Annotated in this window: 317 protein-coding genes, 2 tRNA genes and 1 riboswitch (2 of these 320 running past the window's edge); of the genes, 146 read left to right on the top strand and 173 right to left on the bottom strand. The window is 54.3% G+C overall.

Annotated features, from left to right (window positions below):
• Positions 1 to 789 carry the beginning of a redoxin family protein gene (locus DTL42_RS04315; RefSeq protein WP_158545228.1) on the bottom strand. It extends 1,281 nt beyond the left edge of the window, so only the first 789 of its 2,070 coding nucleotides appear in the window; it begins with the start codon at positions 787 to 789; its stop codon lies beyond the left edge, outside the window.
• A 560-nt stretch (positions 790 to 1,349) separates the two neighbouring features.
• Here DTL42_RS04315 and DTL42_RS04310 point away from each other — a divergent pair.
• A complete protein-coding gene (locus tag DTL42_RS04310; RefSeq protein ID WP_114367443.1) occupies positions 1,350 to 2,549 on the top strand; it encodes a trans-sulfuration enzyme family protein in 1,200 nt (399 codons plus the stop codon).
• Positions 2,550 to 2,563: 14 nt separating this feature from the next.
• Positions 2,564 to 3,709 carry a trans-sulfuration enzyme family protein gene (locus DTL42_RS04305; protein WP_114367442.1) on the top strand — a complete coding sequence of 382 codons (1,146 nt, stop codon included), beginning with the start codon at positions 2,564 to 2,566 and terminating at the stop codon, positions 3,707 to 3,709.
• A gap of 188 nt (positions 3,710 to 3,897) precedes the next feature.
• On the opposite strand, the gene DTL42_RS04300 is transcribed toward DTL42_RS04305, so the two are convergent.
• Positions 3,898 to 4,497: a hypothetical protein gene (locus tag DTL42_RS04300; RefSeq protein WP_114367441.1), complete on the bottom strand. Its 600-nt coding sequence runs from the start codon at positions 4,495 to 4,497 to the stop codon at positions 3,898 to 3,900.
• 367 nt (positions 4,498 to 4,864) lie between these two features.
• Here DTL42_RS04300 and DTL42_RS04295 point away from each other — a divergent pair, with 367 nt between their 5' ends.
• Positions 4,865 to 6,166 carry a DUF6666 family protein gene (locus DTL42_RS04295; RefSeq protein WP_114367440.1) on the top strand — a complete coding sequence of 434 codons (1,302 nt, stop codon included), beginning with the start codon at positions 4,865 to 4,867 and terminating at the stop codon, positions 6,164 to 6,166.
• A gap of 322 nt (positions 6,167 to 6,488) precedes the next feature.
• Entirely contained in the window at positions 6,489 to 7,982 is a 1,494-nt protein-coding gene (locus tag DTL42_RS04285; RefSeq protein ID WP_114367438.1) for a hypothetical protein, read from the top strand.
• Positions 7,983 to 7,989: 7 nt separating this feature from the next.
• Here the strand turns inward: DTL42_RS04285 and DTL42_RS04280 are convergent, their stop codons facing one another.
• Positions 7,990 to 8,487 carry a HAMP domain-containing protein gene (locus DTL42_RS04280; protein ID WP_114367437.1) on the bottom strand — a complete coding sequence of 166 codons (498 nt, stop codon included), beginning with the start codon at positions 8,485 to 8,487 and terminating at the stop codon, positions 7,990 to 7,992.
• A gap of 567 nt (positions 8,488 to 9,054) precedes the next feature.
• Here DTL42_RS04280 and DTL42_RS04275 point away from each other — a divergent pair.
• The 5 genes from DTL42_RS04275 (at position 9,055) to DTL42_RS04255 (ending at position 17,761) form a co-directional block, all read left to right on the top strand.
• Complete coding sequence (locus DTL42_RS04275; RefSeq protein WP_114367436.1) at positions 9,055 to 10,542, top strand: sigma-54-dependent transcriptional regulator; 1,488 nt, start codon at positions 9,055 to 9,057, stop codon at positions 10,540 to 10,542.
• 3 nt (positions 10,543 to 10,545) lie between these two features.
• Entirely contained in the window at positions 10,546 to 12,804 is a 2,259-nt protein-coding gene (locus tag DTL42_RS04270) for an ATP-binding protein (protein WP_114367435.1), read from the top strand.
• 232 nt (positions 12,805 to 13,036) lie between these two features.
• The gene (locus DTL42_RS04265) at positions 13,037 to 15,766 is read left to right on the top strand and encodes a c-type cytochrome (RefSeq protein WP_114367434.1); all 2,730 of its coding nucleotides are present in this window, start codon (positions 13,037 to 13,039) and stop codon (positions 15,764 to 15,766) included.
• 54 nt (positions 15,767 to 15,820) lie between these two features.
• Positions 15,821 to 17,293: a PQQ-dependent sugar dehydrogenase gene (locus DTL42_RS04260; RefSeq protein WP_114367433.1), complete on the top strand. Its 1,473-nt coding sequence runs from the start codon at positions 15,821 to 15,823 to the stop codon at positions 17,291 to 17,293.
• 237 nt (positions 17,294 to 17,530) lie between these two features.
• The gene (locus DTL42_RS04255) at positions 17,531 to 17,761 is read left to right on the top strand and encodes a carbon storage regulator (protein WP_114367432.1); all 231 of its coding nucleotides are present in this window, start codon (positions 17,531 to 17,533) and stop codon (positions 17,759 to 17,761) included.
• 19 nt (positions 17,762 to 17,780) lie between these two features.
• Here the strand turns inward: DTL42_RS04255 and DTL42_RS04250 are convergent, their stop codons facing one another.
• The 3 genes from DTL42_RS04250 to DTL42_RS04240 form a co-directional block, all read right to left on the bottom strand.
• Positions 17,781 to 18,671: a cell division protein FtsQ/DivIB gene (locus tag DTL42_RS04250; protein WP_147274159.1), complete on the bottom strand. Its 891-nt coding sequence runs from the start codon at positions 18,669 to 18,671 to the stop codon at positions 17,781 to 17,783.
• Positions 18,672 to 18,933: 262 nt separating this feature from the next.
• On the bottom strand, positions 18,934 to 19,812 hold the full coding sequence (gene murB, locus DTL42_RS04245; RefSeq protein WP_114367430.1) for a UDP-N-acetylmuramate dehydrogenase: 879 nt from the start codon (positions 19,810 to 19,812) through the stop codon (positions 18,934 to 18,936).
• 254 nt (positions 19,813 to 20,066) lie between these two features.
• Positions 20,067 to 20,861, bottom strand: a complete 795-nt coding sequence (locus DTL42_RS04240; RefSeq protein WP_114367429.1) for a YkgJ family cysteine cluster protein — start codon at positions 20,859 to 20,861, stop codon at positions 20,067 to 20,069.
• A gap of 290 nt (positions 20,862 to 21,151) precedes the next feature.
• Here DTL42_RS04240 and DTL42_RS04235 point away from each other — a divergent pair, with 290 nt between their 5' ends.
• On the top strand, positions 21,152 to 22,336 hold the full coding sequence (locus tag DTL42_RS04235) for a CinA family nicotinamide mononucleotide deamidase-related protein (protein ID WP_114367428.1): 1,185 nt from the start codon (positions 21,152 to 21,154) through the stop codon (positions 22,334 to 22,336).
• A 57-nt stretch (positions 22,337 to 22,393) separates the two neighbouring features.
• Here the strand turns inward: DTL42_RS04235 and aat are convergent, their stop codons facing one another.
• The gene (gene aat / locus DTL42_RS04230) at positions 22,394 to 23,071 is read right to left on the bottom strand and encodes a leucyl/phenylalanyl-tRNA--protein transferase (RefSeq protein WP_114367427.1); all 678 of its coding nucleotides are present in this window, start codon (positions 23,069 to 23,071) and stop codon (positions 22,394 to 22,396) included.
• Positions 23,072 to 23,372: 301 nt separating this feature from the next.
• Between aat and dnaG the strand changes: the two genes are divergently transcribed.
• The 6 genes from dnaG to DTL42_RS04200 all read left to right on the top strand — a co-directional run bounded on the left by dnaG (position 23,373) and on the right by DTL42_RS04200 (position 30,497).
• On the top strand, positions 23,373 to 25,250 hold the full coding sequence (gene dnaG, locus DTL42_RS04225; protein WP_158545227.1) for a DNA primase: 1,878 nt from the start codon (positions 23,373 to 23,375) through the stop codon (positions 25,248 to 25,250).
• 100 nt (positions 25,251 to 25,350) lie between these two features.
• Positions 25,351 to 27,024, top strand: a complete 1,674-nt coding sequence (locus tag DTL42_RS04220) for a sigma-70 family RNA polymerase sigma factor (protein ID WP_114367425.1) — start codon at positions 25,351 to 25,353, stop codon at positions 27,022 to 27,024.
• Positions 27,025 to 27,195: 171 nt separating this feature from the next.
• A complete protein-coding gene (locus DTL42_RS04215) occupies positions 27,196 to 27,903 on the top strand; it encodes a zinc ribbon domain-containing protein (protein WP_114367424.1) in 708 nt (235 codons plus the stop codon).
• Between the two features lie 199 nt (positions 27,904 to 28,102).
• Positions 28,103 to 28,591, top strand: coding sequence for a transcription elongation factor GreA (gene greA, locus DTL42_RS04210; RefSeq protein ID WP_114367997.1), 489 nt, complete (start codon positions 28,103 to 28,105; stop codon positions 28,589 to 28,591).
• Positions 28,592 to 28,730: 139 nt separating this feature from the next.
• Complete coding sequence (locus DTL42_RS04205; RefSeq protein WP_114367423.1) at positions 28,731 to 29,678, top strand: PmoA family protein; 948 nt, start codon at positions 28,731 to 28,733, stop codon at positions 29,676 to 29,678.
• Positions 29,679 to 29,774: 96 nt separating this feature from the next.
• Entirely contained in the window at positions 29,775 to 30,497 is a 723-nt protein-coding gene (locus tag DTL42_RS04200) for a hypothetical protein (RefSeq protein ID WP_114367422.1), read from the top strand.
• A gap of 86 nt (positions 30,498 to 30,583) precedes the next feature.
• Here the strand turns inward: DTL42_RS04200 and DTL42_RS04195 are convergent, their stop codons facing one another.
• The 5 genes from DTL42_RS04195 to DTL42_RS04175 all read right to left on the bottom strand — a co-directional run bounded on the left by DTL42_RS04195 (position 30,584) and on the right by DTL42_RS04175 (position 38,189).
• Complete coding sequence (locus DTL42_RS04195) at positions 30,584 to 33,847, bottom strand: efflux RND transporter permease subunit (protein WP_114367421.1); 3,264 nt, start codon at positions 33,845 to 33,847, stop codon at positions 30,584 to 30,586.
• Positions 33,848 to 33,864: 17 nt separating this feature from the next.
• The gene (locus tag DTL42_RS04190) at positions 33,865 to 35,217 is read right to left on the bottom strand and encodes an efflux RND transporter periplasmic adaptor subunit (RefSeq protein ID WP_114367420.1); all 1,353 of its coding nucleotides are present in this window, start codon (positions 35,215 to 35,217) and stop codon (positions 33,865 to 33,867) included.
• A gap of 152 nt (positions 35,218 to 35,369) precedes the next feature.
• Positions 35,370 to 35,678, bottom strand: coding sequence for a DUF167 domain-containing protein (locus DTL42_RS04185; RefSeq protein ID WP_114367419.1), 309 nt, complete (start codon positions 35,676 to 35,678; stop codon positions 35,370 to 35,372).
• Complete coding sequence (locus tag DTL42_RS04180) at positions 35,675 to 36,367, bottom strand: YggS family pyridoxal phosphate-dependent enzyme (protein WP_114367418.1); 693 nt, start codon at positions 36,365 to 36,367, stop codon at positions 35,675 to 35,677. Before DTL42_RS04180 ends, DTL42_RS04185 begins: the two co-directional genes overlap by 4 nt.
• A 19-nt stretch (positions 36,368 to 36,386) precedes the next feature.
• The gene (locus tag DTL42_RS04175; RefSeq protein ID WP_147274158.1) at positions 36,387 to 38,189 is read right to left on the bottom strand and encodes a hypothetical protein; all 1,803 of its coding nucleotides are present in this window, start codon (positions 38,187 to 38,189) and stop codon (positions 36,387 to 36,389) included.
• Between the two features lie 152 nt (positions 38,190 to 38,341).
• On the opposite strand from DTL42_RS04175, the gene DTL42_RS04170 reads away from it, so the two are divergent.
• Positions 38,342 to 39,316 carry a YdjY domain-containing protein gene (locus DTL42_RS04170; RefSeq protein WP_114367416.1) on the top strand — a complete coding sequence of 325 codons (975 nt, stop codon included), beginning with the start codon at positions 38,342 to 38,344 and terminating at the stop codon, positions 39,314 to 39,316.
• Positions 39,317 to 39,325: 9 nt separating this feature from the next.
• On the opposite strand, the gene DTL42_RS04165 is transcribed toward DTL42_RS04170, so the two are convergent.
• From DTL42_RS04165 to DTL42_RS04125, 8 genes are all read right to left on the bottom strand, one after another.
• The gene (locus tag DTL42_RS04165; protein WP_114367415.1) at positions 39,326 to 39,790 is read right to left on the bottom strand and encodes a hypothetical protein; all 465 of its coding nucleotides are present in this window, start codon (positions 39,788 to 39,790) and stop codon (positions 39,326 to 39,328) included.
• Between the two features lie 96 nt (positions 39,791 to 39,886).
• Entirely contained in the window at positions 39,887 to 40,741 is an 855-nt protein-coding gene (gene hemQ, locus DTL42_RS04160; RefSeq protein ID WP_114367414.1) for a hydrogen peroxide-dependent heme synthase, read from the bottom strand.
• A gap of 253 nt (positions 40,742 to 40,994) precedes the next feature.
• Complete coding sequence (locus tag DTL42_RS04155; RefSeq protein WP_114367413.1) at positions 40,995 to 41,468, bottom strand: hypothetical protein; 474 nt, start codon at positions 41,466 to 41,468, stop codon at positions 40,995 to 40,997.
• 15 nt (positions 41,469 to 41,483) lie between these two features.
• The gene (locus DTL42_RS04150) at positions 41,484 to 43,010 is read right to left on the bottom strand and encodes a SpoVR family protein (protein WP_114367412.1); all 1,527 of its coding nucleotides are present in this window, start codon (positions 43,008 to 43,010) and stop codon (positions 41,484 to 41,486) included.
• Between the two features lie 16 nt (positions 43,011 to 43,026).
• A complete protein-coding gene (locus tag DTL42_RS04145; protein WP_114367411.1) occupies positions 43,027 to 43,239 on the bottom strand; it encodes a hypothetical protein in 213 nt (70 codons plus the stop codon).
• 25 nt (positions 43,240 to 43,264) lie between these two features.
• Positions 43,265 to 44,368 carry a DUF444 family protein gene (locus DTL42_RS04140; protein ID WP_114367410.1) on the bottom strand — a complete coding sequence of 368 codons (1,104 nt, stop codon included), beginning with the start codon at positions 44,366 to 44,368 and terminating at the stop codon, positions 43,265 to 43,267.
• Positions 44,369 to 44,564: 196 nt separating this feature from the next.
• Complete coding sequence (locus DTL42_RS04135; RefSeq protein WP_114367409.1) at positions 44,565 to 46,619, bottom strand: PrkA family serine protein kinase; 2,055 nt, start codon at positions 46,617 to 46,619, stop codon at positions 44,565 to 44,567.
• A gap of 736 nt (positions 46,620 to 47,355) precedes the next feature.
• Positions 47,356 to 47,745 (bottom strand): response regulator transcription factor, encoded by a 390-nt coding sequence (locus DTL42_RS04125; RefSeq protein ID WP_114367407.1) that lies wholly within the window; start codon positions 47,743 to 47,745, stop codon positions 47,356 to 47,358.
• 304 nt (positions 47,746 to 48,049) lie between these two features.
• Here DTL42_RS04125 and DTL42_RS04120 point away from each other — a divergent pair, with 304 nt between their 5' ends.
• Positions 48,050 to 49,174, top strand: coding sequence for a Gfo/Idh/MocA family protein (locus DTL42_RS04120; protein ID WP_114367406.1), 1,125 nt, complete (start codon positions 48,050 to 48,052; stop codon positions 49,172 to 49,174).
• A 111-nt stretch (positions 49,175 to 49,285) separates the two neighbouring features.
• Here the strand turns inward: DTL42_RS04120 and DTL42_RS04115 are convergent, their stop codons facing one another.
• From DTL42_RS04115 to DTL42_RS04105, 3 genes are all read right to left on the bottom strand, one after another.
• On the bottom strand, positions 49,286 to 50,053 hold the full coding sequence (locus DTL42_RS04115; RefSeq protein WP_158545226.1) for a 3-keto-disaccharide hydrolase: 768 nt from the start codon (positions 50,051 to 50,053) through the stop codon (positions 49,286 to 49,288).
• A 68-nt stretch (positions 50,054 to 50,121) separates the two neighbouring features.
• Positions 50,122 to 50,802, bottom strand: a complete 681-nt coding sequence (locus DTL42_RS04110; protein ID WP_114367404.1) for a DUF2461 domain-containing protein — start codon at positions 50,800 to 50,802, stop codon at positions 50,122 to 50,124.
• Positions 50,803 to 51,064: 262 nt separating this feature from the next.
• Positions 51,065 to 52,858: a hypothetical protein gene (locus DTL42_RS04105; RefSeq protein WP_114367403.1), complete on the bottom strand. Its 1,794-nt coding sequence runs from the start codon at positions 52,856 to 52,858 to the stop codon at positions 51,065 to 51,067.
• Positions 52,859 to 53,198: 340 nt separating this feature from the next.
• Here DTL42_RS04105 and DTL42_RS27065 point away from each other — a divergent pair, with 340 nt between their 5' ends.
• Positions 53,199 to 53,942 carry a BON domain-containing protein gene (locus tag DTL42_RS27065; RefSeq protein ID WP_114367402.1) on the top strand — a complete coding sequence of 248 codons (744 nt, stop codon included), beginning with the start codon at positions 53,199 to 53,201 and terminating at the stop codon, positions 53,940 to 53,942.
• Positions 53,943 to 54,960: 1,018 nt separating this feature from the next.
• Here the strand turns inward: DTL42_RS27065 and DTL42_RS04095 are convergent.
• The 11 genes from DTL42_RS04095 to DTL42_RS04045 form a co-directional block, all read right to left on the bottom strand.
• Positions 54,961 to 58,725 carry a secretin N-terminal domain-containing protein gene (locus tag DTL42_RS04095; RefSeq protein WP_158545225.1) on the bottom strand — a complete coding sequence of 1,255 codons (3,765 nt, stop codon included), beginning with the start codon at positions 58,723 to 58,725 and terminating at the stop codon, positions 54,961 to 54,963.
• Between the two features lie 278 nt (positions 58,726 to 59,003).
• The gene (locus DTL42_RS04090) at positions 59,004 to 60,185 is read right to left on the bottom strand and encodes a cadherin repeat domain-containing protein (protein WP_114367400.1); all 1,182 of its coding nucleotides are present in this window, start codon (positions 60,183 to 60,185) and stop codon (positions 59,004 to 59,006) included.
• A complete protein-coding gene (pilM, locus tag DTL42_RS04085) occupies positions 60,182 to 61,873 on the bottom strand; it encodes a type IV pilus biogenesis protein PilM (RefSeq protein ID WP_114367399.1) in 1,692 nt (563 codons plus the stop codon). Before pilM ends, DTL42_RS04090 begins: the two co-directional genes overlap by 4 nt.
• Positions 61,874 to 61,936: 63 nt before the next feature.
• Positions 61,937 to 63,517, bottom strand: coding sequence for a general secretion pathway protein GspK (locus DTL42_RS04080; protein ID WP_114367398.1), 1,581 nt, complete (start codon positions 63,515 to 63,517; stop codon positions 61,937 to 61,939).
• On the bottom strand, positions 63,514 to 64,509 hold the full coding sequence (locus DTL42_RS04075) for a PulJ/GspJ family protein (protein ID WP_114367397.1): 996 nt from the start codon (positions 64,507 to 64,509) through the stop codon (positions 63,514 to 63,516). The genes DTL42_RS04080 and DTL42_RS04075 overlap by 4 nt, the downstream gene beginning before the upstream one ends.
• Complete coding sequence (locus tag DTL42_RS04070; protein ID WP_114367396.1) at positions 64,509 to 65,000, bottom strand: type IV pilus modification PilV family protein; 492 nt, start codon at positions 64,998 to 65,000, stop codon at positions 64,509 to 64,511. The genes DTL42_RS04075 and DTL42_RS04070 overlap by 1 nt, the downstream gene beginning before the upstream one ends.
• Positions 65,001 to 65,002: 2 nt before the next feature.
• Complete coding sequence (locus DTL42_RS04065) at positions 65,003 to 65,659, bottom strand: prepilin-type N-terminal cleavage/methylation domain-containing protein (RefSeq protein ID WP_158545224.1); 657 nt, start codon at positions 65,657 to 65,659, stop codon at positions 65,003 to 65,005.
• Between the two features lie 104 nt (positions 65,660 to 65,763).
• Positions 65,764 to 66,174 carry a type II secretion system major pseudopilin GspG gene (gene gspG / locus DTL42_RS04060; protein WP_114367394.1) on the bottom strand — a complete coding sequence of 137 codons (411 nt, stop codon included), beginning with the start codon at positions 66,172 to 66,174 and terminating at the stop codon, positions 65,764 to 65,766.
• Positions 66,175 to 66,244: 70 nt separating this feature from the next.
• The gene (locus tag DTL42_RS04055; RefSeq protein WP_114367393.1) at positions 66,245 to 67,450 is read right to left on the bottom strand and encodes a type II secretion system F family protein; all 1,206 of its coding nucleotides are present in this window, start codon (positions 67,448 to 67,450) and stop codon (positions 66,245 to 66,247) included.
• A gap of 45 nt (positions 67,451 to 67,495) precedes the next feature.
• Positions 67,496 to 69,220: a GspE/PulE family protein gene (locus DTL42_RS04050; RefSeq protein WP_114367392.1), complete on the bottom strand. Its 1,725-nt coding sequence runs from the start codon at positions 69,218 to 69,220 to the stop codon at positions 67,496 to 67,498.
• A gap of 284 nt (positions 69,221 to 69,504) precedes the next feature.
• Positions 69,505 to 70,263, bottom strand: a complete 759-nt coding sequence (locus DTL42_RS04045) for a hypothetical protein (RefSeq protein WP_158545223.1) — start codon at positions 70,261 to 70,263, stop codon at positions 69,505 to 69,507.
• 422 nt (positions 70,264 to 70,685) lie between these two features.
• On the opposite strand from DTL42_RS04045, the gene DTL42_RS26195 reads away from it, so the two are divergent.
• Together DTL42_RS26195 and DTL42_RS04030 are read left to right on the top strand one after the other, a co-directional pair.
• Positions 70,686 to 70,955: a hypothetical protein gene (locus DTL42_RS26195; protein ID WP_158545222.1), complete on the top strand. Its 270-nt coding sequence runs from the start codon at positions 70,686 to 70,688 to the stop codon at positions 70,953 to 70,955.
• The gene (locus DTL42_RS04030) at positions 70,928 to 72,133 is read left to right on the top strand and encodes a hypothetical protein (protein ID WP_158545221.1); all 1,206 of its coding nucleotides are present in this window, start codon (positions 70,928 to 70,930) and stop codon (positions 72,131 to 72,133) included. The genes DTL42_RS26195 and DTL42_RS04030 overlap by 28 nt, the downstream gene beginning before the upstream one ends.
• A gap of 625 nt (positions 72,134 to 72,758) precedes the next feature.
• On the opposite strand, the gene DTL42_RS04025 is transcribed toward DTL42_RS04030, so the two are convergent.
• Complete coding sequence (locus tag DTL42_RS04025) at positions 72,759 to 76,211, bottom strand: secretin N-terminal domain-containing protein (RefSeq protein ID WP_114367387.1); 3,453 nt, start codon at positions 76,209 to 76,211, stop codon at positions 72,759 to 72,761.
• Between the two features lie 321 nt (positions 76,212 to 76,532).
• Here DTL42_RS04025 and DTL42_RS04020 point away from each other — a divergent pair, with 321 nt between their 5' ends.
• Both DTL42_RS04020 and DTL42_RS04015 read left to right on the top strand, forming a co-directional pair.
• Positions 76,533 to 77,954 (top strand): DUF1570 domain-containing protein, encoded by a 1,422-nt coding sequence (locus DTL42_RS04020; RefSeq protein ID WP_114367386.1) that lies wholly within the window; start codon positions 76,533 to 76,535, stop codon positions 77,952 to 77,954.
• 126 nt (positions 77,955 to 78,080) lie between these two features.
• Entirely contained in the window at positions 78,081 to 78,752 is a 672-nt protein-coding gene (locus DTL42_RS04015; RefSeq protein ID WP_199590022.1) for an FKBP-type peptidyl-prolyl cis-trans isomerase, read from the top strand.
• Positions 78,753 to 78,829: 77 nt separating this feature from the next.
• Here the strand turns inward: DTL42_RS04015 and DTL42_RS04010 are convergent, their stop codons facing one another.
• On the bottom strand, positions 78,830 to 79,402 hold the full coding sequence (locus tag DTL42_RS04010; protein ID WP_114367385.1) for a hypothetical protein: 573 nt from the start codon (positions 79,400 to 79,402) through the stop codon (positions 78,830 to 78,832).
• Positions 79,403 to 79,501: 99 nt separating this feature from the next.
• On the bottom strand, positions 79,502 to 80,293 hold the full coding sequence (locus DTL42_RS04005; protein WP_114367384.1) for a phosphatase PAP2 family protein: 792 nt from the start codon (positions 80,291 to 80,293) through the stop codon (positions 79,502 to 79,504).
• Positions 80,294 to 80,452: 159 nt separating this feature from the next.
• On the opposite strand from DTL42_RS04005, the gene DTL42_RS04000 reads away from it, so the two are divergent.
• Entirely contained in the window at positions 80,453 to 82,204 is a 1,752-nt protein-coding gene (locus DTL42_RS04000) for an ArnT family glycosyltransferase (protein WP_114367383.1), read from the top strand.
• A gap of 319 nt (positions 82,205 to 82,523) precedes the next feature.
• Complete coding sequence (locus DTL42_RS03995; protein ID WP_114367382.1) at positions 82,524 to 82,850, top strand: type II secretion system protein; 327 nt, start codon at positions 82,524 to 82,526, stop codon at positions 82,848 to 82,850.
• A 16-nt stretch (positions 82,851 to 82,866) separates the two neighbouring features.
• On the opposite strand, the gene DTL42_RS03990 is transcribed toward DTL42_RS03995, so the two are convergent.
• From DTL42_RS03990 to DTL42_RS03975, 4 genes are read right to left on the bottom strand one after another with little or no spacing between them, the layout of a single operon-like run.
• Positions 82,867 to 84,495: an ABC transporter permease gene (locus DTL42_RS03990; protein WP_114367381.1), complete on the bottom strand. Its 1,629-nt coding sequence runs from the start codon at positions 84,493 to 84,495 to the stop codon at positions 82,867 to 82,869.
• Positions 84,492 to 85,439, bottom strand: a complete 948-nt coding sequence (locus tag DTL42_RS03985; protein WP_114367380.1) for an ABC transporter ATP-binding protein — start codon at positions 85,437 to 85,439, stop codon at positions 84,492 to 84,494. The genes DTL42_RS03990 and DTL42_RS03985 overlap by 4 nt, the downstream gene beginning before the upstream one ends.
• A gap of 7 nt (positions 85,440 to 85,446) precedes the next feature.
• Positions 85,447 to 87,729, bottom strand: coding sequence for a hypothetical protein (locus DTL42_RS03980; RefSeq protein WP_114367379.1), 2,283 nt, complete (start codon positions 87,727 to 87,729; stop codon positions 85,447 to 85,449).
• A gap of 38 nt (positions 87,730 to 87,767) precedes the next feature.
• A complete protein-coding gene (locus DTL42_RS03975) occupies positions 87,768 to 88,055 on the bottom strand; it encodes a hypothetical protein (protein ID WP_114367378.1) in 288 nt (95 codons plus the stop codon).
• Positions 88,056 to 88,502: 447 nt separating this feature from the next.
• Here DTL42_RS03975 and nadE point away from each other — a divergent pair, with 447 nt between their 5' ends.
• Positions 88,503 to 90,518: an NAD(+) synthase gene (nadE, locus tag DTL42_RS03970; protein ID WP_114367377.1), complete on the top strand. Its 2,016-nt coding sequence runs from the start codon at positions 88,503 to 88,505 to the stop codon at positions 90,516 to 90,518.
• 49 nt (positions 90,519 to 90,567) lie between these two features.
• Here the strand turns inward: nadE and DTL42_RS03965 are convergent, their stop codons facing one another.
• From DTL42_RS03965 to DTL42_RS03940, 6 genes are all read right to left on the bottom strand, one after another.
• Positions 90,568 to 93,336 (bottom strand): hypothetical protein, encoded by a 2,769-nt coding sequence (locus DTL42_RS03965; protein WP_147274155.1) that lies wholly within the window; start codon positions 93,334 to 93,336, stop codon positions 90,568 to 90,570.
• Positions 93,337 to 93,425: 89 nt separating this feature from the next.
• On the bottom strand, positions 93,426 to 93,941 hold the full coding sequence (locus DTL42_RS03960; RefSeq protein ID WP_114367375.1) for a peptide chain release factor family protein: 516 nt from the start codon (positions 93,939 to 93,941) through the stop codon (positions 93,426 to 93,428).
• 7 nt (positions 93,942 to 93,948) lie between these two features.
• On the bottom strand, positions 93,949 to 94,635 hold the full coding sequence (locus tag DTL42_RS03955; protein ID WP_114367374.1) for an SDR family oxidoreductase: 687 nt from the start codon (positions 94,633 to 94,635) through the stop codon (positions 93,949 to 93,951).
• Positions 94,636 to 94,867: 232 nt separating this feature from the next.
• On the bottom strand, positions 94,868 to 95,287 hold the full coding sequence (locus DTL42_RS03950; RefSeq protein WP_114367373.1) for a hypothetical protein: 420 nt from the start codon (positions 95,285 to 95,287) through the stop codon (positions 94,868 to 94,870).
• Between the two features lie 206 nt (positions 95,288 to 95,493).
• Positions 95,494 to 96,309 (bottom strand): DUF4105 domain-containing protein, encoded by an 816-nt coding sequence (locus DTL42_RS03945; RefSeq protein WP_234824064.1) that lies wholly within the window; start codon positions 96,307 to 96,309, stop codon positions 95,494 to 95,496.
• A gap of 160 nt (positions 96,310 to 96,469) precedes the next feature.
• Positions 96,470 to 97,261, bottom strand: a complete 792-nt coding sequence (locus DTL42_RS03940) for an HAD-IIB family hydrolase (RefSeq protein ID WP_114367371.1) — start codon at positions 97,259 to 97,261, stop codon at positions 96,470 to 96,472.
• Positions 97,262 to 97,360: 99 nt separating this feature from the next.
• Here DTL42_RS03940 and DTL42_RS03935 point away from each other — a divergent pair, with 99 nt between their 5' ends.
• The 6 genes from DTL42_RS03935 to DTL42_RS03910 all read left to right on the top strand — a co-directional run bounded on the left by DTL42_RS03935 (position 97,361) and on the right by DTL42_RS03910 (position 109,629).
• The gene (locus tag DTL42_RS03935; RefSeq protein ID WP_114367370.1) at positions 97,361 to 98,254 is read left to right on the top strand and encodes a PfkB family carbohydrate kinase; all 894 of its coding nucleotides are present in this window, start codon (positions 97,361 to 97,363) and stop codon (positions 98,252 to 98,254) included.
• A gap of 42 nt (positions 98,255 to 98,296) precedes the next feature.
• Complete coding sequence (locus DTL42_RS03930; protein ID WP_114367369.1) at positions 98,297 to 100,429, top strand: HAD-IIB family hydrolase; 2,133 nt, start codon at positions 98,297 to 98,299, stop codon at positions 100,427 to 100,429.
• Complete coding sequence (locus DTL42_RS03925; protein ID WP_114367368.1) at positions 100,413 to 102,395, top strand: alpha-amylase family glycosyl hydrolase; 1,983 nt, start codon at positions 100,413 to 100,415, stop codon at positions 102,393 to 102,395. The genes DTL42_RS03930 and DTL42_RS03925 overlap by 17 nt, the downstream gene beginning before the upstream one ends.
• Positions 102,396 to 102,664: 269 nt before the next feature.
• Entirely contained in the window at positions 102,665 to 106,081 is a 3,417-nt protein-coding gene (locus DTL42_RS03920; RefSeq protein WP_114367367.1) for a DUF2126 domain-containing protein, read from the top strand.
• A gap of 54 nt (positions 106,082 to 106,135) precedes the next feature.
• Positions 106,136 to 108,685 carry a circularly permuted type 2 ATP-grasp protein gene (locus DTL42_RS03915; protein WP_234824063.1) on the top strand — a complete coding sequence of 850 codons (2,550 nt, stop codon included), beginning with the start codon at positions 106,136 to 106,138 and terminating at the stop codon, positions 108,683 to 108,685.
• A gap of 20 nt (positions 108,686 to 108,705) precedes the next feature.
• The gene (locus DTL42_RS03910) at positions 108,706 to 109,629 is read left to right on the top strand and encodes a transglutaminase family protein (protein ID WP_114367365.1); all 924 of its coding nucleotides are present in this window, start codon (positions 108,706 to 108,708) and stop codon (positions 109,627 to 109,629) included.
• Positions 109,630 to 109,717: 88 nt separating this feature from the next.
• Here the strand turns inward: DTL42_RS03910 and DTL42_RS03905 are convergent, their stop codons facing one another.
• A complete protein-coding gene (locus tag DTL42_RS03905) occupies positions 109,718 to 110,668 on the bottom strand; it encodes an alpha-E domain-containing protein (protein ID WP_114367364.1) in 951 nt (316 codons plus the stop codon).
• A 16-nt stretch (positions 110,669 to 110,684) separates the two neighbouring features.
• On the bottom strand, positions 110,685 to 112,070 hold the full coding sequence (locus DTL42_RS03900; RefSeq protein WP_114367995.1) for a circularly permuted type 2 ATP-grasp protein: 1,386 nt from the start codon (positions 112,068 to 112,070) through the stop codon (positions 110,685 to 110,687).
• Positions 112,071 to 112,577: 507 nt separating this feature from the next.
• On the opposite strand from DTL42_RS03900, the gene DTL42_RS03895 reads away from it, so the two are divergent.
• From DTL42_RS03895 to DTL42_RS03885, 3 genes are all read left to right on the top strand, one after another.
• On the top strand, positions 112,578 to 113,873 hold the full coding sequence (locus DTL42_RS03895; RefSeq protein ID WP_114367363.1) for an alpha/beta hydrolase family protein: 1,296 nt from the start codon (positions 112,578 to 112,580) through the stop codon (positions 113,871 to 113,873).
• Between the two features lie 184 nt (positions 113,874 to 114,057).
• Complete coding sequence (locus DTL42_RS03890) at positions 114,058 to 114,900, top strand: class I SAM-dependent methyltransferase (RefSeq protein WP_114367362.1); 843 nt, start codon at positions 114,058 to 114,060, stop codon at positions 114,898 to 114,900.
• Positions 114,901 to 114,909: 9 nt separating this feature from the next.
• Positions 114,910 to 115,695, top strand: a complete 786-nt coding sequence (locus DTL42_RS03885) for a glycosyltransferase (protein ID WP_114367361.1) — start codon at positions 114,910 to 114,912, stop codon at positions 115,693 to 115,695.
• A gap of 13 nt (positions 115,696 to 115,708) precedes the next feature.
• On the opposite strand, the gene DTL42_RS03880 is transcribed toward DTL42_RS03885, so the two are convergent.
• The gene (locus DTL42_RS03880) at positions 115,709 to 116,077 is read right to left on the bottom strand and encodes a hypothetical protein (RefSeq protein ID WP_114367360.1); all 369 of its coding nucleotides are present in this window, start codon (positions 116,075 to 116,077) and stop codon (positions 115,709 to 115,711) included.
• Between the two features lie 454 nt (positions 116,078 to 116,531).
• Between DTL42_RS03880 and DTL42_RS03875 the strand changes: the two genes are divergently transcribed.
• Positions 116,532 to 118,991, top strand: a complete 2,460-nt coding sequence (locus DTL42_RS03875) for a heavy metal translocating P-type ATPase (RefSeq protein ID WP_114367359.1) — start codon at positions 116,532 to 116,534, stop codon at positions 118,989 to 118,991.
• A gap of 88 nt (positions 118,992 to 119,079) precedes the next feature.
• Here the strand turns inward: DTL42_RS03875 and DTL42_RS03870 are convergent, their stop codons facing one another.
• Positions 119,080 to 119,688 carry a class I SAM-dependent methyltransferase gene (locus tag DTL42_RS03870; protein WP_114367358.1) on the bottom strand — a complete coding sequence of 203 codons (609 nt, stop codon included), beginning with the start codon at positions 119,686 to 119,688 and terminating at the stop codon, positions 119,080 to 119,082.
• A gap of 164 nt (positions 119,689 to 119,852) precedes the next feature.
• On the opposite strand from DTL42_RS03870, the gene DTL42_RS03865 reads away from it, so the two are divergent.
• Positions 119,853 to 121,274, top strand: a complete 1,422-nt coding sequence (locus DTL42_RS03865) for an MATE family efflux transporter (protein ID WP_114367357.1) — start codon at positions 119,853 to 119,855, stop codon at positions 121,272 to 121,274.
• Positions 121,275 to 121,282: 8 nt separating this feature from the next.
• On the opposite strand, the gene DTL42_RS03860 is transcribed toward DTL42_RS03865, so the two are convergent.
• The gene (locus DTL42_RS03860; protein WP_114367356.1) at positions 121,283 to 122,401 is read right to left on the bottom strand and encodes a 3-oxoacyl-ACP synthase III; all 1,119 of its coding nucleotides are present in this window, start codon (positions 122,399 to 122,401) and stop codon (positions 121,283 to 121,285) included.
• A gap of 532 nt (positions 122,402 to 122,933) precedes the next feature.
• Here DTL42_RS03860 and DTL42_RS03855 point away from each other — a divergent pair.
• Both DTL42_RS03855 and DTL42_RS03850 read left to right on the top strand, forming a co-directional pair.
• Positions 122,934 to 123,686: a gamma-glutamyl-gamma-aminobutyrate hydrolase family protein gene (locus tag DTL42_RS03855; RefSeq protein WP_114367355.1), complete on the top strand. Its 753-nt coding sequence runs from the start codon at positions 122,934 to 122,936 to the stop codon at positions 123,684 to 123,686.
• Positions 123,687 to 123,876: 190 nt separating this feature from the next.
• Complete coding sequence (locus DTL42_RS03850) at positions 123,877 to 125,058, top strand: anhydro-N-acetylmuramic acid kinase (RefSeq protein ID WP_158545220.1); 1,182 nt, start codon at positions 123,877 to 123,879, stop codon at positions 125,056 to 125,058.
• Between the two features lie 10 nt (positions 125,059 to 125,068).
• Here the strand turns inward: DTL42_RS03850 and DTL42_RS03845 are convergent, their stop codons facing one another.
• The gene (locus DTL42_RS03845; RefSeq protein WP_234824062.1) at positions 125,069 to 126,829 is read right to left on the bottom strand and encodes a serine/threonine-protein kinase; all 1,761 of its coding nucleotides are present in this window, start codon (positions 126,827 to 126,829) and stop codon (positions 125,069 to 125,071) included.
• The gene (locus tag DTL42_RS03840) at positions 126,777 to 127,427 is read right to left on the bottom strand and encodes an ECF-type sigma factor (protein ID WP_114367353.1); all 651 of its coding nucleotides are present in this window, start codon (positions 127,425 to 127,427) and stop codon (positions 126,777 to 126,779) included. The genes DTL42_RS03845 and DTL42_RS03840 overlap by 53 nt, the downstream gene beginning before the upstream one ends.
• 233 nt (positions 127,428 to 127,660) lie before the next feature.
• Here DTL42_RS03840 and DTL42_RS03835 point away from each other — a divergent pair, with 233 nt between their 5' ends.
• Genes DTL42_RS03835 through DTL42_RS03825 form a run of 3 tightly spaced genes read left to right on the top strand, consistent with a single transcriptional unit; the run spans position 127,661 to position 130,585 of the window.
• Entirely contained in the window at positions 127,661 to 128,440 is a 780-nt protein-coding gene (locus DTL42_RS03835; protein ID WP_114367352.1) for an OB-fold nucleic acid binding domain-containing protein, read from the top strand.
• 59 nt (positions 128,441 to 128,499) lie between these two features.
• Entirely contained in the window at positions 128,500 to 129,153 is a 654-nt protein-coding gene (locus DTL42_RS03830) for a response regulator transcription factor (protein WP_114367351.1), read from the top strand.
• 19 nt (positions 129,154 to 129,172) lie between these two features.
• On the top strand, positions 129,173 to 130,585 hold the full coding sequence (locus tag DTL42_RS03825; RefSeq protein ID WP_158545219.1) for a sensor histidine kinase: 1,413 nt from the start codon (positions 129,173 to 129,175) through the stop codon (positions 130,583 to 130,585).
• Between the two features lie 138 nt (positions 130,586 to 130,723).
• Here the strand turns inward: DTL42_RS03825 and DTL42_RS03820 are convergent, their stop codons facing one another.
• The 4 genes from DTL42_RS03820 to DTL42_RS03805 form a co-directional block, all read right to left on the bottom strand.
• Entirely contained in the window at positions 130,724 to 131,224 is a 501-nt protein-coding gene (locus DTL42_RS03820; protein WP_147274154.1) for a hypothetical protein, read from the bottom strand.
• A 156-nt stretch (positions 131,225 to 131,380) separates the two neighbouring features.
• The gene (locus DTL42_RS03815) at positions 131,381 to 132,373 is read right to left on the bottom strand and encodes a DUF1559 domain-containing protein (RefSeq protein WP_114367993.1); all 993 of its coding nucleotides are present in this window, start codon (positions 132,371 to 132,373) and stop codon (positions 131,381 to 131,383) included.
• 251 nt (positions 132,374 to 132,624) lie between these two features.
• Positions 132,625 to 133,920 (bottom strand): metal-dependent hydrolase family protein, encoded by a 1,296-nt coding sequence (locus DTL42_RS03810; RefSeq protein WP_114367348.1) that lies wholly within the window; start codon positions 133,918 to 133,920, stop codon positions 132,625 to 132,627.
• Complete coding sequence (locus DTL42_RS03805) at positions 133,907 to 134,821, bottom strand: alpha/beta fold hydrolase (protein ID WP_234824103.1); 915 nt, start codon at positions 134,819 to 134,821, stop codon at positions 133,907 to 133,909. The genes DTL42_RS03810 and DTL42_RS03805 overlap by 14 nt, the downstream gene beginning before the upstream one ends.
• Before the next feature lie 290 nt (positions 134,822 to 135,111).
• Here DTL42_RS03805 and DTL42_RS03800 point away from each other — a divergent pair, with 290 nt between their 5' ends.
• The 3 genes from DTL42_RS03800 to DTL42_RS03790 all read left to right on the top strand — a co-directional run bounded on the left by DTL42_RS03800 (position 135,112) and on the right by DTL42_RS03790 (position 144,074).
• On the top strand, positions 135,112 to 135,813 hold the full coding sequence (locus DTL42_RS03800) for a GntR family transcriptional regulator (RefSeq protein ID WP_114367346.1): 702 nt from the start codon (positions 135,112 to 135,114) through the stop codon (positions 135,811 to 135,813).
• Positions 135,814 to 135,889: 76 nt separating this feature from the next.
• Positions 135,890 to 142,318 (top strand): ThuA domain-containing protein, encoded by a 6,429-nt coding sequence (locus DTL42_RS03795; RefSeq protein ID WP_114367345.1) that lies wholly within the window; start codon positions 135,890 to 135,892, stop codon positions 142,316 to 142,318.
• A 1,216-nt stretch (positions 142,319 to 143,534) separates the two neighbouring features.
• Positions 143,535 to 144,074 (top strand): hypothetical protein, encoded by a 540-nt coding sequence (locus DTL42_RS03790; RefSeq protein ID WP_147274153.1) that lies wholly within the window; start codon positions 143,535 to 143,537, stop codon positions 144,072 to 144,074.
• A gap of 244 nt (positions 144,075 to 144,318) precedes the next feature.
• Here the strand turns inward: DTL42_RS03790 and DTL42_RS03785 are convergent, their stop codons facing one another.
• Both DTL42_RS03785 and DTL42_RS26190 read right to left on the bottom strand, forming a co-directional pair.
• Entirely contained in the window at positions 144,319 to 144,906 is a 588-nt protein-coding gene (locus DTL42_RS03785) for a DJ-1/PfpI family protein (RefSeq protein WP_114367343.1), read from the bottom strand.
• Between the two features lie 33 nt (positions 144,907 to 144,939).
• Positions 144,940 to 145,185: an acyl carrier protein gene (locus DTL42_RS26190; protein WP_158545217.1), complete on the bottom strand. Its 246-nt coding sequence runs from the start codon at positions 145,183 to 145,185 to the stop codon at positions 144,940 to 144,942.
• 376 nt (positions 145,186 to 145,561) lie between these two features.
• Between DTL42_RS26190 and DTL42_RS03775 the strand changes: the two genes are divergently transcribed.
• Positions 145,562 to 146,089 carry a hypothetical protein gene (locus DTL42_RS03775; protein WP_147274152.1) on the top strand — a complete coding sequence of 176 codons (528 nt, stop codon included), beginning with the start codon at positions 145,562 to 145,564 and terminating at the stop codon, positions 146,087 to 146,089.
• Positions 146,090 to 146,173: 84 nt separating this feature from the next.
• The gene (glgB, locus tag DTL42_RS03770; RefSeq protein WP_114367340.1) at positions 146,174 to 148,384 is read left to right on the top strand and encodes a 1,4-alpha-glucan branching protein GlgB; all 2,211 of its coding nucleotides are present in this window, start codon (positions 146,174 to 146,176) and stop codon (positions 148,382 to 148,384) included.
• A 70-nt stretch (positions 148,385 to 148,454) separates the two neighbouring features.
• On the opposite strand, the gene DTL42_RS03765 is transcribed toward glgB, so the two are convergent.
• Positions 148,455 to 150,965: a hypothetical protein gene (locus DTL42_RS03765; protein ID WP_114367339.1), complete on the bottom strand. Its 2,511-nt coding sequence runs from the start codon at positions 150,963 to 150,965 to the stop codon at positions 148,455 to 148,457.
• A 517-nt stretch (positions 150,966 to 151,482) separates the two neighbouring features.
• Between DTL42_RS03765 and topA the strand changes: the two genes are divergently transcribed.
• Entirely contained in the window at positions 151,483 to 154,263 is a 2,781-nt protein-coding gene (topA, locus tag DTL42_RS03760; RefSeq protein WP_114367338.1) for a type I DNA topoisomerase, read from the top strand.
• A 242-nt stretch (positions 154,264 to 154,505) separates the two neighbouring features.
• Here the strand turns inward: topA and DTL42_RS03755 are convergent, their stop codons facing one another.
• A complete protein-coding gene (locus DTL42_RS03755) occupies positions 154,506 to 156,209 on the bottom strand; it encodes a hypothetical protein (protein ID WP_147274151.1) in 1,704 nt (567 codons plus the stop codon).
• Positions 156,210 to 156,529: 320 nt separating this feature from the next.
• On the opposite strand from DTL42_RS03755, the gene DTL42_RS03750 reads away from it, so the two are divergent.
• The 4 genes from DTL42_RS03750 to DTL42_RS03735 all read left to right on the top strand — a co-directional run bounded on the left by DTL42_RS03750 (position 156,530) and on the right by DTL42_RS03735 (position 160,931).
• The gene (locus tag DTL42_RS03750) at positions 156,530 to 157,513 is read left to right on the top strand and encodes a lysylphosphatidylglycerol synthase transmembrane domain-containing protein (protein ID WP_114367336.1); all 984 of its coding nucleotides are present in this window, start codon (positions 156,530 to 156,532) and stop codon (positions 157,511 to 157,513) included.
• Between the two features lie 25 nt (positions 157,514 to 157,538).
• The gene (locus DTL42_RS03745; protein ID WP_114367335.1) at positions 157,539 to 158,507 is read left to right on the top strand and encodes a glycosyltransferase family 2 protein; all 969 of its coding nucleotides are present in this window, start codon (positions 157,539 to 157,541) and stop codon (positions 158,505 to 158,507) included.
• Positions 158,494 to 160,086, top strand: coding sequence for a hypothetical protein (locus tag DTL42_RS03740; protein WP_114367334.1), 1,593 nt, complete (start codon positions 158,494 to 158,496; stop codon positions 160,084 to 160,086). Before DTL42_RS03745 ends, DTL42_RS03740 begins: the two co-directional genes overlap by 14 nt.
• A 131-nt stretch (positions 160,087 to 160,217) precedes the next feature.
• The gene (locus DTL42_RS03735) at positions 160,218 to 160,931 is read left to right on the top strand and encodes a peptidylprolyl isomerase (RefSeq protein WP_199590021.1); all 714 of its coding nucleotides are present in this window, start codon (positions 160,218 to 160,220) and stop codon (positions 160,929 to 160,931) included.
• Here the strand turns inward: DTL42_RS03735 and DTL42_RS03730 are convergent.
• From DTL42_RS03730 to DTL42_RS03710, 5 genes are all read right to left on the bottom strand, one after another.
• On the bottom strand, positions 160,908 to 161,561 hold the full coding sequence (locus tag DTL42_RS03730; RefSeq protein ID WP_114367333.1) for a hypothetical protein: 654 nt from the start codon (positions 161,559 to 161,561) through the stop codon (positions 160,908 to 160,910). The genes DTL42_RS03735 and DTL42_RS03730 overlap by 24 nt on opposite strands.
• 730 nt (positions 161,562 to 162,291) lie before the next feature.
• Positions 162,292 to 163,572: a 3-phosphoshikimate 1-carboxyvinyltransferase gene (aroA, locus tag DTL42_RS03725; RefSeq protein ID WP_114367332.1), complete on the bottom strand. Its 1,281-nt coding sequence runs from the start codon at positions 163,570 to 163,572 to the stop codon at positions 162,292 to 162,294.
• Positions 163,573 to 163,758: 186 nt separating this feature from the next.
• The gene (locus tag DTL42_RS03720; protein WP_147274149.1) at positions 163,759 to 165,411 is read right to left on the bottom strand and encodes a hypothetical protein; all 1,653 of its coding nucleotides are present in this window, start codon (positions 165,409 to 165,411) and stop codon (positions 163,759 to 163,761) included.
• Positions 165,408 to 167,381, bottom strand: a complete 1,974-nt coding sequence (locus tag DTL42_RS03715) for a multiheme c-type cytochrome (RefSeq protein WP_114367330.1) — start codon at positions 167,379 to 167,381, stop codon at positions 165,408 to 165,410. Before DTL42_RS03715 ends, DTL42_RS03720 begins: the two co-directional genes overlap by 4 nt.
• Positions 167,382 to 167,717: 336 nt before the next feature.
• Positions 167,718 to 170,126 carry a hypothetical protein gene (locus tag DTL42_RS03710; protein WP_114367329.1) on the bottom strand — a complete coding sequence of 803 codons (2,409 nt, stop codon included), beginning with the start codon at positions 170,124 to 170,126 and terminating at the stop codon, positions 167,718 to 167,720.
• Positions 170,127 to 170,542: 416 nt separating this feature from the next.
• Between DTL42_RS03710 and DTL42_RS03705 the strand changes: the two genes are divergently transcribed.
• Positions 170,543 to 176,740: an MG2 domain-containing protein gene (locus tag DTL42_RS03705; RefSeq protein ID WP_234824061.1), complete on the top strand. Its 6,198-nt coding sequence runs from the start codon at positions 170,543 to 170,545 to the stop codon at positions 176,738 to 176,740.
• An 84-nt stretch (positions 176,741 to 176,824) separates the two neighbouring features.
• On the opposite strand, the gene DTL42_RS03700 is transcribed toward DTL42_RS03705, so the two are convergent.
• The 5 genes from DTL42_RS03700 to DTL42_RS03680 all read right to left on the bottom strand — a co-directional run bounded on the left by DTL42_RS03700 (position 176,825) and on the right by DTL42_RS03680 (position 181,156).
• On the bottom strand, positions 176,825 to 177,160 hold the full coding sequence (locus DTL42_RS03700) for a rhodanese-like domain-containing protein (RefSeq protein ID WP_114367328.1): 336 nt from the start codon (positions 177,158 to 177,160) through the stop codon (positions 176,825 to 176,827).
• An 82-nt stretch (positions 177,161 to 177,242) separates the two neighbouring features.
• Positions 177,243 to 178,652, bottom strand: a complete 1,410-nt coding sequence (locus tag DTL42_RS03695; RefSeq protein ID WP_114367327.1) for a sulfatase-like hydrolase/transferase — start codon at positions 178,650 to 178,652, stop codon at positions 177,243 to 177,245.
• A gap of 214 nt (positions 178,653 to 178,866) precedes the next feature.
• Positions 178,867 to 180,108: an NAD(P)/FAD-dependent oxidoreductase gene (locus DTL42_RS03690; RefSeq protein ID WP_114367326.1), complete on the bottom strand. Its 1,242-nt coding sequence runs from the start codon at positions 180,106 to 180,108 to the stop codon at positions 178,867 to 178,869.
• A 36-nt stretch (positions 180,109 to 180,144) separates the two neighbouring features.
• Positions 180,145 to 180,651, bottom strand: a complete 507-nt coding sequence (locus DTL42_RS03685; RefSeq protein ID WP_114367325.1) for a MarR family winged helix-turn-helix transcriptional regulator — start codon at positions 180,649 to 180,651, stop codon at positions 180,145 to 180,147.
• A gap of 109 nt (positions 180,652 to 180,760) precedes the next feature.
• Positions 180,761 to 181,156, bottom strand: a complete 396-nt coding sequence (locus DTL42_RS03680) for a hypothetical protein (protein WP_114367324.1) — start codon at positions 181,154 to 181,156, stop codon at positions 180,761 to 180,763.
• Positions 181,157 to 181,787: 631 nt separating this feature from the next.
• On the opposite strand from DTL42_RS03680, the gene DTL42_RS03675 reads away from it, so the two are divergent.
• Positions 181,788 to 182,489 carry a hypothetical protein gene (locus tag DTL42_RS03675; protein WP_147274148.1) on the top strand — a complete coding sequence of 234 codons (702 nt, stop codon included), beginning with the start codon at positions 181,788 to 181,790 and terminating at the stop codon, positions 182,487 to 182,489.
• A gap of 46 nt (positions 182,490 to 182,535) precedes the next feature.
• Here DTL42_RS03675 and DTL42_RS03670 read toward each other — a convergent pair whose 3' ends face one another.
• A complete protein-coding gene (locus tag DTL42_RS03670) occupies positions 182,536 to 183,993 on the bottom strand; it encodes a protein kinase domain-containing protein (RefSeq protein ID WP_114367322.1) in 1,458 nt (485 codons plus the stop codon).
• Between the two features lie 121 nt (positions 183,994 to 184,114).
• On the opposite strand from DTL42_RS03670, the gene DTL42_RS03665 reads away from it, so the two are divergent.
• From DTL42_RS03665 to DTL42_RS03655, 3 genes are all read left to right on the top strand, one after another.
• A complete protein-coding gene (locus DTL42_RS03665) occupies positions 184,115 to 184,429 on the top strand; it encodes a 4Fe-4S binding protein (protein WP_114367321.1) in 315 nt (104 codons plus the stop codon).
• A gap of 216 nt (positions 184,430 to 184,645) precedes the next feature.
• Positions 184,646 to 186,364: a methyl-accepting chemotaxis protein gene (locus tag DTL42_RS03660; RefSeq protein WP_114367320.1), complete on the top strand. Its 1,719-nt coding sequence runs from the start codon at positions 184,646 to 184,648 to the stop codon at positions 186,362 to 186,364.
• A 240-nt stretch (positions 186,365 to 186,604) separates the two neighbouring features.
• Positions 186,605 to 187,693: a hypothetical protein gene (locus DTL42_RS03655; protein ID WP_114367319.1), complete on the top strand. Its 1,089-nt coding sequence runs from the start codon at positions 186,605 to 186,607 to the stop codon at positions 187,691 to 187,693.
• 8 nt (positions 187,694 to 187,701) lie between these two features.
• On the opposite strand, the gene DTL42_RS03650 is transcribed toward DTL42_RS03655, so the two are convergent.
• On the bottom strand, positions 187,702 to 190,413 hold the full coding sequence (locus tag DTL42_RS03650) for a tetratricopeptide repeat protein (RefSeq protein WP_114367318.1): 2,712 nt from the start codon (positions 190,411 to 190,413) through the stop codon (positions 187,702 to 187,704).
• 158 nt (positions 190,414 to 190,571) lie between these two features.
• The gene (locus DTL42_RS03645) at positions 190,572 to 192,869 is read right to left on the bottom strand and encodes a hypothetical protein (RefSeq protein WP_114367317.1); all 2,298 of its coding nucleotides are present in this window, start codon (positions 192,867 to 192,869) and stop codon (positions 190,572 to 190,574) included.
• Between the two features lie 226 nt (positions 192,870 to 193,095).
• Between DTL42_RS03645 and DTL42_RS03640 the strand changes: the two genes are divergently transcribed.
• On the top strand, positions 193,096 to 193,929 hold the full coding sequence (locus DTL42_RS03640) for a glycerophosphodiester phosphodiesterase (protein ID WP_158545216.1): 834 nt from the start codon (positions 193,096 to 193,098) through the stop codon (positions 193,927 to 193,929).
• Positions 193,930 to 194,012: 83 nt separating this feature from the next.
• Here the strand turns inward: DTL42_RS03640 and DTL42_RS03635 are convergent, their stop codons facing one another.
• On the bottom strand, positions 194,013 to 194,738 hold the full coding sequence (locus DTL42_RS03635; protein WP_114367315.1) for an SGNH/GDSL hydrolase family protein: 726 nt from the start codon (positions 194,736 to 194,738) through the stop codon (positions 194,013 to 194,015).
• 271 nt (positions 194,739 to 195,009) lie between these two features.
• On the opposite strand from DTL42_RS03635, the gene DTL42_RS03630 reads away from it, so the two are divergent.
• A complete protein-coding gene (locus DTL42_RS03630) occupies positions 195,010 to 195,435 on the top strand; it encodes a VanZ family protein (protein ID WP_158545215.1) in 426 nt (141 codons plus the stop codon).
• Positions 195,436 to 195,496: 61 nt separating this feature from the next.
• Here DTL42_RS03630 and DTL42_RS03625 read toward each other — a convergent pair whose 3' ends face one another.
• Positions 195,497 to 196,006 (bottom strand): hypothetical protein, encoded by a 510-nt coding sequence (locus DTL42_RS03625; RefSeq protein ID WP_147274147.1) that lies wholly within the window; start codon positions 196,004 to 196,006, stop codon positions 195,497 to 195,499.
• A gap of 71 nt (positions 196,007 to 196,077) precedes the next feature.
• Complete coding sequence (locus DTL42_RS03620) at positions 196,078 to 197,250, bottom strand: XylR family transcriptional regulator (protein WP_114367990.1); 1,173 nt, start codon at positions 197,248 to 197,250, stop codon at positions 196,078 to 196,080.
• A 400-nt stretch (positions 197,251 to 197,650) separates the two neighbouring features.
• Here DTL42_RS03620 and DTL42_RS03615 point away from each other — a divergent pair, with 400 nt between their 5' ends.
• From DTL42_RS03615 to DTL42_RS03540, 16 genes are all read left to right on the top strand, one after another.
• Entirely contained in the window at positions 197,651 to 200,101 is a 2,451-nt protein-coding gene (locus tag DTL42_RS03615) for a DUF1553 domain-containing protein (protein WP_114367989.1), read from the top strand.
• 70 nt (positions 200,102 to 200,171) lie between these two features.
• Positions 200,172 to 201,647, top strand: coding sequence for a DUF1501 domain-containing protein (locus DTL42_RS03610; protein ID WP_114367312.1), 1,476 nt, complete (start codon positions 200,172 to 200,174; stop codon positions 201,645 to 201,647).
• 169 nt (positions 201,648 to 201,816) lie between these two features.
• Positions 201,817 to 203,421 carry a phosphoenolpyruvate carboxykinase (ATP) gene (gene pckA / locus DTL42_RS03605; RefSeq protein ID WP_114367311.1) on the top strand — a complete coding sequence of 535 codons (1,605 nt, stop codon included), beginning with the start codon at positions 201,817 to 201,819 and terminating at the stop codon, positions 203,419 to 203,421.
• A 100-nt stretch (positions 203,422 to 203,521) separates the two neighbouring features.
• On the top strand, positions 203,522 to 204,973 hold the full coding sequence (locus tag DTL42_RS03600; RefSeq protein WP_234824060.1) for a sulfatase: 1,452 nt from the start codon (positions 203,522 to 203,524) through the stop codon (positions 204,971 to 204,973).
• Between the two features lie 107 nt (positions 204,974 to 205,080).
• Positions 205,081 to 206,331 carry a nucleoside permease gene (locus DTL42_RS03595; protein WP_114367310.1) on the top strand — a complete coding sequence of 417 codons (1,251 nt, stop codon included), beginning with the start codon at positions 205,081 to 205,083 and terminating at the stop codon, positions 206,329 to 206,331.
• A gap of 387 nt (positions 206,332 to 206,718) precedes the next feature.
• A riboswitch (cyclic di-GMP riboswitch) is annotated at positions 206,719 to 206,796 on the top strand.
• A gap of 181 nt (positions 206,797 to 206,977) precedes the next feature.
• Positions 206,978 to 207,175, top strand: coding sequence for a Flp family type IVb pilin (locus DTL42_RS03590; protein WP_114367309.1), 198 nt, complete (start codon positions 206,978 to 206,980; stop codon positions 207,173 to 207,175).
• A 346-nt stretch (positions 207,176 to 207,521) separates the two neighbouring features.
• Entirely contained in the window at positions 207,522 to 208,088 is a 567-nt protein-coding gene (locus DTL42_RS03585; RefSeq protein ID WP_114367308.1) for an A24 family peptidase, read from the top strand.
• 137 nt (positions 208,089 to 208,225) lie between these two features.
• A complete protein-coding gene (locus DTL42_RS03580) occupies positions 208,226 to 208,600 on the top strand; it encodes a TadE/TadG family type IV pilus assembly protein (RefSeq protein WP_234824059.1) in 375 nt (124 codons plus the stop codon).
• Positions 208,601 to 208,787: 187 nt separating this feature from the next.
• The gene (cpaB, locus tag DTL42_RS03575) at positions 208,788 to 210,005 is read left to right on the top strand and encodes a Flp pilus assembly protein CpaB (protein WP_114367306.1); all 1,218 of its coding nucleotides are present in this window, start codon (positions 208,788 to 208,790) and stop codon (positions 210,003 to 210,005) included.
• A 60-nt stretch (positions 210,006 to 210,065) separates the two neighbouring features.
• Positions 210,066 to 211,745, top strand: coding sequence for a type II and III secretion system protein family protein (locus DTL42_RS03570; RefSeq protein WP_114367305.1), 1,680 nt, complete (start codon positions 210,066 to 210,068; stop codon positions 211,743 to 211,745).
• 96 nt (positions 211,746 to 211,841) lie between these two features.
• Positions 211,842 to 213,089 (top strand): response regulator, encoded by a 1,248-nt coding sequence (locus DTL42_RS03565; protein ID WP_114367304.1) that lies wholly within the window; start codon positions 211,842 to 211,844, stop codon positions 213,087 to 213,089.
• 314 nt (positions 213,090 to 213,403) lie between these two features.
• Positions 213,404 to 214,723: a CpaF family protein gene (locus DTL42_RS03560; protein WP_114367303.1), complete on the top strand. Its 1,320-nt coding sequence runs from the start codon at positions 213,404 to 213,406 to the stop codon at positions 214,721 to 214,723.
• 24 nt (positions 214,724 to 214,747) lie between these two features.
• The gene (locus tag DTL42_RS03555; protein ID WP_114367302.1) at positions 214,748 to 215,710 is read left to right on the top strand and encodes a type II secretion system F family protein; all 963 of its coding nucleotides are present in this window, start codon (positions 214,748 to 214,750) and stop codon (positions 215,708 to 215,710) included.
• 7 nt (positions 215,711 to 215,717) lie between these two features.
• A complete protein-coding gene (locus tag DTL42_RS03550) occupies positions 215,718 to 216,686 on the top strand; it encodes a type II secretion system F family protein (protein ID WP_199590020.1) in 969 nt (322 codons plus the stop codon).
• A gap of 163 nt (positions 216,687 to 216,849) precedes the next feature.
• A complete protein-coding gene (locus tag DTL42_RS03545) occupies positions 216,850 to 217,386 on the top strand; it encodes a hypothetical protein (protein WP_114367301.1) in 537 nt (178 codons plus the stop codon).
• A 214-nt stretch (positions 217,387 to 217,600) separates the two neighbouring features.
• Positions 217,601 to 218,668, top strand: a complete 1,068-nt coding sequence (locus DTL42_RS03540) for a tetratricopeptide repeat protein (RefSeq protein WP_114367300.1) — start codon at positions 217,601 to 217,603, stop codon at positions 218,666 to 218,668.
• A 16-nt stretch (positions 218,669 to 218,684) separates the two neighbouring features.
• Here the strand turns inward: DTL42_RS03540 and DTL42_RS03535 are convergent, their stop codons facing one another.
• A complete protein-coding gene (locus tag DTL42_RS03535) occupies positions 218,685 to 220,118 on the bottom strand; it encodes a hypothetical protein (protein ID WP_147274146.1) in 1,434 nt (477 codons plus the stop codon).
• 322 nt (positions 220,119 to 220,440) lie between these two features.
• On the opposite strand from DTL42_RS03535, the gene DTL42_RS03530 reads away from it, so the two are divergent.
• Together DTL42_RS03530 and DTL42_RS03525 are read left to right on the top strand one after the other, a co-directional pair.
• A complete protein-coding gene (locus tag DTL42_RS03530; RefSeq protein WP_234824058.1) occupies positions 220,441 to 221,052 on the top strand; it encodes a sigma-70 family RNA polymerase sigma factor in 612 nt (203 codons plus the stop codon).
• Position 221,053: 1 nt separating this feature from the next.
• Positions 221,054 to 221,305, top strand: coding sequence for an anti-sigma factor family protein (locus tag DTL42_RS03525; RefSeq protein ID WP_114367297.1), 252 nt, complete (start codon positions 221,054 to 221,056; stop codon positions 221,303 to 221,305).
• Between the two features lie 118 nt (positions 221,306 to 221,423).
• On the opposite strand, the gene DTL42_RS03520 is transcribed toward DTL42_RS03525, so the two are convergent.
• On the bottom strand, positions 221,424 to 222,515 hold the full coding sequence (locus DTL42_RS03520; protein ID WP_114367296.1) for an SHD1 domain-containing protein: 1,092 nt from the start codon (positions 222,513 to 222,515) through the stop codon (positions 221,424 to 221,426).
• A gap of 396 nt (positions 222,516 to 222,911) precedes the next feature.
• On the opposite strand from DTL42_RS03520, the gene DTL42_RS03515 reads away from it, so the two are divergent.
• From DTL42_RS03515 to DTL42_RS03505, 3 genes are all read left to right on the top strand, one after another.
• On the top strand, positions 222,912 to 224,348 hold the full coding sequence (locus tag DTL42_RS03515; RefSeq protein WP_114367295.1) for an aldehyde dehydrogenase family protein: 1,437 nt from the start codon (positions 222,912 to 222,914) through the stop codon (positions 224,346 to 224,348).
• 238 nt (positions 224,349 to 224,586) lie between these two features.
• The gene (locus DTL42_RS03510) at positions 224,587 to 225,942 is read left to right on the top strand and encodes a Gfo/Idh/MocA family protein (protein WP_114367294.1); all 1,356 of its coding nucleotides are present in this window, start codon (positions 224,587 to 224,589) and stop codon (positions 225,940 to 225,942) included.
• Between the two features lie 57 nt (positions 225,943 to 225,999).
• A complete protein-coding gene (locus tag DTL42_RS03505; RefSeq protein ID WP_114367293.1) occupies positions 226,000 to 226,716 on the top strand; it encodes a 3-keto-disaccharide hydrolase in 717 nt (238 codons plus the stop codon).
• An 87-nt stretch (positions 226,717 to 226,803) separates the two neighbouring features.
• Here the strand turns inward: DTL42_RS03505 and DTL42_RS03500 are convergent, their stop codons facing one another.
• The 15 genes from DTL42_RS03500 to DTL42_RS03430 all read right to left on the bottom strand — a co-directional run bounded on the left by DTL42_RS03500 (position 226,804) and on the right by DTL42_RS03430 (position 253,960).
• A complete protein-coding gene (locus DTL42_RS03500; RefSeq protein ID WP_114367292.1) occupies positions 226,804 to 227,979 on the bottom strand; it encodes a helix-turn-helix domain-containing protein in 1,176 nt (391 codons plus the stop codon).
• 332 nt (positions 227,980 to 228,311) lie between these two features.
• Positions 228,312 to 229,220, bottom strand: a complete 909-nt coding sequence (locus DTL42_RS03495; RefSeq protein WP_114367291.1) for a DUF58 domain-containing protein — start codon at positions 229,218 to 229,220, stop codon at positions 228,312 to 228,314.
• 30 nt (positions 229,221 to 229,250) lie between these two features.
• The gene (locus DTL42_RS03490; RefSeq protein WP_114367290.1) at positions 229,251 to 230,282 is read right to left on the bottom strand and encodes an AAA family ATPase; all 1,032 of its coding nucleotides are present in this window, start codon (positions 230,280 to 230,282) and stop codon (positions 229,251 to 229,253) included.
• 60 nt (positions 230,283 to 230,342) lie between these two features.
• Positions 230,343 to 233,741 carry a hypothetical protein gene (locus tag DTL42_RS03485; RefSeq protein WP_114367289.1) on the bottom strand — a complete coding sequence of 1,133 codons (3,399 nt, stop codon included), beginning with the start codon at positions 233,739 to 233,741 and terminating at the stop codon, positions 230,343 to 230,345.
• Positions 233,738 to 235,411, bottom strand: a complete 1,674-nt coding sequence (locus DTL42_RS03480) for a DUF4175 family protein (RefSeq protein WP_114367288.1) — start codon at positions 235,409 to 235,411, stop codon at positions 233,738 to 233,740. Before DTL42_RS03480 ends, DTL42_RS03485 begins: the two co-directional genes overlap by 4 nt.
• Entirely contained in the window at positions 235,408 to 237,882 is a 2,475-nt protein-coding gene (locus tag DTL42_RS03475) for a hypothetical protein (protein ID WP_234824057.1), read from the bottom strand. The genes DTL42_RS03480 and DTL42_RS03475 overlap by 4 nt, the downstream gene beginning before the upstream one ends.
• Before the next feature lie 13 nt (positions 237,883 to 237,895).
• Entirely contained in the window at positions 237,896 to 240,298 is a 2,403-nt protein-coding gene (locus DTL42_RS03470; protein ID WP_114367287.1) for a BatA domain-containing protein, read from the bottom strand.
• A 36-nt stretch (positions 240,299 to 240,334) separates the two neighbouring features.
• A complete protein-coding gene (locus DTL42_RS03465; protein ID WP_114367286.1) occupies positions 240,335 to 241,474 on the bottom strand; it encodes a squalene--hopene cyclase in 1,140 nt (379 codons plus the stop codon).
• A 190-nt stretch (positions 241,475 to 241,664) separates the two neighbouring features.
• Positions 241,665 to 245,888 carry a PQQ-binding-like beta-propeller repeat protein gene (locus DTL42_RS03460; RefSeq protein WP_114367285.1) on the bottom strand — a complete coding sequence of 1,408 codons (4,224 nt, stop codon included), beginning with the start codon at positions 245,886 to 245,888 and terminating at the stop codon, positions 241,665 to 241,667.
• The gene (locus tag DTL42_RS03455; protein ID WP_114367284.1) at positions 245,881 to 246,534 is read right to left on the bottom strand and encodes an RNA polymerase sigma factor; all 654 of its coding nucleotides are present in this window, start codon (positions 246,532 to 246,534) and stop codon (positions 245,881 to 245,883) included. Before DTL42_RS03455 ends, DTL42_RS03460 begins: the two co-directional genes overlap by 8 nt.
• 203 nt (positions 246,535 to 246,737) lie before the next feature.
• Positions 246,738 to 248,093, bottom strand: a complete 1,356-nt coding sequence (locus DTL42_RS03450; RefSeq protein ID WP_114367283.1) for a Gfo/Idh/MocA family protein — start codon at positions 248,091 to 248,093, stop codon at positions 246,738 to 246,740.
• 266 nt (positions 248,094 to 248,359) lie between these two features.
• Complete coding sequence (locus DTL42_RS03445; RefSeq protein ID WP_114367282.1) at positions 248,360 to 249,718, bottom strand: tRNA modification GTPase; 1,359 nt, start codon at positions 249,716 to 249,718, stop codon at positions 248,360 to 248,362.
• Positions 249,719 to 249,746: 28 nt separating this feature from the next.
• On the bottom strand, positions 249,747 to 252,095 hold the full coding sequence (locus DTL42_RS03440; RefSeq protein ID WP_114367281.1) for a YidC/Oxa1 family insertase periplasmic-domain containing protein: 2,349 nt from the start codon (positions 252,093 to 252,095) through the stop codon (positions 249,747 to 249,749).
• 285 nt (positions 252,096 to 252,380) lie between these two features.
• Positions 252,381 to 253,130, bottom strand: coding sequence for a metallophosphoesterase family protein (locus tag DTL42_RS03435; protein ID WP_114367280.1), 750 nt, complete (start codon positions 253,128 to 253,130; stop codon positions 252,381 to 252,383).
• Positions 253,131 to 253,207: 77 nt separating this feature from the next.
• A complete protein-coding gene (locus DTL42_RS03430; RefSeq protein WP_114367279.1) occupies positions 253,208 to 253,960 on the bottom strand; it encodes a metallophosphoesterase family protein in 753 nt (250 codons plus the stop codon).
• A gap of 329 nt (positions 253,961 to 254,289) precedes the next feature.
• Here DTL42_RS03430 and tsaB point away from each other — a divergent pair, with 329 nt between their 5' ends.
• A complete protein-coding gene (gene tsaB / locus DTL42_RS03425) occupies positions 254,290 to 254,982 on the top strand; it encodes a tRNA (adenosine(37)-N6)-threonylcarbamoyltransferase complex dimerization subunit type 1 TsaB (RefSeq protein WP_158545214.1) in 693 nt (230 codons plus the stop codon).
• Positions 254,983 to 254,992: 10 nt separating this feature from the next.
• Here the strand turns inward: tsaB and hemL are convergent, their stop codons facing one another.
• Positions 254,993 to 256,279 (bottom strand): glutamate-1-semialdehyde 2,1-aminomutase, encoded by a 1,287-nt coding sequence (gene hemL, locus DTL42_RS03420; RefSeq protein WP_114367277.1) that lies wholly within the window; start codon positions 256,277 to 256,279, stop codon positions 254,993 to 254,995.
• 379 nt (positions 256,280 to 256,658) lie between these two features.
• Between hemL and DTL42_RS03415 the strand changes: the two genes are divergently transcribed.
• The 4 genes from DTL42_RS03415 (at position 256,659) to DTL42_RS03400 (ending at position 260,392) form a co-directional block, all read left to right on the top strand.
• A complete protein-coding gene (locus DTL42_RS03415) occupies positions 256,659 to 257,456 on the top strand; it encodes a hypothetical protein (RefSeq protein WP_234824056.1) in 798 nt (265 codons plus the stop codon).
• Positions 257,457 to 257,506: 50 nt separating this feature from the next.
• Complete coding sequence (locus tag DTL42_RS03410; protein ID WP_147274145.1) at positions 257,507 to 258,349, top strand: hypothetical protein; 843 nt, start codon at positions 257,507 to 257,509, stop codon at positions 258,347 to 258,349.
• Positions 258,350 to 258,561: 212 nt separating this feature from the next.
• Entirely contained in the window at positions 258,562 to 259,953 is a 1,392-nt protein-coding gene (locus tag DTL42_RS03405; protein WP_114367275.1) for a putative bifunctional diguanylate cyclase/phosphodiesterase, read from the top strand.
• A 13-nt stretch (positions 259,954 to 259,966) separates the two neighbouring features.
• Positions 259,967 to 260,392, top strand: a complete 426-nt coding sequence (locus DTL42_RS03400) for a BLUF domain-containing protein (protein ID WP_114367274.1) — start codon at positions 259,967 to 259,969, stop codon at positions 260,390 to 260,392.
• 17 nt (positions 260,393 to 260,409) lie between these two features.
• Here the strand turns inward: DTL42_RS03400 and DTL42_RS03395 are convergent, their stop codons facing one another.
• The 4 genes from DTL42_RS03395 to DTL42_RS03380 form a co-directional block, all read right to left on the bottom strand.
• Positions 260,410 to 261,249 (bottom strand): SDR family oxidoreductase, encoded by an 840-nt coding sequence (locus DTL42_RS03395; RefSeq protein WP_114367273.1) that lies wholly within the window; start codon positions 261,247 to 261,249, stop codon positions 260,410 to 260,412.
• Positions 261,250 to 261,343: 94 nt separating this feature from the next.
• A complete protein-coding gene (locus DTL42_RS03390; protein WP_114367272.1) occupies positions 261,344 to 262,777 on the bottom strand; it encodes a hypothetical protein in 1,434 nt (477 codons plus the stop codon).
• A 142-nt stretch (positions 262,778 to 262,919) separates the two neighbouring features.
• Positions 262,920 to 263,684 carry a hypothetical protein gene (locus DTL42_RS03385; RefSeq protein ID WP_114367271.1) on the bottom strand — a complete coding sequence of 255 codons (765 nt, stop codon included), beginning with the start codon at positions 263,682 to 263,684 and terminating at the stop codon, positions 262,920 to 262,922.
• A 100-nt stretch (positions 263,685 to 263,784) separates the two neighbouring features.
• Positions 263,785 to 264,294 (bottom strand): SecDF P1 head subdomain-containing protein, encoded by a 510-nt coding sequence (locus DTL42_RS03380; RefSeq protein ID WP_114367270.1) that lies wholly within the window; start codon positions 264,292 to 264,294, stop codon positions 263,785 to 263,787.
• 117 nt (positions 264,295 to 264,411) lie between these two features.
• Between DTL42_RS03380 and truB the strand changes: the two genes are divergently transcribed.
• The 7 genes from truB (at position 264,412) to DTL42_RS03345 (ending at position 276,260) form a co-directional block, all read left to right on the top strand.
• Positions 264,412 to 265,305 (top strand): tRNA pseudouridine(55) synthase TruB, encoded by an 894-nt coding sequence (gene truB / locus DTL42_RS03375; RefSeq protein ID WP_114367269.1) that lies wholly within the window; start codon positions 264,412 to 264,414, stop codon positions 265,303 to 265,305.
• A 175-nt stretch (positions 265,306 to 265,480) separates the two neighbouring features.
• Positions 265,481 to 268,267, top strand: a complete 2,787-nt coding sequence (locus DTL42_RS03370; RefSeq protein WP_114367268.1) for a DNA translocase FtsK — start codon at positions 265,481 to 265,483, stop codon at positions 268,265 to 268,267.
• A gap of 489 nt (positions 268,268 to 268,756) precedes the next feature.
• Positions 268,757 to 270,379: a citramalate synthase gene (gene cimA / locus DTL42_RS03365; RefSeq protein WP_114367984.1), complete on the top strand. Its 1,623-nt coding sequence runs from the start codon at positions 268,757 to 268,759 to the stop codon at positions 270,377 to 270,379.
• A gap of 151 nt (positions 270,380 to 270,530) precedes the next feature.
• A complete protein-coding gene (locus DTL42_RS03360) occupies positions 270,531 to 273,689 on the top strand; it encodes a valine--tRNA ligase (protein ID WP_114367267.1) in 3,159 nt (1,052 codons plus the stop codon).
• 182 nt (positions 273,690 to 273,871) lie between these two features.
• A complete protein-coding gene (locus DTL42_RS03355) occupies positions 273,872 to 274,273 on the top strand; it encodes a bifunctional nuclease family protein (RefSeq protein WP_114367983.1) in 402 nt (133 codons plus the stop codon).
• 457 nt (positions 274,274 to 274,730) lie between these two features.
• On the top strand, positions 274,731 to 275,660 hold the full coding sequence (locus tag DTL42_RS03350; RefSeq protein ID WP_114367266.1) for a DUF1559 domain-containing protein: 930 nt from the start codon (positions 274,731 to 274,733) through the stop codon (positions 275,658 to 275,660).
• Between the two features lie 162 nt (positions 275,661 to 275,822).
• Positions 275,823 to 276,260, top strand: coding sequence for a hypothetical protein (locus tag DTL42_RS03345; RefSeq protein ID WP_114367265.1), 438 nt, complete (start codon positions 275,823 to 275,825; stop codon positions 276,258 to 276,260).
• A 112-nt stretch (positions 276,261 to 276,372) separates the two neighbouring features.
• Here DTL42_RS03345 and DTL42_RS03340 read toward each other — a convergent pair whose 3' ends face one another.
• The 5 genes from DTL42_RS03340 to tdh form a co-directional block, all read right to left on the bottom strand.
• The gene (locus tag DTL42_RS03340) at positions 276,373 to 278,154 is read right to left on the bottom strand and encodes an aspartate kinase (RefSeq protein WP_114367264.1); all 1,782 of its coding nucleotides are present in this window, start codon (positions 278,152 to 278,154) and stop codon (positions 276,373 to 276,375) included.
• Positions 278,155 to 278,226: 72 nt separating this feature from the next.
• Entirely contained in the window at positions 278,227 to 279,429 is a 1,203-nt protein-coding gene (locus tag DTL42_RS03335; RefSeq protein ID WP_114367263.1) for a cofactor-independent phosphoglycerate mutase, read from the bottom strand.
• 155 nt (positions 279,430 to 279,584) lie between these two features.
• Positions 279,585 to 280,892 carry a homoserine dehydrogenase gene (locus tag DTL42_RS03330; RefSeq protein ID WP_114367262.1) on the bottom strand — a complete coding sequence of 436 codons (1,308 nt, stop codon included), beginning with the start codon at positions 280,890 to 280,892 and terminating at the stop codon, positions 279,585 to 279,587.
• 223 nt (positions 280,893 to 281,115) lie between these two features.
• Entirely contained in the window at positions 281,116 to 282,303 is a 1,188-nt protein-coding gene (locus tag DTL42_RS03325; RefSeq protein ID WP_114367261.1) for a glycine C-acetyltransferase, read from the bottom strand.
• A gap of 125 nt (positions 282,304 to 282,428) precedes the next feature.
• On the bottom strand, positions 282,429 to 283,457 hold the full coding sequence (gene tdh / locus DTL42_RS03320; RefSeq protein WP_114367260.1) for an L-threonine 3-dehydrogenase: 1,029 nt from the start codon (positions 283,455 to 283,457) through the stop codon (positions 282,429 to 282,431).
• Positions 283,458 to 283,729: 272 nt separating this feature from the next.
• On the opposite strand from tdh, the gene DTL42_RS03315 reads away from it, so the two are divergent.
• On the top strand, positions 283,730 to 284,131 hold the full coding sequence (locus tag DTL42_RS03315) for a VOC family protein (RefSeq protein WP_114367259.1): 402 nt from the start codon (positions 283,730 to 283,732) through the stop codon (positions 284,129 to 284,131).
• 117 nt (positions 284,132 to 284,248) lie between these two features.
• Here the strand turns inward: DTL42_RS03315 and DTL42_RS03310 are convergent, their stop codons facing one another.
• On the bottom strand, positions 284,249 to 285,550 hold the full coding sequence (locus DTL42_RS03310) for a Gfo/Idh/MocA family protein (protein WP_114367258.1): 1,302 nt from the start codon (positions 285,548 to 285,550) through the stop codon (positions 284,249 to 284,251).
• A gap of 597 nt (positions 285,551 to 286,147) precedes the next feature.
• On the opposite strand from DTL42_RS03310, the gene rpsD reads away from it, so the two are divergent.
• The 8 genes from rpsD (at position 286,148) to DTL42_RS03270 (ending at position 295,931) form a co-directional block, all read left to right on the top strand.
• Positions 286,148 to 286,756, top strand: coding sequence for a 30S ribosomal protein S4 (rpsD, locus tag DTL42_RS03305; protein ID WP_114367257.1), 609 nt, complete (start codon positions 286,148 to 286,150; stop codon positions 286,754 to 286,756).
• 199 nt (positions 286,757 to 286,955) lie between these two features.
• On the top strand, positions 286,956 to 288,386 hold the full coding sequence (gene lpdA, locus DTL42_RS03300) for a dihydrolipoyl dehydrogenase (RefSeq protein WP_114367256.1): 1,431 nt from the start codon (positions 286,956 to 286,958) through the stop codon (positions 288,384 to 288,386).
• Positions 288,387 to 288,673: 287 nt separating this feature from the next.
• Positions 288,674 to 291,376, top strand: a complete 2,703-nt coding sequence (gene aceE, locus DTL42_RS03295) for a pyruvate dehydrogenase (acetyl-transferring), homodimeric type (RefSeq protein WP_425305512.1) — start codon at positions 288,674 to 288,676, stop codon at positions 291,374 to 291,376.
• A gap of 94 nt (positions 291,377 to 291,470) precedes the next feature.
• Positions 291,471 to 292,850, top strand: coding sequence for a 2-oxo acid dehydrogenase subunit E2 (locus tag DTL42_RS03290; RefSeq protein ID WP_114367254.1), 1,380 nt, complete (start codon positions 291,471 to 291,473; stop codon positions 292,848 to 292,850).
• A 232-nt stretch (positions 292,851 to 293,082) separates the two neighbouring features.
• A complete protein-coding gene (locus DTL42_RS03285) occupies positions 293,083 to 293,280 on the top strand; it encodes a DUF5993 family protein (RefSeq protein WP_114367253.1) in 198 nt (65 codons plus the stop codon).
• Entirely contained in the window at positions 293,280 to 293,801 is a 522-nt protein-coding gene (locus DTL42_RS03280) for a disulfide bond formation protein B (protein WP_114367252.1), read from the top strand. The genes DTL42_RS03285 and DTL42_RS03280 overlap by 1 nt, the downstream gene beginning before the upstream one ends.
• Before the next feature lie 295 nt (positions 293,802 to 294,096).
• Positions 294,097 to 294,687 carry a DUF6655 family protein gene (locus DTL42_RS03275; RefSeq protein WP_147274144.1) on the top strand — a complete coding sequence of 197 codons (591 nt, stop codon included), beginning with the start codon at positions 294,097 to 294,099 and terminating at the stop codon, positions 294,685 to 294,687.
• 482 nt (positions 294,688 to 295,169) lie between these two features.
• On the top strand, positions 295,170 to 295,931 hold the full coding sequence (locus tag DTL42_RS03270; RefSeq protein ID WP_114367250.1) for a rhamnogalacturonan acetylesterase: 762 nt from the start codon (positions 295,170 to 295,172) through the stop codon (positions 295,929 to 295,931).
• On the opposite strand, the gene DTL42_RS03265 is transcribed toward DTL42_RS03270, so the two are convergent.
• Positions 295,928 to 297,421, bottom strand: a complete 1,494-nt coding sequence (locus tag DTL42_RS03265) for a sodium:solute symporter family protein (RefSeq protein ID WP_234824055.1) — start codon at positions 297,419 to 297,421, stop codon at positions 295,928 to 295,930. The genes DTL42_RS03270 and DTL42_RS03265 overlap by 4 nt on opposite strands.
• Before the next feature lie 387 nt (positions 297,422 to 297,808).
• Between DTL42_RS03265 and DTL42_RS03260 the strand changes: the two genes are divergently transcribed.
• The 3 genes from DTL42_RS03260 to DTL42_RS03250 all read left to right on the top strand — a co-directional run bounded on the left by DTL42_RS03260 (position 297,809) and on the right by DTL42_RS03250 (position 299,927).
• Positions 297,809 to 298,543, top strand: coding sequence for a class I SAM-dependent methyltransferase (locus DTL42_RS03260; RefSeq protein ID WP_114367249.1), 735 nt, complete (start codon positions 297,809 to 297,811; stop codon positions 298,541 to 298,543).
• A gap of 63 nt (positions 298,544 to 298,606) precedes the next feature.
• On the top strand, positions 298,607 to 299,305 hold the full coding sequence (locus tag DTL42_RS03255) for a hypothetical protein (protein WP_147274143.1): 699 nt from the start codon (positions 298,607 to 298,609) through the stop codon (positions 299,303 to 299,305).
• Positions 299,306 to 299,450: 145 nt separating this feature from the next.
• A complete protein-coding gene (locus DTL42_RS03250; RefSeq protein ID WP_147274142.1) occupies positions 299,451 to 299,927 on the top strand; it encodes a hypothetical protein in 477 nt (158 codons plus the stop codon).
• Positions 299,928 to 299,963: 36 nt separating this feature from the next.
• Here the strand turns inward: DTL42_RS03250 and DTL42_RS03245 are convergent, their stop codons facing one another.
• The 3 genes from DTL42_RS03245 to leuS form a co-directional block, all read right to left on the bottom strand.
• A complete protein-coding gene (locus DTL42_RS03245; protein WP_114367246.1) occupies positions 299,964 to 301,256 on the bottom strand; it encodes a glucose-1-phosphate adenylyltransferase in 1,293 nt (430 codons plus the stop codon).
• 169 nt (positions 301,257 to 301,425) lie between these two features.
• A complete protein-coding gene (locus DTL42_RS03240; protein ID WP_114367245.1) occupies positions 301,426 to 301,974 on the bottom strand; it encodes an inorganic diphosphatase in 549 nt (182 codons plus the stop codon).
• A gap of 171 nt (positions 301,975 to 302,145) precedes the next feature.
• A complete protein-coding gene (gene leuS, locus DTL42_RS03235; RefSeq protein ID WP_114367244.1) occupies positions 302,146 to 304,977 on the bottom strand; it encodes a leucine--tRNA ligase in 2,832 nt (943 codons plus the stop codon).
• 382 nt (positions 304,978 to 305,359) lie between these two features.
• Between leuS and map the strand changes: the two genes are divergently transcribed.
• The 8 genes from map (at position 305,360) to DTL42_RS03195 (ending at position 314,991) form a co-directional block, all read left to right on the top strand.
• The gene (map, locus tag DTL42_RS03230; protein WP_114367243.1) at positions 305,360 to 306,157 is read left to right on the top strand and encodes a type I methionyl aminopeptidase; all 798 of its coding nucleotides are present in this window, start codon (positions 305,360 to 305,362) and stop codon (positions 306,155 to 306,157) included.
• Positions 306,158 to 306,360: 203 nt separating this feature from the next.
• Positions 306,361 to 307,659, top strand: a complete 1,299-nt coding sequence (locus DTL42_RS03225) for a hypothetical protein (protein ID WP_114367242.1) — start codon at positions 306,361 to 306,363, stop codon at positions 307,657 to 307,659.
• 122 nt (positions 307,660 to 307,781) lie between these two features.
• Positions 307,782 to 308,465, top strand: a complete 684-nt coding sequence (rsmG, locus tag DTL42_RS03220) for a 16S rRNA (guanine(527)-N(7))-methyltransferase RsmG (protein ID WP_114367241.1) — start codon at positions 307,782 to 307,784, stop codon at positions 308,463 to 308,465.
• A 254-nt stretch (positions 308,466 to 308,719) separates the two neighbouring features.
• Positions 308,720 to 309,628, top strand: a complete 909-nt coding sequence (gene cysD / locus DTL42_RS03215; protein ID WP_114367240.1) for a sulfate adenylyltransferase subunit CysD — start codon at positions 308,720 to 308,722, stop codon at positions 309,626 to 309,628.
• Between the two features lie 129 nt (positions 309,629 to 309,757).
• Complete coding sequence (cysN, locus tag DTL42_RS03210; RefSeq protein ID WP_114367239.1) at positions 309,758 to 311,689, top strand: sulfate adenylyltransferase subunit CysN; 1,932 nt, start codon at positions 309,758 to 309,760, stop codon at positions 311,687 to 311,689.
• A 126-nt stretch (positions 311,690 to 311,815) separates the two neighbouring features.
• The gene (locus tag DTL42_RS03205; RefSeq protein WP_158545213.1) at positions 311,816 to 313,009 is read left to right on the top strand and encodes a glycosyltransferase family 61 protein; all 1,194 of its coding nucleotides are present in this window, start codon (positions 311,816 to 311,818) and stop codon (positions 313,007 to 313,009) included.
• Positions 313,010 to 313,035: 26 nt separating this feature from the next.
• A complete protein-coding gene (locus DTL42_RS03200; RefSeq protein ID WP_158545212.1) occupies positions 313,036 to 314,259 on the top strand; it encodes a glycosyltransferase family 61 protein in 1,224 nt (407 codons plus the stop codon).
• A gap of 69 nt (positions 314,260 to 314,328) precedes the next feature.
• A complete protein-coding gene (locus DTL42_RS03195; RefSeq protein WP_114367236.1) occupies positions 314,329 to 314,991 on the top strand; it encodes a metal-dependent transcriptional regulator in 663 nt (220 codons plus the stop codon).
• Positions 314,992 to 315,041: 50 nt separating this feature from the next.
• On the opposite strand, the gene DTL42_RS03190 is transcribed toward DTL42_RS03195, so the two are convergent.
• The 4 genes from DTL42_RS03190 to DTL42_RS03170 all read right to left on the bottom strand — a co-directional run bounded on the left by DTL42_RS03190 (position 315,042) and on the right by DTL42_RS03170 (position 319,689).
• Positions 315,042 to 315,560 carry a DinB family protein gene (locus tag DTL42_RS03190; RefSeq protein WP_114367235.1) on the bottom strand — a complete coding sequence of 173 codons (519 nt, stop codon included), beginning with the start codon at positions 315,558 to 315,560 and terminating at the stop codon, positions 315,042 to 315,044.
• 17 nt (positions 315,561 to 315,577) lie between these two features.
• Positions 315,578 to 316,030, bottom strand: coding sequence for a MarR family winged helix-turn-helix transcriptional regulator (locus DTL42_RS03185; RefSeq protein ID WP_114367234.1), 453 nt, complete (start codon positions 316,028 to 316,030; stop codon positions 315,578 to 315,580).
• A gap of 105 nt (positions 316,031 to 316,135) precedes the next feature.
• Positions 316,136 to 318,319 carry an FdhF/YdeP family oxidoreductase gene (locus DTL42_RS03180; RefSeq protein ID WP_114367233.1) on the bottom strand — a complete coding sequence of 728 codons (2,184 nt, stop codon included), beginning with the start codon at positions 318,317 to 318,319 and terminating at the stop codon, positions 316,136 to 316,138.
• 266 nt (positions 318,320 to 318,585) lie between these two features.
• The gene (locus DTL42_RS03170; protein WP_114367231.1) at positions 318,586 to 319,689 is read right to left on the bottom strand and encodes a glucose 1-dehydrogenase; all 1,104 of its coding nucleotides are present in this window, start codon (positions 319,687 to 319,689) and stop codon (positions 318,586 to 318,588) included.
• 288 nt (positions 319,690 to 319,977) lie between these two features.
• Between DTL42_RS03170 and DTL42_RS26185 the strand changes: the two genes are divergently transcribed.
• Complete coding sequence (locus DTL42_RS26185) at positions 319,978 to 320,478, top strand: DinB family protein (protein ID WP_158545211.1); 501 nt, start codon at positions 319,978 to 319,980, stop codon at positions 320,476 to 320,478.
• Between the two features lie 25 nt (positions 320,479 to 320,503).
• Here the strand turns inward: DTL42_RS26185 and DTL42_RS03160 are convergent, their stop codons facing one another.
• Positions 320,504 to 321,460 (bottom strand): hypothetical protein, encoded by a 957-nt coding sequence (locus tag DTL42_RS03160; protein WP_114367229.1) that lies wholly within the window; start codon positions 321,458 to 321,460, stop codon positions 320,504 to 320,506.
• A gap of 709 nt (positions 321,461 to 322,169) precedes the next feature.
• Here DTL42_RS03160 and DTL42_RS03155 point away from each other — a divergent pair.
• Positions 322,170 to 322,670 carry a hypothetical protein gene (locus tag DTL42_RS03155; protein ID WP_147274141.1) on the top strand — a complete coding sequence of 167 codons (501 nt, stop codon included), beginning with the start codon at positions 322,170 to 322,172 and terminating at the stop codon, positions 322,668 to 322,670.
• 93 nt (positions 322,671 to 322,763) lie between these two features.
• Here DTL42_RS03155 and DTL42_RS03150 read toward each other — a convergent pair whose 3' ends face one another.
• Both DTL42_RS03150 and DTL42_RS03145 read right to left on the bottom strand, forming a co-directional pair.
• The gene (locus DTL42_RS03150) at positions 322,764 to 323,129 is read right to left on the bottom strand and encodes a hypothetical protein (RefSeq protein ID WP_147274140.1); all 366 of its coding nucleotides are present in this window, start codon (positions 323,127 to 323,129) and stop codon (positions 322,764 to 322,766) included.
• Positions 323,130 to 323,135: 6 nt separating this feature from the next.
• On the bottom strand, positions 323,136 to 325,730 hold the full coding sequence (locus tag DTL42_RS03145) for an ammonia-forming cytochrome c nitrite reductase subunit c552 (RefSeq protein WP_114367226.1): 2,595 nt from the start codon (positions 325,728 to 325,730) through the stop codon (positions 323,136 to 323,138).
• Between the two features lie 258 nt (positions 325,731 to 325,988).
• Between DTL42_RS03145 and DTL42_RS03140 the strand changes: the two genes are divergently transcribed.
• Positions 325,989 to 326,062 (top strand) — tRNA-Met (locus tag DTL42_RS03140).
• A 217-nt stretch (positions 326,063 to 326,279) separates the two neighbouring features.
• Here the strand turns inward: DTL42_RS03140 and DTL42_RS03135 are convergent.
• The 3 genes from DTL42_RS03135 to DTL42_RS03120 all read right to left on the bottom strand — a co-directional run bounded on the left by DTL42_RS03135 (position 326,280) and on the right by DTL42_RS03120 (position 332,025).
• Positions 326,280 to 328,967 (bottom strand): bifunctional acetate--CoA ligase family protein/GNAT family N-acetyltransferase, encoded by a 2,688-nt coding sequence (locus tag DTL42_RS03135; protein ID WP_114367225.1) that lies wholly within the window; start codon positions 328,965 to 328,967, stop codon positions 326,280 to 326,282.
• A gap of 504 nt (positions 328,968 to 329,471) precedes the next feature.
• Positions 329,472 to 330,149, bottom strand: a complete 678-nt coding sequence (locus DTL42_RS03125; RefSeq protein ID WP_199590019.1) for a response regulator — start codon at positions 330,147 to 330,149, stop codon at positions 329,472 to 329,474.
• On the bottom strand, positions 330,142 to 332,025 hold the full coding sequence (locus DTL42_RS03120; RefSeq protein ID WP_114367223.1) for a hybrid sensor histidine kinase/response regulator: 1,884 nt from the start codon (positions 332,023 to 332,025) through the stop codon (positions 330,142 to 330,144). The genes DTL42_RS03125 and DTL42_RS03120 overlap by 8 nt, the downstream gene beginning before the upstream one ends.
• 979 nt (positions 332,026 to 333,004) lie before the next feature.
• Between DTL42_RS03120 and DTL42_RS03110 the strand changes: the two genes are divergently transcribed.
• Positions 333,005 to 333,475 carry an Hsp20/alpha crystallin family protein gene (locus DTL42_RS03110; protein WP_114367221.1) on the top strand — a complete coding sequence of 157 codons (471 nt, stop codon included), beginning with the start codon at positions 333,005 to 333,007 and terminating at the stop codon, positions 333,473 to 333,475.
• Between the two features lie 74 nt (positions 333,476 to 333,549).
• On the opposite strand, the gene DTL42_RS03105 is transcribed toward DTL42_RS03110, so the two are convergent.
• From DTL42_RS03105 to DTL42_RS03075, 7 genes are all read right to left on the bottom strand, one after another.
• Positions 333,550 to 335,340 (bottom strand): response regulator, encoded by a 1,791-nt coding sequence (locus DTL42_RS03105; RefSeq protein ID WP_114367220.1) that lies wholly within the window; start codon positions 335,338 to 335,340, stop codon positions 333,550 to 333,552.
• A gap of 128 nt (positions 335,341 to 335,468) precedes the next feature.
• Positions 335,469 to 335,687: a histidine kinase dimerization/phospho-acceptor domain-containing protein gene (locus DTL42_RS26180; protein WP_158545210.1), complete on the bottom strand. Its 219-nt coding sequence runs from the start codon at positions 335,685 to 335,687 to the stop codon at positions 335,469 to 335,471.
• Between the two features lie 583 nt (positions 335,688 to 336,270).
• Complete coding sequence (locus DTL42_RS03095; RefSeq protein WP_158545209.1) at positions 336,271 to 336,849, bottom strand: DUF2179 domain-containing protein; 579 nt, start codon at positions 336,847 to 336,849, stop codon at positions 336,271 to 336,273.
• 240 nt (positions 336,850 to 337,089) lie between these two features.
• Complete coding sequence (locus tag DTL42_RS03090) at positions 337,090 to 338,721, bottom strand: DUF1559 domain-containing protein (protein WP_114367217.1); 1,632 nt, start codon at positions 338,719 to 338,721, stop codon at positions 337,090 to 337,092.
• 110 nt (positions 338,722 to 338,831) lie between these two features.
• A complete protein-coding gene (locus DTL42_RS03085) occupies positions 338,832 to 340,337 on the bottom strand; it encodes a hypothetical protein (protein WP_114367216.1) in 1,506 nt (501 codons plus the stop codon).
• A gap of 63 nt (positions 340,338 to 340,400) precedes the next feature.
• On the bottom strand, positions 340,401 to 341,003 hold the full coding sequence (locus DTL42_RS03080) for a hypothetical protein (RefSeq protein WP_114367215.1): 603 nt from the start codon (positions 341,001 to 341,003) through the stop codon (positions 340,401 to 340,403).
• Positions 340,973 to 341,509, bottom strand: coding sequence for an RNA polymerase sigma factor (locus DTL42_RS03075; RefSeq protein ID WP_158545208.1), 537 nt, complete (start codon positions 341,507 to 341,509; stop codon positions 340,973 to 340,975). The genes DTL42_RS03080 and DTL42_RS03075 overlap by 31 nt, the downstream gene beginning before the upstream one ends.
• Before the next feature lie 339 nt (positions 341,510 to 341,848).
• Here DTL42_RS03075 and DTL42_RS03070 point away from each other — a divergent pair, with 339 nt between their 5' ends.
• Positions 341,849 to 342,886: a galactitol-1-phosphate 5-dehydrogenase gene (locus DTL42_RS03070; RefSeq protein ID WP_114367213.1), complete on the top strand. Its 1,038-nt coding sequence runs from the start codon at positions 341,849 to 341,851 to the stop codon at positions 342,884 to 342,886.
• Positions 342,887 to 343,033: 147 nt separating this feature from the next.
• Entirely contained in the window at positions 343,034 to 346,318 is a 3,285-nt protein-coding gene (locus DTL42_RS03065) for a DEAD/DEAH box helicase (RefSeq protein ID WP_158545207.1), read from the top strand.
• A 71-nt stretch (positions 346,319 to 346,389) separates the two neighbouring features.
• On the opposite strand, the gene DTL42_RS03060 is transcribed toward DTL42_RS03065, so the two are convergent.
• The 13 genes from DTL42_RS03060 to DTL42_RS03000 form a co-directional block, all read right to left on the bottom strand.
• Entirely contained in the window at positions 346,390 to 347,766 is a 1,377-nt protein-coding gene (locus tag DTL42_RS03060; protein ID WP_114367211.1) for a hypothetical protein, read from the bottom strand.
• 49 nt (positions 347,767 to 347,815) lie between these two features.
• Positions 347,816 to 350,788, bottom strand: a complete 2,973-nt coding sequence (locus tag DTL42_RS03055; protein WP_158545206.1) for a PVC-type heme-binding CxxCH protein — start codon at positions 350,786 to 350,788, stop codon at positions 347,816 to 347,818.
• Between the two features lie 64 nt (positions 350,789 to 350,852).
• The gene (locus DTL42_RS03050) at positions 350,853 to 351,686 is read right to left on the bottom strand and encodes a sialate O-acetylesterase (RefSeq protein WP_114367209.1); all 834 of its coding nucleotides are present in this window, start codon (positions 351,684 to 351,686) and stop codon (positions 350,853 to 350,855) included.
• 105 nt (positions 351,687 to 351,791) lie between these two features.
• Positions 351,792 to 354,545, bottom strand: a complete 2,754-nt coding sequence (locus tag DTL42_RS03045; protein ID WP_158545205.1) for a hybrid sensor histidine kinase/response regulator — start codon at positions 354,543 to 354,545, stop codon at positions 351,792 to 351,794.
• A gap of 212 nt (positions 354,546 to 354,757) precedes the next feature.
• Positions 354,758 to 357,499 (bottom strand): MGH1-like glycoside hydrolase domain-containing protein, encoded by a 2,742-nt coding sequence (locus DTL42_RS03040; RefSeq protein ID WP_114367207.1) that lies wholly within the window; start codon positions 357,497 to 357,499, stop codon positions 354,758 to 354,760.
• A 351-nt stretch (positions 357,500 to 357,850) separates the two neighbouring features.
• Entirely contained in the window at positions 357,851 to 358,468 is a 618-nt protein-coding gene (locus DTL42_RS03035) for an ECF-type sigma factor (RefSeq protein WP_114367206.1), read from the bottom strand.
• A gap of 509 nt (positions 358,469 to 358,977) precedes the next feature.
• Positions 358,978 to 359,694, bottom strand: a complete 717-nt coding sequence (locus DTL42_RS03030; protein ID WP_114367205.1) for a YqjF family protein — start codon at positions 359,692 to 359,694, stop codon at positions 358,978 to 358,980.
• A gap of 113 nt (positions 359,695 to 359,807) precedes the next feature.
• Complete coding sequence (locus DTL42_RS03025) at positions 359,808 to 362,213, bottom strand: hypothetical protein (protein WP_234824054.1); 2,406 nt, start codon at positions 362,211 to 362,213, stop codon at positions 359,808 to 359,810.
• A gap of 126 nt (positions 362,214 to 362,339) precedes the next feature.
• On the bottom strand, positions 362,340 to 362,531 hold the full coding sequence (locus tag DTL42_RS03020; protein WP_114367203.1) for a hypothetical protein: 192 nt from the start codon (positions 362,529 to 362,531) through the stop codon (positions 362,340 to 362,342).
• A 100-nt stretch (positions 362,532 to 362,631) separates the two neighbouring features.
• On the bottom strand, positions 362,632 to 366,384 hold the full coding sequence (locus DTL42_RS03015; protein ID WP_234824053.1) for a family 16 glycoside hydrolase: 3,753 nt from the start codon (positions 366,382 to 366,384) through the stop codon (positions 362,632 to 362,634).
• A gap of 166 nt (positions 366,385 to 366,550) precedes the next feature.
• Complete coding sequence (locus DTL42_RS03010) at positions 366,551 to 370,588, bottom strand: PVC-type heme-binding CxxCH protein (protein ID WP_114367201.1); 4,038 nt, start codon at positions 370,586 to 370,588, stop codon at positions 366,551 to 366,553.
• Between the two features lie 295 nt (positions 370,589 to 370,883).
• On the bottom strand, positions 370,884 to 372,401 hold the full coding sequence (locus DTL42_RS03005) for an acetyl-CoA hydrolase/transferase family protein (protein ID WP_199590018.1): 1,518 nt from the start codon (positions 372,399 to 372,401) through the stop codon (positions 370,884 to 370,886).
• A gap of 58 nt (positions 372,402 to 372,459) precedes the next feature.
• The gene (locus DTL42_RS03000; RefSeq protein ID WP_114367199.1) at positions 372,460 to 372,984 is read right to left on the bottom strand and encodes a MarR family winged helix-turn-helix transcriptional regulator; all 525 of its coding nucleotides are present in this window, start codon (positions 372,982 to 372,984) and stop codon (positions 372,460 to 372,462) included.
• 422 nt (positions 372,985 to 373,406) lie between these two features.
• On the opposite strand from DTL42_RS03000, the gene DTL42_RS02995 reads away from it, so the two are divergent.
• Positions 373,407 to 374,345, top strand: a complete 939-nt coding sequence (locus DTL42_RS02995; RefSeq protein ID WP_114367198.1) for a GNAT family N-acetyltransferase — start codon at positions 373,407 to 373,409, stop codon at positions 374,343 to 374,345.
• On the opposite strand, the gene DTL42_RS02990 is transcribed toward DTL42_RS02995, so the two are convergent.
• The 10 genes from DTL42_RS02990 to DTL42_RS02945 all read right to left on the bottom strand — a co-directional run bounded on the left by DTL42_RS02990 (position 374,342) and on the right by DTL42_RS02945 (position 390,379).
• Entirely contained in the window at positions 374,342 to 377,875 is a 3,534-nt protein-coding gene (locus tag DTL42_RS02990) for a proline dehydrogenase family protein (protein WP_114367197.1), read from the bottom strand. The two genes, DTL42_RS02995 and DTL42_RS02990, sit on opposite strands and share 4 nt — an antisense overlap.
• A 147-nt stretch (positions 377,876 to 378,022) precedes the next feature.
• The gene (locus DTL42_RS02985) at positions 378,023 to 378,742 is read right to left on the bottom strand and encodes an AraC family transcriptional regulator (protein WP_114367196.1); all 720 of its coding nucleotides are present in this window, start codon (positions 378,740 to 378,742) and stop codon (positions 378,023 to 378,025) included.
• A gap of 114 nt (positions 378,743 to 378,856) precedes the next feature.
• Entirely contained in the window at positions 378,857 to 379,918 is a 1,062-nt protein-coding gene (locus tag DTL42_RS02980; RefSeq protein WP_114367195.1) for a metallophosphoesterase, read from the bottom strand.
• 130 nt (positions 379,919 to 380,048) lie between these two features.
• A complete protein-coding gene (locus DTL42_RS02975; protein ID WP_114367194.1) occupies positions 380,049 to 381,206 on the bottom strand; it encodes a substrate-binding domain-containing protein in 1,158 nt (385 codons plus the stop codon).
• Positions 381,207 to 381,400: 194 nt separating this feature from the next.
• Positions 381,401 to 382,567: an AGE family epimerase/isomerase gene (locus tag DTL42_RS02970; protein WP_114367193.1), complete on the bottom strand. Its 1,167-nt coding sequence runs from the start codon at positions 382,565 to 382,567 to the stop codon at positions 381,401 to 381,403.
• Positions 382,564 to 385,167: a sodium:solute symporter family transporter gene (locus DTL42_RS02965; protein ID WP_234824052.1), complete on the bottom strand. Its 2,604-nt coding sequence runs from the start codon at positions 385,165 to 385,167 to the stop codon at positions 382,564 to 382,566. The genes DTL42_RS02970 and DTL42_RS02965 overlap by 4 nt, the downstream gene beginning before the upstream one ends.
• Before the next feature lie 163 nt (positions 385,168 to 385,330).
• A complete protein-coding gene (locus DTL42_RS02960; protein ID WP_234824051.1) occupies positions 385,331 to 386,266 on the bottom strand; it encodes a dihydrodipicolinate synthase family protein in 936 nt (311 codons plus the stop codon).
• A gap of 222 nt (positions 386,267 to 386,488) precedes the next feature.
• A complete protein-coding gene (locus DTL42_RS02955; RefSeq protein ID WP_114367980.1) occupies positions 386,489 to 388,039 on the bottom strand; it encodes a sulfatase family protein in 1,551 nt (516 codons plus the stop codon).
• A gap of 111 nt (positions 388,040 to 388,150) precedes the next feature.
• Positions 388,151 to 389,416, bottom strand: a complete 1,266-nt coding sequence (locus DTL42_RS02950; protein WP_114367190.1) for an NAD(P)/FAD-dependent oxidoreductase — start codon at positions 389,414 to 389,416, stop codon at positions 388,151 to 388,153.
• Between the two features lie 15 nt (positions 389,417 to 389,431).
• A complete protein-coding gene (locus DTL42_RS02945; protein ID WP_234824050.1) occupies positions 389,432 to 390,379 on the bottom strand; it encodes a dihydrodipicolinate synthase family protein in 948 nt (315 codons plus the stop codon).
• 136 nt (positions 390,380 to 390,515) lie between these two features.
• On the opposite strand from DTL42_RS02945, the gene DTL42_RS02940 reads away from it, so the two are divergent.
• Positions 390,516 to 391,241, top strand: coding sequence for an AraC family transcriptional regulator (locus DTL42_RS02940; RefSeq protein ID WP_114367189.1), 726 nt, complete (start codon positions 390,516 to 390,518; stop codon positions 391,239 to 391,241).
• Positions 391,242 to 391,299: 58 nt separating this feature from the next.
• On the opposite strand, the gene DTL42_RS02935 is transcribed toward DTL42_RS02940, so the two are convergent.
• Positions 391,300 to 393,270: an SHD1 domain-containing protein gene (locus DTL42_RS02935; protein WP_114367188.1), complete on the bottom strand. Its 1,971-nt coding sequence runs from the start codon at positions 393,268 to 393,270 to the stop codon at positions 391,300 to 391,302.
• A gap of 303 nt (positions 393,271 to 393,573) precedes the next feature.
• On the opposite strand from DTL42_RS02935, the gene DTL42_RS02930 reads away from it, so the two are divergent.
• The 3 genes from DTL42_RS02930 to DTL42_RS02920 are packed head-to-tail and all read left to right on the top strand — an operon-like array spanning position 393,574 to position 398,790.
• The gene (locus tag DTL42_RS02930) at positions 393,574 to 394,308 is read left to right on the top strand and encodes a TetR/AcrR family transcriptional regulator (RefSeq protein ID WP_114367187.1); all 735 of its coding nucleotides are present in this window, start codon (positions 393,574 to 393,576) and stop codon (positions 394,306 to 394,308) included.
• Positions 394,277 to 395,611 carry an efflux RND transporter periplasmic adaptor subunit gene (locus tag DTL42_RS02925; RefSeq protein ID WP_158545204.1) on the top strand — a complete coding sequence of 445 codons (1,335 nt, stop codon included), beginning with the start codon at positions 394,277 to 394,279 and terminating at the stop codon, positions 395,609 to 395,611. Before DTL42_RS02930 ends, DTL42_RS02925 begins: the two co-directional genes overlap by 32 nt.
• Before the next feature lie 11 nt (positions 395,612 to 395,622).
• Entirely contained in the window at positions 395,623 to 398,790 is a 3,168-nt protein-coding gene (locus DTL42_RS02920) for an efflux RND transporter permease subunit (protein ID WP_114367185.1), read from the top strand.
• On the opposite strand, the gene DTL42_RS02915 is transcribed toward DTL42_RS02920, so the two are convergent.
• From DTL42_RS02915 to DTL42_RS02905, 3 genes are all read right to left on the bottom strand, one after another.
• Positions 398,787 to 400,670, bottom strand: a complete 1,884-nt coding sequence (locus DTL42_RS02915) for a metallophosphoesterase (RefSeq protein WP_114367184.1) — start codon at positions 400,668 to 400,670, stop codon at positions 398,787 to 398,789. The two genes, DTL42_RS02920 and DTL42_RS02915, sit on opposite strands and share 4 nt — an antisense overlap.
• Before the next feature lie 78 nt (positions 400,671 to 400,748).
• Positions 400,749 to 401,927: a TIGR03364 family FAD-dependent oxidoreductase gene (locus DTL42_RS02910; protein ID WP_114367183.1), complete on the bottom strand. Its 1,179-nt coding sequence runs from the start codon at positions 401,925 to 401,927 to the stop codon at positions 400,749 to 400,751.
• A 282-nt stretch (positions 401,928 to 402,209) separates the two neighbouring features.
• Positions 402,210 to 402,719: a shikimate kinase gene (locus DTL42_RS02905; protein WP_114367182.1), complete on the bottom strand. Its 510-nt coding sequence runs from the start codon at positions 402,717 to 402,719 to the stop codon at positions 402,210 to 402,212.
• A gap of 240 nt (positions 402,720 to 402,959) precedes the next feature.
• Between DTL42_RS02905 and DTL42_RS26175 the strand changes: the two genes are divergently transcribed.
• Positions 402,960 to 403,133 (top strand): hypothetical protein, encoded by a 174-nt coding sequence (locus DTL42_RS26175; protein WP_158545203.1) that lies wholly within the window; start codon positions 402,960 to 402,962, stop codon positions 403,131 to 403,133.
• Positions 403,134 to 403,284: 151 nt separating this feature from the next.
• On the opposite strand, the gene DTL42_RS02900 is transcribed toward DTL42_RS26175, so the two are convergent.
• Positions 403,285 to 404,433 carry a Gfo/Idh/MocA family protein gene (locus DTL42_RS02900; RefSeq protein WP_114367181.1) on the bottom strand — a complete coding sequence of 383 codons (1,149 nt, stop codon included), beginning with the start codon at positions 404,431 to 404,433 and terminating at the stop codon, positions 403,285 to 403,287.
• Between the two features lie 224 nt (positions 404,434 to 404,657).
• Here DTL42_RS02900 and DTL42_RS02895 point away from each other — a divergent pair, with 224 nt between their 5' ends.
• Both DTL42_RS02895 and recQ read left to right on the top strand, forming a co-directional pair.
• A complete protein-coding gene (locus DTL42_RS02895; RefSeq protein ID WP_114367180.1) occupies positions 404,658 to 405,818 on the top strand; it encodes a xylose operon transcription regulator XylR in 1,161 nt (386 codons plus the stop codon).
• Between the two features lie 576 nt (positions 405,819 to 406,394).
• The gene (recQ, locus tag DTL42_RS02890) at positions 406,395 to 408,587 is read left to right on the top strand and encodes a DNA helicase RecQ (protein ID WP_114367978.1); all 2,193 of its coding nucleotides are present in this window, start codon (positions 406,395 to 406,397) and stop codon (positions 408,585 to 408,587) included.
• A gap of 575 nt (positions 408,588 to 409,162) precedes the next feature.
• Here recQ and dps read toward each other — a convergent pair.
• A complete protein-coding gene (gene dps / locus DTL42_RS02880) occupies positions 409,163 to 409,633 on the bottom strand; it encodes a DNA starvation/stationary phase protection protein Dps (protein WP_114367178.1) in 471 nt (156 codons plus the stop codon).
• Positions 409,634 to 410,018: 385 nt separating this feature from the next.
• On the opposite strand from dps, the gene DTL42_RS02875 reads away from it, so the two are divergent.
• Positions 410,019 to 411,467, top strand: coding sequence for a sigma-54-dependent transcriptional regulator (locus DTL42_RS02875; RefSeq protein ID WP_114367177.1), 1,449 nt, complete (start codon positions 410,019 to 410,021; stop codon positions 411,465 to 411,467).
• Here the strand turns inward: DTL42_RS02875 and DTL42_RS02870 are convergent.
• The 3 genes from DTL42_RS02870 to DTL42_RS02860 form a co-directional block, all read right to left on the bottom strand.
• On the bottom strand, positions 411,451 to 411,981 hold the full coding sequence (locus DTL42_RS02870; RefSeq protein ID WP_114367176.1) for a hypothetical protein: 531 nt from the start codon (positions 411,979 to 411,981) through the stop codon (positions 411,451 to 411,453). The two genes, DTL42_RS02875 and DTL42_RS02870, sit on opposite strands and share 17 nt — an antisense overlap.
• A 312-nt stretch (positions 411,982 to 412,293) precedes the next feature.
• Positions 412,294 to 412,464: a DUF1328 domain-containing protein gene (locus DTL42_RS02865; protein WP_105352314.1), complete on the bottom strand. Its 171-nt coding sequence runs from the start codon at positions 412,462 to 412,464 to the stop codon at positions 412,294 to 412,296.
• Positions 412,465 to 412,818: 354 nt separating this feature from the next.
• Entirely contained in the window at positions 412,819 to 416,085 is a 3,267-nt protein-coding gene (locus DTL42_RS02860; protein ID WP_114367175.1) for a response regulator, read from the bottom strand.
• A gap of 707 nt (positions 416,086 to 416,792) precedes the next feature.
• On the opposite strand from DTL42_RS02860, the gene DTL42_RS02855 reads away from it, so the two are divergent.
• The 3 genes from DTL42_RS02855 to DTL42_RS02845 all read left to right on the top strand — a co-directional run bounded on the left by DTL42_RS02855 (position 416,793) and on the right by DTL42_RS02845 (position 418,107).
• On the top strand, positions 416,793 to 417,089 hold the full coding sequence (locus DTL42_RS02855; RefSeq protein ID WP_114367174.1) for a hypothetical protein: 297 nt from the start codon (positions 416,793 to 416,795) through the stop codon (positions 417,087 to 417,089).
• 289 nt (positions 417,090 to 417,378) lie between these two features.
• Entirely contained in the window at positions 417,379 to 417,849 is a 471-nt protein-coding gene (locus tag DTL42_RS02850) for a PA2169 family four-helix-bundle protein (RefSeq protein WP_114367173.1), read from the top strand.
• 69 nt (positions 417,850 to 417,918) lie between these two features.
• Positions 417,919 to 418,107: a YqaE/Pmp3 family membrane protein gene (locus DTL42_RS02845; RefSeq protein WP_114367172.1), complete on the top strand. Its 189-nt coding sequence runs from the start codon at positions 417,919 to 417,921 to the stop codon at positions 418,105 to 418,107.
• Between the two features lie 171 nt (positions 418,108 to 418,278).
• Here the strand turns inward: DTL42_RS02845 and DTL42_RS02840 are convergent, their stop codons facing one another.
• Positions 418,279 to 420,429, bottom strand: a complete 2,151-nt coding sequence (locus DTL42_RS02840) for a prenyltransferase/squalene oxidase repeat-containing protein (RefSeq protein WP_114367171.1) — start codon at positions 420,427 to 420,429, stop codon at positions 418,279 to 418,281.
• A 297-nt stretch (positions 420,430 to 420,726) separates the two neighbouring features.
• Between DTL42_RS02840 and DTL42_RS02835 the strand changes: the two genes are divergently transcribed.
• Positions 420,727 to 420,800 (top strand) — tRNA-Met (locus DTL42_RS02835).
• A 481-nt stretch (positions 420,801 to 421,281) separates the two neighbouring features.
• Here DTL42_RS02835 and DTL42_RS02830 read toward each other — a convergent pair.
• From DTL42_RS02830 to DTL42_RS02785, 10 genes are all read right to left on the bottom strand, one after another.
• Entirely contained in the window at positions 421,282 to 422,109 is an 828-nt protein-coding gene (locus DTL42_RS02830) for an alpha/beta hydrolase family protein (RefSeq protein ID WP_114367170.1), read from the bottom strand.
• Positions 422,110 to 422,126: 17 nt separating this feature from the next.
• Positions 422,127 to 423,152: an SMP-30/gluconolactonase/LRE family protein gene (locus DTL42_RS02825; RefSeq protein WP_114367169.1), complete on the bottom strand. Its 1,026-nt coding sequence runs from the start codon at positions 423,150 to 423,152 to the stop codon at positions 422,127 to 422,129.
• A gap of 16 nt (positions 423,153 to 423,168) precedes the next feature.
• Positions 423,169 to 424,638, bottom strand: coding sequence for an MFS transporter (locus tag DTL42_RS02820; RefSeq protein ID WP_114367168.1), 1,470 nt, complete (start codon positions 424,636 to 424,638; stop codon positions 423,169 to 423,171).
• Entirely contained in the window at positions 424,610 to 425,731 is a 1,122-nt protein-coding gene (locus DTL42_RS02815; RefSeq protein WP_114367167.1) for a mandelate racemase/muconate lactonizing enzyme family protein, read from the bottom strand. The genes DTL42_RS02820 and DTL42_RS02815 overlap by 29 nt, the downstream gene beginning before the upstream one ends.
• Before the next feature lie 38 nt (positions 425,732 to 425,769).
• Complete coding sequence (locus DTL42_RS02810; RefSeq protein ID WP_199590017.1) at positions 425,770 to 426,813, bottom strand: succinylglutamate desuccinylase/aspartoacylase domain-containing protein; 1,044 nt, start codon at positions 426,811 to 426,813, stop codon at positions 425,770 to 425,772.
• 18 nt (positions 426,814 to 426,831) lie between these two features.
• Positions 426,832 to 428,250, bottom strand: a complete 1,419-nt coding sequence (locus DTL42_RS02805; protein WP_114367166.1) for a DUF1501 domain-containing protein — start codon at positions 428,248 to 428,250, stop codon at positions 426,832 to 426,834.
• Between the two features lie 5 nt (positions 428,251 to 428,255).
• Positions 428,256 to 431,654 carry a PSD1 and planctomycete cytochrome C domain-containing protein gene (locus DTL42_RS02800; RefSeq protein WP_114367165.1) on the bottom strand — a complete coding sequence of 1,133 codons (3,399 nt, stop codon included), beginning with the start codon at positions 431,652 to 431,654 and terminating at the stop codon, positions 428,256 to 428,258.
• A 101-nt stretch (positions 431,655 to 431,755) separates the two neighbouring features.
• Positions 431,756 to 432,178 (bottom strand): hypothetical protein, encoded by a 423-nt coding sequence (locus tag DTL42_RS02795; protein ID WP_114367164.1) that lies wholly within the window; start codon positions 432,176 to 432,178, stop codon positions 431,756 to 431,758.
• A 130-nt stretch (positions 432,179 to 432,308) separates the two neighbouring features.
• On the bottom strand, positions 432,309 to 433,289 hold the full coding sequence (locus DTL42_RS02790; RefSeq protein ID WP_114367976.1) for a DUF1559 domain-containing protein: 981 nt from the start codon (positions 433,287 to 433,289) through the stop codon (positions 432,309 to 432,311).
• Positions 433,290 to 433,678: 389 nt separating this feature from the next.
• Positions 433,679 to 434,296 (bottom strand): GntR family transcriptional regulator, encoded by a 618-nt coding sequence (locus DTL42_RS02785; protein WP_114367163.1) that lies wholly within the window; start codon positions 434,294 to 434,296, stop codon positions 433,679 to 433,681.
• 246 nt (positions 434,297 to 434,542) lie between these two features.
• On the opposite strand from DTL42_RS02785, the gene DTL42_RS02780 reads away from it, so the two are divergent.
• The 12 genes from DTL42_RS02780 to DTL42_RS02725 all read left to right on the top strand — a co-directional run bounded on the left by DTL42_RS02780 (position 434,543) and on the right by DTL42_RS02725 (position 453,519).
• Positions 434,543 to 434,728 carry a hypothetical protein gene (locus tag DTL42_RS02780; RefSeq protein WP_114367162.1) on the top strand — a complete coding sequence of 62 codons (186 nt, stop codon included), beginning with the start codon at positions 434,543 to 434,545 and terminating at the stop codon, positions 434,726 to 434,728.
• Positions 434,729 to 435,794: 1,066 nt separating this feature from the next.
• Positions 435,795 to 436,709, top strand: a complete 915-nt coding sequence (locus DTL42_RS02775; protein ID WP_114367161.1) for a DUF1559 domain-containing protein — start codon at positions 435,795 to 435,797, stop codon at positions 436,707 to 436,709.
• A 109-nt stretch (positions 436,710 to 436,818) separates the two neighbouring features.
• Complete coding sequence (locus DTL42_RS02770) at positions 436,819 to 437,220, top strand: hypothetical protein (RefSeq protein WP_114367160.1); 402 nt, start codon at positions 436,819 to 436,821, stop codon at positions 437,218 to 437,220.
• A 470-nt stretch (positions 437,221 to 437,690) separates the two neighbouring features.
• A complete protein-coding gene (locus tag DTL42_RS02765) occupies positions 437,691 to 438,692 on the top strand; it encodes an AAA family ATPase (RefSeq protein WP_114367159.1) in 1,002 nt (333 codons plus the stop codon).
• Positions 438,692 to 439,600, top strand: coding sequence for a DUF58 domain-containing protein (locus DTL42_RS02760; protein WP_114367158.1), 909 nt, complete (start codon positions 438,692 to 438,694; stop codon positions 439,598 to 439,600). Before DTL42_RS02765 ends, DTL42_RS02760 begins: the two co-directional genes overlap by 1 nt.
• Before the next feature lie 36 nt (positions 439,601 to 439,636).
• Entirely contained in the window at positions 439,637 to 441,739 is a 2,103-nt protein-coding gene (locus DTL42_RS02755) for a vWA domain-containing protein (protein ID WP_114367157.1), read from the top strand.
• Between the two features lie 25 nt (positions 441,740 to 441,764).
• On the top strand, positions 441,765 to 444,068 hold the full coding sequence (locus DTL42_RS02750) for a vWA domain-containing protein (RefSeq protein ID WP_114367156.1): 2,304 nt from the start codon (positions 441,765 to 441,767) through the stop codon (positions 444,066 to 444,068).
• A complete protein-coding gene (locus tag DTL42_RS02745) occupies positions 443,996 to 446,896 on the top strand; it encodes a hypothetical protein (RefSeq protein ID WP_158545202.1) in 2,901 nt (966 codons plus the stop codon). The genes DTL42_RS02750 and DTL42_RS02745 overlap by 73 nt, the downstream gene beginning before the upstream one ends.
• On the top strand, positions 446,893 to 447,630 hold the full coding sequence (locus tag DTL42_RS02740; protein ID WP_114367154.1) for a DUF4159 domain-containing protein: 738 nt from the start codon (positions 446,893 to 446,895) through the stop codon (positions 447,628 to 447,630). Before DTL42_RS02745 ends, DTL42_RS02740 begins: the two co-directional genes overlap by 4 nt.
• Positions 447,631 to 447,652: 22 nt before the next feature.
• Positions 447,653 to 449,035, top strand: coding sequence for a multiheme c-type cytochrome (locus tag DTL42_RS02735; RefSeq protein WP_114367153.1), 1,383 nt, complete (start codon positions 447,653 to 447,655; stop codon positions 449,033 to 449,035).
• A complete protein-coding gene (locus tag DTL42_RS02730; RefSeq protein ID WP_114367152.1) occupies positions 449,035 to 452,553 on the top strand; it encodes a HEAT repeat domain-containing protein in 3,519 nt (1,172 codons plus the stop codon). Before DTL42_RS02735 ends, DTL42_RS02730 begins: the two co-directional genes overlap by 1 nt.
• A gap of 39 nt (positions 452,554 to 452,592) precedes the next feature.
• On the top strand, positions 452,593 to 453,519 hold the full coding sequence (locus tag DTL42_RS02725) for an SIMPL domain-containing protein (RefSeq protein WP_114367151.1): 927 nt from the start codon (positions 452,593 to 452,595) through the stop codon (positions 453,517 to 453,519).
• A gap of 188 nt (positions 453,520 to 453,707) precedes the next feature.
• On the opposite strand, the gene DTL42_RS02720 is transcribed toward DTL42_RS02725, so the two are convergent.
• On the bottom strand, positions 453,708 to 454,919 hold the full coding sequence (locus DTL42_RS02720; RefSeq protein WP_114367150.1) for a XylR family transcriptional regulator: 1,212 nt from the start codon (positions 454,917 to 454,919) through the stop codon (positions 453,708 to 453,710).
• Between the two features lie 303 nt (positions 454,920 to 455,222).
• Between DTL42_RS02720 and DTL42_RS02715 the strand changes: the two genes are divergently transcribed.
• The 3 genes from DTL42_RS02715 to DTL42_RS02705 all read left to right on the top strand — a co-directional run bounded on the left by DTL42_RS02715 (position 455,223) and on the right by DTL42_RS02705 (position 460,339).
• A complete protein-coding gene (locus DTL42_RS02715) occupies positions 455,223 to 459,527 on the top strand; it encodes a neutral/alkaline non-lysosomal ceramidase N-terminal domain-containing protein (RefSeq protein ID WP_114367149.1) in 4,305 nt (1,434 codons plus the stop codon).
• A 17-nt stretch (positions 459,528 to 459,544) separates the two neighbouring features.
• Entirely contained in the window at positions 459,545 to 459,946 is a 402-nt protein-coding gene (locus tag DTL42_RS02710) for a hypothetical protein (protein ID WP_114367148.1), read from the top strand.
• A 72-nt stretch (positions 459,947 to 460,018) separates the two neighbouring features.
• Positions 460,019 to 460,339 (top strand): YdeI/OmpD-associated family protein, encoded by a 321-nt coding sequence (locus DTL42_RS02705; RefSeq protein ID WP_261341590.1) that lies wholly within the window; start codon positions 460,019 to 460,021, stop codon positions 460,337 to 460,339.
• Positions 460,340 to 460,342: 3 nt separating this feature from the next.
• On the opposite strand, the gene DTL42_RS02700 is transcribed toward DTL42_RS02705, so the two are convergent.
• Positions 460,343 to 460,759 carry a carboxypeptidase regulatory-like domain-containing protein gene (locus DTL42_RS02700; RefSeq protein WP_114367146.1) on the bottom strand — a complete coding sequence of 139 codons (417 nt, stop codon included), beginning with the start codon at positions 460,757 to 460,759 and terminating at the stop codon, positions 460,343 to 460,345.
• Between the two features lie 69 nt (positions 460,760 to 460,828).
• On the bottom strand, positions 460,829 to 461,373 hold the 3' portion of the coding sequence (locus DTL42_RS02695; protein ID WP_114367145.1) for a DUF1559 domain-containing protein. Its footprint extends 451 nt past the window's final position; 545 of the gene's 996 nt are visible here — the last part of the coding sequence; its start codon lies off the right edge, out of view — the gene reads right to left on this strand; the stop codon is at positions 460,829 to 460,831.

Genomic DNA, 461,373 nt, shown 5'->3' with positions numbered 1-461,373 from the left:
ATAGAAGGTCGGACTGACAAAAAATTTGTCGGTGGTGATCTTCAAAACGTTATAAGAGACCCGGTTGGCGGTAAACGTGAGCTTGCCATCGCTTACCAAAAAAGGATGGCTAATCGTCTCGGTTCCACGAGATGATTCCGGAGAGAGCATCTGAACATAGACGCGTGTGCCGTTGGGCAGATGAGTCTCTGGCTTGCTGGGCATTTGAAGGTCGACAACTACAGGAACGCCCGGGAAAAGTTCGATGGCGGCGATTGCTCCGGCGCGTGCTCGTATGCCTTCCTGGCGGATCTGTTGGTATTTTGGGTGAATCACCTTGAAATCAACGATTGCATCTTGCGGCACCGGCGGAAAGGGGAGCTTGCCTGTAGCATCACTTTGCGGCCAGGGAATACCCATGACGCGAGCCATTTCTTTCCTCCAAACGACTCTCTCGCCGTTGTTTTCAGTGAATTCAAGCGAAGAGAATTCGGCGTCAACCACCGGCTGGCCGTTTGCGGTTAAGGTAACGAAACTTTGAGCTGCCGTTCGCAGGGTGACTTCGATGTCTTTGAAGGTAGTTTTTCGGTCTAAGTGCAAATAGACCGATGTCGGCGCCATCGATTCTCTTTGAATGATCAAATAGAAGTAGTTGTCAGAATAAGGAAACGCCAACTCTGCTTGGCCGTTTTTATCGCTTGCTTGGTAATCGCCCATAGGCTCCAAGTTACTGGTCCATTTCGCAACAACCGCTTGGGCGTCAGCAATTGGTTGGCCCCCTTCATCCACCACGCGCAGATTGATGGTCACATTCCTGGCACTCTTTTCCGCAGCCGATGCGCTTTGCGGGCAGGTCAGTTCACCCTTCGCCAACAATAAAACTGCAACCAGCCACAGGCGACATACGAAAAGGGAGAAGGACTGGGGCATTTCAGAAAAGCTCCCGGGATTGAAAAGATAAGGGGTACACGCTGGGTGTCCTCTGTCCGAGCAAAAAAGTCAGAAGCGTAGTACCGGAAATACTAACGGGGGGGTAAACAGAGAGTCAAGGAATTTACCAAGCGATGGAGCGTGTCGTACGGCGTAGGCCAAGTGTTAATGCGTGCAATGTGCCCGCTTACAAAATAGAAAACCTAGCCCGTTGCGAGGCAGAATCAGGGCGGTTACACTGGAAGCTTGGATTTAATAGGGATTTGTGGCCGCTTGCAGCCGTATCTGCTAAAGTGCCGTTGTCGCTCTCCCGGTGGCAATTTCTTAAGACACAGATCATTTGCTGCGGCCCTGTTCAATCAAAGGGATCCGTTGCGTTCTTGGAGGCCCGCTGGCTTCTTCGATCTGCCAAGTTCCCGCATTCACGCGAGACCCCCGTCATGTCAGTGGCTCCTGAACAAAAAGCAAACCGTGGCCTGTCGACGACTGCCGTTCAAGGTGGCGAAGCCCGGATGAAGCCTGGTAATTCGATCACCGACCCGATCTTCTGTGCTTCGACTTATACCTTCGACGATACCGATTCGGTCATCCGCTATATCGAAGAGAAGCAGGTTCGCGAAGAGTACGGCCGTTATGGCAACCCCGGCGAAAAGACCGCCGAAGCGAAGCTGGCCGCCATCGAAGGAGGGGAATCCGCCGTTCTCTATTCCTGTGGCATGGCCGCGTTCGTCGGGCTGCTGATGGCCAAGGTTAGCTCGGGGGACGAAGTCGTTTTCTTCGACGAATGTTACCATCGCAGCCGCGAGTTCTGTGGCAAACATCTCGCTCGTTTCGGGGTTGAAACCAAAACGGTGAAGACCGGCGACTACGAAGCGATGGAAAACGCGATCGGCCCGAACACGAAGCTGCTGATCAGCGAATCGCCGACCAATCCCCACCTGAGCTGTATCGATCTGGAAAAGTTTGCCGCAATAGGCAAGAAGCATGGGGTCGAAACGCTGATCGATGCGACATTGGCCACGCCGTACAACTTGCGTCCCCTCGATTACGGAATCGATTATGTGCTGCACTCGGCCACCAAGTATCTGGCCGGTCATAACGATTTGCTGGCTGGTGTCATCATCGGCAGCGAAGAGAAGCTCGAATCGGTTCGCCAACTGCGGGGCGTGATGGGGGGCATCAATGCTCCGCATAATTGTTACTTGCTGCTTCGCGGCCTGAAGACATTCAGCCTGCGGATGGAACGGCACAACGCGAACGGCCTGGCGGTTGCCCAATTTCTGGAAGCGCACCCGAAGGTCGAGAAGGTTTACTACCCTGGGCTGCCTTCGCACCCGTATTACGAAATCGCCCAGCAAACGATGCGTGGTTACGGCGGGCTGGTCACCTTTTTGGTCAAGGATGCCGACTGGCGGAAGACGGCCAACGTGGTCGACGGGGCGAAGATTTTTAAGATCGCGCCCAGCTTGGGTGGGGTAGAATCGTTGATCGAGCAGCCCCTGGTGATGAGCTACTACCAGCAAACGCCGGAGAACCGAGCCAAGTTCGGCATCTACGACAACATGATCCGCATTGCCTGCGGCATTGAAGACACGGACGATTTGATCGCCGACTTGAAGCAAGCGTTAGACAACGCCTAGGAAAGGATTCAGCTATGAAGTTTCGCACCAAGGCTATTCATGTCGGTAACAAGAAGGACCCGCAAACCGGGGCCGTTGTTCCGCCGATTCATGTTGCTTCCACCTTTGTTCAACCGGGGGCCGGGGAATGGGGCGAGTTCGATTACTCGCGCAGCGGCAACCCGACGCGGAAGAACCTGGAAACCACCCTGGCCCAGCTAGAAGGGGGCTGCGGAGCTTTGGCGTTTGCTTCCGGCATGGCGGCAACACATTGTGCTTCGATGCTGTTGGAAGCTGGCGACCATGTAGTTGCTGGTACCGATATCTATGGTGGCACTTACCGTCTGCTGCACAAGATCACGCAGAAGAACGGCGTAGAAGTCACGTTGGCCGATTCGACGGACCTCGAAAAGTTGGAAGAGGCCATTCGTCCGAACACCAAGCTGATGTGGGTAGAAAGCCCCGGCAATCCGCTGATGTCGATCACCGATCTCGCGGCATGTGCTGAGATTGCCAAAAAGCACGGTATTTTGCTGGGTGTGGATAGCACCTTCGCCACGCCTGTGCTGACGCGACCGCTTGAGTTGGGGGTTGATATCGTCCAGCACTCGGTCACCAAGTACTTGGCCGGGCACAGCGATGTGTTGGGAGGGGCGTTGGTGGTGAAGGATAAGGAACTGTTCGATCGCTTGTACTTCATTCAAAACGCCACCGGTGCTGTGCTTGATCCGTTTCAAAGTTTTCTCGCTTCGCGTGGGATCAAAACGTTAGAACTGCGCGTGCGGGAACAATGTCGATCGGCCGAGGTCGTGGCGAAATACCTGAACGCGCATCCCAAGGTCACCCGCGTTCTGTATCCCGGCTTGGCAACCCATCCTGGGCACGATATCGCCGCCCGGCAGATGCAAGGCGGTTTCGGGGCGATGATGAGCTTTGAGGTAGTTGGCGGTTTCGCGGCTGCGAAGACAGTGGTCGAAGGAACGAAGCTGTTCCAATTGGCGGTTAGTTTGGGCGCAGTCGAATCGTTGATTGAACAGCCAGCATCGATGTCGCATGCCAGCTACGATCGCGAAGCCCGCTTGGCCCATGGGATTAAGGACGAACTGATCCGCATCTCGGTTGGCTTGGAAGATCCCGAGGATCTGACGACCGACCTGGGGCAAGTACTTGCTCAGATCTAATTCGAGCAAGCAAGCGATTGCTGGCATACGTTGCCTTCTCAAGTGCTGCCCGGCCGGGAGTTGCTCGGCGTTTATCACGGCAGCGGTAACCGCGCATAAAAAAACTCCGCCACTTAGTGTCCGGAGTTTTTCCTGGGATTGACATGTGTTGTTCCGAGGAACAACGATGGCGATGAATTCTCGCGAGCTTATTTCGAAGGAGCGTAGTAAGTTACCGGGCGAGTGGTGGAAGGAGGCGTTGGGCGAAGAACGCTATGGCCACTACGGGTAACTTGGGTCTTGGTCGAGGGGCGGCTGCCAACAGGTTCCCATTTACGGGGGGCCTGCAGTTTGGATGGCTCGGTTGCTTTAGGCGAAGTCGGAGTGGTCGGCGGACCAGGAATGCTCGGAACTTGCGGGTGCGATGGGACCGCCTGCGAAGGAGTCGTCTCGATGTATTCGACGCCAGGTTCCATCATTTCATAAGATCCGACCGAATGCGAACTGGCTCCACAACCGCAGGATGGAGCGGCTTGTGCGCTACACGAGCTGCAACCGCAGTAAGTAATTGGGTGGAACAAGCGGTTCACACCGTTCTTGATTTTGCAAGCAGTGTTCTTCAAGGTAAAGCCAATGCCTTCCACCAGCTCTAGTATAGGGCGTTCGCAGCGGTTGCAGCATTGATTGCAGCCACCACATGAAGTGGTAGGCGCCGGCATCACGCGATGGCTGTCACAGCCACAAGATTGGCCGAAAGCTTGAATACTGGAAACCAGCACGATGGCGGCGGCCAAAAGAGGCATTTTCATGGTTGAGATCCTTCTCGATTGGTTGTTTCGTCCGGGGGACGGCTCGTAGCGAAACTTAAAGGTCTTCGCTGATAGAAATGCTTATCGAAACGTTACCGTAGAAAAAAACAGAACAATCAGAACGACCGGAAAGGGTGATTCATGTTACCCAATATACCATTTTCGGTATATTTTGGGGGAATGGGAGGTTTGTAGTCCGCCGTGCGAGGCTGAGGCTGGCTGACTGGGAAAACTTTGCGGATTATTTCAAGTTTTCCGAAAGTGCTGGATGTCCGGGTGACGATGAATATACCGGACACCGTGCTTTAGCGCGGTTGCCGACCGTCCCCCCCCTCGGTGTTTTTATTTCTCGAAGGAAGGTAAGGCCATGAGAGTCTTCCCCTGGATCTTTGTCCTGCTGACTGCTTCGTGCGTTAGCTCTTTCGCGGACCTCGCAACCGCGGCTGAGCCTCGCGAACCCGCGAAGCTGACGCATGTTGTTTCTGAAGATTACACGCAACCACCATCCCCCCAGAGAGCGATTCGGAGTCTGTTTTCGAACAATCAGGACCGTGTGTACGCTGCTCGGCAGCGGGTTGCGCGGGCCAGCTACGTGGCCTCGAAGGTACAAGCTGGCGACGTCCAGCCGGTCGATTATTCTGTGCTGAGCAACGCCGCCGGCGAGCAGTACATGGAAGGTGAAATTGTCGAAGGCACGATCATCGAAGGAGATGTGATGATGCCTGGGCATGCCACCGCAGGTATTTACGAACAGGGAATGCACGTCGATGGTGGCTGCACTTCGTGCCAAGGTGGTGGCTGCGAATCGTGCGAAACTTGTGGCGACAGCTGCAACACTTGGTGCGTTCCGATCTGCTTTAGCTTATCGCTGGAAGACCTCTCGGTGCGGGCTGGCGTGGAAGGCTTCAAAGGCCCTTTGAACCGCGGTGTCGACGGAAGCTTTGGTTTTCTGTACGGTATCAACTGGGGCACCCCGTTCTTTGGTAAAAGCAGCGGACTCGGCTTCCAGTTGGGTATCAACGGAAGCAGCACGAACATGCACGAGGCCAGTTTCACAGACAAATCTCGTAACCAGTTCTTCATGACCGCTGGTCTGTTCCGCCGCGTCGATTGGGGTTGGCAAGGTGGTGTCGTGTTGGACTACATGAGCGACGACTGGTACTACAGCCTGACCTCCAGCCAAATCCGTGGCGAATTGAGTTGGAAATTTCAGAGCCGCAATGAATTTGGCTTCTGGTTTACCGCCTCGGACCACGTGAGCACCGTCAACGCGCTTATTACACCGCAAGGGTCTAGCACGCCGCTGACGATCTCTCAAAACTATCAACCCAATAATATGTTTGCCTTCTTTTATCGCACCCCGCTCGATATTTGTGGGGGAGAAATGCGGTTTTCTGGTGGTTGGACCGAAGACCGGATGGGCTTGCTGAGTGCGGATATGAACATTCCCGTTACCCAGTGCCTGGCCGTCGAAACCAACTTCCTGTACTTGATTCCCAGAGACAGCAACAATCGACCCACGCCCTATGTCGACGAGACATGGAACGTCGGGTTCAACTTGGTCTGGTACCCACGAGCTTGCAGTGCGGCAAGTGCCGGCAAGAGCTACTATCGCCCGCTGTTCAACACGGCGACCAACGGTACGTTCTCGATGTACCCGACCAACTAGCACCGTAATCCGTAGGGGGATTCAGCAAGCCGGGCCTTTGCGAGGGGCCTGGCTTGTTGCCGTTCTTGCTCTAATCGATGTAATCGTTACGTCCTAACTTAAAGCAGTGAATCACCTTTCCAAGATTCTCAGGCCACGCTATGATGAGCAGGAAAATGCAAGCATCCCCGCCATCCGGGTTGGCGACCCCAAGAAAATGTCGTAGGTAACGTGAGGTCGCCGCGGAAGCTTCAGGAAAGCCCGCCAATTGCCCGCTGCGGGGGATTAACACCTTTTGCAGGAAAGCAGTGCTCTGAGAAATGAGCACAAGTCAACGCAATTCATGAGCAGTTCTAACAAGTCAGGCCACTGGCGATCGCTGGCCGCCGAAATCGGCGCCATCTCACAAGAAGAATTCGAAAAAGAAAAAGCCGCCGAAGCAGCTGCCGAAGCCGCCAGGCAAGAGGAAGAAGCCGCAAAAGCTGCGGCTGCCGAAGCTGAGAAACTGGCTGCCGAACAAGCCGCTGCGGACAAAGCTGCCGCCGAGGCCGAAAAATTAGCCGCCGAAAAGAAGGCAGCGGAAGAAGCAGCTCGGGAAGCAGCCGAGAAAATCGAGGCAACCGTCGAAGTCGAAGACGAGCTTGCTCAGGTTTCTGATGGGCCGGTTGATCCGGAAGAAATTGTCGAGCCACCGCATCACGAGCCAGAGCCCCCAGCTCCGGTCGTCGAAGAGTCCGCTCCGAAGCCAAAGAAAAAGAAGCCTAAGAAGCGAAGTCACTGGGCTTCTATCTCCTCGATACTCGGCCTCTCTTCTGCAGAAGAAGAGGAGGAAGAAGACGAAGAAGCGGAAGCTGAAGCTGAAGCCCCAGAAACGGTAGCCGAAGAGCCGGTGGCGTTAGAGGCAGCGGCTCCTGTGGTCGAGCCCAAGGAAGAAACGAAAGAGATTAGCCCTCACTTGGAAGCATTCCGCAAACCGTTAGAGCGGTCGCCGGAAGAAACCCGCGCCTCCGAGCTAATCGGCCGCCCAGAAAAGCCGATCGCTACCAGCGATGAAGACTTCAAAGGGTTTGATGGTATCTTCATCGAAGAAGGTATGGAGGATTCGGAAGTCGCCGTAGAGGCTGCCGATGACTTAGATGATTCCGATTCCGATGATGAGCAAGACACCGAGGAACGTCCATCGCGCCGTGAACGTTCTGGTAAAGGTCGTTCGCGTGGTCGCCGACGTGGTCGCCGTTCACGTAGCAGCGATGAAGAAGTCGTGGCCCGCGTGAGCGTGGAAGAAGACGACCTCGAAGCGGAAGCCGAAGTAGAAGAAGAGGCTCGCTCGTCCCGTTCCGGACGTGACGACCGACCAGAGCGAACCGAAGAGGACGACGAAGAACGTCCCAGCCGTCGTCGTCGCCGTCGTCGCCGCTCTCGCAAAGCAGTGGATGCCGATGCCGCACCGACCGAGGCAGACGAAGATAAACGTTCCGATTCGCGAATGGACGACGACTTCGCTGACGAAGACGACGATCGAGACGATGTCTTCGATGACCTGGATGCCGACGACGACGAAGAAGAAGTGACACGCGGTCGAGCCCGTGGCCGTTCGCGACGTGGTCGCCGGAAAGAGACCGCTGACGATTCCGATCGCTCGAAAGAAAAAGAGAAGCATCGCAAGATTCCATCTTGGATGGATGCCGTTTCCGCAATGGTGGAAGCCAACATCGAGCGACACGAGAATGCTCCACCATCGCGTTCCTATGAACGGGGTGGTCGAGGGGGCAGCGGTGGCGGTGGTCGGCGTCGCCGTAGCAGCAGCGGCGGGCGAGATCGCCGCAAGGATAGTTAGCAGCCCGCTAAACTTTGGTTGCCTCAAGAACCTCTTCCGCCTGAGCGGAAGAGGTTGTTTGTTGTGTCGCAGATTGGTTGGCGTTCTCAAGTTCTTCTATTCGCATTGCTATGCGATTGAACTGATCGGCCAGGCTCTTCCACGAGTCTCCTTTGCGCACCACCAGCGGACTAGCCGTTTCCCCATCGGCTAAACGCTCCATCGCCTGACGAAACCGGGCCACCGAGCCTGCCAAGCGATTGCTGTAGCGGATACTGTCCCACACAATCAGCGGCAGCACCACCAAACTAGCCAACACCGCCGGTAAGTAGTAATGGGTCATAATACTGGCGACGGCTGTTACGGGAGCATGAATATCACTCAGCGCTGCGATGGTCATCAGGGCGAGGCCAAAGGTCAGCCAACAAAGCAGATAGTACAGCACGATTCGTAAGGCTAAGCTTCCTTGCAGTTGAGGATCGACCCAAAATTGACGGCGTCGTTCCCGCTTAACAGCTGTCGACATGCATTTCTCTCCCGCAAATTAAGACGCGATAACAAAGCATAGCGCGATTCCCTCAGGGCAGGCCCTAATTCCCACGGCGGCGCGGCCGACATCGCGGGTATCAACCATGGCTGAAGGGCCTATCTTGTCAGTCGCAAGGCTTATGGCGATTACTATTGCGTGGTTCACGCCTGCCAGACTGCTAACGTCCCCGGGGCTATTTCCAAGATCAGCATGCGCTGAATCCGACCGGCAGCGACCATGACGCCGACTTCTCCGACACCCAGTTCCCCTGGCGCTTTTAAAGGGGGGTTAGGTCGTCGTGGCAATCACCTTCCCAAGGATGGCCGGAATGACGCTCCCTTTTTTCACTGCTTAAAAAGGTTGCAGCCTCGGCCTGGGAAAATGCGCAAGGTGTTTTTCCTCATAATTGTCAATTGGTTTGTTCTGTTGTAAATGCTTTATGTGTAAAAGGATACATCGCCTATCGGGTAACCCGTAGGGGAGATGGTACATGAGTTGCATGCAGTGCTTACTTCGGATGGAGTTGTGCGGTAAAAACTCTTTAGATCAAAGCACTAAGACAAATTGACAACTCAAAACTATCTCGGATCGAAGCGGGAACGACGCGTTCTGGTGATCGACGATGATCCCAGTGTGGCGACCGTGGTCAGTACTGCCCTCAGTCGAGAAGAGGTGCGCATCCAGCATGCTAACACCGGCACGAACGGACTGCAGCAGCTTGTCCAGTTTCGTCCTGATGTCCTCATTTTGGATCATCTCTTGCCGGATGGCGAAGGGCTGCAAATTCTCGGGCGGGTGAACCGGATTGATGCCCGTTTGCCAGTTCTTTTCGTTACCTCTCGTAACTCAAGCGAGTTGGCGATCCAGGCGATGAAGCAAGGGGCGTTCGATTTCCTCTCGAAGCCGTTGCAGTTGGAAAAAATCCAAGAGAAAACCCAGCAAGCGATGGAAAGCCGGAGATTGATGCTCATGCCGGTGCAACTGCCATCGCAACTCGATCCGATGATTGATGGGGCAGACCATTTGATTGGTCAATGCCCACGGATGCAGGAAGTTTACAAAGCCATCGGACGGGCCGCTGCCCACGATGTCCCGGTTTTGATTGAAGGAGAGATCGGTACCGGCAAGGAGCTTGTCGCCCGGGCAATCTACCAGCACGGCCGCCGTAAAGATCGCCCGTTTATTAAGGTCTCTTGCAGCGATTTCAGTCCCGAGTGGCTTGAAAGCGAGCTTTTCGGGCATGAACCGAATGCCTTTCCCGGGGCAACCGAACGTCGTATCGGCAAGATCGAGCAGTGCCATGGTGGCACAGTTATGTTGGAAGAGATCTCCGCGATTTCTCAACCGCTGCAAAGCAAACTCGTTCGTTTGATCCAAGATAAGACCTTTGTGCGTGCCGGCGGAAACGATCCTATTCAGGCCAACACCACGCTGATTTTCTCTTCAAGCAGAAATACCGAGCGAATGACGGCGGAAGGGATCATTCGTCACGATTTATTCTATTCCCTCAATTCGTTCATGATTCAGATTCCACCGTTGCGAGAGCGCGGGGAAGATCTGGTTAAGTTGATTGATCACTTCGTCGGCCAATTTTGCCGCGTAGAACGGATTGCCCAGGCCGGTGCTGTGAGAACTTCGCCGGATGCTCTGCGATTGATGAGCGATTATTCCTGGCCAGGCAATGTCTCGGAACTGTGTAGTGTATTGCGGCGCGCCCTGATCGAATCGCGTGGAACCGTAATCGCGGGGGATTACTTACGAAATGCCCTGCGCGACATGCCCCGCAATCGTGCAGGAAACGAGTCGAAAATGCTTTCAGACCATGCATGTGATTGGGAAGACTTCATTCACGAGAAGATCGAAGCGGGCTCGTGCGATCTTTATTCCGACTCGGTCATGGAGATGGAACGCCACGTATTGACCATAATTCTAAGAAAGACATCTGGTAATCAGGCCAAGGCCGCCCGTATGCTTGGGATAACACGGACCAGCCTTCGTAAGAAGATTCATTATCTCGGGCTGGCGATCGAAGAGTTCGTAAGCACGGTTTAAGCCATGGCCGCCCAGGGGGAACCGATTCCCACTGCTCAATCGTCTTCCAATCGCTTGACCGTTCTTTACGTTCTTGCTCTGAGCGCCGTCGCATTGCTGACCATCGTGGGTCAAGTCTTGGTTCAGCGAAGCCTGGAACGACAGTTAAGTGACTCAACCGTAATCAACATCGCTGGGCGACAACGGATGCTCAGCCAGAAGATTACCAAGTTGGCCCTGCAATTGCATACCACCGAAGATCCATTTCTGCAGGGAAAGGAGCGTGCCGAATTACGGGCGGCGCTCACGCTGTGGGAAACTTGCCATCGGGGGCTGCAAGAAGGCAGCGAAGAATTAGGCTTGCCCGGCAACAATAGTGTGTACGTAAGAGACCTCTATCAATCGCTCGAAATCGAGTTCGTTGCCATTCGTGACGCTGCCGAGGAGATTCTGAATCCGGACGAAGAGCCAAGCGAGCCGACGGGCGAACGGTCCCCTGCGTTGAAGACTATCTTAGCCCATGAGGCTAATTTTCTGGCCGGGATGGATCAAATCGTCTACCTCTACGACCAAGAAGCCGAGAGCCGAGTCACGAGCTTGCGGCGGGTTGAGCACGCTCTGCTCCTGGTGACATTAACCGTTCTTCTGCTGGAAGGATTGTTTGTCTTTCGGCCTGCGGTCCGAGAAATTCGCCGGATGGTCGAAAACTTACGCGAGAATGCGTTGGACTTAGAGATGGCAAAGGAAACTGCGGAAACCGCGAATGCCGAAAAGTCTCGTTTTCTCGCCAAGATGAGTCACGAATTGCGAACTCCCATGAATGCCATCTTGGGGTTGTCCGAGGTGCTTTTGCGCGGGCAACTGTTCAACAACCAGAAAAAATTGTTGACGACGATTCATGATTCGGCTCAATCGCTCATGGGATTGCTCTCTGACTTGCTGGATATGTCTAAGTTAGAAGTCGATAGCTCGCTGAAGCTGCGACAAGAGCCTTTGAACCCCAAAGAGATTACCCAAAAAGTGGCAGAGATGTTCACGCATCAGGCCATCGACCGAGGCTTAGAACTACGATTAGAAGTCGACACCAAATTAGATATATGGGTGCTCGGCGACGAAAACCGCTTACGCCAGGTGTTGGTCAACCTGATACAGAATGCGTTGAAGTTTACCCAGCAAGGGAGCGTCTCGGTTGAGGCGGAAGTGCAGCGGCAAACTTCGCACGAGGTGATAGTGAACTTTTGTGTCAGCGACACCGGGCCTGGAATCTCTGCGGAGGATCAGAAAACGATCTTCGAGCCCTTTAAGCAAGCCGAGCGAGACCGGGACAAACATGGCGGAGCAGGGTTGGGGCTGAGTATAGCTCAGCGGCTTGTGGAAGCGATGAACGGGCGGATTCGCGTGGTGAGTAAGCTGGGCGAGGGAACCGCATTTATTGTTGACATTCCTTTTGTGCGCTCGTTGGAGCATACCGATCACCTCGACGAATGGCGCCCCAATAAGACGGCACCAGCCGAGGTGATGCCTGGCCTTAAGTCAGCCAGTTTGTTGGTTGTTGAGGATGTCGAAGCCAATCGCATGGTGATCGAAGCGATGCTAGACGAACTCGCCGTGCCGTATCGCTTTGCGGTTTCCATTAAAGACGGGCTCAGCCAAATCGATATCAGTTGGCCTGACATGATCTTGTTGGACTTAGAACTACCAGATGGAGACGGATTTAAGTTCTTCTACGACCTTGTCAGCAAGTGCCTTAGTTCCAACCAAGTGCGTCCCATTGTTATTGCGCTCACGGCACATGCCACCGACGAGATTCGACGAAAGACCGAAGACGCCGGAATGGATGGGTTTCTGACCAAGCCGGTGAGCCTGGAAGGGTTGCGTTCGGTCTTGCGACTGCTCCCGGATTGGACGACTGATTCTTCGGGTAAGAAATACGCGCGGCAAGGAAGTTCACCGGCAGCGGAGGACGAGAGCGATCCGTTGGCCTCGTATCCGGCTTCCTTACGTAGTAAGTTGCTGGCGATGTATTGTGATGCTTATCTGCCGCAATACGAAGAGTTGCAAAATGCTTTTTCTGAAAGAGACCCTCGGCGTTTCACGTTTGCCGCGCATCGATTGTTGGGCATGGCCGCCAATTTTGGATTTAATGACGCGATTCCGATCTTGCGTGAGTTCGATGAGGACAATATCGACCTCGATGATCCCACTATTTCCGATAAACTCGACCGGCTGCTAGGCCTGCTCGAACAGTTGGCCGAGAACGCCAGTCGCGATACTTCTTTCTAAATCGTGACTTGGTCTAGTTCAGAAAATTGGGGTGTTTGGGATATTTCTCTGGTGGGGAGTTATTGATCCTGCTTTTGTCTTGGCGCAAAATCAGCTTATGTCCCGCCTTGGCAAAAAATGAAATTGGGGCTGCGCCTACCTTGCTGGGTCTGCGAATTTTGCCACCTTCCTCTTCTCACCTTGTCTCGCAACGCCTTCCTCGTTTCTGCTATTCCACAAATTGGCACCACGCATGATCAGCTTGCAGCGTTATTCTATTTTGGCGGCATGGACTTTTGTCGTTCTGGGGGCTACGTCGCTCTTCGCTCAAACGGGGCCGGTAATTCCTGGTTACGAGCAGTTCCATGCTCAGGCGAGCGATGCCGCTGGGGGTGAGTTGCTGCTCAGCGAGTTGAACTGCGTGGCATGTCATGCTGAAGCCAATGCCAATTTGGGAAATCTGCCTCCTAAGTCGGCGCCGATCCTCTCGATGGTCGGGAGTCGGGTTCGCCCTGAGTATTTACGCGAGTACTTGCAAAATCCGCATCAACGAAAGCCAGGGGCCACGATGCCAGATGTTCTCGGTGGCTTGCCGGTCGAGCAGCGCGAGGACGCGATCGAGAACCTTACGCACTTCTTGGCCTCCACGGGAAGATTGCAAGAAGGGCGACGGCGTAGTCGCGAAGTACGGGAAGGGCAGCAGCTTTATCACCAAGTGGGCTGCGTCGCTTGTCACGGACCACGGGAAGGGGGCGAAGTCAAAGCCGCCCACTTGAAGCCGTTGGGCAAGCTGGAAGCAAAGTACTCGGTTCCTGCGTTGGCCGCCTTCCTGCAAGATCCCTTGAAAGTTCGCGCGTCAGGCCGCATGCCGTCGTTGCGGTTAAGCGATGCCGATGCCGGCAAGATTGCGCAGTACTTGCTACAAGATCTCGATGTCGAAGTGCCGGCGAATCTACATTATTCCTACTATGAAGAGGCGAACCTGAGCGAGCTGCCTGATTTCTCCAAGCTAACGCCGAAGGAGACCGGCGAAACGATGTCGTTCGACCTGGGGTTGGCGAAACGCAAAGATAATTTTGGCTTGGTTTTCGAAGGGTTTCTGAACATTGGGCAAGCAGGCGAGTACACCTTTCATCTCGATTCCGATGACGGTAGCCGATTGGAAATCGATGGCAAGCAGGTCGTGATCAACAATGGCATTCACCCTAAACAGCGACGTTCCGGCAAGATTCGTCTTCGACCGGGTATGCACGAACTGCGTGTTGAATACTTTGAAGGGGCTGGGCAAGAAGCGTTTGACGTAACCTTCGACGGTCCGGGCGGGCTACGTAACGCGTATGTTGCAGACCATGTGTTTCTGAGCAAAGACAAAGCGAATCAGGAGGCGGACGATTCCTTTCGCCTCGATCCACAGCGTGTCGAGCAGGGGCGGCTCCAGTTCGTTTCGCTAGGCTGTGCCAACTGTCACACCATGAACGATCTAAAGGCCGATCCGGGAGTGCTGCAGGGGCCAAGCTTGGCGGAGCTTGATCTGGCGAAAGGTTGCCTGGCATCGAAGCCTGGCCGGGCGCCTGATTTTCAATTAACTGAGGGGCAGCGAAAGAGTTTGGCGGCGGCAATAACTCACCGCAAGCAGCCCGACGTCCAGCCTTGGCAGCCGGAACAACAGGTCCAGCATTATCTGACGACGTTTAATTGTTACGCCTGTCACCAGCGGGATGAAATCGGTGGCGTGAGCCCAGAGCTTAACGCCTTCTTTCATACCACTCAGGAAGAAATGGGGGACGAAGGTCGAATTCCCCCCACGCTTACCGGCGTAGGAGGCAAGCTGTCTCCTACTTGGATGAAGAAGGTTCTCCGCGAAGGGGCGAAGGATCGGCCTTACATGCAGACGGTGATGCCCAACTTCGGGGGGCAGAACGTCGGTGATCTGGCACCTTTGTTGGCAAGCCTCGATGCGTTGCCTGAACATCCCCCGATCGATATTCCGGAAACGGAAGGACGAATCAAAGCGACGGGTCGTCACATGGTGGGCGACAAAGTATTTGGCTGTATCAAGTGCCATACGTTTGCCGGTGAGAAGGCCTCTGGCGTTCAAGGAATCGATATGACCTTGATGACCAAGCGGTTGAATCACGATTGGTTTCTGGCTTACGTCATAGATCCCCCTCGATTCCGCAAAGGAACACGCATGCCAACCGCCTGGCCTAATGGAAAGTCGGTGATGCGAAACATTTTGAGTGGCGACGCTGACCAGCAAGTTGAAGCGATTTGGCGTTATCTGCAAGATGGCGAGGAAGCTGCCAAACCGTTTGGCGTGGGGCAGCAAGCGATTGAGCTGGTTGCCTGGCGCAAAGCTGTCATTTACCGCAACTTCATCGAAGGAGCAGGCAGCCGCGCGATCGGAGTTGGCTTCCCCGAGAAGGCGAACCTGGCGTTCGATGCCACGAACATGAACTTGGCCCTGATTTGGCAAGGTTCTTTTATCGATGCCTCACGTCACTGGAATGGGCGTGGCCAAGGTTTTCAGCCTCCCCTGGGTGACAACGTGGTTCGTTTGCCTGGCGGTGCCCCTTGGGCCGTGCTGGCCAATCCTGCCGACAAATGGCCAACGGCTACTGGCAAAGAAGCTGGCTATCAATTCTTAGGGTATCGCTTAGATGAACTTAATAACCCGACCTTCCGATATCGCTTTGGCGACTTGACCGTTTCTGAAGCGTTTCATGCCGAGAAGTCAGGCGAGTTTCCCTCGCTGCTTCGCACCATTACCGTCGATGGTCACACGCCTGAGGGGACGCTTATGTTTCGCGCGTTGTCTGGGGCAGATATCCATTCCCTTGGCGATGGATGGTACCAACTGGGGGAAGGTTTGAAGGTGCAAGTCACCGGAGCGAACGCGACCCTGCGTGACGATCACTCTGACCTGGTTGTCGAAGTGCCGGACGGTTCTGAGTCGACGTTCACGCTGAAGTACGTTTGGTAAGCCGGTCACTTTTCTCCCGCATCCACTTCCCGCCCAGTCTCAAAGGCGCTTGTCATGATTCGATACTGTACTGCTTCCGTTTTCTGCTTGGTTTGTCTCGCCGGTAGCGTAACGCTGGCTCAGGACAAGGAGCAGGAAAAGTACTATAAAATCACCCCGTTGCCGGTGCCTGAAGGGGTTGTGCTGGAAGCCGGTGCGCTCGAAATGATGCCCGACGGTAAGCTCGCCGTCTCGTCACGTCGAGGAGAGATTTACCTGGTGACCAATCCCAAGGCAAGTTCGCCCGAGACCGACACCACTTTCCAACGTTACGCTCATGGACTGCACGAAGTCCTAGGCTTGGCGTACCGGCAAGGCTGGCTTTATGTAACTCAGCGGTGCGATGTTTCCAAGATTCGCGATACCAACGACGATGGCGAAGCGGACGAGTTCGAGGTTGTTTCCGACGGCTGGGGAGTCTCCGGCGATTACCACGAATACGCGTTCGGTTCGAAGTTCGACAAAGAGGGGAACATTTGGGTAACGCTTTGCTTGACGGGCTCGTTTTCTAGCCAGGTTCCGTTTCGGGGGTGGTGCTTACGCGTGAATGAAGATGGGACCACGGTCCCAACTGCCAGTGGAATCCGCAGCCCAGGCGGCATGGGGATGAACGAAGCTGGCGATGTCTTCTACACCGACAATCAAGGGCCTTGGAACGGGACGTGTGGGTTGAAGCATTTGGTGCCAGGGCACTTCATGGGACACCCAGACGGGAATCCGTGGTACAAGCTGGCGCCGAATCTGGGGACACCTCCGCAAAAGCCGGAAAGCAACAGTCGCTTTCACATCGAAGCGAAGAAGATTCCAGAGTACATGCCGGCTGCCGTGCTATTTCCTTACGATAAGATGGGCAAATCGGCCAGTGGCATCGATTACGACCGTTCCGGTGGCCAGTTTGGTCCGTTTGCTGGTCAAATGTTCGTTGGGGACCAATCGCATAGCACGATCATGCGTGTGGTTATGGAAAAGGTGAACGGCCGTTACCAAGGGGCTTGCATTCCCTTTCTGGAAGGCATTGGCTCTGGCACGTTGCCAATCTTGATTACCGAAGATGGAAATCTCTTTGTCGGGGGTACCAATCGAGGCTGGGGCTCACGCGGGAACAAGCCGTACTCGTTAGAACGCATCCATTGGACCGGCGTGACTCCTTTCGAGATTCTCGATGTCAAAGCGAATTCCGATGGCTTTACGGTGCGTTTTACCCAGCCCATCGATCCAGCCTCGGTCGATAAGCCTGATGCGATTGACGTCGAAACCTATACCTATATCTACCAGGCAAGCTATGGTAGTCCCGAGGTCGATCATACTAAACCTAAGATTACGAATCTTGAAGTTAGTCCTGATAACCTATCGCTGAAGATCACATTAGATCAGCTTGCCGAAGGGCACGTTCACGAGATTCATTTCCCTGGAATTAAGAACAGCTCAGGGGATTCGCTCTGGCACGATGTGCTGTATTACACGATGAATCAGATTCCAACAAAGTAGCTATTTATTGCGAGCGTTCTACGTGAGTTGTGTGGACGGTATTTCAGCGCAAATGTGTTGAAAATGCGATACCCTGAAATTTTCTTTAACGAAATAGATGCTAAACGCTTATACTCGCGGTAAGCCGTAAGCCATTTTTTGCTTGCTTGCAGTAGGCTTCTTTTGCGTGAAACCAACGGCTGATTAATGCCCGCTGCGGTTTCGAAAGTTCTTTTTGGGTGCAGGAGCAGGGAAGCGATGCTCGTATTAAGTCGTCGTATTGGCGAAAAAATTGAAATCGGTGATGGGATAACCATAACCGTCTTAAGAGTTTCCGGAAAAACGATTCGGTTGGGAATCGAGGCCCCTGATTCGGTGACGATTCGCCGCGCAGAGATCACGGTATCCGATAGCTGGCCGAAGCCGCCAGAGACCAGCGATGCTGATGCGATCGCGTTTAGTTCAGCCGATGCGATAAGCCGCATGTAAGCTTGCAGTCGAACGTGGGTTAACGCCGCACTGCCTCTGTACCGGCTACGCCACGTCCAGCCGTTCTCAAATCGAGTGAGGGCTGCGCCTGATTGCTCGATAGGCTTGCTTCAGCTGCTTTCTGCAGAATGACCTGCACTTTGTGCTTGGCCATCGCCTCTTGCGGTAGCTCTTTGCCAGGGGGGCTGCCCCAGATAATGCGGGTGTTGTCGGCCAGTTCGAGCTCGAAATGGCTTCCACCTTCGGTCGTGAGCACGATCCGTTTTAGCTTCAGATCGTTCCAATAAGGAAGCAGTTCCACGGCAATCGACGCGGCATCGGCAATACGGGGGTCTTCCCATTTCTTGCCCATATCCGCAGACGGCTTTTTGCTGTCAATCAGAATGCATGGATACTGGATCGCTTCCGCAGGCGAGAAGTCGGTATCCGGCAGCAGAAAGCCTTCGGCATCGATAGGAACTAAACCTCTGAGTTGATTCCCCTTTTTATCGGCATAGGCCACTTCAACCATGGCCACCGGACGACGGTATTCCACGTCGACCAAAACCTTGGCTGGATACTGCTTAACAACTTTGTTGACTTTGCGAATCCAAGGATGATAAGAGAATGTGGTCGCTATTTTGGCGGTCAGTTCTCGGTCGCGAAGATTGAGTTGCTCTGGAAATTTGTTTTTCTCGATCGTTTCAATCAAAACGTTCGAATGAATCCAAGAAGGTTGTTTGTTAATCAGGATGTCACGCGGAGAAAGGAGAAACTCCTCCCGCGAGGCGAACTTGTCGGCATAGTGATTCCACCCAGCGATCATCATCAGCACAAAAGCGGCGATGATCACCACGCACAGCAATAGCTGGCGAGCAATGGGCGAACCCAAGCCCAACAAACCCGATTGGGTTTGAGTGCTGCGACTCAATGGAGACATCCTTGTGAAAGTTGGCCAATCCTTGGCTTGCGGAAGAATTCCACATCCCACGCTGAAGAGCATAATGAATATTTCGTCTCCAATAAACGTGTCTCTGCACGTTTTTATGGAATCGAATTTCTAGCCCAATCTTTGAAATCGGCTGCGTGATTCAAGCAACTTGATTGCGGTTGCGGCGATTCTTTAGCTAGGGCAGAAAGCCCCCCATCGCTTGCTTGGTGTGGGGGGCATGCCTCGGGATTTGCTGCCGCTGCTACCAGTTGATTAGCTGGCAAGTCAGGTCCATCCCGGTGACTTCTTTGACGCGGCCTTGAACCAATTCAGCCAAACGCATGACATCGTTTGACGTCGCTTCACTGCTGGCAATCACGAAGTTGGTGTGTTCCGGGCAAATCTCGGCCCCGCCAACCTTGGTCCCTTTTAGGCCTGCTTGTTCGATCAACGAACTAGCCGAAAGCCCTGGGGGATCGAAGAAGAGGTAACCCATGTTCTCGTTGCCGCCGGGCTGAGAAGCTTTCTGAACGATCCAAAATTTTTGCATCCGGCGGGTCAGCTCTTGCGAATCGGTTGGCTCTAACTCGAACACTCCATTCAAGATAACCAATTCGTCTAAACTGCTTTGCCGGTAGGTGAAGTGCAAGTCTTGAGTCGTGCGGGTGAGGATTTCTCCGCCCCGCGTCATCACAGTGGCTTCAACCGTACGGTGGCCGATATCAACCCCGTTGGCTCCGGCGTTGCCATGCAACGCGCCGCCGATGGTGCCTGGCACGCCGGCCAGCCCTTCGAGCCCAGCCAGGCCTTTCCCGACGGCGGTGCTGATCACATGCGAAAGCTTGGCCCCGCCGCCAGCGGTGAGTCGATTCCCTTCGATTTCAATCTGGCTGAACGCGGGATGGTGCAAGTAAATCACCAGGCCGGGCACGCCCACGTCATTGATCAAAAGGTTCGATCCGCCTCCCAGCACTCGGGTGGGGATATTCAGTTCGCGGCTTCTTTTTACTACGGCGACCAGCTCGTCGACCGAGGTCGGTTCCGCGAAGTATTCAGCCGATCCCCCTAATTTAAGGCCTGTGTATTTGGCTAGGGGTTCATCTGTGCGAACGAAGTGCTCGAATCCAGCGGTCAATTCCATAGGTCTATCGTTCCAAAAGTAGATCAGAGGCCCCAAACTTTGTTGATTCTGCCACGCCAAGGACTTCCCAGCCGGTTAAGTCCATTGTTCCATCAGCAATCGTGGCAAATATCCTCTACGGTACCAACAATGATTTTGGTTTGGCAACCTGGGATAGACAGACGCCGCTTTGCTGATAAGCAATTCTTAGGGCGTCGCGACGCGCTTTAACCGAGCAAAATATGGGTGCGTTCTGTTTTTCTGGGGGGGTAGGCTCAGGCAGGTCGAGGAACACGCCGATTGAGGAACTTCGGCGCCGGAACGATCCTTTTTCTGGGTGGGGAATGAGGGTCGGTGCAGATCGCGTTCTTAAAGATGTCTTCTTGGTTCAAGTAATGCGTGAGGCAGTCGGGCACCTGGAGAGCGACCAGTACGGCCGAGCTTAATTCGTACAAATTACCGTCCAGACCATGCTCGACAAGCACACGTTGTAGGCTGCCAGAGATCCCCCCAGTGGCCTGCAGAGCAAATTTGTCTAAGGGAATGGATTGGGAGAAATCTCCGGCGTTGGCTTCGCGCTCGGCTTTGAAGCATTCGTTTTGATTCAGGGAGAAGACCCCCGAGCAGATCACCGGGCGGACCGGATAAACCATGCACTTGCCATCGGTGCCGAGCATGCCACAAGCAAGTGGACGCTGCGGAGCCTGAGCGTTTTGTTGGGCAATTCGCAGCTTGGTCACACGTGTCAGGCGATTTTTTACCGCGAACAGCGCGTCGGCATCGAGATAGGCTTTCAAGTATTCGCTAACCGCAATCGCTTCAATCGGAGTGGCGTCGACCTGGGCCGTCATGCAACAAGCAGGGCAGCCAGCCGAGCAGTCTCGCTGAGCTTGCTGGGGCGATTGATTCAGGAATTTCGCTTGCAAATTCCGTAAATCGTCGATCCAGTCCAGGCTCTCGCTCTGCTGACGTAGTAGCCCTTCCACAAGTTGGCGTCCATCGTGCGACGCTTGATGAAATACCTCAGTAATGTGCGGTGATACCGGTGATTGTGAGTCGCGAGCAGGCATTATCAATGTTTCATTCGTAAGATTGGCTGGTGTCGAACGTCGTTGGGCTTCGTTTCATCAAGGGGCGCTGCTTCCATAGCAAGCATCGGCAATCAGCAAGATTTCCCATGTTGTTGGGATGGGTGAAATGCCCCAAATGTGGTTAGGCGCAACCTTTCGTAGGGGTTGGCTACCTGCTTCAGGCTTCGCAGGTTATCGGGGTCGTGCTGAAACGAGCAGGTTTAGGTATCGTAGGGGATCGTGCTCACTCACTCAGTAACTTGCAATTTGTGTTAGGACGACCCAGCCGTATGTTTGCAGAGATTTTGGCCATCGGAGATGAGCTAACCAGCGGACAACGTTTAGATACCAACACCCAGTGGTTGAGTCAGCGATTGGAAGGTCTGGGGATTGAGGTGCGTTTTCATACGACCATTGGCGACGACCTGGCAGCTAACGTGCAGGCGTTTCGCATTGCGTTGTCGCGTGCCGCTTTGGTAATCGCCACTGGAGGGCTGGGGCCGACCGACGACGACCTAACCCGCCAGGCGCTGGCCGAGGCGACGGGAACAGAGCTTGAGTTGGATGGCGAGAGTCTGGAGCATATCGAGCGAAGATTTTCGATGCGGGGCCGACAAATGCCGCCGAAAAATCAAATTCAAGCCATGTTTCCGCAAGGAAGCCGCGTGATTCCCAATCCCCACGGAACGGCTCCAGGGATCGACCTGGCTTGGGCGAGCGAGGGACATACTTCTCGTTTTATTGCTCTGCCGGGGGTGCCAGCCGAGATGAAAGAGATGTGGCTCGCGACGGTGGCCCCTTCGCTGGCCGGTCAGGGGACCGTGAGAAAGATCATTCGCCATCATGTGGTGAAGTGTTTTGGCGTCGGTGAGAGCCACATGGAGGCTTTGCTTCCCGATTTGATCAAGCGTGGCCGAGAGCCGCGAGTCGGGATCACCGTGCACCAGGCGACCATTTCTTTGCGAATTACGGCCACCGGGGAATCGGCTGAGCAATGTGAAGCGGCCATTGCCGATACCGTGCAGCAAATTCACGCCGAGGTTGGCGACTTGGTGTTTGGCGAAGGGGAAGTCGAACTGCAGGATGTCGTTATGCGGCAACTGTTGGCACAAGGAAAGACAATCGCAACGGTCGAGTCATCGACGGCCGGGATGCTCGCTTTCTGGCTGGGCAGCGTCGACGAAAGACGTGCCGCCTTGGTGGGGGGGAGTATTTTGCCGCTGGACGCATTGAAGAGCCAAGAGCAAGTCGAGCAAGCAGCGGTGGCGGCTCGGGAAGCCAACCAAACCGACTATGCGTTGGCCTTGGGGACGTATTGCGATGCCGATTCGGCAGATCAGTACGCGATTGCCTTGGCTGGACCAGAAGGCGTGGCAGCGATTACCAGTGGTTTGGCCGGCCATCCAGAGATTTGGGGACCACGTATGGCCAAACAAGGGCTCGACTTATTGCGCAAGAAGTTGCTGGCGTACTAGCGGACCGCCCCGTTTCGCAGGGCACACGAATTCTCGTTCTAGGCTGCTATCCCCCTGTTAAGGCAGGATAGGTGCCAGTTCCGAGCCAAACGTTACCGGTAGATCGACCAACTGCTTGAGCAGTGCCAGGTAATCGCTGCGATCAATCTCGATAGCCCCCATGCTGCCGGTGTGTGGGGTCCACTGCTGGATATCGAAAAGTTGGTATCCACGGGCATTCAAATGCGAAACCAACGCGACCAGGGCCACCTTCGAGGCATCTCGCACGTTGTGAAACATCGATTCGCCGGCAAATGCTCCGCCGACCGATACGCCGTAGATTCCCCCTGCTAGTTCTCCTTCGTGCCAGACTTCCACGCTATGGGCGTGCCCTTCGCCGTGCAGCCGGCAAAAGGCTTTAATCATAGCGGGTGTGATCCAGGTGCCATCTTTGAGGTGCCGAGGCTTCGAGCAACCGAGCATGACCTCGCGAAAAGCCTTGTTGCAGGTTACCTGGAACTTGCCGCTGCGGATGGTTCGCTTCAAGCGGCTGCTGACATAAAGGCCGTCCAGAGGAATGATTGCGCGGGGATCGAGCGAGAACCACGTCATCGGCATCCAATCGCCCCACATGGGCCACGGAAAGATGCCATGCCGGTAGGCATCCAGCAGCCATTCCGAGGTCAGCCGGCCTCCGACTAGCACCAAATCGTTTTCGTCAGCTTGTTCTGCGGGAGGAAAAAAACGGGAGACCAAATTATTTGCTCTTAAATTGCCGCGATGATAGCAGTGGGAAAAAAGTCGAAAGTACTACGTTTAAAAGCCCAAAATCGATATTGTAAAGAATAGTTGCTAGCGTGAAACAAAAAGTGTGTCGGCAGGCGTCAATGCGAACTTGACCTAAAATCGGGAAATGGGCTAAATTGCTCCCACGTGCTACGGAAGGCACGGCCTAGAATGTCAAACTCAGGCTGAGTGGTGATCGCAAGGATGTTGCTATCACACCGACATTTCAGGCAAAGGGTTCCCGTTCAACCCTGGAAGGAAGTCCAAAAGGGTGGCTTTACCCCCAGACAATAACGTGACGAAAGAAGACGTCAAAGAACAGGTGCGTGCCGCATCGGACATCGTGGATGTTCTCGGCGCTTACTTGAACTTGAGACGGCAAGGTCGCGGCTACGTCGCTTTGTGCCCTTGGCACGACGACTCGCGTCCTAGCTTTCAGATCAACCCACAGCGTCAATCGTGGCGGTGCTGGGTGTGTGGAATCGGTGGCGATGTCTTTAACTTCGTCATGCGTCGCGAGTCGATTGATTTTCGGGAAGCTTTGGAACTGTTGGCCGATCGAGCCAATATTGCTTTGCCTTCGCAAGGCCCAGTTGCCCCGGCGGGTAGCCCTGACGACAAAAAATTCCAATACAATGCGTTGGCCTGGGCCGAGCGGTTGTTTCACGAACTGCTGCTGAAAGATCCAATTGCTGACGAAGCCCGACGTTACTTGCACGATCGTGGAATCACACAAGAGGCGATTCATCACTTCCATATCGGTTTTTCGCCCAACGATTGGCAGTGGCTGTGCAATAAATCGCATCAAAGCCAATACACGCAGCCGGTCTTGGAAAAGGTTGGCTTGATCGGCAAATCGCAGTCCGGAAATGCCTACGACCGTTTCAAAGGGCGTGTGATATTTCCGATTCGCGATGCCCAGTCGCGCCCGATTGCTTTCGGTGGTCGGATTTTGCCTGCCTATGCAGACGAGAAATCGGCCAAGTACGTTAATTCGCCTGAAACTCGGCTCTTCTCCAAGAGTGACAACGTTTACGCGTTGGACCTGGCCCGCGATCACATCACCAACAGCAAGAAGGTGATTGTGGTGGAAGGCTACACCGACGTGATCGCCTTGCACGAAGCTGGCGTTAAGAACACGGTAGCTGTCCTCGGAACCGCCCTGGGACCCCGCCATATTCAATTACTGCGACGATACGCCGACACCGTTTACTTGGTGCTCGATGGCGACGAAGCAGGGCAAAAACGCACCAGCGAAGTGCTGGAACTGTTCATTGCTCAGCAGGTCGACTTGCGAATCGCGACGCTGCCGAACAATTTAGATCCATGCGATTTTGTGCAGCAACAAGGGGCTGACGTTTTTCGAGCTCACTTGGCAAAATCGCTCGACGCGCTCGAACACAAAATTCGTATCGCCACCGCCGGCATCGACCTGGCCAACGACCTGCACGGAGCGAACGACGCTCTGGAAGACGTGCTCAATACACTGGCCAAGGCACCGAACCTGGCGTCGGAAACGTCCTCAGAAGTTCGGCTGCGAGAACATCAATTTTTGGCACGTATTGCCCGCCAATTTCAGGTTGCTGATTCCGAATTACGAACCCGTTTGTCCTCCCTGCGTAAAGCAGCTAAGACAAAGGAGCATCGGTTCGAGAGTGAGCATGGTGGTCCTGCGGAAAAGCCCAACAAAACGTTTCGCATTGGGGAACTCGATAGCTGGGATCGCTTGTTGATCGAGCTGATGCTGGCCCACCCAGAAACCATTGAATGGTGCTTCGACGAGATTGGTCCTGACGAGTTGACCAGCGAAGGTGCCAAGGCCATTTTTCAAGTCATCCGTTCCCGTTCGGAAGCTCACGAGGATTGTGGCTTCCCAGGGATCTTAGATTCGATCGATAACGAATCGTTGCGATTCTTATTGATCGAACTCGACGAGTCGGCTTCGCAGAAGGAAATCGCGGAGCCGGAAGAGGAACTGAAATCAATCATCGCGGCGTTTCGGCGTCGCCATGAAGATCGCTACATGGGACAGCAAGTCGCGTCCATGCAGCAAAAAGTGTTATCCGAAGAGGATGAACTCGACATCCTCAAACAAATTATCGAGCAGCAACGAAATCGCCAGGGTATTTCCTTTCCCACGGATGGGTAGAGGATACCGCTTGACGTCGCACGGATTGAATTGACCCGCATTTCAATTTCGGTGCGTAAATGACCAAGGAATTTTATGGGAAGGCAAGGAGGTCTTCACTATGGAATTTGCCGATCAAGAATTGGCCGTTCTTTTGGAAAAAGGTAAGTCGCAAGGTTATTTGACCTATGATGAGGTCAATAATTATCTGCCCGACGAAGCCAGTGGTAGCGAAAAGCTGGATGGTCTTTTGGCCGAGCTGGAGAATCGCGGAATCGAACTGGTTACCGAAGCACCGGAAGATGATTTCGATGACGCTCCTTCCACCAAAGCCCCTTCGGCCCGCGAATTCGCCGAAGCATTAGACGACGACGGCAGTGGCGAATCGTTCGGTTCGGAAGAGATCACCAAGAGCAGTGACGATCCGATTCGGATGTATCTCTCGCAGATGGCCTCCATTCCGCTGTTGGCCCGTACCGAAGAGATCGCCCTGGCCAAGAAGATTGAAATCACCCGCAAACAGTTCCGCCGCTTGGTGCTGGGCTGTGACTTTGCTTTGCGTCACACGGTCGAGATCTTGGAAAAGGTTCATCGCGGCGAATTGCCGTTCGATCGGACGATCAAAGTCTCGCTGACCGAGAACTTGACCAAAGAGCAGATCCAAGGCCGCATGCCGCACAACCTAAAGACGCTGCGGGTTATGCTCGAACAAAATCGCCGTGATTTCCAACGTTTGTTGCGTAAGAGCACTCCCCGCGAAGAACGTCTGGCCGCACGCAAGCGTTTCATTCGTCGCCGCCAGAAGTGTTTGCAACTGGTAGAAGAGTTGAGCTTGCGTACGCGTCGCGTGCAGCCGGTCATGGCCCAGCTAGAGGACTTTGCCGATCGGATGGAAGAAATTCGGGCCCGCTTGGACCTGATTCGCGAAATTCCTGCCGCCAAGGACGAACGAGCAAACCTGCGTAAAGAACTTCGCGACTTGATGCTGCTAACGCTGGAAAGCCCACGCAGCTTACGAGCTCGTTGCGAAAAGTTCCGCAAGCAGTTCGATCAATACGAAGGAGTCAAACGCCAACTGTCCAGCGGTAACTTGCGTTTGGTGGTTTCGATTGCCAAGAAATATCGCAACCGTGGTTTGAGCTTCCTCGACTTGATTCAGGAAGGCAACACCGGCCTCATGCGGGCGGTCGATAAGTACGAATATCGCCGTGGTTTCAAGTTCTCGACCTATGCTACCTGGTGGATTCGTCAGGCGATTACGCGGGCGATTGCCGATCAGGCCCGGACAATTCGCATTCCGGTTCACATGATCGACGTGCTGTCGAAACTGCGAAACGTGCAAAAAAGCCTGCTGCAGGAACTTCGTCGCGAACCGACCATGGAAGAAATCTCGCGTCGCAGCGAAGTCCCGGTCGAAGAAGTTCGTCGAGTGATGGATATTGGCCGCCATCCGGTGAGCCTCGATCGTCCCATCGGCGAGAGCGAAGATAGCAGCTTTGGCGAATTCATCGAAGATGGCCACGAAGAAACACCCATTCGTAAGGCTTCCAACGAGATCCTGCGAGACAAGATCGGCGGCCTGCTGAAGACGCTGACCTATCGCGAACGTGAGATCATCAAGCTCCGTTATGGCCTGCAAGATGGTTACACGTATACGCTGGAAGAAGTGGGTCGAATTTTCAAAGTGACCCGCGAACGTGTCCGGCAAATCGAAGCCAAAGCCGTGCGAAAGCTGCAACATCCAGTTCGTAGCCAGCAATTGGCTGGATTTCTGCATACGGCCGATGCTGCCTAAGCAGCAGTAACGACAACTTTAGCAAACCCCCAAAGCATGGGCATTATCGTAATGCCCATGCTTTTTTGTGTTGCCTAACGGGTAAAATAAATGGGTGGCGTGTGCTAGAACCAAGGGGACTGGTACATTATCCAGAGAATCGAAACGCAATATCCCCCTGATGGATGGAATATGTCCAACCGACCCTACAGCGAGGTGCTCCAGGAACTTCACCGGATCCACCGTCAGCTCAGCGACTTGCGAAGTCGTTTGACCCGCTGCCCGCTTCGGGTAAACGCGGCACGCAATCGTGTAACGGCGGCCGAGGAAGTGGTGGCTACGACCAAAGAGGCGATCAAAGCGACCAAAATGACCGCCGACCGTAAACAGCTGCAATTGCGGGAAAGCGAAAACAAGGTTGCTGTTACCGAAGGCAAGCTCAACGCGGCCAAGACCAACGAAGAATTTCAGATTTTCAAAGAACAGATCGCAGCGGCTCAGATGGCAAACAGCGTGATGTCGGACGAGATTCTGGAAGCTTTGGAAAAGATCGATCAGCTGGAAGCGAAAGAGGTTGAAGCCAAGCGAGCCGTCGAGACAACCAAGTCCGATTGTGCCAAAGTGGAAGCCGAGGTCGAACAGCAGCGGGCCCAGTTAGAATCGGAGATCGCTCGTGTGCTGGAACAGCTGGAAGGTGTGGAAAAGGATATTCCTCCAGATATCCGTGCGGACTACAAACGCGTGGTGAAAACCAAAGGGGAGGAAGCGCTGTCCTCGGTGATGAACGGTTACTGCACCCAGTGCAATGTGCAGCTGCGAATTCAGACGGTGAGCGATTTGAAGCTAGGTAAGCCTGTCTTTTGTTCGACGTGCGGGGCTTTTCTTTACTTCCCCGAATAAGCAAAAGCAAGCGTCTAGCCCGTTTTTTAGGGCTGACAATGCCTAATTAGTGCGATGCGCTAGTCGTAGGTCAAAGCTGGCTTTACAAACAGCTCCTATTTCAATAACAATAAAAAGAACAACACAAACAAGATCTTACATGCGGCCTGACCCAGGTCGCGTTTTTTTTTTCAGTGAGGGAGTTTCTGACATGTCGAGCATGGCCGATAGAATGCCCATGTCCCGTAAAGGGTACGAGAAGCTTAGAGCCGAGTTGCATCATCTCGAAGACGTTGAAATGCCAGCGATCACCGAGAAAGTGGCCAACGCCCGAGCTGAAGGGGACTTAAAAGAGAATGCCGAATACCACGGCTCTCGCGAAACTCAGGGAATGATTCAGGCCAAGATTAACTTGCTTAAATCGAAGCTAAGCAAGGCCCACATCATCGATCCATCCTCGGTCGATACGTCCGTGATTGGCTTTTTTGCCACCATCACCGTCCGCGACGTTGATATGGACGAGGAAGAAGTCTATTCGTTGGTGGGTTCTGGCGAAGAGGATTTCATGAATAACAAAATCCTCGTCGATAGCCCCATGGCTCAAAAGTTGATCGGCAAAAAGGTGGGGGATGTCGTTGAGATTCCTGCACCCAAGGGGACCTACGAACTGGAAGTGCTGAAGATCGAATACATCTTCGATGAAGACTAGTTCCGCCCCTTAGCGAAGCGAACATACCAACGGTCTGGCAAATTGCGAGGCCGTTTTTGTTTGAGTGCCCTGGCTCCAACGTTTAGGCTGTAAGGACCTTCCGCGCGATGTCCCGCCGCTACTTGGAGTTGCTCTTCTCATGCCGTTCCGTTTCTCGCTATTGTTGCTCTTGGTTTCGTCTGCCTGGGCGGCTGCTGAAGAACCTCTTCCGCAAGCTAAGCCGGTTCCGCAGATGCAGGTTTTGCCTCTGCCGCACGATCAAATCTCGGTCACGCGCGATGGCCAAGAGATCTCGCGTTATCATTATGCCCCCGATTTGGAACGGCCTTTTCTGTATCCCATCGTAGGACCTGCCGGACGCAGTTTGACGCGCATGGGGCATCCGCACGATCCCAACGGGCATAGTCATCACAATTCGGTCTGGGTTACTCATCACGATGTCAACGGAGTCGACTTTTGGGCCGATCCATCGCCGGGCAAGATCAAGCACACCCGCATTGGTCAATTGATCGATCACGATGATCGCGCGGTGATTCAAGTCGTGAATACCTGGATCGATAGCCAAAGCGAGAAAACGCTGCTGGAAGAACGACGCACGATGTCGTTTGTCCCACTGCCACAGGACGAGTGGTTGCTGGCGATCGACATTCAACTGACGCCCCCAGCGGGACCGGTGACGTTTGGCGATACACCGTTTGGCCCGCTAGGTGTGCGTATGGCCAAGTCGATCGGAGTGAATGATGGCGGGGGGACCATCCGCAATAGCGAAGGTCTGGTCGATGAAAAAGAAGTCTTTCGAAAACGGGCTCGGTGGGTCGACTATTCCGGGCCAATCACGTCTCAGGCAAACGAAGGAATCACGCTGTTTAATCATCGTGACAATCCAACGTTTCCAAGCGCATTTCACGTACGCAATGACGGCTGGATGGGAGCGACCATGTCGTACGAGAAGCCGCTTGAGCTGAAAAAGGGAGAATCGCTATTGCTGCGCTATGGGCTCTATATTCACGCAGGCGTCGCCTCATCTCAAAAAATCGAGCAAGCTTTTGCCACTTATCACGAACTTCCAATATTGCCTGCAAAATAGAATCGGCGATAATCATCCCCATTCCGGGGAGTAATCCGTGTGCTTGAAAGATTCCAGTCACGCCGCCTCCCCACGGTGTAGGAGTAATTCTCAGTGATGTCGAACGATCAATTTACTGTCGAAGATAACACCCGATCCGGCGGAGGTGGTTGCACGACCATCGTCATCGGCTGTTTGGTCGTTTGCCTGGTCCTGGCGGGAATCGCTTGCGGGGTTGGGTACTACATTTATGCGACCACCAACTGGAACGAACTGGTTGCCAACGTGGTGGAGCCTGAAATTAAACGCATCATCAACGAAACCGATCTTCCGGAAGACCAGAAAGAAGGAATGAACGCGCAGGTCACGCGTTTGGCCGATGGATATCGGGAAGGGAAGATCACCTTCGTGCAGTTGAAGCAAGTTGGGGACAGCATTTTGAAGTCTCCGATCATCTCTGCTATTCCCGTCGAGGTTGCTCGTGTTAGCTATATCGACCCTTCGGGACTCTCTGACGAAGAAAAGGCGAATGCGACGAAACAATTGGAACGAGTCGCGCACGGGATGTTCGAGGAAAAAATTGACGAGAAAGAGCTCGAAGAGTTGATCGACGGTCGGATTGCCGACAAGAACAAGGAAGGCAAGCTCGAATTTCGCCAAAAGGTAACCGATGAGCAACTACGAGAATTTGTTACCGCTTGCCAGAAGCTGGCCGACTCGAAAGGCATTCCAGATCAAGAGTATAAGATCGACTTCGCCGCAGAATTAAAGAAGGCGGTCGATGCTGCGTTAGACGGCAAACCTGCCGAACCGAATGCGGATGGCGAAGACTCGCCGTAGGCAAGTTCAAACGCTCTCGCCCCAACCTTGCCAAGGGGGGCGAGAGGCTGATGCTTACTCGCTGATCTTTCTTCGCTGAGAAATCTTTAACTGGCAGCCGTTTGGCGAGTAAATACTTTTTGCCGCCACCGGGCAAATGTCCCTGGCTGCCAATCGGCGTTGAAATAGGCCAGGCTGTAGGCCACGGGGATGACGAGCAAGGTCAGGATCGTGGCGAAGCCGAGCCCGAAGATCACGGCTCCGGTCAGCGGTTGCCAAAATTCTGCCCCGCCACTCAGGTTTAAATACAACGGCAACAAGCCACCAATGGTCGTCGCGGTGGTTAGCATCACCGGACGGAGGCGATTGATGCCGGCTTCGATGATGGCGTCCTGAACCTTGAGGCCACGTTTTCTCGCTTGGTTTATAAAGTCTACCACCACGATCGCATCGTTCACGACAATGCCGGTTAAGCTCACCAAGCCAATAAATGTCGCCAGGCTGAACGGGAAGTCGCTGAGGAACATGCCGGCGACCACCCCCACAAAGCTCAGCGGAACCGTGATCATCACGATACATGCCTGGCGAAAACTGCCGAATTGATAGACCAGAATCGCGAAGATCAGCACCACCGCAATCAGCATCGAGGCGGTTAAGTAATTCATGTTCTTGGCGGTTTCTTCGCTTTCGCCGGTGAACTCGGCCCGCAGCCCTTCCGAGGGCGTACCTACCGTGCCGACAAAGGCCATGTCCATGAAGCTCATTGAAGGATCGTTCACCGTTCGGAAGCCAAGCGATGGCAAGATTTCCTCACGCAGTTTTTCAAAGATGAGGTCGGTATCTGGATTGTCGACCACATCGCATTTGGCGGTGACGGCTCGTTTGCGGTCGTAACGATTCACGGCAAACAAACTCGTGGCACGATCTAAATGGGCCAGCTGCCCAATCGTGGCCTTCTTCCCATTGGGACTGGTGAGCATGATTCTTTCGAGCTGGTCTTTGGAAGCCCGGTACTCGTCCAATGCCTGCAACCGCAGCGTTACGTCTTCGTCTCCTAGGTTCAGCTCGATCGTGGTGTCGCCGTTGATTGCCGTTTGAATTGCCTGGGCGACTTGAGCTTCGGTCATGCCGTAGATGCCGACAATTTCCGGGAACGGTTCGACGACGATCTCGGGATTCAAATTGCGGTAATCGGAGCGAACATCGACAGCCTGGGGAATTTGATGCAAGGCCGCCGTGGTCGCATCGGCCACGTGCCCTAGCTGGTCGAGGTCGTCTCCGGTGAAACGAACAGCCACCTTCGCGCCCCCAGGCGGACCTTCTTCGACTTCTTTAATGGTGTATGTCATGCCTGGGAACTGCTTGATCGTTTGATCGAACTTTTCCCGTAGCTCGGATAAGATCATCCGTTCGTGTCGTTCCCGGTCGAGCGGCGAAAGGAGTTCGACCATGATCGTGCCAAACTCTGGACCAACGGCCGGGTCGTTTTCCAAGCGGCTGGCTAAACCTTCTGAAGAACCCAAGGCCGAAACGAAGTTCACAAGTTCGCTGTTCGGACGGGCGGCGAGTTCCCGCAACGGTTCTTGCAGGGCTTCGGCGGCTGCAATCGTTTGATGAATGCTGCTGCCCAAGGGAAGCTCGTACTTCACCTCGAATTGCCCACGGTCGCTTGGCGGGAAAAATTCTTTCTCGACATGCACCATCATGAAACCGGCCCACACCAACGCCAGGATCGTGCAAGCAACAATCGCCCACCGCGTTTGCAGGCTCCAACGCAATGCGTAGATATACATTTTGGTGAAGAAGCCCAGATTAGGCCGAATGCGGATCTCTGCGTCGTCGTGCGTCCGGGGAATGGCAGCATGCACCGACTCGTCGGCGACGACTTCGCTTGGCTTGCGCCGACTATACCAACGGGCCGCGACCACTGGAATGAAGAAGTGATCGACAAGGATACTACCGAAGAGCGAGACGCTGACCACTTCCGGCATCACACGCATGAAGTCTCCCATGATGCCAGGCACCAGCAACATCGGCAGAAACGCAGCAATCGTGGTAAGGTCGGCCATGATGACCGGCGTGCCAACTTCTTCAATACCGATTTTAGCGGCGTCGACCGGATCTTCGCCGCGCTCGATATGCCGGTGGATGTTCTCTGCCACGATAATGGCCCCGTCCACCACCATTCCCAGCACCAGGATGAAAGCAAAGATGACCATGTTCGAGACGGGAATCCCCAGGGCATACAGCGCGATCAAACCCACCGCAGAACTGAGCGGAATTGCGGTCAGCACCAAAAAAGAAATTCGCAGACCCATCGTCCAGGCCAGAATTACCAGCACCAGCATCGCGCCGAAGATAAAGCTAGAGCCCAGCACGCGGAACATAATCGAGATTTCGGCAGACGTGTCACGGGTGATCGAGAACTTGATATTCGGGTACTGCGGTCGCAGTTCTTCGACTTTCTCCTTCACCGTGATTGCCGCAGCCAACGTGTTGATGTCGGCTTCTTTGTTCACGATGATCGTGGCGCACGATTCACTATTTAAAAGCGCCACGTTTCGTAAACGTCGGTAGGTGTCTTCTACCTGGGCGACGTCGCCGATCTTGATGAGTTTGCCACCCTCGTTGCTGATGATCGCATCTCGAATATCATCGACACCGCGAAATTGGGTTTCGTTGCGAACGCGAAAGTCGAATGTCCCGGTATCGAGTTCCCCCGCAGGCATTTCGGCATGGAAGTTGGCCAGCGCCTGGCGAAAATCGCCCAGCGTCAAACCGTACTCGGCTGCCAAGTCGACGTTCACGTTTACATGGATTTCGCGTTCCCGTCCGCCAAAAAGCTGGGTGTTGGCAATGCCTGGGATCGTTTCGAGTTCTTCCTGCACTTCTTCGGCCAGCGTTTTCAGAGCGGCCTCGTCGAATCCTGCCGGAGCGGTCATGTTGACCAGCATCAGGGGTGTGTTCTCGAAGTCGATATCAGTGACCGAGGGTTGCACTTCGCGGGCAACAGGAAGCTCGCGCCGGATTTCGTCCACCAAGTCTTTGACTTCGCCGCGAGCCTGATCGGGATCGACACCGTCGAGAAAGATGATTTGAGTAACGCTCGACCCACGCGTGCTGGTAGAAGCGATGAAGTCGACGTTCTTGAGCTTTTGCAGGGCGTCTTCGATCTTGCTGGTGATCTGTTCCTCGACCTCTACCGGCTGTGCGCCAGGGTAGGGGACAGCCACCAAGACCACTGCTTTCGAAATCGCAGGGGTCCGCTGCACAGGGATATTCAAGGCCACCATCACGACGGCTGCCAGCACGATCGCCGTGCAAACAATCACGAAGCGAGGCTGGTCGATAGCTCCGGCACTGATCTTCATAGGAAGTCGCTCCTTGCTTACTTTCCGGAGTTCTCGGTTTCGAGACGCGATACTTCAGTCATCGGGACTCTGCCACTTGTGGGAGAAAAGAGGGGAGTCGTGTTTGATTGAATCGCCCCCATTACCTCTAAAGGCCGCCCTTCAACCAGACGATGCTGCCCTTGCACGACCAACAGTTCGTGGCCGCCGGGAATCGAAGGGAGGATAAAATTGCGGCCTTGCTCGATGTACGAGGGAATCTCGATTTGCTGAGCGATCAGGTTAGGCATCTCGGCCAGTTCCATGCCGGCCAGGTCGATCTTCGTGGTGGGGTTTTCAGGGGAAACGACCGCAAAGAATAGGTTTGCCGTACGATCGTTGAAAACGACGCTCTCGACGGGGATCTGATAGCCATCCAACTCACGAATGACGAAATCGGCTTTGGCGACCAAGCCGGGCTTGAGCAAGCGATTGGGATTATCCAGCAGCACTTCGACCTCGAACAAGCCGTTGCCATCGCTGGCCGTTTCCGCCATGCGATAGACGGTTCCCGCCAGCACGGTGCTCCCTTCCAGGTTCGAAGATGTATCGAAACGTCGCACGTACACCTTGAAGTCGGAAACAGGATTGGGGAAGCCTGGCTGAGGAGGTGGTTCTGACTTACGACGCTTTTGATTGAACTGCCGCTGCATGGCAATGATGCGAGATTCAGGCACCCCTACCGTTAACAAGACCTTATCGACCTGAACAATCTCGAAGACCGCCTGGTGCATGTTGATCGATTCGCCCGCGTTGACCAACCGTTTGGAAATGACGCCATCTTCCGGAGCGATTAGGAGGGCATCTTCGAGGTTCTTTTCCGAGATATCCTGCATCGCCTTGGAAACTGCCAATTGCTGGGTAGCTTGCTGGAACGAGGTTTCCGATACGACCCCGGGACTGCGCTGCTGCAAGTTGGCCAGCCGTTGGTACTCGGTTTGGGCGTTTTCCAGGTTGGCGTTCGCTTCGTCACGACGCGAACGCAGGATCCGCGTATCGAGCTGGGCCAAGACTTGCCCGGCGGTTACCCGGTCGCCGACGTCGAGGGTCTTGCCTTCCGCCGTCTTACCGAGCGATTCGACACGGCCTGCTAGTTGAAACGCCAGCGAGAAACTTTCCAGTGGTTGGATCGTTCCGGCGTAGCTATCGAGGATCTCTAGTGGCTGCCGGTGTAACTGCATCAGCGTTACCGGGGCCAACGAATTGCTACTAGGCGTAAGGGGTTTGGTCTCGTTCGATACGGGCTCGGGGGCGCCAAAAAATTGATTGCGCCCACCACTGACGTACATCACCGCCAAGGCGAAGATCGTAACGATGATCAGACCAACGAATTTTCCAATCCGTCGTTTCATGAAATTCCCGCACGTTGAAATGAAAAGGATTATCTTTCGGTGACTTCACGATTTAGAAAACGTACCACCAGAAAGGTATTCGATAAGTATGCTAGGTCGATCGTATTTCAGGGAGTTGCTGCTGGCAAGGTAAAATGGACACAACGTCCAACTTACGACTCGGTCACGCCACTTGCGATCAATAGTTCTACTAAGGCTTCCGGTGAAACGTTTCGGATTAACAGTTTCTTTTGGGAACTCGTCTCGCCAGAAAGAATCTCAAGCTGGGAACCGCGAAGTTTCCAGGTTTTTCGCAAAAAATTAACAATCGCCTTGTTGGCCTTCCCTTTTTCGGCGACTTCGGTAACACAAACTTTGAGGGACCCTGCTTGCAAACCACGCAGTTCTGTCTTGCGGGCACCCGGCTGCGCCTTGATTTCTAAGACGCAACCTAACGGGTGGGGTTGAACGTTGACGTTCACCGGAGCCCCTCAAACAACGTGGAACCAACACGAACCATCGTAGCCCCTTCGCGAATAGCCAGATCGAAATCGTGGCTCATGCCCATCGAAAGTTCGTCTAGCGAGATTTCGTCTGGGCAATTATCGCGGAGCTTGTCCCGCAGTTGCCGGAGTGCGGCAAAGTCCTTTTGGGCTTGGTCTCGCCCTCCATCGAGGGAGGCCATGCCCATTAAGCCAACGATTTGCAGGCGATTCAACGCGGCAATTTGTCGCAGGGCCGGTTCGATCTCGTCTGGGGAAAAGCCATGTTTGGCGGAGTCGCCTGAGATGTTCACTTCAATCAAAGCCTGCAGTCGACCGTCGCCTGTCCAATCGTCGTTGGCGGCTTGCAGTAGACGTAAGCTGTCGCCGGAATGCAGCAGCGAAAGAAGCGGGATGGTTCGCTTGGTTTTGTTGCGCTGCAAATGGCCGATCATGTGCCAGCGGGGCGAGAAACTGGCCAGGGCCTCGGCTTTCGTCCATAACTGCTGAGGGCGGCTTTCCCCTAGATCGTGACAGCCGAGTTCTAACAACGCCTGGGTGGTTTCGAGGTCGACATATTTCGTCACCCCGATCAAGCGCACGGCGTCCGCCGTACGGCCAGATGCCGCAGCGGCTTCTGCCAGCGTTTGTCGAACTTGTGCCAGGTTGTCACGCAAGCGCGTTTGCATGGAGGTGTCGCTATGGGGATCAGGAAGATTGCACTTCCAGCAGTTTCTCGATGTCGCCGTTTTCGTCAAGCCGCGCGACGACTGCTTCGGAGATTAAATTGACACCGAGGAACGTGCGGCTGGCTTTTTCGGTAAGGGAACGATAGAAAACCCAGTGCCCAGTGGCGGTTTGCACGCGGTAGGCAACGGCCCGGTCACGTGGCTGAATGACCAGTTTTTCGGCCACGGTCAATTGCCGCCAGGTTAACGGTTTGCCCTGTCCTTTCTTCGCCAAATCGAAGAACAGAGGAGCGACCAATGCCTGACCGGTGCCCGTTTGGCGAAGGGTTAGTTTATCGTCGACCAGTGTGAACTTGCCCAGCACCGAGTCGCTCCGCCATTCGTTAATCCCCACCGGCAGCAACGTGGCCTTCGACTTAGGAAGCTGCAGAAACGCTTCGTTCGTTTCGCCAGCCAAGTCGATCTTAGTTTGGGGGGTGAGGGGAGGCTGCGATTGATATTCAATTTTTTGAGCCCGATCGTTTAGCAAAACCGTGTCCATCGCCCAGAGGAAGTCGTCTTCGCGGGCCATGAAGAAGAGCCGTTGGAGACGAACTCCAGAGGTCCACTCTTGCTCCATTTCAAGGTAGTCGCCGTCGTCGTCGGCCAACCAGCCGACTTGTTCCCAGGTGCTGGTAGGGGAAAGTTCGACGCCGTCGACGGTAATCTTGGTGTCCCAGGCTCCGCTGAGAATCATATCTTCGCGCGATTCCAGTTCGACAATCAACGGTTCCAAGTCGTGGCGAACGGCGAAGCGAGGACTTGTGCGTTGCCAATCGGTACGCAGGAAAGCAAACTGGCTCCAGGCCGATTCATAGCTGGGGTAAGGAAGTTGCCATTCCGAGGCCTTCCCCTTGCTGTTGGGAAGGGTGAGATGGGCAATGACGTCGTCTTCTTCATCCTTGCCTTGGGCCAGGGCGGTTTGGTAAAGGTGTTTGTTGTAAACGCCAGAAAGGCCGGAGCTAAGCGTCTGCGTTCCGTCGGCCCGCGTCAGTCGCAGCAGATGCCGCACCATCCATTGGTACTGGGTGTAGGCGTCGGCAGAAAGTTGCCAGCCGTCGGTGGCTTGGATCATCGCTTGACTGCGCGTCCAACATGCCAAAAGAGCCCGCAAGTGAAGAAGTTGATCGACCTTGAGCAGCCCCTCTCCGTCGGTCAGGGACTGCATCCCTTCGTCCAACACTTCCACCGCCGGCGAGCCAAGATCGAGGCAGGCTTGAAGTTCGGGGAAAAGGTAGGCCAGGGTGAGCGGCAATTCACCTGCCAGGCCTTGCTCGAAGATTTTTTTCGAGAAGTTCGTCGAGGCGGCGTCAATCGCGTGGCTCATTAGTTTATCGAGCAGTTGCCACCACAAGTCCGCACTGAGCACTGGCGCCAGAGTTGGCAACGCATGAGCACATGCCAACAGTTCGAGAACCAAATTCCGCTCGGCAATCCGCCGATCGAGGCAGCCGAGCCACTGTTCCAACTTGGTGGCCAGCTTTTTGGTTGGTTTCGCTCGTCCCGAAGCCACTTCGCCTAGGCTTTCCAGTAGCGGAATCGTTTGGGTGTCGATCACGTCGTCGGCGAACAAAGCCCAGGCTAACGGCGAAGTCTTTTTGCCGGAAACGAGCGACTGAAGCGTCGCAACGTTCTTGCGTGTGGCGAGGTAGCTTTTCCATTGCTCCCAATTGCGACAGTCGATTCCCTTGGGGGCATTCTTGGCGAGCTTTACCCACGCCGGAAGTTTTGCTTTGGGGGTGGCTGGGGCATGCTGGGATTGGTCGCTAGTGTCCGTGGCCATGGCTTCCATCGAGCGAGAGTTTGTTAGAATAGTTCCGTCGTGATCGCCGCAGGGCGTTTCCCTGGCAAAAGGGAACGCTCAGGCTTGATCATCTTAGCAATATGGGCTGACTTTGACGCCCCCCGGTAACCCCTTTTCCGCCGAGAAATGCCATGCCAGCGTCCAGCATCCTTTCGAGCGTCCGCTGTCGGTTCCTGCTGCCCCTTTGGCTGGGGCTCATGATGTTGCCGTTGGGAAATGTGATCGCCCAGCAAGAAGGGGAGAATGGGGCCAAGCCTGCCGCAACGAAAGCGGACACTTCCGAGGCAGAAACCGCCACAAAACCAGAAGCGAAGCCAGAAGACGTTCAACTCCAAGAGGCGAACGGCATTCGCAAATTGATGCCCAACATGCCGGTTTGGATCGATTTGAAACGCAAGATGGTCATCATGGACGGCGAGGTTTGCCTGCGGAAGGGTTCGCTCGAAATGTTTGCCTGTTTGCGGGGGACGAAGGAGCATGAATCGGTTGTGGCCGTGCCGGCGGATGCGTTCGTGGTGCATGCCGGTTTGCTACGCATTGGCGCTAAACAAGGGGAGCCGGTTTCGTTCGATCCTGAATACCAGCCGCCATCCGGAGAGGTGATCGACGTGCTAGTGCAATGGACCGATGAGAAAGGGAAGTTGCGTTCGGTGCGGGCTCAAGAGTGGGTTCGTGAAGCCGAAGGGAAGAAAGAGATGCCTTACAACTGGGTCTTCCCTGGCAGCTATTTCTGGAAAGACATTCCTCTGCAAGAGGTCGTCAAGGCGAAAGAACAAGGTATCGATCCCGACACATTGCCAGGCAAACAGGTTTACGCCGCAGAAGGTGGCGAGTTGATCTGCGTGAGCAATTTCCGCTCGTCGATGCTCGATTTGCCAGTGCCCAGTACCGATGCAAACAACAACCTGTGGTTTGAAGCCAATACCGAGAAGATTCCGCCAGAAGGGACCAAGGTGCGTATCTTCTTGATCCCCAACAAAGGGAAGACGGCCAAGTTAGAGGCAGCTCAAAAAGCAAAAGCGGCTGAGAAACCTCAGCCCAAACTGGAACAGCCGGTGCCGGTGGAAGAAGAGAAGAAAACGCCAGCCTCGAAAGAGGCGGCCTAAGCAGATCGCCTATGCAGCGGCAAAGTAGAAAATGGACACGACGGTCACAAACGCATTGACGATCGCCAGCAGAGCGATCCAAAAAGCCGTGTTGGTTAGCCAAGCCCCCTGCTCAGTAAACTTGCCCAAGCGAATCGCTTTTTGATCGGCGACAGCGTAAGTCAGCGTTACTGGGGCGATGAGCAGGGAAATGATCCATCCAAAGATGCCCAGCACACTGCCGACAAACGGCCAAAAGAAACGCATTATCGGTAAGGCACTAGCCAGAAATCCGATCAACGCCATGGTAACCAGCAGCGGGCCATTCGAGTTCACTTTCGGTTCGTACGCCCCGCGATAATCGGCCGGGGCATGCACATCTGCCTCGGCCCCTTCTTCCACGAGATCGTCCTTAAACGGATTATTCCCCGCAGCCAAGTCAGGCTTCTTCAGATCGTCCAACTTCAACGGTCGATTGGAACGGGGTGAAGGCATACTTGCTTCCTGGGTGGCGGAAGAGGAATAGACAAAGAGAACGTCGAGGCAAAAAATTCTGTTTTACCTCGGAGTTCTCTGCGACAAAAAAAACGTTTAATCGAGCTTACCAATTCGGCAATGCTTTAGGATCTCTGCCGGGGTGCTAACGTAGCTGGTGTAGAACGGGCCGAACTCGGCGTAGCGGGCACTCGCTTCGTCGAAGCGCATTTTGTAGACGATGTCTTTCAGGTATTCGGGGTTACGAGCCCAGAGCGTGACGCCCCATTCCCAGTCGTCCAGGCCGACACTTACGGTGATCAACTGCGAAACCTTCCCGGCGAACTGCATCCCGCTTTGGGCATGCTCGGCCATTAGCGCGTTGCGGGCAGAGAAGGGGAGGAGGAACCAGTTTTCGCCCACTTTCCGTTTTTTGTTCATCGGATAGAAGCACATCGCCGGGTACGACGGGAAGTCTGGCGTCAGCCGTTGGTTGTTCATCATCGGCAAGCGTTTAGCGTAGGCGTTCACCTTGGCTTCGTACGACGGCGAATCTTTCTCTTCCCCTTCACGCAGCAAGCGCTCGGCGAACTGTTCGATCGAGGGGACGTACTCGGAAATCTCGGTAACCGAAACAAACGAGTAGGTCGGCGAGAGAGCTGCACCGAGGAGGCTGGCCATCAGCTTTTGATGAACCGAATCGATCACCAGAGGGTTGGGATCCATCAGCATCATGGCAAAGTCGGCTTTGTGCCCGCTGACAATCGAAGTTTGAAGCCGCTGCGGCTGCCCTTCTGCTGCCGGATTCAAAATCTCGCTGAACTGCTGACATCCTTCGGCGATCTCTTCTGGGGAAAAGCCAGAGAGGAGAGCTCGATCGAACGAGTAATAAAAGTGGCTACAATGCCAACCCTCGGTCGGGACGATGGAAGGTTCAGGCAAGGGGGCGGAACCGGGGCGACCATGGCTCATGGGACAGACTTCTCACAAGAGGGCGAAACGTGACAACGGAACCATCCAGTCTATCAAATCGCCCCGCCTCGTCGAAGTAGTGTGCCAGAGGGAAGAGGAGAGGTTCGCTATTGAGTTCATAGAGGCAATAACGAGAAGATGAACCACGGCTCGGAACGGATGGCCACGGAGAAGAATCAGGCCGACGCCGGTGGCACACAGAATGGTAGGCTCTATGCCACGGTGTTCTGGTTGACCTCTGTTGGCAAAAAAATCAACGTTTTGTTTTCGCGGTGGGCGTTGAAGCTTCGTCCAGGTCGTGGCAGAGGCGTTCGAACGATTCGCGAGTTAGGTGGATTTCATCTTGCTCGCGCACGCCGCTGCTGGCAGCGTAGCGTTCGATGGAAATGCCGTCTCGATCAACGTTCATCTCATAGTAACGCTGTGTCTGGCCGTCGCTGCTTGGTTTTTGGGAGCGGATTTGAATCTGCGGGCCAGAGGGGTCGTGCTCGATGATTGCCAGCGGTTCTAAAAGGTAGTCGACACGACGCACTAAGTTATCGGCCACGTCACTTGCCTCTTGCGGCGATTTGGTCTCGCTAAATCGATAATCGATTTGTCGAGCCGAGACGCCAACCTTTTCGACCGTCAGGTCGGTAGCCGTGACCTTTCCCTGGTTTAGCGCCGTTTCGAACTTCCTGTTCGGCGCTGAATGGTTATCCAGCGATTGTCTGAATGTGTGAGACACGGTTGTTCTCCTCTCTTAATTGATTTCCAGCTTAACGCATTCGTGGTGCGTTCCATTCCAGCTCAGCATGACTTCTTGGTCGTCGAGAATGGTTTGAACGTGGACCGGGCGTTTCCAAAGGGTGAACAAATTGGTCAGCGTATCGCGGGCGTAGTCCATTTTCAGTTCGATGCCTTGATGACGGTGGGTTAGCAGCAACTCGCCCCGGTTCTTGTAGTTGCCATCGGTGACAAAGATCTCGGGGCGGCCCATGTTCGTGAGGCTGGACAGAAGTTGCTGCTTGACCTTGGGAAACTCGCGACTTTCAATTTCGTAGTATTCGGTCGTTTCGTTATAGCCAAACTGAAACATCTTGTAGCGACGGCAGAAGTCGAGCGTGAAGAACTCGTCGATGAAGGTCAGGTCGTTATGGATTCGGCGAACCTCGAAGATTTTCTCGCGTCCGCGCCCGACATCGGTATTCCAGTTTTGTCGCTCGTAAAAGTCATCGCAATCGTCGTACTCTTGACCGAAACAGCCTCGGTTCCAGCGGTCTTCGATATCGCGAAGCAGTTCCAAGCCCAACTTGTACGGATTCAGTCGAGTAGGGCTCGAGGCGAGTGTGCCGGAGGTGTGATCGGCATAGTTGATGACTTCCGCCGCCGTGAGTCCGTGGCGGGTCATGATGGTGGAATGCCAATAGGTGGCCCACCCTTCGTTCATGATCTTGGTTTGCCCCTGGGGAGCAAAGTAGTACGCTTCGTCCCGAATCATCGACAAGACATCCAACTGCCAAGGGCGCAGCGGGGCGTAGTTTAGCAGAAACTGCATGACGTCCTTGGTCGGTTCTTCCGGAACCGGGATTGCTCGTGCAGGGCGGGGGGCCTCCTCGGCGTCGCTGGGCTTTTTGCGGGGATTGATGAAGTTGTCCATGTATCCCTTAGCCGGCAAGCGAAAGCTCTGGGCTGCTTCTCGGGGGGAATCTTCGTCGGTGTGCGCGTGGAACTTGTAGCGATCTTCCGCGCGGGAACGCTGAATGAAGGGGGAGTGAATATCGATCAGGTCTTCAATGCTTAAGCAGGCATCGATGAAGTTCTCGACTTCTTCCACGCCGAAACGATTCATATAGCGGCGAATGCGATTGCCGTGGTTGGCCATCTGATCGATCATCTTGCGATCGGTCTTGCTGAACCATTGATTGCACTTGAAAAAATCGCAGTGCCCGTACACGTGGGCCATGACAAGCTTGTGGTCGGCGTACATGTTGCTGGACAAAAGGTACGCGTAGCAGGGATCGTTGTTGATGACGAGTTCGTAGATCTTTTGCAGGCCGTAGTGATACCCCTTGGAAAGGCGTTCGTACTCCATGCCAAAACGCCAATGAGGATACCGCGTCGGAAAACCGCCCATCGCGGCAATCGCGTTCAGTTGGTCGACGTTGACCAGTTCGAAGATCGTGGGAAAGAAGTCCAAGCCGTAATCGAGCGCGTGCTGCTCTATTTCAATTTGGACTTCTGCCAGCTCTTCGGGCAAGTTCGCGAAACTTCGATGCGTGATGGGCATGGATTTCCTCCCTGGCTTAGCTCGACTTTTGATCGAGATCCTGAACCTCGAATTTGCTTTCCGCTAGGGAACTGATCACGTCCCACAAACGAGGAAAGTCGTGACGCAGTTGCGCCTTGGCACGTTGGATCGCTTCGGCTGCTGTTTGGCAGACGACGGTTACCTGGTTGTGCCCTACGCGAACCAAGTAGCGATGCGGCACCATGGAATCGAAATCGGCTGTCGACATAAACAATTACCTTTTGCTGAGGACCTCACTTACCTTTACCGAGGAAAAGCTTGATGGAGTCGTAGATCGCATCTTTGTCCTCTATATGGGACAAGATCAGGGTTTCGTGGTTCTTGCCAAATTGATTGACAAGCGATTTCATATATTCGCCACTTCCATAAGGGCTTTCGACCTGGCCATAACAAAACAAGTTGCAGACCGGCAGCAGCGAGTTTTCTAGCACCCGCATACACGCTTTGTTATCTTCTCCCCAATTGTCGCCATCAGAAAACTGGAAACAGTAGATGTTCCATTCCGACGCCGGGAATTCTTTTTCCAAGATCCCTTGCACGACTTTGTAAGCGGAACTGATCCGCGTGCCGCCACTTTCGCGGGTGTGGTAAAAGGTTTGCTCGTCAACCTCCTTGGCACCGGCATCGTGAATGACGTAACGTGTTTGCACGCCGTTGTATTGACTGCGGAGCCAAGTATCGATCCAGAACGCTTCGGTGCGGACGATCTCTTTCTGGTCGTCGGTCATCGAACCAGAGACGTCCATCACATAAACCACCGCCGCGTTCGCTTCCGGCTGCGGAATGCTGGTCCAGCTGCGATAGCGGGTATCTTCCCTGACTGGCACAATCACCGGGTTTTTCGGGTTGTAAATGCCGGAAGCAATCTGTCTTCGCAGCGCCTTCACATAGGTGCGGCGGAAGTGACGCAGCGACTCGGGACCGGTTGAACGGATGCTGTCGTACCGATTCTTGAACTGCGAGATGTTGGCGTCCCCCTTGGGTTCGATTTTGGGGAGCTCAAGTTCGTCGCCGAGCATCGCGGCCAGTTCTTCCAGCGGGACGTCGACTTCCAGTATGTGCTTGCCAGGCTCGTTGCCTGCTTGGCCAGCTCCGTCGCCGTCGTCTCCTTTGCCTACTGGGTCGCCTGGTTCGCCGTCTCCTTGGCCGACACCTCCCTTGTTTTTGCCGTACTTAAAGTGAGGTACGTCCATGCTGGGGACCGGGATGCTGACAAGGTCTTTTCCCTTTCGCCCAATCATTTCGCCATGGGTGATGTATTTGCGAAGATTATCACGAATCCTACCTCGCACGATTTCGCGGAAGCGGTGTACGTCGCGATCGATCTTCAGCCCCATGGTTGGTTCTCCTGGCGTGGGCAATGGTCGAAACTGGGTAACTTAAACGGCAATCCGCCAGCTATTAGCAGGCTTTCTCCCGTCCTGTCCCCTCACCCTTACCCTCGCCCCTAAGGGGCGAGGGGACTGGATGTGGGAGGCTGGCCGGGCGCAGCGGATCGCATGGCACCTCGTTGTGATCGATGATAAATACTGGTTATTCGGTCACATCTCCTCGGGCGAAGATGCTGGCAACGTAGTTGAGCACGTCGGTTGCGCTCTCTTCGTCGTAGCCGTGGTCGCGGATGAGTCGTTGTTTGACTACGTCGATTTTCTCTTGCGTATCTTGGTCGATGACGCTGGAGACGAGACTGGTGAGTTTGATCGAGTCTTTTTGATCTTCAAACAACTTCAATTGCAACGCTTTGTACAAACGTTCGTTCGTCTTAAAGTCGAACTTCTTACCGTCGATCGACAACGCACCGATATAGTTCATGATTTCGCGGCGGAAATCATCTTTGCGGCTTTCGGGGATGTCGATCTTTTCCTCAATCGAACGCATCAAACGGTCGTCTGGTTCTTCATACTGCCCAGTGAACTTATTCTTCACGCGTTCGCGCTGGGTGTAGGCTTTGACGTTGTCGATGTAGTTGGCGCACAGCCGCATCATCGCGTCTTCGTCGGCGGCGATTGCCCGCTGGACTTCGTTCTTGACGATGTTCTCGTACTCTTCCTTGACCACTTCAAGCAGTTGGCGATAGTGATCGCGCTGGTCTTCGCTGGTGATCAACGAATGGTTGCCGAGACCCGACTCGAGCTCGTTCAACACCATAAACGGGTTGATCGAAGTCGCGTCGGGATGTGCCACAAGTGCGTTGGAAATCTTGTCTTGCACGTAACGAGGCGAGATGCCGAGCATCCCTTCTCGCTTGGCTTGCGACTTGAGTTCCTTGATGTTTTCTTCGGTGAAGCCAGGCAGCGACTTGCCGTCGTACAGTTTCAGTTTTTGCATCAGCGTCAAGCTGGCATTCTTGGGTTCTTCCAGCCGAGTCAGCACCGCCCACATGGCAGCCATCTCAATGGTATGCGGGGCGATGTGCTTTCCTTTGACTTTCTCTTTGTTGTAATCCTTCTCATAAATCTTCACTTCGTTGGAAAGCTTGGTGACGTACGGCACGTCGATTTTGACGGTACGGTCACGCAGGGCTTCCATGAACTCGTTGTTCTGTAAGCGACGATATTCGGGCTCGTTGGTATGTCCCAGGATCACTTCGTCGATATCGGTCTGGGCGAACTTCTTCGGCTTGACCTTATGTTCCTGGCTGGCACCCAACAGGTCGTACAGGAACGCCACGTCTAGCTTTAAGACTTCGATGAACTCGATGATGCCACGATTGGCGACGTTGAATTCGCCGTCGAAGTTGAATGCTCGAGGATCACTATCGGTGCCGTATTCGGCGATTTTGCGATAGTTGATATCGCCGGTTAGCTCCGTCGAATCTTGGTTCTTCTCGTCCTTCGGCTGGAACGTACCAATCCCGATGCGATCCTTTTCGCTGAGAAGAATTCGACGCACATGGACATCGTGAATTACCTTGGTCCAATCACCCCCGTGCCGTGCCAGGCTGTCCATGTACATGAAACGGCAGAAAGGGCACAGTTCGCCGGCGATGCTTAGTGGGTATTCGCTGTGCTTGGCTGGGTTGGTTAGTTGGGCCGCGATTTCCGCGCGGAACTCTTCCGGAATCAAGTGCAGCGGCTCTTCATTCATCGGGCACCAATGCACGGCGGACATATCGTCTGGCTTGTGGGGATCGAGCCAGCCGAGCGAATAGATGGCTCCTTCGTCCGTGGCGGAGTACCGTTCGAGCCCTTTCTTGAGCAAGCGGGCCATGGTGCTTTTGCTGCTACCGACCGGGCCGTGCAAGAGCAGCACACGCTTCTCGATGCCATAGCCATGGGCCGCACTTTTCAAGGCGTTGACCAAAGATACCTGGGCGTCTTCTAGCCCGAAAATCGCATCACGGCCACCATCGAGCGGGTCGTCGAAGAAGCGATAGTGGACTCTCTTTTCACGCGAGACTTCGTAGGTGTCGATCCCGTAGGAAAGGATCATGTCGTAGCAACGCTGGAATGCGTTGCGTGTGATTGCGGGGGTCTCCGCGATGAGGTCGAGGTAGTCCTCGAACGTTCCCTGCCAATTCTTCTTGCGGAATTGCTCTAGGTTTTGGCGCTCTGCCAGGAAAGAAACGATTTCACGACCGCCGACCATATTGCTGATCCCTCCAGAGTTTGGTTACCGAGTCCCACTCGATAGACCTGAATTCGGATTGAGACCGCGACCAAGATCGATAGCCAATCTTGGCCACGAAAGCTCTTGCTGTCGGCTGATTTTCTCGGATCGGCAACGTGGTCGAAGCAGAAAATCAACGGACTGCTTGGGGTGAGGCAGTAGGTCTTGTATGACGAAATCTGCGATTCTTGCCAAGTCGTATCTTGCTTGCTTATTCTCTCGGTCCGCGCAGGCGCACACAGCTTCTCGGAAAAAGGTTTGCCAAACGCCGAGCGCGATTGAGAAAGAACGTCGCGAAGAAAGAACAAATGGAAAGAATTGGCGTCGGATCGGCTACAAGATCGCTTTGCCTTCCCTTCATTGAAGTATCGACAGAAGGGAGAATAGAAGCAATAGAAAGATTGGATCGATTTTGAGCAGGCTCCGGCTTGTGAAAAATGGTACTAGTTGTAACTATCCATTTGGCATCGATTTCGGTGCAATCGTACCGATCGAATCGGATATCCGTATTTTTTTAAAATAGATAAGTTTGCGGCTATTGGTCGCATCCCAAGTGGTATCAGAGAGGTGCAAAAGTCCTGAAAGCAGGAGTCGGCTTGTCTCTGTGAGATACGTTTCGACTAAGCCGAGTCGCATGTCGCCAGGACACGGCTAAAGTCGAATTCGCTGCTTCCGCAAGTGTGGCAAACGAAGTGGGTGCCAAGGATTAGGCGTGTTACGCCAAAACCTTCCTGACGGCTTCCAGCAAACGATCCATCGGAAACGGTTTGCGGATGTAGTCGTCGACGCCCAGCATCTCGGCATAGGCTTTGTGGCGGTTGCCTTCGTTGCCGGTAACCATGATGACTTTGGTAGGTACCCGGTTGGTCTGACGCAGCTTTTCCAGCACGAGGAAACCGCTACGTTTGGGCATCATCATGTCTAGCACAATCAAATCAGGATCGTCCCGTTCGGCCAGGGCGAGGCCCTGATTGCCGTCGCGAGCGACCAGGACACGATAACCGTGCCCTTCGAGAGCGAAACGCATGGTCTCAACGATCTCGGTATCGTCGTCCACCAGCAGAATGGTCTTCTGATCGGCCGTCTTGGCTTCCTTTTCGCTCATTACGCGTGGCTGCTTTGTGAAAAAAGAGTTGTCGAAGCGAACACGTTGTCCATCAGTAATTTTATACTACTACTCGATTTAACACCCTCTCGCAACGGTGGGCAACCGATTTCAGAGGCGGGTTTTACAACGAGTAAGGTTCCCTAATCGGCAGGGTCTACCTACAACGGAGGGGGATCGGCGGCTGTTTGCGCCCTTTGGTACAACGGATTCTAGCAGAACCATGCATTGATCGATTAAGAATCGTGATTCTGATGCGTGCTGGTTTCCCTATTTTCTGTCGCAAGGCATTTCCGAAGAAGTTATGGCAAAACGCACCTCGCCAGCAAGCAAAGCGGCTCCCACGCCTGAGGACGCTCACACGCAGCGAACCTTCGTTGCCCCTGAGTTGCCGTACCGTCCACAAGATCCACCCAACTACCGTCCCAGAATTGGTTTGATCGGATGTGGTGGGATCACCGGTCAGCACCTCAATGCGTATCGGAAAGCGAATTACGATGTTGCCGTGCTGTGTGATGTTGAACGTAAGAACGCGGTGAGTCGGCAGGAAGAGTTCTTTCCGCAGGCAAACGTGGTGACCGATTATCATGAACTGCTGGCCCGCGACGATATCGAGGTGGTCGATATCACCACGCACCCCAATGTGCGGCCTCCGCTGATCGAGGCGGCATTAGAAGCCGGCAAGCATGTCCTCAGCCAGAAACCGTTTGTGCTCGATTTGGACGTAGGGCAGCGTTTGGTCGATTTAGCCAAGGCAAAGAACCGCTTGCTGGCGGTCAATCAAAATGCTCGCTGGGCCCCTCACTTCAGTTATGCGCGCGAAGCGTACCAAACTGGATTGTTGGGCAATCTGCATGGTGTCCATTTGTCCAAGCGGTGGGATCATCGCTGGGTTGCCGGAACGCCGTTCGAGAAAATCAAGCATTTGATTTTGTACGACTTCGCGATTCATGGTTTTGATTTTGTGAACTACCTGCTCGCTGACGAGAAGCCGCTGAAAGTCTTTGCGACAACCACTCGCACACACGATCAAAACCTGCTGCCAGCCCTCTCGGCAACGGCGACCATTGTGTATTCTCACACGCAAGTAACCCTGAGCTACGACGCTGCCACGCCGTATGGCCAACAGGAAAGCACCTACCTGGCTGGCAGTGAAGGGAGCGTTTTCAGCACTGGCCCGCACGAACGAGAACAAACACTCCGCTTGTATACCAAGCAGGGGATTGCCCAGCCAAAGCTCGAAGGATGCTGGTTCCCCGATGGGTTCCATGGTGCGATGGGAGAACTGCTCTGTGCGATCGCGGAAGGACGTCAACCCACCAACAACGCCGCGCAAAACCTCACCGGCCTGGCAACGTGCTTTGCTGCGGTTCATAGCGCTGAAACGGGCGAAGTAGTCGTCCCGGGCGAGGTTCGTCGGATGCCTTAAGTCTGTTTGTTCTGCGTGAATTAGTCGGTGCCATGCTCTCGTCTGCGTTGAGCATGCGAAGCAGAAAAGAGCATGCCGACGAAGACGACGGCATGGCACCCAACTAGCCCGTTAGTTCGGGCTTGGTTCGTAAGTCAGCGCCTGGTCATCCAACGGCTTCACCCAGACGTTGCGAAACTTCACCGGGTTGTCGTGGTCTTGCAGGAAGACTGGGCCGACCGATGTTTTTAGCTGCTTTGCCGCGATGGCGTCGAGGTAGGGCGTCGTCTTGTAGCGGAAGGGATGGTACGACGAGCGGGGCTCGCTCAGCTTGGTGCCGTCTTGCACTTTCTGGCCGTTGAGCCAAGCGGTGATTTGGCCTTCTGCGACGATTTTTCCGGCAGCATCGCGGCGCGGAGCTCGGTAGCGAATGTCGTAGACTTGCCACTCGCCAGGGGCTTTGGCGGCGTTGACCAGCGCCGGGGCAAACCCATATACGGCCCCCATATCTCCCTGATCGAGCTTTTCCTTGCCGGCGGAGTTGAGGATCTGCAGTTCGTAGTTGCCGTGGATGTAGATCCCGCTGTTGCCGCTTCCCTTTTCAGGCAGCATGAATTCGACATGAATATCGGCGTCGCGGAAGTGCAGCTGCGACACGATATGATTCGAGCGAGCGTTTCCCTTTGTCGAAGTTAGCACGCCGTTTTCGTTGGGCCAATCGATTGGGCTGCCTGTTTTGCCGAGAAACGCGTTGGTTGTCTCGCTGAGCAGGATGATCGCCCCTGCCGGTGGTGGCACCGGAAGTGGATTTTGGGTTGGTTGAAAGTCCTCGGCAATCGCATGTGCCACAGCGAAAGGGAGCAGAGAGAGGACAAGGAGGCAGATACGGATTCGAGGCATTGAGGCTACTGCTGAGGAGAGTTGAGGTGGGTAAAGTCGTAATTCGTGGGGCATCGAAGTGAACGGCTTTAGAGGCCAGCGCCGATTGCTTCCAAGCCGAACTCCAGCAGCGGCGTGCTGGCTTTGTGCAGCTTCACTAGTTGGTTAACGATCGTCCCCTTGATCCAGACGTCGCGGGTTTGGTTCTGCGTGACGACCAGGGACTTGAGCTTGAGGAACGAAGCATGTTCGTGGTCGGCATACTGCGAGTAGCCTCGCGGCATCGATTTCAGCGGCTCGAACTGGGCGAACTCGTAGCCAGCCTTGGTAAGCTTGTTGGTAATGGTGCGGAACTGTTTGGCGTCTTCCAGAATGCGATCGCGAAATAAGTTGAGCACCTTGGTTTCCAGTTGATAGAAACCTGCAGCAATGAACCCCCCGTCGGCCGCCAAGTGAGCGTACAGCAATGCCGTTTCATCTTTCTTAAGGCCCGATGGCGTGAGTAGCCCGCTGACGTGCTCGCTGTAGGGACGTTTGTCCTTGGAGAAGCGCACATCGCGGTTCATGCGAAACATGGTTTGCTTGTTGCCAGACATCGGACGACGGGCATTCTTCAGCTTCGCCGAGGTGACCTCCAGTATCTCCACGAACGGATCTTGCAGCAGTTCGCGGATTTCCTGCTTATGGGGCTGAAACCACTCGCGATTATTGTTGTCGTGAAGTTCTTCCAGCAGTTGGAACGATCGATCGACAAAGCCAAATTTCGTCATAATTACGCTCGAAAAAATAGCAGCAATCAACAAGAAGAGGAGGTCTCTTCAGAATGCTCTTCTTTTTAATTCATTGTTTTTGCCAAAGCCAGCATGCTTGAGATCCAATAACCGAGGATAATCGGCTGCTCGATAGCAAGCGAATCCCGTCAGCCATGGAAAGTCTTCGCTTCGTTTTTTGGTGAGTTGTGGTGTCTTCGAAATAAAAAACGCCCCAGCCAGATCGGCCAGGGCGTTGGAGGCAAAGGAAACGTCGGGAACGTTAATCGCTGTCTCGTTTCAGTGAGAACTGGATCATGTGCAGCCCGGTTTCGTCGTCGATCATGATAGAACCTTGTGGGGCCAGGTACTTTGAGATGACCTTGAATTCTGGCAGCGGGTTAGCATTGAGGTTCCCTTCCAGATTGCTGAAGAAGTTATTTTCCTCAGCTTGCCCCTTGATGAAGTTCCGTGTCGAATCGGCCTGAATCAGGTCGTAGAACATGCGAAGTCCTTCTTCTGGTCGCGAGAAGCTGACCATGGCGACTTTGCGTTCGCCAGCTTGTTCCAGCAGGCGATTCATCGTCAACTTAAAGCTAAGGTCGTCTGCCAAGCGAGGCGTATCGCCGCCAAGTGTTAGAGCAATATGTTCGACAATACCAGGTCGGTCGGCAAAGAAGACGAAGTCACCAATCAGGCCGAAACAAGGCAGGGGACGAAGCGAGCGACGCGTTTCCATCCTTTTCCGGCGTTCGTCTGAGATATCATCTGGAATCGGGCCGTTCGCTACTTGCAGTTGGAAGAAGGTGGCATCACCAAAGTTGCGTCGTTCGACCAAGTTCTTCAAACGTGGCAATGCGTCGACCAAGTGGTCGAGCGTTCGCTGCATGGCAGCTCGGTCTTTGACCTTGGCGGCAAACAACGTGGCTTGGCTGTTGATCCGAGCTGGCGGTTCGTACCATTGAACCAGCGTGAATTTACCTTCTAGGTTGTCGATGATCTCTGTCTTGAAATCGATGCCCGTCGGCTGATTGATACGGTTCTTGATATCTTCTTCAAACTTGTCTTCGCCCAGAATATTGTCGTAGAGCTTTTCGACGGCATTGTAACTTTTGTCGACATCCCAGTTCATGGTCATGTAATTGGTGATGTCGTCCGGCACCCAGGCTTCAGGCTCGGTCGAGGCATTCTTCATTTGAATGATCTCGATAATCCCTGTGCGGGGGCGTTCGAGCATGACATGAAAATGGCTGATCGTGTCGAAATCTTCTGCCGCCAGAATCGTGCTGCCACCCACCGCTTTCACGCCATCTAAGCCTAGCACCGGCATGAAGGCCATGATGTAGCCACCGCCACTTTGGTTTTTCACAATCGTCCGCAGCGTTTCCATCGGATTGAGGTACCAGATCATCTGAGCTGGTTCGTCCTTGGTGCCACGAGAGGAGGAAACGATGGTACGGAAGCGATCGTCTGCAGCTAAGCTGTCTTCGCGTTTGCCATCCCAGTGATCGAGCATGTCTTCGAGAGCTTCAATACGGTTGGAAGCCAGCAGAGTATGCTCGTGGATACAAACAGCAAGTGGACCGTTCTTGCCGCGGATCAAGGTGATTTCCGAGTTTTTGAATTTGTTGCGCTCGATCGTTGCACCATCGTTGGTGGCGACTGTTTCCAGCAAGTCGAGCACTTTTTCGGTCACGCGGGTATCTTCGCCAAGTTCGCACAAGATGACGACGCCCGGGTTGCCTTCTTGCATGGCCACCACGCCGATCGCCAGTTCTCCTTGCGGAATGCTCAGCAGTTCTTCCAGCGAAATGCCGCTTCGCTCTTCCGCGTCGGCAACCGATTGCTTGAGTGTCTGCCAAATACCGTTCACAAACGGTTGCATTTGCGGATCGCTAGCGGCCCGCCCGATTGCCGTTTGATCGAGCTTTTTAACGTAATCTTGTGTGTCTGCGATACGCAGAAAGACCACCGTTTGGTCAGACATGATCTGAGCCGCGTTCGGTTCCGCAGCGATACTGCTTGTGGCAGCCAGCAAAGCGAGAAGCAAGCTGAAGAGGGTGGGGCGAAATCTCATTGCAAAGCACCTTAAGTGGTGAACAGAGAACAGGTTGAGAGCAGGACTACTACCCATCATTACCCGGCTTGGTCAGGCAAAGTTTCAAGATTGTAACGGAATATTCGCCTGGAGAACCCCTACCTGGTAGCAGAATGTTGCCACTTGCAAGCATTGTATTGCCCAACACGATAAGACCACTCAATCCGGGCCTGGTTAGCCGATGGTATAGATCAACCCATCCTTTGCCGACCGCATGAAATTCTCTTGGTATCTGCAGAGAAGTCCGCAATAATGGGGTACAGAGAAATCAATGCGCGGTTACCAAATTTGAAGATTGCTCGCCAAGGACGAGAAAACCATGCGCAAGAACTGGATTGCCGGGATCTGTGTCGCCCTACTTGGTTCCCTTAGCTGGGGTGCTGGGAATATCGCTGCGCAAACGATTCAGCAGCCAAGCAGTAGTTTTGGGACGAATTCCAATAGCAACCTGGGCGGATCGATCACTCCTGGGTCGAACATGTTCTCGTCCCCGTTGCCTACCCCAACATTCGGCAACGGCTCCATCTCTAGTGGTTCAAGCTCGGCGAGTGGAAACTTTGGTGGATCCTCTGGAGGTTCGGGATCTGCGGGGGTCTCCAACGGTGGGACATCGATGATGTCTCAAAACGCACTCAATCCGTTTGGAGGAGGTGGAGGTACTACGGGATCCATCGGCGGCATGACAAACGGGCTTGGTAGCCGCAGCACGTCGCGAAGCAGCTTCGGCCAGTTTGGTGGCTTCAACAGTATGTTTGGGAATCAGGCTTTCCAAAATGGCTTTGGGCAAAACGATAAGGCTCGTTTGCCCACGCGATTAGCCATTAAGTTTAAGCACCCCTCGATTCCGATCTCTGTCGTCAACGGCGACATCAGCCGACGCGTTAGCAAGGTTGCCAAGTTCCCTAACGTGACCGTGATTGTGGAAGGCCGTGTGGCCACGGTGACGGGGTCTGTGGCATCTGAAGATGATTTTGAACTCGTTGACCGGTTTGTGTCACTTGAGCCTGGTGTGTCTGAGGTTGATAACCAGGTTGTTGTCCTGGAACCGAGCCAGGAGCAATAGTCAAGCTCTGCCGACTGGGTAACGAGCTTCCGTTAGACAAGTAATCGCTATACTTCGCGGAACTGGTAAAGTCTGGCCGGAAGCTTTGCATGTTGATCCCTGGTTTCAGCTGCATCGATTGCGGGGCCCGGCTCTTAAACGGACCCGCATTGTTGATCGCTTGTTGCTGCTCCATCAGTGGCCGTGGGTAGCGCTCGAACGTGTTTGCCGGCTGTTGGACAGCGGGCACGTTTGCTTTGGTGGAGCTTGTGCGCGGCGACTGGGTTGGCAGTGCCGAGTTACGCAGGCTATCTTGAACCGATGTTGGCAAAGTAATTGTCGTCGTGCGAAGTTTCGACTGGTTCTCTGACGGTTCGTTTTGCAGGCCTGCCGGCGTATACGATTTGCGCTGATAGGTTACCTGAGCCACATCGGGCGGCAACTGATCGCTGGGGCTAGGTGACCAATTTTGCTGCAAGTCTTGGTTGGGCCGCTTGACGATGCCTGGCAATGCTTGGGTGGTCTGTTCCCCCATCAGCACTTGGCCTGCGGATGTACGGAAGAAGGGAGCCAAAGTGATTTCCTTCTGGTCGCCACCCACTCGATCCCAAGGAACCCAAAAACTATACGAGTGTCCCAGCTTGGACATGCTGTAGTGCGTTTGCAGCTTATCTGCCTCGAAGATAAACTTGCGATCAGGGCGTTCTGGGTCGGCTTCTCCAGGACGCGAATCATCGTAACCGTACACGGTTAGTTGGCCTTCAACGCGGACCGGACGGTTCGATTCGTCGTAAAAGTGAACCCGCCCGCCAAAGCCGCGTACCGCAGGATCGTTCGGATTGTACCGAATGGTGTCCTTCCAGTTGACGACCATTTTAATGGGCAGCTTATATTCTGGTTCATCGTTTTCCCAAGGCATCTTGGGCATTTTGCCTAGCGATGTGCAACCACTTGCAGAGAGGATCGTGAGGCAAAACAAGCAAATCGCGATGGTGATACGTCGCATGGTATTGTGTCTCCTTTTGTTTTCCCTGGGGCACTAGCGAACCGGTTGCTGTTGTTGAGGAGCCTGCGGAGCATAGTAGCTCTGCTGTGGCTGAGCTTGCGGTTGCATTGCCGGGTAGGAGCGTTGTTGGTAATCAACCGGACGCACGCCAGCCGCTTCCATGTTGACAGGTCGCAAGGCGGAACCGTTCTGCTGGAAAGCGGGGATGTTCGACTGACGAGCACCTTGCGGCTGCATCTGAGGAGGCATTTGCTGCCGCATCGGTGGCTGTGGCAAGTGTTCAGGGAAAGGAATAACTGGGTTCTGCGGTCCCGCAGGTGGCATTTGGTAAAGCGGTGGCACGACGTTCGGGAAGCCCGTTGGATTTTCATCCGGGTTGATTGCCATGATACCGGCGTCCATGGGCATCGATTGGTCAAGACCGCGTAAGGCTTCCGTTCCGTACAAATTGGCCACGTCTGCCAAGCACCAACTCATGCGGCACATTTCCTGCTCTTTCAGGTATTCTGCATCGGCTTCCGTTCGCACCACGATCGGCGTGATGATGATCAGCAACTCACTTCGTGCCGAGTTGTATTTGTCGTAACGGAAGAAGCGACCCAAGAGCGGAATATCGCCGATCAGCGGAACTTGGCGGTTTTCGACTTCCACTGCGTTGTTGATCAAACCACCGAAGACGATCGTCTGTCCCGAGCGGGCACTCACCACGGCGGTTGCTGTTTGGGTATCGATACGTGGTGAACGGATCACGTCGCCGTTCTGGTTGATCGAAACAGGCACGCCGTCCGCATCCGAGCCTGTGGCCGAACGTTCGGCTTGCAGTGCCATCACGACCATGCCGTCGGGGCTAACGCGTGGTGTCACGCTGAGGATGATCCCGGTGTTGATTAACTCAGTCGAGTTGATCGTACCGTTATTGGTTTGCTGCGTGGAGGTGATATAAGGAACACGTTGACCAACCTGAATAAAGCCAGGCTGATTGTCCATGGTTTGAATATGTGGACGAGCGAGCACCTCCAGTCGGCTTTCTTGTTCTAAGGCTCGTACCAGCACGCTTACCGATTCGCTGGCCGCCGAGAATACAAAACCGCCATACCCAAGTTCACTGGTTCGTCCCAAAGCGAAGTTGGTCAAACCTTGCGAACCGACTGCACCAGCTGTCGCCAGACTAGCTGCACTCGAGCTATTGCCAAGGGGTGGGTTATTGAAGTTGAAGCCGGGAACTGAAGTACCGCTGGAAACAACGCTTCGATCAAACAGAAGCGAGTCCTGCAAGCCAAGTTCGATTCCGAATTCTTCCGTGTCGTTCAAACGAACGTCGGCGATCAGCACTTGCAGCATCACCATCGGTGGCCGGGCATCCAGTTCGCGGATGATTTCCAGCACCTGGTCGAAGTATTGCGGGGTCGCACTGATGATTAAGCTATTGCTGAACAGTTCTGGCACGACGATCACGTCACGCACCAATTGTTGGAACGGGCTGACCACCGAGGGATCGAGCGTTTGCAATTGTCGTTGTTCATCGAGCAACGCCGTCAACGATTCGGCGACCATGTCGGCCCGAGCATTGAGCAAACGAACCACAGTGCTCTTGCGTTCGGTCGCTTCGTCTTGATCCAAGCGAAGCAAGATCGCTTCCACCACGGTCAGGGCAGAGGACGAACCGGAGGCAATGATACTATTGGTACGGGTATCGACGGTGAAGTTCAACGGAATCAGGCTCGATTCGCCTGATCCACCCAAACCACCACCCGCTGCGGCGAAGAAGGGATTGGCTTGTTGAGCTTGACTGTTAGACGACTGAACGGTTTGGAACAGTTCGTTCAGCATGTTGGAAAGCTGGGTCGCATCGCCGTTGATGATCGTGAAGACCTTGATCTGCGATTCGGCGGAAGGTTGCGAATCGAGATGCTTTACCACGGCCAGAACCAGCGGCATGCTGTTTTCCGGGGCACGAATGATCAGGCTATTCGAGCGAACATCCGCAGTGACCAGCACTTCGTTCAAAATACCGGAACGCAGGACTTGTTTGCTTTCCGCATCTAGCGTCATAAACGTTAGCATCGCGATTCGCACGGCGGCACTCACTTGCCGTCCACCTTGCTGGTTGCCACCTTGGGTGGTAACGCCGGTAATCGCTTCCTGCAAAACGGGAGCCAAGTCTTCAGCCACCGAGTTGTTAAGCTGCACGATTTCAAGTTGCAAAGTCGAATCGCTTTTGGGGATATCGATTTGCTTGATGAGTGCTTCGATTTCGATCATGTCGCGGGGGCTGGCAGCGACGATGACCGCGTTGCTACGGTTATCGGCAATCACACGAATACGCGTGGCCAGGCCGGTTGGGTCGGTATAGAACTCGTTGAGTTGCGTTTGGGCATCCGAAGCAGCAAGATGCGAGAGCAGGAAAACCCGCATTCCCTTGGAGGGACCAACCGGCATATCCAGTTCGTCGATCAGTTCCAGGATGCCTTGCACGCTTTGCTCGCGACCAATCAACAAAATCGCGTTTGGCTTGTTCAGGGCAACGATGCTGACCTGACCGTAACGCGTATTGAGCATGCTTTCGTATAGCTCGTTGATGATCGTGGCGACCGCTTCGCTGTTGGCGTGTAACAGTTCGCGAACTTCGATCACAGGACGAGTTTCGACACTTAGCTTTTCGATATCGTTGATGATTCGCGTGATACGAGCGACGTCGCGAGCATGACCGCGAACCACGATCACGTCCAAACCTTCCAAAAACTCGATCTGAACGGGGCCGATCAAGCCACCATCTTCTTCAGGCGTGATGGTGAACTGGGGGTTGTTGGGATCCGCTTCGGCGGGAATATCGATCGGTGCCTGACCGTTCGATTGACCAATGATCTGAGCGGCATTGTCGTCCTGTTCGGCAGCAGCTTCCGGAGATTCTGGCTGGAAGATCATCGCAGCCAGGTCGCCGCTCCAACGGAGGGACTTTTTATCGGCCACACCCTTCAGGGCTTCAAAAACCTGACGTTTGGCTAAGCTGTTTTCAGCATCCTTCAAAGGATCGAGTGCTTTGGCGACATCGGCTCGGTCGGCATTGCGGAAGGCGACGAGCGATGTGCGAAAGGCGTCGCTATGCGATGGGGTATCCATGGCGCGGATGACTTCGCCCCAGCTCCGAGCGGCATCTTGGGCACCCCGGAGGATGACGGTGTTATCGTTGCGATAGACCTGTAAGCTGACCTTCTTGGCCGTGTTGGTCGGCAAGGTCATGATCACAAGTGCCCCTTCAGCCGAGTAGCTGACAGGGATTTGCTTGCCAACCAGCTTGTTAATACCCGACTCGAGGGCTTCCCCTTTCAGGTTATTGAGTTGAATTTCCAACTCGATCATGCCGTCGCCCAAGTCCTTGGTGCGCTGGTACTTGGCGGCCTGACTAGCAGGTTTGACTTTAGAAGTTGGAGCAGGGGTAGGAGCAGGGGCCGGCTGCGGACGAACGCGGACTTCGGCCTGTTCCATGGTGGTTGGCTGCGGCGTAACAACCGGCGAGCCAACCTGGTAGCCAGAGCGATTGACGAATTCCGCAATCTGCAGCTGAGTGGCAGCCGGTGCGGAAACGATCATTTGGTTACTGCTGGGGTCGGTGCTAATCGAAACACCAGACTTCGCATCAAACAACTGTTTGAGAACGCTGGACAGGTTATCCAACTTCTCGGGCGCTATGCGATAGGCTTGAATCTGAGTCTCCTGAGGGGGCGTTTGAGCCCACGCAGGAACGCACAGCATGCCACAGAGCATCACAACAAAGGTGTGAGCCAGGGTTTGGGTCATAAGTCTTCGACCGTAGGGGCTGATCATCCGTCGTCCTCTCTTCCATGGCGCAGCTGAAATTAGCTGAATTACCGCGCACGTCGCACTACATGGAATATTCGGTAGGTGGGGTTTAACCCCTACACCGATTTCAACCGCTACAGACGATAAATCTTCGCGCGGTGTTAGACTTTGACGGCTAGAGAAAGCCCGTAGAAAGCGAAAGGCCAATAGCTAGCTATTGGCCTAAAGGGTTTTTCAAGCGTATTGGGCGCGCTGCAAAGTTTTCGCTCAAGACTTTAAGAGGGCCCCATGGGAAGGGCGTCGGCCAAGGGTTGCCCGATTGATAGCAAGCGCAGATCTCCTTCGATTTCGATCACCACTTCACGATCGCGAACATCAACCACCTTCCCTTTGAGGGTACCGATCGTAAACGTTTCGCCAGGGGCGAGCCGCAATTGGCGGTTCTTCGGGCGGTTGTTAAGCCAAGCACGCGGCTGGCCTCCCACCGTAACGGTGCCGGTCAGGAACGTATATTTGGCTTCGTCAAATGAAGGGGGACTGACGCTTGGTTCTTCCGGTGGCGGAGGATCCTTCACATTAATGACAAGTTCCTGAGTCGTCGATTTGGCAGGGGTTCGGCTGTCGCGGGCTTCGATTGTCACCTTGAACTCGCCCAATTCCGACGGCGTCCATTTAAGCGATCCGCTTTCGCTTAGTTCGAGACCAGCCGGAGGGTTCTCGCCAAGATAGAAGCTCACTTTGTCGTCTTTGTCTGGGTCGCTGGCACTCACGCGGTACTGGAAGGAATTGCCTAGTTCGGCATCGGCAGACGTATTTGAGGTAAACAATGGTGGCTTATTCGCAGGCGAGAAAAGATTGCGGCTGGCGATTTTGTCCAGGTAATCCTTTACGTTGCCGTGCGTCAATTGATTTAAGCGAACCGATTCCGGGTTAGGAACTTCGTTCGCTCCATCCACACTAAGGACGGCCACATCCATGGAAATGTCGAGTTTGTCGCTCGTCTTGGAAGGAAGGACGGTAAGCTTCGAGAACTTGTGCAGGACGTTGAACGAATAAAATTCGTACGTGAATTGCACTAATTCTTCCAGTGTCGCTTTGCCGGTCAGATTAAAGATATGTTGGCCATGATTGCCTGCCCGGCGAAAGCTGTTCGGTTTGACACTAACGTTGCTAAAACCATTGGCTTCCAAGGTTTCGCGTAGGCGGTCTTGGTAAAAAGCTTGGCTGGCGCGTATGCTTTCAGGCAGGGCGTGCTTTTGGTACGTATCGAGACGGCTCAAAGCTTTTTTGGCTTTGGTTTCTTTGACTTGCTCGTTTCGCAGACGTTTCGCCAAAGTATCGATTTGACGATCGCGATGCTTGACCGCGTCGAAATATTGGTTCATGAAGTAGAAGCCACCCACGCCCAACACTAGGACGCCAACCAAGATGGCTAGAAATCGTTCGCGTTGGCTCATGATTGGTCCTGGGGCTTGTTGGTGATGACTTCTGCTGTTTCGCTCGCTGGCATAGGGGCGATTTCTTCAGGTTGCTGAGGTTCTTCGGTGCTCACGGCTTCGGTTTCTCCGGCGCCGCTAACTTTGGGCTCGCTGGCTTCCGGTTCTGCTGGGGCCGGTTCTTTATCTGTGGATTGGTCGTCCGTGGATTGGCTCGACTCTGTTTCTTCCTCCGCAGCGGCGACCGGAGTATTGGTAAAGCGATCCGCTTCGTCGTCAACGACGGTGATGCTTTCTAGGAAGCTCCAGTGGTAAGCTCCGTCGCCATATTCTTCATACTTGCTTTCTTTGCCTTGCACGTGGTGGTAATCATCTCGTAGGCTTCCTTCCAGCTTGGCGATTACGGAATGGTCGGATACATAGCCGTTGAACGAGATCGTACCGCCGGCATCGGTGCGTGTGCCCATGTGAAGCTGTTTGATGATCGTTTCATCGGCGGATGGCATCTTGTCGGAAAGACGATAAAGCTCGTCCAACCACTGCACATCGGCGGCCACCCACTGGTCGATCTCGATGATTTGCTCTTCCACTTTCAACAGAGGTTCGTTCGATTTCTGAACCTTGGCGATTTCGGCTTTAAGCTCGGCGATGCGAGCATCTTTCGCGCCGATGCTGCTCCAGATTGCGTAGCCTGCCACTAAAACCACACAAGCGGCTGCTAAGGCCGCGAGGACATAAGTCCGGCGACGATCAGGGGCCTCGGGCTTTTTACGCGGGTTAAGGAAGTCGATTGAAGGGTGCGTTCCGGTTGAGTCCGCCAACAGAAGCCCGACTAACGCGCCGAGTTGGCAGGCCGTTTCCGGCAGAACTTCCACGCTGGTGGTGACATGCTCGGCAGCAAGAGGGTTGAGGAACTCAACCGCGCACTTCACGTCTCGTCCGAATTCCTGCCACTGAGCTTGACCTGCCGGTTGTCCCAAGATCACGATTTGGGCAATCGCGACCGAATCGTCTTTGGTTCGGGCGGCGAAAATTGTCCGGCGAATTTCACCTTGCAGGGTTTTCAGGAACTCGTCGGTATTTGTTTCGCCAGGGACACGTGTCGAGCGAGTCAGGACGACTTCGTTTTGATGAACGACGGTCAGTTCGACTCGATCAACGAGCGTTTCCACTAAAAGAAACGTTTGCCCCGCGAGGTTCGATTGGCTGGCCGCCAGGCGGGCCGCACCAAACGGACGAATGTAAAAACTTTGCGGTTGAATTTGGGCTTGATTGCAGAGCTTGTGGCAAGCTTTGAGCTGCTTGGCCGAAATCGCGGCGGCGAGAACGCGCGATTGACCATCTTTCGTCATGGGAAGTCGCACAAAGTCGACAACCCCATCGTCCCCGACATTGGCACATTCACGAATCGCCTGAAAGCGAACGATGTCGGGAAGTTCTGCTTCGGGAACCGGTGGTACCGAGAAGACCTGGAGTTCAATCGAAGCTCGATTGATGCCCAAAATGGCTGGCAGTTTGTTCAGCCCAAAGCTGGCGACTTGTTCGGTCAGCAAACGCCCGGCGCGTGCTTCCACCGAGTCGAGTCCTTCGCCTGCGGCACTCAGTGGTACCACAATCGCTTGGTCGACGGTAATGCTCGAGCCACGTTGGCGGGCGACCACCATCCGCAGTGCTTGCGAGTCCCATTCAATTGCGAGTTTCTTTGCCATATTGCTATTGTATTTCGCCTAGGCTGATACCGGGGACGAAAATTGTCCCTTTGTCAGCGGAAATCAATTGATTTGTCCGTCATCTAATCCTAATTCGACCCCCAGAACTTCTAGGGGATGTCCTCGCCCGAGTTCTGTCATGTCGCGCCATAGCATCACTTTGGGCTGAGGTTGGGTGGCGTCCAAGACAACCTCGTGGCGGCTGAAGGCCTTGCCGTCCTCGAAATAGCCAACGACCTGGGCCCGGTAAACATCTCCTCCGCCACAAATAAAGGGGGAGAGGGTCTTCATTTGTTCGAGCGTGACAATGCCTTGGGTGAGGATCCAGGTTTCGTGTCGGGTAATTGGGTTTTCTGGATCGGGCGTGGGGATTCGCTGTTCGAGAATCTGAGAGACGATACTCTCTTCCATGCCAGGGATTCCCAGCAAGATTTCGTATGGGGCCTGATTGATGTTGATCCGACCAGGAATCACCGGCGAAGGGTTGATCGTCATGTTGTCCATCAATTCAGGGAGATAGATATTCATGGCGACCACACTGTCTTCGAAGGGGGACTTCAACGTTCCGTTGGGTACCGAAACAGAAGCCCCAATCAAATCGAGCATGTTCGCAATTTGTGTCTTCGCCGGCTGAGTCAGATCGAGCTGAACCGACGAGACCGATTGCCCGCCACTATTGCCTCCGCTGGAATTGCTCGAGCTTCCGTAAAGGCGATACGCACAGATGAAGTCTGCGTATTCGACCGGAAAGATGGCACTGATGTTGCTATGCAACGTTTGCAGATTTTCTTCGTTCAAGAAAATCTTCGGCTGGCCGGTTGTCGAGTAGTTTTTCTCCATGCTGACAAGGGTCATATAGGAAGACCAACCCAGGTCAGGCACCATCGAAAGCATCTCGGTTTCCGCTTGGTCGGTATTGGCACTGGTGGCCCATTCGTGCTCGTCGACAAGCCCGTTCCGATTGGTGTCGCGACCGAAGAGCAATTCCGGCATGACCCCTTTCACAAGCAGCAACTCTTCCACCGTTTCCAGCGGGCCGTTCTTCGGATTGTAAGGAGGATCGAGCGTGTTGTAGTAGTCGTACTCGGCCCCGTAGGGACGTGTTTCGTCGTCTTCGTCCAGGTAGTCCAAAATGCAATCGGCGATATCTTCCGTCATGCCAGGCAGGGCCAGTAAAAGCGTTTTACCAGCGCCTTCCGATTGTTGTTCCATCATCAACAGGGCATTCAAGTTGACACGACTCGATTCGTCTTCCAAGCCAAAACGGATTCCTTCGATCGATCCATCGGCATTAAGGGCCGGGGCGAGAATCGAAAACCGTCCACGCGCTTCTGCATCGGCATCGGGATGAACCAAGATGCCCCGCATGATGTCGGGGTTGTCGTAAATGCCCCCTTGGGCTTCGATCAGTTCTTGTTCTTGCTCAAGGAAGACAGATAACATGGCCACGCCACTTTCGGCGACGTTGCGGGCTTGGATTTGGCGGCCGGTTAAATGGGCGGCTTTGTTTTCCACGAACATCAGTTCCGTGAAAGCGAACGCCGATAGGGTGATCATTACGACCACGACCAGCACCACAAACAGCACTACGCCACGGCGTCGCGCGGGAAAACGACCAGAACAGGGAAGGGGAGAACGCATCATAACGGCAGATCTCCATCAGCGGTCAGGTCGGTCGTTTCCTCTTCTTCTTCGTACGGCTTGGCAATGGGAATACGAATCAAACGGCGATAAACCTTGCCCATCGCGTTGCCGTTTTCATCGGTCGGAAGGTCGGCCATGTTCCCCGACAGCAAGGCTTGTGTCGTTTGATGATCGCGAATGGAAATCATGACGTCGACCGCCATGGGAAGGCCCCCCATCTCCTCCGAGTTCCACTCGTCGAACCAACCTACGCCGTCATAGTAACGGAACGCCAAGAGGGAAACCTCGGGTGCCAGGATTTCTGCCGAAGCATCAAGATTGGCCGTGTTGCCGTTGTTCATCGCATACTGGGTCACTGCCCGGTCGAGCTCGCGGCGGACCAAGCCGAACTGCTCTTCCGTGACTCCGGCATCCCCAACCACCCCATGCCCCAAGGACGAACTGCCAGGCTGCATTAAGAAGTAGGTGACCGTTTTAATATCGCTGGGGATATCGCTAAGCGAGCGACTCAGAATGCTTTGGTATTGCGGATCGTATTCGTCGATGCGAGGAACGCGGCTGATATCAACTTGCAACTCCATGGAGTTGCCATACAATCCGATCGTGGTGGGCAAGACACTCGATGCGGCAATGTCTTCAGTAGCCGAACCGGTCAATGCGCCGGCTGCCATGGTGGGATCGATCCCGGCCGAGGATGCCATCGAACTGATATCGGCCGAACCACTCGCCACCGAACTGGCGGCTAAATCTTGGACGGCGGTGAAATCAATCTCTTGCTTCCAGATGGCGCTGCGGAGGTCGGTTTCGATCGTCCGCATGATGGCCCGCGCGAGTTGGGCTTGTTCGATACTATCTTTGCTGGCATCAACGCGGAACAAAAAAAACTGAATCGCCCCGCCCACGGCAAACATCACGATGACCGACAATCCAGAGGCCAGCATGACTTCGAGCAACGTGAACCCGGCGCGGGTTGAAGAGGTTGACGCACGCATTAAAAGGCTCCTTCCGTTGTCGATTCCGTAGGAATACCACCACTGGAATCGGGAAGCTCTTCGGTAATCAGCGCCGGATCTCGCATCCAACGTACCAGTTGAAAAGCATCACTTTGCGCCGCACTGAAAGCTTTGGCCCGACGAACTTGGACCATCATCATGATCAGCCCTTCGACCGGGGCAGGTTCCCAGTTAATGCTGTAGACCCACTCGGTATCTTCTTCCACCGTAAAAGTATTTAGGTCGGTCATCATGCTGATATTGCGATCGACCACAGGATCGGGCTGGATCAACCCCAGCGAGATCCCTTCCATCACGGTTTCTGCCAGCATGTGGGCTTCGCTGAGCCCTTGCGATTGGCGGGCGCTCCGAAAGCCGAGGCTGACCAATTGCCCGAGCATGACCAACGACATCGATAAGACGGCCAAGGCCAGCATGACTTCGATCAAGGAAAACGCGCGACGTTGGTTTTTCTGGCGGGGCGATGTCATGGTCACTCTCCTGCGTTGGCGAGTTCAGGTTCGACAATCCGCGCGACGCCAGTCAGGCCACGTAATTTGATCGAGGTGATCGTACCTCCGTCGCTTTTCAGGTAGAGCAACGCATTCGAGGTGGTACCGTCCGGATAAAACAAAATCGGTGTCGACCAGCCAGAAACAGTCAGGTCCCCCCCTTGCTCTTGGGCCAACGTGTAGCTGCGCATGTCGGTTTCGACATCGTTGGAGAGGAAGACAATCCCTTCCTCTAACGTCTTGCTGACCTTTTCCTGCTCGGCAGACTCCAGCACTAAGTTGGAAACTCCGACGCCTTGGCTGGTGCCGGCCAAATTGTTTTCCAACTCGTCACTGCTTTGTAGAAAGGGTGCAACGGTAAAGTTGCCGGTGTCAGGCTGATAGCGGAACATCCGAATCCGGCCTGACTCCATTGCATCGACACGAGCCCGCATGAATTCGGTTTGCACGCGTTCCGCAGAAACCTTGAGGCGGTGCCCTTTCAGGGCATTAAAGATGGCCGGCATACCGAGGCCAATCATGGCTGCCAGAATGACCAGGACCAGTAAGATTTCTAGCAAGGTAAACGCGTATCGCTCACGCCCGGCGGCAAGCCGAGGTGTCCGAGAGGTTTCGGTAAGAGCGAACGTGAAAACCACGAGAAGAATCCTATCAACTTACAAAGCGGGGTGCCAAGTCTTGCTACGCTGCCCAAATTGCATCGCAGAAAACGTGGCACCCACGGGTTAGCAAACGACTAAGCTTAGCCGTTGATGTCGTCGTCGGTACCGCTGGCACCATCCGGACCCATCGACCAAACCTTGTAGGTCGCGCCGGTGACTTCGTATTGGTATTCGTTATCCCACGGGTCGATTGGCATGGTGTCTTTTTCCCAGTAAGGGCCCTTCCACTTGCCGTTCTTGTCGTCGGAAGGCTGGGAGATCAAGTTTTCGAGCGTGGCGGGGGGCTTGTTCATGTCCAACTGATAAACCTGCACGGCGTTGTCGATCAAACCGACCTGCGATTTGGCAGCGTTGACCAAGGCCGTTTTCTGCATGTTGAAGTAAGACACACCGGCCAGCGAGCCCAAGATCACGAGAATCACAAGCACCAGCAAAACTTCGATGAGCGTAAAACCCGCAGCGGGACGGCGATGTCGTCGAATACGAGACATGAAAATAATACTCCTTTGACAATTGTGGGTGTGTTGTTTTTGTATGTGTTTTTTGTTTTTGAAACCGTGATTACAGCGAAGCACTCATGCGGAAGACCGGCAGCAGCAACGCGATCACCACCACCAGCACGACACCGGCCATGACTAGCAGCATGAGCGGTTCTAACAAACGAACCGCCAAATCAAGCCGACGGGATGTTCTTCGTTCTAGCCCGTCTGCAATTTCAACTAGTACGCGATCAAGCGAGTTGGATTCTTCGGCCACGCTGATCATTTCCACCACCGTTTTCGGAAAATAGCCAGAGCTACCTAAGGGGGAGGCTAATGATTCACCGGAGGAAATGTTGTCCGAGGCGTTCTCGATGGCGGTCGACAAAATACGATTACCAGCAGCCTGGCGGCTGATTTCCAGGGCTCGCAAAATGGGGACACCATTTTTGAGCATCGTACCTAGCACGCGACAAAACCGAGCCACGGCCAAGTCCAGCATAATGCTGCCCAAGAGGGGAACTTTGATCTTAAAGTAGTCGAAACGTCGCTTGCCGGTCTCGGTCTGTAACTGCGTTCGCAGATAGAAAAACAAGAGGACAAGCCCTATTACAATAAACAATCCATAGCTGTTCAAGGTTCCGCTAAACCACAACAACCAGTCGGTAATTGGCGGAAGTTGTCCTCGTTCGCGTAGGCGAGCGAACATTTCCTCGAAGCTAGGCACGAAGAAAACCAGCAGGAACGTTAAGATGCCCGTTCCGACCACCGCCAGGAAAAACGGATAGGCTAGGGCACTGACGGTACGCCCTTTAAGGTCTTCTTGCTCTTCGGTGAACGATGCGACGCGTTCCAGTGCATCTTCCAGGAAGCCACCCTCAGCCCCTGCTTTGACCATGTTGATTGCCATGTCGTTGAACGCTCTAGGGTGACGTGCCATGGCCGCGTCGAGGGCTTCCCCTTCTTCAACGCGATTACGAATGTCTTCCAGAACCGTTTTCAGGGCCTCGTTCGAGGCTTGATCGTGCAGCACGTTCAAAGACCGCATCAGCGGCACGCCACTGCGTACGAGCGAGGCCAACTGGGCGTAGAATGTCGCGGCCAGCTGAGGGCTGACCTTCTTGCCACCAAACTGAAAACGATTTCCCTTCTTTTCCTGCTTAACCTCGATCGGGAACAGTGACTTCGCCATGAGCGAATTCAAGACGTCCCCTTCTGACTGCGCAGTCAGCTTCCCGGAGACTTTTTGTCCCTGCAGATTTCGGGCGACATAAGCGAAGTCAGGCATGATCTTTGAATAGATTGAGTAGGAGTGACGAGGGATAGTTTATTCTTATTTGCGGCCACCGGCGTTATCACTCTTGGTGACACGCAAGATTTCTTCCACGGAAGTCTGACCCCCGATCGCTTTTCGCCAGCCATATTGTCTTAGCGTAGGCATGCCTTGCTTCATCGCGGCTTGCTTGATTTCCCAGCTACTGACGTTGTCGTGCACCATTTGACGCAAATCTTCGGTGGTGGTCAGCAATTCGTAAATGCCCATTCGCCCGGTGTAACCGACGCCACGGCATTTGCGACAGCCAACGGGGTGGAATAACCGTTTTTCATCTTGGTTTTGTAATTCGTCCCAGGGGAAGTCATCAGGAAGATCGGCGCGATGCACTTCGTGCGGTATTTTGCATTCGGGGCAAAGGCGACGCACCAAACGCTGGGCCATGACTCCTTCCACGGTGGAAGCAATCAGAAACGGTTCGACGCCCATGTCGACCATACGGGCAAACGCCCCGGCGGCGTCGTTGGTGTGCAGCGTGCTGAACACCAAGTGACCGGTTAGCGAAGCTTGAATCGCGTTTTCAGCTGTTTCCAAGTCACGAATTTCACCCACCAGGACGACGTCGGGGTCGTGACGCAAAATACTTCGCAGCGATGCGCTAAACGTTAGCCCGATCTTCGAGTGAACTTGGATCTGGTTGATCCCGTCGAGCTGATATTCGACCGGGTCTTCGGTGGTGATGATCTTGGTGGCTTCGTCCCGGATTTCCAGCAGCGAACTGTACAGTGTGGTCGTCTTACCAGAACCGGTCGGCCCGGTGACCAGGATAATACCGTGCGGTTGGCGAATGATTTTTTGGAACTGGGAATAAACGTCGACATCCATGCCTAGCTTTTGCAGGTCGAACGAGAGGTTTCCCTTGTCGAGAATACGCATCACGATACTCTCGCCGTGAATCATCGGGATGACCGACACACGCACGTCGATTTCGCGACCGCGGACTTTCAACTTCATGCGACCGTCTTGTGGCAGTCGCTTTTCGGCGATGTTTAGTCGCGACATGATCTTCAAACGGCTGATGATGGCCGCTTGAAAATAGTTGATCTCCGGCGGAACCGCTTGCGAGTGGAGCATACCGTCAATCCGGTAGCGAATCACGACGCTGTTGTTCGACTGGGTTTCGATGTGAACGTCGCTCGTGCGGGTCTCGATCGCTTCGAGCAAGATTTCATTCACCAGGCGAATAACCGATGCCTCTTGCTCGACCTCAGCCAGTTCGCCTCCCTCGTCGTCGAGGTCTTGCAGGAGTTCGACGTCTCCCCCGTCTTCTTCTTTGCGGGCCAACATCCCTTCGACCGTTTCGCCACCAACACCGAGGTTGGCTTTGATGAGCTTGGCGATTTCGCTGCGGCCAGCCAAAACCGGCTGCACGCTGAGCCCGGTCGCGGCGGCGACTTCGTCCAAGGGATAGAGATCGAAGGGGTCGCTCGTGGCGACGATGATGCACCCATTTTCGCGGCGGACCGGCAGCAGCGATTGGCGATAAATGAGCCGCTGCGGAATGCTGCGAATCAGGGCCGTGTCGATTTCGGTATGCGTTAGATCAATGAACTCGAGCCCGACGGCTTGGCCTAGGGCCTTCAGTGCGGCGTCTTCTTCGACGAAGGAGAGCTCAACCGCTTTGGGAATAAAGTCCGCACTTGATTCCTGCTCGTTACGGACGATGTCAGCCTGTTCCGGCGTTAGCAGTCCGCAGCTCAACAGAATTTCACCGGCATCGACCATGAAGAATTGTCACTACTAGGGGAGAGGTAGGGGGGAATATCAATCTAATCCAAGTTCACTTGGTACTATGCCCCCTTGGCGGGGTGTTTGTTTAGTTGTTCGTACCAGTCAAGTTGGTTTTAGCTTGCTAAGTATTAAACGTTTTGCAATGGGGATTTGTTTCGCTAATTTCCAAATCCGAACGTGAGTAGACCGATCTTAACGGATAACCCCTCGCCCGGAAGCCTGGCGAGGGGTTAGTGGTGCTTTAAATTCCCTAATAAAGGGAGCTAAGAAATTAAGTTTTAAATATCGCTGTTGTTGCCGCCCCGCGGGCCGCGTGGGCCGCGCTGACCACGTTGACCGCCGGGAGCTCCTGGGCCACGCTGCCCACCTGGACCACCCCGTTCGATGACCATTTCAAACGGTTCGCCGACCATCTTCTTCCATTTGGCTTGCTGCTCTGGAGTTAGCATTTTGACCAATTCGTCGTCGGCTTGCTTGCGAAGTTCGGCCACTTTCGCCCGCATTTCTTCTTGCAGTTGTTCCGCTTTGGCTTCTAGCTTTGCGATTTGGGCTTGATCGAGGCCCAATTCCGAGGCGATTTCGTCGCTGGTGATCGACAGGCCGCCACGTCCCCGAGCTTGTTGCTGGACTTGGATTTGCTTGAGGCGTTCCATTTGCTTGGGCATCAGGATCTTGGATAGCCCTTTTTCGGCATCTTCACGAGAGGAACGCAGCTTGTCGAACATCTCTTGGCGTTCTTCTTCGCTGGCACCACGCATGCCACGGAACATGTCCTGCATGCCATCCCGCATTTTGGCGGATAGGTCTTCAACATCTTCATTTTGAGAAGGAACAAGTTCGATTTCTTTCTGTACCGATTCGTTGGCCAACAGCGAGAAAAGATCGCTGCCCCCTCCAAAACCTCCCCCAAATCCGCCGCCGAAACCACCACCACCTGGTCCCCCACGGAAGCCACCGCCGCCAGGTCCTTGAGCCATGACCGAACTCGAGGCGAAGGCGATCGCCCCCGCACAAACCACCGCAAACAGTAATTTCATCGAAGCACCTTTTCAGAATAGTGAGGGGCACCGCCCCTTGAGAGAGGCGGGAAATGTGAACTTGGATATTCGCGTCCCCTGCAGCGGGAAAACTCCGAGTTGGGGGAGCGACGATAGATAAGGTCAACCATTTCGGCGGGACAAGGTTTCGCCGAATTTTGGGGCAGGGGGGGATATTCCTATTTTTTCTTCAGAATTACGCAATAGAGGCACAACCGCTCGTGGGAGTTAGGGGTTTAACGCTGGAGAAGTTTCGTGATTAAGCTGTAAGGTGCGTTTGTTTTTCAAACTAGCTAAATTTGGGTATCTGTTGATGAACTTCAGAAATTCGCTTCGCTTATCAATGGCTTGGGTGCTGATTTCGCTTGTCGGAATGATCGCTGAACCTGCCGTTGCGCAGGGACCTCCTGGGGGCGGATTTCGTGGACCAGGCGGGCCTGGCGGTGGCTTTCGCGGCCCAGGTGGCGATCGTGATTCAGGCGAAAGCCGTGGGGATCGTGGCGATCGAGGGTCCCGTGGTGGTTGGGGAGGTGATCGCGGTGACCGAGGCCGAGGTGGCGATGATCGGGGAAGTCGAGGTGGAGAAGAACGGGGCCGGGGGGGAGATGAGCGCTCGCGAGGCGGTTTTCCTGGCAACTTTGATCCAACCGCGATGCTTCGTCGCATGGACCGCAACGGAAACGGCCAGTTAGAGGGAGATGAGCTGGAAGGACGCGGAGGCGACTTCGTCAAACGGATCCTGGCAGGGACAGGCATGGAAAATAGCAGCAGCATTAAAATCGATGATGCTGGCCAAGCCATCCAAAAAGCTCGGGAAGCCCGCGAAAAAGGGATCGAATCGGCCAGTATGAGCTTTGGTGAATCGTCGGAAGTCGCTTTGGCTGTTGGATTTGATGCGGCTCCGCCGTTATCGACGAAAGCCTTGGAAGAGAAATACGGTAAGAGCGTGGTCGACAGCACCATGAGCATGCTGCAGCGTTATGATAAGAACAAAAACTACTACCTTGACGGTACCGAATGGAAAGATGTCCGCTGGTTTGGCGGTGATCCAACCACATTTGACAAAGACAAAGATGGCCGCCTTTCTATGGAAGAGCTGAGTGCTCGAACCGCCAGCACCGGGGGAGGAAGCGGCTCGTCTGACGGGCCAGCATCCCCCGATCGAAGCTCTCGGGGAGGAGATCGAGGTGACCGTGACAGTGGCGAAGAACGTGGTCGTGGTGGCTTCGGCAGTTTTGGCGGACGTGGAGGAAGGCCAGGCGGCTTTGGTGGAGGAGGCCCTGGTGGACCGGGCGGTTTCGGCGGCGGCCCAGGGGGAAGTCGCGGTGGCCGAGGTGGTTTTCCCGGATCTGGCGGTAACGATGAAGATCGTTTTAAGTCCATTGCTGAAATGCAGATGCGTCGATACGACGCAGACGGAAATGGGTTTGTCGAGGGAGACGAACTAGAAAAAGTTCGGGGCGGAAACATCCTTGATTTCGACAAAAACAACGATCGCAAGATCAGCCTTGATGAAATGGTTGAACGTATGAAAGGGTTTGCCCAGGGCGGCTTCGGTGGAATTGGTGGTGACCGCGGTAGTCGGGGAGATCGTGGAAGTCGTTCTTCTCGTGGTAGTGACCGCTCGTCATCCTCGGACACGGCGGCCAGCAAGCCGACGACCTATCGGTTTCTTTCGGCAACCGAGCGACTGCCCGAAGGTCTGCCCAGCTGGTTCATTCGCAGCGATGAGAACGAAGATGGCCAGATTATGATGCACGAATATAGCAGTTCGTGGAACGATGCCCGGGCTCTTGAATTCTCGGAGTACGACCTCAATAGCGACGGTATCATCACGGCTAAGGAATGCTTGGCCGTCGAGGGGCGATAGTTCCCTGGGGCGGTAGTACGGTAACGCCTAGCCCAGCCGATCTTTTACTGGGCTGGGTTATGGGCATCTGCCCCATTCTTTCTTGGGCGGCTGCTTCGCCCTGGCAATCAGAAAAGCCGTAGAGCACCTTTTGTTGTGCTGCTATGGCCTTTCCCGAGAACGTCTTGTGGCGATTCTTGCTTCCGTCGTCCGTGCTGACCAATGAAGGGGATAGCAACAGCGGCAGTTCATGACGCGTCGTTCTTGTTGGGGGAGAGAACCATTGCCTGGCCACTCTCCCTAGGGTGGAACGGCTGGGCAAATCGCACGACAAGACATGCTGACTGAGCAACGCTAAAGCGGAAATCGCGCCGTGGCCAAACCGCCTAAGGAGCGAAGAAGCTTTGAGCCGAGAAGGCATACGCAACGAGAACGCGAGGTGACGCGAGTAAAAGGCGAACCGACCAGGCTGGATGGTGAGTTGTAAGCCGCAAGTCGTGGGCAAGCTGATGAGCGTGCTCGCCACGAGCTTTGTGTTCTAGATGCTGGCTCAGGCTATCGAAATAAGCACTTCACCCATGGTTCCTGGGGCTTGCGTTGGTTGCCCCAGAAAGGTCGGTTGTTCAGACTTCAAGCGTGAAGCGAGTTAACGGCCACCGCGGCCTCCGCCAGTGGTGCCACGACCGCCAAAGCCGCCCCGGCCGCCTGTTCCACCGCCACCGAAGCCTCCGCGACCACCTGTTCCACCACCGCCAAAACCGCTTCGGCCACCGCCTGGGGCACCTCCTGGAGGACCGCCGCCCCCTTGCATTTGTTGCCGCATTCGCTGGAACATTTCCATCCGCTGGCGGATTTCGTCGGGATTAGGAGCCGTTGGCGTTGTGCTGCTACTGTTGCTATTCGAGTTGCTCGTCGAATTGACCGTGACAGGCTGGCCCGTAATGCTCTGCAACGCTTTTTGGAGCGTCTCAGGATTCGAGCTGCGAATTCGGACTGCCTGCATGGTTTGGTTGGTGTCGTCTCCGGCCAAGTCGAGTTGTTCGACAAGTGACTTCACTTCTTCAAACAAAGGATCAGGAGCTGAAACGACGAGTGAGTTGCTTCGCGCGTCGACGCCAATCGTCATTTTTTCTGGCTCGCTCTGAGCCCCACCTCCGCCACCACCATCACGACCGCCTCTGCCGCCACGCAAGGCGCGAATGAAGTCTTCCGGCGAAGGCTGGCGCTGCTGTTGACTACTGGCGCTCGCGGCGATTCGGTCAGAGTAGACCTGTTGAACAATGCTGGCGATCTCTTGGGCATTGGTGTAAAGGACTGGAATCATACGAGGTTGTCGTTTGGTCTCAACCATTTCTGGGCTGTGCGGTTGATCCATAATTTTGAGCAGTTGATCGATCTTATCGAGATCTTCCACGCTCGCTTGAACATACAACGCATTCAATCGCATGTCGGGAATGATGCTAAGGGAGCCTCCGCTGAGCGAGGTGCTGGTGCCGCCTCCGCCGAGGCCCATCAGCGAGCCCATCAAGCCGCCGCCACCGCCAAGCATTTCGGAAGCGATGTCTCCCATGAGAGAGCCACCACCCTCGTTGCTGCTCGGAGCGACCCCAGTCAAAACGCTTTGCAGCATCGCTGCGCCAACATCCGCTTTAAGGTACTTCAAGTAATAGACCGAATAGTCAGACGAAGACGAGTAACGGTTGCTCAGGGTCTCGATCAGCGTTTCTAACTTGTTCAACGCTTCTTGATCTTCCGAGGCAATGATCAGCCCACGGGGGCCCATCATGACGACGATTTCGCCCGGTTTATTCAGGGTGCCCAGCGATTGCGCCGGTTGGCTGGCTACCGGAGGGGCGATGTCGGAAGGGCTAACTGGCTGAGCAACTTCCGGAGCTTGAGCGCCTGTGATAATCGGAATAGATGGCTTCGCGGCTGGGGCTACAGCGACGTTACCCTCGTCTGAGCCTTCATTGGCTTGGGTGTAGTCCACGAAATGAAACAAGTCGTTCGTTGCTCGGCGCGCTTCCGAATCGATGGGGGGACGAGGTAGCTGAGCTTCGTCGTATGCTGGCTTGTTCGTGGTATTGGGACTTTCCATTTGGGGTTGGGCATTAAGGCCACGCACCGATGGCGTCGACGATGGTCGAACCACACGGATCCGACTCTTGCTGACGGTTGGCCATAGCATTTCGAGTTCACTCAGAACCCGTTCTGCCGCAGTGCCAGTAAGCGGGATAGAGCGGATGTTGCCTCGCTCGCCTTGCAGTGCCAGGGCAGCGTCGGGATCTTCTCCCATTTTTTCTAGCAAGTCGTGAATCTGACGAACTTGTTCCGCAGTGCCTCGCACTAGTAGTTGCGAAGTCAGGGGATCGGCATCGATAATCGGAGCGTTCGGATTCGGTTTTTCGCCAGAACCACCAAACAGCTTGTTGATGGACAACACAGCCATCTGGGGATCAATCGTTGTTAGCTGAATGACATCGACTTGTTTCGAATCTCGCTGTAACTGAGACAGCGTGGCTTTGACGGTGGCATGCTGACTGGCCCGACCGAGAACAATGATATTGCCGGTGTTGGTGTCGGTGGTCACACGCACGTCTGGGTTGCCGGCCAACAACGTTTGCATCACTTGCAGCGTGGTCTCTGGATCGAGGCTTCCAAGAGGATAGGCCTCAAGCTGAAGCTGATCGGCAGGAGAACTACCGAAGCCGCCAGGGACGTCGACCTGAGTGATCAGCTTTTCGGCTTTCTCCACGCTCGACTTCTTACCCGTCAGGAAGATCTTGGTGCCCAGCGTATCACTGGCAATCCGCAGCGAGCCATCCTCGGTTGCGTTGGTCCCTTCGGGCATGCCCAGTAATTGGCGTACGACCGTTAAGATCTCTTCAGCCATCAGGTTCTTGGTTTCGACCACGGTGACGTCGTTGCCGAACGGGTTTTCAACCGCTTGAATCATGTCGCGAATGGTTCGCAAGCGTCCGCCCGTTTCCGTGACAAAAACCTGCTGCGATTGGTTCAACGCAACAACCGAGCCTTGCGGGCCGATTAGCTTGCTGATCTCGGCTTGGGCATCTTCGGCCTTCATCTTTTTCAGGTCAAACAAGACGCTAACCAGTTCGTATTCGCCCCGATTGTCGAGATCATCCATGTCGACCGTGGTCACCAGGTTCGGCGGGATGCCGTCTTCCAGGTTGACGACAATCAACATCTTTTCGCGACGAACCAGAGTGTAGCCTTTGGTCAACAAAATGCTGTTAAGCACGTCTAAGGCTTCGGCTGGGGAGTATTCCTTGCCGTCGACATAGTTGAACGTTCCGGGTGGGGGGGCATTCATTTCCAGCGAAAGGCCGGCGTTTTCAGCAAACCAGTCGAGCACGTCTCCCCACGGTTGATAGCGAAAGCTGAACCGCATCGGCCCGGCCTCGCCCGCCGATTTGGTGGCCGCCGCCGTCATTTCAGCTGCTTCTTCTTCGTTGGGAGGAATCACTTTGTCGGCCGGAAGTGGCTCGGCGGTTTCCGTGATACCGGCGATTTCTTCCCATTTGGCTCGCTGGGAATCGCTGAGCAGTTTGTTGGCGAATCGTTCGTATTCGGCCATTTCTCGCGAGCCAGCCCCACTTCGCTGGGCGGAGGCTAGGCGGTCTTCAATTTGCTTTTTCTGCCAGTCCGCCAAGTTCAACTGCGCAGCGACCTCGGCATCGACCAAAGAGGCGAGCCCCTTCTTTTGGATTTGAATTTTCTTGAGGACCTCGCGCTGCGGTTCGGTTAAGAGCTCCATGGCCATCTTTTCCGATTCCGCCACAAAGGGTGCCAGTTTCTCGCGTTGTTGGGCCGGAGTCGCTCCACGGAGCTCTAACGCTAAGTTGAGCGCTTTCTTTTCGCGCTCATAGGCCAGGGTCCGCAGCTCCATGTATTTTTCTTCGCTGAGCTGCAGTTGAGCGGCGATGTCTTCTTCCAAGGCGGTCGCCAGAACCCCCACGTAGGTCGGGTCTGCTGCCTGAAGGTTGCTTAAGGACGCAAGAAAGAGCAAAGCCACCGTCCAACTAATCGGTTGGAAAACCAGCTTGCCGCGAGAATATGAGAAGAGCTTAGCGTGCATAAGTTGCTATATAGTCTTATGTTAACGTCTTGTATCGGGTGATAGGCAATACGAAAAAAAAGTAAGATTGCGCTAACCTATCCTTAGGTTACTCACTGTAATCTAAACCCCACTAATCGCCCTAAGTGTCAGAAATCGGGAAACTTTTTCATTTTCCGAGCAGTCCAAGCATAGTCCTGATAAAAATGCTTGCTGCACAAGCATCGTAGGCGACAATAAGTAAGTAACGCCCCCCACGTTCGTGATCGTTTGCTTAGGCCGATACCGATTGGGCAGGGCGTAACCTCTTCTGTTAGTTTGGTTTTCCGACGGAACGATCGCATGCTGTATCAACGGCGTGGACTCCCCTTGAACGGGGGTGTCTTGGCAGTTTTGGCGTTTCTGGTTTCAACCTCGACTCTCTTAGCTCAGGCAAAGCGAGTCACCGTGCCTGATCCGCGCGCGTTTGGACTCGATATTCCCCCTGGCCTCGTTCTTCACGACGTGAAGGGAAATGTGCAGTACCGCACCGACGATGGGAAAACCGAGATCGGCAAGATTCATTTGGCGATCGGTGGCAATTTGGTGGTCGAACAGCCAGATGGAAAGCTGGTAACCAAACAGATCTCGGAGGTCAAAAAGACCGAAGAAGCGTTCGAGGGAATGGACCGCAAAGATCTGGAACGCCGCCTCAAAGCCGAGCATCCCGGCTTCCGGACTTTCTCGTCCCGTCACTTTATCTTCGTCTACAACACCTCGAACGAGTTTGCCAAGGGGACGATGCGAATCATGGAATCGATGCTTCCTGGCGTGTCGGCGCACGCCAAACGGCAGAAAATCGAGGTCCACGATCCGGAAGTGCCGCTGGTGGTGATCATGTTTGCCACCGAGGAAGAATACAAAAAGTTCTCGGAATTGCCCGATGGCGTGGTCGCTTTTTACGACACCATCGAAAACCACGTGGTGATGTACGAAAAACCGACGGAAACACCCTTCAAGTGGGAGCTTTATAACCGCCAGGCCATTTCGACGATCTCGCACGAAGGGGCGCATCAGATTCTGCATAATATTGGCGTGCAACAACGACTTTCGCGCTGGCCAATGTGGATTTCTGAAGGAATCGCCGAGTATTACGCTCCGACCGACTTTGGTAAGCGACTCCGTTGGAAGGGGGCCGGAGATATCAATGACATGCGGATGTTCGAATTGGAGTCGTACCTGAAAGCCCGAGATGCAACTCAGGCCGATGGGAAGATGATCGACGACACCGTCGCAGCCCAGCGGCTGACGTCGACTGGGTATGCCTCGGCTTGGGCATTAACCCACTTTCTGGCCAGCCGGCACAAGCTGGAATTCGACAAATTCATGAAGCGAGTCAGCGAAACTCGGCCGATGGAAGGGGCTTTGACAACGGATTCGGAAGGGAAAGTGACAAGTAACCGGGAACTTTTTCAAGAGTTTTTCGGCACGGATCTCGCCGGTTTGGAACGCGAGATGGTTCAGCACTTGAAAGAGCAGCCGTACGACCATCCCCTGAAGGAGTTCCGGCATTTTGTGGCGACGGTAAGAATCAACGTCAATAATCGAGTTTTTGGGACGGCCAACGTGTTTCATAGCCAACAGTTGGCCAACAAGTGGCAGCAAGAACAGATCCGGAAGTTGGATGCTACCCAACAGCAACAAGCCCAGGTCGATATGATCGTTTTACCTAATCGCTCGGCGGCTGAACGTGCCGCTGCGCAATGGCTGCGTTCGATTCACTAGGGTTTTTGCCTTTCCCCTCTCTTTTCCGAAAGAGGGAAAACCCCGATAATTACCGCCGGTACTCTGAAATTGGTTCAAGTTACCAAACCCATCCCGGGTTCCCACCTAATGCCCGAAAGGAAATTCATGATCCGTTCACTAGGCGCCATTGCGATGGTGCTGGTCGCTCAGGCGGCCTTCGCCCAGGAGACAAAATTGGAATCGCCCGCGCAGCAAGCCAGTTACGCAATCGGCCGCAACATTGCGAACGAAGTCGCCAACCCCAATGTTCCCTTTGATATCGAAGCCTTAGTCGCTGGTTTTCGCGACGGCATGTCTGGTAAAGAATCGAAGTTGACGCCAGAACAAACGGCCGCTGCGTTTCAAAAGTTTGAAGCGGTCGTTCAAGCTCACATGGAAAAGAAGGCCGCTGACGCCGCCAAGGCTGGGCAAGAATTCCTGGCTGAAAATGCCAAAAAGGAAGGTGTGAAAACCACCAAGAGCGGCCTGCAATACCAAGTCGTCAAACAAGGCACCGGGGCAACGCCGACGTTGGAAGATGTCGTCGTCTGCGACTACAAGGGTGTCCTGCTCGATGGAACCGAATTTGACAGCTCGTACGCTCGTGGCAAGCCAGCCGAGTTCCCTGTTGACGGAGTGATCGCAGGTTGGACGGAAGCGTTGCAGATGATGAAGGTTGGCGACAAATGGAAGTTGTTCATACCTTCCGACCTCGCTTACGGTCCCAAAGGCAATCGCAGCATTCCTGCCAATGCGGTCCTGGTCTTTGATATCGAACTGCTGGATGTCAAAAAATAATGGGTTGGCCTAGTTCCAATCGACCCAACATTAGAAAGCCCGCTGTTCGCCACAGCGGGCTTTTTTTATGGCCGCAACTAAGGGCCACTGCGTAGACCGCGATTGATACCGCCGATTTTTTCGTGAACTTCTTGCGTTTGGCGAATCACTAGCACTTGAAGATTGCTGTAGTAAAAGATGCTGCCGTTACCGCCGAGATTTTCCCAGGTTTCGGGATCGATGGTTGTGGTGATCAGGTTGATTAGCTCGTCCGCACCACGCTGATCGAGGGCTGCTCCGCCCCGGGCACCATCCTGGCTGAGGCTACGTGTTTCCGTAGTCTCGCGGGGGAGCTTTTCTAAATCGTCCTGGATCGAACGAAATCGCGATACCAAACGGGCACGCCATTTCTGGCGATCGAGTTCGGCGAAGTCTTCGCTCAGCATCAACTCTTGAAACAAATAGCAGAGTCGTTCGATGGCGGTACGGCGGTCGGCAAAGGTTTCGCTGGCTGCTTCGCTCTTGAGCGTCGTGCGCAAAGCTTGGCGAATTTCGTGCGGCTTGAGTGGCGCTGACTCGGCTACTTCGGTGGCTACCGTGGTTACTTCCTTGGCGTTCTCGAGTGTTGGTGGGGCAGCGAGAACTGCCAATACACAGACGAACGAATGCATCCCAGGCTCCTTGCAGTACATTAGTTGGCTTGAACTGTGAAGTCTGACAGGAATCGGGGATTTTGCCAAATTATTGCAGCGAAAAATTCGACGCGGCATTTAGCTATCTGTTGTATTGCCCCTAATTTTTCTTTCTGCCCAGCCTACCATTTGCGGAACACGACCATACATCAGCAGAAGCGTGGCAGTTGCCATGCCCAGGGCCGCACCGAGGAAAGCATCGCTGGTGAAGTGCATGCGAAAGGCAACGCGTTGGAAGCAAGCCAGGCAGGTCACCAGCAGAAAGTACCAACGAGCGTGGGGATAGAGATAGCACAAGCCAACACATAGCCCTGCTGCGGTTGCCGAATGGCCCGAAGGGAAGCTCTGGTAAGCGGCTTGGCGGAGTTCTTCCTGAGAAAACCAATGCAGAAATGGAAACGTTTGATAAAAGCTGTCCCAAATCGGCTGCGAGAAATCAAACGCATGCGGACGTTGACGAGCGACGCCGATGAACTTGGCAATATTCGCCATCAGGCCTGCCCCAAACGCGGTTGCGATTAGGAGGCCAACTTTCCAGCGATTTTGAAGGTCGAGGGCAAAGACGGCCAGAACTACCATGGCGACGCCGGTGCCGTGGCCAAAAACTTCGCTTAACGAAATGAGCTTCTTCAAATCCCCCCCGATGAAGCGAAACTCGTGGGGAGGTTCGGCCAGTTGCCGGCTGATCGTACTATCGATGAAGAACGACAAGCACCCGCAGACGGCAAAAATCGCCGACAGAATCAAAAAGAAACGCCCGTCGAATTGATTGTCTTGCGGCAACGAGGCAGGGGAGGGGGGAACTTGCTCGGGGCAAGACGGTTGCTGGGGACTCGACGACATCTCAGGTTCAACGTGGTGAAGGCTCATTCAGACCACTCGTTTTGACAAAAAGGGTGCTATCGTCAACTTAACGCCTTCCTGAGAAAAGACCAATGGCAGAATCCGCGACAGAAGTGCCATTGGCCCAGGGCTGGAAGTTGGGGTAAACTTCTCGACTGAACCGCATGCAAGCAAAGGAATGCTGCCATGTCCTCGGCAAAAGGAAATCTGGGGCTGCTGATTGGCCTCAGTCTGATCGTCTTCTTTACAAACCTCGGTGGTCCCAAGCTTTGGGATCGAGACGAGCCGCGCAATGCTGGCTGCGCCGTCGAAATGATGGAGGCACACGATTGGGTCGTGCCTCGTTTCAACGATGAATTACGAACGCACAAGCCGGCCCTGTTGTATTGGTTGATGATCTCGGCCTATTCGATGTTCGGTGTGAATGAATTCAGTGCCCGCTTCTTTTCCGCAGTATTAGGTACGTTCACGGTTCTGTTGACCTACGATATGGGGCGTCGGCTGTTTGATCGAAGCACCGGGCTTTGGGCTGGCATTTGCCTGGCGACAACGTTGATGTTTACCGTGGCCGCTAGAGCCGCGACCCCAGACGCACCCCTGATTTTCTTTGTCGCGCTGGGAATGTGGACGTACGTCTGCTTTAGTTTTCCTGCTGCTGGGGAAGAAAACGAATCGGCTACTTATTATCCGAAACAATGGTGGCAGGTGGTTTTGCTGTACGGCGTGTTTGGCTTGGCGGTCTTATCTAAGGGACCGGTCGGCTTGGTGCTGCCGACGGCGATCATTGGAATGTTTCTGTTGATCGTGCGTTTGCCAGAAACCGATCCGTCGACCACGTGGAGCCAGTGGGCTTTGTCGCTCGTGCGACCCTTCTTGCCGCTGCATTTTTTGAAGACGGTCTGGTTTATGCGACCAGTCTTGGCGCTGACTGCTTGTTTGGCGGTGGCGTTGCCTTGGTATTTGTGGGTTGCGGCCCGCGATTTTCGCTGGATCGAAGGTTTTTTCTTTGAACACAATCTCAACCGTGCGGTAACCGCATTCGAAGGACATTCTGGGCCACCAGTTTATTACCTGCTGGCGATCTGCGTGGGGTTCTTTCCTTGGTCGGTGTTCTTTTCGCCCCTATTGGTTGATTTGACTCGCCAACTGAAATCCGACTCCAAAACACGTTTCGCGTTGATCTTTTGTTGCTGTTGGGTAGGTGTATGGTTGGGGGCGTTCTCGGTCGCTCAGACCAAGTTGCCTAGCTACGTCACCCCCCTTTACCCTGGCTTGGCTTTGTTGATGGGTTGCTTCGTGGCTCGCGTGATTTCGCGACAAGTGGCTCTTTCTGCTCGCTGGTTCGACATGACGTTTGGGCTAACGACGCTTGTTGGCGTGCTGATGTCCATTGGTCTTGCGGTGGCTGCCAGGGTTTACTTGCCGGGCGAATACTTGGTGCCCATCGTCGGCGTGGTGCTTGTGATTGGCGGCTGTCTGGCTTGGTGGTGGAAGTCGAAGTCTGACCTTCCCAAAGCGTTCGGTGCATTTGCCACGATGGCCACCTTGTTTGTCGTGGGATTGTTCGCGTTGGTTGCTCAGCGAGTTTCCGACCACCAGTCCATCGACCGCTTGCTGACCAAGATAGATCAAGCCACACCAGGAGCCTCGCTATGCTCGTTCGGCGTGAGTGAAGCTAGTTGGGTCTATTATGCCGGCCAGCCGGTGAAGTTTGTGCCAGAGGGAGCAGAAGATTTAGAACGTGAGTTCTCGCAGGGCGGAAACACCATTGTGCTGACGACGCCAGAGAAACTGGAGGAACTACCCGGTTTTGTCCGCAGCCAATTGGTGGAAGTGGCTCGTGAACCCTATTTTCTGAAAGATTATCCTCTGATTGCCTTGCGGCCATCGCCTGAATTAGTGGAAGTCGCCACCCGCAAGGCGGCTGATTCTCGCTAAGACGCTGCAGCGGTCACTTGCTGCTGCTGCGATCTGGCCTCGTGGAAAACACGGGGCATCGAACACGCAGCTTGGTGCGTATGGTTGCGCCGATCGTAGCCATTCTTGGGGTCATGACTGTTGGCGTCGCGTGGTGGCTAATTGATGAATGCGTTGTGCTGTAAGCAATAGCGCAAAGCGAGATCATAAGTCGATTTGCGACCTACAATTTAGATGGTCCAACCCCAGACAAGGCCGAACATACGAAGATTCGACCAGCGAGGGCCTACTTATCTGAGAAGTGCTTTCTTTTCAAATCTCGTCGCAAAGAAGTAAGAAAATGTACCAGGCTTTATTTAAGCAAGGGCGTTGGGGATTCTCGTTCTTGGAATTATTGGCGGTTGTCGCAATCTTTGGGATTGTTGCGGCAATCACGGTCCCACATGTCAGCACAACCAAAGCGTTTGCCAACCAGCGCGTGCACGAACAAAACATCGCCACGTTAAACTCAGCGGTAGAACGCTATTATGTCGCCGAAGGAAACTGGCCGGTGACGCTCGCCGAGTTGGATGCCGAATACTTGCCCACTGGGGTTCCTGCGGTACCCACCGAAAAGCGTTTGTCCTATTCCATCGATAACACCACGCACCGCGTGGTTGCGAATTAACGCTGGGTGTATTGCTTTACGAGGGACGCAGGGGATCGAGTTCCGGTTCGTCTTCGGGAAGAATCTCGACGAAGTTACGAGGAGCTTTCTCTCGGCGAGGGACCAATTCGGCGGCACCCAGTACGATATTGATAAGGAACAAAGAGCCGGCCAGCATGCTCAGAAAAAACAGGAACATGATGACGTCAGGCGATTCGACGAAATTGCCGTCATCCATGGACTTAACAAAGAACCAGAATGGATTGGTCCAATGGTTAAACGATGAATCCATCGTCCGATTGTATAATACTTGAAAACCAAGTGGGACCATGATGGCGGCCATCAACAGTAAGAAGTGCGTGAGGGCGGAAATGAAAATATCTGCACGAAACAAGAGATTCATGGTTCTGAGCAGCAGACGCCCGGCACTGAGGTAGAAGGTGGTGTAAGCCATTATACCTAAGCTATAGATCATCACATGCGTTGCTTCGCTGATATTCATGCCGTTGAAGGTGTTGTACCAAGCCAGCGAATAGGCCGTCGCTGTTCCGCTGAAGAGCCCGGTCAAAACAAAAATATAACCACGATCGGGCCCTGGGATGAGCCAATTTCGCCAGAGACGATCGAAGAGAAACACTGGGATCGTGCGTTTCACACGTGGTGAAAGAACCGCAGCTTCTCCATTGATATACGACCCTGCGATAAACCAGTACAAACACAAGATGGTGGTTATTGCAAAAAGGAATGCTGCTTCTTCTGGTATTTGGATGGCAACGTAGCCAAGCCAGCCAATGATCAGAAAATGCTGGATTAATAAGGCCTTGCGAATTCCTGCCGAACGGTTCTCGCTTTCGAAGGTGATCTGGGCAGAGGCCACATCGATGATCAAGTGCAGGAAGCTGGCATAAATAGTGAGGATGGCAAAGGTCGCAATCCAGAAGCTCGACTCATCGTACATTCGCCAGTTGGCTTCCATATAAACCAACGAATAGCTGGCCGACATTCCGGAACCAAACGAGAAGATGAACAGCAGGATTACAATGATGGACAACGCCGACTGCCAGTGGCGTTGCCGGGTAATGCAAGCCAACACCAGCCCGAAGCCGGAGAGTAAGACCGAGGTCAAAACGGCCACGCTGATAACGTAGACGATGGTGATGATATCGATGCCACGCAGTAAATAGGTGAACCCAATGCATGGTGCCAAGGCCGACAGATAGACGAGCATTTGCACAATCGAACTGATCAGCTTACCGGTGATAATTTGACGTGGACTAAGTGTAGAGATTGAAAGCAACTCGAAGGTGCCGTCCTCGCGTTCGGAAGCCAATGATCGGAAAGCCGAAAAGGGAATGATCACCACTAGCGGAAACAGCAAAATGTCGAGATAACCAACCAGCAGAAATGGGCCATCAGGCGAATACAAAATGCCTGGATAGCGAAGGTAGATCGCCATCACCGACCAGATCCAACTGGTGATTAGCACCAAGCCAAACGTTATCGCAAACTGACGGCTTTTTAGTGATTGGCGAGTTTCTTTGACCAAAATAGGATTGAGGTATTCTCCTAGGCTTTCCAGACGCTCGTCGATCTTCTGCCACCATCCGCTGGGCGAATCGGCTGGCTCTGGCTGGGCTTGTTCATTGCTCAGTTCAACGGTGGTCATTGCACCCGGCCTTTCGTAACGTTGAGGAAGACATCTTCCAGGCTCGAGTGTCGGGCACCAAACTCGGCTATGCGAAAGCCCGCCTCGATCATCTCTTTCAAAAGGTCTGCCTCTTCGGCCCGTTCGCCGACATGCGAGAAGTGCAGAAGTTCGCCATCGACCACGATTTCGTCGTACACCTCTTTGGAGGTCAGCCAATCGGCCAGCCCGTTGGTATTTTCTAAGATGCGAACACGAACGCGGCTCTTCGAGAGTTGTCCACGCTGTATATCTGCCACGCTGCCGGTAGCGAGAAGCTGGCCTTGCTCGATGATGCCGACCACATCGCACATCTCAGCTAGTTCGGTCAGAATGTGCGAGCTGACCAAAATGGTTTTGCCATGCTTGGCGAGTCTGCCAATCATTTCGCGCAGCTCGATACGAGCCCGCGGGTCGAGCCCAGCGGCAGGTTCATCTAAGATCAGCACGGCCGGGTCATGGATCATCGACCTCCCCAGGCACAACCGCTGCTTCATCCCTTTCGAGAGCCCGCTAATAGGCTTCTCGGCCAAGACATCGAGTCCCGTGAACTCCATGGTCTTGTCCATCGCCAACCGACGTTCGCGCCCCCGCAGCCCATACGAACGGGCGAAGAAGTCGAGATATTCGCGGCAGTTGACGTTCGCGTAAACGCCAAACGCATCCGGCATAAAACCGAGGCGTCGACGAACCTTATCGGGATCGTTGATTACTGAGTAACCATCGATCAGGGCGTCTCCGGCGTTTGGTAGATCGAGAGTGGCCAAGATGCGCATGCTGGTTGTCTTGCCGGCGCCGTTGGGACCGATGTAGCCAAACACTTGGCCTTGATAGACCTCGAACGAGACATCGTTGACCGCTTTCGTTTTACCGAAAAAACGATGCAGACGGCGAAGTTCGATAACGGGAGTACGCGTCGCGATCATCCGGGGATTACCATGTTGCTTGAATGACTTCCAGGCTTTTTTCGCCGGGAGAAATACCGTCGATGCCTAGCGGTGTTTCAGGGAAATGCTGCACGACGGCAAAGTAACTGCGCGGCCCGAGAGCCTCGAACGAGTTCATGATTTGGGCCTGATATTGACGCTCCATCAAAGCCCGAGTGAAGTTGGGCTCTACTTGATTGCGTTCTGGAATGTTGAGATAGACCGAACGAGGAGTTCTATGACGGGTTTGGTTGATGTACATCTGACGGTCAAATCCATCTGGTACTCTCATGCTGGCAATACCCATCCGTTCGCGAATGTTTACGACGGCAGTAGAAACATCCGGCTGAAGCTTGGCCTGGGCATCGGCGTTCAAGTTGCTCGTGAAATGAGGCGTTCCATTTTCGTCTACCAAAAGTAAAGCCAAGATTTTCGTGCCTAGCTTATTGGTGACCGAGATGCCGTTGCCGGTGGTATCGATTTCCAACTGTCGTTTGGATTGGAAAGGGCGGATGACCAGAAACTGCTGAGTTACCCGCGAACGAAAGTAGGCTCCGCTGAGAACCTGGTTTTTTCCCCAGGACAGCCGTTTTTGGCCAACGCTTTCGTTCAAAGGGGATTGTTCGTACTCGAACACGGCCGTATCGGTCGGAAAGGTAAGACCAGACGAACTGGCCATTCCAGAGTAATAGGCCTGGCGGCTCCAAGTAGCACCTTGTCCCGTTTGTTGGTCAAGGGTCGTGAGCGTGCGGATTCGTGTTTGTGTGCTAAAGCCATCGGAAACCAAGGCATAAATCATCAGCAACGAGGTAATCAAGATTGCCCCTACCGGGACGGTGATGATTAACAGGTTCAAACGGCTTATGGCCCGCAGTACGAAATAGTTCACCGGCCCGATCACAATCACAAACAGCGTAATTAAGACCTCGAAGGTCGTTACCGGTGCGATACCCACACCAGGCACAAGGAAATCCCAGAAGCCAAGATTCTCACGCATGCGTGACATGCCATGACGATCGAACCAAGCGAGACGACTTCCGCCGATCGCTCCAAAGATTCGCTCCCATGTGCCTGCGTTGCCGGGAAAGGGGTTTTCTTGGACCAACGTTAATTTGCCGAATCCCATTTCACGTGTGGCCAGGTTCAGTGGTTTCTCGGCACCTGTTGCAATTCCTGCATTGGGAGCTGTTTCGATAAGTTTGCCGTTTTGGATCGCCAGAGCTGAGTACTGTCCCTGGTTGTTTCCGCTGAAGTTGTTGTGAGGAAAACGTAAGACGCGTAAAAGCCCGATGTCTCGAATCGGGGCCGCATCTAGCAAAAATTTGTCCCACTGGTGTGGAATCGCTTCCTTCGTCTGGTCGAACCATGGATCGATCTGGCTTGGCCCTTGCTTGCCGCTGTTCCATACCAAAAGGTTGCCTCCGGCATTGGTCCAGTCGCGAATCACGGCAAACTTTTCCGGGGAAGTCTCTTGCAAGGTTTCCAGGTCTTGCCATTCAAAAACCAGTAAGTCTGCCGAAGAAAGGGCCAGCCAATTATCCGGTACCATGGAAAGTGGTAGCACGTCGGTCCGTGGTAGCTGGCGCAGAGCTGCCACAGCTTGATAAGGAGAGCCGGCGAATAGCGATTTCAAAGGCGCGGCGGTCGGCACGGTTTGTTCGTTGAACAAAATACGCAAATCAGGAAAAGGTTCCACTTCTTCGCCCGAATCAAGCCGGTTTGCCTGATCTAAGGCCCAGCTTGCTTGTGCATCGCGTAGGGGAGCATTGCGATGAAAAACAATCATCGCAGGATAAGCCTCCGTCACGGCCGTTCTAGAGTTTATATTGGCCATCGATAGACTTTTATTGCTGAGTTCCGGCAACTTCCGCCCGTCTTCCCAAACTTCGATGGAAAGGGCATACCACAGCATGTGCTGCGGAACCAGAATGGTTGAGGCCTCGCCGATTTTACCTTGGGAAAGCTTGATTTCCTGCGAGACGCGTGGCAGCGGAGATGAATATAAAGCGTTCGGCTGCAAGATCACTTCAACTCGTCGGTCTGCCGGAGCTGGTTTTCCGTTGGCGGTAATCAGGCTGACATGGATCGGACGATAACCACTGCCATCGATCCAGCGTGCATCGAGCGACAAAAATAACCCATGGTCTGGCTTGTCAGGGGGCAAAGGTAAGAAGTACTTTTCACCCGTTTCTGCTTGAGCCACGGAACTGCTCAGCACCAACCACAAAACGCAACAGCACCCAGATAAAATCAGGTGAAACAAAAGCGAACGGTTTGGGGAAGACGGCATGACAAGCATCATTTCTGGCTGGCAAGTGAAGTCGATGGTTAGTCGAGTTCAATATTCTTAGGAGGAATAATCTGTTGGGCTGGCGTATCGGTGGCAAATGGTGACTGGGCTTTGGCAGGAACAAGGAATTCCCGAAACCTCATTACCACGTAGCAAGCCAAGCCCAAGGCGTAGTGAATTAAGCACCAGATTATCATCGCCACAAAGAGAAAGGCTATTGCTTTCGCCCAGACAGCACCAAGGAGTGCTTGGCGGATAATAAGGCAACTGACCGCCACGAGAGCGATGAGAACGAAGATCTTGGTGAGAGAAAAGCGTTGAATCATGCCACCATTGTCTCTGTCGTTAAGCGGTTTGCAAGCAAAATGCCTGAAGTGGTTTTCGCCGGTAGGAGAGGTTTATTGAAGTCCGACATTCGGAAAATGTTGGCCCCGATAAAACGGCCCTAAAAGTTTCGCTGAGCGATCCAAGCGAAAATAAGGTAACGCCCAGAGTAACGGCGAAAAGGAAAGGAGTCGACATGCCGATTCAAAAAGAGAAAAGAAAACTCAGGATTGATCCATGCTTGCGGTCCGTCGCTTTGAACGAAGAAGCGATCTTTCCGAGGCGGATGGACCCTAGGTAGAAAATTGCCACTACGGGGAAATCGCCGCTTTCGTCATCAGGGTGAGCCTATATTCGGTGTCACGTGTCCTGACTGATATCCAATAGACCCGCTTGGGCGGATGAGGTAGCTTGGTGGTTGGATCACACTGCATCAGGGAATCAACATCGTGCTGAACGTTAAAGTTGCTGCGGCGGTTCTCAATCAAACGCCGATGGATTGGGAAGAGAATACCCGCAATATTCTGGAAGCCCTCGAAAAAGCCCGTGCCGCTGGTGCCTCGGTCATTTGCTTACCCGAGTTGTGCATTACCGGTTACGGCTGTGAAGATGCGTTTTTGTCGGCGGGCATGCGGCGAATGGCCTGGCAGAAATTGCTTGAACTGGTCCCGGCGACGACCGGCTTGGTGGCTTGCTTTGGGCTGCCGATTTCTTATCGCGGGCTCGTCTTTAACGTAGCTGCGATTGTCGCGAATGGAAAACTGTTGGGGCTGGTCCCCAAACGGAACCTAGCCGGAGATGGCATCCATTACGAACCCCGCTGGTTCAAGCCGTGGCCTGCCGGCAAACGAGCTTACTATGAAGAAGGAGGCCTGAAGGTTCCCTTAGGCGATCTCGTTTTCGACTTCGGCGGCACGATGTTGGGCTTGGAGATCTGCGAAGATGCCTGGGTGGCGAGCCGTCCTGGCAGCCAACTGGCAGAACTGGGCGTCGATTTGATTCTCAATCCGAGTGCCAGCCATTTCGCGTTTCATAAGCAAGCGGTGCGACGGCGGTTTGTCTTGGAAGGCTCTCGGGCATTCCACGCAGCATACGTTTATGCGAACTTGCTGGGCAACGAAGCAGGCCGAGCGATTTATGACGGCGGGGCCATGGTTGCCTCGGCCGGGCATTTGTTGGCCGAAGCTCCGCGGTTTAGCTTTCAGAATTGCGTGGTGACTACGGCGGTGGTCGATATCGATGTCAATCGAATGAATCGCGCCAAGAGTGACGCGTTTGTGTTGAACTTCGATGCGGCCAAAGATCAGGTGGTGGATGCCGGATTCGCGTTGCCACACTGCGAGCCGGATGTGCCGACGCTGACTCCGGCAAGTTGGGAGCAATCGGAAGACCTCAAAGAGGAAGAATTCACCCGCGCGGTCGCGCTCGGGCTGTTCGACTATTTAAGGAAAAGTCGCTCGCGCGGGTTTGTGGTGTCGATGTCTGGCGGGGCTGATTCCGCAGCGGTAACCACGCTGTGTGCTTACATGGTCCAGTTCGCCATGCAAGATATCGGTAGCGAACAACTTGCCAAACGGCTGGCTTATATCGACGGCCTAACTGGCCTGGTGAATCCCAGCGATGTGAATGCGAAGCTGTTGACGTGTGTGTACCAGGCAACCCGCAACAGCGGTGACGTGACGCTCAATGCCGCCAAGCAAGTTGCCGAAGCAGTCGGGGCTGATTTCCATCGGGTGGATGTCGACGAGTTGGTCGAAGGGTACACCAAGCTAGGACAGCAAATCGTTGGCCGCCCGTTAACTTGGGAACGTGATGATATCGCCCTGCAAAACATCCAAGCCCGCACGCGTTCGCCAAGTGTATGGCTGGTTGCTAACTTGAAAGGGGCTTTGCTTCTTTCAACGAGCAACCGTAGCGAAGCGGCTGTCGGTTATGCGACCATGGATGGCGATACGAGCGGCGGGCTGTGTCCGATTTCTGGGATCGACAAGGCGTTTCTTCGCGAGTGGCTGGTTTGGATGGAAAAAGTGGGACCGGATGGCATTGGCTGCTTGCCGGTGCTTAAAGTGATCAACGCACAGTTGCCGACCGCCGAGCTGCGCCCCGCCGACCAGGGGCAAACGGACGAAGCCGATTTAATGCCGTATCCACTGCTCGACAGAATCGAGCGGCTGGCAATTCGCGACAAGCAGATTGCCGTCGAGGTGTTAATGCACCTGCGACAACGTTACCCTGACTATTCGTTAAGAGAGTTGGGCGCCTACATCGAGCGTTTCTTTCAGCTTTGGAGCCGTAACCAGTGGAAACGCGAACGCTATGCTCCCGGCTTTCATTTAGATGACGAAAACCTCGACCCAAAAACATGGTGCCGCTTTCCGATCCTCTCCGGCGGATTCCGTGTCGAACTCCGCGAAATGTGGGATAAGATCGAGGAACTGGATCCTCAATCGTACGAAGCCGGATAAGCTTCCGGCTTCGTCGAAGGAAGTGGGCCGAGAAAGGGAACTGGCGGTTTTAAAATTGAACGCCCTCTGGCTTCGGTTTCGGAAGTTCTTCCACCGGGGGCGTTTGGGGCTGATTCTTAGGGGCGTCTTCCTTCTTGGTTCCGCCAAAAGCGCCTCCTAAGTCGAACAAATTGAAGCTCGGCATTTTCAAGCCAGGAGCAGGCTTCTCGTTCTGCATGTCGATCTGAGCATGTAGTTCGATGAGGTGTTCATCCACATTTAAGCGAGCTTCCAAGCCACGGAACCAAGTCATGACGTTGGCTTGGTAGTCTTTGCCCACTTCGCTCCAAGCGGTTGAAATCCAGTGTGCTCCTTGGCCAGGTTCTTCTTGCAGTTTGTATTGCCCTCCCAGCGGATCGATGAATTCGAGATGCAACAATTGATCGGCAAAACCTTTCGCTTGCGGCGCCGGGACCCCTAGCTGATTGTGAATCTCGTTAAAGAAAGCCGCATTGGCCAGGCTTCCCTTCTTGGCCATCGCTTGGGCCAAGCCGTTCGCCAGCGGTGTGATCTGAGCGTTGGAGATATCCCCCACATGAATGCGGACTTGGGCGGGATGGGTGTCTTCCACAATTGCCAAGTTCGGCGTTACGTCGGCCAGAATCTCGGGATAGAAGGAAAGCGTCGAGAACCCATTCCACTCGCGCCGCCACAGCCCAAACGGTAGTTGGTTGTAACCATTGATATCGGGTGCCGACGTAGGGCCAATAATCGGCATGCGGTCGATCAGCCCAGGTTTAGGCCACGCGGTCAAGTAGCCGGGCGTTGCCTTGATCAATCGTAATGTATTCATAAACCCCTTGTTGGTGAATTCCGTTAAGGGGAACGGCAGGTCTTGCACGGCAACCGCATAGTGAGTCAAGCCGCCGCTATACTGCCCATTGAGAACTGCTTGAAACGCAACCACATCTTGGGGGCCAGTAGCAATATGAGCCGGAAGCGGTGGTCCCAGAAACGAGAGAACCTGCCCGAAGTTCGAACGCTCAAACGGGGAAACGCGGGCGTCGATGGTCAACCTTTCCAGTCCTTCGTCGTTCAACTTGAAACGATTGATCCCTACCATGATCGGATTCATTTGCCGCCACTCGGTCATGTGGAACTGACGCAAACGGTTGAAGTCAGCCGTTTCTTCCGGTGACATCCCCCGAATATCGATGTCGGGAATGGGAACAAAATTCCCCCTTCGTCCACGGAGCGAATCTCCTAAGCTGTCGCCAACGATGACCGTTTGACTCCCATCTGCCCGGGCACCAAAGTTGGCAGGCAGAAACCCTGCCGCCATGAGCCCGTCTACCGAAAGGTCTTTATAGCCTTCGTTGCTGGCAGCGGCCGTTGCCATTTGCTGCAGTTCCATCTCGATCAAGCTGCGCAGCCGCCGACGAAGTTCGACGCGATACTGTGGCGAGTACAACCCCCGGAAGAAGTCGGAAGATAGGTAGATGAAAACCGTATCGTCTCGGTCAACCGGCATCAATTGACGGGCGTACTGAAATTCACGCGAGTTGGCCAGGCTATCGTCGTCATCTTCTAGCAGCAGAAACTGCTCCGCAATCCAGCGCGATGTGGTCACCAGGTGGAAGTCTCCCCGAGTGACATAGAACGAACGTAGCGTGTTGTCTGGGGTCGAGAGAAAGGAAACATCTTTCCCTTGAATCTGGATCGTTTCGAGCTTTGCTCCTTGGTCCTTGAACTCGCGCAAAGCCTCTTGGCGATTTTTCTGGATATCGTTCGCCAGCAGAACGCTTTGTTTGGCATGAAACAACATGCCCATCGCAGCCCCTTCGCGCATGTAGGTATCGCGACCGATCAGGGCGACGTCTTGCACAACCTGAGCGCCGAAAATTTCCGACAGTGCCGATTGTTTCAGGGCGAGTTGCCGCTGGACGACTTCATTGATATGAAAGGCAACGCGGCGGCTGCTTAGCATCCGTGAAAGGTCGCCTCCGTTGCGTTCCATCAGCTTGTTGAGCCACAGGTAATTATTCAACGAACCAAAGCGAACATAGAAACAAGCACGCGGTACGTAGTGGGCCATCGGTTCGATAACCACATCGGCGGCCGGCTGCGGTACGGCGAGGGGAGCCCAGGGAATGGGGGACACGACCGGACCTAACGGTTGCTGCCGAGGCAGTTCGTTGTTCATCACCGATTTGAGCATTGCTTCATGAACTTTTTCGGTGCCTAAAAGCAGCATCAGCGATTGGTTCGGATCTAAGGCCGAACGGTCAGCCATCAGTTTCTCGCTCAACGGAGGAAGCCCCATGCTGAGGCGGTCCGAGAGCATCATGGTCAGATATGTTTCGAGTACCGGCGGGTGATCGCTGGCATCCATCTGTTCGCGGGCGATATCGTTGTAATTCCGCCACCATTGCCGAGTGAGATTATTCAGCGGCCCATTGCGGCGCTGCTTCGGTATCACGCGAAAGGTGTGACTTGTGGGCGTGTTGACGGTTACTTGCAGCGGCGTATGTCCCCGGAACAAGAAATAAACTTCGAGCTCTTGAGGCGGCGTAACGGAGTCGGCCCCGATAAGGGATTGAAGCAGTGGCAGAACTCGACGCGGTTTAAAGACAGGATAGAAAATCCGCTTTTCCGGGTCAGAAATCGAGAAACCACGACTATCAATTGCATCGCCGAAATCGGCTCGCGAGAACGGAATGACCATGCGGGCGACGCCAAACGGTTCGCCGACAATTGCGTTGACGTCTTGTGCGTAGAGACTTGGCGAGACGAGCGCCAACAGGCCCAGGACTGCGCAAAATACGGTCCGTCGAATCATGCCGTGCATTGTATTGGTGCTCCAAAGCAAAGTTTTTCTCAACACACCATGGTTGGTCGGGTTACGAAGTGTGTCAAGTGAACAGCCCCTCACTTCAGGGGCTTTAGGCCTGCTTTCGTGCGATGTTGGTTCAACATCGAGAACGCGGCAGGCTCGTTTTTCAGAAATTTAATCATTTGACTGGTCGAGCATTGCAATTGCTCAGCAGCAGCGGCCACTTCCCACCCCGTCGCATGTAACGCCGCGATCGCTTCCGCCAGTAACGAGGGAAAATCGTCGTGGGTTGGATTAATCGAGAGCTTTCCACTACGCAGCCGCGATCGCCACAGTTCGCTCGGCAGGCTGGACAGTTCGATCGTTGCTGGTGCTTCCACTGCCAGCACCACACGCAGGCGAAACAATGCGGCCTGACGGTTGGCCTCTTGCGAGCGTTTTTCGTTCGCCTCGGCACGCTTGCCGGTCGGCGTGTCGTGAATGACCACGGCTGTCTCGACTTTGTTGCGATGCTGCCCGCCTGGGCCTCCTCGGCGGAGACGTTTGATTTCGCAACGTTTCAGGAGCTCTGCCGCAGGCCAAGCAGCCGGGTGATCGATTCCCTGGGGCATGGTGGCTTTACTTCAGGATGCTGATGGATTGGCCGGTTTCTTCTTCCCCGAGCGACAAGATAAAGGGAACCGCATACTGGGCCCATTGTTCCGCAGTTGGGGCGCTGGCAGCTCCCTCGGCGAAGCACTTTTCCAGCATCTCGGTATGAATCATGCCGGGCCCTAGGGGGATCGCTGCCATACCAGCAGGAAGTTCCTGCGAAAGTGACTTCGTCAAACCTTCGATCGCGTATTTGGTGGCACAGTAAGGGCCGACTTCAGGAGAGGTGCTACGTCCCCAGCCGGAACTAAAGTTGACGATCACGCCAGATTTTCGTTCAACCATGGCAGGCACGAACGCCTTTAGCACATGGAAAACCCCTTTGATATTAATATCAACGATGTGCGAGAACTCGCTGGTAGGGACCAGCCACACCGGGTTGCTCTCGTTGATGATGGCCGCGTTGTTAATCAGCAGGTCGGGGACACCGAACGATTGAAGGACTTCGCTTCCCCAGCGTTCCACATCTTTATCGTTGGTCACATCAATCACATCAAAGCGATGCGGAGTGCCGTACTTTTCTGAGAGGGTGTCGATCTTATCGGCTGAGCGGCCACAACCAACAACGTGGTGGCCAGCGGCAATAAACCCATCGACCATCGCGCGGCCGAGGCCCTTGGTTACACCGGTAACGACTATTTTTCGCGAGGCCATGCGTGTGCTGCTTGTCTAGTAAGAGGACTACGTAGGAAAGCCGATGCGGCAGATCGCATTGGCATTCATTACAACGGTCCGCTTCCCCAGAAGCAACCAGGGGCACACAAAGCGTTGACTTAGGGGCGATTCGGTCAAGCGAAGATGTCAGGTCTTCGAGCGGCCCAAACGTTGACTCGCGTGAAGCGAGCGAACGAGGTTTTCTGCTGAAAAGCAAAAGGTTTTTATCGCGTTAGTTTTCGGACTTGGCCAGGGCGTCGATCTTCGGAGACAAGCCGCGCCGGTATTCGCGCGGGAGGAAATCCCGCTCGACAAGCTCCGGATCGTACTGCGTCCAGGTCTCTCGCATGTTCCGGCCCACCACACTTCGCATGATGTCGCCATCGCGCCACGTGGTGGTGTAGGTGCCGTCGCTCCATCGTTTACGGGGCACTTGCCAGGAGTTCTTCAATAGACGCCAGGCCGTTACGTGGAACCGGGCATCGCATTGCGACCATTCGTAAAAGATGATCTGGTCGAAGATCAAACGTCCTTGCGAATCGTAGTAGTGGTTCACCTCGATCAGGTCAACCTGATCCTCGACCACCGGTGCCGAAGGGGAAGCCCCCAGTACCATCCACAAAGCAGCTACCGAAAAAGTAACACCACTCATATCGTTCTCCCTAACGTTCCATCGTGTAAGGGGCATCGTATGCAGTTGAGTCGGGTGTATCTTTTATTCGAATTTCGGATAGAGCAATGTCGATTGATCAGGATTTGTGAAGAGGTGCGAAAAACCGTAGGAAAAAATGAAGAGGCAGTGCTAGCGTTTTTTGGCCCAGAAATGGGGCTGAGAAGCTGTTTTTGCTACCGATTTCGCTATCGACGAATCAGCTGCGAGAAGTCGGCATCGTCCCGATAACGCTCGGCGAGTTCGTTAATTTTTGACTCGCGATGTAGCTGTTCAAAGGGAATGCGGTTGTCTAGCAGGCCGAGCGAGTAAGCGTATTCGTCGCTGTAGCCCGGTAGAAGGATGCGCATGTCGTAGGGGATGCTTCGCGGCGAGATCTTGTTGACGTGCGAAACGATATTCGTGGTGCAGTTGTTGGTAAGCGTGTTGTAAAACTCAGGCCGAGCAGCTAATTGATTGGCGCGTTTCACGATGTCTAACAGCAATTCCTGCGCTTGTTCTGGCTGGGCAATCGTGTGATAGAGATAGACGTCGCTTTTGTAATAGTTCGAGCTAAGATTGATGATGTCGCGCTCGTCCCCAATCACATACATCAGCTCGTACTGGTTGAAAAAGCCTTTCCAGGCCGAGTATTCTTCGTGTGTTTCTTTGCGAATCTCGACTGACGAAACGAGATAATCACCATCCTTCATCCCAAAGCTAAGCATCGTGTGGGCGATACTAGGAGTGTCTTTAAACGGAACCACGATGAAGTCGACCGTTTGGACGTCGCTTAAACGAATTTCTTTGTCGTAATACTGTACGACGTAATCATCCGCCGTGGCATAACGACAATTGCGAACGTTGTGGATCGTGATCTTGTCGCCGTTGATCTCGCTGATTGGGAGTTTGGCCTGGTCCGGAGCCCAGGTCCGATTGTTGGAGGCGACAATTGTCTTGCAGCCAATGGTGCTGCTGACCAGACATAGCATGCCTGCCACCAATAGGAATTGGCTTCGGTGCATGTAAGCGTACGAACGTGTTGTCAGGCTCGGCGAGTTCACCAGGCAATCAAGGGGAAGGGAGAGATCGAAGTCGCGAATTTTCGCGCAGCAACTTATAGATTCCCAGTGCTGGCAACGCAACGTCAATTGAAGGTTTTGCTAGCGGATGCGAGCTCGCTTGCTAAACCAAGCCAAAGTGTTGGCAGCCGGCCAAGACGCCGCTGGTCGCTGTTTTCTCGGCCAAGTAGAGCCGGTCTAGTTGTTGGCAGTTTTCGAAATGAGTTCGTACGGTCTCGGCGAGCGCCCGATCGGCGTTCCCCACGACAATGGTCCGGTAGCCGGCGGTCAGGGCGGCCAGGTCGTTGCCGGAGTCACCCGCGAAAACGGTTTCCTCATTTGCCAGCCCGGTGTGCTTGGTCCACCACTGCAGGGCATGCGCTTTCGAGACATCCGCCGGCAGCAAATCGATAAGCCCATCCCCGTTAAACGGATCGACACTGCCAATCACGTTGTAAGGCATCGCATGTTCAGCCAAGGCTTGCCGCAGCATTTGAACTAGCGATTTCACTTGCGTGGCATCGCAGTAGAAGCTCAGCTTGAAGGTCCCTTGCTTCTCTTGCTCTTGCAAACGGAGCGCATCCCAAGCAGAAAACTTTTGCCGCACAACCTTGGTGGAATATTCTCCGACAATGGATTGCAGATGTTGTACATAGGGATTGGCGATATGAAATTCCTCGCCATCCCGATGATAAATCGAAGTGCCGACGTCGCAGATTACCCAATCTGGCTGTGGGAGAGAATGCCGTTGAATCGCGTCTTGAACGGAAGAAAGATGACGCCCGGTGACAAAAGTCAGCGTCACGTTTTGGGCCGCTAGGTGGTCGCCCAAGAGAGACAAGTCTCGTTCGTTTTCGGGATGGTTTTCTAACGGAATAAATGTGCCGTCTAGGTCGGTGGCCAGAACCTTGTTCACGGGAAAAGACCTTTGCTGATTTGTAGTTTACACGCTAGAGTGCTAAAACAATGTTTCTCAATTACTCAATAATTCAATCTATCAGCATAGCGAAGTTTCGTGTCGCACGACAAATCCAAACGTTCTCCGTTGATTCTCGGTGAAGTCCTCTTCGATTGTTTTCCTGATGGAAAGCAGGTTCTTGGCGGCGCGCCGTTTAACGTGGCTTGGAATCTGCAAGGAATGGGATTCGAGCCGTTGATGGTCTCCGCAATAGGTGACGATGCCGAAGGCGAAAAAGTCCTCGCGGCGATGTCCACATGGGGCATGCGGCAAGATCAGATCCAAACGTTTGCTGAGAAGCCAACCGGCGCCGTCGAGGTTACGATTCAGAATAATGAACCGAACTTCGATATCTTAAAAGATCGTGCCTGGGATTTCATTCAGCCCCCCTCGATCGACGATTACCAGTCGTTCTCGTATTTGTATTACGGCAGTCTGGCTTACCGGAGTGAGCAAACGGCAGCAACCATTCGCCGAGTAATCGCGGAAAGCCAATTGCCTCGTTTTGTCGATCTGAATATCCGGCCACCCTGGTTTCAGGAAGACTGGGTGAGCACGCTGGTCGATGGGGCAGAATGGTTGAAATTAAACCACGACGAACTCCAGAAACTCACTGGCATATCTTGCGATTCACGCGAGAATGTTCGCCAAGCGGTCGAAAAATTCCGTAATGTTCATAAAGTCGCCAATTTCTGCATAACATCTGGCTCTAAAGGCGCTTATTTGGCCACAGCGGATGGTGATGGCATCGAAATTGCAGTAACCAAGCCAGATCCTCTCGTCGACACGGTCGGGGCAGGGGATGCTTTTGCGTCAGTTCTTCTAGCAGGACTGATTGAGGGACGCCCACTGCGACAGGTTGGCGAAGCGGCGTCCCGATTTGCCGGGAAAGTATGTCAGAATAACGGAGCGACTTGTCGCGACAAATCGTTCTACGAAAACGTGTTTTGATACTCAGATCCCACAACCAACAACCTTAAAAATTGATTCTCTATGAAGATCGCACTGATCAGCTTACATGGCTTAATCCGCGCGAAAGATCCCGAGTTAGGTCGGGACGCCGATACTGGTGGCCAAGTCAAATATGTTCTTGAATTGGCCGAAGAACTCGCAAAACAGCCAGGCGTGACCGAGGTTGAACTTCTCACCCGGCAAATTATTGATGATCGGGTGTCTCCCGAATATGGGCTCGTAGAAGAGCCGATTTGCGAGAATGCGAAAATCGTGCGCATTCCTTTCGGCCCCAAGCGTTATATCCGCAAGGAATCGCTCTGGCCGTATATCGAGTTTTTCGTCGATCAGGCGTTGGCCTATTATCGCCGGGCTGGCTTGCCTGATTTGATCCATGGTCACTATGCCGATGCCGGCCTTGCCGGCGCGCAACTGGCCCGCTTGCTGCATATACCGTTTGTCTTCACCGGCCACTCGCTGGGGCGCGTTAAACAGCAGCGGTTGATCGACAAGGGGAAATCGCTCGAAGACCTCGAACGTCGTTACAAGCTTGCGCAGCGAATTGAAGCGGAAGAGGTCGCCCTCGAAACGGCTTCGATGGTTGTGGCCAGTACGAATCAAGAAGTCGAACAGCAGTACGAGATTTACGAAAATTACGTGCCGGGTCGGATGGAAGTCATTCCGCCAGGCGTTAACCTGAATTCTTTTTCCGCTCCTCAATCTCAGGATGAGAAGTACACGATTGGTCCAGCAATCGAACGCTTCTTACGGCACCCGGAAAAGCCCCCATTGATTGCGATGGCGCGCCCTGACGAGCGAAAAAACCTGGAAATGCTCGTGAAGGTCTACGGCGAGAGCGAACGTCTCCGCGAGCTTTCCAACTTGGTGCTGGTGATGGGAACGCGCGAAAAGCTGAAGGACTTGGCTTCCTCGCAGCGGCGCATCGTCGAGCATATTCTCGGCAAGATCGACGACTACGACCTCTATGGTTCGGTCGCGTATCCCAAGATGCACGCGCCGAGCGATGTCCCTGATATTTACCGTTGGTGTAAACAGCGCCGCGGCGTGTTCGTGAACCCTGCATTGACCGAGCCATTTGGCCTCACGCTGTTGGAAGCAGCCGCAACCGGTTTACCGATCGTTGCTACGAACGATGGGGGTCCGCGTGATATCGTTGCCAATTGCCACAACGGTATCTTGGTCGATCCGCTGGACCCTGAGGCGATCGAGAAAGCGTTGCTCCGTATGCTGACTGAGCCCAGCCAATGGGACGATTGGTCGGAAAAAGGCGCCGCCGGTGCGAAGAAATATTATTCGTGGGGCAATCACGCCAAGCGATATTGGCGCGATATTAACGATATTGTCGACCACTCGGCCAAGCCGGTTTTGGCAGCGAATTCCAAGGTTCGCCGCATGCCAAATTTCGATCGGCTGATCATCACTGACCTGGATAACACGCTAACCGGCGACGATGACGCTTTACGCGAATTGCTGGAAACCATTAAAGAGCACGAGTACATCGGTTTTGGTATTTCCACCGGCAGACGACTTGATAGCGCGATGGAATTAATCGAGGAAATGCGTCTGCCGCGTCCCGATTTGATTTGCGCTGCGGTCGGTACCGAGTTGTACTATGGCGAAAGCCTGACGAACGATCGAAGCTGGCGAAAACAAATCGGCTTGCATTGGACACCGGACGAGATTCGTAAATTATTCGAGAACGTCGATGGTATCTTTGTGCAAGACGATTGTCAGCAGTCCGAATTCAAAATCAGCTTCGACCTAGATACATCGGTCGCTCCGAGTATCTCGAAGGTGAAGAAAATGCTCCGCGAGGCGGGAATTCGCGGGCGGGTTGTCTTTTCACGGGGAATGTATTTAGACATCATTCCGAATCGAGGCGGCCCAGGGGTGGCAGTTCGTCACGTGCTTTATAAATGGGGCTTTTCCCCTGAAAAAGTGCTTGTCGCGGGGGATAGCGGCAATGACGAAGGAATGCTGAAGGGACGTACGCTTGGAGTGGTTGTAGGGAATTATAGCCCTGAGCTCGAAAAGCTACGTGATTGGCCAAGAATCTATTTCGCGGAAGGGCATCATGCGCGAGGTATCCTGGAGGGAATCAATTACTACCAGTTCTTAGATAACATCACGATACCCAATGATCGTCACGAGTAGAAACGGACAACCCGAACAATTGCACGTCGAGGCCGATATCACGCTCAAGCGGGTTTTGCCTCGGTTAGATGCAATTTGGTCGGACGAAGATCGCTCGTCTGGTCTCGCACGCGACTTTCAGAACCGCTTGATTGCCGAGTGGCCCCGATTGTTTCGCCTGCTCTACACGTTGTACAGCGGTCGCTACGATTTCTTCTATCACCTGGAAGAAATCCTTTACACGGCGGCACGTGGCTGGCAACAGCGTAGTGACGAGTTGCGCGCCCAAGACGACCATCGTCTGAACGACCCTACCTGGTTTCAATCGGAACGAATGGTCGGTGGTGCGCTGTATGTCGATCTTTTCTCCGAGAATTTGAAGAAGCTGCGCGAGTGCATTCCGTACTTCACGGACTTAGGGCTAACCTATGTCCACCTGATGCCGCTGTTTGCCGTTCGCCCTGGCGATAACGACGGGGGCTACGCGATCAGTAATTATCGGAGCGTCGATCCCCGCCTGGGGACGATTGACGATCTACGTGAATTGGCCGACGAATTCCGGGCCGCTGGGATCTCGCTCGTCCTTGATTTCGTCTTCAATCATACCTCGGACGACCACTACTGGGCTCAGCATGCTCAGGCCGGAGACGCCGAGTATCAGCAGTTTTATTATTGCTTCCCCGATCGTACGGTGCCTGATCAGTACGAACGGACCTTGCGCGAGATCTTCCCGACCGTACGCCGAGGTAACTTTACCTGGCACGACGGAATGCAGAAGTGGGTCTGGACCACATTCAATAGCTTCCAATGGGATCTGAATTACCACAATCCGGCTGTCTTCCGCGCGATGTTGGAAGAGATGCTTTTTATCGCCAACACGGGTGTCGATATCTTGCGGCTAGATGCGGTGGCGTTCATTTGGAAGCGAATGGGGACCAACTGCGAAAACCTGCCGGAGGCTCACATACTGATTCAAGCGTTCAACTGCTTGGCCGGTATTGCGGCGCCCGGGTTGGTGTTCAAATCGGAAGCGATCGTGCATCCCGATGAAGTGGTCAAGTACATCGACCCACACGAGTGTCAGATCTCGTACAATCCGACCTTAATGGCCCTATTGTGGGAATCTTTGGCCACGCGAAATACGCGGCTGCTGAAGAAATCGCTGAGTCATCGTCACCGGCTACCTAGCGGGACGGCGTGGGTGAATTACTTGCGTTGCCACGACGATATCGGCTGGACTTTCGACGACGAAGACGCCGCTCAACTCGGGATTCAGGGATACGACCATCGACAATTCTTGAACCACTTTTACACAGGACAATTCCCTGGTTCGTTTGCCCGTGGGGTTCCCTTTCAGCACAACCCTGCCACCGGCGATATGCGGATTTCAGGCACGTTGGCCTCGTTGGCTGGGTTGGAACAGGCGATCGAATTTCAAGATCCGAAACTCATCGAGATGTCGGTCCGCCGGATGTGCTTGCTGTATGGCATTACGCTCAGTATCGGCGGCATTCCTTTGCTGTACCTCGGCGAGGAGTGGGGGATGCTCAACGATTATGATTTCGTGAAAGATCCCGCCAAAGCAGGCGATACCCGCTGGATTCATCGTCCCAAGATGAAATGGGAATATCTCCAAAACTTCAAACAAAACGTCGACGAGCAGAACGGTTCTATCCGCGGGAAGATTTTTAAGTCGATCCAACGGCTTATCTCTTTACGGCAGAAACTGCCCTCCCTTTCGGGGCAGCAAATGGACTTGGTTCCGATCGATAATCCGCATGTGCTTGGTTTTGTACGCCATTTCGAGGGGAATCGTACTTTGATTTTGGCGAACTTCACCGAAGAAGAGCAGCGCGTGCCTGCCAACAATATCCGTACCGGAGGCTTGGGACGTTTCTTCCAAGACCTGATCACCGAGACCGAGATTGCGACGCATGATGATCTGATTATGCAGCCGTACGGACTATTGTGGCTGGAAAGGATCTAAGATCCGATTAATCTTTCATTGGCCCCATTTCAGGCCATGAGTGCCCAAATTTTTAGCACTTTCCAGCACGACACGATCTAAGTGTTAGGTTTCTGGCATCGCTGGGCGATTGGCGCATGATTTGCATCCTGGTTGGGTGGATCGTGCCAATTGTGGCCAATTTGCCGGCACTAACGCGCTAAATATAGACCCCCATTATAGGCGAGAGTTCGGTAGGCCCGACGCACCCCGGCTTTCTCTCCCGCGATTCGACATCTTTAGAGGCTTCCATGGCGATCCTGACGGCTTTGCATCATTCCACCACGTATCACTACGATCGCAAGATCGCACTTGGGGCACAAACGATTCGTTTGCGACCGGCACCCCATTGCCGAACTCCGATTCACAGTTATTCGCTGCGAATTAGTCCCAAGCCACACTTTCTGAACTGGCAGCAAGATCCTCATGGCAACTTCGCCGCCCGAGTTGTCTTTCCGGAGAAGGTCGATCACTTCACGGTTGAAGTCGATCTGGTAGCGGAAATGACGGTGATCAACCCGTTCGACTTCTTCCTCGAGCCATCGGCTGAGAACTTCCCGTTTCAATACAGCGAGCCGTTAAAGGCCGACTTGGCGCCCTTTTTGGAAATGGAGCCTCAAGGGCCGCTGTTGACCGAATACTTGAAAGGCGTCGACCTTACGCCACGCCGCATCGTCGACTTCCTGGTCGATATCAACCGGCGATTGCAGCAAGACGTCAACTACACCGTTCGTCTTGAACCGGGCGTCCAAACCCCGGAAGAGACGCTTAATCGGCGGCTTGGTTCGTGCCGCGATTCGGCTTGGTTGTTGGTGCAGATGCTGCGTCACTTCGGCTTGGCGGCTCGGTTTGCTTCCGGCTACATCTGTCAATTAACGCCAGATATCAAGTCGCTCGACGGTCCTTCGGGGCCGGAGCAAGATTTCACCGATCTGCATGCTTGGGCGGAAGTCTTCCTGCCTGGGGCAGGCTGGGTGGGGCTCGACCCAACTTCTGGTTTGATGGCCGGAGAAGGGCACATTCCCTTGGCCTGTACGCCCTCTCCGATGACTGCGGCTCCTATTTCTGGCGCATTGGAAAAGTGCGAAGTCACGTTTGACTTCGATATGAACATCACCCGCTTCCACGAAGACCCGCGCGTCACGAAGCCGTACACCGACGAAGAGTGGAACAACATTCAGTCGCTAGGGCACGAGGTCGACGAGCATCTGGCCAAAGTTGGCATCAAGATGACAATGGGAGGAGAGCCCACGTTTGTCTCGATCGACGACATGGAAGGCGATGAATGGAACACGGCCGCCGTCGGCCCAACCAAACGCATTTTGGCCGACAAGCTGATGAAGCGGCTATATAAACGCTTCGGGGAAGGGGGCTTCCTGCATTACGGCCAAGGCAAATGGTACCCTGGCGAATCGCTGCCACGCTGGGCTTTCCGCTGCTACTGGCGACAAGATGGCGAACGGATTTGGCAAGATCCGGCGCTGCTTGCCGACGATGGTGTCGACTACGGTCACGATGCCGACATGGCGATGCAGTTCTCGCGACGCCTGGCCGAACAACTCGGTGTTGAGCCTGCCCACGTTAGCTACGGCTACGAAGACGCGTTCTACTACACGTGGATGGAACGTCGCTTGCCAGCCAATGTCGATGTTCATAACTCGAAACTAGAAGACGAAGAAGAACGCTCGCGGATCGCGAAGGTGTTCGAGCAAGGGCTTACTTCGCCGGTTGGTTGTGTCTTGCCCATCCGTTACTTGTGGTGGACACCACAACCTTGCTGGGAAAGTGGCGAGTGGGTTGTCCGCAGCGATGAACTGTTCCTTATTCCTGGCGACTCGCCAATGGGGCTCCGGCTGCCGCTGAAATCGTTGATGTATGAAAGCGAAGGTCAGGCCGCAGCTTTGTTCCCGCTCGATCCGATGGCCGAAGCGGCGCCGTTGCCTTCGTACGAAGAATTCATGGCCCGCCGTTCACCGGCGATGGTCGGAGGCGATTCTGGCAAACCGTGGTCGGTGAAGACTAGTGGGGGCGACGACTATCGAACGGCCTCTCGCCCACAAGGGATCAGCGGTCAGAGTTTGGAATCGGATCAGTTCTTTTCGGCAGGCGAATGGAATGGTAGTAGCGGCGGCGTTAGTCCGCTCAATCCCGTGATTCGCACGGCGATGTGCATCGAGCCTCGCAACGGTTGCCTGCATGTTTTCATGCCGCCGGTCGATCGAATTGAAGGGTATCTCGAACTGCTTACCGCCGTCGAAGCAACGGCCGCCTCGTTGAATACGCCCGTGATCATCGAAGGTTACTTGCCGCCGCACGACGATCGGATTCAGCACCTGAGCGTCACCCCGGACCCTGGCGTGATTGAAGTCAATATTCATCCCGCCAATACCTGGCAGGAATTGGTCGATATCACGACCGGCGTGTACGAAGACGCTCACCACACCCGCCTGGGAACGGAAAAGTTCAATCGCGACGGCACGCATACCGGCACCGGCGGTGGTAACCATGTGGTCTTGGGTGGCCCGACTCCAGCGGAAAGCCCTTTCCTGAAACGACCTGACATTCTGCGTAGTTTGATTGGCTACTGGCACAATCATCCTTCGTTGTCCTACTTGTTTAGTGGCAATTTTATCGGCCCCACAAGCCAGGCCCCGCGTGTCGACGAAGGACGTCGGGATGCGATTTACGAATTGAAGATTGCCTTCGAGCAAATCCCCGACAAGGGGCATTTCTCGCCTTGGCTGGTCGACCGCGTGTTCCGCAACTTGTTGGTCGATATCACCGGTAACACCCACCGGGCCGAATTCTGTATCGACAAGTTGTTCTCGCCTGATAGCTCCTCAGGACGTAGAGGGCTGCTTGAGTTCCGCGCCTTCGAGATGCCACCCCATGCTCGGATGAGCCTCACGCAGCAGCTTTTGCTGAGGGCTTTGATGGCTCGCTTCGCCGAGACCCCCTATAAGGCCCCTTTGGTCGACTGGGACACGAGCCTGCACGACCGCTTTATGCTGCCACACTTCAATTATCAAGATTTTGAAGATGTTATTGAAGAAACTCAGGAAGCCGGTTTCCGCGTGGAACCGTACTGGTTCCTGCCTCACTTCGAGTTTAAATTCCCCAAAATCGGGGAGTTTTCTCACCGTGGCGTTCAGGTCGAGCTGCGCAAAGCGATCGAGCCGTGGTATGTGCTGGGCGAAGAGTCTGGCCAGGGCTTTACCGCTCGGTACGTTGACTCGTCGTTAGAGCGATTGCAGGTTAAGATCAAGGGAGCCATCCCTGGTCGGCACTTTATGACGTGTAACGGACGCCGCATTCCGCTGCACCCCACTGGGACCGAGCAGGAATTCGTCGCTGGCGTACGCTATCGCGCTTGGCAGCCCCCAAGCTGCCTACACCCAACGATACCGGTAGACGAACCGTTAACATTCGACCTATATGATGCCTGGTTTGAGCGAAATTTGGCGGGATGCCGCTACCACGTTGGGCACCCTGGCGGAAATAATCCAGAAGTGTTCCCCGTGAACGCTTTCGAGGCAGAGTCGCGCCGCGGTACCCGTTTTGAAAGAATGGGGCATACGCCCGGCTACGTGCCGCTGCCTCCGGAAGAGTCCTCGAGTGAATTCCCCTTCACGCTTGATATGAGAAGGGGTAAAACCAAGCATCTGTAATCCCCATGCGTCCGGCAGCGCGGCCCCTCACGATTGGTTAGATCCGAGGACTTGGTGACCAGAATTCCTGCACAAAACGATGCTACGTCCGACTTATTCGCGTCGTACAAGCCGCTAGGCGATGTGTACGACGAGTTTCATGACGGTACGCAAGTGCGTCCTCATTGGCAAAGTTACGTAAATGGGATGCGGGAAATTGGGGCGGTCGAGTTTCAGCGTCGCTGGAACCAGATGCAGAAGGTGCTCGACCGAACCGGCATGGCCTATGTCGGGGCTGGCAATAGCAGCCCCGAGCAAGATCGCCGAGCCCGCCCCTGGGAGCTTGATCCGCTACCGGTCCTGTTTCCGGCGGCCGAGTGGGGGCATATCGTTCAGGGATTAAAGCAACGGGGCCGCTTGCTGCAGATGGTCTTGCAGGATCTATACGGCCCGCAAGAGCTCGTGCGTAGCGGTGTGCTGCCAGCGGAGGTGCTGTTTCGGCACCCTGGGTACTATCGCTGTTTTCACGGGCAAAATCCTCCTAGCGGCAACTATCTTTACTTCTATGCGGCAGACCTCTCTCGTTCGCCGGATGGAAGCTGGTGGGTGCAAGGGGACCGTAGCGAATCTCCTTCCGGAAGCGGTTTCGCACTCGAAAACCGGATCATTCAATCCCGAATGACTCCTAGCTTGTTCCATCGCGAGAATGTTCAGCGATTGGCTGGCTATTTCATGATGGTCAAGGAAGCTGTGCTGCGATCTTGTTCGCGGGTTACCAATCCACGCGTCGTGATTCTTAGCAACGGCTCGGAAAGTTCTAACTACTTCGAGGATGCCTACCTGGCCCGCTATTTGGGCTACACGTTGGTCGAGCCTGGAGATCTTGCCGTTCGTGGGAACCGCGTGATGCTGAAGACGCTCGGCGGGCTTTTGCCGGTCGACGTGATCCTTCGTCGCCCGAATAGCGATCAATGCGACCCGCTCGAAATCGGCCAATGCACAGGGGGAATTGCTGAACTGCTGCAAGTTTGCCGCATGAAAAATGTGGTGGTGCTCAATCCGCTAGGCTCCGGCATTGTCGAATCACCGATCTTCATGACCTTCATGCCCCAGTTGTGCCAGCATTTGTTAGGCGAACCGTTGCTGTTGCCGGGCGTGGCGACTTGGCGCTGCGGCGATTCCGATGCGTTAGGCTATGTACTCGATAACATCGATAACCTGGTGATCAAGCCCGCTTATCGCCGTCGTGGTACGCGAACACCCGTGTACCGGGTGACTAGCGAAGAGCAGAAGGATAAGCTGGTTCGCATGATCCAGGCCGACCCGGCCATGTTTGTTGCTCAAGAGCAAGTCGCTCGCTCGACCAGCCCGGTCTACGAACGTAAGACGCTACGGCCAGCTCATATTGCCATGCGAGCGTTCGGTGTGATGGGGCAGAGCGAATTTGAGATCATGCCTGGCGGGCTCGTTCGGCTGACCGGCGAACTGCAACCGTTGGAAGCTTCGCTACAAGTTGGAGAACGGAGCAAAGACGCCTGGGTGCTTTCGTCCGCTCCGATTGCCCGGGTTACCCTGCTCAAGCAACCGGAACATGGCGTCGAACTGAAACGAACCGGTGGCGAACTGCCTAGCCGTATCGCGGAGAACTTGTTCTGGCTAGGACGCAACTTAGAACGGGCCGACGTAACGGCTCGGGTTCTGAGAACCACCATCTCGCGGCTGACCAGTGAAGAACAAATCGACGAAATGCCCGAGGTGATCATCCTGTTGCGGACGATGGCCGAGATGGGCATGATCGAAACGGGTTACGGCGTGACCGAAATTCGTAAGCAGCTGCCGCCGATCGAGCGAAACCTGGCAGCCAACATCTTCGACGAACAAAACTCGATGAGTTTACGTTCGATCGTGACACAGATCTTCCGGTTGACGTCCCGTAGTCGTGATCGTGTTTCCTCTGATAGCTGGCGAGTTCTACATCGTGTCGATCAAGGCTTTCAGCCTCCCAAGGCAGGCTATTGGGACCTTTCCGACTGTTTGGCTTTGTTAGATGACTTGGTTCTCGACTTAGCCGCGTTTAGCGGGATCATCTCGGAAAGCATTACGCGAACTCAAGTTTATCATTTCCTGGATATGGGCCGCCGGATGGAGCGGGCCACGCAAAGTTCGCGATTGATGCGAAACTGCTTAGTGCTTCCTGCAGGAGATTTATCCTCGATCCTGGAGGCACTGCTGGAGATTTCGGATAGTTTAATCACGTACCGCTCGCGTTACCTGGAAGAAATGCACTTGGGTGCTGTACTCGACTTGCTGGTGACCGACGAAACGAATCCCCGGTCGATTGCCCGCCAGTTAGCTCAACTGCTCGATCACGTCAACGGCTTGCCCAGCGTTGGCAAGCATGCCGGCTACACGGTCGAGCAGCGTCTGGCGATGTCGATGTTGCACGAGGTTCGCATGTTTGATGTGACCCGCGTTCGTGCGCCCGATGCCCTTGTCGCCGGAGAGTCGCTACACTTACTGCTGCAAGAGATTGAGTCGCTGCTGCCGAAACTTTCGGATATTGTGACGCAAAGATATTTGGTTCACTCGATGCCCCAGTCTCACCTGGTTGAGATTCGCCCCTAAGCTTTCAGACGGTCAGAAGCGTGCGTTACCAAGTTCAGCACAAGACTGCCTATACCTATTCCGAACCTGCTTCGGTGGCCCACAATTTGTTGCATCTGCGTGTACCGACGATGCTGCGGCAGAGCGTGGAAGATTTCGCCTTGCTGGTTGAACCCAAGCCGCGTTCGATCGTCTCGCGAACGGACTATTTTGGCAATCAGGTCCATTATTTTTCGTTGAGCGAACCGCACGACGGAATGACGATTACTTCGACGAGCCGTGTGACGGTCAAGCCAACCGTCGTACCTAGCATGTCGCCAGCTTGGGAAGTACTCGTATCTGCTGGGCGATCGAATGATTTTCCGCTGGAGGTACGCCAGTTCCTGTTTCCTTCGCGGCACATCGGTATGCTGCCCAGCTTGGCCGAATACGGCAAGGCCGCGTTCACCAAGGGGCGGCCTATTATCGAAGCAGCCACGGAATTAACCACGCGGATCTTCAAAGATTACAAGTACGACTCAACCGTGACCAGCATTCAAACACCGCTGGAGGAAGTCGTGCGTCAACGTCACGGTGTGTGCCAAGACTTCGCCCACGTTGGCATTGGTGCCCTAAGAGCCCTGGGCCTGCCGGCACGTTACGTAAGCGGGTATCTGCGTACCGCACCTCCTCCGGGCAAGCCGCGTTTGGTGGGAGCAGATGCTTCCCATGCTTGGTTCTCGGTTTTTTGCGGAACCGAGATCGGCTGGATTGATTTTGATCCAACCAATAATGTCGTGGCCAGCACCGACCATATCACCCTGGCTCATGGTCGTGACTTCGAAGACGTTTCGCCCATTCAAGGAGTCGTCATGGGAGGCGGCACCCGTACGATGCGTGTGGGCGTCGATGTCATGCCGCTAGACGCCGGTTCGCCACCCACATCTCAGCCCGGCCAGCCCTCGCAACAGCAGCGACAGGGCTAAATTACCAGTCTATTTTACCTCAACGGTTTCCTTGGCACCGAGTGGGGAAGCTCTACGGAAAAGCTTGCCCACTCGCTTCGCTTGGCAACTAGACCGGCTGCAAGCTGAAAAACGTTGTGCCGATCGATTCTCCGACCGAGTTCAATCGAGTCTGGAAATCATCGATGAACTCGTGCAGACCTCGTCCGATGATGTCCGTGGCACTGGTAAATGCGAACTCGGCACGAAGCTGCCCAAGACGCTGCTCTGGTAAGTTCGTGAACCCTTCGATATCGCTCCCGGTGATCGCGTGCAGCGATTCGTTGGCCCGCGTTAGGCAGTGGAGCACGGCTCGCGGGAATTCTTTGTCGAGCATCAAGAAGTCGACCACGTTGTGCGGTGTAATGCGGCCAAAACGTTGGCGATACATTTCATACGCACTCGCCGAGCGAAGCAGTGCCGCCCATTGCAAGTCGTCGAAAGGGCTACCGACGTGCTGGGGACTGGGAAGCAGAATGTAATACTTCACGTCCAAAATACGAGACATCTTGTCGGCACGTTCCAGGAACCTGCCTAACTGGCAAAAGTGCCAACCTTCGCCGTGAGTCATCGTGGCATCGGTCACGCCCACAAACTGCTGGCCCGAATTTCGGACGGCGTCGTAAAAGTCGTGTAAGTCGTCGAGAATCCCCTCGGCGTCTCCCACGTCTTTGACCATTAAGTAAAAACGATTGATATGCTCCCACATTTCGGCGGAAATCCGTTCCCGAATGCTCCGCGCGTTTTCTCGCGCGTTGATCAAACAGGTAAGAATCGAATTCGGATTCTTCCGGTCGAAGGTGAGGAACTCAATGACATTCCGTTTGGTGGCTTCCCCGTAGGTCTCCGAGAACATCTCGTTATCCCCGGTGGTCGTAACCAACGGGCGCCACTGCTGATTGCCAGCGGTGGACAAATCCATACTGATGTTCAAGTTGACCGCGATGAAACGGGCTACGGCTTCGGCCCGTTCGATATATCGGCTGGTCCAATAGATCGAGTCGGCGACGCGACTTAACATGAAGAACCTTTCTCTCCTACACGACCCAGGTGTCTTTGCTTCCGCCCCCCTGGGACGAGTTGACCACGAGCGAACCCTTTCGCAGGGCTACACGTGTCAGTCCGCCAGGCAAAACGTAGATGTCTCGTCCATAGATGATAAACGGTCGCAGGTCGACGTGTCTCCCCTCCAAGTGATCATCGATGATGACCGGAGCTCGAGATAGAGATAAAGTCGGCTGAGCGATATAGTTTCGTGGATTTGCCTTGATCAAATCGACAAATTTGGCATGCTCTTCCTTGCTGGCGCGAGGACCAATCAGCATGCCGTAGCCGCCTGATTCGTTGGCCGGTTTGACGACCATCTCGGCGATGTTCTTAATCACATGATCGCGCTGCTTATCGTCCCAGCAAACGAACGTAGGGACGTTCGGCAAGATGGCGTCTTCGCTCAGATAATACTTGATCATGTCCGGAACGTAAGCGTAGATCACCTTATCGTCGGCAATTCCGGTGCCTGGGGCGTTGGCCAGGGCGACGTTGCCGGCGCGATAGGCGTCCATGATGCCAGGCACGCCCAGCATCGAATCTTTGCGGAATGCTTGCGGATCGATGAAATCGTCGTCGATGCGGCGGTACAGGACATCCACGCTACGCAGCCCTTTGGTCGTGCGGGCGTAAACGCGTCGATCGCGAACGACCAAGTCGCGTCCTTCGACCAGTTCCACCCCCATTTGTTGGGCTAGGAACGAATGTTCAAAGTAAGCGGAGTTATAAATACCAGGCGAAAGGACCGCGACTTGCGGTTTCTCGATATGCTCAGGCGCCAAGTAATTCAGGGCGTCGAGCAATTGGCTGCAGTAGTCGTCGACCGGGCGAACGAACTGCGCCTCGAACAAGCCGGGGAACGTTTGTTTCATTAACTGCCGGTTTTGCAGCACGTAGGAAACGCCAGACGGGCAACGAAGATTGTCTTCCAGAACATAGAACTCGCCATCCCCATCACGTACCAAGTCGGTTCCGGTGATATGGCACCAGATCCCATGGGGTGGATTTAAACCAACGCATTGGGGGCGGAACGAACTGGCCGAGCGGACCACGTGTTCAGGGATGACGCCATCCTTCAAGATCTTTTGATCGTGGTAGATGTCGTCGATGAACATGTTCAGCGCGATGATGCGCTGCTTCAAGCCCTTCGAGATCCACGACCAATGTTCGCCTTGGATGATCCGAGGAAGGATGTCGAACGGAATAATCCGCTCGGTTCCTTCTTGCTCGCCGTAAACATTGAACGTGATTCCTAAGCGAATCATCGAGCGTTCAGCGGCTGTCTTTCGCTTGCGAAGGTCGTTGGAAGTGAGCTCTTGAATGTGTTGGTATAGCAGTTGGCAGTTGGTACGCGGGGAACCACCAGGTGAGAACATTTCGTCGTAGAACTCACCAATGTCGTAGTCCGCAATCAAATTGGGCTCGGAGGTGTATTTTTGAGACTGCGTTTGCCCTTGCACGTCATTCTTCTCCTAATGAGAAATCTAGTGGGGCCAGATTGATCCGCCGGGGAGGATGTCCCGCTTTGGCAAAGTGGGATGGAATGTTGCCTGTGGCCTCCCTGAGGTAACACTCCTTCTTATTGCATTTGTCGTGCCAAGTATGGCCTAGGTAGCAAGGTGCGAAAAACATAAAGCCCGTGGTCATTATTACTTACAGCTATTTTGAGCAAGGGCTCAACTATTTCTGGATTCCCTTTTTGTGCCTATTATGTGTGCAGCGGTAAGGGAATCGGTTTTAGCATTATGAAGTTTCGTCGAGGTAACGCTTTGTGGCGCGAGAGTAGCTATCGGCGATCGGGTCATCAAACCCTCGTGCCGTTGACGGTTCAAGGTTAAGATAGAAAAAATCTCACCCCCTAACCTGCAAGCGACTTCTTCTCTATGCACGCCACGGATCTTCTGCGACGCATCATTCGCGATACGAGTTTATTGTTCGGTTGTTGGCTACTGATTTCATCATCGGTCTTTGCCGAAGATGTGATCCAGCGTTCAGCCAATCTTCCTAAAACTCAGCCTTGGGATTTAGCGAAGTTGTCGGTTGCACCGAAGTTTACTTGGATCGATCAAAAGTCGCCGGTTCGATCGTTGACTTATGTTGGCGAAAACTATCAAGGACACCCGACGAGTGTCTTCGCCTATTATGCGACACCTGGCAGCATAATGGGAGACGAAAGTCTCGATAAAGATTTGCCGGCGGTTGTTTTAATTCATGGAGGTGGTGGAACGGCCTTTCGGGAATGGGCTGAATTGTGGGCCAAGCGAGGCTATGCTGCGATTGCCATGGACCTGGCCGGAGCTCGCCCGATTGAAGGCCAGAACCCACACGATCACAAGAATCGCACTCGTTTGCCCGATGGCGGCCCGAACCAGACCGACCAAGAAAAGTTTCAGGCCATCGATCAGCCCGTTACCGAGCAGTGGCAGTATCATGCGGTGGCCAACGCCATCTTGGCCCATTCTTTGATTCTCAGCTTTCCGGAAGTCGATGCCGAACGCAGCGCGGTGACCGGCATCAGTTGGGGAGGCTATCTCACGTGTATCGTGGCTGGTGTCGATACCCGCTTCGATGCCGCCGTGCCTGTTTATGGCTGTGGCTACTTGCTGGACAACAGTGTCTGGCTAATACAGTTCGCCGCCATGTCGCCCGAGCAGCGCAAGCGGTGGCAAACATTGTGGGAACCTTCGCAGTATCTGCCAGCGGTAGAAATGCCGATTTTGATGGTCAACGGCACCAACGACTTCGCCTATCCGCTGGATAGCTACATGAAGAGCTATCACGCCGTACCAGTCGCTGCCGACAAGCAGTTGGCAATCACCGTGAAGATGCCGCATGGGCATACCGTGGGGTGGGCTCCGCCGGTGATCGGTCGGTTTATCGATCAGCATCTACGAAAATCGGAAACGCTGCCTAAGCTGGCTTTGCCAATAGTAAACGGCGAAAACGTCCAACTTGAAATCATCGCAGGAAAACCAACTCAGGCCGCAATTCACTGGACAGCCGATGCCAAGCCGGTAAACCAACACGAGTGGCAATCGCGCGAGGCCACCCTGCATGCTGGCAAGGTCATCGCCCCGAAACCGCCGGAAGACGCTAAAATTTGGTTTATGACCGTTACCACCGAGGATGGAAGTACCATCAGCAGTGAAATCGTCTTGGCCGACTCGGCGAACAATTAACCTTGAGGGTTTCACCGCCAACTTAACCAGGGCAACTCACGAAAGCCTGTGAATTCGTGGATAGAATGCCTGGCCAGAGTTACATTTCCTTCCACGCATCAAGCAGCCGTTTCCGCCAGGAGCTTTTCCTCTGTCTAATCTCCCTCCGCAAGCCGAATCGTCCGAGGCCGAGTACGCCCAGGGGATGGATGCAGCGCAGTTTGAAACACACGCCGCTCACGAGCAAAAGCATTGGTGGTTTGTCGCGCGGCGGCAGATTCTCAGTCAGGTGCTGCTTGAACTTGCCCCGCCTGGCTCGCCGTTGTTGGACGTGGGCTGCGGCACTGGCGCGAATGCGGCTTGGTTTGCCGAGCAATTTCCGACCACCGGAATCGATGTCTCCCGCTATGCAATCGAGTTGGCCCGACAGCGTTTTCCCCAGGTTCGTTTCGCGTGTGGTACGATCGAAGACATTGAGCCAGAGACCTGCCAGCAGATTCGCTTGGTCACTCTGCTCGATGTGTTGGAACATGTTCCCGATGACTTGCAAGTCTTCTCGCAATTGCTCAGCCGTATTACGCTCGGCACCCATGTGGTGGTGACCGTGCCGGCGGGGAAAGATTTATGGAGCCCGCACGATCAGGCGCTGGGGCACTATCGACGCTATTCGGCGGAGCGGTTGTCTTTGGTCTGGAAAGGGCTGCCGGTCGAGTGCCGCTTGCTAACGCATTTCAATGCTCGGTTGTACGGACCGATCCGCCTAGTGCGATCTCTGACTCGCAAGCGTCAGCAAAGTGCCGGGCACCAAGGGACCGATCTGGCGTTGCCACCCAAGCCTATCAATGCCGCGCTGCGATATTGTTTTGCTGGGGAAGCGAAACGGATTGTGCGAAGCTTACAGCGGGGCGGAGCAGGGGGGTACGCGCACGGTGTTAGTCTGTTGGCCGTGCTAAAGCGTACCGAGGGAGAGGTCCGCGTAAGAACTCGCAGTCCAGAAGTGCCTGGCGACTATTACGATCCAATTACGAAGCGCTATCTGGAAGACTAACCACGCAATATGGAATCGGTACCCGATCATTCGACGGATTTGCCCAAGTGCATCTTGGTGGTTCCTTGCTACAACGAGGAAAAACGCTTACCGACCGGCTCGCTGGAAATCTTTCGACACCAGCACCCGAACGTGAAATTTCTGTTCGTCAACGATGGCAGCCACGACGGAACCCAATCGCTCCTAGAATCGCTCAAGAACACAGCGCCAGAAAGCTTCGATGTCGTGATGCTCGATCGAAACCGGGGCAAAGCCGAAGCGATTCGTTGTGGTATGCGGGAAGCGATCGCGCGGAAACCGGTTTATGTGGGCTTTTGGGATGCCGATCTTTCGACCCCGCTGGACGAAGTCCCTCGATTCCTACAACGGATGCAGCAGGACTCGAATATCGAAATGGTCATCGGTTCTCGCGTGCAACTATTAGGCCGCGAAATCTCGCGCCGGCTGACGCGGCATTACCTGGGACGTATCTTTGCGACCCTGGCCTCGCTGTCGCTGGGGCTGCCGGTCTACGACACACAGTGCGGGGCAAAATTGTTTCGGGTCACCCCGGCCCTGAGCGAAGTGTTCGACAAACCGTTTGCCAGCCGTTGGGTTTTCGATGTCGAGCTGCTAGATCGCTTTCTGCGTTTGCCGATAGCAGCAGACCAACCACCCCGAGGCCAACAGATTGTGGAAGTACCGTTGCAAAAATGGACCGACGTGGCAGGCTCGAAGCTAGGGACGCTCGACTGTCTGCAAGCCGCGTTCGATTTGCTGCGGCTGGCATTTCGCATTCGCGCGAGACCTCGTTAAAGGTAACTCCGAATTAAGTCTGCCAGTTCGCTTGCACAAGCGCTTCGGCACTAACGATCTTTGGGCACTTCCACTGATTGTAGATCATCCAATCGAAGAATTGAGATTCGACGGCAATGTGATAGTGGCGGATGTAATACAGAACGTCTCGTGACCAGCACCATTCGCCGTCGCTGTAAACATCGGGTGGAGCGATGGGGATCTTCCCGTCTTGAAATCGGTCGAAAGCACAACTCTCTGCTTCAAAAAGCATGGTCCCATTCATTAGGTATTGAAGTACCAGCTCTTCTTCATCCAGCGGTCCCATTAGTTGGAGTTCCCGCAAGTCTTGCAGAGCCGAATTCGGGCTACACTCCTCAAAAAATCCAAATCGCTTCAACATAGGTCACGTACCTCCGCACCACTCACTTGAAAGCTACACAAAGTTTCGATCAGGTGGCGATAAAGACGAGAAAGGAAGTCACCGGAAAGCAATCGCTCGTAAAAGATCACCTACCAGTTAATAGGTTTCCCCTAGCTGCTCCGCATGGCCCCTCTTCTCGCAAGTCTAGCAAATCCAAAAAGCGAAACACAAAGAAAATAACCCGCTGAAACCAAAATCAATTCCAGAAGGAGGGTGGTTCCTTATCTTGCGAAAAAAGGACCAATTCGTAGGCTAAACTGCGCAAGTTGGAACCAGGGAAGAATGGCTTACTTTGTGAATCTTCTTGCTCTTTTGCAGCATCGAAAGCAACTACTGGCTGGAATAGAATTTGCACGATTAAAGTGCATCGACTATCCGTCTGTTTAAGGGTTGCTAATTTTTGGCGATCCCTCGAAAAGGGGAAAGGTAGGAAATGGCCATCGATCCGATTTGTGGCATGAATGTGGACGAGTCGACTCGTTGGCGATCAACTCGTGATGGGCAAACGTTCTACTTTTGTTGCGAACACTGTCTCCACAAGTTTGAATCTGGGCAGACCAGCCAGCCAGAACCGCAACAACTCGTTACTTTAGGCGCACCCCCAGAGAAGAAGAGTTGTTGTCACGGCGGGCAGCACGATCATCATGGTCACGGCCATGCTGGCAAGAAGAAATCTACCTCCTCAGCCAAATATATTTGCCCCATGTGCGAAGGGGTGGAAAGCGAGACCCCAGGAGATTGCCCCAAGTGTGGCATGGCGTTGGAACGCAATCAGCCTGCCGGTCGACAAACCAAAACGGTTTATACTTGTCCGATGCACCCTGAGGTGCGGCAAGATCATCCTGGCAGTTGCCCAAAATGTGGCATGGATCTCGAACCGGAAACGGTTACTGCGGACGAGGAAGAAGACGATCCGGAGTTGTTCTGGATGACGGTTCGCTTTTGGGTGGCGGCTGGTTTGACCTTGCCCATTTTCGCCCTGGCCATGTTGCCCAAGGTGGGCGTTCAGATTGGTTTGCCGGCCGAGGTTACTCGCTGGATTCAGTTTGTCTTGGCGACCCCGGTGGTGGTGTGGTGTGGTTGGCCGTTCTTTGTGCGCGGGGCCAAGTCACTGAAGACGATGAACTTGAATATGTTCACGTTGATCTCGATCGGTGTCACGGCAGCGTACTTGTATAGTGTGGCGGCCACGCTGATGCCGGGGGCGATTCCGGATGAATTCCGCCATGGGGATGAGGTTCCTGTTTACTTTGAAGCGGCGGCCATGATCATTGCGCTGGTTTTGCTGGGGCAAGTGATTGAACTGCGAGCCCGCAAGAGGACCGGCAGCGCGATTCGCGAATTGATTAACCTGACGCCCCCGACGGCTCGGCTAATCGAGAATGGCGAAGAACGCGAAGTTCCTTTGAGCGAAGTTGCTACTGGGCAAGAACTGAAAGTGGTGCCAGGGGATAAAATCCCCGTCGATGGGGAAGTGATCTCGGGAAGTTCCTCGGTGGACGAGTCGATGATCACCGGCGAGGCCAACCCGATCTCGAAAAAAGAAGGGGACAACGTCATCGGCGGCACGGTCAATCAAAGTGGGACGCTCCGCATCAAAGCGACCAACGTCGGCGAAGACTCGGTCCTGTCACAAATCGTTACCATGGTCGGTCAGGCGCAACGCAGTCGGGCGCCGATTCAGCGTCTGGCCGATACTGTCTCGGGCTATTTTGTGCCCGCGATTGTGGGGACGTCGATCGTCACGTTTATTGTCTGGGCTATTTGGTCGCCGGCAGAGCCGCGTTTGGCTTTCGCCCTGCTGAATGCGGTGGCCGTGCTGATTGTCGCTTGCCCATGTGCGTTAGGCTTAGCTACGCCCATGTCCATTATGGTTGGTGTGGGGCGCGGAGCGAAGGAGGGTGTTCTGGTCAAAGAAGCCGCCGGGCTAGAGACCCTGCAGCAGGTCGATACCGTCGTGGTCGATAAAACAGGCACGTTGACCGAAGGGAAACCGAAGCTGACGCATGTGCAACCAACGGACAATTTCAGCGAAGAAGACCTCCTGAAATACGCTGCCGCCGTCGAGCAGAACAGCGAGCATCCCATCGGACAATCGATTGTTAACGGGGCGAAGGATCGCGAGATTCAAATTCCGGCAGCGACCGACTTCGATTCCACTACCGGGCAAGGGGTGCAAGCCCAAGTCGACGGCAAGCAAGTCGTTTGCGGCAAGCCATCGCTGTTGAAAGAGCATGGCGTCGATTTCACCGCCGAGGGCTCGCCCGAAGGGACAACCGTCTATCTCGCTATCGATGGCCAGTATGCCGGCTCGTTGGTGGTGAGCGACCCATTAAAAGCTTCCACCGAGGAGGCGATTCGTGCTTTGCACGACATGGGAATCCGCGTGGTCATGATGACCGGCGATAATCCCAAGGTGGCTGAAGCAATCGCTAAGAAGCTGAATATCGACGACTACCAAGCCGACCTCTCGCCGCAAGACAAGCACGACGGTATTGTGAAGCTGCGTGAGAAAGGAGCGAAGGTTGCCATGGCGGGCGACGGGATTAACGATGCCCCAGCGTTGGCCGCAGCCGATGTCGGGATCGCCATGGGGACCGGTACGGACGTGGCTATCGAAAGTGCCGCGATCACATTGATGGGGGGCGACTTGAATGGTGTCGTTAAGGCGTTTCGTCTGAGCCGCGGCGTGATGCGAAATATCAAACAAAACTTGTTCTTTGCGTTGGTCTACAACGGGGTGGGGGTACCCATCGCGGCTGGTATTCTGGTTCCCTTCTTCGGAATGCATGCGTTGTTGAACCCCATGTTCGCTGCTGCCGCAATGAGCTTCAGCTCGGTCAGCGTCATCGGCAACGCCCTGCGTCTGCGAGCAACCAACCTAACCGAGTAGGGTCCGCTGAGCGGACCGAAGATATCGGTTGACTTTGTGAGAGCATAGGGCAGCGGTCCGCACAGCGGACCCTACCTTGTTTGCATGGTTACTTCGGTTTGCGGCCAATGAACTGGGTGACGTAGGCGTTGCCGGTGTGGAAGGTTCCTTCGGTGACTTCTCGTTCCAGTTCGGCAGCATGCAGAACTTCAAGGTCCGGAAAATGATTGCGAATGATCTCAAGCGTCATGAGCATGTCCACATCCTTGGGCCCGCCGGTACCGTACGCAAGCTGTTTCGGATGGTACGACTCGAGCAGGAACACGCCGTTCTCTTTTAACGCATTAAATACCTGTGGATAGATGTCTGCTTGAACGGTCGAGGGAAGATGGGCTGAGATCGAGATAACCGCATCCCATCGTTGTTGGCCGAAGTCGAACTTGCTCAAATCAGCCAGATGGTACTCGATTGATACGCCTTGTTGTTCCGCTAAGCGTTCCGCTTTCTTCTTCCCTTCTGCGGAAACATCGACACCACTGACTTGGTATCCCAGCCGGGCGAGAAAGACCGCATTGCGACCTTCCCCTTCGCACAAGCAAAGCACACGCCCTGATGGTGGCAAATAGTGAATCGATTCGGCCAGGAACGAGTTAGGCTCGGTGCCGTAGACATATTCCGATTGGCCAAACCGCTCGTCCCAAAACGACTGCACATCCATCGAAGTTTTCCTTCTGTCAGGCATCAATCGAGATTGTGAATTGTCTTTTGATGATGAAACCATTGCGGAGGTCACACCGTTTTCGTTTTTAACGGGGTAGACCTGGCCCAAGCATCCTCAATAATGACTTATCCTGATTCTGCATCTATGAAATAACCTCTCCCATGCCACGCGATCGCCAAAAACTCTTTCTGGAAGGCCCCATTGGGGTGGCGTTGTTTCGCCTGGCGGTCCCCATCATTCTGGCCAACGTCCTGCAAACCGGCTATCAGCTGACCGATGCTTTTTGGGTTGGGCGGCTCGGTGCTTCTGCGGTGGCGGCCGTTTCGGTGAGCTTTCCGGTGACGTTCTTGGTGATTGCGCTAGGTTCCGGCCTGGGCATTGCCGGGGCCACGCTTTCGGCTCAGTACATGGGAGCCGGGCGGCAAGATATGGTCAATCATGTCGCGGCGCAAACGATGCTGATGGTTTTCGTCACGTCGGTCATTCTTGGAACCACCGGCTACTTGCTTGCCCCGTATCTGTTGCACTGGATGGGAGTTGAAGCGGACGTCTATCGCGATGCGCTCGCGTTCATGCGGGTTGCTTTCGTGGGGATCATTTTTGTTTTCCTGTTCGCCATGTTCCAAGCATTGATGCGAGGAATTGGTCAGACCACGATTCCGCTGTTGATCGTCCTGGGGACGGTGCTGCTGAACATTGTGCTCGATCCAATGTTCATCTTTGGCTGGGGGCCCATTCCAGAGCAAGGTGTCCGCGGCGCGGCATTGGCGACGCTTGCCACGCAAGGAATTGCCGCGCTGGTGGGGATGATCGTGTTCTTAATGGGGCGGCATGGAATCAAATTGCGCTGGGCCGATTTTCGGCCTGATTTGCCTTACATCCGTCGGGCATTCTTGCTGGGGGCACCTGGCTCGGTCGAGCTTTCTACCCGCGCATTAGGTTTGATCGTGCTTTCGTTTCTGGTGGCCAGCTTCGGAACAGTCACCATTGCTTCGTACGGGGTGGGGGCGAACGTGTTGCAGTTTGTGATGATCCCGGCGATGGGGCTGTCGATGGCCGTCTCAACCCTTGTTGGGCAGAACATCGGGGCCGGTAATATCGCTCGCGCCACGAAAGTTGCGATCCTCGGAGCGTGCTGGGGCTTTGGAATCTTGACTTCGGTTGGAATCGTGGCCTTCCTTTTTGCCCCCAATATTGTCGCCTTCTTTGTGCCGAACGATCAGGCTGTGATCGAGCATGGGGCCGAGTTCATTCGGGTGATGAGCTTGGCTTGGGGCGGGCTGGGAATTCAGCTGTGCATGATCGCTACGTTTCGCGCGTCAGGCAATTTTCTGATTTCGATGGTAATCGCCCTGGTCTCGCAGTGGATGCTGCAGTTTCCGGTGGCTTACATCTTGTCGAAGCATACACCACTGGAAGCCAACGGCATCTGGTGGTCGTTTCCCGTGATGCACAGCGTGATGGCCGTTGTGGCGGCGGCTTGGTTTGCCCAAGGAGGCTGGAAGAAAACCCGCCTCACCGCCGCCGATCAGCAAGTTCGCAAAGTTGCCGAAGAAACGATCGTGGAAGATGGCATGCCTTAGCACACGGGTTAAGAAGCAGCGAGCGCGCCACTCTTTTCCATCCCTGCTGGCATCTCGCCGGTTCCGCTAACGAGCGTGGTTTGCCACTGGGCACCCAACATCACGCAGTTAATGCCAGAACCAATCCCCAGTAGGGCGACATTCTGCCCAGCTTCTAGGAACTGCGTTTGGGCCGCCAGGGCCAGCGCGGTGGGTAATGCTGCTGCGCCGGTGTTGCCAAGCCACTGCACGGTGGCGAAGTCGTTATCGAGCGACAAGCCGAGCTTCTCTAGCACTAAGCGGCGGTGTGTTTGGCCAACTTGGTGGCAGATGGTGCGGTCGATCTGATCGGGGCTCCAGCCGGTTTCGCCCAGGAAGTCGGCGAAAGTCGCAGCCCCGGTGGCGATTCCTTCGGCCATCAGCTTTTCGGAATCGGTTTGCATCAGCGGATTGCCCACGCCGGTCTCGTTCTTGCCGGCGATGCTATGGCACAGATCGTGATGCTGCGTATGAGCGCGAACGCCAGCACCGATCAGTTGGTTGCCGGTGCGGCTGAGTTCTTTATTGCACAGAATCATTGCGCAACTGGCCGACCCAATCGTCAGCGAGGCTACCGCCAGTTTGATGTCGTTGCGGCTGAGATTGGTGCTGTCGTTGAGTGTGGCAATCGTGTTGTCGACCAGGTGCCGTCCGCTTTCCGTACCGACAACGATCCCAGCTTTGATTTGCCCGAGCTCGATCATGTTGGCGATTTGAATTGCGCCATTGAGAATCCCGAGACACGCATTCGAGACATCGTACACCACGCAGTCTTGCGGCAGGCCCAACGCATGATGCACGCGGCAAGCGGTGGCTGGTTCCAGAAAGTCGCGGCAGACCGAGCCGTGAATCAATGCCCCGATATCGGCAGGATCAATCCCCGTGGCGGCCATGGCATTGCGGGCTGAATGAATGCTGACATCGCCAGGCTGAACCGTTTCCGGAAAGAAACGACGCTGGGCGATGCCGGTCATCAGCTCTAATCGCCCTTCAGGAAGCCTTAGCCGCTTGTAGAGGGGCTCTAGCCGCTGTTCGATCTCGGTCGAAGTGACAATCTCGTCAGGCAGACAATAGCCCAACCCTTCGATGCAAACGTTCTGATATTTCATGCCGACTCAAAACTGGCCAGAAACTCGATACTAAAACGATTTATCATACCGGTTTAGTGCCTGTCGCGGAACCAACAGCCCATTTGAATCTGCTGATGCCCTACCGGTGGTGAAGTGCGGGTGACGGCGTCGCTAGCTGGAAGATTTGGCGACAGCATGTCGCTAGCGGTACAAGATATAGAAAAAGCTTGGCAAACCGTAACGGATCAGTAGACTTCTCCACATCTTGTGATTGATCTGGGAACGCGACGGAACGTTGCGATCTGATCAAGGCTCATGATAGGGAGGTCATCGCTTCAGCCAAACCCAGGATGGGTATCTGCGATAAGCTTGGTACGGTACTGCTATGTTGTCGGACTAACTACATAGTGTTATCGGCTGATCAGCGGCAAAAGTTTTGGACGAACTTTGCCAATTGCCAGGCAGACTATCGCAAATTCTCTTTTTTGGGCCAAGCCGAATGCGGGCGATCTATTGAGTCTTGGGAAGATTTTCCTTTATTTGGTGCATGACGCGCCCGAGGAGTCCCCAGATGTTTTCAAAACCTGTTATTGGTTTGAATGCTAACTTTCGGAATGCAACCCATGATCGGCCTGCATTCTCCTTCATTTCCGCCGGTTACTTTGATGCAGTGATTGCGGCGGGTGGGATTCCTGTGGTCCTTCCTCCGGTCGGCAACGCCGAAGATCAGCAAGCTGTTTTGCAGCGGCTGGACGGTGTGGTGTTGATTGGTGGTCCGGATTTGGATCCTAATCGGGACGGTTTTATGCGTCACGCTTCCATTCGCATGATGGAACCGCGTCGAGAAGAAGCCGATCGTTCGATGATGAAAGTAATCGCGCAGATGCGTTTGCCGGTGTTCGGGATTGGTGTCGGGATGCAATTGATCAACGTTGCCATGGGTGGCAATTTGTTCATGCACATTCCTGAAGACCTACCGGGCGCTTTGCCGCATCACGACACGATCGACAAGCATCACCGTCACGGACTAGAAGTGGTCCCTGGCACCCTGATGGAGAAAATCTTCGGCGATGGCGAAGTTCGCGTGAACAGCAGCCATCATATGGCGATCGACGAATTGGCCCCAGGTTTTATCGTCTCGGCACGTAGCCCAGATGGTGTGATCGAAGCGATCGAATCGGCTCACGACGATTGGTTTGCCATCGGTACGCAATTCCATCCGGAAGCCGAGTCGGCTTCGGCGTTGGATCAGCGCATTTTTGAAGAGTTCGTCGAAGGCGTTGTCGCGGGTAAAACCGGCAGCGTTGGCGTTGCTGCTGCCTAGTGCAAGGGAAGCAGTTCGCACGATCAGCAAGGGGAAAGCAGGAACCGCAGGCCTTTGGTTCCTGCTTCCCTCTCTTTATCTTTCTTCGAGGAAACTATCCCTCTAACCGGTTGGGGCTCGGATGCCTCCTAATACGCTCGGATTTTCGAGTTTCGCGGATCAAGCGCGGCGCTACTTCGTAGGCACCGCGATGACTCCCTGTCTGCGCTTTACCAGCGGGGCTATCTTGAAAGTCGACGGGCGTGGTCTGAATGCCGGTTTTGAACTGATTCAACAACTCAACGTCCGCACGCCACCGGATGTGCGCGCGTTGTTAGAGCAGGGTGGGGCAGGGCTAACCGTTGGCACGCAGCTTCCCGGTTTGGCTTCCCGGCTTGTCGCTGAGCTACAAGTGGTGAACGTCGAACGGCTGCTGAATTCGTGTGGTGTCTCGGCAGAAAAGGTCTCGGCCATTGGTCAGCGGGGCCCCGTTTGTGGACGTGAATTTTGGAAACAAACCGGTACCGCGATCGCGATTGGTGACCCTACGATCTTAGCCGAAGCAACCGGTGTGACGGTGGTCGACCACTTCGAGCAGCGTGATGTCGTGAAAGGGGGCTCGGCCTGCGGAATTGACGTATTGCCGATGTGGCTGCTGCTCACCAAAGCGGTCGATTCGTACAGTGCCCGACCAACCGTGGTGGTTCGGCTTGATCAGGCGATCGAGCTGTTTTATTTGCCAGCCCGGCGGAAGAATCGCCACATGCCGGCACTCGCGTATCGCAATATCGGCCCTGGCTTCGCTTTGCTACAGCGTCTGCAAGATTTGTGTGGAGACAAGTACGACCAAAATCAATCGCTGGGCACTCGTCTCACGCAGTTCATGGAATCGCTTGATATCTGCGAGGTTTCGACCGACTCGCATGATCAGATGAATCACCTGATCGAGTCGGTCAGGCAGCAAATGCCAGAGCTTCTCGCTTCGAGCGTAACCCTCAACCAGGCCATGGAAGCGTATTGGGCCGAGCATATCCATCGCCAGATTCTCGAACACTTCCCCACGACGCCTGAGTTCGCCGAGATCGTGATCCTAGGACGTGGAGCCCGCCGCGAAGCACTCGTCAAACGCCTCGCCGAGAAATTCGAAGGCATTCCCCTTTCCACCGAAGTCTCCCGCGGCTGGATCTCTGGCGCGACAGGAGCCTCCATCGCCGCGATCTTCGCCGCGATGCACATCGACCAGGTCAGCGGCAACTTACCCGACTTAACCGGCGCAACCGCCGCCAGGGTCCTCGGACGCATCACGCCTGGCAATGCCGCCAACTGGCGCGGGCTGCTCACGCAAATGGAAGTCGCATCGCACCAAACGTTGCCGCTGCGCGATGCGGTTTAGATCGCTGCGTTCATTGAATCTGAGCCTGTTCTATTTCTTCGAGGGCCAGATACGCGTTGGAGATACTTTTACCGCCAAGCTTGCGCCGCCAAGATTCCGCCGCAGCGTTGCCAGAGCGGACGACGTTCCAAAACAGTCCTGCGGAAACAGCAAAACCAACGATACCCACCACTAGCGAAGGAATCAGGCAGTTGGGATGCAGGACAAAGTCAAACCCTAGGGCGACGGCAACCGGAATCCACATCAGCCACCACACGAAGCCAATGAGCGTGGCCGCGATGAGGTGACGTGTTTGCAGTTTGTCGAGCTTGCCACGGATGTCAGCGACTGATTTCGAGTAATCAACGCGACGGATGTGGGTGCAAACCATTGCTGACTGGGCGATCACCAGTACGCCGTAGACATGCAGAATCAAACCGCATACTAAGCGATGAGGAACATACGTGTTTTGCGTCCAGCAGTATGCTCCTAGGACGATGAGCGCAATACCAACGAGCAGCTGCACAATCTGTCCGCGAAATAACGGACGAAGCGACTTCTCGACACGCTCCATCAGTTGACGACGCGTCAGCAGCAAGCGGCCGGCTAACTCTTGTTCGGCCAGGCTGGGGGACGACGGCTGACTGGCAGGCGTCGTTTCTCTCGCAACCGTTTCCGCCACCGTGGCGCGTGTTGTGGATGTGATCGATTGCACGTCCGACTTGATTTGACTGGCCTGTTGGTAACGACGCTGCGGTTCTTTTTCCAGCGTGCGCAGAACCACTTCATCGAGACGCACGTCGATATCGACTATCTGCGATGGAACCGCGAAACGCCCGAGCGGCAGTTCGCCGGTCAGCATTTCGTAAAAGACGACTCCCAGCGAATAGATATCGGCCCGGTGATCGATGTTCCGCGAACCTTCTAAGTGCTCTGGCGCCATGTACCGCGGTGTCCCCATCACTTGATGGGTGCCGGTCAGCAGATCGTGCTGGCTCTCGCTTCCCAAAATCCGCGAAAGACCAAAGTCAGCGATCTTCACCGTGCCGTCGGCGGCCAGCAAGATGTTCTCTGGCTTGATGTCGCGGTGGATTACTCCTTTGTCGTGGGCGTACTGCAACGCATCGCACAGGTGAGGCACAATCGCCAGGGCATGTGCTGGTGCTAACTGACCAGCCCGAACCACATCGCGCAGGGTAGAGCCTGCCACAAATTCCATCAGGAAATAGTAAGTCTCCTCGACATGGCCGAACTCGTATACCGACACAATGTTGGGATGGTTCAACCGGGCCAGGGTGCGGGCTTCGCGGGTAAAACGAAGGGCGAACTTGACGTCGCGTCCCAGTTCTTCCGGCAAAACCTTCAGCGCCACCAGACGATCGAGACCAGGCTGCCGCGCCTTGTAAACGGCCCCCATGCCGCCAGCGCCGATCAGCTCGATAATCTCTAGCGAAGGGAACAACTCGGCCAGGCGTCCGACGGTGGGTGGTTGGAAACCGCCAGAATTCGGCTCGGCGGTCGCTAACGCATCGTTTACGACACTGGCATCTTCTGGAAAACGCTCAAGGTACTCTTGTTTCGTCGGCATTTCGCTGCGGCGACGCCGGTAATCGATCTCCAGCACAATCAATTCCGCTAGCAGAACGTCACGTTCGCCAGAGGAGAGATCTGCGGTAAGCAGCGATTCGATCTTGGGGGGCTCGTTGGCTTGCCATTGGCGTTCAAACGAGGCGCAGATTTCATCTATGCGTTCCAGAGTCGCAATCGGAAGTTTTTTCTGGCGGATGCTCATCTATTTCGACCAATTCCTGCTGACATTTTTCACGAATCAGGTGCAAACGACGCTCGATCGTCCGCTCCGAGCATCCAAAACGCTGGGCAAGTTCGGCGTTGGAATACCCTTCTAACTTGGCACCCGCCAAATCGCGAAGCTGCCCGACACCTAAATGCGAAAAAAAATGTTCGACCGCTTCCTGCATCATCAGCACCATTTCAGGAGAGGGCTCGTCGCCAATCGCCTCCCAGATGCTTCCGTCCTCCCGGGGCTGGTCCAAAGAGTGGAGCTGCACCGCTCCCCCCCGACGCTGCCGCGTATCATGCCGCCGCTTATCAATCACCTTACGGGCCGCCATCCGCAGCAGCAATCGCCACAGGTCGTCCCGGTCAGCCAAGTCCGGAAACTGCCCGTTCTCGGCGGCGTTGTAGAAGCTATCGAAGACGCTCAGCACGATATCTTCTTCGTCCGAGACCGCCCGATTCTGCCCCGCCAACCGGCCACGCACGGCCCGCACCAGCCGATCGAAATAAAGCTGCCAAATCTGATTGGCCGCAGCCGAATTCCCGGCCTTCACCAAATCGATCCAGTGGCTAACGTTCGTGCTTTTGGACATTTATCTAAGTTCGACCGTGACAATATAGGCAAACAGCTAAGGGAGTTCAGCTTTCATATTACCACACGCCCAGGTCGAATCGAACTCACGTTCGTCTCGTCTGCGATCACCTGCCGAGCTTTCATCTGAGATTAAGGTTCGGCTCTTACACTTGCCGTACGAGGTTGAAAGTGCTGTTCGTGTGGCGGCATAACGCTGCCAACTTTCATCCACCCAAAGTAGGAGTATTCTCGATGAAAACGATGGTTATGGTAGGTATCGGAATGACGGCAATTGCTTTTGTCGCTACCAGTATTGGCACGATGTTCGTCCTGGCACAACCTCCGGAACGACGTGAAGTTTCGGATCGAATTGAAGGCAAGATTGTCGAGCCGGTGCTGAACGATCACGGCGATGCGGAGGGGTGGAAGCTGGAAGACGGGCAAATTCTGCACTTGCCTCCGCATGCTTTTCGCGAACTATCGAAAGAGGTATCCCCTGGCGACACCGTGCGAGCGGCGGTCGCCAGCAAGCGATTACCTGACGGCCGAGAAGTCAAAGAAATCGTGTCGCTGCAGGTGGGTGATAAGACGTTAACAGTTCACCCGCCTCGTCGACCAAAACCAGGTTTGGTGCCACCTCCCCATGATCCAGCAAAGGAAAAACCGATGAAAGCCAACGGAACAATTACTGAGTTTCACAAGAACCCCCACGGCGATGTCGATGGATTTACGCTTGACGATGGAACCGACGTGATGTTTCCGCCCCACAATGCCGAGGCGGTCGAACAGGCTTGCCAGGTAGGGAGCGAGGTGCATGTGAAAGGGCATCGCCACGAAACGCCAGAGGGAGATATTCACCTTCAAGCCGATGAAATCACCAGCGGCGATCAGGTCATTCGGTTGGAGCGACCAAAGCCCCCGAAACCTCCCAAGCATGGTCCAGCCGGCGAGCCTGGCATTAGCCACAAGCAAGCCGACGACATCTTGCACGAGTTGCGGGCCATCCGCCGCTTGCTGGAAGAGCGTGCTTAACCGATACTCGGCATAAACCGTTGCAAACTGTCCCGCTTACTTGATCGAATCGATTGGCCGTGCGAGTTCTCCTGATTGAAGATCAAGCCGATTTACAGCGTATTGTCCGCGATATGCTGGAAGAAGAAGGCTATGCCGTCGACACTTGTAGCGACGGCATGGCGGGATTCGCGCGAGCGATGAGTTGCGATTACGACGCGATCGTGCTCGATTTGATGCTGCCCAAAATGGATGGCCGGGAACTGTTGGAACGCCTGCGAGAACGACGCAACACACCGGTGCTGATCCTGTCAGCACTGGACGAACTTGCCGATCGTTGCCATGGATTAGACCTTGGTGCAGACGACTATTTACCGAAGCCGTTTCGCCATGAGGAACTGCTGGCTCGCTTGCGCGCGTTAATCCGCCGGGCGGCTGGCCAGGCGAATCCGCAAATCGAAATCGGAAACGTTTCGATCGATACCCGCGCGAAAACGGTCAGCTTAAACGGCAAGGTCGTCTCTTTGACGACCCGCGAATATAGCTTGCTGGAATACCTGGCCATGCATCGTGGCCGCGTGATTACCCGGAACGAATTGTTCGATCACCTTTTCGACGAGATCGACGAAATTAACTCGAACATGCTCGATGTTTATATCTCGTATCTTCGCAAGAAGCTTGGTAACGGGCTAATCACCACACGGCGTGGTCTTGGTTATCTTATCCCCAAATAGCACCTCACAAACGATGCTTATGCCACAACAAAAACCGACATTGGCCAAACTATTGTTGTGGTCTCATCTGGCGATCGCCGCACTCACCTTACTGGCGTTCGCCGTGGTCGTGTTTGTCATGTATTACCGGACAACCTGCGCCAAGGTCGAGTCAGAGTTATTGGGCTTGGCGGAAGTCCTCTCGCAGGAACTTCAGCGGGGCGTCGCGCCGCAGGCGTTGACGATTCCCGAGGTGATTGTGCACCGCTTAGGACCAGCCCCGCGCGATCGCGCGTTTTGGGTGGTTTATGGCCAGGGCAACCAAGTCTTGGCCAGCCATGGTGAAGTGGATCCTTCTTTGGAAAATGAACCTCAATCGAGACGCCATCAAGGAAAGCACCCTTACCATGCCGAACGGCGCGGGCGGCAGTTTCTGTTGTGGACTTCAACCAGCGATGGCGGACAACTGTTGGTTGGCAGACCAATGGCCAAAGAGTTTGACGAGTTTTTCTGGCTCGCGGGCTATCTGGTGCTTGTCGTGGCAGTGGGGCTGCTGGTTAGCGGGCTGTTGGCGATTGCCATTTCGCGCCGAATCGCCCAACCGATCGAGACCTTCGCTCTGCAAGCAACGCAGATCACGCATCGACATCTCGACGAACGCCTAGAGACAGAGCAAGTTACCCGCGAGATGACAACCTTGGCGTTGTCTTTCAACCAGATGCTCGATCAATTGCAAGCCGCATTCACCAAGCAGCGTCAGTTCACATCGGATGCTGCGCATGAACTGCGGACGCCGATTGCCGTGATTGCTTCGCAGTGCGATCTAAGCTTGTCCAAACCACGCGAGGCAGACCATTATCGGAATGCCCTAGGAACCTGTCGTGATGCCGCATCGCATATGCAGGTACTCGTCGATCAACTGTTGCAACTAGCCCGTCTCGGTCAAGCAGGTAGCCAAGTTACCCAGCGCACGCCAGTTGATCTATGCGAACTGACACGTCAGGTGGTTCGGCAACTGCAGCCTCTGGCGATGGAAAGCGATATCGAGCTAAATGTCGATGCCGAACCAAACGCGGTGGTAGTGGCCAATGCTACGCAAATGAGGCAACTGCTGTTTAACGTTATTCGCAATGCGATTCAGTTTAGCCACCCCAAGCAAAGCGTTGAAATTTACGTGGCACGACAGACAGATCAGGTCTTGGTAACGGTGCAAGATCATGGCATCGGCATCGCTGCCGACCAACTACAACACATCTGCGATCGCTTTTACCAAGTGGAAAAAGCCCGGACCACTTCCGCAACTCGGGGCGTGGGCCTGGGATTAAGCATCGCATCCGAAATCGTCGCCGCACATCAAGCAACCCTCGAATTCAAATCGCAGCCGGAAGAAGGGACGGAGGTTTGTCTACGATTCCCACTGGGGGCCCTCGAGAATCGCATAGCGTGCATGTGAAAGAAAACCAAGAAAAAAGCCCGTCTTGTGATAACTCCCGGTCTAGGTGGATCCACTGAAGAAGGGCTTGATTCTGGGGAACGCGTCGAGCTCACAAACCATGTGTTGCGGCCTGGGCGATGTGGGCCTCTTTGATTGCTACGGCATTAAGGTGAAGTCGAGGTTCTTATTGGTTTTTTCCAGTTCAGCATTCAACGTTGATTCCGTATTGTATTTTGCCGGGATGTAATTCACGTTGATAGGCTCGGAACTGGTGACTGCCATCTCTTTGCCTTTGGCTTGCCGGTAGGCAAAAATCTGAATATCGGATTTGCCTTTGGGAACATTGACTTCGTATTTTCCCATTTCAATCCGACTTGCTTCGGTGGCGTGCCCATCGACCGTGAAGCGGATTTCCCCTTTTTCTACTGGCTTGCCATCAAAGGTTATCTGGCCTGCAACGCCCACCATGTCTCCTGAATTGGAGCCGCATCCGCCGAACGACAAACAAAGCAATAAACCAACCAGCGAGACGTTGAATGGAAAAAAGCGAGCAGTAATGTTAGGGCTTACATGTGCCATTGTGGAGATTTCCCTGAAAGTAAGAACGGAAGAGAATGAGTTCAACTGAAAATTATGAAGTGAGTTCTGCACACGCAATCTGAACTTCCTTAGGCGTCCTGATCCACGAATGCCGTCGTTTCCTTGAGACGCCCACGTTCGATTCGTGGCGTAGTCTTCATGCGATTCATGTCCGCGTGTCCCGCTTTCATCTTCGAGGGAGAAAGCGGGCTATGGTATTTCTTCAGCGGCTGATTAAAAACCGCTAAGAGGTTCGCCTCCGTTAGACGACCCGGCAGCACGCCAGATGTCGATGTTGATGGTTTCTGGAATGAAGCGAACCGACGCATCTCCCAAAGCCACATTGACGCCGCCCGGGTGAAGGCTGCGCGAGGCAATCTGCGTTTGCGTACCACCTCCGACAGGGCTGCATGGTGTCAGCTTTTGCCAGATGCCGCTTCCTTCTAGGCAGCCCAACTGAACGAAGTCACCGACCGTGCTGTTTGGGCGTTCACGCGTCGAAAATAGACAATCTCCTCCATGGGCGTTGTAATACCGCCCCCGATGATCGGCGTCGTGATTGTTGACAAGAATTTCGCCAAGCATCACGGTGTTGGTTGTGCCATCAATGGCGTCGCGGAATGACTTGGGGATATTGGCTTGGAAGAAACCATTGGTGTTATCAGATGCCCCATGACCATCGGTTTGTTTCGCCCCGGTTTGATAGATTGCTGTGTCTGCCGTTACCGAGTTGCCGCCACAGGCCAGGTAGTTTCCGGCCATGCCACGACCGTTGGACTCATCTCCGGCTTTGATCCTGTCGGCATCGCTTGGCTGCGAAGGACAGACAAACGCATCGATCACAAGATTGCGTGGAGGGTTCGGCCAATCGCAGCAGGCAAATTTGGTCATGTCGGTCAGTAAATTGGCAGACGCATATTGCTCGTAAATATTGTTCTGCTCAATGAATGGCAGCAAGTTAATCGCCCAGGCAAAACCACGCTTGTTGGGATTCGAGAAACCAGGGTTATTGGACGATCCTGCCGGAAACTTGCCATACGTATCGTGATGATTGTGTAACCCGATCGCCAATTGACGCAAGTTGTTCTGGCATTCGCTACGTCGAGCTGCCTCGCGGGCGGCTTGAACCGCCGGAAGTAGCAAAGAGACGAGCACTCCGATAATCGCAATCACGACAAGGAGTTCCACCAGGGTGAAAGCCGCTCGATGGTACCGATTGATGGTCATAGTCCAGTCTCCGAGAGGAATAAGGTGCCTACGAACAAAGCCCGCAAGCAGCTGAAATAAGAAATAGATGAACGAGAAAAGTATCGAATCGAACAAGTTGCGAACAAACCGATTGGCGAAAGCGGTTCCATGTCACCCACAAAAACGTGATTGCTGTCTGCTCGGAAGCTTCACTTGCTAAGGCCGTCTCGCCATGGAATACGTCCTTCCGTTAATCGCCCTGGGAGTGCCGTCGTTGGTAAGTGGTATGACTACACTTGCTCGGCAAAGTTTTGAGTATTGGGATGGTGGAGGTACGTACCTGCTTTGACTTCCCCCCCTTGGATCACTGCGAGAAAGCGATCGCGTTGCTGAAGAATGGAAATGTCCTGCAAGACATCGCCGTCTACGATCAACACGTCGGCCAGTTTCCCTTTCTCAAGTGTCCCCAGTTCGTCGGCACGCCCCATGATCTCTGCCCCCGTTTTGGTGGCACACATCAGTGTCTCTAGCGGAGTGAAGCCGACGTGATCAACAAAGAAGCTCAGCTCTTTGGCGTAGTCGCCATGTGGATTCCAGGCGAAGCCATAGTCGCCTCCCATGCCGAGTCGCCCTCCTTCGCGCAAGATGCGGCGAGCGGACTCGGCTCCTCCATCGAGTGTTTCTTGATGCCCGTCGATCACTGCCTGGGGCATACCCATCTCGGGTCCATGAATCACACTGGCATATTCAAAATAGAGAGCCGGCACCACCGGCACGTCACGCTGCAGCAGAAGGTCCATCGTTTCGTTGTCCATGAACGTTCCATGCTCGAGGGAGTCGTAGCCTGCGAGAAGCGCGTTCTTGATTCCCTCGGTGGCACGACAATGTCCGGTTACCTTCAGCCCATGGTTATGAGCAGTCTGGACAACCGAGTGCATCTCTTCGAAGGTCATGCACAGCGTGTGATGGTCGTTCACATCTGGGGAGGCAGCGTCGCCGGTGGGATAGGTCTTCACCCATTCGATACCATCTTTGACCAGTTTGCGGACGGCGGATCTGGCTTCGTCGGCACCGTTGACCAACAGCACAAGCCCTTCCATGCCAATCTTGCGATACTCGGGATTCCAGTCCATCAGACCCCCGATACCGCATATTTCACGGCCACTTGCCACAAGGCGTGGCCCGGGAATCAAATCTTCTTCAATCGCCTTTTTGAGCCAAACATCGATGTTGAACAGACTGCCTCCGCTGCGGGCAGACGTGTATCCACATTCCAGAGCCAGCTTGGCGTTGCTCGCCGCTAAAATGGAGACGTATTCAACCGGGTACTTGATATCCAGATCTTCCAGTGCCGCAACATTGAAATAAGTCGGATGGAAGTGTGCTTCGACCAAGCCTGGCATGATCGTACCTCCCTGGGCATCGATCACTTGGCAGGGAGTACATTCTGGGGCTTCGTCGACCGGGCCTGCGAAGGTGATATATCCATCGTCCACAATAACCACGGCATCTGGCACAGCATTGGCCCCTGTCCCATCAACCATCTGACCATTCTTGATCAGAAGTGTTCCTTTACTTATTTTCATTTGCAGGCTCCTTACCAGCACGCAGTGAGGTGGCGATACGCTGGTCTTCTAGTGATTCAAGAAAGTTATGCACCGTGGTGGTGATCTCTTGGGGCTTACTACTATGAATTAAGTGGCCTGTTCCGGCGAAATTCACCTTGGTGCAACTGGAAAGACGCTCGTGCAAATGCTGAGCATCCTCTGCGGCAAGCATACCCCCGCTGCTTGGATCGGCTTGTAGCAAAAGCACAGGGCAGGTAATCCGCGAGAGCATACCGTCAAGCTGGTAACCATCGAGCCAGTGACCGGCGACGATCGGCTTCAAGGCAGCGGGATCGAGTTGGGCAAGGCACATCGCCGTGAAACGTAACGCGGCAGCATCTCGGGTTTCGGCCAGCCGCTGCACGTGATCGCTAAACGGATCTTTGAGTTGCAGATTGGCGACGCGCGAAACGAGTTCGTCAATGGAAAGGTGCGATCCGGCGATCTGGTGCATGCCCTGAAAGTAAGAGAGTAAACGCGTCTGCGCGATGCGATTCCCCATGGTTTCGAAAGGAGGGTCTTCCAAAATCACGGCGCGGACAAGTTCTGGTTCTTCAGCGGCAACTGCGGCTGCCACCATAGCGCCGAGCGAGTGACCATAAATGATCGCAGGCTCGCTGCAATAGCGGCGTATCATCTCGACCGCGTCGGGAACGTAGTCGACGACGCGATACTCGCAATCAACCGACTCCGAGAGACCATGCCCTCGAAAGTCGAGCGCCCAAACATCCCACCTCGCCGCCAACGATGGAAGGATGGGAAGAAACGTCTGCCAACGCCGTGTCACCCCATGCAGCATGACTAGCGGGGTGCCTCTTCTTCCGGCCCTGGCAACATTGCAGGATGCAGCTCCCAGGCAAATTAATTCTTCAGAAATCACGGCAGACAATGCCATTCTCCTGTGTAGGTTGGCTATCCCTGAGGGAAGGGATAGGTAGTGAGTGGGTCCGCCTTAATTTTCGTTTCGTGGGGGAAAAGCGAGTTTTTTTGCGGTTTAAGATTGCAATTTGAACTGAATTCTCTATTCTGAAAACTGTATACAGTACTCAGGCGACAGTTGATAATCTATCCATACTTCAGCTACAGTTCAATGAAAAAACGAAAAACAAGGTTAAATTCTTTTCGCTGGGCTCGATTTCATTAGGCGTTTGAAGGAAGTGACAAAAGAAAATGGATGCTAATTCACTCACCGATGCTCCGATTTCGCGTACGTCTCTGACGGACTCCGTTTACCAAAAGCTGCTTTCCGCGATCTTGCGTCGTGAGCTGAAGGAAGGAGCGGAACTCACCACGGTCTCGCTTGCCAAGCAATTGGGGGTAAGCCGAACGCCTGTTCAAGAGGCTTTGAACCGGCTCGCCGCAGATGGCCTGGTGACGTGCGAAACAGGCCGCCGCGCCCAAGTGGCCCGGTTTTCACGAGAAGACGTGACCGAGATCTATAGCCTGCGCAAACTTCTGGAAGGCGAGGCCGCAGCACGGGCGGCGACTCGGCTTTCGCGCGAGGAAGTTGCTGAGATGCAAGGAGCGTTAGAGGCACTTCTGACGGCAGCGGCTGAATTTGCCTATTCCGACGCCGGCCAGGATCAGTGGTGCCAGGAAGCGTTGAATCAAGATACTCACTTTCACGATCAACTGGCCATCGCTTGCGGAAACCGACGCATGGCGGAAGATATTCGCCGCTATCGTCTGTTGGTGCGTAGCTTCTGTCGGCTGGTCGGCTCTGTCGAGAACCTGACCCAGGCCATTTCAGAACATTTAAAGATCTTGAACGCAATTGCCAGCCAGTCGCCAGACGAGGCACGTGCGGCCATGATCGACCATATCGAGCGCCGCCAAACATCCGTCATTCAGGAATTGTTTCCTGAGCAGTAACTTCGACCAACGACTCATCTCTCCATCTTCCTCGACTCGCCTTCGTTGCTCTTCATCACTCAGGAGTTCTTCCCTCATGTCGTGTCATGCCGCATCGGTATTGGTTCTCGGGTTCCTAGCAACGTTTTTGGGGGCCGGCAATGTTCGTGCTTCCGAGGAACCGGGCTCCGGGGACCAGGCGAGAAAGATCGTGCTTATTGCCGGCGAAAAGAGCCACGGCCCTCTGGGGAATGGAATTCACGACTATCCCTGGTCGGTCAAACTACTAAAAGTGATGTTCGACAATTCGAACGTTGCCGATCAGGTTCGCGTGGAATATCACCTCAACGGCTGGCCGGCAGACCCAGCGACACTCGACGACGCGGATACGATCGTTGTGATATCCGACGGAAGGGATGGCGACAATTATGAAGAGGCACCTCACTTTAAAAGCCCGCAAAACACGGCCATTATTCAAAAGCAAATCGATCGAGGTTGCGGCTTCGTCACGTTTCATTTCTCGACATTTGCCGCAGATGAGCATGCTCAGCAAATACTCGATTGGAGCGGAGCCTATTTCGACTGGGAAGAAGACGGCAAGCGAAACTGGTATTCAGCGATCCAAACGCAGACCGCAGCGATGAAACTCAGTACGCCTGAGCATCCCATTTCGCGAGGTGTCAAACCGTTTACGCTGAGAGAAGAGTTCTACTTTAACTTACGTTTCCGCCCCAACGATGCCCAACTTCGACCGCTGGCCAAAGTCCCTACGCTACCGGGACGTGACGAAGAGGGGAAGGTTGTGGCCTGGGCGAAACAGCGAGACAACGGTGGCCGAGGATTCGGTACCACCTGCGGCCACTTTTACGACAATTGGAAGAACGAAGACTTTCGCAAACTGGTCATGAACGGTATCGCCTGGTCAGCTCAGGTCGATATTCCAGAGGAAGGTGTGGTCACTTCTTTCTTTAGCCACGATCAGGTCGATGCTGCCCTGGCTGGCGTGGAAGGAACCACCCAAGCCAAAGTCGATGATCGTCCCATCCGGGTGTTAATCCTCACTGGGGCACACCATCCAGGGCATGCCTGGCAAGATACCACGCCCATTCTTGAACAGGCACTTCTTCACGATTCACGAGCCAAGGTTACCATTTCCAGGAACATCGAAGACCTGGCAACGGTGAAGCACAGCGACTACGACCTCCTGGTACTCAACTATTGCAACTGGATGCTGCCAGGTCTCAGCGAGGCCGCCAAGGCAAACTTTTTGAACTACCTGGAAGCTGGTGGAGGCTTGATCATCATTCACTTTGCCAACGGAGCGTTTCATCGCTCGTTGCCAAATGAAGAGAATACCGATTGGCCCGAATACCGCAAAATTTGTCGACGCGTATGGGACCACGCAGGCCCCAGCGGGCATGATCGGTTTGGCCAGTTCACGGTTAACATCACCGCTGCCCAACATCCGATTACAGAAGGTCTCGCCGATTTTCAGACCACTGACGAGCTTTACTTTCGACAAGTCGGCGATCTGCCCATCGAAGTGTTGGCCACCGCCAAGTCAAACGTCACCGGCGACGACGAACCGATGGCGTTCGTCTATCGCTATGGTAACGCCCGTGTTTTTCAAACCGTGTTAGGGCACGCGGCTGATTCGCTTCGCACGCCAGGAACTTCGGAGCTGATCCGACGCGCTGCGGCTTGGGTCGCCGATCGTCCGCAAGTGGCGATCGATTTGCCGAAAATGGAAGAGCCTAAAGCCCCGCCTGGGCCACCGGCTCGCTTTGGACAAGCACTCGACGGGCCAGGCGGAATCTTCATCGATGCGAAAGCCGAATATCGCACTCCACCGCTGACGGTTGAGTGCTGGGCGAGGCTTGATAGCAAGAATCAATATAATATTCTTATTGCCAACGAGTCGAAATCCTCGGCGACCCACTGGGAATTGTTTACTCGTGCCGGAGATGGCATTCTTGCCGCTTACGTCCCCGGCATGAAACCAGATCATGTCATTTCGTCGCACGATTTGTGCGACGGCAAATGGCACTACGTTGCCATGCAATTCGAAGCCAGCCGTATTCGGTTGTCTGTGGACGGAAAACAGGTCGCCGATCAGGCCGTTGCATTCCAAAACGGAGACAGCCAGTCTGGTCCACTCGCAATCGGCACGCTTGTATCCAAATCTTTTGGGCATGATGGAGCGATTGACGAGGTGCGCATCTCGAAAGGGATTCGCGATGTCAGCTCCATTCCAGAATCCCCATTGGCAGCAGATGAGGCTACCATCGGGCTGTGGCATCTAGACGAAAAGCCAGGGGCAACGTCCTACCCAGATTCTTCTCCACTTAAGAACCACGCCAAAGTTGCCTCGGCTCAAGCCTCGCCAGCCAAGAAAGAGGAGCCCAACCACTTTGGCAAAGAGGTTGTGGGATTTGATTGGACCGAAAACGATTCGGTTGATAATCGCTGGAACGAAATGGAGGTCGGACGATTTCTCGCCAGCACGATTCCGCTTCCCGAGCATCCACCGATCTGCAAGGCGCTTTCGATCAGTCTAGGAGAGAGCGAGCAAGCCCATGTGGTTTATGATACGCAAACGCTTTCCTTGCGAGCCGGATGGACGGGTGACTTTCTAAAATTCAACCCCGCACGATTTGGCCTGATTTCTTCTCCCGCGATGGCAGGCAAGATCGAATTCGTTTCGGCCGAGCCCCAAGGATGGCAGCAACCGGTTGCTTGGCAAGGGTACTATCAACATGGGGACGCGCTGGTCCTCTCTTATCGTGTCGGTGACCGGCAAGTGCTAGAGTTGCCCTCTTTGGAAAACAACAAGACGTTTGGAAGAACGTTGCGGATCTCTGCGGGCACATCCGACTCGATAATGAACCTGGGCCGGTTTGGCAACGATGTACAAATCCGATCAATTCACGGAACACCAGCCGCGATCGCAACGTTAGGGGATCGGCTTATTGGGTTATCGGTGCAAGGCGTTTCTTTATCCCAACTCTCTGTTTCGAGCCAAGGCACAATCCAGCTTACGATCCCGGCATCTCAAGAGAACAAACGATTAAAAGTTCTCATGCAGGCTGGCGCAAGTAGCCAGATGCCGGAATTCGAAAAAGTGATTGCTTCGTCAGCGCCTCCACAAGACATTGCGGAGCTTACGAGCCCAGGAGAGCCACGCTGGACCGAAGCGATCGTAACCAAGGGCCAGCTTGGAGCCGAAGAGGGGCCGTACGCGCTGGATACTATTACCCTCCCGTTCGACAACCCGTATCAAGCATTGATGTTTGTCGGCGGGCACGATTTTTTTGCTAATGGAGACTTGGCTCTCTGCACCGTGCATGGCGATGTCTGGCGAGTCAGTGGGGTGGATCAAACGCTGGAGACTCTTCACTGGAAACGAATGGCCACTGGTCTCTTCCAGCCACTAGGGCTGCGTATCGTTAACGACATCGTGCATGTGCTTGGACGAGATCAAATTACGAAACTGCACGATACCAATCAGGATGGCGAGGCAGACTACTACGAGAATTTCTGCAATCTGTACGAAACTTCACCAGGGGGGCACGACTATGTGACCTGCTTGGAAACCGACCCCGAAGGGAATTTCTATCTGATTCACGCCACCCAAGGCGTCGTGCGGATCTCACGCGATGGAACGCAGATGCAGATTGTTGCCAGCGGCCTACGAAATCCCAATGGTTTGGCGGTAGGCCCGCAAGGGACGATCACCGCTTCACCTCAAGAGGGAAACTGGACGCCCGCTTCTTGTATCGTGCATGTCACGCCTGGAGGGTACTACGGCTTCGGAGGCCCTCAGATCGCATCCGATCGCCCCTTGGGTTACGATCCGCCGCTCTGCTGGATTCCCCGCTTACGCGATAATTCAAGTGGTGGTCAAGTTTGGGTGACCAGTGACGACTGGGGGCCCTTGCAAGGCCAATTAATTCATTTCTCTTACGGCAAGTGTCGCATGATGCTTGTCCCGGTCGAAACGATCGCCGGGCAGATGCAAGGTGGTACGGTCGAGTTCCCCCTTGCGTTCGATTCAGGAGTGATGCGAGGACGTTTCAGTCCCCACGATGGCCAGCTGTACGTCTCTGGCCTGAATGGTTGGGTAACGGCGGCGCAGAAAGATGGTTGTTTGCAGCGAGTGCGTTATACCGGCAGCTCGGTGGCCATGCCGGTGGAAGTCAAGACACTTCAAAATGGGCTTGCCCTCACTTTTTCCGAACCACTCGACCGTGAACTTGCGGAAGATCCTGGCAACTATTCGCTGTCGCAGTGGAATTATCGCTACAGTTCCCAGTATGGCTCACTCGATTACCGAGTATCCGATCCACGCCAGGAAGGGCACGATACGGTCGACGTTCTCTCGGCGACACTTCTCGAAGATGACCGAACCCTGTTCTTAGAGCTGGCGCAGGTACAGCCCGTCGACCAACTAGCGGTAGAGTACGCCTTGGCAACGGCCGACGGCCAAGCGATTCGGCAAACGCTCGCCTATACGATTTATCATGTGCATCCCGATCGTATCGCTGAAAGTCGAATAACACGCAAGCAAAACCGTGGCACACTCGATCCCAGCATCCAGGCCCAACTACAACAAGGCTTGCTTTATCAATTCAAGCAAGGGACGCAGCGCGATACTCGAAATGCTCGCATGGCTGCCTTATGGGTTTCCGCCGAGCACCCACCCACCCCTTTCATGGTCCCAGGACCATTCCAGGCAACCGCCACCGGGTACCTCCTTGTGCCGCTCAAAGGTAACTATCGATTTCGTTTGAAAGGGAACGGTTCAGCCGAGTTGTTCATCAACGGCCAGCCGGTCACTTCGCTGGACCAAAACAACGGCGCCCAAGCTGCGCTGCATAAAGGATACAATCGCCTAGAAATCCGGTACGAGGCACCACCGCAGGGGAATGCCAGTTTTCTTTTACGGTGGGCAAGCGATCAATTCGCGGAAGAACCGGTACCGCCGGAGCTTCTTTGGAGCGACTCGCACGATTCTGCTTTGGCACATGGCGAGTTGCTGCGGGAAGGACGCACCCTGGTCGCAACGCGTCAGTGCTTTGCTTGCCATGCTCCTGGCGGCGCTATCGATGCCGCTCAGTTCGCCATGCCGGAACTGCAGATGCGCGCCCCTGATTTGACCGCAGCCTCAGGCCGCCTTAACGCGGATTGGATCGCCCGCTGGGTTCTCGATCCACATGCCCTGCGAGATTCGGCGACGATGCCGAAACTGCTTGATCCCAAGAGCCCCAAGGACCAACAAACGGCGGCTGATTTAGCTGCTTTTCTCGCCGGTGATTCACATCCAGCAAGCGTGCCAACCAGTGAGCAACAAGAGCAGCAGGTTGAAGTAGGAGAGTTGCTGTTTGAGGATCTTGGGTGTATTGCTTGCCATCGCTTGAACGACCCGACCGAAGAGGACGAGTTTTCGCGGCTTTCGTTGCTAGACATCAGCCACAAGTTTTCCCACGAGAGTTTAAACCAATTTTTGCGAGCTCCAGGCAAGCATCACCCGACGACAAGGATGCCCGACTTTCGCCTGAGTGACCAAGAAGCAACGGCCCTGGTCGCCTATTTGCAAAGTCAAGAGCAGCGCGATCTCCCCGATCTTCACCTGCCCCCCGGAAATGCACGGCAAGGTGCAGCAGCGTTTCAGAGCTTGGGCTGTATCCAATGCCACGCGAATGAACAATTGCCCCCAGACGATTTCACACCAACTGCCATGCAGCGATTCGACCAAGGGTGTCTGGGCGATCCTGCTTCGCATGTGCCAAATTATGAATTCACTGCCCAGCAGATCGATGCCCTGCGTGAGTTCTTAAAGACCGATCAATCTTCCCTCACACGCGTATCGGCGGCTGAAGCCTCGCGCCGCGTTGTTGCTGCGCTGAATTGTGTCGCTTGCCATTCGCGCGATGACCAGCAAAGCCCCAGGGGGTTAATTGTTATGGAAGAAGGCTTTCGTGGCCTGGCTCCCGAATCACTTCCCAACCTTACCTGGGCGGGGGACAAGCTATATCACGATTGGACACGACAACTGTTGGCCGGACAAAACCAGCACCCAACCCGGCAATGGCTCAAAGCCCGGATGCCTGCTTTCCCCGAGTACGCCAGCACCATCAGCGAAGGCCTGGCTGCCGAACATGGTCATTCCACGGATGAACCGGTAACCCATACGTATGACACCAAGTTGGCAGAAATTGGTAATCAACTCTCCCAGAAGGGAGCGTTAGATTGTCGGCAGTGCCACGCCGTCGGCAAGGAAATGCCCCATGGCGATGAAAACACCAAGATCGCTTTAGGGATCAACTTTGCCGATGTGCGGGCAAGGTTGCGCCCTGACTTCTATCACCGATTCGTCCTCGATCCCCCTCGATACGACCTAATGACCAAAATGCCAAAGTTATCGGCTGATGGAAAAACGACCAAGGTAGAGAAAATCTTCCAAGGCAACGCCGACCAGCAGTTTGAAGCCCTCTGGCATTTTATTCAAAGCACGGAAGCTCCATAGGCTCGCATGGAAAAACGTTTGCCCGTACGCAAGCGATCTCTACGCGTTTCGCCACGGCCTGGGACCAAGATGGCTCGTCTTGCGATAGCCGCAGGCACGTTTGGCACCAGTAACGTAGGGTGCGTCTTGACGCACCAAGTCCTGCGAGCCAGGTTAGCAAGCAACCAACCGCGTGGTAACGCACCATGCCGTGTATTGCGTTGCCACGCGATTGGTAGTAGCAAACGTTTTAGCAAACTCTGGTGCGTCAAGACGCGCCCTACGAGACTAAAGCATCCTTGTGGACGCATAAAACCACTCCTTTGCAAAACGCCTTGCCGAACGGTTATTCTACCGTAATGGGCGGAGGGGAAGGCAACTTAGTTTTCGTGCTCAGTGGTCAATAACGTTGCTGGGTGATCAGCAGAGCAAAACAGATTCTAGGAGATCTTGCATTTAATACCGCGGGAGCGAGCAATTTCTCCAACAATGTCACCAAGTGTTATAGCCTCAAAAGGTGGTGCAAGGTTCACTCCAAAATCATCCGTTAGTCTATCGACGAAACATCCAAGCTCGAGGAAATCTGTGTTGTTGTTACGAGGAAAAAACTGAGAGTCGATCCATGCTAAACTGTCGCTGGGAATGAAATGCCACTTATATGCCATGCTAATCACGTACGAATGACATAATGCCTCTAGGACATTCGAAGCAATTGTGTGGCATTGAAGTGAGCTGTGACCCCAACTGTCTTCACTAGGCGTTCTCAAATGAATCGACTCTGGTGCTTTTGGGTATTTCACTGTATTGCCGTCCTCACCACTTGCCATCACTACATAAGTATACACGGGAAATCCCAATGATGAACTCTGTAATGGCAATGCCAAAAATGCCAGTTCGGCACACCGCGCGAATTGGGGCGTTTTTCGTGTAACGTTGATGTAATCGTAGCATTCTTCCGACGCTGTAACGTGGGGTGCGTCTTGACGCACCAAGTCCTGCGAGTCAGGTTAGCAAGCAAACAACCGCGTGGTAGCGCACCATGCCGTGTATTGCGTTGCCACGCGGATTGGTAGTAGCAAACGTTTTAGCAAACTCTGGTGCGTCAAGACGCGCCCTACGAGACTAATCGCAAAGAACCTCGCCAGATCAAACGTCGCCTGAAGCCGTACAAACTCCTGCAGGCAGCCCGAAAGGCGATCAAAATCCGGGTGGCTACAATGAGTTATAGCTTAAGCTCGTGGCATTCAGTGCTGACACCGTTTTTGCCAAGAGAGGAAAAATGAAGGTGGATAGATTCACAAGAAGCGAAGCGACCTTTGAGAATTCCTCAGTTTTTCGTGCTTTGAGTGCGTTTGCCTTGGTTTGGAGCATGGTGGTGGGCTGTAGCAATGCTCTCAACCAGCAGCAACCACCTGAAGCAACGCAGATCCCCAAGACGCTAACAGAGATTGATGACCTTAAAGTAATTTACTACCCGCAGGACCCTCCCCTTGAAGTGCCAGAAGATGCTTTCAGCAAGGTTGCCATGCTGAGTGCGCTCAAGCAACAGCAATTTGAGCACAGCGAAGAGAGGCCTCCTGGCTTGGCAGAATGGGGCATTATCGCTTACTCGTCAGGAACAGAAGCCTTCCGGCTAGACTTATACGGCGGTCAGGAGGAACTCGCGCACGACGCAGCAAACGACCGCTACTTCTATTGGGATTATTGGAAGACATTCGAGCAAGAACTCATCCACAACAAGAGTGAGTTTGCCTCTTATGTCAATCCTGTAGAATAAACATCCTGTTGGATGAAAGTAACATAGGGCGCGTCTTGACGCACCAAGTCCTGCCAGTCAGTTTAGCAAGCAACCAATCGCGTGGTAACGCACCATGCCGTGTATTGCGTTGCCACGCGATTGATAGTGGTAAACGTCTTAGTAAACTCTGGTGCGTCAAGACGCGACCTACGTTACTACCTAACCTAAAGCCGCAGGGATGTAATTATGACCGCTGCGGCTTAGCGTGATGAGGCATCGCATGTTACGCCTCAATCTTCGTCCCCAGCACTTCTAAGAACGCACGTATCCAGGCTGGGTGGGCGGGCCAGGCGGGGCCGGTTACTAGGTTGCCGTCGACGTGGGCGTTGTCGAAGGTGTCGCTGGGGGGCAGGCTGGTGCCGCCGCCGATGACAACTTCTGGGCCACAGGCTGGGTAGGGGCAAACCGTTTTGCCTTTTAGCACCCCAGCGGCGGCCAAGATTTGCGGGCCGTGGCAGATGGCGGCGATCGGTTTATCGGCTTCGGCAAAGTGCTTGACGATTGCCAAGACCTTTTCGTTCAAGCGGAGGTATTCCGGAGCACGGCCGCCAGGGATGACTAGCGCATCGAACGACTTGGGATCGATCTCGTCGAACGTGGCGTTCAGTTGGAAGTTGTGACCTGGCTTTTCGCTGTAGGTTTGATGCCCTTCAAAGTCGTGAATGGCGGTAGCAACTTTGTCGCCAGCTTTCTTGTCGGGGCAAACGGCAGAGACGTCGTGCCCGACCATTAGCAACATTTGGAAAGGGACCATGACTTCGTAATCTTCGACGAAGTCGCCCACGAGCATCAAAATCTTCTTGGCGGCCATACGGTGTCTATCTCCTGAAAGTGGAATCCATGCTTACTTTTCAGCGTTTTGTTGGATGAACGCGACGACATCTCCTACCGATTGCATGTCGGAGAAATCATCGTAATCGATGCGAAAGCCAAATTGTTTTTCGATCTGGCAGACCAGTTCAATCATCTCGAACGAATCGGGGATCAGGTCCTCCGATAACGAACTGTCCATGCGAACCACTTCGGGGCGTATCTGACGGGTTTGCACGATGTTCGTTTTTAACCACTCGAATACTTCTTGATCTTGCATTAGCCCCCCGTTCCTTTTTTGCGAGTGCCGGAATACGTGATTTCGCCCCGAAACTAGCCCTGATCGCTGACAAACCAGGTAGCCTGTTTTGCATTCAGCGGATTGCCAACGGCAAGCAAAAGGCCGTTGAGAAGTCTTAGGCATGATTTTAGCACATAGGTAAACCTACGTACGAGTCAGTAGAACCGCCGTTTTGGGCGGTTTGTTCGGCCCAGGGTTTTAAGACAGGCAAAAAAGGTAAGAGAAATCGATTAGATAGAGTGTTGCCTCTAGGTTGCTGCTGCCGATAAGCAAGGCGTAAGAGCCAGTTTTGCTAGCACTTGGGTGCGACGGCGCCCAGGTGTGACGATTGTTCCATCCCCCTGGAAGAGAACCGATGAGAGAGAGTACTCCCCTTTATCTCCTCGCTACCGGATCTCGAAGTGATATTGAAGGTGGACGATGGCAATTCGTGCTGCGGAAAGCGGACCGCCAGTTCGAGATTGCCGAGACCGACTTCGAGCCGAACCACTTCGGAGACCGTGTGGCTTTGTTGGCTTTAGTACGTGGTCTGGAAGCGATTCCAGAGCCGAGCCGTGTGCTGTTGTTAACGCCTTCGCGCTACATTTTGAACGGCGTTCGCTACGGTTTGTGTAACTGGGAAGGCCAGGGATTCGAGCTAGAACGGCTCGGACGTCGTGTGGCGGTTCGCAACCATGACTTGTGGGCGCGGGTCGCTCAAGCTCGGCAATTCCATCGGATAACGGCCAAGTACAGCGAGTCTGGGCTGAGGGAAACATTTCGGCAAGAGCAGCAGGGGCTTAGCGTTCCGTCGATTGCCGACGACATACGCGAAGCTTTGAACGAAACACAACGTGAATTGGAAACGATCAATTCGCTCGAACCTCTAGCGGCATGTGCCTAGCGAGTGAGTAATTGAGGTTAATTCCAAGAAAATCTCCCCCACGCAACATCGATACGCAAGCCACGGCTTGGCAAGGAGTAGGACGTGCATACCATTGGTAGTTTGGGTAAAATAACCGACATTATTGACGGTTGTTCTGACAATCCGAGTCGCTTTCTGGGGCCGCACCCCATTGAAGCCTCGGGAGTGAAGTCCGCGGCGGTTCGAGCCTACCTGCCCGGAAAAGATCAGGCCTGGTTGTTTCACCCAGGGCATGGCCAAAACACACCGATGAAGAAGATTCATCCGGCTGGGTTATTTGAGGCGATGTGTCCTATGGATGGGGTAACGGAAAAGGGCCAATACCAACTTCGAATTGACGCCGGAAGTGGCCAAATGAAAACAATACACGACCCTTACGCGTTCCCCTCGGTATTTACCGGTTTCGATCTCCACCTGATGGGTGAAGGTAAGCACTGGAGTTCCTACGAAAAGATGGGAGCCCATCTGCGAACCGTGAATGGGGTGAGCGGCGTGAACTTCGCCGTTTGGGCCCCCAATGCTCGCTCGGTTTCGGTGGTCGGCGATTTCAACGACTGGGATGCCCGTAGCCATCAGATGAACCGAGTTGGCACCAGTGGTATCTGGGAGTTGTTCATCCCTGACATGGCCGCTGGCGAGAAGTACAAATACCGCGTCCGTCAGGCGGATCGGGCGGTCGACAAGTGCGATCCTTACGGTTTTGCCGCCGAGATGCCACCCCGTACCGCTTCGGTCGTGGCCGATTTAAGCGTTCACCAGTGGCAAGACCAAGCATGGATGGAACGTCGTGCGAACGAAGATCAGCTTTCCAAACCCATGTCGGTGTACGAAGTTCACCTGGGAAGCTGGGCTCGTAATGCGGAAGAAGAACACGGCTGGTTCAACTACCGTCACTTGGCCCACGAGTTGGTAAAATATTGCTTAGAGCAGAACCACACCCATATCGAACTGATGCCAATCTCCGAGCATCCGTTCACCGGTAGCTGGGGTTATCAAACGGTTGGCTACTACGCGGTGACTAGCCGCTACGGAACGCCGGAAGATTTCATGTACTTTGTCGATTACTGCCACCAAAACGGCTTGGCGGTGATTTTAGATTGGGTGCCGGCTCACTTCCCTAAAGACGATCACGGTCTGCGTCGTTTCGATGGAACGGCCTTGTACGAACACGATGACCCACGTCGGGGCGAGCACCCAGACTGGGGAACGTTGATCTTCAATTACGGACGTAACGAAGTCCGCAACTTCCTGGTCTCGAACGCTTTGTTCCTGTTCGACAAGTACCACATCGACGGCCTGCGAGTCGACGCAGTCGCTTCGATGCTGTACCTCGACTACAGCCGCGAACACGACCAGTGGATTCCGAACCAGTACGGTGGCCGCGAAAACCTGGAAGCGATTTCCTTCCTCAAGGAATTCAACGAGCAGTCCCACCTGCAACATCCCGGCGTGATGACCATTGCCGAAGAATCAACGGCTTGGGGTGGCGTTTCGCGACCAACGTTTGATGGCGGCCTTGGCTTCAGCTTGAAGTGGAACATGGGCTGGATGAACGACACGCTCCGATACATGCGGAAAGACCCTGTCTACCGCAAGCATCATCACGGCGAACTGACGTTCAGCTTGATCTATGCGTTCACCGAAAACTTCGTGTTGCCCCTTTCGCACGACGAAGTGGTGCACGGCAAGGGTTCGCTGTTGGATCAGATGCCTGGCGATATGTGGCAGCGTTTTGCCAACTTGCGGTTGTTGTACTCGTACATGTGGACGCACCCAGGTAAGAAACTGCTTTTCATGGGTGGCGAAATCGCCCAGTGGAACGAATGGAACCTGGAAGCAGGGCTCCAGTGGGATCTGCTGGAATGGGAATCGCACCAAGGGATGCAGAAGCTGATCTCCGATTTGAACGCGATGCTGGTCCACGAGCCTGCGTTGCACGAAGTAGACTTCACCGAAGAGGGCTTCGAGTGGATCGACTGCGGCGACTGGCAGAACAGCGTGATCACCTACGTCCGCAAAGGTAAAAACCCAGAGGACTTCGTGCTGGTGGCTTGTAACTTCACGCCAACCGCGCACGATAACTACCGCATGGGCGTACCTATGGCGGCCAACTATCGCGAAGTGTTCAATTCCGACAACTCGCGTTACTCCGGAAGCGACTTCATCAACACGGACGAAGTTGCCTCGGAGCAGATTAACTGGAATGGTCGAGAGAACTCGATCCAGTTCCGCTTGCCGCCACTGGGGACCGTGGTCTTTCGACCAGAGCGGTAAGCGTAGGGCGAACCAAGGTAAACAAAAAAAGGGCCGGCAAATTTGCCGGCCCTTTTTATTTTCGAGAGGATTACATCCCGCGGTTAATTCCGACAGGATCGACCTTCCATTCAATTTCAGAAGGATCGAAGTAATCTTGCCAGATGATGGTCGTGACGACTTGAACTTCGCTGTTGGTTTCCCGGATCACGCTGTCTGGCAGGGCACCTTGAATGCCGGCCATAAAGTTGTCGCGAAGCTCAGCCGTGGTTTCTGCTTCGCTCGTAATCAAGGCAACGTAGTAGACGTTTTCCTTCATGTTGGGGGCCACGGTCGACTCGCCCACCGCAGTGCCAAACAAGGCATCCATCATTGCCTGCGAAATCTCTTCCGAAGGCACGCCTGAGATTTCTCCCAAGGTTAATTGCTGTTGACCGGGCAGTTGGTTGAAGTAGGTGATGTTTTCCGCCACGATCGGGTCGCCAGCGTTGTGCGTCTTGGCAGCTTCGACCAGGCCTTCCTTCGACTTGACCAGCTTGGCGATCTGCTCGGCTTCTTCCTTGGCCAGCTTCTGGGCTTCCAGTTCTTTCCAGGCTTGGATTACCTGCTCACGAACATCATCCAAGGTCGGAACAAAGCCTTCTTTCTCTTCGGTTTTCCAGTAGATGTACTGAACTTCCGCTTCACGTTGGAATCGTTGGTCTTGCGGGGCGCCAGGGAAGAGGCGTGGCAGGAACAACGGCGTGCCAAATTGGAACGCTTCGCCCACCAGCGACCGGTTGACCTGACGGAAGCCACTAGCCGGATCGAGAACGTACTCTACGTGCTGTGATTCTTGAGCAAAGGTGGTCTCGGAGGCTTCGTAGATGTCCACCAACGGCATCGCTCCGAAAGTCAGCCCCAGCTTGGTCGCCATCGTTTCAATCGCGTTGGAATCGTAAGGCGATTTGGTCTTATCGAAGTTCTCGTCCGATTGGGCGTAGCGGTAGTTCTCGAACTGAAGTTGCAGTTCGCCCCGCATTTCCGACAACGCTTCCGACATCGCTTTTTGGGCGATTGGTTGGGCCAGGCGGGTGCGGATCTCGTCTTGGACTTCAGCCAGTGGCTTATACTGGACCGGGGCTGCCGCTGGCGGCGTTGTTTCTGCCGCAGGCGCCGTGGCTGGTTCGGTTTCTGTGGCTGGCTGTGCTGGCTTGGCAGGTTCCGTTTCCGTCGCAGGGGCCGCTTCATTCATCGGCTCGGCCGGTGCAGCTGCGTTTTCCTTGGCGGGTTCCGCTGGCTGCTCTGGCTTGGGGTCTGCCCCTTCTTCTTGCAGGTAGCTCACCAGTTGAACGTTGCTAGAGGATGCCTGGTTGAAGGAACTGTCTTCCTTCTTAGGTTCCTCTGCTTTTGGCTCTTCTGGCTTTGCTTCGTCGGCCTTAGGAGCTTCCGGCATCGGCTGCTCGCCAGCAGGTTTTTCTGCTGCTGGAGTTTCAGCCATGGGTTCTTCGGTTTTAGGTTCTTCCGCCTTGGGCGTTTCGGCCATGGGCTCTGGCTTGGCCTCTTCCATGGGCTTTGTTTCCGCAGCGGGTTGTTCCCCTTCTGCCGGGGCTTCCGTCGTTTCCATCGGCGCGGCTTCCTCGGTGGTCGCTGGCTGCAAAGGATTGGCGGAAGGAAGTTCTAGCTTGCGGTACGAATCCTTATTGGCTTCGTAATGTGCGGCAACCTCTTCGTCGGTAATTTGCGACTTGGCCGCTTCGACGAAGTTGGTGATATCACCCTTGATATAGGCCAGAGCGATCTTGTCCATCTGGCGGAAGCCAATTTGGTTTGCCGCTGGATTATTGGGCTGCTGACGATATTTTTCGAACAACTCTTTGATTTGCGATTCGCTTGGCTTGCCGACCTTGCTGGCAAAATTCGAGGCCGCGATCGGGAACATCTCGGCCGAGATTGTCCGGTTCATGTTGCGGTAGGCTACCCAAGCGGAACTTGGGGTCGCCACGCGGCTGTTGCGAATCATCAATGCTTGCAGCTTTTGAGCTTTAAGAACGTCGCGCAGCTGTTCAAAGAAATAATCGTAAGTGATCAGTGGGTTTTGTTTACCGATCAGGAAACCAAGCAGCGCTTGATAGTCGTAATCGCTGAGGCGGCCCCCCGAGGTTTCCTTGAGGAATTCTCGCACGGCTTCGTCATCGACAACCAAGCCCATCTCGTCGGCTTTCTTCCCCCAAGCATGGAAAAAGACGGCCTGCTCTGCCGTGACCTTCTGGAACGAAGGGCCACCGGGGCTTTGCTGTGTCGGTTGTTGAATCTGTACGCCAGGGATAGGGGGCATAGGGTCATTAGGGGTTCCCTGCAATTGCAGCGACTGCTGCATGGCGGCGGTAATAACCTGAGCGACCAAGTTGTATTTGTCCGCCAATGCCCGCACCTGATCGGCACGCAGTTCTTCTTGCCCGACCGTGACAACGACTTCCCCTTCGTCAAGTTCCGCCTGACGATTCGAAAAACCAAATTGCAGCACAGGTGGCAAGATGATGAAGGCGACCATCAGCAGTGCGCCGAAGACAACCATCAGGATTTTCTGATTATCGCGAAAGACTTTAAACGGAGTGGCCATCGTCGCCTGTCGAATAATTGGAGCGGCCCAAAGGGAAAAAATGAGGCCGCCGATGGAGTGTTAAAATGTCCCGCCCCCTTGACATTCCGAATCAAGTCGCACTATTGATGCTTTGCGGGGATGCACAATTCGAACGATTGTAGGGGCTATCGTGGTTTGTACAATCCCAATCAGGCCCCGCAAACGTAGCAGAGGCTTTCCTTTAGGTCATTCAGGGCCAAAATTTCCGATGGCGGACGCCGCTTCACGAAATTTTTGAGCTTCCGACTAAGTTTCGAAAAAAATGAAGCCAACTGCAACGATTTTTCAGTTGGTGGAAAGCTTACGGCCCTTCGTTAAATTCGGACCAGCTTTTTAGCGGATAAGAAAACTACGCACCGGCCACAAGTTACCGCAACAACCGAAGGTAACTAAGGTGGTTTCCCTCCTCACTAGTAAGAGGCCCGGCGACCAAGTAGGCGCCAAGGGCTAAGCGGCACATCGGCGGATCTGCAATAGACAGCGAATTGGAATATTCATGGCGGAATCGAGCAGCAACAAGAAGTCCCTAGTCATTGTCGAGTCTCCGGCCAAGGCGAAGACGATCTCGAAGTTTCTCGGCAAAGACTACCTGGTCGAGGCCTCGATCGGCCACGTCCGCGACTTGCCCCAAGGGGCCAAGGAAATCCCGGCCGAATATAAAGACCAAGATTGGGCCTATTTAGGGGTTAACGTCAACGAGAAGTTCGACCCGGTTTACATTATTCCTGCCGACAAGAAGCAACAGGTCAGCAAGCTTAAGAAGCTGCTCAAGGAGTCGGACGAACTTTACCTCGCGACGGACGAAGACCGCGAAGGGGAAGCGATCAGTTGGCATCTGCAAGAGATTTTAAAGCCAAAAGTCCCGGTTCACCGCTTGGTTTTCCACGAAATTACCGAGGACGCCATCAAAGGGGCGCTCGCCCATCCCCGCTCGATCGACGACGGTCTGGTTCGCGCTCAGGAAACGCGGCGTATTCTCGACCGGCTATACGGTTACGAGGTGTCTCCGCTGCTCTGGCGGAAGATCAAGCCGAAACTGTCCGCCGGACGCGTGCAAAGTGTCGCCGTACGCTTGATTGTGCAGCGCGAACGAGAACGAATGGCCTTCCATTCAGCGACCTATTGGGACTTGATCGCTTCGTTTGAAGTCGATGGTCAAGTCTTTCAGGCCACCTTGGTTGAAGCGGACGGCAAGCGGGTTCCCTCCAGCCGCGACTTTGATGCCTCGACCGGTAAAGTCAATAAAGACAACCTCTTACTGCTGGACGAAGCAGGGGCGAACGAACTGCTTGAGAGAATCCGCAGCGCCGATTTCTCGGTCGGAAATCTCGAAAACAAGCCCTACACCACCAAGCCGGCTGCCCCGTTCACCACGAGTACCCTGCAGCAGGAGGCCAACCGTAAGCTCGGTTTCACCGCTAAGCGAACGATGCAGGTGGCCCAGTACCTCTACGAAAATGGGTACATCACTTACATGCGTACCGACTCGACCAACCTGTCTCAGGTGGCGATTGATGCGTCGCGCAAGCTGGTGGAAAGCGAGTACGGGAAAGAGTTCTTACCCGAGAAGCCCCGCACGTACGCTTCCAAAGTGAAGAACGCCCAGGAAGCTCACGAGGCGATTCGCCCCGCCGGAAACGAGTTCCGCAAGCCGGAATCGTTGAAAGGGGATTTGAACAACGAACAGTTCAAGCTGTTCGACTTGATCTGGAAACGGACCATCGCTTGTCAGATGGAAGACGCCCGCGGGCACCGAATCTCCATTAACATCAATGGCGGCAACGCGGTCTTCTATGTAAGTGGTAAGACGATTGATTTCCCCGGTTTTTTACGGGCTTACGTGGAAGGTTCCGACGATCCTCAAGCGGAACTAGCCGACCGCGAAACGCTGCTTCCCACGGTCACCATCGGGCAAGCGGTCGAAGGGAAAGAGTTCGATCCCAAAAGCCACACCACCCAGCCGCCAGCTCGTTTCAGCGAAGCCTCGTTGACTCGCACACTGGAAGAAATGGGGATCGGTCGCCCGAGTACCTATGCCTCGATTATCGATACTATCTTGGCCCGCAAATACGTTTTCAAGAAGGGGAATGCACTCGTTCCAACTTGGACATCCTTTGCCGTGGTCGGGCTGTTAGAAGCCCATTTGTCTCAACTGGTCGACTTCGACTTCACTGCCAAGATGGAAGACGATCTGGACTGTATCAGCCGAGGCGAAGCAGATTCGGCCGATTACCTCAGCAAGTTTTACTTTGGTGTCGATAATCACGGCCTGAAACAGGTGATCGAAGAACGCATCAAAGACGTTGACGCGCGAACGGTCAATTCGATTCCCCTCGGCGCACCGCAAGAAGGGGAGCATAGAGAAGAAGTCTTTGTGCGTGTGGGCCGCTATGGGCCGTACGTCGAGCAAGGAGAGCGGCGCGGTTCGATTCAAGATGAACTTCCGCCCGATGAAATCGACTTGGCCAAGGCGCTCGAAATTCTCGAGCAGTCCGAAAAAGGGGGAGAGCCGATGGGCACCCACCCTGAGACGGGCAAGCCGATCTTTCTGAAGAATGGTCGCTTTGGGCCCTACGTTCAGATGGGTGCGACCGACGACGAAGAAAAGCCCAAAAACGCTTCGCTCCTCAAGGGGATGAGCGTTGGCGATGTGAATTTGGAAACGGCAATCAAGTTGCTTTCGCTGCCCCGGGAAGTGGGGCTTCACCCGACCGATCAAAAGCCAATCGTGGCTTACAACGGTCGCTATGGTCCGTACGTCAAATGGAACGACGAAACCCGTTCTTTGCCTGCCGATATCTCGCCGATTGATGTCGACTTGGAAAAATCGATCGAACTGTTGGCTCAGCCTAAGACAGGCGGTCGTCGTGGTGCCCCTAAAGAGCCGCTGAAAACGCTCGATAAGTCACCTATCACCGAAGAAGTGATCAAGGTGATGGATGGTCGCTATGGCCCTTATGTCACCGACGGTGAAACGAATGCCTCGCTTCCTAAGGGGGCTTCGCCGGACGAACTAACCATGGAAGTCGCGCTGCAACTTTTGGCGGAACGCGCCGCCAAGGGAGGCACTAAAAAGAAAAAGGCCAAGAAGAAGACCACCAAGTCAGCGGATACCAAAAAGACCGCCAAGAAGACTACGAAAAAGAAGACCACCAAGAAGGCGGCCACCAAAAAGACGGCGAAAAAGTCGACCAAGAAGGCGGCAACGAAAAAGGCCAGCGAAAAGAAAGCGGCCGAGCCAACCGCCGATGTCGACAATAACGAAGCACCGTTCTAAGTCGATCGTAGGCTAGCGGCATGCGATATTGCGTCATGTTCCCTCGCCCCAAGCGGGTGAGGGTGCGGCGCAAAGTGTTGTCGAATTTATGGGCAATTTCTGATCATGTTGCCAGAATTGCGTAGGGTACGTCTCGACGCACCAAGCCATACGAAACCGTCGACCAGCAGGCACTTCGCGGCAAGAAAGATGCTTACCGCGTTAGCCCTCTCCCGTTCTAGGAGAGGGTACTCAAAATGCCTTTAGTCGTTCGAGAGGGAACGCAGATCGCGGACGTCTTCCAGCAAGTCTTGGTACTTGCGACGGAAGTCTTGCGACGTCATGAACATATAACCATTCAAGCAAATCGAAATGAGGAAACAAACGGCCAACAGCTGCCACCAATCGGGCGGTTCATGCACGATTTCTACTTCCGGGGGCGGTGTCTTGGCTGTCTTCTCCTCGTCTTCTTCCTTTTGGGAAGCGGGCGGGTTGTTGTTTTGCTGAGAGGTAGGAACCGTATTCTGAGCTTGCATCGCGTACGGAGGCGTATTGGCAGCTAGATAGGGGACTTGAGGGTTGTTGTAAAACGGGTTCTGGTAACTAGCCGGTATGTTGGGATTGTTGGGATAGCCGGGGGTGTTGTACTGCCCCTGGGGTTGCTGATACGGCGGGTTGTTCACGTAGCCGTTGTTGTAGTTGTTACCGTAGATCGGCTGCTGTTGTTGTGGCGGTTGGTTGTTGTAGATCGGCGCGTTCTGGTTTTGAACTGGCTGCTGTTGAGGGTATTGCTGCTGTGGATTGGATGTTGGCTGCGAAGTATTTGCCTGGCCTGAATTGTTCCACATGCCAGACTGCCAGGTATTATCTGGGTTCGTCGCACCACTATTCGAGGGTGGATTCGGCAGAGACAACGGATTGTTGTTACCGGTGTAGTTCGTGCCGCCGGTCATCAAAGGGGGAGCCGTATTGCTCCCAGGTTGGTTGCCCAAGGAAGAGCCACCGTTTTGCAATCCTGTTTGGCCGTAGCTGGACGAATTGCCACCCAAGTTCGTGTTGGTTTCAGCACGCCAGCCACCAGCCGAAGGGCTGATTTGTTCAGGTTGGGTTGTCCCTGCGGTCGTGCTGGGCGATTGCTCTTGATTGAAGCGAAGCGCATTCGAGGGGGGACCGGTTGCCGCTGCGCCGCCAGTGTTCCCTGTGGTTGAATTGGGGGTGCTGCTTGTTGGCGACGTCGTATTATTCCAATTGGAATAGTTGTTGCTACTAGGAGAAGCCGTGCTGCCTTGAGGGTTGCCGCTTGGGCTTGCTGATGTGGGGGAATTGGTGAAGGAGCTTCTGGGCGTTCCATTGCCCTGGGTACCGTTCCCGCCTGTTCCTGATGTCGAACCTGTCACCGGCGCTGTAGCACTGGTTTGCGCTGCGCTGTAACCGCTACGACTGGTTCCGGAAGGAGTGGGGACCGAGAAATTGCTGGACGGAGAACCCCCATAACGCGCAGCGGCGCCTGGGATTTCTCCGTTGGCGGACGTGCTGGTATTGGCTCCGGTTCCGGAGGAAGAAGCACCCGACGGGAGTTCATAGGTCGATCGCGGCACATACTGGGCCAGTGCTTCATCATTGAGCGTCGGCTTGGTATTTGCGATATCATCGGGATCGGGCGGCGCCGTTAAGATGGCGTTGTTCGCCGGTTGAAGCTTCAGTTCCGGTTCGATTTCCTTGACCGGCTTCTGGTACGAAGCAGGCACGACTTTCGAAAGTTCGTCGGTACCGACTTGAACGCGAAAGACTTGAATGCGTTCGCTACCCGGAGGCAAGCCAACCTGAATCGGATGGCCCGCTTTTAGGGAATCGATTGCTTCCGGTTCGATCTGAACGACATATTCGAGTTGTCCTTGATCGGTAACCTGGTAGCCGTAATCGACCCCAAGAACGGCGGATGTAATTAATAAGCAGGCGGCGTACACAGTCTCATACTCCTCGCACAGCACGTGCATCATGCAACTTGTGCCGCTAATCCTAACTATTTTCCTGGAAACGGGAAAGCGACATTTGCAAGCATTCTTGCCGCAAGCACAGCCGCGAGGAGAATTCCCTAATCTCTTGTCGGTAAAGCAGTACGAACGAACGCCTCTTGGGGTTCGACCCTAGTTTGCGATAGACTATATCGCCAAGTTATCCACACTCCCGAATTGTGCCGCCGAGTCCCAAGTTGACTTCCCCTGAAAACCCAGACCTCCCAAACTTCCGAGATGAGTCGCGCGCGAAGCTATGGAAGTCGCGCGTGATGCTCTTGGTTCAGGTGATTGTGGTGGCTCTGGTGATCTGGGGGATATGGCACAACGTGCAAAAAGCGGTCGACCAAGTTCAGCAACAAAATTTTTCTTTTCAGGAATTACGCTGGCCTTGGCTAGTCGCAGCGGGGGGGCTTTATCTGCTTGGCTCGTTGCCGATGGGGTTGTTCTGGCTTCGCTTGATGCGGGCCATGCAGCAGAAGCCCACCACTTGGAGTGGCATTCGCGCGTTTTTCATCGGGCATTTGGGGAAGTATGTCCCCGGCAAGGCGCTGGTCGTGGTGCTGCGGACTTCGCTGGTCCAAGGCGAAAGTCTCAAACGCTCGGTCGTGGCAACCGCCGTTTTTGCAGAAACCTTGACGATGGTTTCTGTCGGGGCCGTGTATGCCGCGATCTTGATTTCGCTCTGGTTCTCGGACCGACAAATTTTATTGTGGCTGGCGATCGGCATTGCGGTGGCGGCCAGCTTTGTGACGTTGCCGCCGGTGTTTCGGAAGATTGTGCTGATATTGAAGGTTGCCAAGATCAATCCCGAGATTGCAGAAAACCTGGCTGGTCTCAATTATCCGGTCATGGCTTGGGGATGGGTGGCTAACTTGATTGGCTGGACCTTGCTCGGCAGCAGCTTGTACGCCGTAATGGCCAGTATTCCCGATGCCGATCCACACTTGGCCAGCTTTACCCAGATGTTCCCCTTGTTGGCGGCTACGGTATGTCTGGCGATGGTGGCTGGCTTTGTCACGCCGATTCCTGGCGGCATGGGGGTGCGGGAATTTGTGATCATGGAAATGATGGCCCCCGTCTTTGGCCCCGTGGTGGCGGTCGTTTCGGCGGTCCTGTTACGCGTGGTTTGGCTTTTTGCGGAATTGGCGCTGGCAATTATCCTATATGGAATTCCCGCCTCGCCGCCTACTGCCGAGCTTGCTTCTGCCGAGATCCCGCCGGCGGAAGAAGACCCTGCCCAAAATCCTGCCTAACGAAAATGCTCGGAAGCCCGATTTCATGAAGCTCTCCCTGGTAATCCCGGTTTATAACGAAGACGAAAGCTTGGCCAAGCTGCACGCAGAAATCTGCGAGGTGGTTTCGGCCAACGGGTACGTGATCGAGATTCTCTTTATCGACGACGGCTCGCACGACGATTCGTGGCGGGTCATTGGTGAATTGGCCAAGCAAGATGCCCGGGTTCGCGGCTTCAAGTTTCGCCGCAATTTTGGCAAAGCAGCCGCGCTCGATGCCGGTTTTCAAGAGGCTACCGGCGACATCATCATTACCATGGACGCCGACTTGCAAGACGACCCGCAAGAGATCCCACGTTTTCTCGAACAACTTAACGCCGGTAAAGATGTTGTCAGCGGCTGGAAGAAGGTTCGTCACGATCCATGGCACAAGGTCGGGCCATCTCGCGTCTTCAACTGGATGGTTAGTAAGTTGACCGGGGTGACGCTACACGATCATAACTGCGGCATGAAGTGCTATCGCAGCGAGATCTTCCAAGAGGTCCGCTTGTATGGCGAACTGCATCGTTTTGTCCCGGTGTTGGCTGCGGCCCACGGTTGGAAGGTGGGAGAGATTGTCATCAACCACCGCGCACGGCAGTTCGGTTACTCGAAGTATGGTGTCCGTCGCTTTTTAAAGGGCTTTCTTGATCTCACCACGGTGGCGTTCATCACCGGCTATGGGCAGCGTCCTCAGCATTTGCTAGGCGGAATCGGGTTGTTGTTCTTCGCCGTGGGGTTTCTCGGGCTGTTCGGGCTTTCCTCGTGGTGGGTACTCGATCGGGCACTGGGCGTGGAAGAACCAATCGAGCTGCATAAGCGAGCGATTTTCTATTACTCGATTGTCTCGCTACTGCTGGGTACCCAGTTTGTAACCGTCGGGCTGTTGGCGGAAATGATTCGATCGGCCATGGCGCCGCAAACCAAGACGTATTTCGTCTCGCAAAGGGTAGGGGCGTCGGATGAAACCAACTAGAGTCTCCCGCAAGAAGGAAGCGTGGGCGGAAGCGGATCAGTATCGTTGGGCCATTTATTGGCTGTTGATCGCGGTGTGCCTGGGGGGAAGCATCGGGCGAACCTTAGCAGTCTCCGGAGAACATGGTCGTCATCCGTTTCTCAGTGCGAACGATCGTAGTCGCTGGGCCACGGTCCGCTCGCTGGTCGACCATCATACCTTCGCCATCGACGACGTGATTCAAGATCGCTATTGGGATTCGATCGACAAGGTCTATCACCTGGGTCCAGACGGCAAGTACCACTATTACAGCAGCAAACCGCCACTCATGTCGGTTGTGTTGGCAGGCGAATATTGGTTGATCAAAAATGTAATGGGTATCGAGATCGCCCAGCACCCGTTCTATGTGGGGCGGGCGATTATGATCTTCACCAACAGTTTGCTGCTGCTTGGTTTGATCTGGCCGACCATTCTGATTGTCGAACGTTACGCCAAGTCAGACTTTGCCCGCGTGGGAATCGTTGCCACGGTTTGTTTCGGCACTTTTCTCACGACGTATGCCGTGACCATCAACAATCACCTGTTGGCGGCCACCAGTGTGGCGATTGCGCTGTACTGTGGCTTGCGGGTCTGGTGCGATGGCTGCTCGGAAGCTTGGTACTTTCTGGGGGCTGGCTTCTTTGCGGCGTGTGCGGCGGTGAATGATTTGCCGGCGTTCAGTTTCTTCGGTTTGCTGGGACTGGCACTGCTTATCAAACGCCCACTGCCGACGTTGTTGTATGGCATTCCGGCAGCAATCGTGATTCTGGCAGTTTCCCTCGGCACGAACTACATCGCCCATCAATCGTGGCGCCCACCTTATGCCCATCGCAGCGATGGGCCAGTGTTAGGCAAGGTAGCAACTAAACTCCACGGCCCGCTCGACCAACAAGAATTGCCGGCAGCAATTCGAGAGGTTCTCGCCGAGATGGATGTTGTTCTTAGCGACGAGGCTCAGATCATTACACGTGAGACAGGCAGCCGTTGGGTTCTGCTTGATCATGGTATTGACCGAAGATATGCCATTCAGCGAACCGATTCCGGCATCGAAGTGCGTGATTGGGACGACTGGTACGACTACGACACCAGCTACTGGAAGCCTGGCGTGAAGAAGGGGGTCGACGAAGGGGAGCCTTCGCGAGCTTGGTATGCGTTTCACGTAATTTTGGGGCACCACGGTATCTTATCGCTCACGCCGGTGTGGTTGCTTACCATCTTGGGGCTGGGCTTGTGGCTGGGCGAGAAAGGGGCGTCTCGGCAAGTGGCGGCGTTTATCGTGCTGCTGACCGTGGTTTGCGTGCTGTTTTATATCTTCCGTCCGCTGAAAGACCGAAACTACGGCGGCATGACGTCTGGCTTTCGTTGGGCGTTCTGGCTGATTCCGCTGTGGTTAACCGCGATGATCCCGGTGCTCGATCGTTGGAGGAAGTGGTGGTGGGGCCAGCGCATCTTCGCGGCGCTGCTGTTATTTTCCGCGATTTCGGCCAGCTATTCGGGACTGAACCCTTGGATTCATCCTTGGATTTATAACTACTTAGGGTACTTAGGTTGGCTGCCGTAACGGGGCAGGGTGCTGGCAAAACTCGTGTTGCGTGATTTTCTGAAATGGTGACAATATAGGCCTGATTCCCGACCCTGAATTTGACCCGTTCCATTTATAACCTTCAGGGGTAACGCAAGGAGGCGTGCTAGATGAAGTTCCCGCATTCATCGACCTGGATTGCCGCACTTGGATTCGTCCTGTGCATTGGTATGTTTGCCACCGGTTGTGGCAGTTCCGATCCCGTTAGTCCCCCAGCTGTCAGTATCGGTACCCCAGGTGCAGAAAATGGCGGCGCCGGCACTCAGACGGTTTCTACGGAACTGCAACTAGATAACGGTGCCTCCGAGTTTGGTGGTGAAGAGTTCCCTGAAGTCATTCTTAATACGACGAAGGGAGCGATCCGTTTAAAGCTAGACGCGAAGAAGGCGCCAGCTACGGTCGATAATTTCTTGACCAACTACGTTGCCACTGGCCACTACAACGGCACGATCTTTCACTACGTCAAGGCGCAAGGAATGATCCTGGGCGGCTTGTTCGACGCTTCGATGAACCCGAAGGAAACACGCTCGGAAATCCAAAACGAAGCCAACAACGGGCTCAAGAACAAACGGGGCACAATCGCCATGTCGCGCGATCCGAACTTTATTCACAGCTCGACCTGCCAGTTCTTCATTAACTGTGCCGACAATAGCTCGTTCGACTACATCGGGCCGGATGATTCTAACAGCTACGGGTACTGCGTCTTTGGCGAGGTCGTGGACGGTTTAGATGTGGTCGACGCCATATCGCAAACCGAGGTTAATGCGAACGATGGCACGCCAAGTCAGCCCATCGAAATCTTATCGGCCGAGCGCGTCAAGTGAGTCTTGGCCGCTGGCCGTAATGCGTTCTGGATTGTAGGAAGTTCGTAGAATTTCCAGCAGGTGATCAACCGTGTAATTGCGTCGGCGGGGGCTTGCCTGGGCGACATCTAAGAGCCCATGTTCTTTGAGAAGGTCCTGGGTGACCAGGCCTTCCAGTGGTGGGAAAAGAGGCTCTTGCGGAACCCAATTTGCTTCAAACGCTTGGCCTCTACCGGCCAGAATCAAGAAGTGCCGCAGCGACGCATGCGATGAACACATCGCGTCGATTCGTTGAAACAGAAACGTCGGATCTTCTGGGAAGTGATCGGTCGGATCGTGTGAGAGTTCGCTTAGCACGAACCGACTGAAGAACTCTTTGTCGTGGGGAAACGTCCGTACGATCTGATGGCGGCCAGGGATTTGAATATGCATCCCACGCAGTTCTTCGAGTAGGTTATGAACCTGACTTTGCGTGATCAGTTGCGGCTTATGCGGATTACCCACTCGGGCAAAAAACTGCCGGACTAGGCTCTCTAATGTTTCAGAAGACGGGCGTTGTCGTTCTGCCTGAACGTGCGTGATGCTGCCTAGCGTCAGAGCAAGCATGATTGCGAGTGCGGCAGTTGATGAACGGAAGCGTAAAAAGCGCATGATTTTCCCAGACACGTTCGCGCAATTTGTGCAAATCTTGACCTCGTAAATATCGTTCTGCCCACTAGAAATAAGAATAGATCACAATCTAGGGCATGGGTGTGGATTAGCCAGAAAAGGGGGGGTAAGTGCTCAAACAGGCCTTATCCGCGAGATATCAAACGGTTTAGAGCTTCATCCACCTGTTAGGTGGATGTTTTGGCTTCTTAATTAATTGAAATTAAGATCCCCTAGCTACTGCTATAAAGATGGCCTGATATACCGTAGGCCCATTTTTTTCGTTTGATTTCTTCGCCTGGTTCCTTATACTGCGGGGACGTTTTCGAGGTTGTCACCCCCAATGACAACCTGCAGGCAATCACGGTAGTAGGAGATACCGTCGTGTGTAAAGTCACGTATTTCGTGCAATCATGTCCGACCTGCGGCCGGAAGCTACAGGTAAAAGTGGAATACTTGGGGTTGGAAGTTGCGTGCCAGCATTGCGGCGCTAACTTCATTTCCCAAGATCCCACCATCCTTGGCGCACCGATCGCAAACCCGGTGGACGATGCATTGCATAAGGCCGACGCCTTTCTAGGCCGGAGCCTGGTAAACACTCAATTTCCTACCACATTTGGTACCAATTGAGGCATTTCAAAGGCGGAAAGGAAGTTGGCTTGCAACTCGCAAGTCTGTACGAAGAATGGGCCGCATGACGCGGCCTTTTATCGTTCTTGGACGCACGCCGTCGTTACGAAGTGCCACAAATCTTGGCCAGATCCTCAAAGAAAAGCGGATAGGTCTTGCTGGTGCAGCCCGGGTTCAGAATCACCACGCCCGGTTGTCGCAACCCAACCAGGGCTAAACTCATTGCCATACGGTGGTCGTTATAAGTTTCGATTCGAGCCGGCCTTAAAGGGCCTGGCGTGATGATCATACCGTCGGGCAGTTCTTCGACCGTTGCCCCCAGCTTTTGAAGTTCACAGGCCAAGTCGCCGATCCGGTCAGTTTCTTTGTGGCGATTGTGGGCCACACCGGTAATCTTGGTCGGACCGGTGGCGAAGAGAGCCACCGCTGCCAAAGTCTGAACGGTATCGCTGATTTCTCCCATGTCGATCTCGATGCCATGAAGCGGTTGCCCAGTCACGGTGATCGAGTCGGCCTGGTAGTCGACCTGACAGCCCATCTGAGCCAGGGCGTCGCAGAAGCCGACATCGCCTTGCAGAGCATCGCGGGAAAGCCCTGCGACGGTGACCTTTCCTCCGCTGACCGCTGCCGCCCCCCAGAAATAACTCGCTGCCGAGGCATCTGGTTCAATCGCATAAGGGCGAGCTTGATACGTCTGCTGGCCGGGAATCACAAACCGGCGGCAATCGTTTTCTTCCAAGTCGACACCGAAGTCGCGCATGATGTGCGTCGTCATGCGGACGTACGGCTGCGAAACCAATTCGCCATCAACTTCCAGTTCTACTGTTCCTTGGGCATAAGGAGCGGCCATCAGCAGGCCACTTAGGTACTGACTGCTAATGTTGCCGGCAATCTTCGCTCGGCCTCCTGGTAGCCCGCTGGCCGTGACCAAAACCGGTGGACAGGCATTGTCGTGCTCGGTACGAATCTTGGCGCCCAACTGCTGCAATGCCACGATCAAGTCGCCGATTGGGCGTTCCCGCATTCGGGCAATCCCATCGAGCCGAAAGTTCCCCTCGCCCAGCGTGGCCAGAGCGGTAAGAAACCGCATCGAGGTGCCGCTGTTGGCGATAAACATCTCCATGTTATCCCCGGCGAACGTGCCTCCGTTGCCGCAAACGGTTAGCGTGTGAGCAGCGGCATCGTGATCGATCTTCACGCCAATGCGGCGGAGACTATCGATCATTACTTCGGTGTCTTCGCTTTCAAGAGCCCCAGTCAGCAGCGAGGTACCTTCGGCCAGAGCAGCGATGATCAGCGCGCGGTTGGTTAAGCTCTTGGAGCCAGGGGGCCGAATCGAACCGGTAATCGGGCCACATGGGGCAATCTCTATTTCAGCAACCACGATGCAACTTCAGCAAACAAAGGAATAACACGAGGTCTCCGCTTTCTTAATAAATAGAAAACGGCACAAGGGGGCGAAGTCTCTAGTTTACTTCTTCCGAGCGATTTTCCACAGATGGTGTCTCCTCCCTGGGCCAAGGCGGCTTTCGTTGCCACTCCCCCACGCGAGAGCTGAAACCACTGCCTGTTAGAACAGAATCGTCTCGGAGACGAACACGCCATCGCGGCGGAGGGCGGCATTTTCGGAGAAGTTAACCAGCCCCAAGACTTCGAAGAACGTTCGTTTGCCGGTCTTGCGTTGGTAACGCAGGCCTAGCCCGTAGATAGCGTCCCCGTTGAGCGATTGAAACGCGAACTCAGGGGCGATCGACTCGTCTTCGTGGTGGCGGAAGAACTGCATGCCGACGGCGGCACCGTAGTTTTCTCCCAACGTCATACCGGTCGAAATGCCGACGAGCGGGTTGACGTCGAAAGCGGCGCGTAGCCGGTTGAAGCCGCCACCAGCTGCCGAGTTCCAGCCTTCGGTGGCATAGAACAAGTTGCAGTAACCGACACCTAGTTCGATTCCTAGCGGATGATTGGGGAACGCTTGCGTGTAGTTCGTTTCCAAGACATACAGTTCGCCCCCGCCGGTACCGGCCTCGTCACCAAATTTGAACAAGGCACGCCCGGTACACGTTAGCTGTCCGTACAACGCCGTGCGAGCAATCGCATAGAAATGCTGATTTCGGCCAGGTGCATCAGGCGTTTCGATAAACAGGTACGAGGTCTCGTAGAATATTTTTTTGTAGTCGACAAACGCGCTGATCCCGTACATTCGCGAGTTGGCATCGGCCACGTTGTCGACGTCGCTCGGAGCGTAAATTCCTTGAATGTTCACGTTGCTCGTGTTGCCGATGAACAGCGTGTTCTTGCTGAGTGCCAACCCCAGCACTTCGTCGTTCATCAACAGTTGGTTCTGCAGCAAGAAGGGGAACTTGCCGACGGCGATGTTCAAATCGCGGACCGAAAAAGGATCGAAGTAGCCAGAGAAGATGCTATGCAGTTCTCCCTCGAACCAAAATCGCTGCGGCGCGCCGGTGCTATTGTCGATGTAGCCGGCGGGGGCGTTAAAGCGATAGTAGGAGCCGCCGGTCGAGCCTTCGCCAAGGGGACGAAACTGAACGTGAAATCGCTCGGTACCAGTTAAACGTAGATCAAGGTCAACAATTAACTGATGCCCGAGACCATCAGAGCGGGTTTGGTTTTGCTTGTAAGCGATGGCACTGGCTTGGTACGAACCGTAAGCCACAAAGCGCGGTTCCCAGTTGTAGGCACTCGGCCCGAACCAATGCAGCAAAGGGTACTGCTTGATCGGCTCTTCTCCGAGAAACCCGGTGAAAAGTGTGAACGGTTCCGGCTCGACGTAATCTTCCGGTAGACGCAGCAACTCGTAGCCGGTGTCGTACGTGCTGTCGGGCCAGCCAAGTTGGTCCCCTTCAGGGGCGTACAAATACGATCCGCCATGTTGCCACAGTTCTTCTTCGAGCGGGGGCAGCGGCTCGTCGTCCCACGGTTTTTTCGGAGTAGGACGTGGCACGGTGGTCGATACCATCTCCATCGCCGCTTCGCTGGAAGGATTCATACGCGGGAGTTTGCGGCGTTTTACTTCGTCTTGAATCGAAGGCAACAGCTGCAGCCCGTCGTTGAATTGAACTTGCAGCAGCGGGTTTTCCTGCCCCGGTAGTGGCGGCGACGGGAAAAGGCTCTCTTCCGCTTGCACCGAAGCAACGCACATCCAAGCGACGCAGCACGATTGTGCTAGTCGACAAAGGAAAGTGGGAGTAACGTGCTTTGTCATGGGGCGACCTCGATCGTACTGCACCATTCTTTCAGCACAACAATCTGTAATTGTTGTTTCAGGTGCGGTGCCCCAATATGATCCATGAGCGTGGGCGGAAGATGACGGAAGTTAAGCCGCACTTCAACGTGATATGTCCCCGCCGCTACCGGCAGATGAACGGGATAGGTTTGCGACTGTTTGGTGAGTGGCGCGAGGCTGCCCTTGGCAATGCGGAATGTTGGCGGACGTCCGAACGATTCCGCGATACCATTGGCGGGGCGCAAGATGTTGATCGGCATAAGATGGCGATTAACCGAAAGCACAACCGAACGTTCCGTCCCTTCCGATGTCAAAGCAATGAACTTGTTCTGGAAGTTAAGCAGATAGCGGTCGCGTTGGATCTGGTTGGCTAACACGGCGTAGCTGTGCTCGTCGCGAAGATCGCCGTTCTTGTCTAAATCGCCAGAGGCAAACACGATGTGCCCGGTTTGGTCGCGAACAATGGTCGAGATCCAAGCCTGGCGTTCTGCCGTGAATCCGGTGGGAAAGCTATGTCCCGACATTTTGCTTTCAACGGTGACATCGACATGAACCGTCTCGCCAGCGCGGGCGTTTTTCGGGGCGACTACGTAAACGTCAGCCGCGTTGGAAAGAACTTCCAGGCGTTTTTCATCCGCGATTCGCAAGCTGTGCCGGTTCTTCTTACGCAACTCGGTAAGTGTTTCCTGCTCGTAGCGACTTAGCGCGTTCCAGTCGCGATAGTCCTTCTCGTACATCCAGTCGAGCTTCTCGGGAAACTCGGTGTCAGGCAGCAGCGAGTAGTCAGGCCCTGCGAATGTGTGATCGGTGAGATGACGGAGCGGGAGCTTTTCGGCAGGCAACCCGGGAACAACCGCAACTCGCCCTAGCGGACGATCGCATTCTTGGAAGGGAAGCCCTTGCACCGGCCCCATGTGGCACATTTGGCAAGTGATCCCTTCTTTGGCGGCAGGGCTGTTTTGCCACTCGCTGAATGCTTCCTCAAGGCGAATCCCTTGCGGGTTGATCACATCGTGACATTCCCCACAGAATTGTGATGACTTGATGTAAGGTAGTTCCGCCGATTCATGCGAGCCAATACCGGGCCCGCCGACGCCGTCATCGAAAGGACCATACATGCAGACATCTTGCAGCTTGCCTGGCTCTACTGGAACACGGCCACTGCTCTTGTAATGCTTGGTGCTTCGGCGATGACAAGCGACACAGGTGACCCCTTCCATCGAAATGCGCGAACGGTGCACGTTGCGGAGATTGCCGTTTTCTCCGAGAGCAGTCCCGACCGGAGTATGGCAGCGGGTGCAAAAGGTCCCTTGGGTGCCGCTGGTGCGTTCCTGCAACGTTAAATTGAACGCTTCGAAAGCTGGGCTATGTTGGGCATAGGCGTGCATCGAGCGGGACCATTCGTCGTATTGCTTGGGGTGGCAAGCTTGGCACTGCTTGGCCGAGGGAAACTCAAGCTCGGTCAGAGGAGTAATATCGCAGTGATTGGGCAGGGCGTATTCGAGGGCCCCGTTCGAGATCCAACGTTTGAGTGTTTCCTGCTGGTTGGGTGTCAGCCAGTCAAGCTTTTCGGGCGGCATTTCCGGGGTGCGAGGAATCCCGGAACCAACGGCGGCGTGCTCTTGCCATTCTACGTAAAGAAAAAGGGCCGACTCGTCTGGCTGCCCAGGGACCACAAGACGATCTTTTCCGATCACTCCATCAATGATTGCTTGATACGTAGTCAGGTCGGTTTGTTTGGTCCCAGGGCGATGACAACTAGCACATTTTTGAGCTAGCATCATGTAGACGTCCGGCCAATCCGGATCGTAAGGGTGGGGGGAAGAAATGAGATGCGGGACCGCTTCCACAGAAGTGGGGGTTACGCCAACCAGCCACAACGAGCCTAACAAGGCCAACCCGACGGTTATCACCGCCAATTGGGAGGTTAATTTCTTCGCTGCAGGCATTCGGGTGGGATTCCTTCCCGCACATTGAATCTCTTGGTAGCGTCTGCGTTAGCAATCTTAGAGGGCGACCAACAGAAGCCCCGGAAACTCGTCAGTATTTGGATTAATCCGGATGAGGATTCCTTACGCAAACATCTATAAGCCGGTCCATGGCGGAGATGAGATGCTATTGATTGCCGCATCCTAATGAAAGCTCTTATCGTCTCGCAATACGAATGGACTTAGCTTTGTGAGGATAACAGGATTGACGCTTACAATCAGAAGTATTTGACTGCCAGGATGATCTTGCAGAAGCAGTGCAACCGGCTGAATCGGCAAATCTTTACGTGAGAGGTATCAATTAGCTGCGGAAACCTGCTTTAAGGCCTCGATCAAGGCCTGGTCGTTCGTCTTACTCGCGAAATTTTTGGCCAATTTAAGCATCGCATTGGCAAGTTCGTCTTCCCCTTTGGCCCGGATAAGGGGGATCTGCTTTATCGCATGCTGGACGATCGCGGTATGAACCTCGTCTCCATCGCTAGAATTTGCGGCAAGCTGCATCGCTTTCGCATGCCACTCTCCTTCGCGAATGGCAAACTGGGCATGCCAGGCGTCGATAATCGAGGTGCATAGCGGGAAATCAACGGCTCGGGCCGCTTCGGCCAGAGCTAAGCGGAACGTGACGTACTGAACCGGCGAGCCAGGGGCTTGAGAGTTGGCCTCTTCCAAAAGTTGGTCCCCCAGTCTGCTATGAACCGAGCGATTCGGGGCCGCCGCAATCCGATTATTCCACTCCTTCATGACCTGCTCGCTAGCGTAGGCCAGGGCAGCGTCATCGGGAATCGCCACAGGCTGCGCAGGGGCTTCCTCTTGCTCGAACGAAGCCGTCAGCGCCGAAGCAAGCAGGTCGACTTCCTCTTGAGGCAAAAAGCCGTTGGCCCATTCTTCCTTGGCCCGCTCGACGCCAGCTTCTGGGGTGACCAATAGGAACGCGCCGATGATTTTCTTCGACTCGATATTGGCCGGCAGTTCCTTCTCGGCCAGAAATTTGGCCAAACCGGAGGGCATATCGTCGAGCGTGTACCGTTTGTTTTCGCCAGCCACGCGTAGCACCAAGCGGTTCGCGTCCGACTCGACAACTCGGGTCAGTTTGCCGTTGACGTCCAAGTCTTCATCGGGGGGAAGTTTGGTTAACTGGCGAGAAACGGCTTGCCAAAATTTCAGATTTAAATCAGCGACTTGCTTGAGGGCTGCCAGCTTGGCCTGATTGGAGGGGGAAAGCGAAAGCGAATTGACCGACACAAGGGCCTGCTTGGCCCCCATCGCGTTACGATCGGTCAATTGTTTTCGTGCGGCTTCGACGGCAAGTTTCAACGTCTGGGGAGAAGCTTCGGTCTCTGGCGTGTCCGTCATGGCCTCGCCTGGCATGTTGGCAGGACTGGCGGCCGCAACCGTTTCGACGGCGGCGTACTTCTTCTTATCCGCTTCTAACGCGGCCAGCGTTCCCCCATCAGCGCCCGACTTGACCCATAAATCACGGACATATTCGATGTTCGCTTTAGGAGAAAGGAGCAAGTGCGAGGCCTCAATTCGTTGTTTGGCACCGTCATCTCCTTTCAAGCGGCTGATCGCTAACGCACGCTGCAAGCCGTCGGGCAACTCTTCGCGGAGGAACGCTTTGGTTTTGTTGGCAAAGCGAATGCCCACGCGCTTGTCGTCGACCATGGTGACGGTGAAACTAGTACTGCCGACCGTTAGTTCTTCTCCTTCTTGGATCGATGTCTGCCCTTCGTTGAGGGCCTGGTTATAGGCCATCAGGTCTTGCACAAATTGGTCGACCTGCTGAAAGTGCGTTGTTCCTTCGTTCGTCTTGGGAAGTTCACGAACCGAGTTAAGGGCAACCGATGCTTTGGCGAAATCGTTCTGTATGATCCCTTGCCAGGCCGTCATTAAGGCCGTTTGCAAGTCGGCTTGTTGCTCGGCGGTGGCGGTTGGCTCGGCTGGTTTGCTGGGCATCGCAGGCATACTGTCCATGCCGACCATGGTTTCTGCTGGGTTACCGAGGCTTGGTATCGAATTGGCGAGTTCTTCCGAAGTCGGACGTTTGCCGCCAGGAACTTTGGGGTTAGGCTTGGCCGGCGCTACTTCCTCTTCAGGCGCTTCGGCGGGCTGGGCAGGTTCCGCTGGGGAGGGCTTTGGCTTATCTTCAGGGTCTTGCTGGGCGACGTCGCCTGCTGGCTGCATGAAGAAAAAGTAGTACCCCCCTCCGCCTAGCAGGGTAAGCAGAACCAGGGCAATGCTGGCATAAGTGGTAAATGCCGAGTTACTCGCGCGTCGTTTGACCGAAGAGGCCGTCGATTGCTTTTTCGTTTGGATAAGTGGTTCAGCCGAGGAATCAGAAGACGCGGCTGGGGCGGCTGCCACGGCCTGGATCGTAGCAACCGGGGCTGCCGGCGTTTGCACTGGCTGGGCAGGGGCCGTTTGTCCGCTGAAATAGGCTTGCAGTTGTTGATCGTAGGCTTGCTTTTGAGCCGGATCGAGCAAACAGTTTTGAGCCAGTTGAATTTCGGAAACCAGGGCTTGGCGTGCCGGTTCGTCCGCCGGAGCCATCGGAATGGAAGCCCGTGCTATCGCATTTTGCGCAGCCACCATGATCTTACCGGCATCTGCTTCGTACAGAGGTAAGCTCAACAAGGTGTAGCAATCAGGCCGGCTCGATACGTTGAGCCCCAACCAAGTTTGATAAGGGTTGGTGGTTCCAGTCATTCCTCGGCACTCATATTAGGCAAGTTGATTCTCAGGGTATTTTGCCGCAAGTCAGATTGATTCAACAAGCGGCAGGGAGCCCCTGTCGTATCCGACGAGGAGACGTCCGATTTGGTTTCACGAAAACCGTTGAGGCAGGCTTCCTCGGGGAATGCTTCGCCAGGGTGGTGTTTAGCTACCCATTGTACTGCCGTGAAAAAAAATCGGAACAGAAAAGTCCGATGCTTCGCTTGAACCTACTTTATTCGCCACGAAGTGCAAAAATCTTGGAATTCCCTAAAATTGTTCCGGGAGAAAATATGACCGGAATTGGGATTTACGGAAATCGCAAAATGGCTTGAACTCGTCTAGCTGAGGACGAGGCAAATCCCCTCAACCCCCGGAACAATTGACGAGAGCACTTGAAGGACGCCCCCATGAATCACTATTCGTTCGCACGCTCCATTCCTATCGCAATTTTATGTTGCTTTGGCGCCGTAATGGTCGCTTGGCTAGGAATTGGGCAAAACAACGCACAACAACAAGCCCCCGATATCAAACAAATGGAAACGCTTGCCCAGCAAGGCAACTTTAAGGAAGCTTACCAGGCGGCGGAAAAGATCTACTTCTCCTCTCAGCAAGATCCGCAAGCCCTTGCCCTTAATCTGAGAATTCCGGTTCAATGTTTGCAGCGGCTGGGGCGTTACGCCGACGTTGATGCCTTTTTGGAAAAGACAGCCAAAGCACAAAAAGACCACTGGCAGGTGCTGGCCGCGGTGGCGAAGCAGTATACCTCGCTCGACCACTGGGGCTCGATCAACGATAACCAGTTCGAGCGTGGCCAGTCGCGTGGCGGGGGGAAGCGTGTCAACAGTTTCCAACGCGATCGCGTCCGCGCTTTGCAGTTGTATGTTGCCGCGATGCAGTTAGCCCAGCAGCAACAAGCCGACACGGCCATGGCCGATCTTTATCTGGAGGTCAGTCACTTCTTTCTCTACGACAACTTTGGTCGTGGTTCCTGGCAGCTGCAATACTTGACTGACATTGACGAGTTGCCCGACTACGAAGAAGGGTATAGCTTCGGCGGCAGCAACCAAGGGGCTCCGGTCGATGAAGCAGGAAACCCCATCTACTATTACCTGCCCGAGAGCTGGGATGCTGCGAAAAACGATGGCCAACGAATGCGTTGGGCCATGCAACAGGTCGGCAAATACAACGCCCAGCGGGTCGACGAAGTGCAGCTACAGTGGGCCAGCTTTTTACAATCGCAGTTCGGCGTGAACACGCTACAGCAGTACCGGTGGTTCTTTGCTGCTCGATCCAACTCAGACGAGGAAGACGCCACGCCGCAACTCTTGCAGTTGGTAACGTTGAAAGAGAACGAAACGATCGCTCGCCTGGCGACCGGCATCAAGCGGTTTGAATTGCCGGACGAGTTCAACCACATTCGCGTGTGGCAGAAGGTAATTGCCGACAAAGCCAAGCTGCGATCGCAAGCCTACGACAACCTGGCTGCGGTCTTTGAAAATCGGCGGCAATACCCTCAAGCCGCAGAAACGTGGCGCGCCGCGATTGCCAATGTGGGCAAGGGAAATAACAACTATCGCCAGCAGCGTTTAGACCAAATCGTCGATAACCTGGGCCAATTTCAAGGGGGCAAAGTGCAAGCCGCCGGCCAAGGGGTGACGCTGCAGTATCTGTTCCGCAACGGGAAAGAAGTCATCCTGACGGCTAACGAAATCAAGATCGACAAACTGCTTTCGGATGTGAAGCAGTATTTGAAATCGAATCCTCGCCAGCTCGATTACCAAAAAATGCAGTTGCAGCAGATCGGCGAGAAGATTTTGTTTGAAGATGGCGGAGAGGATTATCTCGGTCAAAAGGTTGCCGAGTGGAGCGTCAAACTCGATCCACGCCCGAACCACATGGATCGCCGCATCGACATTCATGCTCCTTTGAACAACGCTGGGGCTTACATGGTGACGGCCAAGATGCACGATGGCAACATCTGCAAGGCGGTCGTCTGGGTTGCCGATACGGCCATCGTCAGCAAACAGCTTGATAAGGAAAAGCTGTACTACGTGGCGGATGCGGTCGATGGCAAGCCGATTGAAAAGGCGAATGTCGAGTTCTTCGGCTACAAGATCGAGCAAGTAAATGGTCAGAATCGGTTCAGGGTGCTGACCAAGGATTTCGCTGAGTTTACGAACTCCGACGGACAGATCACGCTCGGACAAGACCAACTGCCGCTTCAGTATCAATTTCTCACGATTGCCCGGACCGAAGGAGGACGCCTGGCGTTTCTCGGCTTCCAGCATATTTGGTATCAGCAGCGGCACGACGATCAGTACAACCAGGTTCGGAGCTACGGCATTACCGACCGTCCTGTCTATCGTCCGAACCAAACGATGAAGTACAAGTTCTGGACGCGGACGGCGAAGTACGACCAAGGTGACGTCAGTAACTTTGCCGGCAAAACGATTCGTGTCGAACTGCGCGATCCGCTGAACAACTCGGTCTTCGTCAAGCAGTTGCCAGCGGATCAATATGGGGGCGTCGACGCCGAGTGGGAAATCCCCAGCGACGCCAAGCTGGGCCAGTACCGTTTGTTAACCCCGCACGGCAGCGTTCCCTTCCGGATTGAAGAGTACAAGAAGCCCGAGTTTGAAGTTACCGTCGAGGCCCCTGAAAAGCCGGTGGAACTGGGCGAGAAGGTGACCGCGAAGATCACCGCCAAATACTACTTCGGTTCGCCAGTAACCAACGCCACCGTGAAGTACAAGATTCAGCGTTCCGAGTTCAACAAGCATTGGTACCCGACCGCGCAGTGGGACTGGTGTTACGGCAACGGGTATTGGTGGTTTGCTTACGACTATCCTTGGTATCCTGGCTACTCGCGTTGGGTTGGCTGTATGCGTCCAGCACCTTTCTGGATTGGCTGGTCGAATAATCCGCCAGAGCTGGTGGCCGAGCAAGAGGTTGAAATTGGCGAAGATGGATCGATTGAAGTCGAGATCGACACGGCCCTCGCCAAGGCCCTGCATAGTGATTCCGACCATCAATACACCATCACCGCTGAAGTTCGCGACCAATCGCGACGTACGATCGTCGGCAGCGGCAAAGTGCTGGTCGCCCGCGAACCGTTCAAGGTTTATACCTGGGTCGATCGTGGCTACTACACCGTGGGAGACACCATCCACGCCCATTTCCTGGCGCAAACACTCGACTCGCGCGATGTTGCCGGGAAAGGTGTGTTGAAGCTGCTGAAGATCACCTACGACGAAAAGAACCAGCCTATCGAAACCGAAGTTCAATCGTGGAACCTTGCCATGACCGGGCGAGGGGACGTCTCGCAGACGATGGATGCCTCTGCCCCTGGCCAATATCGGTTGAGTCTGGAAGTGACCGACGAAGCAGGCCACACAGAAGAAGGTGGCTACATCTTTACGATTCGTGGGCAAGGTTTCGACGGTTCGCAGTATCGCTTCAATGCTTTGGAATTGATCCCTGATAAGAAGCAATACGAAGCGGGAGACACGATTCGTTTGCAGATCAATACCGACCGCGTCGGCAGCACGGTGCTGCTTTTCGTGCGGCCTTCGAACGGAGTTTACTTGCCACCCAAGACGATTCGTTTGACCGGCAAGAGCACCGTGTACGATATCGCCGTGCTGAAGAAGGATATGCCAAACTTCTTTGTCGAAGCGGTTACGATTTCCGATGCTACGGTTCACGACGAAACGAAAGAAATTGTCGTTCCGCCAGAAACCCGCGTCCTCGATCTGCAGGTCGAAACCGACGCTAAGGATTATCTGCCTGGCAGCGAAGGGAAGATCAAGCTGAAGCTAACCGACGAGACCGGTGAGCCGTTTGTCGGTTCGACGGTGCTGACGATGTACGACAAATCGGTTGAATACATCAGCGGCGGATCCAACGTGCCGGACATTAAAGCGTTCTTCTGGAAGTGGCGCCGACATCACCACCCCAGCACCGAAGACAGCTTGAGCTTGTACACCTATAACTTGATCCCCAAAGATCAAGTGCCGCTGAATTTCCTCGGGATTTTTGGCAACAGTGTGGCCGACGAGCTAAGCAGTTCCGTTGTCGAAGACCAAGCAATGGGATTTGGTATGGGTGGCGGCAGAGGCGTGACCCGCTTTCAAGGCTTGGCCGCTGGCCGCGCGATGGCCAAGGGGATGATGATGGATTCTGCGATGCCCATGTCAGCAGCTCCGGCAGCAGAAATGGCTGAAGGCGTGATGGCCGGTGCCGACAAGCAAGATGCCTCTGACGGCCAAATGGATTTAGTGGAACCAACCATCCGTTCTAACTTCGCCGACACCGCCTTGTGGGCGGCTTCGATCGAAACAAACGAGAAGGGAGAGGCCGAACTCTCGCTGACCATGCCTCAGAATCTGACGACTTGGAAGATTCGCAGTTGGGCGATGGGGCAGGGGACAAAGGTGGGGTCGGCGGAAAGTGAAGTGATCACCCGTAAGAACCTGATCATTCGCCTGCAAGCTCCGCGTTACTTTGTGCAAACGGACGAAGTCGTTTTATCGGCGATCGTGCATAACTACCTGGCGAGTGAGAAGACGGCAACCGTTTCGCTGGACATCCCCAGCAAGCTGATGACCAGCGAGAATCCGCTGACGCAAAAAGTAACGATCCCAGCTGGCGGGGAAGTTCGCGTCGACTGGACGGTGAACGTCATCGGCGAAGGGGAAGCGACGATCACGATGAAGGCGCTAACCGATGAAGAATCGGACGCCATGCAGCAGAGCTTCCCGGTTTATATCCATGGAATGCTGAAGACGGAATCGTGGGCAGGCACCGTTCAGCCAGAAAACAACGTCCAGTCGTTCCTGATCAACGTGCCTCAAGATCGCCGCCCAGAAGATTCTCGCTTGATCGTGCGTTACTCGCCCAGCTTGGCGGCCTCGATGGTCGAAGCGTTGCCGTACCTGGTTGATTATCCTTATGGCTGCACCGAGCAAACGTTGAATCGTTTCGTGCCAACCGTGATCACGCGGAAGGTGCTGGGAGAAATGGGGATCGATTTGAAGTCGATTGCCGAGCATCAAAACAATTTGAACGCTCAGGAAATCGGTGACCCGGACGAACGCAACCAAGATTGGAATGCCGGTCGGAGAGACCACCAATTAAAGAACCCCGTTTTCGACGATGCCGAACTGGAAAAGATGGTCAAAGCAGGCGTGCAGCGTTTGACCGAAATGCAAAACGCCGATGGCGGTTGGGGCTGGTTCTCTGGCTACAACGAACGGAGCTATCCGCATACCACTGCCGTTGTTGTGCGGGGATTAGAAATCGCCCAGCGGAACGGCGCGGCGGTTGTGCCTGATACGATCGAACGTGGCAAGCAGTGGCTGATCAACTACCAGAATCAGGAAGTTCAGAAGCTGCAAAATGCCGACGAAATGAAAGATCCTTGGAAGTCTCAGGCCAGCAATCTCGATGCGATGGTCTACGGCGTATTGGCCGAGATGAAGCACGATAACCCCGCGATGCGTGGCTTCCTGTATCGCGATCGGACGAACCTTACGGTTTATGCCAACGCCATTTTCGCCCTCGCTTTGCATCAAGTCGGCGATCAAGAAAAGCTGGCCATGGTGCGGCGTAACTTAGATCAGTACGTTGTGACCGATGTCGAGAACGAAACGGCCTATCTGAAGATGGGCGCGGACAATTACTGGTGGAACTGGTATGGCGATCCGATTGAGGCGAACGCCTACTATTTGAAACTGTTGGCCGCGACCGACCCCCAGAACGTGACCGCTCGCCGGATGGTGAAGTACCTGCTCAATAACCGGAAGCACGCTACCTACTGGAAGTCGACCCGCGACACGGCGCTGTGTGTCGAGGCGATGGCCGACTACCTGCGGGCCACCGGTGAATTGAATCCGGAAATGACGGTAGAGATTTTCGTCGATGGCGAGAAGAAAGCCGAGACCGAGTTCACCAAAGAGAACCTCTTCCTGGTGGACAACACGGTTGAACTGACCGGCCTGCAAGTGACTGATGGTCAGCACAAAGTCGAACTACGTCGCAAAGGAAGCGGCCCAGTCTACTACAGTGCCTACCTGACGAACTTCACGCTAGAGAACTTCATCACCAAGGCTGGCTTGGAAGTGAAAGTCGAACGGCGGTTTTATCGTCTCGATCGAGATGAAGATGCCACGGTACGAGCAGTCGGCGATCGTGGTCAGGCTTTGCAGCAAAAGGTCGAGAAGTACACGCGAACGCTCCTCGAAAACGAGTCGCAGATTACCAGTGGCGACCTGGTCGAGATCGATTTGGTAATCGAATCGAAGAACGACTATGAGTATGTCATGTTCGAGGATCAAAAAGCGGCAGGGTTTGAAGCGGTGAACTTGCTGAGCGGTTACAACGGGAACTCGTTAGGGGCCTATATGCAACTTCGCGACGAACGCGTAACCTTCTTCGTGCGGCAACTGCCACGCGGCAAGCATACGATCACCTATCGTTTGCGAGCCGAGATCCCGGGTAAGTTTAGCGCCTTGCCGGCGATCGCCCAGGCCATGTACGCTCCGGAACTGGTCGGCAACTCGGATGAGATGAAGGTCAAGATTGCTGACCTGCCCGCGAAGCCGTAACAAGCTTTCGTATGAGCAAAAAATAAAGGGGCGTCCTTTTCACAGGACGCCCCTTTTTCGTTTCTCCGCTTCAAGATCGAGCGTTCAGGAAGCATGGGCTAACTGGCCACCTTGTTCCTGCCACTCCTTGGCGCCCCCTTCAAAGTCCATGACTTCGGTGAAGCCGGCACTGTCTAGACGTTCGGCTGCCTTGGTGGACGATGGGCACTCAGCGTTTGCGCAGTAAACAACCACAGGCTGGTTCTTCCCGCCCAGCGTCTGTTGTACTCGCTGCTCGAAGTCGCTGGATTCGAGGGGAATGTTGATAGAACCAGGGATTTCCTTCTGCGCGAAATTGTCTTCACTTAACGTATTAATCAATGTTAATCGCACACCTTGGTTCTGTTTCGTTTTCAATTGATCAGCGTTAATCGATTGCATGATCTCTCTCCTTCTATTGCAGAACGTGACGTTCACTAAGGAAAAAGGCTGCAAATGGTGTTCCATCATCGACGCCTGATCTTTACTTCGGTTCCCAGTCGGCGCCGTTATCGGCGGGCATTTCCTGGTGCCAAGCGAGGACCGTGCTCTTTAAACGTTCGACAATCGCAGGATGCTTCTCGGCTACGTTTTTACGTTCGCCTGGGTTCTTTTCCAGGTTGTAAAGCTCGACGTCGCCACCATCGTAACTGCAAAGGAGTTTCCATTTGCCTTCACGTACGGCCAGATCGGGAAGTTGCTTCTTTTGAATTTCCGGACGATCTGGCGGGCGGCGGAAGCAGATCGGTCCGTTGTGCGATTCGGTTGTGGTGCCCAGCAGCACGCCCGGTAATGCTTGACCGTCGAAGTTAACTTCCGACGGAACTTTCACCCCAGCGACCGCCAAGAGGCTCGGCACCAAGTCGTAGGCCGCAAAGATCGACTCTTCGTTGGTTGTGCCGGTGTGTGCGGCATCAATCAGGCCTGGTCCCCAAACCACCAAGGGAGAACGGATGCCTCCTTCGTACAAGGTGGTCTTATGACCGCGCAGATGTCCCGCCGAGCCAGCGCCCAGTTCAGGACCGTTATCAGAACACATCACGATGAGCGTGTTGTTCTTTAGCTTCTCGTCGTTCTTGATGAAGTCGAACAACGTACCAAGTTGCTCGTCCATCGTTTCGAGCACGCCTAAATAAAGCTGCCGTTTCGAGGCATCCCCTCGGCGTTCTTTCGGCGGGAAGAAAGGGGAATGAACATCGTCTGGCCACACGTTGATATAGAACGGCTGGTCCTTGGCTTCGGCTTCTTGGATGAATTCGATGGCACCATCGACGAAACGCTGCGTGACCTTGGAACGCTTCTCCCAGAAGATTTCACCTCGTCCCAGCTTATCGGAACCGAGCGTCCACAATTTGGGCTCCTTGCCATCGTAGGCATCGAGTTCGGCCAACACGCGGTCGCCGAGTCCTTCGAAGTTGGTCAGCGAATCGTCGAAACCATATTCCGTGATCAGAGGAGCCTCGCCGACATCACGTTGTCCGCCCATGTGCCATTTTCCGAAGTGACCGGTCGCGTAGCCAGCGTTGTGCAGCATGCGAGCCAGCATCGGGGCCGCAGGATCGAGCCACTGGGCCATCCCCCGTTTTTCGTTCAGCTCGCGGTTAGCGAGGTAGGAGGAAATCTTCCACCGCTGCGGATATTGGCCCGTCGAGATCGCTGTTCGCGATGGCGAGCAGATCGGCGAGTTGACATAGAACTGCGCGAATCGAATTCCTTCCGCCGCCAGCCGATCACAATTCTCGGTCGTGGCATCTTCGTTGCCAAAGCAAGAGAAGTCTCCCCAGCCCATGTCGTCGATGAAGACCACGATGATGTTGGGGCGTTCAGCCGCCGCAAGAGGCGTAGCGAACAGGCCGAGCAAAAGCAGGAAACAGGAGAGACGAACAGCTTGCATGAAGTAGTCCTTTGGGCAAGGGATAATCACGGGGGGACTACTCAATCTAACACAGCTTCTTCTGAATCCAAGAAAGGTGAACGGAGAGGTTTAAAGGATTTGTGGTAGAAACGCAACGATTAATAGCCGCGGCGCAACAGATCTCATCCCGGCAGGTCCTAGCATGGGGCCTGCCGTTGGAAAGCTTAGGGGGTGAAAGTCGAAGCGTGTTAGGCTAGTCGGCCATTGCTTCCGATTCGACCTTCATGGTGTCGATCGATTCGAAGACCTTGTCGAGACTTTCTTTGAAGAGATCACCGATTAAGAGGTCGGTGATATCCCCCCGATGATTGGGGAAGCGTCGCACGAACTTACCGAAGTTGAAGCCGTCGTAATAGGCACACACCAGATTCCGCATTCGTTCCATGCCTACCAAGTAATCGGCTTCCCAACCGGCAAGTTGCTCCCGCGAAGTGTCCCCTTTTTTCAGTCCCTCGGCAATTGCGTCGGCGGCCAGTTCGCCTGATTTCAGCGCCAGCAGCACACCAGAGGAATAAAGAGGATCGAGAAAACCGAGCGCGTCGCCAATCAGCACCCAGCCATTGCCGGCGGCCTGTTTCGCTTTGTAGGTGAAGTCTTTGGTGGCAAAAACCTTGCTGACCTGGGTGGCGTTCTCGACTCGCTGTTTGACACCAGGGCAGCGTTCCAGCTCTTCCAGGTAAACTTCTTCGTGCGATCCACGATTTTTGAAGAGGTAATCGAAGTCGCCGACCACCCCCACGCTGACGATATCGTCGTGCAGCGGGATGTACCAGAACCACCCCGTCTTGTTCTCGACTTGCAGCACGGTGGTGGCCCCTTCGTCCCGGCCTGGGGCTCGCTGGGCACCTTGGAAGTAGGTCCAGATCGAACCCTTGTTGAGGGTTGGGTCTGGCACGCGTAATTTGAGCTTGTTCAGCAGCAGCGAACTTTGCCCACTGGCATCGACGACCACGTCGGCGCGTACTTCGCGTTTATTCCCCTCTTCGTCTAAGATTTGCACGCCAACCGCGCGATCGCCTTCAAACAAGACGTCCAGCACGCGAACCCCTTCGTGCGTTTTTACGCCATGCTCTTCAGCGTTGCGGAGCATCATCTCGTCGAATTCGCTCCGGCGAACTTGCCAGGTTTGCGAGCAATCGTGGTCTTTGTTGTCGTGGAAATAGAAGGGAGCCGATTGCTTGCCCGAATCACTGACGAACTGCACACTGTACTTTTTGATGAAGGGACTGTCCTTCAGCTTTTCCAGCATGTTCAGCCGCTTAAGCACCCAGTAGGTTTCTGGGATCAACGACTCGCCAATGTGATAGCGGGGAAATTTTTCACGCTCGAATAGTTCGACTTGAACCCCTTGCTGGGCGAGAAGCGTGCTGACGGTTGCCCCGGCCGGGCCTCCTCCAATTACCACTACCTGAGTCTTATCGTTGGTATCGATCATGCTGCTGTGTGCCTGTGCGTGGGGAACGCTCGGTGATTATTCGTCCACGAGGGAAAGGTTGGTGGCGTCTTCGTGTGGCTCCCGCGCTTCTTTCAGCAACGATGCCATTTGACGCAAAGCCTCAGGGGGAAGGTGTCCGAGTTGCTTCTGGTGACACTCGGCAACCTGAGGTGCGAGCTGTTCCAGAAGGTCTAGACCTGACTGGGTAATGGTAACCTCCACAACGCGCCGGTTCTCTGGCCGCCGTTCTCGTTGCAGCAAGCCGCGTTGTTCCAGCTTGTCTAACAGTCGCGTCATATCCGGAGCACGCGAAATCAGGCGCGACCCTAAAACCAGGGTCGGCATCGATTCCGGGTAAACCGATTTCAGCAGACGCAACGTGTTGTATTGTTGGGCCGACAAGCCGACTTTGCCGAACAGTTCTTCCTCGAAAGCTTTAAGACGATCGTAAGTCCGCCACAAGTTGAGAAAGACTTCCTGTTCTAGGGAGTCGAACTTCCGCGAATCAATTTGCGAATCAGGTTTTTGTGAATTAGGTAACATACCCCCAGGATAGGCGTTGGGCCAATAGACGTCAAGACAACTGTTCCCTTTCTGACCGCAGCAGGCCGGGCGTATTAACCGCCCCGAGGGAAGTTTTTGACGAGCTTGGTCACTTCCGTTTCCGCCGCAACTTACGGGGGCCTGCTCGACCAATATAACGAGGATGCGTTTCGGCAGTTTCTGTTGCTGTTGCGGCGGCCAAGGGAGTATGCAACGAGAACGGTTCTCGGACGTTGTCACGATTGGCGATGGTTACGCTGTGATCTTCCCCCAGATCGCTTGAAGCGATACCTGGTGGCGTTGCCGTTTGCTGAGTTTGCGATTGGGCGGCGGCCTCGACCGCTTCGCGATCTTTGGTCTCTTTCAAGATCATCTTCACCATAGCCTGAACCATGCGCGAGGCTTGTAGACGCAAATTTAACGGAGCGTTTAAGTCGAGTGCGATCTCTTTCGGAACTTCGATCGCCGCTTGCCAGTGCTCAGCCGTCAGCGTGTAGCTATTCATGATCCGATTCCCTTTTGATGGGTAAAAACGAGAACGCAGTACGTTTTAAGACGCCACGGTATTTCCGCCCGAATCCACCCTGAAGTGCATTGCTTATTGTGGGTGTACTAATGTATACACAAAGGGTGTTCACATGGCGAAACCTTTTTTGCCTGTTTTTGGGCCAAGGATTCGCAGAGCGGTTTCGCACTTGGTCTGTGAAATGGCTTTTCAGAACGCTGGTTTGTTGATACTCGCATGGCCCGAAGAAGGCGTGTCATGCGGGTCATTTCATTGTCACTACGCGAGGCTAATCCTGGCCGAAATTGCCTAGTTTACTTCCAGGTGGTGTCCGAGCGAGTTCCGGTCGAGAGGCTGGCCGTGCTGCGATAGCAAAAATTTGAAAATGGGGTTGTCCCAAATTCTAGGGGTTCGCTATCTTTTGCCTTGTTGCCAGCCCTTGATTTGGGGGAGGCACTTGTCAATTCAGTAACCATAGGCAGCCTATTTTCTCGGGCGATCGTATTTGGATATGTCTCCCTCATCGGTTCGTACCGCAAGTAGACGGTGGCTTCGTTGGTTGCCGCCTGGGATGCCGCCTCATCGGTCCATTGTTTGCGACCTAATGGATCTGCATCGGCGGATACCGACGGTGTCGCAGGCCAAGCCGTTTCAGCTGGCGACCCTCCGCGAAGCCCGAGAAGAATGCCCGCAACGTATTTCCTGGTCGCTGCTTTTCTTGCGGGCGTTTGCCTTGGCATCGGTAGAGTTCCCTAACTTGCGTCGTACGTTGATCGCTTGGCCTTGGCATCATTTGTACGAACATCCGACGGCGTACGCCAACTTGACCGTTTCGCGCGAGTACCAGGGAGAACAGTGGCTTTTCTTTGCCCCGCTGGAAGCCCCTGAATCGCATTCGTTGTTGGAATTACAGGGCATGTTAAATCGGTACCAGCAAGCGCCGGTTGAGGTGGTCTTCAAAAATCAAGTTCGCTTCGCCTGCTATCCTCGCTTCATTCGCCAGGCGTTGTGGTGGTTGCGGTTCAATTTATCAGGCCGCAAACGTATCAAACGCCTCGGTACGTTCGGCTTGACAACGGTGGCAGGGCAAGGAGTAACCATTCTCGACCCCAAGGCACCGGTAACGTCGACCCTCACTTACGGCCCCCTCGATGAAACAGGCTGCTGCGAAGTGATTCTCGCTTACGATCATCGTGTGATGGATGGCAAAGAAGTCGCAACGATCATGCGCAGAGTAGAAGAAATAATGCAGGGCGAAATGGTGCAAGAGATGCAGGCCCTAACGCACTACTTTCACCAAGAAACACTCGCAGCTCAAACGAACGCAGCGTAAGAGCAAAGTGCTGGAATCGCACCACACATTTCGTTAGTTCACGGACCTACGCCGGGCTATCCGGTGAAATGATGTCTTGGGTGGGATTCGTATCTTCCGACGTAATTCGGGCCAGTTCGTGCAAAAATTGCTGCGCTGACGAGGGGCGTTCACTTGGATTTGTCGCAAGGCAGCGCATCAGGAACGTTTCTAACGAAGTGGGGAGCGTCATTCCGAGACTGGCTGGAGCGAGAGGTAGATCTCCTTGTTCGAGAGCGCTCAGAATGGCAATTGGTTCTCCGCAGCGTGGTGGTTTGCCGGTAAGCAATGCATAAAGCAAACCACCTAGCCCATAAACATCGACGGTGAAGTCGGCAGCCGAACTGGTGAGTTGTTCTGGGGCTAGGTAGGCTAAAGTCCCACCACGTACTGGGGGCGTATCGACAATTTGACTATGCAGAGAAGCCAAGCCAAAGTCGACAACATAAACCGTATTTTGCCGAGAAAGCAGGATATTGCTCGGCTTCAGGTCGCCATGGATGACATTGCTGCGATGCGCCGCCGCGATCGCGACGGCAACGTGGCGTACGATGCGAATTGCCGAGGAGACTGGTAAGGCTGCGCGATCGATTCGTTGTTGTAGGTTTTCGCCGTCGACCCAATCCATCACCAGGAAATAGCCTCCGCCAGGATATTGCCCCAGGCCATGCAAGCCGACGATACCTGGGTGGCAGACTTTGGCCATCAATTGCGACTCGCGGATAAGTTGCCCCAACGCGAAAGGGTTGGTTTGATGCCGTTTGTGCAGCGATTTCACGGCCACGGTGCGGTGACGTCTTTTCTCAATGGCTCGATAAACCTTACCGAAGCCCCCACTGCCGATGTGTTGTTTGAGGATGTAGTCTTGCCAAGACAAGGTCGCGATGCGATCGCCAAACGGTGGCAGCTCTTGCACTAAGCGTCGCTTGAGGTTGTCTCGAAATGTTTGCAGCCAACGGCGAAGGGTTCGGGGAGACTTTTGGTGTTCAGGAGAAAGCTCGTCGAGCGATTGCCCGGCGAGAAACTGCCCCAGCAGTGGCTGGGCATCGGCTGGCATTTCAGCTAAGGCAAGTTGTACTTCTTCCAGCAGCCCCACAGCCTCAGCAGGAAGAGGAGCCTGTTGAATGTTAGCGAGGTCGGTAGCGACTTCACGCGAGACGGCCCGTTTGCCAGCCGAGTGCCGTTTGGCTTGGCGCCGCAACTTATTGAGCGAGATCGCCGCCAACAGTCGCCACAAATCTCCTGAGTGTTGCAAGAGAAAACGTTTGTCGCGGGCCTGGACAAAGAAGCTACCAAAGGCCGACTGCGCCACGTCTTGGGGATCGAAACGCTGCTGGAGGGTAGGAGAAAGGTGTTTGCCAATCAGGGGCAGGAGGCGAGCAAGATAGCGATCGACGATCGCCTGAGCAGCATTGGGATCGCTGGCCATATAGCGTCGCAGTAGCTCGCGCGAGTCTTCCGGGGTGTGAAAATTGGGAGCAGGCATGAGGTTTTCCAAATTTTCTTTTCTTCGTTTGGCCAACTTTGCCTCGAAATCGAATTTACGTATTAGGCGGGGCAATTAATGCTCATTCGATTCAGACACCTACCAAGGGAGGAAAGTTCTCATGACGCACGTCGTTACAGCTGCTTGTGAAGGATGTAAGTATACCGATTGTGTCACCGTTTGCCCGTGTGAATGCTTTCACGAAGGGGAACGGATGTTATTCATCGACCCGGAACTGTGCATCGATTGCGAAGCTTGTGTGCCGGAATGCCCGGTCGATGCCATTTATCCAGACCATGCGCTTCCAGCCGAATTGGAGCACTTTGTTAAGGTGAATGCCGAGATGTCGTTGGTGACGCCGGTTATTTTGGTCAAAAAGAAACCTCTCGCCGATAGCGAGGGAGATGGTCCCACGAATCACGCGTCAGCAGAGTAACTCTAGGCACTAATTGGCGATACAAATTGCTTGTTTCAAGGTGCGGTTTCTGGGCGTGGGCCGCAGATAAACGGGGTTGGTTCACTTGAAGAGATAAAAGGAAATGTCCGTGTATGAAAGTTTGGTAAAGAGATTGGATAGCGGAAATAGTGCCCTACCTTTCAGGGTCGCTGCGTGTATTTCGCGAGACCGAATAAAGGCAAATAGGGGCAGATCATGAAGAAGGTAACCAAGGGTTCCTTGCTTAAGAGGTTGAACTCCCTCCGCATCAGTACCAAGCTGATCAGCGGATTCGCCGTTATCTTTTTGTTGACTTCGTTTGCTTGTTATCTGGGGTATTCTGGACTCAGCAACTTGGAATCGGAAATGGAGTTTATTGCTGAAGATAAACAGATCTACAGCGACGCCCAGGCCATCAAAAATCTGATGCTGCAGCATCGCCGGTACGAGAAAGATTTGTTTCTTAATATCGGCAATCGAAAGAAGCAGACCGAAAAGTACCTGCCGAAGCTCCAAGAGAAGCAAGCTGAAATACAGACTTTGCTTCAGCGAATGCAAATCGTTATCGGTGAAGATCCTCGATTTTCGCCCGAGACAAAACAGGTTGCCGCTGCGCTAGTACAAATGCATCAGCGTTACATGGATGGGGTGCTGGCGATTGCGGACAATGCAATCAACGATCCTAATTGGACGCCGCAAGAGGCGAACCAGGCGATGGAGCCTTTTAAAGAACCGATTCACGATCTGGAATCGGGGATCGATCTGGTTGCCGATGCGACGACGGAACTGTTTATGCAGCGGATCGAGACCTCCAAAGGCGTTGCCGCTCGTTCGCGTGTGGCGATGGTGGCTGGTGCCGTGCTGGCTTTGGTGCCGTGTCCCTTTATTGTGATGATTGTGGTCGGCCCGCTTCGAAAGGTTTCGCGGCTGCTGGCCGACATCGCAAAATCGGAAGGAGATCTGACGCTACGTTTGCCTGTTGAGAGGAACGATGAAATTGGGGAACTCTCGGTCTGGTTCAACAAGTTTGTTGATCAAATGCAGGCCGTTATGATTCGCGTCGGAGAAAACGCTTCGGCGTTGGTCAGTTCTTCATCGCAACTCACTGGGACAGCCGCCGAGCTTTCGGAGAATGCAGGCAATACAACCAATCGCTCGGCCTTTGTCATGGCTGAATCGAATCAAATGGTTACGCGAATGTCGCATGCCTCGCAGTCTACTCAGTCGATGCAGCTGAATATCTCTTCAGTTGCCAATGCGATCGAAGAACTGGCAGCAAGCATCAACGATATTTCCGGCAACACCGAGCAAGCCTCGGCCGTGGCGATGGAGGCTGCCCGAGAACTGAAAGAAAGTAATGCCAATATTGTTGAACTTGGCAAAGCGGCTATGGAAATCAACCGTGTTGTCGAGACCATTGAAGACATCGCCGAACAGACTAACTTGCTCGCGCTTAATGCAACGATCGAAGCGGCCAGGGCCGGAGAGGCCGGCAAAGGCTTCAGCATCGTTGCCAACGAAGTGAAAGAACTCGCTCGCCAGGCAGCCTCGGCCACGGAAGGGATTCGGGCTCGCATCGATGCGATTCAAATGGCAACCGACAAGACCACACGATCGATTAACGACGTTGGAAAACATGTTGCCAAAGTGAATGATGTTTCCGCGATGATTGCCGCCGCGTTGCAAGAGCAAAACGCAACAACCCAGACAATCGCCGAACATATTAGCGAAACGTCGTCCGCCGTCACGGAAATTAGTAACGGAGTGTCCAAGTCGGCTGAGGCCAGCGAGGGAATTCGCAGCAGCATGCAGGCCGTCGATTTAGCGGCCCAGGAAACGGCCCATGGCGCTAGCAGCACGCGGCGTTCAGGAGACGATGTTCATCGAATTGCGGACGACCTGAAGACGCTTCTGAGCCAGTTTCGGGTGATTTGATCCCCTGCCGGAGTGGATTGATCGGCGTTGGCCTGGGACGACATCCAAAGTAGTAAGCGAATTCGCTGCGAAACGCGGTGCTGTTTGCCTATCTGTCCAAAGTACGGTGGAATTTACTTCGGCTTCTACCGCCGTATTGTCTACAATGAACTGAACAGGAAGTAGCTCCTCTCGCGAAACCTCTTTTCTCACGGAGTAAGTTGCCCCTCGGCATGGCAATGCGGCCAGGAGTTTTCGGAGATGCCCAAAACAAGCATGAGCCCCACCCCTCATTCATCCACGCAGCCAGAGAGTGCGCCGGCCAGTCAACTCGGTGTTTGGGGGGCGTTGGCTAGCGGATTGAAGCTGGCTTCGGTCTGGAATATGCCAGCTTGGCTGGTCAGTCTGTTGGTGCATTTGTTGGGTGTTTCGGCCTTGGTCATGGTCACCATGGCACCACTGCGTCCTTCCCAGGTGCTGAACTTAACCGCGACCGAGGAGACGGCAGCGGAAGAGTTGGTCGAGATGCAGCTCGATTTCCAGCCAGAGTTGGAAGAGTTAGAGCTAGAAGCCGCTGCTCCACAACTGAAGGCCGAAGCGTTTGAGACGCCACAGTTGGAGATCGATCCCAACCTCTTGGGCGACGCTTTGGCGGCAGATCAGTTTCTACCGGCTGATCAACTCGATTTTGCCGGGCTCGACCCGAACGGCCTGATGAGCGAAATCTCGGGCATGGGGGACGGGCTTGGCAGTTCGGCCAAGTTCTTCGGAACCGGAGCAAGCGGGAAGCGGATTTGTTTTCTCGTCGACAATTCGATCAGCATGTCGGGCGGAAGAATGGAAACCGCCCTGATCGAGCTAGAAAAAGCGATTTGGAAGCTATCTCCCTCGCAGGAATTCTTCATCATCTTTTACAGCGATACCGCCTACCCACTGTTCTATCCCGATTCGGCTACGAAGATGATCGATGCCACCGGCGAGAACAAACGGCGGGTGAGTGAGTGGCTCGAAACGATCCACGTCTGCAATTTCACCAACGGGCGAGAGGCGATCAAGCTGGCTTTAGAGATGAAGCCTGATTTGATTTACATTTTGGGGGACGGGTCGTTTACCGACACGGCCGACTACGCGCTGATCGAAACACCCACTCCCGGCACCACCATTCACACGCTCGGCATGCACGTGAAAGCTTCCGATGCCCGGCGGTTCTCGGCGGTTGCGGAAAAGCATGGCGGAAGTTATCGCGATGTCGGCATTACGCCGCAAGGACGGGCCCGTTTAATGAAAAACGGGCCTATTCCTTATCATAAGAAACGAGAAGGCATTTGGGGCATCAAACTGCCTGGCTGATCTCTATTCTAACCTTCTAGCTCTTGCAGCAGCGCGTTGGCTTCGCTGGTATCGCGGGGAGAAAGTTTATCGAACGCTAGCGCGGTTTGCAGCGATTTCAGGGCGGCTTCTTTCTGACCTTGGCGGAGCAGCACTTCCCCTTGGTGCCGTAGGGCCACCGCGTGTTGGTAAGAATCGGGCTTGGCGATCTCGATCGCCTGGGCGTAGTCGGCGAGGGCTTCGTCCCATTTTTGCATCAGCTTGTAGGTGATCCCCCGGAACAGAAAGACTTCGGCTTGTTCGTCGACATCTTCGTACTCTAAGGTGAGGGTCTTTTCGTGCTGAGCCAAGGCTTCCTCGAATCGCCCCTGAGAGGCTAACGCCACCCCGTAAAAGAAAAACGATTCGGCGTAGTCGACGTCTTCGATATGTTCTTGCGCGTGGACGATTTCGATTTCTTCGATAACTCGTTTGAAATCGCCCAGGTAGTAGTAACACGACGCAATTTGATAATGAGTTCGGGCAAACCAACCGTCTGGCCCTTGATTGTGGGCCAAGACCTCGGCAAAGCGGGCCAACGCCTGGTCGCCGAGAAATTGGCGATTGAAGTCGATGCCAGAGTTGATGATCGATTTGGCTTTTAAAATGGGATCGGTCGCTGGATGGTCGATTACCTTCTGGTACTCCGTGTTCGACTGCTCGTAGTCTTTGGCCTTACCGTAGGTGTGGGCCAAGCTATAGAGGTATTCGGCCTCTTGCTCGTCGACGATATCCTCGCGGGCAATCAGCTTGTGATACTCGGCCACGGCTTGGTCGTATTGTTCTAGACGATCGTAGCACAACGCGTGGGCATACAAGGCTTTGTGCAGTAGGTCGGGCCAAATATCGGGAGAGTCGATCGTCTGACGATAACACGCTTGGGCTTTGTCGTACTTCTTTAACGAGTAATAGGCATTTCCAAAAGAGTACAGCGTGCTGGTGAAGGTCTCGCTATCCAGGTCTGCGACGGCCAGGGCGGATTCGTAGTCGGTAATGACCGCCTCTTCTTGTTCAAGCACCAAGTAAGCATCCGCTCGAGCTTCAAAGAGATTGCTGCGTGTGTAGGGGGTAACGTCTGCGAACGCGAGCCCACGCGAATAGGCTTCGATCGCGGAAGTATGTTCGTCCTCCTGCTCGAAGGCTTTTCCTTGCAGCAAGCAAACGCGAGCACGATGGTTGTCTGGGATATCGTCGATTTGTTCGACACGCGTTAAGGCTTCTCGTGCTTGGGACGGTTTACCTTGGTCGATATCAATTTCGGCGAAGAAGGTCAGGGCGTAGGCTCGCTGCCCGGTGGTGGCTTCCGCATGTTCGAACACCGTTTGGAAATCGGCTTGAGCCTCGTCTAAGCGATTCAATTGATAGTAGTGATAGCCACGGCGATTCAAGGCCTTCAAGTGGAGCCCTGGCGCGGTGTCATCGATCGCGAGAAGTTCGGTCAGCGTTTCGAGGGCTTCTGCCAGCCGGTTCATATCGGCCAACACCAACGCCTTGTACCACAACGCATCCGAACGCAGACCAGCGGCAGATTCTGCGGGTAAGTCGGTCATGGCCAGCAATTTGTTTAAATCGCCCAGCGCTTCGTCGAAGCGATCGGCCATCGCCAGCGTAGAGCCCCGATCGATGAGGGTATCGGCCTTTTGGAAAGGGGTAATTTCTGGCTGCGACAAGACATAGTCGAAGTCGGCCAGCGCTGCGTCAATTTGCTCGCTACCTTTAAGGGCATAACCGCGTCGGCTATAGGCACGAACGCGATATTGCTCGACGCGTTGGTCGAGTGGTTCGTAGCGAAACTCGATTAGCCGCGTCAGGTCGGCGATTTCTTCTTGTGTGCGTTCGAGACGCTCGTAAGCACTGCTGCGCGAATACAGCGTGCGGGTAAAGGTCCAAGGATCGAGACCTTCCATCCGCAAGATTGCCGAGAAGTCTCGGATGGCTTCCTCGTGTCGTTCGAGGCGATCGTACAGGTGCCCACGCCAATAGTAAGCTTCCGACCGATCAAAATTGTTCGCCTCCGGCAGACGAATGATGGCCGTGTAGCTAAGAATTGCCTCTGCGGGACGTTCTAAACGATCGAAGACAATCGCAGAATAGTACAACGCTTCCACATGCTGCGCCGGGGGGATGTCTTCGTGGGCGAGCAACGCGGTGAGGATCTGTTCGCTATCTTCAAAGCGGGATTGGGCGTTGTAAGCCCGGGCAAGGCGAATCTTGGCGTCGTAGCGAACCTCGGCAGAGGCTCCCTCGATTTCGTAGGCGGCGTTGTAGTGAAACGCTTCTTGCTCGGCGTCTTCTAATTCTCCGAAGCTGTAGCCAAGCTGAACGTGCGCCCGGGCGACTAGGTCGGCGGGGGCAGCGGAAAGACGCGTGACGGCGAGCAAGTCATCTCGTTCGCGTGCGAGTTCGTTCAAGTGCCAAAAAGCCCGAGCGCGGTTGTAAAGTGTCTCGGCATGCTCTTCTTCGGTTTCCTGACCACTTTCAACAAGTGTGGTGAAATCGGCGACGGCTAGTTCGTTTTTCTCGGCCAAGAGATAGGCGAAGCCACGGTCGAACAGGGCCATGTTCCGCGTTTTTTGATCGATCGCAGGATCGGACAAAATCTTGGTTTGCTTCTCGATTTCTCCTTCTTGGGCTTGCGTTTGGTGAAACGTAAGTGCCAGGTCGGCGAGCCCGCCGAGTCCTTTTTTCGCAGGTCGATCCATGATTCAACGTCAATAAGGAGCCAAATAATACGCAAGTTCCGCGCGCCGTCGGTAAGGGAAACCGATTATAGACCGAGGCGATTGGTTGGCTCTAGCAGCCTGTCGAATTTCTCAGATCGGCTGCTAGGCAAGCTTGGAAAATAGTTTTTCTGCTTTTTTTAAGGAGCAAGCGTTTGCTTGAGATGTTCGCAGTTAATAACTTTTTCGATCAGATCTTGCGGCACGTAGAAGTAATGATTCGAAGCCTCGTAGCCGATCCGCGAGTCGCCGGCGACCACCGGGTAGAGGCGAACCGTAGTATCGATTTCTCGTTGCAGCTCGTCGATGGCTGCTTGCCGCCATGGCTGCTGCTGCTCTGGCGTTTTCGCTGCTGCAAGCTGGTCGCGGGCAATAATGTATCGTGCTTGCTGGGCAACGCTGGCAAAGTGCAGTTGGGCGGCGCGGGCCACGCTCAGGTCGTCGGCAGCAAAGGCCTGCTTGTCAGCCGGGGCCGCTTTTGCTGCGGCTTCTAAGTGTTGGCAACCTTCAGCAAAGCCATCGGCAATCTTCTGAAATTGCTGGGCGTAAATTTCAGGCGGGAAAGGAGAACTCCAGCGTGCCAGGCCATCGTAAGGAAAGCAAACCATGCCGGGCGAATAGCCGGTTGGCTCGGCATATAACAGATTCGCTGGCCCCACATGCTGTGGCCCGGTATACATGCCGGAACTGCTGTAAGGATACTCGGCGTAGCCGTCACTGAAATGCTGCCAGGCCAGCTTCGCTTCGGCGGCCCCAGCTTTGCCATAGGTACTTTCGGCGAGGAGGTCTAAGGCTTGATCGACGGTTAGCTTGGGATTTTCCGCAAACAGCTTGGCGAGTTCCAAGTTGGGGGAAGGGTAGCCTCCGAGCGACCAGCTAAGCATCTGACCATCGAGATTTGCTTCGGCTAGGTTCGCGTTGTGCTGAGCGATTAGGTTCATCACCGGCACGTAGGGAACAGCGGCGATTTCCCAAGTGATATTGAACTGAACTTTGGCCAGCGTGTGCAGCCCATTTTCCTGGGCGACTTGCCAATGCTTCGTCGCACGCGGGCCAGGTCCGACCGCAGAGATAGAATACTCACCGATCACGGCTTTCACCCCACCTCGTTCGATTGGTAGTTGCCATTCGCTTACCGACATCAACCAAATCGAAGGGGGCAACTTGGCAACCGTTTCACTGGCATCGCCATGCCGAGCCCAACCCCAGTCCCAAGCGATCACCTTAGCAGCTGGAGCCGAGCGATGCACGCCGTCGGCGATGGCCGTGTTGATCTCGACCAAGATGTCGGACGGACTACGGTCTTTACAATGGGGACATGCGGCTTGGGTGAACTTGGAACTGCAGTTGGTTAGGTTCTCGGAAGCAGTAATGGTGAACACGCCACCCAGGTTCGGCACACGCTCGAAAATGTACGCCAAGCTATCGCTAACCCAGGCACGCACTTTCGGATGGCTGGTACACATTGCAAAGTAGGGAACCGGCGAGCCAGGATCGGGGACCCCTTTCATCTCGGGGCGTCGATCAAAAAACGACTCTGGCATGGCCCGTGGTTCGTTCATGTAAAGATAAACATCGATGCCATACTTCTTGGCACGTTCGACTAGCTTGGCCAAGTTCTGCAGACGCTCGCGATGCCCTTCTCCGAATTCGGGGAAGTCTGCCGTGGGTGGGGCCAGGTCGCGTAAGACCACATGCAACCAAACCCCATTCACCCCACGCTGTTGCAAGCGAGCCAAGAGCCCATCGGGGAAAGGATCGAGCGTGGGATCGCTCAGGGGATCACCAAACATGGCAAAATACGAATAGATGAAACGGGGGTGATCGGCATCGTGCTGAGGAGGCGGTAGCTTTTCAAACGCGGGATCGACTTGGCTTAGCTCTTCGATAAATTGAAATGGTGGTTCGTGCGGCTGCTTCAACTGATCGCCAAACGTTCGCTCGACCAATTGTTTGATCTCGGCGGCGCGAGCCTTAGCAGCCGAACTCGGTTCGGCATAACGAACCGGCGGGCAATTCGGTTTCATGTTGCCCAGCTTGATCAACAGAAAGTCATCTTCGCGGAGGCGATGGGCGAATTCTTCCTCGTCGATCTGCAAAAGCTGCAGCAGTTGATCGTAAGGAAGCAAGTGCCAGTTCCGCCGCACCAAGGTAATGTAGCCACGTGTTGCCATCTGGGGAGAAACGTACGGATCGGCTGGCAGCCCCATCGAAGTGGCAATATCGGTTACGTTTTCCGGTGTGGTGGCCAGCACTTCGGCCAAACGCGCGGCTGGAACCAAGCTCCAGTTCCGCCAGACCACCGCATGCAGGGCATCGGGGAAGTGATCGATGGGGACTGGCGGCTTGCTAGAAACCTCAGGCAGGCCATCGGCTTGCACGGCGCTGGCCGACAAAACGAAACCGAGCAGGAGGATCAGACAACGTGCGTAAATCATGGGAGTTGCTTTGCGGAAGGAGAAATCAGGCGGGAGACCTAATCTTCCTTGGATTATTACCGAGAGTCAATGTGAGAGGCACAAGCACGAAAGTTCATACAAACGCCCGTTGACGATGCCTTGGACGCCCTCTAGAAAAGAAAGCTCCCGATTTCACACCCCTCCTTTTTTCGTCAGGCCGGTTATGTTGCAGCGATGTTGGTTTCTTAGCGCGTTCTTCATGGTTATGGCAGCCTCTTTCGTTTCGGCAGAAGAAAAGCCATTTCACATTCAAGCCCATCGCGGGGCTGGCATTGCCATGCCTGAAAATACGCTCGAAGCGTTCGAATATACCTGGAGCATCGGCGTCACGCCGGAAGCCGATTTGCGAACGACCGCCGAGGGGGAAATTGTTTGCTTTCACGATGCCAACCTGAACCGCGTCGTGAGCAACGTGAGTGACGCAGAAAAGAAAACGTCGGTCGAAAAGCTACCAACCGATCAAGTGCTGGCCTTGGAGGTCGGTTCGTTTCGCGGGCAGCAATACCAAGGTCAGAAAGTCCCTACGTTAGAATCGGTTTTCGCCGCCATGCAAGGACATCCTGAGCGGCTTTTGTACCTCGACATCAAGACGGCCGATCAGGGCCAACTGGTGAAGCTGATCGATAAGTATGGTGTCACTTCCCAGGTCATCTACACCACCACGCATCACAATTTGATTCAGGAGTGGGCGAAGCGGGTGCCTGGCTCGCTGACGCTGCTGTGGAATGGCGGTAGTGAAGAGAAGCTCAGGCAAAAGATGGCCGAGGTGCGGGCTGCAGACTTCGAGGGGATCACCCACTTGCAAATTCATGTCCGCGTCGGCGACCTGGCCAGCGACGACCCGTTCACTCCCTCTACGAAGTTCCTGAAACAAATCGGAGCGGAACTGAAAGAGAAGGGGATTGTCTTTCAGGTTTTGCCGTGGGAATGCCAAGATCAAAAGGCTTACGTGCGGCTGCTCGACTTAGGTGTCGAGTCGTTCGCCACCGACTACCCGGAAGTTACCGTCGAGGCCGTCAAAGAGTTTCGCACGCGGTAGTTTTCAGGCTGGCCGCAAACCAAACGATTCGTGCCATGCTCGCGCAGTCGAGAGCATGGCACTTGTTTTTTAAGGGCTGGACGTTACTTCATGCTCTTTTCGTGCAAAGCTTTCTCGATCACGGCGGTGACCTGTTCGGCGAGTTCCTGCGAGCCTTGGTCGGTGAAGTGAACGTTCTTAGGACGCTGGATTTCGTCCAGACGATCTTGGCAGAAGCTGAACAAGTCGTTCACTTGAATGTCGTGATCTCTCATGATCTTAATCGCCGCAGCATTGTACTTAGGGGGCGATTCTGGTTCGCGGAGCACACCGCTGGTGCCTGGTGGAACCGGCGTGGTGGTCGCGAAGATGAGCGTGGCATCGGTGGCTTCCAGTTTCTGGACAATTTGCTCAAGGTTTTTCGTGTACTGATCGACGGTGGCTTGCAGTGGATCGTTGGCCTTGGAGGAAACCTTGTTGCCGCCAGGTTCGGTGACGTGCTTCAAGTCGTGCAGGCCCCAGTTGAAGTGAATCACGTCCCACTGACGATCGCCCAGCCAGCGGTCGACTGCTTCGACTCCTTTCGTTGTGCCAGAACAGTTTTCGGCCTTGGTACCGTCGGCGGTGTGAGGACGAAAGACGTTCGCTTTGCCTGCTAGTGCTTGGCGGACTTTCAGCGTGTAGCCGATGGAAATCGAATCGCCTAGGATCAAGACATTCGGTAGCGATGGATCAGGCTCGATCGCCCAGACGCCAGTTTTCTGTTGGGCTAGTAGTGGTGAGGAGGCGAACAAAACGAGTGCCGTGGCGGCAAACAAAAGTTTCTGCATAGATCGTCTCAGAAGAAAGGTCGTGCGGAGAGGGGGAAGAAGGAAGGGGATTCATCGTAATCGATTTGTCCGCGTGGTGCATCTATTTCCTGGGTTAAGTAGCGCGTGCTGATTCCAGCGAATTTTGTAGGGAAAGAAATCGATATCACGCAGGCAATCGTCTACCAAGTTAGAACAATCCCATTAAGCTCTAGATCAATCAACTATGCCTGACCCGACAACGGACTTATCCGCGAATTCTCAACGTTCACGCCGTTGGTGGTGGCTGCCCATGGCAGTGCTGTGGGCTAGTTCCATCTTTATTACGTCGTGCTATGTGATTCGCCCGCACGAGTTCTTCGCGATGCTGCAAGATTGGGGCGTGGTCGATGGTAGCCGGATGGAAGAATTCAAAGTCTTCTGGGGAATCTGGTGGTTCACGATCGTCAAAGGGTGGCACTTTACCGAGTTCGCCTTGCTGACGTTCTTTGTGGCTTGGGGCCTGAGGGCAGGTTGGCCGAAGCTAGGGCAGGGAAGTGTGCTGCTGGCGATGCTCGTTGCGATAACGTATGCCGCCACCGATGAATGGCACCAAACATTTGTCCCCGATCGGTATGGCACCGTGACCGACGTGCTGATCGACTCGTTGGGGGGGCTAACCGCTGGGGCGATATTAATCGTACGATTCCGCCAAACCGTTCCCCGGGAATCAAGTTAGCGTTTGCTACCCTCTGGCTGCCGAAAGAGTTGAGATTGCAGACGCAGAAATCTATCTCAGATTACAGAGGGCCGTAGTTCGAGTGGAGTAGTGACTCTTCAAGCTGCGATTTCCATTGCGGGGAAATATCGGCAGGATAAATTGCTGTTAACTGAGCGCAGCCAGATTCAGCTTCAAAGGCGACCACACATACTTCTTGTGGATAGCGAGCATTGAGGCGTTTCGCATGGACCAAAAGTGTTGGGCGTCCCTCAATCTCGCGAAGCTCTTTGCTGGTCAACTCCATCTTTTCGGCGCGGAGGTTCTCGGCGGTGAACTCAGCGACGAGAGCTGGAAAGTCTGGTTTAAGTGAAAATGCTGGGCGAATACTCACGCGCAAGTCGTCGTGAGACCACATCGCATGCTCGGCCACCCACTGAAAGCCATCAGGAGCATCAAACTTAAAAACGGGGTCGCCAGACCGAGGAGAACCTACCACAACCGGCCCAAGCTGAGTTGACTCTAGCGAGACACGTTCTTCCTGCGAACAGGATACGCCACAAAACAAGATCGAAGCGAATACTGCGAACAAACGTATGCTCCGGAAGAGCGAGTGCTCTTTCATCAGAATAGACTTTCTTATTGTTTGCCTGCTCTCAATTCCTACCGGAACCGGCGCGAGGCTCCCTTGACGTTTTGGGTGCGGTACTGGCCTGGGGTTTGGCCAAGTTCGCGTTTGAAGACGACGCTCATGTATTCAGGGTGGTCGTAGCCAGAGAGGCCGGCGATGCGTTCGAGGGGGAGGTCGGTTTCGCGGAGGAGTTGTTTCACGCGTTTCAGTTGCACGTTGCGAATTTCCGATTGCGGGCTGCGTCCGATGAATTTGCGGAAGCGACGTTCAAGGATGCTGCGCGAGACCGGTACGTGTTGCAGGACATCGACTACCGAAATCCCGTCGCAGGCATGCTGACGGATATATTTCACCGCCGAGGCAACCAGCGGGTCTTCGATCGCCAGTACGTCGGTTGACTGCCGGGTGACGATCCCCAGCGGCTCGACCAATTTGCTCATTTGCGTGGGCTGTTCCCCTTTCATCAAGCGATCGAGCAGGGCAGCCGCTTCAAAGCCGATCCGCTGGGGGTTAGGCATCACGCTGGAAAGAGGCGGGTCGCACAGTTCGCAAACAAGTTCGTCGTTGTCGACACCAACCACGGCCACTTCTTCCGGCACCGCTTGATTGATCCGACGGCAAGCATCGAGCACGTGCTGACCACGCATGTCGTTACAGGCCATGATCCCGATCGGGCGAGGGAGTTCGCGCAGCCAGTCGCAAAGTTGCGCTTGTTGCTGCTCCCAGGTCAGCGCGGAAGAAGAATCCCAGGGGCCTTCCAGCAGTTCGACCGGGCTGCCTGATTTCTCGATCGCTTCCTTAAAACCTTGGTAGCGGCGGGTCGACCAGTTATGACCACTGAAGCCGCAAAAAGCAAAGTAGCGGAATCCGCGTTCCAGCAGATGAGCAGCTCCCATCCGGCCGACCGCTTCGTGGTCGGTACCAATATGGGGGAGTCCTTGATCCCCATAGATGTCGGTCAAGTCGACGGTGGGAATGTTCCAGGCTTTCAACTGCTCGGCTAGGCTGGGGGTCGTGCTGCGGGTGATGATGCCATCGCCATCCCAATTTTCTAGCCAGGCTGGGGGGCGATAGGCTAGTTCGCGGAGGTCGACAAACATCGACCAAGGTTCGTTAGCCACCACATAGCGATTGATTCCACGGAGAACTTCGCGTCCATAGACGAGCGAAGTCTCAACAATGAGCATGACTCGACGACGTTGCATGGAAAAGGGACTCAGGACAGGATGAGGATGGTTGCAGGAAGGAATCCCCATTATGAAACGAAACGATTCTCAAAAGCAATCACATGTCAAACGGTGGCTGATTTTTTTCCAGAAATTCTTTTCGAGTCATTTTGCAGCTTAGGAGCAAGAAAAAGGGTGGGAAAATACTTCATGGGCGTGAGATAATGAGATTGCTAGCGATAAACAACCGGACGACATGAGCGAATCAGAAAAGGCTCTCAAAAGGTTTTTGGGAAATCTCATTGATTCCCTCGGGTTTGAGCACAAAAATAAAAGTAATGATGCACGAAACCTTTTCGTAAACCATGTGAAGCCTTTGGGAAAAGCGATTTCCAAAGGACGGGCCCGCCTCTTAACTTCCTGCCGTAAGTTATTGTCTATGTTCTATTTATCTGTCGCAAAGCGGTCTCTTCTTCTCGTCTGCGCCGGTCTCGTTGCGTTGGCGTTAGTTGAGACTGTTCGAGCTCAGGACGAGTCGGAACCGACGGTTAAGTTCAATCGTGATGTGAAGCAAATCTTGGCCAAGAAGTGTTTTTCTTGCCATGGTCCGGCGGAACAGGAAGGTAGCTTGCGCCTGGACGAGCGAGAAACGGCCATCGCCGAGGCGGACTCGGGGGAAATTGCGATTGTTCCCGGCAAACCGGAAGAAAGCGAACTCATTCGCCGCATCCAAGCGCACGACGAGTCGGAAAGAATGCCCCCCGAAGGCGAGGGGGTAAGTCCAGAGGATATCGAAACGCTGAAAACATGGATTAGGGAAGGGGCCAAATATCAAGGGCATTGGGCGTTCGAGCCACTGACCGATCCTCAGCCCCCGGAAGTGAAGCAGAAGGATTGGGTCAAGAATGATATCGACAACTTCATTCTAGAACGCCTGGAAGAAAACGGGCTTCAGCCAAACCCACGAGCATCGAAGAGAACGCTGATTCGGCGGGCTTATTACAACCTAACCGGGCTGCCCCCCACCAAGGAAGAGATTGAAGCGTTTGAGGCGGACGACTCTCCGGATGCTTGGGGAAAACTTGTCGATAAGATGTTGGCTTCCGAGCATTACGGCGAGAAGTGGGGACGGCATTGGCTCGATCTGGTCCGTTTTGCCGAGACCAACAGTTACGAACGGGACGGTGTGAAGCCCAACGCGTGGAAGTATCGCGACTACGTGATTCGCTCGTTCAACGAGAACAAACCGTACGATCAATTCATTGTCGAGCAGCTTGCCGGGGATGAAATCGAGAAGCCAACGCCAGAATCGATCATCGCCACCGGCTACTATCGCTTGGGGGTATGGGATGACGAACCGGCTGACCCGCTGCTGCACGTTTACGATCAGTACGACGATCTTATCGCCACGACCGGGAAGACCTTTCTGGGGATCACGGTCAATTGTGCCCGTTGCCACGACCACAAAATCGACCCGATTACCCAGGCCAATTACTACGAGTTCCTTTCGTTCTTCCGCGGCATGAAACCGTACGGCACGCGAGGGGATGTTTCCTATAGCCAACGCGAAATCTCTTCGCCTGAGGTGATTTCGGCGCACGAAAACTATCAAAGAGAGTCGCAGGCCGTCGAGAATCGCCTGAACGAGATCGTCGCAGGGGCGATCGAAAAATTGCCCGAAGAGGAACGTAAGGAAGTCCGCAAGGAACGCAATCCCGAGCGCCGACGCGAGAAGATGGATGGGCGTATTGCCGACCTGGTCCCCAACGATGCCTCGGAATACGACGCTTTGAAGCGAGAGTGGGCGGGGATTAAAGACCGCGAGAAATACCTCCCGGCCCGCGAGTTCGCCATGGCGATCAACCGAAGCGACAAAGTCCCGGATGAGACCAACATTATGATGCGGGGCAATCCGCATGTTCCTGGCGAGGTGGTGGAGCCAGGCTTTCCCCAGTTTTTCAATGCGGCGAAGCCTATTATTCCGACTCCTGCGGAAGATCAAGAAACATCGGGGCGTCGGTTAGTTCTGGCTAAATGGATTGCCTCGAAAGACAACCTCATGACAGCCCGCGTGATGGTAAACCGGATTTGGCAATTCCAGTTCGGACGCGGGATCGTTCGTACTTCCAGCAACTTCGGTCAGCTAGGAACACCACCTACACATCCGGAACTGCTCGATTGGTTGGCCAACGAGTTCATCGACAGTGGCTGGGACGTCAAACATTTACAGCGGTTAATGATGACCTCGGCCACGTACCAAATGTCTTCGGCTGGGCAAGAGAAGGGCTTGGCGGAAGACCCAGGCAACGATTTGATGTGGCGTTTCAATTCGCGGCGTTTGACGTCGGAAGAAGTGCGCGATTCGATCTTGGCCGTGAATGGTCGGTTGAACGAAAAGATGTTTGGGCACGGTTTCTATCCGAAGATTTCCGACGAAGTCATGGCCGGGCAATCGAAGCCAGGGGATGGCTGGGGGAATTCTTCGTATGAAGAGCAAGCCCGTCGCGCGGTTTACATTCACGTTAAGCGGTCGTTGTTGACGCCGATTTTGTCCGCTTTTGACTTCCCCGAGACCGACTCGGCCTGCGAAGAACGTTTTGTCACAACGCAGCCCGCCCAGGCTTTGGGAATGATGAACGGGGCGTTTGCCAATCAGCAAGCAGAAGAGCTCGCAAAACGTGTTCGCGATGCGGGCGCTACCGAGCTTGAAGATCAGGTACGGCAAGCGGTTCAATTTGCTTTGGCCAGAGAGGCTAACGAAAGCGATGTGAAGATCGCCGTATCGTTGGTCAACGATCTTAAGCAAGACCATGGATTGGACGACAAACAGGCATTCGATTTGTATTGCCTGATGTTGATCAACTTGAACGAATTTTTCTTCCTGGACTAGACGCGGCAATTGCCTTTTCAATTGTCGGGTTTTGCTCAGTGAAAGAATTGATAACGGAAGGAAGGTAGAGATGTCCGACTCAAAGCAGCCTAAGCCAACGTATTGTGGGCGCACACGGCGCGAGTTTCTGTGGGATGCCGGCGCGAAGTTTCCCGGGCTCGCGCTGACCTACATGCTGGCGCAAGATGGGTTTTTGGGCAAACAAGCGGTCGCTGCCGACGGCGTTTCCAGCTTCGATAACCCCTTGGCCGCGAAGCAGCCGATGTTCCAGGGGAAAGCGAAGAACGTCATCTTCCTGTTCATGTACGGCGGCCCCAGCCATGTCGATACGTTCGACTACAAGCCGAAATTGTACGGTTTGGATGGTAAAACGGTTCCGGTGAAAACCAAGGGACGTGGCGGCGAGAAGAACGAAGGCCGTGTCGTGGGGCCGAAGTGGAACTTTAAGCAGTACGGCCAGTCAGGGCAGTGGGTCTCGGAACTGTTCCCTCATTTGGCGACTTGCGTCGACGACATCGCCTTTTTGAAGTCGTGCCAGGCCGATTCTCCCATTCATGGTTCGGCCATGCTGATGATGAACTCAGGCCGGATTCTGAGCGGTTTTCCGACGATTGGATCTTGGGTGACTTACGGCCTAGGGACGGTAAATCAGAACCTGCCCGGCTATGTCGTAATGCTCGATCCGACCGGTGGTCCGATCAGCGGGGCGAAGAACTGGACGTGCGGATTTATGCCGGCCAACTATCAGGGGACCATCTTCCGCAGCAAGGGAGCCCCGATCATCGATTTGGCCGCCCCTGATGGAATGACCCGCGAAGCGCAACGTCGCTTGCTGGACGCAATGAAGGCTGCCAACCAAGAGCACTTCGCATCGCGCAACGACAATAGTGAACTGTCGGCTCGCATTCACAGTTACGAGCTTGCCTACCGCATGCAGGAACACGCTCCTGAGGCGGTCGATTTAGCGACCGAAACGGAAGAGACCAAAGCGTTGTACGGTATCGATAACCCGCAAACCGAAGAGTTTGGGCGTCGCTGCTTATTGGCACGTCGATTGGTCGAACGAGGCGTGCGGTTCGTACAGCTTTACTCTGGCGGGCACCACAACGATGCCAACTGGGATGCCCACGGCGACCTGGAAAAGAACCACAACTACCACGCCGGTCGTACCGACAAACCGATTGCTGGGCTTATTCAAGACCTAAAACGCAAAGGAATGCTGGACGATACGTTGATTGTCTGGGGGGGCGAGTTCGGACGTCAGCCCACCGCTGAATACGAAAAGGGAACCGGTCGCGATCACAACTCGTACGGTTTCACCATGTGGATGGCCGGTGGTGGCATCAAGGGTGGTGTTTCGTATGGTGCCACGGATGAACTGGGGGCGGAAGCCGTCGAGAACCCGCTGCATGTGAAACGCTTGCACGCCACCATGCTGCATCAGTTGGGGCTCGATCCGAACGCTTTGAGTTACTTCTATAGCGGGCTTGATCAGAAACTAGTCGGTGTCGAGCATGTCGAACCGATTCGCGAGATCATTTCGTAACACGAAAACTCATACAATAATTTAAGAACTTTAATGCGCCTTCTGATCTGTTCAGATGGTGCATTTTTATGCGCAATGTACGGGTCGCGTCGTTTTTTTTATAGGAGTAGAATGGCGGAAAGACACCCCCTACTGTGTTCAAATTCAAACCTGCGACGAGGTGGCAGCCATGAGCAAGATCGATCTAAAAGGATTGGGTATCGAAGTTGAAGATGTTCGTCGGAATATGCCTCCTTGCGTGCTATACGAGGAAGCAATCCGGGACGAAGAAGACGCAGCCATCGCCGATACCGGGGCGTTAATTGCCTACAGTGGCGAGAAAACAGGACGTTCGCCTAAAGACAAACGCGTGGTCGAATGCGACAGTTCGAAAGACGACATTTGGTGGGGACCGATCAACATTCCGATCGAAGACCATGTCTTTCGAATCAACCTAGAGCGGGCCAAAGATTACCTAAATACCCGTAAAAAGCTGTACGTCGTCGATGCGTACGCCGGTTGGGATCCGAAATATCGGTTGAAGATTCGGGTGATCTGCTCGCGACCGTACCATGCGTTGTTCATGTACACCATGTTGATTCGGCCTACCCCAGTCGAGCTAGAATCGTTTGGCGAACCGGACGTGGTGATCTACAACGCCGGCCGCTTCCCTGCCAATCGTCATACGCCTGGTATGACCTCGAAAACCAGCGTCGATGTGAATCTGGAAGACCGAGAGATGGTGATTCTGGGAACGGAGTACGCCGGGGAAATGAAGAAGGGCGTCTTCACCATGATGAACTACTACATGCCGAAGCAGAATGTTCTGTCGATGCATTGTAGTGCGACTTGTGCCCCCGATTCGGACCGGAGCAGCATCTTGTTCGGCCTGTCAGGCACCGGAAAAACAACCCTTTCGGCGGATCCCAAGCGATTGTTGATCGGCGACGACGAACATTGCTGGAGCGATGACGGGATTTTCAACATCGAAGGGGGCTGCTACGCCAAAGCAATCGATCTGACGCCAGACAACGAGCCAGAAATCTTCCAGGCTCTGCGATTTGGGGCCGTGCTGGAAAACGTGGTCTACGACCAAGAAGATCACCACGTCAATTTTCACGATACCAGCATCACCCAGAACACGCGCGGTGCGTACCCGATCGAGTTCATTCGCAACGCCAAGATCCCTTGTGTGGCGGGGCATCCTAGCGATGTGATTTTCCTGACCTGCGATGCTTTTGGGGTGCTGCCTCCAGTTAGCAAGCTGACTCCGGCTCAGGCCATGTATCACTTTATCAGCGGTTACACGGCTAAAATCGCCGGGACTGAAGTGGGAGTGACCGAGCCGCAAGCGACGTTTAGCCCTTGCTTTGGTGGCCCCTTCTTGGTGTGGCATCCAGGCAAATATGCGGAACTTTTGGCAGAGAAGCTCGAAAAGCACAAAGCCAACGTTTGGCTGGTAAACACCGGCTGGACGGGTGGGGCTTACGGCGAAGGGGCACGAATCAAACTGAAATATACCCGTGCGATTGTCGACGCGATTCATAGTGGCGAACTAGCCGACGCGCCAACGGAAGCCGATCCGGTGTTTGGTTTTGAAGTGGTAACCGCTTGCCCGAACGTGCCGGATGAGATCTTGGTGCCGAAGCAAACCTGGAAGGATGCGGACGGGTATCACAAGACGTCTGCGAAACTGGCCTCGTTGTTTACTGAGAACTTCCAGAAGTACGTTTCCGGTGTCTCGGATGCCGTGCGTGAGGCTGGGCCGGTGTCGAATTCGGCGACCACTGGGTGATTCTTCGCCCGATTCCGATTATGCTCAGAAAACGGCCTGAGCGACTTGCTCCGCTCAGGCCTTTCGCAAGCAGCATTTATTTTGTCGGAGTCGGTAGGCTGTGGGCACTCGAAGCATCTTTCTCTGTGGATTGTTGATCGCTGGCATGGGAATGATTTCCCGGCCGGTCGAAGCGGCCGATCAGACGCAACGCCCGAACTTTGTTTTCTTTCTGGTCGACGATCTCGGTTGGGCCGATCTGTCGTGCTACGGTAGCACGTTTCACGAATCGCCCAATATCGACGCGCTGGCCGCCAGCGGCATGAAGTTCAATCATGCCTACGCCGCGTGCCCGGTTTGCTCCCCTACGCGAGCATCCATTATGACCGGACGCCACCCAGTGCGGGTTGATATCACCGATTGGATTCCAGGGAATCGTGGCACCGGCAAATTTCTGCAAGTCGAAGATCGTGACAACCTCGCCCTGGAAGAAGTGACAATAGCTGAAGTGCTGAAAGAGGCAGGCTATCAAAACTTCTTTGCCGGCAAGTGGCATCTGGGGGACGAAGGACATTACCCGACCGATCAAGGCTTTGATTTCAACATCGGCGGCAATCACGCAGGCTCGCCCCCTGGTGGTTATTATGCTCCGTGGAAGAACCCAACGCTCACTGCCAAAAAAGATGGCGAGTATGTCACCGAGCGTCTGACGGAAGAGTCGATTAAGTTCCTTGAAACGCGTGACCAAGCCAAGCCGTTCTTGCTTTACCTTTCGTACTACAACGTTCACACACCGATCACGCCCTACAAGAAGCGAGTAGAACACTTCCGCGAAAAGGCCGCTGCCACCATCGAAGGGGAAACGCCGACGATTCCCGAACACGAAGGCATTTCGCGCGCTCGGCAAGACGATCCATCCTACGCTTCGATGATTGCTGCGGTCGATCAAAGCGTCGGAGAGGTTTTGGCGAAGCTAGATGAGTTGAAACTAACAGACAATACGGTTGTGTGCTTCTTTTCCGATAACGGTGGCCTTTGCACAGTTCGCCGTCCTGGGCCGACCAGCAATCTTCCCCTCCGCAGTGGCAAGGGTTGGTTGTATGAAGGTGGCGTACGAAGTCCGCTGATTGTGCGAGCTCCAGGCGTGACAAAAGCGGGCAGCGTTTCCGATGTGCCGGTGGTTAGCACCGATTTCTTCCCAACCATGCTCGAACTTGCAGGCCTGCCCCTGCAGCCAATGCTGCACGCCGATGGGCAATCGCTCGTTTCTTTGCTGGGCGGGGCAGGGGAGCAGCCAGAGCGAGCCCTCTATTGGCATTATCCTCATTACCACGGTTCGACCTGGAAGCCAGGGGCTTCGATTCGGGAGGGGGATTGGAAGTTGATCGAGTTCTATGAGTACGACGAAGTCGAGCTCTACAACTTGGCCGACGACCCCGGCGAACAAAACGACCTGAGCACCTCTCAACCGGAAAAGACCGCCCAACTTCGCGAGAAACTGCATACGTGGCAAAAAGAGATGCACGCGAAGATGCCCCAACCCAATCCTAAGTACCAACAACCTGGAAAATAGCTGATTTCCCTGGTTTGTGAAGATTGCTAGCTGGGCTACAATCGAGCCGCAACATCCCTCCTAAATATCCGCTTACCAAGACGAAGCCCGCTTAAGGAACCTGGTTAATGCTGAATCCCAAGGTCATCAGCTTATCGGTGATGATGTTTCTCCAATTCTTTGTCTGGGGCTCTTGGTATGTGAGTCTTGGTCCTTACATGTCCGAACGAGAAATGTTTGACATGATCTCGTGGGCCTACACCGTGGGGCCGATCGCAGCAATCATCTCGCCGTTCTTTTTGGGATTCATCGCCGACCGCTATTTTGCTTCCGAGCGTGTTCTGGGTGCGCTTCACTTTCTTGGGGCGATTGCGATGTTTATCGCCCCGATGGCTGCTGAGATTGACTCAGTCCTGTTCGTCTTTGTGCTGTTCATCCATATGCTGTGTTACATGCCAACATTGGGGCTAACCAATACGCTGGCGTTTTCCAATATCGATGATCAGGAAAAGCAGTTTCCGATTATTCGAGTATTTGGAACCATTGGCTGGATTATTGCTGGGATTACGGTTGGTACGATCTTACATGCGAATACAACGGATACTCAATTCTATCTAACCGGTATCGCTGGGATTGCCTTGGCACTGTATAGCTTTGCTCTGCCTCATACGCCGCCGCCATCTGCAGGAAAGACGGTTACGTTCCGAGAGATCATTGGTGCTGATACGTTGGCCCTGATGAAAGAACGGTCTTTCACCGTTTTCATCATCGGTTCATTTCTGATTTGTATTCCATTGTCCGCTTACTATGCATTCGCTTCGACCTTCGCCGGCAAAGTTGGTTTTGAAGATATGACCACGGTGATGGCAGCTGGGCAGGGATCAGAAATCCTCTTCATGTTGCTGATGCCGTTGTTCTTCCGTCGTTTGGGTGTCAAATGGATGCTGTTCGCCGGTATGGCTGCCTGGGTGCTCCGATATGGTTTGTTTTCTGGCGCCGACGCTGACAACGTCAAATGGATGGTTTTCCTGGGAATCCTCCTGCATGGTATCTGCTACGATTTCTTCTTTGTTACCGGCTTTATCTATACCGACAAAAAATGCGGCCCGGAACTCCGTGGTCAGGCACAAGGTTTCCTTGTGTTCGTCACACAGGGGCTTGGGCTTGGTATTGGAGCTCAGGTGATGGGAGCGATTGCTGGCTATTACACCGCTGAAGATGGAGCGAAGGACTGGCAAATGATTTGGCTGATGCCTTGTATCATGGCGGGCGTCGTTATGATTCTGTTCGGCCTACTCTTCAACGACAAAGTGGAAGCCACTGAGGACGAAACAGGCTACGGGACCGACGAGGCCCCGGTTAGCGAGCCATCGCATTAAGTGAATTTCAGCGACAACAGGCACTTATTCTGGTCGTTTAGCCTGGAAAGTTGACTGCAGAACAACCTAAAAAGACGCCGCCTAGGGAACTCAGGCGGCGTTTTTTGTGCGCCAGAGCGGTGTAGCAGTTGTCTTAAGTTGCTTTCAATAAACAGTTTACCGATCTCTTGGGGAAATTTCTTTTAAATTGCCGAGATTTTCTAAAGCTCGCAGTTTGACACTAGAGCGATGTGACATAGGTTTCAAGTGTCAAGGCAAGTGCAACACACGGCACCTTGATGGCAACGGGAAAAGTTGCCAGTCATTACTCGTCTCATCTGGAACTCATCAAAACCTTAAGGGCTAGCGAGTTTCCCGGTATTCGGGCAATGGCCTGCTGCCAATGTCCCCCGACAAAGGCAAACTGGCCGCGAGGCCAGGACGCAAAGCCTAGGACCACTTAACGGTGGCAGCCAGGCTGCCGAAGGGTTGACCCTGAGCGATGTTCGCTCACTTCCTGATGGCTGTGTATGGGACTGAGGCATTTACTTAGAGGTCCACATCCAACCGAGTTTTGCAGGCCGGCGAGATGGATTCGCTGTGGTTGGATAGTGGTATTAAGCATCTTTAGTATTGTGCCGCTTTTGGCAACGTTGGAGAAAAACTCATGCAAGGTCTCATCCAAAAAGTACAGAATTTTCTGGTATCCGAAGACGGTCCCACCGCGGTTGAATACGCCGTGATGTTGGCCCTGATCGTGATCGTATGTTTGACTGCGATTCAGGCGATCGGTACCCAGGCGAACCAAACGTTCACCTCGATTGGTAACGAAATGCAAACCGCCAATGGTAAGTACACCCCGTAACTTGGGTACTTACAGCGCATGAAGTCAGTCGGTGGCTTAAGCGTTGATTGGTCGAAAATCGGAAAGCCCCGGGGCACCCCATCGCGGGGGCCTGCGGGGCTTTTTTTTGCTTTGGATCGATTGTGGCGGGAATAACGAAACACTGTGCGACGGCAAGCTTTTCCCTTTAAGCAGAAATTGGGGAAAAAGCGGTCACGGTCGACCGCACGGATGCTTGCAGTGAGCTACTGTTTGGTGCCGGATTCCTTGAACTCAGGGGAACGGCAGCGAAAACGTGGTTACCTGGATTTAGCGCATTCAATAAGTGGTCAACCTTGCATACGACGCGCAAGGTGAGGAGAGAGTCATGGATCTTTTTGTAAGCTTGTCTGAAGTTATCGCAGAACATTGGCCTGTTTGGGTCGTTACTTTCACCTTGATTCTGGCAGCTGTCATCGATGGCTTTGAATTAAAGGTGCCGAACTGGATCACGTTCCCATTTGTTGCTAGCGGCTGGGTTTACAGCTTCTGCGCATTTGGCTGGGAAGGTCTTGGCTGGAGCCTGTTTGGCACGGTGATTGGTTTGGCTCTTCTTCTGCCGGCCTATGCAATTGGTGGCATGGGAGCTGGCGACGTGAAGTTGCTTGCTGGGGTGGGTGCCTGGATGTACGGCATGCACACGTTCTATGCGTTTTGCATTTCGGCGATTGTTGGTGCCGTGTTAGCGGTTGCCATGGTTGCAGTTCGCAAGGGCTGGAAAAAGCACTCGAACAACGCTCGCATTATTCTGAACGAGATCATGACGATTCGTGATCCGAATCAGTTGTCCAGCATCGCGGCCGAGCGAAAGCCCACGATGCTCCTGCTGCCTTACGGTATCCCGATCGCAATTGGGACTATTGGTTACTTCATCTGGATGGGACTGCTGGTATGACCCCGACACCTGCATGCACAGACTGCGCAACCGGTAATGTAAAAATGGGAGATATAAACGCGACTTTGCGAGCTCCCGATTTACGCCTTGATAAGGCATGCCGGTTATTCCGATTGAATCGATCAGGGGCGGCGGTGGTGGAATTTGCCATCGTAGCGCCGCTCTTTATCCTCCTGATCTTTGGAATGATCGAATACGGACGGATGGTCATGGTGCAGCAGGTGATTACAAACGCTTCACGCGAAGGGGCTCGGCGAGCAGTGCTCGATGGAGCGACCACTTCAACTGCAGTGGCTGCCGTAAATGAATTCCTCGATACGGCAGCCGTCAACAGCGGATCTGTCGAAGTAATTGTTTCGCCAGACCCGCCAGAAAACGCTGGCTATGGTGGCGCAGTTACGGTCACCGTTTCGGTTCCGTTCAGCAAAGTCAGCTGGTTACCGTCTCCGATGTACCTCGGATCAACCACCTTAGTTGCGAAAACAACGATGCGGCGAGAAACCGTTAAGTAACCGTTGATGCAAACTGTAACGAATATACGGAAATTGACAAACGCATTGATCGTGCGACTCGAACGGTTTGTTTTGACCTTCTTGTTGGCACGACCCGATAAATCCCCATAACCACGAGCCGTGGCCAGAGGGGCCTGAGGAGCTAGCGTATATCGGCACGGAGGCTAGCTGAACTAAGGAAAACCAAATGCGTCCAAAATCAATCATTCTGATCATTATCGCACTCGGGTGCGGGCTTGTCGCTTCGATCGGCATTAGCCAAGTGCTCGAGCAGAAAACGGCCGCGCCGGTACCTCAGGTCGAGATGGAGAATATCTTTGTCGCCTTAGAGGACATTGATATCAATGAACCGATCACGCCCGAGATGATCAGGTTAGAGCCATGGCCAGCGGATAAGATTCCTGACGGAGCGATTCGCGAGCTAGAAAATATCGAGAACCGTCGACCACGTTCTCGCCTGTTCACGGGCGAAGTTATCTTGGAAGGAAAGCTGTTTGGTTCGGAAGAAGACCATGGAGCTTCCAAGTTAATTCCCAAGGGATACCGCGTTCAAGCGATTCGAGTGACCGCAGACAGTGCCGTGGCTGGCCTCGTCCTGCCGGGCGACCGCGTCGACGTGCTGGTTTATCTGCAAGTGATGAACCAGAACAATCGTAGCCAAAAGAAGCAGATGACTCGGACGATTCTCACCAATTGCCGCGTGTTTGCTGTCAACGAACAGATTCATCGGGAAACCGATTCCCAAGGGAACTCGATCGCCGCCAAGACGGTCTCGCTCCTGGTGACGCCGAAGCAAGCGGAAATCTTGGTTTTGGCATCCAAGCTAGGTAGCTTGAGCTTGTCGCTTCGTCCGCCGGATGAATCGGGTGACGATGAAGCGGGCACAGCCGATGAAGCAACCTTGCGAGAATTGCTGGGTGAAGCGCAGAACGCTGATCCTCAGCAAGATCAGCCGCCGGCACCGCAGCCAGCGATGGTCAAAAAGGACTCGACCAGCAGCACCAACAGCTTCCTCGACTTCCTGAAAAATGCAAAGCCTGTTACGACGACTTCGACCACGGTTAACACCACACCTTCCCCGGCCAAACCGGAATGGACAATGGACTTGTTAAGTCCTGATGGTGTTCGCCGCTTTGAATTTGGCAGTGACGATCAGTTGCCGCAAGAAGTCGGCTCCGGTGGGGCTTCGATGCCTAGCGGGTTCAGCAGTCCTGCCCCGATTCCGGCTCAAACAACACAAACCACGAAGCTTCCCACTTTGCCGCCAGGCACGGTGGGGCAGCCTTCGCCAGGCAGCACCCCAGAGCCTAAATCGGACCTGGATAGGTTGCCGCCACCCAACGATCAAGACTCCATGCCAGCGGGGTCAGACTCAGACTCAGACTACGGACCGGACGCCGCCTAGTTACGTCCAGATTTTTCCACGGATTGGGAAATCGTTATTTCGGCGCAAGGAAAATCACGGATGATTATCATGCATCGCTTCGCGCGACATTTCGTCACGACAGCCGCCTTGTTGGCGCTTGCCGCGACCTGCGGCCAAGCCCAGACACAAGACGCGGCTCCGGATGTCAATTTCCAAGTCGCTTCTCCCAATCAGCGTTTGGAAATGATCGTCAATTCCAGCCGCATCTTTACCTTGGACAATAAGATTCCCAAGGCTCAGGTCAACAACCCAGACCTGTTGCGGCTAACTCCGCTATCTCCGAACAAGATCCAGGTCTCGGCCTTAAAGCCAGGCGTTACGCAAGTGAACTTGTGGTCGGAAGACGGCAGCATTTTCACGGTGGATGTGATTGTGATTGGCGATGGCCGCGAACTGCAGATGCTGCTGGAAAGTGAATTCCCCAACGCAACCATCAAGGTCCGTCCGTTGGCCAGCAGCGTGGTGCTGTCTGGGTTTGTCGATCGGCCAGACGCGGTTAGCCGAATTGTGGCCATGGCCGAAGACTACTACCCTCGCGTTATCAACAATATCACGGTGGGTGGTGTGCAGCAGGTGATGCTGAAGACCAAGGTGTATGAAGTTTCGCGGACCAAATTGCGGACGCTCGGTTTCGACTTTGCAGCCTACAATGGCAACGATTTCTTTGTGTCGAGCATCAGTGGAATCATCTCGAGTGTTGCCGCTCAAACGGGGCAAATCAGCACGAACTCAGCCGATACGGTGACGTTTGGTGTGGTGGGTAACAACAGCGGTTTCTTTGGGTTTATCGAAGCTCTTCGCCGCAATGGTCTGACCAAGTTGCTCTCGGAACCGACGTTGACTTCGGTGAGTGGGCGTCCGGCCAGCTTTCAATCGGGTGGTGAAGTTCCGATTCAGGTTTCTTCTGGCTTAGGTACCACCTCGATTCAGTTCAAAGAGTACGGTACACGCGTTGACTTTGTTCCCATCGTGCTTGGCAATGGAAACATCCGCTTGGAAATTCGCCCCTTGGTGAGCGAACTCGACTACAGTGTTGCCGTTAATGGAACGCCCGGTTTGAAGACCCGTTGGGTTGATACTTCCGTGGAAATGAAAGCGGGACAAACGCTGGCCCTGGCTGGTTTGATTCATGAAAAGATCGAAACCGAAAGCCAAGGTTTGCCATATTTGGCCGACATTCCTTGGGCAGGTGCTGCCTTTCGCCGCGAACAAGATCGACGGAACGAAGTTGAATTGCTGATAGTGGTGACGCCGGAGTTGGTCGGAGCGTTGGATCCGAACGAAGAGCCATGTGCCAAGCCAGGCACATCCAGCGGTCTGCTTAACGATACCGAACTCTACTGGCGTGGGTACACCGAAGTCCCGAACTGCGGTCCCAATGGTGGGGCAGCAGGGATGAGTGGTGGTGATATGAGTGGCGGCATGATCGGACCCACAGGACCGAGCATGATCGATGGTGAACTGATTCAGCCTGGCACACCCCTGATGGAAGTGCCCGCGCCCAGCGCACCGACGATTCAAATGAATTCGGAAATGCGTAGTGTACCGACTCCATCGGGGCCACGAAGCCAGCCGGTCTCGATCCAGCGGCCTGCCCCTGTGATGCGATCGGCCCCAGAAATACGGCGACCCGTAGCTCCGCCGCCCGCCTCATCCCAGCCAATGGGAGCAATGCCTGCGATGATTGGACCATCTGGTTACGACACGCTCGATTTTTAAGACGAAGGTGCGAATTGCGTACTAGAATTTCCTAAACCGAAAAAAAGGGAAATCTCTTCTTAGTGTCGCATTCGTGTCAGGAAAGAAAATATCGCTATGAGCAATGTATTACGAGTCGCTCTGGTCGATCCGAAGGACTCATCGCGAGAAACGTTAAAATCGACCCTGTTGGGGATGGATATTGTCTGGCTCGAAGCGGAGTGTTCGCGATATGAATTCTTCGCCGATGTGGTTGGACAAACCAATCCTGACATTGGGATCGTGTCCATCGATTCCGACCCAGACAAAGCGGTACGCTTGATTCAAGAGGTCCACGAGAGCACACCAGATTGCAGCATTCTGGTAGTAAGTGGATCCAGCGATGGCCAATTGATCTTGCGCGCCATGCGGGCCGGTGCCAAAGAGTTTCTTACGCAACCGCTGGGCATTGAAGACCTGGTCAGCGCCCTGGAACGAATCGGCCACCAACGTTTCGGCAAGGGAAGCACCAAATCGCGAAGCTGTAAGGTGATCACCGTATGTGGCGCAACCGGTGGCGTTGGCGCGACCAGCTTAGCAGTAAATTTGGGCTGTATTCTTGCGAGCAAAGAAGAGAACAACGTTGCGCTGATCGACCTCGACCTGGCACTGGGAGACAGCGACGTGTTTCTGGATACTATTCCGGATTACACATTGCTCGATGTCGCACAGAATATCAAGCGACTCGACTTCAACTTGCTGAAGCGCTCGCTAACCAGACATAGCAGCGGCTTGTATCTGCTGCCACGCCCGGTGCAATTGCAAGACGAAGCGCCCATCTCGCCGGATGACTTGACGCGTGTGATTGGTTTGATGAAAGCGACCTTCACGCACTTGATCATTGACACCTCGAAGTCGTATTCGGCCCTCGATATGGTGGCCATGAGAGAATCCAATATCAACTTGATGACAATTCAATTGGACCTGCCATGTCTGCGGAATGTGGTCCGTTTGATGATGAGCTTCGGAGAAATTGACGGGCTTAAAGAGAAGACGAAAGTGATCGTCAACCGTGTTGGTCTCGACAACGGTGAAATCAGCTTGAAGAAAGCCCAAGAGACGATTGGTAGCGAGATCTACTGGCAGATCCCCAATGAATACCGCGTGATGGTGGAAGTGCGGAATAACGGGGTGCCGCTGATCGAACAAGCCCCGAGAGCCGGCATCACGCAAGCGTTGGTTGGCTTGGCAGAATCTTTGGCGGGCGACGGCAGCAAGAAGGCCAATGCAAGCAAGTCGGGAATTGGACGTTGGTTCGGTTTCTTATCGTCAAAGAACGAAAAAGCGGCCAAGCCCGAAGAATCGGAAGTTTCTGCTGCCGACTAGATTTTTCCTCGCAACGAACGCGGATTATCTATCCCTATCCGCGAAGTTGGTAACGACCGCACATTCCGTGCGGTTTGCTATTTTCGGAACTTCGTCTCTCTCGCGCAAGTTTACGTGAGCTATGTTTTTAGGGACCGTTGCGTAGCCCTTGCTTGGCTCGGTCCTTTTCTCCTTGGGTAGCTCCACTCCTGCGATCTCGCCGCTGCTTTGCGGCATGCTGATGGCACGGCAACGTGAGGGGTTAGCCCAACAGAAATCTGGCATGCAAGCAGGGGAATTCAGGGCTGTCATCAAGTAGACGAAGGAATCGGATCATGCGACCAACGGTATCGGATCCCAAAGTATCGAACTCAAAGCAAGCAGAATTCGAGAACCTGAAACGGAAAATCCACGGCAAACTCGTGGACAAACTCGACCTTTCCAAGATCGGCGAATTGGAGGGGGACGTTCTCCGGCGTGAGATTCGTTTAGTCGTTGAGCATTTGTGCGACACAGAAGAAACGCTGCTCAATCGAACTGAGCGGGAACGCCTGATTGAAGAAGTCTTGGACGAGACGTTCGGCCTAGGCCCGCTGGAACTGCTTTTGAAAGACCATGGGATCAGCGATATTCTGATCAACGGTCCTCACCAGATCTATTGCGAAAAGAGCGGCAAGCTCGAACTGAGCAGTGTGAAGTTTCGCGACAACGAACATCTCTTGCAAATCATCGACCGCATCGTGTCGAAGGTTGGTCGTCGTGTCGACGAAACCTGCCCAATGGTCGACGCGCGGCTGCCTGACGGCTCGCGTTTTAACGCCATCATTCCGCCACTGGCCTTGGATGGTGCAGCCGTTTCGATTCGTCGCTTTGGTTCCAATCCCCTGAAATTGGAAGACCTACTTAACTACAAAGCATTCACGCCTGAGATGGTGATGCTGTTGGAAGGTGCCATCAAGGCTCGCTTGAATATCATCATCTCCGGGGGTACCGGTTCTGGTAAAACGACCCTGCTCAATACGCTGTCCAGCTTTATTAGCGGTGCCGAACGGATCGTCACGATCGAAGACGCGGCGGAACTTCAGTTGCAACAGGATCACGTGGTCCGCCTGGAAACACGCCCACCCAACGTGGAAGGGAAGGGTGGCGTCACCGCGACCGACCTGGTGAAAAACGCCCTGCGTATGCGACCGGAACGAATCATCATCGGTGAGTGTCGTGGTGCCGAAACGCTGGACATGCTACAGGCCATGAACACCGGTCACGAAGGTTCGATGACCACGATTCACAGTAATACGCCGCGCGATGCAATCGCGCGTATTGAAACGCTCATTTCGATGTCTGGCTTTGAATTGCCCGTTAAAGCCATGCGACAGCAGATCGCCAGCGCCGTCGATTTGATTATTCAAGCCAACCGTTTGCAAGGTGGTCCGCGGCGCGTGACCCACATTACCGAGGTGATCGGGATGGAGCAAGAGACGGTTGTGATGCAAGACATTTATCGTTACGAGCAGTCGGGTATCGATGAAACGGGCCGCGCGCGTGGTCGTTTCATCTCGACAGGTGTTCGTCCCAATTTCATGGAACGGCTCGAATCGGCTGGCGTTCGTCTGCCCGCAAGTGCGTTCCGTGAACGAATGATGCTCGAAGACTAACTCGGAAACAGTAGAGAAGCGATCATGTTGACGCTAGTAATCCTCGTTACAGTATTCGTTGGTGTAGCTACTTTGGTAGGCGCCGTAGCGCTGTTGTTTCGTGGGGATGCCAATCCCGAAATTGAAGGACGATTAGAGGTCTTGACCGGGCGCGGAAAGGCCGATCAAGGCAAAGCAGAACAGCAGGGTGGAATTCTCAGTCGCCCCGACGAAGTAGGCGGAGCGATCGAGGACTTTATCGCGCAGTATTTCAATTTGCGGCTCTACTTGGACCAAGCCGCAATGGATACCTCCGTCGCGAACTTCCTTACCCTTACCGCAGCGTTGGCGGGTGGTGCTGCGGTAATACCTTTTTTGCTGGGCCTGCCGTTCTATGTGGGGCCTCTGTTGGCCGTCCTCTTAGGTTTCTGCCCGTTGGGATATGTTTGGTACAAGCGAGGCAAACGCCTGACCAAATTTGGCGAGCAACTTCCGGACGCATTAGAACTCATCGCGCGCGCTTTGCGTGCTGGTCATAGTCTTGGGGCTGGTTTCCACTTGGTGAGCGAAGAAATGCTCGATCCGATTGGGGGCGAGTTCCGCAAGGTGTTCGAATCGCAAAATTTGGGCGTGCCGCTCGAAGAAGCGATCGTCGATATGACCGACCGTGTTCCCAACCTCGACTTGAAGTTCTTCGGAACGGCGGTCATTTTGCAGCGGCAAACGGGTGGTGATCTCGCGGAAATTCTCGACAAAATTGGTCGTCTGGTTCGTCAACGCATGGAGTTGTTTGGCCAAATCCAAGCACTGACCGGCGAAGGACGTATCTCTGGGATCGTGCTGTTAGGCATGCCACCTGTTTTGTTTGGCGTGATGTGGTACTTGAATCCCACTTACGTGATGACGTTGTTTACCGATCCTTTAGGGCAACAAATGTTGGCCGGTGCGGTTGTGATGCAGTTGATCGGGGCTTGGGTCATTAAGAAAATCATCGATATCAAGGTGTAAGCGAGCCATGTTTGAATCAGGTACCAACGGCGTCTTGATTATTGCGGTAGCTGTCTTTGGACTTATCGCGACGGGAATTTATTTTCTGGCCGACACGTTTTTCAAAGATAAGAGCCGAGCCGAAGATCGGCTTGACGGCTTAAAAGATCCGTATCTGCGGGGCGGTCGTAACGACAAAGGGGCCAAGGGGAATGCTCTTGGCAGGGCGCTCGAAAAGGCCTCGCCCGCGTTAGCCAAGCCAATGCAGCCGACCAACGCGAAAGATGCGATCAAGTTGAAAGATCGGCTATCGCACGCCGGCTTTCGCAGCGAAGCGGCACCGACGACCTTCTTAAGCTTGAAGTTCGCCGGACTGATTTGCGGTTTACTATTTGGCGGTGGAACGTTTTTCGTTCTCGGAGACTATTCCCTCTTTGGAATCTTAAAGGCCGGGATTGTCTTAGGGTTCTTCTTCTACTTGCCGGAAGTTGGCTTGTGGTACTTGGGGAAGAAACGCAAGGAGCAGATCTTTCGTGGCCTGCCAGACGCGCTCGACTTGATGGTGGTGTGTGTGGAAGCGGGGCTCGGTTTAGACCAGGCCATGCGACGTGTGGCCGAAGAAATGAAGAAAACCTATCGCGTGATCGCCGAAGAGTTCGGCATGTGCAACTTCCAACTGCAAATGGGACGCGCTCGCGTCGACGTGCTGCATGAACTTGGCCAGCGAACCGGCGTGGAAGATCTCCGTTCGCTCGCCGCGATTTTGATTCAGGCAGACAAGTTCGGTTCCAGCGTCGCCCAGGCCCTCCGCGTTCAAAGCGATGCCATGCGTACCCGTCGGCGGCAGATCGCCGAAGAGAAGGCGGCCAAGACGGCGGTGAAAATGATCTTCCCCCTAGTGTTCTTCATTTTCCCGGGGATTTTCGTGGTGCTTGTCGGACCAGCTGCGATTACGGTTGTTCGCGAGATGCTGCCAATGATGGCAGCGAACTCGTAAGATTACGTCGAGATTAACGATTTTATCTTTCATAACGGCCAGGGCAGGTCATGTATTGCCCTGGCTGTTGTCATGTCGATTCCTTCTCTGAACGAGAATAGCGCGCCTCAGGTCAGCAGAGGCGGCATGGACCCCGGCGAGAACCCACGGAAGGCGGCCACGCATGAAGATCGGCAACCTATTTACCAAAACCATTTTGGCGTCTCTGCTATTCTGCTCTGTCAGCCAAGCGGGTTGGAACGAGATGTGGGGACGAGTCCGTCTCGATTACGCTCGCAACAAGTGCTGGCCAGCTCCTTTTGTCGAGCAAGATCGTGCTTCCGTGCGAAATTACTTCGACCAAATGACAGCAGCCGGTATTCGGTTGCAAAATACCTTGAGTGACCATAACTTTGAGCCAGTGAACAACGAGGTTGTTCTTACGCATTCTGGCAAATTGAAGGTGCGTCAAATTCTTATGTCGGCAGAAGATCGCCGCATGGTGTTTGTCATGCGTGGGCTGACCGAAGAAGAGACCAATACCCGCATTGCTGCCGTGCATGCGGCCTTGCAGGATCTGGTCGGCAACGCAGATGCCACGGAAGTGCTGGTCAGTCCCAACCAACCGATTGGTCGCTCGGCCGACTACATTGACGATGTCTACCGCCGCGAACGTGCCACGATCCCGGCACCACGATTGCCCGCAAACGCGGATCAATAAACGCAGACTGATGTCCGCTGCAATCAAAACCTCGATGTGTGTGGGGACTCGCATCGAGGTTTACGCAAATCGCTAGAGTGCTCGCCACTAAAATGCCGATGCAATGAAAAGAAGAAATAATCATTGCAGACTGCCCTATTGCTAGCGGGCATCGGCAGGCGAACCCAAACCAGTGCATGGAGGCAATGGTCCGCAAGGGCCCTGCAAGGGATCGATGCGAAAGACTATCGCGAAGAGCGTTTTAAAAACCTGCACCCGTGACCTGCTTTGTGTCGGATTGTCGGTGCAAGCATTGATCGTTGCCCCCACTTTGGGCATGGGTGCCGAACGCCCCAAGCCAATTCATCAGGTCAGCCGAATCTCTGCCGAGACCAACGAAGGGAGCAAGCTGCGTTTGGTGCAGTTTGCTGGGGAAGAACCGTCCTCGGGGAACTCGATCACTTCCGCTTTTAAGAAAGCGGGTAGCTCGATCACGGGCTTCTTCACGCCTGCTCCGAACCCCGTTCACGCAGCCCACGAGCCCAAGGTCGCCGACGACGATCCCATCAGCCTCTCGAACATGCCCGACGAGGTAAACGCGGAAGTTTATATGAACGCCGCACGGATGATGGAGAACGGACGCAACTTCGAGGCGGCCGAGCGTCAGTATAAAACTTGCCTAGAGAAGTTTCCCAAGCATCGGGTTGCTTTGATTAGTTATGGCCGGTTGCTGCATCGTAGCAATCGCCTGGAAGAGTCGCTTACGATTTACGAAAAAGCGGCCAAGTATCACCCGGAAGATGCCATTATCTGCAACGATATGGGGCTTTGTCTGGCCCGGATGGGACGCAAGGAAGAGGCGATGGGTAACTTCCACAAGGCAACGGTAATTGCCCCGGAAGATCCTCGTTATCGCAACAATCTGGCGATGGTCTTGGTGGAAGCTGGTCGTAATGAAGAGGCCCTTTCTCAACTTGTTTATGCCCATGGAGATGCCAAGGGGCAGTACAACTTAGGGTTCCTGTTGTATCGCAAAGGAGATACGGCACGGGCAGCGTCCGCTTTTCAAAATGCCCTGGCGGCAGATGCCACTTTGAAACCAGCGGAAGAGATGTTGCGCCGCATTCAAAGCGAGCAGCCCAGCTTGCCGCAGATGGCCGCACCTGCTCAGGGGAACGCAACATTCATTAGCGATCAATCGCGGAACAATCCGGTCCGTTCGATCAACCGTCCCGTCGAGACCAACAGGGTTCCGCCCGCTCCGGAGTTGGAACCACCTCGTTTACTGCCACCGGTGAACTAAGCCGGCCATTCCTTGGCTAGTTGCCGTTTGTGATCTCGGAACGCTCGCACAATTCAGCGAGTGTCTGCATGATGATCGGGCCGACCTCAGGGCTGCAGCTGTTGATTTCGCCATACTGAGACATGCTGCGGCCATAGGCAAACGGAGGATCGCGGTCCCATTGTCGTTTGGGGATGATGTACCCGATTTCATCATTGGCCAGGCCCATCAGCATCCAGGGATGGTTGCCGAGTAAGTCTCTTACGATCGGCTCGATCGGGGCTTCCGGATAGTCGACATGCGGCATGGGCGGGTTCGGTACATCACCGGTGACCAATTCAGGGTAAAGCTCGCCTGGGATGCCTAGCAATCGCAACGGCCCAAGCGAAACTACTGCGACTTCAGAAACAATCGCTCCCCGTTCAGGGCGAAATTGCCGAGTAATTGGTTTCCCCCAAGATTTTGAATTGCCGGTCCATTCGTAGCTGTCCCGGCGGATAACGTTCAGGGAACGGGCGATGCGGTATAAGGGATTGTCGATCGGTATAGCGACTTCTTCGCGCTGGATAACGATCGGGGTTAAAGGGATGGGGCGGCTAGCCTGCACGGCATCGATCACCGCTTGGCCAACTGCGTTCCCATAAGCTTCCGCGTACTCGAAGTTACCCGGGTGAACAGGCTGGTTACTTTGATCGACGATGCCATCCTGAGGAGGAGCCAAGAGACCGCCGATGGCGCCACTCACATACACGGTTGGACAAGCATACTCTTGTTCAAGTCGCTTTTGCGTATAGTAAGGAAAGTCGGCCGTGATTTGTGTGTTCTTCGAGCCTAACGCTTCTGGGTGTGCCGTTCCTTGGACAAGTTGCCCGACTGGTGTGTTGTCGACCAGTGAGCGGAACTGGATGACTCGTATGGTCGAATCGATCACAATCGGCAAACGGCTATCGTGGACCAACTCAGGGCGGTCGATCGTGCCAAACTGCGCGGTGACCGGCTTGAGTGTCGTGCTGAGCTGTTTGACGAGAGTCACGACGGCCCGTTCTACGCGGTGGTTGTAAGCGTCGTCGACACCAGACTTGATGACCGATTCGCCCCAAAGACCTATCGTGTCTGGCCCTTCGTGGCTATGGGTACTGCAGACCATCACGTAGTCGACTTCTGGCAGTTGTTGGCGAATTCTAAGTGTCGAAGGCAACGACCAGCCGATCAGGTCGAGACTGACAATTGCAACCGATTGCTGCCCGTCGGATAGCAAAATCCCTCGCGCATTGAGGCGGTCGTGAATGTCCGTGGCGGCTCGGCCATGGTAGTAACCTGCCAGCCAAACGGCCTTGTTTTGGGCAAGGTCAGGCGTGATATCAACGTGGCCGATCGAAAACTGCAGCGGAGCGGCAAGCAAAGTAGGCGGGGCAGCCCACGAAACGATCGCCCAGGTAGCCATCGCGACTATGACGGTAAGAAATCGCACAGAAATCGTACTCCCCCCCTGTAATAAGCAAGAGATAACTTTAGCGTGCCGTGCCCGTGTTCAATTTAGTCTGTTCTCGGAAGGGGAACAACACACGGTCGTTCTCTATGCTAAGTCGCCTGTTTCATGGACCAAAGTTGATGGGCGTACGTACTTCACTCGGGGAACGAGCCAAATCATGGCGATTTTGGGGCTTTCTTCGGATTGTTCCGATTGTGGGGGATCGGTTCTGGTGGCGTCGAATTACCAGGCGGGGGGCTAGATACGAGATGCTCGTAGACGGCGAACCGCCGATTTGCTATTTTTGGCTGCTATGGAAAGCATGGGACAAGAATTACCAACGAGCTCATGGAAGACGGAAGAAGAGCTGATCGAAGCACTTCGCCGCCAGGAAGACGATGCGTACGAATTCTTGGTCCGTTCGTACAGCGGTCGTTTATTGGTAGTCGCCAAACGCTTTCTCGGGCAAGACCAGGACGCACAAGATGCCGTTCAGGACGCCTTTCTTTCGGCCTTCAAAGCGGTGGGCGATTTCGAGGGGAACTCGAAGCTCTCGACCTGGTTGCACCGCATTGTGGTGAACGCCTGCTTAATGAAGTTGCGTTCGCGAAAGCGCAAGCGGGAAAAAACGGTTGAAGAGTTACTGCCACACTTTGTGGCTGATGGACACCGTGACCAAGTCGAGCCTTCCTGGGCAGTTACGTTTGATACGGCAGTTCAAAGCCGGGAAACCCGCGAAATAGTTCGTCAAAGAATTGAAGAATTGCCAGAAAGTTACCGAACCGTATTGCTGCTTCGTGACATCGAAGAGTTAAGTACAGAGGAAACTGCGGCACGATTAAATTTAAGTGTTTCAGCCGTCAAGACGCGGCTACATCGAGCCCGACAGGCTTTGAAGACCCTGTTGGATCCGCATATGAATGGCGGGTACTAACATGAAACTGACATGCAAGGAACTTTACGACTTCATGGGGGATTACCTAGATGGTAACCTTCCCGATGACGTGATGTGCGTGATGAAAACTCACCTATCGCGCTGCCCATGCTGCGAGCACTATCTGGAAAATTACCGCATGGCTATCAAGCTGGGCAAAACCTGTTGTAAGCAATTTGCCGAAGAGCAAGTGCCCGATTCGGTGCCAGAACCGCTGATCCAAGCCATTCTAGAGGCCCGGAAAAAGAAATAATTGGGGCCGGTATCCGCCCACGAGGCGACGCTTGGTCACTTCAAAGAAAAAGGCCGTTTCAACGTCCGAAGAGCGTCGAAGCGGCCTTTGATTGTGTTCGTGGAAGGATACGTTGAGACTACCCTACCAGCTTGCGAAAGCCTGCGTAGAGTAGACCCAGCAGAGCTGAGATTCCGCCAATAATTTTTCCGATATTGCGAATCCGAAAACTGCCCGACGAACTGCTATTATTTGCGTACGTCTTTGTTCCGTTGTCACCTTCTTTATAGTCGAAGACGATACCGCAATGCGGGCAGCGATCGCCAGCTTTCACATTGCTCGAAACCGTTTTATTACAGCTAGAACAGTAATAATGGTCGACGACTTCTTGGCTGGGACCAAAATTTGAATTGGACGGGCCCGAGAATCGCGGGGGACGTGTATTGCTGGCAACTTGCTGCTGCTCCCGTTCTTTTTGTTTGGCCCGCCGTGCTTCTTCTGCCTCGTGCTCGAGTTGCTTTTGGTTGGCGTAGGCTAATTTCTCAGCTTCGCGCCGGCGCGCTTCTTCGATCTTTTGGTTTTCGGCTGCGATTTCTGCGGCGGTCTTAGGCGGTTCGTAAGCCGCAGTTTGATTGCCCAGCCGAGTTGGTTCGTAATTGTTATTGCTTGGCTGAGTAATTTCTGGCGGGGTGTAAGCAGGGCCGCCCATGGTTGGGTTGCTGCTGCCTGGCTCACCATTGCCAACAGGTTCGACTGGTTTCGGTGGAATCGAATCTTGTTCGCCCAGGGCTGTTAACTCGGCTCGCAGATAAGCTTGGTCCTCTTCGCTCATCTTATAGAACGGAACCTTGTGGGGCGTTTTGCCTTGCAACAAAATCACATGCCCGTCGAACATGCGGACGTACTTCGCTTTGATCTGGGTTCCCTGGTCGTCGGTCCACTCGCGCCAACCTTTTAAGTTACTGCGGCGGGGACGGGCGCTGGAGGAAGCTTCTTCTTCCTTTTGTTCTTCGAGGTACTCCTTGTCCGAGTTGCTGAAGCGATCGATCGAGATATCGTACGACTTCCCGTTCGAATCGATCCGGACCTTATTTCCATCGACGAATTCAACAAACTTGCCCGTTAGTGTCTTACCGGATGTGTCGGTCCAAGTGCGAACCTCAGCAGCTGTCGCAGCCGTTAGGAAAAGGCAGGATAATAAACAAGCGAAAAGGAATCGGCTGGCCACCATGATTTCCTCCCATCTTGGGTTGGCCCTAGTATTTCGGGCTGGCTAGGTTTACCGTCGCTAAATAGCTCTTGCGCGGTATGTTTTTTATGGATTCGTATGAGACGCGCAAATATTGATGGGGTTCCCTCAATTTTGATAGTAATTTTTTGGGGAAACCTTTCCCACGCGATATCTAGTTTAAGGGCACGCAGGAGCAAGTTAAGCTACTACCCGTCAGAGGTAGTTAGATGATACTAACATCTGAGACGGCTTGTCAATTTGAAACAGCGACTTTCTAGCAGAAATCTAACGGAGCCTACTTAGAGTTGGGGGCCCACTGGTTCCGCAGCTTCGGTTTCGTAGGATGACAAAACGCTTTGTGTCGTCGTCGCGTTCGCTGCTGAGGAAGGAAACATCATGCCGCTTAACGAGAGCTATCCTGCGTACTTGGCCAATAAGGCAATCTCGCCCAATTTCGATTTGTCGGTGGAAGACAAGTTTCGCCAAACCGAGGCCACCAAAGTGCCTCTCGCTAGCGCTGAAATAATGCAGAAAGCGATCGCCAGTGCTGCGGAAGCGGCCAAGCCGATGGCGGAGCTACCTTCTTATCGCCGCCAGGAAGTGTTGCAGTATTGTGTGAAGCGGTTCGAGGAACGGGCCGAAGAGTTCGCTGTCGCGCTTTGTGTCGAAGCGGGGAAGCCGATTCGGGACAGCCGGGGTGAAGTGACGCGGCTGATCGATACGTTTCGTGTAGCGGCGGAAGAAGCGACGCGTATGCTTGGCGAGGTCATGCCGCTCGATATCAGCGCCCGGGCGACAGGCTATCGAGGCATGTGGAAGCGGGTGCCGATTGGGCCGTGTGCGTTTATCACGCCGTTTAACTTTCCACTGAACTTGGTGGCTCATAAGGTGGCGCCAGCGTTGGCGGTGGGGTGCCCTTTTGTGTTGAAGCCAGCCAGTAAGACGCCGGTGGGGGCCTTGTTGATTGGGGAGATCTTGGCCGAAACCGATTTGCCGGCTGGGGCGTTCTCGATTTTGCCAGCCAACCGGGAAGCTGCCGACTTGTTGGTAACCGACGATCGTTTGAAAAAGCTCAGCTTCACTGGTTCTCAAGATGTAGGCTGGAAACTAAGAGCGCGGGCCAGCAAAAAGAAAGTCACGCTCGAATTAGGCGGAAACGCGGCGTGTATCGTGGACGAAGGTACGAACCTGGAAGACGCCGTCGACCGGATCATCTTCGGAGCGTTTTACCAATCGGGACAAAGCTGCGTTAGCGTGCAGCGAATCTTGATTCATAAAAGCTTGTACGAGAAAGCGGTCGCACTGCTTTGCGAAAAAATTAGCCAATTGAAAACGGGCGATCCGCAAAAGGAAGATACCTTCGTCGGCCCGATCATTTCTGCACAGGATGCCGAGCGAATTAGCGATTGGATTGCTTCGGCCACGGCAGCCGGAGGCAAAGTGTTGGCGGGTGGGCAGCGCGACGGGATCATGGTTTCGCCGACTTTGTTGGCGGATGTGCCTAAAAACGAACCGGTTTGCGCCAAAGAGGTTTTTGGCCCGGTGGCGGTTGTCAGTTCGTTCGAGACTTTCGACGACGCCCTGGCGGAAGCAAACGATACCGATTTTGGCCTCCAGGTTGGTATCTTTACCCGCGACATTCAGAAAGTGATGAAGGCCTGGGATACGATGGAAGTTGGCGGCGTTATCATCGGCGATGTTCCGTCCTGGCGTGTCGATCACATGCCGTATGGAGGCGTGAAGGAAAGTGGCATCGGGCGAGAAGGTGTCCGGTTTGCCATGCAAGATATGTCCGAAATCCGTAACCTCGTCATTCGGAGTGTGCCAGACTAGTTCGTCCCCTCGATTTGGTGGGCCAGTGGGAGTTTGGGAGCCACTTTTTTTGCTTCCCTTTCTTTCCAGAAAATTAGGCGAATTGATCGCGTCTATCCAGTACAATCGCACCAGCGTAGATGAACTGCGCCCCTCCTAATATCACGAGCGATCTGCGGTCGATTCGCCTGGTTGCCTTGGCCAAGTCGTTTTCTCCCGTGTCGCCGTGCCCTTCCTTATTCGCTGAAAGGTTGATTGCATGTCGAAGCACAACGTTACGCGGCGCGCGTTTCTGAAAACCACCGGAACGGTCACGGCTACGGCAGCGGCCATTGGGCCAGGACTTTACCTGGGGGCGGCCGAAAAAACGGGTAACGACAAGCTAAACATGGGAATCATTGGCGCCGGAAACCGTGGGGCATCGAACACCGGGGGCGTAAGTGGTGAGAACATTTACGCGTTGTGCGACACCAATCCTCAAGCATTGGAGCAAGCCAAATCCCGCTATGCCGGGGCGAAAACGTTTAGCGACTGGCGCGAATTGCTGGAAGATAAGCAAATCGATGCAGTCGTGATCAGTACGGCAGACCATCATCATGCCGTGGCGGCCATAGCGGCGATGCGTGCCGGTAAGCACGTTTACTGCGAAAAGCCACTGGCCCATACCGTGGAAGAGGCCAGGCTCATGCAGGAAGTCTACGCTCAGAACAAGGGCAAACTGGCCACCCAGATGGGAACCCAAATTCACGCGACCGAGAACTATCGCCGCGTGGTCGAATTGATCGCGGCAGGGGCGATCGGACCGGTGACCGAGGCGCACGTTTGGTGTAGTCGTACGATCAATCCGGTGGATGTGGCGAAACTGCCAGAGCAAGCGATTCCTGAGGGCTTCAACTGGGATGCTTGGGTCGGACCAGCGGCCATGCGACCTTACAACACCAGCTATTGGCAAGGGGGCAACCTGAATTGGAATCGCCGCTGGGAATTCGGCAATGGGGTGCTCGGTGACATGGGAAGCCACCTGATCGACCTGCCTTTCTGGGCACTCGATTTGAAACATCCGACAAGTGTTGTTTCCGAAGGCCCCGCCGCTGACGAAGTCGCTTGCCCGTCGTGGCAAGTGGCGACCTGGGAGCACCCAGCACGAGAAGGAAACGTCAATTGGACGCAACCGACCAAGCTGGTTTGGTATCACGGTCCCGAAGGAATGAAGCGACGTAGCGACTATCTGCAACCGCTAGTCGGTAACGATACCGAGATCGACAAGTGGGGCATCGGGGTTGCATTCATTGGCGAAAACGGTGTGTTGGTTGCCGATTACGGCAAGCTGGTCCTTAGCCCGGGTGATAAGTTCAAAGATTATCCCGCCCCGACCAACAAGATCGAGCCCAGCTTGGGGCACTATGCGGAGTGGATTCATGCCGCCAAGATCGGAGGCGAATCGCTGTGTAACTTCACCTATTCGGGGAAGCTGATCGAGAACAATTTACTAGGAAACGTCGCCCATCGCGTGGGCAAGAAGCTTGTATGGGATGCGGCCAGCGGGCAGGTGACCAATGCCCCGGAAGCCGCTCAGTACCTGACGAAAGAGTATCGAGAAGGGTGGTCGATTTAAATCGCCGCGTTTTTCGTTTTCCGTTTATTATCTATGGCACCATTGAGGATAGCGTTCATGAAAACTTGGATTATGTTTGTGGCAACGTTGGCCTTTCTACCAACGTTTTGCCTAGCCGAAGAGCCCGTCAGCAAGGCGTGCATCGATGGCGAGGGGCCCGGCTGGGTTGCGTTGGGGAAAGACGACTTTGTCAAAGTCAACAGCAACGACGATACCTGGAAGTTCAACGACAACGGCTTGATCGAGTGTACCGGCCAACCGGTGAGTGTCACGCGCAGCGTGAAGCAGTACACCAATTTCGAGTTGGTCTGCCAGTGGCGTCATTTGAAAAGTGCCGGCAATAGCGGGCTGTTCGTTTGGACCATTCCTGAAAAGCTGGAAGAACTGAAAGGCCCTGGTCTGCCGGCAGGCGGGATCGAAGTTCAAGTGCTCGACCTTGGATACAAAGAAGCGTATGAAGAGGGTGGCAAGCGGAAGGCTGATTGGTTCACGTGCCACGGCGACGTTTTCCCGGTCGGCGTCAGTAAGATGACTCCCTTCCCGCCGATTTCCCCGAATGGCAATCGCAGCTTCCCTTCCAAAGATCTAAGCAAGGGGGTCGGGGAATGGAATCACTACTACGTCCGCGCCATCAACGGCGAAGTGCGATTGTGGGTCAACGGTGAAGAGGTTTCCGGTGGCAAAGACTGCCAGCCTGCGACCGGTTTTCTGTGCCTAGAATCGGAAGGCTCGCCGGTTGAGTTCCGTGGTCTCAAGATTCGCGAACTGCCGTAAGGCTTCGTCTTGGGTTTCGAAACAAAAAAGGCCATTCGCAGTCGTGCGAATGGCCTTTTCTATTTGGGTTTAAGCGGTCAAACGGCCTTAAACCGTCAAGCGACGCTGAATGGCATTGGGGGCGATCGGAATGATCTTCGTAGTGGCCGAGTAGTCGGCGACTAGCACGCTACGGGCCTTCTTTTGCTTCTTCAATTCGTACTGAATCACGTAGGCACCGATTTGAGTACCGTTGCCGGTGAAGACCGGAGGCCAGAATTCTTCCGGTCGACTCGAAAGCGTTTTGGCCAGCAAGCGAGTACCACGCCCAGAGTAACCACCGAGCATCATCTCGAGGCGGCCCTGCGATTCATGATAAACGTAAATCAGGTAGGCCGGCTCGTAGGTTGTTTCGTCCCACTTGCAGCAGCCCCAGCTACCATCTTCTTTTTCGTAATAGAAGCCCGGCGTTTCCGGCGAGAAGTTCTTCGAGAGTTGATCACCGCCACAGCACGAGCCAGGGAACTGAACGTTCTTCTCGCGGTGACGCAGGTAGATCGGAATTGCTCGTTGGCTGGGATCTTCGACTTCGTCTTGACTGACAAACGGGTCGGTGTTGAACGCGCTGGCCAGGCTCAATTCGATGACCGGGTTGCTACGGATACTGCCCAGGCTGATCAACGCTTTGTCTCCATCGACCGCTTGGAAGTTGGAGTAAACTTCGTGAGCGCGGCGATGAACTTCTTCGTCGTCGGCTTGGCCAGGGGCCCAGACCAGCGTTTGGAAAAGGTCTTCCGGTTGCGGAATTGGCGTGTCTCGTGAGATATAGCCATCGGCCGTCATCGAAAGCATGTCGGGCGAAAGATTGCTTTGACGATATTTGGCCGTGCCGCCGAGCGTTGAAATCCCGGTTAGCAGCTGACCTTGCAGGATCGTATCGGACGCGACCACCCAGGCCCCTTCGGCCCAGTTTTCGTCAGCTCGAATGCCGAGGCACATTTCAACGCGTTTGCGACGAGCAAGCAGTTCCCAGAAGTTTTCCGGTTCAACAGCAAACAAAGCCCCGGGAAGCTGATTGGCTTCGGCGTAGCCATGCTTGATGAGGAAGTCGCACACTTGGGCGAGTGCCGACAACGGGATGTACTTAGCTTCGTTCTTCAGCAACGAAGAGACTTGGTGGCGATCCAATCCAGTAAAGTCGCAGATCGCTTTAATGGTGCCAGGTCGTTTCTTAGGATCTGGCGAGTGATTTAGCAATTCTGCCAGGCGAAATGAGAATTTCATCTTGATTCTCCGAGCGTATGGTTGCTCTACCTAATCTTCGTTTTAACAGGGGTGAATTTTCCCCAGGCCGACATGGTGATCCTGCCGGTCCTTGCGAGACTCCGCCAAGTGGACGGTTGGCGTTACCTGGCGTACTCCTTAATGATGACTATCTTACCTTTGTTGTCAATGTAACTTTTTGCACCCTTAACGAAAAAATGACTAAAAGAAGTACCAACTGCACCTTTGTTGCCCGCTGTATCGCTTAGTTGGCCACAAGAAGGCCACAGAGAGGGTGGAGTTAGAAATTTTGGTGAAATCTCTGCGCGAAACTGCAAGCGATTCACGGGCGATTAGATTCGGCGATTTTGGAGGCTGCGCTGGTTAAGGTATTCCCAGAAGATCGCACCGGGATTCTCCTTGGTGCAAGCCAGTAGGTGATCGCAATTGTTCCGCGTGGCGATATCGACTAATTGGGCATTGAATCGCCCAACCGCTTGAAGATAGGCCTGACGAATGTCAGCCGGCTGGGCAATTTGCTGAGCATCGACTTCCAGCCCCACAAACCGTGTCATGCCGTCGAGGTTGAAGTTGAGTTCGTGATCGTGAATCAGTTGGACCAGAACGACGTCGTGCTTGTTGAAGCGGATACGTTGAATTGCCTGTTCTAGCTTAGTCAGATCGCCGAAGAAGTCGCTAAAGATCATCACGATCTCGCGGCGGGCCATGCGTTGGCTGAATTCGGAAAGGCAGGCATGCAGGTCGGTGGTATCGTCGGCAGCCGTTTCGTCGAGGTGCTGCGACATCCGGATGATTTGCGGCAACGCGTTGCTGGCCGGGATATGGCCACGAATCTTGGTATCAAACGTGGTGAACGAAACTTTATCTCCCTGACGCACAATACTATGGGCCAGGCTGACGGCTAGCCGCGAACCGAAGAGCATCTTCTGCGAACTCTCTTCGCCGTAGCGCATCGACTTGCTGATATCGAGCAACAGATGGCAGACAAAGTTGGTCTCCATCTCGTATTGCTTGATGAAGTATTTATCGCGCGTAAAGAAAACCCGCCAGTCGATATGCTTGGGATCATCACCGGGGACATATTCTCGGTGCCCCGAAAACTCAACCGCGAACCCGGACGCAGGCGACTTGTGCCCACCAGCCAAATTGCCACTGACCAAGCCGCGCGGTTCGAGCGAGCGACCGGAAAGTTGCCGCAGGAATTCGTAGTCGAGATATCGCGATAGGACGCCGCTACTCACAAGCTCACCTTATCCGTTCGGTTCATCGAGTTACGCTGCCGGGCAGGCATACGTTTTTTCTGCTGAGATCTCCGCTAAGAGCATCTCGATTAACTTGTCGCTGGTATAGCCGTTGGCCTGGGCTGAATAATTGGCAGCCAGGCGATGACGCAGCGCCGGTTTTACCATCGCTTGTACATCGCCGATGCTGGCATGATAACGCCCGTACAGAATGGCCCGCGCCTTAGCACACGTGACCAGCGTTAATAAACCGCGTGGCCCGGCTCCCCAAGCGACCCACTGATTCACAAACTCGGGGGCCTCTGGCGTGCCAGGGCGGGTGGCGCGAATTAATGCCCAGGCGTAACCAAGTACCTGATCACTAACCGGCACACGCTTAACTAACTGCTGGAACTCCGCGATTTGCTGCCCAGTCATGCAAGCGGAAATCGATTCTTGAGCTCCGGCGGTCACTCGGCGGGCGATTTCCCATTCTTCGGCCCCGGTGGGGTAGTCGACCCGAATGTGTAACAGAAAGCGGTCTAGCTGGGCTTCCGGCATCGGGTAAGTGCCTTCTTGTTCCAGCGGGTTTTGCGTGGCCAGCACGAAGAAGGGATCGGGCAGTTTGCGAATCGTTCCGCCGGCGCTGACTTGACGTTCCTGCATGGCCTCGAGCATCGCGGCTTGCGTCTTCGGAGGCGTACGGTTGATTTCGTCCGCCAAAATCAGGTTGGCGAAAATAGGCCCTTCCAAGAATTCGTAACGCCGTTTTTTCGTTTCCAAGTCTTCCTGAATGATCTCGGTCCCGGTGATATCGCTTGGCATCAGGTCGGGGGTGAACTGAATTCGTTTGAAACTTAAGTGCAGCGATTCGGCCAGCGAGCTGACCAGCAGGGTCTTGGCCAGGCCAGGCACGCCTTCGAGCAAGGCATGTCCCTTGGCGAACATCGCCACGAGAACTTGCTCGATCACATCGGCCTGACCGACGATGACTTTGGATAACTCGTCACGCAGTTTGCCATAGGCGTTTTCACACGCTTGCACGGCGGCGACGTCGCTTTGAGAGATTGGATCATTTGCCATAACTTGGGTGCCTCAACGAGCGGAAAGCGAGGAAAGCTTTGCGTTTGGATGCGAGTTTAGTTAGTCGACTTGTTCAAAGTAGCGGCGCAATCTTTCTTCATAGCCGGGCGGGGGCGAGCGTCGCACGCTGGCCCGAATCGATTGCTGAACGCCAGGGGGAAGTTTGGTAAACCAAGGTTCTTGCTCGAACGAACGGGCCGCCGGATTCGAGCTATTGCTGCCAGAACCCTTGCCGGGCGCTTCTTCCGGATTCGCCTCGTTGCCTGAGGCCGCCTCGGTAGAGCCGGTCGCTTGCGAGTTCGAGGCTTGGTCGTTGGTGTTTTGCCCTTGCATCGCCTTGCTGGCGACGGCATCGGTGGGGGAGTTCGCTTGCGAGGAGGTCGGATTGTCGAGCATTGCCGAAGCTGGCGCGGCCATGCCCAGGGGATCGATTGTGGCGGCCTGTTGGCTGGACGAATCGCCGTCGGCAAGCAGTTCTGGCATTTGTCCCCACAGTGAATCCATCACCTGGGAACCGGCCATCGCTTGGGCGGTAACCTGCGGAGTAGGAGAGACCATCGAGTTGCCCATCCCGGCCATCTGCTGGGGACCGTGGCTGGGGTGTGCTTCGCCAGCTTGCGAGTTCGAGCCTGTCGAGGCTTCCCCGGGGCTACTTGGGTCTGCGGTGCTTTCGTTCGGTTGGTCGGCTAAGTCGCCGGGTTGAGGAGACGATGATCCTTGTTTGGCATCACGCGTCGGCTTGCCGCTTTGTTGTCCCAAGGGAGACTGGGGTATCGGCAACCGGGAAGCGGTATGGAGTGCCTCGCGAACCGGTTGGTTAGCAATCTGCGATTGTTGGGCCGCGCTGGCGGCCATTTGTGTGGCTTGCCGCTGTGAATTGGCGAATTGACGCATCGCATCGGCCAACTGCTGGGCGACAGGGTTTGACGCGGCCTGCGGTTGTGTTGCGTTTTGATCCGTGGCAGCGGTGCCGGGCATCGGTTGGGCATCTTCTGGCTGCTGGGAATCCGCTGGCTCTTGAGCTTCATTGGCTGTCGGTTCTTTGGCGTCTTTCGTCGCTTCGGATTGGGCTAGGAACTGTTCCGAGAGTTCCTGAATGCGATCGCTCGAGTCGCTGATGTTGTCTAGCAAGTGAGCAAGCTCGGCGGCGGCTTTCTTGTCGGCGGCGATCGGCTGCCGACGCCCAGCGAGTTCGGCCCGAGCTTGTTGAACCTGATTTTGCGCCGCAGACGTTTCGCCTGAAGTGTCGTTCCGCGGATTGGTTGATCCTTGTCCGGGATTATTTTTGTTGGCCGCCCCGTTCGCCGTAGTGCTGTCAGAAGATTGGCCGGGAGAACGCTCGGATGGTGACTGACGAAGTCGCGCCGCTGCTTCGGGCGAGATCATGCCGGCTTCGTTGGCTAGGGATGCAAGTTGAGCGGGTTTGGCTGGCGCGGCTTGTTTTGAAGGGAGGTTGCCGAGGGCTTGGTCAACGGAATCGATCTGTCCTAGCTGCTGGTCGGCAGTATCGGCCAATTGGTTGGCGGCTTGCTTGGCAGCCTCACGCAAGGCATTCGCAGCTTGCTTCAATTGTTGTTGTGCCTGCTTCGATTGAGCTTGAAGTTGCTGGGCTTGTTGGCCGGTTGCTTGGGGCGATTGTTGCTGCTGCGACATTGCCGTGGCGGTTTGGCTGGACTGCGCGATTTGATCTTGAGCTTGCTTTAAAGTTTCGGCGGCTTGTGGGGCTGTGTTTTTGGTCCCTTCCGCCACGCGGTTTGCCACGGCGGCAATATCGCTTTGGGTACGCGCTAGCGCTTCGACATTCTCAGTCTGAGCTTGTTGTGGATCGTTTGCAATTTGGACGGCATCGCGGGTAATCTCTTGCTGGGCTGCCGAGGCCCGGTCGAGGGCTTCGGCGGCACGGGCGAGTTCGCCGATGGTGGTGGCTAACTGTTGCCTCCGCGCATCGGCCAGGGTTGAAGCAACGTTTTCGAGTGCTTGCCGCGTCGCTGCGGTGGCGTTTTGTAACTTGTTGGCAGCGTCCGGGAAAGCTCCGGCGTCGGCTGCCTCGGCCGCTGCAGCGGCTTGATTGGCTTGCTTTTTTGCTTCCGCGATCATCGGTTTGACGGCATCTGGCAGATGTTCGGCTTGGGCGGCAGCGTCTAGCTTCTGCCCCGCTTCGCGCTCTGCTTGAGCGATCGGAGCGGTTTGCTCTGGGGTTTGAGCGAACTGTCGCTGAGCGTTGGTTTGCTGTTCCAGGGCGGCTGCTAGGTTTTGCTGGGCTTCTTCCAACGCGGCGAGTTGCTTGGAACGCTGGTCGGCGCTGGCGACATTTGGAGGAACCGCTTGCTCCAAGAGTTGCTCTTGGAGCGAATCGAGTTTCGTCAGGACTTCTTCTTGTTTGTCGACGGCAGCTTCTTGGTTGACTTCAAAAAGCTTGTCGACTGCTTCGGCGGCTGACTGAATCGCTTCGGCAACCGGTTGAGACATTTCAGGTTGGTTGACGAGCGACTTGGCCAGATCTTCCAGCTTTCGCTGAATCACCTCCTGCTTTTGAGAAAGCTGATCGGCTTGTTCAGGGGTGAGTTCGGCTTGCTTCGTTTCGGTTTGTAAGGTTTTCTGTTCGTCACGAAGCTTCTCGATCGCGTTGGCCACCGATTCTAGGCTGCTATCGGCCAACCCTTGCGCTTGTTGCAGGTCTTCAAGCACCTTGTACAATGCCGCGACGAAGGCATCTTGATGCACCGCAGCCCCCGAGTAGCGTCCTTCATGCATGCTTTGTAGGGCGGAAGAGATCTCTTCGCTGGCGTTGGTATCGCTTAAGATTTGTTCGCCTGCGATTGCGGAAGCGGCTAAAGAACCTCCCCAGCCCCGCATTTCGGTCAGAACGTCTTGCAGTTGCCGGTACATTCCCTCGGCGTCTTTTTGGCGAGAGAGATTGGCCAAGGCGACCGCGTCGCGCGATTCCATCGGCAAGCTGGGTAACTCACGCGTCTGTGTGGTGACTTGTTCCTGGACCGAAATCAACTCACGAACTTGAGCATGCAGCCGAGCCAGACGCATGCGGCGATACAAACGTTGCCGCTCGGCCATCAATGCCAACAGCACGTGGCGAACTTCGTCCCGGGCAGCGATGATCGCTTCGACCCGAGCCTGTCCTTCGGCTTGCTGCGCAACCATCAGCTTTTGTACGACTCCCTGCATCTCGTCGCTGATTAAGTCGTCCAGGTTCGCACGCATCTGCACGATATCGTGATAGATCGGAACTTCGGAGAGCCCGTTTTGCTTGAGCTGGGCCGCTTGAAGATCGAGTACTTGAGAGACTAACTGCCGAGTGAGGGACTGGGCTTGTTGCTGTGTGTACTGTTGGCGACGCAGCGTGCCCGTTTCTGAATCTTGCCCCAGAACCGGATACGCAGGCCAAAGTAGCAAGGCCACAACTAGCAGACAGAGAGAACCGGTTTTTGTGATCCAGGTCATCGCGATTCTCCCAGGCCAAGTTGTTGTTCGATCAACTGGTTCAGCATTTGTTCCGATTGCTTGTCTGCCTCGGCGATGGCTGCGAGCACGTTGCTTTCGTCACCAATCTCTAGATGCAGCGGCTCGCTTTGCCCACGTTGCCGTGCGGCATTATCGCGAAAATCGGAAGCTTGCAGGACAATCTCGACCTGGTCACCGACTTGCAGTTGCCAAGGAGCAAGGTCGAGGGCATATTCCCCTGCCAGATTCTTTTGAACGGGCGATTTAGCAGCGAAAGTGCGAAGCGGGACTTCGACGATGCGTGGGGCTGAATCGCCACGCCTGATTTCTAAACGTAAGCTGAGCGTGGCCAAGCCGAAGTCGTCTGTGGCTCGATAGTGTAGGACCGGCGACGCCGAAGGTAAGACGATATGATGAATGGTGCGGAGCGACACGCTGGGAACGCGATCAGGAACGACGCGAATCGTTCCCCGGACAGGCGTAGCAGGGGAAAGCCCATGCTCGTCCACCGCGGTAAGCTCGTAGGCGATGGTCTCTTGGATTTGATTTAATGGATCGAACGCGGGAGGAAGCTGCCAATTGGTGGTTGAGCTTCCCACCGGTACGAGTTCTTCCTGCATTTCACTCGAACCACGCCGCAGTGTGAGCGTGGGAGCATCGATCGGACGGTCGGCGATGATGTTGAGCGTGACGTCACTACCAGCCAGCACGGCTAAATGGGTGGACGAAGAAGAACTCGATAGTTGAATGTTCTGGGCATAGTCGGGGGGCGTGGCGGCGAGTTCAACTTTGATGGTTGGAAGCGGAATGATCTCGACCGAAAGCTCCGGCGTCTTGGCATCTCCGGCAAACACTTGATAGCGAATCGGTTCGATCAAGCGGGGAACGGAATAATGGAACTCGTGGGGCTGAGTGACTTCTGGTTGAAGGACGGCCTGGGTTGTGCCTCCTTGGGGGCCGGTAATGACTAGACGACAACTTTGCGGCAAAACGCCTTGGCAGGCAATGCGCAGTTCCAGCGGACTACCAAAGCCGAGAGTGGAAGCCTGGGAGGCTGCCTCGAGGGAAATCGGATTGCCGTTGAGTTCGATCGAGGCGATGGTTGTTTGGGTGGGATAGCTGGCGTTGCTCATCGCCAAACGTTGGAAGAACGTTCCTACGTAGCGTGGCGCAACGAATGCAGCCCCGGCAAACAGAAAGAGAATTAGCCCCACCCCAACTAGGCGATTGCGAACCGGGGTGAAATCAAAGCCATCAAAAACATTGATCTCGTGTTTAAGCTGCGAAACATAATCGACCACGGCTTGCTGCAGTTCAGGGGAACCAATCGCCTGGCCTTGTTCGAATTGAATTGCCGCGACTAAGTCGCCATCGAGACCGTGGCGATGTTCGACGGTGATCGCTGTTTCAATCAGTGAAGCACCCCAGCCACGCAAAGCCAAAAACGCACGACTGAGTCCGTAGGCCAACACCGGCAAGCTGATAAGCATCGTCAGCAAGCGGTGCAGCGAACTTAGATTTAAGCCGTAATCAAGCACAAACCAAGTCAGCAGCACGCCAGCGAGCCAGAAAAATGCACCCGTAATTGCTGTTGCCAAACGAAGGCTATCGCGGGCATCTCGCAGACGTTTTATTTGCAACTTCAAACTGTGCAGTTGGGTGGTGCTCATGCCAGGTTCGCTCGCTTTCTGGCAATCCACTCGGCCAAGAGCAACGCAACCACTACGACAAACCAGAGCGGTGTGCCCCAGATCGGAAAGCTGCGCGAGATTTCTTCGGCTACCGGCTGCAATTTTAAATCGTCGACCAATTGGCTGGCCTCGGACAGTTCGTAAGACGCACCGCCGGTGGAGTTGGCCATCGCTTGTTGCAGTGCTAAGTTGCGGGCCGGGTTGCGCTGCTCGGCAGAGGCTCCGACCACATCAAAGCGGATCTCGCTCGGTGAACCATTGATCGGGTCGATCACTCTGGCCGTGTAGTGCCCCGCTTCGTAAACAGGAACACGAGCTTCAAAACGTCCTGGACGTGTTTCGTTTAATTTGATTGAAAGAGGCTGTACGCCGGGCGTGTCCCCCAAGGAAACCAGAGCTTGCAATCCTTCTGCGGGCAGATTGTTCGTCGTGAGAGGATCGAAGTTCTCGTCGTAAGCTTCGACGGTTAATAACGCACGGTCGTCGACCTGGTATTCGGTTTGATCTAAGGAAAGCACGAAACGTTTTTGACTCCCCAGGGCATGGCTCAGCGCAAGACGCGAGATAATCTGCGACCAGAACTGGCGATAATAAACTTCGCCATAGATCCGCCGCATCCGCCATAGTTCGTTGAAGCCGATGTAAATAACCTCGCCGTTGCCGTAGCGACGGGTGGCGATAATCGGCTGGGGCGTCTTGCCATCGGCACAAACATCGGACGGATGCTGAGCTAAGACGTTGGCTTGCGAGTGAACCCCCAGCACCGGTTGATACCACGGTAACTCGCCGAGGTTATCCCAAGGCGAGAGGGGATCGCTGGAGAGGCCATTGCCGAGTTGCATGATATCGGCTTGTTTGCCCAACGGTGTGACTTGCAAGTGAAAGGGACGAGCCGAGCGAAGGGACAGAGAGCGATCGAGCTTCACCGGCAGCATGTCGGCAATTTCGGTATCGATAAGCTGCGAGGGCCCATTGTTCGGCCCCGAGATAACGACCAGCCCGCCACCGAATTGCCCAACAAATTGTTTCACCATACGGCAGAAACGTTCGTTGAGGGCTTCCGAGGGAACATCGCCCAGAAATAGCACATCGTTAGCAAAGAAGTCGCTGCGCTGCGGCGTCAGCGTGGGTAGGAACATCGGATTGGATTGACGTACCTTCGGGTCTGCGGAACGGAGAAAAGTGCGAAAACCTTCCATGCCAACCAAACGATCACGATGGAAGACTTCCTTAACGAAACGCCATTCCCAGGTTGGTTCGTTTTCGATGTAAGTCAGACGAATATAGTCGTCGATGATGTTGACGGCCCGCGACGACTGATTGTTTTGCTCACTCACTTCGCCGGGCAAGACATCGACCTCAGCAGAGATCAGAAACCTTCCCGATTGCTGCGGAATAAAGGGAAACTCTAGGTATTGTATCGACGAGTCAAACGTAACAAGCTGCGAGCCGACGACAATCTCTTGTAGCTCTGCGGTTTGGCCGGTTGTTTCTCCTTGCAGAGACTGCGCGGTGACGGTGACCTGGGCAGATTCCCCGGTCACGCCTGATTGGTTGATACGCACCGTAATGGTCGAGCGTTCCGCCTTTTTCATTTTCAGCGGTGGTTGAACTTCCACTTGAATATCACGCGTAGAAACCGCCCCGATGCCAACCGTGTAAACTGGCACACCCAGACGCTGAAGCGGTGTTGGTTCGTTCGGCCCACTGGAACCAAGTGGTGCGAGGCCTGAGTTGTGCGCGAAATCGCTGAAGAGGACCATTCCGCCTAGGCGACGTGTCGCTTGATTGCCGAGGTCGTTGACGAGTTCCCCCAGAGCGGTCACCTTGCCGTGCGTGGTTAACTCAGCGGCGATCTGATTGGGTGTTAGCGAGGCATCGGACGTATTGCCAGTAATGCGCCGAGCGACACTGGTCGAGTCGCCATCGAAAAGGAAGCATTCCAGTTGAGCGTTATGCATCGTTTGAAGCTCGGCGAGCAGATTTTGATTTCCTTTTTTGAGAAACGCCTGCACCCACTGCTGGCGTGTTAGCGCGGGGGATTGGGGTTGGCTGCCGAGGCTTTCGCTGCCGACTGCCTCGGCTAAGGCGGCGAGTTCGTCCGGAGGAAAGTTGTCGTGGATGTCCATGCTTTCGGTGCCATCAAACACCAAGTACAGCACCGGTTGAAGCAGCCGACTGGCAGTTAGCCGGATTGTGGGATCGGCCAATGTGACGATCAGCAAAACCAAGATCAATGCCCGCGTTACCGCTAAGGCTGCAGCGGGGACAAGGGTGAGCCCCGTTTGGATACGAGTGTAGTACCAAAAGGTAAATCCGACAGCCGCCAGGCAGCCAATGACCAGCCAGGTTGGATCTTCCGCCCAGGATGCGGCAAAGGAAATACTGACGCCGTCGACCGATTCGACGTCGCGTGTCCCGAACAACCAACCTAGAACCTGGGAAATCATGAAACCCTTTTCGTTAAGAGGCCGAGGCCTCGCCATTTGCCTTACGCCGTACTAGCCAGGATAACCACGACGGGGTAGCGGCGATGGTCATTTCGGCCAGCAGTAAGACAATCACCAGGCAGATCAGCCATTGCCACCACGAGTGGCCTGATAAGTGTAGCCCCGCGTTCGTAAGCGACGCGGTCGACGCTTGCCAGCGAAATTGACCGGGCAGGCCCAGGGCTTCAAATGCTTGTTGATCGAGGCGAACCAATTCCGATTCCCAAGCTACCGGTTTCGCACTGATGGGAATGCGATAGCGTGAGGAAGTCTCGCTTGAAGGGGATAGCGGATCTGCCATCGCTCGATCGGACAGCCAGTAGAGGCCAGCCGTGTTGAGGTTATCGAGCAAGACGCCCCGAGTGGTGTCATTAAGAAAGCGAGGGGGAACCGAGCTCACCACACCGCTACCAGGTGACTCTACTTGCACGTTGGCATCGCCTGCTCCGGCAGGGAGCGGCAGCAGGGCCGTTTCGCCGACAGTGAAGTTGATTCGTTGAAACGTAGAGGCAAGTTGATTGCGGAGAACGCGATCGAAGATCAACACGGCATTGGTGCTGGGCAGGGTAGACCAATTGCTGCTGACTCCGGAACTGAAGAAAACAACTTTTCCTTGCCCCATTTTACGTTCGACGACGAAATCAATTCCATTATCAAACTGGGCAATCGTCGTTGCCACTGCCGAGGAAGTGGTGCTGGCGACATCGCTGGTGGGTAGCTGACTTACCGGTGGAGACCAACTAAGCCAACGTTCTTCGTCGCGAGGGGGCGATGCGGCGCTGGACGCTTCGGTTTGAGGGACAACTGTTTTGAAAAAGAGGGCATCGGTGTAAAGGTCGAGCAATTGATTTTCGTCTAAGTTGGCAATCTGGAAGTAGGCATGGTCAAGTAACCCAGGCGAGGCAATCCGAAAGGGACGCAGGTCTTCCGACAATTCGTCGAGGCTGTGCCCGATCGTCTCGTTACGCAAAGGGCGAGGCAAGATCCCCTGACCGTTACGCCAAGCAACGTCGTTCCAGGCCGCCGGATTGAAAGTGTCGCTCGCGGCGATTGCCAGTTGCCCCCCTTGGCGAACGTAAGAATGGAGCGTATCGACCAGGTTAGCCGAAGGTGCTTCGATTCCAGAAACGATCGTCAAACGCGCATCCCGCAGCGCGGCACGCAGCGTTTCGCCTTCAGCTTCGCGCTGGGAAAGGTGAATCGCGCGGATCAAGTGTTGTTCTGCACGGCTTGAATCCGACTTGGGACTGAGCAATTGACGCAGAGTCCAAGTATCGCCGACACGGCCTAAGTCTGGCGATTCTTCTGCTTCGCTCCACTGGTCGATGAAGACAACCGGCGTTGCCGCAATCAAAGGAACGACCAACGACCGCGAGTCGTCTGCCGTAAGGGCGTCGCCTGCTAGGCTAATGGAAATCGGAATGGACGTGTTACGAGTCGGATCGATGTCCATCGGATCGAACACGTAATCAAAGAAAAGCGTATGGGTAGAATCACCCGAGGGGAAGTCGACAAATTTCGTTTCGATTTCGTTGCCACGCACTTTCAACGTTACCGGTACGTTACTGCGAGGCGCCTTGCCATGGTAGCCGATCGTCGCGACGAACCGTGAAGTCAACCCAAGTTCGGCCAGGCCATCCGGTAAACCGAACTCCTCGATCCAGGCATTATCTGGCGGGGGACTCTCGTTGCCAACGACCAGCACCGGCATTGCTTCTTCCGGAGGATTGGTGCGGGCCAAACGTTGCCACTGGGCGGCTTGTTGATCGCCGAAAATCACAACATTCGGCGCATGCGAAGCGGTTGCTTCCGCCAAACTACGTGCTTGGTTCAACGCATGGGACAATTCGCCGGCCCCATGCGTGGCGGCGACTTTATCGATCGCATCGACGGCATCTAATCGAGACGAGAAAGGATCGGAAATTCGCTGAGACTGGCTGCCACATAGCGGTAGAATCGATATTCGGCTATTCGCCGGAAGGGTTTCGACAAACTGGCGAGCTTGCTGTTTTGCCTGGTCGAGGACCGAACCAGAGATCGATTCCAGCGTGCTGCTGAGACTGTTGTCGATGACGAGAATCGCATGCGGTGGTCGCGATGTGGCGGCGGATGCGGGGTTATCGGTGGGCGAAGCAAAGTAGGGGCGAGCTAAGGCTAGCCCAAACAACAGCAGCGCGGCCGCACGGAGGATCATCAGCAGCAAGTCGCGGATACGCAGTATGCGGCGATTCGTCTGCATGGCTTCCAGCAGAAAATCCATCGCCGCCCACTGGACCGTGCGATAGCGATTTCGATTCAACAAGTGAATCAACGCAGGGCCAAGCATCATCACGGCGCCGGCAATCGCAAATCCAGAGGCTACGAACGTGGGAAACATGGAAAGGCTGAGTTCTCCTAAGGGATTTCCCGTGGGTTACGGTACTTCATGCTGAAAGGACTCGATTCGTCCTTCCTGCAGGATCGGCAAATAACGATTGGGCATCGCCAGGATAAAGCAGCCAACCGCCGTGCCGTAGAGGTCGCCCGGTTTGCCACCGACGTGGGCGCCGGCATTCCAGTGGCCATCTTCGCGAAGGTTGCCAGGGCGGACGACTTGCGACTCGACGACGGCATCTCGTAAGATCGGATACGACCTTTCCCAGTCTTCGCCGCCAACTTGATAGAGGGCCTGGCCGACATAGTAGAGGGTGTAAGCATCGAACGGCAAGCGGCCGTTCTGGCGGTTTTCTTTTTCTTTCAGTTTGGCGATCTCGGCGTGAATGATGGCCATGTTCTTTTGGATTCGCCAGTCGTCGTATTGGCCAAACTCTTGTAGGCAAACCACCCCAGCAGCGGCCATGGCCAGCGAAGCCTTGCCGCCGTGCCTTGTGTAAGTGAACTGGCCAGGGTACTTCTGCTGCTCCACTTCCGAGGCATCTCGCGAAACACCTTCCGGGCTGTAATGCTCGCGCACACTGCTAATCGCCAGGTCGACCACTTCCGGAGCGACTTCGATCCCGGTATCCATGGCGCTTCGCAGCGCTTTGGCTTGCATCACAGCCAAGCTCAAGTCGTGCCCGTTTTCTCGGCGGACGGCGCGATAGTCCCAGCCGCCATCTTCGGCCTGGGTGAAGGCGATGAGTTTTAGAGCGCGATCGAGAACCCCATTAATACGCGTGTCGTGCGTCATGCCGTGGGCTTGGCCAAGGACGAACGTGGTGAGCCCATGGTTGTACATGTCGCGCTGTGGATCAGCAACGTTCAATAGCCCAGAGGGACGAGGGCTAGAGAGAATGCGATTGAGCGCGCGGTCGAGTGGTTGTCCGAATTTACCGCGTCCCGGGGCGTGCCCATCGGCCATGAAAGCCAACGCCCCCATACCGATCAGCCCTAAGTCGTCCGATTCCCAATCGCCGTTGGGGCCTTGGTTTTCTGCCAGCCAAGTGAGACCGCGCTGGAGGGCCGCTGTACTTTGCGGGGTGACCTCCCAGGGGCCTTCTGCCCTGGCCAGCGTTGCGAGCAAGCTTGAAAACGCCAGGCAAAGGACGGCTAGCTGGATTTTGGAAACGTGCATGATGTATGGGAAGTTTAGATTAGGGATAGCCGGTAAAGTCAGCCCTGGGCAAGGAAAAATAGCAGGGCAAACGGCGTCTCTTTCTAATCTATGCCCCGGTGCGAGGTAATCGTTACGCAAAAAGTGCCCCGTAAAGAAGTTTTAGGCAAAAGAATGCCGCGTAATGATTGGCTGGCAAATCTCCCTGACGTCACTGGGCCAGCAAAAGCTGGCGCTGGTCGCTGCTCTCGTCTTCGGAAAACCAAACGTACCACTGCCCAGCCCCGTAAAATGAGGGGCCTATGCCGGGAGTTTTATCGGCAGAGAGATCAAGCGTTTGAAGTTCGGTTGGTTCGCCACCTTGAAAAGGAATTCGTACGGCGACGATTTTTGCTCCTTCGTCTTTTTCCTGAGGGGGCTTGTTGACCAACGCAACAAGCCCATCGGCTGCTTGCAGCCACGAGAGTATCGCTGAGGGCTTGCTGATTTGTCGCTTCGTGCTTCCATCTTCCACGGCAACCAGTCGCCATGTTTGCCTGTCCTCGACAAGAAGGGTCTGATCGTCAACATGGGAAATACTTTCGACCGTCACCGCTGGCTGGGACCAGTGGAGGTGCCCGGTCGCGATATCCAAGCACTCGATCCGCATGCTTCCAGCATGAAAAGACATCGCCCGGTTACCGACAATAACGAGATCGCTTTGGTTCTGGTATGCCCAGCGATTGTCGATAGCCTGCGGGAACGTCAACTGCTTGCGAACCCATTGGAGATACCCAGAGATATCACACGAGGCCAGCACACCTCCTAGGTCGATTAAAAGTTGTTCCTGGTGCTGAACGATCTTGCCGATGCCGCGATCGAACCAAGTGTTGCGGATGCGAAACAAGTCGCTGCTGTCGAGGATCTCGCCGGTGGCCAGATCGACATGAGAAAGTCGAACCGAATGCGTGGCCTGGGCAAGTTCTTTAAGGGTGACAATCAAAACCCGACCTTGAACGGTAATGGGATCGGTGGCCAGAACCAGCTGGCCTTCCAAGTTGTTCGTCCATTGAACTTGGCCTGTGTTGCGATCGAACGCGTAAAGTGCGAATCCTTTTTCGTGGAGCATGCGGCAGAGGACGAGGTCGCCTACGACCAGCGGGTTCGCCTGGGTGCAGGGGAAATCGTGCGCTTTACCATGCTGTCGATTGAGTGCGGTTTGCTGCCACTTCATCTTGCCTTCGGCAAGATCGAGCTTGATCAGTTGGAAACGATTGCTGACGAACGCTTCGTCGTTCAGAACAGTGGTACCGATGTTGCGTTGTCGCCAATCGATGTTTTCTTCCCGGATTGCGGTCGGTCGCTTTTCTGGATCGAAGCCCCAGTTGCCTTGCCAGCGGATATCGGTTGGTTGGAACGAATTCCCGGGCCAAGCTGGGGCGTGGACGACGAGAGAATCTTCCGATGCGACAGGATCACTCGCGGGGATCGACTCTCGCAAAACATTGGTTTCGTCAACAAGGGTTTGCGCGGTGAGCTCGGTCGAACCGAGCGACAGCTGGCCGGTCGGAATCTCGCTTCCGTCAGGCGGAGTATGGCCAAGCATCAAGATGCGGGCATCGATTTCCGTTCGCAATTCTGCATTGGCAGACCGCGCCGCTTTGAGGTAGTGCTGAAGCGAGGTGGCAAAGTCTCCTGCTGCCGTGGCTTGGTCGCCTAGCCACAGGTGAGCTTGGGCGGCAGCAAGGGTATCGAAGAATTGGAGCGTGACCAGTTCGATCACTTTCCGGTCGCCACGTTGTATCGCGGAATTGAGACGTAACTGAGCGAGATCGGAATGCTCGGACTGCATCTGTTTGCGGAGATCTTGGTGGCTTTGTACGGCCATTTGAATTGCGGCCGGGACCGAGAAAAAATGGTCTGGGTCGCTGGCCGAAGGGGCGAGACCTTGCACGGCCGATTCGGGGATTTGGGTAATCAGGCGGCACGCATCTGCGATCGCTCCGCTATCGAGCGCTGCGTTCAAGTCGGCACTGATGTTGTAGGCTTCTTTGCTGAGGTCTTCCACCAAGAGGGATGTCAAACGACCTTCGGTTAAATATTCTTGCGAGTCGACCAAGCGGCCAGCATGACGAATCGCAATACCGCCAGCCCAGTTTAGAATCGGAAAGTCACGTTTGGCTCGATTGCGATCGTGGTGATAATAACGCTGAATGGTCTCGCAGCTGAAAAGGATATCGGCCCAGCGCTGTTGTTCGATTGCCGCGAGAAGCTCGGCGTTGACTTGCTCGCGCGAAAGATACTCTTGAGGATCACGATTAATCGTTGGCTGATTAAACAGCTCGCGCCGAAACTCCGCGTTCTCTTGCCGGTCGGAGGTGTACAACTGCTGGGCGTAAATCTCGCCGAGACGGTCACGTGCCCAGGTCAGAAATCGTTTTTGGTTGTACTCTAGCGGCCAGGTTTTGGTGAGAGCTAATAGCTCGGTGATGATCGCTTTTTGCTGAGCAGGTTCCTTCTCGCGGAGTGCTGCTACGCATAGTTCGATGCTTCCCTTGAGCGAGTATTCCAGGGCCGTATAACGGCGAAGCGACGTCGCCAAATCGGGCTCGAGTTGGCTGCCGTCGGGCAAGGTGTACGTAGAAGCTTTTCGGTGCGAGCTTTCCAGTTGTTGCCACGGTATTTGATCGACTTGGCGCCAGTGGCTTTCAGGGAAAAGCCTGGTCAGCGTGGGAAGTTCGCGAACGACAATCTTGTTGATCGTCAGCTGGCGTTGGCCTTCCACCCGAGCGGCTGCGATGCCGAGGTAATCGTAAGGTTGCTTGGCATTGTTGGCTTCGCTGTCGAGCAGAGCCCAGTGGATACCATCGCGACTGAGCCAACCTCGGACCTGGCCACCCCCTTGGAATAGCCGTACCCAAACATGCTCTCCCACTTCGGTTGAAGGAGAATCCCACACGTTTCGGTCGGTTTGCATGCCTCCATCAAAAACATACGAGAAGCGGGCATAGAGGCTCTCGGTGTGGCTGTTTTTGCCGAAAACAATTCCGTCGCGAGGTGGTGGGATCTCGCGAGGTTGGTTTGCTTGCTGGGGTTCGTCTGCGCGTGTGAGGAAAATAGCGAATGAGCGATCGACGTGTGAGAGTTGCAGGTCGACCATCCGAATACCATAGCCGGGCAACGGGGTGCAGATCCAACTGTTGTTGTCAGGGGAATCAACGGCAAACGTGAGGCTCCCATCGTCGTTCTTTTCCAAGGCAGCGTTCTGAGCCAACTTGGTTTCCCAGGGCAACTCGGCGGGTTTTTCGTAGGTTGCCTGAATGGGATACTCGGGCGATTGAGGCGGAGGGAACTTGGTGATAGGCCAGAGATTCATTTGGCGAATAATGGACTCGCCGGAGACAACGATCTGGTCCGGATTGCCTGGCAGCGGGGCACGAATGACCTCGGCGTCGCCACGGTAGATGACTAACTCGCTGGTTGCCTCGTCGAAGTAGATGGCGACCGGCTGATAGTTCCGGGCATTGCTGCGATGGTCGCGATAGCCGTCGTTGGTCAGCAACGAGAGTTCCTGCGGCTGGATGCCATCTTCCCCGCGCCGCATGGCATAGGCATACCACGGGTTGTAGTCGTGCGGATACTTCACAACCGTGACCCCTTCGTCACCGCAGTAAAAATGGAACCGCAACTTTTCCAAATCGGAAGCCACAAAACGGAGGGCCGTACCAGCAGGCAAGGGGCCCTTCAAACGGAACCACCCTTTCAAGCGAACCTGAGGATTGTCCCCTTCGCGAAACTCTTCGATCTGATGGGGCAGGTCTGCCGACGCAGGGGCAAACCACTGGTCGAATTGGCTGCGCGGGAGCGAGTCGTAACGATCTGAACCAGGCAAAGCGGTTAGATGAGCGAACGTGATGGGAGCGATTTCGGTAACCGGCAAGGTAGCGGGCACTGATGGAACCTTCGCATCCTCTGCCGTGTCGGGACTGGCTTCAGCCACTGGCTCGACGGTAATGCCTTCTGCGTCATGGTTGGGCTGGGGAAGGGGGGCAGGCGTTGGCTTAGGTTGCGTAGTCTCGGGATGAACGTTGTCGGGCGAAGCGGGTTGTTCCACGGCAACGGAACTGCTGGGACTGACGCTACCAGAATAGTTCGCCAGACTTGCGATGGTGACGCCCAGCAGGGCCAAAACCATCAGCCCTAAACCAAGCGACCAGCGCGAACGTGTGGAGATACGTTGTTTGCGTTTGAGGAGTTTTTGAACAAACTGATCGGTGGTGTCTTCGGAGGCACCGAGGGCATCGGCCAGGTGATGGTCCATCCGTAAGCGGTCGGCCAGGGCAGCTTGCAGCTCTGGCGATTCCGCAAGACGTTGACGCAGAAGTTGGATTTGTTGAAGCGTGAAATCTTCGATCGGGCTTTCGTGAATCAGCTCGATCAACTGCTGGTCATTCATCCGGAGAGATCCGCGACTTTCGGGTGACGCACTCTTTGAGGGCCTGACGAGCGCGGAAGACGAGCAATTTCACTGCCCCTTCACTACGTCGCATTTTCTCTGCGATTTGGGCCATCTTCAATCGGGCGTAGTAGTGCATCTTGAGCGCGTCGTGGGCTGATTGGCCTAAGGTGTTGATACACGCATTGAGCCAATCATGCACCTCACGGTAGTTCGAGTGGTCCTCCGCCGAAAGAGTATCGAGTTCCAGGCACAACTCGGTCCACTCGACTTCTTTGCGACGACGGTTGCGGCGAATGTGCTCGCGCAGCACATTACGGGCTACACCCAACAACCAAGGCCGAACGGGGACATCTCCGCGAAAGCGAACTTTTCCAGCCAAGCAACGGAGAAAGACCTCTTGGCAAAGGTCGTCGGCATCCGTCGGGTCGGCCAGGCGAGATCGCAGATAGCCAAAGACGAAGCCTTGTTGCCGCTGCACAAATGCCCCCAAGGCTTCGCGATCGTTTGATTGCAAAGCGTGAATCAACAGGGCATCCTCTTCCGCAGCATGCTGCCGCTGATAGTGGACAAAGCCGGAACTCGACCGCGAGGCCCTCTCGTGAGCGTCCGTCGCCGTTTTTGTCGCGGAAGGGGATAATGCCATGGCAGATTCCAGAGGGAAAGCTTAGGAGGAATGATCGAAGCGACCGATTCCCCTTCAATCATATAAGAAAGGTAACAATTGTCGCAAATAATTCGTTTGATTCTCAACCACGAGAGGGGGCAAGCTCATAAAAAAAGCGGAGTTCACATCACTGTGACTCCGCTTTCAATTATTTTTTTAAGGATCTAAGTCGAGTTAGACGCTTAGACCAAGTCTGCCCAACCTTCGCGGTACTTCGGCTTGATGATTTCCGCGACTTCTGGAGCGTTCTTAGCGACCAGGTTCTTGGCATCCCATTCGATCTTTTTGCCCTTACCCGATTCACCGGTTGTCCAGACAGACAAGTTACCCAACAAAATCGTTTCCGACAGTGGGCCAGCGTAGTTCGGGAAGTTGGACATCGGTTCAGGACCACCCTTGATGCCTTCAACCCATTCCTTGAAGTGACCAGGGGAACGTGGAATGGTTTCCGCTGGACCTTCGTAACCGGCGAACTTGTCTTCCGGTAGAAGCTCGAAGCGTGCGCCGTAATCGTTTGGCGAGTAGATCTTACCGGCATCGCCAATCAGCAGACTACCGCTGGTCGACAACTTGCCGCTGTCGCCCAAAGGCAAATCCTTGGTCAGTTCCGGTGGTGGCAACTTGCCGCCGTCGTACCAATAGACCTTGCAAGGTGCACGTCCATCGAGTTCTGGGAAATCGAAGGTAATCTCCGACCACTTCGGATAGGTTTGGCCGTTGTGACCGGACGATTCAGCGACAACGGAATCTGGGTCACGGAGGTTTAATGCCATGAAGGCCATGTTGAACGTATGGCAAGCCATGTCGCCCAAAGCACCGGTACCGAAGTCCCACCAACCACGCCACTTGAATGGGTGATAAGCGTCGGCGTATTCACGGTAAGGAGCTGGGCCGATGAACATTTCCCAGTCGACGTTTTCAGGAACCGGTTGCGGTTCTGGCTTGGCAACACCTTGTGGCCAAATCGGGCGGTTGGTCCAAACGTGAACTTCGCTCACATTGCCGATGGCCCCAGCTTGGATGATTTCCGCAGCGCGACGAACACCACGTTCAGCCGTTCCTTGGTTGCCCATCTGGGTAACGACTTTGTTTTCTTTGGCGATTTCGCCCAAGCGTCGTGCTTCCCAAATGCTGTGGGTCAGCGGTTTCTGGGTGAAGCAGTGCTTGCCCATCTTCATGGCCATGGCCGAAGCTGGAGCGTGCGAGTGGTCTGGCGTACTGACCGTAACGGCGTCGATCTTGTCACCCATTTCGGTGAGCATCTCGCGGTAGTCAGTATATTGCTTGGCGTCTGGGTAGAAGTTGCCCGACTTTTCCAAGCGTTCTTTGTCGATATCGCAGATAGCGACCATGTTGCCGGAACGACCAGCATCTGCCGAGTCGCTTGATCCCTTACCACCAACACCGATGCTGGCGAAGTTGATCTTCTCGTTCGGAGAATTGCTCTCTTGGGCCTGCACACCGGCAGTCGCCCAGAAGCCGGCACCGGCCGCAGCCGTGAGCTTCATGAAGTTACGACGATTCTGGGGAGAACTCATTAACTAAAACTCCTCGTAAAATACGACTTCGCTGCTTCTGGTGGTTGTCAGCTCAATAAAGAAATTCAAGCGGGAAGACCGTAGGAAGCAGTAGTGATCCAAAATAGGAAGGGGTGAGAAGGGGCCCAAGGATGATGTCGAAGGAGGTCGACAGAGCCGATAGACGTTTAGGGTATCGGAATTCACAAGCGCCGCCTAAGTTGTCAACTTAGCGGTTATGGAGGCCTTATGCAATCAATCCCGTCACAAAATTACACATTATCCCACTATTTCCCAATGCAAAATCGGGAGAAAATCACGTCCAAAAGGTCGTCTGTGTAAACGGCGCCGACCACTTCAGCCAGCTGCGAGATTGCGAAACGGATCTCAGAAGCAACAAGTTCTTCCGAAAGTTCGAGCGAAAAACCATGCTGACAGGTGGTAAGTGATTCGATGGTCGCCTCGATCGCCCCGAGGCAGCGAACGGCTGTTTCTGGCACCATTTGGGTGGTAGAGAGTTGAAGCGATTCAATTCGCTGTAAGATCGTTTTTTCCAGTAAATCAAGGCCTGTTTGCTTTGTGCCGCTGGTAGCCAGCTGGCAGAACGTTGCCGTTGGGTCTGGCTGCGCGTCCGACTTCGTGGCCACCACCAAGAGACGATCTGCTGGTAAGCGCTGTTGAAGCAGGCAAATCTCTTCGCTTAAGCCACTGGTGGCATCAACGCATAGCAAGCAAAGGTCCGATTCCTCTGTGGCAAATCGGGTTTGCTCGATCATTAATTTGGCCAAAAGATCGTCCTGCGACGCGGTTTCATGACCGGCGGTGTCGATTAATTCCAGATCGACGCCCTGCCAAGTGACTTTTCGAGAGATGAAATCTCGCGTTGTACCGGCGGTAGACGAAGTGATCGCATCGTCAGAGCGAGTCAAGGCGTTGAAAAGAGTGCTCTTACCGGCATTAGGAAGTCCCACTAGGGCGATCTTGGGCAGAGCTTGACCATAGGTTCGCGAGTTGATCTGCTCTCGCAATTCGATCAGCGAAGTGAGAATGCCGTTGATGCGTCCGCACAATTCTTCTTGGCTGATGAACTCGATATCTTCTTCCACGAAGTCGAGTCCAGCTTCGAGTAGGGCCAGCAGTTCGACGAGTTCTGTCCGTGCGTTTTGCAGTGGTCCAGAGAGGCCGCCAGCGAGTTGCCGCAGGGCCGATTGAAAACGTCCTTCACCGGTGGCGTCGATGATCCCAAGGACGGCTTCTGCTTGGGTAAGATCGAGCCGCCCAGCCAAGAAGGCACGCATAGTGAACTCGCCTGGTTGGGCCAAGTGAGCGCCTTGCGTACGCAAGCGAGCGACCAACCCATCGGCGATGGGACGGCTGCCGGGCAAGTGGATTTCGACTTGAGGTTGCCGCGTGTAGCTGCGCTCGGTGGGCCAAATCCAAAAGTCCGCAGTCAGCGTTCGTCCTTCTGGTAATGCGATTGAACGCTGGGTGACCTCGGCCCGCGCTGTGGGAGGGGCCATGTTGCCGGTTGTGATCGACAAGGCAATCGCAACCGCATCGCGACCACTCAGGCGGACGATACAACGTCCGCCGGTGCCTGGGGCAGAGGAAATCGCGGCGATCGTGCGATCGAGATCCAAGGACATAACGTGGCTGCTCCTTGGCCGTTAACCGCTATTTCTTGCGTTTCGCTTGACGAACACGCGGCTGTTTAATCGATTCCGGCTTGGCTTCGATAACTACCGGCACGTTCTTCGGCTTGGGGAGCATCTTGCGTTCGATGATGCCCCAAATGCTGGAAGTGATGAAGTAAATACAGAGGCCTGCGGGAACCTTGAAGAAGATAACCCCCATGAAAATCATCATGAAAGTCATGACCTTCTGCTGCATGGCCTGCTGTTCGTCTTGTGGTGGCGGCATGAACATTTTCTGCTGCACCAGGAACAAGACCACCGTGACGAGCGGCAAGATATTCAAATAGGGGCCAAGACTAAACATGCTGCCAGGCAGGGTGATGAATTCTGGCATGATATTTCCCCAGTACCACAACTGGTCTGGGGCGGCCAAGTTCGAGCACCACGAGATCCCCGGAATTAACGGGGCCTGCCGCAGTTCGAAGTCGACGGCTAAGCCACGATAAAGTCCGAGGAAGATGGGCAATTGGATGAACATCATCAAGCAGCCACCCACCGGGTTGAACTTATGCTTCTTGAAGAGTTCCTGCTGTGCTTTCAAACGTCCTTCAGGATCGTCTTTGTATTGATCACTGATGCGTTTGATTTCGGGAGCCAAGGCTTGTTGAATCTGCATGTTCTTGGCTTGCTTACGGCTAATCGGGTGCATGGCACCACGAACCATCAACGTCAGCACGATGATGGCCAAGCCATAATTCCCCAGCACCGCGTAAAGCGTATGCAGAATCCATAGAAGTGGCTTCGAGACGAAACCGAACCAGCCGTAGTACTCGACATCTTCTAGGCCGTAGTGAGCCAGAACGTCTTCTTTCTTCGGGCCGGCAAAGATGTTGAACTTCTGCGTAACCGTCTGCCCAGCGGCCATCGGATAGGCGCGGCTTTCCAAGGTGAACGTGCAGTCGGTACGAGGCTTGTAGAGGGGATCGATCGGGCCAATCGGGCCGCAAGTTCCCTTAGCCAAGTCGATGGTAGGGGTGCTTTCTTTGTAATTCAGAATCATCGAGCAGTTGAAATACTGAGCGTCAACGCCTGAGTATTTCGTTTTAATGTCTTGCCCCAACGCATAAAGTGGGGTTTGCGGGTCGGAACCTTTCTTGGCGGCTTCCTCCTCTTGCTCGACCATCTCGTAGACGGTGAACATTTTAAACTGGCTGCCGTTCTCCGATTCCCAGGTCACGTCACGAATACCGGCGGAACCCCAGCCTCGATTGATTTTGTGGGCGTACCACCAACCTTCAAGTGGTAAACCGGTGGGGCCAAGCTGGCGATAGGCCACGCTTAGCGAGTCGTCTGATTCGTTATGAAGTTCTAAGTCGAAGTGAATCTCGTACCCTTCGGTGGCTTTGGTCTCGTCGGTGATTTTGTCCAGGCGGTACTTCTTCACAATCCGTAGTTTGCGATTGTCGCCCAGTTGTTCTAAGTCGCTGGGAAAGAGAGTTAGCTCGAAATGAACTTCATTGTCGGAGACTTGGGTTGTTTTCCAGTTGCTATCGATCAGTGAAGGCAAACCTTTGATTTCCGCCATCCCGTTGCGGGCCGACAGGGAACCAACCTTTGCCAAAGTCGTGAGAAAGGCAGACGGATGGTGAACAATTTTCGGCGGTCCACCGTTGGGAATCGGCAGCTTTGTTTGTTCCGGCTTGATCACTTCCACCGGGAATTTACGCAGTTTGATCGTGAACGTGATCTGCTGAGGAGCGGCCCCTTCACCAGAAGGCGTGCGAGTAACCTCGACCTCGATTTCCTCGCCAGGGCGAGTTTTCCGCATGGCGGTTTGTAGTTCTTCAACGGTGGTAACGAGCTCACCATTTACCGAGGTGATGATGTCACCGGGCTTTAAGCCACCTTCGATTTCAGAAGACTTTGCGACTGCTTCGGCGGCCGGCGTACCGGGGCCAACCACGTTGGTACGCACCCCTTTGCCGTCGGTCTCGTCGAAGGCCAGGTTGCCGAGATAGCCCCCATCTTCGTCATGTTCGTAGCTCAGATAAAAAGGATTGCTCAATTCAACCCGGTGGACCGAGGCCCCCTTGGAATCGAGTGTGACCAACATCCGATAGCCGCCTTTGGGATCGGCAGACCCTAGTGAGGCAAACTGACGGTTGTATTTCACCTTGTCCTTTTCAACCGGCTTATCAGCCGGAGGATTGGCTTCGTCGGGTTGATTTTCATCACCCTTATCTGGGGCCGGTTCGTCCTGATCGACCTCAGCAATATCGGGATTTTCAGGGGCAGGCTTTTCTGGCTGCTGATTCTGGTTGTTCAGCATGTTGAACATCAGCAGCAGCGAAGCGGCTAGAAAAATAAACGTAATGTGGCGCCGTTCCACGAGTGAAAATCCTTGGGATGAAATCGAAACTCTGCAATGAAAACTGGCTGCGAAGTATTTCAGGGGCAGCTCAGAAATGATATCGCCATTTCCAAAGTGGCTCCCGCTTCGCGATATTCGCCAAGTGTAATCGGGAGATGCCAAGATGGCAGGGGAAAGGGCGTCACCTAGTCAGCCCTATTCTCGCCTCTCGGGCGGTTCTTGGAAACGCCACAAGCCTTCTTCGGAGAGAGATCGGCCATATTTGGCCAAAATCAGGGAACTTATGCCGATTTCGGCAAAAGATTAGTGCCCCTCAAAGAGACGATCTCCCTGAGAATCGTCTAAATCATCAATATCCCGAATCTTATCAGCAACTTTTTCGATGGGATATTCGACACGGCGGAACTCTACCGACTTCCCGTCGACAATTACGTAGCAACTACGAGGGTCCCCGTCGCGTGGCTGCCCGACGCTGCCAACGTTGATCATCACTTTCTCGCCGTTGAACTGGTACGTGCTGTTCTCGAAGTCTTTTGGGCTGATGAATTGAGCTGATTCGTAAAACACGCCAGGAACGTGCGTATGCCCTTGAAGGCAAACATTCGGTATCAGCGAAAAGATCTTTTCCAGCTTCTTTGGATTGTAAATATCTTCGGGAAAAACGTATTCGCACAGCGGATTGCGGGCCGAGCCGTGGACGAACAGAAAATTATCTTCCGTATGGGTCCTAGGCAAGCCGCAGAGGAAATGCCAGCGACTAAGCGTTTCTTCTTCGCTTTCGCCGGTTTCCAGTTGGCGGCGCGTCCAGAAGATGGCTTGTTCGGCCCCGTGGCTGAAACCTTCCGGATCGAACAAGGCAGCTTGATCGTGGTTGCCCAGAATGCATAGATCGAATTGGCGAACGATATCGACGCATTCCCGGGGATTGGGGCCGTAACCGACGACATCGCCCAGGCAGTAGATCCGGTCGACACCTTGGGTACGTATATCCGCTAGAACTGCCTCTAGGGCGTCTAAATTACCGTGGATATCGCTGACAACTGCCGTTTTCATCGCGGTCTCGCTTGAGGATAGCTAGATGGCTGGCAGCGTTGCCCCCAACGGGCTGCCGTCAGTTGATTTTCACCGGCTTATCGTCCTTCGAGGATACGATCGCCCAGCATGTTATCCAACTGAGGAATTTTGTAAATCTTGGCGGCTGGCACTTTCGGATCGTATTCGACCCGGCGGAACACAACCGATTCGTCGGTTAAAATCACGTAGCATGCGCGGGGATCGCCATCGCGCGGCTGACCGACGCTGCCCACGTTGAACAGTGCCTTTTCGTCGCCGAAGCGATATTCATGGTCGCATTCGTCGGGCCCAAAGAATTCTAGATTGGGCGTAAAGACCCCGGGGATGTGCGTGTGGCCTTGGAAGCTGAATTTTTCGACTCGGTCGAACAAATTCTCCATCTTCCGTTGGTTGTAGATGTCTTCGGGGAAGACATATTCATTCGTTGGATCGCGAGGCGAGCCATGCACGAATAGGCGGTTGGGCTCGACGTGGGTCCGGGGAAGCTCGCCCAGGAAGTCCCAGCGTTCGTTGACCGCTCCTGCGCCCCCGGATGAGTTATCAATTTGATCACGCGTCCACAAAATGGCGCGAAAGGCGACCGGATTGAAGCCTTCAGGGTCGAAAAGCGCGGCCTGATCATGGTTACCCAAGAGGCACATAGCGCACTTTCGGCGAACAATGTCCAGACATTCCACTGGATTGGGGCCATAGCCGATGACGTCTCCCAAGCAGTAAATCTCGCTGATTCCCTGCTGGCGGATGTCGTCCAAGACCGCGTTTAAGGCTTCCAAGTTTCCGTGGATGTCGCTGATTAGGGCACGTTTCACGCCCGACTACCTTTCCGTTGTCAAGAACTGGGGTCACAGCCGCAGCCGTCTTACGAGCGCTGGAGACCCGTGACGCGGCAGTTCGATATTAATGGAAGCCGTCGCAACCTGATATAGCTACTAAATTTAGGTGCCAGGGAGCCTGCGGTCAAGATTAGCAAAGGACATTGCTTGAAACCACGCCGCTTGGGCACGCCGAAGGCTAGCCAACTCGCCCAAACGTAGGTCATACGGTAAGATCGGCCAAATCATCGTCTCGTCGCCGGACTCCGCTAGGGGAATCGAGCGGCAGATTCGTGCTCCCTGAACCTTCTCAGGAACGTACTTTCGTGAAGACACTTGCCATCGATACATCGACTCGCCAAGCCTCGTTGGCCTTGTTTCAAGGGGACGAATTGCTGGCCACCGAATGGTTGGACACATCGCTGCCGACCACTCAGGTAATCACGCCAACGCTGAAACGTTTGGTCGATGAACTAGGATGGAAGCCTGTCGACCTGCAGTTGGTGGTGGTAGCCCAGGGGCCTGGCTCGTTCACCGGACTACGAATTGGGGTGATGACCGCCAAGACAATTGCCTACGTCGCCGGAGCAACCACCATCGGGGTGAACACGCTGCAAGCGATTGCCACTCGCTGTAACGAGCCCGTTTCGTCCTTGCATGCGATTATGGACGCCCAGCGAAATCAGTTCTTCCATTCCCATTTCGTGCGCAACGAATACGGAAAATACGCTCCCTCTGAAGATACACGGATCGTCGATCAGCAGGCATTTTTGGCAAGTTTGACCGCAGGCGAATCAATCACTGGGCCAGGGCTGCACAAAAAGCACTCGCTGGTGCCGGAAGGGGTGCGGGTTGTCGACGAGAATTACTGGGCTTCAACTGCCGAAGCCGTAGGCCGGGTCGGGATATCCGATTTCGTGGCCGGCAAGTCGGACGACTTCTGGACCCTCAGTCCCAAATACTACCGGAAAATCGCCGCCGAGGAAAAACTCGAAGCGGACGCTTCTAACTCAAGCTAATTCGCCCGCTTTAGCGAACTTTTTGAAATGCTTCCTGGGCGGCATCAATTGTCTTAGCGATGTCGTCATCGGTGTGGGCAATCGAAACGAACAAGGCTTCGTACTGGCTGCAGGGGAAGTAGACGCCCCGTTCGATTAGTTCCCAGAAGAACTTGCCGTAACGCTTGGTATCGCATTGAGCCGCCGCGTCCCAATTCCGCACAGGGCCGTCATGGAAGAAGGGAGTCAGCATGCTGCCAACTCGAGCGGTTGTCAGCGTGATGTTAGCGTCTTGCGCCGCTTTGAGGAGCCCCTCTTCGAGCGTTTGGGTTTTCTGGTCGAGCTCTGGGTAAGGATTTAGCTCCTTCAAGGTTTGCAGCGTGGCGATTCCTGCTGCGGTGGCCAGGGGGTTACCGCTGAGCGTTCCGGCTTGGAAGACTTCGCCTGCCGGAAGAATATGCCCCATGATATCGGCTCGGCCGCCGTAGGCCCCGATCGGCAGACCGCCACCAACGATCTTGCCCATCGTTGTTAGGTCAGGTGTCACATTGTACAGCTGTTGCGCTCCGCCGGCGGCCACGCGGAAGCCGGTCATGACTTCGTCCATGATCATCAACGCGCCGTTGTTGGTGCAAATTTCGCGCATTGCTTGCAGGTAACCGGGCAAGGGAGGGACACAGCCCATGTTGCCGACCACAGGTTCAAAGATCACCCCGGCAATCAGGTCTTTGTTGCGCTCGAACGCTTCTTGTAAGGCATCGGCGTTGTTGTAAGGAAGCACGATGGTATCTTGCGCGGTTCCCGCCGTAACGCCGGGGGAATTAGGGACGCCCAGCGTGGCTGCAGCGCTGCCGGCGGCGACCAGCAAGCTATCGACATGCCCATGGTAGTTGCCGGCGAACTTGATGATCTTGTCGCGACCAGTAAACCCTCGGGCCAGGCGAATCGCGCTCATGGTAGCTTCGGTTCCACTGTTGACCAGGCGCACCTGTTCGACCGACGGCATGATCTCGATGATCAACTCAGCCAACTTGTTTTCTCGTTCGGTCGGCGCCCCAAAGCTCGTTCCTTGATCGACGGCCGCATGCAGGGCCTCTTTAACCTTCGGGTGCAAATGCCCCAAGATCATCGGCCCCCACGAACCAATGTAATCGATGTATTGGTTGCCATCGACATCGTACAAGTAGGCACCTTCGCCTCGCTCGAACACGATTGGTTCGCCACCTACGCCCCCAAAAGCTCGGGCCGGACTGTTCACGCCCCCAGGCATGAGGTGTTTCGCGCGGGCAAAAATAGCGTGGCTTTTACTGCGTGACATAGAAGGAATTCCTAGGGGGCCGAAGTCATGGCTGGTGTTGTCTCCTTTGTTATAGCGAAGAGCGGGAACTTTCTCTAACCGGGGGTGGCCGGAAGTCGGAAATTGATTCCCGCAGGCCCCTGCATTCAATGAGCTAGGGAGGTCAGCGTATGGAATCGAAACGGGGCGAGACGTTCAGCAGGCATTCCGCGCGGCTTCTGTTGGTTGCCTCTGTTCGCTTGGCCGCGTAGGACTTCGTTATACAACGAACTTGGGCTAGTTGAATCGGGCCGATCGCAGGGCCAAAATGAGGAGCGAATGGAATCTCTCCTGCAAAAATGGTTGCTCTTGCCCCTCCTCAGCCTCTCTCCGCGACACGACTATGAATAGGAATCGCTCCATGGTTTTGATTTACCTGCTCGCAATCGCTTGTTGGACAATCTTAGATTCGCAGGTCAGGGCTGCGGATGCTGTGCCAGAAGAAATTCCCTTTCAGCAAATTGATTGTCCAGGGACCTACCGTGGGCATTTGCAAGGTGTGTGCTGTAATCGCCAGGGTGATGTCTACTGGTCGTTTACGGATCGCCTGGTGAAGACCGACACGGAGGGGGAAATCTTGGCGGCGGTCGACGCACCAAGTCACCAAGGAGATTTGTGTTACCATGATGGCAAGCTCTATGTGGCGGTTAATCTTGGGCAGTTTAACAAGCCCGCTGGCGAGGCGGATTCGTGGGTATTTGTTTACGATGCGGAAACGCTCGCAGAGATCGCCAAACATCAAGTTCCGGAAGTGGTTCATGGGGCAGGCGGGATCGACTTTCACGGCGGGCATTTCTTTGTCGTTGGTGGCTTACCGCCGGGGACAGATGAAAACTACGCTTACCAATACGACACCGATTTTAAATTCGTCCAGCGGCACGTGATTGCCAGTGGCTACACCCTGATGGGAATCCAAACGGCAGCGTTCCACGATGGACATTGGTGGTTTGGTTGTTATGGCAAGCCAGCCGAACTTCTGCGGACATCGTCAGATTTCAAGGATGTCAAGCGTTGGCCTTACGATGCGGCTTTGGGAATTGTGGGGGTTGGGCCAGGCAAATTTTTGATTGGGCGGGGAACACATAGCAAAGAGGGGCATACGGGACGGCTGGTACCGGCAATTGTCGACGAGGCATCTGGCTTGAAAGACATCCGTTAAGCCGTTTCCAGCCGCTGGATCACCATTCGACCTTTTGAGAGATCAGAAATTTGCAAGTTACTGCAACCGTCGGATTTGACGATCCTCACGAGGCGATGGACATAGCCAACAGCATCGTTGCTCAGGTCGATACGTTAATTCCAGGCAAGCCTCCGTTCGGCGTTCGTCCCTTGACACTGGTGCTAGACGATCCCCGAAAATGGGGGCCGCTGGTCTACTGGGACGAGCAAGCTCATCATGCCAGTTCGTATCAAATTTTTCTAAGGTCAGTTGGATCTCGCTGGACGAAGTTTTTGGTCCAAAGATGTAACAAGCTTTATCGTTATTGCCGGCTTGATCCCTATCGGCCAATCTACAGTTGGAGAGCGTTGGCATTTGAATTGGGACACGAATTGGCCCACATCAAAATGGGACCGGCTCGCTCTAATTTGGTACTTGAGGTGATGGCAACGGCCGTTTCTTTGGAAACGCTCAGTCATTTGCAGAAAGCCTGGCACGATTATCCCCCCACTTCTTGGCCGGGATGGCCACGTTATGCCGCTTGCTTAAGCGAATATCGGCAAGAGATCGTCCGGTCAGGCAGTAGGGAGCTTCCCCCCTCTATCCGCCAGGGGTTTTGGGATCAACCGCTGGAAGAACAGGAAATTATGCTCGGGCAAACCCGAGACGAAGTCGCCGGCATCCCCTTGTGGGGTGGGAAAAGCAGAAACTGGCAGATGGCCGCCGCCGAGTTGCTTCTGCGGCGGGCCCTGACACGCAAGGAACGTTGGCGCGACTTGTGCGGTTTGGCCATGCGGACTCAGCCGCTGGCCCTCAATGAACCTGGCTACCGCGACGACCTTCCGTTGCTAGAAGATGCGTTGCCGTGGTGGTTGCCAGAGTGGCTAAGGTAACGCCCAAGAAGCGATAGGGAGAGGGAAGTTCGGCTGCTTGTGTGGCGACTTGCCAGGCCTTCTTTGAGGAGGTGTTCTGCCGAGGGGGTTGATCGCGGGTTTCCGCTGTTTCCCCGGCTTCAAAAAAGGAATCGTGCTAGGCTTCGCTACGTCTTATCTTTTCACATGCGAGCATTCCACTTCTTCGATTAATACAAAAGTGAATCTTGGGAATGAGCCTAAGCAACAGCCTGTTACTGGTCCCGCCGCATCGTCCTGTGGCAATACCTTCCGATGGGTATCTTACGCGTTTCCACCATTCGAAAAACAATGCGAATTGTGAATGGGACTTGCAAGATCTCGATAGTTCTCGTGATGTTACTTTGCTTGACGATCGCCAAGCTTTTTTTGATGCGATTGATCTGGCCCGCGCCGAGCTTGCCGAAGGGAATGAGTTCACGCTGTACTGTATCAATCTCGACCGCTTTAAATGGGTCAACGATACCCTGGGGCATCAAATCGGCGACAAGGTTTTGCAAGAAGTCGCTCAGCGAATCCTGCATGCCGTTTCGCCTGGCGATATTGTGGGCAGGCTGGGAGGAGACGAATTTGCATTGCTGCGGAAATCAGAAGAACAGTGCGTGTCCCCTCGTGCGACGGCCAAGCGGATTATCGAAGCCATCTCGAGTCCGCTTGAGATCGATGGCCATTCGATTCATGTGGGGGCATGCATCGGAATCTCTTTGGCGCCGATCGATGGTGAGGATGCCCAGGACTTAATGCGACATGCTGATTTGGCCTTGTTTCAAGCGAAAGCCGAAGGCCGCAATGTGATTCGCTTTTTTGAACCGGAGATGCGAACACGGGTAGACGCTCAGCGGGAACTGGCCGAAGAGCTTGACCAGGCAATCGAGCGAAAAGAATTCTACTTGTGTTACCAACCGGTGCTCGATATCGAGGCGAATAGCGTGACATCGCTGGAAGCTCTCGTGCGCTGGGAACATCCGCGATTGGGCATGGTTTCGCCAGACGACTTCATTCCGCTCGCCGAGCAAACGGGGCAAATCGTCGAGTTGGGAGCTTGGGTGCTAGAACAAGCTTGCCGCGATGCCACAGCGCCGGGGCGTAGTTATCGTGTTGCCGTGAATGTTTCGCCGGTGCAGCTACGCAACCGCAAATTTGTGTCGACGGTTTTTTGCGTGCTGGAAGAAACTGGCCTACCGCCAGAGCGTTTGGAATTAGAGATTACTGAGTCCGCGCTCATTGAAGACGCCCAGTTGGCGCTCGCGATTTTGCGTGAACTACGCGATTGTGGCGTTCGGATTGCGCTAGATGACTTTGGTACCGGATATTCTTCGATCACTTATTTGCGTAAGTTTCCCTTCGATAAGATCAAGATCGACCGCTCGTTGGTGACCGGTGCCCACGAGAATTTTGAATCGATTGCCCTGGTTCGGATGATCGCTGCGTTGGGAAATGCCCTAGAGGTTTCCACCACGGCAGAAGGAGTCGAGTCGGCTTGCGAGCTCGACCTCGTTCGCGAGGCAGGCTGCAGCCATATACAAGGATATTATCTGAGTAAGCCCGTCCCGTTAGCGAATTTGGTCTCACTTTTTAACGTGTAATTGGGAAGAAGTTATGCTGAAGCAAGTTTTATATTCCAGCGTTGCCAATCCGGATGTTACCCAGCGTGATGTCTACGAGATTATTCGCGCCTCCCACAATTACAACAGCAAATCGGGGATCACTGGGGGCTTGGTTTATCTGGATGGCTATTTCTTCCAATTGCTTGAAGGGCTTCCGCGTGAAGTGGATGCGAGCATGCAGCGCATTCAGCGGGATTGGCGGCATCACGACATCGTCATCCGCCGCGAACAACGGGTCGTCTCGCCCGTCTTCGCGGATGATTGGATGGCACTTCGCTGTGAAATGCATATTCCGTCCAAAGTGTTTCAAGAGCATCGCTACGAGCCTGGCATGCCGGCGGACCAGTTTTCAGCAGATGACCTCTTCGCTTTTCTGGTCGCTTGCTTTGAAAACGAGCTCCACCCGCAAATGGTGTGATCTTGCCCAGGCAGAGCTTAGCCACCGTGCGCGAAGCCAGGGTAAAGGCACATCCCGCCGTCGACCAATAGGCTTGCTCCGGTAATGTAATCTGCTTGATCAGAAGCTAACCAAGCGGCAGCTCGACCGATATCTTCGGGCTCGCCGATCCGATTGTAGGGAACCAGTTTCATGAGCGAATTGTAAGCCTCTTGCGTGTTCCAGGCCTGCGAGTTGATCGGTGTTCGAATTGCCCCAGGGCAAATGCTATTCACGCGAATACGAAACGGAGCGACTTCCTGGGCGATGGTGCGCATCATCTGCATGATGCCTCCTTTCGAGGCGGCATAGTTCACGTGGCCTGCCCAAGGAATGATCTCGTGCACGGAACTCATGCAGATGATCTTACCGGCAGCGCACGAAACTTTCTCGACCACCCCGCGGCGTTTAAATTCTCGGACTGCTTCTCGAGCACAGAGAAATTGCCCGGTTAGATTCACGGAGATAACCTTTTCCCACTGCTTGAGCGTCATCTCGTCGAGTGGGGCATCTTGTTGCAGACCGGCGTTGGCGACCAAAATATCGACGGTGCCAAACTTATCGATGGCCTGTCGGAACATGCTTTGCACTTGGTCTTCCTGCGAGACATCTGCCCCCACGACCAAGGCTTGTGATCCGGCTGAAGTGATCGTTTGCGCGACGTTGTTCGCTTCTTCTTCGTTGCTGTGATAGTTGACCACAACGTCTGCACCAGCCTCGCCCAAGGCAATGGCCACCGCTTTACCGATCCCTGAGCTTCCCCCGGTGACAATCGCTTTCTGGCCGGTGAGAATCTTGAGGGGTTGGCATTTGGGAAGAGGAATGCTTACGTCGGTCATGGCTATCCTTTGCGAGCTTGAAAGTGGTCGGTTGAATTACCTGCTCACCTCATCGTGCAAAGGACGTGCCAGACTCTATGGTTTTCTCCGTAGTTCATTCTTTTTCAAGGATTGCCGCGACATTACCGAGTGATTTTGGCGGAGAGATCTGGTTGCTGGTAAGTTCTGCTTCCGAAGCAAGCTTCCCTTGGTCGATGTCGATCCAGGTAACATGCCAACGCGATGCTTGTTTGTCGGGCGATTGCCATGCAACTTGGCGGGGACGATCGCTTTGCGGGAAGAATAAAACGACCGTGTCACCGTTGGCCGTGGCTGCCGCGTAACATTCGTTCGGCTCGCGGGAGGCCAACAGCGGCATCGCTGGCTGCAGCTTCCAAGCCGGAACTTTATCGGTCACAAGTCGGGCGGCCTGAATGCAGGCAACCGCTTTGTCGTTAATCCCCAGCCCAGATTCAGGCCGATGGAAACGAATCGCTGCTCCGCCGCCGAGTAGATGACGCCAGAAACGCTCGATCGCATCTTGATCGGAGTGGCCAAATTTATTGCCATCGGCTCCATACGTCTTGGTGGTATTGATCGGGCGAGGTGATTGGCTGAGAACTTGGCGTACGTATTGAAAGTTGTCCCAGTGTTTCTGGCCACTGTTATGATTGTTTTGGCTGACGTCAACAAAGCTATATAACTCAGGATGATCGAACGTTTGGCGATGACGTTTCGCTTTCAAATCCCAATCGTCCCACATCTCGGTCGTGGGAACCGATTTTCCGGCAGCAGAGGCTCGCTTTTGAATGCGTGCCGCCCAGAAAGCTCCCCACTCCGGTTCGGCGGCGGTTTCGTTATCGATGCAGTACAGAACGTGATCGTACTTCAGCGAGTGATCTAAGAGCTTATTGACGAATGCTTCTTGGACTTTCAACAGCGGTTTTATGTTCCGCTGCTCAGGCGTAGAAAAGAAGAACGGCTGGTCGTTTTTGCCTGGGTGATTTGGATAGCGCCGAGCCAAGGTGGTTTCTTCCGCCGTGTAATTGACGTTGTTGCGGGGGTTGTACGGATGGTTCTCCCATCGTTTCGGATCGTTGCTGCGGTTGTCGGTGTAGTCGAAACGGTCCCAGATTTCGATCTGAACGAAAATCTTCCGCTTGGCGGTCTCTTGAAGAAAGGTCTCGAAGCGGTTCCAGTATTCCGGATTCCACTTCGAAAGATCGTATTTGCCATTTTTTAGCTGAGCAAATGGATAGACTTCCCAGCCGCCATCCTTGCGGTCGCTCATTGTGTTGCGAACAAAATTTCCGCCAGCCGCTTGGATGCGATCGAGTTGAGGCAAGAGCTTTTCGTGCGGCCACTGAAACAAGTTGTCGTCATCGCTCCCACCCAACAGCAAAACAGGCTGACCAGCCGAAGCCCAGTACCAAGGATCTTCGGCCCACGGTTCAATGGCTTGGGCTGCATGATGGGCGGCAAAACCACCGACCCAAAGAATTGCCAACAGGGAAGGCAAAAAGAAATTACCAGCCAGGAGATTGCGCATCGGAATAGCTCGGCAACGGAGAGAAGGGAAGCGTGAAGAGGCAAGGCTGGAAATTCTCTCACGTTTGTTCAACGCACGCAAGTTTTTTGGATGGCTATCAGCCGATGCGACAAGCTCGCTTCACGCTTATCAAAGCTTCTGCTCAATCTTCGAACTGACCTTTGCCGATGAGCCCCCACTTTTTTCTGTCGAAAGACCAAGTGGCTTGGGTCGGTTCGAGCCGGACCCACAGACCTCTACCGATGTCGAAGATTTCAATGTATTCGCTCGTTCGTTCCAACTCGCGGAACTTTCCAAAAGAGCGGTTGTTCTTGAATTCTTCCCAAACGATGTACTGGGCTTTCGTCGCTTGCAACACGCCCGGTCGTCCTTGTTCGTCTGCCGGATAGCGAAAACGGCTAGAGGGCAACGCGGCGGGGCTCGATGCCGGGAAGGCAGGGTCGTTCACCAGCGATAACACACCCAGCACGCACGCCAAGACCTTCGCTTCTTTCTTGATGTCGCTGGGATACGAGCCGTTCATGATCTGAATCAGAGCATCCTGGGCCGCATTCGTCGCGGGCGCCGGCAACTGATTTAGTTCGACCTTCCCCACAAAGCTGCGTACCCCTTGGACCGCTCGTTTCTGAATCTCTTCGTTCGAAGAAGTTAGGCCGGTAGTTAGCCCTTCCAGCCAAAGTTTGCCCCAATCTTCGTGGTCGTAATATTCGTTGAATGCGTTGCTGGTAATGCTTGATCCACGCTTGAGCTGCGCCACTTGCTGACTGATATGCCTGACGAGCCGCTTTTGGTCCACGTCGGAATCGGCCCCCCACAAACAAGAAGGCCCCTCCCCACTTCCCATGCCGAGCCCCAACACGGCACAAAAAAGTGAACGAACCAACAAAGCGTGCAACAACCTGGGCATCCGGAAACCTCTTGTCTGGGGAACTGTATCGATACTCCTCTAGAGTAGGGGGAGGCTAGGTTGATTACAAGCCAAAGTTAGCGAGCAGCAAGCCTATTTACTATTTCCCGCTCGTCAACGCGCTGATTTGGCGTGCGAATTCACCCGTGTCGTTGCCGCCTGTAATCACCATTTGGGTGCCAATTTTCGCCATCACTTTGGCAACGGCGACTGGCGATCCGTTGAGTACCAGGACCAGTTCCTGCCCGTTGGGCGTGGCGGTGGCTTGCGACATTTTGGCGGCGCCGGCCGTGTTCAGGTCGATTTGAAACGCGACGGACTCAGAGTGGAGAGGATACTCTTCCTCCACTTCTGCCACGGTGGCAACATCGCTCGTCCCGATCAACGGGGGCGTTTTGAGGAAGATTGGCTTCCCGGTAGCGGGATGCACGGCAGTGAGGCTGGTTTCACCTTCGGTTGGATCAAGTTCGTAGATCTCGACACGCATCCCAGGCGGAACCGGATTTGGGGTGGGCTGGGGCGTGGGAAGTTTCCCGCATCCGACCGCCGCCAGAGCAAGCAGCGTCAGCAAAGCACCGTAACGAATTCGTTGTTGATTAAAGCACAGCATAGTTTCAAGTTCCGTGTTGCCGCATTGTTGGCTAAGTGAAAGCACCCCCTGTTGTCTTCGACAGTGAGGCGGAATAATTGTTGCTCGCTAACCCAGTTTCGCACGAAATCGAGAGCAATGCACGGAATTCTAAACCTCAACAAGCCTGCCGGGATGACTTCGCGCGATGTGGTCAATATTGTCCAGCGGTTGATTCGCCCTGAAAAAACAGGGCACGCTGGGACCCTCGATCCGTTGGCAACCGGGGTGCTGGTATGCCCCGTGGGGCATGGAACGAAGCTGATTGAGTACGTTCAGCAGTTGCCTAAGACCTATGTCGGGACGTTTCAGTTCGGAAAGCAGAGCGATACCGAAGACATCGAAGGTAACGTGCAAACGCTCAGCGATCCACCGCAGCCAACCCAGGCCGAAATCGAAGCAGCGCTGCCCACGTTTCTGGGGCGTATCTCGCAAGTTCCGCCTGCCTTCTCGGCTTTGAAAGTGGCTGGTAAACGGGCCTACGATTTGGCTCGGCAAGGGAAAACGGTTGAACTCGCCGCGCGGGAAATCGAAGTCTATTCGCTGACCCTCTTGGATTACACATATCCAGAGCTGAAGCTCGAGATCGTCTGTGGGAGCGGAACTTACGTCCGTTCGCTCGGGCGTGACCTGGCCCGGAGCCTGGGAACGGCAGCCGTCATGTCGGCGCTCGAGAGAACGGCGATTGGGGGCTTTCGTGTCGAGAACGCGTTGAACCCAACGACCGATTTCGACCGCGAGACGATTGAGCGTGCCATGTTACCCACGGTTGAAGCGGTGCAGGCGTTGCCTCAGGTTACCATTGGACAGGAAGGCATCCTCCGGCTGTCGCAAGGGAAGTTGATCTCGGTTGAGATCGAGCAGTCAGGTTCGTCCAGCGGCCCCAGTGAAGTGGCGGTGGTCGATGCGGCAGGCAACTTGATTGCGGTCGTTCAGCCAGGCAAAGAGGGGGGCTGGCGATCGGTGAAGAACTTTGCCAACGACTACTTGTAACGACTGTGCCGATGTTGCGATGCTTGTGGGATATGGCTTCTAGAGAATCGTTTGCGTGAGAGAAAAACGCATTGCGGCTTTATCGCTAGCAAAGCCGAAGGAGGACAGTGGAGCGTCGTCTTCCGACGGTTCGGATCGGCTTCCATGGATCTCCCCGTTTTCCCGATAGCGTCGCATGTTCGAAGAACGAAGTATTCAGCGAGATATTTTCGCCATAGGGTTGTCCGCGCTGACAATCTTCTTGGCGTTGTCGCTGCTTTCGTACCGTGCCGAAGACGCGATTGGCGAATTGCCTGCACCGCTGTCGAATTTCTATCAGCCCGATCAGGTCATCTATCCTCAGCCACAAGTGGTTCACAACTTATGTGGCGGCATTGGTGCTTTGGTGGCTGACTTTCTGCTGGTCTCACTAGGCATTGGGGCCTACTTTGCGGTAATTAGCCTCGGCACGCTCGATGTGGTGCTGCTCTTGCGGCGCGAGATCACCTCGCCGGCAGTTCGCCTTTTAGGTTGGCTGGCGACCTTGGCGGGAATAACCACGCTGGTCACCATCATCGCTCCGTCGGCCTCGCCGGGGCCGATCAGCGGTTCTGGCGGCAAAATAGGGTTGGTCGGGCAACAGTTCCTCAGCGAACACTTTGCTACCACTGGTAGTGTGATTCTTTGCTTGACCGTGATTGCATGTGGCTTGCTGCTTTGCACCGAGTACGAACTGGTGCGCATCACGGTATGGGGCGTGTCCAAGGCCAAAGAGAAAACGCAAGCCGGGGCTGCCGCCTGGAAGAGTCGCCGCGAACGCCTGGCGGAAGAAAAGCGGGCCAAACTACGAGCCGAGTTCGGCTTAGATGGGGAAGAAGGGGAGGTAGAAGAAGACACTGTAGTTGACGAAAAGGGAGTGCGCATCAAGATCGGTGGACGTCAGGTAAAGACCGACGTCGACGAAGAGATCACGTTTGAAGATGGCGAAAAAGTCCTGAGTGGTGAAGAGGAGGCCGACGAAGAAGAAGGGGAAGAGGAGGAAGCGGAAGAAGAGATCGACGAAGAAGTCGAAGAGGAACTGGACGAAGAAGAAATCGACGACGAAGTGCCGATCACACGGGTCGATAAGCCGGAAGATGCCTCGTCTCTGTCGGTCAAATCACGCAAAAGTAAGAAGCAGCAGCAAGACGACGACCGCAAGTCGGTAATGAGCGAACTAGACAGCGCCGCCGACGGTCGGGCCAATCCAAAGAACTACGAACTGCCACCAATCGAACTGTTGATCGAGAGCGACGATTTCTCGTTCGACGAACAAGAACGCGAAGTTCGTCAGAAGGCCAAAGTCCTTGAGAAAACGTTCCTCAATTTCGGCTTCAACGTGAAAGTGGTCGAAATCGAAACAGGCCCGGTGATTGCCCAGTACGAAGTTGAACTGGAAGCGGGTCTGCGACTTTCGAAGATCACGGGCCTGGCCGACGACCTGGCGATTGCTCTGCGCGTTCCCAGCGTGCGTATCGTCGCGCCGATCCCAGGCAAGAACACCGTCGGGATCGAAGTTCCTAACGAGGAACGTCAGATGGTGCGCCTGCGGGAAGTGATGGAAGAAGCCAGCGGCCGCATGAACAAGATGAAGATTCCGATCTTCCTGGGTAAGGACGTGTCGGGTAATTCGTTGGCGGTCGACCTGGCCGCGATGCCTCACCTGCTGATCGCCGGTCGTACTGGTACCGGTAAGTCGGTTTGTTTGAACGCGCTGATCACGTCGATCCTCATGACACGTCGCCCGGACGAAGTGCGGATGCTGATGATCGACCCGAAGATGGTGGAACTCAGTTGCTATCGCACGCTGCCTCACTTGATGCACCCGGTGGTAACCGACATGAAGAAGGCCGAAGCGATCTTGGCTTGGGCCGTCGAGAAGATGGAAGAACGGTATCAGCTTCTAGCCCAGGTCGGCGTGCGTCACTTGAGCGCGTTCAACACCCTCGGCGAAGAAGAAATCTGGGACCGCATGGGCTGCGAAGACGAAGGGGAACGGAACAACGTCGCGACTCACTTGCCGTACATCGTGATCGTAGCGGACGAAATCGCCGACATGATGATGACCGCCGGGAAAGAAGTCGAGCAGCATATTATTCGTTTGGCTCAGAAATCGCGTGCGGTCGGTATTCACCTGATTCTGGCGACGCAAAAGCCGACCGTGGACGTTATCACCGGTTTGATCAAGTCCAACCTGCCGGCACGTATTTCATTCCAAGTCGCCAGTCGCACCGACAGCCGCGTTGTGCTCGATGAAATGGGGGCCGACAAGCTGCTGGGTAATGGTGACATGCTGTTCCTCTGGCCTGGCACCTCGACCTTAATGCGTGGTCAGGGTACGTACCTCAGCGACGAAGAGATCAACCGAGTCGTCGAATTCGTCAGTACCGGCGAACAAGACTTCGTCAAGGAACTGGTCCAACTGAAGGTCGAAGACGGCGCCACCGCCGACCCGGCCAAGATGAAGAAGCGAGACGAACTGTACGAAGCGGCCGTCGACGTGATCGTGGCCGAGCAACGCGGCAGTGTGTCGCTGCTGCAGCGTGCCCTAGGTGTGGGGTACGGACGTGGTGCTCGCCTGATCGACTTCATGGCCGAAGATGGCATCGTCGGCCCATATAACGGTTCCCAAGCCCGCGAAGTGGTCATCACGCCGGAAGAGTGGGAATTGATGAAGTCAGGCCAATCGGCTCCAACCGAAGTCGAGCCAGAGCCGGTCGCCGCCGCGCCAAAAGCGAAACGCTCGAACAAAATCAGGCCGCACGTCCCTGAGGAGGAAGAGGAAGAAGAGGAAATCGACGAAGAGATTGAGGAGGAGTACGAGGAAGAGGAATACGAAGAAGAGGTGGGGGAGGAAGAGTACGAAGAGGATGAGGAAGCGGAATATGAAGAGGAAGAGTATGAAGAAGATGATGACGACGAGTATTTAGAGGAAAGCGCTTGATTTAGCTGGGAAGGGTTCCGTTAAGAACTCAGGGTTGGCTGGGCCCCTAAATACAGGTTTGGTTTAACAGCCCTGCGGAGGAGAGGGTTCGGCAGAGGAGTGAACCTCGATACCGTTTCCACAGTCCCTAATTCACATGTTGGAAAAACCAAGAACTGAAATCAGGGCCACCGAAAACGTCGAACGACCGCCGCAGACCGGCCCAACTTGACAGTTCTTATTGCCAGATCTAAACTTACGTCTTCAAATCGACCATTATGTGTCCTCTGGGACCAACTATGTTTCAGCCCATCGTCAACCCTATCGTAATTCACAATGTGGGAGTACCTCCCATCTCGGCGTAGGGACTGCGAACACGCATGATTCAAAGGTAAGCCCTGACGCCCCAACGGTTTCAGGGCTTTTTTTGTTGAACTACCTTTGCGCGACGCTTGGTGGGCTTTGCCTGGCACGTGGTCGGCAAAAGGTGCCACTCAAGCGGATCGCCCCATGAAGAAGATTGAAATTTACGACACGACCCTGCGTGATGGAGCCCAAGGGGAAGGCGTTAGCTTTTCTTTGCAGGACAAGCTGGCGATCACTCAGCGTCTGGACGAAATTGGTGTCGACTTCATCGAAGGAGGCTACCCGCTTTCTAATGAGAAAGATGCGGAGTACTTCCGTCGCGTGCAGGAATTAGACCTGAAGCAAATCAAGGTCTGCGCTTTCGGGATGACACGCCGCAAAGGGATGGAAGCCAAAGACGATCCCGGCATGCAAGCCCTGCTCAATTCGGGCGCACCGGTGGTGACGATTGTCGGCAAAACGCACGACTTCCATGTGACCGACGTGCTGCGGGTTTCGTTGGAAGAAAACCTGGCGATGATCTCTGATTCGATCGGCCTGATGGTGGCCGAAGGGCGCGAAGCCATTTACGACGCCGAGCATTTCTTTGACGGTTGGAAAGCAAACCCTGAATACGCCGCCCAAACCATTCAAGCCGCTGCCAAAGCGGGCGCGCGGATGGTGGTGCTATGCGATACCAACGGCGGCAGCCTGCCGGAAGAAGTGGCCGAGCTCGTTCAAGCGGCACTGTCCGCGTTGGCTGAGTACAACGTATCGGTAGGCATTCATACCCATAACGACGGCGACCTGGCCGTGGCCAATGCACTTGCGGCTGTCGATGCCGGAGCCTTACAAATCCAAGGCACCATCAATGGCTTCGGCGAACGCTGTGGTAACGCCGACTTGATCTCGTGCGTGGCGAACTTGGCCCTGAAAAAGAAAGGGTACGAGGTGCTAGGTGGCGATGGCCTCGATCACCTGACCGAGTTGTCTCGTTTCGTGTATGACACGGCGAACGTCAATCGGCGTAACAATCAGGCTTTCGTCGGACAAAGTGCCTTCGCTCATAAAGGGGGGATGCACGTTCATGCCGTGAATCGGGCAGCCTCCAGCTACGAACATATCTCGCCGGAATTGGTCGGTAACGAACGTCGCGTGCTGGTGAGCGAGCTTTCTGGACGCTCGAACATCATGGCCCTAACCACCAAGATGAATATCGAGCAAGATCGCGAAGTCATGGATAAAATCTTGGCTCGTGTGGTGGAATTAGAAAACAAAGGGTTCCAGTTTGAAGCGGCAGATGCTTCCTTCGAACTGCTGGTTCGCAAGATCTTGGGCACCTTCACCCCACATTTCGAGACCCTCAAGTATCACGTCGAGATCGAAGATTTCGTGCTTCGCCAAGATATGGAGCTGACCACGGAGGCGACGATCAAACTGAACGTCAACGGTCAGCAGAAGCATGAGGTTGGAGAAGGGGATGGGCCGATTGACGCTTTGAGCGCAGCCCTGCGTAAGGCGCTGGATGTCGTCTTCCCTAATCTCAAACGGATGAAGTTGGTCGACTACAAAGTCCGCGTGGTCAATAGCGAGGCCGGCACCGCTGCCCGCACACGCGTGCAGATCGAATGCAGCGACGAACATGATGTGTGGGGAACGATTGGCGTGAGCGAAAACATCATTCAAGCCAGTTGGAATGCCCTGGTCGACGCAGTCGAATACAAATTGCATAAAGACGAGTCAGGCTCCGGTTCTTCCCCCAAAAAGGAAGTGGCCGCGACGAATTAACGCTTTTCCTTGCTCGAAAGACGGAGGCCGAGTTCTCGTCTGGCGGAGCAGGGGAAGTGGAAAAAGCATGCCGACGAGGACGACGGCATGGCACCCGACTAAGAACTACCGAACATTAAACACAACAATCATTCGTTCATAGCGAGTCATACTGGTGGCGTTTTCCGCTCAGGACATTCCGAATCGTTTTGACTTTTCCATCTCGCCCAAAATCTACGAATATTGGGAATCAAAGCGTTTCTTCCATAGCGAACCAGATCCTAGTCGCAAGCCGTTTACGATTGTGATTCCCCCTCCTAACGTGACCGGGGCGCTGCATCTGGGGCACGCACTGAACAATACGCTGCAAGACGTGTTGATCCGTTACAAGCGAATGAAGGGGTTCAATACGCTTTGGATTCCCGGCACCGATCATGCCGGGATCGCCACCCAGGCCGTGGTTGAACGTCGCATCTTCGAGCTAGAAAAAAAGAGCCGCCACGATCTGGGACGCGAAGAGCTTGTGCGTCGAATTTGGGACTGGAAAGACCAGTACGAAGCCCGGATTCTCGGCCAGCTCAAACGCCTGGGAAGTAGCTGCGACTGGGAACGGACGCGTTTTACGCTCGACGAACGTTGTGCCCGTGCCGTGCGACGAACGTTCTTCGATCTTTTCGCGAAGCAGTGGATTTACAAAGGGAAACGTCTGGTCAACTGGGATACGTTCCTGCAAACCGCAGTGAGCGATGACGAGGTGTTTCATGAGACGACCGATGGTAGTTTCTGGCACTTCAAGTATCCGGTGATCGATCCGAAGCCAGGCGAGCCAGAGTTCGTCACGATCGCCACGACTCGTCCCGAAACGATGCTGGGTGATACCGCTGTGGCCGTGCATCCCGATCCAGAAAAGGCCTTGAACGCTATCGAGGCCGAGCTAAAAGAGAAGTTGAAGGAAGCACCGGGCAAAGATAAGCCTGCCATTCAAGAGCAGCTCGATCAGATCGCCGAGCGACGAACGACGATGTTGCCGCAGTTGATTCAGCTACGCGATATGGCACTCGCTGGTCGCAAGTTGATGCTGCCGCTGGTCGATCGTGAAATTCCGTTGGTGGCCGATCCATGGGCTAAGCCTGAACTCGGTTCCGGCTGCGTGAAGATCACCCCGGCGCACGATCCCAACGACTACGAAGTCGGCATTCGGCAGAACTTGCCCTTCATCAACATCTTGAACTCGGACGGCACCATGAACGAGGTGACCGGCGAGTATGTGGGCCTCTCGATTCCTAAGGCACGTCAGGCCGTGGTGAATGATCTCGATGGTCTGCAACTGTTGGAAAAAATAGAAGATCGCAAGATTGAACTGGCCTACTCCGATCGTAGCAAGACCCCCATCGAGCCCTATTTGGCCGACCAGTGGTTCATCAAAATGGATGACCTGGCCCAAAGCGCGATGGATGCGGTCAAAGATGGTCGCGTGAAGATCTTCCCGCAGCGCTACGCCAACGGTTACGTCGACTGGTTAAGCGAGAAGCGCGATTGGCCCGTCAGCCGCCAGTTGTGGTGGGGGCACCAGATTCCGATTTGGTCGCAGGAGTGTGCCCACAAGGAGGATCACGACGCCCTGATCGCCAAGCTGGATGCCGATCCCGATATTCAAAGCCACAAGGTCAACTACCAAATCGAACGCGATGTCGAGCTGGAAGCGGCCGAAAAAACCGGCACCATCCAAGGGGCGGCGCGGGCGGCTATGCCTTATAGCCAGGTGCATGTCTGTATCGCCGACGAAGACGACAAGTTAGCCGCCAAGTACGAAACGTTGGGCTTTGTTCGCGAACAAGACGTGCTCGATACCTGGTTCAGTTCCGCTTTGTGGCCGCATTCGACTTTGGGGTGGCCAGAACACACGCCAGAGCTCGAATACTACTATCCTACTAGCACGCTAATCACCAGCCGCGACATTATCACGCTGTGGGTGGCCCGCATGGTGTTGGCTGGCTTAAACAACATGGGAGAAATCCCGTTCCGCGAAGTGTTCATCCACCCGACCATTCTCGATGGTCTGGGCGAACGAATGAGCAAATCGAAGGGGAACGGGGTCGATCCGCTGGACGTGATCGACCGTTTCGGCGCCGACTCGCTCCGGTTCGGTTTGGCTTACCTGACCACCGAAACGCAAGACGTGCGAATGCCGGTGCAGTTCGAGTGCCCACACTGCAACGCATTAATCGATCAAACCAAGAAGAATCGCCAACAGCCGCGCATCGAGTGCAAGAAATGCGGTGAAGCGTTCAGCACCCAGTGGGCCGAGAGCGAGGAAGATAAAGCCCTGCCACGTGGTTCAGTGGTGAGCGAACGCTTTGAACTGGGACGCAACTTCTGCAACAAGCTGTGGAATGCGGCTCGCTTCACGATGATGAACCTGGAAGGCTACACGCCAGGTACCGTCTCGTTAGACGAACTGCAACTTGAGGATCGTTGGATTCTGTCGCGGCTGCATACCGTGACCAAGGAAGTCGAACGCTGTTACGAAAGTTACGGCTACGCCGACGCGGCGCGAGCCACCTACGATTTTGCCTGGGACGAGTTCTGCAACTTTTACGTGGAAATCTTGAAAGAACGTTTCCAAGACGAGAAGCAGCGGCCTACGGCGCAGCGGGTTATCACCTACGTGCTCGACAGTATGCTACGGCTGTTGCATCCGATCATTCCGTTTATCACCGAAGAGATTTGGCAGACACTCGGCAAGATCGCTCCGCAGCGCGGTTTGGAGCAAGTGAGCGAAGCGACGGAGAGCATCATGGAAAGCTCTTGGCCGGAGATCGACGGCAAGTGGGAAGACAGCACGATTGAAACCCAGTTTTCTGTCTTCCAAGAAACATTGGGTAGTCTCCGTGAGATTCGCAGCCGACAGAACATCGGCCCGAAAGACACCATGGAGTTCGTCATTCGCTGCGACGACGCCAAGGCTAAGCTGCTCGGGACGATGTCTCCTTACTTCCTATCGATGAACAACGCTCGCAGTCGCGGCTTGGGGAAAGCGGTTGAGGTCCCTGAAACCAACGCCACGATCACTGCCGGCGATATGGAGATTTTTGTCGATCTGAAAGACTTTATCGATGTCGAGGCTGAAATTCAGCGGAACGAAAAGCTAGAGACCAAGCTTGCCCAGTTGGTGACCAGCAAAGAAAAGAAACTGAGCAACGATAGCTTTGTGAGCCGTGCTCCGGCGGATATCGTCGCGAAAGAACGCGAGAGCCTAGAGCAAGCTCGGCAAGAGCTAGAGCGGGTAATCAATGCCCTGGCCCGTTTACGGGAATCGGCGGCAAAGTAATTCCGCCCCAGTAGGTCTGTTTTCAGATAAAATTCCCCAAGATATAATCGAAGGAGAACTGTACTCGGTAGTTGGCCGCGAAGTTCCGCTCGCGCGGGGCGAACTTGGCAAAGCCAACCAAAACAGCTTACCCGAGACGTCACCTCGTTTATCGAGAAACCCTGCGGAAAGCAGAACCTCCTATGCCGATTCAGATGGAACTCTCGCGGATCATTATCAGCGAGATCAACGACCAGCAGGTAATTTACTTAAAGGAAGTTGACGGAGACCGCCAATTTCCGATCATGATTGGTATCTTCGAGGCGACCAGCATTCATCGTCGCGTGAAAGAGTTCATACCGCCTCGCCCACTGACGCACGATCTGATCGTAAGTATTGTTGAACGCCTGGGCGGAGAATTAGACAGTGTCATCATCAACGACCTGAAAGAGGGAACGTACTTCGCCAACCTGCGCGTAAAAATCGATGGCGAATTAATCTCGGTCGATGCCCGTCCATCCGATGCGATTGCCGTGGCGGTGACAAGCCAGCCGCACTTGCCAATCTACGTGGAAGAACACGTGCTGGAAGAATCAGAAGTCTAATAATTTCTAAGAGCTCTTCCTCCTGGCGTTTCGCCATTTATTGTTGTGCCCTTGGTGGGTGGTTGTCGGTACCTCCCCCACTTCTGCAATTGCCATGTTTGGGCACCATCCGTCTCTAACGGCAAAAGAAGCTATTTAAGCGAAATAAGCTGTACGAATTTCTTTGCAGCCACTTGAATTTCTCGGATCGGCCATACTATGGCTAGATCGAAACCACCTTTTTGGCTTATAGAGCTGCTTGCTAGTTGTTCGCGGATCAAATCACCGTAAATTCCTTTATTGGTGGTTTAGTGGTAGTTAATCGTCGCTAAAACAACTCTTTTATGCTATGAATTCGCTACGATTCTCAATTTAGTTGACAATCTGTTCAAAAAATAGATTGACTAAAAACGACGATATACCTACATTGGCTGGGTCCCTGAAAACTCTCATCTTTATATTAAAAAAGGGCTTATCTATGTCTGTTGGGAGAACCCGCGGTTTCACTCTGGTGGAGCTGCTCGTCGTTATCGCCATTATTGGGGTCTTGATTGCTCTTCTTTTGCCTGCCGTCCAACAAGCTCGCGAGGCGGCTCGACGGATGCAATGCACAAGTAATCTTCGTCAGATGGGATTGGGATTACACAACTACCACGACACGTTCAAAGTGTTCCCGCCAGGCAAGATCACCGAAGGGAACTGCTGCGGTACGAAAAGCCTGTCGAACTGGGCAATCATGATTTTGCCTTTCATCGAACAAGGGAACCTGGCCGATCGCTACAACAACAGCGCGTTTAATGAGGACGCTGCCAATCAATTTGTCCGCGAGTCGCTCGTCGATATCTACATGTGCCCTTCCGACCCAGTTGCGGGCAAGAAAGAAAATCCTGCTAGTGGGCCAGGCAGCGGTTTGGCTTATGCCCATGGATCGTACCGCGCCATGGGGGGCCGTAGCGATGGTTCAGGCTGGTGGGACAACAACCAAGCGAGTTCCTTGCCGCAGCAATGGAAAGGTTTGATGCATGCTACCGGCACACTTGGCTTCAGCGCCGAAAATATGGCCAGTGTCATCGATGGAACCTCCAACACACTTGTCATCGGTGAAATGAGTAGTAAGACCGAAACCCGTCGTGGCACGTTTTGGGCTTACAGCTACACCTCTTACAACTCTTCTGACGCCCACGACCAACCGCGAACGTTGATCAATGATTACAACAAATGCGTGGCCATTGGTGGTTCTGGCGGATCGAATTCATGCAAGCGAGGCTGGGGCAGTTTTCATGCTGGCGGTGGTTTAGATTTCCTCCTGGCTGATGGTTCCGTCAGACTCATTCCGCTAACCATTGATATGAAAGTTTGGGTCAATGGAGCAACCATTGCTGGCAGCGAGGCAACGGCTTTGCCGTAACACCCAAGGTGGAAAACGCATTGAGTCGTGACTCCGTGAGTTGAGATTGGATTGAGGGCAGCGCCGCTAATTTGCGCCGATCCAATCTCAACGACTCGCGATCCAAGCGTCTGCCGGCATGTTCTCATCTTTTCGTCTGGTTCATGAGGAGTAGTATAGAAAATGCGCTCGTTTGGCTTCGCTGTTGGCTTGTTGGGAATATTGGCGGTAGGTGGCCTGGGATGTGGATCCCAAGGAAACGTTGCCCCAGTCGCCGGAACAATTACCTTAGATGGCGCTCCTCTAGAAGGAGCCGCTGTCAGCTTTCAACCGATTGCTACTGATAAGGATTCGATGACGGTTAGCGGTATGGGCTCTTACGGTCGTACCGATGCCCAGGGACACTACGAGTTAAAGATGATCGAAACCGATGGCGAAGGTGCCTCGGTAGGAACACATCGCGTTCAAGTAAGTGTCGCGGAAGAGAAGGGGGGCGATGCGCTGACGACCGACAAAGTACCGGCCCGCTATCGCGGGGCTGACTCGGAGTTGACGTTTGATGTTCCAACGGAAGGTACCAAGACCGCTAATTTCGATCTCACCACAAAACGTAAACGATGAAAAACGTTTTCTGTTCAAGGGGGAAACGAGAAAAGGCCATCGCAAGATGGCCTTTTCTATTGGTACCGGCTGGGGACGTTAGCTAAGTCTCAAGCATTTTCCGTCGACGCATTCAAGCGTCGGTCAGGACGTCTGAGAACGCTTCTTTAAGAACCTTCAAGCCAGGTTCCCCTTCGTGTTCGTCCACGATCACGTTCACTCGAACTTCCGAAGTGCTGATCAAATCGACGTTGATTCCCGCTTCACTCAACGCTTTGAACATTCGCACGCCAACGCCGGTATGGCTACGCAGGCCGATACCACTGACGGAAAGCTTGGCCGCTTCGCGATTGCCTTGGACTTCCCCTGCACCGAGTTCCTTGACGACTTCTTCTAAGGCTGCGAAGGCCTTTTCGTAGTCGATCGCTGGGCAGGTAAAGCTCACGTTGGCACAATCATCGCGACCCACGTTCTGAATGATGACGTCGATATTAATGCCTTTAGCAGCGACGGCTTCAAAGATTTGAGCAGCGATACCTGGGTGATCTGGCACCCGCCGAACCGCTAACAGCGACTGGCTGCGATCGAGTTTGATGTCGTCGATTGCCAGGTCTTCCATCTCACGTAAACGCTGGACGACAACGGCAGGATCGGTGACATCCCGAACACGTACGGCGCTCACTTCCAGCGGCGAGTCTTCCGGAGTGATATCAAGCTGGAACCCGTTGTGAATCGCCTGCAACGCTCGCTGGGCATCGGACCGGCTGATAAGCACCGAGATTTTGATCTCGGAAGTCGAGATTGCCTGAATGTTGATTCCCTCATCAGAGAGAACACGGAACATCTTTTCGGCCACACCGTGGATGCTGGCCATACCCAAGCCAACGACCGAAACTTTCGAGACGTGGTCGTCGTAGGTAACGTCCTCAGGCTGAATCAGTTCGGTGGCCTGCTTCACAGCATCCAGAGTTACTTTCAACTCTTCCTGCGGCACGGTGAACGAAATGTTCGCCTTGCCGTCGGAACTGATATTCTGCACGATCATATCGACCGAAATCGCTTTCGCTGCGATTCGACGGAACAGCTCCAGCGAAATGCCTGGCTCGTCCGGAACACCGGCCACCGTAATGCGGGCTTCCTTCTTCGTGATTGCCGCGCCACTAACGGAACGAGTTTGCGATTCAGGGTCTTGAACGATCAGCGTACCGGGGATGTCGGTAAAGCTGCTGCGGACATGAATGGGGACGCCAAACTTCTTGGCGAATTCGATCGAACGGCTATGCATCACGCCGGCGCCCAAGCTGGCCAACTCGAGCATTTCGTCATAAGCGATCTGCGGAACACGCCGGGCCTCGGGAAGGACGCGTGGGTCGGTCGTGTAGACTCCGTCGACATCGGTGTAGATTTCGCACGTGTCGGCATCCAAGACAGCGGCCAGGGCCACAGCCGTCGTATCGCTACCGCCACGCCCAAGTGTGGTGATGTTGAGGTTTTCGTCGATACCTTGAAAACCGGCCGCGATCACGATGTTGCCAGCGTCGAGCAGTTGTTTTACTCGCGAGGTTTCGATCGAACGGATGCGGGCCTTGGTGTGGGTGCTGTCGGTACGAATTCCGATTTGGGCGCCGGTGAGGCTGACAGCCTTCGAACCGAGGGCATCGATTGCCATCGCCATGAGGGCAACGCTGACTTGCTCGCCGGTTGACAGCAGCATGTCCATCTCACGAGCTGGCGGGCTATCGCTAACTTGCTGGGCCAAATCAACCAAAACGTCGGTGTTTTTGCCCATCGCGCTGACGACCATCACCACTTGATGGCCTTCCCGCTGCGCGCGAATCGCTTTCCGCGCGGCGGCTACAATCTTCTCGCAATCGGCTACGCTCGTTCCCCCGAACTTTTGAACAATCAGTGACATAGGATTAAGTAATCCGTAAAAAATTGACACTAGGCAATGAGGTCGCCCCAAGCAATCGCTTGGGGCGTAAGATTAAACGCCGAGGAAGTAGGGCATCATCTTCCAGCCTTCGTCGAAGCTTAGCGACGAGGCATCAGCGCTGGATTCGTCGTATGTCTCAAACGAATCCGCTTTGATATCGCTGCCACAGAGGGCCAGCGGAACAAAGCCGTGGCTATGCGTTTTCGTGCGGCAGAATGTTGGATGGTCGGGAAGAACGATCATCCGATATTCGCCCTGCTTCTTCAGGGCTTCGTGCAGCGGGCCGACGATTTTTTCGTCGATTGCTTCGAGGGCCTTAATCTTTTCCGAGATGTCCCCTTCGTGCGAAGCCTCATCGGTCGCTTCCACATGCACGCAAATAACGTCGGTAGAATCTAACGCGTCGATCGCATATTGCCCTTTGGCAGCGTAGTCGGTATCGAGGTAACCGGTTGCTCCGGGGACTTCGATGCGATCCCAACCAATCAACGCGGCCAGGCCACGCAGCAGATCGACCGCCGTAATCATCTTGCCCGTCTTGCCGTACAACTGGCTAAACGGCGTGAGAGCGGGCTGCCTACCGAGGCCCCATAGCCAAACGTTGGTAGCCGGCGGTTTGCCGTCTTGGATTCGTTTTAAGTTGACCGGGTGATTGGCGAACAGCTCGACGCTGCGGCTCATCATGTCCGACAACCAATCGCTGCCGAGGCCGCGTGGATAACTATCGGCGACCGACTTGTCGCTCAAATCATGTGGCGGTGTCGTGCGGGTGTCCATGCTGAAGGGGGCAGAGCCAGGCTGTCCCCGATAAACCAGCAAGTTGCGGTAGCTGACGCCGGGATGGAATTCGATGCCGTCGCCACCAAGCTCGGCCTGGGCCGTTTCGAGCAAGGCTTTGGCTTCTTCCGACGAGATTTGGCCCGCCGTGAAGCTCTTCATGATTTGATCTTCAATCGTCACCAGGTTGCAGCGAATCGCCCAGTCGTCGGGGCCAAGCTGAATCCCTTGGGCGGCTGCTTCTAGCGGCGCGCGACCGGTGAAATATTCTAGCGGGCTGTAACCCAGCAAGCTGAGGTTGGCCACGTCGCTTCCGGCGGGCAAATGAGCGGGCACGTTATCGGCTCGTCCCACGACGCCTGTCTTAGCGATCGCGTCCATGTTCGGCACGTTGGCGGCTTGCAGCGGTGTTTTGCCTCCGAGCGAATCTTGCGGTTCGTCGGCACAGCCGTCGGGAATGACAATCGCGTATTTCATATTTCCCGAATCTCCTTATTTCGTCCGACGTTGGGGTATTCTTTTATTAGTGATTGAGACCGAATGTGAACTCGGTGCAGGCGAATTGTTGTCAACCGTTCAGGGCTTGGCTACGAAGGCTTGGAAGCCTTTGGGGAGAGCCCTAAGCGGGATGCTTAGTCTTGAACCAGCATCTTGCGGGCCCCTGATTTGACAGCGTCCATTTTGCCGATCTTTTCCAGGGCCCGGCCTGCCTGGCCTTGGGTGGCTGAGTGGGTCATGATCACCAGCGGAACGAACGAGCGGGTATCGCCGTCGGCATGTTCCGGTTCGTGCTGAATTACTGACGCGATCGATATGCCTTGGTCACCGAGCACACGGGTGATATCGGCCAGCACGCCAGGACGATCTTCGACGCTGAAGCGGAAGTAATGCCGTCCCTGGATCTCGCCAGGCGAGCACATTTCGACGTCGCTGTGATTTTCGGTGAACAGCTTGAGCGTGCGGAAGGTCAGCGCGGTGCGTCCCACCGCCATGTCGATCATGTCGGCAACAACCGCCGAGGCGGTTGGTTTCTGCCCGGCACCTTGGCCGTAGTAGAACAGCGGGCCGACCTGGTCGCCTTCGACACTGATGGCGTTGAACGGGCCACGCACTTCCGCGAGAGGGCGTCCTTCGCGAATCAGTGATGGCGAAACGTGCAGTTCGAGCCCGGCATCGCTTAATTGAGCGGAGGCCAATAGCTTGATGCGATAGCCTAATTCCTTGGCGAAGCGGATGTCGACCGCTTGTAGTTTGTCGATCCCTTCGCGCGGAATCGTCTTCCAGTCGATTTTGGCACCGAAGGCGATGTGAGCAAGAATGGCCAGCTTTTGGGCGGCATCGGTTCCGTCGACGTCCATCGTCGGGTCGGCTTCGGCGTAGCCAAGACGCTGGGCTTCTTTAACGGCCCATTTGTAGCTCGCTTCTTGTTCTTCCATTGCCGACGCAATGAAGTTAGACGTTCCGTTGAGGATGCCGCTGAGCGAGCTAATCCGGTTGGCCGTCAGGCATTGGCTGAGGTTGGTGATAATCGGAATCCCGCCAGCCACGGCAGCGTCGAAAGCGATACTGCGGCCTAGTTCGCGGGCTCGTGCGAAAAGCTCGGCACCATGCTCGGCGATCAGGGCTTTATTCGCCGTGACAATATCTTTGCCACTTTCCAGCAATTGCAGCATGATCGTGCGGGCTGGTTCAATACCCCCGATCAACTGGGCGACGACCTTGATCTCGGGGTTGCCTGTTACTTCCGACAAGTCGTCGGTAAGCACTCCCTCTGGCAGTTCACAGTCGCGCGGGCGATTTAGATCGCGCACGACTGCTTTCTCTAACCATAAGGTAGTTCCTGCGTTACGAGCAGTACGGTCGCCGTGATCGAGCAGGATTTTGGCAACGCCAGCTCCGACGGTTCCCAAGCCGACAATGGCGACCTTCGTTTTGTGCATGGTTGCGAAGAACGGTAGATGGATGAACGAAACAGGTGGTCAAAGGGATCATCCTAGGTTGCCGCGGGGCGAACCGTCAACTGGGCTAAAGTCTTTACCCAGGAAGAGGTTCGGCCATGTTCCACGCAATTTTGCACACTTGGGCAAAGGCCCACTACGGGGTGGGCCTGATATCCATTGTAGCTAGTCCACTTGGAATGACCCCAAATCGGAGACCTGCGGGCTAGAGGCCAAGTTCTTGCTTCACGGCGGCAAACTGCTCGACGGCGAACTTCAGTTCCTCGATCGAATGTCCGGCGGAAACCTGGGTGCGGATGCGGGCTTTGTCTTGGGGGACAACCGGGTAGGAGAACCCAATCACATAGACACCTCGCTTGAGAAGACGTTCAGAGAATTCGGCCGCAACCTTGGCGTCGTAGAACATGACAGGCACAATCGGGTGTTCACCGGGCAGGACATCGAGGCCCAGCTTGGCGATTTCTTCACGGAAGAACTTGGTGTTCGTTTCCAGCTTGTCGCGAAGGGCAGTCGAGCTTTGGATCAGTTCCAAGGCCTTGAGCGAACCTGAGACAATCGGCGGAGCCAGCGTGTTCGAGAACAGGTAAGGCCGCGATCGTTGCCGCAGGAGGTCGACGATTTCTTTCCGGCCACTGGTATAACCCCCTGAAGCGCCGCCGAGTGCTTTGCCGAGCGTGCCGGTGATGATATCGATACGGTCGATCACGTCGTGGTGTTCGTGCGTGCCACGACCAGTCTTGCCCATGAAGCCAACGGCGTGTGAGTCATCGACCATGACCATGGCGTTGTATTTGTCGGCTAGGTCGCACAGATCAGGCAAGTTGCAAATGTAGCCGTCCATGCTGAACACGCCATCGGTAGCAATCAGCCGTACGCGGGCGTCCTGGGCTTCCTTCAGTTTGGCTTCCAGGTCGGCCATGTCGTTGTTCTTGTAGCGAAAACGCTTCGCTTTGCAGAGCCGCACGCCGTCGATGATGCTGGCGTGGTTGAGCTCGTCAGAAAGAATGGCATCTTCCGGACCGAGAATCGTTTCAAACAACCCACCGTTGGCATCGAAACAGGACGAATAGAGAATCGTGTCTTCCATGCCCAGAAACTTGCTGATTTCGTTTTCAAGCTGCTCGTGCGCGGCTTGCGTTCCGCAAATGAAGCGGACCGAGGAAAGGCCATAGCCCCAGCGGTCGAGCCCTTCCTTGGCCGCCGCGATGATCTCGGGATGATCCGAAAGCCCCAGGTAGTTGTTGGCGCACATGTTCAGGACTTCCGTCTGCTGCGGCAGGTCGATCTTCGACTTCTGCGGCGACAGAATCGTCCGCTCGTTCTTATAGAGCCCGGCGTCCTTGATCTCGTTCAGGATGCCGCTGTACTGCGTTTGGGTTTCCGAATTCCACATGGCTTGTTCCCTAATCCTATCCTGCAAAAAATCGCGATTCGCCTCGGGCTGGTCCCTTTTCTCCCCATGTCAGGGGAAGGAGACCAAAGCTTTTCTCTTACTGAAAACTTTAAACTAACGACCGTTTATTCCGTCCAATCGAGAACGACTTTGCCCGATTGGCCAGAGAACATCGCCTCGAATCCTTGCTCGAACTCGCGATAGTTAAGGCGATGCGTAATGATGGGCTGGAGATCGAGTCCACCTTGTAGGAGGACGGTCATTTGATACCAGGTTTCGTACATCTGGCGACCGTAAATTCCTTTAATGGTCAGCATGTTGAAGATCACATCGTTCCAGTCGATCGAAATATCTTCGGGCGGGATGCCCAGCATCGCGATTTTGCCGCCGTGGCACATGTTGGAAATCATGTCGCGGAAAGCGGCCGCGTTGCCAGACATTTCTAAGCCGACGTCGAATCCTTCGACCATCCCCAACTCCTTTTGGACGTCGGCTAATTTTTCGTTTCGCACGTCTACCACGCGGGTCGCACCCACCTTCTTGGCAAGTTCTAACCGCCAAGGATTGACATCGGTGACCACCACAAAGCGAGCCCCGGCATGTTTGGCGACGGCGGCGGCCATACAACCAATGGGACCGGCGCCGGTGATCAGCACGTCTTCGCCCAGCACAGGAAAGGTAAGTGCCGTGTGAACCGCATTGCCAAAGGGATCGAAGATAGACGCGACATCAAGCGGAATGCCGTCGGCGTGGTGCCAGACATTGGTCATCGGAACCGAGATATATTCCGCGAACGCGCCGGGGCGATTAACGCCGATGCCTTTGGTATCGGCACACAGATGACGACGCCCGGCCATGCAGTTACGGCAGTGACCGCAAACGACGTGACCTTCGCCACTGACGATCTGGCCTGGCTCGAACACACCGACGTTGGAACCGACTTCGACGATCTCACCCACAAACTCGTGCCCGACGACCATCGGCACCGGCACACTTTTCTGAGCCCAGGCGTCCCATTTATAGATATGGACATCGGTACCGCAGATGCCCGTTTTAAGCACCTTGATCAGGACGTCGTTAATACCAATGGTCGGTTCCGGGACGTCTTCCAGCCACAACCCTTTTTCCGCGTGCCGCTTGACCAGCGCTTTCATAAAACAGTCCTAGATGAACTCTGCGCAAAGTTGAACATTTGGTTGCCAAGCTTTGATTGTAACGTCGCTTGGCAAATCGCGAATGCCTGACCAGCCTTTCGTGGGAACAAAAGTTGGGGAGAGTTCCCGAAAATTGCGATTAGCGAACCAACTGCTTGGTGACAGTCGGAACTGTAACCACGATTCAGACCGGGCCTGCATTTCGCCGGTGACGGCATTGCACTATTCTTGGATGCTTACGAGAAGCCACGTTGACGAAGGAAAATTGAAGTATGCCCCGACCGCTGCCGATTCGAGGTTTGAATCATCTAGCTCTCGCCGTCAAAGATACGCAGGTCAGCATCGCGTTTTATCGCGATGTGCTTGGTTTTCGCCAGGTCGAACGTCCGCCGTTCGATTTTCCCGGGGCTTGGCTGGTGGGTTACGGTATTCAGATTCATATTTTGGAAACAGAGCATGCTTTTGACGGAGGTGACCAGCCGAATTCCCGGGGCGATCATTACGCGTTTGCGTTGAAAGATGAAAGCCAACTTGTCGAAATTCTCAACGAGCACGGCATTCCGTTCATTCAGCGGGTGAATGCCGGAAACATTCACCAAACCTTCTTTCAAGATCCCGACGGGCACTCGATTGAAGTCGCCGTGTATCCTGCCGATCCACCATTTATCGACTAGCCACCGATCGAGCCAAATTCGGAGGCTACGACACAAGAAATAAGAAAGGCCCAGACAATCGTGTGATTGTCGTGGGCCTCTGTTGTTGATGGTTTGGAAAAGGTTTTCGCGAACGAACTAAATTCGCCAGCCTTCGCGGTACTTGCGTTCGATGAACTGGTTGGCCGCTTCGTTGTTGGTGACTTTCAAGTTCTCGGCATCCCATTCAATGGGTCCGCCGCTACGGTAAGCAACGTTACCCAACAGAACCGTTTCGGTCAGCGGGCCAGAGTACGAGAAGTTACACGTGGTAGGCGTCCCTTCTTTGCAGGCCTTGATCCACTCTTCGTAGTGACCGATCGAGTTGGGAATCGTTTCCTCAGGGGCTTTCCAGTCGGCAAACTTATTTTCTGGATAGAGCTTGAATCCACCGTAGTCGGCGAACATCTTTCCCTTGGTGCCGTGGAACATCACGCCAGAGCCTGGGACTTTGATGCCGGCAACTTCCGAAGGCGTGTGCGTGCCGTCGCGCCATGTCATTTCAATGGCCGGGGCAACGTCGGTTTTGGGGAACTTGTAGTTCACCGTCAAGCCAAGAGGAGCCGTGTACGGATCGGGCTCGGCACCTTCAGCACTGACCGTGCTGGGATACTTCAATTTCAAAGCCCAGAAAACGAGATCGATGTAATGGCAACCCATGTCACCCAGGGTGCCGCCACCAAAATCCCACCAGCGACGCCAGTTGGCTGGCAAGTAAACCGGCGAATAAGGACGTTCGGCAGCTGGGCCGAGCCAGACATCCCAGTGAATGTTTTTGGGGACAGGCGGTTTGTCGGTTGGGAGCTTGCCGCCACCCCAGCCTTTGCCAACCCAGACGTCAACCTTCGTGATATCACCCACCGCGCCGGACTGGACTGCTTCGACCACGCGGCGATAGTTGTTGCCAGCATGAATTTGCGTGCCCATCTGAGTCGCCAGCTTCTTTTTCGCGGCCAGCTTGGTCATTTCGCGGGCTTCATGGACCGTGTGGGTCAGCGGCTTTTCGCAGTAGCAATGCTTGCCAAGCTGCATGGCCCACATCGAAGCTGGGGCATGGGTATGATCTGGCGTGCTAACCACAACGGCGTCGAGCGATTTTTCTTTATCCAACAGGACGCGGAAGTCGTTGTATCGATTTGATTTTTGCGAAGCGTATTGCTGGAGCGCTTGGTCTAAATACTTGTCGTCGATATCGCACATCGCAACGATATTCTGGCCGCTCACGCCACTCACGTTCGCCGAGGCTCGGTTCTGCACGCCGATGCAGGCCACGTCGAGCAGTTCGTTAGGGGATTTCGACTCTGCCGCAGACGCCAGGCGATGAAAGCCTGTGCCTGCGATTGCGGCTGCCGTGGCAGACGTTTTTAGGAAAAAGCGACGATTCATCTTCGGGTTGCTCATAGAGGCAGTTCCTTTGTCAGGGGAGCAGAAAGTAGGAAAGAGCAAAATTGGGGTGGGAACAAATATTGATGTCTAGGCACAAGATTATGAACCACGATAGGCGTCAATAGCTGTCTCAGAAATGCCTGGTAGGACTTCGGCTGAGCGAGAGATTGTGGGGGAAAAATGCGAAATACGTTGGCCTCTATGAATCGCAGGGATTCATGGAAGTCGCTTCGCGAGATTCCCTAACAGCTCTTCCCAACAAACCAAGGGGCGAGGAGCAAGCTTTCTGATAGAGCCTAGAATAACGCGATATTTCGATTTATCACACTTTGAAAAGACAAAATAATAGAAGACAAACCGGAAAATCTACCTTGAAGGGGCGGTTTTCCTTGTTTTTGGGTGGTCTGACTAAAGTTTTTCGTGTGGAGAACGGCAATTTTCACGCTTCACGCCCTAACCCCTTGTCAAAGGTGGCAAGCTTCGGCACAATGTGTGGTTTCCACCCTGATCGAGTATCCGTTCAGGGGAACAATCGTGGATGTAGGAATCGAAATTCCCGCTGCGATCAACAGTTGGTGATTCCTGGGAAAGTAGCGTAGGAGTTAATCGTTCATGGGCCATTACACCGGTCCGAAGGCCAAAGTTAATCGTCGTCTCGGTGCAGTCATTTACGAGAGCCGCGGTGCGATGCGCGCTGCCGATCGCCGGCCTTCCCCCCCAGGTATGCACAACCGTCCGAAGCGCCCGTCTAACTACGGTGCTGCGTTGATGGAAAAGCAGAAGATCAAGCACTATTACGGTATTGGTGAGAAGCAGCTTCGCCGCTACTTCGACCACGCCAAGCACAGCAAGGGTAACACGGGTGAAAACCTATTGTCCCTATGCGAACGTCGCTTGGATAACGTGGTTCGCCGTGCTGGTTTGGCTTTGACCCGCTGCCAGGCTCGCCAGGGGATCGTTCACGGTCACTTCCTGGTCAATGGCCACAAGGTGGACAAGCCTTCTTATCAGTTGCGTCCTGGTGACGTGATTAGCGTCCGCAACCGTGAAAAACTGCAGATCATGTATCGCAGCATTCACGCTGACGCTTCCGGTGAGACGGCATCGTTCCTCTCGGCCGATCCCGAGACCTTGTCGGCAACTTTTGATAGCGTGCCAGGTCCGGAAGATATCAGCCTGCCGGTCGACGTCAACATGGTGGTCGAATTCATGTCGCGTTAATCTCGCGAGCCATTTTATGGCAATTCTCACCAATTAGTAACTTCAAAGGGATTCCGGCACGATGGCCCGTCGCGGAGTCCCTTTTTTTTTGGTTCAATGTGCCTCTGTTACGCATTGTTTTGAGACGCGTCTCCCCACTTAGGCATCTCAAACGGCGTAATCCCAATCAAAGCCTTAGAAAGTTTGCTAGAGAGACATCATGGCTCATACCCAATTGGCGGTCATCGGAGGTGGTCCCGGGGGCTACGCGGCGGCGTTTCTGGCTGCCGACGAAGGAATGGAAGTTACCCTGATCGAGAAGGAACCCCGACTCGGCGGTACTTGTCTTCTGCGGGGATGTATTCCTTCGAAAGCGCTGCTCCACGTTGCTCGCGTTATCGACGAAGTCCACGAATTGAATAAGGAATGGGGCGTTACTTTTGGCGAAGCGAAAATCGAACTCGACAAGCTACGCGCCCGCAAAGAAGGGGTTATCAAATCCCTGACGACCGGATTGGGTCAGCTTGCCAAGAAACGTAACGTGACCATCATCAAGGCCAATGCCAGCTTTGTTGACTCGAGCACGCTGCAGTTGGAAGGGGATGACGCTTCGATCCCAGAAGGGGGCAAGCTGACGTTCGACCGTGCGATTGTCGCCACCGGTTCGGTCCCTGCGATGCCGCCTGCCTTCCAGATCGATTCGCCCCGCGTGATGGACTCGACAGGTGCTCTCGAACTGCAAGACATTCCCGAAACCATGCTGGTGATCGGTGGTGGTTATATCGGGCTGGAACTGGGCTCGGTTTATGCTCACCTAGGTACCAAGGTCAGCGTGGTCGAATTGACCGACGGACTTCTGCCGGGTGCCGACCGCAATCTGGTGAAGCCGCTGCATAAGAAGCTGGACGAACTATTCGAGGGACGGATCTTCACTAACACCAAAGTCGGATCGTTAGGCGATCGCGACGGCAAGGTGGAAGTCGCCTTCGAAGGCCCTGCTAAATTCGGGACTTTCAAATACGATCGCGTCTTGGTTTCGATCGGTCGCTGGCCGAATACCAAGGGAATCGGTCTGGAAAACACCGGCGTTGTCGTCGACAAGCGTGGCTTCATCGAAGTCAACAAGCAGTTGCAAACGGCCGATCCGAAGATCTCGGCGATTGGTGACGTGACTGGCAACCCAATGCTGGCCCACAAGGCAACGCACGAAGGCCGCGCCGCCGTCGAAGCAATGCTGGGACATCCGGTTTCTTTCGAGCCTGCCGCGATTCCTGCCGTGATCTTCACAGATCCAGAAATTGCTTGGGCTGGCTTGATGGAAGAAGAAGCCAAGCAAATGGGCAAGAAGGTGGAAGTGGCCATCTATCCTTGGGCTGCCAGCGGTCGTGCTCAGGCTTTGGGCCGCACCGAAGGGATGACCAAGTGGATCATCGATCCCGAAACCAGCCGTGTGCTTGGTTGTGGTATCGTCGGGCCAGGGGCTGGCGAAATGATTTCTGAGGCGGTCTTGGCCTTGGAAATGCGTGCCGAAGTCTTCGATTTGACCTCGACGATCCATCCTCACCCAACGCTAAGCGAAACCGTGATGAACGCGGGCGAGGTATTTTTCGGGACGGCTACGGAAATTTACAAGCCAAAAAAGAAGTCGTAAGCTCGCTTTAGCAAACGACTTGTGTTATAAATCAGGCTTCTGCCGAATTTGCCGTTTGCAGAAGACGGGAGGGGTTTGCCTCCCTCTCGCTGACAAACGCCGTCGGCGCGGTAGAATTCAAACTCGAAGCCTACCTCGGACACGATCCGAGTTCGATCTTTGAGATAAGTTATCGAGGGTTGCTTCGCCAGAGATGGCCGTGCCATGAAGGTGCGGTCGAGATATTCGTCTTTTCCTGGCGTAAAGCAACGGACTGAAATAAGGGAAGTTGCATGGCGAACGCCAAAATGATGCCAGCCGAAGAGAATCTCATGCGGAATAACCCGTCGACGTTTGCATCCGACGTTGACCCGGCAGAGACTCAAGAGTGGCTCGACTCACTCGATTACGTGTTAGAAGGCAAAGGTGAGGACCGGGTTCGGTTCCTTTTATCCGCTTTAGAAAATCGAGCACATGCTCGGGGTGTCGATATTCCATTTGCGGCCAACACGCCGTACATCAACACCATTCACTCGTCGGATCAACCTGCTTATCCCGGCAATCGTGAATTCGAACGTCGCATCAAGAGCATCATCCGCTGGAACGCCATGGCGATGGTGACGCGGGCCAACAAAAATTTTGAAGGCCTCGGCGGGCATATCAGCACGTTCGCTTCCAGTGCTACCTTGGTGGAAGTCGCTTTCAATCACTTCCTGCGTGGTCGCGGCAGCGGTTACGAAGGAGACCAGGTTTATTTCCAAGGGCACGCTTCGCCTGGGATTTACTCGCGGGCTTTCGTCGAAGGGCGTTTGACGGAAGAGAACCTGGAATGCTTCCGCCGAGAGCTGCAGCCGGTGATGGGGCTTTCGTCCTATCCGCACCCTTGGCTAATGCCAGACTTCTGGGAATTCCCGACGGTTAGCATGGGCTTGGGGCCGATCTGCTCGATCTACCAGGCACGTTTCAACCGCTACTTGCATGACCGCGGTTTGAAAGACACCAGCAAGACCCGTGTGTGGGCGTTCATTGGGGACGGTGAATGCGACGAGCCGGAAACGCTCGGCGCGATCAGCCTGGCCTCGCGCGAACAGCTCGACAACCTGACCTGGGTCATCAACTGCAACTTGCAGCGTTTGGATGGTCCGGTGCGTGGTAACGGCAAGATCATTCAAGAGCTGGAAGCGGTCTTCCGCGGTGCCGGCTGGAATGTCATCAAGGTCGTTTGGGGTAGCGACTGGGACCCGTTGTTGGAAGCCGACAAATCGGGCCTGCTCGTCAAACGGATGGAAGAAGTGGTCGACGGCCAGTACCAAAAGTACGTGGTTGAAAGTGGCGAATACATTCGCAAGCACTTCTTCGGCAAGTACCCAGAACTGCTGGAACTCGTCAAGAATTACTCGGACGAACGTCTCCAAAAGATGGTTCGTGGTGGGCACGATCCTGAAAAAGTGTATGCCGCCTACAAGGCTGCCACCGAATGCAAGGGCAAGCCGACCGTTGTTATCGCCAAGACGATCAAAGGGTATGGGCTAGGCGAAGCTGGCGAAGGCCGTAACGTCACCCACAACCAGAAGAAGCTGAACGAGGAAGAACTCCGTGAGTTCCGGACCCGCTTCAGTATTCCGATCTCGGACGAAGAAGTCGTCAAAGCACCTTTCTACCGTCCGCCGGAAGATAGCGCCGAAATGCGTTATCTTAAGAAGCGTCGTGAAGCACTCGGTGGTCCGGTTCCTTCTCGCCCGAAGAACGTGCCAACCTCGCAGATTCCTACGATCGAGGATTACAAAGAATTCCTTGGTGGGAGTCGCGGTAAAGAAATGTCGACCACGATGGGCTTCGTCCGCCTGCTCACGAAGCTGTGCAAAGACGAAAACATCGGCAAGCAGATCGTCCCGATCGTTCCCGACGAATCGCGAACCTTCGGTATGGAAGGCATGTTCCGGCAGATCGGGATTTATGCCCATTCTGGCCAGTTGTACGAGCCGGTCGACTCCGATCAGCTGATGTACTACAAGGAAGCTAAAGATGGGCAGATCCTAGAAGAAGGGATCACCGAAGCGGGTTCGATGTCGTCGTTTATCGCGGCTGGCAACGCTTACTCGCAGCACGGCATCAACATGATTCCGTTCTTCATTTACTACAGCATGTTCGGTTTCCAGCGTATCGGCGACCTGATTTGGTGTGCCGCTGATACGCGTGCCAAGGGCTTCCTGATCGGTGGAACCGCCGGCCGTACGACCCTGAACGGGGAAGGGCTACAGCACCAAGATGGTCATAGCCATCTCAATGCGATCGCCTTCCCAACGGTTCGTTCCTACGATGTCTGTTACGCCTACGAAACGGCTGTCATCGTCCTCGACGGGATGAAGAAGCTGTACGCTGAAGGCGAAACGGCGATCTACTACATCACCGTTGGAAACGAAAACTACGTCAATCCAGAGATGCCAGAAGGTGCCCAGGAAGGGATCGTTCGCGGTATCTACAAGCTCAGCGCCCAGGCCGTCGAAAAGCCACGTGCTACGGTTCAGTTGATGGGCAGTGGCACGATCACACGCTGCGTGTTGGACGCCGCTCAGATTTTGGCCGAAAAGTACAACATTGCCAGCGATGTGTGGGCGGTAACCAGCTACACCGAGCTTCGCCGCGATTCGCAGTCGGTCGAACGTTGGAACATGTTCCACCCGACCGAAGAGCCGAAGAAGTCGTACCTCGAAACCGTCATGGACGGAGTCGAAGGCCCCTTCATCTCGGCTTCCGACAATGTGCGAGCTTGGGCTGAACAAATTCGTCCGTACTTGCCGGGCCAAATGGTGGCTCTGGGTACCGACGGCATGGGCCGCAGCGAAACACGCGAAGCCTTGCGTCGCCACTTCGAGGTCGACGCCGAATCGGTCGTCATCGCCACTCTTTACGAACTGGCTCGTACCGGCAAGGTCGAACGCAGCGAAGTGGCCCAGGCGATTCAAGATTTGAACTACGACGCCGAAAAGCCGAATCCCTACTTCGCATAACTTGCGGTAGCGTGGGCGGCCGTCAAAAAAAGACGGCTGCCGCAGCTTTTCCTGGCGATAACGAAGATATGCACCTCTAGCAAGGTTATTCATCATGGCGATAGACGTACAACTTCCTGACCTCGGCGATGGAATCGAATCAGGCGACGTGCTGGCTGTCCATGTCTCGGTAGGCGATACGATCGAGAAGGGACAAACCCTGATCGAAATCGAAACCGACAAGGCCACCGTCGATGTCCCCAGTACCCAAGGGGGCAAAGTCACCAAGATTCACGTGAAAGCAGGCGATACGGTCGCCGTCCACTCGCCGCTGGTTTCGCTGGATGCCGCAGAGTCCGGTGGCGCTGCCCCGGCTGCTGAAGCTCCGCCTGCGGAAACGCCAGCACCTCCCGCTGAAGAACCCAAGGCCGCTGAGCCAGCCCCGGCACCGGAAGCACCTAAACCTGCTCCGGCCAAACCAGCACCTCCGAAACCGGCCCCTGTGAACATTGCTCCGCCGACTCCGGCGCCGGCCCCAGTTGCCGATACTTCGTCTGCCGACGAGAGTGTTCCGGCTGGTCCAGCCGTTCGCCGCTTCGCCCGCGAAGTTGGTGTTGATCTGCGAATCGTGCAGGGAAGTGGGCCAAATGGTCGCATTGAACGTGAAGACGTGTTGCGGACCGTGCGCGACCTGAACCAAGGCACTTCGTCCGCTGGCAAGGGTGAATCTGCTTCCCCAGCGGCAGCCGGTACTCTGCCTTCGCTGACCGGCGAAGCCCATACCGATAAGTTCGGTCCGGTTCGCATCGAGAAGATGAAGAAGATCCGCAAGGTGACCGCCGCTCAGATGACCAAGAGCTGGACGACTGCCCCACGGGTTACCAACTTCGACGATGCGGACATCACTGCCCTGGAAGAACTGCGTCAACAGTCGAAAGACGACTATGCTGAAGCTGGCGTCAAGTTGACCACGATGCCATTTTTGATCAAAGCCGTGGCAGTGGCTCTGCGAGAGCACCCGGAACTGAACGCTTCGATCGACATGGAGCAGGAACAGGTCATCTACAAAGATTACGTGAACGTCGGCATCGCTGTCGATTCCGATCGTGGCCTGCTCGTTCCGAACATGAAGAACACCGACCGCATGTCGATTCCAGACATTGCTCGCAGCCTCCAGCAAACGGCTGCCGACATTCGCGGCAACACGTTCGAGATGTCGACCCTACAAGGGGGCACCTTCACGATCAGTAACCTGGGCGCGATTGGGGGAACGTATTCCACACCCATCATTAACGTCCCGGAAGTCGCGATCCTGTTAGTTGGCCGCTCGCGTAAGATGCCGGTTGTCGTCAAAGACCAAATCGTGGCCCGCTTGATGATGCCGCTGAGCCTATCCTACGACCACCGCCTGGTCGACGGAGCCACCGCCGGTCGCTTCCTCAACGAAGTCAAAGGTCTGCTGGAAAACCCCAGCAAGCTGCTGATGGCCCCGTAGGTAAAGTAGCAAACCTACTTTTCATGAAACAGTGAAAAGCCCCTCGTGTCTTGAAGATGCGAGGGGCTTTTTTTATGCCCTATAACGGAGAAATGCCAAGTCTGATCGATACCTTCTTCCACGTTTGAGGTAATGACTCACGCGATAGTTTCTGTTTTGCATTCTATCGTTTTTTTTCGGTTGACGGCATCTTCGAAGGGGGTAGGATGGTCCCAGGTTGGGATGGCCGTGGATGGCTTTTTTTTCAATTCTCTCGATACGTCTGGCCAACTTTCCAATGGCGATGATCTTTCTGCTCTATTTGGTGTGCTTTGGCTTGGCGTACTACCGTCAGAGAAAAGCTGCCTATGCCGCGTTCTTGGTTAGCACACTAGCTAGTCTGGCCATGTTTGCTTATCACCTGGACTCTGCATTAGAGCTGAACTTCTGATGGCTAATGATCAGCGGCTTTACGATATCAATTCCGCCTGTATGCTCGTGGTGGTTTCGGTTTTGCTGGGGGCTTTCTACTTCCAGTTTGGGCTTCATGAAGATCCTTGCCCGCTTTGTTTGCTCCAGCGGATGGGAATGATCGGCGTGATCTTGGGGCTAGCAATGAACACGCAGTTTGGATTTCATCGCCTTCATTTCGCTGCGGTTAACTTGGCGGCGTTGGTTGGGGCTATGTTCTCTATTCGACAGGTGCTTCTTCATATCTGTCCTGTTGCTGGGGAACCCTCAGGCTACGGCGATGCTTTTTTCGGCATGCACCTCTACTCGTGGGGCGTCCTTGTCTTTGCGGCCAGCATTCTCGGTTCGTCGATACTGCTCACGCTGGTCAACGAGAAGCCCCCAGAGAGCACCCGAAAGCAAAGCATGTTCGAACAAATTGTGTTCCATCTTGCCGCGCTTGTATGCTTTGCTAACGTCGTATCGACTTTTGCGCTGTGCAGTTTCGGCCCTTGCCATTAACGGCAAGGCTGAGATTCTTTTAGCAAGAAGTGTTTCATGCTCGTGACACGTCTGATTTGGTGGTTCTAACCGAGTAATCCTCACGTGTTCGTTACGTAAACTTTGCCGTCGGTGCCGGCTCTCTTGGATAATCCAGCCACGATCTGTCGAATCAAATAGCGGGGATGTGAGCGTCTTGCCGCTTTGCCTGGTTAGGAGTTACCCCAACCAAGTCGCGTCTGACAGTCTTCTGATCGCTTTGGCTGTACAGAACTGGAAACCAAAGTAACGGACTGGTGGTTAAAGGAGAGGCCGCATGAAGAGGAACGGGATGCTTCCTTGGGTTTGCTTGACGTTGGGGGCTGCCTCGCTTTTCCTGGGTGGTTGCAAGTCGACGGTCCATGTGACCGATTCCGCCGAGTCTGGCACGCAACAGTTGCTCATGAACTCTTCCGCCGACGCGGTAATTTGTTCGTTCGATTTCAGCCCACTGGCCAATCGCTTATGTTTTCTCGACACCACAGGCCTAGGAAACGCGAATACGGGCTACCTCCCTTATCGTATTCGCGAGCAGATGGGCTCTTTCGGTGTCCTTCTGGCAGAGACGCGGGACGAAGCCGAGGTGATTGTTGAAGCCGGTTTGGCCGCCTACGGAACTGATTCGCGGCGCGATACGCTTGGTATTACCGATGTCAATCAACTGCCAGACATTTACTTATGCGTCGACAATGTCCAGTACGGCGTGGCGAAACTGTCGTTATTCGCCCGCGAAAAGAAAACAGGAGCCGTCATCTGGCATTCCGGTATAATGCGAGCTGATTCGTATCAAGATATCCGTAAAGTTCTCGGCACCGGTCCCCGCTACACCGGCACTATCCAGCATTCCGGCACACGCGTAGGCAGGTAAGACGCGATGACTCGTTGGGATTCTGAGCGTTTTCTCTCTTTCGAAAATGGTGATGCAAAACGCCACGATTTCAAGCCGCTTTGATCACTCTGGTCTCTTCGCGAGCGGCGAACCAGATAGCCCCCTGAATTTGAGGGGAAAACACCGGGGGAGCCTTCGATTGCGTGCACAGACGAAAGTTCACCAGATCCTATTCACATGATCTGTCCATACGGCTAGTCGCCTGAACAATCTGGTTTGGCCTCGGAAACGCAATGGATTCTGTCTTATCGGCAGTTGTTTTAATGTTCGAACGGTAAACTAGTTATGGCGACGACGCGACCTAGGGAACCGGCAAGCCGAGTGGTCGTCATGAAATTCGTGCTGGTCAGATCGAAATTTGCGGCTTGATTTTTTGGCCTCGGTACCCATTGTTTGCTAGTACGGAACTAGAGCGGTGCCCAGCTAGAATTGTTCGCATAGATTTCTCAAGGAGCAGCCCGATGAAAAAGCTTCACCCTATTCTTGCTCTTGTTCTGGGCATGTGTCCCGCGTTTGTATTGGCCGAAGACTCTGCGCCGGAAGCTCAGCCAGAGGTACCGGTACGCTTGGTTATCGTTGGCGATTCGACCGTCTGCGAGTACCCTGCCAATCGGCCTGATCGTGGTTGGGGGCAGTTTATTGAAGAGGCATTCGAAGAGGGGACCGTCAAGGTTTCAAACTTGGCCAAGTCAGGTCGCAGTACCAAGACCTTCATTGAGGAAGGACGCTGGAAAAAGGCCCTAGCCCAGAATCCCAACTACGTGCTGATTCAGTTTGGCCATAACGATTCGCACGATGCCGACCGACCGGAATCGACCGACTCGCAGACTGATTACCAAGAGTACCTCAGGCGATATGTTGACGAAGCCAGGATGATCGGCGCCGATCCCATTTTGGTAACCCCCATGGTTCGCCGCAAGTTCGATGCCGACGGCAAGATCTCTGAAACGCAAACGGACAGAAACAAGCGGCTCGAAGCCTATGCTCAAGCGATGCGAAACGTCGCCAAGCAAAAAAAGGTGTCGGTCATCGATCTTTACTCGGCCAGCAAAGAACTTGCCGAACAGATTGGCCCAGAAGCGAGTGCCAAGATGTCGCCCAAGCAAGGGGATCGCACGCACTTTAATGAAGAGGGAGCCCGCGCTATGGCTGGGTTAGTTCTCGAACCTCTGCACGAAGTAGCACCCGAGTTGCAGCCGTTGTGGAAGAAGCCCGCAAACTAATCGGGCGAGCAGTTTTTTTCGCCGGTGATCGCGATCTTAGCGGGAGAGCCCCATTGGATTTTCCAAGGAGGTTCCAGCAGGAAATAGCCAACAAGCGAGCAGCCGGTCGCCGCCAGCGAAAGGGGAAGTTGCCAAGTACCAATCAGCGGCACCCCCGGCAAGAAGGTTTCGCAACCGAGCACGAAGTGAAGTCCCCACACGCCTACTCCGATTCCCATACTGGCCAGGGCAGGGCGGCCACTTTGTGGTTGGCTGTAGAGGCCAATCGTCAGCGGAACGAATAGCCCGACCAAGGTCAACACGTAGGCTGTTTCCAGCAGTTCATAAGCATTCTCGCCGAGGTAAGCCAGGCCCAAACTACATAGCGCCACCGCGAGAACCGAGTAACGGTTCAGCGAGAGCGAATCTTGGCCTAAGAATTTCGATAGTACGTTCTCGGCCAATACGCTTGCCGGAGACAAGATCGCGCTGTCGATTGTCGAAAGCACTGCTGAAAGCATGGCCACCACAAACACAACGGCTACCACCGGATGTAAAAAGGCGTGGGCCAATGCCGGTAAGATTTCGGAGGTGACATCGTCCGGAAAAAGCAAATTGCCCACCAAAGCCAACAGCAGCGGCAGCAAACCAAACGAGAGATAAAACAGCCCAGCAACAAGGCAAGCCCAGCGCGCGGTCGAGGCACTCTTAGCGGCAAATACCCGTTGCATCAAATCTTGCCCAGGCAGATTACCCAGAGCACCTGTCAGGAAAACACCCAGCCAACCTAGCATCGCAGCAATGTTCTCGGTAGGAAACGGCCTTAGCATCTCAGGTTCCGTTTCCTGTCCTACCCGGACCAAGCCGTTCCACACGCTGCCAGCCCCCAACTCACCAAGTGCGACCACGGCTAACACAACAAGCCCCACCAGGACTAACGAAATTTGGACAGCATCGGTCAGCGTGACCGACCACATTCCGCCCATTAACGTGTATCCGGTCCCAATGATCGCAACCAAGGCAAGGCCGAACATCGGATCGATCCCAAAGAAAAGCTGAAGCACGCCAGCCAACGCCACAAACTGAGCCGCGACCCAGCCGAAATAACTTGGCACCATAATGCAGGAAGCAATCAGTTCGGCTGCCACACCAAATTTTCTGCGAAAGAAATCGGGGACGGTCAGCAGTTCCATTCTCCATAACGGACCAGCAAAGAACAGTCCGGCAAGCAAGAGGCAAACGCCCGCTCCAAAGGGGTCGAGCGCGGCGGCTTGCAAGCCTTCACGACGAACCTCGTCGGCGGCGGCCAGTAAGGTGCCCGCCCCAAACCAGGTGGCCAGCAGGGTCATCCATGCCAGTGAAAATGGAAGCTTCCTCCCGGCCACCAGAAAGTCTTCTGTGCCGTGAATTTTGCGCTGGGCATAGTAACCAATCAGGTACATGCCAATGACATAGAGAACCATCGTCGTCGCCAGCAGCCATTGAAGTGACGGATCGATTTCCAGGTTCATAGGCGTCTTTTAAGAGAGTGAAGCAAGATTCCACAATTGTGTCGATTCGAGCCAGTTATCAACGGCCCAGCCTGGCGCATATCGCTCGTTTAGGGCAGTGCATCCCTGACTGGCTCACGAAGCGTGTATCTTAATCTCGTCGTCCCCACGATGCCTAGAGATCAAGTATGTCAGGGGAAATCGGTTTCGACGCCCCAGTCAGATGGGAAGTAGTTTGATTGATATTCGCCACGATATGTTGGAGAAGGCGGTCGTTCGAGCTAAAATCGAAAACGCTCCTGAGTCGCTAGGCATCGTGTTTGCCTACCAGAATGTTTCATTCGCTGGCTATCGTAAATCTGCTGTTCCTGAACCCAAGATCCCTGGTCAACCGAAGAAAAGAACTCCATGGAATCTGTCCGACGCGCTCAGTTGTACGACCTGCGAACTCGCTATATTGTTGAGGACTTGCCCCCCTTTGTCACTTTGATCAGTCAGGCCGCCACGGTGTTAGAAGTGGGATGCGGCACCGGACGCATTCTTGGATACTTGACGCGGCAGCTACCTGAAAAGCAGTGGCTGGGGATCGATCTCGATCAAGATAAGATCGATGTGGCACGTCAGCGTTTAGGGAATGAGCACGCCAACGTCAACTTGATTCAAGGGGACTTCCTCAGCTACGAGGACTTTCCTCCGGTCGATGCCGTCTTGTTCGGGTTTAACGTCCTGGCTGAATTTCTCGGGGTATCGACCCGCATCGCGGCACTCCGAAAAGCTCGCACCTGCCTAGCCCCCGGTGGTCAGGTGATTGTGGCATGTTATGCGCACGACTTCGCTGATTGGGGCCTCCGCAACAAGCAACATGCTTCCCGCATTTGGGACGATCAACTCGGACAATGGGACGTCACGATCGATTGTGTACGCGATTTGCCCCGGCAATCTTCGGTTTGCTCGGTGACGTATACAGGAGAAAGTGAAACGATTCACGACGTCTATGAAGTTGCCCTGCTTACGCGAAACGAATTGCTGGCCATTTATGAAGCGGCCGGACTGGTGCTCACGCAGGAATACGGCGACTACCACTTTGGCCCACTAACCGACGAAAGCCAAGTCTGGCTGCATGTCTTGACGGCCCGTGCTTAGCTGTCCATTGGCGGGCGTAATGTTATCTGGCACCATGCTCAGCGGGAAGCGATGTTTTCGCCCATGACCCCAATTGAAATCGTTCAACAGGCCGTTGCCAACCCAAATCGCTTTCAGGAAATCGCTTGCCAACTAAGCGAGTTTGCACCAGATTTCGAGGCGACCCGCTGGCTTTGTCAGGCGTATCGTGCCGGCCAAGTGACGGCCGCCGAGGCCGCCTACCTACTCGGGCTTCTACGACATGCAGCGGGATACGATACGGCCAAAGAAATTCTGCAAGGGAACTTTCGTCACGCATCCGAGAAGTACGCTGGCGAGGCGATGTTCTTGATTCGTGGACAAGATGCTTATCACGATTTGCGCAGCCTCATGCTCGAACATCCTCACATCTTAGTAAGGCAGGGAGCGGCAAGTGGCTTGGCGTTATTCCACACGGCAGATATCGTCCCTGATTTTCTGCAAGCGTTTTACGAGGGGAAGCTTTGGCCAAAAGACGTTGCTTTTCATGTTGCTGGCTGCCATCCTAGCGAAGAGCAGTTGCTTTCGCTCTTACTGGCAGAAGACGAGCAAGCTCAGGCATTGGGCTTGCACATCGTTGAGCCACTAATTGCTGCTGAAAACCTACCCCATTGTCCCGGTGAACCGGTTAAAAAAGAGGTCGCTCGTTTGCTCGCTGCCCCTGCTTTTCGTCCCAAGCGAAAGCACGTTCGATCGCTTTACCTATGGGCAACAGGTCAGAAGACACTCCGTAATAATTATTAAGCACTGGGCACGAGTTCACTTAGCCTGGGGCAATCGGCGTTTGATCATTTCAAAATAGGGGAAGCTGAATTCCCGCTGAAATCTGCCACGAGTTATCCCTCCGAACTCAGTGACTTATTGAATTTTGGTGAGAACGCAGTTTAGGATGACGGTACTTTGGAGTGCCCGTTGTTTGCCTGAGTTCTGGGCTTTCTACATGACAACCGTCCTTCGCACAATTGCCGCCATCGTTGTTAGCATGGTCGTGGTATTTGTCTTAGTGATTGCCGTCGAAGGTTTCAGCGCGGTGGTGCATCCGTTTCCTGAAGGAATGGATATGCACAACCAAGAAGAAATGTGCGAGCATGTGGCCAGCTATCCTGCCTGGGTATTGGCCGCAGTGGTGCCAATGTGGGGCGCGATTGCGCTGGTCGGCACGGGACTTGCCCAGTGGATCGGCAATTGGATTGCGTCAAGCATCATAGGCACGCTGCTGTTAATCGCGGTTGCTTTCAACGTGTCGATGTTACCTTACCCGTTCTGGTTCAAGGTGGTTATCTTGCTGATCGTACCGGCGGCCAGTCTGCTGGGGGCTTGGGCTGGGCACCCTAAAGCAAAAAGGCCCGTCACCAACGAGTCGTGACAGGCCTTCATAATTTTGAAGTCTTAAGATCGTGACTTAATACAGCGACCAACCATCGGGTAGGTAAGCCCCTTTTTCGACGACAGGGATTCCGTCGACGATGGTTACCCCTTCCGGGTATTCCTTGTCTGGCAGGTTATCGCTGTTGACCACGCGGACGTTGTGCCCGATGTGGCAGTTCTTGTCGACGATTGCCCCTTTGATGACGCTACCAGAGCCTATCTTCATGTGAGGGCGGCCGGTGGTCGTGTCTTGCTCGTTTTCGCGTTTGGTCGAGTAGTAGTCGCAGCCCATCAAAACCGAGTCTTCGATGGTGACGTTCTCGCCAATCACACTACGCAGGCCAATCACGCTGTTCTTGATCGTGCAGCCGGCGCCGATTTGGCAACCGTCGGCGATCATGCTGGTGCTAACGTGGCTGTCCATCAGCATACTAGGCGGCAGGAAGCGAGCCCGGGTAAAGATCGGTGCTTCTTCTTCCACGAACTCGAACGGCGGCGTAGGTGCCAGCGTGGCCAGGTTCGACTCGTAGAATGCTTTGATCGTACCGATGTCTTCCCAGTAGCTATCGAACATGTGCATTTGCACGTGCTTGCTACGGATGGCAGCGGGGAAGATCTCTTTGCCGAAGTCCTGGTAGTCGGTCTTTTCCAGCACTTCGAGCAGCGTGTCGCGGTTGAAGAGGTAATTGCCCATGCTCGCTAGGCAATCGCGGCCGTTGCTTTGAATGCCACGGGCATCGATCCAAGCGGGATCGGTCCGGACATGAGCAAGTTCTTCCGGTGTCTTCGGCTTTTCGACGAAGCCACGCACACGGCCTGTTTCGTCGATCTTCATAATGCCAAGCCCACCGGCTTCCTTCGAGTGGACCGGCAACCCAGCGATCGAGACATCGGCACCAGAGGCGATGTGCGAATCGAGCATCTCGCGGTAATCCATCCGGTACAGTTGGTCGCCGGAAAGAATCAGCACGTACTCAATGCCATGTTGTTGAATGTAGCGAAGATTCTTCCGTACAGCATCGGCAGTGCCTTGGTACCAGTCGGAACCTTCACCGGCGGTTTGCTGGGCTGCCAATAGTTCGACAAAGCCCCCGTTGAAGTGATCGAACCGATAGGTCTGGCGGATATGGCGATGCAAACTAACCGACATGAACTGTGTCAGCACATAGATGCGATTCATCTGGCTGTTTAAGCAGTTCGAAAGCGGAATATCGATCAGGCGGTATTTGCCTGCCAGAGGGACGGCAGGTTTCGAGCGGTATTTGGTCAGGGGATAAAGCCGGGTTCCTCGGCCTCCGCCCAGCACTAGGCAGATGACATTACGCATTGGGTCACCTTCTTTCCGTGACGTGAGTTGCGATAAGCAATAGGTATTTCGGTCGATGGCGAATCCAAAACATAACGACCGATACGCAGCGATTGCAAGTCAGCGGGACGAGCTGACATAGCAATTCGCTTAAATAACTGCAAGTTTCGCGCCGCAAAGGGCGTGATTGTTACTTCCGATAAAACCCGCGGCGACGCTGACTGCTGTAGCGTTCCAACGCCTCATTCACGATCGGCAAGGCGAGCTCGGCGGGAAGGATCTCATCGACTTCGACGGTTTTGCCTTCCAGCATCTTGTAGTCCTGGAAGAAGCGTCGCAGCATGTTGCGTCGATGAATGGGCAGATCGCTGGCTTCGGTATAGGAAGAATATTCCGGATCGGTGACAGCCACGGCAATAATTTTATGGTCGAGTTTACCACTATCGACCATCGTCATCAAACCAACCGCACGGGCGGTGATCAAGGTCAGCGGCGCAACCGGTTCCTGGCACAAAACCAGCACGTCCAACGGGTCGTCGTCTTCGGCTAGGGTTTGCGGGACGAACCCGTAGTTGGCCGGATAGTGAACGGCCGAGTAAAGCATGCGATCCATTCGCAACAATCCCGTATCTTTATCCAGTTCGTACTTGATACTGGAACCTGTGGGGATTTCGATGACCGCACAAAATTCTCTTGGAATGTCCTCACCGGGGGTCACGTCGTGCCAAGCGTGCGTCATGGATGCGAGTCTTCCGTGCTAGTCAGGCAGTGGGGGCCTGACGCTTCTTTCGAATTGTCAAAAACAATCGCCGAAAATCGGCAAACAAAGTTAGTAGGGCCAGGAAGTTCCTGACCCTAGTAGCATCCGTCTAAAAAGCCGCCGCGTCAACCGCTTCACGGCGTGCTAAGTTCATTTCACGACGAAATTTACGAGCCGTCCCGGAACGACAATCGTTTTTACGATTTGTTTCCCAGCGAGAAGCTCTTGCACGCGTGAGTCCGCCTTGGCGAGAGCTTCAAGATCGTCCTTCTTAATGTCGGCTGGAACGGTAATACGGCCGCGAACTTTTCCCATAATCTGCACCGGCACTTCAATCTCGTTGTCTTTGGTGTACGACTCGATGAATTGTGGCCACGGCTCGTAAGCCAAGGTCCCTTTGTGCCCAAGAATCTGCCAAAATTCTTCAGCCAAATGGGGGGCCAACGGAGAAAGCATCAATGCGAACGTCTCCATCGCTTTCTTCGGACGGGTCGACTCCTTCGTGAAGAAGTTTGTGAACTCCATTAAACGGGCAATTGCCGTATTGAAGCTGTGGTTGGCCAAGTCTTGGGTAATACTCTTGAGCGTACGATGCAGGGTCTTGTTTTGTTCCTCGCTCAATTCAACATCTTGCACGGCCGCGTTGAGGGTGATTTCTTCCGCGTTATGATCGACGATCAGACGCCAGGCCCGGTCGAGGAACCCGCGAACTCCCTTCACGCCGTCCATGGCCCATGGTTTGGTCGCTTCCAAGGGACCCATGAACATTTCGTACAAGCGAAGGCTATCGGCACCATAGTCTTTCACCACAAGGTCTGGGTTGACCACGTTGCCGCGGCTTTTCGACATTTTGAACGCACGAGCATCGATGCGGACGGTTTCGTCGTCTTTCAAGACAAAGCCGTCTCCTTTCTTCAGAATGTCGGCTTCGGTCAATTTGACCGCGCAGACCTCTTGCCCGTTGGCGTCGGTGTAGGCGTCGTCTTGCTTGGTGATTTCGTTGCTGCCGATCCAAGTACTATCGGCTCGCTGATAGCCGGTATACTCGATCTCGCCAAGGATCATCCCCTGGTTGATCAATTTCTGGAACGGCTCTTGGGTCGAGACGTAGCCACGATCGAACAACACTTTATGCCAGAAGCGAGCATACAAAAGGTGCAGCACTGCATGCTCGGCCCCGCCGATGTAAAGATCGACCGGCATCCAGGCTTTTTCTTTTTCAGGGTCGACGAAAACCTCGTCGTTTTGCGGATCAATGAATCGCAAGTAATACCAGCACGAACCAGCCCACTGCGGCATGGTGTTCGTTTCTCGTTTGTAACGAACGCCATCGATGACTGGGTACAGCCACTCTTCGTCCGCTTTTTCCAGCGGCGGTTCGGGGCGGCCGAGAGGCTTATAATCTTCAATATGAGGCAAATCGACTGGAAGTTGATCGACCGGGACCGCTCGGATTTTGCCGTTAGGCTGGCCGTTTTCGTCCAGTTCCTTGAGAATCGGGAACGGTTCGCCCCAGAAACGTTGGCGACTGAAGAGCCAATCGCGCAGCTTGAAGTTGGTGGCTTCGCGGCCGACGCCCGCTTGCTCCAAATCGAGGGCGATCTGTGATTTGACGTCGGCGGTTTGCATGCCGTTGTATTTGCCGGAGTTGATCGCAATACCGTCAAACGTCGCACAAGCTTCACCCGCGAGAACAGCCTCGCGATCGATACTGGTTTTCTCGCCAGGATCGACTACGGCGATCACCGGAATGTCGAATTTCTGAGCGAATTCAAAATCGCGATCGTCGTGTGCTGGCACCGCCATGATGGCCCCGGTACCGTAGCTGGCCAACACGTAGTCAGCAATCCAAATCGGGACTGGCTGTCCAGTCACGGGATTCACGGCGTAAGACCCGGAGAAGACGCCCGTTTTTTCCTTGGCAAGCTCGGTCCGTTCCAGGTCGGACTTGAATGCGGCTGCATCGCAGTATTTCTTCACGGCGTCCGCCTGGTCGGCGGTCGTCAACTGCTCGACCAGCGGGTGTTCCGGAGCGATCACCATGTAGGTTGCCCCGAACAAGGTATCTGGTCGCGTTGTATAAACCCGCAAGACGTCGTTGCCTGGCTTCCGAGGATATCCAGATTTTTTTCGCTCGATTTCCCATGGGGTGAATTCTTCGGGGCTGCCCAGGAAGAAATCGACTTCTGCCCCGGTGCTGCGACCGATCCAGTTTCGTTGCAACTGTTTAATACTGTCCGACCAGTCGAGCGATTCGAGGTCGCGCTCGAGCCGCTCGGCATATGCGGTGATGCGCAGCATCCATTGACGGAGGGGCAAGCGTTGCACTGGGTACCCGCCACGTTCGCTTTTACCGTCGATCACCTCTTCGTTGGCCAGCACAGTGCCAAGTTCCGGACACCAGTTCACCGGGGCTTCGCTCACGTAAGCCAAACGATGCTCGTCCTGGTAAGCCCGGACCGCTTCTTCCCCTTCAGCTTCGATTGCTGCCGGAATCGGCAACTCGGCAATTGGGCGTCCTTTGCCGGCTTCTTGATCGTACCAGGTATCGAAGAGGACCAGAAAAATCCACTGTGTCCAGCGGAAGTAATCGACATCGGTCGTTGCGACTTGTCGCTCCCAGTCGTAGCTGAAACCGATCATTTTCAGCTGACGGACGAATTCACCAATGTTTTTCTCGGTGGTGATACGTGGATGCGTATTGGTCCGAATCGCATATTCTTCGGCGGGAAGACCAAATGAGTCGAAACCCATCGGATGCAAAACGCTTTTCCCCTGCATACGGGCGAACCGGCAGACGATATCGGTCGCCGTGTAGCCTTCCGGGTGCCCCACGTGAAGCCCTGCACCGCTGGGGTAGGGGAACATATCCAGCACGTACATTTTTTCCCCGTGAGGAAGCACAGGACTACGGAACGTGTGGTTCTCCTCCCAGAATTTTTGCCATTTCGGTTCGATCTGGGCCGGATTGTAACGGGGCATGAGCGATTTCCAGTGAGCGGTATAACATCACGGTCGTCGACGAGGCGACCTGGTTTAGTGCATAGAATCGGTGGGGATCGCCGCAAAATCTTATTTCACATGGCTTTCCCTGCGTCTTGGGAAGGTAACGATTCTAATGGGCGGCGATAAAACTGACAATTCAAGGAGAGCCCCTCCGGCGATTGACGTTCGCGCGGTTTGTAACGCCCGAGCTAAAATCTCGGCCAGGAAATCGTGATAAAAGCATGTTGTCTGGCCAATTCCCTTGGTAAACTGCTAGGCTATCTTTGAAATCGATCATGCTGGTTGCCGCTGGTTTGGGATCGATTCGGTAGAATATCGCTCACTTCCATTTCGCATCCTCCATCCCCAAGATCCCCCTATGCTTCACGGACGTCGTCATCTTCAACTGGTTGATTCCGAACGAGACGCCATGCGGGTTGCTTGTCAGTTCAATTCCGAACTGATGGACTACATCCGTCCTTTTGTGAAGGCAGGCACCAAAACGATCGAGCTCGATCGGCTGGTTCACGCCTACACCATGGACCATGGTCATACGCCTGCCTGTTTAAATTACCAAGGGTATCCGAAGAGCTGCTGTATCAGCGTGAACGAAGTGATTTGTCACGGAATTCCCGACAATTACGAACTGAAAGATGGCGACATTGTGAATGTCGACCTGACTTCGATTGTCGAGGGATGGCACGGCGACCAGTCGGAAACGTTCCTGATTGGGGAAGTCAGCCCAGAAGCGAAGCAGGTGACGCAGTGCGCGTTTGATTGCTTGTACCTGGCGATCGACGCGATCTATCCCGATTGTCGTGTTTCGGAAATCGGACGCGTGATTGTCGAAGAAGCGAAAAAGTACCAATTTGGCGTGGTTGAAGAATTCGTCGGTCACGGCTTGGGACGCCGTTTCCACCAAGATCCCTCCATTCCTCACGTCCCCACCCGTGCGGCTCACTCGGTCCGTTTAATGCCAGGCGTGTGCTTTACGATTGAACCGATGATCAACGTTGGCGGCGCCGCAACCCAGCTCGATCCAAATGACGGCTGGACCGTTCGCACGCGCGATCGTAGCCTGAGCGCGCAGTTCGAGCACACGATTCTGATGACCGAGAACGGCCCTGAGATCTTGTCGCTAACCAAAGATGGCCCGCAGAAAGGGCACAAGTTTTAAGCGGCCGAGAAGGCTAGCCTCAGCGAACGGCAAGTTCGTAACGCCCGCGAAACGTCAGACCGAAAGCCGTAAACTATCTCACGTTACGGCCGGCAGCATTCGATTTGGTCTGCTGCCAGCACTGAAATCAATCTTGCAGGCAGCCACGATTTTCGGTATTTCCTTCGGCATCGAGCTTAAGATTTTGCTGAAGGTTATCCGACATGCTTCGCCTACCACTGTTCTGTGTGCTATCACTCGTTGCCTGGGTTGTTGGTACCGCGACGACTCAAGCCGCCGATCCGTACAAGGCGCGGGTGACGACCGATCAAGTCTTTACCCGCAGTGGCCCGGGGCAAAACTACTATCCGACGGCCTATCTCAATAGAAACACCATCGTCGAGGTTTACCGGGAAGATGCTGGCGGGTGGTTGGCTATTCGCCCCACCGAGAACGAATTCAGCCTGATTCGGGCTCACGACTTATCCTACGGCGAAGACCGACGCGACGCATTGATCGAGGGGCACGATGCTCCCTCGTACGTTGGTAGCCAGATTAGCGATCAACATCATGTGGTTCACGTGAAGCTAAGCCCAGGCGAGCCGGTGTCGGTGCTGGGCATTGTCGAACTACGCGATAAAGAGAGCGGCAAGAAGGAAGCGTTCTATCGCATCGCGCCTCCCTCAGGCGAATTTCGTTGGATCAACAAGCATTTCATCGAGCGCATCACGCCAGGTCCACCACCGGCTTGGGCTCGCCAGGATGATCCAGCTGCGATTAACGAAGTCGTCAAAGATGCCGACTTCTGGCGGAAGAACGAGGAGAAACTAAAGGTCATCCGCCCGGTTTCTTATGATGAAGAACCAAGTGAGATGAAAGGGGCCCAACTGGTTGGCGAACCACAGCCGCTCGAACAAACGCCTCCCCTGGCAGATATGGACTTAGTCGAGCTTGAACTGGCGATCAGCCTGGAATGCTTGAAACCTTACGAAGAGTGGAAGTTCAAGCCGCTGAAAGATCAGGCGAAGCGGTTGATCGCGGAAGGGGCAACCCCCCTCGAACGAGGTCAGGCCCGGCTGCTGTTGGAAAAAGTCGATGAGTTTATTCAGCTGCAAGAACGCAAGCTGGCTGCAGAAGAGGCCAAAAAGCTGGGGGCATCACCGGCTGCGGTTTCGTACTTAGATGACGAGAAGTTTGGCAAGATCGGCCAGTCGAACGATCCGGCAGCGAAGTTTATCGGCGATGGCCTCGACCCTCGCTACGATGGACGTGGCTGGTTGATGCCGGTCATCACGCGGGCATCGGCCTCAAAAAATAATGGCCAATACACGCCTCCCTTCGCGTTGACGGATTCCCAAGGGAACGTTCTTCAGTTCGTAAGCCCCGCCCCAGGACTTAATTTGCGCCGTTATGCTCGCACGCAAGTCGGGATCTACGGCCAGCTTTCGCCATTAAACCAGTTTACGAAGCCCCATTTGACGGCCCATCGGGTGATTGTGCTCGACCGACACGAGAAGCGCTAGACAAGCTTGGGATGTCCCTGGGTGTCATGGCCGAAACGGACCATTCATGGTCAAATAGAAGGATTGTTCCAGCCACCTGGGGTTGGACGGGTTCGTTTGAAGCAATCTATTTGAAAGCCAGTATGAGCGAAGACGTTTCGCCAGCTCCTGAATCCCCTCCGAGTAGCACTTTGGAGGAGGCTCTGCAGAAATACGGAGCCCCCATGCCCGAAGAAGTGCGCGAGCAGATCCAACGCTATGTCGATGTGCTGTGGGAGATCAATCAGTCGCTAAATCTGACCCGGCATACCGATTACGACAAGTTTGTCTCGCGCGATGTCATTGATAGCATGGCCTTGGCGGGGCAATTGAAGCCCAACGAGGAAATCCTCGACATGGGCAGCGGTGGCGGAGTTCCCGGGATTTTGATCGCCATTATCCGGCCTGACGTTCGAGTTAGCTTGTGCGATTCGGTCGGCAAGAAAGCCAAAGCCACGCAGGAAATCGTCGAGCGTCTTGGATTAGAGATTCCTGTCTACCACAATCGGGCCGAAGACGTTCTCGAAGACTTGAGCTTCGATGCGGTCGTATGTCGAGCGGTCGCTCCGCTGCGGAAACTGTTGCTCTGGCTCGAAAAGCACTGGCTATCGGCTGGTCGCTTGCTAGCGGTGAAGGGTGGCCGTTGGGTGGAAGAAGTGAAAGAAGCTCGCCACCATGGCGTGACCAAGTCGGTCGAGATTCGTAATTCCTACGAGTACGAAACGCCCGGCAACGATCATCCGAGTGTGATTGTGAAAGTTTGGGCGAAAGGTCGCAAAGAGCCTTGAGACGATTCAACTTGCGCCCCGTTTGTGTCGTTGTTGAGATGGGGCTTCCCCCCTATAATCAGGCGATTATCTCCCAATGGAATAATCGACCTAACGGCCTGTCGAATTTCTCGGATCGGCTAGGTTGTTAAGGCTTAGAGCAATGTCGATCTTACCGATCGGTGTTGCGCTCCGCGTGATTTCCACGCCTCGACCTTCCTCCCTCCTGGGAAGAAGGCCAAAATTGCTTAACTTCAACTTGTAGTGATGGATTGATGTCCGGTTATCAGATAACGCATCTCAAACAGTTGGAAGCGGAAAGCATCCATATCATCCGCGAAGTTGCGGCCGAGTTTGAGAACCCGGTAATGTTGTATTCGGTAGGGAAAGACTCGTCCGTCATGGTCCACTTGGCCATGAAGGCGTTTTATCCCGCCAAACCGCCGTTTCCTTTGATGCATGTCGATACGACGTGGAAGTTCAAGGAAATGATCAACTTCCGCGAAGAATATGCCCGCAAAGAGCTGGGGCTCGATCTGATCGTTCACATCAACGAAGAAGGGAAGCAGCTGGGAATCGACCCGTTCGAGGACAGCGTGCGCCATACCGACTTGATGAAGACCGTCGGCTTGAAGCAGGCGTTAGATAAATACAAGTTCGATGCCGCGTTTGGTGGGGCTCGCCGTGACGAAGAGAAGTCGCGGGCCAAGGAACGTGTCTTTTCTTTCCGCGATCGCAATCACCGCTGGGATCCCAAGAATCAGCGGCCAGAGTTGTGGAGTTTGTACAACACCAAGGTCAACAAAGGGGAAAGCATCCGTGTGTTTCCTTTGTCGAACTGGACAGAACTCGACGTCTGGCAATACATCCATCTCGAGAACATTCCGATCGTCCCGTTGTACTACTCGGCCAAACGCCCCGTGGTGTGGCGTAACGATATGTGGATTTTGATGGACGACGACCGCCTCAAGCTCGAGCCGGGCGAAAAGGTAGAAGAAAAGATGGTCCGCTTCCGCACGTTGGGCTGTTACCCTCTGACCGGTGCCGTCGAATCGGAAGCGGTCACGCTACCAGATATCATCCAAGAGATGCTGCTCACCACGACCTCGGAACGTCAGGGCCGCGCGATCGATAAAGATCAGGGCGCCTCGATGCAGAAGAAGAAGGAAGAAGGGTATTTTTAACGCCTGTAGACAGGCGCGTGTTCAGTTTTTCGTATTCAGTTTTCAGCAAGAGAAGAAGACTGATTCGGCAAGAAGGCTGGACCATAAATCCCACTGAAAACTGACCACCGAACCCTGAAAACTAGACGTATGTCTCACAAATCTGATCTGATCGCGACCGACATTCATGCTTATCTTGCTCAGCACGAGAAGAAAGAACTGTTGCGTTTTATCACGTGCGGTAGCGTTGACGACGGCAAAAGCACGCTGCTGGGTAAGTTGTTGATCGAGTCGAAAGCGGCTTACGAAGATCAGTTGGCAGCAATCGAGAAAGACTCGGCCACGCACGGAACCGTCGCCGGCGAGATCGATCCGGCGCTGCTGACCGACGGTCTCAAAGAAGAACGCGAGCAAGGTATCACCATCGACGTGGCCTATCGTTACTTCTCGACCGCAAAACGCAAATTCATTGTGGCCGATACGCCCGGGCACGAGCAGTACACTCGCAACATGGCCACCGGGGCTTCAACCGCCGACTTGGCGATCATTCTGATCGACGCCCGCCAAGGTGTGTTGACCCAAACCAAACGCCACAGCTTCATCACTTCGCTGTTGGGGATTCGCCATATTCTGGTCGCGATCAACAAGATGGACCTAGTCGATTACAGCCAGGAAGTCTACGAGAAGATCAAGCAAGATTACGTCGACTTCGCGGCGAAGATGTCGGCCGACGATGTCCACTTCATCCCGCTTTCGGCGCTTAAAGGGGACAACTTGGTCGAGAAGAGCGAACGCATGCCGTGGTACGAAGGTGCCACACTGATGCACATGCTCGAGAACCTTTACATCGGTTCCGACCGAAACTTGCAAGACTTCCGCTTCCCGGTCCAGTTGGTTAATCGCCCTGACTTAAACTTCCGCGGTTTCTGCGGTACGGTCTCGTCCGGCACGATTCGTCCCGGCGAAGAAGTGATGGTCATGCCTTCGAAGAAGACCAGCAAGGTCAAGCGAATCGTGACCATGGATGGCGACCTGGAAGAAGCCTATCCGCCGATGTCGGTCACGCTTACCTTCGAGGACGAAATCGATTGCAGCCGTGGCGATATGATTGTCCGCCCTGGCAATCGCCCCAAGGTCGATAGCAATTTCGGCGCTATGGTGGTTTGGATGGCGGAAGAGCCGCTCGTGCCGGGCAAGCAATATTTCGTCAAGCATGCCACCAAGATGTTGACCGGAACGGTCTCGCGGTTACGCTACAACGTCGATGTCAACACGCTGCATCGGCAAGATACCCCAGCCCTGAAGCTGAACGAAATTGGTCGCTGCTCGGTCAAGCTGAGCCAGCCGGTGTGCTTCGACCCCTATGCGAAGAATAAGACAACCGGCGCTTTCATTCTCATCGATTACATGACCAACCGCACCGTAGGTGCCGGCATGATCATCGATCGCGATGCCAGCGACCAGGACGAGCTATGGGATGTCGAAGGTGACCAGTCGCTGCAAGCCTCGAAGGGGAATGTTTCTGCTGAGGAACGAGCCGCTCGTTTCGGTCAGAAACCTGCCACGCTGCTGTTGACCGGTCTGACCGGCGCCGGCAAGACGACCATCGCTTACGCTTTGGAACGTCGCTTGTTCGACGAAGGCAAGACGAGCATCGTCCTCGATGGTCAGAACCTGCGGCACGGCATCAGTAAAGATCTAGGCTATACCGCCGAGCATCGCAGCGAGAACCTCCGCCGAGGAAGCGAAATTGCCCGCATGTTGAACGATTCTGGCGTGCTATGCATCGCGGCCTTCTTGGCCCCCAATGCTGAAGTGCGGGCCAAAGCTGCCGAAGTCATTGGTAAAGATCGCTTCCTCACGGTTCATCTGTCGGCACCGGTCGAGGTTTGCCGTCAGCGGGACGATTCCGGCATCTACGCCAAGGCCGATAGTGGCGAGATTGCTAATTTCCCTGGCGTCAGCTACGAATACGAAGCGCCGAGCAATGCCGACCTGGTTTTGCCCACGCACGAAATGCAAGTCGAGCAGTGCGTCGACAAGATTTATCAGCTCTTGCAAGAACGCGGTTTGATCGATTGATCTTGAGTTGAAGGCCGCCATGCTGGCATAATTTCCCTTGGCCTGGGGGGAGTTCCTCGGGAACTTCTCCTCGTCCAAGGAAGGCATGAGATGAAGCGGCGATTCAGCGCTTGGCGGCGACAATTTATGTCCCGTGTTCGTGCACTGCTGTTTCGTTATCAGGGCATGGCGCCCCCTGCCAAGGTTTGTGCAGCCGACGATTGGATTGTCTGGCGACCCACGTTGGGTAGTATCAAGCCACTTGATCCGCCAGAGTGGATATCTGTACCGGCTCGGCAAGTCTTTGGCTCGCAAGACGAGATTGCCGGCCATCTGTCGGCTCTGCCAGAGACAACGCGAACCGAATTCGAGCGATTGCTTTTTGGTCATGCCGACTACACGGTTGACGAAGGCCGCATGATCCATATGAAGTCGCCCTATGTCTTTGGACGAAATGTTGCCGTGATCACTTCGGAAGGTGAATACAACCTGGAAGATCTCGGCACACTTCGATTTGCCAATGCTTCTCCGCCCGACGCAGCAAACTACGTTGGGCATCTGCCTCGTCCCAGGAAGTTGTCTGGCTCACTTGGTGTCCTGGCGTTTGGGGCGTGCAGTGGGAACTACTATCATTTTCTGATCGATTGCCTGCCGAAGCTGCGTCACCTGGAAATGGCCGGCGCGCGGATCGATCGATATTACGCTCCGTTTCGCTATGACTTCAATCGGCAGCTTTTCAAGTTATGGGGTATTCCCGCCTCACGCATCGTCCCGGCTCGCGAACTAAGTCACGTTACGGCGGAAGATGTTTATGTGCCGCAGCCGCTCGAGTTACCTCGACCGGCAGATATGCGTTACTTGTTTGAAACCATGGCGCGGCAACCATGGAACCAACTCGACGGCAAACCTCAGCGACGGATCTACATTTCTCGTGCGTCGGCAAGATTTCGCCGGGTTATTAACGAAGCCGAGGTTGTCACAACGCTTGCTCGGCAAGGGTTTCAAGCGGTTCAACTGGAAGGGATGCCGCTGGTAGATCAAATCAAGCTCTTTCAGCAAGCGGCTATCATTGTCGCGCCGCATGGGGCTGGGTTAGCAAACATGGTGTTTTCGCCCCCAGGAGCCACCGTGGTTGAGATCGGTACGGTCCATCGTCCACTTCCTTTTTTTCAGCGTTTGAGCGCCGTTTGTGGGCATCGTTTTGCTTGGTTCGTGGCGCGTTCTGAAAAGCTCTCTGAAGGGGAGGCGAACCTCAATGTTGATGTTCGCCAATTAGAAACAGACATCGAAGCACTGCTTCAGCCGGCATCGGTAGTCGCGCCTTATCGAAGCGCGGCATGAGTAAGGAAGAGAGAAGTAGTATGGAAATGCCACGATTTCAGAAAATAGGGCTCGAGAAGCTGGGAGCAGAATGGCATGGCTGGCTCCGCGAGCGCTACTACGCCGCGTTCGGGGTGCCTGCTCCGACCGTGGAAATGGATTCTCGCCAATGGGCAGCTAGCCGACCAGGGCTAGGCCAATGGATCGAAGTATCGCCTCCTCGCGCCGAGATTATCTCGCCCCGCAAGATTGAAGGAGCCGTTGACGAGCTTTCACCCCACTTAAAAAGTCAGTCGTTAGATAGACGCCATCGATATCTGGAAGAGATCCATCCGGTCGGCGAGTATCATTTCGACTCGGAATATGTTGTATCGATCGAGCGGGGTAGGGTAGTAGGGCGAACCGTCGCCGTGATCACGCCGGATAACTGCAACCTTACCGATGTCGGAAAAATTCAATTTAAAAGCCAAGGCCCGCACGGACGTTGGAATTATCGCGGAGGGCTGCCGCAACCCATGCGTTTTCGCGGCAAGCTGGGCGTGCTTTCTTATTCGGTGTGCGGAATGAACTTCTTTCATTTCCTGGTGGAATGTTTGCCCAAGCTGCGTCTGTTTGAAGAAGCAGGAATCGAGATCGACCAGTTTTACGCCCCTTATCAACACCGCTATGCCAAACAACTGTTAGAACTTTTTGGGGTAGGAAGCGAGCAGGTTATTCCCGAGGCCGCTGGTCGGCATCTCTTGCCGGATCAGCTTGTGGCTTGTTCGCCGATTAGTTTTCCTCGAAGAGAAGCTCGCCAGTTTTTATTCGAGCGGATGGCCCAGCAACCGTGGTCTCAAGTTGCAAGTGGGAAAAGAAAACGCATCTATATCTCGCGGGCCAAGGCGGGCTGGCGGAAAGTGCTGAATGAAGACCAAGTGATGGCGATGCTTGCTCGTCATGGTTTTCAGCGATACTTTCTGGAAGACCTAAACGTGCGAGAGCAGATTCAGTTATTTCAGCAAGCCGAAATGATTGTCGGTCCACATGGGGCTGGGCTGGCCAATATCGTATTCACCCCGCCTGGTGCGAAGGTGATTGAAATAGGGACAGTCTATCGGCCCTTCGGTTATTTTCATCGTTTGTGTACCCAGTGCGATCACGACATGGTGTGGTTCCTTGGCCAGGCAGTGCAGGGGACGCGCAAAGAAGAATCGCACATCGTGGTAGATGTTGCGCAATTGGAAGGTTGTCTGGCGCAACAGCCTAGTCGCTATTTAGTTGCGGCATGACGGCAGATTGTGGGCAGAACTGCAAACGTCTAAAATCGGGTTCTGAAAGACCCTGCGGAGCCCACCCCAATGCCCAGTTTAACAATTCAAAATTATGTGAAAGAGATTTACCAGATCGCGATGCAAGGGCCCGATAAGGCCGCGTCCACTGGGGAAATCGCCGCTGCGCTGAAGGTTTCGCCGGGGACCGTTACCAGCATGCTAAAAACCCTCAGCGAAACCGGTCTGGCTTCGTACACCAAGTACGAAGGCGTACGTCTGACCGAATCTGGGCGGAAACTGGCCCTGCGTGTTTTACGACGTCATCGCTTGATTGAACTGTTTTTGGTTCACACGCTGGACTTGGCCTGGGACGAAGTCCACGAAGAGGCCGAGAACATGGAACACGCCGTGAGCGATTTATTGGTCGACCGGATCGACCAATTTTTGGGCTACCCTGCTTCCGATCCACATGGCGATCCGATTCCAACCTCGGACGGAAAGATTCGCACAGAAGAAGGGGTGAAGCTAACCGAGTGGGAAGCCGGTAAGGCATTTCGGCTGATTCGGGTGATGGACCAAAGCCCCGATTTTCTCCGCTACTTAACGGAAGAAACGCTGCAGCCTGGTTGCGAGGCAAAGCTGATCGCTAATCGCCCTGAAGCAGGCATCTTGATGATCGAAATTCAGGATCGGGTCACGGCGCTAGGGATCGAGGCGGCTGAAAAGCTGATGGTGACCGCCGTTTCTTAACGCGATTTAATAGACGGAGCTTACTAGCCCGGTTGAATTGCTCGGATCGACTACGCTTGTTGCTGAGGTGGCAAGGATTCCATGGCCGGCAAATGCCCCAGCGATCGCCGGACCATCGTCAGTTGCCCGCTGTGGAGCCCTTCGTGCCAAATCGCTGTTTCAAATACTTGTCCGTAGTCGGCCAGAAAATCAGGCGTACCGCTAGGGGTTTTTGTGGCCAGGTCTTCGTCGGTTAGGCTACCGAGAATTTCTAAGAGCGTCGCCCGGCGTTCGTTCATGTAGGCTCGAACTTCTTCGATCGGCGGGTAGGTCGTTAGCTGAGCCGAAGGCGTAGAGCCGAGGCCGAACAGTTCCTGGTAGTGATCTTTATTCGCGACCTTATCTGGCGCCAAAAGCGAAATGAAGAAGTTGTCGGTCGTGGCCATGTGCCCGATAAACCACAGGGCGTGATTGCTCTGGCTACAGACCTGGGCGACCCAATCTTCAGGCTGTTTGAAGTCGCTCAGAATGCGATTCGTGAAGCCGCGTGCCGCTTCCAATTGGTGTTGTATCCGTTGGATCATGGACATGGGCTTCTCCTTGATTTTCAGGCTTCGTTAGGGCGTTCACACCCGATACCGGCGTTACGAAGGATTTGCAGGAAGTCTGCGATTTGCTGCTCGCTTGATTCGGCAAAGAACAGTTCGTGGACCTTTTGTTGAAGCTGCTCAACCACCGGTCGCAGCTTCGCGACCGTTTCCTCCCCCTGCGGCGTAAGGTAGATGCGGAGGGCTCGGCGATCATCGGGATCGCGGATACGGCGAATTAGGTTTGCTTTCTCGGTTCGGTCGAGCAAACCGGTCATGCTGCTAGCGTCTAAGTGAACCTGCTCGGCGAGCTCACTTGGTTTTTGACCATCGCGACACTCTAAGCAAGACAGCATAAAAAGCTGGGGTGGCGTGACCTCATACGGTGAAAGCCCTTCCGCATAGATCCGCGAAATCCTTCGCATCGCTACGCCTAGGTTAAAACAGAGAGAGTCTTCCTTTTTCCAGCTCATGCAGAATTATTTCAGAAGGTTGGGTAACGGACAATTTAGATTCTAGAAAACGTTCAGGGGAAGGCAAACCGAGCTGCGTGAGTTCTCACCGAAACTTATCGAAAGCTAAAGCGGTTTAACCGTTACTACCACTCCTTTGAACGCTGGGGTTTTCGACTTTGGATCGGCTGAGCGAGAGACCAACGTATTGGCTTCGGGATAGTACATTAGGGCGTTGCCAGCTTTGATGTCGTCGAACTCGTGGACCACAAAACCGTTGAGCTGGCCAATGTTCGAAGTGATTGCGACCTTTTGCCCATGCTTCACACCCAGGCGTTGGCAGTCGTAGGGATTCAAAAGGATCACATCGCGTCGGTCAACACCACGGTAGATATCGTACTCTTCGTAAACCACCGTGTTGAACTGACCCTCACTACGTACCGTCATCAGCCGCAGTTCCCCCTCGCTGGTCCCTTTCAGATCGGGGATTTCGCTCGTATGAAGTATCAACCGACCGCTGGGCGTAGGGAATTTTGGGGTGTGGAATGTTCGCCCGTCAATCTGAAATTCTTTCTTCGTCCGATCGATATCCGCGATCTTGTCGAAGCCAGGAACCACCTTGGCCAGGGCGGCGCGGATCTTATTGGTGTCTTGCATCGATTTCCAATCGATTGGCGTCTGATCGTTCAGGACACCTTCGGCCATGGTGGCGATCACATCGACTTCGCCGCGCGGACCTTCCAAGCGCCGCGGCCCCCCTTCCGACATGCGAACGTAATTAAACATCGACTCTTGGGTCGTCTGGTACGGTTCTTCATCGCGAGCCAAGACCGGTAAAATGATGGTTTCCCGCGCGATACCGTGCGCATGCCCTGTGTTGAGCGTCGTGCTTAAGTAGACCATCGTGTCGAGGTTCTGAATCGATTCGGCGGCGAAGTTGAGGTCTGGGTTCGATCCGTAGAGGTTGCCTCCCAGGCAAAGCCCAAACTTCAGCTTGCCGGAATGGGCGTCTTCCATGCACGCTAAGGTGTCGAGTCCGGGCGTGCGGGGAAGTTGCACGCCGTATTCTTGTTCTAGCCCGTCGAAGATCGCCTGTTTGAGCGTCGGGGTGACACCCACCGAGCCAATGCCTTGCACGTTGGAATGCCCCCGAATGGGCATTAAACCACAGCCCGGCTTACCGACCATCCCCCGCATGGCGGCCAACGCGGCGATTGCTTGCACGTTGTTCACGCCATGCACGTGATGCGTGATCCCCATCGTCCAACTGAAGATAACCCGCTTCGCTTTGATGTAGCGTTGGGCAATGTCTTCGATCTGAAGCCGCCCGACGCCAGACTTGGTTTCGATTTCTTCCCAGGACAAAGCTCGCAAGAATTCGAGGTACTCTGGCGTGTTCTCGCAATGATCGTCCAGAAACTGCTGATCTTGTCCGTTGAGTTCGAGCACCCGCTTGGCAATCCCATAAAGCAGGGCCAGGTCGCCGCCGATATCAGGCTGAACATAGAGCGTGGCGATCTTCGTGCCAAACAACAAACTCCAAGGGTCGCTCGGCACGCGGAAATTAACCAGACCTGTCTCGACCACCGGGTTAATCACAATCACTTCCCCACCACGCCGACGCACATGCTTCAAGGTCGACATCAAACGGGGGTGGTTACTGGAAGGGTTGCCACCGATCAGAAAGACCAGGTCGGCATGCTCGACATCTTCGAGCACGATGGTTGCTGTGCCGCTGCCGATGGTGGTGGAAAGGCCAACTCCGCTGGCTTGATGGCAATAGTAACTGCAGTTGTTGACGTTGTTGGTGCCGTACATGCGGGCAAAAAGCTGCAGCAGAAAGCCGGCCTCCATGCTGCTTCGTCCGCTGAAATACCAAAACGTTTGGTCAGCGGCAAGCGACTTGAGTTTGCCGACAATGCGCCCGAACGCTTCTTCCCACGTAATTGGCCGGTAATGTTGCTGGCCGGCTTCCCATAGCATCGGCTTGGTAAGACGCCCGGCGTGCTCCATTTGGTAAGGAGTGAACTTCTGCAGCTGAGCCACGCTGTACGTTTGCCAGAAGTCGTCCGGAATCGCTCCTTGCATGTCGGCCGACATGGCCTGCATCGATTTTTTACAGACTTCCGGGAATTGGCCGCGTTCGTTGACCATGCCTCCCTTTTGGCCACCCATTCCCAGAGCACACGTTTTGCAAGCGTTTTTGCTCCGCATGGCCTTCCAGAACTTCCAGTACCCGCCCGCTTCGCGCGCTTTCTGAAATGTGTACCGGATTGCTTGCCAGCCGCCGCCACTGGTTGGCTTTTTCATTTCGGGTTGTCCTGAAAAGATGAACGTGCAGGAGGCTGTTGGGAGGGAAGTTTGCCTCGATAGATATTCTAGCAGATCGGGCGAACCAGGGAACGCGGTTCGCGCTGCCAGCGAAACCTGGGATGTTCTCCAACTGCTGGCAAGGGGCAGAGAAGCCGAAAATCGTAAAAGCCCCACAGGACGAGACATGGCAAGTGCTGCTAGCCAATATCTACCCTGCGGGGCTTTGCAATTTGTACGGCTTAGGAAAGCCAACGTGGAGTTGACTATTCCGAGGCGACGTTCACAAACACCTTTAAGGCCGAGTTGTCTTCGACCAGCAGGCGGATGACTTCCTTGTAGTTATCCAGGCCATCGACCGGGTTGGTCAAAATCTTCTCCAAGACGCCGGGGAACATCATTTCGCCCAGGGCCAGGTCGCGGATACCCATCTCGAAGTGGTCGCGATTGGCGTTCACGCTACCTAACAGCAGCTTGTTACCGAGCACCCATTCTAGGTTGATTTTGTCGGTGGGAAGCTCGTGACGGGTGTTGTTACCGGTCACGCTAGTCAGCACCAACACGCCATTCAGACCAAGATACTTCATGCTCTCGAAAGCGATCACGCTGCTGCCGGTCGCATCGACGATGATGTCAGGTCGACCGGTCTGCTTGACCAGTTCGTCCAGATCGGTGTCTTTGGTGCTGACATACTTCGATTCCAGACCCTCAGCAATCTCTTGCTTCAAGTGCGGGCCTGGGGCACGGGCGATGGTGCAAACCTGCAGGCCGCGCAGACGTAGGGCCAGCGTGGTGAGCAAGCCAATCTGGCCGGCGCCCATCACCCAAGCGACCTTCGGGCTCCAGACCTTCATGCGGCGCTGCACTTCATAAGCTTGATGCACGGCCTTGGCGGCACAGCTCATGGGTTCCATCAGCACATGCAGATGGGTCAGCCCTTGCGGGACGCGGATGATGTAATCTTCTTCATCCACGAACTTCTCGGTGAGGTACCCGTGCAGCAGGTTGATGCCGCGTTCGTAGTAGGTTTCCTCGCTGGTCATATCGTAGGTGCCGATCTTGTCGTAGATCGAACCACCGGGGCGACGTACGGTCGCGGTGACGTAGTCGCCTGGTTTGAAGCGGGTCACGTTTTCGCCCACGGCTTCGACCACGCCAAACGATTCGTGCCCTAGCACCATGAAGTCGTCCCCGGGAGGGGCATTGCCGTACAGGGCGTCGTTGATTTCCTTGTCGGTAGCATCCACGCCCACCTTCAACACCTTGACCAGCACACCCTTGCCGTTAGGGAATTGATCGAGGGAAGGTTCTGGAATGTCACGCAAATGGACGCTATTGGGGGTCCCGGGAGTAACCGCAATCGCCTTCATGGGGAGCCGACTCGTCTATGGAAGGTAGGGGGAATGAAGAAATCCAATACGCCAGCAGTCTGTTGGTTTTCTGCTTCGATAGCGAGTAATCTCAATTACGTAGCCGATCTGAAGAAATTCAACGTGGTGCTAAACGCGTTAAAGGAGCCCAATTTACCACAGACACCCCATGAGAGGAATCGGGCGAAGGGAGCGAGATTGGAGGAACTTAACGAACTTTGTAGTAGTTTCGGTTGTCTTGCCGACTCTCGGTATGCTTGCAGTTTTCGAGGATCGTATAAAGAGAAAATGATGACCCAGCCGGCACCTTTTCAGCGTTACTTGGATTTAGCCCCAGAGACCGATTGCTACGAAACCCTAAAGGAGCAGTTCGTTCAGCTATTTCCCTGCTTCCAGGGGATGGAGGAAGAGAAAACGACAATCGTGCATCCCCCTTATGCCTGGACCATAAAGCAGATCGTGGGGCACCTGATCGATACCGAACGTGTCTTCACTTACCGAGCCCTCCGGTTCGCACGTGCTGATACAACCCCGCTGCCAGGGTTTGATCAAGATTTGTTCATGCAGGAAGCCAACTTCAATCAACGCCCTTATCACGAACTCGTACAGGAATTCATGCTCGTCCGCCAAGGGACGATCGAGATGTTCCGTACGTTTCCGGAAGAGGCCTTCGAGCGAGAAGGAAACGCGAGCGGTTTTCCTTGGACGGTTCGCCAACTCGGCCGCTGCATGGTTGGGCACGTGCGGCATCACTGGCAGATTGTTGAACAGCGTTTGGCGCACGCGTAAAGTCGGCACACTGCGGCGAAAGGCATCAACAAGCTTGCTCGATGAGCTGTTGTTTTTCTGTCTCTAGCTTATGTTTGGCTCGCTGTGATTTGTGAAGAAACAGTTGGCAATTCTCGATCACTTTTCTCACGGCAGCACGGGTATCGTCGCACTGTTGCCGGGCATGATTGATTTTCGATTGAACGATCCAATCGGCGATCAGGCCATCGAAGAAGTAATCGGCGAAGGTGGTAAACGAGCCGATTTCCAGCGACATTTGCAAACGCTGATTAACATCCCCCAGTTCCTTTTGAAAGCAGAGCAGATGCTTTTGGGTCTGCTCGGCGCTTCGGCGGGCTGTGTCGAGCCGAGAGTGTTTGGCCATTGTGGTAAGCATCCCGCCACCCAGCATATCAAACGTCCCGAAGTTTGCGGCAGAGTTAAGCGATTGGCGAACATCGTCGAGGGATGCTTGCGCTAACTTGCCTGCGCGAATTGCCTGGTAAAGTTCCTTTTCGTTAGCTGTATAGTTCGCGATTTCTTCTGTCAGCCCGATGATGCGCTGGGCCGTTTCATGCCCGCTTTGTTGCAAGTATTCGCTTTTCTCACGAAGCAACGCTTGATGCTGGCGATCGACATCGCCAAGAGTATTCATTTGCTGTTCTATTTGTTTGCATTCTGGCGCAAGATCATGAATGGTTGCTTGGGCTTGGTCTCGTTTGAGCTTCGCGGAAACAATCGCTTGACGCTGCTCTTCCAAGCGTTCCTCTTTTACTCCCAGAACAGCATGAAACAGGGCCGTTAAGCTCAAGCCTTCCAAGGCGTTAACATCGGCTTGGGCTTGCTCCAAAACCTGATTCGCTTCTTGCTGTGCGTGGGTGGCCTGGGCAAGTTGTTGTTTCGTTTCTCGAAGCATTTTCCAGAGCTTTGTTTTCTCTCGATGATTGGCCAGGCACTCGGCAAGCCGGGCGTTGAGAGAGGCAAGTTGTTCCGGTTCGGTCATTTCTCGGGTTCAGGAAAGATAAGGAATAATCTCGCGTGGTTGAATCACCTGCGACTTGGCCATGGGTTGGCATGTCCGCTGAAGAAACCACCACACAATACTCTTTGCTCTTTAATTCGTTACGCAGCGACAATTCTTGCCGTAAATCGCTCTGATAGCAGCCCGCACGAAGGAGGTCTCGTCGGTACGCAGTGGCATTTTCTTCGATAGATCGTAGTTTGTGCAAAGAGTTGTTTGCAAGCTGGACATCTTCTCCCTAACTTAATGCTCGAGAACGGACCATCCGGCCCGCCGGAAATTCGTGCGCTCATCCCACGTAGAAAGCCAGTGCTCGAGAAGTCCCATTTAGTTTTGAGTATGAAACCGATAGGAAGTTAAACCCACCGGGTGGGTCCTGCTAACTTGGTCCCCACTTCGCACCGGCAGGATGCCAGTGGCTCACAGAGGATTTCGTCAGAGAGCAGCTTTTACGGAGTTTTGAGTATGAAACCGGTGAGGTGAAAAACGACGTCTCGATAATAAGACAACCGTACCGGAAGTCGTTGCTGGGCTTAGGGTTTGAATTTTGAGTATGAAACCAAACAACAGCCGAACGTCACTGTCAGAAGAGTTTTGAGTATGAAACCGAAACAAAGTTAAACCCACCGTGTACCCCGGGCATCTTGCCCGGGTGGGTCCTACGATTGCTGTCTTGCCCCAGGTTTTTGCGATGAATGAAATACTTAGTACGGATCAGTATCTTGACTTCAAAAAGAAACTTGCCGCTTTGGTTCCAGACTCTGACGACGCAGAACTTCCCAGTCGAGAAGTCTGGCAGTTGTTCGAGTCGATCGGGATTGATCAAGCAAAATATCCTCAGGTCTTTGTTTTGCTCGGGGAATGTATTGAGTTGGGATTGCCACCAAAATCTCGGTACGTCGACGAATTGGCTTGCTACGACCTGGCTTTAGAAATCTGTCCAACTTGCCCCGATGCATTGAGAGCAAAAGGCCATTGCTTTATCACCCGTGATCAGCTTGAGGAAGGTTATTCACTATTTCAAGTGGCTCACGAAATCGATCCCACGATCGAAACAGCAATGGAACTTGCGGTGATTGAGTTTGCGCTTCGCGGAGAAAGTAATTACTGGAACGAGGCAAAAGCACGTTTACGAGAGATGACAATTCGAGTAAGTGAGTTGTCACAAGTGGTCGATAGCCAATCACCGTAGGCAATTCGGCTCACTATGAGTCAGGAATGCATGGCAACTGGGGGGACAAGCCTCGCTGACTCCAGAAGTCGGTAACTTGCGTGGCCAAGCCGTTCAGAAAACCAATCGCCAACCAAGCTCACCAACAATGATTGCCGCCAGCGTTCCTAAGCCGCTCAACAAAAGACTTGTGACAGTTGGCCAGATCCAATAGAGGTTCGGCCAGCGGTTCAGCTGAAAAAGGGCCACTGACAAACCGGCTGTCATGCCAACGAGAAGCAGCAAGTCAAAACGAAGAAAGTCGTGCCGCGTGTAGCCCCTTACCCAAACCGGAGGATTGCTGAAAATGCGAGGAGCGATGCTGTAGGCACCACCAAAAGCGGCCAGACAGCACGGGACGAAAGCTAGTTTACGGTCACTAAACAACGACAGAATCAGCGAAAGAGATACCGTCGTCAGAATGGTCATCGGCGTAATCACAGAGGCTTACCTTTGCTGTTCCTTGTTCGGCGAATACTTCGCTTTGATCTGCTGTTGAAGGGTTTGGAATTCTGGGTTGTTGGGATTTAGTTTCAGAAGGTCCTCGACGGCCTGTTCACCTTGTTCCCAGCGTTCCAGATGTTGACAGATCAACGCAAACATGTAGGCGTATTGCTCGCTGTTGGGCTCTAACTGTTTCGCCTTTTGATAGGCATTGAATGCCTCGTTGAACAATTTCGCTGCGAGTTCCGGATGAGCCTTGCGGCCAGCCAGGAACAACGCCGAGCCGTACTGGTACTGCAGCGGGGCAAAGTTGGGTTGAAGGCTGGCATCCCGTTCGATGTTGCTCAGTTCTTCCAATTGAAGACGCACGATTTCACCGGCGCGCTTTTGCAGGACCTCGGCCAGCTCTTCGGCTGCTGGGCGGTTGCCCGAGATGGCTAACTGACGCATCTGCCGTTCTTCCTGGCTTTGACGAGCTTCGAGCAAATTGACCAAATTGGAACGAGGCCCAGTGAAGTCTGGGTCGATTCGAATGGCCGTGCGGTATGCTTGCTCAGCTTTGGCGATGTCTCCTAAGCGTTCGTACAGCACGCCGAGCGAGAGGAACGAAGAGGGCTGATCGCCGTCTCGTTCCAACTGTTCGATCCGCTCGTTCAATGCCCGCTGAAACGCTTCCGACTTGCCGCGAAGTTTAAGCGCGGCAGGGTCTTGATTCGCCAAAGCCCACGCCGCTTGAACGCGGACGGCTCGTTCCTTGTCGGTCAGGCGGTTCATCAGCGCATCGAGAACATCCCCTTGCAGCTTTCGAGGCAAAGTACGAATCTCTTGCAGCGTATCGATCGCCGAAATCCGAACTTGTGGGCTCTCGTCCGTGAGATAACGCAAAGCGGTTTTCACCGAGTCTTCGGTCAAATAGTTCTGCAGGTACATCATCGCACTGGCGCGGACAATGTTGGGCTGATTCGGATTTTTGACCAGCTTCTGGAGCCCTTCGCCGGCATCGGGCTGGTTCGACCAGGCATGTGCCAGCGGGTAAGCAAACGATTCTTCCTGGGGAAGCTTGGAAGTCGGACCGTACCATTTGTCGACGGCATCGAGCGCCCATTGATCGACCTTGGCCAAAGCCGCGCGGACCTGTTCGTCTCCGTTGCGGGCAAGCGTCATCCATTGATCGTAGCGGGTGATTTCAGGATGTTCTTCCCGGGGAAGATCGGCTTTGTCGAGGTGGCACTTGGTGCAAGCGTTCGGCGTCCCCAAATTCACCGACAGATCAGGCCGAGGAATACGAATACTATGATCGCGCCGCGGGTCAACTTCCATGTAGGTGGTTTCCGGCATGTGACATTCGACACACGATGCCCCGCTCGATCCAATCGCATGGAAATGATGAGCGGACGTATCGTACTTACCGGCAGGGTGTTGATGGCACGAAGTGCAAAGCAAGTTGCCTTCAAATTTCAGCTTGGCGGTGTGAGGATCGTGGCAATCGGTGCAGCGAATTCCTTTGTGGAACATCTTGCTTTGGATAAACGAACCGTAGACGTAATCTTCCTCCATGATCTGACCATCGCAGTAGTATGTGTGCGGGGCGAGTAGTTCGTTGGAGTATTGATCGTAGTAGTTGTCGCCCCGCTGGTAAGTCGGGCAAATGACTTCTCGCCGAGAATGACACGCCGCACACGTTTCGACCTGATTGATCTGAGCTTCCTTGGTATCCCCTTTCAAAGTCTTCAGGCCATAGCCAAGATTGCGATCCCAAAACAAACTGTGCGATTTGGCGAGCTTCACGTGGGCACTGCCAGGGCCGTGACACGTTTCGCAGCTTACGTCAATTTCAGAAAAGGTGGTGTGGTACGTGTTGGTGGCCAGGTCGAAGTTCTTATGAACATCGGTCGAGTGGCAATCGGCGCAGTAGTGATTCCAGTTTTGCGTGCGGCCAGTCCAGTGCAAAGGATCGTCAACCGACAGCTTTTCGTTAACATCAGGCGGCGAAAGATAGAACCACTGATTCTTGGTGGTATCCCACGAGACACGTAAGACCTGAACCCGACCAATCGAACCAGGGGCCGAGCCAGGCGTGGGGGGCTCGATTTCGACCATGTATTGTTGCAAAGGGCGAACGCCGAAGACGTATTTGATCTCGAAGTCTTGCATTAGCCCGTCGGGGCCTTCAGTGTTGATCATGAACTTGCCATCTTGGCGGAACATGCGCGAGGTAATGCCAAAATGCTCGATCTCCGCGCCATCGAAGGTTCCTAGAACGGTTTCTTCGGTGGCTAGGTCCATGGCCAAATCGTGATCGGAACCTTCCCAGGCCTGGTTTTGCTGCTGGTGGCACTCGATGCACGAGTTTCGCCCTACATAAGTCAGAGGCGTGTCACTCGGTAGCGCGTAATACCAATCGGCCGCGACGAGCGAAAAGCCAACCAACAACAAAAGCAAACCAGCACCAACGGCCAGGATCGAGCGAGGAATAGTCTTCGATCTCGACTTAGACTGTTCTGCTTGAGACGCTGGCTGCTTTCCTCCGCTGACTTCACGGGAGGCGTCAGAGGACGAGGCGGACGACTGCTTGCGTTTCTGCTTGCGAGATGCCATAGATTGCGAAGAGAAGGGGATGGTGCGGGGGAAGATCAGATCGCGAACACCTCATTATGGCGGATAAAACCGAAAAAGGGTAACGCCCAGCCAAGCGAAACCCTCTTTTCCCGACGATTCCCACCGCCCCTTAAAACGAAAGCCCCACCTATGCCATCTGTACCAATCGTCCTGCCCGGCCTTAGGCAAGAAGTTTTGGCAATAAAGATCCCCCCGTTGACGAACCCAAGCGAAAAACTTAATGTCTATCTTCTCAATGGCGGCATAGCTCAGTTGGTTAGAGCAGCGGAATCATAATCCGCGTGTCGGGGGTTCGAGTCCCTCTGCCGCTACTTTTGCTTTTTCGCTTACAGCGGGAATGAGGCGTAACTGGTGGTAGATTAACCACTTGCGTCGATTCTAGGAAGTCCTTTTCCCGCTCATTTCTGGCCGGTTCTGGTCCATTGCCTCCAACATTCGCCCTGGGTGAGATTTGATTGGGCGTCAATTTGGGGGCCTAGTACCGATAGAACTGGCCCCGTTGGTGGTCTTTGGTTGCCGCTGGGAGTGCTAAGTGAGTTCTTTGCGGCAGAGGACGGCATCGGAAGAAGACTTGCTATCGAGGGTGAAACCACGTTCCTGGAAGATGGACAGCATTCTTTGGTTATCGGGCGAGGTTTCGGCCAGGACGGTTTTAATTCCCCAGTCGTAGCAAATTTCAAGGCAGTAATCGGTAAGCATCGAGCCTAGTCCCATACCTTGATATTCGTCGCCAATGATCACGGCGAATTCCGCGTCCACTCGATCGGCATCGGCCATGATGTTGGCGACTCCTACGATCTTCCGTTGTTGGTCTTGTTCAATCTCGGCGACGATCGTGAGTTCTCGGTCGTAGTCGATGAAACAGAAACGGGTTGCCATGTCGTGGGTGATTTCTTTCACCAGACTACGGAAACGGAACCATAACGTGTTCTGCGAGCAGTTGACGTGAAAGTCGTGCCAGAGCGGTTCATCTTCCGGCTTGATGGGTCGCAATGTGCAGGGCGTGCCGTCTGGAAAGCGGGCCGGGCGAACGAGTTCTTCCGGATAAGGACGAATCGCCAGATGAGCAAATCGGCGGGGGGGATTCAAACGAACCTTTCGATCAAGCATGATCCGTGCGTCTAAGGCAACCGCCCCATGCTCTGTGGCCAGCAGAGGGTTGATATCCAGCTCTTGAATTTCAGGAAAATCAGCGACAAGGTACGACATGCGAATGAGCACTTCAATCAACTTGTCGACATCAACCCCAGGACCACCTCGGTAGCCTTGCAGCAACGGCCAAATGCGAAGCGATTCGAGCATTCGTCTGGCGAGACGTTCGTTGACTGGGGGTAATTCCAACGCGGTATCTTGAAAAAGTTCCGCAGAAGTTCCCCCTGCTCCAATGAGCAAGACCGGGCCAAAGACGGGATCGCGTCTTGCACCGATAATCAGTTCGACACCGCCGGCATGGTTGATCATTTTTTGAATCGAAACGCCATCAATTTGTGCGTCTGGACGATGGCTCTTAGCTGAATGAACGATGCGGTCAAACGCGGCTCGCACTTTTTCTTCGGTGGCGACCCCCAACTCGACACCACCGACGTCGGTCTTGTGGGTGATTTGAGGTGAGATAAGTTTCATGGCAACGGGGAAGCCGGTTCGCTTGGCAAGTTGAACGGCTTCGTTGGCATCGCGGGCCAGGAACGGTTGGGTGACAGGGATCTCGTAGGCGTCGAGCAGTGCTTTCGATTGAATTTCGCTGAGCGTGTCGTTCCCATTCCCGAGTAGCGATTCAAACACCGTGTGCATGCGGCCGCGTTCCAAGGGGAACTCAACGGGAATATCACGTGGTGTTTCGTACAGAACGTCATGGGTACGAACGTACGAAACAAGATACATGAACGCTTTTACCGCTTCTTCCGGAGCACGGTAGGTTGGGATGTGGGCTGCATTGAAAAGTGTGACGCCTTCGTGGGTGGCTTTGCCTCCCATCCAGGATGTTAATATCGGCTTGGTGGTCTTCTTGCTGACTTCGATCACGGCTTGTGCGGCAGCGGTAGGCTGACTCATTGCTTGCGGTGAGAAGACGACTAGAATCGCGTCGATCTCTTTGGCGGCCTGGACGATTTCCAACGTTTTGGCGAGCCGCTGGGGATCGGCATCGCCCAAGATGTCGATCGGATTGCTATGAGACCAAGCGGCGGGAAGAAACTGGTTGAGTTTCTCACGGGTTTCCTCTGAGATCTCGGCCAGTTCGCCGTTGCGGGCTAGTAGGGCATCGGTGGCCATCACGCCAGGGCCACCGGCATTCGTGACGATAGCCAGGCGTCCTCCCTTGGGCAATTTACGGCGAGCCAGCAGCGCGGTGCAATCGAAGATATCCGAGATTTCGTTTACCCGTACAATGCCGGCTCGATCGAACGCGGCCTGGTAGACGGTATCGACCCCGGCCATCGCTCCGGTGTGCGAGGCGGCCGCTTGGGCTGATTTGGCAAATCGGCCTGCCTTGTAAACCATGATTGGTTTATTACGAGCAAACGAGCGGCAAGCCGACATGAACTTACGGGCTTCTTTGACCGATTCGATGTAAAGGAAAATCGATTCAGTCCACGGATCGTTGGCGAAGTAATCGATCAGGTCACCTAGATCGACATCAAGCATGTTGCCAACCGACACGAAATAAGAGAAGCCAATCTGCTCTTGAAATGCCCAATCGAGAACCGCAGTGCAAAGGGCGCCAGACTGCGAAATGAAAGCGACTTTGCCTTTATCAGGGGCCGCCGCAGCAAAGCTGGCGTTCAGTGCCGAATGAGTGGCTACCACTCCTAAGCAGTTCGGGCCAACAATGCGTAGCCCGCGGAACTTGGCGGCAGTCTTCGCGATCTCTTCTTCTAGCTTTTTTCCCTCGGCTCCGATTTCTCGAAATCCAGCAGAGAGGATGATGATTCCTCGGACGCCGGCCTCGCCACATTGGCGAACCAAATCAGGCACGGTGACCGCCGGGGTGCAGATGATTGCCAGGTCGACCTTCTCGGGGACGTTGTCGATCTGAGGAAAGCAGGGATGGCCTTCCAGCTCTTCGTATTTGGGATTGATCGCAAAGATATGTCCTTCGAACCCACCTTGGGACAGGTTTTTGAGAACCGTATTGCCCACGCTGGCCTCTTTGCTGCTGGCACCAATGACGGCGACCGACTTAGGACAGAAAATTGCGTTCAGATTGTAAATCGACATGGCAAAAGCAAGTCCACCAAAGGGAAATCGAGGGAGATGATTGAGGACATTGTCGACGGTTGAAGGGGAATGTCGACCATGCTCTGATCCGATACAAAAGTCTTCGCAGAAATATCATGGACGCCTGGCCTGCTAAGCTGACCAGAGACACCAACGAAAACGCTGGAAGCCGCAGCAAAGTAATTGCCTCGCAGCGCTGCGTTCAATACTCCCGAGTTTACGGAGGCAAAATAAACAAGACTCGATTCAAAATCGGCGTTTGCGAAGGGACCAGGACAGCAAAATTCAAAACCGTTACGGTTTGCCACGACGGAACAAGCCGTTATTGCTGGATCATTTCGGAGGATTAGACCATCTGGAAAGTGTTTCAGGCTTGCCGGAAGAGAGCTGCATTCGGTGATGCAAGCAATTTGAATGGTCGCTAGCGGTGGTTGTGGATGATCAATGGCGAAGTGTTTCGTGGGTAAACCGGTCCGAATTGGGGGAAACTTGGGCTCGCGCGGATTAGCCGTTTTCCAGCACCCACTGGACGGCCAGCTTCATCAACTCGGCCCCGTTCTTAGCCCCCAACTTGTGTCGCAGTTTCTCGCGGTGGGTATCGATCGTATGAACACTCAAATGAAGCTGCCCGGCAATCGCTGCCGTCGTCATGCCGTTGCCAATCATCTGAAAGACTTCGAGTTCGCGGTTGCTTAGCCGTTCGACTGGGTGCGATGCTGGCTGGCCTTTTTGGTTGACGGCTTGATTGAGAAGATGCTGTGTCATCTTGCCACTCAAGTAGCGTTTGCCACTGAGCACGGTTCGGATGGCTTCTAGCACTTTTTCTTGCAGTTCCCGTTTGCTGATGTACCCGAGTGCCCCGGCTCGCAGAGCGCGTTCAGCGTATAAGGTTTCGTCGAAGGCGGAAACAACCAGCATTTTGGCGTACGGATAGCGAGTGTGGATGTCCTTAATCAAATCGATTCCATTTCCATCTTCGAGTTGGATATCGACGATCGTTAAATCGGGCACCTTCTCTGCAAATTCAACCATGGCCGCTTGAATGGAGCCTGTCTCGCCGCAAACTTCTAAATCGGACTGGGCTTCAATACGAGCTGATAATCCTTCGCGGACCAGGGGATGGTCGTCGACCAGTAAAATACGCATCGGTGCTTCAGCGGTGTCGAAATTGCTGCTAGACATGGCCGATATTTCCTCGTGAAATAATAGAACGAACGAGCGTGCCGCCAAATTCCCCATTACCAACGTGCAAGTTTGCCCCGATCAAACCGGCTCGGTAGGCCATGATTCGTAGCCCTAAGCCAACTCCGGACGAATGCTTGTCGGAAATGCCACTTCCGTTGTCGAGCACTTCTAGCAAAATCGACTTTTCTTCACCTATCATCGAGATATCAATCCGGCTCGCACCACCATGTTTGATGGCATTGTTGACCGCCTCTTGGACGATGCGAAAAAGATGGGTTGCCGCAAAGTTATTCGTCAGATCGATATCCCCTTGGGAAGTAAAAATGCACTCGATATTGTAACGCTCCTCGACGGTTGCCGCCAATTCCGTTAACGCCGATCGAAGCCCTTCGGCGTCGATTTCAACAGGGACCAAACCACGAGAAAGCTGATGGACTTTACGACCGGTTTCTCCAATGCCGGTGGCCACTCGCTCGATCATCTTGCGGATTTTGGCGATACGAGGTTCGTGTTCGGCCTGCCCAGGAATGCTGGTTAATAGCATTTCAGATACCGTTTGAGCCAGTAGGCCGAGTCCGGTGAGCTCTTGCTGGACGCTATCGTGCAGTTCTTGCCCAATACGGCGATCTTCTTCTGCAGCGATTTCGAGCACTTGGGTTTGAAGTTCTTTCAGCGCCGAAATATCACGTAAAATACCGATAAACAGGGGAGGGTGTTCGGTTTGGCTGATGGCCAGGCTCAAGGGAAATGTCGAGCCATCTTTACGTTTGCCAACTACTTCGCGGCCAACTCCGATGATTCTGGCTTGGCCTGTTTTCAAGTAACGGGCCAGACTAGTGTCGTGATGGGCATGGTACGATTCCGGCATCAGCAATTTGACATCCTGCCCTAACAACTCGCCTTCAGCATAGCCAAACATGCGATAGGTCGCCGGGTTCGCCCCGACAATGATTCCCTGATGGTTCATTGAAACGATGGCATCGATCGCGGTATTCAATATCGAACGGAGTTGTTCTTCGCCTTGACGTAAAGCTTCCACCGTTTGTTTGTGGTCGGTAACATCGCGATGCACTGACACATAATGAGTACAACGGGCTTCGCTATCGACCATCGGGGTAATAAACAAATCGGAATCGTAGGCCGTACCATCTTTCCGATAGTTCACCAATTGGCAACGAAATGATTGACCAGCGGCAAGCGTTTGTCGCAGCTGTTTCAGCAAAGCATGATCGGTTTGTTTGCCTTGCAGGATACGAGGGGACTGGCCGATGAGTTCTTCGCGCGAGTAACCGGTCGTTTGGCAAACGGCGTCGTTCACATAGACAATGCGAGGGCCTGGTTGAACCAAATCGCAGTCTGTGACAATCACGCAATCGCCCATCTGCGAAACAGCGTCGGCGAGTAAATGATTCCGCACCTCGGCCGTTTGGCGGGCTTGTGCTTCGGCGTTTAACAGAAATTGGGTTGCCGATAGCTGTGCGATACGATTGAGACAGGCCCTCAGTGCCGCAGAATCGATCGGCTTGAGCAACGTGTCGAAGACCCCTTGTTCGAGCGTGGGAACATCCCGGTCTGCGTCCGGAGTCTCGGTCAACAGCACCACGTAGGCATGCGGGGCCAATTGTCTTAGCTTGCTCAGCGCTTCGGACGAGCTTTCCAGATCGGGCCCTGCTGAGAGCAACACAGCAACGACTTCCGACCAGTCGGTCCGCGTCAACGCTTCCTCGACATGATCGGCTTCGAACAGAGGGTAGCCATCAGAGGTCAGGGCAACGCGTAAGTCCTCGCGTGTCTGGGCATCTTCCTCGATGACAAGGACCGCCAATGGTGGTTGCATGCGGGAGGAAGACTTGATTTTCGATGAGCTGAACATCGCGGTGCATTTTTCCAGACTTGCCAGATCCTCGTCCAACTGCGGCTGTTGTGAGGCACATGCTGCTAAAAGGGAATAAGTGAAGGGTCAGGCCACGCATGGAAGTCAGGCAAAGCATCCGAGGATTGGCACGCCACATCGCATCTTCGCCGCCAATTGATCAGGCCATAATAAACGTTTCCCGCGATCGCATTCAATGGAACGACCTTTCCTGGGGGCGAAAGATAAACGTAACCGTTGGTTCATACGTAAAGCACATCTGGCACAGCGAGTTTCGAATCACGAATTTTGGTGCATCCCAGATTCGACAAAAATGGTGGAATCCGCCAGCTTGCAACCGTGGCATGTTCTATTCGATAAAAATCGAAAGTCTGTCATATTTTACTTGATCAATGTCCGTTGGTGAGGGAGCACCTTCGAGGTTTCTCTTGCCAAGTCTTTGGTCGATCATGCCGTCGGATGCCCGAAGCAATTGCCTCCCCCTCATTATGCTCTCGATTCTAAGGAGAACGATCATGGTCACGACTCAGCAGCAGCTCCCATCGCCAGCTCGGATTCGCAAGGAGGAGGTCTTACAGGTATTCCGAAGACGACTAGAAAATTGCCGTTACGGTTTCATGTTTCGTAAAGTTACGGCCGAGTTTGCGTTAGGCAACTTGATCCTCAGCGGGTGCGTTCCTTCGTTCTATTTGAAGCAAAACTTGCAAGAATTACTGCGCGGAATACCTCACGTCGAGCGTGTGGTTAACGAGGTTGATGTCGTCAATTCTTCTGGTCTGAGTAGTGTTCGTTCTCGGAAGAGCAAATGCTGAATCAGGTCTAGTGGTTTCCACCATGGTGGGATCGTGAAAACGTCAATTCTGCCGCATTGGAAAAGATGTAGAATACCACGGGAAGGAGAAGCGATGCTTGGTGGCTTGAAGAACAACGCCAGTCCAAGCGACTTTCACGATCACCCCGCCTAAGAAAGGAGATCGTCATGAACGCTTCATTGACCACTTCGTCGCCACGAAGGCTGTTTCCGTGGCTGCGACCAGGGACGTTTCCTCGTCGGCAAGAGGAAATAGATCAACTCATGCAACGTTTCTGGAACGAAAACGGAGATGGCTGGAATTACTTTGCCATGGCACCGCCAGTCGACATCAAGGAAACCGAGGAAAACGTCACGGTTCGAGTCGACCTACCAGGCGTGGCTGCCGACGACGTGGAAATTCAGTTGCAGGGAAATCAACTAACCCTTCGTGGCGAAAAGCAGCAAGAAGGAGAAGAAAAGGGAGAAACCTGTCATCACTCCGAACGACAGAGCGGTCGATTCTCGCGGACAATCACGATGCCGTGCGAGGTCGTCGCAGACAAGATTAAGGCAACGATGAAAAACGGGACGCTGAACATTGTGTTGCCGAAATCTTCGGAACCAAGATCGCATCGTATCGAGGTGAAATCGAATTGATCCTCAACGTTTAGCGCACCGTCTTTTCGGTGTTAACACCTCAAACGTGCAAGACACGTTGCGGCAAGGATTGACTAAGAGACCTTCTCCAACTCTTGCCCTGCGTGGGCCATGGTATCGGTTAGGATCTTTGTCAGCTCCGCCGGATCAGGCGAAGGGAAGTTGAACACTTGGCAGAGCGACTTGGCGTATTGAATCGCTTCCACGAATGTTTTATTTCGCTGTTCCACCGTCAGTTCATCGTAATAGCTGGCCTTGTTCGTCAGCATATGGTTGCGGAAAGAATGGTTAACTTCTGTCGAGTCGGCCAACATTTCACCGAGTTGAATGACGCGAAGGTAGGAGCGATCGACTTGCGAAAGTGTTTCCGCTTGTTCTGCATCGTGATGCACAACCACCGGGCGAATCAGCGATTGAGGCAATTGCCACTTCAACATCAACGCAGCCGAAACATGCCCATGGTGAATTTTGAACGTTTCGAGCTCGAGTTGGTGTAGCTGCAAACGGCCCACTTCTCGAAAACGCTTGACAATCAGGTCGTATCTTTTGCCGTATTTCTTAGAAAGAACGAGGCAGCCGATATCTTGCACCAAACCTAAAATGAAGGCCGTATCACGCGGAATATTTTCAAAGTGCTCGGCAAACGTCGCTGCCGCTGCTGCCGTGATCACGCTTCGCTTTTGGTACCATTGCCGATGTGACTCGTTCCATTCCGTCAAGACTTGGGAACGAACTCGCATCGTAGCTGCGGCGAGAACGTGCATGATTGTCTTTTTCGGGCCATTGAGATTGACCGCTTGCCGAACACTTGTCGTCTGGTTGAATACGGACAACCCCATGTTCGTGTAGTTGAGCAGATCGGTAGCTGCTCGCGAGTCGGATGAAATGTCATTGGCAAGCTCATCGATCGGGATATCGTTGATGGGCATGCTCAGATAGCCTGCCAATTTAACAACGAGTTGTGGCAAGGGAGGAATCTCGCCAAAGTCTTTCACCAAACAGCGTGCTAACGCGGGTATGAAAGCGTCTTGCTCCGATTGATTGGCTAACACCGTGCGTGTATAGCGTACGAGATCGTCTTCTTGAATATTCAGATCAAGCACTTGCTCGACACCGATATCGCTGGCTTTCTCGCTGACTTTGCCTGGGTCTTTGGTGAGCAAAATAATCTTGGGTCGAATCAGCTGTTGATTAAGACGCTCGACAATTTCTAAGCCACTGAGAAATCCGCCTAGCTCGTTTTCAACAATCAACAAGTCAATCCGTTGGCGATCAAGAAGGCGGCAAAGCTCTTCGGAGCTTGTCGCAGAGAAGCAGCTGGTAGAACTCTCGGTGATCGCTTGGGATAACAACTCGGCCCGTTCTGGTGAACGTAGCAGTAGCCCTGTCACGTGTTGCGCAGAGGCTTTAGGGAAAGAGAAGCCGACGTCCGCGAGTGGGTCGTCGGAGGAAGTCTCTGGATGCGGAGCAGTGGGGGTGTTCGTTTCGAGTTTCTGGTCGACGAGGTCACGCACTTGTTCGGCGAATTTGATGTAGTTAACCGGTTTGTGAACGACTAAATCAACGCCCCTCGCTTTTAAATCACGCTGGATTTTTTCATTCCGAAAAGCGGTCAGGACCACGATAATTGGATGTTGTTGTTTTTCACAAAGATGTACGCACAGAGAGTGCCCATGCGATTTGGGCATCAACAGATCGGTAACCACAACATCGAACGGCGTCGATTGAAATGCCGTCCTGGCTTCTTCTCCATTGGCAGCTTCGGCGCAGCGAAAACCACAGCCTTCTAGTGCTTTCAGAAGTAAAGCACGAATGGGTAGTTCATCATCGACGACGAGTGCTGTGTGAGACGATGGCGGATTCATTGGTTTGTCCAAACTCCATTATTTCTGGGCTGCTGAGTCGCCTGCTTCTTCTAAAGAATCAAACGTCCTGCGAAAGATTTCTTTAGGGGGCGGTGCAAGCCTAATGTGCGGTATCTGGAGTCCTCTTTTTACTGGTAGTTGAATACCAAAGTTGCCTGGCTGTTTGTTTTGTAGGTCGAGTTCGCTAGTTCTTCAATTCGTTCAACTAATATCAAAGCCCGGTGTACCGATTGCTCGATTTGTTCGAAGTTTTCACAGCGAGCGTCTTCGGGAAGTGTCTCCGCTTCGGCGAGATGCACGTGACCGGAAATAACGGAAAGGATGTTGGTTAACTTGTGGGCGATCATCCCTAACTCGTTCTGTGTCAACTCTACTACATCAAAGTCAAAGTCCCCGCTTTCTTCCCTATTTGATAGTTGAGGCAGAGAATCTAGCGTCGACGACTTTCTGCTATAAGATTCGCAGGGGTGCGTCAGCAGTGCGAGAGAAGTGCCTTCCAGGCGTAATACCGGAATTACTTCATTAGAAGCGGACATCGCATTAGCATTACTCAATGCGATGCAACCGCGTGACTTATGGTTTGCCACGAGAAACCTCGTAAATACAACGGTAGTATTTGTACCAGTAGAGAACGTACGATGAATTCGTCGTCACTGGGGCAAAGTGGCGAATTGCATAAAAACTCTAAATTACAAAACCTAGGTTGCAAGTAATTTATGTAGCTAACGATTCAATCCTGCAACTTTTAGGCCCATTGCGGAGTGGGGTTAACGTTTAATCCGAAAAGGCGGCATTGAATCGCCCTCGCATCCCTTCGTCGTTTACGCAGCGAAATGATGATTACCGCAAAATACGGACGCAAGTGAATCAGCGTAAACGTGCTGAAAGGTCTACTGCCAAACCGATAGAGTGACTGAGCCCTTTAAGCCCTTATTTCATCTTGAACGCGGAACGCCATCCGGTCGAATGAGGCAAGGCTTCGGCCATGCGTTCGCTTTGTTCTTGCACCGGTTCGACCGTGTAGAAGATTTTAGGGCGGAGCTTTTTGACCGTCTTCAGAAGCGATTTCAATTCACGTCGCTGGCAGCGAATGTAAATTAAGTTGACGGCTCCTTCGTGCCCCTCGCCTTCAAAGGTGGTGACCCGAAAGCCAGCATGACGAAGGGCATGCACTACGTCGGAGTCTTCTTCGTTCAGCGAAGTGATCAAACGGACGACGACCGCCCCTAGGGCGAGAGCCCGTTCCAGCCGAATGCCGACCGCATTGCCCACCGCGAAACCACCAGCATAAGCGACCATTAAGATCGGGTTATCGGAAACACCGACCATCACCTGAGAAAGCGCGGCAATCCAGATCAGCACCTCGAAGAACCCGAGAAACACCGAAAGGGCCATTCGGCCTTGGACGACCGAGATAGTGCGAAGGGTGCCGATCGAAACGTCGACAATCCGTACTGAGAATACAAGCAAGAAAACGATCCAGGTCGGTAGCTCCGCGATCCACTCCATCTGTACAACCTTTGCCGAATACATGAGAAACCGCAGACGGTCCCTTGAATCGAATCAAGAGGCACCTGCCAGCGGTCTTCTTGCTTTCAGTTAGGACGAAGTCGACCGCGATTCGAACGGGAATCGCACAATTATCCCGCTGCGAATCTTCGGCACAATATGGGAACGGAGAGCCGTTGAAAAGAGACCGTCGCCGAGGAGTACGGAAACGCTCCTCGGCGACGGTTTCATGCCCGTAGATCAGTAGTATTTGTTCGGCTCACCACCTTGATGGGTCAAAAGAACTTTCAGGATTTGGTCTGTCAGATCTTTTTTGAGCATGGAATGGACGCTGCCATCGTATAGAGCGGCGATAATTCCCGCCGTTTCGCCTGGCGTGAACGATTCGAGCAAGGAATCCATATTCGGATGAAAGTCGTCCGGTCGAGTCCAAAGTACGGCATCACTAGGGGGGACTTCCACGATGGCGATTGTGTTCGAGGCGCCATCGGTGAGGTCTTGAAACCGTAAGTTCTTTTTCGCACTAGCAGGAAACCCTTCTCCTAGCGGCTTCAGATAGCGAGTCTTGGCTTGAGGCCCTAGCTCGTTTTTGCTGGAAGGGGACAAGTAAGGGTCAGGAATCATCTCTGCGAGTTTGCGATTGTGCTCGCTATCCCATGGCTCGTCGAGGTGAAATTGATCGTAGAGGGCTGCTTGTTCAACAAACGGCAAAAGATGCACCCGCCACGAGAGAAGCGGCTTTCCCTCTTTATCGTAGCTATTGGCCGGCATGTGGCCGTAGGTTTCGTGATAGTTATGCATCGCGAGGATAATTTGTTTCATATTATTCACCGAGCCAGAACGAAACGCTTGCTGCTGGGCCGAGGCGATCAGGGGAACAAGAACTGCCGTGCCACTGGCAACCATCACCTGGGGGGAAGTACCTGGCTTGCCAACCGTCGTTAAGATAACTTGGTTGCCTTCGACCTCTGGCTCAATGGCCGCACGCAAAGTGTTGCAGATTCTGGTCACATACTGACGAAACGCGTTCTCCTCTACTTCGTTGGTTTTGGGAGGCTGGCCCATTTGAATGGCTCGTTCAACTCCTAGGTCCAGCAGCTTGCTCACAATCTTTTGCAGTTGTTCTGCTTGGGCGGGACTTTCGGTGGTGAGCTTTAAAGTCAGGCCTCCCTTTTCCATATCAAGATTGCCAATCAAGTGGGCCGACTGGAGGTGACTGGGGAGTTCTTTAAGCCCGGGGAACTTCTGTAGATTTGGATCCGCGACCAAGAACTCAAGCATATCGCGAAGCGGCTCCATGATCAGAAAAGCCTGAACTTCGCCTTGTTCGCTCGACGTTTGCACAAGCGTGGCCAAAGGGCTTGTTTGAGGTTGCTCTTTTTGGGCCAGCATCGCTTTAAGGGTTTCCGGCATCGCCAGAAGGTAGGTATTGTCGTCGACCGGATAGATGTCAAACATCAATTCGGGGGAGCCCTGCAGGTACTTTTGCTGCGTCCCTGGCCAGGTCGCTTCGGTGAAGGGCCAGCGCTCTTGAATCGGAGCAAGTAGTTTTTCGGGCGTGATGCCGTGGTTTAGCTTCACCACAATCCCCAAGCTGGGTTTGCCATTAACCCCAGGCGGAGAAGCGATAGCCAACACCGAATCGATCGCTTGAATCGGGAGGCCGGCAATTTCCTCGGTTTTGACATTCAAGACTTCCCAAGGAACCATTTGCAGCAAAGGGCTGCCGTAAATGGCTTGGGGTTTGGCCAAGATCGCCACGGCCGAATGTGGGGGAATGAACTCGGTGCCGACGTTTTCTTCTGCCATCACCGGGGCAGAGAGAACTAGCACGCTGAGAATCCAGCAAAGGGATACCGTTCGTAGTCGCATGATTAAGTTCCTGAGGTGGAAGATTTATTAATATGTCTGGCATGCCAATCTAAAACTGCTCAGACGTTCTATTCATGGTCGCCCCTTGTGGTTTGGCAGGGCAGCTTTCGTCAGGGTTGACGCAGGCTCATTTCAAAGCGAAGCGGATAATGCGAGTTCGCTTCCTCAAGGGTGGCTTGCAAAGGGTTGTCCTTATTCCGCGAGTAGAGGAATGGTTGATTGGTATAAGGATTCATCGGAATCGGAAGGGTTGCGAGCTGGTCGAGAGATTCAGGAAGACTGCCATGAGTGGCAGCATAGTCACGAATCGCTTCCGTGATTTGCAGCATGTTCGGCCAGCATTGGTTTCTTGTGGCATAATTTGTGCTTTGCTGAACGGAAGGGAGAATGAGGGCAGCAATACCCAGCGGATCACCGGTTACTAAAGGAGATGAAAACAATTTGTTTTCAGAATCGAATTTTTGAGACTGGTAATAAGGCAGGCCAAGGGGGGCAAACAACTGATCTCGTACTCGCTCGAAGTTATTCCGTGTGTAAAGCAGCAGGGCCCTACTGCTGGGCATCGCGGCGACGGCTTCTTTGTCGTAGCCCATCTCGGAGACGAGTTCCTGTTTGACGCGAGGGACTTGGCTGAAAACTGCCAGGCGTAGTCCCCAGAGTTCTAAATCTTCATTGGATAGAAAGAAGTCATTAGACGAGATCGTTTGACCGATTCTCAGGTTATCGGTTCGCTTCATGACATCAAGCAATTTCTGATCCCAGTAAGCTCGGTCGCCAATGTCCTGGGTGGCTTCTTGCAATTCAGGATAGATAATCAGGAAGCTATCTCGTTCCACATCTAGGGCGTTCCGGATGTCGATCAGCGGGGTAGGGATGTTGACGATTGACCAATAAAGATTCGGGGTCGATTCCTGAGAGATAGCCTCTAATAACTGTTGATGCATCATTTCAGAAATCGTGATTCCGATGAGGGCATTTACCAGAAAGTCACGATTCCCCACGTGACGAGCCATGGCATAGCCCGTTTGAAGATCGTGCATCGCTTCGTCTAGGCGACCTTGGGCGATGCGCAAACGAATGCGTAGCGAAAGCAAGCGGGCGAGCGTCCGCATCTCTTGAACTTCGGGCAAGAGAATGCCGAAGATATTGGTTCCTTGCTCCCGCATCGGGAGGCTCCAATCGCAATACTCTCGCCGGGCGGCGTACGTTGCCTCTTGCAACGCCAAATCATGTTGGGCGATGACCTTTTCAACTTCTTCAAGCGGTAATTCATTTAAAGGATCCTTTCGCCATTGATCGATTTTGGTCCAGTATTCCTGGTGATTCTTAATGTTCCCAGTCATTTGACTGGTCAGCAAAATTGCACGGTGATACAGTGGGGCCGCGTTGCCTGGCTGCAGGTCAATATGCGAGGGGAGCAACCGATACTTCATGATCGGTGGCTGGGGCGACTTGGGGCTGATTTCAAATTTCAGCGTCTCGTTTTGTGGTGCTGGCTTGTCTTGGCCATCGTCGAGAAGTTGTGCCTGAGTGACTGGTGAAAGGAGACCAACGGCCCAAGCTACGACCAACGCTGGTAAGTACCAGCTTGGTTTGACGTAATTGCGCAGAATCATCGTGATTCGTCCTTGTGAAAAAGTTCGATGAGACAGAGACGTGGCTAAGGACGACTCTGGTTATTATTGGTTGATGGCTTCCGTAGCCCACTCGCGCCGCATTGTCTTGAGGGGCGTTTCTAGGTGAGAAGGAAGAGCCCCGCCTTGTGGCATCAGCGTGGGCATGGGCAAACTTCCCTTTCGCGAGGAACCGGCGGAAAGCTGCCGTTGCCAAGCTAAAGGAGGATGGGAGGTCGCGAATAGTTGCCCCCAGATCGAAAATGGTTTCTCTGAGGAAGTAGCGGTGTCTCTACGAATTGGTTCGGCCTGAGGAACCACTTGGGCATGGGCCAGCGAAGGGCTTTGGGGCTCAGCGATTGGTGGCTGCGGCTGAGTCGGAAGCGTTTCTGGCGTTTGATCTGTGGGGGTATGTTCCGCAATCGGAGCGGTTTGTCCCCAAGGTTCTGCAGTACGTGGCAGCCAAGCCCATTGCCCGATTACAAAGCAGACTAACACGCTGCAGAGAGCATGCCACTTACGCAAGGCCCGCTTGTGGTCGCGGTTGGCCGCTTGGCGACCGGCCTCGAACAAGACATCGTCCCGGTTGACCTCGAGTGCATGAGGCAACAACTCGGCTAAGCGAGCTTCAAAAGGGCCTAAGTCTGCTGGTTGGTTTGATTCGGACATGGTTCGTTCAATTCTCGTTGCAAGCTTTCAATCGCCTGCTGGTATTCTCGATGGGCCGATGATTGGGATATGGCCAATAATTGGGCAATCTCTCGAAAAGCCAACCCTCCCCAGATCCGTGCGATAACAATTTCACGCTGCGATTGGGTTAGTTGCTTTAAGGCTTCGGACGCAGCCAAACCGTCTAAGCTGGCGGACGCGTTCGGCTCGAACCAGAGCGACCTTGTTTGAGCAAAGACCTGTTCGCGATCTCGCCGTCGCCGATCACTCCGGCTTTGCATTAACGCCTCGTTCCGAACCACGCGATACAGCCAAGCGGCACGATCTTTGGGGATTGGCTGCTGCTGGGCTAGTTTGACAAAGGCAATCTGTACAGCGTCTTCCGGATCGGAGCAAAGCTGGCGGGCATAAAGCACCAATGGTCCGGAATACCGATCCAGCAATTGCGCAAGCTCGCGGGCAATTCCCACTGGCCTTCCTGATTGCTGACTGGGTACATCCGACAAGTTGCTGCTCCGACGAGGTTTATGGTAGAGATGCCACCATCGAGACATTTTCCCAGAAAATGACCACAAAATCTCGAATTCGCCAAATTACCAAGCCATGGTTCCCCAGAAAAAGCCTTGCCACGCCGCGGGCTTATTTCCGCTGCGTAATCTGGGAAGAGCCTCGGAAAGGAGCAAAAATTCTCATGAAGAGCATGCGGTATCTCATCGTCAATACGGCAATCAATCGGGTATGATCGGCGGTTTACGGACCCTCTGCTGGTTTCGTAAAATGAACGCATCTCTCAATATTTCAAGTCGTTGCCCCGCGACTGCACCCCTTTGCCAGAAATAGAAACGATGAAAGCACTGCTGCTTACCAAGTACAAAGAACTAAGCATTACCGATTTCGATAAACCAGAGATTGGCCCGAACGATATCCTGGTTCAAGTCCGGGCCTGTGGGATTTGCGGCAGTGATATCCATGGTTACGACGGTAGCACCGGTCGCCGCATTCCACCGCTAGTCATGGGGCACGAAGCTGCCGGCGTGGTTGCTGAAGTTGGCAGCAACGTGAAGGGCCTGGAAGCAGGCGACCACGTGACGTTCGATTCGACGGTCTCGTGCGGCGAATGTTTCTACTGCCGCAAAGGGCACATCAATTTGTGCGATAACCGGATGGTACTGGGCGTTTCGTGCGGCGAATATCGTCGGCATGGGGCGTTCGCCGAGTATGTTTCAGTTCCGCAGCATATCTGCTACAAGCTTCCCAAAGATCTTCCCTTTGAACGGGCCGCGATGATCGAAGCCGTTTCGGTCGCCGTGCATGCTGCCAACCGCACGCCGGTTTCGCTAGGGGATACGGCGGTGGTGGTCGGCAGTGGTATGATTGGCTTGTTGGCGATTCAAGCCATCAAGCTGGCCGGTTGTGCCCATGTGATTGCTGTCGACCTGGACGCTGGTCGATTGGAAAAGGCCAAAGCTCTCGGGGCAGACTACACCCTGAAAGCAGATGAAGTCGACGTTCCGGCTGAGGTCAAAAAGCTGACCGGAGGTCGTGGGGCCGATGTCGCCTTGGAAGTGGTGGGAGCAACCGCCACCATCAAAACGGCGATCGAGAGTGTGCGGAAAGGTGGTTCGATTACCCTGGTTGGCAACTTGGCCCCCAGCGTGGAAATGCCACTGCAAGCAATCGTAACGCGTGAACTCTCGGTTTACGGAACCTGTGCTTCCAGCGGCGAGTACCCGGCCTGCATCGATCTATTGGCCAGCGAAGCGATTAAAGTCGACGACATGATTACTGCCACGGCGTCGCTAGAAGAAGGCGTCGAATGGTTTGCCCGTCTCTACGGCGGCGAGCCAGGAGCGATGAAGGTCATCCTCGACCCGACGCGCTAACGTGTTGCTGGGGCGAAGAAACTCTACCGAACCCAACCAGTTTCCAAGCTGGTTGGGTTTTGATGTTTGGTAGAACGGCTTGTGGGCCTAGTAAGTCGATTTGGCTATTTTCATTTGAGCAGGTTAAGCGAAGAAACGGAGTTTCTGGTGGGCTTGGAAGATCGATATCGAAAGGAATTCAGTCCCGCGGTTCGCTTTCGTGGCGAAGAGTACTTCGCCGATAAAGCGGTAAAACTCACCCACGTCGAGAAGAATTGGGCTTCTTTTTCTGTCGAAGGTTCTCAGGCAGAAGCCTATGGCGTTTTGCTCGATTGGAGCGAAAGTGGTACGGACGGTTTAGAGTGTTCTTGCCCCTATTTTGTGAAAGGGGAACTGTGTAAACACATTTGGGCCGCATTGCTGTTTGCCGATAGCATGGGCTTTGGTTTTGACCAATCGCAGTTGCCAGAACAGCCGCCTAAACCCAAGAGAACGACAAAGTCAAAAACCACTCGTAGCCTCTCGTGGAAGAAACAGTTGGAACATTACAAGGAACATTTTGACGATATCGATCGACTGGAAAAGACTCACTGGCAAGTGCAGCAGTCCGGGCAATTGCTATTTCATTTGGTGCTCGACATTGGCTTGCCGGTACCCGTGATTGAGCTTCGCCGACGAGATCGCAAGAAGGATGGTAACTGGGGAGCGAGTAAGCCGTACTTTGTTGATGATCCTCTTTTTCCAGAGATCTCGAACGCCGAAGATCGCTCGTTATTAGCGATTTTGCTGGGCAACCATGTGGTGGACGACGAGTCAGACTATTTCCACTACTCCGATCGGTATATTAAAAATCGATCCACGCAAGTTCAATTGAATGTGGAACTTTACGACAACGTCTTGCCAGCGCTTGCGGAAACAGAGCGATTCTATTTTTCCATGGAAGACCACCCAGAGTTCTCTGAACCTCACACGATCGCTTGGAACGAGGGAGAACCGTGGCGGTTTCAGCTTCACGCTGAGCGGGACGACGAGAACCAGCAGTGGGAACTGCGGGGACAATTGGCGCGTGGGGAAGAGGTCCGCCCGGTCTCAGACGGATTGCGGTTCTACGCCACAGGGCTTGCCTTAGTGGGGAGTGAACTTGGGCGGTTTACTTATCCGCGTGACACGCGCTGGTTGGATATCTTGCTAGAGAAGGAATCGCTAACCATTCCGTATGCCGATCGGCAAGGATTAATCCAGGAATTGTGGCGCAAAGGTGAGAAGGTCGAAGTGACCGGGGACGCTTCCCTGGCGGTGCCTGGAATGCCGGGGACTCCGCAAGGGAAGATCGTAATTCATCCCCCTTCAACTACGTATCGCTACCGCTCCTCCCGACATCTCAACGCGAGTGTTTCCTTTCTCTACGACAATGAGGAATTAAAAATCAATGGAGGGAAGCGGGCTTGGTTCGATGCCGAGGCGGGGCAAGTCTTGTGCGCGAATGAAGCTGCCGAGGGAGTGCTCTTGGAACGCCTGATGAGGCTGGGCATGATGCCCAAAGAGGAGTCTTATACAGGGAATTCCGAGCCAGGAGATGTTCAGTTTCCAATTGCCAATCTAGAGCCAGTTGTTGCTACCTTAGTCGACGAGGGCTGGGAAGTGCATGCGAAAGGAACGCGTGTCCGAAAAGCCAGTCAACTCTCGTTACGAGTGAAATCGAATATTGACTGGTTCGACTTGGAAGGAGAAGTCGATTTCGAGGGAATTTCGGCCTCGCTGCCAGATTTGCTAACCGCCCTGGAAAAAGGGGAGGGGCTGATACGTTTGGGGGACGGAACGCAGGGGATCTTACCGCAAAAGTGGCTCGATAAGTACCAGAGCTTGGAGGGCTTCGCTGGCAAGTCCGAGGGAGACGCTTTGCGTTTTCAATCGAGCCAAGCTTTGTTGCTGGACGCGATGTTATCGAACCTCGGAGAAAATCAAACGATTACCGTAGACCGTCGTTTCGCCGAACAACGGAAACGTTTGCAATCGTTTACCGGAGTAAAACCGGTGAAGCCTCCGAAAGCCTTTCAAGGGGAACTGCGCGAGTATCAGCAGGAAGGCTTGGGATGGTTGCGATTTTTAGAGAAATTCAGCCTCGGTGGTTGCTTGGCCGACGACATGGGCCTGGGAAAAACGGTGCAAGTCTTGGCATTGCTGGCTAGCCGAAATCAACGTCAACCCAAAGAAGCGGATAAACGTCCTTCGCTAGTGGTTGCGCCCAACAGTATTATTCACAACTGGCGGCAGGAAGCCGAGCGGTTCGCGCCACGTTTGCAAGTCGCCGAGTATACCGGCACCGATCGCAAGAAGCAGTTTCCCGATCTGACCGAATACGATTTGGTGCTTACCACCTACGGCACGTTACGAAAGGACTTCGAACGTCTTAGTAATACCTTATGGGACTATGCTATTTTAGATGAAGCTCAAGCCATCAAAAATGCGTCTTCGCAAACTGCCAAGGCCAGCCGCTTGCTTCAGGCCCGGCATCGCTTGGCGTTGTCTGGAACACCGATCGAAAACCATTTGGGCGAATTATGGTCCCTGTTTGAATTCCTAAACCCCGGGCTACTAGGTAGTAGTCATGCGTTTAAGGATTTGATTGCGAAGAATACCGAGATCGATCAACAGAAGATCGAATCGTTGCGGCAAGGGATCGCACCGTTTCTCCTTCGGAGAACCAAAGCCCAGGTGTTGCCGCAACTTCCCGAGAAAGCAGAGCAGCGACTCTACTGTGAACTGCCTGCGGCACAGCAGAAACAATACGATCAACTCCGCGAGCACTATCGTCTGGCACTCAACCAACGAATTGCGGAAACGGGACTCGCCAAAGCGAAAATTCACGTTCTGGAAGCGCTGCTACGACTCCGACAGGCCGCGTGCCATCCAGGCTTAATCGATCCCGCGCACAAAGAGAAAACATCCGCCAAGCTCGATTTGCTGTTGGAGCAGTTAGACGAGGTGGTGCAAGAAGGGCACAAAGCCTTGGTGTTTTCGCAGTTCACCACGATGCTCGATATCGTTCGGCGAAAGCTCGACAAAGCTGCAATCACGTATCAATATCTTGACGGAAAAACACGCGATCGCCAGGCGCGGGTCGAGCAGTTTCAGAACGAGGCGAGTTGCTCGGTATTTCTGATTAGTCTCAAAGCTGGCGGAACCGGGCTTAACTTAACGGCGGCTGACTTCGTGTTTCTGCTTGATCCTTGGTGGAACCCTGCCGTGGAAGCCCAGGCGATTGACCGGGCCCATCGCATTGGTCAAACCAAGCCTGTCTTTGCTTATCGCTTGATCGCTAAGAATACGGTAGAAGAAAAGATACTCGAGTTACAAGCGAAGAAAAGCACTCTCGCCGAGGCGATTATTTCGGCGGATAGCTCGTTGCTGAAAAGCCTTACGGCAGAAGATCTGCAGGCGATTTTGTCCTAGAGAGGGTACGTTTGCATTCGCCCCAAGGCCATGCGAGGGGCAAATGCAAGTAAGGGACTCGCCTCGGTCTTTTATTGATTCTGTAGCAATTTCTGGATGCCGGCCATCAACACTTGTTCGACTCGGCTGGAAACGCGGGTGGCGGCTTGGCTTGTTTCGTAGCCACCTTGCGAGTAAGCGATTTCGGTGCCGATATAGCCAGGGGAGTAATCACCGTAGGCGGCCATGGCGACGAACAAGTCAGGCCGCATTTTCTGGGCAGCCAGTTGATATTCGACGAACAACTCGCCTGGCATGTGAATGATGCGTGCCTTACCAAGTTTCAAACAGGAAAGTGCGATCGTATCGCCTGCTTCACAGCGACGCAGCCAAACCAGTTCTCGGGCGGCTTGCCAGCGAGCTTGTTCTGAGGAATTGCTATCTTTGAGCGTGGTCAGTAAGTTCTCTTGGACCAAGTGCAGGGCAGGGGGGAGCTGCACTTCCACGGAAGTCATTTCCATATCGCTACTGCTGATCGGGAACTTTTCGGTCGCGTTGAAAGCCAACGTCATGCCGCTTTCCACGCGATCGGCCAACACCTGGCGATTCTCATGCGCCCCATCGTTCCACTTGCCAGCCCCAATGTTGCCCCCAGCCCCATTGAAGTGAATATGGAAGACGTTGGTTTTCTCTTGGCGGCTATTGCGGGCCATGCCTGGGAAATCTGGATTGGCCATGCCGGTGCGATAATAGCTTTGCGGATGGGTCGCGTAGTAGGTCATGACGGCCAGAGGTTTGTCTTCATTGTAAAAGCTAATCGACTTGCACATCGGATCGATGGTGCCGGTCGGTTGGGCTCGAATGACAGGGTCCGTAGTGGCGGTGTAACGCGTGTACTTTACTTTGCCATCTTCCCCCAGAATACGACGGTTGGAGGCAACCTTTTCGATCACTCCTTCGCCCAGCCCGATATGGGTGACCGTTTGCCACGAGCTTGTTGCCTGCTTCGCCGCCGCAGCTGTCCGAGCAACGACGTCGGCCACAAACTTCTGGTCGTATCGTTTTTCTGCCGGCAGGTTGAATTCTGCCAAAACCTCGTGCGTGGTGGCATCCGCCTCGGGCGCGTCGTGTTGATGGAGCGTATGCAGCATGATCAGTTCTGGCTTGGTGCCAACCGCCTCGGCAATGGCTTCTTTGAAAACATCTTGAGAACCGTTGGCCACCCCGATCCAATCGAGCGCGCACAGCACGACGGTTTGATCGCCTTGAAGAATTACGCCTTTGAGCGTGAGGGGTTCCTGGATGCCCTTAGTCATATCGTAAGCCAAAGGGCTGCCGACCGGTGGCGAGGCATCGACGGCAAACGTACTAAGTTTCAGCGGTTCGGCTGGTAACGTATTGGCTGAAAATAAAGTGACAGCAAGCACCGTCACCGCTAAGCAGGCACGCAAAGAGGTTACGCAATTCATGGTGTTTTTCCCTGATAGGTAAGAAAGAGAAAGGGAAGTGAGGCGTGGACTAGTTACGATCTTGCATCAAGTAGGAAAGCAGGTCGGCCATGGCCTGTTTATCGATGGTCTTCTCCAGGCCTTCCGGCATGAGCGAGACACCGGTGCTGCGCATCTGGTCGATATCGATCCGCAAGACCGTTTCGGTTTTGTTGTCACCTTTGATAAAGGTGATACTGTTAGAGGTCTCGCTGGCAATCATGCCTGAAACGCCCCTTCCATTTGCCGTTTGACAGATGTAGTTCATGAACTGCGGGTTGACCTCGGCATTGGGGTTGAGCACGTTCGTCAAGATGGCGTCCGGCCCACGATTTTTCATCGCGGCCAGGTTCGGACCAATCGCGTGTCCTAAGCCGTCGAGTTGATGGCAAGCCGCACAGTTTTTCTCGAACACGATTTTCCCTTTGGCCGAGTCCCCTTTCATGGTAAGTGCTTGCTGGTAATCGTTAATCAACGCGTCACGTTCGGTGTGCGACGATTTTTGAAAGAGGCTGGCGTATTGCTTGGCTTGGCTGGCCGTTAGCAGCGAGGTTAACTGGGCGATCTGCTCGGCGCTTAAATCGGCCTTGGGAATTTCACTAGACTCGATCGCTTGGAGCAACGTCGTCCGCCAGGCCTCACGTGTGACGAGATTGTCGAGTGCCGTCGGGCGTAGTTGCGGACTGAGTTCGGGCCACTTCTTCACCAGCAGGGTAGCGATCTCAGGCGAATCGAAGCTACCCAACACGACGATCGCTTGCCGTTGGATTTCTAAAGGAGCAGTCGGAGCCAATAGTTCTTCGAACCGCTCGCGATCGAACTTGCCGTAACGTAAGACTTTTACGGCGTCGACCTTGGCTTTTAAGCTCGCTTCTTTGTCTTCGAGCACCGCCACTGCGTCAGCAACCATTTGACCAAAAACCTGAGCAGATTGGCCTCCGGTAGCGGCGGCCAATTGCTGGGCCATTCGGCTATCGGGAGCCAAGTTCAGCGAACGCACAATCTTCTCAAACGCACTTGGTTTCGATTTTTGCAGTGCGGGTAAAAGTTGTAATAAGGCGGCAATGTCGGCCTTGCTTTGTTGTTTGCCAATCTGCGTAGCAAGTTGAATGATTAGCGGTTGGACCTGGGCTGAGTTCTCTTCGGTTGTCGAGGTCAACTCGGCTAACAAGAGGCCCGATCCTTCATTGACCGAGCTTTGGATCGCAGCTTGAAAGTACGGATCGCTTCCATCCACCTCTGCCAACTTTGCTAACGTTTGAGTGCGTTCAGCAGCCGGAAGATAGCCGGCGGTGAATGCAAGTTGAAAGCGAACTTTGGGGCTTTCGTCGGCGGTTAAGGAAGTCACGTTCTTACGTAGCTCGGCGGAACTGGCCAGCAGCGGTTCCGACAACTGAACCGCATGCCGGCGAACATGCGGATTTTGATCTGCCAAAGCTGGCAGCAAATGCGCGACAGTTAGCTGGTTCAAGCCTGCCAGGGCGTGCAGGGCCGTAATGGTTCCTGGCGGAGTTTGAGCTTGGGTAAGCAACGTTTCGAGCGCCGGTACAGCCGCAAGATCTTGCCGCTCGTATAACAACCGAGCCGCCGTTTCCCGCTGCCAAACATTGGGTGAATCGAGCAGAGGAACCAGTTCGGTTGTCTTCAACTGTGAAAGATGGGGGATAGGCTTGCGCTGAAAATCGCTGCCGACCACGCGGTAGATCCGGCCCATGTCGCGACCGCTGGTCAGGTCGAGATGTTTCTTGATCATCTCTGGCAGTGATTGGGGGTGTTCGATTACCTCGCGATACATATCGGCCACGTAAAGCGAGCCATCTGGAGCGTTGGCATATTGCACGGGGCGAAACCAGATATCGCTGGACGAGAGGAATTCGCTCTTCTCGTCGACACGCACACCACGATAAAGAATGCCGTCGTCTTCGAGCTTCTTGCGGTGAACGAGGTTACCGCCGGCATCGCCAACAAGGGCATAGCCGTTGTACTTTGTCGGCCAACTGTCGCCCCGGTAAATGGTCACGCCGGTGGCTCCGGTAAAGTAACCAGCCGGGCGTCCACCCCCTTCGACAATGCCAGGAACAATCTTCGCCGCGCGAAGCTTTGTCCGAATGACACGCCATGCTTCGACAGGGCTGGTCCGGTAGACCTCGGCCTGGGCACCATCGGCGGCAATGCTAAGACGTGGGCTGGGGGCCGAAACGTAAGGGTTGCGTGCCAAATAAGCGTCTTCGTAGACGACCTGTTGCAAGTGATCGCTGTTGCTGCAGGTGAACTTCTCGCCCCAGTCGTTAAAACTCATGCCGTGCTGGCCGCCGCCACTGATCGCTTGGAGGTGCATGGTCAACGGATCGATGGCAAAGTCGCGTCCTCGCAGCGAAAGAGGGGTTCCGCTGGGCTGGCCGTCGACCACTCTTTGCGCGTTCGCGCCGCTAGAGCTAGTTACCCCATGAATGCGATTATCCGGCCCCCATTGAAACGTGTTCATCAGGCCTTGTACGTTCGTTTTGCCGAAGCCGGTAAAGACGACCCGTTTTTCATCCGCTTGGCCATCGCCATTGGTATCTTTCAGGAAAAAGATGTCTGGAGCCGCACCGACAAGAACGCCTCCTTGCGTGCAAGTGATCGCCGTGGGCCAAGAGAAGCCGTCTGCGAAGATGGTGCTCTTTTCGTAGATGCCGTCGTTGTCGGCGTCTTCCAGCAGGCGAACACGTCCCAGCGAAAGACCATCGTCTTCGGAATAACCACGCATTTCGATGACAAACATCCGCCCGTCGGCATCGAAGGCCATTGCGACAGGGTCGGCAACGTTGGGCTCCGACGCGGCCAGTTCCAGACGAAAGCCGGGGGCTAGCGTGAAGGTCTCTAGAGCTTTGTTCGCCGAGAGGCCAGGAACCGGCTTTAACTGATCGGCGTAATCATGTTCCTCAGCAAACCCGAGACAAGCGGTCCACAAGCAACCGAGAATGCCAACGAGTGGCAAAGATCGAAAACCAGATGCGATCACGAACGATACTCCATACATTACGTTAAGATTTATTGAGGGAAGAGAAGGAGGCAAGGTTTCGAAGTTACGGCTGACTGTCGGTAGTTTGCAGTTGGCGATATGCTTGAGCGTAACGGCGACCTAGCTCGCGATAGGAGTCGGCATCGAAGTGAACACGATCACCTTTATGCTTCAGCCCAGTGGAAGAGACAAACGCCGTGTGCGGTACTTGGCTAGGAAGGTCTTGGTGAACTTGATCGACTTGCTTCCGCGCTTCGCTCCACGGGGACTCGCTAAATTGCCCCATTTGTCCGGCGATAAAAGGGACTTCGGGGGCATTGAGTTCTCGGCGAAGACGTTCGATCAACGCATGGAGCTTTTCTTGGTAGAGGGCCGCTTTCTCTGGGGTGGAGTCACCTTCCCCTTGATGCCAGAGAATGCCCTTCAACTCTCCTGCTGGCAACGCTTGTTTTGCCCGCTTCAACGCGTCGTCGTAAGGGTGAGTTTTGGTGGCCTTGTCGAATGCGCCTGGTTCCCATGTGGCAATCGGTGAACCACCTACAGCGCAAGGAATCAGGCCGATTGTGATATCGGGATTGTCTTTGGCAATTTCTAAGCCAAACGTCCGCCCTAGTCCGACACCCACGACTTTGGGTTTATCGAAGTGAATTGGATCGACCGCGGGTACCCAGTTCCCTGATTTGTCGAACATCAGCACTTGAGGATGAGCCGTTTGATCCGCCGGGGTGACTTTGCCACGCCCTGCCATGTTGGATTGGCCAACAAGCAAGAAGAGGTGAAAGTTCTCTTTTGATGGAAGTGGAGAAGAGGTCGTCTTGGGGGTGTTCTCTTGGCCGACGCTTGGTGCGCAGCAAAGCAGTAACAGGGGCACGCAGCCCAATGCAACGGAAAATCTCATGCGGCAGGATCTCGCTTAGGAAGGAAGGGCGAAACGGGGTGCCTGCATTATAAAGAGATTGTGGCGTCTTTTAACTACTATTTTGATACCGCGAAATATCTAGGGCTAGAAATGCTTTTTGGCTACCGTCTCGGCTGCTTTTTTCGTAAGGATATCTAGGCGTTGGCGTAGTTCGGCTAGTAGGGCTGGGGCCTCTTGCATAGAGCCGGAAGTTGCGGCCTGTTCAAGCTTTCGGACAACTTCATTGGCTGGCGTCGGGCCTAAAATACGGAGCGATCCGGTGATCGTATGGGCCGTTCGATAGGTCGCATCGCCATCGTTCGCCGCGATTGTCTCGTCCAGTCGCTTCAGCAGAAGAGGGGTTTCGTCGAGGAAAATTTGCAGCAAATCCAGCAGAAGGGTACGGTCTCCGTCGCATGAATGGAGCGCATGCGACCAATCGATGGTGCCGTCGGTGGCAATGATGGAAGGAGAGCTTTCCGTCGAAACGCTGGTCGGCTGGTCACCAAAGAAGCCGGCAATCGTATCGTACAGTTCGTGGATTCTGAGCGGTTTCGAGGTATAGCCGTCCATGCCTGCTTCTAAGCACTTCTCGCGATCGCCGGCCAACGCATGCGCCGTCATGGCGACAATTGGAATGTGCCCCCCGCGGATCCGTTCTAGATTACGAATCCGTCGCGTCGCCTCTAAACCGTCCATTTCTGGCATTTGGATATCCATGATCACCAGATCGAACGTGTCGTTGCGCCAGGTCTCGACGGCAAGTTTGCCATTGACGGCCAAGGTAACGCTGTGCCCCCACTTTTCGAGCAAGGCAATTGCCAGGCGTTGGTTGGCCAGGTTGTCTTCGGCCAACAAGATTTTTAGAGGTCGGAGTTTTTCATGGTCTTTGAGGTGTGAGTCGTGCGTTTCACTTTCCGGTAGTTCGACCCCCAACGCAACCACGATCGCATCGAATAGTTCTGACTGCTTGACCGGCTTCATCAGAAAACCGCTTACGTCTAACGCATCGCACTGCGAACGAGTTGTCGGGCGTTCGGAGGAACTGAGAACAGTGATTAGCATGTTCTTCAAGTCCGGCATGTCCCTAATCGCTTGAATCAGTTCTAAGCCGTTCTTGCCTGGCATCTCGAAATCGGTCAGCAGCAGCGTGAATGGGTCGCCTGCGGAGTGTGCTTCTTGCAGCAGCATCAACCCTTCGTCGGCATCGGCCGCTAACAGGGGACGCATGCCCCAGCTTCGGACGATCTCGTCCAGAATGATACGATTGGTGGCGTTGTCGTCCACGATCAGCACGCGGGTTCCCTGAACGCGATTGGTCCCTTCCGGCCGCGCGGCCAGGTTCGATTCTTTAATCGGAAATCGACCGGTGAAATGGAACGTGCTGCCTTGCCCCAAGGTGCTTTCAACCCAAATATGGCCGTCCATCAGATCAACCAGGCGGGCACAAATTGCCAGGCCGAGGCCGGTGCCGCCATATTGACGCGTCGAGCCACTATCGGCTTGCTCGAAAGCCTCGAAGATCGTTTGTCGTTTGTCTGCGGGAATCCCGATGCCGGTATCGCGGACCTTAAAATGGAGTATCGCTTCGTTCTCAGTAGTGATCGAATCGACCGAGACGTCGAAATCGATTTCACCCACTTCCGTAAACTTGATGGCATTGCCAACCAGATTGACGACAATTTGGCGCAGCCGATGGGCATCCCCCTCGACGACGGCTGGGACTGCTGAATCAAAGTGGCAAGTCAATTCCAGGTGATTCGTGCCTGCGCGAACCCCGAGCGGCTTCATCATGTCGCCAACCGTCTCGCGGAGGTCGAACGATTTACTGATCAGGTCGAGCTTGCCGGCCTCGATCTTAGAGAAGTCGAGAATGTCGTTGATGACCGAAAGGAGCGATTCGCCCGATTCCAGAATCATCTTCAGGTAATCCCGCTGCGTCGAGGTCAACTTGGTATCGAGCAGTAGTTCGGCCATGCCGATGACGGCATTCAGCGGCGTGCGAATCTCGTGGCTCATGTTGGCCAGGAATTCGCTCTTGGCCCGGCTGGCATCTTCGGCGGCCTCTTTGGCGCGGGTCAGGGCTTCGACGGCCATCTGCCGTTCGGTCACATCCCAGAAAATCGCTTGCGTGCCAACTATCTCATCATGGGCGTCGCGAATGGGGGACTTGATCACTTCGACCCAGGCCGTTTTCCCATCGGTGGTATTCACTTCGACGGTACGGAAAAGCTTGCCCGATTTGGCTACCTTTTGGTCGTCGTCGCGGAACTTTTGGGCGACATCGTTTGGGGATAAGTCAAAGTCGGTCTTGCCCAGGATGTTGTTCACATCGTGGCCGGTGAATTCGCTATAGGCTTGATTGGCGAAAATGAAGCGTCCGTCAAGATCTTTCTGCAGCACGCAAACAGGCAACGAATCGACCAGGCCACGATAGCGGGCCTCGGAGTTTTCCAGAGTCGATTCAACCCGTTGACGATGGGTCCGTTCGATCGCGTATCGGACGCTGCGATTCAAAGAGTCGGAGTCGATGTTGGTCTTCGGCAGGCAGTCTTGGGCACCTTCTTGGATGACGCTTGCAGCCAAGTCGCGACTGGCAATGCTCGTCAGAACCACCAGCGGCAACTGGGGAGACTCAGCATGGATTGCCATGATCGTGCCGAGCCCTTCGCTATCAGGCAGATCGAGATCAAGCAAAACGACGTCTACCGAAGAGGTACGCAGTTTTTCCAGGCCTGTGGCTAAGGTCTCGGCGTGGTCAAGCGTGAAAGCTTCCTCGGTTTCGGTCAAATAGTGACGAACCAAGTTAGCATCTTCTAGCGTGTCTTCAATAAGAAGGATGCGAATCGGCTGAGGCATAGGTTGTTCGCGTCCTGTGCAATTGGCACGCATGACCTACGAAGGATGGGGTAAGAGTTATCCTTTATCGTACATCCTTTTCGATTTTGCTGCGAGGTTCGTATCGACCGTTCGGTTTAGGAAAAACGCTTGTGTTGAAAAATTCGTGCCGATTATACCAACAACAAGGGGCAAGCTTGCTGCTGGCTGCCCCTGGGAATGCAGCACAAAGCTTAGCTCGTGACCGAGGTTGTCGATTGCAAGTCTGGCGAAGCGTGGCTGGCCGAGTTTTCGTTGTGCCGCGCGGCTAAGGTATCGAGGATCGGCGAGATTAGTGCGGTCCAGCCTGTTTGATGGCTGGCTCCGAGCCCCTTGCCAGTCTCGGCGTCGAAGTACTCGTAGAACAAGACCAGATCTTTCCAGTTCGGATCGTTAACTAACACATCCGAGCGGCAGTAGCTGGGGCGGTCACCAGCATCATCGGCTAGAAATAGCTTCGACAGACGCTTGCGTATTTCATCGGCGACTTGCTGCAGATCCATGTACTTGCCCGAACGCGTTGGACATTCGACCCGCAACGATTTGCCGTAGAACAGGTGATATCGCTCTAAAGCCTCGATAATCAGGTAATTCAAGGGGAACCAGATCGGCCCGCGCCAATTCGAGTTGCCACCAAACAGCCCGCTATCTGATTCCGCCGGCAAGTATTTCACGCATAAGCGTTCCCCATTGAGTTCATACTCGAAAGGGTGCTCTTCATGGTATTTCGACAGCGAACGAATGCCGTAATCTGAGAGGAACTCGTCTTCGTCCAACAGGTAACGCAGCAGCCGTAGCAAACGATCGCGAGTAGGAATCGATAGGAGGCGATTTCCGGCGTTTTCTCCGTCGGTATCGCATTCCATGTATGTCATGAAGTTGGTTAGTTCCGGGCGGAATTTCAGGAACCAATCCATACGTTTGCGGAAAGCAGGCAGTTTAGCAATCGTGCGATCGAAGAGCACATCGACGGTTAGCAGCGGAATCAAGCCGACAATCGACCGAATCCGCAAGGGAATGCTCTGCCCATCGAGGTGGAGGTGATCGTAATAGAAGCCATCGTTTTCGTCCCACAGACCGGTCCCATCGAGCGAGTTCATCGCTTCTGCGATCGAGACGTAATGCTCGAAGAACTTCGAGGCCATATCTTCGTAAGCGGGATTGCCGTCGGCTAACTCAAAAGCGATCGACAACATGCTTGAGCAGAAAAATGCCATCCAGGCCGTTCCGTCCGCTTGTTCCAAGTGACCGCCGGTCGGCAGTGGCTTCGAACGATCGAACACCCCAATGTTATCGAGCCCAAGAAACCCCCCGCTGAAAACGTGTTTGCCACGAATATCCTTCCGGTTCACCCACCAGGTGAAGTTCAGCAGCAGCTTCTGGAAGACACGCTCTAGAAAGACCCGGTCAGGCTTTCCGTTGGCGGCGGTCATCTGATAAACACGCCAGCAAGCCCACGCATGCACCGGCGGGTTCACGTCGCTGAAGTTCCATTCGTAAGCCGGTAGTTGGCCGTTGGGGTGCATGTACCATTCTCGCAGAAAGAGAATGGCTTGATCCTTGGCGAAGTAAGGATCAATCTTGGCAAAGGGAATCAAGTGAAACGCCGAGTCCCAAGCGGCGTACCAAGGATACTCCCACTTGTCTGGCATCGAGATAATATTGCGATTGTAGAGATGCCCCCAGTCGCTATTGCGGGTACCAGCTTCGCCTGGTTGAGTTCCTCCTTGTTTCTTCACTCCATCGCGGTTGTTTTCTAACCAACGAGGAATAACGTAGTGATAAAACTGCTTGGTCCACAGCAGCCCCGCATCTGCTTGCCGACGGATCATCTGTTCGTCGGGCGATAATCCTGTTGCGACCCGCGATTGGGCGTAACGATCGGCTTCGTCGATTCGCTGGTCGAAGATATCTTGAAAGGCAGGTCCGAACGTTTCCAGGGGCAGATCTTCTTGCGATGACATCCGAAAACGGAGTTCAATTGATTCACCTGCCGGAATTGTACACGTATAGTGCGCGGCAGATTTGGTTCCTGTCGCATTAGGGTTAACGACGTCAGAAACCTTTTCAACCACCGCCAAATGGAACGCATCCTTACAGGAAGGGCGACGGCTGCTGGGGTCTTCAAAACGCCAGGTGTTGGTTTCGTTTTCGGTGAACATCCACTCTGGCAGGTTGCCGTCGGGGCCTTTATCGACCGAAATTTGGTACTTGCCAAGCGTTTCGTGCATGGCAACGACGGTGTCTTCGTCGACTTGAGTAAGCGTCGGCTTTTTGTCGGGCTTCTCCATCGTCGGCCCCCAGGCCCACGTGTTGCGATACCACCAGCTTGGCAAGATATGGAGCGGTGCCGCCTCTGGGCCTCGGTTGAAAATGGTAACGCGGATAAGGATGTCTTCGGGGGAGGCCTTGGCGTACTCGGCTTGGACGTCGAAGTAGCGTTTTTCGTCGAAGACTCCGGTATCGGTTAGTTCGAACTCGGGATCGTGGCGAGTCCTGGCAGCGTTCTCGCTGCGCAATTGTTCGTACGGAAACCGAGCTTGCGGGTATTTGTACAGCGCTTTCAAGTAAGAATGCGTAGGGGTGGAGTCGATGTAATAGTATGCCTCTTTAACATCTTCCCCATGGTTTCCTTCTGGCCCAGTTAGCCCAAACAGACGTTCCTTGAGAATGGGATCATTCTCGTTCCACAAGGCCAGGCCAAACGCAAGGCGGCACTGGCGGTCGCAGATCCCGAGCAGACCGTCTTCCCCCCAGCGATACGTTCGCCAGATTGCTTCTTCATGCGTGAAATTGAGCCACGGATCACCTTCGGCAGTGCTTTCCCGCACGGTGCCCCATTGTCGCTCGGCGAGATAAGGCCCCCAGCGTTTCCAGTTTGCCCCTTTTTCCTGGTGTGATTCCGCTTCTAAGCGATCCCATTCCGCGTCTGGCATAAATCCCTATTCTCTTCCAGGCTCCGGCAGACTCCGCTGCCTACTAAAGATGCGAATCATGCGCGCAAAACGAGCGTATTACCGCACTGCATACCGTAAAAAAACCGACTTCGATTCGATCTATGACCTATGCGAATCGTAGACCAATAAGAAGGATCGAGGTGCGGTCAACCGCAACGGGTGATCTCCCGCATGGGCAAATTTAGCCCACTTTTACGACGGTGGATGAAAAAGATCAATCACAGGGTCGAGAAAATGCTCAGTTGGTTTCTGGCAGATGGAAAGAAATCGAGACAAAAAATCCTGGGGCCCTGTCTGAAGATAGGGCCCCAGGGATGGCACACCTTGCCCTCACACGTTTGATTCCTTTGCCGCGACAAGCCGCTGACGAATTTCGGTAAGTTGTGGTTCGACTTCCGCCTCCTGTTTGCCAATTCGTTGGGCAATTTCACTGTTTCCGCATCCCTCCAAGCGGAGAAACAGAACATTGCGCAACTGATCGTCTAGCCGCAAGCGAATCGTTTGTTCGAGTGCTTCGGCAAAGTGAATGCAAAGCCTCGCCGAAGGGGCCTCGCCTAAGATCTCGGCCACGGACAGCGAAAGGGCGCCGGCTTGGTCTTTCTGCTGAATGTTAATGGCAGCGCGAAACAGGACAATCTTCCACAAGTCACTTGTCTTGTCATTAGGGTCAAGTTCCTGTTTTTCGGAAGCGTCAAACATGGCGTTTGCCGCGCGGAAGGCGACGTTATCTCGATCACGCCCCCCCATGCTCTCACTGATAAAGAAGGCTCGCGCCTTCACGCGAAGTCGCCGGATGTAGCGTCCCCAAATTAATCGAGCGGACTCTTGTTGTTTCAACTGACGTTGTTGCAGCCAGTCATTAAAGTGTGCTTCGACCGACTTCATCTCTGCTGGCGTAGTAGATGTCGTCGAGCTCAGCGGTGTGGTATCGAAAAGTTTTTCGCACATTGCCTCTGCCTGCTGGGTGATTGCTGTACGACCTATTCCTTGCCGATCCCAGAGCCGATATCGCCGCAAACTTGGTAAACGCGGGTGTATCCAAGGGCGGTTTACGGACTAGGGAAGGTCGTTGACATAATCGCGAAAAAAAGGAATCGAACGGTCAATGAAAAGGGAGGGGATAAGTGGCAATAATTTTCTTGCTGTCGTTGAGTACGTTGCCAAGGACTAGAAGAGAACTCCTGGTAAGACGGTGGCCTAGGTGGTTTGGTTTTGGGGCAGGGTGAAATTTGCTGATACAACGAAGACGACCTACGGTTGTCACCGCTGCAAATCTGGCAAATAAAAAGGGGGGATGGAGGTTTACCTACTTGCTTACTTCAACCGAGACCAAATGGTTTTGGCAAAAAGCAAATCTTTCAAATGGAGTTCGTCGCACTTGGTCAATCCTTGGAGTGAATCGCCGAGAAAATCAGGATTTGCTTGTGCGGAAGGTTCAGTCTGGCGGGGGGTAAGTGTCAAATAGGCCGGAGGTTGTAAATTTCGACATCGACCCCTGGTGAGTAATGGGCGAACTGAGGTGCCCCTGAGGAGCACTCGAATCCCGCAGCGGCTAGCATCGAGTCTTCCAGCTCTAGCACTTCCGCGGTCTGCGCTGGATATGGGGAATGATGGACTTGCCCAGAGAAAAGCTTCCCATGCAACTCGACAAACAGCAGATACCGCTCGAGAAAGAAGAACCCAAGCGAATCGGGGTGAGAAGGTTCCAGCGACGCACCGATCCGATAGCGAACGTGATGCTTGGCGTCGCTGCCGTAACGCGTCGTTTGATAGTGGACTTCGTTCCCTGAAGTCGTGAGGCTCATCTTGGCATGGTAGTAAGGTAATCCCCAAAACTGCTTTGCAGCCCACACGGCCAGCCCGTTGGCGGCATCGAGCGAAAAAAAGTAGACGCCTGGCTTACCATCTCGGATGACATAGGTGCGGACATTCGTCTCTAGAAAATCAAAGGCCCAACTCGCTGGCCACCATCGAGGACGAACCCCCAGCATCGAGAAGGGGACAACCCCGACGTAAGCGACCCCATCGTACGTATCGATTTTCAGCGTGCCAGGAACCAGCTTGCGGAGCGTTTCAATAGGTACCGGCCAATGCAGAAATAAGAGGGAACGCCACTTCTGGTACCCGCGTATTTTTTCAGAGGGGCGTTTGGTTGGGGCAATGCGATCAAGCATGCAGTGGCTCGGTTAAATCGTAGCGAATGAAAAGTAATTCAAGTCGCTACGATAACCGTTTACGGTCGCATCTGATAACCGCAACCAAGGGACTTCGGATGGCAATTCGCGATCTAGCGATATTCGAATTGCCCGGTGACCTTACCTGGCTGAGACGAAGTGAGGCGTACCCAGTAAGCCTGAAAGTCTGCTGGGAAGTCGAGCTTCTGAGTCTGGTTCGCTTTCACGTCGGCGACCTGATACGTTTGCCAATTGCCGGTTCCGGTGATATCGACCTCGATGGTTATTTGGGTATCAGCATCGCTGGAAAGGGTAAGTGACTTCGAATCGAAACCGGTCATTAAGTAGGGATCAGAGGGGACTCTAGCTTCGACGCTGGTCTCTTTCCATGGCCCACCGTCACCGACCGGTTTGCCCAGTTTCCACAGGTCGTCGATAACGCCAGCCCAAACCGCCACGCGACCATCGTCCGAGCGGATAATATGCTCGCCGCTGGCATCGGCATCGACCCCACTGATGATCATCAAACCGCGATAGCTGCAATAATCGTGAATCGCAAAAGGGTGACTTGCAATCGGACGAACTTTAGACATACCGCCAGCATTCCGAGCAGGCAACTCGTAGAAGGTGCCACCGCAGTTAAACAAGTCGCGTTCGGTGGCCACTTCCCGCGATAGGCGAAGTGGGCCGAATGGCTCTTCGGTTGAGGGTGCTGGAACTGTTCTTGGTAAACGCCAGCGATTGCCGTTTTCGTCGATGTAAAGAAGCGAGGCTTCGTCGTGGTCGAGCACACCGGTGGGAATGGCGGCGTGCTCACTGGTCCACTTGAAAGCGGCCGGATCGTGTTTATCGGTTAAGCGAAGGTTGTCATCCAGTTCGTAGAAACCTTCATGGACGACCTGACCATCCTCGACTTGCTGGGCAGAAAAGGCCAGCGTTTGCAGTTTGTCGCCCCGTACGCGAACGATTCCTTGCGAGTAGTTGTTTGACTTGGTGGTGCGGATTCCTTGAAAGATGTCCGCTGGGTGATTGCCGCGCTGGTCTGGGTTGGCATACTGAAACTGGGCCGTGACTTGTTCGCACGACTGGTCGAGCGAAAGCCGCAGCCATACGCCTGCTTCGGACTGTGGAAACGAATGCCACACCGCTTTGCCTGGCGGGACCGAAACTTCCGCGAGCCGTGTCCACTGGTCGTTCCCTTTTCGATCGACTTCAAAGATGAATGTGACCGGCTGCTCGCCCCCATGGGTTAGGCAAACATTTCGCTTTTCAAAGCCAGAGAACAGGTACGGTTCTGAAGGTGTGTTGGCGGCGACCTGATCGTCGAGCCAGATCGCCCCACGACCGATCGGTGGTCCGAGCTGATCGAAGATGTCGGTCGAAGTAAACCACAAATTGGAATGCGACTGGCCTGGTCCGACGACTTTTCCTTTGGCTTTACGCGTGTTTAGGAACTCGCTTTGGGCGGCGTCGTCGCAGCCGAAGACAAGTTGATCGTTCCAACGACAGTAGTCGCCGATCACTTTCAAATAAGTTGAACGAGGGGCGATTCCAGCCGAGTTGGTGCGGGTAAACGTGGGAGGGAAATGCCAGAACATGCCGTGCATCGTCATGTTGAAGTCGGCCAGGCCGATATCGTGAATGCGTGGCCATTCGGTATTCCACCCGTGGGCGCCGTCGTAACAGTGCGAAGCCTTAGGCAGACGATAGCTGGTCCACTTACCGTCGTCCAAGAGCATCAAGATCAGCGAACGGTGGTCCCACCCGATCGCCCAGACGGGATCGGTCTCGGGGTTGGGGTTTCCCCGTAAATCGCCAGGGCCACGGACATCGCAAAACTGATTGCGGCGGATGACGGTCCAGGTTTCGCTTTTGCCATCCCACTCGGCCAAACAGCCAGAGGGAACGTCGGGCCGAACGAGTGCTTCGCGCGCATTGTCGCCGTTATTGGCATATATCAAACGTCCTTGCCCTGAGTACAAACCTTTGCCGTGGTAGCCAGGGAGTTTGGCCAGGGGGGCAGATCCTTCGTCCGGCTTCTTGCCTCGTAGTTGCCCTTGGCTATCTTGAAATAGCGTGGTGACTTCTAACGAATTCAAGTCGACCTCGTAGAATCCTTCTTCCATGGTCGCGTAATACGCTTTGTTCGCCGGATCGAACAGATGCCGGGCGTTGCCAGTCAGACGGCCTGGCATCACCGACGGTGGAATCACGCGGACGTTCCCTGCGCTACTGACCACATAAGGGCCGATCAGCAGTTGGTTGGTTTCGTTGTGAATCATGCGATTCGCTGGGGTACCTCCCACGCTTTCCGCAAACGGCGTGCTTTGCAGGTGTTGATCGATCGTGTAAAGCTTGTCGGTCGAACCATTCGGAAAGTGAGGTCCGTACGTAATTACCCACAGCTTGCCTGCCCAGGGAACAACCGCCCCGGTGCCACATTCACCGTGATCGTTCCAGTAAGCCAAGTGCGGATAAATTCCGCTGATCTGCCGAGGCATCTCTTTTTCTGCGGCCATGATCCTGCTGGCAGAGAAGGCAGTAGTCCAGGCGAAGCACGATAGCAAGAGCAAGGGGAAGTAGCGGAACATGTGGCGACCAGAAGATGGGGTGAGAAATAGACCACGAGTGTGAATGCAGGTTAACTATTCTTGATGAACCAGACTTAACATCGGAGCAGGAAGCGTTGCATGGCTGCCACTGGCGAAACCATGCACCAATGCACCAGATTGATCCTCGCGCCACGGCACGAGCATGGTCTCTTGAAAGAGGTCATCCGCCACGTATTCATTATTTTGCAGACTCGACAGGTAAATGTAAATTCGCTTATTGGACATCAATTCGCCGAAAAATTTTCAAAGAGAACCTCTTTCGTTCGAAACGCACATGCCCACGCAAGCGTGGGCATGGCAAGTTAATCCAAATATCGGAAACGGGTTACCGTCCGCGATAGCGTCGGTCGTTCGGGTTGCCGGACGACATCAGGTAGTTCACCAAGTCGCGAACTTCGCCAGGGTTCAGCGGGTTAAGAAGGTCTTTGGGCATTTGCGAGACCGGCGAAGCTTGCATTTCTTCGATCTCGTCCTTGCTCACCTTAACCGGTTCGGCATTAGGTTCTATGGGGTAGATGGTGACCTCATCGTCTCCATTTTCGACCACCAGGCCGGTGATCACCTTGCCACTGTCCAGCAGCACGATCGAACTGCCGTACTGGTCCGAGATGTGAGCACTCGGATTGACAATCGCATCGACCACGTACCTTTCGTCGAACTTGTGTGGAATGCTGGTCAAGTCAGGGCCGATGCTGCCGCCCAGGGTGCCCATGCGATGGCATTTGCCACACGTGGCGCTGAAGTAAAGCGAGCGACCTCGTTCGAAGTCAGGCTTACCACCTCGCAGGGCCGCCATGGCCTCGTCAACGGTGTAGGCTTTGCCGGGGCCTTCGATTGGGGCGATCGGGAAATCGGGCTCGGGATTGAAGTTTTCGCCGGTGATGTCCTGTAAAGCCTTCCGCTCGGTATCGGTGCAGTTGCCGAGTGCTTCGTCACGAATGCGAGTCAAGTAACCAGGATAGCTTGCGCCACCAGACTTCTTAGCGGCTTCGTTCAGGAAGGTGAAGTAAGCACGTCGCTCTTCCAAGGTCCAGCCGGTACGCATGTTACGCAGGATGAATGCGTAACCCAATTCGCGTGTGGGCGGATGGTTCGTCAGCAGGGCATTAACCGTGCCACCGTAACCCGCATTGCGAGAAGCGAGTTCAGACCAATCCGGAATTTCCGGCGCACTACGCTGCTCGATCAGGGCCATCGTCTTGGCGACGACATCTTTGGCTTGCAAGTAAGTCAACACGCGAATCAGTTCGGTATTGAGGTCGGCATCTTTCGAGGGAAGTAGTGGATCGATCTGAGCGATCACTTCATTCCGTTCAATTTCGGTGGGCTTGCCCAGGCGAATAAAGATCAACGCATAGGCACGTAGCAGCCCTAGTAGTTGCCCCTTAGAAAGGGTTTCGACATCCATGGCTGAAAGGTTGGCAATCAAGGGTTCGCGGTACTGTTGCGAACCGGTGCGAGCCAAAGCAACTGCGGCAGTGATTTGGGCCTGAGGATCGGTCTCGTTCAACGCTTTGTTGGCCCAAGTATCAACCGGTTGGCTTTCAATCGCCACGCGAGCCGCATTTCGTAAGAAGCGGTCATCGCTGGAAAGGTAAGGCCAAGCGGCTTCAACTGCCGCAGCATCTTTTAAGCCGTGGAACTTTTCCAAACTGCGGCGAGCTTCTCGGGCAGCAGCGGCTTTCGGTTCGATCTCGGTAGGAGCAGCGAGCGATTCATCGCCGATGTAACGCACACGGAACAGGGCCGATTGCGCCCCGCGACCACCCACGGTGAAATACAAAGCGCCATCCTGGCCGACAATCGCGTCGGTCACGGGAAGGGGCGAGCCGTAGGTGAACGGTTCGGCCTTGCCGACGTAGCTGGAACCTTCAGGCGTGATGTGAATTGCGTAGATCGTGCCAAAGGTCCAGTCCAGCGCGAAGATCGCGTCTTGGTAGCGGGTCGGGAACTTGGTTCCCAGGCCAGCGGCCACACCGGTGGGGGAACCTGGTCCGATGTCGACCACCGGAGGAACGCTGTCTTCGTAATAGGCTGGCCACTTGCCGGAACCACTGCGCCAACCGAAGTCGGCACCGCTGGCGACATGGCAAATGCGGGTCGGGCGGTACCAAGGAAGCCCCAGGTCCCATTCCATGTCGGCATCGTAAGTGAAGATATCGCCGAAACGATTCAATGCGATGTCGTATTGGTTACGGAAACCAGTGGTGTGGACGGTTTGGTTGTTGTTCTCGACATCGAGCTCAGTAACCCAGCCGCCAGGAGCCAGCTTGCCTCGGGCGTGACCATTGGCGTCCCACATGCGTGGCAACAGCAGGTCTTCATCCCAACTGACAACGCGGGAACGCTCGAACTTGCCGAGCGGAGCATGGTTGCCGCCGTCGAGATACAGGTTCTTGCCATCTTCGGTAAGGATGACGGCGTGGTTGCCGTGTTCACCACCGCCTGTTCCGCCAGGGATTTCTTCGGCCTTGTCGAGCTTGTCGTCGCCGTTGGTATCGGTCAAGCGATACAGATGCCCACCGTTGCGATGGACCCACAAGCTATCGAAAGCCCAGACCATGCCCTGAGCGGCGGAGATGTCTTTCAGGCCGTCGACCGAAACCTTTTCGATAATTGGCGGCTGAGGATCTTGAACCGTAATTCGGTAGAGGCCAGCGCCTCCTTGATCGCAAGCATAGAAGCGGCCTTGCGGATCGACGGTGAGCGAAACCCAGCTCCCTTCCGATTTCGGCACCGTGTAGATGTGGTCGACCACGAAAGCAGGGGCGGTCAAAATGTTTTTGGGATCGAGCGGGTCTTTTGCCCCAGAAGCAGCCGGGGCCGAAGTGTAGTTGGGAATGCCCCACGGGCCGTCACCCAGCTTCCCTTTGATGGTGGGAGATTGCCATTTGGAATCGTCGAAGGAAACCGCTTGCCAACCTTTGGCGGGCTTGTCGCTGATCTTCCAGCTTGGGTCGGTGGCAATAGAAAGCGATGAGCCGTCATTCAACGTGGCGACTAGCTTCAAGACGAACGCCGCAACGCCTCCTTCATTCTCGCCGGCGACGGCTAAGACGTTAGCGCCTTGCTTGAGCGACTTGGTCACGTCAAGTTCAACCGGTTGTTGCCAGTTGTCGCTGCCACCGATCTTCTTGCCGTTGAGGAACAAGGTGAATTTGTTATCGCAGGTTGCGTACAAGCGAGCCGACTTAACGTTCTGGCTGACATTAAACTTACGCCGCAGCGAAAGCTTGTGCCCATCGGGCGAATTCTTGGACCAGATCCACTGCGGCAGCGGGGCCGAGGTGAGCCACTTGTCGGACGATTCTGGGGTGACGGCAGCCGGTTCGTCTGCTGAAGCAACAGTCTTCGGTTCGCCAGCGGCAACAGCTTTTTCCAAAGTTGCTTTGGCGTCGGCACCTTCTAGCTTTCGCAGCAACAAGTTGCGGAACTCCACTTTCATCGGTGGGCCGGCGTGAAGTTGTAGGCCAAGCTTGCCGTTGGTCAACGCTTCAGGACTGTTGTCGGTGATGTCGACCGTGGTAACCCCGTTTATTTGATGGAGCAACCGATTGCCGACGGCCACAATGCGGATATCGTTCCACTCGTCGTCGACAAGCTGAGCACCATCGCCCACTTTGCCGGTAACATTCTTTTTGCCATCGGCATCGATCACAATTTTTTGGCCACGGGTGGCAATAATGCCACGACCGGTTTTCTCGCCGTACATCATGCCGAAATAGTCTTGGTTGGGGTGCAAGTCGGCCTGGTAGCCTTTCAGCACAACTCCTTCCGGATCGACCGCTTCGCTACGGTATTGCACGCCTGAGTTATTGCCCTGGAAACGGACTTTGCCGCGAAATTCAAAGTCGCCTACGTCGCCACCTTGCCAAACCAGAAAGGTATTCCCGTTAGTCGGATGCTCGGCAGTAGTTTCGCCAATGATCGAACCGTTCTCGACGCTCCAAAAGCCTTCGGCACCTTTCCAACCGGAAAGATCGTGGCCGTTGAAGAGGATCTCGAAACGAGGCTCATCGGCAAAAGCAGGTAAACAGCACGCAAGAAGCAGGCAGGTCGCCCAAAGGGTCCGAAGCATATTCATGATGGGGGAAGGGGGAGAAATGAGGGAGGCAGTCAACAATAAATAAGAGCTACTCGCGGTTTCCCGCGAATATCCCTTCCAATCTTACCCTAGATTTTGGTGCGTTGCCGATAGGGAGCAAACGAATTTAAAAAACGGTATAATGTGGCTATGGGCCCCCTTAATCCAAGATTTCCAATTTCAAGTTGCGAAATCGGACCTCGGTTGGCCCGCCGGAATGCAATTGTAGGGCGAAGATTCCTCGTTTGGCTCCCTTGTCGTCGTGCAAATCGACGCATGGTTGTCCGTTGAGGTAGGTCTTTATGTCGGATCCGTTGGCAACGATCTCGTATTTGTTCCACTCGCCCGGCTTCAGGTGCGCTTCGCCAGACTTGTCCCACAAGAGGGCTCGGCCATGCTCTTCGTACAGCTTGCCCCACCAGCCGGCGCCGGCATCGGCTTGATACCCTTTGACCGAGCCACCTTTTTCTGGTGTGCTGCGGAACTGGATACCGCTGTTCCCTTGGTTGTCGACCAGTTTGATTTCAAGCGTCAAACGGAAGTTGTCAGCCGAGAGGTCACTGATAAGGAAGGCGTTCTTTTGAATGCCTTTCTCGGTACGGCCGACAATCTCGCCATCTTCTACCGACCACAACTCGTCGTCGCCGGTCCAGCCGGTTAAATCCTTGCCGTTGAACAGTTCGGCGGCATTCTCTTTGGTGGCCAGCATGGGCGTTTGCGACTTCCCTTGGAGGTAGGCGATTAAGCTGCGGATATCGTGTTCGCTGAAAGGTCGAAGCTGATCATCTGGCATCATCGACTTGTCGCTCAGCTTGCGATCTTCGATTTCGTCTTTCGGTAGAACAAGCTTCTCTTCGGCCGTTTCCAGCGTAATCGTCTTTTCGTCTTCTGACCTTACGATCCCCGTTAGCACGCGGCCGCTATCCAGGAGGATGATCGAGGGTTGATACTCTTTGGCCATCACAGCGCTAGGATCGACTACGTTTGAAAGAAGATAATCGAGATCGGAACGGTTCGAGCCCGTCAAATCTGGTCCCACATTCCCGCCGACGCCGTACAGCGAGTGACAACGTTGACAGGTTTTGGCGAAGATCGCACGGCCCAGTTCGGCGTCGGGTCTCGGTAATTTCTTATGACCAACGAGCTTTTTATATTGCTCGATTAGTTGGGCTTTCTCTTCTGGAGTTTCCCGGACCGATCCCCACACGTTGGTCAGTTGGGCGTCGATTTGCTTATTGCCTAAGTTCGAGAGTTGACGGACCAAGTCGGCCGTAAGATCTTGGGGCGGGATGTCTCCCTTTTCAATCGCAGCCAAGAGGGAACGGGCATACTCGGCACGCGAGCAAAGTGTCGCCATCGCCAGGCGTTTACTGGCAAGGGGAAACGTTTGGTACTTGGCCAAAACGACCGAAGGCGTGTTGGCATCGTCGTATTGAGCGAGTCCTTTCAGGGCCAGGTCACGTAGCTCGGCATTGTCTAATAGCAATTGCAATGTAGCGGGAAGTTTGGGATCGTTGGCACCCAGTAAGGCAGCGATCGCGGAAGTCCTTGGGCCGGCGGCCACGTTGTCGCTGGTCGCCATCTGTCGCATTTTTGCCATGGCGGCTTCATCGCCGAAGGTCACCCCTAACGCGGTTGCTTCGACCGAGACCAACGCGTTGTCGCTCCCAATCAGCTTCGCGCCCACCTTGGGCCAGGCAGCGGGCATGGCTACCTTTCGCTGACCAGCCAACGCGGTACGCATGGCCCGCAAAAACGTAAGCTGGGTGTTTGGTTCGTCGATGTTCGATAAACCGTTGACGAGCGTGGCCAGCGAAGTTTTCGGATCGCCACTGCCAATGCGCCGAAGCATATATTGGCCCAGCAGCGGGATGTTTTCACTAGCGTTCAGTCCAAAGGCAAGTGCCCGTTCAGGAGAAGCATCGGCCAACGGTTCGGCTGCGTACCAATACATCAGTGGCAAGTTGTGATCGGTGGCGTCTTCTGCATGAGAAGTGAGCGCGGCCAGTAAATCCCACCGTGAATCGTGCGACATCCGCTGGGCAGCAGAGGCCAGGTATAGGCGAACGATCGGAGAGGGATCGTGCTTGGCCAGTTCGAGCATCGTTTGATACAACGCATCGCTCGGCTGGTGGTTTTGTTCGAGGGCCAACTGAAAGGCCCAGCCACGGATATGGGGATCGGTGTCGGCGATCATTTGGTTCGTCGCTTCGGCACTCAGTTGATTGATGACATGCAACGCCCAATAAGCCCGCAGTCGCCGCGTGGCGTCAGGATTCGATTGGGCGATCTCGTTGAGCTTATTTATGGCCGCTGCGGAAATCTGGCCGGAAGCAGCTCGCTTTTGGAGTTCTTTCCGTGCGTGTCGAACATACCAATCGTTGAGGTGCAGCGTGTACTCGGCAAGCTGCTCGTCGCTCGACTTCGTCAAGTCAACTTGAACGTTGCGTGGCTCGCCGTAGCTGATTTTATAGACCCGACCATTGCTTCGATCGTGAATATCAGGGTTGCCAGAGTGACACGCCTGCATGTCGTACCAGTCGATCATGTACGCGTTGCCATCGGGCAGGTAGCGGATGTTCAAAATCTGTGAGGCTAAGTCGCCGGTTAGCAGGAAATCTGGTCCGTGGCTGCCGACGTAGCCAGAACCTTTTTCGTGCAAGATGTCGACATTGAGCCGCTGCCCGTGGATGTTGTTCATGAACAGTTCATTGCGATACTTCTGAGGCCAGGCATCCCCCAGATAGATCATTGCCCCGGCATGGGCATGCCCGCCGCCAGCTTCGTCCGACTTGTTATTGCCGCTATGGGGTGTCGAGCCGAGATAGTGCAGGTGGTCGGCGATCGTTTTGATGTCGTTGTAGGTGTACTGATTAAAGTGTGAGCCAGCTTGCCGTTGATATCGGGCCCCTTGAATCATGTGATACAAGTGCGGAATCACACAAGCGGTACAGAAAGCTTGGCCGTAGTCGTTGAAGTCGACACCCCAAGGGTTGCTTGTACCGTGGCAGAAGACCTCGAACTCGTGGCGAAGCGGATGATAACGCCAGATACCGGCGTTGATTCGCTCTCGTTCCGAATCAGGTGCCCCTGGCTTGCCAACATTCGAGTGGGTGAACACACCGTGACAACCGTAAAGCCAACCATCGGGGCCCCAGATGAAAGCGTTCAACGTTTCGTGGGTATCTTGATAGCCCCATCCGTCGAGCAAAATTTGGGGTTCGCTATCAGGGATGTCGTCGCCGTTGGCATCGGGGATGAACATCAAGTAAGGAGCCGCGCCGACCCAGACGCCGCCATAGCCAACCTCTAAACCGCTGACAAGATTCAAGCCTTCGTAAAAGACTTTGCGTTCGTCGAACTTGCCGTCTCCATCTTGGTCGGAGAAGATCAAGATCCGATCGCGTCCCTTCCCATCTTCCGCGCGACGTGGATATTCGAATGCTTCGCAGACCCACAGACGCCCTTTTTCGTCGAGTGCCATGGCGATGGGCTGCGTGACGTCAGGCTCTGCGGCGCTTACCGTCACACGGAACCCGGCCGGTAGCTGCATGGCAGCAGCAGCTTCCTCTGCGGAAAGCCCGGCATGCGGATATTGGTCAGGGGTTAACGCTAGGCGGCCCGGTTTCGCTTTGGCAGGAGCGTTATCGTAGAAGCGAAAGTTATCGAAATTGAGATGTCCCCAGCCCCCTTTATGCTGATCGACTAAACGAATATAGATCTTCTTGCCTGCAACTTTACTCAAATCGACCACCGTTAGTTCCATCGTCTCGTTGTTATTGCCGACGGTGGTGTAAAACGGTTTGTCACTGCCAACTTCAAAGAGCTCGACACGTGTCTCGTCATGGCTCCCCCCGTTATGCAGAAATGCTGCCCAGCGATGGGTTACCTCGAAGGGAACCGAAGTGAGTGTTCCGGTAGGAAGATCTTCCAACTTCTCGTAACCACCGATCCAAAACTTGCCTTGATGCTGGCTGCGCATGTCGCTGCGGCGAGCTTGAACGGTGTCTCCTTCGATCGGCTGCTCGGCGAAGGCGGCTCCCTCTACTTTCCAGTCTTCGAGTGTCCCTTTCTCGAAATCGAAATTCAAAGGCTGGCCGTGTTCTCCGGTGGGTAAAACCCCATCGGCGGCTTGGACAAAACGAGACGATGAAAGCGTCAGCACAAACAAGCTGACAAGAACAAGCAGACGAGGCATGATCGATCTCTTGCGGGGGGCAAAAAAGAGGGGAGCGACGAGTGGCAAGGAGGGAGGGAAAGAGGATCTTTTCCCAAAAAAATCGTAGACAAAGGAGAATCCTACCTCAATTAAGAGGGGATATCATTGTAAGAAATATTCAGCAGCCAGAGATAATTGCCATGGAGTTGCTACCGTCAGCAAGCGAAAGCAGATCGACGAGAACCATGCTTTCTCTTACTTCGTTTACAAGTGGCGAAGACGCTGCCGCGTGAAGCTCGATTCAATAAACCAAGTGGTTGCCTTGAGCGGATGGCTAAGGAAGCATCGAGCCCGTTTCGATAAACCGCTGGTGCCACGAGAGCGATTCGTCCAACAGGCACGGTGTATGCAAACCATAAGATTTCGTTTTTGCTCGACGATAGTAATCGAGCAGAGCCGGGCGGTAATTAGGGTGAGCACAATTGTTGATGATGACCTCGGCTCGTTGCTTGGGGGATAACCCGCGTAGGTCCGCCAGGCCTTGTTCGGTGACAATCACTTGCACGTCTTGCATGATATGGTCAACGTGGCTGGCCATCGGCACGATGCGCGAGATCTTGCCTCCTTTGGTCGTAGAAGGACACATGAAAATCGAGAGATAAGCGTTTCGTGCGAAGTCTCCGGAGCCACCGATGCCGTTTTGCATTTTCGAACCCATCATTTGCGTTGAATTGACCGCGCCATAGATATCGGCTTCGATCATTCCATTCATCGCGATACAGCCCAGCCGTCGGATCAATTCCGGGTGGTTACTCATCTCTTGCGGGCGCAAAATGATTTTGTCGTGAAAGTCACGAACATGGTCGTTGAAGTAAGCTGCTGCTTCGGTGCTGAGTGAAAACCCACAAGCTGAAGCGACCCGCAGTTTGCCAGCCGTTAGCAGATCGAGCATCCGATCTTGGATCACTTCCGAGTAAGCAGTCATGTTCTCGAAAGGGCCTTCTAACAGACCGGTCAGCACCGCGTTGGTCACATTGCCCACGCCTGATTGAATTGGCAAGAGCGATTGGGGCAAACGTCCTTGGTGAACTTCATGCTTAAGAAATTCGATCAAGTGCCCAGCGATCGCGAACGACTTGTCGTCGGAAGGAGAATAAGGGAGGTTTCGGTCTGGCGAATCGGTCTCGACAATCGCCACGATCTTGTCAGGGTCGCATCGGAAGTAAGGTTGGCCAATCCGATCGTCCGGACGAACTAGCGGAATCGGCACCCGATTGGGAGGCAAAGCGGTGCCGTAGTAGATATCGTGCATTCCTTCTAGATCGGCGTTTTGCCAATGGTTGACCTCTAAAATGACTTGATCGGCCAGGTCGAGCCACGTTTTGTTGTTACCGACCGAGGACGAAGGAATGAGCGAACCATCGGGACGAATGCCGGAAACTTCAATTAGGGCCGTATTGATCTTGCCGAGAAAACCTTGCCACGCCATCGGAGCAACTTGCCCCAAGTGCATGTCCAGATAATCCATTTCACCTCGATTGATCTTATCGCGAGCGATTGGGTCTGAGTTGAACGGAAGGCGAAATTCGATTCCATCAGCGCTCGCGAGGGCTCCGTCCAGTTCGGGGCCAGTTGAAGCTCCGGTCCAAATCTTCACACGAAACGGATTGCCTGCCGCTCGGGCCTGTTCGATCCGTGCAGCAAGGGCTTGCGGAACCAGCTTCGGGTAGCCAGAGCCTGTGAAGCCGCTCATGCCGATGGTGCTACCAGGCTTAATTAGTTCCGCCGCCGCTTCCGCCGACATCACTTTCGATTTCAGAGCAGAGCATTGGATTCGTTGATGACCGTTCACGAGAGTACTCCAAGAGATGCAAATGGGATGTGGGGAGGCGGAAAACAAATAGGCAAAGTTACTTGGTTTGTTGCTCAGCCAACCGGGCTTCCTCTTCTCGAAATGCTGACGCCAAGCGTTTGAGCAGGGCACTTGTCGAGCCGACCTTGGCTAGACCAATGCCTCGTTCTGCGGTGGCAGTGATTTGATCGATCACGAGCTGGACTTCGCGTTCGGCTTGACGCCCTTTCGTGGTTAGTGAAATACGGACCGCACGTCGGTCCGAGGGATCTGGCTTGCGAACGATGAGGCCAACTTTTTTCATGCGGGTAAGCAGACCGGTAAGGGTTGACTGGGCGAGTTGTGAGCGTTCTGCAATCTCCTTAATGGTGAGATGATCGTGCTGACATAACACCATTAGCACGTGCCCCATGCCCGGTCGGATAACACCACCCAAGCCTGCTTCGACTAAGGCCCGCTCGACAAGTCCTACATAGGCGTAGTAAGCCCGGCCAAGATCCCAAATTAAATCGGACGGCTTGGACTTTTTAGGGGCAGATGCGGACTGCGAACGTTTGTCTGAGGAACGAGTAGGTGGCGGCATCGGCAACCTTGTAGGGCGATAATGGTGCGAATGATTTACTTCGGTACCGAAATATTAGGTCAAGAGAATAGGAAAGTCAATTCTTGTGATTTTGCCGCGAAATTCAGACACAAATAGCCACCGGACATTTGGCAGGAAGAAACAATTAGAGCTGGCCTCTGGGACGCTTGACTTGGTTTGCCTCTCAAGAGTGTTTAATTATCCACGCAAAAACATGTGTGGAAAAAGCGACTTGGTGGGAAAGGGTAAATGAAAAAAGAATGAGAATCCGTATTGCCAGCGTGCTTGAGCCAACCGAACATAGGCGGCTGGCAAACGAGCAACGATGGAACGGAAAATCGTTATCATGCTAGATCGTGTGAAAAAAGCTTCATTCGCTACGCCGATTGGCTTTTGAAATTGAAAACCTGGAAGAAGTAGCCATGACGAGTTACCTGTTACGAGCAATGCGATCAGACGATTGGGATGAAGTCGCGGCATTGATATTTCATTCCACCAATGCGTGGTATCAAGCCAACGGAAAACCTCCGATTTTTCAAGGCGAGACCTCGGCGGCACGTTTGTTTTGCGAAGTGTACGAAGCCCTTGATCCTGGCTGCTGTGTCTTAGCGGTGTGCGAAGCATCGGGCCAGATTGCCGGTTCGTGCTTTTACCACCCTCGGTCGACGCACATGTCGTTGGGCATCATGAATGTTCATCCTCAGCACTTTGGCAAAGGGATTGCGCGGAACTTGCTGGCGTTTATCATCGACCAGTCCGAAATGCAACAGAAGCCGTTAAGGTTGGTTTCTAGTGCGATGAATCTTGACTCGTTCTCGCTCTACAATCGAGCCGGGTTCGTGCCCCGGGCTATGTTTCAGGACATGATTTTGCAGGTGCCGGAAGAAGGGATTCAGCAGGGCACCAAGCCGGCAGGGCTCGACCGGGTTCGCCCTGCGACGTTAGCCGACCTAGAGGCGATCGTCGCGCTCGAAGCCGAACTGCATAAAATTGCGCGCCCGGACGATCATCGTTTCTTTCTCGAAAACAAACAAGGAATCTGGCAGGTTGCCGTGATCGATGCGGCTGATGGAAATGGAATCGACGGATTCCTGGCGTCGGTTTGCCATCCGGGGTCAAACATGCTTGGTCCCGGCGTAATGCGAACCGAAGAGGACGCTGCCGCTCTGGTTTACTTTGAACTGAACCGGCAACGCGGACGGATGCCGGTTTGGCTGGTACCGGTCGAGGCCAGCCTGTTGGTTCAATACTGTTACGGCTGGGGAGCGAAGAACTGCGAACTGCACGTTTCGCAAGTTCGCGGCCAATGGACCCCAACCGAAGGGGTCATCATGCCGACCTTCATGCCGGAAACGAGCTAACGAGGTTGCCGTTGAGAATGCGTGTTCCCGTGGCGATGGACGATTTCAGTAACCGACTGCTCTTTCAAGTAGTTCAGCCATTCCAGGCGACCATTGGTCAGGCAGGTCGATGCAACCAAGCGATTGGCTTGCGTGTGCAGCGGCAAGAACACCTCGCTTAAAGGTTCGGCAATCACCCGCACGCTTCCTCCTTTTAGGTTGCCCATCCGCTGGACGAACGTGGGTGCGTCTTCGCTATGCAGCGATACATGGGGAAGTTGCGAAAGTGACTTGGCCCAATCAGGTAGTGAAGTGGCACTCACGTGTAGCGGCACCCGGGCCATGTGGCACAGCACGGCCGCTCGCAGTACGTCTTGTTGACCCTCGTCTATGCCGGTCCAGCGAATTGCGTGAAAGGCCAGGGGACGATAGCGGAAGTGGTTGTCTTCGCCGTGAAGTTGCGAAGGATCGTGTTCGCGCGAGAAATAAGTGTTCCACCAGTACAGATAATTCTGAGCAGCTGAACGCAACTCGCCATTGGTATCGAGCTGGTCTACCAAGTGGGCCAACTTTGCGGTGAGAGGCAACCCCAGCACAGACGGAGAAGTTTGCTGCCAGTGCTTAAACGAAGCGACGTAGTTCGGCCCGCCTGCTTTGGCACCGGTACCGACCGAGGAATGTTTCCAGCCACCAAACGGTTGTCGCTGGACGATTGCTCCGGTGGTCGAACGATTGATGTAAGCGTTGCCCACTTCGACGGCGTCGCGCCATTGGGCGATTTCGTCGACGTCCAACGAGTAGAGCCCGCCGGTCAATCCGAATTCGCTATCGTTTTGAATGGCGATGGCTTCGTCGAGGGTGTCCACCGGAATAATCCCCAGCACCGGACCGAAGCATTCCGTCCGATGGTACCAACTGCCAGGCTTCACTCCCAAGCGAATGCCTGGGCTCCAGAGGCAAGGGTTGTTATCGATCATCTTCGGTTCTAGCAGCCACGTTTCGCCTGGTTCAAGCTGAGTTAAACCACGCTGTAGCTCTGCATGGGGTTCGCGAATGATCGGTGTGACTTCGGCGGTAAGATCCCAGGCCGAAGCAACGTGCATACTGGCAGCGGCGTCGCGAAGCTGGCTACGGAACTGCTCGCTCTCGTAAACATCACGCTGCACGATTGCCAAACTGGTTGCCGAACACTTTTGCCCGGCGTGGCCGAACGCGCCTTGCACCAGGTCTTTAATGGCCAGGTCAAGGTCAGCGGCTGAGGAGATGATCATGCTGTTCTTGCCGCTTGTTTCCGCATAGAGACGCATGTTCGGTTTCCACGACTTGAACAACTGCGCGGTTGAATAGGCGCCCGTGAGAACGACCGCACCCACCCGATCGTCGCTCAGTAACTTGGTTCCATTCTCGCCATCGATCAGCGGCAAGAATTGCAGTACGTCGCGCGGCACGCCTGCTTTCCACAGTTGGCAAGCCAAATACCACGCGGTGAGAACGGTCTCAGGGGCTGGCTTCAAGATAACCGTGTTGCCAGCCATTAACGCAGCCAGGCAGCCACCGGCCGGGATGGCATAAGGGAAATTCCACGGCGGCGTCACGACCACAACACCTAATGCTGTGGGAGACGTACCATCGTACCAGCCGTCGGTATCGAGCGAGCGGCTGTAATATTCAGCAAAGTCGATCGCTTCGCTGATCTCGGCATCGCTCTCGACCACGGCTTTGCCTGCGTCCCCCATCATCACGCCGATCAGATCACCTCGTTCTTCGGCAGCTACGGCGGCGAAGCTACGCAATATCTCGGCTCGCTTGGTGATGCCTAACGCATCCCAGCCTGTTTGGGCACGCTTAGCCGTTGCCAAAGCCAACTCAACCTGGGAAGCATCCCCGCACGAGTAGCGATAAAGAAGATGCCCCGGTCGGGAAGGATCGTGCCCGTCAACAACCGTTTCGGTCTGCACTTCCTGCCCGCCGACTGTGATCGGCAAGGTGTCAAAAGTCTTGGTTTTCCACTGGGCAACAAGGCGTTCGATCCAGGCGCGATTTGCGGGGATCGAAAAGTCGGTATTCGGCGTGTTCTGGAAGGGGTGTTGGGCGTCGGACGGATGAAAATGCTCGGCAGCGCGATTTTGAATTCGATTAGGACAGGTACGAAGATTTCCGGACCAAGCAAGTTGGCAGGCATCCAGAAACATTTGACTTTGCGTGTCCCAAGCCGGAGAGTCGACCTGCAGATTGAAAAGCGAGCCCAGGAAGCTACCAGGCTGAGTGTTCTCGTCGAAACGACGCACCAAGTAAGCAACCGCTGAATCGAAGTCGGCGTCGTAGCAGATTGGGGCGTAAACCAAGAGGTCGCCAGTCCGGTCGCGAACCTCGTGGGCTTGCGCGTTGGCCATCCCTTCCAGCATCTCGAACTCGACTCGCTTCCGCACATTCCGTTTTTCAGCCAACAGCAAAGCGAAGGAAATGTCGAACAAGTTGTGGCTGGCCAACCCGATCCGGACGCCTGGCATATTTTCCGGACGTAAGGCGAACTCGACCATTCGTTTGTAGTTGGCGTCGGTTTCCGTCTTCGTGTGATAGGGTGCCTGGGGCCAGCCATGGATCGAAGCTTCGACCTGTTCCATGGCCAAGTTGGCACCTTTTACCAAGCGAATCTTGATATCGGCTCCGCCTTGGGCGACACGCTCGCAGGCCCAAGCGGTGAGCGATTTCTGCACTTCATGCGAGTCAGGCAGGTAGGCTTGTAAGACAATTCCCGCTGAAAGGTGTTTGAATTCTGGTTCGTCTAACACAGAACGGAACACGTCGACCGTCAGATATAAGTCGCGATATTCTTCCATGTCCAAATTGACGAAACGATGCTGGCCAAGGCCATCTTGCATGGCGGCTCGGTAGAGCGTGCGAAGCCGCTCTTTGATGGTGGTCAGCGTTTGTTCGTAACCTGTTAAGCTGATGTGAGCCGCCACCGAGGAGAGCTTGACCGAGACATAACGAATCTGGGGATCGGCCAGCCGCTGCAGGTACTTTTCCATGCGCCGCTCGGCTTCTGCGTTACCGAGCACAGCTTCGCCGAGTTGGTTTAAGTTGACGCGAATTCCTTCCCGTTTCCGCTCGGCCAGGTATTTGGCGAACGACTCTTTTTCCGCCGAAATAATCACGTGGGAAGATTCGCTCTGAATCCGTTGGCGAACCAGCGGCATCACCAGGCCAGGCGCAACTTGCGCTGCCCAGCAACCAAGTTGCAACAAACAGCGATCGAGCGGGCTGAAATATTTCGGCAGGCCATGTTGTTTGATGAGTGACTTGAGTTGATGGGCCGAGCGACGTGGATTCTTGATGCGTAGCACCTGGTCGGCCATGGCAACGGTAAGCTCTTTACCCGCTTTGTCTTCGATCAGGCCTGCCACTTTCGCCAAGTTCGCTTTATCGGCCTGAGTCGCTCGGGCTTGGGAAGCCTGCAAGATCTCAGCAGCAAGCAAAATCGCTTCCTGGGGGAGCGTTTGAAAGTCGGCACGTGTCAAAGATGGTCGAGTATGCGTTGCGGTTTGCACGTCACTGCGCCTTCGCTAAAGAGCCTTCTTGGTCAAATTCCATGTGGGAATTCTACGAATCCAAGGGCTGCGCAGTATTGAACAAATCGTATGCCGACGACGATTGTTTCTGTCTAAAAACGACAAAGAAGAAACGGCCGAATTTCCCTAACCCAGTCTCTGGTGGGACTTACGGTATGCCAAGGGCGTTTGATTCGCCGCTGCGCCAAAGTGGCGCGTAAAGGCGCTTTGGTCGCTAAAACCGCACGCCAGGGCGATCTCGGACAAGGACTGCTGGGTGGTGATCAGCAGTTGAGAAGCAAGTTCGAGGCGATATTTCATCACAAACTTCTTCGTCGACAGACGGAATACGCGACGCATGCGACGGTCGAGCTGGGTGGGGGAAAGTCCAACGTAGTCGGCTAATTCCTCCGTTTTTAGTGGCTGCGCGATATTCGTTCGGATGAAGTCGAGCGTTGCTTTCAGATCGGCCAGTTCCAGATCGCTATCGCTGGGTTGCTTTAAATCTTGCGAGACCGCCACCACGCCGGTGATTACTCCTTGGTCGTTTACCAAAGGGAATTTGTTGGATAGGTACCACCCTCGCGAACCGTCGCCGTGCGAGATCAACTCTAAGAGATCACGCAGCGGTTGGCCTGTTGCAACGACCTGGCGATCCTGGTCGTCGTAAAGTTTGGCCAACTCGGCATCGAAGCACTGCGACGCCGTTTTGCCGATGATCTCGCTGGGGTCGTTGGCACCTACCCGTTCGGCAAAGGCATGGTTGACCGTCGTGTAACAGCCTGCGAGATCCTTCACGCAATACACAACGTCGCCCAGGCAGTCGAACAATTGATCGACCAAGCCTTCTGGAAATTCCTGCTTCATCTCGAATTTGGCTTCTTCCGCTACGAACGTTTCCCTCGCCGCGCGCCTTCCGAAGCACGCGGCACCTTATTTCTATTGATAACGCCCGGACGAAGAGAACACCAGGACCGTGCTTTAACCGACCTTGGCCAGATCGAGCACAAACTGATTCTGAGAAGAGGTATTTGTCAGGTCGAGCGTAGGGGAATAGTCGGAGATGTGCGCCTTATTGTCGCTGGTGAACTCGATTAAGCGCATCCAGCCATCTCCTCCGTGGGGCTTCATCTGGAAGTTGACCAACATTTGGTGGACGTCGCGTCCGCCTGGCGTGGTGCTGGTAACTCGCCCCAAGCCGTCGTTAAGAACGTGCCCGTTGAGCGTGAAAATGAAGTTCTCGTGCTTGCCGACCAAGTTGTTCCACAACTCTTCGCCATCCATGACGTCGTCGCCGGTTGCTTTGGCCACGCCGTACGAATGCGGATTCCAGTGCTGCTTGGTGCCGTACTTCTTCCAATCGTAACGCGTTTCGTCGTAGTAGATGTAAGCATGGGTGATGAGAATCGCCTCGCGGTCAGAATACTTCTCGGCGATCTCATTCGCCCAGCGAACGACATCAGCCCGGGGACCAAACTCGAGCCCAATCACTACGAAATCGCGACCGCCGGCTGAGAACAGGTGATAGGTGTTCTCCATCCGCTCGGATTCTTGATCGTAGGTACCACCGAAGGTTGGTTGATCTTTGAATTTTGCCAGCGGGAAGTAATCGTTCAGATGGGTCGTCCGATCCTTGGCGGTACCACCGGCGCTATAGTCGTGATTACCAGGGACCATAAAGTAAGGAATATGGCCATCCAACTGCGACATCGCTTTGACCGCCACATCCCATTGCTCGGGCGTGTTACGGTTGGTGATGTCGCCCAAGTGCAGCACGGCTGCGATGTTGCGGGCCTCTTTGTTTTCGACCAACCACTGGGTTTGAGCGTAAAAACCTTCCGGATTGTTTTGGCAGTAAACTTGCGTGTCTGGCAAAACCGCGAGAGTGAAGCTTCCTTTTTCGTTCAACGGCGGTGCGCCGGGTTTCTTCTCGGCATCCGATTCGGCAGCCAAGCTGCGAGTTGGTGCCCAAGTAGAAAGGGACGACAAAACCGGCAAGGCGAGACCGGTTTGCAGCAATTGGCGACGGTTGAGCGAAGACATGAAAGCTTTCCGAGGAGTGGTGGAGTTGGAGGGAAACCTAGTGCGGAAAGTATCTGTTATAGGCCAACCACTGCTTGTTGGAATACCGAAACAGAAGACTTTCGGCTTATGTTCGCAGAATTTAACATTCTTAGCCGCTTCGATACTCCGCTGGAGTAACGCCTGAGTGTTCGCGGAAAGCGCGAATGAAACCGCTGGTACTATCGAAACCACTGCGAACGGCAACGTCGATGATGCTCAGCGTGGTACTGGTCAAAAGGTGCTGCGCATGTCGCATGCGAGAAAGGCGGATCTCTTGGGCGATAGAGTGGCCAACCACAGATTTGAAACGTTTTTCTAGCGACTTTCGGCCCATTGTTGCGTTGTCGACGATGTCGGTGACCGTGATCGGGCGACTGCAATGGCTACGGATGAATTCGATGGCGGAGGTCACCTCGGGATCGTCTAAAGCTAGAAACTCGGACGAACGACGCACGATCATTTGTCCTGGGGAAACCAAAACCGGATCGGAAGGCGGAGACTCGTTTTCAATCTGTCGCACCAAAGTTTCCGCCGCCAAGTAACCGATGCGTTCCGAGTTTTGTGAAATGCTCGACAAGGGGGGCATGGTCGTGTCGCAGATCAAGCGGTAGTTGTTCACACCTACCACCGACATGCTGAAAGGAACACTCTTCCGCAGGTTCTTACAGCACTCGACGACCTCGTAAGCGAACTCGTCGTGACAGGTCGCAATGCCACAAGGTTCAGGCAATTTAGCAATCTGCTGTTGAAGGTGGGTTTGGTCGACGCGGCGATGGGTGAAGTCGCCAGAACGGTCCGATTCGAAGGCGACCTCCACAACATGCGCTGTGTGCCCCATGTCCGCGAGTTGTTGTAGAAAACCATCGCGGCGCAGGCGATTATGGCACCAATCGAAGTGCCCCACAAACGCGAAATGCTTTAACCCCAGACTTTGCAAGTGATCGGCCAGACGGCGCCCGATTTCCAAATTGTCGGAATGGACCACGGCAACATCGGGGGTGGGCTCGATGTGCATGGTCACATTAACAAACGGAATGTTGAGCTCGCGGAGAAAGTCGATACGCGCTTGCGTTTCCGCGAACGCGATGATGCCATCGGGCTGGACTTCGGTGAGTTGTTCCCAAGGCACGTACGGAATCGCAGCTTGCTTGATAATTTGAATTCGGCTGGTTTCCGCCGCGTATTGCAGCACGCCACGGATCATCCGAACCTGGTTGTCCGAACTGGGAACGATGACCAGAGCAACGCGATAGGGAAGTTCAGCCAAGGGGGAATCCTAGCGAAGATTAGTTCAGAGAAACTATTGAGGTCTGCGCCATCAATCCAATAGGGGCGACCAACGGAAGCCTCGAATTCGTGGCAAATCGGTCCGTTGCCATGGCGGACTACCTGCGCAGACATCAATAAGTTCAGGGTAGGCGATCGAGCCGTAGCCGACAAGTTTACCTCTTGCTCGCCTTCTCAAGAGGAGGGGACGAGTGTTTCAAGAATTTTCCAGCAGGTCAACTGCATGCGAGGAAGATGGAAAGGCCCTTTCCAGAGATTGCCTTTCAAGGAAGTGCTATGACTACCATCGCGGTGCAAATAGCCGAACCATTCTCCATGCGTGCTATCGGCAAAGTGCTGATAAGCCCACTCGTGCGCTTGTTGGTGCCATGTCTCGTACTTTGCTTCGCCGGTTACGGCATGAGCCAGCAGTGTAGCGATGATGGTTTCGTTTTGCGGCCACCAAAATTTCATGTCGTGCCAATACTCCTGCACCGGCAGGCCAGCGACATCCACGAAGTAAAGCATGCCTCCATACTGCTGGTCCCAACCTCGTTGCCACATCCAATCGAGCATGCGGCAACCAAGGGCAATCAACTCGGCGTCTTGACGATATTGCCCTTCCCACATGATGAACCATGCCCCTTCGATTGCATGTCCCGGGTTCAAGGTTCGCCCGTCGAAATGATCGAGCCGCTCTCCTGCCGGACCGACTGTTTCCATCACGCAAGCGATATCTTCATGAACATGGTAACGGCGGATCGCATCGATACTGTGGTCGATAAAGTCGTTCGCTTCTGGCAACTCAATCGAGTCACGTAATTGTTGGGCAGCGTTGATCGTAATCATCGGCACACCAATGCCGCGCGTCGGGCGAACGTCGGTGAACTTCGGCATTGGGTTGTGCCTCACAAACCGGAGGAACAACGCTTGAGCCTGCTTGGCAAGTTGCTCGCTACCGGTGGCCTGGGCGAGTTCCCCCATGGCAATCGCAGCGAACGCTTCCGAGAATGCATAGCGTCGCTTGCGAATCGGCTGACCTTCGCGGGTCAGATGAAACCACATTCGCCCGTCGCTCGGATCGAAGCCGTGCTGGTTGAGGAATATGATGGTGTGACGAGCCATGTCGAGCCATTCGGGACGCTGCTCGACTTGGTTATAAAGTTCACCCAGTAGCCAGGCGAAGCGACCTTGTTGCCAAACTCCTTTGTCGGTGTCGATGATCGAGCCGTCGCGATTTAGCGACGTGATGATGCCCCCATGTTGGTGGTCGACTCCATGCGATAGCCAAAACGGTAGCGTGTCGTGCAAAAGACCATCGCGATATGTGGCCAGCAACTCGCTTCGCCGCGCTTCGTTCATGCCGTTTCCTTGACCAGTTGCGGCTTATCTTCGGCAGGCAAGTCGTACACGGTTAGCCCTGACAAATGTTGAGGGGCTGTTCCCAGAAACCAACTGGTCAGATAGCCGGTAACGAAACAAACCGAAAGCCCCGCGGCGGGATAAAAATAGCTGTTGATCTTGGAATACTTCCACAACGCCAGCATCACGGCAGAGCCGACCAGGGCGCCGGTCATTGCTCCGAACTGATTGGTCTTCCGCGTGAAGGCCCCCAGCAGAAAAAGCCCACCAAGAATTCCCATGAAGATCCCGAGAATCACGATGAAAGCATCGAAGAGCGAGCGAATACTGGGGTCGACAAACAAAAGTCCCAGCAGCGTGCCGATCGTGCCTACGGCAAAGGTGGAAAGCTGGGCGGCCGTGAGGTAACTTTTTTCGGTCGTGCAAAGATTGATCGGTCGCAGGAAGTCGACAATGATTGCTGTCGCGGACGAATTCATGCTGGTTGAAACCGTTGATTGCGCGGCAGCAAACACGCCAGCGACGATCAGCCCGGCCAGACCAATCGGAATTTCGCGCGCGATGAAAAGTGGAAAGATCTGGTCGGTGGTGGCCATCGCGTCAAGCTTGCCAGGGTTGCTGTGGTAATAAGCGAACAGCGAGGTCCCGATGGTAAAGAAGATCAGCGTAGCCGGGATGGTCAGCAGTGCGCTGATCCAAATTGATTTGGCCGCTTCTTCCGAGGTGGGGGTGGTCACATAACGCTGAACGACCGCTTGATCGGCGGTGTAAGACGAAATGTTCTGCGCGACGCCACCCACCACAACCACCCACAACGCGACCTGGGCATTGGTGATATCCCAGTGCATGTTGGCCAGATTGAATTTATGCGAGGCGGTGGCAACGTTCCAGAAGCCAGACAGGCCACCATCGACGCCAGAAAGCAATAAGCCAACTGCCAACAGCGAACCTCCCAACAACACAAACGATTGAATCGTATCGGTCCAGATAACCGCTTCGATACCCCCCATCGTGCAATAGGCAATGCTGAGCACTCCCATCAGTAAAACCGATTGAGCGGGGGTTAAGGGAGTTGCCACGGCTAGGGCTAACGCAGTTAGCGACATGACAATCGCCATCCGAAAGAGATGGAACAAGACAAAACTGCCGCTGGCGAATACTCGGGCAGCACGGCCAAATCGCATCTCCAGGTATTGATAAGCGCTGGTCGCATCGATGCGTCGATAGAACGGCATCGCCACATAGACCGCCAGGAACGCAACAATCGGGATGGTGAAGTTGCCCACCGCATAAACCCAGTCTTGAGCGAACGCTTTCGAGGGAAACCCCATAAAGGTCAACGAACTGAGCATGGTGGCAAAAATACTGCAGCCAGCCGCCCACCAAGGAATTTGTTTGCCGCCGCGAAAGTAATCGTCGGTGTTTTTATTCTTACGCGAAAAGTAAACGCCGACGCCGACCATCGCCAGTAAATAGCCAAACAGAACGAAATAGTTCAGCAGGCCGAAGCTTTTGTCGGAAATGGTAGGTGACACTTTCCAGATATGGGGCGAACGCACACGCGGGCGGACTTCGCCACTGGGCAGGATGATGCTATCTCCCCAGCGAACGGCGGTGGTCGTAACCAGGTTTTCCGGAGTCTCGCCTGCTTCGATCCACGTATCGGTAATCGTGTGGTAGGCGAAGGCCTGACGAGGAAAGCCGGGGTGGTTGTCTTTTAGCTGATCGACTTGGTCAAAGTTGCTTTCATCGGCGCTGCCCAGCACAAAGATATGGCTTTGCCCAATGCCGATTGCTTCGCCCGCCATGATAACCCGAGGCGCGGATGCGCGTTGTTTCCAGGTGTTCGTCTTCGGGACGTATTGCCATACATCGGAAAGAAATTGTGTCTGGCCGTTTTCCTCGCGCCGACCGCCGATCACGTAGATCGAATCGTTAAACCCGTCATGCTGCTGCGCGACTAAGTTAAACGATCGTGTTAGCCCTGGTAGTGGAGCGAGGGTCTTCCACTCTAGCTGGGTAAAGTCTGCGCTGGTGGATAAATCGAGCGACCACAATAGATTCGTAGCGCTCGCCAAACCGGTCTCCGCTTGACCCCCGAAGACATACACCGTTTGCCCGATCATGGCGGCCTGACCGTAGGCCATCGGCTGGGGTAGGGGGGCGCAAGGAACGGTTTCGATCTTTTCGCCGTTCCATTGCAGGAAGAAAGCATCGGCGTAGACCCTTTCGGCATCGCAGCCACCCAGGCACAAAACACCATGCCGGGTAGTCACGCTGGCCCCATAAGCGAGCGGGCGAGGAAGCTTGCCCCCATCCTTCCACTGGTACGCGTCGTTGGTACGAACGAGGACATCGATGGTATCGGTCCATTGCTTGCTCGATTCCCAGACTGGTCGGGGAAAGTTTGCACCGCCAGCGACAATCAACGCATCGCGATGAATACCAGCAAAAGGGCCAGCGACCCCAAGATCATTTGGCAGATCTGGCAGCGGTTGCCAGTCGAGTATGGTCTCGGCTCGCAAGGCTTGGGGGAGCAGTCCTACCAAGACAAGCAATGAAGCAAGAACGGATTTCAACAAAGTACAGCGGTGGGGCATGAGGGGCTTTCCGGGCATGATGAGTGAGGAGAGGCTTAATTGCTGGTGGGATGTCTTCGACCGACCAGGTTATCGAGACAAGTCCGCTGGCGGCGCTGAATAAATGCCTGACCCTTGGGTTTGTCTCGATACCTCGCTACGGCAGCAGAAGACGAACCAGCAGTTAAACTTCTGCGCGAGCAGTCTGGGCCAGGATAGGCGAAAAATAGGCGGATGTACTCAGTTGGTCGAGCAGGGCGTTGGTTTCGTCCTGAGTAAGTCCACGCTGCGGCAGACGGCACGTTCCGAGGTTGTGCCCTAACGCCCGGAGAAGTTCTTTGGTGGCACTGTGGAACGGAAAGCGTCCCATGATGCGAATGAACTCAATCGATTGCAATTGTAGTTTGCGAGCCAACGGGAGATCGTTCGCTTCGAAGGCGGCGATCAGGTTGGCATACAGCGGGGCGGCGACATTGTACGTGCTGCCAATCGCTGCCTGGGCCCCACTCGCGAGTGCGCCGAGTAGCATTTCATCGGCCCCCCACACAATGTCGTACCGACCACCGTCGATGGCCTGACATTCTTGGAATTCGAACAACTTGGTGTCGGTGTACTTCAAGCCAACCAGGTTCGGAATAGAATCGCCGGCCATTCGCATAAACTGAGCGATATCGATCGACGAGCCGGTCAGCGAAGGAATGTGATAGTAATAAAACGGAAGCTCAGGTGCGGCAGCAGCGATTTGGGCCATGCTGGTGGCTAACGTCGCAGCGCTGTCGATTTTGAAATAGGAAGGACAGGTCGCCGAGATGGCCGCCACGCCGATTTCTTGCGCATGGGCTGCCAACGACTTGGCATCTTCCAGGCTGTTATGTCCCACTTGAACCAGCACCGGCACACGTCCGTCGGCGGCGTTCATGTAGGCAGCGGCAACCTCTTTGCGTTCGGCGGTCGTCAGAGACATACCTTCGCCGGTGCTGCCACACACATAAAGCCCTTGCACCCCAGAATTGAGCAGGTACTCGACCATCGGTCCGATCTGGGAAAGAGCCAAGGAACCGTCCGCATGAAAAGGAGTGTAGGTTGCGGCGATCAGTCCAGTTAACTTCTGCGTATTCAAAGTGTGATTCCTGAGGTTGTATTCAAGGGATGGGCCCGCTTTAAGATACTCGATTCGCCAATAATCACGTGCCGAAAATTGGCATATCGATGTGCGCAAATGTCCCGGGAAGCGTATCCGAAAACGAATCGTTTGGCGAGAGTTCATTTACCAGCAGCGCATAAAAAAGGCCACTTTGGGATGAAAGTGGCCTTAGTAAACGTGTTTGTGGCGGAAAACGAACTACTCGTATTCCCACTTCATAATCCAAGGATCGTCCAGTTCCTTTTGCTTCGCTTTCAGCTTTTGCTTGTACTCTTCCAGCACCTTCGCATAGGCGGGATCTTCCGCCAGGTTCAATTCTTCGTGCGGGTCGGTCTCGATGTTATACAGCTCGAACTTCGGGCGATGAATGTATTCACCGACGGTCTTTTTACCGTACGAAGCATCCTCGCCTTGCTGGTATTGGGCCTGCCAACTGGAAGCCGCCCAAAGGTCTGAAGCGAACGGGTAATCGAGTTTGTGGGCGATGTTCCAGATCAATTTAAAACGCTGGTCGCGATAGACCCGCATGGGGTAATACATCTGGATCTCGTGAAAGGTGTGCGAGGCAAAGATCGAATCGTGCGTTGTCGCTTCCGGGTCACCCAATAGGTCAATCCAAGAGTGGCCATGGTAGTGATCGAACTTGTTGCCGCCGCTGCGGTTCTCTTGCAACGCTTCGCCTCGTTCTTTCCAAAACTTATTGGCGTTGATCGGATTCTTCGGCGCGTTGGCTTGCTTGTCGAGGGCCCCGGCAAAGTCGAGTAGTGAAGGGGTGATGTCGACATGGCTAATCAAAGCGTAGCTTTCTTCTCCCCGGTTTTCGATATACGGATCGCGGACGACAAACGGAACTCGCAGGCCTCCTTCGTAAACGGTTGTCTTACCACCCGAGAACGCCATACCGTGATCGGCGGTGAAAACGATAAGCGTCTTGTCGTATACGCCAGCCTCTTTCAAAATCTCGACCAAGCGGCCCAGCCCTTGATCGACTCGCGAACAGGCCTGGTAGTATTGGGCCAGTTCTTCACGAGTATCAGGGGTATCGGGCAGAAACTCCGGAACCGGAACCTTAGCCGGATCGTAGAACACTTCCTTCACGCCAGGGTAGGCGCCCTTGTTGGGTTTGTTGCCAAACAGGTCGGGCTTTAGTTCTCGTTCGGAAGTCTTATCGACGCCACCACCACGATGCGGATCGCTGGTGGCAAAGTAAAGGAAGAAAGGACGATCGTCTTGCGTCTTGATGAAGTCCTCGCAATTGTTCGCCATTTGAACCGTCGAACGAGAGTTAGCCGGTATTACCTCTTCAAAGTGAAAGACTGCTTCCGGTGCAACGTGGTACTTGCCACACCGGGCTGTCCGATAGCCAGCGTTTTCCAAAAGTAGCGGTAAGGCCAGGCTAACGACATCGTGGTACGACGAAAACTTGTGAAAGTGATGCGTGTGCCCGTATTGGCCGTTCATGTGATTGTGCAAACCGGTAAGTACAACGCTACGGCTGGCACTGCAACTGGCCGTTGTCGCAAACGCATTGCGGAAGAGGGTGCCGTCTTTGGCGATCGCGTCGATGTTGGGCGTGACCGCAATCGGATCGCCATAGCAGCCGAGTGTAGGGCTTTCGTCGTCGGTGATGAAGAACACGATATTCCGCTCAGGCCGCTTCGTGTCGTCGGCAGCGAAAAGCGAAATCGGCGCAACAAAAAACAGCAGGAACGCTGATACAACGAGCAGGGCAGACAGAGGGCGCTTCATGGTGAAAGGCACCTTGGGTAGGAATTTCGGTGGCATGATCTCGAAAAGGGTGACCCCAATTCTAACCTAAATCGATACGCCAGCGAAACGCATTCCCTACCCAACTCCTCTCTACGAACCAAACCGCAGTGGTGAGTATGGCTCAGGATCGATATGTGGGGGAGAGACGGTGACCATCTCGGCAATCAGCTTGCCGGTGGCGGTCGCCATGCTAACCCCTAACATGTTATGCCCAGTGGCTAGGTAGGCATTTTGCAAACGGGGTACCGGACCGATGATCGGCAAGCTATCCCAGGTCATCGGCCGCCAACCGTACCAGGTTTGCTGAGACTGTTCAGTGGCCGGAGTAATCAGATATGGTTCCGCCGAACGACGAAGCTGGTCGATACGGCGTGGTGGAATGGTGGTATCGTAACCGCTGAACTCCATCATCGATCCCAGGCGGTAGCCACCCTCGAACGGCGAAACGCCCACTTTGTGTTCAGGGAACAGCATCGGATGGCTCGGGCACGGATCTGGCCGCGACATCGTTACCGAGTACCCTTTGCCTGGTTCAATCGGGATGCGACAACCTAGCATGGTCCCCAGTTGGGTGCTCCAGGCACCGGTGGCGATGATCACGCGATCAGCAGTAAGTTTTCCTTGCGAAGTTTGCAACGAAGTAATACGCCCCTGCTGCTTTTCGATGCCCAGAAGCATGCAGTTCTCGACGAATTTGACTCCCTGTTCTTTCAAGCGAGCGACCCATTGGCTGTTCAGGCGATCGGGTCGTACCGAGGTATCCCCTTCGTAATGGAAAGCCCCGGCCAAGTTTGGTTTTAATGCCGCATCGAAAGCGGGCAAGTCGGCCCCTGCAATCCGCCGGGCTGCCACCCCGAAGTGATCTTGCAGGAAGCGATCGCTTTCGGCAAACGTTTCCATGCCTCGTTCCGATTGCAGCACATACAACAAACCACGCGTGGTCCATTCGCAATCGAGTGATTCTTGGGCGATCAGTTGGTGATACTCGTGCATCGACGAATCGAGTATCGCTTTCAAACCGACGCCTGCTCTAAGCATTTGCTGATGATTGCAGCGTCGGGCGAACTGCCACATCCAATTCCATAACGCCGGGCTTAAACGGGGTTTCACCCGAAATGGGGCATTGGGTTGAAAGAGCGATTTGACCGCTGTGCGGATCGCTTCCGGCTCGGTTAACGGCAATACGTGGCTCGGGCAAATATAGCCGCAATTGCCATGTGAACAGGCACCAGCGATCGTGCTTCGGTCGATCACGGTAACCTCAAGACCGAGCTTTCGCAGGTAGTGCGCGCAGGCAATTCCCACGACGCCCCCACCGACAACAATCACGCTGTCAGGCTTGCTAGATGTAATCATGGATGGTGCCTGGTGCTACGCGTCTTTTCCGGTCCAGCTATCCCACCACGCGCGGAACAGTTCCCACTGGGCCTTCAGGTAATCGCGTTGGCTGGAGCTTAGTTTGTCGGTTTCGTTGAAGTGGTGTTCGTATTCGGGGCTGCCTTCTAGGACCATCAAATACTTGTAGTACAACACCAAGTCCGGGCCTTCGTCGAAGGTCGAAAGCACGGTCAATGCTTCGTTCAGTTCCCAAGCGAACTTGCGTGACTGGGCACAACCAGCAGCCCCTTTCTCGCACAGTTCAACCAGCTTCAGCACTTCCTTTGGCAGGGCATTACCAACCCCGGTGATGGCTCCCTTGGCGTTGCAACGGAGGAAGCCATGATAGACCTGGGTATCGACGCCAACCATCAAGACCAAATCGGGATTGGTGCCGGTGATGTGCTCGGCAGCATAGCTGAGCGAAGACGATCCGCCGAACTCTTTGAAGCCGACCAAGTTCGAGAACTCGCGTCGCAAATCAAAGAAAAGATCGGCTTTGGTTTCAAATCCGTAATACGGGCTGTTGTAAATAACGCTGGGCAGATCCCCCGCAGCCGAGAGGATACCGGCGAAGTGATGTCGCTGAGCGCTGGCCGAGGTGCCGCGCGAGAGGACGCGAGGAATCACCATCAAGCCGGCTGCGCCAACTTCGCGGGCATGAGCGGCATGGGCGGCGGCTAGCTTCGGGTTTTGGGCTCCGGTCCCTACCACTACCGGCACGCCAGCTTCGGTCAACTGACGAACCCCTTCCTGTCGCTGTTGGTCGGTCAATAGCGGCCAGTCACCCATCGAGCCACAATAGACGACGGCCGTCATACCGGCCTCGATCAATTGTTTCCCCTTGGCCACCAAAGCTTCGAAGTTCGGCTCGCCAGTGGCAGAGCAGGGGGTCATCAGGGCCGGAATGCAACCGCGGAAGATTTTCGATTTGTCGTTCACGCGAACTCTCGTCGGAGGTGGTAAAGGATTCAGAATGCTTTTCGTGAAACTAGATCATAACGTCAAAACAAGGTAGATGTCTTGACAATCAAGAGATTGCAGACTTGAATTTGCGCATAATAGAGGGAATCGCACCATGCTGCCAATTCATGAAATGCTAAGTCAACTCGATCCACCCTTCACCGGGGAAGAGTTGTTCGATCATTTGCCGGATATTGTCTTCTTCATCAAGAACACCCAGGGGCAATATCTGGTGGTCAACAACACCTTGGTACAGCGCTGCGGTGCGCGGAACAAGGAGGACTTGATCGGTCATACCCCGTTCGAGGTGCTGCGGCTTCCTCTCGGGCAGAGTTTTGAAGATCAAGATAAGAAGGTGCTTGCCACGGGGCAGCCGTTGGTGGGGCAACTCGAGCTCCATTTCTACGCGACACGTGATGTGGGATGGTGCCTGACAAGTAAGCTGCCGTTACGCTCGAAATCTGGCCAAGTGGTTGGGCTGGTTGGCGTGTCACAAGACTTGCGTCTGCCAGACTTGGCCACGGAAGAATACGAGCATGTGATCGATGCAATCCAACACGCCGAAGCCGACCTTACCAACCCACCAAGCGTAAAACGTCTGGCCCAGATCGCCAAAATGTCTCCTTATCAACTCGATCGTCGTATGCGCCGCGTATTTGGTCTGACAACAGGGCAGTGGTTGCTAAAGCTACGGATCGATCTGGCTCAGCGATTGCTAAGAACCTCGGAGGAATCAATTGCCTCGATCGCGTTGCAGGCCGGCTACGCCGACCAAAGCGCCTTCACACGACAGTTCCGCCGCGCGACAGGGATGTCGCCGCGCGATTATCGCAACGCATAATGTGCCGCTCGTGACGACGAAGACACGAACGGCCCTTTGCCAGTGTGTTTTCAAAACGCTAGTTCAAGCCTGCTTTCGTCAGACGCGAACTCCCCATGCCACCTTGATATTCTGGCTTGAGCAGATGCGGCGGAACTTTCATCGTCTTGAACGACTTGCCGTCTGGCTGCACGATGCGATTGACGGCGGCTTGAGGGGACTCGTTTTCCTTTAATTGCAAGTTTTGCGGAGCACTCCGCGTATAACCGGTACTGTAGATCTGCTTCCCGCCGACTTTAATCACCAGCGAATGCTTCCAAGGGGTGAAGGTGACGGTTTCTTTCGGTCCGGTAGGCTGACCGAACGAGGGAGCAAAAAAGGGACCGAAGCCTTTGCGGACGTAGTAGTCTTGCGTGTCTTGCTTAAGGGGCTCGACGGTGATTTCCATCACGGTAACCGCGTTGTCGAGTTTAACCCAACCCAACTCGTCTATCTTGGCTTGAACCGCATTCTGCGCATCTTGCTGAACTTGGGCGGGGGCCCCACTCAAGTTGAAAACCACTTTCACGCCGTCACCTGGTCGCATCGCGTACACGGCCAAAGGATCGACATTCTCAGCCGCAGCCAAAGCTGCCGCATGCGGCAGTTTGAAGATGGTAAGCGTCGTACGCTTATCTTCGCCGAAAGCGGCGAGATGATAGTCCCCGTAGTAGACATCGTAACCATCAGGCAAGCCTTGATAGTTCCAAATCGCCAACTCGCGCTGAACGTCGTATACCACATTGCCGACCATTAAATGGTCGCCGATCCACCTGAAATTAACCTCAGAGAAACCGTGGGATACGGCAAACTTCTTCAGTTCGGCCCCCGTTTCCATGCTGTAAAGCGTGACTGCGAACGGGTGAAACGCCGCCAAGGTTCGCCCGTCGGAAGAAAGTGCCAACTCGGTCGGGGCGGTCTCCCGCTCGATCCAGCCAGCAAGCTTGGCATTGATGGTATCGACCACGGCAATATTGTTGCCAGCAGGAAAAATCATCAATTCGCCTGCAGGAGAAGTGATTGCTTTCTTCGGCCCTCCCGTGCTTCCCTGATAAACGGCTTTGGGACCAGCAGGATTATTCAAATCCCAAATGATGACGAGCTTCTCGCTACTAATCGTGGCTAGGCGGTTGCCTGGCAGGAAAGAAGCCCAGTAGATTTCCTCTCGGTCGCCTGCCACGGCGTTAAACCAGTAGAGCGGTTTCAGTTGATTGTCTTCGATCTTGAACAATGCCAGGTCGCTGCCCCGTCCCCAACCGTTGTCTCGCACGGCGACCATCATTCCACCGTTGGGAGCCACAGACATCAACTTCCACGGCTGGTTGTATTCCACAATCGGCGACGCTTGCTCGGTAACCGGATCGTAAATAACGAAGCGACTTATGTTTTCTTCTTGGCGATGGCTTTGCTTATAGTTGTTCAGCACCACCGTCGGACCTCGGCCTCCGGCCCCGATCGTTAACTTCGAGGCAAACGGTTTCGGCAGATTCAGCGGAACGATCGTATCGTGAAGTTTCAGCGGGGGTAAAGCAAAAGGTGGTTTTACATCCCATAGCCCCGGTGAGGGTGAGGCGGTGATCGGGCGAACGCCGCCGACGACCGCCATCTTCTGGGGAATGCCTCCTTGCGACGGATCGTTCAGCATGGCCGAAGCTGGCTGGCCCCCAGCAAATGGATTGGCTTTCTCTCCCCCAGCAAACGGATTCGCTGGAGATTCTTGCTTGGCTTCAGCAGCTAGGAACTCGTTGACAAACTTCTGATCTTCTTCGCTCAGCTTATCCAATGGGACGGTAATGACTCGGTTATCTGACTTGAGAATCTTTACCTTGTTGTCTTCGGCGGACTGCAACTTTCCATCGATGCGAAATTGTCCCGTATCGTTCGACCATGAACGGCTTTCGGCGTATTTAGATAAGGCACCGGTGGGTGAACCTGCTTGAATAGCAATAGAGGAAGTGGCTAATGCTGTTAGCGCAAGGCAAAATCGGGTGAGTTGCTTGGAATAGCTCATGAAAGCAGCCCCTCGAGTGAAATGAAAAGGCGGGTCAAGGAAAAAATATAAATAAGGTGTGTTGCTGGAGGTTTTTATTCTACCAGTACCCCATTCGTTCAGCCGGTACTTTTCTTAGGGGCGAAGAGATTTTTTTTCTCAAAAAAGCAAACACCAAGTCGAACGGATTCACTCTTCTGGGTGGCGTAATTTAGGCAGATGTCGCTATTGTAATTCAGACTGCAACCGATTTGACCGGTTTCCATCCGACTTGAAAAGTTTTGACTTGCAGAAAGTGGACGTTTCGTCCAATATGAAGGGGCAATGACAACACTCAGCCGAAAACAACGCGAGATCCAAGAGCGAGAAGGAAAAATCCTAGAGGTTGCCCGTGAGATGCTCTTGCGCGATGGCTACTTGGGGTTGAGTATGGATCGGATTGCCGAGGCCGTGGAATATGGCAAGGGGACCGTCTATCGCCATTTTCCCAACAAAGAAGACATTATTCTGGCCCTGGCAGTACAGACCCAAAAGAAACGAACCTCGTTGTTCCAAAGAGCTTCATTGTTTCGAGGAAAATCACGCGAACGGTTGACTGCCGTGGCGGTTGCCGGAGAGTTGTTCGTGCGGTTGTATCCGGATCATTTCCATGTCGAACAAGTAGTACGATTGTCTTCTATCTGGGAGAAAACCTCGGAGAAAAGGCAAGAAATATTGCGAACTTGCGAGCATGCTTGTACGGGGATAGTCGCCGGCATTGTGCGCGATGCGGTCGCTCAGGGCGATCTCACATTGCCAGGCAAGTTAACGCCTGAGGATATTGTCTTCGGCCTCTGGTCGATCTCGTTTGGCTCGTACACATTGATGTCGACCAGCAATTCCTTGCTTGACGTTGGGATCAACGATCCGGCTTTAGTGATTCGCGATTGCATCCATCAGATGCTTGATGGTTTTGGCTGGAAAGCATTATCGACCCAGCATGATTACGAAGCGGTCTTTCAAAAGGCTCTTAAGGAGACCTTTGCAGATGAATACGAACAGCTACTCGCCCTCCGGTGAGTCTCTTTTTGCCCGAAAGTGGACGAAGCGTCAACAATGGACGGTTCGTCTTGCTGCCGGTGGATGCATCGTAGCGGTGCTCATTGCGGCCGTAACACTAGCTTCTGGGTATGCTTCGCCAACGGCAGCAGCGATCCCCAGCACGCCTGAGCTAATTCCGGTGGAAGTCGTCACTTTATCGCCGCGTACCGAATATGCAGCTCATCGAAGCTATACCGGCACGCTGGTCGCTGCCCGGACCAGTACGCTCAGTTTTGAACTTGCTGGCAAGGTTGTTCATTTAGAAGTCGATCAGGGAGACGCCGTTTCTCAAGGGCAAGTCTTGGCCCGTCTCGACGATCGGCACCTGGCCGCTCGCATTCAGCAAACGGAAGCTCAACGTGCCCAACAGGCGGCCATTCTGGACGAGTTAATCGCTGGGCCTCGGAAGGAGCAGATAGCCGCTGCCGAAGCAGAAGTGCGTCGTTTAACGGCCCAGTTGAAGATGCAGCAAGCCACCAAAGAGCGACGACAGCGATTGATTGAACAAAACGCAATTAGCCAGGAATCGTTCGACGATGCCATCTTTGGAACCGATGCTGCCCAAGGCCAACTCGATTCGGCGCAAAGTCAACTAGAAGAACTCAAGGAAGGAACGCGGGTTGAGCAGATCGAAGCCCAGAAAGCTCAAGTCGCTCAACTCGACGCCCAACTTGCCGACTTGAAGTTGGAACAGGAAGACACCCTGTTGGTTGCTCCTTACCCGGGAACGATTGCGCAGCGGAATGTCGACGAAGGAACGGTGGTTACGCCTGGCATGGCCATCTATCGCCTGGTTCAGCACGAGCCAATCGAAGCTTGGTTTGGACTGCCCCCGGAAGTTGTCGGCCAACTTAAAAAGGGTGAGACGTTTCCGATTGATGTCGAAAATCAAACCAGGCTAGGTACCGTATCCGGCATTGTTCCCGAACTGGACAACATCACCCGCACGCAAACGGTGGTGCTGACCTTAGGGCCGGAATCATCGCAAAGGCTTGTTCCATCTCAGGTCGCTCGCTTGGTCTTGGAAAGTACCCGGAATGCAGACGGTTTCTGGCTTCCCAATTCCGCCCTGCTGCAAGGTTCGCGTGGGTTGTGGTCGGTTTACGTCGTGGAAGAAGCAGGGACGATCGCCCGTCGTGAGGTCGAAGTTCTTTATAGCGAAAGCGAACGCTCCTTTGTCCGAGGAACCTTGCTACCGCAAGAACAAGTGGTTGCTTCAGGAATCAACCGCCTGGTACCAGGTATGCAAGTGCAAATTGTCTCCGCTCAAAAAACTCCCTAAAAGGGAAAGCGATGTTCAACGCGTTTTTTCGTGATAAGCGACTGCTCGTCCTATCGATTGCCATCATCATTGTGGCGGGACTCTCTTCCTACTTTGTGCTGCCTCGGCTCGAAGACCCGACACTCACACCCCGCTTTGCGATTGTAACCACCCTGTTTCCTGGGGCCCGAGCCGACCGTGTCGAGGTGCTGGTCAGCGATCGGATGGAGGAAGAGCTGCAAGAGATCGAAGAGATCAAGGAAATTCGTTCGACCAGCCGAGCTGGCGCTTCGGCGATGGTGATCGAGTTACGGGACGATGTTTACGAAGTGGGAGAGGTCTGGTCTCGGATTCGCGATAAAATCGACGACGCCAAGACGCTGTTCCCGGCTGGTGCGGGCGAGCCGGATATCGAGATGATCACGACCAAGGCCTACGCGACCATCCTGGCCTTGAAGTGGACGCTGGACGATAAGCCGAACTATGCAATCCTCTTGCGGCTGACCGAACAACTTGAAGATCGCTTGCGGGCGATTTCAGGGACCGAAGATGTCGAAACGTTTGGTAATCCGGAAGAAGAAATCGCCGTCGAAGTTCGTCAGGCTCAGTTGGCCAGTGTGGGGCTAACCGCCGCCGACGTGGCACAGCAGTTGGCGGCCAGCGATGCAAAGCTTTCTGCCGGCCAGGTGCGTTCGAGCGAGTCTGACTTCTTGATGGAAGTCGACAGCGAACTCGATTCAATCGACCGAATCGCCAGCACGCCAATTCGCTACGGCAGTGGAGGAAGTTTTGTCCGCCTGGGGGATGTTGCCACGGTGCAAAAAGGGATCGTCCAACCTCCGGCAAGCATGTCGATTGTGCAAGGGAAACCGTCAGTAATTATCGGAACGTTGGTTCGCAGCGATATTCGACTTGATCTTTGGAATGAAGAAGCCAAACAAGTAATTGCCGACTTTGAAGCACACTTGCCGCGTGGGGTGGAAGTCGCCCACATGTTCGAGCAAGGTCCCTACGTGGAAGCCCGGCTGGTCAACTTGTTGTGGAACTTGCTTATGGGAGGAGCGGCCGTTGTTTTCGTGATTTTCTTTCTCATGGGTTGGCGCAGTGCGGTTGTCGTGGGAACGGCCCTCCCTTTATCGGCTTTCATGGTGCTGGCTGGCATGCGGTCCATGGAGATTCCTATGCACCAGATGTCGATCACCGGGCTGATTATTGCCTTGGGGCTGCTGATCGATAACGCGATTGTGATGGTCGATGAAGTGAAGACCCGCATGGAAGAAGGAGACGAAGCCGCGCACGCCGTGGCGGCGGCTACGCGTCACCTGGCGATACCCTTGTTTGGCAGTACCCTGACGACTGGTTTGGCGTTTGCGCCCATCGCCCTTATGCCTGGTCCGGCGGGTGAATTCGTGGGAACAATCGCGACAAGTGTGATGCTGGCGATTACCAGTTCGTTTCTCTTGGCGATGACGGTCACGCCAGCCCTGGCCGCGATTTTCGAGAACACCTCCGATGCGCTCGGTCGGCATTGGTGGATCAATGGGTTGCATAGCCCGAAGTTGACCCTGGCGTGGCAAAATACGGTCGACTTTCTCTTGCGGCGTCCGTTGTTCAGTATTGGGATATCGATCTTCTTGCCGCTGCTGGGGTTCGTTCAGGCACGCTTGCTGCAAGAGCAGTTCTTTCCTGCGGCGGATCGAAACCAGTTTCAAATCGAACTGGAACTCCCTCCCCAAGCATCTATTTATCACACCGAAGCAGTTGCAAAGAAGCTGAGTCAAATCGCTTTGGCGCACCCTGAAGTCACCGGTATCGATTGGGTGCTAGGTCAAAGTGCCCCGTCGTTCTATTACAACATTGTCAAGCGACGCGAAAACAATGCTCCGTATGGGCAGGCGATCGTGCACTTGAAGTCGGCTGAGGTAGCGCAGGAAGTGATTAACACCCTGCAAAAGACATTCGATCGGGAAGTGCCTGAAGCCAGAACGATCGCACGACAACTAGAGCAAGGTCCGCCGTTCGATGCACCGGTTGAACTGCAACTGTTTGGGCCCGATTTGTACGTGCTGCGTGAACTGGGTGAAGAGATACGGGCTCAATTGGCTTTAATTCCTGAAGTTTCACATACTCGAAGCGACTTGGGAGATGACTTACCGAAGTTTGCGCTGGTCTTAGACGAAGAAAAAGCCCGCTTGGCGGGACTCGATCATACTCAAGTCGCCCGGCAACTGGCCGCCGCTACCGAAGGAGCCCTAGGGGGAACCGTGCTTGAGGAAACAGAAGAGCTTCCCGTTCGGGTTCGGTTGCCTAAAGCAGAGCGTGCCAAGTTGTCCGATATCTCGTCGCTCGATCTGATTTCGCCGTCGATCAACGGGGAAGGCCCGCTGAAAACTATTCCTTTATCAGCAATCGGTTCCTTGGAACTCAAGCCTGAGATATCTGCGGTGACTCGGCTCGATAAGCAGCGAATGAACGAAGTAAAGGCCTATCTGCGCGCGGGCGTCTTGCCTTCGGTGGTGCTGGGCAAACTGCAAGCCCGGATGGAGTCGGCAGGCATTGAACTGCCGCCTGGCTATCATTTGTCTCTTGGCGGCGAAGCCAAAGGACGAAACCAGGCCATCGGCAACTTGATGTCGAGTGTCGGCGTGCTTATGGTTTTGATGGTCGCCACGCTGGTGCTTTCCTTTAGCTCGTTTCGGGCGGCAGCGCTGATTGGTTGTGTTGGTTTCCTGTCGGTCGGGCTCGGATTGGCCTCGCTTTGGCTCTTTGGATTTCCGTTTGGGTTCATGGCCATCATTGGAACGATGGGGCTGATTGGGGTGGCGATTAACGATTCGATCGTTGTTTTAGCGGCCCTACGTGAAGACGAAAAAGCCCGAATTGGAGATCCCTTGGCCGTGCGCGAGGTCGTCATGAAAGGGACACGCCATGTCGTCGCCACCACAGCGACAACGGTGGTGGGCTTCATGCCGCTGGTCTTAGCAGGGGGTGGTTTTTGGCCGCCGTTGGCTATTGCGATTGCCGGGGGGGTGGTCGGCGCGACAATCTTAGCACTTACGTTTGTGCCGACCGTTCACATGGTGTTTGCGAACCCGGCTGTTCTGTCCTGGTCCGGACACAAAAAGTCAGCGTCTGCCAGATCGGCCGCGACAACGCAGGCCGATCCGGTTTCGGAAGACGGGTTACCCCAATACTCTTAGTTATCGCTAACTGTTTTCTTTGAGATAACCATCTCGTCGAACAAACGGTTTTCGATGTCGTAGGCCTGGAACTCTAGCTTGGTTCCATTGATCCGGACCATGACGTAATGATGACCACGGCGAACCGTGTTCATGAAGAAGGGGCGAACCGGGCCTGGGGTTTCTAGGTTGCCCCCACCACCACCGACAATCATATAAACCGGGGCTCCTGCGACGACGGCCTTGTTCTCGCGAACCGGCCAGGTTCGTTCGTACGAATGGATGTGACCATTCCAGACGATATCGACGTTGTACTTCTCGTACAGCGGAACCAATTGCCGCGCGTCTAAGTCACCTCGGGTCGATTTGTTCGTCTTCCAGAGATTGCCATAATCATTCTCGTCGGAAGAGTAGGGGGGATGGTGGTGGCAAACAAACTTCCACGTCGCATCCGATTCCGACAACGCTTTCTCTAGCCATTTGTACTGCTCGGAATCGGGACCAACATTCCGGTTCGAGTCGATCATAAAGAAATCGGAGTTGCCGAAACGGAATTGGTAATAGTATTCCGGAGCAGGCAACGAAAAGTAATCGTAGTAGAACTTTGCATCTTGTTCGTGGTTGCCCAACACTGGGAAAGTGGGAACATGCCGCATCAGTGGGTTCATGCTTGGGAAGAAATGTTGCGTCCAATGCGATTCATTCTTTCCGGTGCTGACCAGGTCGCCAGCGTGAAGCAAGAAGCTTGGACGCTGAGCCCAAGCATAATCACCGACGGTGCCGCTGACTTTAGGGTTGCCTTGGGTATCGCTAATCACGGCGAAAGCAAACGGCGTGTCGCGTTTGACAGCCGTTTGAAAGGTGGCAACTTCGCTTGAAAGAGGTTCGTCCTCTGGTTTTAAGCGGGTTTCGGTGCGATAGAAGTATTGGGTTTCTGGTTCCAAGCCCTCGATTTTAATCTCGTGAATCTCCTTCGCGTCGGCAACCTCAATCTTTTGGGGGCATTCATCCGTTTCACCATAGTACAGCGTGGCCGAGCCAGGGCGGTTGGTGCGCCACATCACCGTCATCGAGGTTTGGGTGCCGAACTGCAGGTAAGGCTTCATGACGAAGTCAAGCGGTTCCTGTACTTCTTCGGCTGGCAGCGAAGTGAGGTTGGCATTGTGTTCGAAGTCGTGGGCGACCCAAGCTGGTTTAGCGGCCAGATCGTAGAGCACGATTTCACGAATGCGGCCTTTGTGTCCGTTGACCTCGTCGGAGTCGCAGAACGCACCTAGCACGAATGGTGTTTGCTCCGGGTAGTAAATCGGCCCTGCCTGGGCATTGCTTTCCGCATCGAGTTTGCCGTTAACAAACAACTGCATCAGCTTGCCGTCGTAGGTGGCGACCACGTGATAAAGCTTGCCCTTTTCGTACTTTGTTTTACCGGCCAGGTAGGTCAAGCGATCCGTTCCCTCGGTGCCACGCAAAGCGAACGTGAAGACTTCTTCGTTGTAACCGACGACCCAGCCTGATTCGTTCTTGCCGTTGTCTTGGACCACGCCAATGAGTCCACCCCATTTTTGTGGCTGATCGATCGAGGCAACCAACGAAACGGTCATGTGTTCGGTGGGAAGATATTTCTGGGCGTCTTTGTGATTTTCGGCTAAGAGAACCCCGCTTTCGCCGCCGGCGAAATACAACGTTTCATCATACTTCTTGCCTAGAATCTGATGCTTGCCAACGATCGTCCCATCAGGGCCGCGACGGGCACGTAGGCTGATCGCTTTGTCGGACTGGGGAACGATCGATTCCGAATCGAACCGCCAACGAGCAAGCGGATCAGGGCCATCGTGTGCCAGCACTACCTGCGTAGTCGATAGCAGCACGATCGCCAAAGTGGGTAACCAGGCAAAACGCATGATGAAAATTCTCCAAGGGAAAGTTGATTGTTGTTTGAGTGGGCTAGGGTGCGCTTAGGCTGTGTGGGCCAGTTGATCTTAGTGGCGATCGCTCACCGGCGTGCCGTGTAACGCTTCCAGGTGTGCTGAATCTTTCCAGCGATGAATGATCGCTTCAGAGAACGCCAACGCGAGAGTCATACCGTTGCCGCCGAATCCATTGACGACTAACACGTCAGGGCAAACTTCCCGCACGAAGCACATCTGGCTCGGGTGTTTGGCGTACAGACCGCTCCAGCGGCGGGCGATGTTCCAATTGGGGACATCGATAATCTTACGCAGCTCTTGCAACATCAACGCATCGATTTCCGCCTTGTCGGTTGGTTCGATATCGTCGTTGTATTCGTGCGAATCACCCAAGATCAAACCACCCCCGTCCGCTTGCGAGGCCATGACGTGGATGCCGTATCGGTCGAGTTCCGGGCAAGCTTGGGCGATCCGTTCTTTTACCGCAGCCAGAGAAGGGCAGCCGATGAACGAAGGATAGTGTCGTAGCGTGAGCCCGCTGGCAATGTGTGGCCCCAACTGCCAATTGGCTGGTTGCGCTTCGGTGAGCAACATCTGCAGCTTGCACAAAAGCAGTCGTTCGGCTTTGTGGATTTTGGGGAACAAATATTGAAAGTAGGCCCCTGTGGCGATCACGATGCGCTTAGCGGTAAACGACTGGCCGTCTGCCGAAAACGCTACGCCAGATTCGACCTTGGTGATCGGTGTCTCGAAGTGGAATTGCACCCCCAGTGTCGTAGCAAGGTAGGACGTTGCGGAACTGATCGCAATCGGAGGGGTGACACGCAGCTCGCTACGGCAATAGAGGCCACCTTGCAAATTGGTTTGATTGGCAGCCGAAGTCAGTGCAGCGATTTGTTTTGAGGTGACCAGTTCGATATCGAGGCCATCGGCAGCGGTTGAAGCAGCAAACTCCTTCAGCACGGCCATCTCGTCTTCATGGTGTGCCAAGTGGAGCGAGCCGCAAGTGTGCACCGGAAATCCAGCGGCTGCACCTAGTTCTCGCCACAAAGAACGGCTGCGGAGGGCGAGAGCCCGCTGAGGTCCGGCTGGCTGACCGACCGGCCAAACCATGCCAAAGTTGCGAATGCTGGCCCCTTCGGCTCGTGAGTTGTTATCGAAGACCGCCACCGATTGGCCTTGTTTGGCCGCTGCCCAAGCATGCCCCAGACCGACAATTCCACCACCGATGACAATTAAGTCGAAATCCATAAACGTGCGCGTCCTTTTGCAGAGATATTATCCTGACCGGTTGCTTGTTTCCGCCAGCGGAATCGGCCAGAGCTACTGATGATGGACGATTATGTCAGCCCAGGGGACGCGCGACGATGACATTTTGCGTCGATTTGATTGATGATTTGCCCCCTCGTCTTAACTTCATCTTGACGAAGTTGGTCCACATACGTGATTTTCTGGTTATTGCAGCGCGCACGCGAAGATAGCTTCATGTTGCAGACGTTTGGCGGTAACAGAAACTAAAAGAGCGAACGCAGGTTAGCCCAAAGCTACTTCAATCTTTTCGCAAATCTGTTCGACGTTTAGCCCGTCGCACGCGATCGTGATGTCGGCGTATTCGGAGTAGAGTTGGTTGCGCTCGTGGAAGAGATGCTCTAGTGTTTGCCCCGGTTTTAAGGCAATGCCGCGCGTGGCCATGTTCGACAAACGCTCTTCGAGGGTCTTTAGGCCGGTCTTTAAGAAGACAACCTGGCCGAGTTTTTTCAAGTGGGCCATCCCCTCCGGCCCGTAAACAACACTGCCGCCGGTGGCTACCACATGATAGTCAACGTCAACGCTTAATACGGCTTCTTCCTCGATCTGACAGAACGCTGCGAAACCCTCAGAGTCCATTATCTCTTGCAAGGTTCGCTGCTGCGTAGTTTGGATGATCAGGTCGGTATCGACGAATTGACGATTAATTCGTTTGGCCAAAACCACCCCAATGGTGCTTTTGCCGGAACCTGGCATGCCGATCAGAGTGACATTGTGGGAAGCTGCAGCGGCCATTGAGAATCCTGAAACGAAATATTCTGCGTGAAATCGTATTTGCTATCTCACGCGAAACCCCTTTTTTTGCCAAGACCGAATCGCCGCCAATTGAGGGCGAAAGACGAACAAATTGCGGACTTCCCAAAAATGGTTACTGACAGGGGAATCGGGATAGAATCGTGGCCCCGTCAAAGAGTAGAATTAGCCGGTTCGGATTCGCGCGAATCCTTTAAGTATGTCCCTGAGGCATCGTTCTATATGACCAAGAAGTCCGAGATCGAAAACAAGCTTGCAGTGAAACAGGCCCTTGCCGACAAATACCGTCGCATGGCAGGTCGCACTCACAGTGTTCCGGCTAAGGCCAAGTTTCTTCGCCGCAGCGAATGTTACCAGCGTCAAGCTGGCGTGATCGGCAAAGCCCTGGCCATCTAAGTATTGGCTAGGCAAACCTCTTGCGGCCAACACTCAGTTGGCCGCGACTGAACGCAAAACGCTCGGCACGTTTTTGGGAACGTCCCGAGCGTTTCTTTGTTTCGCTTCGCATTTCCTGGTCGCAAATTCCAGCGACTAGAAAATGGCAACGTTAGGAAGCCGCAACCGTTTTATTACCAGACGGCTGCTGTAGCGTGAATTCCGGCAAGCGGACCAGTTCGCCACCTTTCATGGTCGATTCGTGGGCACAGATGCCAACGCAAGTCCAGTTGGCGGAGGTTACCGCATTAGGACGTGGGTCGCGATCTTCCAGCAGGGAGCTGATCATCTCGTTGACCAAGTGGGGGTGCGATCCGCCGTGGCCGCCACCTTGGATGAACGAAAGATGCGCGGCATCTTCGATCGACTGCGTAAACTTCTGAATCGGTTCGGGCAGCAAGTGAGCAAAGTCGGGAATTTCGACATGCGAGGCGATCTCTGGCTCTGGCTTCTTGGCGGTATGCAGCACGTGCGGTTCCCCTTCGACGAGCGACCACTCGAAGCTTTGCTTGGTGCCGTAGACATCGAAGCTTTCTCGATATTGACGAGCCGTATCGAACAGGAATCGCCAGATGTGGGCGGCGACGTCGCTATCCTTGATCTTGATATGGCACGATTCGACCGCGTAGGGGTTGCCGGACTTCTTGGCCAGTTCGTTGTTGATGCTGCCTGAACCGAAGCAACTAACGTACTCGGCCAGCCCATCCACCAAGCCCAGCACTGGGCTGACAACATGCGTGGCGTAGTGCATTGGGATCATTCGTTCCCAGTATTCCGGCCAACCTGCCATGTCTTGCGGGTGCGAAGCTTGCATGTACTGGATCTTGCCCAGTTCGCCCGATTCGTACAGTTGCTTGATGAAGAGGTATTCACGGCTGTAAACGACCGTTTCGGCCATCATGTACTTCAGGCCCGTTTCGGCAACTTTTTCGACAATTTGACGGCATTCGTCGATTGTCGTGGCCATCGGAACGGTACACATGACGTGTTTGCCGGCATCAAGGGCCTTGAGCGACATCCACGCATGGTCAGGAATTGGGGAGTTGATATGGACGAAGTCGACTTGCGGATCGGCTAAAACGTCGTCGTACGACGTGTATCGCTTCTCGATACCGAACATATCCCCCGACTTCTGCAAAGCGGCCTCATCACGTCGGCAAATCGCGTACACGTTGGCGTTGGGGTGGGCTTGATAAATCGGAATGAATTCAGCTCCGAATCCGAGTCCGATCATTGCCACGTTAAATGTCTTGTCACTCATGTTCTGTACCTGAGAGGGGTAAATGACGAGGTGTAGGTTCGAGGGTTGATCCTTTTTAACCTACAAAATATGTTAACAATAGCCATGAGAAAACCCGCAAACTAATGGAGATATTTCACAGCGGAGGGAGATTTGCCGCCATAAATAGGCTATCATGCGATTCTCAAAGTCCATTCTTCTCATCTTTATCATCTTTTTGCTTCCTTCGACACGAGGACGACATCATGATTCCGCCTCGCAAAGAGGTTGCCCTGCTCATCGAAACTTCCAATGAATATGCGCGAGGGCTACTCGATGGTGTCGTGCGTTATATGGAAGAATTTCAGCGCTGGTCAATCTTCCTGCCCGAGCAAGGCCGTGGAGCGAAACCGCCGAAGTGGCTCAAGCAATGGAAAGGGGACGGGATCATTGCGCGGATCGAAACTCCTGAGATTGCAACGGCCATGAAGCAGATGCCGATGCCGATCGTCGATGTCAGCGCCGCGCGTCTCATGCCCGACTTGCCCTGCGTTGAAACGGACGACCGCGCGATTTGCCAACTGGCGGTCGAACACTTGCTGCAGCGTGGTTTTGCCAACTTTGCTTTCTGTGGCGATTCGTCGTTCGCGTGGAGTAAGTGGCGCGAGAAGTATTTTGTCGAGGCGCTTGCCGAGCAAGGCTACGGCTGCCATGTGCTCGATCTGCCAACCAGTGAAGACGGCAAGGAATCAAACCCTCGGAACATGCAACGGCTCGATCGATGGATCGAGCGGCTGCCTCAACCGATCGGTATCATGGCATGTTACGACATTCGGGGCCAACTCCTCCTGGAAGCTTGTCGCGAGTTGGAAATTGACGTCCCACGTCAGGTAGCAGTCATCGGTGTCGATAACGATCGGCTGCTGTGCGATCTTTGTTCGCCGCCACTTTCCAGCGTGATCCCTGATAGCCGTCGTACCGGTTTTGAAGCGGCTCGCTTGCTCGACCAGATGATGAAAGGGGAGCCGGTTCGGCATAAACAACTGTTCATTCCCCCGCTCGGCGTGGCTACCCGGCGTTCGACCGACGTGCTGGCAACCGACGATCCGTTGGTGGGCATGGCGATGCAGTTCATCCGTGAACATGCTTGCGATGGAATTAACGTGGGAGATGTTCTAAAAGCGGTTGAAAGTACCCGCCGAGTGCTTGAATACCGTTTCAAGCAAATCACCGGCCAAACCCCGCACGAAGCGATCGTGCATCAGCGGATCGACAAGGTCCGACAATTACTGCACGACACCGACCTTAGTATTGGCGACATCGCAGACCGGGCCGGCTTCGAGCATGTCGAATACATGAGCGCTACTTTCCGGAAGAAGACCGGCCTCTCACCAACCGCCTATCGCCGCAAAGTTCAGCCGAGCTAACAGCACGCGGGCCTAGGGCATCATTTCCAATCGCGCGAGTTCTGCTCGGGCGAAATCGACTTCGGCTAACGTATATAAGGCTTCCGCATCTTGGGGGGCTATCGCCAGGCAAGCGGCCAGGTTTTGCTTGGCAGCCGCATATTGTTCGAGCGATGTTTAAATCTGGGCTCGGATGATCAAGGTAATGGTGTCTTCAGGTGCCATTTCCCAAAAGCGTTTAAATCGATCACGGAACTTTCGAGATCGCTCAAGCAAAATTTGTCGAGACCAGCGAGATACCCTCTGTGGCAATAATCTACTCGCCAAGTTGATAGGTTTCGTCTGCTGCCAGCAGCAGACCACCATACAGCGACGTGAAACCAGCAATCAAAAAAGTGCCCAAGCGTTGCATTGTGATGCCTAACTATTGGGGGAGCGTTCAGAAAAGTGTGGTAACTAGTGAAACGCTGCCTTCATCTTCTAAGCGGTTGCCGCTTCGACGGCACATCTTTACACTGAAAAGCCACCGCAAACCTTGTATCAAATGAGACAGTGATCCGGATTTTGCGGTTTGATCACATTCAACCAGGCGAGGCAATGGAATCAACCTCCACCGTCACATCCGACCAATTGCTGGCGACCATGCACAAATATTGGGGCTACGAATGTTTTCGCCCCTTGCAGCAGGAAGCCATGCAATCGGTGCTGGACGATCGCGACTCGGTCGTCGTTATGCCGACTGGCGGAGGCAAGTCGCTTTGTTACCAAGTGCCGGCCCTCTGCAAGCCTGGCTTGGCGGTGGTGGCGTCGCCGTTGATTTCGTTAATGAAAGACCAGGTCGATGCCTTGGCAGCATGCGGCATTCGGGCGGCGTGCATCAACAGCACAATTACCTTGAGTGAACGCCGCGAGATTGCAGCTGATATTCGTAGTGGAGCGACCAAGATTCTTTACCTGGCCCCTGAGCGCCTTTTGTCCGAGCGGACGCTTGATTTCCTGGCCGAAGCGAACGTTTCGTTCTTTGCGATCGACGAATCGCACTGCATTAGCGAATGGGGGCACGACTTCCGGCCAGAATACCGCATGATGCGGATGCTGAAGGACCGCTTCCCAGGCGTTGGGGTGCATGCTTACACCGCCACAGCGACCGAACGCGTGCGACAAGATATCGCCCAGCAGTTGGGCTTGGTTGATCCTGAATTGCTGGTCGGTTCGTTCGACCGCCCGAACCTGATGTACCGGGTCGTGCGGCGGAAAGATCGTTTCGCCCAGATTCAAGAAGTAATCGCCCGCCACCCTAACGAATCAGGCATTGTCTATTGCATCCGCCGAGCCGATGTCGAATCGATTGCCGAACAACTTAATAGCGTCGGCATCAAAGCACTCCCTTACCATGCTGGCCTCAGCGACGAACAACGCCAAGACCATCAAGACGCGTTCATCAAAGAACGGGTCGACGTCGTCGTTGCCACGGTGGCGTTTGGTATGGGTATCGATAAGTCGAACGTTCGCTACGTGGTCCACGCCGGGATGCCCAAGTCGCTGGAAAGTTATCAGCAGGAAAGTGGCCGGGCCGGACGTGATAGCCTGGAAGCGGAATGCGTGTTGCTGTATTCCAGCGGCGACATGATGACCTGGAAGAAAATGCTCGGCGACCTGCCTGACGCAGCACAGAAATCGGCGTTCCATTCGCTGGAAGCCCTCGATCATTTCTGCATCGGCACCGAGTGTCGCCATCGTATGTTGGTTAGCTACTTCGGGCAAGAACTCGAAGAAGAAGAGTGCGAGGCCTGTGATGTTTGCCTGGGAACGGTCGATCTGGTCGAAGATGGGCTGGTGCTAGGTCAGAAGATCTTGTCGTGCATTGTCCGGACCGGTGAACGTTTCGGTGCGGATCACAATGCTAAAGTGCTGTGCGGCTCACGCGATAAGCGGGTGCTTGAATTCGGACATGACGAATTAAGCACTTACGGCCTGCTTCAAGATCAAAGCATCCGCGCCGTTAGGACCTGGATTGAGCAACTGGTGGGACAGCGTTTCCTCTCGAAGACGGGGGAATACAACATTCTGAAGCTGACCGACAGCGGACGCCAATTGCTGCGCGGCGAGATCACTCCGAAGCTCACCAAGGCGGAAGCCGAGAAAGCGGATAGCCCCAAACGCAAAGGGAAGGCCGACGATTGGGAAGGTGTCGATCGTGGGCTGTTTGAATCGCTGCGGACGCTGCGACGAGACAAAGCGGCCGAGGCGGGCATCCCGGCGTACATTGTGTTCGGTGATAGCTCGCTTCGCGAAATGGCGCGGCATCGTCCCTCCACGCTCGAAAGCTTCCGCTTAATGAAAGGGGTCGGCGATAAAAAGTGCCAAGACTACGGCGAGACGTTCACCCAGCACATTGTCGCTTATTGTCAGCAAGAAGGTCTGGAAGTCGATGCGCTGGAAACCGAGGTGGTCGCTGCCCCTCGCCGAGAACCGCCCAAGAATCAATCACCGGCCCTCAAAGATGCGTTCACGCTGTTCGCTAAAGGGAAAATGGTGGACGAAGTCGCCGCGATTATCGGTCGGGCCAATACTACCGTCCAGGGCTACCTCGAACAGTTCATCCGCGAACAAAAGCTGGAAGATCCTACCGCCTGGGTTACCGGTGAAACGGCCCGCCGCGTGGAAGCCGCTCTGGAAGAATGCGGCCAACGAGCACTCAGGCCCATTTACGAACACCTGGGAGAAGAAGTGCCGTACGAAGAAATCCGGATTGTGATTGCCTGTTTACAGAACCGGGAATCGGCTTGAGGTAGCCAGTGAACGCCCCATCGGCAGACGACCAGAAAGCGGAACCCAAGACAGACCGTAGCCGACACGCCGAACCTTGGTGGTGGGATGGATGTGCCCTGCAACTGTTCGACGGATGCGGCGTCGGCTGCTTACTGATGGTCTTCTTTATACCCGTTTCTAAAGCTGGTGACGTCGGAGGATGACGGCGAGTTTCGAATTCACTGGGCAGACGGAATTGGGGTAATCGCCTTGTTTTCCGTACTACTCGCCTACGAGGTGCAGTGGGCCGGACAACTCAACATGCTTCAGCAGATGGGAGTCTCGCTGCTCATTGGATTAACGTGGGGCGGTGTCATGGCGATCCTCCGGCTGAATTTCATTGGCTGTTTGTCGGGATCAATATAGTGCCGATCTGGTGGTTTTTTGCCGCAGTCGTACGGTTTTATGCGGGGCTTTGATTCCGTTGAACTACGCTGCTTTGAAAACAACAACATTGAGTGCGATAGATCTGGGCAAGAAACACAAAAGCACGTCGACATCGCGTTAGGGAGAAAAACGCAACGTCGACGTGCTTAGAGGCAACTTCAAAAGGTTTACAGTTCTTGAGCTTGAATCATCCAGAGATGTTTCTCCAGGGCGCTGGAAACCGCGATCAGCATGTCCTGGCTTACCAGGTCTAAGTCGTCAAGTTTTTCAATTCCTTCACGCAGCTCGCCAATGGTCGTTTGCAAGGCATCGGCGACCGCTTGAATGGTTCCATCGACGCTGACGAAGCCGGTATCGTACGACTTCAAAGGCGTCTCTTTGGCGACGGTGCTCGACCGCCCATCGGGAGAAAAACCGATCATCACAATCCGCTCGGCCACTTCATCGGAAGCATCCCGGGTGGTCAGGATGATCTCGTCAAGCTGGAGATGGATCGAACGGAAGTTCTTTCCCACAACATTCCAGTGAGCTTGTTTCAGCGTTAGGGAAAGATCGATCAAAGCGATCAAATTTTTTTGAAGTTCTTCCGAAGTCGGTTTGGCTTTATCTTCTGGCAGGACGTGGCGTTTGAATTTCATGGTCACGGGGACTCTCCTGGTTGTTGATATGCGAACAGTATGAGGCTCGCCAGAAAGCTCTGCCGAACGTCACCAGCGAATGTGAAAATGGCGTGCCAAAGATCGTGAAAATCGCTATAGATACCGCGATATCTTAACGGGACCGAATTAGGTCGCTAATTCGTCGGCAGATTCACTGGTCGATGGGCGATACCCTGATTTTCAGGGGGTACCAAAAGCTTAGCCCGCAGTGGTTGAGGGGCAACCAAACTGACGGCAAACAGTTCGGCTAGGCAAGAGGTACTAGGCAGGGAGGCCTAATTTTACCTAGGCGGATTCCAATCGGCCATTTCCGATTGCCCATAGATCATTTACAATTTGGTAAATCCCTGGCCAGGAGGCGTTTATGCCAAAATTGTTAGTCATCGACGACGATCGCACCGTTCACCGTTTGGTGGAAAAAACCTTTGAAGAAACAGGGGTAACGACGGTTTGTTGCAGCCTAGCCGAAGATGGTTTGAACCTGATTCGGACGGAATCCCCGGATGCGCTCCTGCTTGATATTATGCTGCGGGAAGCCAATGGTTTAGAGTTGGCCACGCAGATTCGCCACTTAGACCCAAAATTGCCCATCATCTTCATCACCGCGATGAACGATAGTGATACCGCGATTCAGGCCATGTCGCGCGGGGCGTACGACTACTTGCTGAAACCCCTCAACAAGCAGGAAGTTCAGGACCTAGTCGAACGGGCTTTTGATACCCGGCGTTTGATGCAGTCGCCCGTCCACATGCAGGAAGCGACCTCGTCCAACGAGCAAGGTGATTTGCTTGTTGGACGTAGCCAAGGGATGCTGGACGTTTATAAGAAGATTGGCCGAGTGGCTCCCCAAGATGTGGCTGTCATTATCTTGGGTGAAAGTGGTACCGGCAAAGAGCTTATCGCTCGGGCCATCTATCATCACAGCAGCCGCCGAAACGAATGCTTCATGGCGATCAACTGCGCCGCGTTGTCCGATACTTTGCTCGAGAGCGAGCTGTTTGGGCATGAAAAGGGAGCATTTACTGGGGCCGACCGTCGCCATATCGGAAAGTTCGAGCAGTGCAACGGCGGCACGATTTTCCTCGACGAAATCGGTGACATGTCTCCCTCGACGCAAAGCAAAGTGCTGCGGCTGCTGCAAGAGCAGAAGTTCGAGCGTGTGGGCGGGACAGAGACCATCGAGACCGACGTCCGAATCATCTCGGCCACCAATCGTGATCTTGAACAGATGATTGAAGACGGCGAGTTTCGCTTGGACTTGTACCATCGACTCAACACATTCCAAATTAACCTGCCGCCGTTAAGAAAGCGTGGTGGGGATGTGCAGTTGTTGCTGGAACACTTTTTGTCACGCTTCAATAAATCGCTGAAAAAGCATATTTCGGGAATCTCCGACGAAGCCGTTAAAATGCTGCTTGGCTATTCCTGGCCTGGCAACATCCGCGAATTGCAGGCCGTCTTACGTAAAGCCATGTTGATGGCCGTGGGACCAGTGCTTGTGCCAGAGTTTTTCCCCAGCGAGTTACATGGAGAGGGAGAGGACATTGCTCCCCCAGCCGAGGTCAAGCCGACGGCCAGACCCGGCGAAGACTTTCAGCTTTTCCTCAGTGAACTCGAAGCGGCCAATTCCACCGAGATGTATGCCGAAGCACTCGAGTGGATGGAACGCCAGTTGATTACCCGGGTGTTGACGGTCACCGAGGGGAATCAATCAAAAGCCGCAGAAAAGCTGGGCATTACGCGAGGAAGTCTTCGCAATAAGATTCGCTCGCTGAACATCTCAATCGACCACGTCATCAGTTCGGATGAATAGTATCGTTTGAGGCTTTGCTCCTTGGACGAACTGTTGGCGTACGTTTGTATTCTTGCGCTTGAAGATTGCGTAGACGGTTAAAGCTGTCGCGAATCTCAAGCAACTTAAGCAGATGGGTGGTGAGCCGTTTTCGCCAAGCAGAATCAGAAATCTGGTCGATCAACGCTCGAAAACGGCGGATCATCCGTTCTTCTGTCTGAATGATCTCGCACATGACATAGCGAGATCGCGATAGATCCCCAAATTCTCGTAAACGTTGACCCAAGGCGCGAATCTGGTTGAGAAATGGAGTGGCCAAGGGGGTTTCGTTGCGGAGATCGCCTTGTGCCAACTTCAGCAGTTGCGTCTCTAAGTCGCCATGTTCGCTGGCCAAATGGTATAGCTGCATGGCCATTTCCGTGTTGCTTACCTTCCCAGCAGAGTCGAGCAGAATCTGTTGATATTCACGGAGACCTTCTACGACCTCAGCAAGGATTATCTGGTGACCTAATTTAGGCATTTCAGGAGCATTCATTTCGAGACCTTCACCTTTCGGGAGAGTTTGCGTCAATTGAAATGAACAGCATGTGGTTGCAAAAGGGAAGCTCTTTGGGAGGCATGGGTAGGGAATTCATAAACGAATTGAAATGCAATAAGTACGAATTCCAAGGACGCCTGGGGTCGTCCTGCTGGTTGCTAACGCACACGTCCTGTTTGTTCTTAACAAGAGTTTCCTTGCTGTTCGCACAATAAAAGAAGGAGGGCCCATGGGGCTGCCCTCCTCACTTTATTGGCTCAAGTTTGGTTGATTAAGCTGCTCAGTAGAGTCAGCTTCTACAACCTAAACCTAAGCTACTGGACGGCGAACGGCACCGCCGATCAAACCGATCACAAATAGGACGATAAAGACGAAGAACAAGATCTTCGCGATCCCTGTTGCGGCCCCGGCGAGACCACCAAAACCAAGTGCAGCGGCGATCAGAGCGATAACCAAAAATGTCAGTGCCCAACTCAACATGATAAAGTTCCTTTATGGAAAGACTTCTGAAATGGTCGTTTGTTCAATCTCGCGGAGTCGATTGTCGTCTCCGTCGTTTGACTGACTATTACTAATGCACGCCCCGTGCCAAAACTCGAGGAATCGTGAATAAGTAGCTATTTCGAGGCGAAAACGGCTTGCTGCTTCGGGTGGCAACCAACTTGTATAGGAGTGTGTGGTCTCACTGGAACCAGAATGGTTCGGAAGAAGCTAAAGTGGCGATTGGCAGCTTCGATTTGCCTGACCGGAGGCAAGTGAGACGCCCGGCGAGTCGTGGCGTCCGCTAGAAGGGATGAGAAGCGACGTGGAAGGAATGCCTGAGAAAGCCAACCTTTAAACCTTACGGTAGTTGGCCAGGGCTTTATCGAGTTCCTGCATTTCGCTGCGGAGCTTAGCCAGCTCTTTGGCGGCGTTTTGGAGGCTACCGTTCTTGCCCAGCAGCTCCAGATTGTACGAGGTGTTCACCACCCGCTGAGCTCCAAGATTTGCGGCGAGCCCTTTTAAGCTATGTGCGGCGCGGTGAAGGTCGCCGGTATGCTTCTTTTCAATCGCGTCGGCAATTTCCGCCACAAGCACTTTCGAGTCTTCGTCGTAATAGGTAATGAAGTCGGCGAAAAGTTCTTGGTCGTGCCCTAAGCGATTCATCGCCCCTGCATAGTCGACAATCGGGACCGACTTGGATTGAAAGAGTTGCTCCTCCGGCGATTTGCTGGTCGGAGCATGATCCTCGGCGACACTTTCAAGCAAGCCGAGCAGTTGCTTCACATCAAGTGGCTTGGCAACGTATGCGTCCATGCCGGCTTCCAGGCATTTCTCCCGGTCGCCACGCATGGCATGGGCTGTCATGGCGATAATGGGGGTGGTCGTGTCGGAATTGCGTTCGAGTGCCCGAATCACCGAGGTGGCTTGAAACCCGTCGAGAATCGGCATCTGCACGTCCATTAAGACAACGTCGAACTTTTGTTTCTTGAACAGCTCGACCGCTTCTCGTCCATTCTGAGCGACAGAAACGGAATGCCCCCGCTTCTTGAGCATCGTCGTAACCACTTTCTGGTTGGCGGGAGTGTCTTCCGCGACAAGCACCGACAGCGAGGCGAGTGGTTGATTCGTCGAGATCGTGTTTTCAGAGGAAGTGGAAGGGGTAGGAAGCGAGGCCAGTCTCATCGCTCGTAAGATGGCACGAATCAATTCGGTTTGTGTTACCGGTTTCTGCACGTAAGCGGCAATCGGACTGGTTTCCTCATGCTCTTCAAAATCTTTCCGGTCGGCGGACGACACCATTAGCAGCACTGGGGATTCGCTATCAGGGCACAGGCTTCTAACACGCTGCGAAAGCTCGTAGCCGTCCATGCCTGGCATCAACGCATCGACGATGACCAGAGGGAACTTCATCCCGTTGTCCAGGTTCTGCCGCAAGATCCCTAGGGCTTGCTCGGCGTCGTTGGCGGTAATCGGTTTCATGCCCCAGGTCGTAAGCGTTTCCGCGATGATCTTACGATTTGTCGCGTTATCGTCCACGATCAGCACTGGCAAATCATGAAGCTTATCGAAGGGAAGAGAATCCAGCGTATCGCGGTTCTGACGAGATGGCAGTTCAAAGGACAGGCGAAACGAGAACAAGCTTCCCTTGCCCACGGTACTTTGCAAGGACAGCCGTCCTCCCATGATCCGGAGCAACTCTGCGGTGATTGCCAGGCCGAGCCCGGTGCCGCCATGGATGCGTGTCGAAGAGGAATCGACTTGCGTAAAAGGTTCAAGAATGCGTTGCTGCTCTTCGGCTGGCACACCGATCCCCGTGTCTTTCACCGAGAATCGAAAGCGTGCCTCGTCGGGCCAGATACGAACCACTTCGACGACCACCACCACTTCGCCGGCATCGGTAAACTTAATGGCATTGCCAACCAGGTTGGTCAAAATTTGACGCAAACGAATCCCATCGCCAATTACCTCGCGGGGGAGGTCACGAGGGACATGGCAAACCAATTCTAGCCCCTTCGCGAACGCCTGGTTCGACAAGGCTTTGATCGAGTCTTCCACGACGTCGGAAAGATTAAATGGCTCTTTGACGACGGAAAACTTTCCTGATTCCAGCTTCGAGAAATCGAGAATGTCGTTCAGCAGAGTAAGCAACGACATCGCGGAATCTTTAGCGGTGGTCAGGTAATCACGCAGGGTAGGAGTAAGCTCTTCGGCCAATGCCATGGATGTCATGCCGATGATGGCATTCATCGGCGTCCGCAGTTCATGACTGACATTGGCGAGGAACTCGGCCCGGGCACGACTGGCGCGAATGGCAGAATCGCGGGCCCGTTGCAGTTCCTCGTCGGCGCGGCGACGTTCGGTGATGTCTCTTTCGATACTGGAAGATCCGACAATCTGGCCAGATGAATCGATTACCGGCGAGAGGGTCACACTCACATGGATCTTTTTGCCGTCTTTACGACAGCGAACCGTTTCAAACGCTTCCACGCGTCGACCTGCTACCCGAGCCGATAGAAGTTCGTCTTCTTCAAACTTCTGATCGTTAGGCAAGATGAATCCAATGGTCTCTCCTACGGCTTCCTCGGCAGAGAAACCGTAAACGAGTTCCGCGCCATAATTCCAGCTTGTAATGCGACCATCGAGCGACTTCCCAATAATGGCGTCGTAAGAAGAGTCGACAATGGCTGCGAGACGAGCACGTTGTTGTTCAAAACGCCGTGATTGGGCAATTTTGCCAATCTGCTCGCCTACGCGGCGAACGATATCCAATAAGGCTTGATCTTGCTGGACCTTATCAGTGTGGAAGAATTCCAGAATTGTTACCACATCGCCGTCAGCGATCACAGGAAAGCCAAACGCGGAGCGAATAGGAGAGCCTTTGTGGGAACTCATCCGAATCATTTGCTTGACTTCAGACTCGTCGAACCAAACCGGCTCACGACGTTTCCAAATCGCCCCTGGCATGCCCTCGCCAAAGCGGAAGTGGGTGAGTTGAGTTTTCTCGACAAAGTCCGCAATATCGAGCCCTGTTTTTTGATGCCAGATGTGCGACGAGGCTAACATCAAACCGCTATCGTATGGCATCCAAACATGGCCGATGGGCCAGTCAATTTGCGTACAAATGATGTCTAGCAAACGTTGTAAAGATTCAGCGAAAGTTACGGCTGTGGCTGCTTGCGACGTTGCCTGGCTTAGTAATTCTGCTTCCAGTAATTGTTTACTGTGCAGTTCTTCTTCTTGCCGCCACTCGGTAATATCACGGACGAAAGCATTGAAGTAGATCTGATTCGAGATAATCACTCGACCGATCGAAAGCTCTACCGGAATCAGGTTGCCATCGGCTCGGCGAGCAAGCAATTCAATCCGCTGGTCGCTGGCTCCCTTATCGGTCAAGCTGCGAATGCTAGAAACGATCTCTTGTAGGTCTTGTGTTTTGAATAAGTCAGAAAGTCGCAGACGAGTGACTTGCGTAGGCCAAAGAAACGTGGCGTTTGCAGCTTGGTTCCAATCAACAATCTCCCCGTAATCATTGATCGCGATGATTGCATCGGGTGAGGCGTTTAAGATAGCCCGAAGACTCTCATCCCAAAGTTTTCCTGCTGTAGGCTTTAACGACATTGAGTGAGTTGCCTGTTGTGGATCGCTTACACCGAGACAATCCCGTCTCGATCTATTTCATTATTCGTAAGGTTGTCATACTTCGCGATGCGAGACAAGAAACTTACCATCTTCATCAAGTTTGAAAACCATCGCACAAGGTCTTCTTGATTTTTCGGCTAGGTGCTTCATGTTTAGCTGAGTTGGTCACCATCTTGGGACCATCTTGGCCAAACTTAATACATAAGGTCGCAAAGTTGTTGTGGTACAAATGGTGCTTAGCCTGACTTCCGCCTGAATCAAACATCAAGGCCAGTTCTCTTAGGCAATTCGCAACAGGATAAACAAGATAGCCTAGAAGATGTATATCCCAGTGTCCGTTACCAAAGGTAATGGCTTTACTAAACGACTAGGAAAGCATTACCACTATTAGCAACTTTTATGCCATCAAACGATTTTCTTGAGATCGGTATGGCAGAACCTCGCTTCTGGTCGCTTTTCGATCAAGTTGTTGTGACAAGATCGGCTAGTTGATCGCATTCCGGCCACACTGATCGACGAACCTATACTTACCGGCTCGCAAATGTTCCCTAAGTCAATTAGAGGGAACGAATTGGCCTGTTTTAGCGATGTTGGCACATGAGCTGCATTTGGGCGTTGGTTACCCAATAAGGGGGCAAAGTGAATTGGGTGCTTTGGCAACAACACACAAAAAAAGGAACAATTCGATGAAACGTACACGAAATGGTGGGGCATTGGCAGGTCTTCTCGCTACCGTCGCTATCTTGGCGATCCTTTTCTTCGGGGTTGGCTTCGGGATGGGGTGGGTGCATTTCAGCGATAACCCAGATAAGAGCACCATTGAAATCGACAAAGTTCAGCTCAAGGAAGACACCGAAAAGGCAACCGATGCCACTAAGAAGTTCATCAACGAATCCGCAAATTCGTTAAAAGAAGGTGCGGAACAACTGGAGCATGAGTCGGACGAACATCTATCGCCAAGCGTCGACATGCAAAATCAGTAGGTTCGGCGGACGGGCTTCCCTTCAAATCGATCGCTACGATTGCAATCTCTAGTGGCGAATAACCCCTATGCTTCGGTATGGGGGTTATTCATTTCTTGTCAGAGCGTCGGCAAACAGACGCGCGAGATGATCGATGATCGGCCACGCAAAGGACCGAAAAAAAGAAATTGGAAGGTTTTAGCCAGTGTGGCATGCCGCTTGCGGTTGAGTTTCCCAGACTTGGGCCGGTGCTCAAGACACTTCGCGGGATCGCGAACTCATCATGTCTACACGGCAGGAGGGCTAGGTCATGTCACTTGAAACGAAAACTAAATTGACGCCTGAAACCATTTCAAGCGTGCAAGAACTCATTCATATCAATGTCGATAGCCGGAATACGTTCCAGGAATTAGCGGATGGTACGGCGAACTCGTCCGTTGCGATCATGTTTCGTGAACTCGCATCCGAACGAAACCGTAACGTTGCCGAGTTGGAGTCGTTGTTGAATTTCAACGATGCCACGATAGAAGAAACAGGCAGTCTCGCTGGTGCCGCACATCGCTTGCTTATCAGTCTGCGAGCCACACTGGGTGCTGGCACAACGACCATGCTCAACGAAGCGGAAGCAGCAGAAGAAAGTATTGAAAAGAAATACGAAGAGGTGCTGACACGCGACCCAGGTTCGGCAGTTAGCGACATTCTTCATCGCCAATTTGGCGGCATACGCGCTGCACATCAACGTGTTCGCGCCATACGAGATGCCCATCGTCGGGCCAACTAAGAAGTCTGAAGTTCAGGAATTCGATTCCCAGACAACCATTGAATTGTTTTTTCAAAAGGATATACGGCCATGAGTACCGTCGCAAAGAATGAAGGAACCGCTGACATTATTCGTATCCTCTTGGCGATTATTTTACCGCCACTGGGAGTCTTCTTTGAAGTCGGGTTAGGGCTGCACTTCTGGCTCAACATCCTGCTGACTATGTGTGGTTTTGTGCCAGGTATTATCCATGCCGTTTGGGTTATCTTGCGTAAGTAAGACTAGTCCGGCAAACAGACGGTAGGATAGCAATTCGCAGTTGAATTCCTACCGCACGGCATCGTCCGAGTTGCCCAGCACGCCCATATCTTCAAGCTTCGTCAGACAACTTGAAGGTGTGGGCGTGCTTTATGCGCTAGTTGGTCATCGCTGCAGATGTTGGGAGTATTGTTAAGGACGAACTAGATCTTGCTTGCTGTAGATTGGCAGGTGCCGATAGTAGACTTCCAGCATGTAGGTGCAAAGGCAAGTCATAAAGAGCCGACCTGCTTTGATGCCGTATTCGTCGTAAGCGGGGTCCCAACTGCCTTTCTCTCGTCCGGTTTGAACTTGATTCTCAGGGACGACTTGTCGTAGTTTGGCATTCCAATCACGCCAGGCGTTCCCTTCTGCGTGATGCGCGACCTGGGTGGCGTAGTACCAATAGTAGACGTTGGGTTCTTTCCACTGGATGGGGTTTTTCAAAATGTACTGCATCCCATCGAGCAAGCGAGGATCGTCCTGTTGCCAACCAAGATACTGGCGACAAAGAAGGCCCTCGGCGGTCATCGTCGGGGTGGGGCGTTCGGCCGATTGGTCTCGATATTGATAACGGCTACCTAGCAGGAACATGCCGTCTTCTTTGGGCGTCGAAGAGACACTCGCTAGAAACCTATCGACATTGGTCAGTGTTTCCTCAGGGACTTCTAAATTGGCCATGCGGGCGCTTTGTAAGGCCATTAAAAACCAACCGGTTACTGAAAGATCGGACTCTAATCCCGGTGTATACCGCCAGCCACCTTCCGGTGCTTGCCACGAAACGGCATAGTTGATGGCCGCTTGAGCTTTCGGTTTTAGCTCGGCATCCCCGGTCATCGCGTAAAGCTCGCACAAGGCGATCGTTGCTTGGGCTTGCGTGTAGGGGCGGTGTTGATTGGGCATCGTGTCGCGATCGAGGAAACTCCCATCGGAACTCAACCGACCGAACAGAAAGCTCCAACCTCGGGCAACGACCTTGGCATGATCGCCGCTTCGATCGGTATGACCGGCACCTTGGAATGCTAAGAGAGCCATGGCGGTTGCTGAGACTTTGTTTTCAATGCTGGAACCATCCGAGTAGGGCCCCGTCAGACTCCACGAGCCATCTCGACCTTGGTTGCGTTTGAGCCAGGCCAAAGCTTCCGCGACTGCTTGCTCGGTCGTCGCGCTGCCACCGTAGGCTTGGATTAAAGCGCGCTTCGTGGCTCCCTCGCCACGGGCCATCAGTTCTGTTCCCAGGATCTCTTGCTCTTCGAGCCGTACCGCTTCGGTACCAACGAGATCGACCTCGGTTAGCGACTTCGGCAAAGGAATTTCGGCGGTCTCGACAAGATTCTCTAGCGTTCCAGAATTGTTCTCAATTTCGAATTCAGCCGCATCAAGCACCAGCATGTTGTATTCAAGCTGCTCGCCAAGGTCTTCCGCGTAGGTCGCTTCGACCACTTGAGGTTCCTGGTGGTAAGTGGCAACCGTCAGTAACAGAAACAAGATGATGACGACAAAATGGACGATCAAACTAGCCAACCACGCTGGTGTGTCGTGGATGGCGGCAATCCGGATTTGCTGATACCAGGGCAGTTCTTCCCGCTCGACCTCGACCAATGGCCCGGCCGCTTCTTCCGCAGTGACCGGCGGAACTTGCCGAGCTGGGACCAAATTGGGAAGCTTGCCTTTCTTGCCAGGCGTAGGCAGAGGCTTACTGGACGTGTCAGGCTTTTCTTGGGAAGGGGAAACTGGGGGAGGTGTTGGCTTGGCGGTTGCGTCCTTACGGGCTGGTTCTTTGCCCGCGCTGGGTTCGACTGAGCGGGCTTTCGTTGCCGGTCGAACTGTTTCCGCGGATGGCTCTTCCGGTTTCGCTTGTGCCTGAGCCGATTGCTTGCTGGCAGATGATTGGGGGGCTGCTACTTGCGAAGGCTCTGTGGCCTGGGAAGGACTTTTCTGTGCGACGTCAGGCTGAGAAGGTTTGCTCTTTTTCTTCTGCGCAGGCAGAGGCTGCTGTTTCTTGTTGGGCTTGTTCGGTTTCGGCGGCAGCTTCGTTTTCTCGGCAGGCGTTTCCTGGGGAGGTTCAGAAGTAGGTGGCTTCTTGCTCTCCGGCAGCGAGCGAGGGGCTTTCAATGGTTGCGCTGGCGGAGTCGAGGAAGGGGAGGGCGTGGCAGGAACGACATTCCAAGCGTCTCCCGTCGGAGGCACCCCGCCAAAAGAAATGGGAGCCTTCTTTTTCGTGTCGTCTTTCTGCTTGTCGCTTCCACCTAGTTTCGCATCGTCTTGCGATTCGTTCGGCGAAAGTGGATCGTCGTCTGCCACGAACTAGTGAGCTCCCTGAAAAAGTCGCAATCCCTTGCAATATTAGCGCTTAGGAGAATCTACGTGCAGATTACCCATTCGCCAACGAAATGATATCCCTTTCCCAGTGGGAAGACACGTCCATCGAAGCTGGTTCTAACGATTGTGGCGGAAATCGCAGCATGCTATCGCACTAGTCGCCAACAACTTTCGCCTCACGCAGAAAAAACATCGCTGCCCCCCTTGGACAAAGAATGACCTTTACCTACAATTCATCATCTCAGGCAAACGAGTTCATCGCTTGTTTGTACTCATTGTCGCGGGGTGGAGCAGCTAGGTAGCTCGCGAGGCTCATAACCTCGAGGTCGTCGGTTCAAATCCGGCCCCCGCCACTTAAACCCTGGTTTAGCAAATAAAGCTCAACCAGGGTTTTTTCGTGCCCGGATCGAACTGCTCTTCAGATCGTGTCGTTTTATCCCATGAATACGCAACGGTTTACGAGGAAGCGTTTTCTCTACTCGGTTCTCTCAATCTAAGAGAGGCGTAACCCGGCCAACAACAAAGTGAGACGCCGACGGCCCTTTTTAGCCTTTATCTCACCCATTTGGCAGAGACGCTAGCGCCGGGTTTGTTTTTCGTCTGAACGCTGCCGTCGCGTTTGGCCAACATCTCTTCACCGATGAAACGTGCCAAGTCGCCTATGTCGGATTACAGCCAACGCGGCGCGGAAACAAGCAATCATTCCTTGATGCCTCAACGTCCAACAGTCCTGGCCTTTGGTGTACTGTGGAAATGGCACAAATGAGAGAATCAAAGGCAATAGCCACAAACGCTGGCGTTTAAGCGACAAAAAATGGGTCAGATCAGTGTGGATTAGGGAGTTTCCATTTTGTCTACGACGTACTCCAGGACCTTTCTGGCGTCTTCGTAGTTCGTAGCATGCCCACCTGACTCGCGATGAATATGAAGTAGGTCTTTTTGCAACTGGCGGAGCACACCGGCCAGACGTTGGACGCTTTGCGGCGGTACGGTTTCATCTTTTCCGCCGGTCGTCAGCCCTATTGGCATGGTGAAGCGTTCTGGCCAATACTCGGCGCTTCGTTTCTTGTATTCCACGGTCTTCTCTTGTTTCGATCCGCCGAACGATCGACGGATCGCATCCTGGAAGTTCTCGAACTCGAGATGATTCGCGGTTCCGTTCATTGCGACAACGCCGTCTACTAAATCAGGATGGAGTGCTGCGAAAGTGAGAGCAGAAGATCCTCCCATCGATCCGCCACAGAGGAGTACCCGTTGAACCGGATAGCGTTGCTTGAGCAGGGCAATCAATTGGACCATGTCCGCTTCTGCGGCTGGTCCCATCCATGACGTCGTGGCTCGATAGTCGGGGCAAGCGAGGATCATTTGATGCTGTTCCGCCACGTCGCGCACAGCGCGGGTTTCGTCCCGGTCGTGGGTCGCAAACTGCCACCGATCGCTACCGTGCCCGTGCAAGGCGATCAACAGGTCATGCGCGACCTGGAGTTCGCCGCCAGGTAAAATCAAGACGTACTTCTGCACGGTGCCGTCGCAATAGGCGACGAACTCGCGGTCGACCGGCTCTTGGAGGGCCTCCGCCAATGCAGAAGACGACAGTAGCAGAACGCAAAGCCCAGCAGAGATCAGGAAATTACACAACGCTAGGGAAATGATTGATTTCATCGGCAACGTCTCACGAGCTACCAGCCTGTGCCCCGCGTAGAGGTCTTCACGCGACCAAGGTACATATCGGCATTGATGTACAGCGAACTTCCGTCATCGCCCCAGGCACAATTGCCGGTTGCCTCGCCCGTGGCGATCGTGCCTAGATGAGTGCCGTCCGGGGCAAAGATGAAGACCCCACCGGGACCAGTCGCGAAGATATTACCACTTTGGTCGACCTTCAGACCATCGGGCAAACCTTTTTCGGTTTCCACCCATTTGGTCGCGTCAAAAAAGACTTCTCCTTCGCTCAGTGTACCGTCCTCTTTGACGTCAAAGACCATCCAGAGTGCGGCTTTGGGATCGGACTGCGCGACGTACAACTTTTTCTCATCTGGACTGAACGCGAGCCCGTTGGGGAAAGTTAGTTTGTCGTTTAATAGCGTCAACTTTCCTGCAGGGGTCAGGCGATAGATGCCGGAATACGGGAGTTCTCGCGCGGGATCTTTCTCGGCAAGCTTCAAGCCATACGGCGGGTCGGTGAAGTAGAGATCGCCGTTAGATTTAAAGGCTCCGTCGTTTGGGCTATTGAGCCGTTTTCCCTGATAGTTGTCGATCAGCACCGTTTGCTTCGATTTAGGATCGACACCTTTTAGCCTCGCAATTTGTCGATCGCCATGCTGACACATCACCAGATTGCCCGCCTTGTCGAGTAGCAAGCCATTGCTGCCAGGCTCGGTCCCGCGTCGAACGGCACCACTTTGCCCTGCTGGCTTCAGGAAGAGGGTCAACCCATCTTTCTCGGACCAGCGCATGATTGAGTCGTTTGGAATATCCGAGAAGAGCAGACAATCTTCCTGCGGAATCCAAACCGGGCCTTCGCTCCATTCAAAGCCGCTGGCTAACTTTTCCAGTTTCGCATCGGGGGGCAGAATGGCATCGATACGCGGATCAAGTCGAATGATCTTGCCAAACGACGGATATGGCTTGGTCTCTTCGGCTTGACCGATCGTGAAAAGTGCGGAAGTAAGAATCAGTCCAGCGACTAAGTGATGTCGTCTCATAGTATTCTCGTGGGGACTATTCAGGGAAGGAAGTCAATTCGTTAGCGGAAGGTTCGTCGTTGGTTTCAGGAATTCGAACGAACATCCAGCAGACTGCTGCCAACAAAAAGACGAAGATGTTAATCAAGAATAGGTTGTCGTAACCATCCAATATGGCTGATCGCCGCTGAGATGGCGACAATAATTCGACCGTTGTGTGCTGTTGGGCGGCGCTTCCAGCCAAAGAAATCTGAATCAACGTCCCTGTCAACCAACCGGCGAAAGCCGCGCCAAATGTGCCGATCATATTCATGCTGGCAGCGGCGACGGCTGCGTTTTTCTGACCAATATCCTGGCAACTCGCCCAAGCCGATCCGACCGTCAGGTCAATGCAAAAGGCGGACAATGCGACCAGCGGACAGAAGAAGTGAATGCTGACGCTCCAATAGGCGCCGATCCAAAACAAGCTGCAAAGTAGCATGGCAATGATGCCCAATCGCTGACGTGCTTGCGCTCGCGAATCGGTGCCACGTGCCAGCCGCGAGACGAGAAAACCGCCACAAAAGCAGCCTACCGCGCCGAGCCAGAGGGGAGCACCGCAATAGATGGCGCCGAGCAAATCTCCCTTGTCGATCTGAAAACGCTCTAGCAAATAAGCCGGCAAGTAGGTGATGTTGAAGATCCATACGAACGTTACCAGGGCATACATCAAGCAAAGCGCGTGAAGGCTATGATTGGTCAGCAAGAGAGACCAGACCATCTTATGCGTTGCTGACGCCCCTTTTTGCCCCTTACTTATCAACTTCAATTCGGCGGCGTTGACTTGGGGATGCTGCGCGGGGGAATTGCGAAACCAAATTGCAAAACCGATGCACCAAAGGAATCCCAGGCCACCAAACAGAAAAAAAGCCCCGCGCCAGTGGAGCGGGGCGATAGGAAAGATCGCGTTCCCAACGAGAATCGCCCAGATCAGCGGTGTCACGCCTCCCATCAACCGTCCGGTCATCCATACGGCGCCTTGGGCGAATTCCCATTCCTGTTTGGGAAACCAGTCGTGGATGGCGCGAGTAATGTTCGGGTAGGCTCCTGCTTCGCCTGCTCCAAATAGGAAACGCAGCAATACGAGCGTCCCTAGTCCGCCAAAACTGAAGAAGCCGAACGATAGGCCGATCGCACCCGTGAGTATTGTGCAGACCGACCACCAAATTACAATTCGGATGAGCAAACTGCGCGGTCCCAGTCGATCACCAAACCACCCTGAAGGAATCTCGAATAGGGCGTACGCCAGGGCGAAGGCGGTGAAAGCCCACTTCATTTGGGCGACATCGGTCAGCCCGATCGACTCGGCGATCTCCGGCGCTGCGGCGCCGAAACAAACCCGATCGAGATACGTAATCATCGACAGAATGCACAGCGATAGCAAAATCCAATAGCGGATTCGCGTCGGTGGTTCTTGTTCCTTCTCGCGAGTGGTCACTTCAGCGCGATTCGCAGACGCGGTGTGCATTGACGAAATCCTCGTTGAGCGTGATTCCCAGCCCGGGGCCATCGGGTGGACAGATCCAGCCGTCGATTGCTTGGATCTTTTCATGCGTCAGCTCGTGGCGTAGCGGAGAATCCTCGACGCAATCTTCAAACAAAAATGCGTCGCGACACGTTGTCAGCCAATGTAAACTGGCCGCTGCGGTGACAGGACTCGTGTAGCAATGGTTACAAAGTCGAGCGCCGATCTCTTCCACACGATGTCGGAGGTAGGCGGCCTCGGTGAAACCGTTGCGGGAAAGATCGACCTGATAGACGTCCAGACAGCGGCCGTCAATCAACGGCCGAAACGCTTGGCGGCCACATTCCTCTTCGCCAGCAGCGATGGGAACAGGCGAGCGATCTCGCAACCAACGATAACCTTCGTAGTCGTCTGGATGCAGTGGCTCTTCCAGCCAGCCGATTTTATAGTCCTGGAACGCTTGTGCCCGCTGCAGTGCCGTTCGGGCGTCCCAGACGCAGCCAGCATCAATCAGCAAGGTCGCATCCGAACCAAGACCTTCGCGTGCGCCTCGAACCAAATCGATGTCGACCGCTTCCGATTGCCCCATCGGTTCCCAGCCGAACTTGACAGCTCGGTACCCCGCTTCCCGCCATCGGCGGCCGATGGCGGTGGTCGCGTCTCCATCTTTTCCAAACAGGATCGAAGCATAGGCCTGAATACGATCATGCTGTTTGCCGCCCAGCAGGCGATGAATGGGTTCGCCGAAGTGCTTGCCTTTGATGTCCCACAGGGCCATGTCGATCGCTGCCATGGCGGTAATACCGACGCTACGTCGGCCACAGTACATGGTGCGGCGATACATCTTCTGCCAGAGGCGTTCGGTCTCGAGTGGGTTCTCGCCGATCAGAATCTCTCGCAAGCCGGCCGCTATGTTATGGCTGAAGGGGGCGTCGATGGCAGCTTTGACCATTTCCGGAGACGAATCGGCCTCACCGATTCCCTCCAGGTCGTTATCGGTACGAATACGCACTAGTACCGAGTCTTGACTGCTTGCCGTCTTAGCCTCGATTTGAGGAATTCGCAGAATCTGACAAATAATCTGAGTGATTTTCACAGGTTGGCTCATAACAAATGAACGAGAATGTGCGACGCTTACGATGTCACGCGTCCCACGACAACAATATGCTGGCCCCGAGGAACGGCGGCTGCCCAGGCTTGTGCCAAGACGACCCCATCGACCTGGGCGCGAACTTTATGTGGTGGCATGTCGATATGATCAAAGTCATGTAGCAGGCCGACGACGTCCCCTTCTTGGACGGCGACGCCGCAATCGATTAGGGGCTCGAAATGTCCGTCAAACGGCGCGACGCAGTAGCATGCCCGATCGACGGTTTTCAGCTTCACTTGCGTCCCGGATCGGTGATGTCCGGTTGGCTCGATCTCGCCCTGCATTTGTTCGTGATGAATCGCGGCCGCCAGCACGCCATGTCGTGCGTAGCGAACCCCTTCCAGGTTGACCGCGCGGCCCCAGCCGAGCTCGGTGCCGACGGTGATCTTGCCCAAGCGTTCCGCCTCGCTCGTCAACAGCCCAGGCGTTGCATTTTGATAGACCATCAAGCAGGGTGTACCAAACCAGCGTGCCGTTTCTTCCATTGCCTTCGATTGCACGGGGTCGTCGACGACATGAAAGCTGGCGCAAAGCGCGAATCTCGCTACGTCACCGCCGCTGTGCAAGTCGATGACAACATGCACGCGCGGCCAGATGTAATCACGCACGAATGCGGCAACACGGTGCGTTATCCCCGACAACGCAGGCGTTTTTCCTGCGCCATCGACAAACGCGCGATTCAAGTTCACCCCGTCATCCAGAAAGCTCTCGCGTGTGCCAGCTCGAAATGCTGGCGGATTTAAAACCGGGATGAAGATAATACGACCGGTAACCTTTTCCAGTTGGATCTCGCTTTGCAGGTTCTTTAACGCGACCGGTCCTTCGTATTCGTTTCCATGATTCGCACCGAAGGCGACCAGACCGCGCCCTTCCGTCGCGTTTCGCCCAACCCACACGGTCAGGGGCATTAGGTGATCTCCCCAGATGCTATCGTGCTCCAGGGCGACCCAGTAGTCGCGGCGACCAGGGGAATCCAGATCGAGTTCGGCGGGGCGAACAATCTTTCGATCGATGGTTGAATCATGCATAGTGGAAATGTCGTGAAGCTAGGCAAGAATATCGGTCAGAACATGGCCATGGACGTCGGTTAAACGAAAGTCGCGTCCGGCGTAGCGATAGGTCAAACGGGTATGGTCGAAGCCCATGAGATGCAACATCGTGGCGTGCAAGTCATGCACACTGGCGGGGCGTTCAATGGCTTTGAAGCCGAATTCGTCGGTGGCACCATAAACGGTGCCTCCTCGAACGCCGCCGCCAGCCATCCAAACGGAAAAGCCGTAGTGGTTGTGATCGCGTCCCAGGGTCGAGGTCCCGCCGCTCAGTTCGACGGTCGGCGTTCGGCCAAATTCACCTCCCCAAAGGACCAAGGTATCTTCAAACATGCCGCGGCGTTTCAGATCGGTCAGCAGTGCGGCGATTGGCTGATCGATCTGCTGTGCGAGTTTGCGATGACTCGGCTCAAGATCGGAGTGATGATCCCAAGAGTTGCCTGCATCGTGCCATAATTGGACGTAGCGAACGCCACGTTCGAGCAATCGACGCGCGATGAGCGTCTGCCGCCCATGAACGCCTTCGCCATACAACGCACGGGTTTCGTGCGTCTCTTGATTGATGTCAAACGCATCGGCTGCTTCCATCTGCATGCGAAAGGCCAGCTCAAACGATTGAATCCGTGACTCTAAACGCGGATCACGGCGTAGGTCGCGATGTTCGTCATTGAGTTCGTTCAGCAGAGCCAATTGACGCTGTTGAATTTCGGTTGTTGCATGGTGGCTACGGATGTTCTCGATCAACTTGTCGATTTGCTCGTGCTTCGTATTGATATACGTTCCTTGTAAGCTCCCCGGTAGGAAACCTGACTGCCAGTTCGCCGTTCCGCTGACCGGCAAGCCGTTCGGACACATCGCGATGAAGCCTGGTAGGTTCTGGTTTTCGGTTCCCAGACCGTACAGCGTCCAGGAGCCGACGCTCGGGCGTGGCTGAACCGAGTCGCCGCAGTTCATCAGCAGTAGCGACGGTTCGTGGTTTGGCACTTGAGCGTACATCGAGCGAATGACCGCGATGTCGTCGGCATGCTGGGCAGTCTGGGCGAACAACTCGCTGACTTCCAGACCTGACTCGCCATATTTCTGGAACTTGAACGGAGACGGCATGCAGGCCCCCGTCTTCCGTTCGGTGGCCAGTGACATCGGCGGCGCTTCACCGGCATATTTCTGAAGCATTGGTTTGGGGTCGAAGGTGTCAACATGCGAGGGACCACCGTTCAGGAAGAAGTGAACGACTCGCTTTATCTTCCCAGGAAAATGAGGTTTCTTCACCGCCAGCGGCGACTCCGCCTCTAGGCCACTGGCCAGCGCATTCCCAGGATTGCTTACCAAAGAAGATAGCCCGAGCATCCCCAACCCGATTCCAGATCGCTGCAGCATCGTGCGGCGATCGATCATTTCCGAATATTTTGGTGGCATAGCGGCTAATCCACAAACAGGAATTCGTTGGAAAGGAGAAGGACGTGGGCTAACTGTTCCCATACGTCGAGTTGATGATCTTGCTGGCCGGTGAAATCCCGCGTGGCGTCCCAATGGGGAAGCAACGCATCGTTGTGGGCGACCGAAGTTGGTGGGAGAGCTGTTATCTGCGGCGACCAGAGGTGCTCGTCGCTGTTCAGGATCTCCCGAATGTCGACTACGAAATCGATCCACTCTCCTTCAAGGAGCTGGATACTCGAAATATTGATTTCGCGGGTCGTATTGTGCACCAACTCCTGGCGAAGAACCTCGCCCCGGCTGCTGAGGACCCAGCACCGAATTCCATCGGCAACCGGCGCCGAATGGTTAACGCTTGAGTGAATCGAATAGGCCCCATCTGCTGGCGCCGTCCAGCGCCGCACGATCGCGTGACGTAGGTCGTCGCCTGGATGTCCCCCTTCAGCGTTGATCTGCGCCCAACCTATCTGAGCATCTGGCCAGGATGTACCTCCTTGCCAGGCTTCGCCGGTAAAAAACGGTAGGGGCGTGAAGTTCGAGAGGGTTCCGCTTTGCGGATCAATCTCGCCGTACCCATAGGACCAAGCAGCGGCCAACGACTGCTTCTGAGAAGCCTCCGGCGGGTCCTTCGCCGTTTGCACAAACTGTAACACCGCAGACTGCTCGTGCGAACTTGGTGCTCGCTGCAGAATCTGGCGAAAGAGAAACGCTATCGCTTCTTCGGGGGTAGATGTTTGTTCTTCCGCCTGCGAGGCTAGGGCACGGGCACGATTAGCTAAGAAGTCATGATTCAGCCCAAACAATGCTTGCTGCGGCACGGTTGTTTCCGAACGCATCGGCGTGTGCAGGTCGGGGTTGGCGAAGTCGAAGGTCTGCAGGATCGTCGGTAGTGATTCACGGTCGATCCGGCAATAGATCGTACGTCGTGCCTCTTCTTCGGTCGCTTGGAACAAAGGATCGGCTTTCCCTCCGGCGCGTCGATTCAACTGGCCGGCGACAGCGAGGCTGGCGTCCCGGAATTGTTCGAATGACAAGCGTTGCGGAGGCTTGCGCCATAGCAAGCGGTTCTCGGGATCGGTTTGGCTGGCCTGGGCATAAGCTTCTTCGTTGACCGGGCCTGTCGATGCTTGCTGATAGGTAGCCGAAAGCATAATCTGTCGATGGAGTTGCTTGGTACTCCACCCGTTATCCATCAAGGTGCGTGCCAGCCAATCGAGAAGCTCTGGGTGGGTTGGCGCGTCGGCACGTGTGCCGAAATCGCTCGGCGTAGCGACGATTCCCTGATCGAAGTGATGCATCCACACGCGATTGACCCAGACGCGGGCAGTGAGCGGATTGTCGGAAGATGCGATCGCGGTGGCCAACTCCCGGCGCCCACTGCCGCGTTCAAACGGTTGACGGTCTTCGCTGGATAGAATCTCCAAGAATCGTAAGGGAACTTCATCACCGGGATTGTTGGCATTTCCGCGGCGCAATATCCGCGGCGTCACAATCGTTGGCTTGTCGACTAGTCTGACTGCGTGTGGGATGACATCGGAGTTGGCCAGAATCCACTGATCGAATGCCGATTGCAGGCTCCACATCTGGACGCAAGTGTTGGTATCGACGTCGAATTCAATGTTAATGAAGTCGAGATCTGGGATGATGCAGGGCGAGCCAAGCCCGTACAGGATCTGACGCAACGCTTCTTCGTCACGATTCTCGAATCTCTCCGGTGCCGCACTTCCCATCTCGGCAGCTATTTTTACTTGTTCGTCCCATTTACGAGTGATTTCGCGAAACAACTCGGCGTAGCGGGCGACCAGTTCCTCACGCGAATGTGGCGGCTCCGCAAATGCTTGGTCGACAAGGGGATTGATCGGTGTTTCCGAAGCCCGCAGCTTCGCCAGCTCTTGCGCTGCTTGCGCGGCGAAGTCGTTTGTGGGAAGCGTCGCAAGTGCATGCCAGACGGTGAAAGCTGGGTTCTCCAAGCGCTGAGCGTTGTTCAGATAACGCTGCCAACGCCATACCGTCGTCGGCAATAGATCCTCCTTCGTAAGGATTTGACTGAACGCTTGCTGGGGGAACTTTTCGAGTTCGAATTGGGCTTGCAGATAGTCACCAACCCGGCTTCGAGCTAAGTCAGCAAACTCCTGGCGAGTCGCCCGCAACCCGTCGTGCAGTTTCTTCCGACGATCGATCAACTCCGACTCGACTGGCGAATCAGGGGAAGCGTCGAATATCGGAACGGTTTCTTCAGCGGAGTTCTGGAAGACGCCATAAAGCGAATAGTAATCTGCCGTCGGGATGGGATCGAACTTGTGATCGTGGCAGCGGGCGCAACCGACGGTCAGACCTAACAGGCCGCGAGTGACGACATCGATTCGATCATCGATGATGTCAGGCTCGACACCCAAAAATCGACGACCAAGCGTCAAGAAACCCATGGCTGCTGCTGCTTGCCGATCGCCCGGCGCAACTTGGTCGGCGGCAAGTTGCAGGCGCACGAATTGATCGTACGGCATGTCTTGATTGAACGCTTCGATCACCCAGTCGCGATAGTGGGTCGAGTTCACGAAGTTCTTTTCTTCGCGGCCGTATACATACCCTTTGGTGTCCGAGTATCGCGCAACGTCCAGCCAGTGCCGCGCCCAATGTTCGCCATAAGCAGGCGAGGCCAGAAGTCGGTCGATTAGCTGTTCGTACGCATTCGGATCGGACGACGCGACGAACGCGTCGACCTCTGCGGGGGTTGGCGGGAGTCCCGTAAGATCAAACGTGGCACGCCGGATAAGTGTGCGGCGATCGGCCGGGGGAGAAGGGGCTAGGCCTGCTTGCTCTAGCTTATGCAAAATGAATCGATCGATTTCATTTCGTGGCCAAGCGGTGTCTTGCACGGTTGGGGGAGGAGGAGAAGCGATTGGCTGAAATGCCCAATGATTGCGTCGGGCTTCGTCGTCCAAGTTTGGCAAATTACTTTTCGGCCAAACGGCACCGGCGTCGATCCATTGACGAAGCAGAGCGATTTCGGAAGGCGAGAGTCTCTTGCCGCTCGATTCTGGCGGCATTTGTTCGAACTCGTCGTCCGACGAGATTCTTTCGATCAGTAGGCTCTCGCCAGACTTACCCGGGACAATCGCGGCACCGCTGTCTCCCCCTTCGAATGCAAATTCACGGGCATCCATCCGCAGTCCAGCCCATTGAGTCTTAGGGCCGTGACATTCGTAACAATTGTTAGCTAACAAGGGACGAATCTTCTTTTCGAAGAATTCGATCGCCTGATCTTGCGAGTCGTTTGGCGATTCGGCGGCAAGTCGCGCGGGATATGGCCAAAACAACACCGTGGCAATCGAGGCAACAGCCAATGACTTCAAATAGCGTATTGGTAAGGAAGCGAAGTTTGTCATTAGCTTTCTCGGGCCGATTAGAACCTTGGGAAAAAGGAATCACTCACGGCGATAGCGTAACGGTGTCTGAATCTAACGGCTGAAATGATCAACGAATATGATCACTGCAAATCTAATTTGTAGTCGCGGTCGGGTTCGTTGATCTCGACAGCTTGGGGAGTCCCCTTTATTGAATACTTGCGAAGGGCCTCGGTGATCGAGGCAGACATTTTTGCATTCGCGCTGGAAAGTCCTCCGCTCGACATCGGCAGCGATAGGAAAAATTCACCAGGCCCTTTTTGAACGCCATCGACATCGTAGGTATATCGCATCACGAACTTTCCCCCTGCGGTGGACGTCGCCATGCTTTCTCGCCCGGTGGTCGGACGGAAATGAACAATGACTCCTTCAAGGGGCACTCCCTTGTAAGTAACCGTTCCCTCTAGTGCGACAACCTCGTAGGGCAATTTCTGGCTGCAGCCAACTGCCGACAGCAAGATGATGCCGGCAATCCCTGCGAAGAGAAGCTGAATATAGTTGGACATCGTATTCCCTTGAACGATCTATTTTAGGAGCCTGGCGGGACGATGCGAGGCTCTAGGAAGACTGCGGTTGATTGATAATGCGTTTCCTGTTTCTGGAAGGGGATTGTGCCCCATTTTGCTCTTCGCAAATTTATCGAGTGGTTAGCACTTCTCGCCCTCTGGGAGTGAAAGTATTGACCCAGATGGTCGTATCAACGGTTTCCGTCACATAGCTCACGCTGCCATCAGCCATGGCTGCGTTGAGCCCGCCAGGATGGAAACTACGTGCCGACCGCATTACCAGTCCCCAATCCGATCCGACCATGTTGGGCGGAAAAACGGCTGCACCTGGATAAAAACCGGTTAACGCCATGCCTTCGCAGGGATGGCTGACGAAGAAGAACGGGTTGCTGCCGCGGTCCATGAAGCCTTTACTTGAGGTACTTTGTTCCAGCAGCAGAAAGGTATTACTTGTCCCGTCAATGATGTCTGCCATCCTCGACCCGCTGTTCGTGAAAAAGATACCGTCGCCTCGTCCGTCTCTAGCCGAGATTTCGGCCATCTCGCGAGCGGCGACGGCGTAATCTTTGTGCGAACGGGTTATGTTCGAGTCCTTCACACTAGAAGGGCATTGAAACGATGTCGGCACCAACTCCGAGGCCGCCTTGTTAAACGGATCGCCACTTGCCGTCCAAGTGGGGCTATAGTACCACTGGTCCCACCAATGTTCGGCATAGGCTACGCGGTTGAAGTCAATTTGGTCTTGAAGAGCGGATTGCTCGACATAGGGTAGAACGAATGCCGGCCAGCCAATCATGCCTTCGTAGAGGACCTTGTAACCAGAGAACCACTCGTGACCCGGCGGCACCGGCGCATTGCCGGAAACAACATTGGCAGACGCCAAAGCGGCAGGTGGAAACGCCCGGAGCGTGTCATGATAGTTGTGCATGGATAATGCCAACTGCTTGAGATTGTTGGTGCATTGCATCCGTCTCGCTGCTTCACGTGCTTGCTGCACCGCTGGAAGCAATAGCGAGACCAAGACTCCAATGATGGCGATCACGACCAGCAGTTCGACCAGGGTGAAACCTCGCGGGCCGCGAGGTGCCTCAACCAAATTCGCAACTCTCATAAGAAATACTCCACGACAACATGATTAGGAATAAGGAGCTTGAGAAGGGAAGGAACCGGTGAAGTGCCGGGATTCGTCATGGCCATTTTGGCCGAGACAGGCCCCAGTCTCTTCAGGCCAATGTTCTTTTTCAGATTGTCGACAATTTAAAACTGATTGTCAACAATTTAATTTTAAGAGGTAGTAGCAAGCAACGTGCCAGGGAAGTCGAATAAGCTCAGCTTTAGGTTTAAGCCGATGTTTTATCACAAATCAGTGCGATAGCGGCGTGTTTTGCGTGGTTGCCAGATTTCCGCCAAAAGCCAGTCAGAGAAAAGTTTCGGGAATGCACAGAGATGTCGCTCAAAGTGCGTAGAAAGTAAGCGAATTCAATGTCGCGGCAAGCGCGATTACTCGATCTTCTCGTTCAGCAGCGCCAAGGCCGCTTGTAGGTCGCCCGACTTAATACAATCGAGAATTGCCCGATGTTCGTCATAGATAACCATCGGGTCTGGGCAGCGCCGCTGTGTTCGGCGGAAGTGAGAGCGAATACGATAGATCATCGCTTCCCAAATCGCTAACAAGTCAGGCTGGCCTGTTCTTTCCATCAAGGAACGATGAAACGCAATGTCGGTCTCGGCGATTGCAGCATAATCCCTCGCGGCGCAGGCCGCTTTCATGCGAGTGAGGATCGCTTCCCAGCCAACAAAATCACTTTCCTGCAGGTCGTCGAAGACGAGTTCGAGGGCATAACCCTCCAACATTTGCCGAATCGGCACGATTAGATCGCGAATTGGCTTAGGAGGCTCCGATGCCACAACGACGCCACGGTTAGGGCGAGTGACGAGCAGGCCTTGGTGGGTTAGCTTCTGAAACGCTTCACGGATCGCATTGCGACCCTTCTTAAACCGTTTCGAGACGTCCATCTCGGTCAACCGGGAACCTTCCGGTAGTTGACCAGAGAGAATTTCCTCGCGCAGTTGCTCGACGATCTCAACGGATCGCTGCAATTTTTTACTGTCCACCATGCAAGGAATAGCCGGCTGTCGAGTCGAATTTGGGGCGGCATAGATTGTCGATAACCCCCGTAACTCCTTCCAAATGTGAACTCTGAGCGTCGGGATGTCAATCGTGGATGCGTCAGCCCGTCTCGCTTCGTGCGAAGAATACTGGTCTGTTTCCCACCCCAATAGAGTGTCGTTATTAGCCCAATTGTTAATTTAGGCAAATCGTCCCCGAAGACGGAGGTCGGTCCCCGAAGTGGAAACGGGCTGGTGGCTTACTTCGGGCACTACTTCAGTCGATCCAATCGTGCCTACAACGCCGGAAAGCTGTGCGAAGGGATGCCATTGTTTAGCCGCAGCAGCGTGCGAAACGCGTTGTGTCGTTCACCGGCAAAACTACTCGACACGGTACAGGTCTCGCACCCAGCCACCGTTGCGCCAAGCGTGATGAAGTAAATGTCAAAAGAGAGAGTTGCTTATTGCCGCCGTTAGTAAGCAGATCTTTAAGGTCTTGAAAAATGGTATAGCCTTCCGGCAACTTCAGGATCCGTGGAAAAATCGTCCGCTTAGTATTCAATTGCGCCGCAGACATCCATGAATCTCATGTTCCGTATGAGATGGCAGAATATGGAGGGAGGAGGAGAGGCCCCTTCTTCCTTACTGCTGTGCCTGGTAGATCGGGAAACGCTATCCTGGAACGACTATGGAAGCTCGTGCCAGGTCTTAGGCGATGCTTCTACCGAATGCCGCGTCAATAAGCCTTTCCGCAATTGGCAAAAAGGACCGAGATGGCACCGATACTTGCCTGGTCTTTCTAGACGCTTCAAATTCTCGTCAATGCCCTGGTAGACCAGGCTTGATGTCAGAGCGGCATTTCTAGCGGGGATTGTCGTTCCTAGAAAGCCGATCGCATTCTCGTATCTGGATTCTTCCAGAGGTGCCGCCTCCGCCCAAATATCAACAGGGAAAATTGTTGTCAGGGGGCAATACAAAGCAACAATCAATGGACTTGCTAAGTCTCTTTGCTCCAGAACTCACTGCATTGGCAAAAAAACACAAAACCCCCCTGTTGTGCTTTCGTAATACACCAGAAGTGTATGCCGCGTTTTCGAGCTGAAAATGAATTTTATTTTACACACTTGGCAGGAAATGGTCGCAAAACTCAATCGCATTGATTTTTATGTTAAAAATAGTCAAGTTGTCTATTGTTTTTTTGTAGGAAAGTTCCGGATTGTTGTATTTGATACCCGTTGTGTGAAATGGCTACGTTGCTCGAAGTCAGCACTTTCCATATGCACAGCAGGAAATTGAGTAAATGACTTCCCCAATATAATGGGTAATACAATAGTTCTTGAGATCTGTATCGCACCTTTGATTCATAAAATCACCTTTAAGGGAGTGTAATCCGCTATAGATGGCGATTGCGCGGGTTATTGTTGATTGACGGCAAGTGATATTGTCTATAAATTGAAAAAACAAGAAAAATATCTATTCGTCTTCTCTTTTGTCGTGGGATTCCCCAATGGTCGTAAGAAAAATCAATAAAGGTTTCACTCTTGTCGAATTACTGGTGGTTATCGCAATCATCGGTGTTCTCATTGCTTTGTTGTTGCCGGCTGTTCAACAGGCCCGAGAAGCTGCTCGGCGTATGAGCTGTAGTAACAACATGAAGCAGATCGGTATCGCATTGCACAACTACCACGATACCTATCTCGCGCTGCCGGCTGGCTACCTTTACCGTGGTGGCAATGGTAAATGCAATTACGGTTGGGCCGTCTCGATTCTGCCTTTTGTTGAGCAGCAGAACTTTTACGAAAATCTTAATCCCGGCAAGATTCCGCTATACACCCGCTACACAAGTGGAGCCACCGCAGCCGATAAGGCTTTGCTTCAACATCGGCTAGAAGCGTATATCTGCCCTTCGGACGCGGCGCCGGACCTGGCGAAAAGTATGAAGTTCAGCAGCACCGATCAATTTGACGTGGCTGTATCGAACTACATTGGTTGCGCTGGCTGGAGCAACACGCCGGATTACCCTATCAAAGATAAAGATGCTGGTGGTTTGCTGTGGGGTAACAGCTTCCTTAATTTCTCCGACATTACCGATGGGACCAGCAATACGTTGCTCGTTTCTGAACGGGAATATCCCAAGGGGCACGCGGCTACTTGGCTCGGGGCAGGAAAAAACGATAGCTTTGGAAATAATGCAACGCTTCGCACGCTCTTTCGTGCTGCCTTTACCATCAACTTCGACTATGCAGCCGCTGGTTCGGCTGTGAATGCCGGAAAGGGGTGGTCGAGTTTGCATCCAGGCGGTGTGATGACACTTACTGCCGATGCCTCGGTCCATTTCATTCCTGAGACCACGGACAAGAATAATGTCTTGAAGCCGCTAAGCCTTCGTAACGATGGTAATGTCTTTAAGTCTCCGTTCTAACAGCTTCGTGCAACACCGTTTCCAATCCCTTGCTTCTTGCAAGCCAAGCGACAACGGAAAATACAGTGTTGTCGCTCTGGCAAAGATATTACTAATCAAGGATTAGATCATGCGTCTGCCGGTACAGACCGCTTTAAGCTTAGCGTTTGCTACTGTTTTCATTTGCCTTACTGGTTGTTCTGGTGAAACGATGGTGCCTGTCACTGGGGTTGTCACTTTGGATGGCAAGCCCGTTTCGGGGCTTGAAGTCAACTTCGAGCCTACCGGAGATGTCGCGGATCGAGCCACCGCTACCGGCTACACTCAGGAAGACGGGAGCTTCTCCCTTGTTTACCCAGGATATAAACAAGGCGCTCCTGTGGGCGAGTATATTGTTCGCATCGCCGGAGCGGAGTCGCTCGACGACGGAACCAAAGTGCGAGTTCCTGCAAAGTACAATACCGAGTCCGAGTTGAAAGAAACCGTCACCTCCAGTGACAAGGAATTTACCTTCGATCTAGAAAGCAAATAGCTAATATTAGCTTTTCCTGTGTCTAAGCTCGGGGCATAGCCTTCCTTTTGTAAGCGAGAGAATTTAGGCCGATGCAGAATAGTTAAGTGGATCTTCCGCCGTATTCAACACTCATGCCGCTGGTTTGCGTAAAGCAGATCAGCGGCTTTTTTGTTTCCAATGTGACGATTTTGTCAGCCAGTTCGGGCAGGGATTGGGGGCTTATAACGCTAATCGCTCAACCAAAAAAACGAGCTTTGGCCGTCTTTTAGGTAACACGACAGAACCACGGCATATCCTACAAATTTCATGGACGAAAGTTTGCTCCGGTTGATCTCGCGTGATACGATTCAATTTAACGCCTGCCGCTTGGGGGATAGGCACCACCGCTGTGGTTGTTTGGGGTGGTGTGCTAAATCACCGTAGTTTGCATCATGTCTGAGCGAAGGGCTTTCTACTTATATCTTTCTGCGGAACAAGACGGAGCCACCATGAGTGACGGTACGGCGGTAGCCAATGCCCAGGACAAGCTCGACCAGTTTGCGGGACGTGTTCAGGCGATTCGCGAGAGTTTGCATCAAGTGGTTGTTGGCCAAGACGAGACAATCGACCAACTGCTCGTCTGTGCCTTGACCGGTTCGCACGCGTTGCTGGTTGGGGTACCTGGCCTAGCGAAAACGTTGCTGGTCAAGGCGCTTGCGTCAGCGTTCGATTGGAAATTCAATCGTATCCAGTTCACGCCTGACTTGATGCCTTCTGACGTTACGGGGTACGAACTTCTGGGCCGCGATGAAAATCATAGTGGCACCACCATGGTGTTCCGCCCTGGGCCCGTGTTTGCCAACTTGGTTCTGGCAGACGAAATCAACCGTGCTGCTCCCAAAACGCAATCGGCCCTGCTCGAAGCGATGGCCGAACAGCATGTGACTGTGGGTGGGCAGACCTATCCGCTGGAACATCCTTTTCTAGTGGTCGCCACACAAAACCCGATCGAGCAAGAAGGAACCTATCCGCTTCCTGAGGCACAGCTTGACCGGTTCATGATGGAGATCCGGTTCGGCTATCCTACGCCAGAGCAGGAAGAAGAGATCGTCATGAAGACGACCTCCGGACGCAAACCGTTGCCGCAAGCTGCGCTCTCGCGCGAGGAATTTATTGAACTGTGCGAACTGGTGCTGGCCGTTCCGTTGCCGCAAACCGTCGCTTCCTACGCAGTACGCTTGTGCGGTGGAAGTCGCCCAGATCAATCGCCTGGTTCCAGCTTGGTGCGAGATTACGTTGCCTGGGGGGCAGGGCCACGTGGTTCGCAAAACCTGGTTCTTGCCGCGAAGGCTAAAGCCTTGTTAGAAGGCCGCTCTGCGCCGACGGAAGAAGATATTCAAAGCGTCGCCGTTCCAATCTTACGCCATCGAATTATCCTCAATCATCGGGCGATTGGCGACTCGATCACGCCAGAACAAGTGATCAATAGCTTACTGAAGGACAAGGCCTGATGTCGGTCGCGCATGCGTCCCGTTTTCTTGACCGGCGAGCATTAGCCGGGTTGGCTCACATGCGATTCACCACGCACCATCGCGTGGAAGGATCGTATAGTGGTCGGCATCAATCGCGCCAACAAGGTGGTGCCGGTGAGTTCGTTGACTTTCGCGAGTACTCTGGTGGAGAAGACCTGAGGCGACTCGATTGGAAGGTCATGGCCCGAACCGGCAAAGCGTTTGTGCGGTTACACCAGGAAGAAACGAATCTGGTATGTACGCTGGCAATCGATGGCAGTGGCAGCATGGACTTTGCCGGAAACGACAAGTCTGGGCAAGGTTCGAAACTGGAATATGCGCAGTACCTAGCCACGGCTTTGTCATACGTTATCGGTTTGGGGCAAGATCAAGTTGGGCTGGCTGTTCTGGGAGAGAAGTTGACAGAGCATCTTCCCCCTGGCGGAGCGCCGCAGCATTTGTCTCTCGTGATGGAGCAGATCGAAAAGATTCAAACCAAACCGATAATGCAATCTGCAGGGGCTTTACGCGAATTGTTTGAGCGTACGAACCGGCGTGGCGTTTTGGTATTGCTATCAGACTTCCTGATGGAGGATCTCGAAGAAACCTTTGCGGCGCTGCGATTGTTTCGGCATCGCGGGCTAGAAGTCATTGCGTTGCACTTGGTTCATCCCGACGAAGAAACGTTGCCAGAAGGTGGCAGCTTCCGCTTTGTTGGCCTAGAAAACGAAGGGACGCTCAATTGTTCTCCTGCCGAGATTCGGTCGGTTTATCAAGAGCGTTTTTCTGCTTACCTGACAATGGTACGTCAAATGGCACTGGCGGCAGGCTGTGACTATCGCCGCGTCTCGACCGCTCGTCCTTATTTGGAATCGCTGGAAGGATTCCTCGTTGAACGGTCGGGTTAGCGACTGCACTTATCCTTCTGCCTGGTATCGACTCCTATGACTTTTGCCTCCCCCTGGATTCTCGCTCTTGGCCTTGCCGCTGCCACCATACCGGTGGTGGTGCATCTGCTAACGCGTCCCAAGCCTGTGAGAATGCCCCTTTCGACCCTGCGTTTTGTGCGGGAAGCAGTACAGCAGCGTCGGGCGGCCCATTGGCTCCGCGATTTCTTGATCTTGGCCCTGCGCACGCTGGCAATTTTGTTGATTGCGATCGCATTTGCTGGGCCACGCTGGGGGAGTCCGGCCCTCATCAAAGAAGATGCTGGGGACACGGTGCGAGTGGTGGTTCTCGACAAAAGCCAAAGCATGGCCGCCGCCGACGGAAAGACAACCCTTATGCAGCGTGCCCGAAGTGTGGCAGAAAAGTACCTGCAATATCGTAGCGGCTTACGCTCGAATGTGATTTTGGCTGGGGCTCAGCCGCAAGCGGTCTTCGATAACGTTTCGACCAATTTCGAGGCGTTGCGTGAGGAACTTGCCCGGACGGATGCCCAAGCCGAGCAGCTTGATATTCGCGCTGCCCTAGAACTGGCCGCCCGGCAGTTGGCTCCGACCGACGCAGATGATAAACGTCGCCGCGAACTGATTGTTATTAGCGACTTCCAACGAACCAATTGGGGCTCGGTTACTTTCGACGCATTGCCGCCAGACACCAAGATCCAATTAGAATCAGTCGCTCCTGCTCAGACAAACGCGAACCTGGCAGTTTTGCGAGCCGTTTGCCGCCCGCTGGGGGCACGGCGAGACCGATTGCAGTTAGAAGTGGCAATTGGCAATTACTCTTCAACCGGCCGCGAGGGAACGGTTGAAATCACTTTAGGTGACGCAGTCTATGCCCTTAACGCGACCTTTCCGCCTCAGGAAGTAACGTTACTGACGCAGGAAGTTCCGGCCCCGTCTGCTGGTTGGCAGTGGGGAGAAACTCGCCTGGTAGATGCTGCCGATGCGTTGCCAGCCGACGACAAACGCCCCTTGGTCATTCGGCTGCGCGGCGAGCCTACGTACGCGATTGTGACCCAGCAGAGCGAAGGGGGGCAGCTTTCTTCCAGCCGCATCCTTGGTTATGGGTTGGCTCCTGAATGGGATGGCGAGGCAACATCGCTTCGTTTAGAGCGGATCGATCCAAGCCGGCTCGACAACCAATCGCTAGTCGATGCTGACTTGATCACCTTAGACCATTGCGGCAAGCTTAGTCCAGAACATATCGGTCTGCTGGCAAGACAAATTCGCCTGGGCCATCCGGTGTTGTACGTTACCAGTGAAGCGGTGGACGCCGTGAATTTGAATGCGTTAGCAACCGCCGCTCAGATTGACCTGCCGGTGGCTTTAGCGCCTCCCCAAACCGGCACGTCACGGCGCGACATGCACCTCGCCCCAGCTGTAACACCTCGTCCCCCCTTGGCGATGTTCGGAGACAACTTGCCCGCCTTGGTCGATCAGTTGGTCTTCGCGGGAGGATTATCCGCGTCTGCTTCGTCCACCAAGGCAACCGACGAACGGATTCGAGCCGTTTACCAAGATGGAACCCCCGCAATTATCGTGGCGACATCCGCCGGGGGCGGTTCGTTGGCGATCTTGAATATGGACCTTGCTCAATCCAACATCTGGAAGACCGGAGCGTTGGTTCCGATTCTCGATGAGCTCATTCAAGAACTGTTGGCCAACGACGCCCCTGAAGAAGTCTACCTCAGTGGCGAACCGCTTGTCGCTCGGATCGATACGGCGGGGGCTGCGCAGTCGCTGAAAATAATCCACGAGGAAAGCGACGGAAAGCCAGCGACGCCGCATGGCGAACTAGTGGACGACGGCGACGCCACGATCTGGCAATGGAACGACCCGAACCAGCCTGGCGTCTATCGGGTCGAAAACCAAGGGGAAACCGTTTTTGCCGCTGCCGTGGCTTTGCCCGCCGAGGAATCGGATCTGTCTGTCTTGCCTGCCGAGGTGGTTCGCGATCGGCTGGCCGCTGGTTACGAAGTTGCCTACAACGCTTCCAGCGAGAAGCTTGTGGCTCAAGATGATTTGTGGAAGTGGTTTACCGTGGGTGCGGTGATGTGTTTGTTGGCCGAGGTTGCGGCGTTGCTCGCGTTCCGAAATTGATGCTCCCTAACTTGAGTCGTTATTTGTGATCACCTTTCATGCCCTCATTCCGATCGCTCTCTGGCTGCCCCTGGCACTTGCGGCAGTGGGGTTGCTTGTCGCCTATGGGGTCGTCAATCGCGGCAAACTACCTGGCAAGCGGCTGGCGCTTGTCCTGACGATGATGGGCGTCACTTTGAGCGTGCCGCTGGTGATTCTGTTGAATCCGATGTGGGTGCAACGTCAGCCACCTCCGCCAGGCAAACCGCTGTTGACGGTACTAGTTGACCGTTCGGCTAGTATGGCAACCGAGGACAACCAATCGAAAGGGAAAACGCGTTTGGCCCTTGCGAACGAGATTGCCCAAGGGTTGGTCGATCAGTTGGGAGACGACTACGAAATTCGCCTCCGCAGTTTCGCCGAAGATTCTTCGCTGTTGTCACTGGAAGAATTAAAAAAGACAACCGCCGAAGGTTCCGCGACCGATTTGAATCGTAGTGTGCGCGAGAGTCTGGGCGAGGACCGCCCGCCCGGTCAGGCGGTGCTGGTCCTTAGCGATGGGATTGAAACGGCTGGCGGCTCGACAGCTCGACTACGCCAAACTGGCGAGCGGGCCCGGGCACTGAGTACGCCTGTTTTCGTCAAGACAATCGGCACCGATCAAGATGTGCGGGACCTACGGCTCGCTTTGCATCAGTCGCAAGAGCTGTCCTTCGTCGGGCAAGAGGTCTCGGTGATCGCACAGCTTTCGCATACCTATCCGATTCCGCAAACCGTCAAGCTGACGCTCAAGCGGGAAGGAGAAGAAATCGAATCTCGCGAAATTCAATTGGCTGGTGGGGAGACGGTTGAAGAGTTCTTTCAAGTTAGCCAGGAAGAGCCAGGGCTGTATCGCTATGAAATCGCCGCAGAGACGTTGCACGATGAAGTCACCGAGCTGAACAATCAAGCCACCTTGCTGTTGCGAGTAGTCGATCAACCGGTCTCGGTTTTGCTACTGGAAGGAAAGCCGTACTGGGATACCAAATTTCTGATTAGGACGTTGGCCTCCGATCCTTCGGTGGAATTAACCAGCGTGGTACAAATGGCGCCTGGCCGCTTTCTTGAACGAAAGATTGCTCGCTCAGAGGCGGAGAATGAAAACGCACCTGCCGAGGAAGGCTCGGAACCAAGTTCTGCTGAGCAAGCCAACAATCCTCTCGCCTCCCAGCGACAGAACTGGAAAATACATACCGACGCACAGCAACTACTGGCCGACCCCCAGTTTCTCGCTCAATTCAATGTCGTAGTCTTGGGCCGCAGTATCGAGCCGTACTTGACCGACGAGGTACTCATCGGGCTGCGAGACTGGTTGGCCAACCAAGAAGGTTCGCTGGTTTGTTTTCGCGGGGCCCCAGCTTCTCAGCTAACCCAACGTCTGGGATCGCTTATGCCGGTTGGTTGGACTCCCGGGACATCTTCTCGCTTTCGGGTTTCTTTGACCGATAGTGGTCAGGCCATGCAGTGGCTTCCACAAACGGGCGACCAACTTGAACTTTTACCTTCGCTGGCCTCTTCCGCTAAGCCTGAAGACGTTAGGCCGCTGGCGACGGTTCTGGCCACCAGCAGTGGTAAAGGAGACGGCGCAGCGATTCCTTTAATAACCTTTCGCCCCGAAGGAAGTGGACGCGTCGTTGTGATTGAAGGGGCCGGGATGTGGCGGTGGGCCTTCTTGCCCCCGGATCACCAAGAGCAAGACGCCTTGTACGGCACGCTTTGGCGCAGCCTGGTGCGTTGGCTGGTCTCGAACGTGGGCCTCATGCCAGGGCAACGGGTCGCGCTGCGTCCTGATTCGGTCGTGGTAAGTTCCGGCAACGCGGCTGCAGCCACACTCTTGTTGCGTGATCAGCAGTGGGATGAAGTTCCGCAGGTCGAGCTTAGCGGCGATACACTCGACAAACCACAAACCTTTGTCCCCCAAGCCCAAAGTTCTGCCGGCGTATATCGGGTTCACTTCGGCCATTTGCCAGCGGGACGCTATTCGGTCAAAGTATTGGGAGCAGGGGAAGAGGAATCTTCCGCCGAGACGGCTTTCGATGTGATCGGCAATCTGCAAGAACGCCTTGATGTGGCAGCACGTCCGGCAGCTTTAACGGAGCTGGCCGAGCAAAGCGGCGGTAAGTCGCTCGATGCGTCAAGCATGCAAGACCTGCCTGTCTCGCTGAATGATGCCTTTATTGAAAATCGCGATAAAAATCGTCCGCAACTCATCCTCCGTACGCCGGCCTGGAATCGTTGGTGGATCCTCGCAACCGTAGTCGGTTTGTGGGGATGCACTTGGGGCACTCGCCGTTGGTTGGGATTCCTTTGATGCAGCACCATCCAAAAGAAACGAACTCCGCGACATTTTCTGGCGCGGCCCTAGCGGCCAAGCTGCGGGAAGTGGCCGGTCGACATCTGCGCGTCCATCTGTTGGTTGCTGCTGGATGGGGGCTGATTGCGTTGGCGTGTGTGTTGGCCATCACCGTTTGGCTCGATCTACTTTTTGATCTGGCCCCGGAAGTAAGAGCCGTAGCACCTTACGTTGCCATCGTGACCGGAATTGCCTTGGTGGCGGGGCTGCTGACTTGGCGGAAAAAACAGTTCTCGCCGCAAGTCGTGGCTCGCTGCGTCGATACGACCGCCGAAGCCCGCGGCGTTGTGCTAACCGGCTGGAGTTTGCTGGAAGGTGCGCGCCGCAAAGATGCCGCAGCCAATGAAGCTTCTACCGGGCTGACTGAACTGGCCATTACGGCAGCGGCTCAAAAGGCTACAGCGGTCTCGGCCTCGTCGGCGGTACCCTTGAAACCGGCGGCCCGTCCTTGGCTAGCCGTGCTAGGCATTGGCCTGGTGGCGGGAATTATCTTATTGGCTGCACCTGGCTGGGTTCAGACGGAATGGAATCGTTTCGTGTCTCCGTGGAGCGACATTCCGCCCGCTTCCTCCACGCAGTTGGTCATTACTCCGGGGGATGTCGATGTTCGCTGGGGAGATCCGCTCGACGTTTTTGTCGAGGTTGCCGGAGACCCGGTCGACAATGTGGAACTGGTGCTCACGGGTGAGTCGCGGGAAGAAGAAGTCGTTCCTTTGTTTCAGGAAGCAGATGGCCGTTGGCGAACCGTTCTAACCCGGCTTACCGAACCTGCTGAGTACCATGCTCGCGCTTTTCAGACACGCAGCCGCCGACATCAAATTTCGATTCTGACCGTTCCCAATATTGCCGATGTCCAGGTCGAGGTTATTCCGCCGGAATATGCACAAGGCCTGGGAGGTTATAGTGGCCCTTTGCCCACAGCTGGTCTCGCCGGCTTGGCCGGGACGCGGGCTCGTTTAACGGCGACAAGCCAGCGTCCTTTGGAAGGGGGTGAAATTACTTGGATTGCTGCCGACGAGTCGACACCGATAGCAATGACGCCGGTTGCCGGAGAGGCATCGAAAGTTGAGGGGGAATTCATTTTTCAATCCGCTGGCAAGTTTGAATTGCGGGTCCGCGATATCGAAGGCCAGTTTTCGCGGGATGTGGTAGCGGGAACGGTTGCCTTGAAAACCGATCAGCGCCCTTTCATCCGCATCATGAAACCGCGTCCCGTTTCTTTAGCCACACCAGAAGCCTATTTGCCAATCGAGATTGCAGCAGAAGATGACTACGGCCTTTCGCGAGTTGAAATTTATCGCAGCTTGAACGACTCGCGTGCGTTACCTCTTAGCGTGCCGGTCGGACAGCCTGCGCCAAGACGTCAATACGATGCGGTCGCGTTGCCTTTGAGTAGTTATGGGCTTCAAGCGGGTGATCAAATCAAATTGTATGCCCGCTGCGAAGACAACGATCCAAGCGGGGCCAAAGGGGCAGAAACGCCGGTGGCAACGGTGCATATCATTTCCCAGGAAGAATACGAACGAATGCATCGAGCCCGTGAAGGGCTGAACGTCTTAATGTCGAAATATCGGCAAGCCGAACGGATGCTGCAACAACTTCGCGAGCAGGCCAAACAGTTGCAACAAGAGCAACAACAAAAGAAAGGCTTAGTTTCCAAGAAGAGCAAGGAAGACGCCCAGAAGTTGGCAGACCAACTCCGCAAGAACGCAGAGGAATTGGCCAAAGCCGTCCGGCATCAGCTTCCTTACCAAACCGATGAAGAACTCAGCAAGCATCTAGAGAACTTAGCCAAGCAACTAGAGCAAGCTGCCAACCAGTTAGAGCAACGATTAGAGCGGCTGGAAGGCAAGCAAGAGCAGCAGCAACCGTTCAACATGGAACTGACCGAGCTCATGGAAATGCTGGGCCAACAAAGTGATCTTTACAACGAATCGGCCATTATGCCACTGCAGCGCCTAGAGCAGGTCATGCCGTTGATGATCGCCAAATCGCGATTCGAACAATTGGTCAAAGCCCAACGCGACCTGGCCAATCGTTTGGCTTCCTTGAAAGGCCGCGATCAGGAAGACAATCCGGCCCTAAAGGCTCGCATGCGTGATTTGCAAGAAGAACAAAAACGTCTGCGCGAGGAACTTGAGTCACTGATCACCGACATCAAAGATGCCGCCTTGCAGTTGCCTGATGAAGAAGATTTAAGACAACTAAAAGAGACCGCCGAGAAGTTTTCTGCCGCGCTAAGTGAAAGCGGTGCGGGGCCAGAGATGGATCTCGCCGAACAAGGACTCGCTCAGTTCTCAGGCACAGAGGGACACGAACATGCCGAGAAAGCCGCGCAGGCTTTAGAGGAGCTGTTAAGTGATTCCGAATCGATGCAAGGCCAAGGACAAGCCAGCCTCGCCTTCCAGCCAAGTATTCAGTCCCTTAGCATGACCGCAGGGCAAATTATTGCGGAAATGGGGCTAGGAGGTGGAGGGAGCGGGTTTAGTTCCCGTAGCACCGGCAATCCTGGACTTTATGGCGATATGCCTGCTTTGGCAGGAGCGGCTGGCCGGAATCCGGGCGAGCAAAACCAACAAGGCGGAGGCTTCGGCAACGCTGCCGGGGGGATCGGTGGCGAGAACCCGAATGCCGACTCGATCGGCGATGTGTTTACGCCTGGCACCGCTGGCAGCAGCAGTACGACGCTTGTTCCCTTGAGATATCGTGAGCGTGTCGGACAATACTTCCGCCGCCTTTCAACCGAATTACAAGAGATGGACGCTTATCCGGAGGAAGTGAAATGAAGCGATACCTAGGACATTGGGCCTGGACGTTTCTGGCCGTCGGCTGCTTGGTTTGGGCCACGCAAAGTCACGGCGCAGAGGCGACGGAAGAGGTCGCCATCGCCAAGGCTGCCACGCCGGTTCCTGACTCACCTCAGGCCGGGGGCGAAGCGGAAAGCATCGTTCAGGTCGCTAACTTGGTTTATGCCGGTGTGCGGAGCAGCCGCTGTTTTTCCGATCATTTTCTGGTTCGCGCCGAAAAGGAAACGGCCATTAGCACCAGTCGCCGCTTTCATGCGGTGAAGCTGGCCAGCGATGACTTGTACGACTTTCCGATGGTGATCATGACCGGCGAAGGGGCATTCGAATTGCCTGAAGCGGAACGCCAAGCACTACGCCGCTACGTCGAACGCGGTGGTTTTCTCCTCGCTTCGGCAGGTTGTTCCTCGCAGGAATGGAACAGCTCGTTTCGCCAAGAGATGGCCGAGATCTTTCCAGAGCATCCGCTTGCCGCTTTAGAAATGGATCACCCGATCTTTCACACCGTTTACGATATCGATGAGTTGGAAGCCAAACATGGTACTCCTCGCCCGATCGAAGGCGTAAGCATTGGTGGCCGGATTGGTGTGTTGTTCTCGCACGATGGCCTGAACGATACCAAGCACACCCAAGGCTGTTGCTGCTGCGGCGGAAACGAAATCACCAACGCCGAAGCAATCAATGTGAACATTCTTGCCTATTCGTTGACCTACTAGCCGAAAGTTATTTGCCGTATCCATGGCTGCTCTCTCATGCATTCCGACACCGATTGCCTCGCCCACGTGGCGGGGCTGGGGGATGCTAGGCGCTGGGCTGGCACTGACTTGCCTGGCCGGCAACAGCGGATGTGATTTCGGCAACGCTGCACCAAGCAAACCGCTGCTGATAGCAATCAGCGGTGATACGGCCGGTTGGATCGTGCCTTGCGGCTGTACCACAAACCAGTCTGGTGGCCTACTGCGACGCGGTACGTATCTCGACCAATTGCGACAGCAAGGAGATCTTGTGTACCTCGACGCCGGAGGGGCCCTGCACGGAACGTCTCCGTACGATATCGCCAAGTTCGAAGCGATTCTGCAAGGCGAAAAGAAAATGGGAATCTCACTGCACAATATCGGAGCCGCAGAAGCAGCCCTGGGAGAGGCCGAACTGCGGCGGATCGAGCAGACGCTTGACGACGAGCCGCTGTTTCTCTCGGCCAATGTTCACAATCATTCAGGCCAACCGCTAGGAATCCCAGCGAAGGTTCTTGAAATTGGACAGCGGCGCGTGCTGGTGATCGGTGTCTTGTCTCCCAGTTTCGCAACCGACCAGCTAGAGGTTAGTGATCCTAAACAAGCGATCCTCAACGAGTTGCAACGTTCCCAGGAATCAGGGGGACACGATGTCTCGATCGTGTTGGCTTACCTTCCCGAAGAGGAGCTACGCGAGCTTGCCAGTCAATTGCCCGAGGTCGATGCGATCGTCGGAGGCCCGACCGGTCAGGCGATGGCGCCGGAACAGAATGGCCCCTTACTCTTAGCTTCGGCCACGAACAAAGGAAAGTTCCTGATTCGGCTTACCCTGCCTGTGGGAAAAAAGCAGCGAATGACGGGGGAAGTAGTGGAAATGACGGAGGATTTCGCAGAGTCGCCCGGGCAACAAGCGAACCTGGATGACTTCTACCAGGAACTAGCGGCCCGAGATTTCATGTCCAGCGAAACTTCGTTCGAGACGGCCCCGGCGGGCGAGTCCCACCGCATTGCCGGTACGAAGTCGTGTCGCCAATGCCACGAGGCCGATTGTCAGGTTTGGGAGCACTCAGCACATGCTCATGCTTGGCAGACGTTGCTCAAAACCGGCTCGCAAGTCGATTCTTATTGTCAACAATGCCACGTGACGGGCTTTGGTTTGCCTGGCGGGTTTGTGTCAGCCAAACGTTCGCTCGATCGGGTTAATGTGGGCTGCGAAAGCTGTCATGGCCCCTCGCAACGGCATGCCGAACAACCGCAGCAGCGGACGTATCATTTCCAAAATGCTGCCTCGACGTGCGTGCGCTGTCACGATCCGGAAAACAGTCCCCTGTTCGACTACGACACCTATTGGCCTCGGATCGAGCATGGCCTGAAAGGAACCTCGTAATGCTTTCACGCCTAAAGGTTGGCCCGCTCTCGCTGCTTGCCTGTTGGGGGCTGCTGATTGTTTCTCTCTCGGCGGTTGCTCCCTGCCATTTAGCGGCCCAAGATCTCGATGACGAACTCCTTCGGTCCCTCGAGTCCCCCTTGGATAAAGTTGCCGAAGAAGCGATTAACGGCAAGCCAGAGCCCAAGGAAAAAGCAAAAGCCAACGTCCCAAATGACAAGCCTGCTGCCGAGATGCCTGCCGGGGAAAAGAAGGCCGATAGCAACACGCCTCCAGTCAACGCCTTGCCAGACCTGGGGCACGAACCGCTGCCGGGGGCCATACTCGACTTGGATGAAGGGCTTGTCCAGGCCCAGCAGAGCGGCAAGCCTGCGTTGGTGCTGGTAACTGGCGAAGATTGCCCCTGGTGTTACCGCCTCAAGCAACAAATGCAACTATCGCCAGCGAAGGAAGAACTACGCCGCTGGACACTGATCGAGATCGATATCGACAAAGACCTGGCCGCTTCCAAACGCTTGGCGGTAGCCGTCTTGCCGTCGTTGCGTTTGCTACGACCTTCCGGGGCGAAGGTGGCCGATCACGATGGTTATTTGAGTTCAGAAAAACTCGCTGCGTGGCTAAAAGAGAATCACCGCTTGGCGGTTGCCTCAGCCGACGATGTCTTGCTGGCCAATCGTCCGCTCGAAACGGTCGATATCGTGCGTCTGTTAGAGCTACTGAAAGACCGCGATCCGCTTGTCCGTGAGGTGGCGATTAGTCGCTTGCAGGCCTTTCCCGAAGTGGCCGCAACGCCGTTGGTCGAGGCATTTCGCAAAGGGGGATTGGCCGAACGGTTATCGATTCTCGAAATCCTTTCGCAGTGGCAGGCTCCGCTCGCAGGGATCGATCCCTGGCAACCAGACTCGATCGACGAACCAGCCCTGGCTCAACTCACGCAATGGGCCAGCGAACTGAAGAAGCAAGAGGAAGACGCTTCTGCCGAGCTTTCAGCAGAGGAACTAGCCGAAGCCCAAGAGCAAATCGATCGCTTGCTTACGCTGAGTCCGACCGAAGGAGCCCCGATTGCGGCCCGCTTGGCACGGCTGGGTGAAAGACTTCTGCCAGAGGTCTATCGGCGCCTCGAAGCCGCCGAGATCGATGAGCAGCGAGAACGTTTGTTGGCCTTGCGCTACCGCTTGGTTGCCCCAGACGCTTTGATGCTTCGCTTTCCAGGAGGATTGGCCAGGCTTGCTTCGCACGATGTGCAGACTCGCCGTGATGCGGCCGAACAGCTTGCCGGTTTGGCGACTGCTTCGGAGCTTCCCTTGTTGCTGGAACTTTTCAGCGACCCGGATCCCCTCATTCGAGAAATTGCTTTGCGTGGTCTGCAACAGTCTGGCGGAGACGAAGCGTTGGAGTTGCTCGTACGCTTATTGAAAGACCCAGAGCCGAACGTGCGGGCTGCCGTGTTGAAGCAGTTAACCGAACGGAGTTCGGCGGACTTAGTCGACAAAGTGGCTGCCTACATCCAAGAGGAAGAAGACGCTGACCTGCTCGTACATGCGATTCGTTATCTTCGTGAAATCAAATCGGAACCGAGCGCGCGGGCCATGTTGCCACTGCTTGAACACGAAGCCTGGCAAGTGCGGGCCGAGGCAGCCGAGGGCCTTCGCGAGATGGTAAGGGGCGAACTAGCAGAAAACGCGGAGCTAACCGCCGATGTGTATGCTGGCCTCATTCAACGCTTGGATGATGATGACGCGTTCGTTGTAAGCCGTGCTATCGAGGCCTTCTCGCAAGAGATTTCCGATGTTGCGATCGACCGGCTGCTAGAAACGGTAGAGAAACATCCTCAACTGGCAACTCTGGCGGTTAAGACGATTGCTGAGCGGAGTTCTGGTTCGCACAAGATCACAGCGAAGCTACTCGATTTCGCAAAAAGTCCGAACCCTGCGATCCGAGCTGCGGCGGTGACCGGTTTGCGCCGTATTTCAAGCGAAACGCTTAACGAGTGGGGCCCCACTGCGTTGAAAGACGAGGCCTCCGAGGTTCGCTTAGTGGCGGCGATGGCCATTTTTGAAAGCTTGGAATCGAAGCGGCGGAACGTGGCGGAGCAAATGCGGGAAGATGCCGAGATGATCGACATGCCCCCGGTTGCAAAAAGTTCTCCGGGTTTGCTTTCCCAAGCATTTGGCGCTTTGTTTGGTAGCAAACCGAAGGAAGAGGAGGCGCCGCCGGAAGCAGTAGACGAGGATGCACCGCAAGAGGAAGAGAAAGAAGCAGAAGCCAGCGAAGACAAATCGGTCGACGACCGCTGGGATCGCTGGCTGGCTGAGTTTACCTCGGCCAAAGGGCGCGCGATGTATTACGTCGATTTGATCGAGCCTTTGCAAGGAATGTTGGATTCCGACGAGCCAAAAGAACGGCTGCTTGCTGCGTTGTGTTTAGTCTCTCTAGGGAAATCTGAAGAGGCCCTCCCGGTGCTTCGAACAATTGTGCAGGAAGATCCTCAAGAACTGGTCAAAGGCAGCGCGGTTTTAGCTTGGGTTCCGTGGGAGCAGCGTCAGGAGTTATTCCAGGAATTTCTCGAATTGGCCACCACCAACGATCAGAAAATGTACTTGGCCAGAATGCTCACCGAAGCTCCCGATCGCCGGTCTGCTGAGTTACTTTGGCCTGTTTTACAAGACGAAACCGTGGATGTCGGCTTAGCCTCGACCATCTCCGATTTACTGCTCATGGCCTACACCGGTCAGCGGTATTTTTACGATGATGAAGTTTCAGAGGAACTTAAAACCACAATCCTGAACGATGCCACGCCGCATGTTAAAAGCGGAGTTGAGTTGGAATCTCTCGTGGCACTGGTCTTGGTTGCCAAAATCGACAAAGACGCTGCCGCCGAGATGGCGACGGAAATTGCCGCAGACGAGCAGCGACCGGAAACGCTTCGCCAAGATGCGTTTCAGATTGCCTTGTGCCTGGCCCTGGCCAACCAGCAAAAAGAAATGGCCGTAGCGGCAATGGAAGGCGACAATCCTGAACGTCAACGGATCGCCCTTATCGCCCTGGTTGCCGAAAATGAATACGAATTACGTTACATTCGCGACCACTTTTACATTCCCAGCCGCAGCAGCATTTATTACAACGAGCCTGAGAGCGGCCCGATTATTCCTGAGCCACCGGACGGGGTGACGGAAGCCAACGTCCAGCCGATGTTAAACCATAAGGACGATAAGGTTCGGGCGTATGCCGCTTATGCGTTGTCAATGCTCGGCAAGCAGGAAGGTTTAACGCCGCTGTTGGAGTACTGGCGACTCCACAAAGACGAAGAAGATGATGCCATGGACCGGCTGGTTTATCGGGCGATCGCCAAGTTGAATGCCACCGAGCACGTTGACATCTTACGTGAGATCAACGACAGAATAAGCGAATATCGCACGAAGGAATTTTATTGGACCATTCGCATCATGAGCGGCGACGACGTGCTCCGCTTGAGAAAAGAAATTCGGGATAGTATCGGAATCGAGAATTTGCGTTAATCGTCGCGGTAAAGGCCCGGCGTGTGGGAGAAAAGCATCATGAAATCTAGCATCCGACTTTTTATGGCCTTGGCGGTGGTAACTGCTTCGGTCGTCAGCGGGCCGTTCGCAACGGCTCAAGAACAACCGATGGTCGAGGCCGAAGGAAAAGAGGTCTTAAAACGTTGGCCATCCCAACTGGTCATGCGGCTCGACTTGATCGGTCGGGCGGGATCGATGGATGACGCATTGGCTGCGCTCGAGAAGCGAAAAGAAGTAGCCAAGACGCTTCTGACATCGCTAGGAGCCGAGATGGATACCGTCGAGTATGGCGACCCAACCACCACCAGCGCGGCCAGCCAAGGGCAAGAACAGATTCAGGCGATGATTCGCGAGCGGATCCAACGCAGCGGCGGTTCGGTTCCCGCAGGCCTCAAGGTGGCGGAGTCAACCGTTGTTACGCTTCCTCTCACGGCTCGCTGGGAACTTGATACGAGTGATCCGGTTAAACTCCTGCAACAGGCGACCGTTCTCCGAAAAAAGATTGAAGATGCTGACATCGGAGGCGCGAAGTCACAGAAGCTTTCCTTGGCCGAGCAGGAATTGCTTGAAGAAGCCGAGGCTTACGGCTACGATCCGTACTCCGACGAGCCCCAGGCGAAGCCGGGTGAACCTGTGATCACGTTTGCCGCCAAGATAACCGAGGAGGAACGCAGCCAAGCCATGAAAGCTGCCTTCGAAGCATCTGTGAAAGATGCCAAGGAACTGGCGGCAGCAGCCGGACAAGACCTGGGCCTCTTGATGTCGCTATCTAGTTCAACGTATGGCGGAATGTCGCCAGAGGAGATGTACGGGTATGGCTACGGTCGGCGGATGGCTACACCCAGTGACGATCCTCTGGTTTCAGAGGTGACCGATCTAAGCAAAGTCTCGTTCAACTTTGCAATTCGTGCTCGCTTTAGGATTATCGCTGGCAATAGGGAATAGATTTCAGCGTTTGCTTTTCGAGTCACTTGCTTGAAACGGCATGGCATTGGGTCTTCTGGGGCTTGCTAACAAGCCTCAGAAGAGCGTTGTGTTCATCGAGGCCGATGCTGTCTTCTAAACAGAAAGACCAGCGAAAGCTTGGAATCTAAGGACCAAAAGTCCGTATAACTTAATTGCGTGCGGAACTATTATTGAGTGTTACCAGAAGGGTAGAACTCTTCCAGTGAGCCTCCCCGGCGCGCTTGTCTGCGGAAGAGGCCCGGGTTCATGCCGGTTAATTCTTTAAAAAACGAGCTCAAGTACGAAGCGCTCGAAAACTGCATCTGAGCGGCAATCTCTTCTAGCGAGTAGCTCGTCTCTTGTAGCAGCAGTTTGGCATGCTGAAGTTTCTCGCTGGCGATCTGTTCGTGCGGAGTGGTATGGATCGTGTCGGCGAACTTTCTTTCAAGGGATCGTCGTGAAAGGCCGACGTGATTGGCGACCTTTTGCACCGAAGTATTCCCCTTGCGATCACGAATCCATTTAAGTGACTTCGCGATGATCGGATCAGGCACCGCATGAACATCGGTCGAACGCCGAATGGAAATGCCTCTCGGCGGTATCAATTGGATGTGACGCGGTTGGGCGCTGCCTCGGATGACTTTGTCTAAGAAGGCGGCCGCTTCATAGCCAATTTGCTCGCTGTTGTGCGAAATGCTGGTCAGGGGGGTATCGGCCATCGTGCATATCACATCGTCGTTGTCGACACCAACGATGGCAATCTCTTCGGGAATCGAAAGCTGGCGTCGACGACAGGCATCGAACACGCACAGCGCACGCATGTCGTGGGCTGCCATCAAGCCCAGTGGTTTCGGTAACTCGCTAATCCAGTTGGCGAGATCTTCTTGCCCTCCTTCCCAGTTGTCGTGGGCACGTCGCCGCGAACTTGCGGAATAAACAAAGACGTTGTGCTGTGCATCGTGTAACGCTTTCGTGAATCCCGTTTGACGCATCCGCGACCAACGTGCCCCTTCCACGCCGACAAACGCGTAGCTGCGCAGACCTCGTTCGAGCAAATGTTGGGCGGCCATCTGCCCGATGTTTTCGTCATCGGTAAATACCCCTCCGATTCCCAAACTTGGCCATGGCTGAAGTGTTTCGACAATCGGAACCCCAACTTCCGCAATGGCCTTGGCCATTGTTTGATTGCGTGCCCTTACGATGATGCCATCTCCATGCCAAGTCTTGAGCCAACCAGGCAACCGACTTGCTGGGCCGAACTCGTCAATGTAGATCGACCAAGGGCCATGAATTCGCGAGAAGCGACCGATCCCCTTGATAATGTCGCGTCCAAACTGCTTCGAGGTCTCTATCAACAAGGCCACATGCGGTACTGAATTAGAGACGCGGGGAGGGAGCATCGTCGGTAAACCTTGACAAGTCGCCGGAAAGATGTGTCGCAAATTCGAAAGTCAATTGTCGTAATAATGAATTGCGATTCTAGTTGAAAAATGCCATCTTAAGTTGGATACTTCGTGATAACACGAAATATCCACTTATTTAAGCTGGTGCTCGCCAGGTATGCATGGCTAGGTCTGGCGTGGTAATCGCAGGCGTAAATTCACAACATCAACAGTAGTGACGACAAGCCTCGATTGACTTATCGGTATGAAAAATGAACGAGCGATCGCCCGATCCGAGTGATTGCACGATGCATCCCCTCGATGTCGGAACCTGCCTCGAACTCCCTCCTTCGCTTGAAAGTCCACAACCTAATGCACGCTCCCGTTTTTTCATCAAAGCAAAGGTTCAATTGTCTGCTGACCTTTATCGTTTCTCTGGCCGTATGGGGGCTGTCTTGTATTTGGTCGATCAACATCGCCCAGGCAGAAGAGAATAATCTTGGCGGCTTAACGCTCTGCCCGCTGCCTGGAGAAGGCGATACCTTACGGCAGATTGGCGCCGCCAGTATCGAGATTACTCCGCAACAGCCGATTTTGCTGAGTGGTTACGCCGCCAGAAATCATCAGCTTCAGCTCAACATAAAGCATAGCTTGTGGGCGCATGCGTTGGTGGTTTCCGACGAAGCGAGTCCCCCGGCAATTTTGCTTACGGTTGATAACGTCGGCGTGCCAGCGAGTATTCGCCAAGTGGTCACGAACCGTTTAGAAAAGCAATACTCGATAGCCCCGCAGCGAGTGACCATTTGTTCGACACATACCCACGGTGGCCCGATGCTGACCGGCGTATTAGAAAATTTGCTAACTCGCGAAATGACGCCAGGCGAACGTGCCGCTGTGGATGGATATACCAATGCGTTGGTTGAGAAGTTAGTCGAAGTCGCTGCCAAGGCCCTGCAGCAACGCCAGCCTGGCTACTTGCTGCGTGGGAACGGCAAGGTCGACTTCGCGATCAATCGGCGAGGTGAAATGGTGACCGATCATTCGCTGCCACTGCTGGTAGCGGTCGACAAACAGGGAAAGCCGTTCGCTCTGGTTGCCAATTATGCGTGTCACTGCGTTTCGGCGAGTAGTGGAATGCTGCTCACCGGCGACTGGGCAGGCTGCGCGGTGGCCGAACTGCGGCAACAGCTGCCAGGAGTTGTCGGGATAGTGACAATCGGATGTGGCGGCGATCAAAACCCTGCTGACAAAGGAGGTGTCGCGGCTTCAGAGCGGCAAGGGAAACAGTTGGCCGACGAAGTGATCCGTGTACTGCAAACGAATCTGAAACCGGTGAATGGGCCTTTGCGGATCGATTACCAGGAGATCGAGCTTCCACTGGCCGAGTTGCCGACCGAGAAACAATGGCAAGAGCTTGCTACCAGCAAAGGAATCGAGGGATACCACGCTCAGGCAAATCTAAAGCGGCTAGAACGTGGTGAAACTCTCACCGATCGCGTGACGTATCCGATTCAAACTTGGCAATTCGGCAATGATCTGGCGATGGTTTTCCTTAGTGATGAGGTCGTAGTCGATTACGCCTTGCTGATCAAAGGCAAGCATGGCGACCAGACCTGGGTTTCTGGCTATAGCAACGATGTAAGCTGCTATATTCCATCGGAACGGGTACTCCGCCGCGGTGGATATGAAGGTCGTACTTCGATGTTATGGTACGACAAGCCTAGTCCGTTTGCGGCTGGGTTGGAAAAGAAAATCTTGGATGAAGTCGATCGGCAGCTGACTCCTGAGCCGAAGTCGTCCGGCGATCATACACGCACTGGTGGGGTCGCCCCTCGTTCTCCCCAAGAGTCGATTCGCACGATGCTACTCGACGACCGTTTCCGTGTGGAAGTCGTAGCGGCTGAGCCATTGGTGGTTGATCCGGTGGCGATTGATTTCGGACCGGATGGCAAGCTATGGGTAGTCGAGATGAACGACTACCCACTCGGGGTCGAAGGAATGCCAGCTGGGGGTGGCCGGGTTAAGTTTCTAGAAGATAGCAATCACGATGGTCACTACGATCAAGCAACGTTGTTCCTGGAAGGTTTGCCGTATCCCACCGGGGTGAAAGCATGGGGCAACGGCGTTCTGATTTGTTCGGCCCCAGATGTAATCTATGCGGAAGACACCAACGGTGATGGCCATGCCGACGTCCGACGGGTGGTTCTCCGCGGCTTTGCAACACACAACTATCAAGCCCGGGTGAATAGTCTTTCACTCGGGCTTGATAGCTGGTGGTACGGGGCTGGCGGTATTTTCGGAGGCAAGCTGCAAAGCGAATCGATGGCAGACGTCGATGCCGAGAACCGTGATTTTCGATTTCAGCCAGAGACCGGCGCGGTCGAGGCGGTGTCAGGGCGGACGCAACAAGGACGAGCCCGTGATGATTGGGGCAATTGGTTTGGCTGCACCAACAGCAATTTGCTCTATCATTACCCCAGCGTCCAGCACTATTACGAGCGCAATCCGCTGGCCAGTTCTCCCAATCCGATTCGGTCGCTCTCTTCCGGGGAAAGGCTTTTTCCTGTGGGAGAATTGGTGCGATTTAGCCAAAGCGGCGCGAAAGGGGCTCCAACTTCAGTTTGTGGGCTAGAAATTTATCGCGATGAACTGCTTGGCCAAGCGTTCTCGAACAATGCGTTCGTTTGTGAGCCGGTCAATCAACTAGTACATCGTCGAGAGCTTGTGCTAAGCGATTCCAATATCACCAGCCGCCGAGCACCTGAGGAGCAGCAACGAGAATTCCTGGCTTCCACCGACAATTGGTTTCGGCCTGTTCAAGTTCGTACCGCCCCGGATGGTAGCTTGTGGGTGGTCGATATGTACCGATACGTGATCGAGCACCCCAAGTTTATCTCGGATCAGGTAAAGGAAAAGTTGGATGTCAGGGCAGGGGACGATCGGGGACGAATCTATCGTATTATTCCGGCGGACCAATCCTCGGCCACGCTTCCTAATCTGCGAGAACTCTCGACCAGCGAGCTTACCAATCAGCTCGACACGGTGAACGGAACGCTTCGTGATATGGTCCATGCCGAGCTGCTTTTCCGGCGTGATACGGCCAGCTTGCCGCTTCTAAAAAAGCTGGCCGTAGAAGCAGCGCTGCCTCAGGTTCGTTTGCAAGCGTTTTGTGCCTTGGCGGGTTTGGGGGGAATAGATGATAACATGCTCGCTCAGGTCAGCCACGACCCCCATTTCGCAGTCCGTAGGTGGGCAGTTCTGATTGCTGAGCAGCGGTTGGCGGAAGATCCTCAGGGGGAAAAGTGGATTCTTCAGGCGCTCGCTGATCCAGCTACAGAAGTTCGCATTCAAGCGGCCTATTCGTTGGGGGAATGTCACTCGGAATCCGCCGCTACCCTATTGGCCCAGCACCTCTTCGCTGCTTCCACAGATACCACCGTCCGCGCGGCACTGCGAGCGAGTTTGCATGCTGGCAATGCACAAACCGTGTTGGAAGCATTGAATGCGCTGCCAGCCGATCACCAGAAGAATTATCGCGATTGTCTGATTGCGGTTGCCCAGGTGGGTGAGCCAGCAATTGCCGAGAAAGCCTTGGCGTTATCAGCTGAAGACGCGGACAGCTTTAACACGACAGCGCGAATTGTTGAAGTACTCGCCAAGCGGCAATTGCCGCTTGAAAAGCTTGCTGCGTTGCCAGGTTTCGCCGATCAGATGCAGGCGATCGCCCTTAATGATTCTGCTTCGGTGGAACAACGCACAGCCGCAATCGAATTGCTGGCTACTATACTAGCGGATTCAAAAACGACAAGCTTGTTGCTTGAATTGTTGACGCCCCGGCAGCCGCCAGAAGTTCAAGCTAAAGCGTTAACGATGATCTTCAAAACGCGTTCGGTTGCAGGACAGCAGGCAATTCTGGATCAGCTTTCCAGTCTATCTCCGGTGCTGCAAACGGCCGCGATTGGGGAGTATCTTGCGCGACCCGAAAGCACGTTAATACTTCTCGCTGGTTTAGAAAGTGGCCAAGTTCCTCGGGCAATGATCGATCTTGCTGATCGCCAAAAGCTGTTCGATCATCCATCCCCTGAGATTCACAAAAGGGCTACCCAATATTTCGCTTCCTCTTCGCAGGGAAGCTTGCAAAAGAAGATCGAGCAGTTTCGCCGTGCTGATTTAACCGGAGGGGATAGCGTCGCAGGGCGGGCGTTATTTCAACAGCAGTGCGCAGCCTGCCATCGCTACGATGATCTGGGAAGTGTTGTGGGCCCGGATCTGCAAGCATTGACCGACCGCACGAAAGATTTCATGGTGACGGCCATCCTCGATCCGAATGCAGCGGTTGATCGAAGGTATGCGACCTATTCCGTATTGCTGAACGATGGGCGTGTACTCGGGGGGATATTGGCGGAAGAATCGAACCAGGCGATTACCTTAAAAGAAAAAGAAGGAGTCGAGCGACGTATTTTGCGGAGCGATATCGAGATGATTAAAGGGACTGGCAAATCGCTTATGCCGGAGGGGCTAGAACAGGTTATTTCGCGGGAAGGTATGCAGGACTTGCTTGCTTTTCTGAAGGCGGTCGAATTACAAGCCGCAGCGCCAAAATCACAAAGCACGATTCCCAATTGAAGCAGGGTTGAAAACGTATGCTCGATTTGGCTGCCAAGAAGGCGGAAGATACCTCGGTACGCAAAGGAACACGCTACGACGCGTTGCGATTAATCTCCTTGAACTCATGGGGCACCTCGAAGGAGGCTCTGGTCCGTTACGCCGCAGCCGACAACGATGCAGCGTTGATCCGCGGAGCAGTTGAGGGACTCGGCGATGTGCCCCACGTGGAAGCGGCGACGGCGTTGCATCAAACGCTATCCGATGTTCCGAGTGAACTACGCGTGTTCGTGATGAACGGCTTGTTGCGAGCGGACGGTAATCGGGTTTATCTGTTGGACGCGATTTCCGCCAAGATGGTTTCCGCAGAAAGCCTGTCTCAGGAAGTCCGGCAAGGGTTGATCTCGCATGCCAACCCAGAAGTGCGGAAACAAGCCTAAACTCTATTGCAATAGCAAAGTCGTTACGCTCCCAAGTCTGCAAGTTAAGCGGCACATCCTGGACCGGTTGAATTGGAGATGAGATTTGAGAACGAGCCGACATTGCGAACCGCGTTTGAAGCACTAACCCCTGGTCGAAAGCGGGGGTATCTTTTGGATTTCGGCGGTGCGAAGCAGGCCAAATCGTGCGAGGCTCGAATCGAGAAAAGTCTGCCTAGAATCTTGGCAGGCGTAGGGCTGCATGACTGCACGTGCGGACTTTCCCAGAAAATGCCTGGGTGTGTTGGTTCGCATAAGGAGTTGGGATTGTTCTTATCGAAACCAGCGGCGCAAAAGGAAACCGTACGGCCAATGATAACTCGCACGGTTTCTGTGGTTTCAGACAACGATTGAAAACTATTTGGTGACAATCTCGAAGTCGATCGGGTTGTCTCCGTCGATCACTTCGACCTGTTGAGTCGTCTCATCGTTGTATTCTTTGGGAAGCTTCTCTTTGACGCCAGGTTGAATCACGCGTCCACTGTCGTCGCGCGTTGCACTGCGGGCCGTTACCAAGCGAACGCGGTGTTTGCCAAGCAATGCGCCCTCGGCATCCCCTTTGTATTTGAGAATGTACTTTCCGTTCTCGTCGGTAATCGCGGCAGAACTTCGGCCACCAGCCAGTGGCACGAACTCAACTTGACAGTCCGAAACCGGTTTCCCGTTGAGCGTGACTTGGCCGTGGACTTCACCTACCGGCGGCATGTTAGGATCGCCGCAACCAGTCAAACAAAGCGTGGCTAATGCGAGACTTAACATTGTAAAACGATTCATCTTTACTTCTCCTCGTGGGGCTACCGCCGCAATTCATGCATGGTTGCGGCAGGCCCTTATGTTTTTGTCTTAGTAGTTGCCCACCGGTTGTCCATCGGCACGATCAAGAAGACGTTCGTAGGTCGTGTCGGTTGCACCTCCGAAGTTGTCGTCGATATTCTCGCTAAGAAAATGAACAGATCCATCGGCGAACATGAATTGGGCACCGCCAGGGTGATTGCTGGAGAAACCTTGCCGACCATCGACATCGTTGCAAGAAGCACCACACGTATCGGAAGTGTTGATATGCGTTTTGCCACCGCCAACCACGGCAATAAAGCCATCCAAGTAGTTATGGCTGTTTTCGATGTCTTCGTTGCCGGTATGGCCATAAACCAGACCTGCACCAAGTTCCTCGCCTGAGAGCATCCAGGCTCGTTCGCCCACCATGGCCGTATTGCTGGTTCCGTCCAGGATTTGATGCATCGCGACCACCATGCGTGAGTTGCCTTGCACGTTGGTACCTGGCACGAAGATTCCATTGTGGTGTTTAGAACGATCGATATCGCCGTTTGTGTTCACGCCGAGATAATTGGCGGTTGCAATCTGAACGTCTTTTGACTGGTCGCCAGAAC

This window comes from Bremerella cremea (assembly GCF_003335505.1).
Classification (GTDB): domain Bacteria; phylum Planctomycetota; class Planctomycetia; order Pirellulales; family Pirellulaceae; genus Bremerella; species Bremerella cremea_A.
Note: the sequence above shows the minus strand (reverse complement) of the source record. Positions and strands in the feature narration are given on the sequence as shown.

What these genes read in the sequence shown, in the direction of transcription:
- DTL42_RS04310 (WP_114367443.1), top strand. Translation starts at nt 1,350, where the DNA reads ATGTCAGTGGCTCCTGAACAAAAAGCAAACCGTGGCCTGTCGACGACT.
- DTL42_RS04305 (WP_114367442.1), top strand. Translation starts at nt 2,564, where the DNA reads ATGAAGTTTCGCACCAAGGCTATTCATGTCGGTAACAAGAAGGACCCG.
- DTL42_RS04300 (WP_114367441.1), bottom strand. Translation starts at nt 4,497, where the DNA reads ATGAAAATGCCTCTTTTGGCCGCCGCCATCGTGCTGGTTTCCAGTATT.
- DTL42_RS04295 (WP_114367440.1), top strand. Translation starts at nt 4,865, where the DNA reads ATGAGAGTCTTCCCCTGGATCTTTGTCCTGCTGACTGCTTCGTGCGTT.
- DTL42_RS04285 (WP_114367438.1), top strand. Translation starts at nt 6,489, where the DNA reads ATGAGCAGTTCTAACAAGTCAGGCCACTGGCGATCGCTGGCCGCCGAA.
- DTL42_RS04280 (WP_114367437.1), bottom strand. Translation starts at nt 8,487, where the DNA reads ATGTCGACAGCTGTTAAGCGGGAACGACGCCGTCAATTTTGGGTCGAT.
- DTL42_RS04270 (WP_114367435.1), top strand. Translation starts at nt 10,546, where the DNA reads ATGGCCGCCCAGGGGGAACCGATTCCCACTGCTCAATCGTCTTCCAAT.
- DTL42_RS04265 (WP_114367434.1), top strand. Translation starts at nt 13,037, where the DNA reads ATGATCAGCTTGCAGCGTTATTCTATTTTGGCGGCATGGACTTTTGTC.
- DTL42_RS04260 (WP_114367433.1), top strand. Translation starts at nt 15,821, where the DNA reads ATGATTCGATACTGTACTGCTTCCGTTTTCTGCTTGGTTTGTCTCGCC.
- DTL42_RS04255 (WP_114367432.1), top strand. Translation starts at nt 17,531, where the DNA reads ATGCTCGTATTAAGTCGTCGTATTGGCGAAAAAATTGAAATCGGTGAT.
- murB (WP_114367430.1), bottom strand. Translation starts at nt 19,812, where the DNA reads ATGGAATTGACCGCTGGATTCGAGCACTTCGTTCGCACAGATGAACCC.
- DTL42_RS04240 (WP_114367429.1), bottom strand. Translation starts at nt 20,861, where the DNA reads ATGCCTGCTCGCGACTCACAATCACCGGTATCACCGCACATTACTGAG.
- DTL42_RS04235 (WP_114367428.1), top strand. Translation starts at nt 21,152, where the DNA reads ATGTTTGCAGAGATTTTGGCCATCGGAGATGAGCTAACCAGCGGACAA.
- DTL42_RS04220 (WP_114367425.1), top strand. Translation starts at nt 25,351, where the DNA reads ATGGAATTTGCCGATCAAGAATTGGCCGTTCTTTTGGAAAAAGGTAAG.
- DTL42_RS04215 (WP_114367424.1), top strand. Translation starts at nt 27,196, where the DNA reads ATGTCCAACCGACCCTACAGCGAGGTGCTCCAGGAACTTCACCGGATC.
- greA (WP_114367997.1), top strand. Translation starts at nt 28,103, where the DNA reads ATGGCCGATAGAATGCCCATGTCCCGTAAAGGGTACGAGAAGCTTAGA.
- DTL42_RS04205 (WP_114367423.1), top strand. Translation starts at nt 28,731, where the DNA reads ATGCCGTTCCGTTTCTCGCTATTGTTGCTCTTGGTTTCGTCTGCCTGG.
- DTL42_RS04200 (WP_114367422.1), top strand. Translation starts at nt 29,775, where the DNA reads ATGTCGAACGATCAATTTACTGTCGAAGATAACACCCGATCCGGCGGA.
- DTL42_RS04195 (WP_114367421.1), bottom strand. Translation starts at nt 33,847, where the DNA reads ATGAAGATCAGTGCCGGAGCTATCGACCAGCCTCGCTTCGTGATTGTT.
- DTL42_RS04190 (WP_114367420.1), bottom strand. Translation starts at nt 35,217, where the DNA reads ATGAAACGACGGATTGGAAAATTCGTTGGTCTGATCATCGTTACGATC.
- DTL42_RS04180 (WP_114367418.1), bottom strand. Translation starts at nt 36,367, where the DNA reads ATGCAAACGCGCTTGCGTGACAACCTGGCACAAGTTCGACAAACGCTG.
- DTL42_RS04175 (WP_147274158.1), bottom strand. Translation starts at nt 38,189, where the DNA reads ATGGCCACGGACACTAGCGACCAATCCCAGCATGCCCCAGCCACCCCC.
- DTL42_RS04170 (WP_114367416.1), top strand. Translation starts at nt 38,342, where the DNA reads ATGCCAGCGTCCAGCATCCTTTCGAGCGTCCGCTGTCGGTTCCTGCTG.
- DTL42_RS04165 (WP_114367415.1), bottom strand. Translation starts at nt 39,790, where the DNA reads ATGCCTTCACCCCGTTCCAATCGACCGTTGAAGTTGGACGATCTGAAG.
- hemQ (WP_114367414.1), bottom strand. Translation starts at nt 40,741, where the DNA reads ATGAGCCATGGTCGCCCCGGTTCCGCCCCCTTGCCTGAACCTTCCATC.
- DTL42_RS04150 (WP_114367412.1), bottom strand. Translation starts at nt 43,010, where the DNA reads ATGCCCATCACGCATCGAAGTTTCGCGAACTTGCCCGAAGAGCTGGCA.
- DTL42_RS04145 (WP_114367411.1), bottom strand. Translation starts at nt 43,239, where the DNA reads ATGTCGACAGCCGATTTCGATTCCATGGTGCCGCATCGCTACTTGGTT.
- DTL42_RS04140 (WP_114367410.1), bottom strand. Translation starts at nt 44,368, where the DNA reads ATGGGGCTGAAGATCGATCGCGACGTACACCGCTTCCGCGAAATCGTG.
- DTL42_RS04135 (WP_114367409.1), bottom strand. Translation starts at nt 46,619, where the DNA reads ATGGTCGGCGGTCGTGAAATCGTTTCTTTCCTGGCAGAGCGCCAAAAC.
- DTL42_RS04125 (WP_114367407.1), bottom strand. Translation starts at nt 47,745, where the DNA reads ATGAGCGAAAAGGAAGCCAAGACGGCCGATCAGAAGACCATTCTGCTG.
- DTL42_RS04120 (WP_114367406.1), top strand. Translation starts at nt 48,050, where the DNA reads ATGGCAAAACGCACCTCGCCAGCAAGCAAAGCGGCTCCCACGCCTGAG.
- DTL42_RS04115 (WP_158545226.1), bottom strand. Translation starts at nt 50,053, where the DNA reads ATGCCTCGAATCCGTATCTGCCTCCTTGTCCTCTCTCTGCTCCCTTTC.
- DTL42_RS04110 (WP_114367404.1), bottom strand. Translation starts at nt 50,802, where the DNA reads ATGACGAAATTTGGCTTTGTCGATCGATCGTTCCAACTGCTGGAAGAA.
- DTL42_RS04105 (WP_114367403.1), bottom strand. Translation starts at nt 52,858, where the DNA reads ATGAGATTTCGCCCCACCCTCTTCAGCTTGCTTCTCGCTTTGCTGGCT.
- DTL42_RS27065 (WP_114367402.1), top strand. Translation starts at nt 53,199, where the DNA reads ATGCGCAAGAACTGGATTGCCGGGATCTGTGTCGCCCTACTTGGTTCC.
- DTL42_RS04095 (WP_158545225.1), bottom strand. Translation starts at nt 58,725, where the DNA reads ATGACCCAAACCCTGGCTCACACCTTTGTTGTGATGCTCTGTGGCATG.
- DTL42_RS04090 (WP_114367400.1), bottom strand. Translation starts at nt 60,185, where the DNA reads ATGAGCCAACGCGAACGATTTCTAGCCATCTTGGTTGGCGTCCTAGTG.
- pilM (WP_114367399.1), bottom strand. Translation starts at nt 61,873, where the DNA reads ATGGCAAAGAAACTCGCAATTGAATGGGACTCGCAAGCACTGCGGATG.
- DTL42_RS04080 (WP_114367398.1), bottom strand. Translation starts at nt 63,517, where the DNA reads ATGATGCGTTCTCCCCTTCCCTGTTCTGGTCGTTTTCCCGCGCGACGC.
- DTL42_RS04075 (WP_114367397.1), bottom strand. Translation starts at nt 64,509, where the DNA reads ATGCGTGCGTCAACCTCTTCAACCCGCGCCGGGTTCACGTTGCTCGAA.
- DTL42_RS04070 (WP_114367396.1), bottom strand. Translation starts at nt 65,000, where the DNA reads ATGACATCGCCCCGCCAGAAAAACCAACGTCGCGCGTTTTCCTTGATC.
- gspG (WP_114367394.1), bottom strand. Translation starts at nt 66,174, where the DNA reads ATGTCTCGTATTCGACGACATCGCCGTCCCGCTGCGGGTTTTACGCTC.
- DTL42_RS04055 (WP_114367393.1), bottom strand. Translation starts at nt 67,450, where the DNA reads ATGCCTGACTTCGCTTATGTCGCCCGAAATCTGCAGGGACAAAAAGTC.
- DTL42_RS04050 (WP_114367392.1), bottom strand. Translation starts at nt 69,220, where the DNA reads ATGGTCGATGCCGGTGAAATTCTGTTGAGCTGCGGACTGCTAACGCCG.
- DTL42_RS04045 (WP_158545223.1), bottom strand. Translation starts at nt 70,263, where the DNA reads ATGAAATTACTGTTTGCGGTGGTTTGTGCGGGGGCGATCGCCTTCGCC.
- DTL42_RS04030 (WP_158545221.1), top strand. Translation starts at nt 70,928, where the DNA reads ATGGACCGCAACGGAAACGGCCAGTTAGAGGGAGATGAGCTGGAAGGA.
- DTL42_RS04025 (WP_114367387.1), bottom strand. Translation starts at nt 76,211, where the DNA reads ATGCACGCTAAGCTCTTCTCATATTCTCGCGGCAAGCTGGTTTTCCAA.
- DTL42_RS04020 (WP_114367386.1), top strand. Translation starts at nt 76,533, where the DNA reads ATGCTGTATCAACGGCGTGGACTCCCCTTGAACGGGGGTGTCTTGGCA.
- DTL42_RS04015 (WP_199590022.1), top strand. Translation starts at nt 78,081, where the DNA reads ATGATCCGTTCACTAGGCGCCATTGCGATGGTGCTGGTCGCTCAGGCG.
- DTL42_RS04010 (WP_114367385.1), bottom strand. Translation starts at nt 79,402, where the DNA reads ATGCATTCGTTCGTCTGTGTATTGGCAGTTCTCGCTGCCCCACCAACA.
- DTL42_RS04005 (WP_114367384.1), bottom strand. Translation starts at nt 80,293, where the DNA reads ATGAGCCTTCACCACGTTGAACCTGAGATGTCGTCGAGTCCCCAGCAA.
- DTL42_RS04000 (WP_114367383.1), top strand. Translation starts at nt 80,453, where the DNA reads ATGTCCTCGGCAAAAGGAAATCTGGGGCTGCTGATTGGCCTCAGTCTG.
- DTL42_RS03995 (WP_114367382.1), top strand. Translation starts at nt 82,524, where the DNA reads ATGTACCAGGCTTTATTTAAGCAAGGGCGTTGGGGATTCTCGTTCTTG.
- DTL42_RS03990 (WP_114367381.1), bottom strand. Translation starts at nt 84,495, where the DNA reads ATGACCACCGTTGAACTGAGCAATGAACAAGCCCAGCCAGAGCCAGCC.
- DTL42_RS03985 (WP_114367380.1), bottom strand. Translation starts at nt 85,439, where the DNA reads ATGATCGCGACGCGTACTCCCGTTATCGAACTTCGCCGTCTGCATCGT.
- DTL42_RS03980 (WP_114367379.1), bottom strand. Translation starts at nt 87,729, where the DNA reads ATGCCGTCTTCCCCAAACCGTTCGCTTTTGTTTCACCTGATTTTATCT.
- DTL42_RS03975 (WP_114367378.1), bottom strand. Translation starts at nt 88,055, where the DNA reads ATGATTCAACGCTTTTCTCTCACCAAGATCTTCGTTCTCATCGCTCTC.
- DTL42_RS03965 (WP_147274155.1), bottom strand. Translation starts at nt 93,336, where the DNA reads ATGATTCGACGGACCGTATTTTGCGCAGTCCTGGGCCTGTTGGCGCTC.
- DTL42_RS03960 (WP_114367375.1), bottom strand. Translation starts at nt 93,941, where the DNA reads ATGCCCCAGGGAATCGATCACCCGGCTGCTTGGCCTGCGGCAGAGCTC.
- DTL42_RS03955 (WP_114367374.1), bottom strand. Translation starts at nt 94,635, where the DNA reads ATGGCCTCGCGAAAAATAGTCGTTACCGGTGTAACCAAGGGCCTCGGC.
- DTL42_RS03950 (WP_114367373.1), bottom strand. Translation starts at nt 95,287, where the DNA reads ATGAGTGGTGTTACTTTTTCGGTAGCTGCTTTGTGGATGGTACTGGGG.
- DTL42_RS03945 (WP_234824064.1), bottom strand. Translation starts at nt 96,309, where the DNA reads ATGCACCGAAGCCAATTCCTATTGGTGGCAGGCATGCTATGTCTGGTC.
- DTL42_RS03930 (WP_114367369.1), top strand. Translation starts at nt 98,297, where the DNA reads ATGAAGATCGCACTGATCAGCTTACATGGCTTAATCCGCGCGAAAGAT.
- DTL42_RS03925 (WP_114367368.1), top strand. Translation starts at nt 100,413, where the DNA reads ATGATCGTCACGAGTAGAAACGGACAACCCGAACAATTGCACGTCGAG.
- DTL42_RS03920 (WP_114367367.1), top strand. Translation starts at nt 102,665, where the DNA reads ATGGCGATCCTGACGGCTTTGCATCATTCCACCACGTATCACTACGAT.
- DTL42_RS03905 (WP_114367364.1), bottom strand. Translation starts at nt 110,668, where the DNA reads ATGTTAAGTCGCGTCGCCGACTCGATCTATTGGACCAGCCGATATATC.
- DTL42_RS03900 (WP_114367995.1), bottom strand. Translation starts at nt 112,070, where the DNA reads ATGTTCTCACCTGGTGGTTCCCCGCGTACCAACTGCCAACTGCTATAC.
- DTL42_RS03895 (WP_114367363.1), top strand. Translation starts at nt 112,578, where the DNA reads ATGCACGCCACGGATCTTCTGCGACGCATCATTCGCGATACGAGTTTA.
- DTL42_RS03890 (WP_114367362.1), top strand. Translation starts at nt 114,058, where the DNA reads ATGGATGCAGCGCAGTTTGAAACACACGCCGCTCACGAGCAAAAGCAT.
- DTL42_RS03885 (WP_114367361.1), top strand. Translation starts at nt 114,910, where the DNA reads ATGGAATCGGTACCCGATCATTCGACGGATTTGCCCAAGTGCATCTTG.
- DTL42_RS03880 (WP_114367360.1), bottom strand. Translation starts at nt 116,077, where the DNA reads ATGTTGAAGCGATTTGGATTTTTTGAGGAGTGTAGCCCGAATTCGGCT.
- DTL42_RS03875 (WP_114367359.1), top strand. Translation starts at nt 116,532, where the DNA reads ATGGCCATCGATCCGATTTGTGGCATGAATGTGGACGAGTCGACTCGT.
- DTL42_RS03870 (WP_114367358.1), bottom strand. Translation starts at nt 119,688, where the DNA reads ATGGATGTGCAGTCGTTTTGGGACGAGCGGTTTGGCCAATCGGAATAT.
- DTL42_RS03865 (WP_114367357.1), top strand. Translation starts at nt 119,853, where the DNA reads ATGCCACGCGATCGCCAAAAACTCTTTCTGGAAGGCCCCATTGGGGTG.
- DTL42_RS03860 (WP_114367356.1), bottom strand. Translation starts at nt 122,401, where the DNA reads ATGAAATATCAGAACGTTTGCATCGAAGGGTTGGGCTATTGTCTGCCT.
- DTL42_RS03855 (WP_114367355.1), top strand. Translation starts at nt 122,934, where the DNA reads ATGTTTTCAAAACCTGTTATTGGTTTGAATGCTAACTTTCGGAATGCA.
- DTL42_RS03850 (WP_158545220.1), top strand. Translation starts at nt 123,877, where the DNA reads ATGACTCCCTGTCTGCGCTTTACCAGCGGGGCTATCTTGAAAGTCGAC.
- DTL42_RS03845 (WP_234824062.1), bottom strand. Translation starts at nt 126,829, where the DNA reads ATGAGCATCCGCCAGAAAAAACTTCCGATTGCGACTCTGGAACGCATA.
- DTL42_RS03840 (WP_114367353.1), bottom strand. Translation starts at nt 127,427, where the DNA reads ATGTCCAAAAGCACGAACGTTAGCCACTGGATCGATTTGGTGAAGGCC.
- DTL42_RS03835 (WP_114367352.1), top strand. Translation starts at nt 127,661, where the DNA reads ATGAAAACGATGGTTATGGTAGGTATCGGAATGACGGCAATTGCTTTT.
- DTL42_RS03825 (WP_158545219.1), top strand. Translation starts at nt 129,173, where the DNA reads ATGCCACAACAAAAACCGACATTGGCCAAACTATTGTTGTGGTCTCAT.
- DTL42_RS03815 (WP_114367993.1), bottom strand. Translation starts at nt 132,373, where the DNA reads ATGACCATCAATCGGTACCATCGAGCGGCTTTCACCCTGGTGGAACTC.
- DTL42_RS03810 (WP_114367348.1), bottom strand. Translation starts at nt 133,920, where the DNA reads ATGAAAATAAGTAAAGGAACACTTCTGATCAAGAATGGTCAGATGGTT.
- DTL42_RS03800 (WP_114367346.1), top strand. Translation starts at nt 135,112, where the DNA reads ATGGATGCTAATTCACTCACCGATGCTCCGATTTCGCGTACGTCTCTG.
- DTL42_RS03795 (WP_114367345.1), top strand. Translation starts at nt 135,890, where the DNA reads ATGTCGTGTCATGCCGCATCGGTATTGGTTCTCGGGTTCCTAGCAACG.
- DTL42_RS03785 (WP_114367343.1), bottom strand. Translation starts at nt 144,906, where the DNA reads ATGGCCGCCAAGAAGATTTTGATGCTCGTGGGCGACTTCGTCGAAGAT.
- DTL42_RS26190 (WP_158545217.1), bottom strand. Translation starts at nt 145,185, where the DNA reads ATGCAAGATCAAGAAGTATTCGAGTGGTTAAAAACGAACATCGTGCAA.
- DTL42_RS03775 (WP_147274152.1), top strand. Translation starts at nt 145,562, where the DNA reads ATGAGAGAGAGTACTCCCCTTTATCTCCTCGCTACCGGATCTCGAAGT.
- DTL42_RS03765 (WP_114367339.1), bottom strand. Translation starts at nt 150,965, where the DNA reads ATGGCCACTCCGTTTAAAGTCTTTCGCGATAATCAGAAAATCCTGATG.
- topA (WP_114367338.1), top strand. Translation starts at nt 151,483, where the DNA reads ATGGCGGAATCGAGCAGCAACAAGAAGTCCCTAGTCATTGTCGAGTCT.
- DTL42_RS03750 (WP_114367336.1), top strand. Translation starts at nt 156,530, where the DNA reads ATGCTCTTGGTTCAGGTGATTGTGGTGGCTCTGGTGATCTGGGGGATA.
- DTL42_RS03745 (WP_114367335.1), top strand. Translation starts at nt 157,539, where the DNA reads ATGAAGCTCTCCCTGGTAATCCCGGTTTATAACGAAGACGAAAGCTTG.
- DTL42_RS03740 (WP_114367334.1), top strand. Translation starts at nt 158,494, where the DNA reads ATGAAACCAACTAGAGTCTCCCGCAAGAAGGAAGCGTGGGCGGAAGCG.
- DTL42_RS03735 (WP_199590021.1), top strand. Translation starts at nt 160,218, where the DNA reads ATGAAGTTCCCGCATTCATCGACCTGGATTGCCGCACTTGGATTCGTC.
- DTL42_RS03730 (WP_114367333.1), bottom strand. Translation starts at nt 161,561, where the DNA reads ATGCGCTTTTTACGCTTCCGTTCATCAACTGCCGCACTCGCAATCATG.
- DTL42_RS03720 (WP_147274149.1), bottom strand. Translation starts at nt 165,411, where the DNA reads ATGACAAAGCACGTTACTCCCACTTTCCTTTGTCGACTAGCACAATCG.
- DTL42_RS03715 (WP_114367330.1), bottom strand. Translation starts at nt 167,381, where the DNA reads ATGCCTGCAGCGAAGAAATTAACCTCCCAATTGGCGGTGATAACCGTC.
- DTL42_RS03710 (WP_114367329.1), bottom strand. Translation starts at nt 170,126, where the DNA reads ATGACTGGAACCACCAACCCTTATCAAACTTGGTTGGGGCTCAACGTA.
- DTL42_RS03705 (WP_234824061.1), top strand. Translation starts at nt 170,543, where the DNA reads ATGAATCACTATTCGTTCGCACGCTCCATTCCTATCGCAATTTTATGT.
- DTL42_RS03700 (WP_114367328.1), bottom strand. Translation starts at nt 177,160, where the DNA reads ATGCAATCGATTAACGCTGATCAATTGAAAACGAAACAGAACCAAGGT.
- DTL42_RS03695 (WP_114367327.1), bottom strand. Translation starts at nt 178,652, where the DNA reads ATGCAAGCTGTTCGTCTCTCCTGTTTCCTGCTTTTGCTCGGCCTGTTC.
- DTL42_RS03690 (WP_114367326.1), bottom strand. Translation starts at nt 180,108, where the DNA reads ATGATCGATACCAACGATAAGACTCAGGTAGTGGTAATTGGAGGAGGC.
- DTL42_RS03685 (WP_114367325.1), bottom strand. Translation starts at nt 180,651, where the DNA reads ATGTTACCTAATTCACAAAAACCTGATTCGCAAATTGATTCGCGGAAG.
- DTL42_RS03680 (WP_114367324.1), bottom strand. Translation starts at nt 181,156, where the DNA reads ATGAATAGCTACACGCTGACGGCTGAGCACTGGCAAGCGGCGATCGAA.
- DTL42_RS03670 (WP_114367322.1), bottom strand. Translation starts at nt 183,993, where the DNA reads ATGCCTGCTCCCAATTTTCACACCCCGGAAGACTCGCGCGAGCTACTG.
- DTL42_RS03665 (WP_114367321.1), top strand. Translation starts at nt 184,115, where the DNA reads ATGACGCACGTCGTTACAGCTGCTTGTGAAGGATGTAAGTATACCGAT.
- DTL42_RS03660 (WP_114367320.1), top strand. Translation starts at nt 184,646, where the DNA reads ATGAAGAAGGTAACCAAGGGTTCCTTGCTTAAGAGGTTGAACTCCCTC.
- DTL42_RS03655 (WP_114367319.1), top strand. Translation starts at nt 186,605, where the DNA reads ATGCCCAAAACAAGCATGAGCCCCACCCCTCATTCATCCACGCAGCCA.
- DTL42_RS03650 (WP_114367318.1), bottom strand. Translation starts at nt 190,413, where the DNA reads ATGGATCGACCTGCGAAAAAAGGACTCGGCGGGCTCGCCGACCTGGCA.
- DTL42_RS03645 (WP_114367317.1), bottom strand. Translation starts at nt 192,869, where the DNA reads ATGATTTACGCACGTTGTCTGATCCTCCTGCTCGGTTTCGTTTTGTCG.
- DTL42_RS03640 (WP_158545216.1), top strand. Translation starts at nt 193,096, where the DNA reads ATGGCAGCCTCTTTCGTTTCGGCAGAAGAAAAGCCATTTCACATTCAA.
- DTL42_RS03635 (WP_114367315.1), bottom strand. Translation starts at nt 194,738, where the DNA reads ATGCAGAAACTTTTGTTTGCCGCCACGGCACTCGTTTTGTTCGCCTCC.
- DTL42_RS03630 (WP_158545215.1), top strand. Translation starts at nt 195,010, where the DNA reads ATGGCAGTGCTGTGGGCTAGTTCCATCTTTATTACGTCGTGCTATGTG.
- DTL42_RS03620 (WP_114367990.1), bottom strand. Translation starts at nt 197,250, where the DNA reads ATGCAACGTCGTCGAGTCATGCTCATTGTTGAGACTTCGCTCGTCTAT.
- DTL42_RS03615 (WP_114367989.1), top strand. Translation starts at nt 197,651, where the DNA reads ATGTTCTATTTATCTGTCGCAAAGCGGTCTCTTCTTCTCGTCTGCGCC.
- DTL42_RS03610 (WP_114367312.1), top strand. Translation starts at nt 200,172, where the DNA reads ATGTCCGACTCAAAGCAGCCTAAGCCAACGTATTGTGGGCGCACACGG.
- pckA (WP_114367311.1), top strand. Translation starts at nt 201,817, where the DNA reads ATGAGCAAGATCGATCTAAAAGGATTGGGTATCGAAGTTGAAGATGTT.
- DTL42_RS03595 (WP_114367310.1), top strand. Translation starts at nt 205,081, where the DNA reads ATGCTGAATCCCAAGGTCATCAGCTTATCGGTGATGATGTTTCTCCAA.
- DTL42_RS03590 (WP_114367309.1), top strand. Translation starts at nt 206,978, where the DNA reads ATGCAAGGTCTCATCCAAAAAGTACAGAATTTTCTGGTATCCGAAGAC.
- DTL42_RS03585 (WP_114367308.1), top strand. Translation starts at nt 207,522, where the DNA reads ATGGATCTTTTTGTAAGCTTGTCTGAAGTTATCGCAGAACATTGGCCT.
- cpaB (WP_114367306.1), top strand. Translation starts at nt 208,788, where the DNA reads ATGCGTCCAAAATCAATCATTCTGATCATTATCGCACTCGGGTGCGGG.
- DTL42_RS03570 (WP_114367305.1), top strand. Translation starts at nt 210,066, where the DNA reads ATGATTATCATGCATCGCTTCGCGCGACATTTCGTCACGACAGCCGCC.
- DTL42_RS03565 (WP_114367304.1), top strand. Translation starts at nt 211,842, where the DNA reads ATGAGCAATGTATTACGAGTCGCTCTGGTCGATCCGAAGGACTCATCG.
- DTL42_RS03560 (WP_114367303.1), top strand. Translation starts at nt 213,404, where the DNA reads ATGCGACCAACGGTATCGGATCCCAAAGTATCGAACTCAAAGCAAGCA.
- DTL42_RS03555 (WP_114367302.1), top strand. Translation starts at nt 214,748, where the DNA reads ATGTTGACGCTAGTAATCCTCGTTACAGTATTCGTTGGTGTAGCTACT.
- DTL42_RS03550 (WP_199590020.1), top strand. Translation starts at nt 215,718, where the DNA reads ATGTTTGAATCAGGTACCAACGGCGTCTTGATTATTGCGGTAGCTGTC.
- DTL42_RS03545 (WP_114367301.1), top strand. Translation starts at nt 216,850, where the DNA reads ATGAAGATCGGCAACCTATTTACCAAAACCATTTTGGCGTCTCTGCTA.
- DTL42_RS03540 (WP_114367300.1), top strand. Translation starts at nt 217,601, where the DNA reads ATGCGAAAGACTATCGCGAAGAGCGTTTTAAAAACCTGCACCCGTGAC.
- DTL42_RS03530 (WP_234824058.1), top strand. Translation starts at nt 220,441, where the DNA reads ATGGGACAAGAATTACCAACGAGCTCATGGAAGACGGAAGAAGAGCTG.
- DTL42_RS03525 (WP_114367297.1), top strand. Translation starts at nt 221,054, where the DNA reads ATGAAACTGACATGCAAGGAACTTTACGACTTCATGGGGGATTACCTA.
- DTL42_RS03520 (WP_114367296.1), bottom strand. Translation starts at nt 222,515, where the DNA reads ATGGTGGCCAGCCGATTCCTTTTCGCTTGTTTATTATCCTGCCTTTTC.
- DTL42_RS03515 (WP_114367295.1), top strand. Translation starts at nt 222,912, where the DNA reads ATGCCGCTTAACGAGAGCTATCCTGCGTACTTGGCCAATAAGGCAATC.
- DTL42_RS03510 (WP_114367294.1), top strand. Translation starts at nt 224,587, where the DNA reads ATGTCGAAGCACAACGTTACGCGGCGCGCGTTTCTGAAAACCACCGGA.
- DTL42_RS03505 (WP_114367293.1), top strand. Translation starts at nt 226,000, where the DNA reads ATGAAAACTTGGATTATGTTTGTGGCAACGTTGGCCTTTCTACCAACG.
- DTL42_RS03500 (WP_114367292.1), bottom strand. Translation starts at nt 227,979, where the DNA reads ATGAAATTCTCATTTCGCCTGGCAGAATTGCTAAATCACTCGCCAGAT.
- DTL42_RS03490 (WP_114367290.1), bottom strand. Translation starts at nt 230,282, where the DNA reads ATGGCAAATGATCCAATCTCTCAAAGCGACGTCGCCGCCGTGCAAGCG.
- DTL42_RS03485 (WP_114367289.1), bottom strand. Translation starts at nt 233,741, where the DNA reads ATGACCTGGATCACAAAAACCGGTTCTCTCTGTCTGCTAGTTGTGGCC.
- DTL42_RS03480 (WP_114367288.1), bottom strand. Translation starts at nt 235,411, where the DNA reads ATGAGCACCACCCAACTGCACAGTTTGAAGTTGCAAATAAAACGTCTG.
- DTL42_RS03475 (WP_234824057.1), bottom strand. Translation starts at nt 237,882, where the DNA reads ATGATTTCCCAGGTTCTAGGTTGGTTGTTCGGGACACGCGACGTCGAA.
- DTL42_RS03470 (WP_114367287.1), bottom strand. Translation starts at nt 240,298, where the DNA reads ATGTTTCCCACGTTCGTAGCCTCTGGATTTGCGATTGCCGGCGCCGTG.
- DTL42_RS03465 (WP_114367286.1), bottom strand. Translation starts at nt 241,474, where the DNA reads ATGCACGTTTCCAAAATCCAGCTAGCCGTCCTTTGCCTGGCGTTTTCA.
- DTL42_RS03460 (WP_114367285.1), bottom strand. Translation starts at nt 245,888, where the DNA reads ATGAATGACCAGCAGTTGATCGAGCTGATTCACGAAAGCCCGATCGAA.
- DTL42_RS03455 (WP_114367284.1), bottom strand. Translation starts at nt 246,534, where the DNA reads ATGGCATTATCCCCTTCCGCGACAAAAACGGCGACGGACGCTCACGAG.
- DTL42_RS03450 (WP_114367283.1), bottom strand. Translation starts at nt 248,093, where the DNA reads ATGAGTTCTCCCCAGAATCGTCGTAACTTCATGAAGCTCACGGCTGCG.
- DTL42_RS03445 (WP_114367282.1), bottom strand. Translation starts at nt 249,718, where the DNA reads ATGTCCTTGGATCTCGATCGCACGATCGCCGCGATTTCCTCTGCCCCA.
- DTL42_RS03435 (WP_114367280.1), bottom strand. Translation starts at nt 253,130, where the DNA reads ATGAAAACGGCAGTTGTCAGCGATATCCACGGTAATTTAGACGCCCTA.
- hemL (WP_114367277.1), bottom strand. Translation starts at nt 256,279, where the DNA reads ATGTCACGCAGTAAAAGCCACGCTATTTTTGCCCGCGCGAAACACCTC.
- DTL42_RS03415 (WP_234824056.1), top strand. Translation starts at nt 256,659, where the DNA reads ATGGTTTTGATTTACCTGCTCGCAATCGCTTGTTGGACAATCTTAGAT.
- DTL42_RS03405 (WP_114367275.1), top strand. Translation starts at nt 258,562, where the DNA reads ATGAGCCTAAGCAACAGCCTGTTACTGGTCCCGCCGCATCGTCCTGTG.
- DTL42_RS03400 (WP_114367274.1), top strand. Translation starts at nt 259,967, where the DNA reads ATGCTGAAGCAAGTTTTATATTCCAGCGTTGCCAATCCGGATGTTACC.
- DTL42_RS03395 (WP_114367273.1), bottom strand. Translation starts at nt 261,249, where the DNA reads ATGACCGACGTAAGCATTCCTCTTCCCAAATGCCAACCCCTCAAGATT.
- DTL42_RS03390 (WP_114367272.1), bottom strand. Translation starts at nt 262,777, where the DNA reads ATGCGCAATCTCCTGGCTGGTAATTTCTTTTTGCCTTCCCTGTTGGCA.
- DTL42_RS03385 (WP_114367271.1), bottom strand. Translation starts at nt 263,684, where the DNA reads ATGCCCAGGTTGTTGCACGCTTTGTTGGTTCGTTCACTTTTTTGTGCC.
- DTL42_RS03380 (WP_114367270.1), bottom strand. Translation starts at nt 264,294, where the DNA reads ATGCTGTGCTTTAATCAACAACGAATTCGTTACGGTGCTTTGCTGACG.
- truB (WP_114367269.1), top strand. Translation starts at nt 264,412, where the DNA reads ATGCACGGAATTCTAAACCTCAACAAGCCTGCCGGGATGACTTCGCGC.
- DTL42_RS03370 (WP_114367268.1), top strand. Translation starts at nt 265,481, where the DNA reads ATGTTCGAAGAACGAAGTATTCAGCGAGATATTTTCGCCATAGGGTTG.
- cimA (WP_114367984.1), top strand. Translation starts at nt 268,757, where the DNA reads ATGAAGAAGATTGAAATTTACGACACGACCCTGCGTGATGGAGCCCAA.
- DTL42_RS03355 (WP_114367983.1), top strand. Translation starts at nt 273,872, where the DNA reads ATGCCGATTCAGATGGAACTCTCGCGGATCATTATCAGCGAGATCAAC.
- DTL42_RS03350 (WP_114367266.1), top strand. Translation starts at nt 274,731, where the DNA reads ATGTCTGTTGGGAGAACCCGCGGTTTCACTCTGGTGGAGCTGCTCGTC.
- DTL42_RS03345 (WP_114367265.1), top strand. Translation starts at nt 275,823, where the DNA reads ATGCGCTCGTTTGGCTTCGCTGTTGGCTTGTTGGGAATATTGGCGGTA.
- DTL42_RS03340 (WP_114367264.1), bottom strand. Translation starts at nt 278,154, where the DNA reads ATGTCACTGATTGTTCAAAAGTTCGGGGGAACGAGCGTAGCCGATTGC.
- DTL42_RS03335 (WP_114367263.1), bottom strand. Translation starts at nt 279,429, where the DNA reads ATGAAATACGCGATTGTCATTCCCGACGGCTGTGCCGACGAACCGCAA.
- DTL42_RS03330 (WP_114367262.1), bottom strand. Translation starts at nt 280,892, where the DNA reads ATGCACAAAACGAAGGTCGCCATTGTCGGCTTGGGAACCGTCGGAGCT.
- DTL42_RS03325 (WP_114367261.1), bottom strand. Translation starts at nt 282,303, where the DNA reads ATGTGGAATTCGGAAACCCAAACGCAGTACAGCGGCATCCTGAACGAG.
- tdh (WP_114367260.1), bottom strand. Translation starts at nt 283,457, where the DNA reads ATGAAAGCGCTGGTCAAGCGGCACGCGGAAAAAGGGTTGTGGCTGGAA.
- DTL42_RS03315 (WP_114367259.1), top strand. Translation starts at nt 283,730, where the DNA reads ATGCCCCGACCGCTGCCGATTCGAGGTTTGAATCATCTAGCTCTCGCC.
- DTL42_RS03310 (WP_114367258.1), bottom strand. Translation starts at nt 285,550, where the DNA reads ATGAGCAACCCGAAGATGAATCGTCGCTTTTTCCTAAAAACGTCTGCC.
- rpsD (WP_114367257.1), top strand. Translation starts at nt 286,148, where the DNA reads ATGGGCCATTACACCGGTCCGAAGGCCAAAGTTAATCGTCGTCTCGGT.
- lpdA (WP_114367256.1), top strand. Translation starts at nt 286,956, where the DNA reads ATGGCTCATACCCAATTGGCGGTCATCGGAGGTGGTCCCGGGGGCTAC.
- aceE (WP_425305512.1), top strand. Translation starts at nt 288,674, where the DNA reads ATGATGCCAGCCGAAGAGAATCTCATGCGGAATAACCCGTCGACGTTT.
- DTL42_RS03290 (WP_114367254.1), top strand. Translation starts at nt 291,471, where the DNA reads ATGGCGATAGACGTACAACTTCCTGACCTCGGCGATGGAATCGAATCA.
- DTL42_RS03285 (WP_114367253.1), top strand. Translation starts at nt 293,083, where the DNA reads ATGGCTTTTTTTTCAATTCTCTCGATACGTCTGGCCAACTTTCCAATG.
- DTL42_RS03280 (WP_114367252.1), top strand. Translation starts at nt 293,280, where the DNA reads ATGGCTAATGATCAGCGGCTTTACGATATCAATTCCGCCTGTATGCTC.
- DTL42_RS03275 (WP_147274144.1), top strand. Translation starts at nt 294,097, where the DNA reads ATGAAGAGGAACGGGATGCTTCCTTGGGTTTGCTTGACGTTGGGGGCT.
- DTL42_RS03270 (WP_114367250.1), top strand. Translation starts at nt 295,170, where the DNA reads ATGAAAAAGCTTCACCCTATTCTTGCTCTTGTTCTGGGCATGTGTCCC.
- DTL42_RS03265 (WP_234824055.1), bottom strand. Translation starts at nt 297,421, where the DNA reads ATGAACCTGGAAATCGATCCGTCACTTCAATGGCTGCTGGCGACGACG.
- DTL42_RS03260 (WP_114367249.1), top strand. Translation starts at nt 297,809, where the DNA reads ATGGAATCTGTCCGACGCGCTCAGTTGTACGACCTGCGAACTCGCTAT.
- DTL42_RS03255 (WP_147274143.1), top strand. Translation starts at nt 298,607, where the DNA reads ATGACCCCAATTGAAATCGTTCAACAGGCCGTTGCCAACCCAAATCGC.
- DTL42_RS03250 (WP_147274142.1), top strand. Translation starts at nt 299,451, where the DNA reads ATGACGGTACTTTGGAGTGCCCGTTGTTTGCCTGAGTTCTGGGCTTTC.
- DTL42_RS03245 (WP_114367246.1), bottom strand. Translation starts at nt 301,256, where the DNA reads ATGCGTAATGTCATCTGCCTAGTGCTGGGCGGAGGCCGAGGAACCCGG.
- DTL42_RS03240 (WP_114367245.1), bottom strand. Translation starts at nt 301,974, where the DNA reads ATGACGCACGCTTGGCACGACGTGACCCCCGGTGAGGACATTCCAAGA.
- leuS (WP_114367244.1), bottom strand. Translation starts at nt 304,977, where the DNA reads ATGCCCCGTTACAATCCGGCCCAGATCGAACCGAAATGGCAAAAATTC.
- map (WP_114367243.1), top strand. Translation starts at nt 305,360, where the DNA reads ATGCTTCACGGACGTCGTCATCTTCAACTGGTTGATTCCGAACGAGAC.
- DTL42_RS03225 (WP_114367242.1), top strand. Translation starts at nt 306,361, where the DNA reads ATGCTTCGCCTACCACTGTTCTGTGTGCTATCACTCGTTGCCTGGGTT.
- rsmG (WP_114367241.1), top strand. Translation starts at nt 307,782, where the DNA reads ATGAGCGAAGACGTTTCGCCAGCTCCTGAATCCCCTCCGAGTAGCACT.
- cysD (WP_114367240.1), top strand. Translation starts at nt 308,720, where the DNA reads ATGTCCGGTTATCAGATAACGCATCTCAAACAGTTGGAAGCGGAAAGC.
- cysN (WP_114367239.1), top strand. Translation starts at nt 309,758, where the DNA reads ATGTCTCACAAATCTGATCTGATCGCGACCGACATTCATGCTTATCTT.
- DTL42_RS03205 (WP_158545213.1), top strand. Translation starts at nt 311,816, where the DNA reads ATGTCCCGTGTTCGTGCACTGCTGTTTCGTTATCAGGGCATGGCGCCC.
- DTL42_RS03200 (WP_158545212.1), top strand. Translation starts at nt 313,036, where the DNA reads ATGCCACGATTTCAGAAAATAGGGCTCGAGAAGCTGGGAGCAGAATGG.
- DTL42_RS03195 (WP_114367236.1), top strand. Translation starts at nt 314,329, where the DNA reads ATGCCCAGTTTAACAATTCAAAATTATGTGAAAGAGATTTACCAGATC.
- DTL42_RS03190 (WP_114367235.1), bottom strand. Translation starts at nt 315,560, where the DNA reads ATGTCCATGATCCAACGGATACAACACCAATTGGAAGCGGCACGCGGC.
- DTL42_RS03185 (WP_114367234.1), bottom strand. Translation starts at nt 316,030, where the DNA reads ATGAGCTGGAAAAAGGAAGACTCTCTCTGTTTTAACCTAGGCGTAGCG.
- DTL42_RS03180 (WP_114367233.1), bottom strand. Translation starts at nt 318,319, where the DNA reads ATGAAAAAGCCAACCAGTGGCGGCGGCTGGCAAGCAATCCGGTACACA.
- DTL42_RS03170 (WP_114367231.1), bottom strand. Translation starts at nt 319,689, where the DNA reads ATGAAGGCGATTGCGGTTACTCCCGGGACCCCCAATAGCGTCCATTTG.
- DTL42_RS26185 (WP_158545211.1), top strand. Translation starts at nt 319,978, where the DNA reads ATGATGACCCAGCCGGCACCTTTTCAGCGTTACTTGGATTTAGCCCCA.
- DTL42_RS03160 (WP_114367229.1), bottom strand. Translation starts at nt 321,460, where the DNA reads ATGACCGAACCGGAACAACTTGCCTCTCTCAACGCCCGGCTTGCCGAG.
- DTL42_RS03155 (WP_147274141.1), top strand. Translation starts at nt 322,170, where the DNA reads ATGAATGAAATACTTAGTACGGATCAGTATCTTGACTTCAAAAAGAAA.
- DTL42_RS03145 (WP_114367226.1), bottom strand. Translation starts at nt 325,730, where the DNA reads ATGGCATCTCGCAAGCAGAAACGCAAGCAGTCGTCCGCCTCGTCCTCT.
- DTL42_RS03135 (WP_114367225.1), bottom strand. Translation starts at nt 328,967, where the DNA reads ATGTCGATTTACAATCTGAACGCAATTTTCTGTCCTAAGTCGGTCGCC.
- DTL42_RS03125 (WP_199590019.1), bottom strand. Translation starts at nt 330,149, where the DNA reads ATGTCTAGCAGCAATTTCGACACCGCTGAAGCACCGATGCGTATTTTA.
- DTL42_RS03120 (WP_114367223.1), bottom strand. Translation starts at nt 332,025, where the DNA reads ATGTTCAGCTCATCGAAAATCAAGTCTTCCTCCCGCATGCAACCACCA.
- DTL42_RS03110 (WP_114367221.1), top strand. Translation starts at nt 333,005, where the DNA reads ATGAACGCTTCATTGACCACTTCGTCGCCACGAAGGCTGTTTCCGTGG.
- DTL42_RS03105 (WP_114367220.1), bottom strand. Translation starts at nt 335,340, where the DNA reads ATGAATCCGCCATCGTCTCACACAGCACTCGTCGTCGATGATGAACTA.
- DTL42_RS26180 (WP_158545210.1), bottom strand. Translation starts at nt 335,687, where the DNA reads ATGATCGCCCACAAGTTAACCAACATCCTTTCCGTTATTTCCGGTCAC.
- DTL42_RS03095 (WP_158545209.1), bottom strand. Translation starts at nt 336,849, where the DNA reads ATGGAGTGGATCGCGGAGCTACCGACCTGGATCGTTTTCTTGCTTGTA.
- DTL42_RS03090 (WP_114367217.1), bottom strand. Translation starts at nt 338,721, where the DNA reads ATGCGACTACGAACGGTATCCCTTTGCTGGATTCTCAGCGTGCTAGTT.
- DTL42_RS03085 (WP_114367216.1), bottom strand. Translation starts at nt 340,337, where the DNA reads ATGATTCTGCGCAATTACGTCAAACCAAGCTGGTACTTACCAGCGTTG.
- DTL42_RS03080 (WP_114367215.1), bottom strand. Translation starts at nt 341,003, where the DNA reads ATGTCCGAATCAAACCAACCAGCAGACTTAGGCCCTTTTGAAGCTCGC.
- DTL42_RS03070 (WP_114367213.1), top strand. Translation starts at nt 341,849, where the DNA reads ATGAAAGCACTGCTGCTTACCAAGTACAAAGAACTAAGCATTACCGAT.
- DTL42_RS03060 (WP_114367211.1), bottom strand. Translation starts at nt 347,766, where the DNA reads ATGAATTGCGTAACCTCTTTGCGTGCCTGCTTAGCGGTGACGGTGCTT.
- DTL42_RS03050 (WP_114367209.1), bottom strand. Translation starts at nt 351,686, where the DNA reads ATGAGATTTTCCGTTGCATTGGGCTGCGTGCCCCTGTTACTGCTTTGC.
- DTL42_RS03045 (WP_158545205.1), bottom strand. Translation starts at nt 354,545, where the DNA reads ATGCCTCAGCCGATTCGCATCCTTCTTATTGAAGACACGCTAGAAGAT.
- DTL42_RS03040 (WP_114367207.1), bottom strand. Translation starts at nt 357,499, where the DNA reads ATGCCAGACGCGGAATGGGATCGCTTAGAAGCGGAATCACACCAGGAA.
- DTL42_RS03035 (WP_114367206.1), bottom strand. Translation starts at nt 358,468, where the DNA reads ATGTGCGAAAAACTTTTCGATACCACACCGCTGAGCTCGACGACATCT.
- DTL42_RS03030 (WP_114367205.1), bottom strand. Translation starts at nt 359,694, where the DNA reads ATGCTTGATCGCATTGCCCCAACCAAACGCCCCTCTGAAAAAATACGC.
- DTL42_RS03025 (WP_234824054.1), bottom strand. Translation starts at nt 362,213, where the DNA reads ATGGCCGCAGAAAAAGAGATGCCTCGGCAGATCAGCGGAATTTATCCG.
- DTL42_RS03020 (WP_114367203.1), bottom strand. Translation starts at nt 362,531, where the DNA reads ATGTCCAATAAGCGAATTTACATTTACCTGTCGAGTCTGCAAAATAAT.
- DTL42_RS03015 (WP_234824053.1), bottom strand. Translation starts at nt 366,384, where the DNA reads ATGCTTCGGACCCTTTGGGCGACCTGCCTGCTTCTTGCGTGCTGTTTA.
- DTL42_RS03010 (WP_114367201.1), bottom strand. Translation starts at nt 370,588, where the DNA reads ATGCCTCGTCTGCTTGTTCTTGTCAGCTTGTTTGTGCTGACGCTTTCA.
- DTL42_RS03000 (WP_114367199.1), bottom strand. Translation starts at nt 372,984, where the DNA reads ATGCCGCCACCTACTCGTTCCTCAGACAAACGTTCGCAGTCCGCATCT.
- DTL42_RS02995 (WP_114367198.1), top strand. Translation starts at nt 373,407, where the DNA reads ATGACGAGTTACCTGTTACGAGCAATGCGATCAGACGATTGGGATGAA.
- DTL42_RS02985 (WP_114367196.1), bottom strand. Translation starts at nt 378,742, where the DNA reads ATGAAGCAGGAATTTCCAGAAGGCTTGGTCGATCAATTGTTCGACTGC.
- DTL42_RS02980 (WP_114367195.1), bottom strand. Translation starts at nt 379,918, where the DNA reads ATGTCTTCGCTCAACCGTCGCCAATTGCTGCAAACCGGTCTCGCCTTG.
- DTL42_RS02970 (WP_114367193.1), bottom strand. Translation starts at nt 382,567, where the DNA reads ATGAACGAAGCGCGGCGAAGCGAGTTGCTGGCCACATATCGCGATGGT.
- DTL42_RS02965 (WP_234824052.1), bottom strand. Translation starts at nt 385,167, where the DNA reads ATGCCCCACCGCTGTACTTTGTTGAAATCCGTTCTTGCTTCATTGCTT.
- DTL42_RS02955 (WP_114367980.1), bottom strand. Translation starts at nt 388,039, where the DNA reads ATGAAGCGCCCTCTGTCTGCCCTGCTCGTTGTATCAGCGTTCCTGCTG.
- DTL42_RS02950 (WP_114367190.1), bottom strand. Translation starts at nt 389,416, where the DNA reads ATGATTACATCTAGCAAGCCTGACAGCGTGATTGTTGTCGGTGGGGGC.
- DTL42_RS02940 (WP_114367189.1), top strand. Translation starts at nt 390,516, where the DNA reads ATGCTGCCAATTCATGAAATGCTAAGTCAACTCGATCCACCCTTCACC.
- DTL42_RS02935 (WP_114367188.1), bottom strand. Translation starts at nt 393,270, where the DNA reads ATGAGCTATTCCAAGCAACTCACCCGATTTTGCCTTGCGCTAACAGCA.
- DTL42_RS02930 (WP_114367187.1), top strand. Translation starts at nt 393,574, where the DNA reads ATGACAACACTCAGCCGAAAACAACGCGAGATCCAAGAGCGAGAAGGA.
- DTL42_RS02925 (WP_158545204.1), top strand. Translation starts at nt 394,277, where the DNA reads ATGAATACGAACAGCTACTCGCCCTCCGGTGAGTCTCTTTTTGCCCGA.
- DTL42_RS02920 (WP_114367185.1), top strand. Translation starts at nt 395,623, where the DNA reads ATGTTCAACGCGTTTTTTCGTGATAAGCGACTGCTCGTCCTATCGATT.
- DTL42_RS02915 (WP_114367184.1), bottom strand. Translation starts at nt 400,670, where the DNA reads ATGCGTTTTGCCTGGTTACCCACTTTGGCGATCGTGCTGCTATCGACT.
- DTL42_RS02910 (WP_114367183.1), bottom strand. Translation starts at nt 401,927, where the DNA reads ATGGATTTCGACTTAATTGTCATCGGTGGTGGAATTGTCGGTCTGGGG.
- DTL42_RS02905 (WP_114367182.1), bottom strand. Translation starts at nt 402,719, where the DNA reads ATGGCCGCTGCAGCTTCCCACAATGTCACTCTGATCGGCATGCCAGGT.
- DTL42_RS26175 (WP_158545203.1), top strand. Translation starts at nt 402,960, where the DNA reads ATGACCAAGAAGTCCGAGATCGAAAACAAGCTTGCAGTGAAACAGGCC.
- DTL42_RS02900 (WP_114367181.1), bottom strand. Translation starts at nt 404,433, where the DNA reads ATGAGTGACAAGACATTTAACGTGGCAATGATCGGACTCGGATTCGGA.
- DTL42_RS02895 (WP_114367180.1), top strand. Translation starts at nt 404,658, where the DNA reads ATGATTCCGCCTCGCAAAGAGGTTGCCCTGCTCATCGAAACTTCCAAT.
- recQ (WP_114367978.1), top strand. Translation starts at nt 406,395, where the DNA reads ATGGAATCAACCTCCACCGTCACATCCGACCAATTGCTGGCGACCATG.
- dps (WP_114367178.1), bottom strand. Translation starts at nt 409,633, where the DNA reads ATGAAATTCAAACGCCACGTCCTGCCAGAAGATAAAGCCAAACCGACT.
- DTL42_RS02875 (WP_114367177.1), top strand. Translation starts at nt 410,019, where the DNA reads ATGCCAAAATTGTTAGTCATCGACGACGATCGCACCGTTCACCGTTTG.
- DTL42_RS02870 (WP_114367176.1), bottom strand. Translation starts at nt 411,981, where the DNA reads ATGAATGCTCCTGAAATGCCTAAATTAGGTCACCAGATAATCCTTGCT.
- DTL42_RS02865 (WP_105352314.1), bottom strand. Translation starts at nt 412,464, where the DNA reads ATGTTGAGTTGGGCACTGACATTTTTGGTTATCGCTCTGATCGCCGCT.
- DTL42_RS02860 (WP_114367175.1), bottom strand. Translation starts at nt 416,085, where the DNA reads ATGTCGTTAAAGCCTACAGCAGGAAAACTTTGGGATGAGAGTCTTCGG.
- DTL42_RS02855 (WP_114367174.1), top strand. Translation starts at nt 416,793, where the DNA reads ATGAAACGTACACGAAATGGTGGGGCATTGGCAGGTCTTCTCGCTACC.
- DTL42_RS02850 (WP_114367173.1), top strand. Translation starts at nt 417,379, where the DNA reads ATGTCACTTGAAACGAAAACTAAATTGACGCCTGAAACCATTTCAAGC.
- DTL42_RS02845 (WP_114367172.1), top strand. Translation starts at nt 417,919, where the DNA reads ATGAGTACCGTCGCAAAGAATGAAGGAACCGCTGACATTATTCGTATC.
- DTL42_RS02830 (WP_114367170.1), bottom strand. Translation starts at nt 422,109, where the DNA reads ATGAAATCAATCATTTCCCTAGCGTTGTGTAATTTCCTGATCTCTGCT.
- DTL42_RS02825 (WP_114367169.1), bottom strand. Translation starts at nt 423,152, where the DNA reads ATGAGACGACATCACTTAGTCGCTGGACTGATTCTTACTTCCGCACTT.
- DTL42_RS02820 (WP_114367168.1), bottom strand. Translation starts at nt 424,638, where the DNA reads ATGCACACCGCGTCTGCGAATCGCGCTGAAGTGACCACTCGCGAGAAG.
- DTL42_RS02810 (WP_199590017.1), bottom strand. Translation starts at nt 426,813, where the DNA reads ATGCATGATTCAACCATCGATCGAAAGATTGTTCGCCCCGCCGAACTC.
- DTL42_RS02805 (WP_114367166.1), bottom strand. Translation starts at nt 428,250, where the DNA reads ATGCCACCAAAATATTCGGAAATGATCGATCGCCGCACGATGCTGCAG.
- DTL42_RS02800 (WP_114367165.1), bottom strand. Translation starts at nt 431,654, where the DNA reads ATGACAAACTTCGCTTCCTTACCAATACGCTATTTGAAGTCATTGGCT.
- DTL42_RS02795 (WP_114367164.1), bottom strand. Translation starts at nt 432,178, where the DNA reads ATGTCCAACTATATTCAGCTTCTCTTCGCAGGGATTGCCGGCATCATC.
- DTL42_RS02790 (WP_114367976.1), bottom strand. Translation starts at nt 433,289, where the DNA reads ATGAGAGTTGCGAATTTGGTTGAGGCACCTCGCGGCCCGCGAGGTTTC.
- DTL42_RS02785 (WP_114367163.1), bottom strand. Translation starts at nt 434,296, where the DNA reads ATGGTGGACAGTAAAAAATTGCAGCGATCCGTTGAGATCGTCGAGCAA.
- DTL42_RS02775 (WP_114367161.1), top strand. Translation starts at nt 435,795, where the DNA reads ATGGTCGTAAGAAAAATCAATAAAGGTTTCACTCTTGTCGAATTACTG.
- DTL42_RS02770 (WP_114367160.1), top strand. Translation starts at nt 436,819, where the DNA reads ATGCGTCTGCCGGTACAGACCGCTTTAAGCTTAGCGTTTGCTACTGTT.
- DTL42_RS02765 (WP_114367159.1), top strand. Translation starts at nt 437,691, where the DNA reads ATGAGTGACGGTACGGCGGTAGCCAATGCCCAGGACAAGCTCGACCAG.
- DTL42_RS02760 (WP_114367158.1), top strand. Translation starts at nt 438,692, where the DNA reads ATGTCGGTCGCGCATGCGTCCCGTTTTCTTGACCGGCGAGCATTAGCC.
- DTL42_RS02755 (WP_114367157.1), top strand. Translation starts at nt 439,637, where the DNA reads ATGACTTTTGCCTCCCCCTGGATTCTCGCTCTTGGCCTTGCCGCTGCC.
- DTL42_RS02740 (WP_114367154.1), top strand. Translation starts at nt 446,893, where the DNA reads ATGAAGCGATACCTAGGACATTGGGCCTGGACGTTTCTGGCCGTCGGC.
- DTL42_RS02735 (WP_114367153.1), top strand. Translation starts at nt 447,653, where the DNA reads ATGGCTGCTCTCTCATGCATTCCGACACCGATTGCCTCGCCCACGTGG.
- DTL42_RS02730 (WP_114367152.1), top strand. Translation starts at nt 449,035, where the DNA reads ATGCTTTCACGCCTAAAGGTTGGCCCGCTCTCGCTGCTTGCCTGTTGG.
- DTL42_RS02725 (WP_114367151.1), top strand. Translation starts at nt 452,593, where the DNA reads ATGAAATCTAGCATCCGACTTTTTATGGCCTTGGCGGTGGTAACTGCT.
- DTL42_RS02720 (WP_114367150.1), bottom strand. Translation starts at nt 454,919, where the DNA reads ATGCTCCCTCCCCGCGTCTCTAATTCAGTACCGCATGTGGCCTTGTTG.
- DTL42_RS02715 (WP_114367149.1), top strand. Translation starts at nt 455,223, where the DNA reads ATGTCGGAACCTGCCTCGAACTCCCTCCTTCGCTTGAAAGTCCACAAC.
- DTL42_RS02710 (WP_114367148.1), top strand. Translation starts at nt 459,545, where the DNA reads ATGCTCGATTTGGCTGCCAAGAAGGCGGAAGATACCTCGGTACGCAAA.
- DTL42_RS02700 (WP_114367146.1), bottom strand. Translation starts at nt 460,759, where the DNA reads ATGAATCGTTTTACAATGTTAAGTCTCGCATTAGCCACGCTTTGTTTG.